Raw genomic sequence first — 443,689 nt, 5'->3', positions numbered from 1 at the left:
TCACCGGGAAGGTCGCGGCCGGGAAGACGACGAGCGAGGAGCCGGCGACGAGGTAGAGATCGGCCGACATCGTCAGCTCGTGGGCCCGCAGCATGGGTTGCTGCGGCATCTGCTGGCCGAAGGAGATCGTCGCGGTCTTCACGATACCGGCGCACATCATGCAGGAAGCCGGCTCGCCGCTCGCCTCGAACTCCGCCCTTATCGCCGCAAGCTCATGCCGCCAGCCACAGGTCAGGCAGGTCGCATAGGTGCCGTTGCCGTGCAGCTCGATCACCGCGCCCTCCGCGATGCCCGAGGCTTGGTGCAGGCCGTCGATGTTCTGGGTGATCACACCGGGCGAGCGCCCTTCCGCCACCAAAGTCGCCAGCGCCCGATGGCCGCGATTGGGCCTGGCGTCGCGATAATGGGCGTCCATCGCGAATTTGCGCCGCCAGGCCTCGATCCGCGCCTCGCGGCTGGCGAGGAAGGCCTCGAATGGGATCGGCTTGTTCTGCATCCAGGGCGAGCCCGGCGAACGGAAATCCGGCACGCCCGATTCGGTCGAAATCCCCGCACCGGTGAACGGCACGATCACCCGGGCGCGGTCGAGCATCGCATGCAATTCCTCGATCGCGTCCTGCGTCGCCTCGTCCATGCCGTCTCCTCACCTTGTTCCGGTTCGAATATGGGGCGTTCCGGCGTTGCGCTCCAGCCCTGCCGGCGAGGCCGTTGACGCCGAAAGAAACGCGCCGCAAAGCTCAGCCATGCCTGCGCCCTCTCCCGCCCCGCTCAACCCCGATCTCATCGACACTGCGACCCCGCCGATTCCCGAGGCCAAGGCCTGGGCGCGCGGCTATGCCGGTGGCAACGGTCCGCTGATCGACCTGTCGCAGGCCGTGCCCGGCTCGCCGCCACCGGCTGCCCTGCTCGAACACCTCGCCGAGGCTGCCGCGCTGCCCGAAAGCACGCGCTACGGGCCGATCGCCGGCGACGATGTCCTACGCGAAGCCTATGCCGCAGAGAGCAGCACCTTCTATGGCGGCGCGATCCGGCCGCAGGAGATCGCGATCACCGCTGGCTGCAACCAAGCCTATGTCACGGTGATGATGGCGTTGGCGCGCGCCGGCGACAATGTGCTGCTGCCGACGCCCTGGTACTTCAACCACGAGATGACGCTGAACATGCTCGGCGTCGAGCCGCGCCCGCTGCCTTGCGATCCGGCTCAAGGCTTCGTGCCGGATGCGACGACAGCCGAGGCGCTGATCGACGAACGCACCCGCGCCATCGTGCTGGTGACCCCGAACAACCCGACCGGCGCGGTCTACCCGCCTGCGACCATCGCCGCCTTCGCCGAGCTCTGCCGCAAGCGCAGGATCTGGCTGGTGCTCGACGAGACCTATCGCGACTTCCTGCCCGAAGGCGCGGACCGCCCGCATGAGCTCTTTGCCGCAAGCGACTGGCAGGATTCGCTGATCGGCCTCTACAGCTTCTCCAAGGCCTATGCCGTGCCCGGCTGGCGGCTGGGTGCGATCACCGCCGGCGAGGCGGCGCTGGCCCAGATCGGCAAGGTGCTGGACTGCGTCCAGATCAGCCCGGTGCGCGCCGGCCAGAGCGCCGTCGCCTGGGGCATCGACGGCATCCGCGCCTGGCGTGAGGCCAACCGCGCCGAGATGAACTCCCGGGCCGCGCTCTTCCGCCAGGCGATCGCGCCGCTGAACGGCTGGAGCGTGCTCGCGGCGGGTGCCTATTTCGCCTATGTCGCCCACCCCTTCGAGGGCGTGCCGGCGGCGGACGTCGTGCGCCGGCTGGTGCAGGAGCGCGGCGTGCTCGCTTTGCCCGGCCCCTATTTCGGGCCCGGCCAGGAGCAGCATTTGCGCATCGCCATCGCCAATGTCGCGGCCGAGCGCATCGCAGCGCTCGGCGAGCGGCTGAAGGGTTTCGCGCTCTAAAGCCTCACCCCTTCGCCGCCGGGCACTTGCTCTCGCTCAGCGGCCAGACCGTCTCCTCCGGCGCGATTTTGCGCACGATCTCGAAATAGTCCCACGGCCCCTTCGAATCCGCCGGCTTCTTGACCCTCGCGAGATACATCTCGCGCAGCACCCTTCCATCGGCGCGGATCGTCGCGTCCTTGGTGAAGGCATCGTTGATCGGCATCGCCCGCATCGCGGCAGCGACCTTGTCGGGATCGTCGGTGCCCGCCTGCTTGATCGCCTTGAGATAGTGCAGCACCGAGCCATAGACCCCGGCATGCAGCATGGAAGGCATCATCCCGGCCCGCTCCAGGAACTGCTTCGACCAGGAGCGCGAGGGCTCGTCGAGATCCCAATAGGAAGCGGTGGTCAGATAGGTGCCTTGCGTCGCCTTGAGGCCGAGGCTGTGCACGTCCTGCAGGAAGAAGATCAGCGCCGCGAGGTTCTGCCCCTGCTCGGCGAGGCCGAATTCTCCGGCCTGCTTGATCGCGTTGACCGTGTCGTTGCCGGCATTGGCGATGCCGATCACCTTGGCGCCGGAGGCCTGCGCCCGCAGCAGGAAGGAGGAGAAATCGGCATTGTTCAAGGGATGGCGCACCGCGCCGACGACCTTACCGCCATTGGCCTCGACGACATCAGTGGCGTCCTTCTGGAGCTGGTGGCCGAAGGCGTAGTCGGAGGCCAGCATGAACCAGGAGGTGCCGCCAGCCTTGACCACGGCCGAGGCGGTGCCGCGGGCGACACCATAGGTGTCGTAGGTCCAGTGGAAGCCATAGGGCGAGCACTGCTCATTGGTCAGCGCCGTGGTGCCGGCGCCGGAATACATCACGATCCGCTTCTTCTCGCGGGCGAGCGACTGCAGCGCCAGCGCCACCGCCGAATTGGGGATGTCGACGACGGCGTCGACCTTGTAGATGTCGAACCATTGCCGGGCGATCGAGGTGCCGAGATCGGCCTTGTGCTGATGGTCGGCCGCGACGATCTGGATCGGCTTGCCGAGCACGGTCGCACCGAACTCCTTTACCGCCAGCTCGGCCGCGATCACCGAGCCCTTGCCGCCGATATCGGCGGTGACGCCGCCCATATCGGTCAGCACGCCGATCTTGACGACATCGTCGCTGACCTGGGCCAGCGCCGGCATACTGGCGAGCGCCATCAGGGCGCCGCCCACTAGAAGCGATCGCATCATTATCCTCCCGAGCTGTCGTCCGGCCTTGCCGCCGGTTCAATCTCAAAGACCCTTTGCCTCCAGCCAGGCGACGATCAGGGCCGCGATCTCGTCGCTGTTGTCCTCGCACATCGGCATATGGCCGTTGCCGGTGATGCCACGCTCCGGCAGCCAGACAAACTGCGCGCCCAGATAGCGCGCCGTCGCCTTGTCGACCGCGCGCGGATGGCGCGGGTCGCTGTCGCCGGTGACGATCAGGATCGGCAGGTTTGCAAGGTTCGCCGCGTCGGCGATGCGCAGGCCCTTGCCACCGATGTTGAAGCGCTCGTTCATCAGGCGCGCGCTCTCGGGCACGATCGAGCGGCGATAGGCTCCGAAGGCCTGTTTCGGGAAGCGCTCGGAATTGGCCCAATAGGCCTGCATGAACTCGGGCGGGATGAAGAGCGGCTTGTCTTCCTCGACCCGGACCGGGCAGCCCAGGCTCTAATCGTCCTTGAGCTTGGCCACCGCCTCGGCATCGTCGGGCAGCACCGGCAGGAGATTGGCCGGCCCGCCCGGCGCGATACCGACGATCGCTGCGACAGCCTTTGGGCTCTGCTCGGCGATCCACCAAGCCATCGGCCCGCTGGCGGAGTGCACGAGCAGCACCGCCGGCCCGATCTCCTCGAGCAGACACTGCAGGGAGGTCGCGATCTCGACGCTCGACAAAGTCGCGAAATCCGGCCGCATCGGCGAGCGGCCATGCCCCGGCCAGTCCGGCACGAAGACCTCGCGGCCGGAGGCGGCAAAGAAAGGCGCCCAGCCGGGCCGACCATCGGGCGTGGTCAGATAGCAGGCACCGGTATGGCCGCCGCCATGGACGACGACGATCGGCAACCGCCCCGGCTGAGGCGCCCCGAGCCGGTCGACATAGATCGGATGGGCGTCCGTGCCCGAATAGAAGCATTGCCGCTCCGGCGCGCGCAAAAGCGCCTGCCGCCTTGTGGCACCAGCCTGGTCCATCGCCTCCTCCCGGCACGGCAAAACCGTGCCATTCCTTATCCGGGATGCTAGGACCGGCTCATGGCGCGCGCAACAAAAAAGTCCAATGTGAGACTAATTCCGCAGGACGAGACCGGCGAACTCGACGCCGGGCAGCGTCGCGCCATCCTCGATGGCACCGCGATCCCGACTGCCTACAAGATCGGCTACATCCTGAACTTCTATCGCGAGCCCTCCTTCCGGGCGATCGAGATGGAGTTCGGGCTGACCCGGCCGGAGATCGTCATCCTGATCTTCCTGACCGTGCGCGACGGCGCCAGCGCAAGCGAGTTCTGCGAGTTCTCCGGCCATCTCAAAGCGAGCGTCAGCCGCGCCGTCATCCTGCTCGAGAAGAAGACGCTGATCCGACGCGAGCCCGATAAGGCCGACAGTCGCCGCCAACTCCTCTTCCTGACGCCGGAAGGTCGCGCCCTCTACGAACGTTATATCCCGGCGCTGCAGGCCAGGGAGGCGGCGATGCTCGATTGCCTCTCGGGCGAGGAGCGGGCCCAGCTCGGGCAGCTACTCGACAAGCTCGCCGCCCATGTCCCGCAATGGGGTTTTGCCTCCGAGCTCTGAAGCCCCGAAGCGTCAACTCAGCAGCCTTGGCCTCAGCCGCCCCGCGCCTGTCAAGTCGTGCTTGACAAGTTGCGATGAGCGCGAGAACTTCCTGTCAAGCTCACCTTGACAAGAGATGGCCATGACGACGTCGGATCAGGCTCTAGGCGATGCTGGCTCCGGCAAGTGGCGAAAGCGTCTGAGCAAGGCTTTGAAGCCGCTGCTGCACTGCTCGTTCTGCGGCAAGAACCAGCACGACGTCGAGAAGCTCGTCGCCGGCCCGGCGGTCTTCATCTGCAATGAATGCGTCGCCAAATGTAACGCGTTCATGGCGCTGCCGGTCGACGCGCCGCGGCCGGATACGGAAATCCGGAGCATTCAAGAGCTCGAGACGCTCCCGACCGAGCGCCTTCTGCACTGGCTCAAGGTCGAGGCTGCGCTCTACGAGCACACCGCCGTCGGGCTGGGACGGACGGTCGACGTCCTGCGCAGGCGCAAGATCTCCTGGGCCGCGATCGGAGAAGCGCTCGGCATCTCCCGCCAGGCGGCCTGGGATCGTTTTTCCTAGCGCGCTGCCTGAGCAGGCCCTCGCGCGCTTGTGACAGGCCCCATTCAGCCGAAGAGAAACTGGTCCGAAAGCTGGCCAACGGTGAAGTTGCTGATGCGGATACCCCCGGCAAAGCCGAGTTCCGAGGTCGAGACCAGCACGTCCGCGCCGTCTTGTGCCGTGATGACGTTGCTGAAACCTTGCAGGAACAACGTATCGAAATCGCCCAGAACTTCATTGAAATCGGCTATGACCGCATAAGCGCCGGAAGACAAATCCTGCAACCGGAAGACGAATGTGTCGTTGCCCTGGCCTCCGACTAGTCCATCCGCACCGCCAAAGCCGGACAGGACGTCATCGCCGCCATTGCCGAAGAGCGTGTTGTTGAACGCATCGCCAATCAGGATATCGGCGAAATGCGAGCCGGCCAGACCCTCGATCGAGAAATAGCTATCGCCCGCGGCCTCGCCTGCATTGGCGGCGGCATTGGACAGCCGTGCTGTCACGCCACTGGCGGCATCGTCGTACCGAGCCACATCGAAATCGTTTCCGCCGTCGAGTCGATCCGCGCCAGCGCCGCCATAGAGGTCGTCATTGCCCGCGAACCCATAAATCTCATCATTCCCGGCCAGACCGACCAGAGCGTCATTGCCGGCAAGGCCGAGCAAAGCGTTCGCATTGGCGTCGCCAGTCAGCCTATCGTCAAATGCCGAACCTATGAGAGCCTCGATGGAGAAGTAACTGTCCCCCGCCGCATCGCCCGCATTGAGCGTGGTGTCGGCGAGGTTTGCACTCACGGCTGCCGCGGCATCATCGTAGCGCGCAAAATCGTAGCCTTCGCCGCCATCCAGCCGGTCGCCCGCTGCACCTCCGCTCAACATATCGCTGCCATCGAAGCCGTAAAGTTCGTCGCTGCCGGCAAAGCCATAGAGCGTGTCGTTTCCGCCAAGCCCGAGTAGTGCGTTGCTGCCCGCGTCGCCGATCAGAAGATCGGCGAAGGCCGAACCTATGAGCGCCTCGATCCCGACGAGTTGGTCGCCCTGCGCATCCCCGCCGACGCCGGTGCCGAGATCGAGCCGCACCGTGACGCCGATCGAGCTGTCATCATAGCGGGCGAAGTCGAAATCAGCACCGCCGACCAGTGCATCCGCGCCCGCGCCGCCGGTTAGCAGGTCGACGCCAGCGCCTCCGTTGATCGAATCATTGCCGCCAAAACCGTAGAGCACGTCGTTGCCGTTCAGCCCGAAGAGCTGATTGACGGCGCCGTCGCCCAAAAGCGTGTCGGCGAACCCCGAACCGTGAACGCCCTCGATAGACGTGAAAGTGTCGCCGGCGGCTTCCCCGCTGTTGCCGGCAGGCGTCAGCAGGCTGACGGTTACGCCGGCCGTAGCGTTGGTGTATTCGGCAAGATCGAACCCGCCGCCGCCGTCGAGCACGTCCGCGCCCTGGCCGCCACGCAGGAAATTGTCACCGGCGTCGCCCGTCAAAATGTCGTTGAAGTCGCCGCCGCGCAGGCCTTCGATCGAAACATAAGTGTCGCCCACGGCCTCGCCGATATTCGCACCCGGGTTGGCGAGACTGACGGTTACGCCCGCGGAGGCGTTGCGATAGTCGGCATAGTCGATGCCGTCGCCACCATTCAGCGCATCCGCGCCGAGACCGCCGCGCAGAGAGTTACTGCCGGCGTCGCCCGTCAACGTGTCGTTGAAGTCGCCGCCACGCAGGCCTTCGATCGAGACATAAGTGTCGCCGGCAGCATCGCCGGTATTGATGCCGGGATTGGCGAGGCTCGCTACGACAGCAGTCGTCGCGTTCACGTAGTCGGCATAGTCAAAGCCGCCAGCACCATCCAACACGTCAGCGCCAGCTCGGCCCCGAAGGAAATTGTCGTTGGCATCGCCGATCAGGGTGTCGTTGAAGTCGGTGCCGCGCAGGCCTTCGATCGAGATATAGATGTCGCCGGCAGCATCGCCGGTATTGATCGCAGAATTGGTCAGGCTGGCCAATATGCCTGTCGTCGCGTTGCGATAATCGGCGTAGTCGAAGCCGTCCGCACCGTTCAGTAGATCCGCGCCCAGACGACCGCGCAGATAATTGTCGCCCGCATCGCCGATCAGCGTGTCGTTGAAATCGGTGCCGCGCAGGCCTTCGATTGAGATATAGGTGTCGCCCGCAGCATCGCCGGTATTGAGCGCAGGATTGGTCAGGCTCGCTACGACACCGGCCGTCGCGCCCGAATAGTCGGCGTAGTCAAAGCCGCCGGCGCCATTCAGCACGTCGGCGCCATTTCGGCCACGCAGATAATTGTCGCCGGCATCGCCGATCAGAAGGTCGTTGAACTGGCTGCCGCGCACGCCTTCGATCGAAACATAGGTATCGCCGGCGGCCTCGCCGGTATTGATCGCAGGATTGGTCAGGCTGACAGTTACGCCCGCTGCGGCGTTGCGATAGTCGGCGAAGTCGAAGCCGTCGCCGCCGTTCAGCGCATCCGATCCGAGACCGCCCCTGAGAACGTTGTCACCAGCGTCGCCCGTCAGCGTGTCATTGAAATCGCTCCCGCGCAGATTTTCGATCGAACTGTAGGTGTCGCCTGCGGCCTCGCCGGTATTGGCATTGGGGTTGGCAAGGCTGGCGGTTAGGCCTGTCGCGGCATTGGAGTAGTCGGCAGAGTCATCGCCGTTGCCACCAGCCAGCGAATCCGCTCCGAGACCGCCGCGCAGGACGTTGTCGCCGGCATCGCCAATCAGCGTGTCATTGAAAACGCTGCCATCCAGGTTTTCGATCGAGACATAGGTATCGCCCGCGGCCTCGCCGGTATTGGCATTGGGGTTGGCAAGGCTGGCCGTTATGCCTGTCGTGGCATTGAAATAGTCGGCATAGTCGGAGCCGCCACCGCCATTCAGCGCGTCCGCCCCCAGACCGCCGCGCAGGAAGTTGTCGTTGCCGTCACCGGTCAGCGTGTCGCCGAAATCGCTGCCGCGCAAACCCTCGATCGAGATGAAGGTGTCGCCCGCAGCTTCGCCGGTATTGATCGCGGCATTGGCCAGGCTGACTGTTATGCCTGCGATGGCGTAGCGATAGTCGGCGTAGTCGAAGCCGCCGGCGCCGTTGAGCGTATCTGCCCCGAGGCCACCACGCAGAAAATTCAGGTTCGCATCGCCGATCAGCGTGTCGTTGAAATCGCTCCCGCGCACGCCTTCGATCGAGAAATAGCTGTCGCCCGCAGCTTCGCCGGTATTGATGGCAGGATCGGTCAGGCTGACGGTGACACCTGCCGTCGCGCTCGTGTAATCGGCAAAATCAAAGCCGCCGCCACCGTTCAAGGCATCGGCGCCAAGTCCGCCGCGGAGAAAGTTGTCGCCTGCGTCGCCAATCAGGAGGTCATTGAAGTCGCCACCGCGCAGACCTTCAATCGAGGCGTAAAGATCCCCGGCAGCTTCGCCGGTGTTGGAAGCCGGATTGGTCAGGCTGACCGTTATGCCCGTCGTGGAATTGCGATAATCGGCGAAATCGAAACCGCCGCCGCCATTCAGCAAGTCGGCCCCGAGGCCGCCGCGCAGCACGTTGTCGCCGGCATTGCCCGTCAACGTGTCGTTGAAGGCGCTGCCCCGTACGTTCTCAATCGAGATATAGGTGTCACCTGCGGCTTCGCCGGTGTTGTTGCCCGGGGTGGTCAGATCCACGACAATCCCGGCTATCGCATTCTGATAGCTCGCGGTATCGAAGCCAGATCCGCCGTCAAGGATATCCGCGCCGCCCCCGCCAATCAGAATGTCGTTGCCCGCCAGACCGTTTAGGGTGTCGTCGCTGCCGCTGCCGGTTAGCGTATCGTCTCCTGCAGTGCCATTGAAGACAGGCATCGAACGTCCCTTTCACGCATGAAAATGAATCGCGGCATCAGACAGTTGGACATGCAACGGAGAGATGACCGCAGTCATCGACCTCTGTTCATTCCTTTAGGGAAATTTAACCAATATCATAAGGAGAGCATCACGCTCTGGGCGTCAAGCGATATTGCTTATACAGAATCTGCAAGCGGAATTTTGAATTGGCTAAGCCGGATACTATGGAAAGCAAGCTACCTGGCCTTGCTTCGCTCCGTCACCACCGCCCATTCCTCCCGCTTTGAATTCAGCCAGCCGACGCGAACTAAAAACCGAAGTATTCGCGAGAAATGTGGGCAATGCCGCTTATGTTCTGGCCTTGCATGGCGGGAGACGTCCAGGTCGCCGGCGCATCTGTCCTGGACGGCGCCGCTGGGGAAATCGCCCGGATTCACCATCTCAAAATTTTTGCGAAGGTGACCCGGATGACACGCCAGACATGATCGCACCGTGCTCTGGCCGATATGCGCCGGCACATGCATCCAGGGTCTTTTGGTTGGACTACACTTGAGTTCGCTGTTGGCGGATGGTGCTATAGGCTAGAATATGGCTCCGAACCGAAGGTTCGCGCTAGCGGATAGTAGGAACCGGCTTTCAGGCAACATCATGCTCGGATGGAAACGCTCTGCGTTTCCATCCGAAATCTGAACCCGACTCTAGTGCTCAACAAACACCTTAAATCCGACGGGGTAACCCCGGCACGTGCGATCTATGACGAGCCGCCCTCTCACATCGTCGCACCGATCTGCCAGGGCACGAACTCGGCATCGCCATAGCCCATCTCTTCGGACTTCGATTTCTCGCCCGAGGCGATCTTCAGCAGATAGTCGAAGATCTCCTTGCCCTTCTCCTCCAGCGTCACGCCGTCGAGGACATCGCCGCAATTGAGGTCCATGTCGTCGGTCTGCTTCAGATACATCGGGGTGTTGGTCGCAAGCTTGACCGAGGGCGTCGGCTTGCAGCCATAGGCCGAGCCGCGGCCGGTGGTGAAGGCGAGGATGTTGGCGCCGCCGGCGACCTGCCCCGTGGCAGAAACCGGGTCGTAGCCGGGCGTGTCCATATAGACGAAGCCTTTGCTCCGGACCGGCTCGGCATAGTGGTAGACGGCGGCCAGCGTCTTGGTGCCGCCCTTGGCGGCCGCGCCGAGCGACTTTTCCAGGATGGTGGTCAGCCCGCCGGCCTTGTTGCCGGGCGACGGGTTATTGTTCATGTCCATCCGGGCTCGCGCCGTATAGTCCTCCCACCACTTGATGATGCCGACGAGTTTTTCGCCGACCTCGCGGGTGGCGGCGCGGCGGGTGAGCAGGTGTTCGGCACCGTAGATCTCCGGCGTCTCGGAGAGGATCGCGGTGCCGCCATGCTCGACCAGGAGGTCGACCGCCTTGCCCAGCGCCGGATTGGCGGTGATGCCGGAATAACCATCCGATCCACCGCATTGCAAAGCGAGCATCAATTCGGACGCCGGCACGGTCTCGCGCTTGGCCTGGTTGGCGATCGGCAGCATCACCTTCAGCGCCTCGATCCCGGCTGCGACCGCCTTCCGGGTGCCGCCGGTTTCCTGGATGGTCAGCGTCCGGAAGACGTCGCTCTCCTCGACGCCGTAGGCTTCCTTCATCCGCTTGATCTGGAAGCCCTCGCAGCCGAGTCCGACGACGAGCACCGCCGCCATGTTCGGGTTGCAGGCATAGCCCCAGGTCGTGCGCTTCAGGACTTCGAAGCTCTCGCCGTTGTAGTCGATGCCGCAGCCGGTGCCGTGGGTCAGGGCGATGACGCCGTCGACATTGGGGTAGTCGGCGAGCAGGCCCGAGCGCTTGACCTCCTCGGCCATGAAGCGTGCGGCCGAAGCCGAGCAGTTCACTGAAGTGAGGATGCCGACATAGTTGCGCGTGCCAGCATTGCCGGCCTTGCGGCGAAACCCCTCGAAGGTCGCCTGCTGCTCGACCGGCAGCACGAACTCCGTCTTCGCTTCGGCGGCATAGGCATAGTCGCGCTCGAAGGCGTGGAAGCCGGTATTGTGTTCGTGCACCCATTCGCCTGGCGGGATATCGAGCGTGGCGAAGCCGATGATCTGGCCGAACTTGCGGATCGGCTCGTCCTTGGCGATCCGGGTCAGCGCAACCTTGTGGCCGCGCGGGATGCGCTTCAGCGCAGTGACTCCGGCTGCGCTGACACCGACATCGATCGGATCGACGGCGACCGCGACATTGTCGGCGGCATTGAGCTTCAGCGTGCGCGGCGGGGCGGCTTTGTCGAGCATGATGATACCTTGGAACGGCGGCTCCCCCGCCTCCCCCAAGCAATGCGCCGATTGCGACCTTTTTTCAATCGGTTGAAACTGGGAGCGGGCTTGCAGCCGGCGCCGGACGGCTAGCCGAGCCGCAGCTCGCGCACGACCTGCTCGACGATCGCGTCCTTGCTCGCTTCGACCTGGACGACGAGCGGGTTCTCGTTCGGACCCGGCTCCTCCAGCGTGGCGAACTGACTGTCGAGCAGCGCGGGCGGCATGAAATGGTGCTGGCGCGCCGCCATGCGCTGGCCGATCAGCTCGCGCGAGCCCTGGAGATAGACCAGCGCGACATCAGGCCGTTTCCCGACGATCACATCGCGATACGCCTTCTTCAGCGCCGAGCAGGTGACGATGCCGTTGCCGCCGCTGCTGCGAAGCGCGTCGATCCAGGCCGCGATCGCAGCCAGCCAGGGCTTGCGATCCTCGTCGGTCAGCGGAATGCCGCTCGACATCTTCGCGACGTTCACAGGCGGGTGGAACGAGTCGGCATCCCGAAATGGCCAGCCGAGCCGCTCGGCCAGCCGTTCACCGAGCGAGGTCTTGCCCGAGCTCGCCACGCCCATCACGACGATCACCGCCGGTTTCCCGGCGTCCTTGGCAAAGGTCATGCTCGCTCAGCCCTGCTTCTTCGGCTCGACATGGCCACCGAAGCCGGCGCGCATGGCGGAGAGGATTTTTTCGGCGAAGGTGTGGTCCTTGCGCGAGCGGAAGCGGGTGTAGAGCGAGGAGGTCAGCACCTCGGCCGGAGTCGCGGTCTCGATCGCCGCCTGCACCGTCCAGCGGCCCTCGCCGGAATCCGAGACATGGCCGGAATAGGCGCCGAGCTCTTCGTCGGCCGCGAGCGCCTCGGCGGTCAGGTCGAGCAGCCAGGAGGTCACGACCGAGCCGCGTCGCCAGACCTCGGCGATCTCGGCGACATCGAAATTGAAGCCGTATTCCTCGGGCAAACCGTCCTTGGCCGAGGCGTTGCGCAGGAGGTCGAAGCCCTCGGCGAAGGCCTGCATCATCCCGTATTCAATGCCGTTATGGATCATCTTGACGAAATGGCCGGCGCCGGCCGGGCCGCAATGCAGATAGCCCTGCTCGGCCGTTGGATTGCGCCCCTCGCGATGCCTGGTCGGCTCGATCCCGCCCTTCCCCGGCGCCAGCGCCTGGAAGATCGGCTCGAGCCGATCGAACACGCCCTTGTCGCCGCCGATCATCAGGCAATAGCCGCGCTCCAGCCCGTGCACGCCGCCTGAGGTGCCGATGTCGAGATAGTGCAGGCCCTTGGCCTCGAGCTCGCGCCCGCGCCGGACATCGTCCTTCCAGAAGGCGTTGCCGCCATCGATCAGCGTGTCGCCGGGCGCCATCATCGCCGTGAGATCGACGAGCGTCTTCTCGGTGATCTCGCCGGCCGGCAGCATGATCCAGATCGCGCGCGGCGCCTCCAACTTGGCGACCATCTCCTTGAGATCGCCGACATTGACGGCGCCGTCCTTTGCCAGCGCCTCGCCCGGCTTAGGGTCGCGGTCATAGACCACGCAATTGTGCCCGGCGCGGTGCAGCCGCCGGACGATATTGGCTCCCATGCGGCCGAGGCCGACCACTCCAAGCTGCATAGCGAAGGCTCCTGCTGCCGGCAGAAAGCCGGCTTTGGCGATGCTAAATGCCCCGATGAAAGCCGGCCGGCAAGCGTTGGCCGGCCGGCACGCTAGCTGCATCGTGTTGTCCGGGCGCTCTGGCGGCCGAGCGAAAGCTTGCCTAAACCGCCCCGACGCCTTCTGTTTCGGAGGCACGGATATCCACAGCGAAGGCAGGCAAAGGGAGCGTTATGGCGGCGGAGGGTTTCTCTCAGGATCTGGTTCAGGCGGTCGGCCTTCTCGGGGCTGGCGTCATCGCGGTGCCGATCTTCCGGAAGCTCAAGCTCGGCTCGGTGCTCGGCTATTTCGCCGGCGGCCTCGTCATCGGCCCCTCCGGCATCGGCCTGTTCTCCAATCCCGAGAGCGTGCTCCACGTCGCCGAGTTCGGCGTCGTCATGTTCCTGTTCATCATCGGGCTGGAGATGCAGCCCTCGCGGCTCTGGAACCTGCGCGGCGAGATCTTCGGCCTCGGTGTCGCCCAGGTCGGGCTCTGCGGCGCGCTGCTGACCGGCGTCGGCATTCTCGCCGGCCTCAGCCCCGCCGCCGCCTTCATCGCCGGCATGGGTTTCGTTTTGTCCTCCACTGCCGTCGTGATGCAGATGCTGAACGAGCGCGGCGAGGCCTCGACGCCGCAGGGCCAGCAGGCGGTCTCGATCCTCCTGCTCGAAGACCTCGCCATCGTGCCGCTGCTCGCGGTCGTCGCCGTGCTGGCTCCGACGAAGGCTGCCGAGAGTGGCGGCCTCATGCCCCTGCTGATCGGCGCCGGCTCGCTCGTCGGCCTCGTCGTCGCCGGCAAATGGCTGCTCAACCCGATGTTCCGGCTGCTCGCCAACGCCCAGGCCCGCGAAGTCATGACCGGCGCCGCGCTGCTCGTCGTGCTCGGCTCGGCCCTGGCGATGCAGCTCGGTGGTCTCTCGATGGCGATGGGCGCCTTCCTTGCCGGCGTGCTGCTCTCGGAATCGACTTTCCGCCATCAGCTCGAGGCCGATATCGAGCCGTTCCGCGGCCTGCTGCTCGGCATGTTCTTCCTCGCCGTCGGCATGTCGCTCGATCTCAAGCTGATCGGACAGGAATGGCAGGCCGTCGCCCTCGGCGTCGCCGCCTTCATGCTGGTCAAGGCGGCCGGCATCTTCATCGTCGCCAAGCTGTTCCGCACCCGCACGCGCAATGCGATCACCCGCGTCGCGCTGTTCTCGCAGGGCGGTGAGTTCGCCTTCGTACTCTACAGCGCCGCGGCAGCGGCTGGCATTTTCGACGCGCGGATCAACGCGATCGCCAGCGCCATCGTCATCCTGTCGATGGCGATCACCCCGCTGGTCGTGCTCGCCATCGACCGCTTCATGCCGGCTGAGCGAGAATCTCTGGATGGCATCGAGCATGCCGAGGGCCTCAAGGGACGCATCCTCGTCGTCGGCTTCGGCCGTTTCGGTCAGGTCGCGAGCCAGGCCTTGCTCGCCCGCGGCTGCAGCATCTCGCTGATCGAGACCGATGTGGAGATGATCCAGGCCGCGGCGACCTTCGGCTTCAAGGTCTATTACGGCGACGGCACCCGCGCCGACATCCTGCACGCCTCGGGTGCCCATCAGGCCGAGGCGATCCTGGTCTGCGTCGAGAAGCGCGAGACGGCCAACGCGATCGTGCGGGTCGCGCAGGCCGAGTTCCCGCATGCGAAGCTGTTCGTGCGCGCCTTCGACCGCGGCCATTCGATGGACCTGATCCGTGCCGGCGTCGACTACCAGATCCGCGAGACCTTCGAATCCGCCATGGTCTTCGGCGGCGAGGTCCTGCGTGCGCTCGGCGTGCCGGAAGAGGAAGCCGCGGAGATCGTCGAGGATGTCCGCCGTCGCGATGCCGAGCGCCTCGACCTCCAGGTCGCGAGCGACATCTATGCCGGCCAGGACCTGGTCCACGGCAACCAGCCGACCCCCGCCCCGCTCACCAAGCCAAAGGCAGCGGGCACGGTCATTGGCGACCTGCCGGATGCGGTCGGCGCCAAGCCGTAAGGCTCGGCGCCGAGCCGTCTCAGGGGAACATCAGCGGCAGCGGCTCGGCCTGCCAGACGGCTTCGAGCGTAAGCAGCCTGAGAGCAGTCGGGCCGAGCCCGTCGCCAATCGCCTCGACGACAAAGCGCTCCGCCTCGGCCTGCCTCGGGAAAGCGACCGCCAGGATCACGCCATCGCCGAGGTCCCGATCACGGGCGACGAAATTCAGCTTCGCCCGCCCGTGAAGGCCGAGCCGACCGATGCGCGCGAGCAAGGCTTCGCGCAGATCCTCGCGACCCGCCGCGATCTCACAAAGGACGAGCGCTTCCATGGCGCTCAACCATTGCGGAAGGTGTAGCTGTAGCCGTTGATCGCCGGCACGCCGCCGAGATGGGCGTAGAGCACCTTCGAGCCGGCCGGGAAGAAGCCCTTCTTCACCAGGTCGATCATGCCCTGCATCGATTTCCCCTCATAGACGGGGTCGGTCATCATGCCCTCGAGCCGGGCCGACAGGCGGATCGCCTCGATCGTCTCCTGCGACGGCACGCCATAGACCGGATAGGCGTAATCCTCGTTGAGCACGATGTCGTCCGCCGTGATCGCCTTGCCGCCGACGAGATCGGAGGTCTTCTGGGCGATGTCGAGCACCTGCGCCCGGGTCTGCGCCGGCGTGAAGGAGGCGTCGATGCCAATGACGTTGCGTTGGCGGCCGTCCTTGGCAAAGCCGACCACCATGCCGGCATGGGTCGAGCCGGTGACGGTGCAGACGACGATGTAGTCGAACTTGAAGCCGAGCTCTTCCTCCTGCGCCCTCACCTCCTCGGCGAAGCCGACATAGCCGAGCCCGCCGAATTTGTGCACGGAAGCGCCGGCCGGGATCGCATAGGGCTTGCCGCCCTTCGCCTTCACATCTGCCAGCGCGTTTTCCCAGCTCGCCCGGATGCCGATGTCGAAGCCCTCGTCGACCAGCTCGACATGGGCGCCCATCACCCGCGACAGCAGGATATTGCCGACCCGGTCGTAGACCGCGTCCTCATGCGGCACCCAGCTTTCCTGCACCAGCCGGCACTTCATGCCGATCTTGGCCGCGGTCGCTGCGACCATGCGGGTATGGTTCGACTGCACGCCACCGATCGAGACCAGCGTGTCGGCGCCGGACGCGATCGCGTCCGGGACGATGTATTCGAGCTTGCGCAATTTATTGCCGCCGAAGGCGAGACCGGAATTGCAATCCTCGCGCTTGGCATAGAGCTCGACAGAGCCGCCGAGATGCGCGGAGAGGCGCGGCAGCTTCTCGATCGGCGACGGCCCGAAGGTCAGCGGATAGCGTTCGAACTTGGCGAGCATGGCGGATTTTCCTCACGAAATGACCCGCGAACGCTAGCAAAATGCCGTTGAAAGGTGCTCCCGAACTTCGACTTGGTTTTTTCTTCCGCTTCCACACAACTCGCAATCTGCTAGCTTTGAGCGACATCAGATGCACAAAAAACGGAAGAATCCTTCATGGAGGCCGAACTCGACAAAACCGACCTCAGAATCCTGCGTTTGCTGCAGGCCGATGGGCGCATGGGCAATGCCGAGATCGCCAAGCGCGTGAACACCAGCGCCGCCACCTGCCATCGCCGTATCCAGCGCCTGTTCGCCGAGGGCTATGTCACCGGCGTGCGCGCGCAGGTCGATCCGCACAAGGTCGAGAAGGGCACGCTCGCCATCGTCGGCGTGGTGCTCGACCGCTCGACACCGGAAAGCTTCGGCACCTTCGAGGAGGCGGTGAAACAGCTCCCCGTCGTGCTCGACTGCCACATCGTCGCCGGCGATTTCGACTATTTCCTCAAGATTCGCGTGCGCGACCTCGCCGACTTCAACAAGCTGCATGCGAAGACGCTGCTGGCCCTGCCGGGTGTGCGCCAGACTCGCACCTTCTTCGTGATGAAGGAGGTCATCGACAACGCGCCGCTGGAGTTTTGAGACGGAGTGCAGCCCTCTAAAAAACCTCGCGCGACGGCATTGACTTAGAGTGCACTCGAACCCGTAGCTTCCCCGGCGTCGTGATGAGAAGGCGGCCATGAAGATCGGTGAACTTGCCAGGCGATCGGGACTATCGGCCCATACGATCCGCTATTACGAGCGGATCGGGCTGCTGCCCTATGCCGACAGGGACCAGTCACGCCAACGCGACTACGACGCCTCGATCCTGACCTGGATCGAATTCCTCGGCCGGCTCAAGACCACGGGCATGCCGATCCGCGAGATGCTGCGCTATGCGGCCTCGCGGGAAAAGGGCTCCGGCACGGAAGCCGAGCGTCGTAGTTTGCTTGAACGGCACCGTGAGCAGGTTCGCGCTCGCGTCGCCGAACTCGAAGCCTGCCTTCTCGTCCTCGACACCAAGATCGCCGGCTATGCCGACATCGAGAAGAGGATCGAAGACCATGACGCACATCAACGCTCACGTCGAAACCAGCAGGCTGGAGCGCGGCAGGCGGGCTCTCGCTGAGATCGATGGCGAAGCCGGCCACAAGGTGATCGCAGCACTCGCCGACATCGCACCCGATTTCGCAAACTACGTATTCGAGTTCTCGTTCGGAGACATCTATTCGCGGCCGGGGCTCGACCTGCGCTCCCGCGAGATCGCGACGATCGCGGCGTTGGCCGCGATGGGCAACGCCCAGCCGCAGCTCAAGGTGCATATCGAGGCCGGGCTGAACGTCGGCTTGTCGCGTCAAGAGATCACCGAGATCCTGATCCAGATGGCGGTCTATGCCGGCTTCCCGGCGGCGCTCAACGGGCTGTTCGCGGCGAAGGAGGTGTTCACGGCGCGCGACCTCGCTGCTTGAACCGGGGCTGCATCTGACCCGCTGACGCTTGATCAGCGGGTCAGATCCTCACACCTGAATCAACCTCTGAACCTGCGCCCCGTCGAGCTCCTTCATCGGCCCGGCGAGCACCACTTCGCCACGATCCATCACGAACATCGTGTCGGCGAGGTCGCGGGCGAAGTCGAAATACTGCTCGACCAGGACGATCGCCATGTCGCCGCGCTGGCGCAGATAGTCGATGGCGCGGCCGATATCCTTGATGATCGAGGGCTGAATGCCCTCGGTCGGCTCGTCGAGAACCAGCAATTTGGGTCGGGTGACCAGCGCTCGCGCGATGGCGAGTTGCTGTTGCTGACCGCCCGAGAGGTCTCCGCCGCGCCGGCCCAGCATGGACTTCAGCACGGGGAATAGGTTGAAGAGCTCGTCCTGGATGTAGCGCTCCTTGCGCGGCAAGGGCGCGAAGCCGGTCTCCAGGTTCTCCTTGACGCTCAGCAGCGGGAAGACCTCGCGGCCCTGCGGCACGAAGCCGATGCCGGCGCGCGCCCGGTCCTCGGTGCGCAAGGTAGAGATGTCCTCACCGCCGAAACTAATCCTGCCGCCGCTGATCGGCTGCTGGCCGACGATGGCGCGCATCAGCGAGGTCTTGCCGACGCCGTTGCGGCCCATGACGCAGGTGACCTTGCCGATCTCGGCGCTGACCGAGACGCGCCGCAGTGCCTGCGCCGCGCCGTAATGCAGATCGATGGCATCCACAGTCAGCATGAGCAGTTGTCCCGCCGCATGATCTGAACGGAAGACCGGTTTTTACGTTTCCGCATCATGCTTAGCGCCCCAGATAGACTTCAACGACTCGCTCATTGGCACTAACCTGATCGAGGGGCCCCTCCGCCAATACCGAACCCTCATGGAGTACCGTGACCTTCACGCCGAGCTCGCGGATGAAACCCATGTCGTGCTCGACCACGATCACGGAGTGATCTTTCGCGATCTCTTTCAGCAGCACCGCGGTCTGCGCCGTCTCGCCATCGGTCATGCCGGCGGCTGGCTCGTCGACGAGGAGGAGCTTGGGGTCCTGCGCCAGCAGCATGCCGATCTCGAGCCACTGCTTCTGGCCATGCGAGAGCGAGCCGGCGAGGCGCTCGCGCTTATCCGCGAGCTTGATGATGCCGAGGATCTCGTCGATGCGCTTCTGCTGGGCGCTTTCGGTCTGCCAGAACAGCGTCTTCAGCACCGTGCGCTTCGATTTCAGCGCGAGGAGGATGTTGTCCTCGATCGTGTGGAAGTCGAACACGGTCGGCTTCTGGAACTTGCGGCCGATGCCGAGATTGGCGATCGCCGCCTCATCGAGCCGCGTCAGGTCGACCGAACCGCCGAACATCACAGTGCCTTCGTCAGGCCTGGTCTTGCCGGTGATGATGTCCATCATCGTCGTCTTGCCGGCCCCGTTCGGGCCGATGATGGCACGCATCTCGCCGGGCTCGATCGTCAGCGACAGGCCGCGGATCGCCTTGAAGCCGTCGAAGGAGACGCTGACGCCGTCGAGATAGAGCAAGGAAGAGGTCAGCGCGCCGGGTGTGGGGGCGTTCATATCAGTTACTCCGCCGGAGCCGCTTCGGCCGCTGGCACGGGTGCGGGCCGCTTGCGGCTCTCCCACCAGCCCTGCGCGGTGCCCAAAATGCCTTTCGGCATGAACAGAGTGACGAAGACGAAGAGCGCGCCGAGCGCGAACAGCCAGTACGGCGCCATGAATCCCGAGGTGAACACCGTCTTGGCCCAGTTGACCACGACGGCGCCGAGCGCAGCTCCGACCAGCGAGCCGCGGCCGCCGACCGCGACCCAGATCACCGTCTCGATCGAGTTGGCCGGGGCAAATTCGCTGGGATTGATGATGCCGACCTGCGGCACGTAGAGCGCCCCGGCCACGCCCGCCATGCAGGCCGAGACGGTGAAGACGAAGAGCTTGAAGCGGTCGACTCGGTAGCCGAGGAAGCGCGTGCGCGATTCAGCGTCGCGGATGGCGATCACCACCTTGCCGAGCTTCGACGAGACGATGCCGCGCGCGATCAGGAAGCTGGCGATCAGCATCACGCAGGTCATCGAAAACAGCGCCGCGCGCGTGCCTTGCGCCTGCACGTTGAAGCCGAGGATATCCTTGAAGTCGGTTAGGCCGTTATTGCCGCCAAAGCCCATATCGTTGCGGAAGAAGGCAAGCAGCAGCGCATAGGTCAGCGCCTGGGTGATGATCGAGAGATAGACGCCGGTGACGCGGCTGCGGAAGGCGAACCAGCCGAAGACGAAGGCGAGCAGGCCGGGAACCAGCAGCACCATCAGCATGGCGAAGGGGAACGAGGAGAAGCCGTACCAGTACCAGGGCAATTCCCCCCAGTTCAGGAAGACCATGAAGTCGGGCAGCACCGGATTGCCGTAGACGCCGCGCGAACCGATCTGGCGCATCAGATACATGCCCATCGCATAGCCGCCGAGCGCGAAGAAGGCGCCATGGCCGAGCGAGAGGATGCCGCAATAGCCCCAGACCAGGTCGAGCGAGATCGCGAGCAGGGCGTAGCAGAGATATTTGCCCCAGAGCGACATGGTCGCAGTCGAAACATGGAAGGGTGAGCCGGCCGGCATCAAAAGGTTCGCCAGCGGCACTAGCAGGCCGATCGCGGCAATGAGGGCGAGGAAGACGAGCCCCCGCCTGTCCATGTTCGAGAGCAGGAAGCGGGTGATCATGCTTCCACCGCCCTGCCCTTGAGCGCGAACAGGCCGCGCGGGCGCTTCTGGATGAACAGGATGATGAAGACCAGCAGCGCGATCTTGCCGAGCACGGCGCCGGCATAGGGTTCAAGCAGTTTGTTGGCGACGCCGAGGCTCATGGCGCTGATCAGCGTGCCCCAGAGATTGCCGACGCCGCCGAAGACCACGACCATGAAGCTGTCGATGATGTAGCTCTGACCGAGATTGGGGCTGACATTGTCGATCTGCGAGAGCGCGACGCCGGCCAATCCCGCGACGCCCGAGCCGAGCCCGAAGGTCAGCGCGTCGATCCGGCCGGTGCGGATGCCCATCGCCGAGGCCATGCGCCGGTTCTGGGTGACCGCCCGCATCTGCAGGCCCATCGGTGTCAGCTTCAGGATCGCCAGCAGCGCCGCGAAGACGAGGGCTGCGAAGACGATGATCCAGAGCCGGTTCCAGGTGATGGCGAGGCCGCCGAGCTCGAAGGCGCCGGACATGAAGGCTGGCGCGCCGACCTCGCGATTTGTCGGCCCAAACGCGGTGCGCACCGCCTGCTGCAGGATCAGGCTGATGCCCCAGGTCGCGAGCAGCGTCTCCAGCGGCCGGCCATAGAGGAAGCGGATGACGCCGCGCTCGATCGCGATGCCAACCGCGCCGGCGACGATGAAGGCGGCCGGGATCGCGATTGCCAGCGACCAGTCGAACAGCCCCGGGAAGCGCGCCCGGATCACCTCCTGCACGATGAAGGTGGTGTAGGCGCCAAGCATGACCATCTCGCCATGGGCCATGTTGATCACGCCCATCACGCCGAAGGTGATGGCGAGCCCGATCGCGGCAAGCAGCAGCACCGAGCCGAGCGAGAGCCCGTACCAAAGGTTCTGCCCGGCCCGCCACAGAGCGAGCTTGCCCTCGATCTCGGAGATGGCGCGCGCCTGGGCCTCCTTCAAACCCGGTGAGGCGTCGCCCGGAAGGGCCCGCAGCGTCGCCAGCGCATCCTGGTCACCGCGCTCGCGCAGCACGTCGACGGCGGCGATGCGGTCGAAGGGCGGCGCGTCGGTCTTTGCGATCAGGATCGCAGCCTGCGCCTCGCGCAGCGCCCGGCGCGCGCGGTCATTGGTTTCCTTGGCGATGGCCGCTTCGAGCACCGGCAGCACCGAGACGTCGCGTGCCCTGAAGACAGCCTCGGCGGCGGCGACACGCTTGCCGGGATCGGGATTGATCAGCCCGAGCCCGCCGAGCGCGCCCTGGATCACCCGCCTGACATTGTTGTTGAGCCTGACCGGGTTGAGCCCGGCTGGCGCGGCATTGAGCGCCTGGCCGGTCCGCGCGTCGAGGAAGCCGCCCTCCCTGGTCTTCACCGCGACCACGCCGCCGCCGGTGAGCAGGCGCCCGTCAGCCAGCGCCTCGATGATCACAGCCGCATTCGGATGCGCGCTCTGGACGAGGATGTCGATCGCGCGCGCCGTGTCCGAGAAGCTGTCGGCACCGAGCCGGGTGAACGCTTCGTTGGCGGCCTGCGCGAGGGCGACGGCCGGCACGGCAAGAAGAGCCACGACGACGGCCAGCAATCGCAGGAAGGAGAAAAGGAAGGGCATCGGCTCGTTTCTGGTCTTGATGCACAGGCCGCAGCGAGTGTGAGGCGCGGGATCCCCTCTCCCGTGTGGGAGAGGGGCAGGGGTGAGGGCCCGCCCGCAAACGAAAGGGCGCGATCCTGCTTGCCCCAGCACCGGCCAGCGCTCGCCTAAAGCGGCAACGGCGGTCCCTCACCCCTGCCCCTCTCCCATCCGGGAGAGGGGGTTCCCGCGCTTATCCGTCTGGTTGATCAGCTCTGACTGAAGTTTCGAAGGGCGGCCGGGCTTTCCGACCGTGCCGCCCTTCCCCCTCTTAACTCAGGCGCCGCCGCCGCATTTGCCGGTCTTGACGTTGAAGTTGCCGCACTTCTTCTCGACCCAGTCACCGACCAGGTCCTTGGAGCCATCGAGCTCCTTCGACCAGGCGTCGCCCGCGACGAGGCCGGTCTTCGAGACCACGTCGAACTGGCCGTCGGCCTTGATCTCGCCGATCAGCACCGGCTTGGTGATGTGGTGGTTCGGCAGCATCTTCGAGACACCGCCGGTCAGGTTCGGCGCCTCGATGCCGGGCAGCGCGTCGATGACCTTGTCGGGATCGAAGCTCTTGGCCTTCTCGACCGCCTTAACCCACATGGCGAAGCCGATGACATGAGCCTCCATCGGGTCGTTGGTGACGGCCTTGTCGTTCTTCTTGTAGGCCTTCCACTGCTTGATGAAGGCCTCGTTCTCAGGCGTCTTGACCGACTGGAAGTAGTTCCAGGCAGCGAGATGGCCGAGCAGCGGCTTGGTGTCGATGCCGGCGAGTTCTTCTTCACCGACCGAGAAGGCCACGACCGGAATGTCGGTCGCCTTGATGCCCTGGTTGCCGAGCTCCTTGTAGAAGGGAACGTTGGCGTCGCCGTTGATGGTCGAGACCACGGCGGTCTTCTTGCCGGCCGTGCCGAACTTCTTGATGTCGGAGACGATGGTCTGCCAGTCGGAATGGCCGAACGGAGTGTAGTTGATCAGGATGTCCTCCTTCTTCACGCCCTTGGCGAGAAGATAGGCCTCCAGGATCTTGTTCGTCGTGCGCGGATAGACGTAGTCGGTGCCGGCCAGAACCCAGCGCTCGACCTTCTCCTCCTTGGCGAGGTAGTCGACCGCGGGAATCGCCTGCTGATTCGGCGCCGCGCCGGTGTAGAACACGTTGCGCTCGCTCTCCTCGCCCTCGTACTGGACGGGGTAGAACAGAATCGAATTCAGCTCCTTGAACACCGGGAGCACTGACTTGCGCGAGACCGAGGTCCAGCAGCCGAACACGGCCGAGACCTTGTCCTTGACGATCAGCTCGCGCGCCTTCTCGGCGAAGAGCGGCCAGTTCGAAGCCGGATCGACCACGACCGCCTCGAGCTTCTTGCCGAGCACGCCGCCCTTCTTGTTCTGCTCTTCGATGAGCATGAGCATGACGTCTTTCAACGTCGTCTCGGAGATCGCCATCGTGCCGGAGAGCGAGTGCAGGATGCCGACCTTGATGGTCTCTTGTGCCGCCGCCGGCAGCAGCGAGGAGAGAACCGTGGCGCCTGCGAAGGCGGCGCCGATGACCGTGCGACGAGTGAGTTTCACTGCGATATCCCCTGAGGTCCCTGTTGACCGCGCCGTTGCCGGCGCCAGCTGCCGTTCCAGCTAGCGGTGAAGTTCGCAAACGACGTGCCAACCTGGGCCCAAAGCCATCGAGGCACCGCAACAAGGCGTGTTCAGGGCGGTTTCGCGAGCGATTTCCTGCCGGGAGGGGCCGATCTCACGCAAGGATCATGCGCCGCGGCAACAAGTGACCAGTCAATAAGCAGATCAGCAGCCTACAAATTAGGCAACCGCACTCGTTGCCGGCCTACCGCCTGATTTTGTTGCAGCGACGCGGCCTGTGAGCAGCTCAATCTTTGCCGTTTACGCAATGCTTGGAATCACCTTAGCCTCCTCCTTGTCGGTAACAACTGAAAGGAGGTGATCCAGTGTCTCATTGTCATCAACCGCTGTCGCGGGGGGCGCGTGGCCTGGACTCGTCCCATGAGGGGTTCGGTTGCGCGTGAGTTTCCGTGACGCCTAGCCCTGTTACCGGGGCTGCGGTTCGGCAATGGAAGGGCTGCCCGAAAGGGCGGCCCTTCTCCGTTTCAGGTGGCAGTTCTGCACAGGCCGTTCTGGCGCCCCCGGCCATGGCATGGCAGAAACCATCCATGTCCTTTGCGCCCAGCCGCTGCTGACGAGGCCCGAGCCTTTGTCCCGTCCCGACGCCGACCTCTCCCGCGACGCCATCCTCGCCTTCATCGAGGAGGAGCGCGCAGCCGGCCGCGAACCCGGCCGACGCGACATCGCCAAGGCCTTCCAGCTCGATGGCGGTGGCAAGATCTGGCTGAAGCGCCTGCTGCGCGATCTCGAGCTGGAGGAGAACGGCGGATCAGGCCCGGTCAAGCCGCATGCGGCCCTGCCCGCCGTGTTGCTCTGCGAGATCAAGACGCGCGACCGCGAGGGCGATCTCATCGCCGTTCCGCTCGAATGGAACGAGGCCGACCAGGGCGAGGCGCCGAAAATCCTGCTCGAACGCCAGCGCGACACCCGCCGCCAGCCGAAGACCGCGGCCGCGGCTGCCCCGGGCGTCGGCGATCATGTCCTGCTCAAGCTGACCAAGCTGCGCGGCGTCGAGGGCTATCAATGGTCCGGCCGCACCCTCAAGGTGATGGGCAAGGCCAAGGCGCAGGTGCTCGGCATCTTCCGCGCCCTTCCCGATGGCTCTGGCCGGCTCATCCCCGTCGACAAGAAGGCGCAGGGGCGCGAGGCGATTATTCCAAAGGGCCAGACCGGCAATGCCGAGGACGGCGATCTCGTCTCGGTCTCCTTCGCCCGCGAGAGCCGCTTCGGCCCGCCCCAGGCCAGGGTGCGCGAACGGCTTGGCTCGCTGAAATCCGAGCGCGCGGTCTCGCTGATCGCGATTCACGCCCACGGCATCCCGAACGAGTTCCAGCCGGCGACAATCGCCGAGGCGGAAGCCGCAAAGCCCGCCACACTCGCCGGCCGCGAGGATTGGCGCACCCTGCCGCTGATCACCATCGACCCGGCCGACGCCAAGGATCATGACGACGCGGTCCATGCCGCACCCGACGATGATCCCGACAACCCCGGCGGCCATATCGTCACCGTCGCCATCGCCGACGTCGCCTCTTATGTCCGCCCCGGCTCGGCACTCGACCGCGAGGCGCTGGAGCGCGGCAACTCGGTCTATTTCCCTGACCGTGTCGTGCCGATGCTGCCCGAGCGCATCTCGAACGATCTCTGCTCGCTGCGCGGCGGCGAAGACCGCCCCGCCCTCGCCGTCCGCCTGATCCTCAAGGCCGACGGAGCCAAGAAGAGCCATTCCTTCCACCGCATCATGATGCGCTCGGCGGCGAAGCTCTCCTACCAACAGGCCCAGGCTGCTATCGACGGCAAGCCGGACGATCTCACCAGCCCGATCCGCGACAGCATCCTGATGCCGCTCTGGGCCGCCTACGGCTCGGCAGCGCGCGCCCGCGACGCCCGCCAGCCGCTCGACCTCGATCTGCCCGAGCGCAAGCTCGTCCTCGACGCCAATGGCAAGGTCACCCGCGTGATCGTGCCCGAGCGGCTGGCCGCGCACCGGCTGATCGAGGAGTTCATGATCCTCGCCAACGTCGCCGCCGCCGAGACGCTGGAGAAGGCGAGCAGCCATCTGATCTATCGCTGCCATGACGAGCCCTCGCTCGAGAAGATGCGGGCGCTCGGCGAGGTCCTGGCCTCGATCGGCATCAAGCTGCCGAAGGACGCGGCGCTGCGGCCGGCGCTGTTCAACCGCATCCTCGCCATGATCAAGGGCTCGGAGAACGAGCTCCTGCTCAACGAGGTCGTGCTGCGCACTCAGGCACAGGCCGAATACGTCGCCGAGAATTACGGGCATTTCGGCCTGAACCTGCGCCGCTATGCCCATTTCACCTCGCCGATCCGTCGCTATGCCGACCTGATCTTGCATCGCGCTTTGGTCGCGGCGTTGAAGCTCGGCGATGACGGCCTGCCGAAAGCGACGACGCTTGCCGAGTTGCGCGAGGTCGCGACCCGGATCTCGGCGGCCGAGCGGCGCGCCATGGCGGCCGAGCGCGAGACCACCGACCGGTTGATCGCGCATTTCCTTGCCGACCAGATCGGCTCCAGCTTCGACGGCCGCATCGCCGGCCTCAATCGCGCCGGCCTCTTCGTCAAGCTCGACGGCACCGGCGCCGACGGCTTCATCCCGGCCTCGACACTGGGCGCCGATTATTATCGCCATGACGAGCGCGCCCATGCGCTGGTCGGCGATCGCACCGGCGAAAGCTGGCGCCTCGGCGACCGTGTCCATGTCAAACTGGTCGAGGCGGCGCCGGTCGCAGGAGCTCTGCGATTCGAGTTGCTCACAGAGGGCAGGCCCGCGACATCCGACCGCTCTGGCAAAAGGTCACGGCCTGCTTTACCTATGGGGCGAAAGCAGGGCCGCCCCCCGCCCAAACGATCGGGCCGCAAGCGCTGACGCCCCGCATTAACGAAGACATCCCATGTCCATACATTGTCACCAACCCAAGCCGGTCCAGGCTCGCGACTGGCGTCAGGCTATGCGTCGCGGCCTCTTCGGTCGCTGCCCGCATTGCGGCGAAGGCAAGCTGTTTCGCGCCTTCCTGAAGCCGGTCGATTCCTGCGAGGCCTGCGGCGAGACTCTGCACCATCAGCGTGCCGACGATCTGCCGCCCTATATCGTCATCACCATCGTCGGCCATGTCATCGTCGGCGGCATCCTGCTGGCTGAGAAGTACAGCGACTGGTCGATCGCGCTGCACCTCTGGGTCTGGCTGCCGCTGACCGTCTTCCTCAGCCTGGCGCTGATGCAGCCGGCCAAGGGCGCGGTCATCGGCCTGCAATGGGCGCTGCGCATGCACGGCTTCGGCGGCGCCATGCCGAGACCTGAGCGCCAGCCCGCCATGAAGGCAATCGGCGGGCGATGAGTGACCACACCATCACCCTGACCCAGGCTGAGCGGGCACGCACCAACGTCAACCTGCGCCCGCGCGACGCCGCGACCATGCTGATCCTCGATCATTCCGGGAAGAAGCCCAGGGTGTTGATGGGCAAGCGCCATGCCGGCCACAAGTTCATGCCGGGCAAATACGTCTTCCCGGGCGGACGCATCGAAGCCGGCGACCGCCGCATGGCTGCGACCGGCGCCCTCGCCGGTCCTTGCGAGCAGCGCCTGCTTGCCCGCTGCGTGCGCCCGAGCCTGCAGCGCGGCCGCGCACTGGCGCTGGCGGCGATTCGCGAGACCTTCGAGGAGACCGGCCTGATCTTCGGCAGCGCCGAATATGGCGCGCCCGAGAACCCGCCTGCGGGCGTCTGGGCCGAGTTCGCGGCCAAGGGCGTCTTCCCCGATCTCGGCGCCGTCACCTTCGTCGCCCGCGCCATCACGCCGCCGCGCCGGCCCAAGCGCTTCGACACCCGCTTCTTCGCCGTCGATGCCCGTGCCGTCGCCGGCAAGGTCGACGGCGTGATCGGTCCCGATTCGGAACTCGTCGACCTAGTCTCCGTCACCTTCGACGAAGCGCGCGAACTCGACCTGCCGACCATCACCAAGGTGATCATCGCCGAGGTCGAGGAACGCCTGAAGGCCGGATTCGCTCAGTATCTGCCGGTTCCGTTCTACTGGGAGAGGCGCGGCAGCTTCGTGCGCGAGCTGCTCTGACGCCGTCGGGCGGCGGAAAATCCGTGTACCCGCCCGATATTCCTTGACTTGCCGACGCCGATACGGCATTCCCCGCCCATCGGATTGCCGGGCTCGCCCGGCCATTTTGTTTTCTGCGCGGGCCGACGGCGGCCCCATCTATTCGAGGGCTCCGCCATGGCCAAGGCCGTGACCATCAAAATCAAGCTCATCTCGACCGCGGACACCGGGTTCTTCTACGTGACCAAGAAGAACTCGCGTACCATGACCGAGAAGATGTCGAAGAAGAAGTACGACCCGGTCGCGCGCAAGCACGTCGAGTTCAAGGAAACCAAGATCAAGTAAGGGCTTCGCCCTAACCACTTGTTCTGGTTCGAAGAGCCGCCGGTTTCCGGCGGCTTTTTCGTATCTGCTGCCAGCGGGCTCGCCCTTTCAGAACGCCGGCTTCGGCACGAACAGGCAGAACGGCCTCTGGGACGGCGCGATAACCGTCCCCGTCAGCATTCCGCCGCTGCGGCAGATGTGGAAGCGCCCGTCCTTCGAGACGCGCGTCGCCTGCTCCGGCACGAAATGTCCATCATGAGTGAGATACCCACCCGGAACGATGCGCGGATCAGGCTCTTTCGCATCGGCATCGAGGCCCATCGGCCAGCAATCCCGGTCGCTGCAACAATCATACGGGTACCAGCTATGCGCGTGAACAGGCCCTCCGCCCCACGGCAACAGCGCGAGGCAGAGCGCCGATGCGATGATACGCATGGGTCGCTCCTTGGCGAGGATGTCAGGCCAGCATCTTCGCAGCCAAATAGCAGGGCATGCGAATCGTCACCAGACTAGCATGAGATGACGACGGTTAATGAGACCTTACGTCACGCTACTGCCTAATCTTCGGCCAGTATTTGCCGAGATCGACGGCTGATGACTTCAACGCGATCAGGGGTTCACTGTTCCGCCGTGACGTCGCTGGCGTCGGATGCTTCGATCTCTTACCCTGTCATCCGGCCGCGGCACCGCTCGCCGCGTCGGCAGGAGCATCGTCTTGAACAGCCGCCCCGATCCAGGAGAACCGCATTCGCGCCCGGGCGGGTTGCTGCGCGGCTTCCTGCGCCTGATCGTCGAGGTCGACGAGTCGCGTCGCTGGACGCATCGCCTGCGCGCTGCCCTGCTGCTTCTGCTGCTGCTCGCCGGCTTCGGCCTGCTTGGCTATTGGGTGCCGGAATTAATCGAGCGCCACCTGCACTGACGCGAGCGTCGCTATGGGCGAAAACCACCGGATAACGAGGTGGCCGGTCGACGACGGGGCTGAGGAGGCCAGGATCCCGCCATCGACCGGCCGAGCCCAGCGGTAACCCAGGAGATGCGGCGGAACCTGGGCTTCCGAAGGGCATTCCGGACGGCTGCGCGTGCAGCCGTTCTCTTGGAAATCACCCTACGAGGAAGCCCCTCCGAATCAATCGAATCTGATTGATTCACCAATATTCATCGAAACTTAACCCTACTTGGAAACCTTACCGGCCGGGCGCCCCTGCCCTTCAGGCAGCGCTCGCGACGATGACGCGATTGCGGCCGGCCGCCTTGGCCCGGTACACCGCCTCGTCGGCCCGCTTCATCATCTCGACCGGCCCGGCATCGCCTGCGCGCCGGCTGGCGACACCGATCGACACCGTCACCGTGATCGAGCGTTGGCCGCGCTGGATCTGGAAGGGTTCGCCCTCGACCCGCTGCCGAATCCGCTCCGCCACCGCACGCGCCGCGTCGAGCGCGGTATCCGGCAGGACCACGACGACCTCTTCGCCGCCCATGCGCGCCACCAGGTCGATACCGCGCGTGCAGGCGCGGATCCGGTCGGCGAACTCGCGCAGCACCTCGTCGCCGGCGTCGTGGCCCCAGCTATCATTGACCACCTTGAAGCGATCCACGTCGAGCACCAGCAGTGAGAGCGCCCGGGCCCGGAGCGCCGATTCGTCGAACAGCACCGACAGCCTGCTGTCGAGATAGCGACGATTATGCAGGCCGGTGAGCTGGTCCATCACCGCCATTTCCATCGAGGACTGCACGCTGTCGCGCAACCGCTCGGCGAAGCGCTTGCGGCGAACCAATGTCCGGGCGCGCGCCAGCAATTCGTTCCGATCGATCGGCCGGACCAGGAAGTCATGCGCGCCGATCTCGAGGCCACGCAGAACACGGGCCCGGTCTTCAGCCTCGCCGAGCAGCAGCACGGAAAGATTGCGGGTCCGCTCGAGCGAGCGCAGCTGGCTGCACAGGCGCAGGCCGTCATAGTTCTGCAGGTCGAGGCTCACCAGCACGATCTCGAAATCGCCTTCGGCAGCGCGGGTAAGCGCCGCCTGCGCATCGGGCTCGGTCTCGATCGAATGGAAGGCCGAGAGCGCCTGGACCAGGCGCTGGGCGATCAAAGGCCTGTCCTCGATCAGGAGGACGCGGCCATTGAGCCCGGTTTCGGCAGCGGCGGCCGCGAGCGGATCGGCGATGCCGAGCTGGCGCGAGGCAAGCGCGCGCTGGCGCAATTCGTCCGTGACCGATTTGAGCCGCACCAGGCTGCGCACCCGGGCAAACAGCGCCGTGTCGTCGATCGGCTTGGTCAGGAAGTCGTCGGCGCCGGCATCGAGCCCCTTCAGCCGGTCGCTCGGCTGGTCGAGCGCCGTGACCATGACCACGGGGATGTGGGCCGTGGTCGCGCTGTTCTTGAGGCGGCGGCAGACCTCGAAGCCGTTCATGCCCGGCATCATGACGTCGAGCAGGACGAGATCGGCCTCGCCGCGCTCGCAGATCGCCAGCGCCTCGATCCCGTTCGTCGCGGTGGCGACATCGAAATACTCGGCGCTGAGCTTGGCTTCGAGCAGCTTCACATTCGCAGCGATGTCGTCGACGACCAGGATCCGGGCTGACATGGCTCAGCGCTTCCCTTCAGGCTGTGCCGACATAGGCGCGAACTGTCTCCAGGAACTTGCCGACCGAGATCGGTTTCGAGATATAGGCCTCGCAGCCGCCCTCCCGAATACGCTCCTCATCGCCCTTCATCGCGAAAGCAGTGACCGCGATGACCGGGATCGACTTCAGCGCATCGTCCTCCTTGATCCATTTCGTCACCTCCAGCCCCGAAACCTCCGGCAGCTGGATGTCCATCAGGATCAGGTCGGGCCGGTGCGTGCGCGCCAGCTCGATCGCCTCGATGCCGTCGGCGGTCTTGAGCGTCGCATAGCCATGAGCCTCCAACAGGTCGTTGAAGAGCTTCATGTTGAGCTCGTTGTCCTCGACGATCAGAACCGTCTTTGTCATCTGTCCCCCAAGGCCGCCCGGCCAGGCATCCAATCAGACGGATTTCCCGGGCCGGCGGCCGCGTTCAGTGCTAGCCTTAACACGCGAGCAGTTGACGAAACGCAAACCTGAAACCAGACTCGCCGGTCTTAGATAGCTATGCCTCATCCAATCACCAGCGACGAAGCCGAGACGCTGGCACTCAAGGCGCTCGCCTTCCTGGCTTCCGAGCCTGAGCGCCTGGAGCCATTTCTGGCTGTCACCGGCCTCGGCCCTGCCACCTTACGTGGCGCGGCACAGGAGCCGGGCTTCCTTCTGGGCGTACTCGACCATCTCTGCGCCAGCGATTCGCTGTTGCTTGAGTTTGCCGGAAACTTAAGCCTGAATCCGGAGATCGTCGCGCAGGCGCGCGAAATCCTCGCCGGCCCGCCCGAAGCCTTCGAGCCATGACCCTGCCGGCAGGCATCGCCAGCTCCGGCCGGGTGCTCTGCCGCGACTGCCTGCAGGACCATGACGAGGCGCGTTCACCGCCCGGTCTGCGCCGCTGCCCGGCTTGCGGCTCGCCGCGCCTGCTGCGCCATGCCGAGCGCGACAGTCTCCATCTCGCCCACATCGACTGCGACGCCTTCTATGCCGCGATCGAGAAGCGCGACGATCCGAGCCTGCTCGACAAGCCGGTGATCGTCGGCGGTGGCAAGCGTGGCGTGGTCTCGACCTGCTGCTACATCGCCCGCATGTCCGGCGTGCGCTCGGCCATGCCGATGTTCAAGGCGCTAAAGGCCTGCCCCGAAGCGATCGTGGTCAAGCCGAACATGGCAAAGTACGTCGACGTCGGCCGCCAGGTCCGCAAGCTGATGCAGGAATTGACGCCGCTGGTCGAGCCGATCTCGATCGACGAGGCCTTCCTCGACCTCGGCGGCACCGAGCGGCTCCACCACGCCAGCCCGGCCTTGACCCTCGCCCGCTTCCAGCGCCGGATCGAAGACGAGATCGGCATCACCATCTCGGTCGGGCTGTCCTACGCCAAGTTCCTGGCCAAGGTCGCCTCCGACCTCGACAAGCCGCGCGGCTTCTCGATCATCGGCCAGGCCGAGGCGGTCGCCTTCCTCGCCCAAAAGCCGGTCGGGATGATCCCGGGCATCGGCCAGGCCGGCGCGGCGAAACTGGCGCAATCGGGCTTCCGCACCATCGGCGACCTCGCCAAGGCCGAGATCGCCACGCTTTATCGCCTGGTCGGCAAGGATGGGCCGCGCCTGAAAAACCTCGCGCTCGGTATCGATCCCCGCAAGGTCACGGTCGAGCACGAGGCCAAGACCGTCTCATCCGAGACGACGCTCGACGTCGACCTTGCCCGCTTCGAGGAGCTGGAGCCGATCCTCTGGCGGCTCTGTGAGAAAACCTCGCGGCGGCTGAAGGCGCAGGAGCTCGCCGGGCGCACCGTCACCCTCAAGCTCAAGACCCATGATTTCCACCTCATCACCCGCGCCGTCCGCCTGCCCGAGCCGAGCCAGCTCGCCGCGCGGCTCTTTTCTGCCGGGCGTGACCTGCTCAAGCGCGAATGCACTGGGCCGCGCTACCGGCTGATCGGCATCGGCATGAGCGATTTCTCCGATCCCGCCGAGGCCGACCGCGGCGACCTCGCCGACCTGCAGACACCGAAGCTGAAGGCGATGGAGAACGCCCTCGACGCGGTTCGCGCCAAATTCGGCGATGCCGCGATCGAGAAGGGCCTGTCTCTGCGTGATAGGCGCCGCGCTACTTCGAGCACTCGCTCGCCGGAAGCAGATCCAGACGCGTGAGCGTGCCGCGCAGGGCGAATGAACCGTAATCGAGCCGGATAGCGCCGGTGACGCCGTTCTCGTAGAGCTCGAAGGAGACGGTATAGGCCGGCGTGCTCTCACCCGAACCGACCTTGAAATAGGAGATCGTCACCGGCCAGCGGGCGAGCTTCTCGAATTCGGGCTTCCGCAACGGTGCCTCGGCCGCCGGCGTCGCGATCTTGCGGCCGATCACCGAGAGCGTGTCGTAGACGTCCTTGCCGGAATTGGCGCCGTCATAGAGGCGGACATTGAAGGTGTTCTGCCCGGCCCGCGCCGCCTTGATCACCGCCTTCATCTGCTCGTTCGGGAACATCGCCGCGCTCGCCTCGCGATGCGTCTCGGCCTTGGGCGCGCGCAAGCTCACCTCATAGCCGGCCTCGCCCTTCTTGGCCGTGCCGTCGACGACATCGGCAGGCGCACCGGCGGCAGAGCTTTCGGTCTTGAAGCGATAGCTCTTGGCGTCACCTTCTTCGAAGCTCGTGGTCCGGGCGTCGATGACGCGTGGCCCGCCTTCACTGGTCAGTTCCGTGACCTGGCGGAAGGAAAGCGCATAGCCATCGCAGGCATCGCCCGAGAAATCGAAGGCGATGCGGCCGCGCGCCGTTGTGATGTCGCGCGACGGCTTGCCGTCATCGAGCACGAGATCATAGACCGCCCGGTGCGGCACGAGCACGACACGATCGGCAGGACTCTGCGCCCATGCTCCAGTGGCCGCCATCACCGCCAGGCCTGCGATCCCGCCGCGATACGTCTTCATGCCGATCCTCGATTCACGCTCTTGGCTGGGTCGAATTGCAGCCCCTGCGAATCTAGGTGCATTGCGGCAATGGCGCAAACAAGGCGGCCCGCATCGTCGCGTGTCCGATCAGGGCGCCTCTGCTCGCAGCGCGGCCCCCGCCGCAGCAAGCACCTCTTCCGAAAGCGCTTTATCCTCGACCATGCGGGACAGGACGAGCGCTCCGATGAGCGTGGCGTACCCCGCAAGGGCTGCGGCTCGCCGTTCCTCTTCGGTCGCCCCAGGCATGACGGATGACAGGCTCGTGATCGCCGCGCGCGCGCCCTCCGTCGCGGCAGCCCGCGATGCTTCGCCCAAGCGCGCGATATCGCAACCGAGCGCCGCCACCGGGCAACCATGGCCGGGATCGTCGCGGTGTAGAGGCGACAGGTAGCGGCTGGCGATCGCCTGCAGCGGCGCATCCGGTTCGGCCGCCTTGGCCTCCTCCAGCCAGTGGTTGGCGTTGCTGAAGGCGCGGCCGAGCGCCTGCGCGGCGAGATCATCCTTCGACGAGAAATGCCCATAGAAGCCGCCATGGGTCAGGCCGACCGCCTTCATCACATCGGCGACGCCGACCCCGTCGAAACCGCGCTCTCGAAACATGGTCGCCGCCGTTTCGAGAATGCGCTCGCGGTTCTCTGCCATCTGTTCGCGGCTGACACGCATCGGCCCGCTCCTTCGAAATCCAAAATCCAGCTCTTGACTCTTTATATGATAGACATCATCTAAATTCAATCATGATGATCATCATGAAAAATATTACCCAAACCCGAACGGAGATAGACATGGCTACGCAGCAGCTTGGCACCGCCCTCATCACCGGCGCCTCGACCGGGATCGGCGCCGTCTATGCCGACAGACTGGCCCGTCGCGGCTATGATCTCGTCCTCGTTGCCCGTGATGAAGCGCGCCTTACCGCCCTCGCCGAGCGCCTCGGCCGCGAGACCTGCCGCAAGGTCGAATGGCTGAAGGCCGATCTGACAGCCAAGGCGGATCTCGCTTTGGTCGAGCAGCGCCTGCGCGAGGACGAGAGCCTGACCGTGCTGGTCAATAATGCCGGCATGTCCGTCGCCGGAACGCTGGTCGAAGGCGACATCGATCGCTTCCAGACCATGATCGAGCTCAACGTCATCGCACCGACCCGTCTCGCCGCCGCGGCCGCCCGCAACTTCGCCGCCCGCAAGGTCGGCGCCATCATCAATATTGCCTCGGTGCTGGCGCTCGCGCCGGAGCTCTTCAACGGTAGCTACAGCGGCACCAAAGCCTATGTGCTGAACCTCAGCCTCTCATTGCAGAAGGAGCTCGAGGCGGCCGGCGTCCGCGTCCAGGCCGTGTTGCCGGGAGCCACCCGCACCGAGATCTGGGCCCGCGCCGGCGTCAATGTCGACGGCTTCCCGCCCGAAATGATCATGGAGGTCGACGACATGGTCGATGCGGCGCTGGCCGGCTTCGATCAGGGCGAGCTCGTCACCATCCCCTCGCTGCCGGATCCGGTCGACTTCGAGCGCTACAGCGCGGCGCGGCTGGCGCTCGGCCCCAATCTCTCGCGCAACCGGCCTGCCGAGCGCTATCGCACGGTGCGTGCCGACGCCGCCTGATCCGCCCTGCTCGGCAGGCACATCGGCCAAGCCGCGTCGCGCTTGCGACCCGGCTTGGCATCGGCGATGAAAGGCTCCTGTTCAGATCCGGTCAGGAGCCTCTCCGATGAACGCCGTCGACACCAAGCTCGCCGCCCTCGGCATCACCCTGCCTGCCCCGGCTGCCCCGGTCGCGAACTACGTGCCCTATGTCATCACCGGCAACCTGCTGATCATCTCCGGGCAGATCTGCTTCGGCCTCGATGGCAAGCTCTCCGATGCGCACAAGGGCAAGCTCGGCGCCGAGATCTTCAACGAGGCCGGGCTCGAGGCGGCCAAGCTCTGCGCCATCAACGTCCTGGCCCAGGCCAAGGCGGCGCTCGGCGGCGATCTCGGCCGGATCGTGCGCTGCGTCCGCCTCGGCGGCTTCATCAACGCCGCCCCGCATTTCGCCGCATTGCCGGCGATCATGAACGGCGCCTCCGACTTCATGGTCGAGGTGCTCGGCGATGCCGGCCGCCATGCCCGTTCGACCGTCGGCGTCGCCAACCTGCCGGCCGACGCTGCCGTCGAGGTCGAAGCCATGTTCGAGATCGCCTGATGCCGGCAGAAGCCTGGCTCACCGCCCGCCCGATCGCGCATCGTGGTCTGCACGATGCCGCCGGCGGCGTGATCGAGAACTCGCTCTCGGCGGCCGCAGGCGCGATCGCCGGCAATTTCGCTATCGAGTGCGACGTCCAGCTCAGCGCCGACGAGGATGCGGTCGTCTTCCACGACTTCGTCCTCGACCGCCTCACCGCCGAGAGCGGCCGTGTCGACGCCCGCAAGGCGGCCGAACTGGCCCAGATCGGGCTGAAGGGCGCCAGCGACCGCATCCCGACGCTGACCGGCTTCCTCGACGCCATCGGCGGCAAGACGCCGCTGGTGATCGAGGTCAAGAGCCGCTTCGACGGCGACCTGCGGCTGACGAAGCGCATCGCGCAGATCCTCGAAGGCCACAAGGGCCAGCCGATCGTGCTGAAATCCTTCGATCCGGTGATCGTCGCAGCCCTGCGCGAATTCGCGCCCGGCTTCGCCCGCGGCATCGTCGCGATGAACGAGTACGACTATGGCGACTATGTCCGCCTCTCGGCCGCACAGAAGCACGCGCTCGCCAATCTCCTGCACTTCGAGGAGAGCCGGCCTGATTTCATCTCCTGGAAGGTCGCCGATCTGCCGAGCGCCGCGCCTTTCCTTTGCCGCAAGGCGCTGGGCCTGCCGCTGATGAGCTGGACGGTGCGCACGCCGGAGGATCGCGCCCGCGCGGCCGAGCATGCCGACCAGATGGTCTTCGAGGGCTTTCTGCCTTGAGCGAAACCGGTCTGCGCGAGGGCCTCAGAGTCCGCGTCGCGACCTCGCTGAAAAGCGTCCCGGCCGCAGACTGGGACGCCTGCGCCAATCCGGACGCCGGTCGGCTACTTGAATCGGTCTCCGAGCAAGCGGATTCAATCTCTCAAGCAGACCCGGGCAACCCCTTCGTTTCGCACGCTTTTCTGCGCGCACTGGAAGAGAGCGGTTGCGTCGGCGGCCGCACCGGCTGGTCGCCGGCCTATCTCCTGGTCGAGGATGCTGAAGACCGCCTGATCGCCGCCGCGCCCTCCTTCGTAAAAGGCCATAGCCAGGGCGAATACGTCTTCGACCATAGCTGGGCCGAGGCCTATATGCGCGCCGGCGGGCGCTATTATCCGAAGATCCAGGTCGCCGCCCCGTTCACGCCTGCGACCGGCCCGCGGCTGCTCGTCGCCGAAGGGGCACATGCAGTTGAAGCGCGCGAAGCGCTGATCGCCGGGCTCGACGCCTTGCGCGAGCAGGTCCGCGGCTCCTCGATCCACGTCACATTCGCGCAGGAGCCCGACATGGCGGCCCTGCTGGAAGCCGGTTTCCTCGAACGCCACGACATCCAGTTCCATTGGCAGAACGAAGGTTTCGGCAGCTATGACGACTTCCTCGCCACGCTGGCCTCGCGCAAGCGCAAGGCGCTGAAGCGCGAGCGCCGCGAGGCCCTCTCCGCCGGGATCGAGGTCGCGGTGCTCTCGGGGTCTGACCTCACCGAAAGCGTCTGGGACGATTTCCACGCGTTTTACGAGGACACCGGCTCGCGCAAATGGGGGCGGCCCTATCTCAACCGCCGCTTCTTCTCCGAGATCGGCGCTGCGATGGGCGAGCGCGTCGTGCTGGTGCTCGCCCGCCGCGCCGGCCGCAATATCGCCGGCGCCATCAATTTCCGCGGCGGCAACACGCTTTACGGCCGCAATTGGGGCTGCATCGAGGACCACCCCTTCCTGCATTTCGAGCTCTGCTACCATCAGGCCATCGACTACGCGATCGCTCACAAGCTGATCCGGGTCGAGGCCGGCGCCCAGGGCGAGCACAAGCTCGCACGCGGCTACCGCCCGGTGATCACCCGCTCGGCCCATCTCCTTGCCGATCCCGGCCTCGCCCGCGCCGTCGCCGCCTATCTGCCCGGCGAACGGCGTGAGATCAGCTCTGCAGTAGCTGCGCTTGCGCAGGAGAGCCCCTTCCGCAAGGCTGGCGACAGCTGACTCCCCCCAGCCCACCAACGACCGGAACCTGCGCGATGACCGCCTATGATCCCAGCAACATCTTCGCCAAGATCCTGCGCGGCGAGCTGCCGGCCCACCGCGTCTATGAGGACGATCGGGCGCTCGCCTTCCTCGACATCATGCCGCGCGCGCCCGGCCACACGCTGGTGATCCCGAAGAACCCGGCCCGCAACCTTCTCGACATCGATCAGGGCGATCTCGGCTATGTCGCGGGAATCGCCCAGCGCATCGCCAGGGCGCAGATGGTCGCCTTCGCCGCCGATGGCATCACCGTGCAGCAATTCAACGAGAGCGCCGGCGGCCAGGTCGTCTTCCACCTGCACGTCCATGTCATCCCGCGCCATGAGGGCGTCGCGATGAAACCGCCGGCCAGCGAGATGGCCAAGCCTGAGGATCTCGCCGCCGCCGCAGAAAAAATTCGGGCCGCGCTAAAAAATCTTTGAGGGCCATGTCACGCGGGCGCTGGCTGCCTCGTCCTGTCTTCATCGAACCCCGACGGAGAGAACGATGACCCAGCGCCTCAACGGCTTCCAGACCGCCCCCGACGCCTACAAGGCCATGCTCGGCCTGCAGGATTACGTGAACCAGTCGAAGCTGGAGCACAGCCTGCTCGAGCTGCTGAAGATCCGGGCGTCGCAGATCAATCGCTGCGCCTACTGCCTGCACATGCATATCGCCGACGCGCGCAAGGCCGGCGAGAGCGAGATCCGCATCAACCTGCTCAGCGCCTGGGAGGAGTCCGAGCTCTTCACCCCGCGCGAGCGCGCCGTCCTGCGCTGGACGGAAGAGCTGACGCGGCTTGTCGACCGCAGCCCGAGCGACGAGGCCTTCGCCGAGTTGCGCGAGCACTTCGACGAGAAAGATTGCGTCGACCTCTCGGTCGCGATCGGCATGATCAATCTCTGGAACCGGATCAATTGCGGCTTCCGCACTCTGCATCCGAATGATCGTCGCCGCGAGAAGGCCGCAGCCTGAGTTCAATCTCGTCGCCAGCGGCCCGGCGCCAGCGCGCCGGGCCTGACCTGCCCAGCACGAAAGCCCCCACCATGAGCAAGCGCCTCAACCCCTACGTCACCGCCCCCGACACCATGAAGCCGATGATCGCGCTCGAAGCCTCGATCAAGGAGAGCGGTCTCGAGCACAGCCTGATCCATCTCGTGAAGATGCGTGCATCGCAGATCAATGGCTGCGCCTATTGCCTGCACATGCATTCGTCCGACGCGATCAAGGAGGGCGAGAGCCCGGCCCGCCTCTTCCTGCTCGACGCCTGGCACGAGTCGGCGCTCTATACCCCGCGCGAGCGCGCCGCCCTCGCCTGGACCGATGCGCTGACGCTGATCTCGCAGACCCATGCGCCCGACGAGGCCTATGAGGAGGTGCTGCGCCATTTCAGCCCGGAGGAAACCGTGAAGCTCACTCTGCTGATCGGCACGATCAACACCTGGAACCGGATCGCCATCGGCTTCCGCACGAGCCACCCCCATGACCGTCCGGCCAAGACCGACGCGACGGCTGCCTGAGACGCTTGCCATGACCGCCCCCGACGACATCTTCGAAACGCATCGCCGCTTCCTGACCCGCCTCGCCTATCGCATGCTTGGCTCGGTCAGCGATGCCGAGGATATCGTCCAGGAGGCCTGGCTGCGCTGGCGCGATGTGCCGCAGGACGCGGTCGAGACACCACGCGCCTATCTCGCACGCACCGTCACGCGCCTCTGCCTCGACCAGATGAAGTCGGCCCGCAGCAAGCGCGAATTCTATGTCGGCGCCTGGCTGCCGGAGCCTCTGGTCGAGGAGATCGGCGCCGGTGAATCCGACGTCGACACCCAGCTCGATGCCCCGATCGCGCTGATGCTGGCGCTCGAACGGCTCACGCCGCTCGAGCGCGCCGCCTTCCTGCTGCACGACGTCTTCGACCTGGATTTCGCCGAGATCGCCCGCACGATCGATCGCAGCGAGAGCGCTTGCCGCCAGCTCGCCAAGCGCGCCCGCGAGCATGTCCGCATCGACATGCCGCCACGCAACAAAGTCGACCCCGCCGATGCGAAGCGCTTCGTCGAGGCCTTCTTCAAGGCGGCCCACAAGGCCGACACCAGCGATCTGCAGACCTTGCTCGCCAACGATGTCGCCTTCCACAGCGACGGTGGCGGGAAGGTGCTGGCGATACTCAACCCACTCCATGGCATCGACCGCGTCTTGCGCTTCTTCGCCGGCATCGCCAACAAGGTGGCCCATCTGCACAAGACGACCACGCTGTACAAGCCGGTGATGATCAACGGCATGCCGGGCTATCTCAGCCTCGAACGCGGCGAGACCTTGCAGGCGACCGCTCTCGACATCCGCGACGGGCGCGTCCACGCGATCTATGTCGTGCGCAACCCGGACAAGCTCCGGCACATCTCGCTAGGAGCGGAGTAGGTACTCCCAACACCCTACCCCGTTCGCGCTCTGGACGCGATTATGGCTCAAATGTGGGCAAGGCAACCTGGCTAGCTGATTTGCATCCGCATAGGAGCCTTGCGCAATGAATTTTGATATTTCCCAAGTTAAGCACCCGAAGGAGAAGCTCTACGGCAGCATCATGCTCGTCGTCGGCGCCCTGATCTGGGCATTGGTGATCGGTTTCATCGCCCTGAGCCTGCTGCGCGGCCAGCTCCATGCCGCGATGCTCGCCCTGATTTACTTTTTCACCTTCTGGCTGGTTTCCTACTGGGCGCGCGCCCTCACCCGCGCCTACATGGTCGGCCATTTCGTCATGGTCGGGCCGGACCAGTTCCCGCACATCCATCGCATGGTCGAAGATGGCGCCCGCGCGCTCGGCCTGCGCGAGATCCCGCAGACCTTCGTCTACAACTCCAGCGGCGTCCTGAACGCGATGGCACTGCGCCTCGTCGGCCGCCAGCGCTATATCTGGCTAACCTCGGCCCTGATCGACGCTGACAATGACGAGCAGGTCCGCTTCGTCATCGGCCATGAGCTCGGCCACCATGTCGCCGGCCATCTCGATGAGCCCTGGAGCTATCTGCGCTTCCCCGGCCACATCATTCCGTTCCTCGGCGCCGCCTATTCCCGCGGTCGCGAACTGACCTGCGACCGCATCGGCGCCTTCGTCGCCCGCGACCTCCAGGCCGCGCGCACGGGCCTGCAGATGCTGGCCTGCGGCAGCGCCAAGCTGAACGCCCAGATGAGCCCCGACGCCTTCCAGAAGCAGGAGCAGATGGTGCCGGGCATCGCCGGCTTCTTCCTGAAGATCGTCTCGCACTATCCGCGCCATACCCGCCGCGTCGAGGCGGTGACGCAATGGTACCGCTCGCAGCAAGGCGCGGCCGCTGCGGCCCAGCCAGGACTGCGACCGCGCCTTGCCTGAGCGAACGCGGCGGCTGACAAAATTGAACCCGGCGCGAGCAACTCGTGCCGGGTTTTTCGTATGGCGGGATTGGTCCTGGACGTCGTCAGGAAACCGGTGCCAAGCCCTTTACTCTCACCAGCCGCGGCTGCCGAAGGATGGCATCGTCCACTGCATTGCTGGCTTGAACCCCTTGGCGATACCGGCCTTGATCACGCGCGCCTCACTATTGATCAGCAGCGCGAAGGTCAGCGTTTCGGCGGGTGTCCACACCGCCTTCTTCGCATAGTTCAGGCAATCGAAGCTGAGACAGGCGCCACCGGCCAGAAGCACGTTCGCCACCGCGGAAGCGCAGTTCTTGACCGTCATGTTGTAGGTCAGGTCCTTCTTCATCTCGTAGTATTTTGCCCGCATTCGGTCTTCGTCGAGGCAATCGATGACGACCGCCTTGTCCGGCGATCGCCCTTCCGCCGCGACATCATGGGCATAGTCCGGCGTCGCCGCACCGAACTGCTCGGCCGGCTTGAGCGGCTTGGCGCCGGGAGTGCCCTTGTCGCCCTGGCCCCGCGGCCACCAACTGACATATTCCGCCTTGCCGCCACCTGCCCCGAACGAAATGTCCATGGAGGCGTGGCCGACATTCGGCAGCTTCGGATACCAGCAATAGACCTTGTTCATCTGCACCCTCGAAACGGGCGAGGATCGCCAATCGCCCCGAAGACGACGGGAACGGCACCCTCGCAGATCGGCTTCGCTCAACGCAGCTGGAGCGGATCAGGTTGAACCCGCCGCTCGGCAGCCTCGTCTCTGTTGAAAACAGAGACCCCCAGCGCTTCGGCTTGCGACGCGCAGGAGCCCTTCAGGCAGCTTGCTGTATTCTGGCCGGTTTTCGCGCCCAGGTTGTCAGACCAGCCACCAGGCGCCGCCGATCAGCACGGCCTCGCCGATGACCACAGCCAGCATCACCTTGCGCCGGTCGACCAACACGACCGTCACGGCGACCGCGAGCGCCGCCAGCCTGACCGCAAGCGGCACGCCGGCGAGCGCGCCCGGAGCCGCCAGCACCAGCTTGGCCACCACCCCGGCGAGCAGAGCCGTCGCGACCAACCTGACCCATTCGAGCCATGGCGAGTTCTCGTCTAGCCTGCGCGCGAAGACGACGGCGAGCCAGCGCCAGATCTCTGTCGGCAGTACCGCGAACAGGAAAAGCGCGAGATAGGGCCACCACGGCCCGTCGAGAAAAGCGATCGGCTGCGTCATCCGCCCGCCTTCGGCGCCTTGCGCCAGCGCTGCACGAGGAAGGCGATGCTGCCGCCGACGACACCGCTGACGATCAGGTCGAAGCCGCCGCCGATCGCCCAGCTCGCCGCCGGCCCAAGCGCGAGGCCGAGCCCGATCGCGACCATGTCGCCCAGCCCCCGGATACCGGCGACCATCGAGGACAGGAAGAAGATCGGTGTCAGGCAGAGCAGCCCGGCTGCGACCGGCGTCGGCACCACTCCGGCGAGCTGGAAGCCAACGAAAGTGGTGAACGAGCTGACGACGATCAGCGCATTGGCGAAGCCGAGGAAATAGGGCACGCGCTGCTCAGGCGGCATCGCCGGCAGGCGCCTGAGACTTTCGACCCAGGACGTCACCGCGACATAATGGGCGAGCAGCAGCTGCGTTCCGATCCCCTGCCCTGGGCGGCGCAGCAGCGGCAGCAGTGCCACGGTCATCGGCAGGAAGCGCAGCGAGGCGAAGCCGATCGCCAAGGCGATCGCGCTCCAGGCGGCGCCAGCGGCGATCGAGGCGAAGAACAGGACCTGCGACGGGCCGGCCCAGACCAAGATGGTCGAGAGCACGGCGGCCTCGACCGGATAGCCGACATCCCGCGCCAGCGAGCCGACGCCCATCAGCGAAAGCCCGACCACCCAGGCCGGCAGCATCACGGCATCGCGAAAGCCGGTGAGGACCGGCCGAACCCAAGCGCTGCGGACGGACTTGCTCATACCGCAAGAGACGCCTGCGGGCGCCCGTCAGTTCTCGAAGACAGGGAAGCTCTGGAATGCCGGCTCATCGGACCCGCCGAAACGAAACACGGCCCGCAGCAATTGCGGGCCGTTTCGCTTAAAGCGCATCGCGTCGGCGGCATGACAGTCCCAGGACCGCGCGCCTGCCCTGCATCCAACGCAAGCCGGATCAGAAGCTCTTCATCGCCAGGCCCATCAACTCATTCCCGAAGTCGACGATCTCCTTCGGCACGCCGCCGACGGCGCGATAGCCGAGCCAGAGTAGATAGAGGAAGGCCGGAACCAGGATCCAGCCCAGGACCTCCTCGAAGACGATGCGCCGCCGGCGGCGGCGCGCCCGCTTCTCGAACCAGCCGAGCTTCTCTTTCGGCGCCGGTGCCGCCGCTTGCGCGGCGACCTCCTCTTGTTGTGCCCAGGCGCTGGCGGGCTTGCGTTTGAAGAACACCGGATCAGGCCTTGGTCAGCGGAACCTTCGGGACGGTACGGACGCTGCGTGCCTTGGGCGGCTCGACCGGCGCATCCGGCTTCGGACCGCGCTTCGCGCCGCCCGACCCGGCCACTTTGGCCTTGCCCGGTGTCTTGCTTGGCCCCTTGGCCCGCGGCTTGCGCGTACGCTTCTCGGCCGCGGCGGCGACGTCCTTCTCCGGCTTGGGCTTGACCGGCCCGTCGGGGAATTCGAGGCCGAGCACCTTGATGCCGGTCTCGGACTGGATCACCACGACCTTGACCGCGCCGCCGTTCTTCAGCCGGCCGAACAGCACCTCGTCGGCGAGCGGCGTCTTGATCGTCTGCTGGATCAGGCGGGCCATTGGCCGCGCACCCATCGCCTCGTCATAGCCGTTCTCGACCAGCCATTCGCGCGCCTCGTCCGAAAGCTCGATGGTGACGTTGCGGTCGGCGAGCTGCGCCTCGAGCTGCAGCACGAACTTGTCGACGACGCGCGCCACGACCGTCTTCGGCAAGTGGCCGAACGAGATCGTCGCATCGAGCCGGTTGCGGAACTCCGGCGCGAACAGCTTGTTGATCGCCTCGGTGTCGTCGCCCTCGCGCTTCTGGCGGGTGAAGCCATAGGCGTTCCTGGCCATGTCGGCCGCTCCGGCATTGGTCGTCATGATCAGGATGACGTTCCTGAAATCGACCTGCTTGCCGTTGTTGTCGGTCAGCTTGCCGTGGTCCATCACCTGCAGGAGGATGTTGAACAGGTCGGGATGCGCCTTCTCGATCTCGTCGAGCAGCAGCACGCAATGCGGATGCTGGTCGATCTGGTCGGTCAAGAGGCCGCCCTGATCGAAGCCGACATAGCCGGGAGGCGCGCCGATCAGCCGCGAGACGGTGTGGCGCTCCATATATTCCGACATGTCGAAGCGCACGAGCTCGACGCCGAGCGACGAAGCGAGCTGGCGTGCCACCTCGGTCTTGCCGACGCCGGTCGGACCCGCGAACAGGTAGCAGCCGATCGGCTTCTCTCCGTCGCGCAAACCGGCACGGGCGAGCTTGATCGAGGAGGACAGCGCCTCGATCGCCTTCTCCTGGCCATAGACCGTGCGCTTCAGCGTGGTCTCGAGGTTGCGCAGCACCTCGGCATCGTCCTTGGAGACGGTCTTGGCTGGGATGCGCGCCATCGTCGCGACCGCCGCCTCGATCTCCTTGACGCCGATCGTCTTCTTGCGCTTGGCCTCGGTCACCAGCATCTGCGAGGCGCCGGTCTCGTCGATCACGTCGATCGCCTTGTCCGGCAGCTTGCGGTCATGGATGTAGCGCGCCGACAGCTCCACCGCCGCCTTGATGGCGTCGTTGGTGTAGCGCAGCTTGTGGAACTCCTCGAAATAGGGCTTCAGCCCCTTGAGGATCTCGATCGTATCCGGCACCGACGGCTCGTTGACGTCGATCTTCTGGAAGCGGCGCACCAGCGCCCGGTCCTTCTCGAAATACTGGCGGTATTCCTTGTAGGTGGTCGAGCCGATGCAGCGCAGCCCGCCCGATGCGAGCGCCGGCTTCAGCAGGTTCGAGGCATCCATTGCACCGCCCGAGGTCGCACCGGCGCCGATCACCGTGTGGATCTCGTCGATGAACATGATCGCCTTGGGATGCGCCTCGATCTCCTTCATCACCTGCTTGAGGCGTTCCTCGAAATCGCCGCGATAGCGCGTGCCGGCGAGCAGCGTGCCCATGTCGAGCGAGAAGACGGTCGCGTCCTCCAGCACCTCGGGGACCTCGCCGCGCACGATCTTGAGGGCAAGGCCCTCGGCGATCGCGGTCTTGCCGACGCCGGGCTCGCCGACCAGCAACGGATTGTTCTTCTGCCGGCGGCACAGAATCTGGATGGTACGCTGCACCTCGGCCTCGCGGCCGATCAGCGGATCGATGCGCCCGTCCCTCGCCTTGCGGTTGAGGTTGACGCAGTAAGCGTCGAGCGCGCTTTCCTTTTTCTTCTTGTCCTTGTCGGCGTCATTACCGGAGTCGGAGCGCTGCTCGCGCTGCTGCTCGGGCTCTTCCTCGGCGCCGCGCACCGGCCGGCTCTCGCCGGCGCCGGGGCGCTTGGCGATGCCGTGGCTGATATAGTTGACCGCGTCGTAGCGGGTCATGTCCTGCTCCTGCAGGAAGTAGGCGGCGTGGCTCTCGCGCTCGGCGAACATCGCCACGAGCACGTTGGCCCCGGTCACCTCCTCACGGCCGGACGACTGGACATGGATCACCGCGCGCTGGATCACGCGCTGGAAGCCGGCGGTCGGCTTGGAATCGTCGCGTCCGTCGGTGACGAGATTGGTCAGCTCCGCGTCGATGTAGTCGACGAGGTTGCGACGCAGCGTGTCGAGATCGACGCTGCAGGCGCGCATCACCGCGGCGGCGTCCTGGTCGTCGACCAGCGCCAGCAGCAGATGCTCCAGTGTCGCATATTCATGGTGGCGTTCATTGGCGAGCGCGAGGGCCCGATGAAGCGCCTGTTCGAGGCTGCGCGAGAAGCTCGGCAAGGTCAGCGCTCCCAGTCCAGTTTCGAAAAAATGGTGGTGTTCAAAGCTACTTTTTCTCCATCACGCATTGCAGCGGATGCATATGCTTACGGGCGAGGTCCATCACCAGGGTGACCTTGGTCTCGGCGACCTCGTAGGTGAAGACGCCGCATTCGCCGACGCCGTTCTGGTGGACATGCATCATGATGCGCGTCGCCTCGGCCCGGTCCTTGTTGAAGAACCGTTCCAGGACATGCACCACGAACTCCATCGGGGTGTAATCGTCATTGAGGATCAGTACGCGATAGAGGTTCGGCTTGCGCGTTCGGGTGCGGGTGAGCACGGCGGTGCCGGCACGGTCGCCATCGGTGGGGGCCGACGGCGAACGCGGCTTCGAGGCCAGCCGCGGCACGTAGGCGGACGCTATCCCGCGCGGCGCGATGCCGGCTGGCAGGTCCTGATCGATCGACGTGGTGGCTGCGTGGCTCAAGGTGTCCGTCCCGAAGGCTGACCTCAAGATAGTGCTTCGCTCATGAATTTACAGACGTCGCCACGGCTTCGCCAGCCCGTTGCGACCGCAGGCCACAAAGAAGTGCCGCTGCGGGCTCGGTGAAGCCGGACAGCGGCGGGGAATCGGAAGGTAAAAGCTGCGGCGCAGCGTCAGGTGCGCCAGCGCAACCGCTCCGGTGCGAGCGTGTTGCTGAACGCCTTTCCCTCATGGCGGGCGGCGGCATAGTCCCGCTTCAGGCGGAAATACCATTGCCCCAGCCGGTCGGCCTGTCCGAGCAGCAGCATGGTCGGCTTGCGCTCGAGTCCCTGCTGGGCCAGTTCGAGAATCCGCTGATCCTGCCGCAGGAAGGCGCGCCCGGCCCATCCGATCAGCGGCGCGAGCGGCATGAGCTGCGGCAGGTCCGAGAGCAGCACATTGGTGAGCAGCGTCCGGCGCGCATCGATCGGCGTGGCGAAGGTCGCGTTGATGATCGACCGCTCGCCCATGCGGATGCGCTCGATCCGTTGGCCCGGCAGCAGGAAGTCGACCTCGGTCTGAGGGCGACCAAGCAGGCGATAGCCGCGCGAATTCGCCGCCGCCTTGTGCGCCTTCATTCGGAAGCCGAAAGGCAGCGGCTCGAAGTCCTTGACCTTTTCCCGTGCCGTCGCCGTCGGCCGCCACCACCAGGAATTATGGACATAGCCGACATGGCCCGGATCGATCAGGCTGAGCACGCACAAATCATAGGACGCCTCGACCAGGACCGAGACGGCGACCCGGCAGCGAGTCGGGCCCGCCAGGGTCAACGCCGGCACCGGCGGCGCCTCGCCCAGCCCCGCGCCCATATAGAGCCAGATGATGCCGTCGCTCTCGCAGACCGGGAATTCGCCGACCTTGACCTGGCCGGGATCGGTGACGTCGCCGTCGATCAGCGTCGGCATCGCCTGGCAGCGGCCATCGGCGCCGAAGCGCCAGCCATGGAAGGGGCAGGTGATCGCGCTGCCGTCGAACTGACCTCCCGAAAGCGGTGCGCCGCGGTGCGGACAGCGGTCGCGCAAGGCAAAGAGCCGGCCGGCCTTCGTGCGGCCGATGACGATCTGGTCGCCGAGGACCGTCACGCTCGCCATCGCGCCCGGCGCCAGGCTGCCGGCGCTCCGGGCGCAGTACCAGGCTTCCCGGGGCGGCTCGCGAAATTCGCTCGCCGGGGGCGCCTCTGCAGAGGTCCGTGCGTCTCCGGTCATCGTCGAACTGCTCATTGCGGCCTCTGGCTCCAGCCGCGGCCTCAAGCGGATCACGGCGACCGCAAGCAGCGGCTCGCCAGTTGCAAGAGCATTGCCGGGAGGGACACCCGGCCTGGAACATGAGTGCAAACGCAAAGAAGCCCGGCCGAGGCCGGGCTTCTCGAAATCATCTGGCAGTCAGCTGCGGCCGGACTAAGCCGGCCGCGCCGAAATCACTTGGCCGGGGTCGGGACGGCCTTGGCGACGATGCCCTCGAACGGCTTGTAGGCATCCTTGGCGATCGCGGCATAGAGCTCGCCGATCTTGGTGACCTGGGCAACATAGCCCTCGAAAGCGGTCTTGACGTAGTCCGACTGGATCTCGATCGCCTTGTCGAGCGTCTTGACGCCGGAAAGCTTCTCGATCGTGGCCGTGCCGGCCTCGAACGACTTCTTGGCGTAATCGGTGGCCTCGACGGCAAGCGCCTGCACGCCCTTCGAGGTGGCGCCGAAAGCCTTCAGGGCCGCATCGACGTTCTCTTTGGAAGCCTTCTGGATGGTCTCGAACTGCTGGATCATCGTTTCCTCCGACGCTCGTGGCGTCGCCTCTGCTGACGAGCCGAAATGGCCCGGGTTCCGTGCCCCCAAGGTCAGATGAAGAGATCCATCACCGGGGCGCTTTCTGATATTGTGCACCGCAACATAAAAGTCAAGCTCGCGCTGCGATGCACCAAACGCAGAGCCCCCCAGCGTGCATCGGCGACGGTTTGCAACCGGACAGATTCAATGCGAGCTTTTAGCGCTTAACTCCTCCGTAACCGCATCCACCTAACCTCCTCTCCTGTGTCCTTCGCGCCACGCTGCAAAGCCTGCGACGGACGGGTGGGTGAGTTGAGGCGAGTTGCATGGCTTTTGGTTGCGTTGGTTCCCGGCGCGGGCGCTGGCTCGCGTTCATCGGGCTGGTGAGCGTTGCTGCCGTTGCGCTGACTGCGACGGTCTCGCCCGCAGAGGCGGCCCGCAAGAAGCGGCGCCATGTCTCGGGCGGCTACGCCCCGCCCTATGCGGCGATGGTGGTCGACGCTAAGACCGGCCGCACCCTGCACGCCGTCAACGAGGATGCGCCGCGCATCCCGGCCTCGCTCACCAAGGTCATGACGCTCTACATGCTGTTCGAGCAGATGGAGCGCGGCCGCTTCACCATGAACTCCGAGCTCGAGGTCTCGTCCTACGCCGCCTCGCAGCCGCCGACCAAGCTCGGCCTGCGCGCCGGCTCGACTATCGAGGTCGAGGACGCGATCAAGAGCATGATCACCCTGTCGGCCAACGACTCCTCCGTCGTGGTCGCCGAGGCCATCGCGGGCTCGGAAGACGCCTTCGCCGAGCAGATGACGCGCAAGGCGCGCTCGCTCGGCATGGACTCGACCCGCTTCTACAACCCGCACGGCCTGCCGAACTCGCCGCCGAACATCACCACGGCGCGCGATCTCACCATCCTGGCGCGGGCGATCCAGGAGCGCTTTCCGCGCTACTTCCCGCTCTTCCAGATGCGCTCCTTCCAGTACGGATCCCGCACCATCCGCGGGCATAATCGCCTGCTCGGCCGTATCGAGGGCGTCGACGGCATCAAGACCGGCTATACCCGTGCCTCCGGCTTCAACCTGATGACCTCGGCCAAGGCCGAAGGACGCCAGATCGTCTCGATCGTGCTCGGTGGCCGTTCCGGCGCAGCGCGCGACAAGATCATGTCCGACCTTGTCCTCGCCAGCCTGCCGCGCGCCGCCACTGGCGGTCGCAGCGCCCCGATGATCGCCGAGGCTCCCGAGCCGCAGCAGGAGCGCTATCGCGCCGCCGCCCCGGCCCCAACGCCCGAGCCGCCGGCTCGCCCGGCTGTCATCGCCCAGGCGCCTGAGCCTACCCCGGCCCCCGCGCCGATCCCGGTGCCGCGCCCGCGCGCTGAGCCCGAGGTGCCGGCCGCCGCCCGCGCCTATGCCGCGACGACGACGACCGCACAGATCGCCCCGCCGCGCGCCCTCAGCGGCAGCGCCCAGGCGCTCGCCCTCTCCAACATGCGCCCGGTCGCCGCGACCACGACGCCGTCGGCCATGCGCTGGTCGATCGGCGCCCCGCCGGCCGAGGGCAAGGTCCTGCGTCCGCCGGCGAATGTCGACGTCACCTCCTCGATTGCCAAGCTCGCCGAGCCGGCGGACAAGGACGAGGTCCAGGCCATGCCGAAGAAGATCGAGGCCCGCCTGCCTGAGCCGGCGCCGCTGCCGGTCAAGGTCGCGCAGGTTGCCGCCAAGGTACCCGAAAGCAAGGCCCCCGAGAGCAAGCCGGCCGAGAAGGCCGTCATCGCCTCGAAATGGCTGATCCAGCTTGGCGCCACCGACGACGAGGCCAAGGCCAAGGACATCCTGGCCCGGGCTCGCGCCAAGGCGTCCGGCTCGCTCGCCGATGCCTCGGGCTTCACCGAGAAGGTCGAGAAGGGCGGCGCTACCCTGTTCCGCGCCCGCTTCGCCGGCTTCGAGGAGTCCAAGGACGCCGAGAAGGCCTGCGCCCAACTCAAGCGAGGCGGCTTCGCCTGCTTCGCGACCCGCAGCTGATCGATCAGGAAAGGAGATCAGCCATGCTTTTTCAGCAAGGTATCCTTGGCCTGGTTGACCCGAACGGCAAGCCCGCTGGTGCCGCCGGCATCCGGATGGATGCGCTTCATCAGGCTCCGATGGGCATCGCGGATCGCCTCCTGGCTCGCCCCCGGCTGAAGCCCCAGGATCTCGTAGGCCTCCTCGTCCGTCATCGTGCCCGTGCGCGCCGGGCCGCGCTGCCCCGCGTCGCGGTGACCATCAGCGTCTTCACGCCAGCCGGGCGCCCGGCGGTCGAGATATGCCTCTAGCAGGCGCGCCCCGTCCGGGTCGCCAGCGAGGCATTCGCGCAGCAGCGCGCTGAGCTCGGCGGGCGTCAGATCGTCGAGGTCGCGCCCGGCGAAGGCACCGGCGACAACCTTGCCCTTGATACCGCCGCTGTCATGGTCGAGCTCCATTTCGAGCATCGCGGATGCGACCTTTGAACGGCCGGCCGAACCGCCGGCCCCACCCCAATCCCTCGCCCATTCCGGCATCTTGAGCCCGCCCGGACCATAGGCGCTCCAGCCGAGCAGCCAGGCTCCGAGCCCGCCCAGGAAGATCGCCATATCGGCCCGGCCACGCAGCATCAGCAGCGCCGCGACGCCGAGCGAGAGCGTGCCGCCGACGACCTTGCCGAACCTGACCAGCTTCTTCGGATCGGCCCCGGCGAAGAACTTGGCCACCCACCAGATCAGGATCAGCGTGGCGACGCCATAAAGCAGCATCACGGCTTGCGGCCCTCCATTGCCGTGAGCAACCTCTGCGCCGCGACACTCTGCCCGGCGAGCCTCGTAAGCGCCTCGCGCCCGCCGCTGGCATAGGCGGCCGCACTGCGCAGGAGTTCGAGCAGCGAGTTCGGCGCATTGACGTCGAAGCGCGCATGGGCACCGCCGGTCAGGCGCGCGATCTCGGCAAAGGCGGCGCTGGCGTCAGGATCGGAGCCTTCCTGGAAGACGAAGCCCTTGATGCCGCGCAGCCCGAGTTCACCGGCGAGCGCGCAGAGCCGGTCGACATTCTCCTCCATCGCGTCGCCGACATAGACGAAGGCGCGGATCGGCACCTTGCGTTCCTCGTCGCGGATATGGCTGAGCACCCGTGAAATCTGCGTCTGCCCGCCGCGGCAATCGATCCGGTTCATCAGCCCGGTCAGGCGCTGCGGCTCGCCAAGCCAGCCCGAGGCGCGGCATTCGTCGAAGCCGCGGAAATAGACGAGCTGCACCGCGAGTCCACCCGTCTTGGCGGCGACCTCGAACATCTGCCCCTGCAGCGAGCAGGCAAGGTCCCAGCTCGGCTGCCGGCTCATCGTCGCATCGAGCGCGAAGACAAGCCGCCCGGCCTGCCCGGTCGCGAGCGGTGCGAGCTGCTTGGCCGCAGCGACGAAACGGTCGATCTCGCCGGGCTTCGAGCGCGCATCGCTCTCGGCGGGGCGCGTCTCGCCCGCCTTGCCCACCGCCTTGCCGTCTTCGCGCGTCATGCTGTCCGCCGGGATTCGCCCATGCCAGAGATATTGGCCGCGCCGCCAGCATTTGCTACCCGTCGAGCGGGTTGGAGGAGCGCTATGTCACAGGTCGCGGTTTTCGAGACGGTCAAGGCGATGCGCGAGGCCGTCGCCGCCTGGCGCGCCGCCGGCGAGAAGGTTGCGCTTGTGCCGACCATGGGGGCGCTGCACGAGGGCCATATCGCGCTCGTCACCGAGGCGCAGAAGCACGCACGCCGCGTCATCGTCTCGATCTTCGTCAACCCGACGCAGTTCGCCCCGCATGAGGACTTCAAGAAATATCCGCGCACCTTCGACAGTGATCGCGCCCAGCTCGAAGCGGTCAATGCCGATGCGATCTTCTTTCCCGCCGTCGAGGAGATGTATCCACCCGGCTTCGCCAGCCGCGTGCTGCTGCTCGGCCCGGCCGCCGTCGGGCTGGACGATCGCTTCCGCCCGACGCATTTCGAAGGCGTGGCAACGGTTTGCTGCAAGCTCTTCACGCAGTCTCAGGCTGATTTTGCCGTGTTCGGCGAGAAGGACTACCAGCAGCTCAAGGTGGTGACGCGGATGGCCCGCGACCTCGATCTCGGCATCAAGATCGTGCCGCTCGCGACCTTCCGCGAGCCCGACGGCCTCGCCATGTCCTCGCGCAACCGCTACCTCTCGGCCGACGAGCGTGCGCTCGCTCCGACCCTGCACAAAGTCATGCAGGCCCTCGCCGCCCGCATCCGCAACGACGACCCGCTGTTCCAGGCGGTCGGGGAGGCCCAGACCGAGATCATCACCGCCGGCTTCGAGCTCGACTATCTCGAAGCCCGCCACGCCGAGACACTGGCGCCGGTGACGTCACGGGCCGACGGGCCGATCCGCCTCCTGATCGCGGCGCGGATCGGCGGTACCAGGCTGATTGATAATATCGGGGTGTGAAGGCGCGATGCTCGCCGCGGCCATCATCGTCCTGAATGCTTTGCCCGCCCCGATAATGCTTTGGGCGATTATCACTCGGAGACGCTGGGCCGCTATTGTTGCGGTGTTCGTATTGGGCATCGCCCTTCTCGTACGCTACACCAGCGAAATGCCGTGATCGGCATATCAGATCGCAGCGAGCGGCACTTCGAGCTTTCCATGAACCGCCGGACGACCTTCACGCTCGACGAGCTCGATCTTCGCCGCGCGGTCCGCCTGCACGTTTTCAGCGCTTTCCGCGAGAAGAAGACCCTTGTCCGCATGGTGGTGCTCTGGGGCATCTCGATGGCGGTGGTCGTCGGCCTCTTCCTCGCCGCCGGGACGCCCTGGCTCACGTTGCACGGCCACCTCCTGCCGCTCGCGCTCGTCATCACAGCGACCATCCTCGGCACCAGTCTCGGTATCCCCCTCGCACTGAGCCCGCTCGTCATCCGCCGCCGCTTCAAGCAGGAAAAGCTCATTCGCCTGCCCGTCTCGGCCGGCTGGGATGAGGAGGCCTACGAGGCCGAGCAGCCGGGCGTTCGCAATCGCTTTGCCTGGCGCGACTACATGAAGATCCGCGAGGACCGGCACCTCTTCCTGTTCTTCCTGTCGGACTACAACTACCAGATCCTGCCGAAGCGCGCGCTGACACCCGGGCAGATCGAGGACCTCCAGCGGGTACTCGCGACGGTTTGAACCAGCTTTCGATACCCGTTACCGGCGACATCGACCGGGTTCGCCCCTGTCGCACACAGGTCGTATTCGAGGTATCTGTGAAGGTATGAGCGCTGCCTGCCTGAGCTGTGAGATTTCCTCCGGACGAAAGGCAGTCCTTGGCGGTGCGATCTGCGAAACCGGGCATTTCCACGCCCACCAGGACGTCGCCTATCCCGTCCCGGCGCTCGTGATCGTCGCATCGAAGCGTCATTTCCGGTCGCTGCTGGATATGACCGCGGCGGAGACGCTCGAATTCCTGCCGCTTGTCCAGAAGATCAGGCGCGCCCAGGCGCAGATCGGGATCGAGTTCGTCTATTATTTCTACAATGAGGATACCAAGCACCATTTCAATTTCTGGATGGTACCTCGCTATCCATGGATGGCCTCATTCGGCAAATCCATTGAAGCCGTGCGCCCCGCGCTGCTGCATGCACGTGACACAATGAACTCCGAGCAGGAGTTGGCAGCTGTAACGCAGGCAGCTGCAAAGCTGCGCGAATCCTTGAGGAGCCGCTAAAGGGTCGGGAGCGCCTCCAAGAAACGTGGAAGCGGCCCTTACAGCAGCCCCAGCTCCGCCAGTTCGCGCCGCATCTGCTCCGGCATCACGCCGAGATCGCCGCTGCGGCCGTCGATATCGCGCGGTGCGTCCTTGTCCTGCAGATAGCGCCAGCCCTGGAACGGGCGGAACGGGCGCGGCTCGACCGGCACCACCACCGGCTCCATCACCAGATGGCAGCGGCCGATGCCCTCGCCGTCGGTGAAGGGGCGGATGGCGATCAGGCGCTGGCGGGCCGAGACCTGGCCCTTGATCACCCAGTAAAGAGAGCCGCCGGTGACGATCTCCTCGATCCGCTTCGGCACCATGCGGGTGGTGTGCAATTGCTCCGCCGGCTCGCCGCGGGCGCGGCGCTGTGCCTGCCGTTCGGCGATCCACTGTTCGAGGTCGCTGATCGATTCGGCGCCGACGCAGAGCTTGAGGATATGGAGCGGCATGGCGGGCAACCTAATCCTCAGAGGCGCGCCTCGCCAGAGCCTGCGGCCTTTCTCCACAACCGCGCCGCGCGGGGGTGGCCAGCATAAGCGCGGTCATGACGGCGCCGCTCCTACAGGCTAGTAAGGCCACCGATCCGAACGGAGGCACGACATGCGCGGACTGCAAGGCAAGGCCATTCTCGTCACCGGCTCATCGACCGGCATCGGCTATGCGATGGCCGAGCGCCTGATCGCCGAGGGCGCCAAGGTGCTGATCCACGGCCGCGAGCAGAACGAGGTCGACACCGCCTGCCGCAAGCTCGGCCCATCCACCGCCGGCGCGACCGGCGATCTCGCCGAGCCGGCGACCGCGCAGACGTTGGTCGATGCGACGCGCAAGGCCTTCGGCCGCATCGATGGCCTCGTCAACAATGCCGGCATCTACCCGCGCGGCGTGCTCGGCGAGACCACGGCCGCCTTCTTCGACCATGTATTTGCGATCAACACCCGTGCGCCGCTGCTCTGCGCCGAGGCGGCAACCCGCGCCTTCCGCCTGCAGAAATCCGGCGGCTCGATCCTCACTGTCGGCTCGATCAACGCATTTTGCGGCAATTCCAACCTCACCGTCTATTCGATGTCGAAGGGCGCGCTGATGACGATGACGCGCAACCTCGCCAACACGCTCGGGCGCGAGCACATCCGGGTCAACCAGCTCAATGTCGGCTGGACCTTCACCGCCAACGAGGATGCAACGCAGCAGCGCGAGGGCAAGAAGCCGGGCTGGGAGAAGGAGGTACCGCTCGAATTCGCCCCCTTCGGCCAGATCATGCAGCCGGCCGAGATTGCCGCCCACACCGCTTTCTGGCTGTCGGAAGAAAGCGGCCACGTCTCCGGCCAGATCTACGAGGTCGAGCAGTTTCCGCTGATTGGCCGCGGCCGCGCCGCGGACTAACTCGCGACGTATTTGCGCACCACTTGAGCGACGACGCATCCGGGATGGCAGGGCGAACCCTTCCGGACTGCTTCGCCCACTTACCGAGATGACGATGCCGACCAACGCCTTTTCGCCCTGGCTGACCCGCTGGAATCTCGCGCCTGCCGGCGAGCCGATCCGCACCCATGCCAGCCAGCTCTTGCCTGTGCTGCACGATGGCCAACCCGCCATGCTGAAGCTGCCCGAGGTCGAGGACGAACAGCGCGGCTACCTGCCGCTCGACTACTGGGCTGGCGACGGCGCCACTCGGCTGCTCGAGCGCAATGACGATGGCAGCGCCATGCTGATCGAGCGCGCCACTGGCTCCCGCTCGCTCGCCGCCATGGCTCGCAGCGGGGCAGTGGGCGACGATGAGGCGACCGCCATCCTCTGCGATGCCATCGCCGCCCTGCAGAAGCCGCGCGGCCCGGTGCCATCCGGACTGATCCCGCTGGATATCTGGTTCAAGGACCTGTTTCCGGCTGCTGCCGAACATGGTGGCATTCTTGCCCGCTCGGCGGCGACGGCGAACGAACTCCTGCCGGCACAGCGCGAAATCCTGCCACTGCATGCCGACCTGCACCATGACAATGTCCTCGATTTCGAGGCCCGGGGCTGGCTCGCCATCGATCCGAAATCGGTGATCGGCGACCGCGCCTTCGAATACACCATCCTCTTCTGCGATCCCGACCTCGCCGATCCCGAGCCGCCGGTCGCGATCCTGCCCGGCCGTTTCGAGCGCCGGCTTGAGATCGTGCTGGCGAAGTCAGAACTGGAACGCGAGCGCCTGCTGAAATGGATCCTGGCCTGGTGCGGACTCTCGGCCGCCTGGTTCCTCGGTGACGACGATCCGCTGGCGGAGATCAATCTCGCTGTTGCCGAGCGGGCGATCGTCGCGCTGGACGCGCTCTGATCTCGCTCAGTGCTGCGCTTGCATCCACGCGCTGAAGGTTTCGGGCAAGACATTCGACCCGCAGATCACCGTGGCGACGCGCTTGCCGCGATAGCGCCCGGGGTCTTCCAGCATGGCCGCGATGCCGAGTGCGGCGGAAGGTTCGGTGACGAGGGCGGCGTGCCGGTAGAGCAGCCGCATGCCCTCGACGATGCTGGCTTCCTCGACCAGCGGAACATGATCGGCGACGGCGAGGAGATCGGCGAGGACCTCCGGGATCGGAAACCGCCCGGCGACGCCGTCGGCGATCGTATTGGTGCTCTCGGTGGTCACGACCGAACGAGCCCGCCACGACAGCGCCAGGGCCGGCGCGCCTTTCGGCTGGATGCAGACGATCTCGGTCGCTGGCGACAGGGTTTTCATGACATGGCCGACACCGGTGGCCAGCGCACCGCCGCCGAGCGCGAGCAGCACCGTATCGATGCGCCCTGCCCCCTCGACGAGTTCGAGGCCGATCGTTGCCGCGCCCTCGCAGGTGTCGAGGTTCTCGCTGTCCTCGATCAGGAAAGCCCCGCCACGTGCCGCGATCTCGCGAGCGCGCTCACGGGCGATCTCGATGTCGCCCTCGACCAGTTCGACCAGCCCGCCCAGACGGCGGATGCGCTCGATCTTGCCGGGATTGGCGCCCTTCCCCGCGATCACCATGACCTCGATGCCGCGCGCCCGGCCGCTATAGGCGAGCGCCTGGCCGAGATTGCCGGCGCTGGCGCAGACCGCGGCCTTGGGGCCGGAACTTCCGGCGAGCCGCGCCATCGCGACCTCGGTGCCGCGACCCTTGAAGCAGCCGATCGGGTTCGCGGTCTCGAGCTTGATGACCAGCTCGCAGCCGAGCAGTTCGCCGAGTGTCGGAGAGAGGAACTGCGGTGTGTCCCGGAACAGCGGCGCGATCTCGCCCCGCGCCTGCCGGATGCGGTCAAGATCGAGCCTGGTATTCGGCTGCATGGGACAAGCCTTCGGCAGGATGGTAGGAACGATGCGTGCGCTTTAACGCACAAGGCCGTTGTACGCAATAACGCACAGACTGGAGAGCGCCTGCATGAAGTCCGTCAGCCCCGTCGAGACACCGAAGCTGCTGAAGTCGATCCGAAGCGACCGCGGCTGGAGTCTCGACCAGACGGCAGCGCGCACCGGCGTCAGCAAGGCGATGCTCGGCCAGATCGAGCGGGGCGAATCCGCGCCGACGATCGCGACGCTCTGGAAGATCGCCACGGGCCTGGGCGTTCCCATGACCGCATTGCTGGAGGCCGATGGCGGGAGCGGCGATGTGCTGCTTTTGCGCGACGCCGCTGACTTACGCGTGCGCCCGTCGCAGGAAGGCATGCAGCGGGCTCTTGTCTTTCCGTACGAGGCGCGGTTCGGCTTCGAGCTCTACGAGCTCACCTTCGCGCCCGGTTTCGAAAGCATCTCGGAGCCGCACGACGTCGGGGTCGTGGAGCATGTCACCGTCCAGCACGGCGAGGTCGAACTGCTGGTCGAGGAGGAGTGGCGGCCACTCAAGCAGGGGCAGGCGCTGCGTTTTCCCGCCGATCGCCGGCACGGCTATCGCAACCGCACCCGCGAAGAGGCCGTGGTCATGGACCTGATCCACTACCGCTTTGCGCCAAACCCGAGGGCTTGAATCCGTCGAGGAGACGCTCCGGCCTTCAGCGCCGCGCCCGTTTCACTCCCCGAGCACGACCACCTTCGCACCCTCGGCCACCTGCGCGCCCGGCTCGGCGCCGAGCTCCGTGACGGTGCCGTCGCGCGGGGCTGTCAGCACATGCTCCATCTTCATCGCTTCGACGATGGCGAGCCGCTGGCCCTTCACCACCGCCTCGCCCGCCGTGACGAAAAGCGCGATCAGCTTGCCGTGCATCGGCGCTTTGATCACGCCGCCAGCGCCGGCGACTGCGTTGAGATCGACACTGAACGGATCGAACAGCGCGACGGAGGTCTGCCGGCCGCGATGCAGCGCGAGATAGGTCCCGCCCTCGGCCCGGGCCAAAGTCACCTCATGCTCGCCCTCCGGTAGCGGATGGCCCGGCAGCGAAACGCGTGCATCGTCGCCGTTCCACTCGATCTTCGCCTCGATCCGCTCGCCATCGACCAGCAGCGGCAGGCCGAGCGCCGGGCGCGGCATCAGCGAGAAAGCATCGGCATCGAGCCAGGGCGACTTACTCTCATCGCCGGTCCGCTCGACGGCGAGGTCGAGCAGCGCCACCTGGCGCTCCTCTTCCAGCTGCAGGGCTGCCGCCGCGACCGCCGCCGCGTCGAGCGGCTGTGGCTCGGCCCCGAGCGCTTCGATATTGCGCTCGATGAAGCCGGTGTCGAACGGCCCCTTCCGGAAGCCCTCCGCCTCGGCGAGCTTCGTCAGGAAGGCGAGATTGGTGCGCGGCCCGGCGACGATGGTCTCGCCGAGCGCGAAGGCGAGATGGTCGAGCGCCTCGTCGCGGGTGCGGCCATGCGCAATCACCTTGGCGATCATCGGGTCGTAATAGGGCGTCACCGTATCGCCGGCCTCGACGCCGGTATCGATGCGGATGTCCTCGCTCTGCGGGAATTGCAGTGCCCAGAGCTTGCCGGTCGATGGCAGGAAGCCCTTCTCCGGATCCTCGGCGTAGAGCCGCGCCTCGACGGCGTGCCCCTCGGCGCGGACGTCCGCCTGCGTGAAGCCGAGCGGCTCGCCGGCGGCGACCTTGAGCTGGAGCTCGACGAGGTCGAGCCCGGTAATCGCCTCGGTGACGGGGTGCTCGACCTGGAGACGGGTGTTCATCTCCATGAAGTAGAAGCGGTCGGCACGCAGGCCGTCGCGCCCGTCGGCGATGAACTCGACCGTGCCGGCCCCGACATAGCCGACCGCCCTGGCCGCCTCCGTCGCCGCCTTGCCCATGGCAGCGCGCACCTCGGCCGTCATCCCGGGCGCCGGCGCTTCCTCGATCACCTTCTGATGGCGGCGCTGCAGCGAGCAATCGCGCTCATAGAGATGCACGACATTGCCATGGCTGTCGCCGAAGACCTGGATTTCGACATGGCGCGGCGAGAGCACATATTTCTCGACCAGCACGCGCGCATCGCCGAAGGCGTTCTTGCCTTCTCGTTGAGCGCTAGAGAGCGCGTCGGCGAAATCCTCGGGCCGATCGACCTTCTTCATGCCTTTGCCGCCGCCGCCGGCGACCGCCTTGATCAGCACGGGATAGCCGATGCGTTCGGCCTCCTTGGCGAGGAAGCCGACATCCTGCTCGGCGCCGTGATAGCCCGGCACGACCGGGACATTAGCCTTCTCGACTAGTGCCTTGGCGGCGTCCTTCAGGCCCATCGCGCTGATGGCGGAGGCCGGCGGGCCGACGAAGACGATGCCGGCTGCGGCGCAGGCTTCGGCGAACGCGACATTCTCGGAGAGGAAGCCATAGCCCGGATGGATGCAGGCCGCACCGGCCTGCTTCGCCACGGCGAGGATCTTGTCGGCATCGAGATAGCTCTCGCGCGCCGGCGCCGGCCCGATGCGATAGGCCTCGTCCGCCATCTCGACGAACAGCGCCTCAGCGTCGGCATCGGAGTAGACGGCGATGGTGCGCAGGCCGAGCCGCTTGGCCGTGCGGATCACCCGGCAGGCGATCTCGCCGCGATTGGCGATCAGGATGGAGGGTAGTTTTGCGGCAATCGACATGGGGCATCCTCGAACCGATGCCCCCGTTATAGCTGAGCCGAGGCCCTTGTCTGCGCCTTGTTGCGCAGGCCGGGATGGGCGCGCCGCCTCAATCCAGCAGTCGCAGCCGCCGCCCGAACTTCAACGTCAGCGTCGTGCCGGCAATCAGCCCGAGCGCGAAGACCCAGCCCGAGACCGCCCCGGCCGAGATGCCGGAGAGCAGCGTGCCGACCGTGCAGCCGAGCCCGAACACCGTGCCCCAGCCGAGCAGTACGCCGCCGACCAGTCCGCGCAGCACGTGCCCACCGCTCGGCCGCCGTGGCCTGAACGCGCCCGCCGCCAGCGCCGCGGCGAACGCAGCCGCGACCAGCCCGGCGATGAAGAGCCCGTTCGGCGTCAGCAGCGCGTCGCGGATCAGGGTGGCGCAACCGCGGAAGCTGTCGAGCCCCTCCAGTCGCGCCGGCAACCAGTCGAACGAGGTCGCAAGCTGGCGCGAGCGCGAGCCGAGCTCGGCGGTGACACCGAGCGGCGACAGGCGCAGATAAGCGGCAACGCCGATCAGCCCGACGAAGAGCCCCCCTAACCAGGCCGGCCAGCGTCGCAGGAAGATCGCGGCGACCGGATCGGTTTGTGCCTCGCCTGCAGGCCCCTGCTCGCTCGACCGACCAACCCGCAGCAGCCACCAGGCGGCCGCGCCGAGCACGGCAAGCCCGGCCAGCAGCGCGCCGCCATAGCCGAGCTGGCGCGGCAGCCACAGCACGGGCGATTCCGAGATCGTCAGGAGATAGAGCTCATTCCAGCTCAGGAAGCCGAGGATGAAGCCGAGGCCGGCGCCGATCAGTGCGAAAAGCGAGGTCGGCGAGCCTTCGCCCAGCCGGTAGAGATGGGCGCTGATGCAGGAGCCCGAGATCGCCATGCCGGCGCCGAAGGCGAGACCCGCCAGCAGCAGCGCCGGACCGACCGGGCCGATATGCGCGGTCGGCGGCAGCCGCGTGCCCGTGGGATCGGGCAGCCAGGCGCCATAGATCAGGGTGTAGCCGGCGAGCCCGACGCCGAGCGCCGTGAGGATGCCGAGCAGGCCGCGCGGATCGCGCCGGTCGAGCCAGTCCTTCCAGATGCAGAGGAAGCAGAAGCGCGCCCGCTGCAGCACGAAGCCGAAGGCGGCGCCCAAAATCAGCGAGAGCTGCAGCTGCGGCGCCGGATCACCATGGCGCCCGACGAGGTAGATCGAGGCTGCGATCGCGGCAGTGACCACGGCCGCGCCGATGAAGCGCAAGGGCGGCAGCCTGATCGGCTCCGCCCCCGCCTGCCGGCGCGCCGTCTCATAGTCCAGCGCGCCGCTATCGTCGGAGATGCTCATTCAGGCTGACTTGCAGTCTTACTTGCCGCCCCAGACCGTGCCGGCCGGGTTCGAGATCGGCAGGCCGACGACATTGCCGTATTCGGTCCAGGAGCCGTCATAATTGGCGGCCTGGTAGCCGAGCACGCGCGAGAGGATGAACCAGGTGTGGCTCGAGCGCTCGCCGATGCGGCAGGAGGTGATCACCGGCTTGGAGCCATCGATCCCGACCTCGGAATAGAGCTTCTTCAGCTCCTCCGGCGACTTCAGCGTGCCGTCTGCCTGGTTGACCGCGCGCGCCCACGGCACGTTGACCGAGCCCGGGATATGGCCGGCGCGCAGCGCCAGCTCCTGGAAGCCGGCCGGGGCGATGATCTTGCCGGAGAACTCGTCCGGCGAGCGGATGTCGAGCACGCGCGCCTCGGACTTCTTCTCGACGGTGGCGACGACGTCGGTCAACCGCGCGCGCAGCGCCTTGTTGGGCTCGCCGACGCTGAAGCTCGACGCCTTGACCGGCACCGGATTGGTCGCGACCGGGCGCTTCTCCAGCTCCCATTTCTTGCGGCCGCCATCGAGCAGCTTCACGTTGTCGCGCAGGCCGTAGATGTCGAACACCCAGGCGCCCCAGGCGGCGAACCAGTTGTTGTTGTCGCCGTAGAGGACGACGGTCACGTCCTTGTCGACGCCGAGCTTGCGGGCGAGCGCCTGGAACTTCTCCGGGCCGGCGATGTCGCGCGAGACAGTCTCGACCAGGTCGGTGTGCCAGGCGATGTTCTGCGCGCCCGGGATATGGCCGCGCTCATAGATGCCGGGCTCGACGCTGACCTCGACGATCCTGACCTTGGGATCGCTGAGGTTCTTCTCCAGCCACTCGGTCGAGACCAGCGGGCCGGTCTGGGCCAGCGCGGCGCCGCCGAGCGCAAGACTTGCAGCCAGCATGGCCGCGCCGCGGCGGATGAGGGATAGGACGGACATTCTGGCGCTCCTTGGCGCCGAAAGGGTCCGGATACCGGCCCACTTCGGCATGAATTGCAGGGGTTGCCATGATTTCGCCACAGCCCCCGCAGGAGAAGCCGGACAGGATTTTTTTGTTCGCGCGCAGCGCAGAACAAGCCAGTCGTACGACCTTGGTCTACGAAGAATATTCTTCTTTTGCTTCGACTTTCGTCTGGTTCTGCGACTGTCTGGTCGCGCGCCAGATCGCCCAGGTCGCCTGGAAGCAGAGGAAGGCGACGAAGACGTCGAACAGGTATTCCGGCCAGCGTACCGGCAGGAGCCGTGCGCCGAGGCCGAGCAGCGCGAAGCCGGTCGTCGAGATCGCATCGTTGCGCGAGGACAGCCAGGTCGCCTTGATCACCGGATTGGACTCGCCCCGAAAACGCCAGAGCACGCCGATGATCAGATAGGCGATCAGGATCGCGCTCGCCGCCGAGAAGCCGAGTGCGAAGACCTCGATCGGCCGCGGCCGGGCGATTTTATCCCAGAGGTCGTAGAGCGTGTGCAGCCCGGCGACCGCCATCACCGCGCCGATGCCGAGCGCCGCGAGCTTCTCGGCGCGCTCGTCGCGGCCGAAGACCAGCGCCGCGATGCCGTAAAGCGCGACGTCGTAGACCCAGTCGACGCCGTCCTTGAACAACTGGTTGTTGCCGATCGCCAGCGCCCAGAGCACGACATTGCCCGCGAAGATCAGGATGCCGAGCGCAATGCCCCAGATCGTCAGCCGATAGGCCCGGCCGACTTTGGGATCGACCGGCGCGGCATGGCCGGGCTCACCTTCGCCGTCATGGTCGGGCTTGTCCCGACCATCCACGTCTTCAGGCCGCTGCGACGCATCGAAGGCTGACAAGCGAGGCACTCCCGAGCCGCCCCGGACAGTGTCGCGCAAAAATCGATCGTCGCAAGCCGTCGCTGGCCGGGACTGGCCCGACCAGGACGACAGCGGATCGCCGCTCATCGCACCGGCGCTTGTGAGGGTGCGCCCCTCACCCGCGCCCGACGAGCGGGGCCTTGGTCGCCATCACCGTGACGAACAGGATATTGGCCTCGAGCGGTAGGCCGGCCATGTGCAGCACGGTGGTGGCGACATGGTCGACATCCATCACCGGCTCGACCTTGATCGAGCCGTCCGGCTGCGGCACGCCGGTGGTCATCTTCTTGGCCATCTCGGTCAGCGCATTGCCGATATCGACCTGGCCGACGGCGATGTCGTATTTGCGCCCGTCGAGCGAGGCGGTCTTGGTCAGGCCGGAGATGGCGTGCTTGGTCGCGGTGTAGGCGGCCGAGTTCGGCCGCGGCACCTGCGCCGAGATCGAGCCGTTGTTGATGATGCGCCCGCCGCGCGGTTCCTGCGCCTTCATCGCCTTGAAGGCTTCCTGCGTGCACAGGAACGGGCCGGTCAGATTGGTGTCGACCACCCTCTGCCAGTCTTCCAGCGAGAGATCTTCGAGCAGCACGCCGCCCGGCGCGTTGACGCCGGCGTTGTTGAACAGCACGTCGACGCGGCCGAACTTCGCCTTGGTGGCCGCGAAAAGAGCTTCGACCGACCGCTTGTCGGTCACGTCGGTCGAGACCGCGAGCGCCTGCTCGGCCGGCGCGCCCGAGAGCTTGATCGTCTCTTCCAAAGCGTCGGCACGGCGTCCGGCCAGCACGGTGCGGTAGCCATCCTTCAGGAAGGCGATGGCGACGGATCGGCCGACACCCGAGCCGGCGCCGGTGATGATCGCGACCTTGTTATGCCCAGACATGCGCTTCCTCGCCCTACCGTGATTTCAACCGTTTCAGGTGCCGCACCATAGCAAGGTATGCAGTATGCGGAACCGCTTTTCGCGCAGGCCAGCCGCTTGCCAGCGTCTGCGCCTGCCCTACTGTTCTAGCGAGGGAGGATGCATCATGACCAGCCTGAGCCGCCGCAGCTTGATAGCCACCGGAGCCGCGACGCTCGCCGCACCCGTCCTCGCCCAGCAACCCGGCCATGAGCAGCATGGCGGCCATTACGAGCGGCTGAACCAGCCCGGCCGCATCGGCAAGCCCGAGCTCGCCGCCTCGCAGAACGTCTTCGATTCACCTGTGCCGAAAGCGGCCAGTCCCGGCCGCTGGGGAGCCAAGGCGCTGCTGCCGCTGCCGCGCTCGGAAATGGCCTGGGCGGCGGCGCATGACGACCGCATGCACATCGTCGGCGGCTATGGCGAGCAGCGCACCGACCGGCCCTATCATCATGTCTACGATCCCAAGGCCGACAAATGGAGCGACGGCGCGCCCCTGCCCCAGGGCGCCAACCATGTCGGCGTCGCCTTCCTCGATGGAAAACTCTACGCCATCGGCGGCTTCCTGGAGCAGAACCGCAAGCCGCATCCGCAATGCTTTGTCTACGACCCCAAGGCGGACAAGTGGGCGCAGATCGCGCCTTTGCCCCGCCCGGTCGGCTCGGCCGCGATCGTCGGCCTGAACGGCCTGCTGTATTCGATCGGCGGCGCGATCGGCGACACCACCGAGAGCAAGACCTCGGTCAACTGGCACCGCGTCTACGACCCCAAGGCCGATGCCTGGAGCGAGCGCACGCCGCTGCCGACGGCGCGCGACCACACGGGCACGCTGGCCATCGGCAACCTGATCCATGTCATCGGCGGCCGCGTCGACTCGTTTCACACCAATTCGAACCTGCACCACGCTTATGATCCGGGAACCGACAAATGGGCGCCGCGCAACCCGCTGCCGACCGCCCGCTCCGGCCATGGCGCCGTGCTCTATCGCGGCAAGGTCTTCATCATGGGCGGCGAAGGCACCAACCGCGTCTTCGGCCAGATGGAGGCCTATGACCCGGCCAGCGACGGCTGGGAGCAATACGCCCCGATGCTGACGCCGCGTCACGGCCTCGGCGCCGCTTTGGTAGGCGACGCCATCCACGTCGCCGGCGGCGGCCCGGTCATGGGCGGCGGCGTGCAGAGCGCCGTGCACGAGGCGTTTAGTTTGGGATAGGACCCAGACCAACCTTCTCACCAACGAGCGGCACGGGCGGATAGAAATCCCCACAAACGCTGCTTCGCTTGACTATCGCGCTACAATTTTCAACCAATGATAGAAAGTTCGATTCGCGCGGGAGGGGGCAACCCGTACTTTACACATGACAGAGGCTGACACGAACTTACCATTGAATAGACTGTCAATAACGAAAGCGGCCCTAATCGGTGAATACCGACGGCGGAAGAGCGCTTACGAAGTCAAACGCGTCTCTACCACTGATTTATCTAAATATCTTCAAGATGGCTGGACCTTAGTCCGAGAGATGAAGCGGGGCGTAAGGGTTGCAAAGGCGAAAACAGCCGACGAAATATTACAGAATCAAATTTGGATAATGCTGTATATGCTCGGCTAGGAGCAACTTAACGTTGGCGCAGAGATCGTAGCTGAGTTCGATTCCAACGGAAAACGTTCCAAAACAATAATTGATATTATTGCATTGGACGAAGAAACGGCTATTGTAGTTAAATGCATATCATCAAATACAAGCAGTCGGATAATTAAACAGGAAATAGCTGAACTGGATGCAGCGAGGAAGCAAATATCCGACTCAATTAGAGCATTCAAAGGAAGGGAATTTAAGCCAAAAATCATTTGGATGCTTGTGACATCCCGAACTCGATGGAGTGAAAAAGACCTCTCCCTTGCTAAAGAGAAGCAAATACAGATCATTCGAGAGCAAGAACTTCGCTATTTTATGGAAATTGCCAAGAATATCGGCAAGGCCGCTCGCTATCAATTTCATGCAGAATTTCTTAGTGGGCAGAAGATTCCCGCCTTATCTAATGCCTACGTGCCCGCATCTCGGTTTCGTCTTGGCGGAAGGACGGCATACTCATTTACAATATCTGCCAAGGATTTACTAAGAAGAGCGTTTGTAAATCACCGCGACCTCCGCGACCCGTCGGGCGCGCCCGCGTATCAGCGCCTAGTAAATCCCAACCGATTAAAAAATATTGCAGCTTTCCTTGAGAAAGGAGGGTACTTCGCCAATTCAGTCCTTATCAATTTCCACCAAGACATGCGATTTGATATAACTGACCGAGAGCCTGAAGGTGGGACGCGTTTCGGACGGCTATATCTACCGGACACTTATAAGAGCTGCTGGATAATTGACGGTCAGCACAGAATTTATGGTGCGGCCATCGTTGATGAGTCGAAAGCGCCCACTGTCCCAGTCGTTGCATTTGAACGCCTACCAACGGACGCTGAAGCGAGGCTATTTACCACCATTAACCGGGAGCAGAGACCGGTTCAAAAGAAGCTTCTCGAAGAGCTAGACGGAGAACTGAAATGGGGCTCATCCGACCCAAAAGAAGCGCTTAGCGCGATAGCCGCGCGCGCACTAGACATCCTACGAAGCGAGGTACTTGGACCGTTCGAGGACCGCATTGCCTTACCCGGCATGCGCGGCAGGCAACAGCCCCTAACCGTGCCTCAGTTGAAGCCAGAGATCGTCAAAAGCCAGCTAATTGGCAGGTTTTCAAACCGCGATGGCCGCCTCATGCCTGGTGCACTGACAGGCGCAACGGACCACGAGACACTAGCCAATCTATGTGCGTATCTGTCGAGTTATTTTGATGGAATTCGGGGCTCAAACCCCGATAAATGGGACAGCCATTCCGTTCCTCTTTGTCATAATATCGCGGTATCTGGCCTAGTTCGACTAGCTGCCGAGCTGGTCGACTATATGCAACAGAAAGACAACACCGCTGCGAGAGAAATCTCTCCGGATGATCTGGCAGAGCAAACATTAATTTTGGCCGAACCCCTACTAGAGTTTTTCCGAACTTCAACGGAAGCCGAATTCAAGGAAAAATTCCCTATCGTATTTGGATCGGGGGGCCCGCGGCGCTTCTTTCTCCAGGCAGCCACGATAGTCAACGAGGCGCTGGCGGACTTCAGACCGGACGGCCTTATCGATCACATTGCGGAGACATCTAAGGATCGAACCGAAAGGGCCGATCGGTCTGTCAAATGGATCGTGGATATCCTACATGCACACGTTGTAGATGCGCTGCGCGCATCATATGGAGCCGACTTCTTCGAAAAGGGCATCAGAAACAAAGAGATAAAGATCAAGGCTTATTCGAAGCGGGCCGATACAGACCCCGATGGCCAGACTCCATTGGAGAACTATCTGGATGTCATCGAGCTAAAGAAGATTGTCGACTCTCCGGAAAATTGGCCTATTTTTAAAGAAACATTAAATATCAAGCTCGCCGATCAGCAGAATGGCCTTGCGAAGTACACAAAATGGATCGAGGAATTCAACGAAATCAGAAAGATATTCGCACATCCATATAACCGAAAATACTCGGATGATAACCTTAAGGTCCTGGAAACTATTGAGTCGGCCCTTACAAAGAACCTGAGACGATGAATTCTGCATATCCCTCACTCACACCGCCACTAAAATGGGCGGGCGGCAAGCGTTGGCTTGCAAGGAAACATGCATCTGCGTTTCCCGTTAAATTTGATAGATATATTGAGCCTTTTGTTGGCGGAGGAGCGGTATTTTTTGCTTTAAGGCCGAGCCAAGCTCTCATATCGGACATTAATCCCCTTATAGCGACGCTCTACCGTGCACTAAAATCTAATTATGAAACCGTCCATGATAAGCTGAAACTGCACTCGCAAAATCATTCAAACGATTACTATTATTGCACGAGAGCGAGCCGCCCGACTGATGACGCCTCGATAGCCGCATGGCTACTATATTTGAATCGAACTTGCTACAATGGCTTGTATCGGGTGAATCTTCGTGGCGAATTTAATGTTCCAAGAGGAACAAAAGATAAAATACTATTTGATTACGATGATTTTTCAGGTGTATCCGAAGCGCTTAGAGGCACTGAGATCACCCATGGGGACTTTGAAATAGTTCTTTCTCAAGCAAAGGATGGTGATTTTGTATATATTGATCCACCATATACTGTAATGCATAATAATAATGGCTTTATCAAGTATAATGAAAATATTTTTAGCTGGAGAGATCAAGAAAGATTAGCATATGAGGCGCAAGCAGCAGCCGACCGTGGCGCCATGATCTTAATAAGCAATGCAGATCACAAGTCAATCTGGAGTCTCTACGAAGGAAGAGGAACGATTAGTGCCGTTGCTCGCCATAGCGTAATTGGAGGAGGAGCCGCCTACCGCTCACAGTCGTCTGAACTACTTATTCGCCTAGGGTATTGACAGATGCGCCGGTATTCACCGGCGCGCCCTCTTCACATCTCCCCCGCCGGCGATAACCCGCCCTACGCCGATGCCGCTAGGACTGGCTCGCCGAGTCGCTCGGCACAACGGGCGTATCCGCGAACCGCTCAAGCACGAAGGCGACAGCCGCCGTCGCAGCGATCGCGAAGAGCAGCCGCCCGAACAGGACGGTGGTCAGGTCGGCGCCCAGGGCGACCACGACCAGCGTGTCCTCGATCAGGCTGTGGGCGAAGCCCATGAAGACGCTGGCGAGGAAGACCTGGCGCGGTTCGATCGGTTGCCGGCGCACTTCCGCCAGCATCAGCCCGCTGCCATAGGAAATGCCGAGCAGCAGACCGACGGTGGTGAAGGGCAGCGCCTCCTGGCGCAGACCGACCAGCCGGAACAGCGGGGCGAGCCCCTTGTAGAGCACGTCGAGAATGCCGGCGGCCCTGAGCAGTTCCATCGCCCAGGACAGGGCAAGCAGGACCCCGAGCATCACGACCAGCGTCTTGGCGGTGCCATAGGCGAAGCCGATCCAGCCGCCCTCGCCCGCCATGGGCTTCCAGACCGGGGCGATCGGCTGCGACAGCCAGCCTGTCGCGGCAAAGAGTTGGTGCAGGAATGCGGCGAAGGCCATTGCGCCGGCGATGCGCAAGATCGATGTCGTCCAGAAACTCGGCCCGGCCCTGGCGACGATGCGCTGCTCGACCGGAATGGCATGCGCCATCAGGAGCAGGCTGGAGAACACGGTCATGTCGGCGGTGCTGAGCGCCGTCATCGGCACGAGCGTGAACAGCACGACCACGGCGCCCCACATCCCGACCAGCAATCCCGTCAGCCAGGCCAGCGCCAGCTCCGGCGGCAGGCCAAACAGCCCCATCGCCGGCGCGAGCCAGGGCGATACGGCCTTGATCACGCCGAGCTCGGTCAAAGCCTGCGTCGCCACGGCGATCGGAACCATGATCACCACCAACTCGCGATAGACGCCCAGCGTCTCCAGGGTCTTGCGGTAAAACTGGGTTTGCAGCGGCATCGTTGGCGGTCCTCGATTGATGCCGGGAAACTAGCGCCGGCGCATGCTCGGCGGTGGTCAAAATCGTCGACTTCGTGCAATTTTATTGCACAGCAAGCGAAGAACTGGCCGCCATGGATCGCATCGACAGAAAGCTGCTCAACCTGCTCCAGGCGGACGCCTCGCGCACCAACGCGCAGCTCGCCGAGGAAGTGGGCCTCGCACCGTCGAGCTGCCTGCGGCGGATCAGGCGCCTGGAGGCGGCTGGCATGGTCCTGCGCACCGTGGCGATCCTCGATCCGGCCAAAGTGGGCAAGGGCCTGAAGGTGATCATCGCCGTCGAACTCGCCCGGCATGACGAGCCGAATCGGCGGCAATTCCTCGAATTGGCGGCGCGCCAGCCAGCGGTCGTCCAGGCCTATGGCGTCACCGGCCAGACCGACGTGATCCTGATGTTGCGCGTCGCCGACATGGACGAAGTGACGGCGCTCTGTGAATTGCTGTTCGACGAGCACAGCAACGTGACGCGCTATTACACAATGGTCGTCAACAAGACCGCCAAGGAGACGACGGCGGTTCCGCTTTGAGCCGGCCCGCCCGAAGCGGGGCGCTGTTGCATGACGAGTGGACGGCCAGATCGGGAGTCATATGATGAAGGTCTGGATGATCGGCGTGGCGGTCGTTCTTCTCATCTGTTTTGCGGCCGTCGCACTGCGCCTGCTTGCGGATTTCGCGGATATCCCCTGCCAGGATGGCGTCTGGGACAACGTCAAGAAGACCTGCGTGCCCTCGTGAGGTCAAAGAGCTCAGCCCCACTTTGACTCGTCAGAGACGCCGCGCCGCATAGACTACGAACACCAGCCAGAGCGGCAGCGTGATCAGCGCGAACATCCTGAGATTGTTGGCATAGGGCAGATGCGGGCCGAGTACGCGCTTCATCGGATCGCGTCCCCGCCCCTCGGCGAACTTCTGCTTGTCCCGTTCGAAAGCCTTGCGCGAGCCCGGGGCATAGACCGCCCAGGCGAGGATGGCAGCGCTGACCAGCGTCAGGGCGATGACGGTCGCAATGGCGATGATGAGATCCACTGGCGGGCCCCTTCACAATGCGCCAGGCATGGCGCCCACGACGTCAGCCTTGCTCGCCCAGCGGCTTTCTCATCGAAGGCGCCGTGTGGAAGGCATAGCTCTCGCGCTCGTAGAAGGGGATCGCCTGGCGCCGCGCGTCGAGGAAGACGGCGGTGAGGCCGCGCGAACCCGCGTCCGCCTCGGCGAAGGCGAGCAGTGCCTTGCCGATGCCGCCGCTGCGAACCTTCTCATCGACCACGAGATCGTCGACATGCAAATGCCCACCGCGCGCCAGCGTATGGACCGGGCGCATGCCGAGCACCCCGACCAGCTGATCGTCGCGAAAGGCGCCAACAAGCTCGTAGCCGGAGAAGGATTGCCGCTGCACGCGCCGCAGGAATTCGGCCTCGTCGAGTGCCGGCCGCAACTGCGCGACGATCGGGAAGGCCTGCGGCCACTCTGCCGGAACCAGACGCCGAACTGAGACCATCGTTCTCTCCCGCACCATCGGCAGCGCAACCCGCCGCTCTTACTGGGGAAAGGCCGGCGAAGGCGGCTCCACCACTGCGGCATGACGATCGCCGCCATGCACGGAAACGCAGCAATATCCTGCATACAAAATTCCGCATACACCCTTGTCGCTTCGACGAGAGCGCTCTACTCCTTGCATGCAAGAACAAGTGACAAGCATGGGAGGATTATGATGAAGGGGTTCCGTAAACTCGCTTTGGCCTTGGGCGCGCTCGCCATCGGCGCAGCGCCGGCCTTCGCCTTCCCGGACCGTCCGGTGCAACTGATCGTGCCCTGGGCGGCCGGCGGCGGCATGGATTCGGTGATGCGCATCTTCGCCAACGGGCTCGAGGCCGAGCTGAAGCAGCCGGTCAACGTCGTCAACCGCACCGGCGGCGGCGGTATCACCGGCCACTCGGCAATCGCGAATGCGGCGCCGGACGGCTACACCCTTGGCGGCGCCAGCCCGGAGATCTCGTTCTTCAAGTCGCTCGGTCTCGGCGAGCTCACGCCTGACTCGATCGACATGTTCTCGCGGGTGTCGCTGATCCCGGCCGGCATCACCATCAAGGCCGACAGCCCGTGGAAGACCGCGGCCGATTATCTCAAGGCGGTGAAGGACAGCCCGAAGGGCTCGATCATGGCGTCCGGCACCGGCGTCGGCGGCTCCTGGCACATCGCCTCGGGCGGTATCCTGAAAGCGGCCGGCATCGCCCCCGACGCGGTGCGCTGGGTGCCGAGCAATGGCGGCGCCCCTGCCCTGCAGGATCTCGTCGCCGGCGGCCTCCAGGTCTTCACCGGCTCGCCGATCGAGGCCAAGGCGATGCTCGAGGCCGGGCGGGTGCGCACCATCCTGCTGATGACAGAGGAGCGCCACCCGAACTTCCCGGACGTGCCGAGCGCCAAGGAGGCTGGGCTCGACTGGACCTATCAGAACTGGTTCGCACTCGCCGCGCCCAAGGGCGTTCCGGCCGACCGCCGCAAGATCCTGTTCGACGCCGCTCAGCGCACCATGCAGCGCGAGGATGTCCGCAAGGGCATGGCCGATCGCGGCATCACCCCGGTCTGGGACAAGCCGGAAGAGTTCGCCACCTATGTGAAGGCCTTCACCGAGCGCGGCAATGGCGTATTGAAGGAACTCGGGCTGACGAAGAACTGACGGCCTAGCCGTCATTTTCGGGCGAAGCGCAGCGCAGACCCGAGAACCTCATGACAGTGAGGCGCAGATCAGCGCCTCATCCTGCCTGAGATGCCCAGGTCAAGCCCGAGCATGACGCATTTGATCACATCCTGAACACGCCGAACCGCGTTTCCGGCACCTCGGCGTTGAGGCAGGCGGAATAGGCGAGCGCCAGCACGCGGCGCGTCTCGGAAGGCAGGATGATGCCGTCGTCCCAGAGCCGGGCGGTGGCGAAATAGGGCGAGCCCTCGGCCTCGATCTTGTCGCGGATCGGCGCCTTGAAGGCTTCGGCGTCCTCAGCCGTCCAGGGCTTGCCCTCGGCTTCGAGATTGTCGCCGCGCACGGTCGCGAGCACGCTCGCCGCCTGCTCGGCGCCCATCACCGAGACCTTCGAATTCGGCCAGGCGAAGAGGAAGCGCGGCGAGTAGGCGCGCCCGCACATGCCGTAATTGCCGGCGCCGAACGAGCCGCCGACCAGCACCGTGATCTTCGGCACGCGGGCCGAGGCGACCGCCGTCACCAGCTTGGCGCCGTCTTTGGCGATGCCGCGCGTCTCGGCCTCGCGGCCGACCATGAAGCCGGTGATGTTCTGCAGGAACAGCAGCGGGATGCGGCGCTGGCAGCAGAGCTCGATGAAGTGCGCGCCCTTGAGCGCGCTCTCCGAGAACAGGATGCCGTTATTGGCGAGGATGCCGACCGGGATGCCGTGGATGCGGGCAAAGCCCGTCACCAGGGTCGAGCCGTAGAGCGGCTTGAACTCGTCGAGCTGCGAGCCGTCGACCAGCCGGGCGATGATTTCGCGGGCGTCGTATTGCTTCTTGAGATCGGTCGGCACCACGGCGTCGAGCTCGTCGGCGCCATAGAGCGGTTCGACCGGTTCGGCGATGTCGATATCCGGCCGCTTGACGCTGTTGAAGTTGCTGGCGATCCGCCGCGCGATCGCAAGCGCATGGGTGTCGTCGCCGGCATAATGGTCGGCGACGCCCGAGAGCCTGGCATGGACGTCGGCACCGCCAAGGTCCTCGGCCGAGACGACCTCGCCGGTTGCCGCCTTCACCAGCGGCGGGCCGCCGAGGAAGATCGTGCCCTGGTTCCGGACGATCACCGTCTCGTCCGACATCGCCGGCACATAGGCGCCGCCGGCGGTACAGGAGCCCATCACCACGGCGACCTGCGGGATGCCGAGGCCAGACAGGGTCGCCTGGTTGTAGAAGATCCGGCCGAAATGCTCGCGATCAGGAAAGACCTCGGTCTGGTGCGGCAGGTTCGCGCCGCCCGAATCGACCAGGTAGATGCAAGGCAGATTGTTCTCGCGCGCGATCTCCTGAGCGCGCAGATGCTTCTTCACCGTCATCGGGTAATAGGTGCCGCCCTTGATGGTGGCGTCGTTGCAGACGACCATCACCTCGCGCCCGGCGACCCGGCCGATTCCGGCGATCATGCCGGCGCCGTGCACGTCCTTGTCGTACATATCGAAAGCAGCGAGCGCGCCGATCTCGAGGAAGGCCGAGCCGGGATCGAGCAGGCGCAGCACGCGCTCGCGCGGGAGCAGCTTGCCGCGCGCCGTGTGGCGCTCGCGCGAGCGGGCATTGCCGCCGAGCGCGGCCGTAGCGCGCCGCTCGGTCAATTGCTCGCGCAGCGCGCTCCACGCCGCGACGTTGGCGCGCGCCTCGGCCGAATTGAGATCGACCTTGCTCTCGATGACCGCCACGGCGCACTCCCTTGCGATAGCCTTCGCTCGGTTATGGCGCGCCATGCGCAAAAGGCAAACAGGCGACGGCGCGCAGATGCGCCGTGCGTGATTCTGCCGAAACGCTATTCGCGCATGCGCTTGACCGAGCCGGTCACGGTCGGAGCGGCGAATGCGCCGACGGCCCCGCCCGCGACGGCGCCGATCGGCCCGCCGATGATCGCGCCTGTTCCCGCGCCAGCGGCAGCGCCCGCGATGCGCTCTTCTGTGGTCGAGCAGGCTGAAAGCAGGACTGCCAGACAGCCCGCAAAGATGAACCTCGTCATCATCGTCCCCGTAGTTGATGTCACGGGGCGAGCATCCCGCCGGATGATCAATGGAAGGTAAACGTCAGGAAGCGGCGACCGTCGGGCCGAAAATCTGCTCGAACTCAGTCCGCAGCACGCTGTCGACCTCGGGCATCGTCACCGGCAGGCCGAGGTCGACCAAAGAGGTCACGCCCTGGTCGGAGACGCCGCAGGGCACGATACCGTCGAAATGCGCCAGCTCCGGCTCGACATTGAGCGAAATTCCGTGGAACGAGACCCAGCGCCGGACGCGGATGCCGAGCGCGGCGATCTTGTCCTCGGCATCTGTCCCTTTCTCAGGCCGGCGCACCCAGACGCCGACGCGCTCCTCGCGCCGCTCGCCGCGGATGTTGAAGGCGCCGAGCGTGCCGATCAGCCAGGCTTCCAGTGCCGAGACAAAGCGGCGCAGGTCCGGCTCGCGTCGCTTCAAATCGAGCATGACATAGGCGACGCGCTGGCCGGGGCCGTGATAGGTGAACTGCCCGCCCCGCCCGGTCCGATGCACGGGGAAGCGCTCCGGCGTCAGCAGGTCCTCGTCCTTCGCCGAGGTGCCGGCGGTATAGAGTGCGGGATGTTCAACCAGCCAGACGCGCTCGCGCGCCATGCCGTCGGCGATCAGCGCGGCACGCGCTTCCATCTCGGCGACGGCGGCCTCGTAGCCGACTGGCTCGTCGGCGATCATCCATTCGACCGGCTCGGAACCTGCCTCCGGCAGGAACGAGACCGACAGTGCCTCGCGCGTCTTCACTATGGCTTAACCTAGTTTGTTCAACTCTTGGCAACCGGTGCGGCGTCCGATCACTTCGCCGCTGCTCATGCGCCGGTTTCCGCGTCTCTGGCAAGTTCGTGGAATCATTTTGAAGTAGGTCTGCGGAGGCGGGTTTTGAAGGCTGATCTCGATCACGTCGCGGTAGAGCTGACGGTGGTGCTCGGCTCGGCGCAGATGCCGATCTACAAATTGCTGCGCATGGGCCGCGGCGCGATCATCGAGCTCAACGCGACCGAGAACGACGAGGTCCAGATTCTCGCTAACAACCACCCCTTCGCCAAGGGCCATGTCGTCGTCGCCGGAACGCGAATCTCGGTCGAAATCACCGAGATGCTGAAGCGGCCGACCGTCTACTCGCTCGAAACCGTCGCCGACGCCGCCTGAGCCTTCTTCCCACAGCTGTTACGTTTTTCCTGATCGCAGCTCTTGTAGCCGGGAACTCGATTTGCTAGACCCGCGCCGCTCCGGAGTTCACCGCCACAGCGCGGCGCCCTCCAAGAGCCGCTGCGGTCATGGCGGAATTGGTAGACGCACTACCTTGAGGTGGTAGCGGGGAGACCCGTGGAGGTTCGAGTCCTCTTGACCGCACCAGTTTAGGGCTAAGGCCCAGGAAACGGCGATCCGCGAGGATCGCCGTTTTTCGTTTCGGATGCATCGAATCCGCTTTCGGTGCGTTGCCTTGTCGTGGCGGCGCTGACACAAGGGCGCTGGCGCGTTCCGGCGCGACTCTCCTGCCCCGAATCCCCTCCCTCGAATCGCGGAGCGACCCATGGTGGAAGCCGAGCACGCTCCAGACGAGACGCTGGAGCGCCAGGTCCGTGACGAGGACGGCGCAATCGATGCCGGATTCGTCGAGCAGGTCTCGCAGGCCGTCCTGCTCTCCGACGTCACCACCTTGCGCGAGCTCGTCGCCGAGCTGCACGAAGCCGATCTCGGCGACCTGATCGAGGCGCTCGACGCCGAGGAGCGGCCGAAGCTGATTTCGCTGCTCGGCGGCGATTTCGACTTCACCGCGCTGACCGAGGTCGACGACGCCGTCCGCGAGGAGATTCTCGAGGAGCTTTCTCCGGAAACGGTCGCCGAGGGCGTGCGCGATCTCGACACCGACGACGCGGTCTACATTCTCGAGGACCTCGACGAGGCCGACAAGCGCGAGATTCTCGACAAGCTGACGCCGGCCGAACGCACCGTGCTGCAGCAGGGCCTCGATTATCCCGAAGGCTCGGCCGGCCGGCGCATGCAGCCCGAGGTGATCGCGGTCCCGCCGTTCTGGACGGTCGGCCACACCATCGACTTCCTGCGCGAGACGCAAGACCTGCCCGAGCGCTTCTTCGAGATCTTCGTCGCCGACCCCAGCCACCATTTCGTCGGCACCGTCAGGCTCGACCAATTGCTGCGCACCCAGCGTCCGGTCAGCGTCGCCGACTTGGTCGAGGACGATCGCCGCGTCGTGCAGGCGACCGACGACGTCGAGGACGTGGCGCGCATGTTCCAGCGCTACAACCTCGTCGCCGCCCCCGTGATCGATGCAGCCGGCCGGCTGGTCGGCGTCATGACTATCGACGACATCGTCGACGTGATTGAGGAAGCCGGCGACGACGACGTCAAGCAGCTCGCCGGCGTCGATGCGGAAGAAGAGATTTCCGACTCGGTGCGCCAGGTCGCGCTTGGCCGTTTTCGCTGGCGCTTCATCAGCCTGATTGCGGCCTTCGTCAGCGCCTCCGTCATGGCAATGTTCGAGGAGCAGCTCGGCAAGCTCGTCGCCCTCGCCGTGCTGGCGCCGATCGTCGCCAGCCAGGGCGGCAATGCGGCGACCCAGACGATGACCGTGGCGGTCCGCGCACTCGGCACCGGCGAGCTCGGCGGCTGGAACATGGGCCGCTTCTTCCGCCGCGAGATGATCGTCGGCGTGCTCAACGGTGTCGCCTTCGCGCTCATCACCGCGCTGGTCGCCGGTTTCTGGTTCGGCAATCCCATGCTCGGCGTGGTCATCGGTCTCGCCATGGTCGCGACCCTGATCATCGCGGCGCTTGCCGGCGTCGCCGTGCCGCTGGCGCTCGACAAGGCCGGCATCGATCCGGCGATCGCGTCCGGCACCTTCGTCACCACCATCACCGATGTGGTCGGCTTCTTCTCCTTCCTCGGCATCGCGACATTGCTGCTGCGTCTGACCTGACATCCGCGGAAAAACCGGTAACGTAAACCGGGCGTCAAGCTTTCTCCTTAATTGTCCGAGAAATGACCGCCCGCCGCATGAAAATCCTTCCCCTCGCCCCTTTCGCGCTGCTCGCCGCCCTGACGGTTCTGGGCGGCTGCGTTGGGCTGGACAACTACCCGTCCAAGGGCGATGCCCGCCCGCATCCCGGCGTCGAGGCTGCCAGGCAATATCCCATCCAGGGCATCGACATCTCGCGCTGGCAGGGCGAGATCGACTGGGCCTCGGTCAAGGCCGCTGGCACCCGCTTCGTCTACATCAAGGCGACCGAGGGCGGTGACCATGTCGACCCGGCCTTCCAGAGGAACTGGGAAGGCGCCCGCCGCGCCGGCGTGCCGCGCGGCGCCTATCACTTCGTCTACTGGTGCCGCCCGGCCCATGAGCAGGCGGTCTGGTTCAAGCAACAGATCCCGAACGATCCCGACGCGCTGCCGCCGGTGCTCGATCTCGAATGGAACGGTCACTCCAAGACCTGCCCGAAGAAGGTCGAGCGTTCGCTGGCGCTGGAGAAGATCCGGCTGATGCTGACCGAACTCGAACAGCTCACCGGCAAGAAGCCGGTGATCTACACCGACATCACCTTCCACAAGGACATTCTGGAAGGCGAGTTCAACGACTACCCCTACTGGATCCGCTCGACCGCAGCGAAGCCCGAGGTCCGCTACAACAACCGGCCCTGGGCCTTCTGGCAGTTCACCACCACCGGCCGCGTCCCCGGCATCAAGGGCGATGTCGACCGCAACGCCTTCTACGGCAATGAGGGCGAGTTCACCGGCTGGCGCGAGGGGCGCTTCGACATCGGCACACGCACCTGGACGCGCGAGCGCCGCGTGCCGCCGCAGCCAAGCCCCGGCCCGGAGCATACGCCGGTGGCGACCATGCCGGGCGCCAGCAGGACGGTGGCCACAGCTGCCTTCCAGCCAGCACCTCTGGGTGAGGTCGTTGAGGACGAGCCGGCAGCGGACTAACTCCGTTTCGAGACCGCGTAGAAAGCCCGCTAGCCCGACCGCATCCCGGCGGCCTTACAGGCAGCTATACTAGCTAGGTCGCCCGGCCCGCTTGAGGATGTAACGAAGCGATCAGATCGCAGTGAATCTGGAGGCTTTCCGTCTCATTGCGATGGATATGAAAGCCACATTCCCTCAGCGTGTTTTTCACGATGGCTACGAAGGGCTGATATTGCCTGACGGCATTTTCTTGCCAGGCCCTCGGAGTGAAAACGCCCAGGCGGAGGAATCTCAGCCTTCGGCCGTTGATTCTGATCGAAACATCGACATGCGTTCCATCGACGTCGTGACCGTTCGCGCCAAAAATCTCGGGAATCTCGGCCCGGCGCTTGAAGTACATCGCGCGAAAAAGACCCACGCCCAGTCCACGGAATAGCTTTCTGAGATGGCCGAGCTTTGCGTGGGGCGCCTCATACCCTCGCGTGAGGATCAGCCGGATTTGCGCTGGAAGCCTGGCTTGAACGTCCAGCAACTGCCTGAAAGCGCGCTCATCAACATTCACCTGCGATGACGGCCAGCGAGGGCTGATCTCTATGCCTCGCTCCTCCCCTCGATACAGCGTAAGCATGGTGTGTTCGAAAGGGGCTTCGGCAATCTGTTTCATCAGAATCGTTTCACCAACGCCCGCGACAGCCCGAGCCCGGCAAAGTAGATCGCCGCCACCGTCAGCACCACCTTGGTCGCAACTCCCGGCGCCATCCCCTGCCAGAGCGCCGCCGCCGCAGCGATCGCCCATACCCCCAGCATCGCCATCGTCAGCCCGCGCCAGCGCCGCACGCGCACCGGGTGCACGAACACGACCGGCAGGAACATCAGCACGGTGGCGATCAGGATGACCACCAGCGCCAGCCAGGCCGGCGGCGTAAAGGCGACGATATAGAACACGACGATGTTCCAGACCGCCGGGAAGCCGCGGAACCACCAGTCGTCCGTCTTCATGCCGGTATCGGCGAAATAGAGTGCGCTCGCCAGCGTCACGATGAGGCCGGCGATGATCCCATAGGGCTGCGCCATCACCTCCGGCCGCAGCAGCATCGCGGCCGGCACGAAGACATAGGTGACGAAGTCGACGACGAGGTCGAGCTGCGCCCCGTCATAGCGCTTCGCCCGCTCTTTCACCGCAAAGCGTCGCGCCAGCGGCCCATCAACCGCATCGACGACCAGCGCCACGCCAAGCCAGGCGAAAGCCTGCGCCAGGTCGCCCATGAAAACCGCCTGCAGCGCCAGCAAACCGAGCGCGGCACCGAGCGCCGTCAGCACATGGACACCATAGGCCAGGGCCCGGCTACCCTTGTCTTTCCCCTCACCCTCCGGGTTCTCCATCGCCAGCCTCCCGCCGGTTAACCAAGCCTGAAGCCGGCCACTCGAATGCTAACCACCTCTTAACTCGGCCGCCGCCTATCCTTTTCTCGCGAACGGGAGAGAAGCATGGCGCGGCGCGCTGAGACCAGTCCAGAAGCGCGGCCGGCCACAGCTTTGCCGTTGCGGGTGCTTGCCGCGGCCGTTCTCGGCCTGCTTTGGGCGGAGCCTGCGCTGGCGCTCTATCCGAAGAAGGGCGATGCCTCCCCGCACGCCGGTGTGCGTGATGCGCGCCAGCGCTCGATCCAGGGCATCGACATCTCGCGCTGGCAGGGCGAGATCGACTGGGCCAAGGTCAAGGACGCCGGCACCCGCTTCGCCTTCATCAAGGCGACCGAGGGCGGCGACCATCTCGACCCGAGCTTCCGGCGCAACTGGGCTGAAGCGAAGGCGGCCGGCGTGCCGCGCGGCGCCTATCATTTCGTCTACTGGTGCCGGCCGGCCAAGGATCAGGTGCGCTGGTTCAAGCGCCATATCCCGCGCGACCCGGACGCCCTGCCCCCGGTTCTCGACGTCGAGTGGAACGGCGAGTCCGAAAAGTGCGGCAAGAAGATTCCGCGCGAGAAGGCGCTCGCCAAGATCCGCGAGATGCTCAGGGGCCTGCAGGAGCACACCGGCAAGAAGCCGATCATCTACACCGACATCACCTTCCACGAGGACGTGCTCGAAGGCGAGTTCAACGATCACCCCTACTGGCTGCGCTCGACTGCCGCCCCGCTCAAGCACCGCTATGAGCGCAAGCAGTGGGAGTTCTGGCAGTTCACCACTACCGGCCGCGTGCCCGGCATCACCGGCGACGTCGACCGCAACGCCTTCTTCGGCACGGAACGCGAATTCGCCGCCTGGCGCGAGGGCCGGTTCGACATTGGCGCCCGTAAATGGCGCGGTGACGAGCCCAAGGTCGCGACGACGCCAAAGCCACCGGCCACCCCCGCAGGGCTGAGGACGCCGAAGGCCGCTGGCAACACGCCGCTGAAATTCGCACCGCCCGGCAAGATTCCGAAATCGGCGCAGGCACGCGACGTCGCCACGACAGGCTCACTCGCCCGCGACTAAGGGCGAGCGTCGCAAAACCGTCATTTGACGGGTGCTGATGCAGGCGATTGCCACATCAAACGGATACGAAGCGTCGATGCTGCGGGATCTCCAGTCGCAGACAGGTATCGTCTGGGCCTATCGCTTCGATGCGAACGGCGCGCCCGCACTCATGCCGCGCGACGAGGTGCCGACGCTTGCGCCGGAAGCAGGTTTCGTCTGGCTACATCTCGACCTCGTCCACACCAGGGCCCAGGCCTGGATCGACGAGCGCAAGGAACTGCCATCGGCGGCGCGCGAGCTCCTGCTCTCGCGCGAGACGCATCAGCGGCTCGACCACACCGCCAGCCTGGTCTGGGGCATCGCCCATGATCTGACCCGCGACATCGTCGACCGTACCGACTCGATCGGGACGCTCGCCTGGGCGGTGGGAGAACGCTTCCTGCTGACCGGGCGACGCGAGGCGCTGCAATCGGTCCGCAAGGCGGTCGAGGCCCTCAATGCCGGCGAGCAGATCGCCTCCCCGGCCGAGCTCTTCGAGCACATCATCGAATACCTGATCGACGACGTGACCGATGCGGTCGTCAGGCTCTCCGACGAGATCGACAGCATCGAGGACCAGATCCTGCTCGACAGGCTGGAGGACGGCCCGCAGCGCGTCGGCGCCGTCCGCCGCTCCGCCGTGCAACTGCACCGCCAGTTGGCCGGCCTGCACCTGCTGTTCCGGCGCTTCGCCGAGACGCCCTCGGGGCGCTCGGCCCCGGAAACGGTACGGGCGAGCGCGCTCCGGCTGCTGCTGCGGGTCGACACGCTGCGCCAGGACATCCAGTCCGTGCAGGACCGGGCCCGCCTGCTCCAGGACGAGATCGCGGTGCGCTCCGCCAACCAGACCAACCGGCAGCTCTACACGCTCTCGATCCTGACCGCGCTGTTCCTGCCCGCGACCTTCATCACCGGCCTGTTCGGCATCAATGTGAAGGGCCTGCCCTGGGTGGAGTGGGACTTTGGCGCCGGGCTGGTCGCCGTGGCCTGCCTCGCCGCCTCGATGCTGACCCTGTTCCTGCTGCGCCGGCGCGGTGTGATCGGGCGGTAGGGCACGCTACGGGCTGGTCAAACTTGCGCCAGCAAAACCTCGGTCAGAGCCTCGGGATTCAGCCTGGCTACATTGTGCCCGCAATCGAAGGCGAAGGTCGACCATTCCGGATCGCCTCTCAAGCGTTCATGGAGGTCAAGGAACGGGCTTCCTTCCCATCCGAATGCGCCGATGAAGGTCTTGCGCGGCACCTCGCGCCAGCGTCCGCTGAGATTGATCGCTTGGAGAAAGGTCCCGATCGGCTGCGGGCGGCATCGCGGGTCGAGATGGGCAGGTGGCGCGCAATTCAGCCCGTCGGCCTTCGCGCCCTCGATGAAGACATCCCGGAAACGAGGCGTCGTCAGCGACCAGAGAGAGTCACCGGTCTCAGGCACATAGGCATCGACATAGACCAGCGCCCCGATTTGCGGCGGCACGGCGTCAGCCACGCCACTCGCAACCATCCCGCCATAGGATTGGCCGACAATGACCACGTCGTCGCGAAGCGGTCTCACGACCTCGACGACCTCCTTGATGTGAGTTTCGAGATTGGCCGTAGGGGCAGGATCGTCACCGAGTCCGGACAACGTGATCGATAAGGCTGTGTGTCCATGTGCGGCGAGCAGATCCGCCACCTTCTGGTAGACCCAACCGCCCTGCCAACCTCCGGGTATCAGGATAAAGGTAGCCATCTCGAGCATCCCTGGTTTGGACGCCTGCGAAGCTCCGGCACCTTTCCGCCAACATCAAGACCACGGCGCCAATCGGCCGGGCCGAATGTCCGCAATGGGCGGGAAGCCGACATTCCACTGCCCCGGCCTGTGTTCCGAACCAAAGTCCGCGCTTGGCACGACGCGAACCGTTCGGCCGACATCCTGGCACAGCCTACAGGATCGGCTGCGTGGCGCCTGCCCCGAGCGACCTTTGCACCATGACGCTGTCTGACCATTTGCCGTAGCGATAGGCGACGCCCGGCAGCAAGCCGACCCGGGCGAAGCCGAAGCGCTCGTGCAAGGCCAGCGAGGCGGTGTTCTCAGCGTCGATATAGCCGATCATCTGGCGAAAGCCGGCCGCCGCGCAGGCATCGATCAGCGCCTGCATCAGCAGCCGCCCGATGCCGTGCCCGAGATGCTCATGATGGACATAGATCGAGTGCTTGACCGTGAAGCGGTAGGCTGGTCGCTTGCGGAACAGCACGACATAGGCGTAACCGACGACCTCGCCGCCGCGGGTCGCGACCAGATGCGGCAGCTTGCGGCTGCGCAGGTTCTTGCGCCGGTCCTTGAGGTCGTCCGGCTGCGGCGTGCCGGTGTCCTCGACGCCGGCCTCGATGCCGCGGCGGATATGCCGGCGATAGATCGCCAGCATGGGCTCGACATCGTCGTCGCGCGAGGGGCGGATGATGATCGGTAGGTCGGTCTCCATGCGTCGTCGCGACCCTCAGCCCTGCGCCTGCTCGCTGACGACATAGGTGTGGAGCCGCACCCGTCCCTCGGTATCGAACTCGCGATAGACGCCCTGGATCTCGACCTCGAAGCCGGGGAAGGCGTTGAAGCTCGCCTCGAACATCTTGAGATAGTCGATCATCGGCTTGGCCCGCTCGGTCAATCGCTCGCCGGGAACGATGGTGGCGATGCCCGGCGGATAGACGACGAAGGGCGTCGTCGCGATCCGCCCGACGATGGCGTCGATTGGCAGGTAGTCGACATCGTTGCGCGTCAGGCAGCGCGCCGCATTATGCGGCGACATCGCCATCTCTGGCAGATGCTCGGGCGCGAACTGCCGGTTCTGTAGCCCGCTGACATCATGGTCGCGAAAGAAGCGATGCATCTCACCACACAGGTCGCGCAGCCGCGCCCCGCCATAGCGGCCCGGCCGGCGGCGGTAGAATTCGGGGATCGCCTCTTCCAGCAAGGCGTTGTCGTCGTGCAGCCTCTTGAATGCGACGAGCCCACTGATCAGCGTGCCAGCCTTGCTGGCCTCAACGCCCGGCGTCAGCAGGAAGAGCAACGAATTGAGGTCGTTTTTCTCGGCGACGATCCGGTTCTCGCGCAGGAACTGCGCCACGACCGGGGCGGGGATGCCGTGCTCGGCGTAAGCGCCGGTTTCGCGGTCGAAGCCGGGCGTGAGCAAGGTCAGCTTGTTGGGGTCCGTCATGGCGAAGCCCGGCTCCATCCGCGTGAAGCCGTGCCAGTTCGCGTCGGGCGCGAGCTGCCAATAGGCCGGGTTGCTGGCGAGCTGGTCCGTCGCGACCATCTCCCAGGCGATGTCATGGACAGCGCCCTCGCGCGCGGCGTCGGCGATGCTGACCCGATCCGGCACGAAGGGCTCGAAGAACCAGCGTCGCTCCGGTCGGATCTCCTTCTCCTCGAATTCGCGGCGCACGGCCCGGATCTTCTTGCGCAGCTCGATGCCGAGCCGGATCGTATCGTCCCAGAGCACCTCGCCGGAGCGGCCCTTCATCATCTGCGCGCCGACGTCGAGTGAGGCGAACAGCGGATAGAACGGCGAGGTCGAGGCGTACTGCATGAAGCTCTCGTTGAAGCGCCGGTGCTCGACCCGGCGCTTCTGGCCCTTGATGTGCCGATCCTTGATGTGGATCTGCGAGGCCTGGCTGAAGCTCGCGAGCTGCTTGTGGGTCGATTGCGTCGCGATGATGCCGGGTGAGTCCGGCCCTAGGCCCGTCAGCCCCATGGCGAAGCGCCCGGCATAGAGCGGGTGGAACTTCATGAAGCCGGCCCAGGCCTCGTCGAAGAGGATGTACTCGCAGAGATGGCCGATCTTATCGAGGATCATCTGGGCTGAGTGGATCGTGCCGTCATAGGTGCACTGCTCGACCACGGCGACGCGGAACGGGCGCGGCTTCTTCCAGGCCTCGGGATCCTTGACCAGCGGATTGGTGCGGATGCGCTCGCGCAATGCCTCCTCGTCGAAGCTCTCCCAGCGCATCGGGCCGATCAGGCCCCGGCATTGCGCGCGGTCGGGATGTAGACCGGGATGCCGCCGGCGATCAGCAGCGCGCCGTGATGGGCGGCCTTGTGGTTGTTGCGGTCGAACAGGACGAGGTCGCCATCGGTGACCAGGGCTGCCAGCGCGACCTTGTTCGAGGTCGAGGTGCCGTTCAGGACGAAATAGGTCTTCTCCGCCCCGAAGATCTGGGCTGCTTCCTTCTGCGCCTTCAGGGCCGGGCCCTCATGGGTCAGGAGGTCGCCGAGATCGAGCACGGAATTGTCGAGATCGTCGCGGAAGACCGCCTCGCCGAGATGCTCCATGAAGACACGGCCGATCGGGCTGCGGCTATAGAACACGCCGCCATTATGGCCGGGGCAGGTCCAGAGATGATTGCCTTCCTCGGCATAGTCGACGAGCGCGCCGAAGAACGGCGTCTTCAGCGTCTCGGCATATTGCTTCAGCCGGCTGATCAGGCTCTTGGCGATGAAGGGCGGCGTCTCCTCCGAGAGGAAGATGTAGCCGTCGATGAAGTCGAGCACCTCGACCGGCACGTCCTCGAAGCGCTTGCGGCGGATCAGCAGGATGATCGGGAAGTCGAGGCCGCGCCGACGCATCAGGTTGATCAACGCAGCCGTCTTGCCTTCCAGTCCCTTCTTGCCCCAGTCGACGACCATGCAGCCGATGGCGGCATCGGTCTGGACCGCGATTTCGGCATCCTCGAGCTTGCGCGCCTTGACGACCTCGAAGCCGGAACGCTCGATCTCTTCGATGATCTGGTTGAAGCGGATTCCTTCGAGATCCTCGGCATCGAAGTTCGGCGTCGCGAACAGGAAGGTGAAGCGCCTGAAATAGTCCATGCCGGCTCCGCTGGGCGTGAACCAGCAGCATTGGGCGATTTATGCGACAGTTCGGCGACCATGGAGCCGGCTAGGTTCGGGCAGCGCCATCGCTCCATCCGCTATGGGTCGCAACCGGACACTCCGCTGAGCGCCAACCCAGCGTAACACACCGAGCAGACACGGCCTCCCCTCCCTTCGCGAGAGCCTGCGCATCGGCGCAGAACCGTCTGCCGCCTCCCGCCCGCTGACTTAGGCTCCAACCGCGCTATAACCGGGCAAAGGCCTCATCCGAGCCGGGAGGACATCATGCTCGCCAATGCGCCCCGCCCCTTCAATTTCGACCTCGGCGAGACGGCCGACGCGATCCGCGATACCGTCCATGCCTTCGCGCAGGAGAAGATCGCCCCGCGCGCCGAGGAGATCGACAAGAGCAACCAGTTCCCGCGCGATCTCTGGCCGCAGATGGGCGCGCTCGGCCTGCACGGCATCACCGTCCCCGAGGAATATGGCGGCGCCGGCCTCGGCTATCTCGAGCATTGCGTCGCGATCGAGGAAGTCAGCCGCGCCTCGGCCTCGGTCGGCCTCAGCTACGGCGCCCACTCCAATCTCTGCGTCAACCAGATCGCCCGCAACGGCAACGAGGCGCAGAAGCAGAAGTACCTGCCCAAGCTGATCTCGGGCGAGCATGTCGGCGCGCTCGCCATGTCCGAGCCGGGCTCGGGCTCCGACGTCGTCTCGATGAAGACCAAGGCGGTCAAGAAGGGCGACCGCTATGTCCTGACCGGCAACAAGATGTGGATCACCAACGGCCCGATCGCCGAGACGCTGGTGGTCTACGCCAAGACCGATCCGGAGGCCGGCCCGAAGGGCATCAGCGCCTTCCTGATCGAGAAGGGCATGAAGGGTTTCTCGACCCATCAGAAGCTCGACAAGCTCGGCATGCGCGGCTCCGACACTTGCGAACTCGTCTTCGAGGAGTGCGAGGTTCCGGAGGAGAACGTGCTGGGCTCGGTCGGCCGCGGCGTCAACGTGCTGATGAGCGGGCTCGACTATGAGCGCGTCGTGCTCTCGGCCGGCCCGCTCGGCATCATGCAGGCGGCGATGGACATCGTCCTGCCCTATATCCACGAGCGCAAGCAGTTCGGGCAGTCGATCGGCGAGTTCCAGCTCGTCCAGGGCAAGGTCGCCGACATGTATGTCGCGATGAACTCCTGCAAGGCCTATGTCTACGCCGTCGCCAAGGCCTGCGACCGCGCCGAGACCACCCGCGAGGATGCCGCCGGCGCCATCCTGATCGCCGCCGAGAAGGCGACGCAGCTCGCCCTCGACGCGATCCAGCTGCTCGGCGGCAACGGCTACATCAACGATTATCCGACCGGCCGCCTGCTCCGCGACGCCAAGCTCTACGAGATCGGCGCCGGGACGAGCGAGATCCGGCGGATGCTGATCGGCCGGGAGCTGTTCAACAAGACGAAGTGACGGAGAACCGCGACCCTTTCTTCCTTCTCCCGGATGGGAGAAGGTGGCGCGGAGCGTCGGATGAGGGCCTGCCCTCTCAGTACAAGGCGCAACGGCCCCGCATCGCCCTAGCAATCAGCGGCGGTCCCTCACCCCTACCCCTCTCCCTGATGAGCGGACAGGATAATGCCTCTCTACTTCGCCTATGGCCTGAACATGGACGTCGCTGCGATGCGCGAGCGTTGCCCGCGCTCGAAGGCGCTCGGGCTCGCCCGTTTGCCGCGCCATCGCTTTATCGTCACCACCGACGGCTACGCCTCGGTGGTCCGCGATCCGCGCGAGAGCGTCCATGGCGTGCTCTGGGACTGCGCGCTCGGCGACATCCGCACGCTCGACAAGTTCGAGGAGCTCGCCAGCGGCCTCTACGTCAAGATCAGCCAGCCGGTCATCGTCGAGGGCGGCGCCAAGCGGGCGCTGATCTATGTCGGACGCAGCGGCGACGTCGGCCGGCCGCGCCCCGGCTATCTTGAAAGCATCATCACCAGCGCCAGAAGCTGGGGCCTGCCAGAGACTTACCTCGCTGCAATGAATCGCTTTCTGAGCAAGCCGATGCAGGAGGGCAAGCCGTCGACCCGGGAGCTGAACGAGCCGCTGCCCGCCGGTCCGGTCGCCGGCGTGCGTCCACGGGCAGCCGCGCCGACAACGCCCATCTCGCGCGACAGGAGCGAACGATGAAGCCGCATGGCCTCACTCTCCGAGCCTATGGCCTTGCCGCGATGATGCTCTGCGCCGCCATGCCGCCGGCACAGGCCCAGGCGCCGAAGCTGACCACGGAGGATGTCGTGCGCCTGCTGCGGATCGCGGTCATGGCGGAATGGGTCAGCGGCCAGTGCGGGGAGCGCTACGCCGCGGAGCTGAGCCCGATGCTGCTCTTGACCACCGGCAGCATGCTGCGGACCGCCGATGCGGGAGATGTCGAACGGTTTCGCGCCGCCATGCAGCAAAATGCCCAAACCTTCGCGACGAAGGACGCAGCCTGCCGCAGTGCCACCGACTATCTGAAATCGGTGCAGTAGCGCGCGGGCTCACGCCTCCCGGCCGCGGCCAGCGCGCAACGATCCGGCATGCGGCAGCTCCAGCCGCGACAACATCTCCAAGATCAACCCAGACCGCGTAGCGTTGAGCCAGATGCATGCCGCGCATGCATCTCCTCGCAAACGAAATCTGCTGCGGCGAAAAGCCTGCAACCGCTCACAGGGTCGTAGCGCCTCGCAAAATCCGAGGCCTCGATATCGCAAACCACTTCGTGGAGGCGCCTATGAGCGGAATCATCGGCTGGATCACCGGCAAGATCAAATGGCTGCTGCTGATCGCAGCGATCGGCGGGCCTGTCCTCGCCTTCTTCAGCTGGCAGGATGGCGAACGCGTCAGGAAGATCGCCGCCGAAGGCATCGAGGCGCAGGCCTCCGTCGAGGGCGCGACCCGCACCAAGCGGCGCCGCGGCGGCACCAGCTACTCGATCGACCTCGCCTGGAAGGACAGGAACGGCCAAGACCGCACGGCCGAGAAGATTTCGGTCTCGACCGAGTTCGCCAGCCGCATCATCACCAACGACAAGCTGACGGTCTCGACCCTGCCGATCAAGTACCTGCCGGATGAGCCGGGCAAGGACTCGGTGGTCATCCAGGGCGATGCCGCCAAGCAGGCCGATCTCGACCATGAGATGATCTATGTCGGCTCCGGCGCCGGGGTGGTCGGTGTGCTCGGCTCCGCCTTGTTCTTCTGGCTCGGCCGTCGCCGCCCGGAACAAGAAGAGCAGACCGCTTGAACACGAGGAGTATCTGGCTTTGTGCCGCGCCCCCTGGGGTGGCGGCGCATGCCATTATTCGCGATCAGCGACGACCCGTCTTTGCAGGAGCGAGGCCGCGATGAAGCCTATCCTGGCCGCGATCATCATGACGTTCCTGGCCGTATCGATGGCTGAAGCCGTTCCGGTCCAATCGCCGGAAACGCCAACCGCTCCCCTCACCTGCGGCGGTGACGAGCCTTATTGGAGCCTGAGGCTCGGGGCGGACGGCCAAGCCCGCTTCTCGGATGGCGATGGCGAGACATCGACCTCCCGCTTCACCATGCAGCAGAGCCGGAACACGACGTTGATCGCCGGCGCCATCTTCGGGTCGAAAGCCGACATCAGCGCCGTCATTGGCCACGAGACCTGCTCGGTAACGGCCAGCGACGAGGACAAGCCCATGTCGATCTCGGTCTGGTACAAGGGCGGCCTGCTGTCCGGCTGCTGCCAGCCCGGTTGACCGCCCTGCCCCTCAGCTAGTCGCCTTCATCATCGCCAGCACGGCCTGGGACAGCTCGGTCTTCGCGTCGTTGAGGTCCTCCGGAACCACGAAGTGATTGGCCCCTGGCAGCACGATCCGTCGCGCCAGGCGCCCCATCCCGGCGAGCGCCATCGCGAACTCGTTGGATTGCCGCTGGAATTCGGGGCTCTCCTTGTCGCCGAAGGCGACGATGACGTTGCAGGCGATCCGGTCGAGATGGCGCATCGGGCTGAGCGCTGCGAGTTCGTCTTTCGCGATGCTGACATAGGAGCTGCGGGCCGAGAGCATCACCGGATGGAGCTCGTACATGCCGCTCATCGCGACGCCGCCCTTGATCAGGTCTTTCGGACCGCCCAGCGCCGACCAATCGCTGGTCAGCATGACGCCGCAGAGGTGCCCGCCGGAGGAATGGCCCGAGACGAAGATGCGCTGCGGGTCGCCGCCGAAGCGCGCGATGTTCTTGTGAAGCCAGATCAGCGCCCGCTGGCACTGCGCCACCATGTCGGGCAGGCGCACCGCCGGAATGTTGGCGAAGTTCAGCGCGACATAGAGACAACCGTTCTCGACGAAGGTCGGCGCTGGCGCCGAGGCGTCCTCGCGGCCGAGCGCCCGCCAGGCACCGCCATGAATGAACACCATCACCGGCAGACCCTTGGCGCCGGCCGGCGCGAAGACATCGAGCGTCTCGGCCTCGCTCTGACCGTAGCGTTCCGTCTTCGGCGGATATTTCTGTCGAACCGCGGCGCTGTCGCTGGCGTAGCGGACGATCACCTCTTGCGCATTCGGCGCCCAGACACGCTGGTCATAGGCCCTGTCGAGCGCATCCTGCGTGTAGTCGAGGAAAATGGCCGATTGCGCCCGCGCCGCCAGCGGCGCAGCCATCGCGGCAGCCAATGCGATACCGAAACTACGACGATCCATGAAGCCCCCTCTGTCGGCTGCGATGCTAGGCTCCCATCGCTCGGCAGCGGAATGCAGGGTTTCGCGATAAATCCATAAGAATAAGCAGGGGTATCGCGTGCAGGCTATCAGGCAGCTGAACCGGGGCCGCGGGCCAATCCCCCGCGATCGCGGCTAGCAAAAGCGCCTTGCCGCCCTGGCTGGGGCGGCAAGGCTTTGTCGTCTCAGACAGCCAGCCCCTTGGCGAGCTCGCTGACCTGCTTCTCGAACAGCGCCCGGTAGATGCCGCCGTCATGGGTCAGCAGCGTCTCATGCCGGCCTTCTTCCACGACCTCGCCGCGGTCGAAGACCAGGATGCGGTCCATGGCGCGCACCGTCGAGAGCCGGTGCGCGATGACGATGGTGGTGCGGCCTTCCATCAGCCGCTCCATCGCCTCCTGGATCAGCGCCTCCGATTCCGAATCGAGGCTGGAGGTCGCCTCGTCCAGGATCAGGATCGGCGCGTCAGCCAGGAAGGCGCGTGCCAGCGCCACCCTCTGCCGCTCGCCACCCGAAAGCTTGACGCCGCGCTCGCCGACGAGCGTGCCGTAGGCCTTGGGCAGGCGCATGATGAAATCATGCGCGTTGGCGAGCTTCGCTGCCTGCTCGATCTGCGCCATGCTGGCGCCGGGCCGGCCATAGGCGATGTTCTCCGCCAGCGAGCGGTGGAACAGCACCGGCTCCTGCTGCACGATCGCGATCTGCGCACGCAGGGACGTCTGCGTCGCCGAGGCGATGTCGCGCCCGTCGATGGCGATGCGCCCGGCGGTGACGTCGTAGAGCCGCTGCACCAGCTTGACGAAGGTCGTCTTGCCGGAACCGGAGCGCCCGACCAGGCCGACCTTCTCGCCGGCTTTGATCGTCAGCGAGAAGTCGCGATAGAGCGGCTCGATATGGCCTCCATAGTGGAAGGTCACCCGCTCGAAGGCGATCTCGCCGGCGGTCACGTCCATCGCCGTCGAGCCGGGACGATCCGGCACGCCGAAGGGCAGCGCGTGCATCGCCACCATCTCCTCCATGTCGTTCACCGAACGCTGGAGATTGTGGACGTGCTGGCCGACATCGCGCAGATAGCCATGCACGACGGCATAGCTGGTCAGCACGAAGGCGACGTCGCCGGGCGAAGCCTGGCCATTGGCCCAGAGCCAGATCACCAGGCCGATCACTGAGGCGCGTAAGCCAAGCAGCACGATCTGCTGCGCGGTCCCCGACCAGGTTCCGCGCACCCAGGTGCGCCGCGTCCGCCCGGCCCACTTTGCCAGGACGCCGGTCAGGCGCTGGTCCTCGCGCGCCTCGGCGCCGAAGGCCTTGACCACCGGGTTGCACGAGATCGAGTCGGCCAGCGCGCCGCCCAGCCTGGTGTCCCAGCTGTTGGCGAGCGTCGCCGCCGGCGCGACGAAGCGCAGCGACAGCACCATCGTCACGGCGCAGTAGATCACTGCGCCGGCAAAGACGACCGCGCCCATCGCCGGCCAGTGCCAGGCCAGCAGCATGGTCGTGCCGAGCAGCACGATCAGCGACGGCAGCAGCGCGATCACGATCGTGTCGGTGAGCAGGTCGAGCGCCCACATGCCACGCGTGATCTTGCGCACTGTCGAGCCGGCAAAGTTGTTGGCGTGCCAGTCGGTCGAGAAGCGCTGCAGGCGCGCGAACGCCTCCTGCGCCACGTCGCCCATGGTGCGCAACGTCATCGCGGTGATGCCGATGAAGGACAGGTGCCGGAAGAACACCGTGCCCGCGCCGAGCGCGATCATCATGGCGAGCGCCACAAGCGCGGCCTCGAGTCCGCTCGCCTTGTCGCCGGCGACCGCATCGACCAGCCGCCCGGCATAGAGCGGCATGAACAGGTCGGCTGCGGTCGCCGCCATCACGGTGAGGACCACGCCGGCGACACGCCAGCGCTGGCGGCCCCAATGCGAAAAAGTGAAGCCGAGAACGGCCCGGAACGGCTCTTGCCGTTCCTTCTTGGGAGAAAGAGACATGAAAGCATCCGGCCCCGACGAGACCGGCTCCAAATTCAGGCGAAACGCGACAAGGGCCGTCGCTTCAGAAAACGCGATTGGAAATTTTGGCTCGGGCTGCCGAAGAGGCGGGCCTCGTGCGGAACCGACCTAGTGGTGGCGGGTCCGCATGGCGGGAGCGACGATGGTATTGAAACGCATTCAGCCCTCCCTTTCCTGAGTTGGAGCCAAGGTGAACAACATGCCGCATGCCCGCTTATTGTGCAAGCCGCGTTCAATGCATGGGGCGGTTGCAGCCAAAACTGATCGGGCTTCGCATTGCCGTCACGATGTTTGGCGACGCGCGCATGGGATTCGCGTGCCATTCTGTCCTTCTCCGCTCGAAGGAGAAGGTGGCAACGCGAAGGCTGACGGATGACGGCAGGATTGCTCCAAGCAGCCAGCCGGACGCTCACCTTGTGGCTTCGCCTAGACGGAAAGCAGCGGAAGCTGAGCCCAGCCAGGTGTGAACGTTCCTGTCCCAGCACCAACCCAGGCGCGGTCGCCCCTTGCTGAACCAGATCGATGGTATTCGCTGATCGCCTGCTTTCCGCGAGCCGGCCATTTGAATGCAGTTGTAGTGCTTTTTGTCCGTCAGCAATTCCGGATGTTGTGTCGTGAGAGCGACCCCCTCCTCCATCGTCAAAGGCGTTCTGCCGCGCCGCTCGATGATGGCCAGGGACTCCTCCGGGCTGACATTCAGGAGATCACGCCCGGTATCGATGTCGAGCAGGAGATAGAACTCACCGCGGGGAAGGTGAATTCGGTCGATGACGTGAAAGGCGTCAGGTGACAGGGGCGTCATCTCTACGACGCCAGTTGCCGATTTCGCCTCGATCCGCGCCATCGCAGCTTCGAGGTTCACCAAGCCGGGGCGAAAGGCGACGCACAGAGGAACGTTGCCCGAGATCGGAATCTCTCCGGCAGAATCGAGCAAGGAAGCGAGCCCTTCCATTCTCGAGATGAAATTCCCTTCCGTCGCGCCACATAGCTCGTGAAATCCCTTATCCAGGAGCTTCTTCGCCTGGTGCTCGAGAAGGGCGTTCAGTTGGCGGGGGTTCATATGGCCTACGATCCAGCGATGACAGTGTGCGGGCCCGGTCTCGGACTCCGCTTCCATCTAGGAGCTGGAGGAGAAGCTTTCACGTTGCCATTTTGTTCTAAGATTTGCAGATCACTGCCCGCAAGTCCGTAACGCACCCCGGCCTAAGTCGAACTGCCGTCATTCGGATGCTGTGCAGATACCTCTTCCCCACGCATGTCGGGCAGGCCCGAGATCGTTGGGGGGAAGACTCATTACCAGAACAACGCCAGCAGCCTCACCCCGATCACCAGCAGGAACGCCGCGATGACCGTGCCGAGCACGCGCTGGCGTTTCGCCCGGTCCGGGAATTGCCTGGCGATCAGGCGGCCGAGCGGCTTGCGAAACAGGAAGGCGATGACCGCCAGAACAATCAGGATATGGGACAAGCGCCGGTCTCAGCCCTGCTTCGGCTCGGGCGCATCGAAGGGCGCGCCGGCCTTTTTCCAGGCGCCGAAGCCGCCGGCGACATGCGCAACCGGCTTCAGCCCCATATCCTGCGCCGTCTTGGCGGCGAGCGCCGAGCGCCAGCCCCCGGCACAGAAGAAGACGAACTGCTTGTCCTCCTGGAAGATCGGCTTGGCATAGGGGCTTTCCGGATCGATCCAGAATTCCAGCATGCCACGCGGGCAATGGAAGGCGCCGGGCATGCGCCCTTCCCGCTCGAGCTCGCGCGGATCGCGCAGATCGACGAAGACGGTGTCGCCGCGCCCGACCAGGCCTTTCGCCTCCTCGACCGAGAGCGTCTTCACCGCCGCTTCCGCCTCCGCCAGCAGCGCCTTGTAGCCCTTGGTGATCGTCTGCGGCATGGCCGGCCCTTCCCTTAAGAGGCCGGCAAAGTGGCGGCTGCCGGGCCAAGCGTCAATCGATAGGCTTGCCGGCGCACGCTGGCCTCGCCAATCTGCCGCCAGGAGGGGCTCATGGCTGGATTCGGAACGCTCGACCTCATTGCGATTGCGTTCTTCGCCGCCGCCTGGATCGGCTATCTGCTGGCCGTCGAGACCGGCCCGCACGCCAGGCGCAGCCTGAACACGCTGATGAACCAGCGCCGCGAGCGCTGGATCATGGAGTCGGTCAAGCGCGAGAACCGCATCATCGACACGCAGGTGATGAACGGCCTGCAGAACGGCACCGCCTTCTTCGCCTCGACCTCGCTGATCGCCATCGGCGGCTCGCTGACGCTGCTGCAATCGGCCGATCGCGTCGTCCAGATCTTCGCCGACCTGCCCTTCGCCACGACGACGACCCGCGCCGCCTGGGAGATCAAGGTGATCGGGCTCGCGGTGATCTTCGCCTATGCCTTCTTCAAGTTCAGCTGGAGCTACCGGCTGTTCAACTACTGCGCCATCCTGATCGGCGCGATCCCGCCGCATACGGAAGCCGACAAGCCGGAGACGATCGCCGCGGCGCGCGAGGCGGTGGCGATGAACATCGTCGCCGGACTGCACTTCAACCGCGGCCAGCGCGCCTTCTTCTTCGCGCTGGCCTATCTCGGCTGGTTCATCTCGCCCTGGCTTTTCCTGGCCGCCACCGCAGCCGTGCTGACAGTGATGTGGCGCCGGCAGTTCGCCTCAGATTCGGCCGCCGCCGTCGGCGCGGGACGCCGTAGCGCTTGACGAACCCCGTCGCTGCGCTCAGCAAGCGGCATGACCACACCGACAGATGACGAGCTTGCCGAGACGATCCTGCGCCTCACCACCGAGCGCGGTGACCGGACGACCTCGCCGATGGACATCGCCCGCACCATCGGCGGCGACCACCCCGATGGCTGGGGGCCGCTGATGCAGCCGATCCGCCGGGTCGCGGTGCAACTCATGAAGGACGGCAGGCTGGTGATCACCCGCAAGGGCCGCCCGGTCGATCCCGACGATTTTCGCGGCGTGTATCGCCTGCGCCTGCCTGGACAGAACGAGACCAGCCAGGACTAGGCCGCCCGACAGCGAGAAGCTGGCTCGGGGCCGCGACGACGATCTGCGGACAGCGATGGCCTGCGCCCGTTTCATGCTGCCTGGAGTGATCGAGGAGATTGTCGGCGGCTGCGCTGCCAGCTCGCAAGGAGCGGCTTCAGCTACAAAAAAAGAGGCACGGGAACGCCCCGGCCTCTTGCCACTATCATCGTCTAACGCACCCCCGGGCTTGCGGCAAGCCCCCCTCCATGTCCTAGCAACACTGCCCTCGGCCTGAACCCTAGGCCAAAGGGAGTAGCAAAATGCGTGTCCTGTTATCGACTTACGGCTCGCGCGGCGATGTCGAGCCCATGGCGGCGCTGGCCGTGCAACTGCAGGCGCTCGGCGTCGAGGCGGTGGTATCCGCCCCGCCCGATGGGGAATTTGTCGAGCTGCTCGAACGGGCCTGCGTGCCGCTGGCGCCAGCCTTCACGCCGGTTCGCCAATGGATCGACTCGGCAAAGCGATCGCCTATCGATCTTCCCACATTCGCGGCCCGGATGGTCGCTGCGCAATATGAAGCGATCGGCGCGGCCGCCACGGGCTGCGATGCGATCGTCGCGACCGGCCTCATGCCGTCGGCGGGCGCGGCGCAATGCGTAGCGGAGATACAGGGGATTCCATATCTGCACGCGAGCTTCTGCCCGCTGTTCCTGCCGTCGGACCATCATCGGCCTTATCCCTATCCCGGCCATCCGCTCCCCCAGGAGGTGACCGACAATCGCGTCTTGTGGGATTTGAACATCGCGGTGATGAACGCCCTGTTCGGCGGGGCGATCAATGGCCAGCGCGCGGCAATCGGCTTGCCGGAGGTGGCGAATATCCGCGATCACCTCTTCACCGACCGGCCGTTGCTGGCGTCCGACCAGGTCCTGTGGCCCTGGCAACCGACGGAACTCTGCGACGCCGCCCAGACCGGCGCCTGGATCCTGCCGGACGCCCGCCCGCTTCCGGCAGAACTGGCGGCTTTCATCGCGGCCGGCATTCCACCGATCTATGTCGGCTTCGGCAGCATGGCCATGGATGCGGCGAGGGATGCCGCCCGGGTGGCGCTTGCGGTGGTTCGCGCGCAAGGACATCGCGCAGTGCTGTTGCGGGGCTGGGCCGAGCTGGCGCCGATCGACGATGGTGAGGATTGCTTCGTCGTCGGCGACGTCAACCAGCAGGCGCTGTTCCCGCGGATGGCAGCCGTCATGCACCATGGCGGCGCCGGCACGACGACAGCGGCGACACGAGCGGGCGCGCCGCAGGTGATCGTCCCGCAGATCGTCGACCAGCCCTTCTGGGCCGGCCGGGTGGCGAAGCTGGGCATTGGCGCAGCACATGACGGTCCGACGCCGACATTCGAATCGCTGTCCGCGGCGTTGGCTATAGCGCTGGCGCCCGAGACGAGAGCGGAAGCGGCCAGTGTGGCTCGCGCGACGCGTAGCGATGGAGCCGAGGTGGCCGCGAGACTGGTCCTCGACGCGATCGGCCGGGACAGGCCGCTGTCCTAGCGCCGCGTCGCCGCCTGCGCCGGCCCTGGAAACAGCGCGTCCGTATAGCCGGCAAGATAATAGGCGACGAGCCCGGCCCATTCCTTGAAGGCGTCGTCGGCGATGTCGAGCCCGCGCGCCGCCTTGCGATACGGCCGGACATAATCGGCCGGCGTGCCGGCCGAGAGGAAATCGACCGGAAAGGCCTCGACCTGGAAACCCGCTTTGCGGAACACGCCCATGGCGCGGGGCATGTGCCAGGCTGAGGTCACCAGCAGCCAGCGCTCGCCGGGCTTGGGATCGACCAGTCGGCGGGTGAATACTGCGTTCTCGACGGTGTTGCGCGACTTGTCCTCGAGGACGAGGCGGTTTTCCGGCAGGCCAAGCCCGAGGAACAGCAGGCGCGCCCCATCGGCCTCGGTCCGGACCACCGGCGAGAGCAGATTGGCGCCGCCGCCGGTAAAGACCAGCTTCGCCGCGGGATGGGCGCGGGCAAGCTCGACCGCCTTGGTCATTCGCGCCGCGGCGTTGTTGAGCACGATGTCCTCGCGCGCCACACCGATCGCGCCGCCGAGCACGATGATGCCGTCGACCTTGCCAGAGTTCACCGCCTGCTGCGGGAAGCGATCCTCCAGCGGCCTGACGACGATCCGCGGCAACGGACTGAAGGCGAGCAGGCCGAGCACGAACACGCAGATGAGCCCGAGCCAGCGCCCCGGCCCGGAGAAGCGCGTGAAGGCGAGCAGGCTCGCCAGCACCAGCCCGCCAATGGCGAGGTTCACCGGCGAAGCCAGGAACCAGAGGATCTTTGAGAGGGCGAAGAACATGATTTTCTTGAACAGACCCGCCTCCCCTTACGCGCAGAAAGCTGACAGGCCGTTAGGAAACGGCGCAGCGCGGGCTGGGTTCGATGCGGGATTGCGTTCACGTTGCGGTGAGTGTCGGACAGCCAACGCCGTCATTCTCGGGCGGAGCGCAGCGCAGACCCGAGAATCTTGTGACGAGAAGGCGCTGTCTGGAGTCCGGCCCGAGATGCTCGGGGCGAGCCCGAGCATGACGCGCGGAGCGACTACCTGATGATCTGCGGCGGCTGTGCTGGCGAGCGGCGCGTTTGGCGTGCCGCGAAGCGCTCGATCTCGAGCGCGCGCTCGGCAACCTCGCGCAATTCGCAGCCGGCCTGCAGCCCGGCCGAGCGCGCCGGCGGCTGGGCGGCGCCATAGAAGGCGCATTTCTGGACGGCGTAGCTTTGCCAGGCGAGCTGCAGCGCCGCGAACTGGCTGCGCGCGCCGGCCTCGAGCGAACGCTCCAGCGCCGTTCCCGCCAAAGTCAGCCGCTCGCGCCAGACCGCCTCCTCGCGCCTTGCGCAGCTGATCTCGGCCTGGGCGCGATCATTCGCCGAAGCGGCACTGACGCAGGGCACCGCGACAAGGCCGATGCAGGCCGGGCTCGCGGCCATGCCCTGCCGGACGCAATTCGCCACCTGCATCCGGTCGGCGGATTGCACCGGATTGGTCGGCACCTGCGCGAGCGCGGCCCCACAGCCGAGCTGCGCTAGAACGACGGGAATGGCGAGAAAACCGCGCATGGCGGGGATCATGACGGCCAAATCGGCCGGGTCAAGCGCAGCCCGCTTTCCTCACGAGATCGGCAACGGCATGGCGGGACCGGCCGCCGGCCGCGCCGCGACCTGCGCGTACCAGCGCCGGATATTGGGCCAGTCCTTCTGCTGCACCGGCATATGCAGCCAGCGATGGGCACCGAGCGCCACCGTGATGTCGGCCATGCCGAAGCGCTCATTGGCGAGATAGGCTCGCCCGGCCAGATGCGCCTCGAGGATGTCGAGTTTGGCCTCGGCATTGGCGATAGAAGCGTCGATCGCCGCTGGTTCAGTGTACCCCGGCGTCTTGCGGATCAGCCCCCAGAAGGCCGGCGTCATCGCCGGCTGCAACGAGGTGTTCATCCAGTCCATCCAGCGATCAGCCTCGGCGCGCTTGGCCGGCTCATCCTCCCAGATCCAGCCGGCGCCGTAGCGGGCGGCGAGATAACGCACGATGCTGTTCGACTCCCAGATGACGATCTCGCCATCCTCCAGCGTCGGAATCTGCCCGTTTGGGTTCTTGGCGAGATAGGCCGGCTCGCGATTGCCGCCAAATTTGCCGCCGATGTCGATGCGCTCGAAAGGCTGGCCGACCTCGCCGGCGGCCCAGACCGCCTTTTGGACATTGATGGAGCTGATCCGCCCCCAGATCGTCAGCATGTCAGGCACCTTCCCGTGAGAGGGCGCCGACAATCAGCCTGCGGGCGAGTGAAGGCAAGCGCCTGCGACGCAAGTGCCCCCGTCGATGCGAGGAGACGCCAGCCGACGAAGCGGTCAGGCGAATTCCATGATGACAGCGTCGACGGCAAGGGAGTCGCCTTCCTTCGCCAGGATCTTGGCGATGGTGACGTCCTTCTCGGCCCGCAGCACGTTCTCCATCTTCATCGCCTCGACCATGCACAAAGGCTCGCCCGCCTTGACCTCCTGGCCAACGACGACAGAGATCGCTTTGACCAGCCCGGGCATCGGGCAGAGCAGGAATTTTCCGGTATCGGCGGCAACCTTCTCCGGCATCAGCGCCGCTAGCTCCGCCTCGCGCGGCGTGTAGACATGGGCGTTGGCATAGGCGCCGGCATGGCCGAGCGCGACGCCGTTCAGGATCGGCCGGACCTGCGCCGCAATGGCAACGCCGTCGAGCGTGCCGCGCCAGACCGGCTCGCCCGGCCGCCAATCGCTCGCGACGGTCAGCTCACGGTCGGCGAATGCAATCGTCACCGCCCCACCTTGCTCCGTGACGTCACCCTCGAAGCGCTCGCCGCCGAGCGAGACGATGCGAGTGCGCTCGAACTCGACCTTGCGCCAGCCCTCCATCTGCGCCGAGACATGGCGCTTGCGGGCGTTGAGCCGGTGGTCGCAGGCGATCGCGATCGCTGCCATGCGCAAGGCGATCTCGCCTTCCGGCTGCGGCAGCGAGAAGCCTTCCGGGAATTCCTCGGCGATGAAGCCGGTCGAGAGATTGCCCGAGATCCAGCGCGGATGCTGCATCACCGCCGCGACGAAGGGGATGTTGTGGCGGATGCCGTCGATGGCGAAGGCATCGAGCGCCCGCGCCTGCGCCTTGATCGCCGCCTCGCGCGTCGGCGCATGCGTCACCAGCTTGGCGATCATCGGATCGTAGTAGATCGAGATCTCGCCGCCCTCGAACACGCCGGTGTCGTTGCGCACGGTGGCGTCGCCGTCCGGCCCCTCGCTCGGCGGGCGATAGGTGACGAGCCGGCCAGTCGAAGGCAGGAAGTTGCGGGTCGGATCCTCGGCATAGACGCGGGACTCCACCGCCCAGCCGTTGAGCTTCACGTCGGCCTGGCTGATGCCCAGCTTCTCGCCATAGGCGACGCGGATCATCTGCTCGACGAGGTCGATGCCGGTGATCATCTCGGTCACCGGATGCTCGACCTGAAGGCGGGTGTTCATCTCGAGGAAGTAGAATGACTTGTCCTGGCCGGCGACGAACTCGACGGTGCCGGCACTGTCGTAGTTCACGGCCTTGGCCAGCGCGACCGCCTGCTCGCCCATCTTGCGGCGGGTCGCCTCGTCGAGCAGCGGCGACGGCGCTTCCTCGAACACCTTCTGGTTGCGGCGCTGGATCGAGCATTCGCGCTCGCCGAGATAGATGACGTTGCCGTGCTTGTCGCCCAGCACCTGAATCTCGATATGGCGCGGGTCGACGATGAATTTCTCGACGAAGACGCGGTCGTCGCCGAAGGACGACGCCGCCTCCGATTTCGCCCGGGCGAAGCCCTCGGCAACCTCGCCGGCCGAATGGGCGATGCGCATGCCCTTGCCGCCGCCGCCGGCCGAAGCCTTGATCATCACGGGGTAGCCGATCTCGTCGGCGATGGTAACGGCGTGGGCCGGGTCCTCGATCACGCCGAGATGACCCGGAACGGTCGAGACTTTCGCGGCAGCCGCCGCCTTCTTCGATTCGATCTTGTCGCCCATCGCGGCGATCGCGCCGGGATTGGGGCCGATGAAGACGATGCCGTTCTCCTTCAGCGCCTTGGCGAAGGCCTCGCGCTCGGAGAGAAAACCATATCCGGGATGGACGGCCTCGGCGCCCGTCTGCTTGCAGGCGGCGATGATCTTGTCGATGACGAGATAGGATTCGGCGGCGGGCGCCGCGCCGATATGCACGGCCTCGTCGGCCATCTCGACATGCAGCGCGTCGCGATCGGCATCGGAATAGACCGCCACTGTCTTGATGCCCATGCGCTGGGCCGTCTTGATGACGCGGCAGGCGATCTCGCCACGGTTCGCGATCAGAATCTTCGAGAACATGCGTGGCTTCCCCCAGACCCGGTGCCTTCACTGTGCAGTGCGGGATTTACGGGAGGCAAGCGCATCCGTCCACTGATGCGAAAGTTTTGTAACGTGCGCAAACGCCCGGCGGCGGCCGGGCGCGGGCGCTCCGTTCTGTGTGGCGATCAGCTCGCCAGCAGCACGCGCTGGGCGGTCGGCGCGACCGCGATCCGGGCGTCGGCCTTGCGCAGGGCGAAGCTGACCAGCGCCTCGTCGCAGGTCTCGGCTTCGCGCACGACCTCGAAGGCGATCTTCTGCGCCAGCGGCGTCGGGCCCTGCCCCGCCGACAGCGTGGTCACCAGCCAGTGTGCCTTGTCGCGATCGATCTTGCCGGTCGGGCGGCTTTCCCAGACGGAGAAGTCGACGCAGAACGCCAGCAGCACATCGGCGAAGAGCGGCGATTTGTCGGCGACGGCACGGTCAAGCGCCACCAGCACATCGATGATGTCGCGAGTCAGCACGACCTCGTGCAAGATTTCGCGCTGAAGAACTCGGACGTCTTCATCGTCGATCGCGTGCTTGTCCATCACGCGATCGACGAATTCACGAAGTTCATGGCCGATCATTGTTCAACCCCTGTCCGACGTTGTTTTGTGTCGGTTTGTCCCTGTCGTATGAAGACGATGCGCCGGGCCAGTCAGCAGGTGGTTAACACGCAAATCTGAACGCGCGTTCAGGTTAAACGGCCCTGATCGGACGTGGTTGCGAGGATGTTACTGGCGCAGCCTTTCCTCCGCGCCCTAGGCGCGTCGCCGGGCTGCGTCTGGCGCATTGGATGAACCGCGCGCGGCGTCGTAACCAATCTGCCGTGATCTCGGATCCTCACCGCAGGCAGGTAGCGCGACCATGGCTTCTTCCGACACGCTCGCTGCGGTGTTCGAGCATATAGACGCCAACCGCAGCGCCTTTCTCGATCGCCTGATCGCCTATCTGCGCCATCCCAGCATCAGCGCCGAAAACATCGGCATCGCCGAAGTCGGCGCGCTGCTGGTCGAGATGCTGGCCGGGATAGGGCTGGAGACAACTCTGGTGCCGACCAATGGGCATCCCATGGTCGTCGCGCGTTGGGAAAAGGCGCCGGGCAAGCCGACGGTGCTGCTCTACGGCCATTACGACGTGCAGCCGCCGGACCCGCTCGACAAATGGCTCTCGCCGCCCTTCGAGCCGACGATCCGTGACGGCCGAATCTATGCGCGCGGCGTCGGCGACAACAAGGGCCAGCATTTCGCCCAGATCCTGGCAATCGAATCGCATCTCGCAGTGCACGGCACCTTGCCCTGCAACCTCATCCTGCTGCTGGAGGGTGAGGAGGAGATCGGCAGCCCGAATATCGCCGGCTTCGTCCAGGCCAACAAGGCACTGCTCAAGGCCGATCTCGCCGTCACCGCCGATGGGCCGCGTCATGTGAGCGGTGCGGCTGCGATCAAATTCGGTTCGCGCGGCGTGGTCTCCTTCGAATTGCGCTGCCGCCACGCTAGCCGCGATGTGCATTCCGGCAATTTCGGCGGCGTCGTGCCGAACCCGATCTGGACGCTGGTGCATCTGCTCGGCACCATGAAGAACGCCGCGGGCGAGATCACCATTGCCGGCCTCCATGACGATATCGAAGCGCCGACGGCCGAGGAGCTCGCCGCGATCGAGGCCCTGCCGCTCGATATCGAGGCGGTGAAGCGCAGCCTTGGCCTGACCAGGCTCGATGCACCGGCCGACCGGCCTTTCTACGAGCGCCTCTGCTTCCGCCCGACATTGACCATCAACGGCTTCCACGGCGGCTATGGCGGTCCCGGCACCAAGACCGTCCTGCCCAATGAAGCCTTAGTGAAATGCGATATCCGCCTGGTCGAGGCGCAGGATCCCGAGGACATTCTGCGCAAGGTCGCGGCGCATGTGGCGCAGCATGCGCCGGAGGTCGAGTTCATCGCGGCCGATGCCGGCATGCAGCCCTCGAAGACACCGATCGCCTCACCCTACACCGCCCCGCTGCGCCGGGCTTTCGTCGCGGCGCAGGGCGAGGAGCCGCTGCTGATCCCGGCGGGTTTTGGCAGCCTGCCCGGCTATGTCTTCACCAAGATCCTCGGCATTCCCGCCTTCGTCACGCCCTATGCCAACCCCGACGAGGCCAACCACGCGCCGAACGAGAACCTGACGCTCGACTGCTTCTACAGCGGGCTTCGCACAGGTGCAGCGCTGTTGCACGAGCTCGGCGAGCTCAAGGCATCCTGAGTGGTGTAGAGACGGAATCACCGATCAGCTTGTGATGCAAGCTGATCGGAACAGGCTCTCGGAGCGGCTGCCACGCCTCAGGCCGGCTCTGCCAACGCCAGCTTGTCGACGAGGTCGGTCAGCTCAGCGCAGCTCTCGATCACATGCTGCGCTCCGGCCGCACGCAATGCAGCGACCGGCTGGAAGCCCCAGGAGACCGCGACCGGGGTCACGCCGGCCGCGACCGCCATCTCCATGTCGAACGTGCTGTCGCCGACCATCAGCGTCCGCTCCGGCGCGACGCCTGTCTCAGCCATCGCCCGCAGGATCATCCCGGGATGCGGCTTCGAGATCGCATCGTCGGCCGTCTGGGTCGTCGCGAACAGGCCGGCCCAGCCATGGTGTTCGACCGCATAATCCGCCCCGCGCCGCGACTTGCCGGTAGCGATGCCGAGCAGCGTCTGCGGCCGCTGCGACAACCCCGCCAGCATCTCGGCGACGCCCGGGAAAAGCGGCTCGGCCAAAGACGGATCGGTCTCCGCCCGCCGCCGCATGTCGTTGAAGACATCCCTGTAGGTCTGCGTCAGCACATCGTCCGGCTCGGCAAGCCCCGCGACCCGCATCAGCGCGATGTCGAGGGTCAGCCCGATGACACCGAGGCCGGCCTCGCGACCGGGATGGACACGGCCGCAGCGCGCGAAGGTCTCGTATTGCGCGCCGAGGATAATCGCCTCGGAATCGATCAGCGTGCCGTCGAGGTCGAAGATGACGAGATCCATGCCGGCGCTCTACAGGAAATGGCGGCAGCCCGCCATCTCCGCCGGCGCAAGGCCCTCATGCCGCTACGGCCTCACCCTTGCGGGTTGCGACCACATTCGGCGATCGCCGCCTTCAAGGCGTCGCCATCGAGCCCCTTGCCGCGCGCCTCCTTGCGGCATTCGGCGCGCTGGGCGAGGTCCGGCCGCTTGCCGTTGAAGCAGGCGACCAGCGACGCCGTCCGCTCGGCTCCTTTGAGCCCGCTTGCATCGGCCTCCTGCTTGCAGGCCGCCCGTGCCGTCACGGCTGTCGGCTTGCCGTCGCGGGTCAGCCCGTCGCTGGCATAGAGCTTCACACCCGGGAAGCGCTCCTGCAGGCAGTCGCGCATGGCGCGGCGCAGGTCGTCGCCCGAGAGCGCGATATTCTCGGCATAGCAGTCGCGCCGCGCCTCGGCGCGAGCAGCGCGCGGCACCGGCTCATCGGCCGCCGCTGCGACCGGTTTCGGCGCAGCCGGAGCCGGCTGCGCCTGGGCAAATGCCATGGAGGAGAAGGAGAGAACGAGGCCGGCGGCAAGCAAGGCGGTGCGCAACATGGAAAGCCTCCCGTGATGGATATTCACAGGAACAAACTTAGAACAGAACACGCTTTGTTCCGCAACTGTTCTTACGCGAGGTCACGCAACTTTTTCGTGCGAGCCTTATTCGTCCGGCGCATCGACGATCGGATCGTAGGGCGCGTCCTCGAAGCCGAGCAGGTTCCAGCTCTGGCGCATATGCGGCGGCAGCGGCGCGCTAACGTCGATCGTGCCCTTGCCGCGCGGATGCGGCAGGACGATGCGCCGGGCGAGCAGATGCAGCTTGTTCTGGATGCCGCCGGGCAATTCCCAGTTCTGGATGTTGAAGTATTTCGGATCGCCGACGATCGGATGGCCGATATGGGCGGCGTGCGCGCGCAATTGGTGGGTGCGGCCGGTCACCGGCTTGAGCGAGAGCCAGCCGAGCTTCTGCGCCGCGGTCTCGACCACGGCGTAGTAGGTGACGGCATGCATGGCGCCCTCCCCGCCATGCTCGGCGATCGCCATGCGCTGGTCGCCGTCATAGGCCTCCTCGCGGGCGAGATAGGTCGAGATCCGGCCCTGGCGGACGCGCGGCACGCCGGCGACCAGCGCCCAGTAGACTTTTCGTGCCGAGCGCGAGCGGAAGGTCTTCGCCAGCGTCGCCGCGGCAAAGCGCGACTTGGCGATGACGAGGCAGCCGGCCGTGTCCTTGTCGAGCCTATGCACGAGGCGCGGCTTCTGCCCGTCCTTGCCGGTGAGGGCATCAAGCATGCCGTCGACATGACGGGTCGTGCCGGAGCCGCCCTGGACAGCCAGGCCGGCCGGCTTGTTGAGGACGATGACGTCGTCGTCCTCATAGAGTGTGATCGAGCGCAGGAAGCCGATCGTGTCGCTATCGGCCTTGGCCGAGCGCGGCCGCTCCGCCGCTTGCTCGAGCTTGAGCGGCGGGATGCGCACGGTCTGGCCGGCCTCAAGCCGGTCCTTGCTGTCGGCGCGCTTGCCGTTGACCCGCAATTCGCCCTTCCGGACGATGCGCTGGATATGGCTGAAGGAGAGCTGGGGGAAACGCGCCTCGAGAAAGCGGTCGATCCGCATCTCGTTTTCGTCTGGCGTCACCACGAGCTGCTGCACGCCGGTCGCGAGTACCTCGGCGGTCACGGCCTTGACCTCGGCGCGCGTCGGCGCATCCGTGATCGGCGGCTTGCGTGTCGCAGGCTTGCGCGGACCTGCGGTCCTCGGCGCGGGATGGTGAGGCTTCGGGTTGCGCGTCGCCTCGGTGCGCACGACCTCCTCCTCCGCCGGGCGCGGCCTGGCGCGGGCCGAGCGGCGCGCATCATGGCTCGGGCGCTTGCCCTTCGGCGCGCCGGAGGCGGGCGGCCTGCCGCCGCGCTTGGGTCCATTGCCTCGCGGCGGGCCGCCAGTTCCCTTGCCGCCGGTTCTCATGTCAGCCCCCGCACGATGGACAATCCCGCGACCAGCGCCGCCAGCGACAGCACGACCGAGCCAAGCACATAGAACGCCGCGAGCATCACCTCGCCGCGCTCCCAGAGCAGCATGGCGTCGAGCGAGAAAGCCGAGAAGGTGGTGAAGCCGCCCAGAATGCCGGTGGCGAGGAAGAGCCGCGCATTCTGCGTCCAGTCCTCGCCGGCCTTGAAGGCGAGGAAGCCGGCGACCAGCCCCATCACGCCGGAGCCGAGGATGTTGATCGCCATCGTCCCGTAGGGGAACGAAGGGCCGAGCCATTTCAGCGAGGCGACGTTGACGCCGTGCCGGAGCACGCCGCCGATGCCGGCGCCGAGGAAGACGAGAGCGGTGGAAAGCATCGCTGAGGCATAGAGCGCCATGCGACCGCAGACAAACGAAATCGGCTGCGGATATGTCCGTTTCGACCCTACCCGCCCCCTACTTCGCTGCTTCCATTCCGTAGCCCCGCAGGAACGCGTCGACCGCGGCCTCTGCATAGCGGGCGAGCTGGGCCGGATCGCTGTCGCAATTGCCGCTGAACATGGCGCGGTTCAGGGGTATCCAGAGCACCAGCCCGGCGAAATGGTCGGCCGCCAGCAGGGGGTCGTCCATCCGCAGCCGGCCGTTCGCGGCATAGCGCTGGAAGGCGCCCGACAGCGTCTGGAGCACCCTGCCGAAGCCACGGCTGAACCAGCCCTGCCCGACCTCGGGAAACCGCTCGGCATTGGCGATCACCAGCCGGCGCAGGCGCAGCAGGTCAGGCTGCATCAGCGCCGTCAGGAACTTGTTGGCGAGCCGCCCCAACCCCTCCCGCGGATCGTCGGAGGCGGCGAGTTCATCAGCCACCAGCCGCAGCAGCCCATCGATATTGTCCGTCGTCGCCGCAACGATCTCGGCATAGAGCCGCTCCTTGTCGGCGAAGTAGCGGTACAGCGTCGGCTTCGACACGCCTGCCAGCGCTGCCACCTCGTCCATGGTGGTGCCGTCATAACCCTTGCTCAGGAACAGGCTCGTCGCCGCTTCGAGGACAGTGCCGCGCTTGCGCTCGGATCGATCGAGAGTGGCTTGCGACATGGCGCGGCTCCTCCGGGGCTTGACAGCGTCAATGAAACTACACAGTTTAGTTGTACTAAACCGTTCAGTTTTACACTACCCCTTCCGTTCATGGAGAGCCAGATGCAAACCGCTCCGTCCCAGTCTCTCGATCGCACCCTTCTCGCCTGCGGCGTGGCGAGCACTCCCGTCTTCTACGCCCTCGCCGTCCTGCAGCTGGCGCTCAGGCCGGGCTATGACATCCGCACCCAGCCCATCAGCTTCCTGGCACTGGGTGAGCTCGGCTGGATCCAGGTCGCGAATTTCCTGGTGACGGGTGCCCTGGCGCTCGCTGGCGCAATTGGTTTGCGCAGGGTCCTGCGCGGCCAGCGCGGCGGCAGCGCGGGTCCTATCCTCGCCGGCCTCTACGGGCTCGGCATGATCAGTGCCGGTTTGTTCGGGCCCGATCCACTCCCCGCTCCCGGCCAGGCGCCGCAGATGAGTGTCACCGGCGCCTTGCACATGGTGGCCTTCCTCGTCTCGTTCCTGTCGCTGATCGCCGCCTGTTTCGTCCTGGCGCGCCGATTCAGCGCCGTCGGGAAGCGCGGCTGGGCGATCTACAGCATCGTCACGGTGCTGCTGGCGCCAGCGCTCGTCGCCGCGGGCATGGCCAACCCATCCTGGGCCGGGATGATCGTCGGCGGCGCCGGCCTCGTGCTCTTCGGCTGGTTCTCGCTCGTCGCCCATGAGATTCGCGGCGAAGCTGCGGCAGACTGAGGCCGGCAGCGCCTTAGCGGCCTGCAATTGCCAGCAAGGCCACCGCCGGCGCGATTGACTTGCCGCCTCCGCGACCGGCAGAAACGCCGGGACATAGGGGGATCATCGCGCTGATGGCATGCGGTTCTGAACCGGGAGGCGAGCGTACCTGCGCAGCGTTCTGGCGCGCAGCCCTGCCTGTCGGCCTCGGCCTCGTGCTCTTCTCGCAAACTGCCCTCGCCGCGCCGGCACGGTTACCGCCCCGCCCGGCACAGGCTCCGAGCTTTGCGCGCGCCTGCACCATCGCGCTGCCCGAGACCAAACCGCTCTTCGCCGGCGAGCCGACCGAGCCTGCGGTTTCGAGCGAGGAAGCGGACGACGATAGCGACGACGAAGAGGACGATGACGACGATCCGCCGCAGCGCGGCCTCGTCCTGCCGGGGTCTGCCACATGCCTGTCGATCACCGGCACGGTCAGCGCCGGCATGCAGCGCGATTCCTTTCGGGCATCGCGCCTCGGCCCGCCTCCGCCTTCCGACGCGACGTCCTTCTCGGTCAGCGCCGCCTTCCGGATCGCGACCTCGCATGAGCTTTCGTCGGGGCTGCGCATCGGCACTGCCTTCGGCTTCACCATGTACAGCCCGGTCGACGGCGTCAGCGAGAACTCGATCGACGAGGCGACGATCCTGATCGGCCCCTGGACCTTCGGGCTCGATGCCTCGCGCTTCTCGTTCTGGACCGGCGACGAGTTCATCTTCTCGACGCGCGTGCCCTCGCGCACCGTCGGAGTGATCGCGCTCGAATTGCCGCTGACCGAGAGCTGGACTGCGACGCTCGCTCTCGAGGATCCGGCGCTCGGCAACGCCGCCGCGACCGCGCCGGTCGGGACCGGCCGGCGGATACCGGATGCCGTCGGACGGCTGGTCTATGCACAGGACGGCTGGACCGTCCACGGCGCCCTCGCCTTGCGGGAGATAGCGGGCACGCCGTCGCGCTTCGGCCGGGCCGGCATCCTCGGCGCGACCTATGAAGGCGAGGCCTTCGGCCATGGCTGGAGCCTGACCGCCCAGCTCGCCGGTGCGATCGACGGCGCGCCCTATATCGGCTCCCAGCTCGACGCCCGCACAGTCAATCGCGTGCTCCTGGCGAGCGATGCCACGCGCGGCTTCTCCGGCGTCGTCTCCGGCCGCTTCGAATGGACCGAGGAGCTCGCCAGCAACGCCTATCTCAGCCGCTATTGGCTCGAAGTGCCGCTTGCCAACCAGATCCGCGGCGAGATCAGGATCGACCGCGTCGCCGCCAATCTGGTCTGGACCCCGGTCGAGGGCTTCAAGGCCGGCATCGAAAGCTCGGTCGCCTGGGCGAAGATCGCGCTCACCGGCCGCGAGATCGCTGCGGGGTTGGCAGGGCGCCAGATCTCGACGCAGGTATTCATCGAGCGAAGCTTTTAGACCCTTACTCCCCGCGCTCCTGCCGGAGCTTCTCCCAGTACTCCAGACGCTTCCTGATCTCGCGCTCGAAGCCGCGCTCGGGCGGATCGTAGAAAAGCTGGCGGCCGAGCGCGTCCGGCCAATAGTTCTGGCCAGAGAAGGCGTCGGGCGCGTCATGATCATAGGCGTAGTCGGCGCCGTAGCCCTCTTCCTTCATCAGCTTAGTCGGCGCGTTCAGGATCGTCTTGGGCGGCGTCAGCGACCCCGCCTGCTTGGCGGTGCGCATCGCTGCCTTGTAGGCGACATAGGCCGCGTTCGATTTCGGCGCGGTTGCGAGATAGATCACCGTGTTGGCGAGGGCGAGCTCGCCCTCGGGCGAACCCAGCTGCTCATAGGTCTCGGCCGCGGCGCGGGCGTGCACCAGCGCCTGCGGATCGGCGAGGCCGATATCCTCGACCGCCATGCGCACCAGCCGCCGCGCCAGGAAGCGCGGGTCCTCGCCGGCATCGAGCATGCGGGCGAAATAGTAGAGCGCCGCGTCAGGATCGGAGCCGCGGATCGTCTTGTGCAGCGCCGAGATCAGGTTGTAGTGGCCGTCCTGCGCCTTGTCGTAGATCGGCGCACGGCGCTGGATCACCTCGGAAAGGCCGGCCTCGTCGAAGATCTCGCCCGGCTTGGCGGCACGCCAGGTCTCCTCGGCGAGCGTCAGCACCGCCCGCCCGTCGCCATCGGCGAAGCGCGCCAAAGCGAGCCGCGCCTCCGGCGTCAGCGGCAGTTCGCGATTCTCCAGCGCCTCGGCCCGGCCGAGCATGAAGAGCAGCGCCCCCTCGTCGAGTGCCTTGAAGGTCAGGACGCGGGCGCGCGAGAGCAGCGCCGCATTGAGCGCGAAGGACGGATTCTCGGTGGTGGCGCCGACCAGTGTGATCGTGCCGTCTTCCATCACCGGCAGGAAGGCATCCTGCTGGGCCCGGTTGAAGCGGTGGATCTCGTCGACGAACAGCAAGGTGCCCTTGCCCCCGAGCCGGCGGCCGCGGGCGGCGTCGAAGGCCTTCTTCAGGTCAGCGACCCCCGAGAAGATCGCGCTGATCTGCTCGAAGCCGAGATCGGTCTGCCCGGCGAGCAGGCGCGCCACCGTCGTCTTGCCGGTACCGGGCGGTCCCCAGAAGATCAGGCTGCCGAGCGAGCCCGAGGCGATCAACCGGCTCAGTACGCCGTCGGGGCCGGTCAGGTGATCCTGGCCAGCGACCTCGCCGAGCGTCGTCGGCCGCACCCGGTCCGCGAGCGGGCGCGGGCCGGACTTGTCGAGACCTGAGGCAGAAAAGAGGTCGCTCACCTCACCCGCCGAACGTCGAGGTCACGCTCTGGCCGCCGCGCGAGATCGTCACCTCCCAGGAGCGCTTGCGCTCGCGCGTCGCCAGCTCGATGTCGCGCGAGGCGTTGATGCGCTCGCCATTGATCGCGACGATGAGATCGCCCTTGCGGAAGCCGACACGGGCAGCCGCGCTCCCCTCCTCGATCTCGCTGACGACGACGCCCTCTGTCGAGAGGTCGATCGAGAGCTCCTCCGCGACGGCCGGCGACAGGTTCAGCACGGTCAGACCGGTGAAGGGCGAGCGGCCGGCGACCTTGACCGGCTCGCGCGGGCGTGTCTCGGGCGCCGGCGTCAGCTTGATCGGAACAGTGATGCGCTTGCCACTCCGCAACACGGTGAGTTGCGTCGTGCCGCCGATCGGCCGGGTGGCGAAGCGGTAGCCGAAGCTCTCGGGATCGTCGACGCCGACGCCGTCGACGGCGAGGATCACATCCGAGCGCTTGAGGCCGCCTTCGGCCGCCGGCCCCGACTCGACCACGCTGGCGACGACCGAACCGGCTGGCCGGTCGAGCCCGAGCCCATCGGCGACGTCCTGGGTCAACGCTTGCAGCCGTGCCCCGAACCAAGCCCGGCGGACGCTGGTCGCCCCCGTCTTCGCACTGTCGACGACGACGCGAACCATGGCCGAGGGAATGGCGAAGCCGATGCCGACGCTGCCGCCCGATTTCGAGAAGATCGCGGTGTTGATGCCGGTGAGCCGGCCCTGCATGTCGACCAGCGCGCCGCCGGAATTGCCGGGATTGATCGCCGCATCGGTCTGGATGAAGGACTGGGCGTCGCCGACGCCGACCTGGGTGCGCGCCAGCGCCGAAATGATGCCTTGCGTCACCGTCTGGCCGACGCCGAAGGGGTTGCCGATCGCCAGCACGAGGTCGCCGATCTGCAGCGTATCGGAATCGCCGAGCTCGATGGCGGCCAGGTCCTTGGCGCCCTTGAGCTTGAGCACGGCAAGATCCGTGCGCGGATCGCGCAGCAGGATCGTCGCTTCGAACTCGCGCTTGTCGGCAAGCGCGACCTTGACCTCGGTCATGCCCTCGATGACGTGATTATTGGTGACCACCAGCCCGCCGGCATCGACGATCACACCCGACCCGAGCGAGCGCTGCACCTGCTCGCGCGGCAGGCCGAAGCCGCCATCACCGAAGAAGCGGCGGAAAAACGGATCGTCCATGAACGGGTTCTGCGGCCGCCGCTCGACGCGCGCGCCATAGACGTTGACGACGGAAGGGGCCGTCTTCTGCACGACCGGCGCGAAGGACAGCGTGATCTGCTGGCGCGCCTCGGGCACCTGCCGGACCTGGGCGTGCGCCGGCATGAATACCCCGACAGACAATCCCAGACCGAGGGTCAAAGCGATAAACTGATCTCGATTCGGCATGATGGAACGGCGCATGCCGACCTCCTTCTTGAAACAAAACAGCTGCGTGGGACGTTAAGTTCTTGAACCGCCCCTCCGCGGCAGCATCCCGGATAGTCTCGAAAACACGCGCCGCGCGTTTCCGTTCCGGGCCGCAAAATACCCCGCTTTGCCCTCGAAAGGAGCAACGACGTGAGCCTCGTGCGCCTTGTTTATGCCAGCCGCAGCCGACTCGTCGAGGCGGATCGACGCATCGGGCTCGCGCGCATTCTCGAGACGGCGCGGCGGCTCAATGCCGAAAGACATGTCACGGGCTTCCTGATGGCGACGCCGGGCGGATTTGCCCAGATCCTCGAAGGCGAGGCCGGTTCTATCGCGGAAACCTATGGCCGGATCATGGTCGATCCGCGCCATGCCGAGCTGCGCCTGCTGGCGCAGGATGCCGTCGATCAACGGCAATTCGCCGGCTGGGCGATGGCCTATGCCGAGCACGATCAGACGACCGAATTCATCTTCGGACTCTATGGCATCGCACCCGATGCCGAAATCTTCGAGCAGCCGCTCGACGTGCTGCTCGATCTTGCCGGCGAGCTCGCCAGCGCTCGCGCCTGAGCCTTACTTCGCGTCGCTGAGCAGCACCTTGTACTTCTCGATCTCGGCCGGAAGCATCTTGGCGACGAACTCCGGCGACATCTCGTCCTTCTCGGGGAGCACGGACGAAAGTTCCTTGAAACGCCCATGCAGTCTCTCGCTCGCGAGCGCCGTCCGCAGCGCCTCATTCAGCTTGTCAATCACCGGCTGCGGCGTGCCCTTCGGCGCAAAGATCGCGTTCCAGCCCTGCGCCTGGAAGGCCGGCAGCCCGGCCTCGGCCGAGGTCGGCACATCCGGCAGGCTCGGCAGGCGCTGCGGCGTCGCCACCACCAGTGCCTTGACCTTGTTGCCCTGGACGGCACCGGAGAGTGAGGTCGCGGCATCGCAGACGCCGTCGATCTGCCCGCCCATCAGATCGTTCAGCGCAGGACCGGCGCCGCGATAGCTCACCAGCGCCACGTCGAGCCCGGACGCCTTCAGGAAGTTGCGGCAGATCAGATAATTCGACGAGCCAACGCCGGCATGGCCGAGGCTGATCTTGCCGGGGTTCGCCTTGGCGTAGGCGAGAAACTCCTTGAGGTCCTTGGCCGGGAAGTCGAGCTTCAGCGCGATCATCGGCGAGGTCTTGGCGACGAGGCCGATCGGCACGAAATCGGCCGGCGTGTACTTCAGGTCGTTGTAGATGGTGTAGGAGGCGGCGTTGGTGCCGCTGTTGCCGATCACGATGGTATAGCCGTCGGGCTCAGCCCGGGCGGCGCGCGTGAGTGCGGTCGCGCCGCCCGCCCCGCCCATGTTCTCCATCACGATGCGCTGGCCGAGAATCCGGCTCATCTCGTCGCCGACAAGGCGCGCGATCACGTCGGACGAACCGCCGGCCGCGAACGGCACCAGCATGTTGATCGGCTTCGACGGATACTTGTCCTGGGCCTGAGCCGGCAGGACCGCGATGGCAGCGAGAATGGCCAGAGCAGCGCGCTTCATGCGGATATCTCCCTCTTTGCCGGACTTGTTTCACGAGGGCGTTGTACCGCCCTGCCCGGTTCGGGACGACGCTAGCATCGACCTGACGCAGCGAAAAGCGCGAGCGGGCGCAACAATTTCTCGTAGCAATCGTGGCTCGCTCCGCCGAAGCGGGCAACAAAAAAGGGCGGCCCGAAGACCGCCCTTTTAAAAATGCTTGATGCCGGGGAGGCTCAGGCTGCCTGCTCGTCATCCGCCGTGAAGACCGGGCCGGAATCCTTGCCCTTGGCGTCGACGTCGCGATCGACGAACTCGATCACGGCGAGCGGGGCATTGTCACCGAAGCGGAAGCCCGCCTTCATGATGCGCAGATAGCCGCCATTGCGCTCCTTATAGCGCGGGCCGAGAACCGCGAAGAGCTTGCCGACCAGAGCGACGTCCTTGATCTGCGCGATCGCCTGGCGGCGGGCATGCAGGTCGCCGCGCTTGCCGAGCGTGATCAGCTTCTCGACGACCGGACGCAGGTCCTTGGCCTTCGGCAGCGTGGTGGTGATCTGCTCGTGCTTGATCAGGGCCTGGGCCATGTTGGCGAACATCGCCTGGCGATGCTCGACCGAGCGGTTGAAACGGCGACCGCGAAATCCGTGACGCATGTTTGGCTCCTTCGTTGCTTACGGCCGCCGTGCCACGGAACGGCCGTCCTTTATGCTCCGGAGCTTATGCGCCGGGCGGGGATGGCGCGGAAAGCGGTCCCGCGCCGGGGTCTCAGTAGTGCTCTTCGAAGCGCTTCGCCAGCTCTTCGATGTTCTCCGGCGGCCAGCCCTGCACGTCCATGCCGAGATGGAGGCCCATGGTGGCGAGCACTTCCTTGATCTCGTTCAGCGACTTGCGGCCGAAGTTCGGGGTGCGCAGCATCTCGCCTTCCGACTTCTGGATGAGGTCGCCGATATAGACGATGTTGTCGTTCTTCAGGCAGTTCGCCGAGCGGACGGACAGCTCGAGCTCGTCGACCTTCTTGAGCAGGGCCGGGTTGAACGGCAGCTGCGGCGCGGTCGAGACGGCCTCTTCCTTGCGCGGCTCTTCGAAGGTGATGAAGACGGCAAGCTGGTCCTGCAGGATGCGGGCGGCAAGCGCCAGCGCGTCCTCGGGGGTGACCGAGCCGTTGGTCTCGATCTGCATGGTCAGCATGTCGCGGTCGAGGTTCTGGCCCTCGCGGGTGTTCTCGACGCGATAGGAGACCTTCTTGACCGGCGAGTAGAGGCTGTCGACCGGGATCAGGCCGATCGGCGCGTCCTCGGGGCGGTTCTGCTCGGAGGGAACGTAGCCCTTGCCGGTGTTGACCGTGAACTCCATGCGGATCTCGGAGCCCTCGTCGAGCGTGCAGAGCACGAGCTCGGGGTTGAGGATCGAGACGTCGCCGATGGTATTGATGTCGCCGGCAGTGACGGTGCCCGGGCCGGTCTTGCGCAGGGTCATGCGCTTGGGACCCTCGCCCTGCATCTTGATGGCGATCGCCTTGATGTTCAGGACGATGTCGGTGACGTCCTCGCGGACACCCGGGATCGAGGAGAACTCATGCAACACGCCGTCGATCTGGACGGCGGTCACGGCCGCGCCCTGGAGCGAGGAGAGCAGCACGCGGCGCAGCGCGTTGCCGAGCGTCATGCCGAAGCCACGCTCGAGCGGACGCGCAATCACGGTGGCCTGACGCTTCGGGTCGTCGCCGACCTTGACTTCGAGCTTGTTAGGCTTGGACAGATCCTGCCAATTCTTGCTGATCACGACCGCACTCCTGGTGATTCAATAATGGCGGCGGCGGGCCGCCCCGTACCGGCGTCCGCCCCTGCGGACGCCGCTTCGATCCGGCTTATGGCTCAGACGCGGCGACGCTTGCGCGGCCGGCAGCCATTGTGCGGGATCGGCGTCACGTCGCGGATCGAGGTGACGGTGAAGCCGGCGGCCTGCAGCGCGCGCAGCGCCGACTCACGGCCCGAACCCGGACCGGTGACCTCGACCTCGAGGGTGCGCATGCCGTGCTCGGCAGCCTTGCGGGCGGCGTCCTCGGCGGCGACCTGGGCGGCATAGGGGGTCGACTTACGCGAACCCTTGAAACCCATCGTGCCGGCGGACGACCACGAGATCGTGTTGCCCTGCGCGTCGGTGATGGTGATCATGGTGTTATTGAACGAGGCGTTCACATGCGCGACGCCGGAAACGATGTTCTTGCGCTCGCGACGACGGACGCGTTGGGCTTCCTTGGCCATAGTCTCTTTCTTCCATCCTTCAGGCGCGCCCGTGATGCCAGGCGCTGGGGATATCGCCTGCCCGCAAACGGGTCAGGCGACGTAAAATACGGCGGGCCGGTTGTCCGGCCCGCCGAAACTCACTTCTTCTTGCCGGCGATCGGCTTCGCCTTGCCCTTGCGGGTGCGGGCGTTGGTGTGGGTGCGCTGGCCACGCACCGGCAGCGAGCGGCGGTGGCGCAGGCCGCGATAGCAGCCGAGGTCCATCAGGCGCTTGATGTTCATCGAGACTTCGCGGCGCAGATCGCCCTCGACGAGATAGTCGCGGTCGATCGTCTCGCGGATCTGGAGAACCTCGGCGTCGGTCAGCTGGTTGACCCGGCGCTCGGCGGCAATGCCGACCTTGGTGCAAATCTCCTGCGCCTTTGCGGCGCCGATGCCGTGAATGTACTGCAGACCGATGACGACGCGCTTGCCGGTCGGAATGTTGACGCCCGCGATACGAGCCATGTTCTTCACCTCTCCATTGCGGCCGCGACGCCAGGCGCCACGACAATGACAAGAACTCCGCGTCCGGTGGAGGCCGGCCCTTGCGGAGCATTTGAACCCGGTCCACGCGAGAACGCGACGTCGACCCTTCTTGCGAAGGCATCGGCATCGCTCATCTGAAACCGGATGGCCGGCTGTTAGTCGGTTGGGCGCGTCCTGTCAACCCAGACGCGCCCAACCGAGCTTACGTCACTTCTTGACCAGCGGGCACTTGCTCTCCGACAGCGGCGCGATGATCTCCGCCGCCGGGATCTTGCGGACCACCTTGAAATAGTCCCACGGCGCCTTCGACTCCGACGGCGCCTTGGCCTCGACCAGCAGCATGTCGTTCAGCAGCCGGCCGTCCTCGCGGACCTTGGCGCCGGGCGCAAAGAAGTCATCGACCGGCAGCTCCCTCATCTTGGCCGCGACGGCAGGCCCGGCCGCCGTGCCCGCTGCCTTCACCGCCTTGAGATAGTGCAGAACCGAGGAATAGACGCTGGCCTGGATCATGCCCGGCATCTTCTTGGTCCGCGCCATGTAGCGATCGGCCCAGTCTCGGCTCGGCTTGTTCGCGTCATGATAATAGGCAGTGGTGGTGATCAGCCCCTTGGCCTTGTCGAGCCCGAGCCCATGCACGTCGCTCAGCACCACGACCATGGCCGCGAGCTTCTGGCCGCTGTCGACGAGGCCGAACTCGCCGGCCTGCTTGATCGAGTTGATCGTGTCGGTGCCCGCATTGGCGAAGGCGACGATCTTGGCCTTGGAGGCCTGCGCCTGCAGCAGGAAGGAGGAGAAGTCCGGCGTCGACAGCGGCGCGCGCACCGTGCCGAGCGTCTTGCCGCCATTGGCCGCGACGATCGATTCGATGTCGGCGGTGAGCTGGTGGCCGAAGGCGTAGTCGGCCGCGATGATGTACCAGCTGTCGCCGCCCTCGCGCAGGACCGACAGCGCCGTACCCTTGGCCGAGGTCGCAGTGTCGAAGGTCCACATGAAGCCGGTCGCCATGCAGTCTTCGTTGAAGAGCCGCGTCGTCGCCGGCCCGTTATAGAGCGCGACCTTCTGCTTTTCCTTCGCGATCCCCGCGACTGCGAGGGCGACGGCCGAATTGGTCAGGTCGGCGATCGCCGTGACGCCGTCGACATCGTACCAGCGCCGCGCAAAGCCGGCGGCGATATCGGGCTTGTTCTGATGGTCGGCGGCGACGATCTCGATCGGCTTGCCCAGTACCGAGCCGCCGAAATCCTCGATCGCCAGCTTCGCCGCCTCGACCGAGCCGAGGCCGCCGAACTCGGCGTAGTTGCCCGACTGGTCGTTGAGGATGCCGATCTTGACCGCATCCTGCGCCTGTGCGGCCGATGCGGCCGCGAGCAGCGCAGCCGCCATAAGGCAAGCAATCCGTTTCATGCTGTCCTCCCGAACTCTGGCCGGTCGGTCAGCCGGCGATGACGCATGCCACCGGCCTTCGGCTACCGCCGCCATGTCTTGGCCGTCATGGGCCTGGCGGAAGTTCAATTTCGCCGGGAGGATGTGTCAATTGCGGCAGCGGAGCGCGAAATCCCGCCTGCGCCGGCGCAAAAGCGCACCGCGCCGCGTGGCGGCGATCGCTCAATAGCGCGTGAAGGCCCGCCGCATCGCCTCCTCCATCTCCTCGCGCTGCTTTTGCAGCTTCTCGTCGAGCTCGCGTCGCTCGCGCTCGTAGCGGGCCTTCCATTCCTGCCATTCGCGCTTCTTCGCCAGCGCCTGAATCTGCGCATCGGTCGACCAGATCCCGGCGAGGTTGCTGCCCGCGACGACGATGCCGATCAGCGGCAGCGCGATCTTGATCGCATCCCAGGCTGAGAACGGCCGCGGCGCCCCGCCTGCAGCAACCACCTTTCCGCCGGGCGCAGCCCCCGCCTCGGCTTCGTCCGGTCGGCGCGCGGCATAGACGACCGGCACGCTCGGCCGCGGCCTGTCTGGCTCTCCGCCGAAAGCCCGCCAGCGCACCTCGACCGCCCCGCGCAATTGCTGCGGCGTGACGCCGACGAATTCCGCATGCAGCGCGCATTGGACCATGTCGCCTTTTTCGATGAAGGCGGTCTGATGCCAGTAGGGTCCGCGCTGGAACAGCGACTTGATATGCAGGTTCGCCTGGTAGAACTGCTTGGAGACCAGCACCACGGTGACGTCGTTATAGTGCAGGTTCCGCGGATTGCGCGCCAGCCAATGCCAGACCACGATGTCGATCGTGTCGATGCCCTTGATCTCGCGCCAGGGGATGAAGCCCTCCTTGCGCGATGACGACCAGCGGATGTGCACTCCGTCCGGCGACAGCACATAGACCGGCTTGCCCCGCCGGAAACGGCGCCGGAGCGCAAAGGCCGAGAGGCCGATGCCGACAGCGATCGCCGCGAACGCACCGAAGGTCTCGCCGGGACGCGGCCAGTCGGGCATTTCCATGGCGAAGATGAAGAGGCCGCAGAACAGGGTCAGCAAGCCGATCGGCAGCCAGCTCGCGAACTCCGCGTCCAACCGGTATTCGAGCGTCTGATGGACATCCGAAGGATCGACCTGCACGGCCAGCCCGCCCGCTCTTCCAGGCCGCAGCATGCCACAACTCGGCAGGTTTGAAACGCCGGGTTCGGATGCTCCGAGAGCGGGCTACGCTTCGGCAGGGATCAGCGCTTGCGCACGAACTCGGTGCGTAGCACGAGACCCTTGATGCTCTCGTGCCGGCAGTCGATCTCCTCGGGATTGTCCGTCAGCCGGATCGATCTGATCACCGTGCCCTGCTTCAGGGTCTGGTTGGCGCCTTTGACCTTGAGGTCCTTGATCAGCGTCACCGCGTCGCCATCAGCCAGGATGTTGCCGGATGCGTCGCGGACCTCGCGCTTGAGCGCCGCAGCCGCCATCTCCGTGGCCGGGCGCCATTCGCCGGTCGCCTCGTCATAGACGTAGTCGTCGTTGCCGTCGGCCATGTGCCTGCTCCGCCGCAAGAAAAAGCCGCGCGGCGAGAACCGCGCGGCATCCGAACTCAAATCGGCACTGGGGGCTTCAGCCCGCGAGCGCCTGCTCGATCGCCCCAGTGACCCGGTCGATCGGCTGCATGCCATCGATCGGCGTCAGCTGGCCGCGCTTGTCGTAATAGGGCGCGACGATCGCGGTGTCGCGGTTATAGGCCTCGAGCCTGGTCTTGAAGACCTCCGGATCATCGTCCTTGCGCACTGGCTGGCCGGCCGCCTTGGCCTCCTCGGCCCGGCGCACGATCCGGTCGACGAGCTTGTCCTGATCGACCTTGAGCTCGAGCACCTTGTCGAGCTTCAGCCCCTTCTCGGCGAGCATGGCGTCGAGCGCCTCGGCCTGCGCCAGGGTGCGCGGGAAGCCATCGAGGATGAAGCCCTTCTTCGCATCGGATTCTTCGATGCGGTCTGCGACGATGCCGATGACGATCTCGTCCGAGACCAGTCCGCCGGCATCCATCACCGCCTTCGCCTTGAGGCCGACCGGGGTGCCGGCGGCCACCGCCGCGCGCAGCATATCGCCGGTCGAGAGTTGCGGAATGCCGTGCTTTGCGACGATCCGCGTCGCCTGAGTGCCCTTCCCCGCCCCCGGCGGCCCCAGGAAAATCAGCCTCATCAGCGCCTTGCCCCCCTCAACTTCGCCTTCTTGACCAGGCCCTCATACTGATGGGCCAGGAGATGACCGTGGACTTGAGCCACTGTGTCCATCGTCGTCGTCACCACGATCAGCAGCGAGGTGCCGCCGAGCAGGATGATCGGAATCTGGGCATAGGTGATCATGAACTCGGGGATCAAGCAGACGATAGTCAAATAGGCGGCGCCGAGCACGGTGATGCGGGTCAGCACCCGGTCGATATGCTCCGCGGTGCGCTCGCCCGGGCGGATGCCCGGCATGAAGCCACCATGCTTCTTGAGGTTGTCCGCCGTCTCGACCGGATTGAACACGATCGCGGTGTAGAAGAAGCAGAAGAAGATGATCAGCGCCGCATAGAGGAACATGAACAGCGGCCGGCCATGCGCCAGATAGGTCGCGAGCGTCGCCAGGATGCCGGTGCCGCCCGAAGCCTGGCTGAAGCTCGCGATCGTCGTCGGCAGCAGCAGCAGCGACGAGGCGAAGATCGGCGGGATCACGCCGGCGGTGTTGAGCTTCAGCGGCAGGAACGAGGTCTGGCCCTCATACATCCGGTTGCCGACCTGGCGCTTGGGATAGTTGATCAAAAGGCGCCGCTGGGCGCGCTCGACGAAGACCACGAAGGCGATGACGCAGACCGCCATGACCAGCACCAGCAGCAGCAGGCCGGTCGAGATCGCGCCCTGGCGGCCGAGCTCGAGCGTCTGCGCCAGCTGCGCCGGGAACTCGGCGATGATGCCGGCGAAGATGATCATCGAGGTGCCGTTGCCGATGCCGCGGCTGGTGATCTGCTCGCCGAGCCAGAGCAGGAACATGGTGCCGCCGACCAGGGTGATCGTGGTCGAGATCAGGAAGAACGGCCCCGGCTCCAGCACGAGATTGCCCGAGCCCTGCAGGCCGACGCCGATGCCCCAGGCCTGGAACAACGCCAGAACCAGCGTGAGATAGCGCGTGTACTGGTTGAGGATCTTGCGGCCCGCCTCGCCTTCCTTCTTCAGCGCCTCGAAGGTCGGCACGACGCTGGAAAGCAGCTGGACGATGATCGAGGCCGAAATATACGGCATGATCGCCAGCGCGAAGATCGCGAGCCGGCCGACCGCGCCACCCGAGAACATGTTGAACAGGCCGAGCACGCCCGACTGGCTCTGCTTGAACAGGTCGGCGACCGCCTCCGGGTTCATGCCGGGCAGCGGGATATAGGTGCCGAGCCGGTAGACGATCAGCGCCCCCAGCGTGAACCAGATCCGCTTCTTCAGCTCGTCGGCCTTGGCCAGCGCGCCGAAGTTCAGGTTTGCCGCAAGCTGTTCAGCCGCCGATGCCATGCGTCCGGTCCTTGGGTGAATTCTGGTCTAGACAGTCGAACGGCGGCCAAGGCTTCGGGCCCGGCCGCCGCTCGCGTTAGTCATGTAAGCGTGGAAGTCACGCCTGTGAAGCGGCAGCCGCCAGGATCTTGACCGTGCCGCCAGCCTTCTCGATCGCCTCGACCGCCGACTTCGACGCACCGGCGACCTCGAAAGCCAGCTTCGCCTTGAGCTCGCCGACGCCGAGGATCTTGACGCCGTCCTTGGCCTGCCGGGTGATGACGCCGGCGGCGACGAGCGCCTCGATCGTCACCGCGCCCTTGGCGTCCAGCTTGCCGGCCTCGACCGCCTGCTGGATGCGCCCGAGGTTGACCTCGTTCAGATCCTTGGAGAACAGGTTGTGGAAGCCGCGCTTCGGCAGGCGCCGATAGAGCGGCATCTGGCCGCCTTCGAAGCCCTTGACCGCCACGCCGGCGCGAGCCTTCTGGCCCTTGACGCCGCGCCCGCCGGTCTTGCCCTTGCCGGAGCCAATGCCACGGCCGACACGGATGCGCGACTTGGTCGCGCCTTCGTTGTCACGGATCTCTGTGAGTTTCATCAGACGATCCCCTCACTTGCCGTCGACGACGCGCACGAGGTGCCTGACCTTGTCGATCATGCCCCGTACGGCCGGCGTATCGACCAGGGTCGACTGCCGGCGGAGTTTGTTGAGGCCGAGACCGATCAGGGTCTGGCGCTGCGAAGCCTCGCGGCGGATCGGGCTACCGATCTGCTCGACGACGACAGTGGTGGTCTTAGCCTTTGCCATGATCCCACCCTCACGCTTCGGCCGCGGCATCGGTGCCGGCATCGCGGCGACGCGTCTGCAGGGCCGAGACCTTGAGCGAGCGACGCGCGGCGACGCTGCGCGGCGAATCCTCGTTCTTCAACGCGTCGAAGGTGGCGCGCACGAGGTTGTAGGGGTTCGAGGAGCCGAGCGACTTCGACACCACGTCCTGCATGCCGACCGCCTCGAAGACGGCGCGCATCGGGCCGCCGGCGATGATGCCGGTACCAGCGGGGGCTGCGCGCAGGATGACCTTGCCAGCGCCGTGACGGCCCTGGACGTCATGATGCAGCGTGCGGCCATCGCGCAGCGGGACGCGAACGAGGCCACGCTTGGCGGCTTCCGTCGCCTTGCGGATCGCCTCAGGCACTTCGCGGGCCTTGCCGTGGCCGAAGCCGACGCGGCCCTTCTGGTCACCAACGACGACGAGGGCAGCAAAGCCGAAACGACGGCCGCCCTTCACCACCTTGGCGACGCGGTTGATGTGGACCAGGCGGTCCACAAATTCAGAATCGCGCTCTTCGCGAACCTGACGGTCACGAGATTCTCTCGCCATGTCTTCCTCTTACTTGCGCGGACGGTGCCGATCGTGGCCCGCCGCTCGCTCGAGCGCTCCGGAATGGAGCGACTTTCCAAATGCGATATGCGGGAAGCCGGTAAGGCCTCCCGCATCCCGCGGTTTTCAACCGATCAGAAGCTTAGCCCGCCTTCGCGAGCAGCTTCGGCCAGCGCCTTGACGCGGCCATGGTACATGTAGGCGCCACGGTCGAACACAACCTCCTTGACGCCGGCCTTGATGGCGCGCTCGGCTATGATCTTGCCGATCGCGGCCGCGGCCTCGACATTCGCGCCCGACTTGAAGTCGGCGCGAATGTCCTTGTCGAGCGACGAGGCCGAAGCGAGCGTCAGCCCCTTCGCATCGTCGATAACCTGCGCATAGATCTGCTTGCCGGTGCGGTGCACCGACAGGCGGGCGCGGCCATTGGCCACTGCCTTGATCGCGCGGCGGACGCGGGCCTTGCGGCGCGCAGTCGCAACTGTCTGCTTGCTCATGGCTGGCGTCCTTACTTCTTCTTGCCTTCCTTGCGGAAGATGAATTCGCCGGCGTACTTGACGCCCTTGCCCTTATAGGGCTCGGGACCGCGATAGTCGCGAATCTCGGCGGCGGTCTGGCCAACGACCTGCTTGTCGATGCCGGAGATCACGATCTCGGTCGGCTTCGGCGTGACGATCGCGACCCCGGCCGGGATCGGATAGTCGATGTCGTGGCTGTAACCGAGCGAGAGCTTCAGGATCTTGCCGTTGACGGCGGCCTTGTAGCCGACGCCGTTGATCTCGAGCTTCTTCTCGAAACCGGCCGTCGTACCGACGACCAGGTTGTTGATGCGGGCGCGCGACGTGCCCCAGAGCGCGCGGGCGCGCTTGGTTTGCGAGCGCGGCTGGACGGCGATGGCGCCGTTCTCCAGTGCGACCGAAACCTCATCGGGAACCTCGAAGGACAGTTCGCCCTTCGAGCCCTTGATCTTTACCAGCTGGCCCGAGACGTTGGCGGTTACACCAGCGGGGACCGAAACAGGCTTCTTACCGATACGAGACATTGGATCTCTCCTGAGCAGCGGCCTGAAGGTCAGAAGACCTTGCAGAGCACTTCGCCACCCACGTTCTGCTCGCGGGCAAGATGATCGGACATCACGCCCTTGGGCGTGGAGACGATGGTGACGCCGAGGCCGTCGGCCACGCGAGGCATGGTCTCGACCGAGGAGTAGACGCGACGGCCGGGCTTCGACACGCGCGAGATCGACCGGATGACCGGCTGTCCCTCGTGGTACTTCAGCTCGATGTCGAACTCGGTGCGGCCGTTGCCGAACTCGGTGGTCGAATAGCCACGGATGTAGCCTTCCGACGCCAGCACGTCCAGAACGCGGGCGCGCAGCTTCGAGCCCGGGGTGGAAACGCGCGACTTGCGCCGCATCTGCGCATTGCGGATGCGGGTCAGCATATCGCCAAGCGGATCGATGATCGCCATGATGCTACCTCCTCACCAGCTCGACTTGACGAGGCCGGGAACCAGCCCCTTGTTGCCGAGCTCGCGCAGAGCAACGCGCGACATCTTCAACTTGCGATAAAAAGCGCGCGGGCGGCCGGTGACTTCGCAACGGTTGCGCACGCGGATGCCGGCAGAATTGCGCGGCAGTTCGGCCAGCTTCAGGCGAGCGAGGAAACGCTCGTCCATGGACTGGCTTTCGTCATTAGCGATCGCGAGAAGACGCGCACGACGGCCCGCGAATTTCTTCACGAGCGCCTTGCGGCGGTTGTTGTTCTCGACGGAGCTTTTCTTAGCCATCGATATCTCCTGGTTTCCGCGTATGAGCCCGAAGGCTCACTGCCGGAACGGGAAGTTGAAGTGCTTGAGCAGGGCACGCGCCTCGTCATCCGACTTGGCAGTCGTGCAGACGATCACGTCCATACCCCAGACCTGGTCGACCTTGTCGTAGTTGATCTCGGGGAACACGATGTGCTCCTTGATCCCGAGCGCGAAATTGCCGCGCCCGTCGAACGACTTCGGGTTGAGACCGCGGAAGTCGCGCACACGCGGCAAGGCAATGGTGACGAGCCGATCGACGAACTCGAACATCTTGGTCTTGCGCAGCGTGACCTTGCAGCCGACCGCCATGTTCTCGCGCAGCTTGAAGCCGGCGATGGCGAGGCGGGACTTGGTGATGACCGGCTTCTGACCGGCGATCATGGCAAGGTCGCCGGCGGCGTTGTCGACCTTCTTGCGGTCGGCAGTCGCTTCGCCAACGCCCATGTTGATGACGACCTTCTCGAGGGTCGGCACTTCCATGACGTTCTTGTAGCCGAACTCGGCGATCATCGCGGGACGGACGACGTCCTCATAATGCTTCTTCATGCGCGGCGAGAGAGCCGCCTGCTGATTCTCAGCCATCGATCAGATCCCCCGAACGCTTGGCGAAACGGACCTTGCGGCCGTCATCGAGCACCTTGAAGCCGACGCGGGTCGGCTTGCCGTCCTTCGGATCGGCGACGGCCAGGTTCGACAGATCGATCGTGGCCTCCTTGCTGATGATGCCGCCCTCGGACTGGGCAGTAGCCTTGGTGTGCTTCTTGACCAGGTTCACGCCGCGCACGACGGCGCGGGCGTCCTTCGGCAGGACCTGAAGCACTTCGCCGTTCTTGCCCTTGTCGCGGCCGGCGAGCACGACGACCTTGTCGCCCTTTTTGATTTTCGCAGCCATCACAACACCTCGGGAGCGAGCGAAATGATCTTCATGTGGTTCTTGGCGCGCAGCTCGCGCGGAACCGGTCCGAAGATACGGGTGCCCACAGGCTCCTTCTGGTTGTTGATCAGCACGGCCGCATTGCGGTCGAAGCGGATCACCGAACCGTCGGGGCGCTTGATGTCCTTGGCGGTGCGCACGACGATCGCCTTCATGACGTCGCCCTTCTTCACGCGGCCGCGCGGGATGGCTTCCTTGATGGAAACCACAATGATGTCGCCGATGCGGGCATAGCGCCGCTTCGAGCCGCCGAGAACCTTGATGCACATCACGCGGCGGGCGCCGGAATTGTCGGCGACCTCGAGATTGGTCTGCACCTGGATCATGGCCTTGATCCTTCCATCTGTGTATCAGCGCGGTTTCCGGACAAAGGCGGAGTGCCTGAGCCCGGACTACGACTGACGGGGGTCGCTTTGCCCCCTGGCCTCAATGATTTGACTTACGCCTTGGGAGCGTTGTCGAGCACAACCCAGCTTTTCAGCTTGGAAATGGGCTTCGACTCCTCGATCCAAACCGAGTCACCGACCTTGAACGACCCCGCCTCGTCATGGGCGTGATAGTTCTTCGAACGGCGCACCGTCTTCTTGAGGAGCGGGTGCGTATAACGCCGCTCGACCTTAACCACAACAGTTTTGTTCTGCTTGTCGCTGACGACGACGCCCTGCAGCACGCGCTTCGGCATTGTCCTACTCCTCAGGCGCTCACTGCCGCGGTCTTGGACCGCTGCAGTGTCTTGATGCGGGCGATATCCTTACGCACTTCGGTGACCCGAGCGGTATTCTCGAGCTGGCCGGTCGCGCGCTGGAAACGCAGGTTAAACTGCTCCTTCTTGAGCTTGAGAAGCTCGTCCTGGAGCTGGTCCGCGCTCATCACCTTGATGTCGGACAGGCGTTGCGTAGCTTTCATGTCGCCCTCCTTACTCGGCGATGCGTTGGATGAAACGGGTCTTGATCGGCAGCTTGGCGGCACCGAGACGGAGCGCCTCGCGGGCGATATCCTCCGGCACGCCGTCGAGCTCGAACATGATCCGGCCCGGCTTGACCTTGGCCGCCCAGAATTCGGGCGCTCCCTTGCCCTTACCCATGCGGACTTCGGTCGGCTTCTTGGAAACCGGCACGTCCGGGAAGATGCGGATCCAGACCCGGCCCGCGCGCTTCATGGCGCGGGTGATGGCACGACGGGCCGCCTCGATCTGGCGGGCCGTGACGCGCTCCGGCTCCTGGGCCTTCAGGCCGAACTGGCCGAAATTGAGATCCGTGCCGCCCTTGGCGACGCCGGAAATGCGTCCCTTGAACTGCTTACGGAACTTAGTGCGCTTTGGTTGCAGCATGGCTCTTCTCGATCAGCCTTACGCAGCCTGCTCGCGACGTTCGCGACGCTCACCACCCGAGCGGCCGCCCTCGTCCGAGAGGCGCTTGTCCTGGGCCATCGGGTCGTGTTCGAGGATCTCGCCCTTGAAGATCCAGACCTTGATCCCGCACGTGCCATAGGTCGTGAAGGCAGTGGCGACGCCGTAGTCGACGTCGGCGCGCAGCGTATGCAGCGGCACGCGGCCCTCGCGATACCATTCGAGGCGGGCGATTTCAGCGCCACCCAGACGGCCCGAGCAGTTGATGCGGATGCCCTCGGCGCCCAGACGCATCGCCGACTGAACGGCGCGCTTCATGGCGCGACGGAAAGCGACGCGGCGCTCGAGCTGCTGAGCGATCGAATCGGCGACCAGGGTCGCGTCGATCTCCGGCTTGCGCACCTCGACGATGTTGATGGTGACGTCGGCAGACGTCAGCTTCGACACGGTCTTGCGCAGCTTCTCGATGTCGGCGCCCTTCTTGCCGATCACCACGCCCGGACGCGCCGAGTGGATGGTGACGCGGCACTTCTTGTGCGGACGCTCGATGATGATCTTCGAGACAGCAGCCTGCTTCAGCAGCTTCATCAGGGCGGCGCGGATCGCCATGTCCTCATGCAGCAGCTTGCCGTATTCACCCTTCTGGGCGAACCAGCGCGAATCCCAGGTCCGGTTGATGCCGAGACGAAGGCCGATCGGATTGATTTTCTGACCCATCGTTCTCTCCTCAGGCCTTCGCAGCCTGAACTTCGCGCACCACGATCGTGATGTTGGCGAAGGGCTTCATGATGCGGGCGCCACGGCCGCGAGCGCGGGCATGGAAGCGCTTCATGACGAGCGCCTTGCCGACGAAAGCCTGGGACACGACGAGGTCGTCGACGTCGAGATCATGATTGTTCTCGGCGTTGGCGATCGCGCTCTGCAGGCACTTGCGCACATCGGTCGAGATCCGCTTGCGCGAGAACTCGAGATCGGAGAGCGCGGTCGAGACCTTCTTGCCGCGGATGAGCTGGGCGAGAAGGTTCAGCTTCTGCGGGGAAACGCGCAGGTTGCGCGCGACCGCCTTGGCCTCGTTCTCGGGCAGCGCACGGGGGGCGGAGGGCTTACCCATGGCTTACTTCCTCTTCGCCTTCTTGTCGGCCGCGTGGCCGGGGAAGGTGCGCGTCGGCGAGAACTCGCCGAACTTGTGGCCCACCATTTCCTCGGAGACGTTCACCGGCACATGCTTGTGGCCGTTGTAGACGCCGAACGTCAGACCGACGAACTGCGGCAGGATCGTGGAGCGACGGCTCCAGATCTTGATGACTTCAGACCGGCTCGCCGAACGGGCGACCTCGGCCTTCTTCAGGAGGTATCCGTCGACAAACGGACCTTTCCAAAGCGAACGCGCCATGACGGACCTCAGTTCTTCTTCTTGCGGGCGTGACGGCTCGACACGATGAACGTATCGGTCCGCTTGTTCGAGCGGGTCTTCTTGCCCTTGGTCGGCAGACCCCAGGGCGTAACCGGATGACGGCCGCCCGAGGTGCGGCCTTCGCCGCCGCCGTGCGGATGGTCGACCGGGTTCATCGAGACACCACGGTTATGCGGACGACGACCCAGCCAGCGCGAGCGCCCGGCCTTGCCGTCATTCCGGTTCATGTGGTCGGGGTTCGAGACCGCGCCCACCGTGGCATAGCACAGGCCGCTGATCAGGCGCTGCTCGCCCGAATTCAAGCGGACGATAACGTAACCCTGGTCACGGCCGACGATCTGGGCGTAGTTGCCCGCCGAACGTGCCAGCGCCCCACCCTTGCCGATCTTGAGCTCGACATTGTGGACGATCGTGCCGATCGGCAGCGAACCCATCGGGGCCGCGTTGCCGGGCTTCACGTCGACGCTGTCACCGGCGACGACGCTGTCGCCAACGGCCAGGCGCTGCGGCGCCAGGATGTAGGCGAGCTCGCCGTCCTGATACTTGATCAGCGCGATGAAGGCCGAGCGGTTCGGATCATACTCGATCCGCTCCACGGCAGCCGGGATGCCGGCCTTGCCGCGACGCTTGAAATCGATCAGGCGCAGCGTGCGCTTGTGACCACCGCCGCGGAAGCGGACGGTGATGCGGCCGAGATTGTTGCGGCCGCCCGAGGACGACTTGCCCTCGGTCAGCGCCTTGACCGGCTTGCCCTTGTAGAGCTCGCTGCGGTCGACGATCACGAGCTGGCGAAGGCTCGGCGTGATCGGCTTGAAACTCTTCAAAGCCATGATGACGATCCTTCCCTCAGAGCCCAGTGGTCACGTCGATGGAGTGACCTTCTTCGAGGGTCACGACCGCCTTCTTGACGTCCGAACGCTGACCGAGCCGGCCCCGGAAGACCTTCATCTTGCCTTCGGTGACCATCGTATTGACGCTCTTGACCTTGACGTCGAAGAGCTTCTCGATCGCCGCCTTGATCTGCGGCTTGGTCGCGGTCTTCGCGACCTTGAAGACGACCTTGTTGTGCTCTGAGAGCATGGTCGCCTTTTCGGTGATCACCGGGCCACGAATGACGTCGTAGTGGCGCGGATCCAGATTCTTGGACTGACTCATTTGAAGCGCGCCTCCAGCGCATCGACAGCCGAGCGCGTCAGCACGAGCTTGTCGCGACGCAGGATGTCATAGACGTTGATGCCCTGGATCGGCAGCACGTCGACGTTCGGGATCGAACGCGCCGCCAGGCCGAAGTTCACATCGATCTCGGCGCCGCCGATCACCAGCGCGCTCGACAGGTCGAGTTTGCCGAAATGGCCCAGAAGCACCTTGGTCTTCGGCTCGGCGAGCTTGACGTCGTCGATGATGATCAGGCCCGCGTCCTTGGCCTTGGCCGAGAGCGCATGGCGCAGCGCCAGCGCCTTGACCTTCTTGGGCAGGTCATGGGCGTGGTCGCGCACGACCGGGCCGAAGGCCTTGCCACCGCCGCGGAACTGCGGAGCCGAAGCTGCACCGTGGCGAGCGCCGCCGGTACCCTTCTGCTTGTAGATCTTCTTGCGGGTGCGGTCGACTTCCGAACGGCCCTTGGTCTTGTGCGTGCCGGCGCGGCGCTTGGCGAGCTGGTAGCGCACCATGCGGGCGAGCAGGTCGGCGCGCGGCTCGAGGCCGAAGATCGCGTCCGAAAGCTCGACCGAGCCGGCCTTGCCGCCGTCAAGAGTGACGATATCGAGTTTCATCACACGTTCTCCTCAGCCTGCGCCGCAGGAGCCTCGACAATGTCGGCCTTGCCCTCGCCGGAGACCTTGAACTTGCCCGGCAGCGGGGCGTCCTTCGGCAGCGAGCGCTTGACTGCGTCGCGGACATGGATCCAGCCGCCGGCGACGCCGGGGACGGCGCCCTCGACCAGGATCAGGCCGCGCTCGGCGTCCGTCTGGACGACGCGCAGGTTCTGCGTGGTGACGCGCTCGACACCGAGATGACCCGGCATCTTCTTGTTCTTGAAGGTCTTGCCCGGGTCCTGACGGCCACCGGTCGAACCGATCGAACGATGCGAGACCGAGACGCCGTGCGTGGCGCGCAGACCGCCGAAGTTCCAGCGCTTCATACCGCCGGCGAAGCCCTTGCCGGTGGTCGTGCCGGAGACGTCGACGAACTGGCCGACGACGAAGTGGTCGGCGGTGAGCTCGGCGCCGACCGGGATCAGCGCGTCATCGCTGACGCGGAACTCGACGATCTTCTGCTTCGGCTCGACCTTGGCCACGGCGAAGTGGCCGCGCTGCGCCTTCGAGACGTTCTTGACCTTGGCCAAGCCCGACCCGAGCTGCACGGCGACATAGCCGTTCTTCTCGATCGTGCGATGCGCGACGACCTGGCAGTTGTCGAGCTTCAGCACGGTGACCGGGATGTGCTCGCCGGCATCGGTGAAGATGCGGGTCATCCCGACTTTCTGTGCAATCACACCGGAACGCATCGGTGCATACCTTCCCTTGGGGTCATGTCCATCCGGGAAACCCGGAAACAGAGGACCCGATGATGGATCAGAGCTTGATTTCGACGTCGACGCCGGCGGCGAGATCAAGCTTCATGAGGGCGTCGACCGTCTGGGGGGTCGGATCGACGATATCGAGAACCCGCTTGTGGGTCCGCATCTCGAACTGCTCGCGCGACTTCTTGTCGATGTGCGGCGAGCGGTTGACGGTGAACTTCTCGATCAGCGTCGGCAGCGGAATCGGGCCGCGGACCTGGGCGCCGGTGCGCTTCGCCGTCGAGACGATCTCGCGCGTCGACGCATCGAGGATGCGATGGTCGAACGCCTTGAGGCGGATCCGGATATTCTGACCGTTCATGGTCGTGTTATCTCCGTGACGTGAAAAGACGAAAGCCCCGAAGGGCTTCCGCCCTCAGATCAGCCGTTACGCGATGATCGTTGCGACGACGCCGGCACCGACGGTGCGGCCGCCCTCGCGGATGGCGAAGCGCAGCTTCTCTTCCATCGCGATCGGCACGATCAGGTGCACTTCCATGGCGATGTTGTCGCCAGGCATCACCATCTCGGTGCCCTCGGGCAGGTGCACCACGCCGGTCACGTCCGTCGTGCGGAAGTAGAACTGCGGGCGGTAGTTGGTGAAGAACGGGGTGTGGCGACCGCCCTCCTCCTTGGTCAGGATGTAGGCCTCGGCCTTGAACTTGGTGTGCGGCTTCACCGAGCCCGGCTTGCACAGCACCTGGCCGCGCTCGACGTCCTCGCGCTTGGTGCCGCGCAGCAGCGCGCCGATGTTGTCGCCGGCCTGGCCCTGGTCGAGCAGCTTGCGGAACATCTCGACGCCGGTCACGGTCGTCTTCACCGTGTCCTTCAGCCCGACGATCTCGATTTCCTCGCCGACCTTGACGATGCCGCGCTCGACGCGGCCGGTCACAACCGTGCCACGACCCGAGATCGAGAACACGTCCTCGACCGGCATCAGGAAGGGCTGGTCGATCGGGCGCTCGGGCTGCGGGATGTAGGCGTCGACCGTCTTCATCAGCGCGATCACCGCGTCATGCCCGATCTCCGGGGTGACGCCGTCCAGCGCAGCCTTGGCCGAGCCCTTGGTGATCGGGATGTCGTCGCCCGGGAAGTCGTACTTCGACAGGAGCTCGCGGATCTCCATCTCGACCAGCTCGAGCAACTCGGCGTCGTCGACGAGATCGACCTTGTTCATGAACACCACCAGCGCGGGAACGCCGACCTGGCGCGCCAAGAGGATGTGCTCGCGGGTCTGCGGCATCGGGCCGTCGGCAGCCGACACCACCAGGATCGCGCCGTCCATCTGCGCCGCGCCGGTGATCATGTTCTTCACATAGTCGGCGTGCCCGGGGCAGTCGACGTGGGCATAGTGCCGGGCCGAGGTCTCGTATTCGACGTGAGCCGTCGAGATCGTGATGCCGCGGGCCTTCTCCTCGGGCGCCTTGTCGATCTGGTCATACGCCGTGAACGACGCGCCGCCAGACTCCGCCAGAACCTTCGTGATCGCAGCCGTCAATGACGTCTTGCCATGGTCAACGTGACCAATCGTGCCAATGTTGCAGTGCGGCTTCGTCCGAGCAAACTTCTCTTTGGCCATGTCAGCCTCCGTCAGATCTTCTCAAGTGTTCCGTTTAATGCGTTGTTCAATCAGGCGTATTTGGCCTGGACCTCGGCAGCCACCGCGGACGGCACCTGCTCGTAGTGGTCGAACTGCATCGTGTAGTTGGCGCGGCCCTGGCTGAACGAGCGCAGCTGGTTCACGTAGCCGAACATGTTGGCGAGCGGGACCATCGCATTCACGACGACCGCGTTGCCGCGCATGTCCTGGCCCTGGATCTGGCCGCGCCGCGAGTTCAGGTCGCCGATGACCGAGCCGGTATAGTCTTCCGGGGTCACGACTTCGACCTTCATGATCGGCTCGAGCAGCACCGAGCCGCCCTTCTGCAGACCCTCGCGCAGAGCAGCGCGGGAGGCGATTTCGAAGGCGAGAGCCGACGAGTCGACCTCGTGGAAGGCGCCGTCGATCAGCGTGACCTTGACGTCGACGACCGGGAAGCCGGCGAGCACGCCCGAACCGATGACCGAGTTGAGGCCCTTCTCAACGCCCGGAATATACTCCTTCGGCACCGAGCCGCCGACGACCTTCGACTCGAACTCGAAGCCCTTGCCGGTCTCGTTCGGCTCGATGATCAGCTTGACGCGGGCGAACTGGCCCGTACCGCCGGTCTGCTTCTTGTGGGTGTAGTCGATCTCGGCCTTCTTGGTCAGCGTCTCGCGATAGGCAACCTGCGGCGCGCCGATATTGGCATCGACCTTGTAGGTCCGGCGCAGGATGTCGACCTTGATGTCGAGATGCAGCTCGCCCATCCCCTTCAGGATGGTCTGGCCGCTCTCCTGGTCGGTCGAGACGCGGAAGGACGGATCCTCGTTCGCGAGCTTCGACAGCGCGAGGCCAAGCTTCTCCTGGTCGGCCTTGGACTTCGGCTCGATCGCGATCGTGATGACCGGCTCGGGGAATTCCATGCGCTCGAGGATCACGGCCTGGGCCGGGTCGCACAGCGTGTCGCCGGTGCGGACGTCCTTGAGGCCGGCCAGAGCGACGATGTCGCCGGCGAAAGCCTCCTTGATGTCTTCACGGTTGTTCGCGTGCATCAGCAGCATGCGGCCGACGCGCTCTTTCTTGTCGCGCGTCGAGTTGATGACGCCCTGGCCGGTCTCGACCTTGCCCGAATAGACGCGGCAGAAGGTGATGGTACCGACGAAGGGGTCGTCCATGATCTTGAAGGCAAGCATCGCGAAGGGATCCTCGTCCGTCGGATGACGAACGGTCTCTTCCTCGGTCTTGAAGTCGATGCCCTTGATGTCGCCACGATCGACCGGCGACGGCAGGAAGTCGACGACGGCGTCAAGCAGGGGCTGCACGCCCTTGTTCTTGAAGGCCGAACCGCAGAGCACCGGGTGGAAGGCGCGGCGCTGCACGGCGGTACGAACCAGCCGACGCAGAGTCTCGGCATCCGGCTCGGTACCGTCGAGATAGGCTTCCATCGCCGCATCGTCCATCTCGACGGCGGCTTCGAGCAGCTTGTGGCGGTATTCGACAGCCTTGTCGGCGAGATCGGCCGGGATTTCCTTCTCATCGAAGGAGGCGCCGAGCGCCTCGCCGTTCCAGACGATCGCCTTCATCTTGATGAGGTCGATGACGCCGGCGAAATTCGACTCCGAACCGATCGGGATCTGCAGGCAGACGGGCTTGCCGGCGACGCGGTCGATGATGTCCTGGACGCAGCGATAGAAATCGGCGCCGATCTTGTCCATCTTGTTGACGAACACGACGCGCGGAACGTCGTACTTGTCGGCCTGGCGCCAGACAGTCTCGGTCTGGGGCTCGACGCCCTGGTTGCCGTCGAGCACGCAGACGGCGCCGTCGAGTACGCGCAGCGAACGCTCGACCTCAATGGTGAAGTCGACGTGGCCGGGGGTGTCGATGATGTTCAGGCGATGATCGCGCCACAGGCAGGTCGTCGCGGCAGAGGTGATCGTGATGCCACGCTCCTGCTCCTGCGCCATCCAGTCCATGGTGGCGGCGCCGTCATGGACTTCGCCGATCTTATGGCTCTTGCCGGTGTAGAACAGGATACGCTCGGTCGTCGTCGTCTTGCCCGCATCAATGTGGGCCATGATGCCGAAGTTACGATAGCGATCGATGGGATGAGAACGGGGCATAGGAATGCTCTGTCTTTCCGGGTCGGAACGGACGAATTACCAGCGGTAGTGCGAGAAGGCGCGGTTGGCTTCCGCCATCCGGTGCGTGTCTTCGCGCTTCTTGACGGCGTTGCCACGGTTGTTCGCGGCATCCATCAGCTCGGACGAGAGACGCTCGACCATGGTGCGATCGTTGCGGCCACGGGCAGCGGCGATCAGCCAGCGGATCGCGAGAGCCTGGCGGCGTTCGGTGCGAACCTCGACCGGGACCTGATAGGTCGCACCGCCGACGCGGCGGGAGCGGACCTCGATCGCCGGGGCGACGTTCTCGAGCGCGGTCTTGAAGACGGCGAGCGGGTCGCTCTTCAGCTTACCCTCGATGATGTCGAAGGCGCCGTAGACGATGCCTTCGGCAGTCGACTTCTTGCCTTCGTACATGACCGAATTCATGAACTTGGTCACGATCACGTCGCCGAACTTGGCGTCCGGGATGATCTCGCGCTTTTCGGCACTGTGGCGGCGGGACATCGTCTAGTCTCCGGTCAAATCTCAAAAGCTGCGAACCGGCTGGGGCATCTTGCCCCGCCGGTCGGGCAGGAAAATTACTTCGGACGCTTGGCGCCGTACTTCGAACGGCGCTGCTTGCGATTCTTGACGCCCTGCGTGTCGAGCACGCCGCGCAGGATGTGATAACGCACGCCGGGCAAGTCCTTGACGCGGCCGCCGCGGATCATGACGACCGAGTGCTCCTGAAGGTTGTGGCCTTCACCCGGAATGTAGCCGATCACTTCGAAGCCGTTGGTCAGGCGCACCTTGGCGACCTTGCGGAGCGCCGAGTTCGGCTTCTTCGGGGTCGTCGTGTAGACACGCGTGCAGACGCCGCGCTTCTGCGGGCAATTCTCGAGCGCCGGAGCGGTGTTACGCGCCTTGACCGGCGAACGGGGCTTGCGGATCAGCTGGCTGATTGTCGGCATTTAAGGCCTCTCGCTCCCTTGAGCGCTAGATGAATTCGATGTCCATTCCGGCACCTTACAAGGCCATGACCAAACGAAGCCGCGCCATCGGCGCCCATTTACGGGGCCTCAGGCGCGTTCGCCATGCAGAGGAACACGGAATCCGCGTTCATGCGTCCTGCCATGTCGTCGTTAGACGCTGGAATTCCGACGGAGTTTCGGTCGCGAACCTCGCTCGCAACAAAGGCAAGCGACAAACGTGTCCGACAGCCGTCGACAGTGGCGCGCTTATGACTCAGTCGGAGATTCGCGTCAACCCCGGATTTAGCGGGAGTTAACGCAATCTCGCGGCGAGCATTCAGATGCCGCTCAATCGGTCGCGCCCGCCGTGACCCCTGCCCCGCGCAACAGGCCGATCAGGTCGGCCTGGCGATGCAGTCCGGTCTTGGCCATCACCCGCTTCAAGGTCGAGCGCGCGGTCTCCTCCATGATGCCAAGCGCGGCGGCCGCCTCGCGTGGGCGGTGCCCCGCCGCGATCAGCGCGGCGAGCCTGGCCTCGGCCGGCGTCAGGTCGAACAGGCCCTGGACGACATCGGCGGTCGGCACGTCCTTCACCACCACCGGCGTCACCACCAGGATGCTCGCCGCCCGCGAGAAGATGTCGTGGGCGGCACCGCGAATCGGCGTCAGGTGCAGGATCAACGGCGGTTGATTCTCGCGGCGCGCCACCGGGATCGAGCGCACCGTCGCACTGGTTGCCCGGCCCATCGCTTGCAAGGCTGAGGCGAGCAGGCTGTCTGCCGCCATATCGACGAGTCCGAGCCGCGATGGACGATCGACAGCCACCGCCGGTACCAACGCCTCGAAGCTGGGATTGAGCGCGAGCGCGCGGCCATTGCGATCGAGCACCGCTGCGGGCAGGCCGATCGCCTCGAGCGCCTGGGCGGCCCCCCGCACCCGCTCGAATTCGAGCCGGGCCGAAAGCAGCATGGCGCGGGCGAGGTGGGGCCGCATCCTGTCGAAGCGAGCGATCAGGTCCCCCTCGACATGGCCCTCCTCGCGCTCGCGCTCGGCATGCAGGATGAAGGCTTCGCCGGTTGGCGAGGCGACCAGGGTCGCGACACCGACGCCGAACCCCTGCGGCAGCAGGAAATCACGATAGACCGGCTCGTCCGCCATCTCGGCCTCGGAGAGGATGTCGATATCGCGCAGGAAACCGGCATGGCGGCGCTCGATCAGGCGGCGCGTCCGCTCATTGCCGGGGAAACGGTTGAAGTGCGTCGCGACCAGCTGGTCGAACTCGGGCGAGGACGAGATCCAGCGGTTGGAGGTCGGCGTCACCGCGACCAGCACCGCGCCGGCACCGCGCGCAATCTCCTGGAACCGCCGCAGCACCTGCGGCCACAGCTCCGACACCACTGCCGCTTCGTAAAGACTGTCGAGAAATTGCTCGTCCATGATCCCGGCCGCCCCAGGCCTGGTCCGCAGGACGAGAAACTCCTCCGCCGACCACGCCCCCGCATGGTGTCAGCATGCCACCCGTCGTTCGGCCGCCTCCGGCCGACCAACGAGAGACGCGCTAGCGCATCGCTGCCCCCCGACAGATTTCGCAAGATAAGCTTAGGCCGCTTGCCTTGGAAAAGGTCAAGGGAGCCGAAACGAAAACGGCCGCCCGAAGGCGGCCGTTTCACAAAGCCAGTAGAACTTGCCGGCTCTCACTTTGCGTCTAGAGACCGTTATTCCGATCGGCTTGCGTTGCAAGCCGATCGGAACGGGCTCTATTCGGCTGCGGGCAGAGCCGCCGCGGCGGTAGCCGCGGCCCTGGCCGCCGCATCCGCCTTCTGGCCGACGATCAGATCGTCGCGACGCGTCGCCACCTGCTTGATGCGGGCGACCTGCGCGCCGGTGCCGGCCGGGATCAGCGAGCCAACGATGACGTTCTCCTTGAGGCCTTCCAGCATGTCCATCTTGCCGTTGACCGCAGCCTCGGTGAGGACGCGGGTCGTCTCCTGGAAGGAGGCGGCCGAGATGAACGAGCGGGTCTGCAGCGAGGCCTTGGTGATGCCGAGCAGGACCGGAACACCGGAAGCCGGCTTCTTGCCCTCCTCGCGCAGCTTGGAGTTGACCTCCTCGAGCTCGATCCGGTCGATCTGATCGCCAGTGAGAATGTCGCTATCGCCGGATTCGGTGATCTCGACCTTCTGCAGCATCTGCCGGACGATGACCTCGATGTGCTTGTCGTTGATGGTCACGCCCTGGAGGCGGTAAACCTCCTGGATCTCGTTGACCAGGTAAGCGGCAAGCTCCTCGACGCCCTTGATCGCCAGGATGTCGTGCGGGGCCGGGTTGCCGTCGAGGATGTAGTCCCCGATCTCGACGACGTCGCCATCCTGCAGGTGGATGTGCTTGCCCTTCGGGATCAGATACTCGACGGCGTCGGTGCCATCATGCGGAGTCAGCGTGACGCGACGCTTGTTCTTGTAGTCGCGCCCGAAGCCGATGACGCCGGCCTTCTCGGCGATGATCGCGGCATCCTTCGGACGACGCGCCTCGAACAGCTCGGCGACGCGCGGCAGACCGCCGGTGATGTCGCGGGTCTTGGCCGAGTCGGTCGAGACACGCGCCAGCACGTCGCCGGCCTTCACCGACGAGCCTGGCTCCACCGAGATGATGCCCTCGACCGGCAGGATGTAGCGCGCCTCGCCGCCGCGGGCGAGCTTGGCGATCTTGCCGTCCGCGCCGTGCAGGGTCATCGCCGGACGCAGGTCCGACGTACGGGCCGAACCGCGCCAGTCGATCACGAGGCGCTTGTTGATGCCGGTCGCCTCGTCGGTCGTCTCCGTCATCGACATGCCGTCGACCAGGTCCTCGTAGCCGACCTTGCCGTCGACCTCTGCCAGGATCGGGCGGGAATAGGGATCCCACTCGATCAGGCGCTGGCCGCGCTTGACCTTGTCGCCGTCGTCGACGCGCAGCTTCGAGCCGAACTGGACGCGGTGAACCGCGCGCTCGGCGCCGTCCGGGCCGGTGATGACGATGGCGAGGTTACGCGCCATCGCGATCAGGTCGCCGTCCGAGTTGCGTGCCGCATTGCGGTTGCGGATCTTGACCGTGCCTTCGAAGTTCGATTCGACGAAGGACTGGTCGGCGATCGTGGCCGCGCCACCGATGTGGAAGGTACGCATGGTGAGCTGCGTGCCCGGCTCGCCGATCGACTGCGCCGCGATGACGCCGACGGCCTCGCCCATGTTGACGGGCGTGCCGCGGGCAAGATCGCGCCCGTAGCAGGTCGCGCACACGCCGTTCTTGGTCTCGCAGGTCAAGACCGAGCGGATCTTCACCTCCTGGACGCCGGCGGCGTTGATCTTGGCGATGTGGCTCTCCTCGATCACCGCGCCCTTGGCGACCAGGATGTTGCCTTCGAGGTCAACCACCTCCACGGCCGCCGAACGGCCGAGGATGCGCATGCCGAGCGAAGCCACGACCTGGCCGGCATCGACGATGGCGCGCATCTTGATGCCGTTGTCCGAGCCGCAATCGACCTCGGAGATGATCGCGTCCTGCGCCACGTCGACGAGACGGCGGGTGAGATAACCCGAATTCGCCGTCTTGAGCGCCGTGTCGGCGAGGCCCTTGCGGGCGCCGTGGGTCGAGTTGAAGTACTCGAGAACGTCGAGGCCTTCCTTGAAGTTCGAGATGATCGGGCTCTCGATGATCTCGCCCGACGGCTTGGCCATCAGGCCGCGCATCGCCGCGAGCTGCTTCATCTGCGCCGGCGAACCGCGGGCACCCGAGTGGCTCATCATGTAGATCGAGTTGATCGGCTTGTCCCGGCCGTTCTCGTCCTTCTTCACGGTCGAGATGCGGGCCATCATCTCCTGGGCGAGCTTGTCGGAGCACTTCGCCCAGGCGTCGACGACCTTGTTGTACTTCTCGCCCTGGGTGATCAGGCCGTCCTGATACTGCTGCTCGTAATCCTTGGCGAGCACGCGGGTCGCATCGACGATCTCCCACTTGTTCTCGGGGATCACCATGTCGTCCTTGCCGAACGAAATGCCGGCCTTGAAGGCATGCTTGAAGCCGAGGCCCATGACGCGATCGCAGAAGATCACCGATTCCTTCTGACCGCAGCCGCGATAGACGGCGTCGATCATGTTGGAGATCTCCTTCTTGGTCATCAGCTTGTTGACGACGTCGAAGGTCATGGCGGGGTGCTCGGGCAACGCAGTCGAGAGAATGACGCGGCCCGGCGTGGTGTCGTAGATCTTGGTGTAGGACTTGCCGTCGGCGCCAACGCCGGTCCAGCGGTATTTGATCTTCGAATGCAGCGTCACGACCTTCTCGTGCAGCGCGTATTCGAGCTCGCCGAAGTCACCGAAGATCTTGCCCTGGCCCGGCTCGCCATCCGAGATGATCGAGAGGTAGTAGAGGCCGAGCACGATGTCCTGCGACGGCACGATGATCGGCATGCCGTTCGCCGGGTGCAGGATGTTGTTGGTCGACATCATCAGGACGCGCGCTTCCAGCTGCGCCTCGAGCGACAGCGGGACGTGCACGGCCATCTGGTCGCCGTCGAAGTCGGCGTTGAACGCAGCGCAGACCAGCGGGTGCAGCTGGATCGCCTTGCCCTCGATCAGCACCGGCTCGAAAGCCTGGATGCCGAGGCGGTGCAGCGTCGGCGCGCGGTTGAGCAGCACCGGATGCTCGCGGATGACCTCGTCGAGGATATCCCAGACCTCGGGCTTCTCCTTCTCGACCAGCTTCTTGGCCTGCTTGACCGTAGTCGAGTAGCCCTTGGCGTCCAGGCGGGCGTAGATGAACGGCTTGAACAGCTCGAGCGCCATCTTCTTCGGCAGCCCGCACTGGTGCAGCTTCATCTCCGGGCCGACCACGATGACCGAGCGGCCGGAATAGTCGACGCGCTTGCCGAGAAGGTTCTGCCGGAAGCGGCCCTGCTTGCCCTTCAGCATATCGGCGAGCGACTTCAGCGGACGCTTGTTGGCGCCGGTGATGACGCGGCCGCGACGGCCGTTGTCGAACAGGGCGTCGACCGATTCCTGCAGCATCCGCTTCTCGTTGCGGATGATGATGTCCGGCGCGCGCAGCTCGATCAGCCGCTTCAGGCGGTTGTTGCGGTTGATGACGCGGCGATAGAGGTCGTTCAGGTCGGAGGTCGCAAAGCGGCCGCCGTCGAGCGGCACGAGCGGACGCAAGTCAGGCGGGATCACCGGGATGATGGTCATCACCATCCATTCCGGCTTGTTGCCCGACTCCTGGAAGGCCTCGATGATCTTCAGGCGCTTCATCAGCTTCTTCGGCTTGAGCTCCGACGTCGTCGTCGCGATCTCATGCTTCAGGTCGGCGTTGATCTGGTCGAGATCAAGCGCGCGCAGCATCTCGCGGATCGCTTCCGCGCCGATCATCGCCGTGAAGGTGTCGGCGCCGTACTCTTCCTGGGCGCGGACATACTCTTCTTCGGTCAGCAGCTGGCGATCCTTGAGCGGGGTCAGGCCCGGCTCAAGGACGACGTAGGATTCGAAGTAGAGGATGCGCTCGAGGTCCTTGAGCGGCATGTCCATCAAGAGGCCGATGCGCGAGGGCAGCGACTTCAGGAACCAGATATGCGCGACGGGAGCGGCGAGCTCGATATGACCCATGCGCTCGCGCCGGACGCGGGCGAGCGTCACTTCGACGCCGCACTTCTCGCAGATCACGCCCTTGAACTTCATGCGCTTGTACTTGCCGCACAGGCACTCGTAGTCCTTGATCGGCCCGAAGATGCGGGCGCAGAACAGGCCGTCGCGCTCGGGCTTGAACGTGCGGTAGTTGATCGTCTCGGGCTTCTTGATCTCGCCGAACGACCAGGATGCAATCTTCTCCGGGCTGGCGATCGAGATCTTGATCGCGTCGAACGCCTGCTGCACCGGCTGCTGGCCGAAAAGGTTCATGACCTCTTGCTTCATAGCCTGTCTCCTGTGGCCGGTGGGGTTTTAGGGAAAACCGCCCTGCCCGGCCCTTGATCCATCGGCCGGCGGCGAAAGTGCCGCCGGCATGAGTAACGAACGCTCCGTGCCCTTTCGGGCGCGAAAGCCTTACTCGGCTGCCTCGGCCGGCACGTCGCCCGGCTTCGGCTTGTTGTTGATGAGCTCGACGTTGAGGCCGAGCGAGCGCATTTCCTTGACGAGCACGTTGAAGCTCTCCGGGATGCCCGCTTCGAAGTTGTCTTCGCCGCGCACGATCGACTCGTAGACCTTGGTGCGGCCCGCGACGTCGTCCGACTTCACCGTCAGCATCTCCTGCAGCGTGTAGGCGGCGCCGTACGCTTCGAGCGCCCAGACCTCCATCTCGCCGAAGCGCTGGCCGCCGAACTGCGCCTTGCCGCCGAGCGGCTGCTGGGTGACCAGCGAGTAGGGGCCGATCGAGCGGGCGTGGATCTTGTCGTCCACGAGGTGGTGCAGCTTCAGCATGTAGATGTAGCCCATCGTCACCTTGCGGTCGAAAGGCTCACCGGTACGGCCGTCATAGAGCGTGGACTGACCCGACGAGTGCAGCCCGGCCTGCTCCAGGAGCCGCTCGATGTCCGACTCCTTGGCGCCGTTGAAGACCGGGGTCGCGATCGGCACGCCGCGGCGCAGGTTCTGGCCCATCTCGACCAGCTCGGCGTCGTCCATCGAGGCGATGATCTCGTTGTCCTCGTAGACGGCGTCGAAGGAGGCCCGCAGCGCCTTGGAATCATGCGCCTTGCGATAGGCGTCGAGCGCCTTGCCGATCTGCTTGCCGAGACCGGCGGCAGCCCAGCCCAGATGGGTCTCCAGGATCTGCCCGACGTTCATGCGCGAGGGCACGCCCAGCGGGTTCAGCACGATGTCCGCATGGGTGCCGTCCTCGAGGAACGGCATGTCCTCCGCCGGCACGATGCGCGAGACGACGCCCTTGTTGCCGTGGCGGCCGGCCATCTTGTCGCCCGGCTGGATCTTGCGCTTCACCGCGACGAAGACCTTGACCATCTTCATCACGCCGGGCGGCAGCTCGTCGCCGCGCTGCAGCTTCTCGACCTTGTCGAGGAAGCGCTGCTCGAGGCGCTTCTTCGACTCGTCGTACTGCTTACGCATCGCCTCGATTTCGGTCATCAGGGCGTCGTCCGCCGTGGCGAACAGCCACCACTGCGAGCGCGGGAATTCGCTCATCACCTCGCGGGTGATGACCGTGTCCTTCTTGAAGCCCTTGGGACCGGCGAGGCCGGTCTTGCCGGTCAGGATCTCGGCCAAGCGCGCGAAGGTGTTGCGGTCCAGGATCGCCTGCTCGTCGTCACGGTCCTTGGCGAGACGCTCGATCTCCTCGCGCTCGATCGCCTGGGCGCGCTCGTCCTTGTCGACGCCATGGCGGTTGAACACCCGGACCTCGACGATCGTGCCCTGCACGCCCGGCGGGACGCGCAGCGAGGTGTCGCGGACGTCCGAAGCCTTCTCGCCGAAAATGGCGCGCAGCAGCTTCTCTTCCGGCGTCATCGGGCTCTCGCCCTTCGGCGTGATCTTGCCGACGAGAATGTCGCCCGCCGCAACCTCGGCGCCGATATAGACGATGCCGGCTTCGTCGAGGTTCTTCAGCGCCTCTTCCGAGACGTTCGGAATGTCGCGCGTGATTTCCTCAGGGCCCAGCTTGGTGTCGCGGGCCATGACCTCGAATTCCTCGATATGGATCGAGGTGAAGATGTCGTCCGAGACGATCTTCTCCGAGAGCAGGATCGAGTCCTCGAAGTTGTAGCCATTCCACGGCATGAACGCGACCAGCACGTTGCGGCCGAGCGCGAGCTCGCCGAACTCGGTCGACGGGCCGTCGGCGACGATGTCACCCTTCTTGATGACATCACCGACGCGCACCAGCGGACGCTGCGTGATGCAGGTCGACTGGTTCGAGCGCTGGAACTTCTGCAGACGGTAGATGTCGACGCCCGGCTTGGTCGGGTCCATCTCGTCCGAAGCGCGGATGACGATACGGGTCGCGTCGACCTGGTCGACGATGCCGGCGCGGCGGGCCGCGATGGCAGCGCCGGAGTCACGGGCAACCGCCGCCTCCATGCCGGTGCCGACGAAAGGCGCGTCGGCGCGAACCAGCGGCACCGCCTGGCGCTGCATGTTCGAGCCCATCAGCGCGCGGTTGGCGTCGTCGTTCTCGAGGAACGGGATCAGCGCCGCAGCGACCGAGACGACCTGCTTGGGCGAGACATCCATGAAGTCGACCTTGTCGACCGGCACGACGATGACTTCACCGGCGCGGCGGCAGACGATCAGGTCGTCGGTAAGACGACCTTCCTTGTCGACGGCGGCGTTGGCCTGGGCGACGTTGTACTTCGCCTCCTCCATCGCCGAGAGATAGATGATCTCGTCGGTCTGCTTGCCGTCGCGGATGCGCCGGTACGGGCTCTCGATGAAGCCGTACTTGTTGACGCGCGCGAAAGTCGCGAGCGAGTTGATCAGGCCGATATTCGGGCCTTCCGGCGTCTCGATCGGGCAGATGCGGCCATAATGCGTGGTGTGGACGTCGCGCACCTCGAAGCCGGCGCGCTCACGGGTCAGGCCGCCCGGGCCAAGCGCCGAGAGACGGCGCTTGTGGGTGACTTCCGAGAGCGGGTTGGTCTGGTCCATGAACTGCGAGAGCTGCGACGAGCCGAAGAACTCGCGCACGGCGGCAGCCGCGGGCTTCGCGTTGATCAGGTCCTGCGGCATCACCGTGTCGATGTCGACCGAGGACATGCGCTCCTTGATGGCGCGCTCCATGCGCAGGAGGCCCAGACGGTACTGGTTCTCCATCAGCTCGCCGACCGAGCGCACGCGCCGGTTACCGAGATGGTCGATGTCGTCGATCTCGCCCTTGCCGTCGCGCAGGTCGACCAGTGCCTTGACGACCGCGAAGATGTCTTCCTTGCGCAGGATGCGCACGGTGTCCTCGGCGTCGAGGTCGAGGCGCATGTTCATCTTGACGCGGCCGACGGCCGAGAGGTCGTAGCGCTCCGAGTCGAAGAACAGCGACTGGAACATGTTCTCGGCGGTCTCGAGCGTCGGCGGCTCGCCGGGACGCATGACGCGATAGATGTCGAACAGCGCCTCTTCGCGGCGCGAGTTCTTGTCGACGCCGAGCGTGTTGCGGATGTAGGGGCCGACCGTGATGTGGTCGATGTCCAGCACCGGGATCTCGGTGTAGCCCTTGTTGATCAGGTCGATCAGGTTGCCCTTGACCTCGCCGGTCTTCGGGTCCGCAGCCATATTCAATTCTTCGCCGGCCTCGGCATGAACTTCGCCGGTGCTGGGATCGACGAGATCCTCGGCAACGTATTGGCCGACGAGATCCTCGTTCGTGGCGCGCAGGAACTTCAGGCCTTTGTCGGCGAGCTGGCGGGCGGTGCGCGCGACCAGCTTCTTGCCGGCCTCGATCACGACTTCGCCGGTGTCGGCGTCGATCATGTCGACGCTCGCCTTGAAGCCCTTCATGCGCTCGGCGTCGTACGGGACGCGCCAGCCCTTGTCGTCGCGGACATACTCGACGCGGTTGTAGAAGCGCTTGAGAATCTCTTCGCCGTCCATGCCGAGGGCGAACAGCAGCGAGGTGACCGGAATCTTACGCTTGCGGTCGATACGGGCGTAGACGATGTCCTTGGCGTCGAACTCGATGTCGAGCCAGGAGCCGCGATAGGGGATGATGCGGGCGGCGAAGAGCAGCTTGCCCGAGGAATGGGTCTTGCCCTTGTCGTGATCGAAGAACACGCCCGGCGAGCGATGCATCTGCGAGACGATGACGCGCTCGGTGCCGTTGACGATGAAGGTGCCGTTGTCCGTCATGAGCGGCATTTCGCCCATGTAGACATCCTGCTCCTTGATGTCCTTGACCGACTTCGCCTGGGTGTCCGGGTCGATGTCGAACACGATCAGGCGCAGCGTCACCTTGAGCGGCGCCGAGAAAGTCATGCCGCGCTGGCGGCACTCATCGACATCGTACTTCGGCGGCTCGAAGGTGTACTTGACGAACTCCAGCAGCGACGCGCCCGAGAAGTCGCCAATCGGGAACACCGACTTGAAGACCGACTGCAGGCCCTCATCGCCGCGGCCGCCCTTGGGTTCCTCGACCATCAGGAACTGGTCGTAGGACGCCTTCTGAACCTCGATGAGGTTCGGCATCTCCGCCACTTCCTTGAGCTTGCCGAAGAACTTGCGGACGCGCCTGCGACCCTGGAGGGAAGTTACCATCATGTTCCTCGCAATCTCGGACGGCTCACCCGGTGGTCCGGGGAAAAGGCGGTCAGGCCGCCGGGTGAGCCGCTCGGCACTCTCGGGCGCCGACATTCAACTGGATCGACCTGCACCGCACTTGCGGGAAGTCTTGAGTACGCGTCGCCCCTTCCGGAAACGACGCAACAGCCCCGGAGGCGGCGAGCCGCCCCGGGACTGTCCTTGTCGACTAGAGACGGACCGGCATCAGCCGGCCCGGGCTCACTTGAGCTCGACCTTGGCGCCGACGGCCTCGAGCTGCTTCTTGAGCTTCTCGGCCTCGTCCTTGCCAACGGCTTCCTTGACCGGCTTCGGAGCGGCCTCGACCAGATCCTTGGCCTCCTTGAGGCCGAGGCCGGTGATGGCGCGGACTTCCTTGATCACCTCGATCTTCTTGTCGCCGGCGGCGGCAAGAACGACGGTGAACTCGGTCTGCTCTTCGACAGCGGCAGCGGCAGCGCCACCAGCAGCCGGACCGGCGGAAACGGCGACAGCGGCGGCAGCCGAGACGCCCCACTTCTCCTCGAGCAACTTGGCGAGGTCAGCAGCCTCGAGAACGGTGAGCGACGAGAGTTCGTCGACGAGCTTGGCGAGATCGGCCATGGTTTAAGTTCCTGATGTAAGAGGTTCGAACGATTAAGGGTTGTCGGCTGCTCAGGCAGCGTCCTTGTCGGCATATGCCTGGAACACGCGCGCGAGCTTTGCAGCAGGCGCGGTCGAGAGCTGGGCGATCTTGGTCGCAGGGGCCTGCAGGAGGCCGAGCAACTTGGCGCGCAGTTCGTCGAGCGAGGGCATCGTGGCCAAAGCCTTGACACCATCGGGGTTCAGGGCGGTCGTGCCCATCGCGCCGCCGAGGATGACGAGCTTGTCGTTCTCCTTGGCGAAGGCGGTGGCGACCTTCGGCGCCGCGACCGGATCGCTGGAATAGGCGATCAGGGTGGGACCCGTCAGCAGCTTGCTGATGGACGCGACGTCGGTGCCTTCAAGAGCGATCTTGGCCAGCCGGTTCTTTGCGACCTTCACGGTGGCGCCATTGGCCTTCATCTCGCGACGAAGCTTCTGGAACTGGGCCACCGTCAAACCCGCATAGTGGGCCACGACAACGACCGACGTCTTCGAGAAGACATCGTTCAGTGTCGCGACGGCATCAGATTTTGCCGTTCTATCCACTGGGCTCTCTCCGGTAGGCGACAGGTTTTAAGGCCCGCCGCCAGTTGCACGTGCCGCTCTCGGAAGTGACCGGTTGACACCGACCCCTCGCCGGAGCGACGCTCAGTGCCCTGTCCCCTGCCATGGCCGAAGCCGTGATCGGGCGAGATGGTTCGAACCTCGTTCGGCGCCCTTCGGCACCGGAAGAGTTCTTGCACCGTCTATGCAGGCCTCTTGGCGAAATTATGCCCTCTGGCCGGAGCCAAAGGCGCACCTGCAGTCTCAGACAGGACTGGATGCCCGGCCTTCGGAGATCACCCCCCTTCAGGCCAAACACCCATTTTTTCGGCGGCGAACCGCCAAAAAACGCGAAATGGACCTCCTCGTGCCAAGCACGCGGAAGCCCCGTCACTTATGGAAACACGGAGGAGGATATAGACCCTCCTCCGACTTCTGCCAAGTGCTAATCCCTGCGGTGAAGCGCAAGGCGGGGCTGCAACCGCCGAGACGGCGGTTGCAAAGCGCAATCAGCCGCCGAGGACGGTGTTCGGCTCGATCTTGACGCCCGGACCCATGGTCGAGGAGATCGCGACGCGCTGGATATAGGTGCCCTTGGCGCCGGCCGGCTTCGCCTTCGAGACCGAATCGACGAAGGCCTTGATGTTCTCGCCGAGCTTGTCGGCGTCGAACGAAGCCTTGCCGACGGCGGCGTGGACGATGCCCGCCTTCTCGACGCGGAACTCGACCGAGCCGCCCTTCGAGGCGGCGACGGCGGCGGTCAGGTCCATGGTGACCGTGCCGACGCGCGGGTTCGGCATCAGGCCGCGCGGGCCCAGCACCTTACCGAGGCGGCCGACCAGGCCCATCATGTCCGGGGTCGCGATGCAGCGGTCGAAATTGATTTCGCCCTTCTGCACGGTCTCGACCAGGTCCTCGGCGCCGACGATGTCGGCCCCGGCCTTCTTGGCCTCCTCGGCCTTGGCGCCGCGGGCGAAGACGGCGACGCGCAGCGTGCGGCCTGAGCCATTCGGCAGATTGCAGACGCCGCGGACCATCTGGTCGGCGTGACGCGGATCGACGCCGAGATTCATCGCGATCTCGACGGTCTCGTCGAACTTGGCGTTCGCGCGGGCCTTGACCATCGCGACGGCCTCGGCGAGCGGGTAGAGCTTGATGCGGTCAACGCCTTCACGGCCTTTGACGACGCGCTTTCCGACATGTGCCATTGTCAGTTCCCCCTCAGCCCACGACTTCCAGGCCCATGGAACGGGCCGAGCCACGGATCATCGCCACCGCCGAATCGACGCTGTCGCAGTTGAGATCGGCCATTTTCTTCTCGGCGATCTCCTTGAGCTGAGCCGACGTGACCTTGCCGACATTGCCGCCCTTGCCCGGGGTCTTCGAACCCGAGGTCAGGCCAGCAGCCTTCTTCAGCCAGTACGAGACCGGCGGCTGCTTCATCTCGAAGGTGAAGGAGCGGTCCTGATACGCGGTGATGATCACCGGGATCGGCATGCCCTTTTCCATCTGCGCGGTCTTCGCATTGAAGGCCTTGCAGAATTCCATGATGTTGAGGCCGCGCTGACCCAGCGCGGGACCGATCGGCGGCGACGGATTGGCCGCGCCCGCCGGAACCTGAAGCTTCACGTAACCCGTGATCTTCTTAGCCATGATGGCTGCTCCTGTCGCTCGTCCCGGTGCCGACCGGAACGACGACGCCCCGCCCGCGAGCTGCTATCGCTCCGGATCGGGGTGTTGCAGGGCGTGGTGCGGCGTGAACTTCCGGCTGGCTGACCGGCACGCCTCCCACGCATGTGAGGGCCGCCCTATGGCACAGGGCGCGCCGAAAGGGAAGCCCCGGAAGGACTTGGGCGCTGCGGACGACGTGTCGCAGGCGCAAGCCGCTGCGCCTCGCGCGCCAGGATGCTGTCAGCGTCGAGCTCGCGGATCGGCCGATCGAGCTCGCGCGGCACGTCCCCCGCGAGCTGCAGCATCAGGTAACGGCCGCAGCAGACGCGCAGGAAGGAGGCGAAGTTCTCGCCATCGCCATGCGTCTCGATCAGCTCGCCATGGAGCTTGGCCAGGAGCTGACCGAGGCTCATCCCGTCACGCGCCGCGATTTCCTCGAGCACGCGCCAATACAGGTTCTCGAGCCGCACGCTGGTCGAGAAGCCGTTGAGCCGCACCGATTTCAGGCGCGTGCGCCAGAGATCGGCATCGGCGCTGATGAAGAGCTTGCACATGGCGCCCTCCCCGCGCGCAGTTGCCGCGCATCATACAGTGACGGCGGAGCGAAGCGAGACCTCGCCCGCTTCAGGCGGCCTGCCGCAGCGCGCCATGGCTGATCTGCGTTCCGAGCACCGTAAGGAACTGGGCAATCCAGGCTGGGTGCGCCGGCCAGGCGGGCGCGGTCACCAGATTGCCGTCGGTCGTCGCCGCGTCGATCGCGATGTCGGCGTAGCGCCCGCCGGCGAGCTCCACCTCGGGACTGCAGGCCGGATAGGCCGAGCAGCTGCGCCCCTGCAGGACACCGGCGGCGGCGAGGATCTGCGCGCCATGGCAGATCGCCGCGACCGGCTTGTTCGCCTCGAAGAAGTGCCTGGTGACCGCGATCACCTGCTTGTTCAGGCGCAGATATTCAGGCGCCCGCCCGCCGGGCAGCACCAGCGCGTCATAGCTCGCCGCATCGACCTCGGCGAAGCTGGCGTTGAGCGCGAAGTTGTGGCCACGCTTTTCCGAATAGGTCTGCTGGCCCTCGAAATCATGGATCGAGGTCGCAACGCTGTCGCCCTTCGCCTTGTCGGGGCAGACGGCATCGACCTTGTGGCCAACCGCGAGCAGGGCCTGGAACGGCACCATGATCTCATAGTCCTCGCCGAAATCGCCGACGATCATCAAAATGCGCTTGCCGGTCATCTTGTCCTCCCTGGCACCCTGTTTCGGGTGGCCAGGAAGCATAGGCGCCGCCGGGGTGGCGTGGGTGTTAACCGGTTAACGCAAGCTCAGCCGGCCTTGGCGTCCCGCGTCAGATAATCGCCGAGCGCCACACCGATATGGATGACGACGAGCGCGATCAGCCCGAAGGCGAGCCAGGCATGGCTCGTCAGCAAAAGGTCGGCATGGCCCATCTCCTCCGGCCATATCGCCGGGAGCGAGAGGCCGAATAGCAGCTGCCGTGCGCCGAAGGCGGAAACGCCAGCCCAGCCCAGAAGCGGCACCACCAGCAGTGCAAGATACAGCAGCGCATGCACCGGCCGGCTCGCCGCGCCCTTGCGCCAGCGCGCCGTGAGCTGCGCGAACAGGCGATAGGCGATCCGGATCAACACGAGGCCGAGCAGCAAGGCGCCTGCGGTCTTGTGACAGAGATAGAGGGTGTCGGCCGCCCGCCCCTCGCCGATCTGTTTCATCATCACGCCACTGGCGAACAGCGTCAGCACCAATGCCGCAGTCAACCAGTGCAAGATCTGCGCGATGGCCGGCAGTGGTGGCCGCGCCGCTGCGCCCGCTTCCGCCTCGGAGATCGCCATGGTCATGCGGCCAGGTCCTTGCGCGCGATGAAGCCCTCGACAGCCTGCCGCAACTCCGCCGCCTGCCGGTCGAGATCGGCGGAGGCCGCCGTGACCGAGCCGGCGGTCTGACGCCAGCTCGCCAGCGTGCCGGCGAGTTGCTCGACCTGCTCGGCGACGAGCCTGACGTCACCGGCGGTTCGCGACGTCGTCTCGCTGATCGAGCGCGAGCCGACATCCTGGCGAGCGGTCACTTCAGCGATCGAGAGTGCCGCCTTGTCGACCTTCTCGACCGAGGTCACCAGGGCGCCGATCCGCAAGGTGATGCGCTGCGCCGCGACGGTGATCTGGTTCAGCCCTGTGCGAACATCGTCGGTCGCCTCGGCCGTGCGGTGCGCGAGCTGCTTGACCTCGCCGGCGACGACCGCAAAGCCCCTGCCCGCCTCGCCGGCCCGTGCCGCCTCGATGGTGGCGTTCAGCGCCAGCAGATTGGTCTGGCTGGCGACGGTGCCGATGATGTCGATGACCTGCACGATCTTGCCGACCGCATCGCTCAGCTCGACCGTATCGGCCGTCGCCTGATCGACCAGCGCCTTTGCGGCATCGGCGACTTCGGAGGTCCGCCAGGCCTCGCCTGCCGCCGTCGCCAGCAGCGTCGACACTTCCGCGATCGCGCCGGCGACATGATCGACATGCTCGGAGACACGCTGCGTCGACTGCGTGGCCGCGCCGGCCCGCTCGTCGACGAGACCTGAGAGCTCTGCAAATTCTCCGGCGGCCTGCGACAGCCGGGCTGCATGCTGCTCCAGCGCCTGGGCGATCGCGGCGATCCGTTCCTGGAAAACTGCATTGCGGGCCTGGGCAGCTTCCTGGCGCGCGACTTCGCCCGAAAGCGCGTCCAGTCGCGTCTGGGCGGCGTCCTGCTCAGCCTGTAGCCCACGCCGATGCGCCAGCAAGGCGCGGCCGAGCATGCCGATTTCGTCGCGCCGCATCGCGAGCTTGTCGAGCCCCCGTCCCTCTTGCCGATTCTCGGCCAGGGCTCGCGCCATGCCGGAGATCGGGCGAACCAGCCAGTTATGCTCGAGCACCACGATGAAGACGAGGCTGAACAGCCCGAGCAGCGAGAGCAGAGCCTTGTTCTGATGGGCGCTCTCGACATGGTGCGACAGGCTCGCGCTCAGCCGGCCGATCTCCTCGCCGAGCCCGCGCCGCAAGGCCGAGCGCTTGTCCGCGATCACCCTGAGCTCGGCCCGGGCAGTGGGGATGTCGGCGGCTTGACGCATCGCCGTGGCGCGAGCCGCAACCTCCTGCGTATCGGCCTGCAGTCTGCCCTCGAGCCGGGTGGCGATGTCTTCGGCTGCGATCGCGAGCACCTCGAGATCGGACGGTTCCGCGCGGTTGCCCGAGAAGATCGCGATGCTGATGCGCTCGAAGACCATGGTCGTCGCTTCGAGGCGACGGGCGAGATCGCTCTGCGCCTCCAGGGCTTGCGTGAAGCCGTGCAGCTTGCGCGAGCCGACCAGCTCGGTCGCGACATAAAGACAGGACAGCGCGCCGAGGAGCACGCCCCACAGCGCCAGGCGCTGCCCGACCGTCGCCTTGAATGTCCTGGGAAACATACCCGCCCACGCCAAAAGCCGGCGGGACATTGCCATACACGCCTGAAGGAGGCGTTAACTACGAAATCACGCAAAAAGGGTGCCGTCTCCGGCACCCTTCAGCAAACGATCGATATGTCCAGGCGTCAGAGCTTTTCGACCTGGCTGTATTCGAGCTCGACCGGCGTGGCGCGGCCAAAGATCGAGACCGCGACCTTGAGACGGGCACGGGCATGGTCGACATCCTCGACGACGCCGTTGAACGAGGCGAACGGCCCATCGGCAACCTTCACCTGCTCGCCGACTTCGAACACCACCGTCGGCTTCGGCCGCTCGATGCCCTCGGCGACCTGGCCCTTGATCCGCAACGCCTCGTTCTCGGGGATCGGCATCGGCTTGGCCTTGTCGGCGCCGAGGAAGCCGGTGACCTTGGGCGTGTTCTTGATGAGGTGATAGACCTCGTCGGTCATCTCGCACTTCACCAAGACATAGCCCGGGAAGAACTTGCGCTCTGTGTCGACCTTGCGGCCGCGGCGGACCTCGACGACCTTCTCGGTCGGAACCAGCACTTCCTCGAACTTGTCAGCGAGATTGCGCTGCGCCGCCTGATCCTTGATCGACTGCGCGACCTTGTTCTCGAAGTTGGAATAGGCGTGGACGATGTACCAGCGGGTGCTCACGTTCTTATTGCCTTCGTTCAGCGTGCGCCGAGGATGAGGCCGAGACCCCAGCGGATCACCGTGTCGGTGAAGAGGAAGAACAGGCTGGACATCAGCACCATCAGCAGCACGAGGCCGGTGGTGATCAGCGTCTCGCGGCGCGAGGGCCAGGTCACCTTGGCGGCTTCGCTGCGCACCTCCTGCAGGAACTGGAAGGGATTCGTCTTCGCCATCGGGCTCGTCACCTCGGTTCCGGATCATCGCGAAAAGGCGGCGATTCGGCGGTCCTGAAAGATTCGCGGCGCGGGGCCCAGGGAGCCGCGCGCCGTCGTTAAGGGCTTCTTACAACGCGATTGCCCGCTCGCCAAGCGGTTTTAAAACCGCCCGGCTCAGGGCCGCTCCGCCGCGATCAGCAGGAAGGCCGGCCGCTCGCGCTCCCTGGCCCAGTCCGGCTCGGCTGCGATCTGCTCAGGCGTCGGTCCCCATTCCTCGACATGCCGCAATCGCAGGCCGAGCCCGATCAGCAGGTTGAGATAGGTCGCGAGCGTGCGGTGCTGTTTCACCACGCCATCGGCCAGCCAGTCGGTGATGCGCCGGCCTTCGTCGAGATAGGCCCCGACCGGCCAGACCGGCAGGCCCGATTCATCCTGCGACCAGCCCTGATGACGCGGCGCCGTCATGATCGGATGCTCGACCGAGAAGACGAAGCGCCCGCCCGGCTTCAGCGCCCTCTGGATGCGGCCGAAGACGGCTGGTAGCTCGGCAAGGTAGTGGAACGCGAGCGAGGAATAGATCAGGTCGAAGCGCACCGCCGCCGGCGCATAGGTCTCCAGATCGGCCTGCTCGTAGCGAACGCTGGCCGAACTCGTCTCCGCCCTCGCCCGCGCCAGCATGCGCTCGGAGACATCGACGCCGACGACCTCCGCCGCGCCCTCGCCAGCCGCGAAGCGGCAGAACCAGCCGAATCCGCAGCCGAGATCGAGCACGATTGCTCCGGCGAGCGGCGGCAGCAATGCGCGCAACGCCGGCCATTCCGGCGCGCCATCGAGCCCGCGGAGCGAGCGTGGCAGCTGGCTGTAATTCTGGAAGAAGCCGACGTCGTCGTAGATGTTCTGGGTCATCGCAGATCGAACGGATGACTGGCAGGGGCGGTAGGGCTCGAACCTACGACACCCGGTTTTGGAGACCGGTACTCTACCAACTGAGCTACACCCCTGTAGCGTCGGTTGCTTAGCCCGAACCTTGCGGCCTTTTCAAGTCGAAATCGCAACCGACTCGTTCGAAGTTGACTCATATCCTCAGCTGGTCACGGCAAGGCCGTGCAGATTCAGCAGAATTCGCCGAACGTAGCTCGCGAATGAGTTGGCTCTGGAAGCGGCCACTCAACGATAAAGGGCGGCGCTAACGCCGCCCTCCCGAACCATGCCCCGGGCCAGTCGCTTATTTCGGCAGGCGCGCGATGATCTTCTGCCGGCCGTCGACGACCTCCGCGAGGAAGCTCTCGCGCTGGACGTCGCCCTTCGCGTCAAAGGTGGTCTCCATCAGGATGCCGGGCTCCTCTTCCGGCTTGATCGTGGCGCCGTGCAGCGTCGCGGCGATCTTGGTCGGCTCGAACTTGCCGAGCTTCTCGGTCGCCCATTTCACGGCATGGACGGCCATGTAGCCCTTGATGCCGTTATGATCGGGCACGAATTTGAAGCGCGCCTCGAAGCGCTTGCCGAACTCCTGCAAGGCCGGGATCGGCGCATCGACGGTCTGGCCGACATGGCCGCGCACGCCGTCGGCGGCCTTGCCGGCGAGCTCGATCACCTTCTGGCTCAGGATCGTGGTCTCGCCGATCACCGGCTTGCCGACGTTCTGGTCGCGCATCGCCACCAGCAGCCGGGCACTCTCCTCCTCGTTCAGGTAGACGAAGACGGCATCGGCATTGGCGTTCTTGATCTTGATCGCGTCGGCGGCGAAATCGGCCTGGCCCTGCTCGGTCGAGAGATCGACCGAGACCGCGATGTCACGGCTCTTCAGCTCCTTGAGGATGGCTTCGTGCCCGCCCTTGCCGAAGTCGTTGTTGACCCAGACGACCGCGACCGACTTCGCCTTGACCTCGTCCTTGAGATAGGCGGCGATCTTGGGCATCGCCGCCGACTGGCTGAGCGAGGTCCGGAAGATGAAGGGGTTGCCCTGGGCCGTGTAGGACGTGCCGTCGCCGGCCGCGAGCTGGGCGATCTCGGCCCGTTGCGCGATCTGCATCGAGGCCATGATCGAGCCGGTATAGACCGGGCCCAGCACGGCATGAGTGCCCTCGTCGATCGCGCGCTGCACGGCGGCGCGGGCATTGGCCGGATTGGTCTGCGTGTCATAGGCGACGAGATCGATCTTGCGGCCGAGAATGCCGCCCTTGGCATTGAGCTCCTCGATTGCCAGCTCGATGCCGCTCTTCCAGTTGGTGCCGGCGGTCGCTCCCGGCCCGGAAAGCTCGGCGATGGTGACGAGCTTCACCTTGTCCTGTGCCGCCACCGGCGTCGCAGCCAGCGCGAGCGCCAGGGCCGCAGCTTTAAGAGCATTATTCATGACGCCTCCTCCCGAGGTTCGATGGGCCGTTTGCGGCTCTCGTCCGGAGCATAGTCTCTAGGACACTGTATGCAAGATCATTTGGCGCTGGAAGCGCTCCGTCGCAGCGTCCCGTCAGGCCGGAACGCCGCCGCGGCGCAGCACATCGGCATAGGCGTCCCACGCCCGCATGATGTGTCGATGCAGGACGGCGTCGAGATCGGCCAGGCGGCCGGCAGCGAAGGTTTCGACCATCAGGCGATGCTCGGCCATGGAGCGCTCCTGCTCGCCCTCCAGCGGCACCGAGAGATGCGTGCGCAGCGCCGCGACCCGGCCGGAGACGCCGCGATAGGCGTTGCCGAGGTAGCGATTGCCACAATGCTGGAAGAAGATCTCGTGGAAGACGGTATCGGCCCGGGCATAGTCGTGGCGCGTGCCGCCCGCCTGCGTCGCCTCCATCGCGGTGAGCGCCTCGTTCATCGCGGCGAGCGCGGCCGCGCGCGCCTTGGCCATGCATTCGCGCAGGGCCTGCGTCTCCAGCATGAAGCGGAAGACGCAGAGCTCGGCGACGTCCTCCTCGGTCGGCGCGAAGACGAAGGTGCCCTTCTTCGGCACGATCGTCACCAGCCCCTGCAGCTGCAATCGCGCCAGCGCCTCGCGCACCGGCGTGCGGCTAACGCCCAGCGCCTCGCTCAGCGCTTCCTCGGACAGTGTCTCGCCGAGGCGCATCTCGGCGTTGACGATCGCGTTACGCAGCCGCTCCTCGACGATCGCGACCAGCGATTTCGGCTGTTCGACCCGAAGATCAGGCATAGTGCTCGCGTCCCAGAAAGGCCTCGTAGCTCGGCAGGTCGAGCATGGTGGACTCCAGCGCCCGCGTCGTGCCGGCGCGCTTCAGCTCACGCGCGAAGGCCGCCATCATGTGAGCGTAGGCCAGGGTCGACGACACCGGATAGCTCAGCACCTTGAAGCCAAGGCGCCCGAAATCCTCGGCCGTCAGCGGCGGCACCCTGCCCTCGACATAGTTGAACATCAGCGGCGCCTCGATCTCGCGCAGCGCCCGCTTCATCTCGTCCTCGGATTGCAGCATCTCCAGCAGCACGAGATCGGCGCCGGCCTGCGCATAAGCCTTGCCGCGCGAGATCGCCTCGTCGAGGCCGAGCGGCAAACGCGCATCCGAGCGGCCGATGATCAGGAAATCGGGATCGCGCCGCGTCGCCACCGCGATGCGGATCTTCTCGGCATGCTCCTCGGGCGTCACCAGCGCCAGCCCCTTCATCGCGCCGCAGCGCTTGGGCGTGACCTGGTCCTCGAGATGGATCGCGGCGACGCCCGCAGCCTCGTATTCGGCGACGGTGCGGGCGACGTTGTTGAGGTTGCCATAGCCGGTGTCGGCGTCGGCGATCAGCGGCACCTTGATCGCCGCGGCCAGGGCGCGGCCGCGCGCCACCATCTCGGTCATCGTCAGGAGGCCGATATCGGGCGCGCCGATCAGGCTGGCCGACAGACCGTTGCCGGTCATGTAGACCGCCTCGAACCCGGCCTGCTCGATCGCCCGTGCGCCGATGGCATCATGGCAGCCGGGCGCGACGACGAGGCCGGGCTGGCGCAGCCTGTCGGCAAGCGAATGACGGGGACTCATCGCGACCTCCAGTCCGTATGCAAGATACAGGGAAGCTGGCACGGCGCGCGCTGCGGCGCCAGTCCCCAACTCCACCGCCAACGGACTGGCACCAGAATCAGAAAGGGCGGCGTTGCCGCCGCCCTTTCCATATCTCCGGACTGAACCGGTGATCAGGCGATGATCGTTGCGACGACGCCGGCGCCGACGGTGCGTCCGCCTTCGCGGATGGCGAAGCGCAGCTTCTCTTCCATCGCGATCGGCACGATCAGGTGCACTTCCATGGCGATGTTGTCGCCAGGCATCACCATCTCGGTGCCCTCGGGCAGGTGCACCACGCCGGTCACGTCCGTCGTGCGGAAGTAGAACTGCGGGCGGTAGTTGGTGAAGAACGGGGTGTGGCGACCGCCCTCCTCCTTGGTCAGGATGTAGGCCTCGGCCTTGAACTTGGTATGCGGCTTCACCGAGCCCGGCTTGCACAGCACCTGGCCGCGCTCGACGTCCTCGCGCTTGGTGCCGCGCAGCAGCGCGCCGATGTTGTCGCCGGCCTGGCCCTGGTCGAGCAGCTTGCGGAACATCTCGACGCCGGTCACGGTCGTCTTCACCGTGTCCTTCAGCCCGACGATCTCGATTTCCTCGCCGACCTTGACGATGCCGCGCTCGACGCGGCCGGTCACAACCGTGCCACGACCCGAGATCGAGAACACGTCCTCGACCGGCATCAGGAAGGGCTGGTCGATCGGGCGCTCGGGCTGCGGGATGTAGGCGTCGACCGTCTTCATCAGCGCGATCACCGCGTCATGCCCGATCTCCGGGGTGACGCCGTCCAGCGCAGCCTTGGCCGAGCCCTTGGTGATCGGGATGTCGTCGCCCGGGAAGTCGTACTTCGACAGGAGCTCGCGGATCTCCATCTCGACCAGCTCGAGCAACTCGGCGTCGTCGACGAGATCGACCTTGTTCATGAACACCACCAGCGCGGGAACGCCGACCTGGCGCGCCAAGAGGATGTGCTCGCGGGTCTGCGGCATCGGGCCGTCGGCAGCCGACACCACCAGGATCGCGCCGTCCATCTGCGCCGCGCCGGTGATCATGTTCTTCACATAGTCGGCGTGCCCGGGGCAGTCGACGTGGGCATAGTGCCGGGCCGAGGTCTCGTATTCGACGTGAGCCGTCGAGATCGTGATGCCGCGGGCCTTCTCCTCGGGCGCCTTGTCGATCTGGTCATACGCCGTGAACGACGCGCCGCCAGACTCCGCCAGAACCTTCGTGATCGCAGCCGTCAATGACGTCTTGCCATGGTCAACGTGACCAATCGTGCCAATGTTGCAGTGCGGCTTCGTCCGAGCAAACTTCTCTTTGGCCATGACACCTTAGTTCCTGACGACGCCCGCGCAGGGCCGGAAAAACGCGGTCGCATTAGGGGGTTTTGGAGCGAAGCGCAAGCTGGCCGCTCAGCCAGCCGCACGTTTGAGCAGCCAGTCGCTGAATCGGGGTTGCAGCGAGATCAGCATCCGCACCATCGGGTCGGGGTCGGTCAGCTTCATCATCAGCGGCCCGAGATCGGCGACAGGCTCTCCACCGACGCCTCTCTCGCGAATATTGAGCAAGCGTAATAAACTCTGCCCCGATCTCGCATCGACGATGTCGAAGCTCACGATAATGGTGTTGTCATTGCCGGATTGGCCGCTCAGGACTGAGCGCATCATGCGGGCTCCCAACGCCGGAATGTCGACGAAATGGAGGGTAGCAACGATCCGGACAGGGCGGGTCCCCTTCAGTTCTTGCGCCATAGGCCCGGCGAACGCCTTTGAGAGGCGCTCGTTGAACTGACGAGCGAGGAAAGCGCGGAGTTCATCGTGTGAAAACTCCGGCACCTTCGGTTGACCGCCGGGATTCTCATAGTCGGGCTGCGGAATGGCGATGCCTTTCGACTTGAGGAAATCCTCCTTCATCGAAAGCCAGCTGCCGCTGATCGCCGGATCGATACGTCCTTCGAGACCGGCAAACCTGAAGCTCTGGACGAGGTCCAGGGACATCTGATGCTGTGGCTGCGTCGAGACACAGCCGGCGAGCAGCGCTGCCCCGGTCAGGGCGGCGAAGGAGCGTCGTGAAATCATAGGAAAGGCTCGGCTAGGTGTCTGAAATCGAAACGACTTGCCGCGAAAGCGGCTAACCCGCCATCGCACACGCCAGCCGGCCACACAACCATACCGCGCAGACACTCATCGCAAGACTGCTGGCTGCGCTCATCGCCGTGGATTAAGAGCAAGCCATCTTCGCCTTCAGGAACACCCCATGACCGAACCCAAGCCCGGCCCGCGCATCGCCATCACTTATTGCAGCATGTGCAACTGGCTGCTCCGCTCCGCCTGGATGGCGCAGGAGCTGCTTCAGACCTTCGGCCAGGACCTCGGCGAGGTCGTGCTGATCCCGCGCACCGGCGGCATCTTCCAGATCCACTACGATGGCGACTTGATCTGGGACCGCACCGTCGATGGCGGCTTCCCCGATGTGAAGCAGCTCAAGCAGCGCGTGCGCGACCGGCTCGATCCCGAGCGCGATCTCGGCCATCTCGACGACCACAAGAAGAAGCTCGTGCAGGGCTGATCAGCCCTGCATCTGGATAGACCTGAAGGGCGGCCCGGAGGCCGCCTCTCAGATTCCGCCGCCGCAATCGCCGGCGAGGATCTGGTCCATCGAGCGCGAGGGCTCGGCGCAGCCGGCCTCGCCGACCACCTTAGCCGGCACGCCGGCAACCGTGGTGTTGCGCGGCACCGCCGCGAGCACAACCGAGCCGGCAGCAACCCGAGCGCACTGTCCAACTTCAATGTTGCCGAGGATCTTGGCGCCGGCGCCGATCAGCACGCCCTTGCGGATCTTGGGATGGCGGTCGCCGCCCTGCTTGCCGGTGCCGCCCAAGGTCACGTCCTGCAGCATCGAGACATTGTCCTCGATCACCGTGGTCTCGCCGACGACGAGGCCGGTGGCGTGGTCGAGGAAGATGCCCTTGCCGATCTTCGCCGCCGGGTTGATGTCGGTCTGGAACACCTCGGAGGAGCGGCTCTGCAGGTAGAGCGCGAAGTCGCGCCGGTCCTGTCGCCACAGCCAATTGGCCAGGCGGTGCGTCTGCAGCGCGTGGAAGCCCTTGAAATAGAGCACTGGCTCGATCAGCCGGTAGCAGGCGGGATCGCGGTCGAGCACGGCGACGACATCGGCGCGGATGCCCTGCCCGATCTCGGGATCGGCCTCGATCGCCTCATCGAAAGCCTGCGCAATCAGCTCGGCCGGCACGGCGCCATGGCCGAGGCGCGCGGCGATACGATGGCCCACTGCAGCCTCGAAGCTCGGCTGGTTCGCGATCGTCGCCAGGATGAAGCTCGCCATCGCCGGCTCGCTCGCGATCGCCAGCTCCGCCTCGTTGCGCAGCCGCGACCAGACCGGGTCGACGCGGTCGAGGCCGGTCGCGGGATCGCGGATATCGATGTTCGGGCGCCCGGATGGCATGGCGTTCTCCGCTGCGGTTCGCTCGTAGATCAAACTGGCACGAGAAGGTCGCGCCAGAGCACATGGCTCCGCCTTCTAGCTGAATCAAGCGGCGAAGAACAAGAATCGATTTGCGAGGCAATAGTTACAAGCCGCTGTCGTAGAATAATATTCTACCTACGGAGAATTTTATTCTACGGCCGGCGCGCCAAAAACTCGACGACTGCCTGCTTGTGGGTGCGATCGCCGACCGCGAGATTGTGATCGCGGCCTTCGATGGCAAAGCTTTGCGCGCCCGGGATCAGCGCCGCCAGCTCCGGGCCGGAGCCGGAGACATCGTCTTTGGTCCCGACGCTGACCAGGGTCGGCACCGCGATGCGGCCGACCTCCGCCTTGCTCAGCGTCTGGCGCGTACCGCGAATGCACGCCGCGAGGGCCCTGAGGTCGCTGCCGGTGTTCTCGGCGAAGGCGCGGAACATGCGCTGCATCGGATCGGTCAGGTCGGCGAGCGAAGGCGCCTCCATCGCATCGGCGATACCGAGCGGCAGGCCGACGCCCTCGACCAGATGGATGCCGAGCCCGCCCAGCAGCAGCGAGCGAACACGCTCAGGGTGGGCGAGCGTCAGATGCGACGAGATCCGCGCGCCCATCGAATAGCCCATGATGTCGGCGCGCTCGATCGAGAGATGGTCCATCAGCCGCCGCGCATCCTCGGCCATGATGTTCGAGTGATAGGCCTCGGGGTCGTAGAGCTTCTGGCTGCGGCCATGGCCGCGATTGTCATACAGCACGACGCGCCGTCCGGCATGGGTCAGCGTCTTGGTCCACTGCGTGTTGACCCAGTTCACCGCATGGCTCGAGCCGAAGCCATGGATCAGCACGATCGGATCGCCACTGCCCTCACCGGTCGGGGCGAGGTCGAGATAGGCGATGCTCACGCCGTCGGAATCGAATGTCTGCATCTGCCCTGCCGCCAGCTGCTTTTGATCTATGGGCTGGTCTGCCATGGCGGCGTGGCTTTGGGTAGCATCCTTGGCGGTTGGCAGGCACGCCCCACCCCTTCCCCAGCCGCATCGCGCCGCTTATGACGAAGCCATGAGCGAGCAAGCGCAATCTTCGGCCGGCGGCCGTATCGAACTGGTCGACCTGGCCCGCGGCATCGCGCTCCTGGCGATGTTCGTCTACCACTTCGCCTACGACCTCTCCTATTTCCGGCTGATCGGCGTCGATGTCGTCAGCGACCCCGGCTGGCGGGCCTTCGCCCGGCTGATCGCCGGCTCCTTCCTGGCCGTCGTCGGTTTCAGCCTGGTGCTGTCGACGCGCAACGGTTTCGACCGGGGCAACTATCTGCGCCGCCTCGCTTTGATCGCCTGCGCCGCGATCCTGGTCACCTCCGCGACCTGGTTCGCCCTGCCGCAGATCTTCATCTTCTTCGGCATCCTGCATCATATCGCTCTGGCGAGCGTGCTGGCCCTGCCCTTCCTGTTCCTGCCCACGCTGGTGATCGCGCTCGCGGCCGTCGTCGTCTTCGCCCTGCCCTTCATCCTGGGCCACGACCTCTTCACGCAGGACTGGCTCTCCTTCCTCGGCTTCGGCCCCTGGCCGCTCACCGCCGATTTCGTGCCGGTCTTCCCCTGGTTCGGCTGCGTGCTCGCCGGCATGGCGCTGGCGCGGATCGCTCTTCCGAAAGCGCAGGGCAGCGGCTGGGCAAACTGGCGGGCGACGTCTACTCCCGCCAAGCTCGTCGTCCTCGGCGGCCGCAACAGCCTCTTCGTCTATCTCGTCCACCAGCCGCTCTTCATCGGCGCGCTGTTCCTGTTCATGCAGGCGACCGGCCCGAAGCTGCCCGACGCCGAGGCGGTGCCGTTCCTGACCTCCTGCCAACGCTCCTGCACCGCGACAGGCACGCCCAAGGAGATCTGCGAGCGCGTCTGCAGTTGCTCGATGGAGGGGCTCAAGCAAGCCAATCTCTGGGTCAAGGTGACGGCCGACGCGCTCAGCCCGGCAGAAACCGAGCAGGCTCGCGGGATCGGCCAGAGCTGCGCCCGCCAGCCCTGATCACCTCGCCGCATGCAGCGGCGACAGGATACGGCAGCATCGAGATCGATCTGCCTCGCACGCGCTGGCGCAGCCCGCGGCGAACGATTATGGTGCGGCCGAATTTGCAAGGACGAGAACCATGGCCGATCACGGCACCCCGCATTTCCACAACGATCCCGGCGTCGCCGTGATCCATGTCGGCGCGCGCGAGTTCATGTGCATCGGCGCCAAGCCGCCCTTCGACCACCCGCATGTCTTCCTCGACATGGGCTCGGACAACGAGATCGTCTGCCCCTATTGCTCGACGCTGTTCAAATACGAGCCGTCGGTCGGCCATGGCCATTGCAAGCCGGCCGAGTGCGAGTACCACGACACCGCCGCCAAAGCGGCGTGAGAGGCATCCCGCCGGGGGCGCGGCGGGGCTCATTCGATGGCTGATCTACCCATCCTCATCGCGGGCGCCGGTATCGGCGGCTTGACCGCTGCGATCGCGCTCGCCCGCCGCGGCATCCCCGTCGCCATCGCCGAGAAGCGCACGCGCTTCGACGAGGCCGGCGCCGGCATCCAGGTCTCGCCCAATGCCGGGCGGGTGCTCGAATCGCTCGATCTCGGCCTCGCTTTGCGCCGCGCCGCGATTCGGCCCGAGGCGCTGGCGATCGGCCATTGGGGCGGCGGCAAGCCACTGCTCGCCATGCCCTTCGCCCCGCCGGTCGAGGGCGCGACGCCCTCGCGTTCGCTGAAGCGCGCCGATCTGCACCAGCTCCTGCTCGATTCGGCCAGGACCCTGCCGAATATCCGCTGGATCATCGGCCGCGGCTTGGTCGATGCTCATGAGACCGAAACCGGCGTCACGGTCACGCTCGGCAGCGAGAGCGGTGGCATCGAGACGGTCGAGGCCATGGCTCTGATCGGCGCCGACGGCCTCTGGTCGCGCGCCCGCGCCCTCGTCGGCGATGCGGGCGAGCCCGGCTTCACCGGCTGGGAGGCCTGGCGCTCGCTGATTCCGGCGGATGGATTGCCGGAAGCGCTCCGCCGCCCGGCCGTGGCCCTGCATCTCGGCCGTGCCCGCCATGCGGTGCACTACCCTGTCTCAGGCGGCAAGGAGATCAACCTCATCCTGATCCGCGCCGCACGCGAGGCCAGACCCGGCTGGTCGCGCGAGGGCGAGGCATCGCAATTGACAGAAATCGCCGGCAATGCCGGCGTTGGCCTGCGCGAACTGATCGAGCGTGCGCCGAACTGGCGGATTTGGTCGCTCTACGACCGCGCGCCCGCCAGGATGGCGAAAGGCCGCATCGCCCTGCTTGGCGACGCCGCCCACCCGATCCTGCCCTTCCTGGCCCAGGGCGCGGCACTCGCCATCGAGGACGCCGCCGTGTTGGCGCATGAACTCGCCACGCGGCTGACGAGCGAAGGGACGGCGTCCGTGCCGGCGGCGCTGGCAGCCTATGCCAAGGCGCGTACCGAACGCGCCGCGCGTGTCCAGCAGGCCAGCCGCAAGAACGGCGAGGCCTATCATCTCGGCCGGCCCTGGAGCTACGCCCGCGACTTCGCGATGCGCCGCATGGGCCCCGCCGGCATGCGCCAGCGCCATGCCTGGATCTATGACTGGCGCGCGCCATCCTGACGAAATCGTCATCGGCTCGCTTCGGCTGATCTCGTCAACGCCGCATTCGCTTCCTAGATTGTCCGCGGGTGACACGAAACGAAACGAGCCAATGATCCGCATCGACCTTAACAATGCCGCCAGTGCCCGTCTGGGCCGCTTGCCCCGCTGGGCGAGCTGGCTGGTCATGGCCGGTGCCTTCGTCGTCGGCGTGCTGATTTTCCTGGTCGCGGCGAGCCTGGCGCTGATTCTCGTGCCACTGGTGATCGCCGGCGCCGCCTTCGCCACCTGGCAATTGCGCCGCCGTATGCGCGCCGCCGGCATCGACCCGCAGAACCCGTTCGAGCGCAGGCAGCCCGATACCGCTCGCGGCGAGATCGTCGACGCCGAGTACCGGGTGATCGAGCCAGCCGAGAAGCGCTAAGCGTCGGCGCGGGCCGCGAGTTCGGCTCGCAGCCGGGCATTCTCCATTTCAAGTTCTTCAAGACGCTGGCGCACCGGTGCCAGTGCCGGCGCCAGCTCGGCCTCGCTGAAGCGCGGCGTGATGTGCTGCGGGCAATTCCAGTCGAAGGCCTCGACCTTGATGGTCATGCCGCGCTCGGGCACGGCACGATAGCCCGGCACGATCAGACGCCGGGCCAGTTCCGGCTCGGCCGCAAGATCGTGAAAGCGGGCCCGGCCGAAGATCTTCAGTCGCGCCTGGTGGCCGTAATCCATCAGGAACAGGCAGAGCCGATCATCGGCCGAGAGGTTGCCGAGGCTGAGATATTGCCGGTTGCCGCGCAGGTCGGCGAAGCCGAGGGTCGTCTCGTCGAGCACGCGCAGGAAGCCCGGCGGGCCACCGCGATGCTGCAGATAGGGCCAGCCGGTTTCCGACACGCTCGCGAGGTAGAAGGAATCGCGCGCCGCGATGAAGCCGGCCTCGGCCTCGCCGAGCCGGTCATTATGCGGCTCGCCCTCCTCCTGCCGGGCATAGCTGCGCCGGCTGCCTTGCGCCTCTTGCGCCGCCTTCACGGCCGGTGTCGTTGCGATCTTCAGGAAACGGTGGGTCATCTCATGGGCCTCCGCCCACCGAGATGACCATTTCACCATCAGATCGCAATCATTGCAGTCAGCAGTTCAGAATTCCACCCAGCGCAACAATACCCGTCAGATCGGCAGCCTCACGAGCACGACGCCCGCCGCCGCACAGGCGGCTAGCACCGGGATCATGCCGAGCTTGAAACGCAGCAGAGCAATCATCGCCGCCACCGCGAGCAAGGCCGCCCGCCAGTCGAGCGACGCCAGCACCGGCAGGTCGGGCGCCAGCGGGCCGATCACGACCGGCCGCACCATGCGAAACAGCACATGCAGGCCGAACCAGAGTGCCAGATTGGCAATGACGCCGACGACCGCGGCCGTGATCGCGGTCAGCGCCGCCGAAAGCGCACGATTGCCGCGCAGCGCCTCGATGTAGGGCGCGCCGAGGAAGATCCAGAGGAAGCATGGCGCGAAGGTCACCCAGACCGTCAGCAGTCCGCCCAGGCTGCCGGCGACGAGCGGATCGAGCCCGCCAGGTGCCCGCCAGGCGGCGAGGAAGCCGACGAACTGCAGCACCAGGATCAGCGGGCCCGGCGTCGTCTCGGCGAGGCCGAGTCCGTCGACCATCTCGCCGGCGACGAGCCAGCCATAGGTCTCGACCGCCGCCTGCGCGACATAAGCCAGCACGGCATAGGCGCCGCCGAAAGTGACGACCGCCATGGCGCTGAAAAAGCCGCCGATCTGGGTGAAGACGTTGCCGCCGCCGAGCAGAGCCCAGAGCAGCACCACCGGGCCGAGCCAGAGCGGCAGCCAGACCGCCAGCACCTTGAGCGCCCTCCCCGCCGAGGGCTCGGCATGGCTAAGCTCGCCGCGCTCGAACATCAGGTCGACCACGCCCTTGAACTCCGGCGCGCCGTCCTTGCCGGCATGGCCCCCACTCCCGAACAGAGCCGGCGCCCAGTGATGGCCGAGCCAGCCGATCAACCCGGCGCAGAGGATGACGAGCGGGAACGGCGCCTTGAGCAGGAAGAGGGCGAGGAAGGCCGCGATCGCGATCACGACCATCGCCCGGTTCTTCAGAGCTCGCTTGCTGATCCTGAGGCCCGCCTCGATCACGACGGCGAGCACCGCCGCCTTGACGCCGAAGAAGATGGCATCGACCAGCGGAACCTGGCGATAAAGCACGTAGAGCAGGCTCAAGCCCCACATCACCAGCGCGCCGGGCAGGATGAAGAGCAGGCCGGCGATTAGCCCACCAACCGTCCGATGCATCAGCCAGCCGATATAGGTCGCGAGCTGCTGGGCTTCGGGGCCAGGCAGCAGCATGCAGTAGTTGAGCGCGTGCAGGAAACGGCGTTCGCCGATCCAGCGGCGCTCGTCGACCAGCTCCTTGTGCATCAGGGCGATCTGCCCGGCCGGCCCGCCGAAGGAAAGCAGGCCGATCTTGAGCCACACCCGCGTCGCCTCGGCGAGGGTCGGTGTGGCGGGGGCGGCCATCGCCGCCCCATCATTCGTCGCGATCGTCATCGCCCGTCCTCAGTTCTTCACCGGCACGGACGGCCAGTTATGGGTTTCCTCGGTCGCGTCGCGGCACCATCGATAGAAGGCGTCGTAGAGCGGCATGCCGGCTTCGAGCTGTGCCAGATCGTCGCGATACATCCGTGACAGGCCGAGCGAGGCGGCAAGGAATCCGGCCGCCTGCGGCACGAGGTCGAGCTGCGCCGTATCGGCTGCCCGGACGATGGTGGCGAGCTGGTCGAGCGCCGGCGACGACAGCCCGAACTCCTCGATCATCGTGTCGAAGCTGCAGCGCTCGCCGCGATGGCTCCAGAATACGCCGTCAATGTCGAACGGCGTCGCCGCGAAACGATCGGCGACCGCCGCCACCTCCGAGGCCGAGACGAAGAGGAAGACGGCATTTGGGTCGACAAAGCGGCGGATCAGCCAGGGGCAGGCGATGCGATCGACCTTCGGCCGCGCCCGCGTCACCCAGAGCGTGCGCCCGGCGGCATCACGCTTCGGCAGCTTGCCTGTCTCGACCAGGAGCCCGCCGCCCTCACGCCAGGCCTCGAAGCCGCCGGCGAGGTTCTCCGCCTCGACGCCTTCATGACGCAGCCAGGCGGCAACGCCCTCGCTGAGTTTCTGACCACGCTGGCAGATGACGGCGACCTTGCGGCCGGCATAGGCGCCGGCCCAGGCGGCGACGTCGCGATGGCTGCGGCGTTCGCTCGCCGGCAGCAGGCGCGGATCGGCGGCGACGTCCTCGTCGATACGGACGTCAATCAGAATCGGCGCGTCGGGCAGGCCGACGAGCCGGGACAATTGCGCAGGCGTGATCTGGATGTTGGAAGACATGAGCGTCCATCCTTGAGCTAAGGAAAGTGGACGCGATCCTTGGGCTGACGCCTCACGGGGCGGTCGCGATTGGCCCCTGCACACAGCTTACATCACCCGGCCGGTGCGGCGTCAATGGCTACCACCGCCATGCTCGCCCTTGTGGCGAGCATCCACGTCTTGAACACCGCGTGGGATCAGCGAAGCGGAGACGTGGATGGTCGGGACAAGCCCGACCACGACGGGGAGGATGCCCCGACAGCTATCAATCGATCCGGCTGACCAGCAACTTGTCGATCCGCCTGCCGTCGAGATCGACCACCTCGAAACGCCAATGGCCCTTCTCGAAGCTCTCGCCGACATTGGGCAGCCGGTTCATCTCGGCCAGCACGAAACCGGCGACGGTCTGGTAATCGGCATCGCGCGGCACATGGATGCCGAGCTCATGCGAGAACTCGTCGACCTGCATCCAACCGGCGACCAGGAAGGAGCCGTCGGCCCGCGTGACGATCGCGGGCTCCTCTTCGTCCTCGTCCTGGAAGGCGCCGGTGATCGCCTCGAGCACATCGCTCGAGGTGATGATGCCCTCGAAATGGCCGTACTCGTCGAAGACCAGCGCGAGATGGACGTTGGAAGCGCGGATGGCGCGCAGCACGTCGAGCGCCCCGCTGGTGTCGAGCACCACCGGGGCCTCCTGCACGAGGCTGCGCAGGTCGCGGCCGTCGCCGTCCGAGAGCGCGTCGAACATGTCCTTGACGGTGACCACGCCGATGATGGCATCGGCCTCGCCGTCCTGCACCGGCAGGCGCGAGCGCTTGGTGGCACGGACCTGAGCCTTGATCTCGTCAGTCGAGTCGGCGAGGTCGATGACCTCGACCTCGCGCCGCGGCGTCATCAGCGCCCTTGCCGAGCGGTCGGCGAAGCGCATCACGCCGGAGATCATCTCGCGCTCGTCGCGCTCCAGTACGCCGGCGTTCTCGGCTTCGGCGATGATGGTGCGGACCTCTTCCTCGGTGACCGTCTCCTCTGATTCGCCCTTCTGGCCGAGCAGTGCCAGCACCAGCTTGCCCGAGGTGTCGAGCAGCCAGACCAGCGGCGAGGCAACCTTGGCCAGCACCACCATGGCCGGCGCGACGCGCGCGGCAACGCGCTCGGCATCGCGTAGCGCGATCTGCTTGGGCACCAGTTCGCCGATGATCAGCGAAAGATAGGTGATGAGGACGACGACAGTGCCGACGCCGAGTGCATCGGCAGCAGTATTCGAAAATCCGTGCGTGCCGAGCCATTCCGACAGGCGCGCGCCAAGCGTTGCGCCCGAGAAGGCGCCGGACAGCACGCCGACCAGCGTGATGCCAATCTGTACGGTCGAGAGAAAGCGGCCCGGATTCTCGGCGAGCTTGATCGCCTTCGCGGCCCCTTTGCTGCCTTGATCGCTGAGGACTTTGAGCCGTGCCGGCCGGGACGAGACGACCGCGAGTTCCGACATGGCGAGGACACCGTTAATGACGGTGAGGACGACGACGACCAATATCTCCGTTAACAAAACCAGCTCGGGGACTGCAGGACCGCGCTCGCTATCGGCCTGCTTCTGTGCCGCTTATAACGCATTGACGGCCGAACGCGATGGGAGAAGACGATGCCCCAGGACGATCTCCATCACCGCGATCCCCGCCAGCTCGCCCCGGCGACGCAGCGCAACCGCGAACCGATCCTCACCGTGCTGCGTGAGGTCCTGCCGGCGCAGGGGCAGGTTCTCGAGATTGCCAGCGGCTCCGGCGAGCATGCCGTCCACTTCGCCGCCGCCTTTCCGGGTCTGACCTTCCAGCCGAGCGACCCTGATCCGGCCGCGCTCGCCAGCATCGACGCCTGGGCAAGCGAGAGCGCCCTGCCCAATCTGCTTCCCGCCATTCGTCTCGATGCGAGTGCGCCGCGCTGGTCCGTCACACAGGCCGACGCGATCCTGTGCATCAACATGATCCACATCTCGCCTTGGGCGGCGACTGAAGGGCTGATCCGGCACGCGGCGGAGCTGCTGCCGACGGGTGGGCCGCTCTATCTCTACGGGCCTTATCGCCAGAGCGACGTGCCGCTGGCGCCGAGCAATGCCGTGTTCGACGACAGCCTGCGCCGACGCAATCCGAAATGGGGCCTGCGCGAACTCGACGCCGTCGCCGAGCTGGCCAAGGCCGCCGGCTTCGGCGAGCCGCAGGTGACGGCGATGCCGGCGAACAATCTCAGCGTGGTGTTCCGGCGCGCCTGATCGTTCAGCCGCCGTCGCAGCTGGTTTCCTGCGTCGCGCAAATGCGATCGACCCAGGCGCGGACGCGACCGGCCTCGGCCCCCGCCTTGGCCGCAGGCTTGATCTCTACGCCGGTGAGAGCCTCGCTCTCTGCCGAGAACGGGCCGTATTCGACCAGCACCCATTTGCCGCTGCAGCCGATGAGGCGACCGTTCTGGACGAAAGCGTCGCCGTCGAAGCCCGCCCCGTCCTGACCGGTCAGCACCGCCGGCGCCTTCGCATCGGGTCGCTGACGGCCGGCATTGGCTTGCGACTTCACCGTCAGCTTGCGCCCGCTCACCCAGCCAGAGCCCTTGAACATCGGCCGCGGAGCAGCATCCGTCAGCGCCTCGTTGTCGCGGGCCTTGGCGATCCGGAACCAGCCATTGGCACCGGCACTGACCTCGACCTCGACCATGGCACGTACCGGTGGATCGTCGCTGCTGAGTTTCACCGGCGGCAACATCCCGACCACCTTGTTGCTGGTCCCTGGCCCGGCGCGGACGTTCAGCCCCTCCGGATCGGTCTCGCTGACGAAAGCGCCGAAGGAGCAGGTGACCTGCCCGGTCGGCGCCGGCGCAACCGCCTCGAACTGCGCCCATACGGGGGCTGCAAGCAGCAGAGCAGCCGTCAGGCCGGCTATGACGATCTCACGACGCGGCATTGACCAGCACATAGTAGAAGGCGTTGGGCTTGCCGACCGCCTTGAGGAAGACTGGATAGCGGTTCTTCGGAACGGTCTGGCAGCCCGCCGACCAGGTGTTGGGCTCGAGCACATTGTCCGCCCCGCCGCGGTGGATGTACATGCTAGTCCCCGCCCCTTTCGGGTCGATCCGGCTCTTGTCATCCTGCGTGAAGCGGCCGTCGCCATCGGTATCACGCTCGGCGACCTGCGTGGTCTTGACCTGGAAGGCCCGGTCGCCGAGGAAGCCGCCCTTCTTCTCGAAGTACTGGTAAGTACCTTCGGTCATACGGCCGGCATCCTTGATGCCGTCCTTGTTGATGTCGACGCCGTCGGCCTTCTTGAAGCCGACGCCCTTGTAGCGCTTGTCGCCGCTGCCGGCGCGCTGCGAGTACTGGGCCCCGGGCTCTGTGCAGATCGGGAAGCTCGAAAGCTCGCGGAAACGCCCGGTGCGGCGCATCACCACGACGAGGTCGTCATAGGAGCCCTTGCCGTGGTTGGCGATGGTGCTGCTTTCCTTGCGCAGCGCCAGAAGGACAAGACGACCGAAGCGCAGATCGAAGCGCGCATCGGTCGAACCGAAGCGCCAGAAGATCGCCGAATAGGAATCGAAGGCCTGCTTGGTCGTGCGGAACTGCGGACGGTCGGCCGACGGGCGGCGGAAGCGGGCGTCGAGGATCTCGCTATAGAAGGCCCTCCATTCCCGCAAACCTCGCAGCCGCGTTTCGGCGACCGGACTGAGGTTCACTTCGACGACACGCCAGAAGAAGTCCTGCAGGCCGGGCGGCACCGCCGCGACGATGTCACGCCACTGCGAGAAGGCGATGACGCGGTCCTGGCGCAGGCAGCGGTCGAACTGCCGGGCGAAATTGCCGAAGTCGAGCTCGGCAAGGTCCGGGCGACGCGCGCTCATGCGCCACCACGAGATCGTTGGAATGGGCGCATCGAACCCTCCGCCGCTGCATCGTTCGGGAGACCATAGAGCAACGCCGCCCGAAGGTCAGGCGGCGAGCAACCGGTCCATCAGCAGCTTGCGGGCGTTTGAAGGCTTTTCGCCTGCTCAGAGCACCATCGGCAGCACGAAGAAGCCGCCGATGACGACCACCGCCAGCGCCAATGCCGTCATCGGCAGATGCTTCTCGATGAAGATACGGATGTCGTCGCCGTAATAGCGCAGCGCGACCGCGATCATCGCGAAGAAGGTGACGCGCGAGATCACCATGCCGACCGTGAACTTCCAGATATCGAAATGCAGAAAGCCGGACATGATCGTTACGATCTTGAACGGGATCGGGGTCAGCCCCTTGGTCAGCAGCACCCAGAACCAGTAGTCCTGCGAGGTGTGGATCAGGTGCGCCGCCTTCTCCTGCAGGCCATAGATGCCGATCAGCCAGGCGCCGACCGATTCATAGAGCAGCGCGCCGATCGCATAGCCGAGATAGCCGCCGGTCACCGCGCCGAGCGAGCAGACGCCGGCATAGAACCAGGCGCGATCGGGCCTGGCGATGCACATCGGGATCAGCAGCGGAATCGGCGGCAGCGGGCTGACGGAGCTTTCGACGAAGGTGATGGCGAAGAGGAGCCAAGGGGCACCAGGATGCGACGCGTAGGAAACGCACCAGTCGTAAGCACGCTTGAGCATGAAGGGGAAACCGTTCCTGGGTTCTCGCGCCGGTTGCAGGGCTGCCCTGCGTCCTATGCATTAATTCAATTGGCGCGGTCAGGCCACTAATCTCTTGGGCTAGAGTCAATATGACGACAGCTTCGTGGCAGGCGGGAGGCATCCCGATCGCAGCTGCGCAATTCCGCCCTCATGCGCGCTTCAAGCCCGGCTGCCCGGCCTCGACGACGAAACTCGCCCGGGTCGAAACCGCCGCGCCCGGCACGCTGACCTTGTCGAGAACGCGGTACTCCGCCTGCCAGCGTTCTTTCGACAGGCTGTGACGCATATAGCCGCGCTGGTTGTTGAAGAAGCCGATATGCGGGTTCTTCTTCAGCCCCGCCTGCCCCGCCTTGGTCATGTCGGCGCCGTCGCCGCCCGAGGTGATCGAGGTCGAAACGAACTCGACGCCGAGCGTCTTCGATTTGGGATCATTGAAATCGGCCTTGAGCTCACCGGCCCAGTTCTGGTGGATATCGCCGGTCAGGACCACGGCATTGCCGATCCGGGCGCTCTCCAGCGTGTCGAACAGCCGCTTGCGGGCCGCGACCGCGCCGTCCCACTTGTCCATGCTGTAGCCGACCTTCTCGGGGTCCGGATCGCGGTCGTGGCGCATGAGCATCACCTGCTGCGCCAGCACGTTCCAGCTCGCCTTCGAGGCGCGCAGGCCTTCGCCGAGCCAGGCCTCCTGCTTCTCGCCGAGCATGGTGTTCTCCGGCTTCAGCGCGTCGGCGCAGGCCGCGTGCGAGCCATCGCCGCAAGGCTGGTCGCTGCGGAACTGGCGGGTGTCGAGCACGTCGATCTGGGCGAGATCGCCATAGTGGAAGCGGCGATAGGCCTGGATCGACGGCCCGTTCGGCAGTGAGGTCCGGCGCAGCGGCATATGCTCGTACCAAGCCTGGAAGCCGGCAGCGCGGCGCAGCGCGAAGATCTCCGGCGGAATGCTCTCCTCCGAGACCATGCCGGCGAAGTTGTTGTCGACCTCGTGGTCGTCGAAGGAGACGATCCAGGGCGCCGAAGCGTGAGCAAGCTGGAGATCGGGATCCATCTTGTAGATGGCGTAGCGCTGGCGGTAGTCGGCAAGCGCGTAGATCTCGTCCGGCTCGCCGGGCATGACGCGAGCGACCGGCAGCGGCCGCTCATTCGGCCTGACCATTCGGTACTCGTAGATGTAGTCGCCATAGTGGAAGATGAAGTCGAAGCGCTCGTCGGCGACATGGCGGAACGCGCTGAAGAACCCGTCCTCGTAGCGCTGGCAGCCGAGCACACCGAAATTCATCCGCTCGATGCTCGCTCCCGGAGCCGGCAGCGTGCGGGCTCGGCCGATCATGGTGCGCTCGCCACCGCAGCTGAAGCGATAGAAATAGTCGCGGTTCGGCTCGAGCCCGGCGATCTCGACATGGACCGCATGCCCGAGCTCCGGCCGCGCCAGCGCCGTGCCCCGCTGTACGCTCCCGCGCATATTGGCTTCGGTTGCGATCTCATAGGCGACCTCGACCGCCTTCATCGGCATGCCGCCATTGCGGGCGAGCGGCAGCGGCGCGAGCTTGGTCCAGATCACGAAGCCATCGGCGGACGGATCGCCCGAAGCGATGCCGAGGCCGAACGGATAGGCGGCGAAGACCGGATTGGCCCAGACGCGCTGGTCGATGACGCCGCCACCGGTCAGCAGCAGGCCGGAAGCCGCGAGCCCGGTCAGGAAGCGTCGCCGCGACGGCGTGCCGGCCTCGGTCAGGAAGTCATCGACGCTGAACTGACCGAAGGCGTTGCGGCGAAACATGGCAGGGCTCCAGGCTCATTGTCTGGAACCATACCAAGTCCTGCCTGACGCGCACGTGACAGAAGCGGCTCAGGCGAGCCGCTCCAGTGCTTCCGCGATCTTGAGCTTGCGGGCTTCGGCCGCCGCCTTGCGCTCGCGGTTCTCCTCGACGATCTCCTCCGGCGCGCGCGCCATGAAGTCGGGATTGCCGAGCTTGCGCTCGACCGCGACGATGTCCTGGTCGAGCTTGGCGAGTTCCTTGGTGAGGCGCGCCCGCTCGGCATCGAGATCGATGATCCCGGCGAGCGGCAGTGCCGCCACCTCGCCGCGCACGATGATCTGGGCCGACTGACCTGGCGCCTGCTCGGCGAACTCGATCGCGGAGAGCCGTGCCAGCCGCTCGATCATCGGCGCCCAGGCCTCGACCGCCGCCTTCGTCGCGGCGCTCGCCTTGACCAGCACCAGCGGCACCTGCGTCCCGCCCGGCACATTGGTCTCCGAGCGGATCGAGCGGATGTCGGAGATGAGATCGACGACGAAGCCGATCTCGGCCTCCGCCGCCTCGTCGACCAGCGCCGACAGCTCGGGCCAGCGGGTCAGGCAGACCAGCCCCGCCTCCCCGGCCGGCACGGCGCGGGGCGCGCCGGCATTGGCCTTCTGCGCCCAGAGCTCCTCGGTCAGGAACGGCATGAACGGGTGCAGCAGCTGGCAGATCAGGTCGATGACATGGGCGACCGTCGCCTGCGTCTCCGCCCGCGCCGCAGTGCCGGCAGCGTCCAGTTCTTCAGCCTGCAGCACCGGCTTCGACAGCTCGAGATACCAGTCGCAGAACTGGCCCCAGACGAAGCGATAGGCTGAATCCGCCGCCTCGTTGAACTTGAAGCTCTCGATGCCGGCCGCCACCGCCTCGGCGGTGCGCGCCGCCTCCGACAGGACCCAGCGGTTGAGCGGCAGCTTGACGGCAGCCGGATCGAAGCCTTCGGCTCGCAGACAGCCATTGATCTCGGCGAAGCGCGCCGCATTCCAGATCTTGGTCGCGAAATTGCGGTAGCCTTCGACGCGCGACGTCGCGAGCTTGATGTCGCGCCCCTGCGCCGCCATCGCCGCAAAGGTGAAGCGCAGCGCATCGGCGCCATAGGTGTCGATGAGCACGAGCGGGTCGATGACGTTGCCCTTCGACTTCGACATCTTCGCGCCCTTCTCGTCGCGAACCATCGCGTGGAGATAGACGTCGCGGAACGGCACCTCGTCCATGAAGTTGAGGCCCATCATCATCATCCGGGCGACCCAGAAGAAGATGATGTCGAAGCCGGTGACCAAGGTCGCGGTCGGGTAATAGCGCTTGAGCTCCGGCGTCTCCTCCGGCCAGCCCAGCGTCGAGAACGGCCACAGGGCGGACGAGAACCAGGTGTCGAGCACGTCGTCATCGCGCTTGAGTTCGACCGGCCCGCCATAATGGGCAAGCGCCAGCGCCTGCGCTGATGCTTCCGACTCGGCGACGAAGCACTCGCCGTCCGGCCCATACCAGGCCGGAATCTGGTGTCCCCACCAGAGCTGGCGCGAGACGCACCAGGGCTCGATGTTCTCGAGCCAGTCATTATAGGTCTTGGTCCAGCTTTCCGGCGTGATCCTGGTCTTGCCGTCCCTGACCGCCGCGAGCGCGCGCTGCGCCAGCGGCTGGACATCGACATACCACTGGTCGGTCAGCCAGGGCTCGATCACGACGTCCGAGCGGTCGCCATGCGGCACGGTATGCGTATTCGGCTCGACCTTGCGCAGCAGCCCGCGCGCCGCCATCAGCCCGACCACCGCCTTGCGGGCGGCGAAGCGATCCAGCCCGTCGAGTGCAAGTGTCTCGCGCTCGGGCGTTGCGCCCTCCAGGAAGTCGGCATTGTCCTGAATCAGGATGCGAGCTTCACCGTCCAGGACGTTGACGACTCTCAGCGAATTGCGCTTGCCGACATCGAAGTCGTTGAAGTCGTGCGCCGGGGTGATCTTGACCGCGCCGGTGCCTTTCTCCGGGTCGGCATAATCGTCGCCGAAGATCGGGATGACGCGCTTGACCAGCGGCAGAACCGCGTTCTTGCCGATCAGCCCCTTGAGCTTGTCGTTCTCGGGATGCACCGCGACGCCGGTATCGCCCGGCATCGTCTCCGGCCGGGTCGTCGCGACGGTGATGTAGGTGTCAGGATTCTCCGGATCGTAGGCGGCACCCTCGATCGGATAGTCGAAATAATAGAGGTGGCCGTTCGGGTCCTTGGCCAGCGCCTTCTCCAGCTTGGCGGCGTCGAACGCCTCCTCGCCGCCGCGCTGCCATTTGAACGAGCCGGTCTTCTCGAGCTGCAGCACCTCGATGTCGGAGATTGCGGTCTGGAACTTCGGATCCCAGTTCACCAGCCGCTTGGCGCGATAGATCAACCCCTGCTGGTGCAGGCCGACGAAGACCTTGAGCACTGCGGCCGAGAGGCCCTCGTCCATGGTGAAACGCTCGCGCGACCAGTCGCAGGAGGCACCGAGGCGCTTCAGCTGGTTGACGATCGTCCCGCCCGATTCCTCTTTCCACTTCCAGACCTCGGCCAGGAAGGCCTCGCGGCCCATCGTCCGGCGATCGGTCTTGTTCTCGGCCGCGAGCTTGCGCTCGACCACCATCTGCGTCGCGATGCCGGCATGGTCGGTGCCGGGCTGCCAGAGCACGTCCTTGCCGCGCAGGCGCTCGAAGCGGCAGAGCAGGTCCTGCAGCGTGTTGTTGAGCGCATGGCCCATATGCAGCGAGCCGGTGACGTTCGGCGGCGGGATCACGATGCAATAGGGCTCGGCGCCGGGCCCGGCGCCGCGACCCGCCTTGAAGGCATCCGCCTCCTCCCAGGCCTTGTTGATGCGCGCCTCGACGGAGGCCGGCTCGAATGTCTTGTCCATCATCGCTCTGCTCGAACGCCAAACGGCCGGGGAGCCTGCCCCGGCCGCGAAAAACGAAAGCCAAAAGGTCTGCGGCCTTAAGAGCGCATGGGACGCCCCCGCGTCAACGCTTTCGACGCAAGGACTGCCCTGCCGACCGAGAGGGCTTGAGAATTCGCTGGCGCTCGTCGGATGGCGCGGTCGTCGAGAACCGGAGCGGAGCGGACCCATGTCCGTGAGCACCGGGCGCGCAGACGGCCGTGTCAGCCGGCCGCGCCAGTAGAATTCGCAAGCGCTCTCAGGCGGCGCTGGATTCGAGGAACCAGAGCGCCTTGTCGAGCGCCCGCGAATAGCCGGTGAAGATGTCGGCCGTGTCGGCGTCGCCCGCCTCGTCCGCCGCGTCGATCGCCGCCCGGACCGACTTGGCCGCTTCGGCATAGCGCTCGATCAGCTCGGCGAGATGGTCCTTCACCGCGACGATATCGGTCGGATAGGTCTTGAGCTTGCTCGCGCCGGCAACGATCTGCACCGTGCCGAGCGCGATGCCGCCGAGCTGCGCCACCCGCTCCGCCACCGTGTCGACATGGGTGTCGAGCTCGTCGCGGAAGCCGTCGAGCATCTCGTGGATGGCGATGAAGCCAGGGCCCTTCAGGTTCCAGTGCGCCTGCTTGGTGATGAGCGCGAGATCGATACCGTCGGCAAGACGGGCGTTGAGCAGCTCGATCATTGCCGTCCTGGTGTTGGATTTCAGGTCGTTGCGGGACTTGAGCTTGGCCATGGGGAACCTCGCGCCTCGTGGAAGGCGACCATATCAATAAAGTGGGCAATTCGGCGACCGCCGGAAACGGAACCTCGGCCACGCTTCGACGGTTGGGTGGGGATCACAAAGGAGCCGAGCGATGACCCACAAGACCGACCAGGACAGGACCTGGGAGCTGATCGAGGAGATCGGCCTGTGCATGCTCGTCAGCCATGACGGCAATGACGACCAGCTTCGCGCCCGCCCGATGAGCGCCCATCCCCGCCGCGACGAGGATGCGATCTACTTCCTCACCGATCTGCGCAATCACAAGGACGACGAGATCGAGATCAACGAGAACGTCTGCCTCTGCTTCGGCGACAACGGCTCGTACAAATATGTCTCGGTCACCGGCACGGCCAACCTGCTCGACGACCGCAACCGGGTTGCCGAGCTGTGGTCGATCGCAGCGCGCGCCTTCTGGGACAGCAAGGACGATCCGAACATCCGGATTCTCAAAGTGCGCCCCGCTTTGGCGGAGTTCTGGGACAGCCCCGGCAAGATCGTGACCTCGGTCAAGATGGCGGCCGCAGCCATCACCGGCTCGCGGCCGGAGCTCGGCAATAATCGCAAGGTCCTGCTCTGAAATCGGGAGAGAGACGATGAGACTTCTTGTCCACCTCGTCGGCGCCTGGGTCGCCTCGGAAGCGGCCTCCGGCCGCTATCCCCGGCCCTTGTCGCTCGGCATGCAGCTTCTGGTCTCGCGCCTCGGGCCGCAGACCGCGCTGATGGCGCTCGCCGGTTATGCGATCCAGAGCCTGAATGAAGGCGGCGCGTTCAGGCAAACCCGGACGCAAGCTCGCCGGCGGCGCAGCTAGAACCCGTCCCGATCAGCTTGATCCAGTCTGATCGGATCTGGCTCCTGACCTCAGCGTCGCCCGCCGCGGGCGACGCGCTCGATCTCGGCCCTGACCAGCCGCTCGACCATGGTCGGCAGGTTGTCGTCGAGCCAGGTCTTGAGCATCGGCTTCAGCATGTCCTTGACCAGGTCTTCGAGCGTGCGCGCATTGTTGCTGAGCACGGTGTTGGCAAGCGCGCCGAAAGCGCTGTGCACAACGGCGCCGGCCTGGTCGGAAATCAGCGCCGCCATGTCCATCGGCGCAGGTTGCGGCTGAACCGGAGGCGGCACGAAGGCGACAGGCTGCGGCGGCTCGGGCTCAGGCTCCGGTTGCACCGAGGCTTGCGGCTCGACGAAGTCGACATCGTCAGCTGATGCCTCGACGGGCGCAGCCGGCGCCTCCTCGATGCGTTTGGCCTCGGCGCCGAGATCGAGCACGTCGTCTTCGATGGGTTCCGGTTCGGGTTCCGGTTCAGGCTGCGGAGCGAGTGCCACCGGTTCCGGTGCAGGCTCCGGCGGCGGCTCGGCAGGCTTCTCGTCATCGGCGATGATCCGCCGAATGGAAGCGAGAATCTCCTCCATCGAGGGTTCGCTGGCCTTGGGCTGCGCGCTCATGCTGATTCCGGTCACTCGACTCAAGGAGCGCCCATGGAATCAGCGCGCCCTGCGTCATGAGTATTTCACTGAGAAACCAGCAGGCAAGCTAGCCTCGGGGCCACCCACAGGAGAAATCCGGAGTGTTGCGCCGGCGCGTCTACGCGCCGGCCAGAGTGCCTGTTCAGCGCCCGTCCGGCGTCTGGGTGCCCCAGAGCAGGCCCTTGACCTGATCATAGTGCTTGCGGGCGTCGTAGCGCTCGGCCTTGAGCTTCAGCGTGTCGGACGAAAGCCGCCCCGTCGCCGACAGCACGGCATAGGACGCGACGACGCGGTCGCGCTGCGCCGTCACCAGCGTCGAACGGGCGATCACCAGTTCCTGCTGGGCATTGAGCACATCGAGGGTGGTGCGCTGGCCGACCTTGGCCTCCTCGCGGACGCCGGCGAGCGCCGTCTCGGCGGCCTGGACCTGAGCCTGCGCCGCGGTGATCTGAGCCTTGGCGGCCTCGTGACCGCCCCAGGCCGACACCACCGCAGCGCGCACGGTGTCGCGCGAGGTGTCGACCTCGATCCGGCGCTGACCTGCCGTCTCCTTGGCCTGCCGCGTGCGCGAGTAGACCTGTCCGCCCTCATAGAGCGGGATCGTCAGGGTCGCGACCGCGCTGGCCGAGGTACGGTTGTCGCCGAAGAACTGGTTGTCGTAGCGCTGCTGGACGGTGCCGCGCACGCCGAGCACCGGATAGAGATCCGCCTCGGTGACCTTGACCTGCAACTCCGCCGCATCGACGCCGTGCAGCGCCGCGATGATGGCCGGATGCGCAGTCAACGCGGCGTTGAGCGCCGCCGGCAGGGATTTCGGCAGCAGGTTCTCGACCGGCCGGCCAGGAGCGAGCTGCTTCGGCTCGGTGCCGATGTTCTGGCGGAAGCGGGCGATCGAGGTCTTGAGGTTCGATTCGGCCAGGATCGCCTGCGATTGGGCCTGCGAGAGGCGTGCCTCGGCCTGCGCGACGTCGGTACGGGTCACCTCGCCGACCTGAAATCGATCCTTCGTCTGGCGCAGCTGCTCCTCCAGCACCTCGACGTTGTTGCGGTTCAGGTTGAGGATCGCCGTGTCGCGCAAGACGTTCATATAGGAGGTGGCGGCGTCGAGCAGGACGTTCTGCTCGGTGTTTTGCAAGGTCGCGCGGGCGCCGAGCACCTGCGATTCGGCCTGGCTGACGGAGCTGCGGGTCTTGCCGCCATCGAAGATGTTCTGATCGACCTGGACGCCGCCGCCGCGCGGGTTGAGGCGCGTGGTGCTGCGGTTATGCGGACTGCCGCCGCCCTGCGCGTTGAACGGGGTATCGCTGTCGGTGATGCTGGCGCCGATATCGGCAGAGGCCGTGACGCGCGGGCGATAGCCCGACAGCGCCTGCGGTACGTTCTCATTGGTGGCGCGCACCGCGGCGCGCTGTGCATTCAGCGTCGGATTGGCGGAATAGGCGCGCGCCAGCGCCGCGTCCATCGTCTGCGCCAGCGCCGGCGAGCCGGCCAGGGCTCCCAGCATGCCGGCGATCGCCAGACGGCTCGCGGTCTTCTTCAAAGTCGGTCGCGTTATGATCACTGGACGCCTCTTGTGCGGACTCTAGTCACGCCCAGGCATCGCCCCAGCCTCGGCACTCGGTCTAAAAGCATAAGCTTTGCAGCTCGCCTCGCCAATGTCGCGAGAGGAACTGGCCGCTTTTCATTTCTGCAGTGCCGCAAAAATGCGACACTCCCGCCGGTGATTAGTACCGACGGACTACCCATTCTGGGGAAAACCGCCCTGAAGAGCGATCCGACTCACAGGGCAAACACCTCCACCTTGCGGAATTCGCGCAGTACGGGAGCCGCCGCGTCGAAGACCGGCCGCCCCGAAAACGATTCGCCTACCTTGCGATAGAGCACGACGCGCGCCGAACGGCCCAGCCCCTCGACCACGATCAGGCGTCCGCCCTGGCGGACATGGCGGAACAGCGGCTCGGGTTGAACCTCGCAGGCGCCGCTGACCAGCACGGCATCGAACTGCCGGTGCTCCGGCAGGCTCGCGACCAGTTCAGCGGCCGCAACACCCGGCTGGGCGAAGGCGGCACGCGCCAGCGCCAGCGCAGCCTCGTCCGGCTCGAGCAACGTCGTCTTGGCCCCCATCGCCGCCATCAGCGCGGCGCCATAGCCGGAACCGCCGCCATATTCGAGAGCCTCTTCGCCCGGCTGCAGATCCAGGATCTGGATCATGCGCGCGCTCACCATCGGCGCCGGCAGGGCCCGGCTCGTACCCGGCAGCGGCTCCTGGCGGTCGAGATAGGCCAGATGCGCAAGCTCGCCCGGCAGGAAAGCCTCGCGCGGCACCGCGTCGGCCGCGGCGAGCACGGCGCGATCGGTCACGTCATAGGTGCGCAACTGGCAATCGACCATCACGCGCCGCAGTTCGGCGAAGCTGCTCATGCTCAAATCTCCAAAGGAAGGCGCCCCGGCGGGCGCCTCGACCCCTGCCCGCGGGTTTTGGGCGAGGCGACGCCAAAAGGCAAGCCGTCGTGGTGGGCACGGGTGCTGGTGGCGCCATGATCCATCTTTCGGCGCATGCCGACCTTGGAGAAGGCCCGGTGCGGCACACATTAAGAACGAGCGCCGCCGCCCCAACGAGAACGATTGGGCAAGCCGCGCGTTTCGCTGGAACAGCAGCGACCGAGGCGAGATGCACTTTCCATCAGGAAGACATGAGCTGAGGGCCGCCTTCAAGCGGATCGAGGCCGAGTTGCCTCCCCGTTTCGCCCGGGCGATGCGCTGGCTCCGGCATCGCGATTCGCGCCTGGTCCGGATTCCCGCCGGGCTCGCTCTCATCTTCGGCGGCGTGTTCTCGTTCCTGCCGATTCTGGGCGTGTGGATGCTCCCGCTCGGATTGATGCTGCTCGCGGCCGATATTCCACCGCTGCGGCGGCCGATGGCGCGCTTCGCGACCTGGTGCCTCGGCCTGCTGGAACGCTTCAGGCGTAGGCGCTCGGATTGAACGGTCGGCCTGTGCCCGGCGCGAGGACGTCGTCCCCGAGGGACAACCCGCCGAAAATCACCGAAACATCAGTGCAGGAAGAAGGTGGAGGCCTCGCCCGGAATCGAACCGGGGTGCAAGGATTTGCAGTCCTCTGCGTAACCACTCCGCCACGAGGCCATCCCGGAGCGCCGCCCAAAGCGCGCTCCTCGGCGGGCGTATAACCACATGCCGCAGCGCGCCGCAACCGAAACTCTCTCGGCAATGTGAATTGACGCTGGGGCAGACCGGGCGCCCACGATTTTCTCCGCCTTGATGCCAGCAAAAGGCTTGCACCCGGCCGGCGGCGTCGCTATACGCCGCCCACCGATCCCGGATAGCTCAGCGGTAGAGCAATCGACTGTTAATCGATTGGTCGCAGGTTCGAATCCTGCTCCGGGAGCCAGCATTTTCGAGGGCTTGAGCGACAAACGCTTAGGCCCTTTTTGCTAGCCGCGGACGGATTGGTGCAGCGGAGGCGCGACAGACGGCGATGCGGCTCTTCGGGCTCGAACTTTCCCTGCGTCGCTGGGCCGCCCTGATCGGTTGGAGCGCGGTCGCCATCGTCATCGTCGCGACCCTGTCCCCGATCGGCGCTCGCCCGCATATCGCGCATCTGGGACCGCAGATCGAACGCTTCGCCGCCTATCTGGTCGCTGCGGCGGCTCTCGCCACAGCCTATCCGGCACGCAAGGGCGTGATTCTCCTGTGCATCGTCGCCGGCGCCGCCGGGCTCGAGCTCGCCCAGCATTTCGAGGCGAGCCGGCATGCCCGCGCGCTGGATGCGCTGGTCAAGATCATGGGCGGCCTGACCGGGATTGCCGTCGTGGCGCTGTGCGAGCGGCTTTGGCCGAAGCGCGTCGCCGCTCCGGTGATGGTGCGGCGCCAGGACTGAGCGGCCTGCCCGCCGCTTCTCCTCTGCCCCGTTATGCTGCCGGCTGCACGCTGGCGAAGGCCTCTGCGATGCGCTGCGGCGCCGTCGGGCGCGCATACATGCGTTCGAGATAGCGCTGGAGTCGCGGGAAGCCGTCGAGCAGCCCGTCTTCGTTCGCCCAATCCATCAGGTAGGCGGTGACGCAATCTGCCGCCCCCATCCGGTCGCCGACGATGAAGTCGCGCCCCGCCATATGGGCCTCCAGCACCGCCGCCATGCGCCTGAACTCCTCGCTGGCGAGCGTGATGTCCTGCGGCAGCCGCTTCTCCTCCGGATAGAGGAAGCTGTGCTTGGTGATGCGCCAGAGCGGCTGCTCCAATTCGGTCATCGCGAACAGGATCCAGCGATAGGCTTGCGCCCGCTCGTCGAGATCGTCCGGCAGCAGGCGTTTCTCCGGGAATTTCTCGGCCAGATAGAGGATGATCGCCGCCGATTCCGGCAGGACATTGTCGCCGTCGACCAGCACCGGCAGCTTGCCGGCGGGATTGAGCTTCAGGAATTCCGGCGTCTGCGCCTCGCCGCCAAGCAGGTCGACATGGACATAGTCGAACGGAACGCCGAGCTCCTTCAGGCCCCAAAGCGCCCGCAAAGTGCGGGTGGGCCCAAATCCGTAGAGCTTCATCATCGTCTCCTCCCATACATACCAATTGGTTTGTATTGATACCCCTCCGGCTGACAGCCTGTGTCAGCAATCTCTGCCGTGACCTGCCGCAGCGCCATGATCGCGCCACCATCGCACCTAGCTTGACCCGTCCCGAACGGCGCCGCGATCAATCGCAGCTGGCGCCCGCCCCTGGAGAACCGATGCGATGCTCGCCCGTTCCGCATTCGTGACGCCGCTGCTGTTGATTCTCGCCGCACCCGCCCTCGCCCAGACCGCAACGACGACGGCAGCTCCCGAGCCAGCTGCAGCAAGCAAGGCTCCCGACGCCTGCCGGTTGCTGCCGCAGGCCGATCTGGAAGCGCTCTTCCCCAGCCGTCCCATCACAGCGAAGGGCCCGACGCTGAGCCCGATCAGCCGTGGCCCGCAATATGCCGAGAGCTGCATGTATTCGGTGAAGCTGCCGAGCCCGACCTCGAAGATGGACCATGCCCGCTTCGCCTCGGTCACGGTGATCCGCTGGGACGGTGTCGCCAAGGGACGCGAGACCCCGGCCCAGGCCTTCGCCTCGATCAAGGCGACGCGCGAGAAGGTCGCCGGCGATCCGAAGATCACCCTCAAGCTCGAGCCGCTCGCCGGCATCGGCGACGAAGCCTTCCAGGAGACCAATTCGTCCAGCATCGTGATCCGCGCCCGCAAGGACGATCTGATCTACGCCGTCTCGCTCGATCTCTATTCCGAGCAGACCGCGCCGAACGCGCTCGCTCTGGCGAAGCAGGCGGCGGCACGCTGGCAGGGCGGAACCGGCATGGTCGACGCACCGACCAAAGTCGCTGCCAACAGCGCCGTGACAGTGCCGCAGGACACCCGCCCCTCCTCCGTCGCGCCTGCCGAGCAATGGCCCGACGCCTGCGCCCTGCTGACGCCGGCCGAGGTCAAGGCCGCCTTCCCAGACATGATAGTGAGCGACCCGCGCAAGCTGATGGGCAAGATCACCCATGAGAGCCGCGAAAACCGGCAGGAGGCCCTGCCGAATCCGATCGGCTGCCAGTTCGACGCCAAGCGCACGGTCGAAAAGGACGGCAAGCGCACGGTCGAACTCAACCAGATCCAGGTCAGCGTCCGTAACGTCGCCGCCAGCGAGGATCTGTCGAAGCGCTGGTTCCAGAGCGCGATCAAGGTCTCGGAGGCCAAGACACCGGTCGCGGGCCTCGGCGACGAGGCGGCGCTCGACATCATGAACCGCATCCATATCCGCAAAGGTCTGACCACGGTCGATGTCCGCGTCTCCGGCGGCGAGCGCGATCAGTCGCTGCACGATCAGGCCAAGGCGCGCGTCGGCGAGCTGGCGAAGATCGTCGCGGGGCGGCTGAAATAGCGTGCGGTCGCGGCGCCGCTGCTGATAGGGAGAGCCCGATCAGCAGAAGGCACCGATTCATGACTGCGCGTTTCACCGAGACCCTTCGCCAGGCCAGCCAGCCGGCCTGGTCGCAGTGCGTCGGCCACCGTTTCGTCCGCGAACTGCTCGATGGCTCGGTCTCCGACGCGGTCATGGTCCGCTATCTGGTCCAGGACCATCGCTTCATCGACAGCTTCCTGACCCTGCTCGGCGCCGCGCTCGCCGGCGCCGACAGCTTCGAGGCCCGCATCCGCTTCGGCCGCTTCATCGGCATGGTCAGCGGCGAGGAGAACACCTATTTCCTGCGTTCCTTCGCGGCGCTCGGCGTCAGCGAGCAGGAGCGCATCGAGCGCCCCGACAGCAAGCCCACCGCCGGCTTCAAGGCAATCATGCGCGAAGCCGCCGCAACGCGCTCCTATGCCGCCGCCCTCTCCGTGCTGGTCGTGGCCGAATGGCTCTATCTCGACTGGGCGCAGACTGCGTCCCAGCCTCTGCCGGCGAACTTCGTCCATGCCGAATGGGTCACGCTGCACGACAATCCCGATTTCCGGGATTTCGTCGGCTTCCTGCGGGCCGAGCTCGACCGCGTCGGACCAGGCGAGGCTGAGACCAGCCAGGACTTCTTCCTGCGCACCGTCGCGCTGGAGAAGGCCTTCTTCGACTCGGCTTATGACGGCGAAGCCTGATCGACCCCGTCTCGCCTGAGGCAGACGTGACAGGCGCGAGCCGCTCTGCCACAAGGGCTTACGAGAGACGGGGGCGTTCGCCGCAAGGTGAGCTGAGAAGCACCCTTCGAACCTGAACCAGATCATGCTGGCGGAGGGAGTCGCTCGGGGCAGCCTCGTCAGTGCTTATCCCCGTGCCCGCCTTCCACCGGAAAGGCGAGCCTTGACGACGCAGGACGCGACAGAGCGGAGCCTAGCTTCCGGCGCAAAGCCCATGATGGCCGCGCTCGCTCCGGCGCTGCGCACCATCCTCGTCCTGCTGCTGGCTTGGCAGGGCGCGATCTGGCTGTTCGGGCCGCCGCGCTACATCCTGCCTTCGCCGCTCGAGGTCGCCGCCGCCTTCCAACGCCAGCCCGCCTTTCTTGCCAGCCACAGCCTGACCACCATGGCCGAGATGGCGCTCGGCTTCGTGCTCGGCTCAGCGTTCGGCGCGCTGACGGCGCTCGCCATCGTGGCGCTGCCGCGGCTCGGGCGCCTGCTCTGGCCGGTGCTGCTGGTGCTGCAGTCCTTCCCGGTCTTCGTCATCGCGCCGCTTTTGGTCGTCTGGTTCGGCTTCGGCATGGGCTCGAAAGTGATCATGGCGACGATCATCATCTTCTTTCCCGTAGCCTCCGCCTTCACCGATGGCCTGCGCCGAACCGACCCCGAACTCATCGACGCCACCGCGCTGACGACAGCAACGCATTGGCAGACGCTGCGCTATGTCCGCCTGCCCTTGGCCATGCCCAGCCTGCTCTCAGGCCTGCGGGTCGCGGCACCGCTGGCGCCGCTCGGCGCCGTGATCGGCGAATGGGTCGGCTCCTCGGCCGGGCTCGGCTTCGTCATGGTCCAGGCCAATGCCCGCATGCAGACCGACACGGTCTTCGCCGCGATGACCGTGCTCGCCGTGCTCAGCCTCGTCCTGCGCCATCTCGTCGACACGCTCGGCCCGCACCTCATTCCCTGGGCGAGCGAGCAATGACGCTGCCCCGCTTCAAGCCGATCACGCAGAAGGATTTCGCCCGATGACCCTCCGCGCCCTCACCAGACGCGCCCTCCTCGCCACCGGCATCGCTTTGGCCGCCGGCCTCGCCAGCCCGGTCCGCGCCGCCGACAAGCTGACCGTGATGCTCGAATGGTTCGTCAACCCGGACCATGCGCCGCTCGTCGTCGCGCAGCAGCTCGGCCTGTTCAGGGAGGCCGGGCTCGAGGTCACGATGGTACCGCCCTCCGACCCATCCGCCGTGCCGCGCCTGGTCGCAGCCGGGCAGGCCGATATCGGCATCCACTACCAGCCCAATCTCTATCTCGATCACGCCGCCGGCATCCCGATCGTCCGCGTCGGCACCTTGGTCGAGACGCCGCTCAACAGCGTCATCGTCAAGGCCGACGGGCCGATCAAGTCCCTCGCCGACCTCAAGGGCAAGACGGTCGGCTATGCCGTCTCGGGCACCGAGACCACCCTGCTCGGCCAGATGCTGGCCAAGGCCGGCCTCAAGCTCGACGACGTCAAGCTGGTCAACGTCAACTTCGCGCTCTCGGCCGCGCTGATCGGCGGCAAGGTCGATGCCACCATCGGCGGCTACCGCAATTTCGAGCTGACGCAGCTGAAGCTCGAAGGCCATCCCGGCACGGCCTTCTATCCCGAAGAGCACGGCGTTCCCGCCTATGACGAACTGATCCTGATCACCCGCCGTGATGCCCTCGCCGACAACCGCCTGCCGCGCTTCCTCGATGCGATCGAGAAGGCGGCGCTCTATCTGACCAACCACCCGCAGGAGGCCTGGAAGCTCTTCATCGCCGCCCACCCCAATCTCGACGACGCCCTCAACCGCCAAGCCTGGACCGACACCCTGCCGCGCTTCGCCAAGCGCCCGCGCGCCCTCGACCAGCGCCGCTATGAGCGCTTCGGCGCCTTCCTCGTCGAGCGCGGCCTGATCACCAAGGCCCCGGCGCTCGCCGAGATCGCGGGCGAGGTGAAATAACGGGCGGGTCGCGGCGGCAGGCCCATCTGCCGTCGCGAGCCACCCCGCGCCCACATCAGAGCGGCCCTGTGCGTGCCGCTCTGGGTTCGGCGCCTATCGCGATGCTATGAGCCGGCTTCGCGGCCATAAGGCGGGCCCTCGCCCGCCATCGCAGCTGCGCCCGGCGAAATCACCCGCATGAACGTCAGCAAGCCGATCGCCTCCACCCGCCGCGCCGACCTGCCGGTGCTGTTCGCGCTCAGCGCGACGCATCTGCTCAACGACATGATCCAGTCGCTGATCCCGGCGATCTATCCGATCATCAAGACGGCCTACGCGCTGGATTTCGGCCAGATCGGCCTGATCACGCTGACCTTTCAAATCACCGCCTCGCTGCTGCAGCCGCTCGTCGGCCACTACACCGACAAGAACCCGATGCCCTATTCGATGGTCGTCGGCATGGGCTGCACGCTGACCGGGCTGATCGGCCTCGCCTATGCCGGCAGCTATCCGCTGCTGCTGTTGGCTGCGGCCTGCGTCGGGCTCGGTTCCTCGATCTTCCATCCCGAGGCGACCCGCATGGCCCGCAACGCCTCGGGTGGCCAGCAAGGGTTGGCGCAAGGCATCTTCCAGGTCGGTGGCCAGAGCGGCGGCGCGCTCGGCCCCTTGCTCGCCGCCTTCATCATCGTGCCGCGCGGCCAGACCAGCGTCGCCTGGTTCTCGGCCGCGGCCCTGCTCGCCATGATCCTGATGGTCTGGACGGCGCGCCGCTATGCCGAGCTGAGCAAGGCAGCTGCGGCCGCCCCGAAACCCGTGAAGGTCGCGGCTGCCGCGCCCGCGGCCCCCACCCATTCCAAGGGCCAGATCGCCTTCGCGATCACCATCCTGGTGATCCTGCTGTTCTCGAAGAACGCCTACTCGTCGAGCTTCAGCTCTTATTACACCTTCTATTTGATCGGGAAGTTCGGCGTCTCGGTGCAGGCATCGCAGCTGATGCTGTTCCTGTTCCTCGCCGCCGCTGCGGTCGGGGCGCTCGCCGGCGGCATCATCGGCGACAGGGTCGGCCGCAATCGCATCCTCTGGTTCTCGATCCTCGGCGCCCTGCCCTTCTCGCTGCTGCTGCCCTTCGCCGACCTGTTCTGGACCGGCGTGCTGACGGTGGTGATCAACCTGATCATGGCGAGCTCCTTCGCCGCGATCCTGATCTACGCGATGGAGCTGATGCCGGGCCGGATCGGCCTGATCGGCGGACTGTTCTATGGCCTGTCCTTCGGCCTCGGCGGGCTCGCGGCGGCGATCCTCGGCGAAGTCGCCGACTGGATCGGCATCGAGGCGGTCTACCGCATCTGCGCCTTCCTGCCGGCAATCGGCCTGCTCGCCTGGTTCCTACCGAAGGTCGAGCACCGGCGGGGATAGAATTCGCTACCGCCGCCAGCAGGACCGAGGTCGGGCCACTCAATCGGGGCAAGCCAGCGTTGCGGCACATTGCGTGCCACACGAACAACAACAGGACGTGAGTTTCAATGATCTACGAAATGCGCGTGTATCGCTGCCTGCCTGGCCGGCTTCCGGCTTTGCTCGACCGCTTTGACAAGGCCACGCTGAAGCTGTGGGACAAGCACGGCATCCGGCAAGCCGGCTTCTTCACCACGTTGATCGGGGAGTCCAATCAGGACCTGACCTATTTCCTGGCCTGGGAATCGCTCGCCGAGCGCGAGACGAAATGGACGGCGTTCGCGACCGATCCGGAGTGGACCGAGGTGCGCATCAAGAGTGAAGCGGACGGCCAGATCGTTGCCAACATCGTCAGCCAGATTCTGGCGCCGACGGCCTTCTCCGCGGTCAAGTAAGCCTGGACAGACGCTTGCCTATGCCAAAACAAAAGCAGCAAGGGCGACGTCGCCCTTGCTGTCAGTTGAGTTGAAGCCCTTGCGGTTACGCAGTCGCGGCAACGGTCCGGGGTTCGTCGCGGTACTGGTACCGTCTACGATGCAGGCTGCGCCTCCGGCATCTTCCATGTGCCGTTCAGGAACACGGCGCGAGGACGGTAGAGCCGGAATGTGTAATTCCACCCCTGCGTGATCGGCAGGCAGTTCGCGATCTTGCCGTCGCAGCCGCCGAACTGGATGTCGATCGCGCCATCGGCGCTTGTCTTGCCGGTGATGCTGTTGACCGAATAGGCGTCGTATTCGTTCTTCTGGAAGAAGCCTTTGTCGTTATAGACGCTGATCGACCAGAACGCGTCGACGGGGACATCCTTGACCCTGAGCTTGTAGACCGTCTTGCCGTCGTTCTTGGCCGGGGTGAATGAGGGGTAGGATGCATCCTTGCCGGGGTTGCCGCCCCAGCCGGCTGCCGTGCCGAGCAGGTGCATGACCGGATCGACCTTTCCCTTCGGGCCGAACGCGTTGATGAAGCTGCCCGATGATGCGGCGGAGAGCGCTTCGAGCGCGTCACGGATCTTCTTTTGTTGAGCAAGGTCCCAGTTCGGGGCCTCGAACTTGCCGACCGACTTCTGCTCCACCTTCAGCGCATCTTGCAGAGCGTGAACCTGCGCGAGGTCCTTGCTGTCGTTGGGATCGACAAGGATACGGACCGCAACGAACACATAGCGGGTGCCGACCTTGTCCCTGGTGAGCGTCGTGCGGCCCGGCTTGTAGACCACCATCGGGGTGTAATGGTCCTCGCTGATGACCTGCATCGAGACGAAGCGCTTGCCGGCATCAGGAAGGGTGATGGTCACCGGGCCGGCATCGAGGTCGAAGAGCGCCTGGGAATAGAGCGTATCCCGGTTCATCCGGACCACCGGCTGGTTGTCGATCGGCGTCGGCGTCCTGCTATGGGCGAACTTGCCGAAGGCGCCAGCGTCGGCCGTCTTGCGCATATAGAAATCGCTCTCGGCTCGCTTGAAGTTGTCGAGATTGACTGGAACCGGCTGGGCGAACGCCACGCATGGCGCGAGAACCAGGAAACCCAGGCTGTAGACCGACATCATTCGCATTGAACGGTACCTCATTGGTGTCTTTGGTCGATTTGCTCGTCGTTACCGCGCAGACAGCGCAGCGGTCTCCGCGGCGCATTCGGATGCCGGGAGCATCCGCTTCGCCTTCGCGGCCTTCACCTCCGCTTTCGCGGCCTTGAGGTCGGCGAGGAAAATCGGGTCGGTCTGCAGCCGCGCGACGGTCGCCGCGCCCATGATCCGCCCGGCATCGACATCACTCTGCCAATGCGCGTCGCAGATCACCCGGCTCTGCCCGAATTCGAGGCCGCGCTTGAGCAGCGCATCGGCGCGCTCGGGATTGATCTGCGCGAACACGAGGGCCCAGCCCCAGCCTGCCGCCGTGTGGCCGGACGGGTAGGAGCCGTCGCTCCGCAGAATGGCCTCCTGATCGGCCCGGCAGGTCGCTTCGTTGTGCACCACGAAGGGGCGAACCCGGTTATACTTGTTCTTCACGCCATAGGTGGAGAGGCCGAAATCCGACAGCATCTTCTGCGTCATCGCATAGAGGCGCGGCGTCCGCTTGCTGTCGATCTTCACACCCATCGCGCAGGAGAAATTGTCGGCAGCCTGCGGAAAGGCGAGATCGGCGTCGGCATGAGCGAGCTTCCAGCGCGCGGTGTTTCGCAGGGGAAGCGTCGCCTTGCGCGCTTCCTCGTCCCGGGCCAGCGCCGCCGAGCCCGCCTCGGGCGGCGGGCCGAGCAGGACCAGGCTGTTCGGCAGGTCGGATTGCTTGAGATAGCCCGGCGCGATCTTGAAATGCGGGTCGGTGACCTTGGGCGGCACTTCGGCCGATTGCGCAAAGGCCTGCCCGCAGATCGCGAGCAGCATCAACACAGAAGCGCCTGCGGCCCGCACCGTAGTCCCAGTCATCGACATTCCCATTCCTTTCGACCTGGCTGAACTCATGAAGGCCGCCCGGTCAGAACCGGTATGTCGCCGCAACGGCGGGGCCGTGCTGCGTCACGTCGTACGAGAAGCCGCCATCGCGATAATCGACATGGAGCGCCCGGTAGCCGGCTTTCAGCGTCAGGCTTTCGCTCCAGGCGTAGTTGACGCTGCCCAGGCCCTGCCAGGTCAGGCGCGAGCCGGCGCCGAAGCCGCCGATATCGCCCGCCACCGTCAGGCTCCACGGACCGCCGAGCTGGATCCCGAGCCGGGCGCCGACGATCTGATCGACCCACATCTCGGATTCGCGGTGGTCGATGCGAAGATTGGCGAGCCCGGGCAGGACCTCCAGCTTGGTGTTGAGGTTCCAGAATCGGACGCCGCCGCCCACGTCGAGCGCGAGGACGGTGTCCTCATAAACGCGATAGAAGGCGGAGCCCTGCACGGTGGTGCTCTGCGAGCGCAGCTTCAGCGCCGAAAAGAAGGGCCCGGGCAGATTGCCGCCGGTCGTCACCTGCGAGAACTGCCCGTCGACCAGGACACTCCAGCGGTCGATGCGCATTTCGGCAGCTGCCATCAGCGCGCCGTTGAGCTCCTTGAGCACATCACGGAAGCGCAGATTGATATCCGCCGCCGGCAGCGGCGGCAGCGTCGCGCTCCTGCCGTTGATCGCCGTCGCCCAGACATAACTAGTGACGAAAAAGCTCGGTCCGGGCGCGAGTACGGGTGCCGGACGCGTGGCGGGCTGCGGGAGATCGGACGCCCAGGCCGGCCCGCACAGGCAAACCGCCATCACCCCGATGGCGAGATCGCGCGCCGTTTCGCCTGACATTGCTGCTTGTCCCCTGCCTTGCCCGGCCTACCGGCACCTGCGCGAGCGCTCCGGCTCAGTGCAGCACGCGATCGCGGCCCGACCGGCCGGCGACGATCGTTGCAAGCATTTCGTGCATGGGCCGCCTGCCCGTCTTGCCATTTCGCGCCAATCGCGACCGGCTATTCTCTCCCTCCGCCAGCCGCGAATCCTCCGGGATTCGGCCTTGCGAAAAGCATCAACGCGATGATCGCGGCGAGGTCCGATGGCTGATATCCCCCTGACGCGCGGCCAGTTCCTGCTGCCCTTCGTCAGCATCCTCGACGATATCGGCGCCCCGACGGAGACGCTCCTTGAGCGGTCCCGGCTGCCATCGTCTCTCGCCGAAAAGAGCGATCTCTATTTGCCGCTCCTGCCGGCACTACGCTTCGTCGAGACCGCTCAGAGAATCCAGGGCATCGACGATTTCGGCTTTCTCGCTGCCCAGCGCCTGCATTTCTCGCATATGAGGGAAGAGACCCGGGCCCTGATCGCGCATTCACCGACGCTACTCGTTGCGCTCCGGCACGCCTGCTATTGGGCGTCGAGGGAAGACACCATTTTGAGCATGTGGATCGAACATGACGCGGATCATGTGCGGGTCTGCAGCAGGCTTGCCGGGACCGGGCTCCTGCATCTGAAACACGCGCAATGGATCCAGAATATCTTCTCGGTCTACATCATCAGGCAATTCGCAGGGCCGGGCTGGATGCCGACGGCGATCGCCTTTGAATCGTCTTATGCGCCAAGCCCGGCGACGCGATCCTCCTGGCCGAATGTCCGGTTCCTGTCAGGCCAGCATGCGGCCTGGATCAGCCTGCCGATCGCGCTCCTCAGCCTCCCCAACCGTTCGGCCGCCTCGTTTGCGCCGACGCGGAACCAGGAGGACGGCCCTTCCGCCTACGACATCGTCGAATTGCTCAAGCTGATGCTGCCGGCTTACCTCGACGAGGGAACCACGGCTCTTGCCGACGTCGCCGAGATCGCGGGCGTCAGCACGCGGACGCTTCAGCGCAAGCTCGCCCTGATCGGCCTGTCCTACTCGGACATCCTTGACACCGTCAGGTACGAGAATGCGAGCCGGCTGCTGCAGGACACCGATTGCAGGATCATCGACGTCGCCTTTTCCTCCGGCTACACCGATCCGGCGCATTTCAGCCGCGCCTTCCGCCGGATGACGGGCATCACGCCGCGTCAGTTTCGCGAGCAGTCGCGGCTCGGCTAAGCGGCACCTCGTTCAAAAAGGGCGCGCCAGCAGAGGCTGGCGCAAGGCATCTTCCAGGTCGGCAGCCAGAGCGACGTCACCTCGTTCTCGATCCTCGGTGCCCTACCCTTCTCGCCGATCCTGCCCTTCGCCGACCTGTTCTGGACTGGCGATCGGCCTGCTCGCCTGGTTTCTGCCGAAGGTCGAGCATCGGCGGGGGTAGCGCCTGCTTTCGACCGTTAGCTGACCTTGACGAGTGTCAGCATCCGGCCCGGGGCGACATCCAAGTCATATAGGGACGGCTGGTGCAAGCCCGGCCAATGAGCCTTGCGACAGGCTATTGGTCCAGCTGAGCCGCGATTTTAATTCCTGTACGACATCTTTCAGACGCGGCGCTTTAGCAGTTAAGAACCAGTTTCTTGGAGCTGCGCAATTGTTTTAAATCTCTCAAAGATGATTGACGCACGAATTACTGTTAGAGTTATTCTTCGAGTCTCGAAAGGCTTCTTATGCGGCGTCGCCTGATCCTGCCTGTCGCGATCGGACTGGGTATGACCGTGGGCCTGCTACCTTTGGCTGGCGCCTACTATCTGTCGCGTGAACGAGCCATCGCGGCTGAACGCTTACATCTCAGAGATTATGCCGGGTGGACGTTGCAGCGGGCCGATTTAGCAATCACGCGCGCCAAGAACGGCTTGCGCCGGCTGGTCATGGAGAACCATGAGCTTTGCTCGCCCCATCATCTGCAGCGCTTGCGGCAATTGACGATGGATGCCCTCACCGTCGAGGACATTGATATATTCAAGGACGGCAAGCTCCTATGCAATAGTTTGGGCCTTTCGAAGAGCCCCGAGCCGATGCGTAAGCCGGATGTCCTCCTGTCCGAGGACTTCGGGCTCGTCGTGGGGTCGGGGCCGACGGCGCATCGTCCGCACGGCGACATGCTGGCCGTCGCATTTGGTCCCTACCACGCGCTCATCCGCAAAGAGAGTTTGGTGGATGTCCTACGCGACACCCCTATGGTGCTCGGGATCGCCACACGCGACGGCAAGCTCCTAGCATTGTCAGGACAGGCAGATCCGAATCTGGTGCGGCAGCTGTCCCGCGAAGAGATCAGCGGGGCCACGGATCAGAAGGTGTTTTCATCCTCGCGAGGCCCTGATTTCATTGCTTTTGCGATCTCGGACCGCAGCGTCGTCGACTGGCGCGCAGAAGACGAGCTTTGGAAGCTTATCCCGATAGGCTTGGTCATTTCGGCCATTGTCATCGGCCTGATCGTCTGGGTATCGCGTCAGCGCATGTCGCTGGCCGGCGAGTTGAGAACGGGGATCGCCTATCGCGAATTCATTGCGCACTACCAGCCGATCATTGATCTCTCGACCGGCAAATGCGTTGGCGCTGAAGCACTCATACGCTGGCCAAAGCCTGACGGTTCATGGGTCCGGCCAGATCTGTTCATCCCCTATGCGGAGGATCATCAGCTGATCGGCCCCGTCACCGACATCATGATCGAGCGGGTTCTGGAGGACATGAGGGATGCGCTTCGCGCCGACCCATCTCTGCACATTGCGATCAATATCTCGGCCGAAGATATTCAAAGCGGTCGCTTTCTGGACGTGCTTTCTGCTGCGATCGAGAAAGTACAAATCAACCCGGCGCAGATCTGGCTCGAGGCTACCGAGCGCGGTTTCATGGAAGCCGATGCGGCTCGCGCCACGCTCGAGCGGGCAAGAGAACTCGGGCATGCCATCGCCATCGACGATTTCGGCACGGGGTATTCCAGCCTGTCCCTCCTGGAAAGCCTGCCGCTGAATGTTCTTAAGATCGACAAGTCGTTCATCGACGCCATCGGCCGCGAGGCCGCGACGAGTATCGTGACGCCAGCCATCATTGAAATGGCGCATACCCTGAAATTCGTCGTCGTGGCGGAGGGTGTGGAGAAGGAGGAGCAGGCAGCGTATCTGAAAGCCGCTGGCGTCGAATTCGCACAAGGCTGGCTCTATTCCAAAGCCCTGCCACCCAGAGATTTTCTTCAGTACTACAGCCAGCTCAATGGAGGCGCTTCCGTGCCGGAAGCGGCATGACGGCCTCGCTCGCTGGTTGCCAGGCTCCGCTTCCCACCCTCAGCGGCCACTCCACATTTATTGCCGTCGCGACATGCACCATGTCCGCGATGACGTTAATGCGCCCGCAAGCATAGCAGGCGCTGCGGCACCTCAACAGCATGGTGCGGACGGCGGGGGTCGAACCCGCATGCCGTTTCCGGCGAGGCATTTTAAGTGCCTTGCGTCTACCAGTTTCGCCACGTCCGCGCGGCGGAACTGGTTAGCGGTGCAAAGCCTTTCCGACAAGCGCCGGTTGCGCGCTTGTCCTCAGCGCCGGTGCGCCGGCTTGTACCATTCGACGCCGTCGGGATCGACATAGAGCCCGGGCGCGACGTCGGAGCCGATCTTCTTCTCCTGCATCGGCACGCGCACCGTGTCGTCGCGGTCGCCGCGGCGGATATAGGGGCCGCTCGCCTGCTGGCTGTGCTGGCCGCCGCCACTGCCGCCGCCCATCACCGCCCGGCGGCCCGCGACCTTGTCGTCGAGCGCCGCGACCCGGCGCGCCGAGAAGGCGATCTTCGCCGTGCCCTCGACGATCGGAAAGGCCTTGCCCGAAGCCCCCTCGCCGGTGACCCGGATACCGACGAAGCGCGGCACGTAGGACTGCCCGCCGCCGCCACGCGCCAGCGCGTCCCAGCCGCCGGTGGTCGAGACCTGGGCGCCGCAGCGCTTGTGGGCGCGCTCGCAGGCCGCACGCGAGCCGTAGCGCGGCGCCTTCTGCTCGAACTCGGCGCGGGCGTTGCGATAGGCGTGCTCGCACTGCTCGGCCGAGAGCTTGCCGGCCTCGATGCATTCGTCACGGCGGACATAGGTCTGGCCGGTCGCCTGGGCGGCGAGATCGGCGGGAGTCAGTGCGATCCCGGCCACGGCAAAGGCCGCCGCGCGGGCGAGGACGAGGGGAAGAAGCGTGATCATGCGGCTTCCCTGAACATGCGATTGTGGCGTCACAGCAGCGGCCTCATCGTGATGGCGAGCTCGCGCGTGCCACCATAATCGATTTTGCCGTTGCCAAGCACGGGAATCGAGCCGGTGACCAGGAGCGCCTTCGGCAGCCATAATTCCGGGAAACCCTGGCGCTTGGCCTCGTCCTGCAGGGCTTTCTTCTCGGCATCGGGCTTTTCGGTGACGAGGACGAGCTGCTCGCCCTTGCGCACATCGGGCAGCGCCACGACCACGTGATTGTGACCGGGCCAGAGCCCGGCGATCATCGATTCGACCGCTGCCAGCGAGACCATCTCGCCGCCGAGCTTGGCGAAGCGCCGCGCCCGGCCCTTGATGGTGATGAAGCCGTCATCGATCGCGACGATGTCGCCGGTATCGTGCCAGCCGCCCTCCGGCGGCACGATTGCGCCCGGTCGGTCGGCGTTGAGATAGCCGAGCATAACGTTCGGCCCTTTGACGCAGAGCTTGCCACCGTCGTTGATGCCCTCGACCGGCTCGAGCTTCGCCGTGATGCCGGGCAGGAGCCGGCCGACGCTGCCGTCCCTGGTCGCGACCGGCGTGTTGCAGGCCAGCACCGGCGAGCACTCGGTGCAGCCATAGCCTTCGAGGATGGTGGTGCCATAGGGCTCCCACATCCGGCGCGTCTCCGGCTTCACCCGCTCGGCACCGGCGACGACATAGCGCACGCTCTTGAGGTCGCCTTCATCCGCAGCGCGCGCGTAGCCCTGAAGGAAGGTGTCGGTCGCGAACAGGAAGGTCGCGCCCGTCTCGCCGATCAGCTTCGGCACCTGCTTGTAATGCAGCGGGCTCGGATAGAGCACGACCTTCATGCCGTGGGTCAGCGGCATCAGCAGCGCCGCGGTCAGCCCGAAGGAGTGGAAGGCCGGCAGCGGATTCATGACGATGTCGCGCTCGCTGAGGAAGCCGGCCGCCAACTGGAAGATCTGACGCGCATTCGAGACCAGATTGGCATGGCTCAGCACCACGCCCTTCGGCTTGCCCTCGGTGCCGGAGGTGAAGAGCACGACGGCCGGATCGTCGGGCTTGGCCGCGTGACGGGCGTGCACCATGCCCGGCGCCAGCGAGGCCAGCGCGCCGATCGCCTTGTCGAGGCTGGTCAACTCCTTGCGGACATCTTCAAGATAGATCACCCGCCGGCCCGGCGCGAGCGCCTCGATGATGTCGTCGAGCTTGGCCTGATCGATGAAGCGGCGCGAGGTGACGATGGTCGAGATCGGCCCGATCTCGCAGGCGGCGGTGAGGTTCTTCAGGCCCGCGGTGAAATTGAGCAGCGCCGGCACGCGGCCGAAAGCCGAGAGCCCGAACAGCGTCACAGCCATACCCTGCACATTCGGCAGCATCAGCCCGACCGTCTCGCCGGGCGTGGTCAATGCCGAAAGCTTGCGGCCGAGCACCAGCGCGCCCAGCACCAGCCGGCCATAGGTGATCGGCTGCCGCTCAGGGTCCTCAAGCGCGACGCGGCCCTTGCCATGCTTGCCGGCGGCAGCCAGCAACGCCTGGAAGAGCGTCATCCGGGCGCCTTCGGCATCGAAGGGCTGTGCCGGCAGTTCGATCGCGGCCATTCGGCTCGTGCTCCCCTTGTCGTTCCTCTTGCCCGCAACCTAAGGCGAATGGGCCGGGATACAATGCGCAGGCAAGACCTTCCCTTGCGTCATAACGCACGCTACGGTTGCTGCGTGAAGCTGGGGGATACGGCATGTTTCGGCTGCGTTTGCTCCTGTCGGTCCTGTCGCTCCTGGCTGCCGAGCTCACTGCGGGCAGCGCGTTCGCGCAGCCTCGCATCGAGTGGGAAATCGCCAACCGCTTTCGTCTGTTCAAGCAGGAAAAGCAGTTCCGCAAGCTCGCCGAGGTCTTCACCGCGCTGCCGGAGCAGGACCGCAAGGAGCGGCCGGCCTTCGCCTTCGAGGATGCCATGCAACGTGCCGCTGCGGCGCGCACGCTCGGTAAGGCCTTCGGTGACCGGGGCAGCATCGCGCGTTATGGCTGGACCTCCGCGGTGACCCATGAAACTTGCTTCCAGAATGGCAATCACGGCCATTGGCAATGCGAGCTCGACACCGGCGACCAATTCATGGAGCCTCGGGTCGCAGATGTGCTTGCTAGGCTCGTCGACCTGCCGCCCGCGCTCGCCGGGCAATCCTGCCGGTGGGTGGCAGCGGAGCTTTCGATTGCCGCTCCCTGCGCGCAGGAAGTAAGGCTGCGGCGGCGCGCCTTCGACAAGCCATTCGACATCACGGTAACGGCTGCGAATGCGACTGTGGCCGAGATCAAGAACGCACGGCTGCGCCATGTCGCGATCGTCGGCTTCGGCGATTCGTTCTCCTCGGGCGAGGGCAATCCCGACAAGCCGGTCGAGCTCGTCGACGATAGCCCATCTCCTTACCAAAATTCCTCGGTGACCAATGGACGTCCCCGGAATTATCCGCGGCGGCTTCATGGCGATCACAAGAGCCTAGGACACCCTTACGCAGCAGCCGTCTGGCTCAACAGCCAATGCCATCGTTCGCTCTATTCGCAGCACGTTCGCGCCGCACTCGTCATCGCACTGGCCCATCACGACACCGCCGTGACGTTGACCCCTTACAGCTGCACCGGCGCGGAGGTCAGGGCCGGGATCCTCGGCTACTATGGCGCGCGCGACGATGCCGGCGAGGCCGGCGACTCCTCGCCGCAACTCATGCGCTATTGGCGCGACTACTGCAGCAGCAGGGTCGGCTACAGCCGCTTCAACAATCGTGGCAAAGGCTTCAATTGGCAGAACGAGCTGCGGCATTGCAAGGAGCGGGCTCGGCTCAAGCCCGACGCAGTGCTGCTCAGCATCGGCGGAAACGACATCGGCTTTTCCAGCGTGATCGCCGAAGAGGTTGTCGCCAAAGGCGACTACGGACCATTCACCAATCTGCTCTACAAGCTCTGGCTCAGTCAGGTCGACACCAAGACCTTCGACGAGGCGCGGACGGCGGTCAGCGAAGTGATCCCGCCTCGCATCCAGGAGCTGTCCGCCGCCTTCCGCGAGCATCTCGACCTGCCCTCCTCCGCCATCATCCAGACCGGCTATCCGCAGATCACGCGCAGCAGCGGAGGAAGCAGCTTCTGTCAGCCGAGCGACGCGGGCATGGACGTCCACCGCATACTCGCCATCAGCAAGGACGACACGGGCGAGGAAGCGGCCACGTTCGTGCCGTTCCTGAACCAGCGTATCGCCGCTGCCGTCGCCGCCCTCCCCGAAGAACGACGTTGGCGCTTCATCGACAGCCATGTCGAGCGTTTCGCCGGCCACGCGCTCTGTTCGGCCGGCGCGCCCGCCGGTGCGCCGGACAGCGGGGTTTCAGGCGCAATGCGCTTTCCTGTCTATGTCGGCTTCAAAGCCAACCGCTTCCTGTGGGAGCCGTTCGCGCCGAGCGAATGGCGCGCCTATCGGCCGCGCAACCGCTGGTTCGTGACTCCGAACGACGCTTTCTTGACCGGGCACTATATGCGCGTCGCGGCCGTCCGTGGCTGGGGTACGCCCAACCCCCAGGACAAGACGCAGCCGCTCCTCGCCGCGACGCTCGGCGGCTCCTTCCATCCCAATGCCAGCGGCCATGCCGCGATCGCCGACGCAACCATTCCGGTGCTGCGCGAGGTGCTCAAGCTTCCACAGCCTTAATCACTTTGCCGGCGCATGGCCGCGATGCGCGGTGGGCTACTTGTGTGTTGCATTGCCGCGAAAATCGCCTTGGAATCGGCTCCGGCTCAACGATCTCGAAACGTCGGCGCTCCAATCGCTGAAATTTGACGAAGAAGCCGTTCATCACGTCGTGCTGTCGTCATTGAGATCGGGCATACTTATCACTATCTCCGGTTGCGGAGCTGGGGATTGCAGCCGTGCCGTCCATTTCGAAAAAACTGATCACCGCCGCTGCGCTGGCAGCGGCTTATTTCGTCATAGCCACACCGGCGCAGGCCGCCGGCTTCTGGGAGACGCTCTTCGGCGTCCCGCAGCGCCGGGCCGTGGCGCCGATGCCGGAGAGCAATCCGTTGCACATGACCGTGCGGCCGAAGCGCAAGAAGGCTGCAACAACGCTCGATGCCGGCAAGGACGGGCCGAAGCCGAAGCTCGTCAAGCCGATGGAGTATGCCAACGACCCGTTCTGGTATCTGAGCGACGAGACGCTGAAGAAGGGCGATATCATCGTCCTGAAGGACCGTGTCGTCGTCTTCGACGGCGGCACGCGCGCCTATGCCAACTTCGCCAGTTTCCAGACCAGCAAGCTGCTCTCGGCCAAGGCCAAGAGCCAGCTCAAATACCTGGTCTCGACCCCGAGGGACAACTACACGGTCTGGGAACCGGTCCAGGCGATCGGTGATCGCAACGCTGCGGCCTCGGCCGAACTCTCTGAGCGTACGCGCTGAGGCGCCGTCGGAACCGTCATTGCGAGCGTAAGCGAAGCAATCCAGGAGACGTAGAGCGCCGCGGCCCCTGGATTGCTTCGTCGCTACGCTCCTCGCAATGACGGTTTCTGCCACGCGATGGATTGGTCCGGCAGCCGGGGATTGACCTCCCACACCATCCCATTCCTGTCGCATTGATACCTTCGAATGGTCAGACCGGCGCCAGAGGCTGACCGGATTTCGCCTCTAGGGTCGCTCCGCATCGGGCGTTTGCCCCTCCCTCCAGCGATGGAAAGGAGCCAGCGATGCGCAACCTCGCCAGTGCCGTCTGCCTGTCTTTCGCGCTGTTTGCCGGCGCCGCTATGGCGCAAGACCCGCCGCCTGCTTCCCCTGCCCCTGACGCTCCCGGCCTGCAGAATCCCGCCGCGATCCGCAATGCGACCGTGATCGAGCGCGGCGCGCTGCCGCCGCAACTGCGCGTGCAAGTCGACAGCGCCGTCGCGCAGGCGAGCCCCGACGATCTCAGGCAACTCAGGCAGTCGATCGACGCCATTCCTGTTGCCGCCAAGGCGCTTCAGGCCAAGGGCATGAACTCCGCCGCGGTCATCGCAGTCGCCTTCGACGAGGACGGCGACCTGACTCTGATCGCTGAAGAAAGCATCTGAGAAGCCAGGCCACTTCAGGAGTGCCAGCCGCGAGACCGGAGCACTTCCATGGGCAGTTCGGCGCTCCTGCCCCGACTTAGCGTAGCGCCGCGAGAGCTGGATCCGATCGGATTGGCACAGTCTGATCGGTGAATCCGTCTCTCACTCGCAATGAAAGGACCGATCATGAAACTGACCGAAGCAGGCATCGACAGCACCCTCCACCAGATCGAGGCGCAGGCAATACCGGAAAACCATCCTGCCACGGTTCAACTCGGCGAGCTGTTCGGCGAACACACCTTCTTCCTTGACACCAGCGGGCTCGCCATCATCGAGCCGGTGAAGACCGATGGAGCCGCCGAGAGCATGGGGCGTGTGGTCAAGCTCGCGCGCTGGAGCGACGAGAGTCGAAAGAATCTCTCCCCGCACGAACCTGAGTACACCGACATCGTGGTCGCGCTCGATCGCGCGGCGTAGGGCGTAGGCTTCTCTGACAAGCGCGGGATTCCCTCTCCCGGATGGGAGAGGGGTAGGGGCGAGGGACCGCCGCTGGTTAGTGGAGCGCGAGAGTACCACTGCGCCTTTTGCGGATAGGGCAGGCCCTCATACCTGCCCTTCTCCACTGATCTCGGGTCTACCCTAGATCAGCACTCAGAGTGATCGAAGTCGGGTAAACCCGACTTCGATGCGGGAGAAGGGTTCCCCGAGCACAGCGACCAATGGCGAGCCTCAGCCGAACGCGCCGATCTCATGCTGGATCGCGCCGGAAATCTCGCGCAGCAGCGCAAAGCAATCCCGCATCGGCTCGATGACGTCGCGATGCAGGGCGGCATAGGCACCGCCTTCGCGCGGACCGGCAGGCTCGCCGAAATCGAGCCCCAGCGCCGGATCGGGATTGACCGGGAAGATCTCGCCGAGCAAAGCGAGCGCCCCGTTCATGTCGAGCCTGAGGATGCGTTCGAGCAGCAGCTCGCGCGTCACCCCGGCGTGCGGCCGGAAATCCGGGATATGCGTCGCCGAGAGCCAGATCCGGTGCAGCAGTGAAAGCCGCAGCGTATGCAGCGCCACCAGCCGGACCGGCATCGCCGGCGGTTCGCCCGCCGCTTCCTTCAGCTTCAGCCGGTCTGAGGCGAAGCGCCAGAACAGCCGTCGCAGCGAAGGCGCAAGGTCGAGTTGCGCCAGCGCCTCGGCGACCGCGAGCAATTCGTCGCGCCGCCCCTCCTTCTCGGTCCGCCGTGCCCGGTCGAACCAGCTGCCGGCGTCGAGCGTGTCGAGATAGGCGCGTAAGACGTCGAGATCACTGTTCGCCATCGCATGGGCCGCGAGGCGATAGGCTCGGCCAAAGCGCTCCGAGCTCTCGCGCATCGTGGCGAACAGCTCCGGCGCCCGCGCCGCCGCCTGGCCGATCCCGTGCACGCTGTTCGCCAGCCAGCCGAGCTGCTGCAGGATGGCGTTGTTCGGAATGGCGCGCAGCTCGCGCGGATGGCGGATCACCGTCGGTCCGCCGGCATCGCTCTGGCGTGCCGCCGGACGCGAGCCGGTCTTGTCGAGCAGCGAGGGACCGAAGGTGCCGATCAGCGCCGCATAGCCGGGATCGTCGACGAGATGCGTCATCTCCTCGCGCACGGTCTGGAAGAACTCGGTGGCGAAGTCCGGCTCGGCATAGATTGGATCGTCCGCGCCCACCGTGGCATCGGTAAAGACGGCCTCGGCGATGCGCGCCACCGTCGCCCCGGCGAGCCCCTTGGTGCCGAACAGCAGATAGCCGTCGCTGCCCTGGAAGCTGGTCTCGCGCGTCACCTTGACGCCGGCCTTGGCGAAGGCGCGCCGCGGCCATTCCGGATCGAGATAGGCCAGCCGGTCGGCGAGGCTGTCGGGATGGGCGCCGCGCCCGGCCGACTCGCCATGGGTGTCGAAGATCACGAGCTCGACCTCGGTCAGCCCATAACGCTGCAGCAGTTCGAGGATGCGGCTTCTCAGCCGCTCGACCCAGAAGGTCGCCGCGACCTGGCCGATATAGCGGCCGGAATCGGAATAGCCGAACTGGACGCAGAGCCGGCCATGGCGCTTGAGATAGTCGCGCCAATGCGGGCTGCGCAGCGCCTCGTCGATGATGCGCGGCCCCTGTTCGAGCGCGTCCGAGGTCTCGAACAGCGGCGATATCTCGACCAGATCGGCGATGCCGAAGCGCCTGGCGAGATAGAGTGCCGAGAGCAGGGTGTAGCCTGTCTCGGTCTCGGCGATCAGGAAGCGCACCGGCCGCGAGCCGTCGACATGCTTCACGATCTGCGCGACCATCATCATCATTCGCGCCGCCGAGGCGCGCTCGACCGCGAGCGCCCCAAAATCGACCGGCGTCGGCCTCACCCTGGCGAGCGCCTGGTTGACCGCGGCGAGGAAGGCGCGCCTCTGCGCCGGCTGGGCCGGTTCCTCGTCGAGCGAAATGACACCGCGCATGGCGTTGTGAAGCTGCGAGGCGTTGAGCCGGAAATGCGGCAGCGCGATCGAGACGCCATGGGCGATCACGCCGGCCCGCGCCAGCACCAGCGCTTCCGCCGTCGCCTCGTCCTCGGCCAGCACGATCGCCTTGTCGAGCGCCGCCACCAGCTTGGAAGACTCCGGCAGCGAAGCCTCGCGCTCGCCGACCAGCGAAAGCGAGAACGCCTGCAGCGCCGCGATCTCCGGCTTGCTGTTCAGCGGTGGGCAGAACGCAAGCTGCCTCTCCACCGCCGCATGTGCGCCCTCAACCAGCGCCCTCACCTCCCCCGTCGCCGGCACCTCCGGCAGCTTCTCCAGCAAGCGGAAGAACTGGCCGCGCTTCGATTCCAGCCGGTATCGCAGCGTGTCCCACCAGCCGATATCGGTGCGCCCGTCGGTGTCGCAGCCGACCCACGAGGCGAGCTGCAGAGCGCGGGGCTTGAGCTCGCGCCAGCGCTGCGGCCAGCGCGCCCGCGCCTCGGCGAGGAAGGCGGCGTTGAGCCGATCGATCGCATCGCGGGCATTGCGCACCGAGAAGCGCGCCTGCTCGAATTCGTCCTGCAGGGTGATCGCCGCATCCGGCCGGAAGGAAAGATCGGCCGCCCTCAGCGCCGCCGCCTCGCCCTCGTTCGAGGCGAGCTCGGCCAGCGCATGCGCCACCGCCCGGCTCATGCCGAAGGTCGGATGCGCGGTGAAGACGGCAGCGAAGCGCACGCGGGCCAGCGCCGCGCCATAGGCCTCGAAGGGCTGAGCCGAGCCGCTCGCCTCCTCGGCGACGCGCCGCGCCAGCGCCGCATAGGCCTCGGACTCGTCGCGTTCGAGCCCGACATAGCTCGCAACGCGTGCCGCCCGATCGGCGAGCGCAGCTCGGCCGAGTTGGCGGATCAGCGCGGCGGCATCATCGAGTGTGACCTCGCCGCGATCCATCTTGCGGGTGAGCCAGAGCGTGGCGCGCAGCACCGGATTGCCGAACGGGTCCTCGCGCGCATCCGAGCGCGCCTGCACGATCGCCGCCGACAATTCGCTCGCCAGCGCCGATGGCGACAATTCCTCCGCACCCGCCACGCCGCTCTCCGCTTTTCAATCGTTTGATGAGGCGGGTCGCAAGTGAGCAAGATTTCGACTTTGCTGCAACTGCGAAATGCGATGCGGCTCCGCAACAAGAAGCTGCCGCGTCGCATTCGGCAAATGGCCCGCCCCCGGCGAGCCATGTCTTAGCTGGCCTCACGCCGCCCGCAGCACCTTGACCACCGCGGAATGCTCCTCCTCGCCGAAGCCGGCCGCGATGCCGCGCTGGAAGATGGAGGCAGCGAAACGCGGCCAGTCCGCGCCGATCTTGAGGTCGGCGGAGAGCTCGACCAGCCGGGCGATATCGGTTCCTGCCGTGCGCAGCGTGCTCTCCGGCTTCCCGAACCGGCCCGCGGCGATCGCCTTGCCCATATGACTGAGATCCTGTCCGAGCGAGGGGCTGAGCGACGCCATCATCGCACCGAAGGCATCGGCCGGAACGCCTTCCGCCTCGCAGATCGCGGCGCCGTGGCTGAAGCCGATCCAGTGCCCGGCGAGATAGGCGAGCGCCGCATTGAACAACACCAGCGCCTGGCCGATCTCGGCGCCGGCATGGCTGACCCCGCCCAGCGCATCCAGCAACGGCTGCGCCACGGCAAACTCGGCCTCCGACCCAGCCACGACGATCGCTGCTTCCGGCCCGCCGATCTGGCGCGGCCAGGCGGCGATGGCGCCGTCGAGATAGCACGCCCCGGCTGCCTGCATCTGCGCCTCCAGTGCCCGCGCCTGCTTCGGGATGCCCGAGGTCAGCTGCACGACGAGCTTCCCCGCCAGCGCCTGCATCACGCCATCGGCACTGAGAACGGTCGCGGTCGCCGCATAGTCCGAGACGCAGATCACGATGACTGGGCTGGCGCCGACAGCCTGCGCCGGGCTCGCCGCTAGCACCGCGCCGCGCGCCTGCAGCGGCGCGGCCTTGGCGGCGCTGCGGTTCCAGACCGTCACGCTCTTGCCGGCCTTCAGGAAGGCGCCAGCCAGCGCCGCCCCCATTTCACCGAGGCCGATGACGCTTACATCACTCATGATCTTGTCCTCTCAGTCGTTGCGCAGGACTGCGCTCCATGGCTGGGAAAGATAAGAAATAGATCGATAATTCAAGTACTTACAAAAACGTAAGCGGAAGCGAGGTCAACATGGTGAAACCCGGATTGTTCGATTGCGGCCTCGGGCCGGCGCTGAAGGTGATCGCCGGCAAATGGCGGCCGACGATCATCTGGACGCTGCATGCCGGCCCCGTCCGCTTCGGGACCTTGCGCCGCCGTATCGGCGGCATCAGCGAGAAGATCCTGTTCGAGGAACTGCGCGCGCTGGAGGAGGCCGGTATCGTCCATCGCCGGAGCTTCGACGAGCGCACCGCGCGGGTCGAGTACTCGCTGACGCCGGCCGGCGCTGAACTCAATGGTGCGGTCCACGCTCTGGCCGAATGGGGCTCGCGCCACTTCGCCACCGCCGAGCAGGCCGCCTGCCTGGAGGGGCCGTGGGCGCAGAGGGAAAGCCCGGCGCCGGAACCGCTGCAGACGTGACGCCGGCACCTCGATCTGCCTCCCGCCCTTACAATCACCGGTTTCATGGCCATATCGGAGTGGACCCGGAGGAAGCCATGGATACGACCGTGCGGCGCAACCTCGCCGACAACTGGGGCGTCTCCGACCTGCTTGAGCGCCCGATCTGCTCGATCATTCGCGACCCGCACGGCACGTGCTGGATCACGCTCTCACAGGAGCAGGTCGCGCGTCTGAGCGACATCCGAAAGGGGCCGTTCCGATCGGTGGATGCAGCGATGACGGCGATCGAGAAAAACCTCAGAGGACCATGCCGTCATCGCACGGCAACTGTTCCGGCGAATGATTTCCCGTAATATCCCGGCAGTCACGACATAGCAGAGCCTGCCTGCACAACTTCATTTGGCCACATTGCCTAGGTAGAAACAGCAGGCAGGCGAAGACTGATCGGCTGGTTCCACTGTCAGGAACCGGCGGCGAGCCTCCACCCTACCCATCGAAAACCGATCGCTGCCAGTCGCAGCATCATCGCCGCACGCAGTGTGCCCGGCGATGTCACCACAAGACCGCGCGGTCTTAAGCCGTGCGGCAAACGGATATAAATGCAAGAATCAACACAACTGAAGTCATCCGAGACCGGGCGTGTCGCCGATGCGATCGCCAATACGCTTCCGCCGAAATCCGCGCCTGCAAGATCCGCACCTGACTGGAAGCCGCAACCCTGCGGCCTCAGCCGCCAGGAACTGCGTCGCATCGTCAAGAAGATGCTGGGATGAGGAGGCTGGACATGACCATACGCCAACCCAAATCCGCTGCCTTCGACAATCGCTTCACCCGCTCGGGCCCACGCGCCGACGCTGCGCCGACAAAGCCGGGCTCAAACCCGCGGGCGAGCTATGAGCGCTATCTCGCTTTGGCCAAGGCCAAGGCCCTCGCCGGCGACAGGGTCGAGGCCGAGCGCTATTATCAATATGCCGAGCATTATCAGCGCCTGATCAACGGCACGGCCGCCTGAGGCCCGTCATGGTCGGGCTTGTCCCGACCAGCCACGTCTTCCTTGATCGAAGACGGTGTTCAAGACGTCGATGCCCGCCCGGGCCGAGCCTGCGCGAACAGATCTCCCATCAATCCCCGCTCCGAAAATCCGGCCGCCTCACCGCATGGAGAGCCGATCCGCCGTCATGCCGCTTTGCCTCTTCCTTTCGAAATTAACTTTCTGGTAAGAGGCTTCGGATTCCTTTCCGGTGATGACGACCTGCCACCCGAGGCAGGCCAGACCCCGTAATCAGGAGATGACCGCATGAAGCGGACCATGATCGCTGCGAACGCCGTCCGTTTCACCGGCATGGGCCCCCGCAAGACGATCCCGCTTCTGGTTGCTCTTGCTGCGCCGGCTTTGGGCGCCTGCAGCGTCTCGCCGGTCCAGACCGCTGCGAACACGACCACCCCCGCCGCCAAGCAGCCGCACGAGGCCCGCAAGCGCGCCATCGAGCTCGCCAAGGCCGACCCGCGCGAGAAGGAATGCCTCGTCCGCGCGATGTATTTCGAATCGAACCGCTCGAGCGAATCCGGCCTGCTCGGCGTCGGCACGGTGGTGATGAACCGGGTCGGAGCGCCGCGCTACCCTGAGACGATCTGCGGCGTCGTCGGCGCGCCGCGCCAGTTCGCGCCGGGCGTGCTGACCCGCCAGATGGTCGCGCGCGACCTGCCCAAGGCCGAGGCCGCTGCCGAAGCCATTCTTGCCGGCAAGCGCAACGAAGCCGTCGGCAACGCCAAGCACTTCCACATGGCGGGCCTGCGCTTCTCCTACGCCAACATGCATTATGTGACGGTGGCCGGCGGCAACGCCTTCTACGTCAAGGGCGAGCGCCCCGAGCGCCGCCGCATCGAGGAGCCAAGCTACCAGCTCGCCGCTGTCACCGCGCCAGCGCCGCTCGCCACCACCGCCTCGACCGGATCGACCTCCTTCGCGACCGCGCCTCTGGCCTACGCGGCCGAGGCGCCGGCCGCCGCCACGCCGGCAAGCCCGGCCTTGCAGCTTGTCGCCAATGCCACGCTGCCGCCGAGCCGGCCCTATGATCTCGGCATGTCCAGGAAGACCGCCCAGGCCTTCATCGCGCCGCCAAAGAGCGATGCCCGCCTCGCGGCGCTGATACCGCCCTCCCGCCCCCTGCGCGGCAGCCTGGCGCAGGACTGAGCGGAGCCGCACCGGCAGAACCCCTCTCCTGGAAGGAGAGGGGCAGGGGTGAGGTGTTCGGACTGCAAACGTTGGCTTGAACCCGACCGCGCGGTGAGGCCTCGCGGGGCTGGTCACAGGGCCTACCCCTCACCCTGCCCTCTCCCTCCGGGAGAGGGTTCCCCGCGCCTTCAGCGGGGACAAATCCCCAATCAATCCCCGCCCCCAAAACCTCACGTATGCTTCTCCCCGTCCCGCCCGAACCGAGGGGGCTTCGCGAGGCGTCGAGAGGCCGGGCGGGAGAGCGGTGTCCGTGGCGAAAGAGCGTCGCAAGCCCGAACGAGCTCGGCCGCGCAGAGTGCGATCCACTTTGCGACCGGCTGGCTCGTTCCACCACGGAGGGGTTTCGTCGTTCGGGGCAGGCACCCCGGTCCAGCCGGACGCAACACACGGCGAGAGCTCGAAAGAAAACCGCGCGCGGGGTTCGGGCAGTGGCCAGTGGCGCTGCTTCGACAATTCGACATCGACATTCGGCACGCAGCCGTCGACTGCGACGCCGCCTTAGCCCCGCGCCTCCCTCGGATGGCGTTTCCCTCACACCCTCGCGGCGAAAGCCGGCGAGCGCATCGGCCTGTCAGGAGCCATCCCGCCAACGATGCGGCAGCCATTGCATCCCGCAGCGCATATCCTAGGTTGCACCTCCTGCCCGCCACGAGCCTGCCATGAGACGAAGCAGCCCGACCCGCCTGCCAGCGCCCTATCTCAGGCGCATCTGGCTCGACCGCGCGGCGGTGCCGGACGCAGAGGCCTATCCCTGGTGCCTGCCCTTCCTGCGCGACGAGTTCGAGCTCGCCTTCGACAAGTCGATCACGATCATCGTCGGCGAGAACGGCACGGGAAAATCGACGCTGCTCGAAGGCATCGCCGCGCTCGCCGGCTATGACGAGGCCGGCGGCGGCAAGGGCTACCGCCCTGTCGATCACGCCTGGGCGGTCGAGGCCATGGGCAGCCGGCTCGCGAGCGCACTCAAGGCGAGCTGGCTGCCGAAAGTCACCGATGGCTGGTTCTTCCGGGCCGAAAGCTTCTTCAGCGTCGCCCGCTATCTCGACAAGGCCGCCTTGGACCTCCCCATTCCCGCGCCGCCACCCGATTTCCTCTCCCATTCGCATGGCGAGGGCTTTTTGCGCTTCTTCGAGGAACGCTGCCAGCGCCGCGGCATCTTCATCTTCGACGAGCCGGAATCGGCGCTGTCGCCGGCCCGCCAGATCGAGTTCCTGAAGCTGCTGCGCCGCATGGACCGGCTCGGCCAGTGCCAGGTGATCATGGCGACCCACGCCCCGATCCTGATGGCCTATCCCGGCGCCCGCCTGCTGGGCTTGAGCAAATACGGGCTCGATCCGGTGACGATCGAGCAGACCCAGCATTTCAAACTCATCCGGGAGTTCTGCATGGATCCCGCGACGTTTGTAGAGACGATGATTGAGGAGTGAGGGCAGAAGGAAACCGCTCAAGAATGGTACGTCATGCCCACCTATGAGACCGGCTTAAGTTTCGCCTTGCCTTACTGTCAAAGAATCGGCTAGCCTTAACAGTGCTTACGGGCAGACTTCCTGCTGCGTATCGCGGCAAATGACAACAATGTTAAGCGGGCTGCTTCCCGTTATAGATCCTTTGCAGATATCTGCCATAGATCGCATAAGAGTGCCCGTAAGCAATTCTATTTTGAGCAAGAATCCTTGAAAACCATCACTAGACTCAAGGGCGCCGACAAGCTCGACGAGCTAGCAAAGTTGCTTAGCTTTACACCAAGAGGTCTAAGTTTTGTAGTATATAAAATCGATACTATGAATAAGTATAGAGTTTTTGAAATTGCCAAGAAAAGTGGTGGGACAAGGACTATTCATGCTCCAGAAAAGCAATTAGCGCTACTGCAAACACGCCTTGCAAATTTATTATATAGCTGCGTTGCAGAACTACAGCAGGAAAAACCAAAGCTATGGCATGCATCTCACGGTTTTCAGAAACAGAAAACCACGATCTCAAACGCAAATCCGCATCGTCGCCGAAGATTTGTTTTTAATCTAGATTTAGAGGATTTTTTTGGATCCATAAATTTTGGGCGAGTACGAGGATTTTTTATTAATGATAAAAACTTTAAACTTAACCCAAAAATCGCTACTATTATAGCACAGATTGCCTGCCACAGAAACGCTCTACCTCAGGGAAGCCCTTGCTCTCCCGTGATTTCAAACTTGATCGGAAACATACTGGACCTTCGACTTATTGCTCTAGCGCGCGAGACGAAGTGCACTTACACTCGCTATGCAGACGATCTGACATTCTCGACCAACGAGATGCTCTTTCCAACGGAGATCGCTACCAATCCTCAGGGAAGTACTTGGGAAGTAGGAATCAAACTTCACAAGGAGATCGAGCAAACGGGCTTTAAAATAAATCCTCGCAAGACTCGCATGTCGTTACGACGCTCTCGCCAAACCGTGACCGGCCTTGTCGTCAACTCTAAAGTCAATATCAAAAAAGACTACTATCGCTCTGCCCGTGCAATGTGCAATGCGGTTTTCAGTACGGGAGAGTATCATATAATTGACAAAGATAAAAATATATCCGATCTGAGATCACTCGAAGGAATACTTTCTCATATCTTTTTTGTAAAAGCACGACGCGACCGTGCGCCAAAAACTAATAAAATGGCAATTGAAGCAAACGAATTCAAACTACCATCCGCGCCTGTCGAACTGTACCGTAAATTCCTGTTCTATCGGCTGTTTGTGGCGCCCAAAGCGCCCTTAGTTGTAACAGAGGGGATTTCCGACATTACATATATTCAATGCGCAATCCGAGCCCTTGCAAAATCATTCCCAGCTCTCGCTTTAGAAAAGGACGGGAAACATACACGCCTATTAAGCTTTTTGAATCCTTCAGGCACGACGCGTGACGTTCTCAATCTTGGACATGGCGCATCGGGGCAAGCATCCCTTATTATGCAATATTTTGGAAATCTAAAAAAATATAAACACAAACCACTCGATCATCCGGTAATAATTCTTTGTGATAACGACGATGGCCCGAAGACAGTTTTTAAGAATGCCAAATCAAAAAGCGGGCTAACCATATCGACTTCCACCACCGATCAATTCTATCATCTCGGAGAGAACCTCTATATTGTGAAAGTTCCGGAGGGAAATCCCGCTACTATAAAAGAAATAGAAAATCTCTTTGATTCAAAACTATTGACTGAAAAATTGGATGGAAAATCCTTTGACCCTAAGAAAGAGCACGGCGATCCTACATCGTACGGTAAGGTAGTGTTTGCTGAGAAGATTGTGAGACCCAATGCCGGGGAAGGTTGATTTCACCGGTTTTTCTGATCTTCTGACACGAATTGATGCATGTTTAACACATTATAAGACGGTGAAGGCGCCTCCTGTGGGCAAGGTGTTAGCTGCTGCCGCTGCCGCTCCCTAGCGATGTTTGGAAGTCCGACCCCGAAGTGGGCCCAAAAGAAGCGCGAGCTCCGTTCGAGAACCCGCCTATTTTAAGGTCGTGTGCTAGCTACGCTAATTCGCCCTTTGTCAGCTCTCGCTTCCCGAGTCCCGCCTTGCCCCACTCCCTCTCCCCCGCCCGCCTCCAGGCCGCCGTCGATTTCGCGCAGGCGCATGATTCTCCCTGGCCGCGCAGCATGTTCTATCCGGACGGCGCCTATGTCGGGAATCGCGAATGGGACGAGAAAGGTCCGTGGACCGAGATCGTCGGGCCGGTCGAGCCGCGCGGCGGGCCGGCCGGGATCGTGCTGCAGGGCGGCAAGATCGTCGCCGAATGGGGCGATGTCGAGCGCGCCGACATGACCTTCTCGATCGCCAAGAGCTATCTCTCGGTGCTGGCGGGCCTCGCCGTCGCCGACGGGTTGATCGCCGATATCGACGAGCCGGTAGGCAAAAGCGTCGACGGCCCGCATTTCGCCAGCCCGCACAATGCCAAGATCACCTGGCGCCATCTGCTCAACATGAACAGCGAATGGCAGGGCGAGATTTTTGGCAAATCCGACCAGGTCGACCATTTCAGGCAGATCGGCATCGGCGCCGACAACAGCCGGAAAGGCCAGCGCCGCGAGCTCAGCGAGCCCGGCAGCCTCTACGAATACAACGACGTCCGGGTGAACGCGCTCGGCTACGCGCTGCTGCGGCGCTTCCGCAAGCCGCTGCCGCAGGTGCTGTGCGAGCGCATCATGGACCCGATCGGCGCCTCGCAAGGCTGGCGCTGGGAGGGCTACGAGACCTCCTGGATCGAGATCGACCGTAAGCGCATGCAGTCGGTCCCCGGCGGCGGCCATTGGGGCGGCGGCCTCTTCATCAGCGCCCGCGACCATGCCCGCTTCGGCCAATTGATCGCGCAGAGCGGCGTCTGGGAAGGGCGCGAATTGATCCCCTCGGCCTGGATCGCGCAGTCGCTGGTGCCCTCGCCGACCCTGCCGAATTACGGCTTCCTCTGGTGGCTGAACCGCGGCCCCGCCGCCAATCCCAAGCTGCCGGCGAGCGCCTTCAGCGCCCAGGGCGCCGGCAACAACCTGATCTGGATCGACCCGGAGCACGACCTCGTCGCAGTGCTGCGCTGGATCGACAAGGCTGCGATCGACGGGTTTTTGGAGCGGTTGGTCGCGGCGGTGGAGTGAAGGGCGCGGGAGCCTCGACGGAGAACCCCTCTCCCGGATGGGAGAGGGGCAGGGGTGAGGGACCGCCGCTGATTATTTAAGGCGAGGCGGCGCCGTCGCGCCTTCTGCGGTTAGGGCAGGCCCTCATCTCTGCCCTTCTCCCACACGGGAGAAGGGTTCCTCGCGTCCTTCATCCCGCTCTTCGGCCATGCGTCCCGCGTAGAACCATCCTCGCCCGCCACCCTTGCCGCCATCTCCCCTTGCACCCATAAGCCGCCCTGCTCCCGCAAGGCCTTAGCCAGTGTCCCCAGCCGCGCCAGCCTCCCCCCGTCTCGCCATCGGCTTTGCCTGCGGCATCCTTGCGGCCGTGATCTGGGGCGTGCAGTCGGTGATCTCGCGGCAATCGGTGGTGGACGGGCTCTCGGCCGGCGACGTCACCATCCTGCGCTTCCTCGCCGCCTCGCTGGTGCTGCTGCCCTTCGCCATCAAGCGCCTGAAGCCCTTTCCGGTCGGCAGGCTCGGCTGGAAGAAGGCGCTGATCCTCACCGCAATCGTCGGGCCGAGCTACAGCCTGATCCTGGTCGGCGGCGCGCATTTCGCCCCCGCCCTGCACTCCTCGGTGATCTCACCGGGCTTGATCCCGGTCGCGACCGCGCTGCTCGCCGTCCTCGTCCTCGGCGAGAGCATCAGCACGCTCAGGGTGATCGGCCTCGCCATCATCGTCGCCGGGGTCGTGGTCTTCTCCTTCGAGGCGATGGCCAACACGCCGACGCGCGAAGGCGCCTGGATCGGCGACCTGCTCTTCGTCCTGATCGCCGTGCTCTGGTCGGTGTTCGGCCTGCTGGCCCGGCGCTGGGGGGCGGACGCGGTCGAGGTCACCATGGCAACCTGCCTGCTCTCGGTGCCGCTCCTGCCGCTGCTCGCGCTGGTGCAGCCGGTCCACCTGCTGCAGGTGCCGCTGCCGGCGGTGGCGCTGCAGGCGCTCTATCAGGGCGTCATCGTCGGCGCGGTCGCGCTCTTCCTCTACACGCAGGCCGTCGCCATCCTGGGCGCCGGCCGCGCCGCGCTGTTCCTGCCGCTGGTGCCGGTGGTGACGGCGCTCTCGGGCGCCGCCTTCCTGGGCGAGCAGGCCTCGGCGCTGGAGATCGCCGGCATGGCGCTTGCCATCCTCGGCATGGTGGTAGCGCTCAAGGCGCCGAGCCATGCCTAAGGGATTCTAGTGGCGCGAATTCTTGTTGTTCGGCCGACGCGGCCGAACGGAAAGCGCGCCCTCAGCCCTTGTGGTCCTTGGCGATCGGCTCGACATAGGACAGCCCCATGTCCCAGGGGAAATAGATCCAGGTGTCCTGGCTGACCTCGGTGACGAAGGTGTCTACGACAGGCACACCGGCCGGCTTGGCGTAGACCGTGGCGAAATGGGCGTTCGGCAGCATCTCGCGCACGACGCGGGCGGTCTTGCCGGTATCGGTCAGGTCGTCGACGACGAGCACGCCCTTGCCCTTGCCGTCGCCGATGGCGCGGATCGAGGGAGCGATCTCCTTCATCACCTTGAGCTCGGTCTGGTTCTTGTAGTCGTGATAGCTCGCGACGCAGACCGTCTCGATCATGCGCAGGCCGAGCTCCCGGCAGATGATCGCCGCCGGCACCAGCCCGCCGCGGGTGATGCAGACCATCGCCTCGAACGGTCCGGCATCGGCGAGGCGCCAGGCGAGCGCGCGGGCGTCGCGGTGGAACTGGTCCCAGGAAACGGGGAAGGCCTTGTTGGCGCTCGGTTCGGCCATGGCTGGTCCTGCGGCAGACTTAAGAAAGAGCCTTTCCGCAAAGCGCATTCGGCGAAGGCTGGCAAGAGCCGCGCGGCCACAATCCCCGCCGCGCGGTGTCGATGTGGGCTCTAACTCAAAGTGTAGAGACGGATTCACCGATCAGGTTGGGTCAACCTGATCGGATCCGGCTCTAGAACTCGGCCCAGCCGTCGTCGCCCCGGCCGCCCGCCACTCTGGCGCGCGGGAGCGGCACCGGTTTCGCCGGCGCGGCCACCGCCTTCATCGCCGGCAGCACCGAGCGCAGATTTGCTGCGAGCGCTGCGGGCTGGTCGCTGCCGCCAAGCCGGAAGGCGCCGACCAACGCCGCCAGCGCCTGCGTCTCGGCCTGCAGGTCGCGCGACAGCTTCGAGCTCGAATCGGCCATCAGCGAATTCTGCTGCGTCATCTCGTCCATATGGGCAACGGTCTTGGCCATCTCCTCGACGCCATTGGCCTGCTCCGTCGCCGCGCTCGAGATCTCGGCGATGGTGCCGGCGACACGGTTCGCCGCATCGACGATCTCCTCGAGCGTCCGGCCGGTATCCTTGACCAGCTGGACGCCGGAGCGGACCTGCTGGCTCGAATTGGCGATCAGCGCCTTGATGCCGTTGGCGGATTCGCTGGAGCGCCCGGCGAGCGCCCGCACCTCCGAGGCGACGACAGCAAAGCCTCGGCCGGCATCGCCAGCCCGCGCCGCCTCGACCGCAGCATTGAGCGCGAGCAGATTGGTCTGGAACGAGATCTCGTCGATCATCGAGATGATGTCGGCGATCGAGGTCGAAGCCTGCTCGATCCGGCCCATCGCCGCAACGGCATCGGCGACGATTGCCCCGCCGCGCGAGGCCACGGCCTTGGCCTCGTCGCCGAGCGCCGCAGCCTGACGCGAATTGCCGGCGCTGGTCTTGATCGAGGCGGCGAGTTCCTCGGTCGTCGCGGCCGTCTCCTGCAGGCTCGAAGCCTGGGCCTCGGCCCGTTCGGCGAGTTCGAGGCTCTCACTCGCCATCCGGTCGGCCGCGACACCGACCTTGCCGGAGATCGTGCCGACGGCGCCGATCACCTCCGCCATCGTCTCGATCAATTCGTTGATGCCGCCGCAAAGGACCGCGACCTCGCCCTCCTTGCCGGCCATCTCGATCCGGCTCGTCAAATCCTTGCCCTTGGCCCGGCCGATCACCGCCTGCGCCTCGCCGACCGCCTTGGCGAGCTGTCGCGCCGCCTTCTGCTCGCTGATGTCGGTGGCGTATTTCACCACCTTCAGCGGCCGGCCCTTGGCATCCATGATCGGGTTGTAGCTCGCCTGGATCCAGACCTCGCGGCCGCCCTTGCCGAAGCGCTGGTACTGGCCGGAATCGTATTCGCCGCGGCCGAGCTTCGCCCAGAAGGCGCGATAATCCGCCGAGCTGCGATAATCGGCGTCGCAGAACATGGCGTGGTGCTTGCCCTTGATCTCGTCGAGCGCATAGCCGGTGACGGCGAGGAAGTTCTCGTTGGCGTCGAGGATATGGCCGTCGAGCGTGAACTCGATCACCGCCATGGCCTTGCGGATCGCGGCGACCTGCCCGGCCAGATCGGCCTCGCGGTTCTTCTGATCGGTAACGACCGTCGCGAACTTGATCACCTTGACCGGCTTGCCGCGGGAATCGAAGACCGGGTTGTAGCTCGCCTCGATCCAGAACTCGCTGCCATCGGCGGCAACACGCAAGAACTGGCGCGCATCGTATTCACCCTGCCGCAGCCGCTCCCAGAACGCCTTGTATTCGGCGCTCGCGGCCTCCTCCTTCAAGACGAACATGCTGTGATGGCGCCCCCGCACCTGGTCCAGCGTGTAGCCCACCGCCTTCAGGAAGTTCTCGTTGGCATCGAGAATCGTGCCGTCGAGCTTGAAACTGATCACCGCCATGGCGCGATTGAGCGCCGCCATCTCGCCTTCGATCTCGCGGCGCGAAACGCCGCTCCCAAATGGATTTAGCCGCATGCCCCATCCCCCGCATTCAGCTCCGCGAACTCCTGGCCCGCAAGATCAGAATGGCCGATAATGGTTTACGACTCACTAAGCGAAGGCGGATCTTAAGTTAAAAATCAAGATGACGCTAGGGAAACTCAAAACACTACTATAAATCAATCGTCACCCGCAAACTGAATACATTCAATGAAATCGAATACATCCACAATTGTTAGCAGACTAAGTTTATGAAAACTCCCCACATCAAATAGAAATCCCTCTAGTCATGCCTTAGAGATACTTGCGAATTATTCCAAACTGTTACCCGATTCAACTTTGAACGGCGTTAGAAATCTGAAAGACACAGCCTATAGATTGTATATATTTCATTATGCAACCTAACCGTTAAGGCGCTTCCGCTCGGTTTCGACCATCTCCTGCACGGCCGACGCCGCCATCATCAGCTTCTCCGGGTCGCGCGAGCGGATGACGATGTTGGTGTCCGGCCCGGTCTCGGACCAGAACGGATAGGAGCCGATCGAGCAGTCGGGATGGGCTTTCGCGATCTCGGCGAGCGGCGTGCCGATATCGCCTTCCTTCAGGCCGGCCCTCACCGTCTCCGACAGGATCTTGGCGCCGGTCTTCAATGTCGGCGCGACAACATCGAGCATGGCCTGCATGATCGCCGGGACGCCGGCCATGACATGGACGTTGCCGATCTTGAAGCCCGGCGCCTTCGACACCGAATTGGCGATGAGATCGGCGCCGGCCGGAATTCGCGCCATCCGCATCCGCGCTTCGTTGAGCTGATCCTGCGGGAAGCGCTCCAGCAGCATGGCGACGGCGCGCGGATCATGGTCGATCGGCACGCCGAAGGCGGCCGCGACCGCGTCCGCCGTGATGTCGTCATGGGTTGGGCCGATGCCGCCGGTCGTGAAGACATAGGTGTAGCGCGCACGCAGCGCGTTCAGCGCCGAGACGATCTCGTCGGTCAGGTCGGGCACGACCCGGACCTCGCGCAACTCGACGCCGATATTGGTCAGGTATTCGGCGATATAGCCGATGTTCTTGTCTTTGGTCCGGCCGGACAGGATCTCGTCGCCGATCACCAGGATCGCGGCGGTGATGACGGGCGGAAAGGCGGGCGATGGCGCTGCCGTCATGGGCATTGTCCTGCTGTTCGAAAAAACGCCGCATGCGTGCCCCGATACGCAAGCAAACTAAGCTGCTTGCGCGCGACCGCTCAAGCGGCGCGCCAGTCGGGGCCGCTATGCGCGCGCGGCGCGGCGTATCACGAGGTCGTGCGCTCGTAGACGAGGTTGAGCCGGGTCTGAGCGATGAGCTTGTAGCCCTTGCTCTCCAGCAGCGCCGGCAGATCACTCTGCCAACGCCCGCGCGAATCCTCGACGATGATGAAGCCCGGCCACAGCGCTTCCGGAGCATCGCGCAGGAAAGGTTCGAGGATCAGGTCCTCGGCGCCCTCGACATCGAGCTTGACCGCATCGAGCCGCTCATAGCCCTCGCCCTGCATCAGTGCGAGCAGCGTCGTCGCCGGAACGCGTACCGAGTTCGCATTGCTGGAACGCAGGATGCGCACGCTCGATTCGCCCTTGTTCGCAGGGTCGAGGAACAGCGTCAGCTCGCCCGGCTTGTCGGCGAGCGCGCAGGCGACAGCCTTGACCGTGCCGAACGGGTTCTGGGCGATGTTGTAGGTCAGCCGCGCGAAGATGTCGGGCTGCGGCTCGACCGCCAGGATGCGCGCGCCCCGGCCGGCGCGGGCCGCCACGAAGAGCGAATAGGCGCCGATATTCGCACCGATATCGATGAAGCAGAAGCCGTCGCGAATCCGCGAGGCCAGGAGCTCGCGTTCCCGCGCGTCGAAGTACTGCGGTGTGAACAGTACCCGTTTCTCGCAGACATTGCCCTCCGGATAGAGCCGCATCTGCGCGCCGAGCGCCTCGATGTCGACGGGCTGGCCCTTGAGCCGGTTGAGCCCGAGGCGACGCAGCGCGAAGGCGAACTTGCGGCCAAGGAAGGAGCCCGAGGCGCAGCGCGTCCAGCCGATGATGCGCGCGATGCTGCCATGCGGCGCGAAGGTGCCGAAGGGCTGGTCCTCGGTCGATCTGATCTCATTGAATGCCATTGGCGGGCTGATACACCCCAAGCGTTGGCAGCGCCAGCGGCTTGATCGATGCTTGCGTAGAGCCAAGGCGATGTCAGGCCGCATCGCTCGTCGCTAGAGTACAACCCGCATGCAACGGGCAAAGGCTGCCACAATCGGCGACCCCGGCCAGCAGATGGCGCAGGCAGCAGAGCTTGCGGCGTCTGATCGGCTCGCCCTGCTCGACGGGGTAACGCACCGCCTCGAACATGGGATTGCGGCGCCCGTCCGGCTCCAGCGGCCGCTCCAATCGCAGGCGCGCCGCCGCCAGCGCCTGCGCATCGGCGAGCTCGGCCGGCAATTGCTGCAGCGTCCATTCGAAGATCGCCGCCGCATTGGCCCAGAGCAGCCGCGGCGACACCCGGAACTGCCCCGCGAGATGGCTGATCAGCGGCGCGACATGGCCCTCGAACAGGCGCGCGAAGGGATCGCTGCCGTCAACGCGTCGCCCGCCTTCGTCGGGAATGGCGATGGCGCTCGTCAGCCCGACGTCCTGCGGCACAATCGCGATCTGGTCGAGTTCCAGCGGCAGGTCGCGATCGCACAGCAGGATCACCACCGTCGCTGGAATGATCAAAGCGCCGAAATGCCATTGCGTCCACATCGAGACCAGCGCACGCCGGTCGCTGTCCGGATAGAGCACGGCGAAGCGCGCCATCAGCCCGTCGGCCGCGCCCGCGAGCAGATTCTGCCCGGAAACGACCTCCGCGGCTCCGCCGGGCAGCACGAGCTTGTCCCGGTACCAGGCCAGCGCCTCCGGAAAGCGGGAGACGAAGGATGGCAGCGGCCGGGCCTCGCTCATCCGAGCGCCGCCTGCTCCTGGGCCGCCGGCTGCTGCGAAGTCGCAGACCATCCGCCAAGCAGCGCCGCCAGGGGTGCTGCAACCAGGGCGACAATGGCAGCAAGAACGAAGCAGACGCTGTAGCCGAAATGCTGGGAGACCCAGCCGGCGCCGATGCCGCCGGCCATGCTGACCAGCCCGTCCATGCATTGCAGCAGGGTGAAGTCGACGCCGGCCTGGCGCGGATCGGACAGCGCCATGAAGCGGGCATAGAGTGCGACGAAGCCGAGCGCCATGATGCCGGACGAGCTCGCCAGCGCCAGCGTCAACACGATCGGCTGCGGCAGTCCGCGCCAGGCAGCGAAGGCGAGGCCTGCAAGCGAAGCGGCCTGCAGCAGCAGCGCCAGGACCAGCACGCTGCGTGCACCGAGAAGCCGCACCAGCGCCCCGCCGAGCAGCGCGCAGGCGAAGCCGACGGCAAGGCCGCCAAGGCCGTTGACGAGGCCGAGCGAGGCCAGATCGAGCCCGCTGTCGACCAGATAGGGTCCGAGCATCGCGACGCCCCATTTCTGCGCGGGGACGTAAATGGCGGCGAGGAGGAGACCGGAGCGCATCTCGGGTCGACGCAGGGCCTGCTTCAGCGAAGGCTGATGCATGCGCCGTGCCGGAGCTGCAGGAGTCGGCGAGAGCAGGAAAGGCAACGCGAGCAGGACGAGCAGCCCCGCCATGGCGAAGGTGGCGAATTGCCAGTCGAGCCGCGCCACCAGCACGAGAAACAGGCCGGAGCCGAGCGCCGAGCCGAGATAGGCCCCGCCGACCTGGGCAGCGTTGCCCCAGCCATGATGCGCCTGCGCCAGTGTCTCGACCGCATGGCCGTCGCAGGCGATGTCACCGGTCGAAGCGGAGAAAGCGATCAGCACGAACACGGCGATCAGCGGCACGAACGCGACCGGGCCGATCAGGCCGACTGCGACGAGCCCGACGGCCGAAACCAGCGTCGTCGCCAGCACGATCCTGCGCGAGCGCGCAGGACCGGTGCCCGGCAAACGGTAGCGCTCGACCGCCGGCGCCCACAGGAACTTCAAGGCCCAGGGCAGCACGGCGAGATAGGTCAGGCCGATCTGGTCGAGCGGCAGGCCGCGCTCGCGCAGCACGCTCGGCAGGGCGATGAAGGTCATCCCCCCAATGATGCTCTGGCCGACATACAAGCCCCCGATCGCAAGAACGATCGCCGCCGGCGACAGCACGAGCGTCCTCACCAGCGGTAGCGCAGGCTGGCGATGACCTTGCGTCCCTCGTCGAAATAGCAGTAGCCGGCGGTGCAGGTCTGCTGGACCTCGTTCAGGAGGTTGGTGGCGTTGACCTGCAGCCGCATGCCTTTGAGCTGCGGGCTGAGGTTTTCGAGGTCGTAGCGGATCGAGCCGTCGACGAAGGTGCGCGCCTTGTTGTCGATCACCGGCCGGCCGAGATTGTCGCCGAGGCTGGAGCCGACATAGCGCACGCCGCCTCCGATCCCGAGCCCGCGCACCGGTCCATTTTGGACGGTGTAGTCGAGCCAGAGTGAAGCCATGTGATAGGGGATGCTGGAGAGGCGGTTGCCGACCGTCTCCACCGTCAGCTTCTTGATGCGGGCGTCATTGTAGGAATAGGAGGCCTGTAGGCTCAGCCCGTTCGCCAGCGAGGCGACGCCCTCGATCTCGAAGCCACTGGAGCGCAGGTCGAGCTGGACCTGGCGGTTGAGGCCGTCGACGACCTCGTAGACCACCCCGTTCTCCTGACGGATGTTGAACACCGCCGCGCGCAGCGAGGCATTGTAGCCCGGCAGGTCGTATTTCACGCCGAGCTCGGCCTGCTTGCCGCTCGTCGGCTGGGCGACGCCGCCGTTCAGCACCGTGCCCGGATTGGGCACGAAGGAGGTGCCGTAGCTGACATAGGGTGCAAGGCCGAAATCGGTGACGTAAGACAGCGCGGCCCGGCCGGTGAACTTGCCGTCGGTGCGCTTGCTCTCGGTCGGGACGGCGCCAGCAGCGCCCGCCTCGAACTTGCTGTCGACCCAATCATTGCGGACGCCGGCGGAGAGGCGCCAGCCGCCCCATTTGATCTGGTCCTGCAGATAGACGCCTGTCGTAGTCAGCGTCTGCTCGGTCCGCCAGAGAAAAGCTGGGTTGTAGCCGAGCGGCACGCCGCCGAAGGCTTCCTTGTTCTTGTAGTGCAGACGGCTGACATCGACGCCGGCGAGCAGTGTATGGTCGAGCGCGCCGGTCCGGACCTTCGCCTCCAGCGAGGTATCGACCGAGAAGCCGGCGGTGTTCTCGCGGGTCAGGCCGGGGTCGAAATAGACATATTGCTGGTTGTTGCCGAGCTGCTGGTACCTCGCCCGCTGGCGCAGTGTGAAGACCTCGTCGAACTTGTGCTCGAACTCGTAGCCGATGCGCGCCTGCTGCTGGCGAAAATCATTGTAGCGCTTGTCGCCGACATAGAGCTTGGTCGCGCCAAGCGTCTTGGACAGCACATTGCCCTGGCGGTCGACATAGGGGCCGTACTGATTGAGATAGGCCGCCGTGCCGCCCGTGGTCGAATCCATGTACTCGCCGAGCACGGTGAGCTTGGTCGCCTCGTTCGGCTTCCAGGTCAGCGCCGGCGCAATGAAGATGCGGTCGTCCTTGATCGCGCTGATGTCGCCTTTGGCGTCGCGGATGACGCCGGTCACCCGGTAGAGCAGCGTCCCCTCCGCGTTGGCCGGGCCGGAGAAGTCGAAATTGAATTGCTTCCGGCCGAAGGAGCCGCCCTGGACCTCGATCTCGCGGAACGGCGTTTCGGTCGGCCGCTTCGAGATCAGGTCGACGATACCGGCGCTGGTGCTGGCGCCGTAGATGGCGGAAGCCGGCCCGCGCAGCACGCTGATCGCTTCCAGCCCGTAGGGTTCGAGCCGCATCAACCCGTTCGGGCTGCCGATCTGGCGCAGCCCGTCGCGGAAGACGGCGTTGTGGGTGACGTCGATGCCGCGGATGGTGAAAGCGTCGTAGCGCGGATCGAAGCCATAGGTGCCAATGCGCGCGCCCGGCGTATAGGCCAGCGCTTCCAGGAGGTTCTGCGGCTTGCGCTGCTCGAGCTGCGTCTGCGTCACCGTCGAGATCGACATCGGCGTCTCGAGCAGTGGCGTGTCGGTCTTGCTGGCGCTGCGGCCCGAGGTCGCGACATAGCCGTTGGCGGTGAAGACGCCCTTCTCGCCGGAGCCCTGCCCTTCGACCACGATCGTGTCGAGCTGGATCTGCCGACCATCGGCTCCCTGTGCCAAAGCGGCGATGGGAGCAAACAGAAGCGCGGACGAGCCCAGCAGGGTAAAGCGAATATTCACGGCACGCGACTCTCGGCAGGAAACGACGAACGCGGCCTAACAATCGAAACTACACAGGTCAATATATTATAGTTTTGAATTATTACAGATCAACACATCGAATATATACTTAAAATATCAAACAGTACGTTGTTATGCGGCATCATCATTGCTGATCTGCTCCTGCTTCGGGCAAATTGCGACAATTTCCAGCACGACCGCCCAGATCCCGCGCAGTCGGACATGAGTTACGCCATCCCGCGTCAGCCTTGCACCGCTGCCCAAACCCAATAGATAAGAAGATCAAGGAGCGGCCTCCGGAATGACCCTGAACGAATCGATCTCGCGCGCGCGTCGCGACCCCGCCATCAAGCTGCACGGCCCCGAGGCCTTCGCGGCGATGCGCAAGGCCGGCCAGCTCACGGCGCGCGGCCTCGACATGCTCGCCGGCGAGGTCAAGCCCGGCGTCACCACGCAGCGCCTCGACGATCTCGCCTTCCAGTTCGCCATGGACAATTCAGCCTATCCGGCGACGCTGTTCTATCGCGGCTACACCAAGTCGATCTGCACCTCGATCAACCATGTCGTCTGTCACGGCATCCCCGACGACAAGCCGATGCGCGAGGGCGACGTCGTCAACATCGACTACACCCTGATCGTCGATGGCTGGCATGGCGATTCCAGCCGGATGTTCGCGGTCGGCGACATCCCGCGCAAGGCCGAGCGGCTGGTCGAGATCACCTATGAGAGCCTGCTGCGCGGCATCCGCGCCGTGCGCCCGGGGGCGACGACCGGCGATATCGGCTTTGCGATCCAGCGTTACGCCGAAGGCGAGCGCTGCTCGGTGGTGCGCGACTTCTGCGGCCATGGCCTCGGCCAGGTCTTCCACGACGCACCCAATATCCTGCACTATGGCAGCCCCGGCGAAGGCGTCGAGCTCAAGCCCGGCATGCTCTTCACCATCGAGCCGATGATCAATCTCGGCAAGGCGAGCGTGAAGGTGCTCTCCGACGGCTGGACGGCGGTGACGCGCGACCGCTCGCTCTCGGCCCAGTTCGAGCACACGGTCGGCGTGACCGATACGGGCTGCGAGATCTTCACGCTCTCGCCCGCCGGCCTCGACAACCCGCTCGCGCCGCGCACATGAAGAGCGGCGGCAACGGCAAGTCAGCCCCGATTGCCGCCGCCCCTGACGATGCTCCGCCGCACCATCTCGGCCATCGCGACCGCTTGCGCCAGCGCTTCCTCGACGCTGGTGATGCCGCCCTGCCCGATTACGAACTGCTCGAGCTCCTGCTCTTCCGCTCGATCCCGCAGCGCGACGTGAAGCCGCTCGCCAAGCAGCTGATCCAGCATTTCGGCTCCTTCGCCGAGGTAATCGGCGCGCCTATCTCACGCCTGACCGAGGTCAAGGGCATCGGCGACAGCGTCGCGCTCGATCTCAAGATCGTCGAGGCGGCGCTGAGGCGTACGATGAAGGGCCAGGTCGCGAAGAAGCCGGTGCTCTCGTCCTGGTCGTCGGTGATCGACTATTGCCGGCTCGCGATGGCCTTCGCCGAGCGCGAGCAGTTCCGCATCCTCTTCCTCGACAAGAAGAACGCGCTGATCGCCGACGAGGTGCAGCAGACCGGCACGGTCGACCACACCCCGGTCTATCCGCGCGAGGTGATGCGCCGGGCCCTGGAGCTCTCGGCGACCGCCCTGATCCTGGTCCACAACCACCCGTCCGGCGACCCGACCCCGTCCGGCGCCGACATGCGCATGACCCGCGAACTGGTCGATATCGCCAAGCCGCTCGGCATCGCCATCCACGACCACATCATCGTCGGCCGCGACGGCCATGCCAGCTTCAAGGGTCTGGGGCTGATCTGAACCCGGTGGCAAGCCTCTGATCAAAGCCAGCGTATCTGTTTCTTTCCATCCTGCCCAATTGCCGAGATGATCGCTTCCAACTGCGCTTTCGCCTCGGCTGCCTCGACAGACTTGCCCAGAGCCTCATGGACGAGCACGAGATTGGCCAAGATTGGCCCCAGTACCGGGTGCATTCGGCCTCCGATACGCTCGATAAGTTGCCGAGCCTTGGCCAACGATGGCTCAGCTTCGGCGAAGCGCTGCTGCTGTACTGCAATGTAGCCGAGGTTATTGAGCATGGAGGCCAGAAGAGGATGATCTTCGCCGAGCATGCCGACCTTGACCGCCAGCGCCTCACGGACCTTCGCTTCGGCCTGCGCGAGGCGCCCTTGTGCAACATCGACGAGCACGGACGTTTCGCGCAGCGTGTCGGCTTCGGGCATTCTGGGAACGGGGTCGCTCCTGATCAGCAGCTCAGCCCGTGCGAGCAAAGCAACAGCCTCATCATTGCGATCAAGGCGCAAGAAGGTTCTGGTTAGATCGAGCAACGGCGCGACCAAAGCCGAATCATCGGCGCCAGAAGCGTGTTCGTGAAGAGCGACAATGCGCTGCCTTATCGCCAAAGCCGAAACGTAATCGCCACGCAGCTCCGCAATTTGAGCCAATATATCGAGCCGTGGCGCAAGAGTCGGATCCTCAGCACCGACCGCCTTATCCAGCAGCGCAAGCGACCGCCTGGCCAACTGCTCTGCTTCGGCGATGCGCCCTTGAAGCAAGAGGTGTCTTGCCAAGTCAGCCAGCCGCCGCCCAGCCTCACGCTGCGGGCCACCTTTGGACAATGCTTCGATCACAACAGCGCTACGCCGCGCCGTTTCGGCCTCGGAAAATCTCCCCCGCTCTTCAAGTGTAGAGGCAAGCCCCGCCAAGCTTGCCGCATAGTCGGAGTGGGTGACGCCGAGCACGCGCCCACGGATCGCAAGAGCTTCGCGGAAAAAGGTTTCGGCCTCGGCGTATCTGAAACGTGCCAGCCAGACATGACCGCTCAAATGGTAAGATGTCGCCGTGGCCGGATGGTCCGAGCCGAACAGGCGCTTGTGGATGGCAAGACTGCGTTCAGCGAACTCCTCGGCCGATTGCGGTTGTCCAGCGGCAAGGAGAGAGAAGGCCAACTGAGAGGCATAGTGTGCAATCGTCACCGCATCGGCTTTGGGCGAGGCTGTTTCGCGCTCATAGGCTCGTTTCAAGAGAAGCGCCGCCTCGCGAGAGCGCCCAAGCTGGTAGAAGCTCGCGCCCGCGCTAGCTTCGGCCGTCGACAGCAGGCTACCGTTTCCGGCTGCCTCCGCCAGCCTTGCGATCCTGGTCCAGAGCCCGATCGCGCTTTCGTAGAGACCGCGATTATACAAACGGCTCGCGAGCGCAGCCGCTTCTTGCGCCCGCTGGTTCGTTGACGCAGCATTGGCGTCGGAAACATCCAGCGCACGCGAGACGACTGCCGCTCCCCGCTCGAATTGCCCGTCCTTCTCCAGCTGCCGAGCCAGACCATTCAAACTCTCTGCGTAGTCCGAGGGGTGCTCGTTCGCTTCTGCCATCAGCCGGTCGGTCGCGTATCCAAGATGGCTGCGCGCGCCAGCGACATCCCCGCGGGCGAACAGCTCGTCGGCTATCGTCCGATGCAACGCACCGACGGCCGTGGGCAATCGGTCCCAGTCGAGTGCCGCCGATCGAACCGCCTGGGCGAGCACTGCCTTGGCTTGCTCCGTCTGCCCGATTCTGTTCAACGCGAAGGCAACATCGGCTTCGACTTGCGCGATCGAGACGCCGGTGTCTCGGCTACGATCTGCCTGCAGGTTCGAGGCGAGGCCCTCCAGCGTAGAGCCTGCATCGTCTCCAGAACGTCGGATATCGGCGAGTGCCGCTCTCGCCTTGACCAGATCAGCATCGTTGGGCGCCGATGCGCTCTCGATGATCGCTAGAGCCTGACGAAGAACGGGCTCGGCATCCGCTTGCCGCCCCTGTCTCGAAAGAGCGAGGCCGAGATTGACGAGCAGCGGGGCCAATGTCCCGTCCTGAGAACCGGTTAGAGCCGTACGCACGCCAACAGCGCAACGAGAGAACGACTCGGCTTGAACAGGATTGCCCCGCTCCAGATAGATGTCCGCCAAAAGCGAGCATCCCAGCGCAAGGTCCTTGTTGCGGCCTCGGCTGATCCCTGTGGCCATCGTGACCGTCTTGAGGAGCTGAGCGACCGCTTGTTCATGGCGCCCCGTTATGGCCATGACCTGCCCGATCTGGAGCAATGCATGAGAATAAACGGATTCAGACCTTTTAGACCCGTCCGTCGGCAAGTTGACGGCGTGAAAATAAGAACGTTCGGCCTCTTCGTATCGCTTGAGGTAAAATAACGCGTCTGCGACAGAAACCGCGATCGAGACGGCTGTATTCGGCGAGATGCGCCGATCTGACCTGAAAACGGCCAGAGCCGATTGCCCAATCGAAGCAGCTCGCTCGAACGAATTCCCTTGAATGAGAACGGCAATGAACTCATCGAGGCAATCCGCGAATAATTGCGGGTTTGTGCCCTGGCTGAGCTCAACAATACCCACCGCTTGCTGCAGCGCATGCGCCGCGTCCGTGAAGCGAAGCTGCTGCCGGTATAAGGCTCCCAGTTGCCGGAGACGCTGGGCAATCCAGGGGTCGTTCGGTGCGAAATGGCGCCGTGCTGCCGCCAAGGACGCGTTCAGATAGACTTCAGCTTCCGCCAAGGCGCCCGCTTTGGCCTTGAACGATCCGAGTAGGCTGGACAGCGACGATATGCACGCCTCCACATAGGGCTGAGCATGCGGACACAACGCCAAGGCTTGGAGGGCCACGCGCTCGGCCTCCGATAGATGCCCTGCAAGGCTCAGTCGTTTGCTCTCCCGTTCCAGCGCCAGAGCCTCAGCATGCGTCGAACCCGGTACCTGAGCGGCCACCGTCATCGACGAACACACCAGAAGAATGATAGCCAGGATGCGGCCGAACACAGCATTCCTCACTGCGGCTTGTCACCGAGACAGCCTTAACTACACAGTTTGTCTTGTGCGCACGCCGCAGTGCAAGCGCTTGACCAAGTTTTCTCCTCGGGTTCTGCGCCGAGACATCCGCGCCCCGATGCATCATCGTCGGCCGCGACGGCCGTGCCAGCTTCAAGGGTCTGGGGCTGATCTGAGCTCCGCCCGAACCGCGCCGGGTGAAAGGCCCAGCGTCCGGCGCATCGCCCGCGCCAATGCCGAACCCGAGTCGAAGCCGGTGCGCCAGGCGATCTCGCCGACCGGGAGCGTCGACTCGGCCAGCAGGCGCCGTGCGGTCTCGATGCGCTGCCGGTTTCGGTAATCGCCGATCGACATGCCGGTAAACTGCCGGAACAGCCGCGTCGCCTGCCGCCGTGATAGGCCGAATGCGTCCGCGAGTTCGTCAAGCGAGACATCCTCGTCCAGCCGCTCGCCAATGGCCGAGCGGATTTCGGCGACGAGGGCGCTGCCGTGGTCATCGCTGCTCGCGCCGGAGAGCGGTTCGCCTTGCTCGATGCGGGTGAGGGTCGCGATCAGCAGAGCCGCCGCCACATGGTCCTGCGCCGCCTTGGGCGCGAGATCGTCGCTGCAGCACAGACGCAGCAGCGTCCGCATCAGGGGCGTCGCTGCAAACGTCGATGGCCGCTTGATACGGCGCTCGAGAGAGCATGACGGCACAAACTGCGCGAGCGCCGCTTCGGTCAGATAGACAGCGACATGATTGCTCGACTGGCGGAGCGCCTGCGACTCATGCGCCTGCATTTTCGGGACGACGACGAACCGGCCCTCGCTGAGCCAGGTGACCGACCGGCGCGTCTCGTCCCTGAAGGCGATCGTACCGCGGGTGGGCACCAGGATCATCGCGCAGTCGTGCCAATGCCACTGCGTTCGATAGTGTCGGCCGCCGCCGGTCACGACAGCACGTTGCTCGCTCGCATCGAGAAGATGCGATGGCGGCGCCGAATGCCGGATGTGCTCGAACGATCGAAGCATGCGGGGTCAGCTTAGCACATCCAGAGAAACGCACTGGGCTCGTTGAGCGCCTCTGGCCCGCTGGGTCGCACGATATGGCCCGTTGGGGCGCGCGGGATGTAGCTCGGGTCGGCAAGCTCCGGTCATGACATCCGCGCACATCCCCGTCCGGCACGCCGGACAAGTCTTCATGGTCAACGTGTTCAGCAATGGGCCGGGCGGTGGCAACCCGGCGCCGATCGTCGTCGACGCCCGGCAACTCGATGGCAAGGCGATGCGCGCGGTCGCCGCGCAACACGGCCACGAGAGCGCCTTCGTCCTTCCCGGGCCGGATGGCAGCGACTATCGCTTTCGCTTCTTCGTGCCGAACCACGAAATGGAGATGTGCGGCCACGCCACGCTCGGCGCGGTCTGGCTGCTCGACCATCTCGGCGAATTGCCGGGGCGCACCGTCTCGATCGCGACGCTGTCAGGGCCGGTTCAGGCCCGTGTCGATGGCGGGCAGGCGAGCGTAAGCCAGCCCAGAGGGAAAAGCGCTGCGCTCGACGACGCCGGCGCCGTACTCGACGTGCTCGGCCTGCGCCCATCCCACCTGTTGGACTACCCGGTGGTCAACGCCGCGACGAGCCGCATCAAGACACTAGTGCCGTTGCACTCGATCGAGATTCTGAATGGCCTTCGGCCCGACTTCGCCCAGATCGAAGCGCTCTGCGATGCGATCGGCTCGACCGGGCTTTATCCGTTCGCCCCCGTCGATGCGGACGCAGGCGTCTTCTCGGCCCGGCAATTCCCGCGCTCCTCCGGCTATCCGGAAGACGCGGCGACCGGCATCGCCGCCGCGGCGCTCGCCTGGAGCACATGGGATCTCGGCCTGACGTCGAAGCCTCGCGTCATCGTGCGGCAAGGCGAGGCCATGGGACGGCCGTCACAGATCACGGTGGAGCGCGAGGGCGATCGCTGCTGGCTGTCCGGCCGGGCTGAACTCATGGGGGAGACACCACTATGAACCGCCGCCTGTTCCTCGCTGGCATTGCCGCCCTGGCAGCTGGCAAGAGCTTCGCACAGCAGAACGCCGCGCCCTGGCCAACACGGCCGATCCGCTTCATCGTGCCCTATGCGGCCGGTGGCCCGACCGATGTCGCCGCGCGCATCCTCGCCGAGACGCTGTCGCAACGCCTGCCGCAACAGGTCGTGGTCGAGAACATCACCGGGGCCGGCACGGTTGTCGGCACGACCAGAGCCGCGGCGACGAAGGACGGTCACAGCTTCCTGATCGCGACCGTCGCGCATGCCGTGAACACCGTGCTCTACGCCAATCTGACCTTCGATCCGGTCAAGGACTTCCGCGGCGTCGCATTGATGGGAACCGTCCCGCAGATCGTGCTGGTCGGGAAGAACTTCCCCGGAAACTCGCTGGCCGATCTGCTGGCGGCGGCGCGGGCCAAACCGGGGGGTCTGACCTATGGCTCGGCCGGCATCGGCTCGGCTCAGCATCTTGCCGCCGAGCTGCTCGCGAAGCTGGCGAAGGTCAACCTCGTCCATGTTCCCTATCGCGGCAGTGGGCCGGCCGTCACCGATCTGATCGGTGGCCAGCTCAACCTCGTGATTGACAGTGCCGCGACGGCTCTCACGCAAGTCAAAGGCGGCGCCTTGCGCGCGCTCGCAGTGACCACGAAGGAACGGCTGCCGGCCCTGCCGGAGCTGCCGACCGTGGCGGAGACGCTGCCGGGCTACGAGGCCTACACCTGGAACGCAGTGCTCGCGCCCGCCGGCACCGCGCCCGAGATCGTCGGCGCGATGAACCGGATCACCAACGCCGCTCTGGCCGACCCGGCCCTGATCCGGCGCTTCGAGGAGATCGGCATCTCGGTCGCCAGGAACTCGACGCCTGAGGCGACGGACGCTTTCATCGCCGCCGAGATGGCGAAATGGCAGCCGCTCCTGCGCAGCGCGGGGATTGCGCCGAACCAGTAAGTTTCCGGTACGGGCCCTGCAGCGATCACCGTCATGCTCGCCCTTGTGGCGAGCATCCACGTCTTGAACACCGCTTGCCCGAAGGAAGACGTGGATGGTCGGGACGAGCCCGACCATGACGGAAGAGGCTCAGACTTCGCGCATCGCGATGCCGAACTCGCCCAGCCGCCGCATCAGATGGCCGGTGTCGACCAGCGTCTCGGGCAGATGCAGGCCGCTCACCGGCCGTTCTTTGCCCGCAAGCCCGAACAGGCCCTCGATCACCACGGCGATGCCCTTGGCGCTGAGCGCGGCATAGCCGTCGGGGTCGACCAGTTCCCAGCGGAACCGGCCTTCGCGACCGTCCTTGCGCTGGCCGGTGATCTCGATGATCACCTCATGCGAAGGTCCCTCGCCGCGCAGCGTGCTCGCCGTCTGCCCCTCCGCGAAGTCGACGCGCACGCTCTTCGCCTCGCTCGCTGACAGGCTGAAGACGTCGACCAGGCCGACCGTCGCGCCCTGGTGCGCGCGTCCATCGATGCCGGTATAGCTGCGCTCGGTTTGCGGCGCGCCGATCCAGCGCCATAAGCCTTCCGACTTGACCAGCGGTGCCGGACCGATCGCGCCGATGCGGTCCATGTCCTGCTGCGACGCCAGGCCGAGCGGATCAGCCGGATCGAAGACGAGGCCGACCTCGATCGCATCGACGCGCGCGAAATCGCCGGCGGCATGCAGCGCGGCGAGCGCCGGCACCGCGCCCATGCTGTGCCCAAGCAGCACGACCGGCGCAGCCTTGGGCCGGTTGATGAAGCCGGCGATCGCCGGGCCGACCTCGAACACGCTGTCAGAGAGCGCGACATAGGCCGCGCCCTGCGCTGCGGCCCAACTCTGCGTGCGCAGTGAAAGATCGCACACCGCCATCAGCACGACCGCGGGCTTGAGGTCGGCCGGCAGGCCGAGATCGTCGCGTTCGAGGTCGAGCGGCGCGGTGCTGGCATGGCCGAGTTCCGCAGCCAGCGTCTCAGCCTTGGCCGCATCACGGCCGGCGATCACCAGCGGCAGCTCGGGGTGAAGTTGGCGCAAGGCGCGGGCCGTGCGCGAGCCAACGCTGCCATAGCCGCCGAGGATCAGGACGGGACCCAAAGCGGGATCAGCCATTGGTCCTGGCCTCCGTGAAGGTCGCGCCGAACTCCTTCATCCGGGCGACGTAGTAAGTGGGGTCGATGATCCCGTCGGGGAAATAGAGGCCGGGCTTCAGCGCCTCGCCGCCGGCGAGCCCGAGCGCGCGTTCGGTTGCAAGCGCGACGCCGAGCGCCGTCAGCGGCGCCTGCCCCTGCGGATGGACGACCTCGTAGCTGCGCGTGGCGCGCTCGCCCGAGTGCAGCAATCCTTCGATCGTGATCACACTCTCGGTCGAGAATGGCTCGCCGCGTCGGCGGCTGGCCGAGACGTCGAAGGCAAGGTCGAAGCGGATATTCTTCGCGTCGGTCGCGGTCGCAAGGCTGAGCACATCGAGCGGCCCATATGCAGTGGCCGCAAGCTCGACGCCGTCGACGCTGCGATAGCGCGCCTTGGCCTCCTCGCCCGCGATCCAGGCGAAGCGGCCATCCTTCAGCGTCAAGGTCGCCGAGCCCGACTGCGTGATGCGCTCATAATCGGCCAGGGCCGCCTGCCCGCCCATGTCCTGTTCGTCGAGCAGCACGCCGACATGGATCGTCTCGATCGAACGGTATGCCCTGGCATAGTCCAGTGTCGGGAACAGCGCCGCCCCAGCGAGCCATTGGCTGGCGAGAACGACCGGCGCCGCCTGCGGAGCATGAATGAAGTGCGCGGCCTCGATGCCGATCTCGAAAGCGCCGCTGGAGACGCTGAGATGCGGGATGCCGTGACGTTGGGCGAAGCGCAGCGCATGGCTCCAATCGTCCTTCACGAAGACGATGACGGCGCTGAAGCGGGCCCCTTCCGACAGGCCGAGATCAGGCCGGGAGAGGTCGGCAGCCAACGCCTGAACGCCGAGCCTGTCAGCAACCGCCTGCGCCTTGGCAAGGTCGCGGCCGGCGATCGTCACCGGCAGGCCCGGATGCAGGCGGCGGATCGCTGTTGCTGCCTGTGCGCCGACGACGCCGGAGCCGCCGATGATGAGGACGGGATGTTGTATGCTGGGCATCTGATGGTCTCCTTAACGGAGCCAGCCATTGGAGGGCTGGAATTTCTACTAATAGTAAGTTACTTTAAGTAGGAATGCGTTTTCCCTTTTGTCAAGCGGCCTTCGCCGGGAAACTTGAATCGCCATGCCACCGACTTTCGCCGCCGCATCAGCCCGCAAGCTGCCGAAGCAGGAACGCCGCGAACAGTTGCTCGACTGCGCCCAGGTGATGGTGCGCGAGGAAGGCACCGAGGCCCTGACGCTGGCGCGCGTCGCCGAGCGCGCCGGCGTCACCAAGCCGGTCGCCTATGATCATTTCGGCACCCGCGAGGTGCTGATGGTCGAGCTCTTCCGGCGCATCGACGACAAGCAGACCGCCCTGCTCGTCGACACGCTGAAGACGACGGCCGGCCGGCTCGAGGCCATCGCCGCGACGATCGCTGCGGCCTATATGAGTTGCGCCCTGGAGGTCGGGACCGAGTGGTACGCGCTCTCGGCTGCGCTGAAGGGCAGCGAGGCCATGGAAGCCGTGCAACGCGAGCTCGTCGCCCGCTATGTCGGGATCTGGCACGATGCCTTCGCCCCACACGCGGCCCAGCTGCCAGCGGACGAGCTGAGCCTGCGCTGCACCGCCATTCTCGGCGCGGCCGAGGCGATCTCGCTCGAATTATTGCGCGGCCATATCGACGAAGGGCGGGCCTCGGCGACGCTGGCGACACTGGTCACGGCGACGATCCGCGCTCCGATCTCGACGGCGGCGAGCTGACCCTGCCCAAGAAACAGGCAAGCCTAGCCAAAGTGCTTGGCAACAGACCTCTTTCCGAAGGCGAGCGAATGCGCATAGGCTACCTGAAATAGGGGAAGACGCCTGCATGGTCGCATTCGATGAGATGACGGGTGGAGAAGGCGGCCTGCGGGCGGCCTATGGTGAACTGGATCGCTGGCTGAAGGAGGCGCCGCCCGAGATGCTGGCCCTGCGCCGGTCACAGGCCGAGCTGTTCTTCCGCCGCATCGGCATCACCTTCGCCGTCTATGGCGACGAGGAATCGACCGAGCGCCTGATCCCCTTCGACATCATCCCGCGGGTGCTGACCAAGCCGGAATGGACCAAGCTGGAGAAGGGGCTGCGCCAGCGCGTCACCGCGCTCAACATGTTCCTGGCCGATGTCTACGGCCCGAAGGAATGCCTCAAGGCCGGCATCATCCCGCCCGACCTGGTCTATCGCAACGCCTGCTATCAGATGCAGATGGTCGATTTCCAGGTGCCGCACGGCATCTACTGTCATATCGCCGGCATCGATATCGTCCGCGTCGACGCCGACACCTTCTATGTGCTCGAGGACAATGCCCGCACGCCCTCCGGCGTCTCCTACATGATGGAGAACCGCGAGGTGATGCTGCGGCTCTTCCCGGAGCTCTTCGCGACCCATCGCGTCGCCCCGGTCGACAATTATCCCGACCAACTGCTCGCGACGCTGCGCTCGGTCGCGCCGCGCACCGCCTCTTCCGATCCAACGATCTGCCTGTTGACGCCCGGCCAGTACAATTCGGCCTTCTACGAGCACTCGTTCCTGGCCGACAAGCTCGGCGTCGAGCTGGTCGAGGGCTCGGACCTGCTGGTCAAGGACGACGTCGTCTACATGCGCACGACGCAGGGGCCGAAGCGCGTCGACGTGATCTACCGGCGCATCGACGACGACTTCATCGATCCGCTGGTCTTTCGCAGCGATTCCGTCCTCGGCGTGCCCGGCATCATCGGCGCCTACAAGGCCGGCAATGTCACGTTGGCCAACGCGGTCGGCACCGGCGTCTCCGACGACAAGGCGGTCTACAGCTACATGCCGGAGATCGTGAAGTTCTTCACCGGCGAGGAGCCGATCCTGAAGAACGTGCCGACCTATCGCTGCCGCGAGCGCGAGGCCAACGCCTATGTGCTCGACAATCTCGAAAAGCTCGTTGTCAAGGAAGTCAACGGCTCCGGCGGCTACGGCATGCTGGTCGGCCCGCATGCCAGCAAGCAGCAGATCGAGACCTTCCGCAGGAAGCTGAAAGCGCAGCCCGAGGGCTTCATCGCCCAGCCGACGCTGGCACTCTCGACCTGCCCGACCTTCGTCGCCTCGGGCGTCGCGCCACGCCATGTCGATTTGCGCCCCTATGTGCTCTCCGGCGCCAACGGCATCTCCTGCGTGCCGGGCGGGCTGACCCGCGTCGCGCTCAAGGAAGGCTCGCTCGTGGTCAATTCCAGCCAGGGCGGCGGCACCAAGGACACCTGGGTTCTCGATGCATGAGCGAGCGGGAGCGCCTTCGATCCAGCCCCTTGCGCAACCCGAGCGCCCGCACGAACCGCCTCATGCCAGAAGACCGGACCTGATCATGCTTTCCCGTACCGCCGACAGCCTCTACTGGGTCTCGCGCTATGTCGAACGGGCCGAATACCTCGCCCGAATCCTCGACGCGACGACCCGCCTGACCAACCTGCCCTCCGCCTATGGCGGCGCCGGCACCGAATGGCAGAGCGCCGTCGCCACCGCCGGCTGCGAAGAGACCTTCGCCAAGGCCTATGGCGAGGCGAACGAGCGCAATGTCTGCGACTTCCTCAGCTTCAACCCGGACAACCCCACCTCGATCCGCAACTGCTTCGCGCTCGCCCGTTCCAACGCCCGTGCGGTCCGCACCGCGCTGACCTCGGAGATGTGGGACGCGCTCAACGGCGCCTGGCTCGAACTGCAGCGCTTCGAGCGCAAGCGCATGGATCGCGAGGAGTTCGCGCGTTTCCTCGACTGGGTGAAGGGCGTCTCGCTGGCCTTCGACGGCTCGGCCTACCGGACCATGCTGCGCGACGACGGCTACTGGTTCTCGCGGCTCGGCGTGAATGTCGAACGGGCCGACAACACCGCCCGCATCCTCGACGTAAAGTACCATGTGCTGCTGCCCGACAATGAGCAGGTCGGCGGCTCGCTCGACTACTTCCAGTGGACCACGATGCTGCGCGAGGTCTCGGCGCTGACCGCCTATCACTGGGTCTATCGCCAGGCCGTGAAGCCAGTGCTGATCGCAGACCTGCTGATTCTCAACCGGCGCATGCCGCGCTCGCTGGCGAGCTGCTACGAGAACATCTCACGCTTCCTCGACCAGATCGGCGACGCCTACAACCGGCATGGGCCGGCGCAGCGCCAGGCCCGCAAGACCCTGACCCATCTCGCCAACACGCCGATCGAGGCGGTGCTCCAGCGCGGGCTGCACGAGTTCATCGAGGACTTCATCACCGAGAACAACCGCCTCGGACACGTCATCGTTGAACAATACCTGCAATAAGGGCTTCCCTTCCGCTCCTGAATTTGGATTGCTTGCCGCATGCGGATCCGGATTTCCCACAGCATCGCCTATTCCTATGCCGAGCCGGTGCGCCAGCTCAGGCAGGTGCTGCGGCTGACGCCGCGCGACCATGACGGCCAGCACGTCATGTCGTGGCGCGTGGCGCCGAGCATCGACGGGCGGCTGCATGCCGGGCAGGATCCGTTCGGCAACATCGTCCATGACTTCACCGCCGATGGGCCGATCGAGAGCTACACGATCGAGATCAATGGACTGGTCGAGACCATTGATCTCGCCGGCGTCGTCCGCGGCGTGACCGAGAAGGCGCCGCCCGACGTCTTCATGCGCGACACCCGGCTGACGCAAACGAGCGAGCCGCTACGCGCGCTCGCCGACAAGGCCGCCGGCCAGGACGGCAGCGACCTGAGCAAGCTGCACGCGCTGCTGGAGACGATCCACACCGAGATCCGCTGCGTGCCGACAGCCGACCATCTCGGTATCGGCGCTGCGGCCTGTGCGGAGGCCGGCGAAGGCATCCCGCAGGATGTCGCCCACGTCTTCATGACCTGCGCCCGCCTTTTGGGGGTCCCCGCGCGCTACGTCTCCGGCTATGTTGCGGCGTCGGACACTCTGCCCCACGCCGACGGCGCCCATGCCTGGGCCGAAGCTTACTTGCCCGATTATGGCTGGATCGGCTTCGACAGCGCCAACGGCCTCTGCCCGATCGACACGCATGTGCGCGTCGCAACTGGTCTCGACTATGCCGATGCCGCCCCGGTCCGCGGCGCCCGCACCGGCGGCCAGGGCGAGAGCCTCCTGGTCGCGGTCAGTGCCCAGGCAGCGAAACCGCGCTTTCAGGGACAATAACGGCGGCATCGCATTGCCGCTGTCACGACCGGCTGATACCAGCCTCACGTGCCTTGTCGGCGCGCTGCGGAGATCGATCTTGACCTATTGCGCCGGCATTCTCGTCCAGGACGGGCTCGTGATGATCGCCGATACCCGTACCAATGCCGGGCTCGACGACATCTCGACCTTCCGCAAGCTGCACGTCTTCTCCTGGCCGGGCGAGCGGACGATGGCGCTCGCCACAGCCGGCAATCTCTCCGTCACCCAGTCGGTCGTCAGCCTGCTGCACGAGGGTGTCCCTCACCCGGAGACAGGCGAGCCGGAGACCTTGCAGAACGTCTCCTCGATGTTCCGCGCCGCGCAGCTCGTCGGCCGCGCGGTCCGTCTCGTGCGTGAGACCGATGGCGAGGCGTTGCGCGACGCCGGCGTCAAGTTCGACATGTCGTTTCTGTTCGGCGGGCAGATCCAGGGCCAGCCGATGCGGCTCTTCATGGTCTACTCGGCCGGCAACTTCATTGAATGCGGCATCGACGCGCCGTTCCTGCAGATCGGCGAGCACAAATACGGCAAGCCGATCCTCGATCGTGCCGTCACCTTCAAGAGCCATCTCTACGACGCGCTCAAGGTCGGGCTCATCTCGATGGATTCGACCATGCGCTCCAATCTCGGTGTCGGCCTGCCGATCGACCTGATCGTGCTCAGGCGCGACGCGGCTGCGCCCGAGCTCAATCGCAGGATCGAAGCCGGCGAGCCCTACTTCCACGATCTGCGCGAGCGCTGGTCGGCGGCTTTGCGCGCCGCCCATATGGCGATCCCGCGCCCGCCCTACGAGCCTGCCGACAAGTAACATCGACGAGTTGGTGCAGACGAAAAGAAATGCAACTTCACTGATTTCTCGGCGCCGCCGGAAACCGGATGGCAAGATTCCCCTGTCAAGGTCCGCTGCTAGCGTGCCGCCACAGGTCAGGGCCTTTGCCGACTTTCGTTAAGATGACGGACACCGAATCGTCGGCGCGCATGCTGACCCGCACGCTGGCGACGCTGGCCTGTGCCTTCGCGCTCGTGCTGGCGGCGGTTCTGGGCGTGATGTTCGCAATGGTGAGCAACGCCAACCAGCTCGAGATGGTCCGGCAGCGCGAGCGCGTCGAGGCGGCGCTCGCAACCCAGGTCCATCTGCGGCGCCTGCGCTTCGAGAATCTCCAGGCCGCCGGCGTATTGCAGCCGATCCTCAACAGCATGCTGCCGAACGCCACCCTGCAATGGGCTTTTGCCCAGTTGAGCAATCGTTTCCTCGACTTCGACGGCACTTATCTGGTCACCGCCTCGGGCCGCGTACTCGCGGGTGTTGAGCAGCGCGAAACCGGGACGCAGGCGGGCTACGACGCCTTGCTGAGGCTGAGGTCAGACCTGCCCGGCGGCACCGAACCGGCAGGATCGCGCGGCATCGGAACTGGCCCGGTGAAGGCCCTGATGGTGCATGAGGGAACCAACACATTCGGGATCATCGCCGCCGACCTGCGCACGCCTGAACAACTCGCCCGCCAGGAAGGCGGCCCTGAGACAGCCGCCTTCATCGTCGGTTATCGCAAGGTCGTCCGGGCTCAGCTCGATGAGCTCGGCACGCGCTATCGTGTCCCCCGGCTGGAAATCGTGACAGAGCGGCCGGCGCATCCGCTGTTGCGGCGCGACATCCCCTCCCCCGACGGGTCGGTGCGAGCCTGGCTGAGCTGGACGCCGGAACGCCCCGGCGACGCCATGATCAACCAGTTCGCTTGGGCGCTGGGCGCGGTCACGGCCCTCTTCATCGCCCTGTTTGCCTACGTCCTGCATCGCCTGCGCAGTGCAGCCCAGCAGATTGCCTCGCGCGAGAGCCAGATCCAGCGACTGGCCGGTCAGGACGAGCTCTCCGGCCTGCCCAACCGCCGGACCTTCGATCTCAGGCTCGACCAGGAGCTGGCTCAGCTCGGCCGAAACAAGAGCGCGCTCGCTGTGCTGATGCTCGATCTCGATCGCTTCAAGGCCGTTAACGACACTTATGGCCACAATGCCGGCGACGAGTTGATCCGCCAGGTCGCCAAGCGTTTGACCACGATCTTGCGTGTCGGCGACACCGTCGCGCGCCTGGGCGGCGACGAGTTCGGCATCATCCAGACACATATGGATGCGCCGAATGCCAGCGCCACGCTGGGTCAGCGCATTCTCGACGCGCTGACCAGCCCCTTCGAGATCGGCGGCGTCGCCGTCACCATCGGCTGCTCGATCGGCATCGCCCATGCACCGCAAGACGGTGCCGACCGCAGCGTGCTGCTGCGTCTCGCCGACACCGCGCTTTACCAGGCGAAGAACGAAGGCCGGAACCGCTATTCTTTCTTCGAGCCCCAGATGAACCGGGCGCTGCAGCTGAAGCGGACGGTCGAGGAGGATCTGCGCAACGCGATCGCTCGTGACCAGCTGCTGCTGCACTATCAGCCACAGGTCTCGATCGACGGCTCGAGCATCATCGGTGTCGAGGCGCTGGTGCGCTGGCCGCATCCCGAGCATGGACTGATACCGCCATCCGAATTCATCGGCATCGCCGAGGAACGCGGCCTGATCGTCCCGCTCAGCGAATGGGTGCTGCGCCGCGCCTGCGAGCAGGCTCGGCAATGGCCCGGCATCAAGCTTGCGGTCAACGTCTCGCCGATCCAGTTCCGCCACAAGGATTTCGTCGCCAGCGTGATCCGCATCCTCGAGGAGACTGGCTTCGATCCCGACCGGCTCGAGCTCGAACTGACAGAGGGCGTCGTGGTCGAGGATGCCGACGCCGCTGAAGCTGCGATGATGGATCTGCGCGCCCACGGCGTCAGCCTGGCACTGGATGATTTCGGCACCGGCTATTCGAGCCTGATCTATCTGCGCCGCTTTGCCTTCGACAAGATCAAGATCGACCGGTCCTTCCTCGAATACATGGAAGCGACGGGCGAATCCGCGATCCTCGTCCATTCGGTCGTCCATCTCGGCCGGGCGCTCGGCCTGCGCGTCTGCGCGGAAGGCGTCGAGACGGCCGAGCAGCACCGGTTCCTGCAGGCGATCGGCTGCCACGAGCTGCAGGGCTTCCTGTTCTCGAAGGGCGTGCTGCCCGAGGAGATCGACCGGCTGCTGGCGCTCGATCGCCCGTTCGAGCAGGCGCTTGCCGCCTGAGCGGCGAGGCTCAGAAGAAGCTCGGCAGCCAGCTCACCAGCGCATAGGCGAAGCCCGCCGACAAAGCGAGGCCGATCGCGCCGACCACGGCGCCGACGATGATCAGGACGCCGTCGCGCTCGACCAGACCGAGCCCGACCAGGCAGACCGCGAGGCCGAGCGGAATCTGGCCGATGAACGGCGCTGCGACGATCAATCCGAGCGCCAGGATCAGCAGCACCGCACCGAGCACCGGCAGTGCAAACGGGCCACCAAGCATGGTCAGCCGCGGCTTCGAAAAGCGCTCGAGCCGGACCAGGGGCGGCAGCGCACGCTGGACGGCGCGAGCGAGATCAGCCTGGGCGATGCTGCGATTGAGCAGCCGCTGCGGCAGCCAGGGCGTAGCCCGGGCCATCAGCATCTGTGCGGCGACGAAAGCGAGGACCAGGCCGCAGACCAGCGGGATCGGCGGCGGCATCGGCAGGCAATTCGGCAGGCCGAGCAGCACCACCAGCAAGGCATAGGCTCGGTCCCGCAATGCCGCGACGATGTCACGGACAGCGATACGCGGGCCCGGCAGGTGAGCCAGCGCGAGCAGCAGTCCGGAGGTGCGCAAGGGGGAGGACAAGAGGCTCGCCAGACGATGAGCAGGGCCTGCGGCCTAGCATGCCCGGCGCCGGCCCAACAACCCCGCCGCGGCGCATGGCAGTCAGTGCAACGTCAGCACGCCGTTCACATTCACGATCTCGGCCGGGCGGATCAGCCTCGCATGAGCCACCGTGATCGAATGCAGCGGACCATCGAGTTCGCGCCGCCAGAAATCGAGGAATTTGTGCAGCTCGGGAAAGCGCGGAGCCAGGTCGTACTCCTGCCAGACATAGGTCTGCAGGAAGTCGGGATGATCCGGCATCCGGTAGAGGATTCTGGCGGTCGTCAGCCCGTAGCCTGCCAGTTGGCGGAGGAAATCCTGCGAGACCATGACCGATGCGCTCCTTGACCAGAGAACGATGAGCCGGCTGCCTTCAGGCTGAACCGCGATGGTTAACAAATGCTTGCAGGAATCTGGCCAGCTGCCACACTCATGACGTGTAGCGACACCGCCCGATCACAAGGGCGGGAGGGGCGTTGGCGTGGCGTGGGGGGTCGCGGGGCGGTCAGGCGTGCTCGCGTGGGGGATCATCCTCGCGAGCACGCTGCTGTCGTCAGCAGTGAACGCCGATCCCGCCTTGCACGAGCGGCCGCCCTTGTCGGCTGTGATGTTCGGATCCCTGGATGCAGGCGCCGGCAAGATTTACGGCGCTTTCGGCATGAAGTTTGCCATCGGCGGCGACGGCCTCGATGCCAGCGGCTTCAGGCTCAGCCTCGTCTCGGGTGCAAGTACCGAACCCGCGCGCCGTCGGCCGGCGCAAGGGAGCCTGTACAAAAGCGATGTCGGCGCACTACTCGGCTATGAGTGGCGAATCCATGACAGCTTCGTCGCCGTTTCGGTCGGGCCCGACCTCGAGACGTCGTATCTGAGGTGGCGCGACTGGCACGGCATCGGCCAGCGTGTCGGTCCTCGAATCCAATTGGATGTCTGGGCGGCGCCCGACAAAAACTCGCTGATTCAGGTCAACGCTTATGCAGTGGCGGCTGGCAGCGGGCGCTCCGGCGCGCGGGTGGCAGCAGGTTGGAAGATCACGCAACGGCTCTATCTCGGCCCGGAAGTCGAACTCTATCGCGAGCGCGACTACTTCAAGGTCCGGCTCGGCATGCACCTCACCGGCATGGAGCTCTTCGGCATCATCTGGCGGCTATCGGCAGGCGCGCAGAAATCCAGAGACGACAAGAGTGAGATCTACGCAACCTTGGGCTTCCACTGGAAGCGTTGAAGCCTCAGCTGCGCGGGCTCTGCCCTGTCAGTGCCCTCAGCGCCTCGGGCGTGTCGATGTCGAGCGCGATGGCGGGATCGTCAAGCGCGATCTCCTCGACCGCGTCACCGGCGGCGTCGAGCAGCCGCCGCGCGCCCTGATCGCCGCCCAGCTTGGCGACCTCGGGGAAGATGGCACGCGACAGCAGCACCGGATTGCCGCGCTGGCCGAGCAGGGTTGGCGCCACCGCGAGTGCGTCGGGCCGATCGGCGAAGGCCTGCGCCAGCCGGTCGATGACACCGGCGGTGACGTTCGGCATGTCGCCGAGCGAGACGACGACGCCGGGCACCTCCGCCGGCAGCGCCGCGAGCCCGGCCTTGAGCGAGCCGGCCAGCCCGTCGGCGAAGGCCGGGTTGTGCACCACGGTGACGTCGAGCCCGGCGAGCGCGGCGCGGACCTCGCCCTGCTGGTGGCCGGTGACGACGATCACCGGCGCGGCGCGCGAAGCAATTTGCGCCTCGACGGCGTGGCGCACCAGCGGCTTGCCGCGGACCTCCTGCAGCAGCTTGTTGCCGACGCCCATGCGGGTCGAGCGCCCGGCCGCCAGCACGATGCCGGCGACAGGCGCGGCCTCACCCCGGCCGGGCGCGCGCGGCTGTGGCCGCGAGACGATTTCCATCAGAAGCCCGCCGACGCCCATCTTCTGAATGTCGGCGCGGCTGACCGGCACGCCGGCAAGGCTGCGCTGCAGCACCCAGTCGAAGCCGTTCTCCTTGGGCGAGCGGGCACAACCCGGCGCGCCGATCACCGGCTTGCCACCCAGCGTACCCAGCATCAGCAGATTGCCAGGATCGACCGGCATGCCGAGATGTTCAACCGTGCCGCCGGCCAGGGTCAGGGCCTGCGGCACCACATCGCGCCGGTCGGTGATGGCGGAAGCACCGAAGACCACGACGAGCTCGGCCGGACCGGCCACGGCCTCGCGGATCGCCTGCGCCAATGGCGGGCTCTCATGCGGCACGCGCCGGTCACGTTCGATCGCGGCACCGGCCGGATCGAGCCGCTCGGCCATGGTGCGCAAAGTCTTGTCGACCACGCTCGTCTTCAGGCCCGGCAGCAGGGTCGAGACGACCGCGACCGATTTCAGCCTGTACTCGGCGATCGCGATCGGCCTGTCGGCACCAAGCCGTTCCAGCGCCTCGGCGACCCGTTTTTCCGGCACGGCATAAGGGATGATCTTGACCGTCCCGACCATCTCGCCAGCGACGACCGGCTTCAGCGCCGGCAAGGTCGCGACCGTGATCGCCTCGTCGACCGCGTTCAGCGCATCGATCACGCCCGTATCGATCTGCAGGATGCCCGCCGCCGCGGCGAACAGGTTGACCCGGCCGGTGAACGGCGCCTCGGTGATAACCGCCTTGCCCGCCAGCGCCCGCGCCAACTGCTCGGCGGCAGCATTCTCGTCGATGTCGCCGGCCTCGAACTGCACGGCGACGATCTCGGTCAATCCGGCCGCGGCAAGCTTGCGCGCGTCCTCTTCGCTGATCGTCGCGCCCTTGCGCACGATCGCCTCGCCGGCGCGCACGGTGTGGGCCGCGACGCAGCCGGCGGCTTCGGCGATCGGGACAGGACCGAATTTCATGGAGCGTTATCTCTCAAGCGGGCTTGCGACGCGGGCCGCGCAGCGCCTGCACAATCTCGGCGAGGATGGCGAGCGCGATCTCGGCCGGCGAGACCGCGCCGATGTCGAGCCCGATCGGCGCATGGATGCGCTTCACATCGGCTTCGCCGAAGCCCGCGGCAGCGAGCCGTTCCAGGCGCTTGCCATGCGTCTTCCGGCTGCCGAGCGCGCCGATATAGAAGCAGTCCGAGCGCAGCGCCGCCTGCAATGCGGGATCATCGATCTTCGGATCATGCGTCAGCGCGACGAAGGCCGTATAGCCATCAAACGGCAGGCGCTGCAGCGCCTCCTCCGGCCATTCTGCAAGCAACGTGACGTCCGGAAAGCGCTCGGCCGTGGCGAAGGCGGTTCGCGGGTCGATGACCGCGATGTCGAGATCGAGGAGCTTGGCCATCGGCGCCAGCGCCTGCGAGATATGGACGGCGCCGGTGACGACGAGACGCAGCGGCGGCGCCTGCACGGTCAGGAAATAGGCCTTGCCGTCGACTTCGACATTGCCGCTCTTGCCGCTGCGCAGTTGCTTGTCGAGCGCCTCCGTCAGCGGATCGCCGGAAAGATCGGCCTCCTTGACCAGGCGCTGCTCGCCCGCGCCGAGCTCGGTCACCAGCACCGTCGCGCGCCGGGCGGCGCGCTCGGCATTGAGTACGGAGAGAAGCGAAAGATCCATCGGCTGACTCAGTTCCGATCGAGCGCGATGCGGGCGCCGAGCCCGATCAGAATGGTGCCGCCGATCGCCCGGATCACGCGTTGCGCAGCGCCGTTGGCGGCGACCTTCGCCTGCATATAGGAGGCGGTCAGCACCGTCAGGATCGAGGAGGAGGTGAAGAGCAGGTTCACCACGACGCCGAGGATCAGGAACTGCGCCCAGAGCGGCAGGCTTGCCGACGGATCGACGAATTGCGGCAGGAAAGACACGAAGAAGATCGTCGTCTTCGGATTGAGCAATTCGACCGCGAGACTGTCGGCAAGCGCCCGCATCGGCGTGCGCGGCGCGACATCGGCAGCGACCTCAACCGGCGCCACGCGGCGGAAGAAGCTGATGCCGAGCCAGATCAGATAGGCGGCGCCGAGCAGCTTCATCGCCAGATAGAGCTCCGGCACATGCCGGAAGATCGCCGACAGGCCGAAGGCGGCGGCGAGGACATGGACAAAATCGGCGAGGTGAACGCCGAGCACCGCCATGAAGCCGGCCTTGCGGCCACGCGACATGGTCTGGGCAGCGATGTAGAGCACCGCCGGTCCGGGGATATAGGCGAAGACGAGCGTCGCCAGGACGAGTGCGAAGAGGACTTCGATCGGCGCCATCGGGTCAGCCCTTGTCGGTGGCGAGCTTGAGGCCGAGCCCGATCATCAGCGAGCCGCCGAGCCAGCGCCCGAAGGCAAAGCCGGCGCGGCTCGCCTTCATCGTCTTCATCACCAGGCTGGCAGCCAGGACAGTGATCAGATCGGCCGAGGAAAAGGCGAAGTTGACGATGGTGCCGAGGATCAGGAACTGCGCCCAGACCGGCAGTGCGGCCGCAGGATCGACGAACTGCGGCAAGAGCGCGATGAAGAACAGCGCGACCTTCGGGTTCAGCACCTCGACGATGAAGGAATCGATCAGAGCGCGCCGGACCGTCTTGGCCGGCGCCACGGCCTCAACCTCGGCGCCGCCTAGCTTGGAACGGATCATGCCGATGCCGAGCCAGACCAGATAGAGCGCGCCGACGATCTTCACCGCGAAATAGAGCTCCGGCACGTGCTTGAACACCGCCGACAGGCCGAAGGCCGCGGCGATGACGTGGACATAGCAGCCGAGATGGATGCCGAGCATCGCCATCAGCCCGGCCTTGCGGCCATGGGCGATGGTCTGCGCCGCCGTATAGAGCAGCGCCGGGCCGGGGAAATAGGCGATGAGCAGCGTCACCGTCGCGAAGGCGAGGAGCGTTTCCCAGGAGGGCATCGACGGGCTCCCTTAAGCCTTGACCGGCTCGACATAGACCTTGATCCGGCCGCCGCAGGACAGGCCGACCTGCCAGGCGGTCTCGTCGGCGACGCCGAATTCGAGCGTGCGCGGCTTGCCGTCGGCGATGACATCGCCCGCTTCGGCGACGACTGCGCCCTCGACGCAGCCGCCCGAGACCGAGCCGAGGAAATTGCCCTCGCCGTCGATGACGAGATGCGAGCCGACCGGGCGCGGGGCCGAGCCCCAGGTCTCGACCACGGTGGCGAGCGCGACGCCGCGGCCGGCCTTGGCCCAGGCCTCGGCCGTCGCGAGGATGTCGGTGTCAGTGCTGATCATGGGAGCGGTTCCGCTACGGATACTGTTGAGATCATGACTCAACCCGCCTTCTTCAACCACTGCCGCGGATCGGTGATCTGCCGTGCGTCGGATGACAATGCCGTGCAAAGATCGGCCATTGCCGCGAGATTGTGGATCGGTCGGAACTGATCGACATGGGGCAGCATCGTCCGGATACCGCTGGCGCGCGCCTCGAAGGCGTCATAGCGCAGCAGCGGGTTGAGCCAGGTCAGCTGCCGGCAGGACCGGTGCAGGCGGTCCATCTCGAAGGAAAGATCGGGGCCGAGATGGCGCTCCAGTCCGTCGGTGAAGAGCAGCACCACCGCCCCGCCCGCCAGCACCCGGCGCGACCAGACGCGGTTGAAGGCATGCAGCGCCGAGGCGATGCGCGTTCCCCCTTCCCAGTCCGGCGCCGCCTTGCCGGCGAGCGCCAGGGCCTCGTCGGGGTCGCGGGCGCGCAAGCTGCGCGTGACATTGGTCAGGCGCGTGCCGAAGACGAAGGAGTGCACGCGGCGGCGCTGCTCGGTGATGGCGTGCAGGAAATGCAGGAAGATGCGCGAATACTCGGCCATCGAGCCGGAGATGTCGACGAGTGCGACCAGCGGCGGATGCACCTCTGCCCGCTCGCGAAAGGCAAGATCGATCGAGGCGCCGCCACTCCTGAGCGAGCGGCGGAAGGTGCGGCGCGGGTCGATCCGGGCCCCGGCATGCGCCGCCTGGAAGCGCCGCGTTGGCACGGCATCATTCGGCAACTTCAGCTCTCCGATGAGCTGGCGTGCCTTGGCGATCTCGGCTGCGCTCATCTGGGCGAAGTCGCGCGATTTCAGTGTCTCGCGCTCGGAGACGGTGAGCCGGGCGGTGAGTTCGGTCAGCTCGACCGGCGGTTCCTCCTCGCGCGGCGGCGGCGTGAAGGCCTCGGCGACGCGCAGCGCCCCCGCCTCCGGCTTCTGCGGCTCACTGTCGACCCGCGGCGTCACCGGCGACATCTGCGCCATCAATTTCTCGATCAGCCCGCGCCGGCGCCAGAACAGCCGGAAGGCCTGATCGTAGACGGCTGAATCCTCGTGCTTTTTCACAAAGATCGCGTGCAGCGCCCAATAGACGTCATCGCGGCCGCCAAGCGCCCCATCAGCCAGCGCCTCGACCGCCTCGACCACGGCGCCGGGCCCGACGCGCAGGCCAGCGCCCCGCAAAGCGCGGGCGAAATAGGCGACGTTCTCGGCGAGCCTGCCGCTCAAGCGGCCGTCTCGGTCATGAACACTTTCTGCGCCACGACCCATCTGCCGTCGACCATCAGGAACGACAGAAGGTCGGTGAAATAGCGCGGCGGCATCTGGCACTTGACCTTGACCAGCGCCATGGACGGCCCAATCAGATCGATCGCCAGGATGTGGTCACCGCGCTCCAGCCCGGTCTCCTTCGGCGATTTGCGGTTCCGCACCGCTTCGAACCACTGCTCGCGCGGCACCACCTTGAGCTCGCCGTCGAGCGACTGCGTCAGCGCGCTGGTCGCGTGGAAGACCGAGCCGAGCTTTTCGACATCGCCCTCATAGAGCCCGTCGAGATAGGTCCAGGTCGCGGCCTCGATCGCCTTGATGTCGTCGTTCATCGCTTGCTCCAGCTATTGCGCGTCATGCTCGGGCTTGACCCGAGCATCTCGGAAACCAGCTCGATCCTGCCTGAGATTCTCGGGTCTGCGCTTCGCTTCGCCCGAGAATGACGGCTAGGATCGCGCCGCCTGCTTGGCCTGGTCGAGCAGTTCGCTCACCTTCGAACCCTGCATCGCCTGGATATCGTCCTGGTACTTCAGCAGTGCCCCCAGCGTGTCGGAAACGATCGCCGGATCGAGCGCCACCGCGTCGAGCTCCACCAAGGCGCTCGCCCAGTCGAGCGTCTCGGCGACACCAGGCGCCTTGAACAGCTCCTCCTTGCGGATCGCCTGCACGAAGGAGACGACCTGCTTCGCCAGCTTGGCCGGCGCGCCCGGAGCCTTCGCCTTCAGGATAGCGAGCTCGCGGGCGGCGTCGGGATAGCCGACCCAGTGATAGAGGCAGCGGCGCTTCAGCGCGTCATGGATCTCGCGGGTGCGGTTCGAGGTCAGGATCACGATCGGCGGCTCGGCCGCCTTGATCGTCCCTAGCTCGGGGATCGTCACCTGCGCATCGGCGAGCACTTCGAGCAGGAAGGCCTCGAAGGCCTCGTCGGTGCGGTCGAGCTCGTCGATCAAAAGGATTGGCGCGCCGCCCTCCTGCGGCTCCAGCGCCTGCAGCAGCGGACGCTTGACCAGATAGCGCTCGGAGAACAGGTCGCTCTCCAGCCGCTCGCGATCGCCGGCGACGCCGCCGGCCTCGGCGAGGCGGATCGCCATCATCTGGCCGGCATAGTTCCACTCGTAGACGGCCGAGGCGAGGTCGAGCCCCTCATAGCATTGCAGGCGGATCAGCCGGCGCCCGAGCGCGGCCGACAGCACTTTGGCGATCTCGGTCTTGCCGGTGCCGGCCTCCCCCTCCAGCAGCAGCGGCCGCTTCATCCGCAGCGCCAGGAAGAGCACGGTCGCCAGTGCCCGGTCGGCGACATAGCCCTGCGCCTGCAGCATGGAGAGCGTGGCGTCGATCGAGGTCGGAAGGCGCGATGAGGTCAGCATGGACAAGGTCTAGCCTGCTGCCGGCAGTGACGGAAGCGGCGCTGATGCAGGGCGCTCTGCTGTCACGATCGGGACGGGATGGGAGTCTACCATCGTGCCCTCACTGAGGAGACGCGAAATGACCACGCAGGATCTCGCCAATGATTTCGTTGCCCTGCTGAAGGAGGGCAAGCACGACGAGGCAGCCGCGACCTATAATGCCGCTGACATCGCCAGTTTCGAGAACATGCCGGGGCCGATGGCGGAGTGCCACGGCAAGGAGGCGATGAAAGGCAAGGGCGAATGGTGGGTCGCCAATCACGAGGTGCACGAGTTCACAACCGCGGGCCCCTATCTCAACGGCGACCAGTTCGCCGTGCACTTCTACTTCGACGTCACCGTCAAGGAGAGCGGCGAGCGCCGCAAGATGCACGAGATCGGGCTCTATACGGTCAAGAACGGCAAGATCGCCGAGGAGCGGTTCTTCTATTGACGGACCATCGCCTCGACGCATCTGCCAGATGCTTCCTGAGGCGCTGATCCGTCGCGAAAGGCCAATCATGACCCGCCATGTCGTTTCCGCGCCGCTGGTCAGTCGCCATCATGTCCAGAGGATCGAAGGCTCTCCCGCGAGGGCCTTCGCACTACTTTGCCCGTCCGCCGAGGAAGACTGGCTCGATGGCTGGCGCTTCGAGATGGTGCATTCCGTCTCGGGCGTGGCGGAGAAGGGTTGCGTCTTCCAGACCCGGCAGCACGGTGCCGAGCCGACCTTGTGGTTCACCAGCGACTACGAGCCGAATGAGCGCATTCGCTTCATCCGCTTCACACCGGGCGAAGCGCTGACCGAGATCGATATCCGCCTCGCGCCGGCAGCGCATGGTTGCGATGTCGATATCCGCTACACCGTGACCGGCCTGGCGCCTGGCGCGGAGGCAGCGCTCGCTGCCTTTTCGCAGGAGCGCTGGACCGCGATGATGGACTTCTGGGAGCGGTCGATGAACCACTACCTCACGACCGGCGCACGCCTGCCCGCCAGCTAGACCGCCTTCCCCGTCGCCTGCGCCACCGCCTGCTTCGCCATCACGCCGATCAGATGGGCGCGATACTCAGCATCGGCATGGATGTCGCCATTGATGCCCTTGGCGGTGTGCTTGAGGCCATCCAGCGATTTCGAGGCGAAACGCGCCTTCAGCGCAGCTTCCGCCTCAGGCCAACGGAAGACGCCGCCCTCGCCCGCGCCGGTCACCGCCACCGCGATCTCGCTGCCGCGCTTGGCGACGAAGACTCCGACCAGCGCATAGCGCGAGGCCGGATTGCGGAACTTGGCATAGCCCGCCTTGGAAGTGGCCGGGAACGAGACCTTGACGATGATCTCGCCCTCGTCCAGCGCGGTCTCGTAGAGGCCGCTGAAAAACTCCTCCGCCGGCAGCTTGCGCTTGTTGGTCACCACCGTCGCACCGAGCGCCAATAGCGCCGCCGGATAGTCGGCTGCCGGGTCGTTGTTGGCGACCGAGCCGCCGATCGTGCCGCGATGGCGCACATGTGGGTCGCCGATATGGCTGGCGAGATAGGCCAGCGCCGGGATCGCCTCCTGCACCTCGGGCGAGGCGGCGACCTCGGCATGGGTCGTCATCGCGCCGATGACGAGGTTGCGGCCCTTGCGGGCGATGCCCTTGAGATCGGCGCAGGAGGAGAGGTCGACCAGCGCGCCGGGCGAGGCCAGGCGCTGCTTCATCGTCGGCAACAAGGTATGGCCGCCGGCGAGGAGCTTGGCGTCCTCCTTCTTGGCGAGGAGGCTGGCGGCCTGTCGCGCGGTCGCCGGGCGGTGATAGGTGAAGGCGTACATCGTCTCGTCCTTTCAGATCACTCGGCAGCCATGCGGCTGAGCGTTTTCTGCGCGGCGCGCCAGACGGCCTGCGGCGTCGCCGGCATGGCGATGTCCTCATGGCCGAGCGCGTCGGTGATGGCGTTGATAACCGCGGGCGGCGCGGCGATGGCGCCGGCCTCGCCGCAGCCCTTGATGCCCAGCGGGTTCGACGGGCACGGCGTCACGGTCATGCCGACCTCGAAGGACGGCAGATCGTCGGCGCGCGGCATGCAGTAGTCCATGAAGCTCGCGGTGACGAGCTGGCCGTCGGCATTGTAGCGGGCACCTTCGAGCAGCGCCTGGCCGACGCCCTGGGCGATGCCGCCATGGACCTGGCCCTCGACGATCATCGGGTTGATGACGTTGCCGAAATCGTCGACCGCGGCCCAGCGCTCGATCCTGGTGATGCCGGTGTCGGGATCGATCTCGAGCTCGCAGATATGGACACCGGCCGGGAAGGTGAAGTTGGTCGGGTCGTAGAACGCCCCCTCCTTCAGCCCCGGCTCGAGGTCCTGACCGTTGAACTTGTGCGCGACATAGGCCTGCAGCGCGCAGGAACCGAAATCGAGCGTTCGGTCGGTGCCCTTGACGGTGAAATTGCCGTCCTTGAAGTCGATATCGGCCTCGTCGGCCTCCAGCACATAGGCTGCGACCTTCTTGCCCTTGGCGATCACCTTGTCGATCGCCTTGAAGATCGCCGACATGCCGACGGCGCCCGAGCGCGAGCCATAGGTGCCCATGCCCATCTGCACCTTGTCGGTGTCGCCATGGATGATCGAGACGTTCTCCAAGGGCACGCCGAGCCGGTCGGAGACAAGCTGGGCGAAGGTCGTCTCATGGCCCTGGCCATGGCTGTGCGAGCCGGTCAGCACCTCGACCGTGCCGATCGGATTGACCCGGACCTCAGCCGATTCCCACAGGCCGACGCCGGCGCCGAGCGAACCCACCGCCGCGGACGGAGCGATGCCGCAGGCCTCGATATAGGCGGAGAAGCCGATGCCGCGCAGCTTGCCGTTGCGGGCGGAATCGCGCCGGCGCTTCGGAAAGCCTTTGTAATCAATGATCTCCAACGCCTTCTTCAGCGCCGCGCCATAATTGCCGGTGTCGTACATCATGATCACCGGCGTCTGGTGCGGGAACTTCCGGATGAAGTTCTGCGTGCGGAACTTGGCCGGGTCCTTGCCGAGCTGGCGCGCTGCGACCTCGACGAGGCGCTCGACCACGAAGGTGGCCTCGGGTCGGCCTGCGCCCCTATAGGCATCGACCGGCGCGGTATTGGTGTAGACCGCGTCGACCTCGCAATAGATCGCCGGGATATCGTATTGGCCCGACAGCAGCGGCGCATAGAGATAGGTCGGCACCGAGGAGGAGAAGGTCGAGAGATAGGCGCCGAGATTGGCCGTAGTCTTGACCCGCATCGCCAGCATCTTGCCGTCGCCGTCCATGGCGAGCTCGGCATGTGTGACATGGTCGCGACCATGCGCGTCGGAGAGGAAGGCCTCGGTCCGGTCCGAGGTCCATTTCACCGGCCGGCCGACCTTCTTCGCCGCCCAGACGCAGACCGTCTCCTCGGCATAGATGAAGATCTTCGAGCCGAAGCCGCCGCCGACATCCGGGGCGATCACTCTGAGCTTGTTCTCCGGCGCGATGCCGATGAAGGCCGAGAGCACCAGCCGCGCCACATGCGGGTTCTGGCTCGTCGTATAGAGCGTGAAGGCGCCCTCGCCCTGGTCGTAGTCGCCGACCGCAGCGCGTGGCTCCATCGGGTTCGGCACCAGCCGGTTGTTGACGATGTCGAGCTTGGTGACGTGCTTGGCCGCCTTGAAGGCCGCTTCGGTGGCGCCCTTGTCGCCGAGATGCCAGTTGAACACCGTGTTGCCCGGCGCCTCGTCATGGACCTGCGTCTTCGCCTTGGCTGCGGTCGCCGTGTCGACCACCGCTGGCAGCACGCCGTAATCGACGACGATCGCCTCGGCCGCGTCGCGCGCCTCAGCCAGCGTCTCGGCGACGACGACCGCAATGTGGTCGCCGACATAACGGACCTTGCCCTGGGCCAGCGCCGGATGCGGGCCGGCCCTCATCGGCGAGCCGTCCTTGTTGTGGATCATCCAGCCGCAGATCAGTCCACCGACCTTGTCGGCGGTAAGGTCGTCACCGGTGAAGATGCCGAGCACGCCCGGCATCGCCGCGGCAACCTTCGTATCGATCTTCTTCAGCGTGGCATGCGCGTGCGGCGAGCGCAGGAAATAAGCGCGGGCCTGGCCCGGCCGGTTGATATCGTCGGTATAGCGGCCCTGGCCGGTAATGAAGCGATGGTCTTCCTTGCGGCGGACGGGAGCGCCGATTCCGGTAGCGGACATGGATTCCTCCTGGCGTGGCGCCTCTTGGCGGGCGCTCTCAGCATGTTTCGGGGATCACATCGGAAGAAGGCCACGCCGGTCTCGACCGAGCGCAGCCGCGATAAACTGCTATTCGGCAGCCTGCCGAACCGGGGCAGCCCCCTTGCCCATCGCCTCGGCGCCGGCAGCGACCGCCTTGACGATGTTGTGGTAGCCGGTGCAGCGACAGATATTGCCGTCGAGGTCCTCACGGATCGTCTTCTCGTCGAGGCTGTTGCCGCGCCGGTTCACGATATCGACCGCCGACATGATCATGCCCGGCGTGCAGAAGCCGCATTGCAGGCCGTGATGCTCGCGGAAGGCTTCCTGCATCGGGTGCAGGGTCCCGCCATTGGCCAGCCCCTCGATCGTCGTCACCGAAGCGCCCTCGCAGGAGAGCGCCAGCGTGGTGCAGGCCTTCACCGCCTTGCCGTCGAGATGGACGACGCAGGCGCCGCACTGGCTGGTGTCGCAGCCGACATGCGTGCCGGTCAGTCTGAGATTCTCGCGCAGAAACTGCACCAGCAAGGTGCGCGGGTCGACATTCGCGGTGACGGGCTTGCCGTTCACCGTCATCGACAGATTGGCCATGGGGCACTCCTCCGAAAGCCTGTTTTCCGGCGCGGCCCACGACATCTCGAAGGACCGCGCGATTCGCTCGCCAGCTCATCACGAGCTAGCGAAGAATTTCCTTGGAACAACTTCAAAAAGCAGTGTGGACCCGGGATTTTCCGCGGTCAAGCGGGCTGCCATGCTGAATACGAGCCTGTTTGGCGGCGTTTTTGCATGGTTTTGACGATCCACATGCAAAAACCAGACTCGGTAGGGTCGCAGCCAACGAGCGCACCCTTTGCGGAATCTTAACCACGCATGCTCAACATCTCCCGTTGGAATGACGATCTCCGATCGTCGCGCTCACGGATGGCGCGGTTGGCCACGATCCTCGAACACGTCCAGCGTCGCCTGACCGCGATCGGCTTCGATGAGCGCCAGCGTCAGCGCCTGCGCCGCTATCGGGCCCTCGTCGATCGCGTCATCGTCGACCTCGTCGAGCAGGATTTCGCTCGCGCCTTCGCCATCCACCCGATGCTGAAGCTGGCGGTCGAACCGGTCTCAGTCGAGCTTTTCGCGGCGGAAGCCGCCCATTTCCGCCTGCTGTTCGAGGGTGATTTCGATCAAGGCTACTGCGACTCGCTCGAACGGCTCACCCTTTTGGAGCGGCACGGCCAGGTCGGCGCCCGCGCCCGCGCCTCGATCGCCTTCACGCTGTTCCGGATGATCCTGGAGGAGAGCCGGACGCGACTCGTCTTCTCGCGACGCGACATCCCGCGCGACCTCTTCACCATCGAACGGGTACTGACCTATGACGTCAACACCGCGATGTCGCTCGACCGCGAGTTCGAGGCGGCGGAAGCGCGGCGCCGCGGGGTCGCGCTCGACGAGGTCGCCGCGACGCTGACCTCGCGCATCGGCAAGCTCGACACCGCAATCAGCAACGCGGTCGAGTTGTTCGTCGACACGGCCGGCGAGACTTCGGCGGCAACCAGCTTCATCAAGGGCCAGGTCGGCTCCGTCGCTCAAACCTCGCTGCTGGTGCGGGAGAAGGCCATGCAGACCGCGGCGGCGACCGAAGAGATGTCGGCAAACATCGCCGAGATCGGCCAGCGCGCCCGCCAGAGCCTCGAGATCGCTAATCGCGCCGTCGCCGACGCGCAGGCGATGGACGGCGCAATCGCTCGATTGCGCGACGTCACCCGCAGCATCGAGACCGTGGTGGGCATGATCGCCGACATCGCCGCACAGACCAATCTGCTTGCCCTCAACGCCACCATCGAGGCGGCTCGCGCCGGCGAATCCGGCCGCGGCTTTGCCGTGGTCGCGGCCGAAGTGAAGTCGCTCGCAACACAGACAGCCTCGGCCACGCAGGAGATCGCAACGCAGATCGCCGAGCTCTCGGCGAGCGCCGAAGCCTGCAGCGTCCGCGCCACTTCGATCGGCACGACGATCGGCGAGATCAAGGCGGATTCCGAAGCGATCTCGGACGCTGTCGCCCAGCAGAGCAGCGTCACCGGCGGCATCGCCCGGCATGCTGCCGAGGTCGCGCACGGTTCGGACGAGGCGATCGACAGCGCGACCCGCGTCAATGACAGCCTCGGCAAAACCGAGAAGGCACTGGAACGCGCCAATGCCGCGGCCGCCGACATCGCGCTTCAGGTCGGTGCAGCAGAAGCGACCGTCAGCGAGGCGCTCGCCGCACTGCGCAAGGCCTCCTGAGCGTCAGCCTTCGCTGACCGCCTTGGCGAAATTGGCGAAGAATTCGTCGGCCAGCTTCTTCGAGACCGAGTCGATCAGACGCGAGCCGAGCTGCATCAGCTTACCCCCGACCTGCGCCTCGACCTCGTAGCGCAGCACAGTCTGCCCGCCCTCGGCATCGTCGAGCATGACCTTGGCGCCGCCCTTGGCGAAGCCGGCAATGCCGCCCTCGCCCTCGCCGACGATGCGGTAGCCGTTCGGCGGATCGAGATCCTGCAATTCGACCTTGCCCTTGAAGGTCGCCTTGACCGGGCCAAGCTTGACCTTCACCACCGCCGAGAAATGCGTGTCGTCGTCCTTGGCAAGCTGCTCGCAGCCGGGAATGCAGGCCTTCAGCACCTCGGCGTCGTTGAGCTTCTCCCAGACCACCTGCTTGGCCGCGGGCAGCGTCACCTCGCCGTTCATCGTCATCGCCATGGCGTCGCTCCTCACCGTTTTCCCGGGCCGCTGGCATGTTGCAGGCGGACCGGCCTCGGGTCTATCCAAGTTCGCCTGATCCATGGCCGGAAAGCACCGGCGCGCACAAGGGGATGAAGCTGGGATGTGGGTTGCAACAACCGCTTCGCAGGAAGGTGCGTCCGGACATGGCTGATGGCGGGCTCTATGGCGAGCTCTTCGCCGACCGGGAGATGGCGGCACTGCTCGATGATCGCGCCGCGCTACAGGGCATGCTCGATTTCGAAGCCGCGCTCGCCCGAGCCGAGGCAGAAGCCGGCATCGTTCCGGGCGCTGCGGTCGAGGCGATCGCCGCCCAATGCCGGGCCGAGCTCTACGACATCGCCGCGATCGGCAGGGCCGCGACCCTTGCCGGCAATCCGGCGATCCCCCTGGTCAAGGCGCTGACGGCCCGCGTCGCAGCTGTCGATGCCGAAGCGGCGAAATGGGTGCATTACGGCGCGACCAGCCAGGACGTGGTCGATTCAGGCCACGCGCAGCAATACTCCGCTGCCTGGGAATTGCTGCTGGCGCGCTCCGCACGCCTCGCCCATGCGCTCGCCGGGCTGGTCCGGGAACATCGCCGCACGCCGATGATCGGCCGCACCTTCCTCCAGCATGCGGTGCCGATCTCCTTCGGGCTCAAGGCCGCCAACTGGCTCGCTCCCATCATCTCCTTCCATGACGATTTCATGATCTGGGGCCAAGCCGCACATCAGCTCGGCGGCGCGGCCGGCAGCCTCGCCTCGCTCGGCGACAAGGCTGATACCGTGTCGGAAGCCTTCGCCCGCACCATGCCGTCGATCGGCGCCGTGCGTGTGCCATGGCACAGCGAGCGCAGGCGCCCGGCCCGGATCGCGGCCGAGCTCGGCCTGCTTCTCGGCCATCTCGGCAAGATGGCACAGGATATCGCGCTGATGGCGCAAACCGAGATCGGCGAGCTCGCCGAGCCGGAAGCCCCCGGCAAGGGCGGCTCCTCCGCCATGCCGCACAAGCGCAATCCGGTGCTGTGCACGCTGATCCTCACCGCATCGAAACGCGCGCCAGGGCTGGTCGCGACCATGCTCGCCGCCATGCCGCAGGAGCACGAGCGCGCCATGGGCGGCTGGCACGCCGAATGGCCGACGCTGCGCGAGCTTTTCCTGATCGCCGGCTCGGCCCTGAACCAGGCGGTCGCGCTGATCGAAGGGCTGCAGGTCTTCCCCGAGCAGATGCAGTACAATCTCGACCTGACCAATGGGCTCGTCATGGCCGAGCGCGTCTCGCTGGCGCTCGCGCAGACGATTAGCCGCGGCGAGGCGCATCACCTGCTTGAGGAGGCCAGCCGCGACTGCATCGCCAGCGGCCGCCATCTCAGGGATGTCCTCGCCGACCATCCAACGCTCGCCGGCAAGCTTTCACCTGAAGAACTCGACGATCTGTTCGACCCAACGACCTATCGCGGCGCGACCGACGCCATCATCGACCGTATCCTCGTGCTCTATGAGGAGGAGCGGGAATATATGAGCGGCAATGGCTGAGCTCCGCCCACGGGCGTGCGATCGCGGCCAAAGCAGCGAGATCACGGTCGAGGCGTAGCGAGATAGGCTTCAGACGCCGCCGAAGCGGCGATGGCGATAGACCAGCCCCGGCCCGGAGCCGCCGCCGCCGAGCGCCACGACCTGGCCGATCACGACGCGATGCGTCGCGACACGGTGTACCGCAGCCACCCGGCAGTCGAAACTGGCGAGTGCGCTCGCCAGCGCCGGCGCGCCAGTGATGAGTTCACCCCATTCGCCGGCGGCGAAACGCGCCTCTCCTGTCAGTCCTCCCTGGCCAGAGAAGACAGACGCAAGCTCGTGGTCGGCCGCCGCCAGCGTGTTCACGCAGAAGATGCCGCTTTCCTCGATCGCAGCGAGCGTGCGGCTGGCAGCCTCAATGCAGACGAGCACCGTCGGCGGCGCATCCGAGACAGAGGCGACGGCGGTCGCAGTCAGCCCGGCGCGGCCGGCTGGGCCGACCGTCGTCACGATATGAGCCGCGCTCGCGACCTCAGCCATTGCCTCGCGGAAGGCCTGCGCTTCGGGGCGCGACGCGCGTAAGGCGGCATCGACCATGTTGTTCATCGCCCAACTCTGCGCGAGGGTACTGCGTTTTATCTAAGCATGCAGGGGTAAAAGGCCAGTTTCAGCAATTGCCGACATAACGGCCCTTTCCGGCGCAAGGTTAAGATATATCACCGCCGCCAGTTGATAGCCCAGCTCATTCGCGCTGCAGCGCTGCCAGCAATCCCGTACGCAGATGGCGCATCAGCGCATCGCTCGCTTCCGCGGCGGCGCCCGGCTCACCCGCGACCAGCGCCTGGGCCAGGATGACATGATGGTTCGCGGCTGGCCCGAGGTCGATCTGCCGGTCGAAGAAATACCAGGCCCGGCGGATCAGCGCTTGCAGCGGCTCAACGGCCCGGCTGGCATAGGGACTGCGCGCCGCCGCGGCGACCAGTGCGTCGAGCTCCTTGTCGAGGCGCATATAGGCGTTGACGTCATTGGCCTGCGCCGCCTCGCGCATCGCCCGCGCCTTGGCGAGGATGGCGCTGCGCTCGGCCGGTCCGGCCCGCTTTGCCGCCTCCACCGCGATCAGGCGCTCCAGCACCTCGCGCGCGTCGAGCGCCGCCATCACGTCGATCGCGTCTATGGCCGTGACCACGACTCCCTTGCGCGGCAGGATCTCGACCAGCCCCTGCTGCGCCAGCCGGATCAGCGCCTCGCGCACCGGCGTCCGGCCGACCCCGACGAGATCGATCATCTGCGCCTCGGTCAGTACCGCGCCCGGCCGCAGGGACAGGGTCACAATCGCCTCTTCGAGGCGGCGATAGGCCAGATCCGACAAGCTGGCGGTGGCGCGAACGCCGATGGCATCCTCGGTCATGGGCAGCACCAGCGATGCTTGACGCACCGGATATCATTGATATATCAGAACTTTCAACAGGACCGCAAGGCAGGCAAGCCGGCCGATCAGCGGTTAAAAAATCCCGCGAATGGAGGCCGACATGGCGTTCGCCTGCACGATCCCCGCCGTCGCCACGCTCCAGCAGGACGACGACGCGGTCCGGATCACGCGCTGGGATTTCGAGCCGGGCGCGGTGACCGGCTGGCACAGCCATGGCTGGCCCTATTTCGTCATTATGCTGGTCTCCGGCACCTTGCGCATCCATGACGGAGCCAAGGAGACCGACGTGCCGCTCGCACAGGGGCAGGCCTATATGCGTCAGGCCGGCATCCAGCACGACGTGATGAACGGTTCGCCCCACCCGATCGCCTTCGTCGAGATCGAGGTGAAGCAGCCGGCCGCGCTCAAGCTCCTGCCCGAGGCCCTGCCCACCACATGAAGATCGCGATCATCGGCGCCGGCATCGTCGGCACGGCCACCGCCCATGCTTTGCTCGACGAGGACCACGAGGTCCTGATCGTCGATAAGGAGGGGCCGGCCTTCGGCCCTTCGCGCGGCAATGCCGGCATCATCGCGCATACCGACGTGCTGCCGATCGCCAGCCCGAACATGCTCCGCAAGGTGCCTGGCTTCCTGCTCGATCCGCTTGGGCCATTGGCGATCCGCCTCGGCTATCTCCCGCAATTGCTGCCTTGGCTCGCGCGCTTCCTGCTCGCGGCCCGCCCCGCCGCCTATGAGCGCTCGATCGCCGGCATCATCGCCATCCAGCAACTGGCGCTGCCAGCCTGGCTGGCGCGCGCCGAGAAGGCCGGGATCAGCAACCATATCCACCGCCGCGGCGCGCTCTATACCTATCGCGATTACCACGACACCGCCGGCCTCGAAGAACTCGCCCGGCGTCAGCGCGCCGCCGGCATCGCCGTCGACATGCTCGGGCCGCAGGAACTGCGCCAGATGGAGCCGGCGCTGAAGGACTGCTTCGCCGGCGCCGCCTTCCATTCCGACGCCGCCCATATCAGCGATCCGCTCGCCCTCACCATGGCGCTGTTCGAAGCTGCGCTGGCGCGCGGCGCCACATTCGAGAAGGCCGAGGTCAACAATATCTCGATGGGCGAGCGCCCTGCCCTGGTCGGCCCGGACGGCTGGCAGCGTGTGGTCGATCGTGTCATCGTCGCGACCGGCGCCTGGTCGAAGCCGCTGGCGGCGGCCATGGGTGACAACATCCCGCTCGACACCGAGCGCGGCTATAATGTCAGCTTCCCAGGCGTCACCGGCCTGACCAGCCGCCCGGTCGGCTTCAAGGACCACGGCTTCGTCATGACGCCCCTCGAAAGCGGCCTGCGCATCGGCGGCGCCGTCGAGTTCGGGGGCTTGCAAGCAGCGCCGAACCATGCCCGCACCAAGGCGCTCTACGACAAGGCGGCGACACTGGTCGACGGGCTGCCGGCCTTCGACAGTGGCCGCCTCTGGATGGGATTCCGGCCTTCGCTGCCGGATTCGCTCCCGGTGATCGGCAAGGCGAGCCGCAATCCGAATGTCGTCTATACCTTCGGCCACGGCCATTACGGCATGACCCAGTCGACCGCGACGGCCGATCTCGTAGCCGCGCTGATCGCCGGCCGCCAACCCGCGATCGACCTCGGCCATTTCAGCCCCCAGCGCTTCTGAAAGGGGTGTACTGGCGCTAGGCTTGAATCAGTTCTTCAAACGGCTGAATCGACCTCTCAGCCCGCAGGAACAACGTCATGATCCGACTCGGCTTTGCGCTTCTCCTGGCGGGCTCGCTCACTGGCTGCGCCAGCTTCGCGCCGCAGGCCTGCGCACCCGGCCAGCAAGCCATGCTCTCGGCCGAACTGCTCTTCGGCCGCAAGATCGGCGACCGCGTCGGCGTCAGCGAAGCCGCCTTCCGCCGCTTCGTCGATGCGGAGGTGACGCCGCGCTTCCCCGATGGGCTCACCATCCTCGACGCCAGCGGGCAATATCGTGACCGCGAACGCGGCATGCTGATCCGCGAGCCGAGCAAGCTCGTGCTGATCACAACCTCGGACGAGGCAGGGAATCGCGATAAGCTCGCCGCCATCGCCGAAGCCTATAAGCGCAGCTTCAGCCAGCAATCGGTCGGGCTGATCCTCAAGCCGGCCCGCGCCTCGTTCTAACGTTAGGTCCGGGATCGTCGAAAGAATCGGAAAACCCTTTCCGACAAGAGTCTATCGTCTCAGTGGCGTAGCCGCTCTTCCTCAACTAGCCTGACGATACGGCATAGAAAATGCCGACGAGGGGAAACGCGCATGCAGGCTTCGATCCTGACCGATCTGCTGCTGCCGCTCGCCATTGGCATCGTCATGCTCGGGCTGGGTCTGAGCCTGACGGTCGCGGACTTCCGCCGTGTCGCCCGTTATCCGCTCGCCGTCGGTTTCGGCCTCTTTCTCCAGGTCCTGCTGCTGCCGCTCGCCGCCTTCGCGATCGCGATCGGCCTGAAGCTCTCGCCCGATCATGCCGTCGGCCTGATGCTGCTCGCGGCCGCGCCAGGTGGGGCAACGGCCAATATCTACAGCCATCTCGCCCGTGGCGACGTCGCGCTCAACATCACGCTGACGGCGGTCAACAGCCTGCTCTGCCTGCTGACGCTGCCGATCGTGCTCGACCTCTCGCTCGACTACTTCCTCGGCGCCGGCCAGTACGTGCCGCCGCCGCACCGCAAGGTGATCGAGGTCGCCGCGATCATCCTGATCCCGGTCGCCATCGGCATGCTGCTCCGGGCGAAGGCTGAGCACTTCGCCCTCCGCGCCGAGAAGCCGATCAAGATCTTCTCGATCCTCGTGCTCGTCGCCCTGATCGCGATCGCGATCTACATGGAACGGAAAGCGCTGCTGCCGAGCCTGATCGCGGTCGGCGGCGCCTGCCTCACCTTCAATCTCGTCAGCATGCTCGCCGGCTATCTCGCTCCGCTGGCGCTGCGCCTACCGAAGGGGCAGGCAGTGGCGATCGCCATGGAGATCGGCATCCACAATGCGGCACTGGCGATTTTCATCGCGCTCAACGTGCTGCGCAATCCGGCCGCGGCCGTGGTGCCCGGCATCTACAGCCTGGTCATGTACGTAACCGCGTCGGCCTTCGCCGTCTGGCTGCTGCGCCGGAACGCAACGCCACAGGCCGCCTGAAGCTCAGGAGAAGCGCGCCGGCGCGAACGGCGTCGGATCGACGAAGACCTTCTGGCCGCTCACCATCTCGGCGACCATGCGGCCGGTCACCGCCGCCAGCGTCAGACCGTGATGGGCGTGGCCGAAGGAGAACCACAGGTTCCGGTGCTTCGGCGCCGGGCCGATGATCGGCATCATGTCCGGCGTGCACGGCCGGTTGCCGAGCCAGGGCTCGGCGTCGAGCCGCTCGCCGAGCGGGAACAGGGTCTTGGCGATCGGCTCGGCGCGGGCGAGTTGCACTGGAGTCTTCGGCGCGTCGCGATTGGCGAACTCGGCGCCAGTGGTGAGGCGCACGCCCTGGCGCATCGGCGCCAGGAAATAGCCACGCTCGGTATCGAGCACCGGATGGTTGAGCACGGCGTTGCCGAGCGGCTTGTAATGCATGTGATAGCCGCGCTTGACCGCGAGCGGCAGCCGATAGCCGAGCCGGTTCGTCAGCACATCGGCCCAGGGCCCGAGCGCGACGATAGCATCCATGCCCATCGCCTTGGTGCCGTCGGCAAGCGTCACGCTCCAGCGGTCGCCATCCTGGGCGAGCGTGCCGGCATCGCCCTGGGCGAAGCGCCCGCCGAGCTTCTCGAACAGCGCGAGATAGGCCTTGGACAAGCCGAGCGGGTCGATCACCGTGACCGGGTCCGTCCAGTGCAGGCCACCGATCAGGCTCTGGTCGAGATGCGGCTCCTCTGCGCGCAGCTCGGCCGCGTCGAGCGCGCGGTGGTTCAAGCCGTAATCGCGCTGCCAGCGCGCCGCTTCCGCCAGCCGGGTCTCCTGCTCGAAGGGCGTGCGGAACACCTTCATCCAGCCCTTGCGGCGGAGCAGGTCGGTCGCGCCCGCTTCCTGCGCCAAAGCATCATGCTCGGTCACGCAATGCTCGATCAGGGTCGCATATTTATGGGCAATCGCCTCGTGATGCGAGGCGCGCGAATGCATCCAGTACGACCACAGGAACGGCGCGAGCTTGGGGATCGCGTTCCAGTGGTAGTGCGCGTCGATCGTATTGTTCATCGCATAGCGGATGAGCGCGCCGAAATCGTGCGGGAAGCCGTAAGGGTAGACGCCCTCGCGCTGGATCAGGCCGGCATTGCCATAGCTGGTTTCGCCGCCGGGCTGGCCGCGATCGACCAGCAGCACCGAGCGGCCTGCCTTCTGCAGATGCAGCGCCACCGAAATCCCGACGATGCCCGCCCCAACAACGATCGCGTCCGTACGCATCCAACCTGACTCCGCCAGCCTTCCCCTCCTGCAAGAATAGCGCCGAGGGCGGCGCTGTCAGCTCTTGTGTGGAATATTGCGGCATATCCGGCAAAGTTTCGTAGCTTCTGCCGCACTTGCTGCAATGCATCAGAAACTATGGGCAGACACGTCATCCACGCGCAATTTTCTGCACCCACTAGCAGCCATGATTGCAAACAGTGCAGCCCTCCGGGAAGACTCGTTCGATCGAGATGCTTCATCGCCCCTCACCTGCAACGACGCTGGAGCGCCCTGCGCCCATCCCAGATGACGGCGGCCTCCGGATCGGCCAGTGTGGCCCCCCGTTTCGCTGTCCCGGTTTCGATGCTCGCCGCCCTTGCCTCCGCCCTCGCTCTGCTCGGCCGCTATGGCACGCAAGGCTTCGCGCTCTCGATCTTCCTCGGCCTCGCTCTGCCGCAATTCTCGGCGGCGGCGCGCCCGCTCCTGCCGATCACGATCTTCTGCTTCACCACAGTCGTGTTCATGCGCGCCGATCTCAGTGTGATCGCCGGGCTGGTGCGCCGGCCGATGAAGCTCATCCTGACGTGCCTGTGGCTGCTGTTCGTCCCGGCGCTGCTGATCGCCGCCACCCTCCTTCTGCTGGGCCGCGAGGCGCTCGACCCCGGCCTCCTGCTCGGCATCGCCATCATGGGCGCTGCGCCGCCGATCATGTCGTCGCCAGCGGTCGCCATTCTCTACGGTTTCGAACCCTCGCTGATCATCGCCGGCGTCATCGTCACCACGATCGCAAGCCCGCTGATCGCGCCGTTTCTGGTCGACTGGCTGGCGGGAGCCGCCGTCCCGCTCGACCGGATGGCGCTGGCCTTGCGGCTCGTCATGTTCATCGGCGGTGGCATGGTCGTCGCCTTCGCCATCCGACGCTGGCTCGGAGCAGAACGCATCCGAGCGCTGAAGCCCAACCTCGATGGCTTCGGCGTGCTGATGTATTTCATCTTCGCCATCGCGGCGATGGATGGCGTCACCCGCGCGGCGATGGAGCGGCCAGGCCAGGTCGCGCTCTTCCTTGCCGTCGCCTTCCTGGTCTCGGCGGTCGGCCTCGCCAGCGCCTGGTTGCTCCTGCGCCGCTTTCCCGCCTCCGAGCGTTTCATGATCGGCTACGGCACCGGCCAGCGGAACATGGGCCTGCTGGTCGCAGCGCTCGGTGCCGGCGTGCCGCCCACCACCTTCCTCTATTTCGCGCTGGCCCAGTTCCCGATCTATCTGCTGCCCTGGCTGCTGCGTGGCATCGCGGCGCGCATCAGGCGCAAGGAAGCCTCTGCTGACGCAGGCTGACCACACCGGCTCTCAGGCTGCCTGCAACCGGCCGCTCTGACGGCCTGAAACAGGGGAAGCGCGCCGATGAAGCTCTATTCCGGACCACTCAGCCTATTCGGCCGCAAGGTCGAGATCGCCCTTGCCGAGAAAGGGCTGGCCTTCGAACGCGTCGTCGTGCCGTTCAACCAGATGGTCGGCTATCATCCGAAGCACCCCGATGTGCTCGCCGCCAATCCCAAGGCGCAGGTACCGGTCCTGATCGATGGCGAGCTGACGCTCTACGATTCCACCCTGATCCTCGAATATCTCGACGAGGCCTATCCGCAGCCGCCGCTCTATCCGACGACGCCGGTCGAGCGGGCGCGCTGTCGCCAGCACGAGCTCTTCGCCGACGAAGTGGTGTTCGGCGCGCTGCGCCAGCTCTTCCACCGCAACGGCGAACGCCTGCCACAGGCGGAGCTGGAGCAGCTTGAGGGCGCGGCCAGGGCGGCTGAAGCCCTGCTGGCGCGCTACTTCACCGACATCGAAGCGGCGCTTGGCCAAAAACCCTATCTCTGCGGCGCCTTCTCCGCCGCCGATATCGGGATGTTTCTGATGGTGCACTATGTCCGCCGGCTGGACGGGCCGTCATTCACTGCCCTGCCGGCGCTCGCCGCCTGGTACGAGCGGGTCGCCGCGCGCCCGGTCTTCGCGACACAGCTGACCGAGATCGCCGATTGGGACCGCAAGCTTTCGCTGCCGCTCCAGCGCCTCTGACTCCGGGGGGCGGTGGCCGAAGCGCCTGTGCCGGCGTCGCCGCCTCGAAGAAATCCCTGCTGACGCGAGCTGACTGCAAGCTTTGCCAGAGTTCCGGCAAGCAAAACCGGAGTTCCTGTTATGATCACGCTCTATTCGGGGCCGCTCAGCCTGTTCTCGCGCAAGGTCGAGATCGCATTGCGCGAAAAAGGTCTCGCCTTCGAGCGGATCATGGTGCCGTTCAACCAGACGACCGGCTATGACCCGAAGCATCCCGAAGTCGTCGCCATCAACCCGAAGCGCCAGGTTCCGGTGCTGAACGATGACGGGATCGTGCTCTACGACTCGACAGTGATCCTCGAATATCTCGAGGACGCCTATCCTGAGCCGCCACTCTTGCCGCTTTGCCCCGGCGCCCGCGCCCGCTGCCGCCTCGACGAGCTCTATGCCGGCGAGATCATGCTGCAGGCGCTGAAACCACTGATGCATCGCACCAGCCCGCCGAGCACCGACCAGACCAAGCGCTTCGCCCAGGAGGCCGACGCACTGATCGCCGAGCATGCGCTGGAGAAGCACTATGCCGTGCTCGAGGATCGGCTCGCCGGCCGCGACTTCTTCGGCGATGCCGTCTCGGTCGCCGATATCGCCCTGTTCATGAGCGTGCTCTTCTCACTGCGCCTCGGCGGCCCCTCGCTCGCCCCGTTCGACGGCCTGTCGCGCTGGTTCGACCGGCTGAAGCTCCGGCCCGCCTTCACCCAGGCGGCCGTCGAGATCGCCGAGGCCGACCGGCGCCTCTCCTTCCCGTTGAAACGGGCGTGACGCCGGCCTTTCGCGATTGCGAGAGGAGCAGCGCGGCGCTAGACCACGCCGCATGAGCACGATCCGCATCGCCCCCTCCATCCTCTCCGCCGATTTCGCCAAGCTTGGCGAGGAGGTCCGCGCCATCGACGAAGCCGGCGCCGACTGGATCCATTGCGACGTGATGGACGGGCATTTCGTGCCCAACATCACCTTCGGCCCCGATGTGCTCAAGGCGATCCGCCCGCACACGAAGAAGTTCTTCGACGTCCATTTGATGATCGCGCCGGTCGATCCTTACATCGAGGCCTTCGCCAAGGCCGGCGCCGACCTGATCTCCTTCCATGTCGAGGCCGGGCCGCATCCGCACCGGACGATCCAGGCGATCAAGGCGCAGGGCAAGAAGGCCGGTATCGTGCTCAACCCCGGCACGCCGGCGAGCGCGGCCGAGCCGCTGATCGGCGATGTCGACCTGATCCTGCTGATGACGGTCAACCCCGGCTTCGGCGGCCAGAGCTTCATCCATTCGGTCGTCGACAAGATCGCGCAGGTGCGCGCCTTGATCGGCGAGCGGCCGATCGCGCTCGAGATCGACGGCGGCGCCACGCCCGAGACCGCGCCGCTCGCGGTCAAGGCCGGAGCCGACGTGCTGGTCGCCGGCTCGGCGGTGTTCAAGGGCGGGCCATCGGCCTATGCCGGCAACATCGCCGCCATCCGCAAGGCGGCCGAGACGGCGCGGGGCAGCTGGGTCTGAGGGCCTCCAAGCGTCATGCTCGGGCTTGACCCGAGCATCTCAGGCCGGAAAAAGCTCCGACCAGCGTCTTCTCGTCAGGAGATTCTCGGGTCTGCGCTGCGCTCCGCCCGAGAATGACGGCTCAATCCTACAAATCGATCGCGGCGAAACCGCCATAGATCAGCCGCGTGCCGTCGAAGGGCATCGGGTTGACGTCGGGGGCCATTCGCGGATCGGCCATCAGCTTCTGCCAGCCGGCATCGCGCTCTTCCTTGCTCGGCCACTCGACCCAGGAGAAGACCACGACCTCGTCATCCTTGGCTGCAACGGCACGATAGAAATCGGTCTGCTTGCCGCGCGGGACATCGTCGCCCCAGGACTCGAAGACGCGGGTCGCGCCGTACTCCTTGAACAGCGGCGCGGCCTTGCGGGCATGCTCGGCATAGGCCTCGCGATTGGCGGCCGGCACGGCCGCGACGAAACCATCGACATAGGACATCAGCTTTTCCTCCTTGGGTCTCTCGGCGCTCCCGGTGGAACGCCCGCCCAGCCGGCGCGGACGCTAGGCAAAGCGAGGGCCCGAAGCTGTCAGTAGCGCCCTCCGGCATTCCGTCGCGAGCCTCTCCGTGCTAGCGAGCCCGCGAGCCTTTTATCATCACGCCGCGAGCCCGCTATGATCCCCCGCTATTCCCGCCCCGAGATGGTCGCGATCTGGGAGCCGCAGACGCGCTTCCGCATCTGGTTCGAGATCGAGGCCCACGCCACCGACAAGCTCGCCGAGCTCGGTGTCGTGCCGAAGGAAGCGGCGGCGACGATCTGGGCCAAGGCGAAGGATGCGACCTTCGACGTTGCCCGCATCGACGAGATCGAGCGCGTCACCAAGCATGACGTCATCGCCTTCCTGACCCATCTCGCCGAGATCGTCGGCCCCGAGGCGCGTTTCGTCCATCAGGGCATGACCTCTTCCGACGTGCTCGACACCACACTCTCGGTGCAGCTGGCGCGTGCCACCGACATCCTGATCGCCGATGTCGACGCCCTGCTCGCCGCCATCAAGCGCCGCGCCTTCGAGCACAAGCTGACCCCGACCATCGGCCGCTCGCACGGCATCCACGCCGAGCCGGTGACCTTCGGCCTCAAGCTCGCCCAAGCCTATGCCGAGTTCGACCGCTGCCGCGCCCGACTCATTGCCGCCCGCGCCGAGATCGCGACCTGCGCCATTTCCGGCGCCGTCGGTACCTTCGCCAATATCGACCCGCAGGTGGAGGAATATGTCGCGCAGAAGATGGGCCTGACGCCGGAACCGGTCTCGACCCAGGTCATCCCGCGCGACCGCCACGCCATGTTCTTCGCCACGCTCGGCGTCGTCGCCTCCAGCGTCGAGCGCCTCGCCACCGAGATCCGCCATCTCCAGCGCACCGAGGTCTATGAGGCCGAGGAGTATTTCTCGCCGGGCCAGAAGGGCTCGTCGGCGATGCCGCACAAGCGCAATCCCGTCTTGACCGAGAACCTGACCGGTCTCGCCCGGCTGGTGCGCGGCATGGTCACCCCCGCGCTGGAGAACGTCGCCCTCTGGCACGAGCGCGACATCTCGCACTCCTCGGTCGAGCGCATGATCGGCCCTGATGCGACGGTGACGCTCGACTTCGCCCTCGCCCGCCTGACCGGCGTCATCGACAAGCTGCTGATCTATCCGCAGAACATGCGCAAGAACCTCGACAAGCTCGGTGGCCTGCACAACTCGCAGCGCGTCCTGCTCGCCTTGACCCAGGCTGGCGCCAGCCGCGAGGACAGCTATTCCATGGTCCAGCGCAATGCGATGCGCACCTGGGAGCATGGCGAGGACTTTCTCACCAACCTCAAGGCCGACAGGGACGTCACGGCGAAGCTGTCGGTGGCCGAGCTCGAGGCGATGTTCGACGAGGGCTACCACTTCAAGCATGTCGACACGATCTTCCGCCGGGTGTTCGGGGAGGCGTGAGCGGCGCCTGCTGGATTTCACAGAACTGAACGCCATCTAGCGGCCATGAAAACCTCCGACACCGATATCCTCATCGTCCCCGGCTGGTCGGGCTCCGGGCCCGACCATTGGCAGAGCCGGTGGGAAGCCAAGCTTCCCACCGCTCGCCGCGTCGAGCAGGAGGACTGGTACAAGCCGACCCGTGACGGTTGGGCGAACCGTATCGTCGCCGCCGTGCGGGCCGCGACCAGGCCGGTCGTGATCGTCGCCCATTCGGCCGGCTGCAGCGCCGTCGCGCATGCGGCCGAACACCTGAAGCCGCACGAGGTCGCCGGCGCCTTCCTCGTCGCGCCGGCCTCCGAGCGGGCCAAGCGTGCGATCCCCGGCATGGCCGACGATTTCGCCGCAATCCCACACAAGCCCCTGCCGTTCCGCTCGGTGCTGATCGCCAGCGCGACAGACCCCTATTGCACGCCGGAGGAAGCCAAGGCCCTGGCCGAAGCCTGGGGCTCTGAATTCGTCGACGCCGGCGATAGCGGCCATCTCAACACCGAATCCGGCCACGGCCCCTGGCCGGACGGACTGCTGCGCTTCGCCGGCTTCATGAAGAGCCTGACGGCGGTGTGAGAGCGGAGCGGCGGACGCAGACGATTGGCCTTGACACTCGCTGTCGCTAGATTGGCCCGCAGCCGGCACGAACCGGCGGATTGACGATAGCGAGGCATAGCCATGCATGAATTTGCTGTTCTGGTCTCGATCCTCGGCGTTTTCCTGCTTGGCGCGATCAGTCCCGGCCCGAGCTTCGTCGTGGTCTCGCGCATCGCCATCTCCGGCACCCGTGCCGATGGCGTGATGGCGGCGATCGGTATGGGAATTGGTGGTTTTATCTTCGCAACCGTCGCGGTCGCGGGCCTGACGGCGATCCTGTTGCAGGTCGAATGGCTCAACCTGGCGCTCCGGCTGGCCGGCGGCGCTTATCTCGTCTGGCTAGGCGTGAATATCTGGCGTGCCGCGCCCGAGCTGCTTGACATCACTGAGGCCACGGCGGAACGGCCGAGCACTCTCTGGAAGTCGTTGCTGAAGGCGCTCTTCGTTCAGCTGTCCAACCCGAAGACCGCGATCTTCTACGCCTCCATGTTCGCCGCCCTGCTGCCGTCGCCGACGCCGTCCTGGATGTATTTTGCCCTGCCGCCCATGCTCTTCCTCATTGAATTCGCCTGGTACACAGTCGTTGCCGTCGGGTTCTCGGCCCGCGCGCCAAAGGCTGCCTATCTGCGCTCGAAGATCTGGATCGATCGGGCCGCCGGAGCGGTGGTCGGGGCCCTGGGCGCCAAGTTGATGACGGACAGCGTGCGATTGTCCGTGTGACCCACAAAGGGTGACCGGGCATCATCAATTCTGCCGGCGCCCCGAGCAATCCGTCGTCAGCCCGCCGACGAGGCTGCGAACACCGCCAGCTGAGCGGCAAAGGCACGCTGGTAAGCGGGCCGCGCTTCGGCGCGGGCGACATAGGCGGCAAGGTTCGGCCGTTCCTCCAGCTCGCCGGAACCCTGCAGCCGGCGCAGCACCGTCACCATCAACAGGTCGCCGGCACTGAACGCACCGTCGAGCCAGTCGGCATCGCCGAGGTGGTTGGACAGACCCTCGAGCCGTTTGCGGATGATGCCCTCGAGTGCACGCAGGCGCTGCTCGTACCAGGGCTCGTCGCGCTCGAGGATCCTGACCAGGCTGCGATCAAAGATCGGCGGCTCCAGCGTGTTGAGCGCCGCGAACATCCACATGATCGCACGCGCCCGGGCATTCATATCGTCCGGCAGCAGGCCGGCATGGCGCTCCGCGATATGGAAGACGATCGCCCCCGACTCGAACAAGGAAAGATCGCCGTCCTCATAGGTCGGAATCTGCCCGAAAGGTTGAAGCGCGAGATGCGCGGGCTCCTTCATCGCCTTGAACGGCAGGAGACGGACCTCATAAGGCTGCCCGGCCTCTTCGAGCGCCCAACGGAGGCGCATGTCGCGCGCCAGGCCATTGCCACGGTCAGGCGAGCGTTCGAAGGCGGTAATGGTGACGGTCATTGGCAGGTTCCGTGACTGGTTCGCGCGCTTTGCTGCCGGAGGACGAACAATCACCGCAGCTCCCGACAACTCTCCTCGTTTTCTGACTGCGAGGTTTCGCGATCCGGCTCAGCTGCCTCAAAGAAAAACCCGCCCCGGATCGCTCCGGAGCGGGCCTTGGTGTCACGCCCTGAGGCGATCAGCCGATATCAATTCTCGACATAGCCGATCTTGCCGTCGGCACCCTTCTTCCAGGTGTAGACGGTGTAGTCGGGGCGGGTGATGTCGCCCTTCTTGTCAAAGCCGATCTTGCCGATGACGGTGTCGACCGGCTGGCCGCCATGCAGCGCCGCGGCGATCTTCTTGGGATCGACCGAGTTCGCGCGCTTGGCGCCTTCGGCCATGATCTGCACCGCAGCGTAGCTGTAGAGCGTGTAGGCTTCCGGCTTGAACTTGCGAGCCTCGAACTTCTTGAGGACCGCGGCCGCCTCCGGACGCTTCTGCGGATCCGGCGGGAAGGTCATCAGCGTGCCTTCGACACCCGGGCCGCCGATCGTGGCGAACTCGTCGGTGGTGATGCCGTCGCCGGAGATCAGCACGGTCTTCAGGCCCTGGTCGCGCATCTGGCGCACGATCAGGCCGCCTTCGGTGTGCAGGCCGCCCCAGTAGAGGTAGTCGGCACCCGTCGACTTCAGCTTCGAGATCAGCGCCGAGAAGTCCTTCTCGCCGGCGTTGACGCCTTCATAGAGCACGTCCTTGACGCCGGCCTTGGTCAGGCCCTTGCGGGTCTCGTCGGCGAGGCCCTGGCCATAGGTCGTCTTGTCGTGGACGATGGCGATCTTCTTGCCCTTGAGGTTCTTGGCGATGTACTCCGCCGCCACCGAACCCTGCTGGTCGTCGCGGCCGCAGGTGCGGAACACGTTCCAGAGGCCACGCTCGGTGATCTTCGGATTGGTCGCCGAGGGGCTGATCATCAGGATGCCGTTCTCGGCATAGACTTCCGACGCCGGCATGGTGACGCCGGAGTTGAAGTGGCCGAGCACCATCTTGACGCCGTCGCCGACGAACTTGTTGGCGACCGAGACGCCTTGCTTCGGATCCGAGACGTCGTCACCGACGACGACCTGGATCTTCTGGCCGAGGATGCCGCCGGCGGCGTTGATGTCTTCGGCAGCCTGTTCCGCTCCGTTCTTCAGCTGCGCGCCGAAGGCCGCATTCGGACCCGTGATCGGGCCGCCGACGCCGAGCTTGATCTGTGCGTTCGCTACGCCCGAAAAGGCGAGGACCGCGCCAAGGGCAATTCCGCCCAAGAGCAGCTTCTTCATGCGTTGTGACTCCCCTGTGAGTATATTACGGGCCGATTTTGATCGTCCCGTCTCGGCGCGTGGTGCCACCGTGAAACGCAGTCTTGCGCTTTTTCGCGGTGCTGTCACGCGGCAAGCCCCGTGAACTTTGGTGGTGTTTTCGGCGCCTTAAGTGCTCTCGCGAGCCCTCCAGGTGAAGGGCCCGGTGCGCTCGTAGAGCCAGCGATATTGCGTCGTCATCTGGCGCGCCCGGTTGTAGCGCCAGCCGGCGAAGCTGAAGGCGAACAGCACGATCGTGTCGACGATGTAATAGTGCGGCGACAGCAGCGTCGCCTCGAACAGGGCAAAGTGGATGAAGCGGATCACCAGCCCGAGGATCGCCGTATAGAAGACGAGCTGGATCGGCGGACGCCAGGTGATCGCCACCGCGCGGCCCGTCATCCAGGCGGCCCAGCCGCCCATCACCACCGTTACCAGCAGAAAGAGCCAGATGGTCGGCTCCTCGTAGAGAATGCCCTGCATCGTTCAGCTCCGTTCGACAGTGCCGGCACTCAATGCCGGCCGCCTTCGAGATAGGCCGCCCGCACCTGCGGATTGGCGAGCAGCTCCTTGCCGGTGCCGCTCATGGTGATGACGCCGTTGACCATGACATAGCCGCGGTGGGCGAGCTTGAGCGCATGGAAGGCGTTCTGCTCGACCAGGAAGACGGTCAGGCCCTGGCTGCGGTTGAGTTCGCGGATCGCCTCAAAGATCTGCTTGACGATCAGCGGCGCGAGGCCGAGCGAGGGCTCGTCGAGCATCAGCAGCTTCGGCCGCGCCATCAGCGCGCGCGCGATCGCGACCATCTGCTGCTCGCCGCCCGAGAGCGTGCCACCGCGCTGCTGCAAGCGCTCCTTCACACGCGGGAACAGCGCGCAGATCTTCTCGAGGTCCTCGTCGAAATGCTGCATGCCGGCGACGGCCGCACCCATCTGCAGGTTCTCGAACACGGTCATGCGTGGGAAGATGCGCCGGCCTTCCGGCGACTGCGCGATGCCGAGCCGCGCGATCTCGTGGCTCGGCATCCTGGTGATGTTGCGCCCCTCATAGGTGATGGTGCCTTCGCGCGCCTGCGGGGTGCCGAAGATCGTCATCATCAGCGTCGACTTGCCGGCGCCGTTCGCGCCGATCATCGTCACGATTTCGCCCTGGCGAACATCGACGTCGACGCCCTTCAGCGCGATGATCTTGCCGTAATAGGTCTTGACGCCGCGGACGGCCAAAAGCGGAGCGGTTTGAGCGCCCGGGAGCGGTGCTGCCTCGCTCATAGGCCGACCTCCGCTTCCACCTGCTCGACCTCTTCGTCGTCGACGCCGAGATAAGCGGCGATCACCTTCGGATCGGCTTGCACCTCGGCCGGCGTGCCGTCCGAGATCTTGGTGCCGTAGTCGAGCACCACGACATGGTCCGAGATTCCCATCACCACCGACATGTCGTGTTCGATCAGGAGCAGCGCCGTGCCGTGGTCCTTGCGGATCGACAGCAGGAGGTTGTTGAGGTCGAGGCTCTCGCGCGGGTTGAGACCGGCAGCCGGCTCGTCGAGGCAGAGCAGCACCGGATCGGTGCACATCGCCCGCGCGATCTCGAGCCGGCGCTGGTCGCCATAGGGCAGATCGGCGGCGGGATCGTCGGCGCGATGGATCAGGTTGATCTTCTCGAGCCAGGCCTTGGCCTTCTCGATCGCCTCCTTTTCGCGCGCCTTGTATCCGCCGATGCCGAGCACGCCGAGGAAGGTGAAGCCCGAGGCGATCATCAGCGGGTTGTGCTGCGCGACCAGAAGGTTCTCCAGCACCGTCATGCCGCCGAACAGGCGGATGTTCTGGAAGGTGCGGGCGACCTTGGCCTTCCAGGCGATGCGGAAGTCCGGCATCCGTTCGAGCAGGTAGCTGTCGCCCGAAGAACCGTCACGATTCTCCTGCGTCAGCGTGATCATGCCCTCGGTCGGCTTGTAGAAGCCGGTGATGCAGTTGAACACCGTGGTCTTGCCGGCACCGTTGGGGCCGATGAGGGCGGTGATGTCGCCCTTGCGGGCCTCGAAGGAAAGGTCGTTGACGGCGGTCAGGCCGCCGAAGCGCATCGTCAGATGCTCGACCTTGAGCAGTGGGGTCCCGGGCGGAGCGGCCGTGACGGCCGTCGTCGCCGAGTTGGTCTCGACCACGTTCGTCATCAGCCGTGCCCCTCCTGGACCATATCGGCCGAGATCGCTTTCTTCTCCTTGAGGAAGGCGGTCGGCTCGCGGGTCGAGATCAGCCCGCGCGGCTTCCAGATCATGATCACCACCATGGCGAAGCCGAAGATCAGCATGCGGTACTTGGTCGGGTCGAAGTCCTGGCCGAAGATCTGCTTCAGCCAGTCGAGCTCGCGCAGCAATTCGGTGCCACCGATCATCGCAATCGCCGCAATGGCGCAGCCCCAGAGTGAACCCATGCCGCCAAGCACGACGATGGCGAGGATCACCGCCGATTCCATGAAAACGAAGGACTCAGGCGAGATGAAACCCTGCCGCGCCGCGAAGAACGAGCCGGCGAAGCCGCCGAACATCGCGCCAAGTGAGAAGGCGGTTAGCTTGGTGTTGGTGGTGTTGATGCCGAGCGAGCGGCAGGCGATCTCGTCCTCACGCAGCGCCTCCCAGGCACGCCCGACCGGCAGGCGCCGCAGGCGCAGGCTGACATAAGCTGTCAACAGCGCCAGCATCAGGATGACGTAGTAGAGGAAGATCGTGCGGTAGAGCGGCGAGAATTCGAGCCCGAACACGGCCGCAAAGCCGTTGTCAGCCGCCGTGAACGGTATGCCGAAGAAGGTCGGCCGTGGGATGCCGGAAATGCCGGCATAGCCGTTCGAGAAATCCGTCCAGTTGACCAGCACGAGCCGGATGATCTCGCCGAAGGCGAGCGTCACGATGGCGAGATAATCGCCGCGCAACCGCAGCACCGGAAAGCCCAGGATGACGCCCCAGAAGGCGGCGAGGATGCCGGAGAGCGGCAGCAGGATCCAGAAGGACAGGCCGAAGTTCTTGGCGAGCAGCGCGTAGGAATAGGCGCCGACCGCGTAGAAGGCGACATAGCCGAGATCGAGCAGGCCGGCGAGGCCGACGACGATGTTCAGCCCCCAGCCGAGCATGACGTAGATCAGGATCTGGACGCCGAAATTGTCGATCCATTTCAGCGCCCCGCCCCAGCCGGCGAGGTTGATCGCGATGATCGGGAAGGTGAGCAGGAAACCGAGGCCGAACAGCGAGAAGATCCGCGAATGGCGCTGGAAAAAACCGATCGTGCCATGCGGCAGCAGCCGCACGGCCGACTTGCCCTCGCCGCGCGTCTGCTGGCGTAGCGCCATCAGGAAGCGGCCGACGAAGACGATCGCCACCGCCCAGGCCACCGCATCCCAGCGCGGGTCGAGCACGAGCTGGTTGTCGAGGTTCTGGCGCGTGCCCCAGGCGATGATCGGGATGCACAGGCCCAAGGTGATCAGCGCCGCGAACGCCGCCTCCTTCAGTGCCCTCGTCATGTCGGCCTGCCGCTTGGCCGGGGTCGATGTGTCCATGGCCATGGGCTTCAGACCTTCTCGACTTCGGGCCGGCCAAGAATGCCGGAGGGCATGAACACGAGCACCACCGCGAGGATGCAGAACGCGGCGACGTCCTTGTAGTCGATGGTGAAATAAGCCGACCACATCACCTCGATCAGGCCGATCAGCAGCCCGCCGAGCACGGCGCCCGGCAATGACCCGATGCCTCCGAGCACAGCCGCAGTGAAGGCCTTGACGCCCGGCGTGAAGCCGTCTGCGAAGTTCACCACGCCGTAGAGCACGAGGTACATGACGCCAGCGACCGCAGCGAGCGCAGCGCCCATCACGAAGGTGATCGAGATGGTGCGGTCGACGTCGACGCCGAGCAGCGAGGCCATCTTGCGGTCCTGCTCGCAGGCGCGCTGGGCCCGGCCGAGCGGCGTCTTCTGCACGAGGTACCAGAAGGCGGCTAGCAGCACGACCGTGGTGATGATGATGACGAGTTGCTTGTAGGAGATCGAGACCGGATAGGTCGCGCTGTCGATCAGCAGGATCGACTTGTTCAGCATCGGCGGAATCGGCTTGTTGCGCGGTCCTTGCACGACCTGGACGAAATTCATCAGGAAGATCGACATGCCGATCGCCGAGATCAGCGGCGCCAGGCGGAACGAACCGCGCAGCGGCCTGTAGGCGACGCGCTCGATCGTCCAGTTCCACAGCGAGGTGAAGAACATCGCAAGGATCAGGACGAAGATCAGCGCTAGCACGATCAGACCGGCGCCGAACCAGGCCGAGATCAGCATGAAGAAGATCAGCGCGATGAAGGCCGACAGCATGAAGACGTCGCCATGGGCGAAGTTCACCATACCGATGATGCCGAAGACCATCGTGTAGCCGATGGCGATGAGGCCGTAAATTGACCCCAGGGTCAGCCCGTTAATGAGCTGCTGGACGAATACTTCCATTGAACGACGCCTAACCCCTCGAATCAGTTACCCGTTCTTTTTTGCGCGGCATGACGCCGGCGCATGCGGGATGCGATTACGGCGCAGAGCTACCAACGGTCTGCGCGCTCGACAATCACCCCGCGCCACATTTCTGTCAAAAGCAATCTGCGGGACATTGCATATGCAATAGGCAGCCGATGCTGCTGCCCCGCGCGCATTCCGCGCAAGATGATTGCTCGGCATGCAGTGTACGATTCGCCTCACCAGCCCGGTTTGTCGCCGATGTCGCACCAACCTGCACGCGAGATACCGGAATGGTGGTTCCAATCCCGCTCGGATCATGCGCTTTAGGCCTCGCGCAGGGGCCCGCCCCCTGCCACGATCACGCTTCCACGATTCCCGTTTCCAGGTGCGCCATGGTCCTCGCCGCTCCTCACCTCGCCGATGCTGCCTATGACGAGGCACTGGCTTTGCTCGATCGCGTCCCGCTGATCGATGGCCATAACGACTTGCCTTTCGTCGTGCGTCTCGACCCGGCTGCGAAGGGCGATCTCGCAACCTACGACCTCGGCAAGGTCCATCCCGAGACCGATACCGACATCCCGCGCATGCGCGCCGGCAGGCTCGCGGCGCAGTTCTTCGCGGCGTATGTCCCGCCCAATCACCCCAAGCCTGCCGGTTTCGCACTGGCACAGATCGCGCTGATGCGCCGGATCTGGGAACACCACGCCGACGTCTTCCGGCCCGGCCTCTCGGCCGACGACGTCGAAGCCGCGAAGAAGGAGGGCCGAATCGCGCTGTTCATGACGATCGAGAACGGCTCGGCGCTCGACAACGAGCTCGAGACGCTCGACGCCTATTGGGACCTCGGCGTCAGGCTGATGACGCTCTGCCACAACGACACGCATGACTGGTGCGATTCGGCGACCGACGCTCCGCGCCACAACGGACTCAGCGCCTTCGGCAAGCAGGTGATCGGCCGGATGAACCGGCTCGGCATGATCGTCGACCTCGCCCATGTCGCGCCGAAAGTGATGCACGACGTGCTCGATATCAGCGAGGCGCCGGTGGTCTGGTCGCACTCCAACGCCTTCTCGCTTTGCAACCACCCGCGCAACGTCCCCGATGACGTGCTCGACCGCGTCGCCGGCAAAGACGGTGTCGTGATGGCGACCTTCGTGCCCGACTTCATCAACCAGGCCTCGCGCGACTGGAACCGCCCGGCCAGGGATCAATACGGCAAAGCGCGCGAAGGGTTCGACTTCAAGAAGGCGGAAGCCGAGATCACCCGCACCTCCGGTCCCCGGCCAAGGGCGACGCTGGCACAGTACTGCGACCATCTCGACTATCTGGCCAAGCGGATCGGCCATGACCATCTCGGCATCGGCTCGGATTTCTTCGGCGGCCTCACGCCGGATGGGCTCGAGGACGCCTCGACCTTCCCGGCCCTGATCGCCGAGCTGATCCGCCGTGGCTGGTCGGAAGAGAACCTCGCCAAGCTCGCCAGCGGCAACATGCTGCGGGTGATGCGCTCGGTGGCGAATGCCGCCGCGCGTTGAGCGCGACAGTCGCGACAAGGCAAAATTGAGGCAAAATTTTAAGGGTCTGATGCGAGACCTTTCGGGCCCGACATTGCGAGCGGGGGCGGAGCGCTAGCGACTCCCCTGTCCCGCGCCAGAACAGCCCGGACAGGTCCCGTGAATCTCTTCTCTACCTCAATCAGGAATTACCTCGTCGCCACCATGGCGTGCCTGTGCGTGCCTGGCCTCGGCGCGCTTGGCTTTCTCGCGGAACAGGCCGTCGAAGACGTCCTGACCAGCCGGCGGCTGGTCGAGCTGGTCGCCGCCGACGAGGCCCTGCTCGTCGCCGGCAACACCATCCGCTCCAACCGTGGCCAGGCCCAGACCGCGATCCAGGTCGCGGACGATCCTTCGCCGACGCTGAAGAAGATCGAGCAGGCCAACCGCGACGAACTCGGGCGCGCCATGGCCCGGCTGCGCAGCACCGATCTCGCCGAGCGCAACGCGCTGGCCGATGCGATCGACCAGAAGGAAAAGGCGACCGCGTCGAAGCTGCCGGAGATGTACGCCGAAGCGGGCAAGCCCAAGGCGCAGCGCAGCCTGGCGGCGACGATGCCCTGGTACAATGGCATCGGCGACATCGAGACCGTGATGACAGCCGCCGCCGATGCGACCTCGACGGCGGTTCGCCTGTCCGATCCGGCGCTCGCCGACCTGCAGAACTTCAAGGCGGCCGGCTGGCGCGTGCGCTCGAGCTACGGCACGCAGTGCTCGGTGCTGCGCCCGGTCTTCGGCAGCAACAAGCCGATGGATGCGGCGCAGCTGCGCCGGCTCGGCGAGATGCGTGGCGCCTCCGATGCCGGCGTCGCCCAGTTGACGCAGCTGGCGGCACGTCCCGGCGTCAGCCCGGAGCTGGTGCGCAAGGTCGGCGCGATGAACACCGAAGTCACGGCCGCCAACCGGCTGATGGACGAGCAGATCGGCCGCGTCGGCCAGGGCAGCAGCCCGGTCGTCGGCGCGGAAGAATGGACCAAGCAGTGCAATGGCCCGTTCAACACGATCCTCGCGGCCGTCGGCCAGTCCTTCGACGAGATGGAGAACGTGACGCAGGCGACGCTGACGCGGGCCTGGACCCGGCTCGCCATAACCGGTGGCCTGTTCCTTGCGCTGCTCGCCATCTGCGTCGTGAGCTGGCGCGGCGTGCAGCGCCGCATCGCCCGGCCGCTGGTTTCGCTGCAGACGGCGCTGGCCGGCATGCAAGCTGGTGACTTCGCCCAGAAGATCCCGGCTCCGCCCTGCCCCGACGAGATCGGCACGCTGAGCGGCGCGCTCGAGGTCTATCGCCAGAACGCGCTCGCGCTCGAAACCAACCGGCGTGACCGCGAGGTCGCCATGCTGGCCGACGCGGAGCAGGCCGCCAAGGTCCGTGCTCTCGTCGGCGAGGTTGCTGGAATCGTCGCCGCAGCCCGCGCCGGCGACTTCTCCGGCCAGGCCGAGGCCGGCGATGTTGACGGCCCGCTGCGCGAGTTGGTCGAGGGCGTCAACGAGATCAATGCCGTGGTCGATGCCGCGACCACCGAGTTCGCGGATGCGATGCAGTCGCTCGCCGCCGGCGACCTCACCCACCGCGTGACAACCGGCTATCGCGGCCGCTTCGCCGCGCTGCAGGAGGCGATCAACCAGACCGCCGAGCGGCTCTCGACGACGATGCGGACCATCCAGGCCAATGCCTCCGATGTTGGCCTCTCGGCTCGCGAGATCTCGACCGGCGCGGACGATCTCTCCAAGCGCACCGAGGAACAGGCCTCGTCGCTTGAGGAGAGCGCCGCGACGACCGAAGAGCTCGCCGCTTCCGTCAAGGCCTCGGCCCAGGCCTCGCAGCAGGCAGTGCGCCAGGCCGGTCAGGCCATGCAGGTCGCCCAGGATGGCGGCGCCATCGCCGGCGAGGCGGTCGCGGCCATGGCCCGGATCGAGGATGCCTCGAAGAAGATCTCCGAGATCGTCTCGGTGATCGACGGCATCGCCTTCCAGACCAACCTTCTCGCACTCAATGCGGCGGTGGAAGCCGCCCGCGCCGGTGACGCCGGCAAGGGCTTCGCGGTCGTCGCCTCCGAGGTGCGCACCTTGGCGCAGCGTTCGGGCGAGGCGGCCAAGGACATCTCGGGCCTGATTTCCTCCTCGAATGTCGAGGTCGAGGCGGGCGTGAAGCTGGTCAAACAGGCCGGCGATGCGCTGACGCGTATCGTCGAGGCCTCGCGCGGCGTCCAGACCACCATCTCCGAGGTCGCGACCGCCTCGGCCGAACAGGCCAACGGCATCGAGGAAATGAGCCAGACCGTCGCCCATATGGACGAGATGACTCAGGCCAATGCCGCGCTCGCCGAGCAGAGCGCCGCCAGCGCCAATGCCCTCGCAGGCAAGATCGCCGAGCTCAATGCCCTCGTCGCGGCCTTCAGGACGGGCGATGAGCTCGCGCCGATCGCGAGGTCCCCGGTCGCTGCTACAGCGTATACCCCGCCGCCCCTGCGCACCTCTGACCTGGCGGCGATCGCGAGCGGCCGGGGAGCCGAGCCGGAGCGCCTGCGCAGGCTCGCTGCGGCACTCGTCGAGCAGCAGAAGACGCCGCCGCGACAGGCTCCGGCCCGCAAGCGCGCCAATGATGCCGGTTGGGAAGAGTTCTGAGGCGCATCGACGTCGCTGACAAAAGCGGGCGCGGCTTCGGCTGCGCCCGCTCTGCGTTTAGCGGAACCTTAAGCATGACTTGCCATGCTTTCGCCCGATCCCGGCAGGTGAGAGGGCTATGGCGTTGTCTACCGCAAGTTCACGCTCGGCCGCATCGCGCCTGACGATCCAGCTCAGGATCGCGCTGGTCAGCGTCGTCTTTGTCCTCGGCCTCGTCCTGATCGGCGCCGCCTCCTGGACCGGCAGCGGTCAACTCACTGCCGCCTTCGAGGACTCCAAAGCTTACTCTGCGCTCGCCGCCCGCTCACGCGAGGTCCGGGCCGCGAGCTTCGCACTGAAAGCGTTGAGCCGCGATGTCCGTTTCCGCCAAGAGGCCACTGATCTCAAGGACTTCGGCACCGGCCTTGAATCTCTGAAGCAGGCGATCGCACGTCTCGGCAGCGCCGCCGGAGCCGACCGCGTTCGCGACAGCATCGCCGCGCTCGAAGCGCCCATGAAGGCAATCGAAGCCGACTTCACCGCGATCGGCGCGATGCAGCTCGGCCTGCGCGCCGCCGCTCCGGAAGGCCTCGCCGCCAGGCTGGAAGACGCTGCCGAAGCCCTGGAAACCAAGGTGCGCTCCCACAGCATGGGGGCAGATTCGCCCGACCTCGCCCGGCTCCCCGGCATTTTTGCGGCACTGCGCCGGATCGACGCCGCCTATCGCCTCTCCCTCGACGAAAGCCTGCTCGGGCAATGGGAGGTCGAGCAAGGCCGCTTCGAGCGCGCGCTCGGCCGCCAGGGCATCCCTGCCGAGGCCAAGGCCGAGATCGGCCCGGCTTTCACGGCCTATGCCGAGATCGTGCCCGCCTGGACCAAGGCCGAGAAGGATTTCATGCTCGCCGGTGAAAAACTCTCCGGCGAGTTCGACCTGATCGCCCCGCCGCTGCAGGAGCTCGAAACCCGGCTCGCCGCCGAGGAGGCCCAGGCCGGCGCCCGCCTCGCCGAAGCGCAGGCCCGCACCCAGGCGATCATCCTCGGAACGATCGTGGCCGCGCTCGTGCTCGGCCTGATCGCCGCCTTCATCGTCGGCCGCACCACCGCCCTGCCCTTGCGCCGCCTGCGTGACGCCATGCTCAGGCTCGCGAACGGCGATTACGAGGTCGCCGTCGCCGGCCTGTCGCGCCGCGACGAGATCGGCCAGATGGCGCAGGCCGTGCAGGTCTTCAAGGAGAACGGCCTCTCTGTGCAGCGGCTGGAGGCGGAGACGAGCGAAGGTCGTGCCGAGGCCGAACGCCAGAACCTCACCATTACGAGGCAGCGCGAGGAAGCCGCCGCTGCGCAGGGCTCCCTGCTCGCCGAGCAGCGCGAGGTCGTCGGCCTGCTGGCCGAGGCGCTCGCCCGTCTCTCGCAGGGCGATCTCACCGTGCGGATCGAGGATGCCGTCGCGCACGACTACGAGACGCTGAAGCAGGATTTCAACACGGCGATCGAGCGCCTCGCCGCCACTGTCGATGCGATCAAGGCGACCTCCGTCGAGGTCGCGACCGCCGGCCGCGAGATCACCAGCGGCGCCGACGATCTCTCGAAACGCACCGAGGAGCAGGCCTCCTCCCTAGAGGAGAGCGCCGCGACGACCGAAGAGCTCGCCGCCTCGGTCAAGGCTGCGGCCGACGCCTCGCGCCAGGCAGCCAAGCTCTCGCACGAGGCGAGCGGCATCGCCCGCAAGGGTGGCGCCATCGTCGACGATGCCGTCCAGGCGATGAGCCGCATCGAGGAAGCCTCGCACAAGATCTCCGATATCACCTCGGTCATCGACGAGATCGCCTTCCAGACCAATCTGCTAGCCTTAAATGCCGCCGTCGAAGCGGCACGCGCCGGCGATGCCGGCAGAGGCTTTGCCGTCGTCGCCTCGGAAGTGCGCACGCTCGCCCAGCGTTCCAGCGAAGCGGCCAAGAGCATCTCGGCGCTGATCAAGGCTTCGAACACGCAGGTTGGTGACGGCGTCGAGCTGGTGCGTTCAGCCGGCACCGTACTCGGCCAGATCGTCGAAGCCTCGCAGCGCGTCGCGACGACGGTCACCGAGGTCTCCTCGGCCTCGTCCGAGCAGGCCAGCGGCATCGACGAGATGAGCCAGACCATCGCCCATATGGACGAGATGACCCAGGCGAACGCCGCGCTCGCCGAGCAGAGCGCCGCGTCGGCCACGGCGCTGGGGCAGCAGATCGAGCGGCTGAACGCGCTGGTCGCGGCCTTCAGGACGCATGAGGGTGGCCAGGCTGGTCATGTCGTCGATCTCAGGCACGAGCGCCGCCGCGCCTGAGCTCGACGAGGCGGTTGACGGGAGCAGCGGAGCCGGCGCATGGCTGCGCCCTCTTTCAGGAAGCAGCCTTCTCATGACCGGTTCCGGCACCGACCGCACCCGCCCGTCCATCGCGGGACAAGCCCCGATCGTCATCCTCGTCGAACCGCAGCTCGCCGAGAATATCGGCATGTGCGCCCGCGCCATGGCGAATTTCGGCCTGTCCGAGCTGCGGCTCGTCGCACCGCGCGATGGCTGGCCGAGCGGCGGCGGGCTCAAGAAGGGCGCGACCGCTGCCGCTTCCGGCGCCACCCATATCCTCGACAATGCCCGGCTCTTTCCTGACGCTGCCGCGGCTATCGCCGACCTTAACCATGTGCTGGCGACGACGGCGCGCGAGCGCGGCCAGATGAAGCGCGTCTTCACCCCGGCCGAGGCCATGCCGAACCTCAGCGAACGCATCGCCTCGGACGAGCGCGTCGGCATTCTGTTCGGCCGCGAGCGCATCGGCCTGACCAATGAGGAGATCAGCTTCGCCGACGCGATCCTGACCTTCCCGGTCAACCCCGCCTTCGCCTCGCTCAACCTGGCGCAGGCGGTGCTGCTCTGCGGCTATGAATGGCTCAAGGCCAGCGGCGGCGAGCCGCCCTTCCGCGAGAACAACCCCTCCCCGCCGGCAAGCCGCGCCACGGTCCTCTCGATGTTCGACTATCTCGAACGCGAGCTCGAGCGCTGCGGCTTCTTTCCGCCCGGCAAGAAGCCGGTCATGACCGCCAATCTGCGCGACATCCTGCACCGGCTGGATATGACCGAGCAGGAAGCCCGCACCTTGCGCGGCGTGTTCAAGTCACTGGCCGAAGGGCCACCCGCTCCGCGCAAGAACCCGCGCGGCGACTGAAAGGTCCCATGAAAAAGGCCGGCCCCGAAGAGCCGGCCGAAGTGGGCCTCGAAATCGTAGCGCTCAGAAGCGTTGAGATGGATAACGATTGCCACTGAATTGCATAAGACTCTGAAAATATTCGCTTATTTGTCGTTCATGATTGATAATATGACAAGAACGGTGTTGCCCATCCGCAATGATCAGGAGTTGAACACAGTGATAGCCCGGCGCGCCTTCAATAGCGCCGTAGCCGGGCTATCATTGTGGTCAACTCCGGGACCAGATCATCTCAGGCGTAAAAAAGCGAATCCGAGCGCAATTGTGGAAATAACTAATCCCTTCCCAACCGGTCGATCTTAGAGGCCAAGGAGTAGAGCAGCTCGCTCTCTCTCGTAGCACCGAGTGCTAAATTATAGAGCAACGTCTGGTGTCGTTCTTCATAAGCGGCCAACTTGGCCTCGAGCTCATGAATCTTGTTCCGAAGTCCGTCTCGCTCGCGGCGGAGAGTTACGGCCTCTGGATCGCGATTGCGATGTGGGTTTCGCTTAACACGATCTCTTTCCAAACGGAGCTCGTCGCGACGCACACTAAAAGCCTGCATAATGAGATCGCGATTTGAGAGCGCTTGGCGGGACCATCCCACCGCATCGCTCCCTCGTTTGGTCGATAGCGCTCGCATACCCTGGATTTCTCGAGCCACCCTATTGCGAACAAGTTCCCAAGTAAGCAGCTCAGATGGCCAAGTTCGAATGAGTTCCACAATCTGTTCGATGTCCCTTGGCGTCATGGTTCGGCGCGCGTTCGATCGTGGCGGCGACTTCGTGCGATGAGATTTTGCGGTGACAGGCTGGAGCTCCATCGGGCTGACGCGGCTCTTTTTCATCTCGTCCCCTTTCGAAAGCGCCAATAAAGATCGAGGAAATTGTAAGGGAAACGAGGAAAAAGAACACGTTAGTCATGAGGGAGCACTTCCGGAGTTGGCCCTTTGCTGACGCTCGGAATGTCAGCTTTCGGGCTGTCTGGTTTAAGCGGTGCGTCTCGGCCGGCGCACGTCATAAGCCAGAGCGCCGGATTGAGCTGATATCTGGCGCAAAGTAAAAAACCACAACTCCTTCGATTTCCTGGATTCGGACTTTGGCGATGGAGAAATTGAATCCGATTAAAATATAGCCGCCCCTCTCATCTGGAATATGTTATCGTACTTTACGGAAGATTTCTTCCGGTTCGGAAAGTCCGACATCATGAAAATTCCAGCAGCACTGAAGCCGGCCGCCTGGGGCGCCGTCGGCGGAGCGGTTGCACTCGCCGTCATCGGGTTCACCTGGGGCGGCTGGGTGACGCAGGGCACAGCGGAACGAGAAGCCAAGGCACGCTCGAATACCGCCCTTGTCGCGGCTCTCTCGCCGATCTGCGTGGTGAGGTTCCAGCAGCAGAACAATGCGACCGAACAGCTCGTCGAACTCAAGAAGATCAGCTCCTGGCAACAGGGTGATTTCATCGCCAAGGGCGGATGGGCGACGATGCCGGGCAGCTCATCGCCCGATTCGGATGTAGCCAAGGCTTGCGCGGCAGCTCTCGGCATTCCGAAAACCTGAGACTGCTCGCCAGTCGCGCGGCACTGAGACCAGGCGGTTTCTTGTCGCGCGAAGTGCGTTCTCAGCGTCGCACGACAAAGATCGCAGCGTACCGACGATATGCCTGAATTCGATCAGCCCCCTTCGAGGATGATCTCATGAGCCTCCACTTCCCCAATCCGATCCGACGATATGACGTCGCGCGGAACTGCGTCTGTTTCTGGGGCTCGGATTCCGCTCTGGAGATCGCATTCGAGGTCGAGTTTGCAGCGCTGCACGGCATCGACGCTTCAGCCGGTCCGGACGAAGCGTCGACCCTGAGAGCGTATGATGGGCATCTTGCCACCATTCAGAAGGCCGCCGGGGCCGCTTATTCCCGCAAGCGCCAGGGCTACCACCGCTTGACGGCTTCCGACTTCTAGTCGTGCTCGGGCTTTTCCGTCGACGATGGACCGGCGGGTTTCTCCGGGTCCCATGGCCGTTGCCTTCCGATCTTCCCATCGTCGTCCGCTGGCGCCGGCTTGGCCGGCGCGGCTGCCGTTTGCGGGGCAATGGCTGGCTTATTGGTGTTTGCGGCCGGTTTCGGCTCGATTGTCCTGAAGCGGATCATCACTGTCCTGTCGGTTGGCCGAAGCTCGCAGCATGCGCCTGGTCCCAGGGAACCGCTGCCGAAAAGCACAAAACGCTATTTCCTCTTTGAAGCCGGAGCCTTCGCGATTGCAGCGACAAGACTGGTGGGAGCAAGCGCTGCAGCTTTGGGCTTTTCCTGCTTCGGCTTCTTGGACTCGCGGTTCCCGCGTCGTTCGCCTTTTGACATGCCGTTCTAGTCCTTGTTCGGAGATCGCGGAGCGCGATCTCTCGGGTCGTACCGGCCGGGGCTGGGCGCTTCGCGGGGCAGTCGCCCATCGCAATGCGCATGCGTGGTTGCAGGCGCAGATGTCACGCAGGGAGAGGCGAGCAGGTGCTCGGAGCAGCGCGGCCGGCTAGCAGCTGCCGCGGCTGCCTGGGAACGGATCCAGGCAAGTCATGTCGAAGCAGAAGCGCAGCCTAGGCCAGGGCGGAGGAGAGCGCACGCGGTTTCTTTTGCGGCTGCCCGTTGGGTCAGATTGGCAACAGCCGATAAGCCGACAACCAGAACCTCAACCGAGGACCGACCGATACAGCGCGAGATAACGATCGGCCATGCGGTCGACGGTGAAGCGCGCTGCGACTGCTGCCCGGCAGGCGGCACGGTCGATCTCGGAGAGGCGCGCGATCGCAGCCACGGCCTCCTCGGTGCTGTCGACCAGGAATCCGGTCACGCCGTGCTCGATCAGCTCCGGCATCGAGCCGCGCCGGGACGCGATGACGGGCGTTCCGCACGCAAGCGCCTCGACGACTGACAATCCGAACGGCTCCTCAAAGTTGATCAGATGAAGCAGCGCCTTCGCCGAGCCGAGCGCATGCGTGCGGGCGCTGCCGCCGACGGGGCCGAGATAGACGACACTCGCGCCGGCGAGCGCGGGGGCGACCTGAGCGTCGTGATAGCCGCGGTCCTGGACGATGCCGGCCATGATCAGCCGCCGCCCGGCTCCGCGCGCGGCGGCGATCGCCTCGGCCGCGCCCTTGTCGGGGTGGATGCGGCCGAAGAAGAGCAGGTCGTCGCTCCCGATCGGATCGAACGGGAAATCCTCGATCCGGATGCCGTGGTGGATCGTCGCCGCATAGCGCAGATCTGGGTGCCGGTCGGCGGCGCTGATTGCAACATAGTGGACCTTGTCCTCATAGGCCTTGAAGGCCGGCAGGATACGTGGCGAGGAAAAGCCATGGATCGTCGTCACCACGGGCGTGTCGACCAGGCGCGAGAAGGCGAGCGGCACGAAATCGGCCTGGTTGTGGATGAGATCGAACTCGCCGGCGCGCTCGAAGACATGGGCGACGTGCAGCAGCTCCCAGACCTTGGCGTCGATCGTCGGATCCTCGGAATAGGGCGCCGGGCAGACGCCAGCCAGGGTGCCCGCCGTATGGCTGTCCCGGGTGGCGAACAGGGTGATGTCGACGCCCCGCGCCACCAGCGCCTCGGTCAGCAGGCTCGTCACCAGCTCCCATGGGCCGTAATGGCGCGGCGGCGTGCGCCAGGAGATCGGCGCCAGCATGGCGATGCGCAAGCGTTCGTCCCTCCGTGTGGTCAGTCGGCGAGCGTCAGGATCACGCCCTCGTTGGGCTGCAGCAGCAATACGCCGCCCTGCACCGGCGTTACATCGGCGAGCGTAGACAGGAGGGGGCGGCAATCATGCGCCCATTCCGGCAGGGCGAGGTGCTGCGGCCGCGCCCCGAGATTGAGCGCCACGATCAGCCGGTCCGCACCATGCCGCCGCTCATAGGCAAGTACGTCGCCCTCGGCCTCCAGCAGCGCGAAATCGCCGATCGCCAGGGCGGGATGGGCGCGCCGGGCCGCGAGCAGTCGGCGATGCAGCGCCAGTACCGAGCCTGGTTCGGCCAGCTGTCGTGCTACGTTGCGCGCCGGCCAGTCGGCGTTGAGCGGCAGCCAGGGCCGAGCCGTGCTGAAGCCGGCATGCGCACTGTCACCCCACGGCATCGGCGTGCGGACCGGATCGCGCCCGAGGCCCTTTCCCGGCTGGCGCAGCTCGCGCGGATCCTGGACCTGATCGGGCAGGATCGGCACGTCGCTCAGGCCGAGTTCGTCGCCATAATAGAGGGTGGGCGTGCCCCGCAGCGTCAGCAGCAGCATCGCCGCGACCCGGGCCTGGCTTTCCCCTAGTCTGCTCGCGACGCGCGGGCGGTCATGATTGCCGAGCACCCAGTTCGGCCAGCCGCCGGGCGGCAGCGCCACCTCGTAAGCGGCGATGAGCGCGGCCAGCGAGCGCGCCTGCCAGGGCGCCTCGATCAGCTGGAAATTGAAGGGCAGGTGCACGCCTGCCCTGTCCCCACCGTAATAACGCATCAACCGCTCGACCGGCAGGTAGATCTCCCCGATCAGCAGGCGCTCGCCTTGCCCCACCGCGCCATACCCGTCCGCGAGCGTGCGCATGTCTGCCGCGATGCCATGGACCTCGGGCTGGTCGGTCGAATGCAGCTGGATCAACCGGTCCTTGTCGTCGAGCGCAGGCCGATAGGCCGGGTTCGGCGGGTTGTCGGGGAAGTCGGCGGCTTTGACCAGGTGCCAGAGCACGTCGATGCGGAAGCCGTCGACGCCGCGATCGAACCAGAAGCGCAACACATCGTGCATCGCCGCCCGCACCGCCGGATTGCGCCAATTGAGGTCCGGCTGCTGCTTCAGGAAGGCGTGGTAGTAGTACTGGCCACTGGCTTCGTCCCATTCCCAGGCGGGTCCCCCGAAATCGCTGATCCAGTTGTTCGGCGGCCCGCCCCCGGGGGCAGGATCGCGCCAGAGATACCAGTCCCGTTTCGGATTACTGCGCGAGGAGCGGCTCTCCACGAACCAGGGATGCTGGTCGGAGGTATGGTTCGGCACGAAATCGAGCAGGACCTTGAGCCCGCACGCATGGGCCTGCACCAGCAGATCGTCGAAATCGGCGAGCGTGCCGAAGCGTGGATCGACGTTGCAATAATCGGAGACGTCGTAGCCGAAATCGGCCATCGGCGAGGGATAGATCGGCGATATCCAGATCGCATCGACGCCGAGCTCGGCGAGGTAGCCCAGCCGCCGCGTGATGCCCTTGAGGTCGCCGATCCCGTCGCCGTCGGTGTCCTGGAACGAGCGCGGGTAGATCTGGTAGATCACGCCGCTCTGCCACCATGGCACGGTCATCGCCGCGTCAGCGCATGCAAGCGCGGCACGTGAGCTTGAAGCCTCTTTCGCTCTTCACCGAACTGGCCCCGCACTGCACTTGTCACCCTGGGTCGGAACAAAACGACTCTGGTGACGGTTAGTCCGTTATGCCCATTTCCAGGACCATCCCGCCGACACCGCCCATCGATCATTCCGCGCAGCCGGACAGTTCGCCCGTCGATCACGACATGGAGCTGTCGCTCCCCGCCGATGCGCCGCGCAATATCGTCAGGAAGCGGCAGCAGCGGAAGGCGCGCTCGGTGGCAGGGCGCCATATCGATGAAGCGCTGTCGGGGCTTCCGATCTCCGATCAGGCCAAGGCCTCGCGCAAGGCAAAGCTGATCGAGCTGCCGGATGACACACCGCTGAAGCGACGCATCGAGGACGCTGACGCCAAGCCGGTCTGATCGGTGCCGGCGCGGAGCCGGTTGGCTTTGCTCAGCCACCGGCAGCAGGCCCTTCATCTGCGGACAGCCGTCGGCAGGTGCCTCGTGTAAAGCGCTCGATCTCGGCGAGCGCATCATCGAGGGATTTGAAGGGCCCCCGCCGCATGGCCTCCATCGTGTGCAGTGCATGGCCTGCCGGATAGATCATAAACTCGCCGGTCGCCCTGTCCTCGATATATCCCATGTCGCGGCCGAGCAGATCGGTCAGCAACCAGGCCGTTCCATCCGGCTTCTGCGTGACATCGATATCCAAGCGAACTCCGTTGGTCGGAACCCGCGATCCGGCGGGCTCAAGGTGCGGGCTTCAACCAGTCAGAACAGTGGTTTTATCGTCGAGTCCCCGGAAGTGGACATTGAGCCAGTCAAACCGTCCGTTTGCGCTTGGGCGTCGGTGGCGCGGATGCCGCAGCGGCGCGGTCGGCGGCCTCCTTCTGCAGCCGGAGTTCTTTCAGGCGCGCCGTGTTGGCGTCGCGCGCCTGGTTGATGGTCTCCGTTTCGGAAAGGACGCGGTTGCGCGTCAAGGATTGGGTTTGCGTCCTCAGGAACGCGGCATCTGCCGTCACGCGGGATTTCGAGTTCTCAGCCAAGTGTCTTCTCCAGAGGGGTCGGCTTGCGGGATGAGACTGACCTCACATCGAGCGTCAGCCGGCGGGGCTGCGCACCGATTCGAGGCTGTCCAAAACAATCTGATCGTGCCCGATCGCCCGCTCATGGCCGTCGGCGCCGCGCACGCGGTATTCGCGCTCGCCGCTCGCACGCGTCGGCATGATCCGCACGATCTCATACTCGCCGCTACCGGATTGATCGGCGAAGCCGAAGGATAGCCGGACCACGTCCCCAAGCTTGATCGAGCGCTGGATTGCAGACTCGTGCTGGGTCATTTTCATGTTCCTTTTCAATGAGCGGCGCCCTGCCGCAGATCGTGGGCCTCGTCCGCAGCAACGGGATCCAGGGCCTGCAGCAGCGCCTCGATCCTGATCGTCGCGAAATTGCAGTAGGTGTCGGAGACCGCGTAAGGCAGGACGATCTGTCCGCCATGACGCATCGCGCCACAGGTGTAGACGACATTGGGAACGTAGCCCTCGCGCTCGGACGGCTCCGGTCGGACCAGAGGTTCGCGTGAGCGCGCCAGCACCCTCGACGGATCCTTCTTGTCGAGAAGGACGGCGCCGATCGCATAGCGCCTTACCGGCCCGACGCCATGGGTGAACAGCAGCCAGCCCTCATCGAGTTCGATCGGCGAGCCGCAAGTCCCGATCTGGATGAACTCCCAGGGATATTGCGGCTTCAGGATCGCGACGCCGCTATCCCAGTTCATGAGATCGTCCGAATAGACGAGATAGAGGTTCTCGTTGTCCTGCCGCGCGATCATGGCGTAACGGCCGCCGATCTTGCGCGGAAACAGGGCCATGCCCTTGTTCACGGCAGCACTGCCTCGCAGCGGCGACATCCGGAACGACAGGAAGTCGGTGGTCTCGATCAGCTCGGAGCGTATCCCCCTGCCGTTATAGGCCGTGTAGGTCGCGCGGAACACGGTTCGCCCACCCTCGTCGAACTCGACGAAGCGCGCATCCTCGATCCCGTTCGACTGCGAGGCCGTGATCGGAAAGATCACCCGCTCGCTGATATCGCCGTCCGGCGAGAACGCCACCTCGAGGTCGTCGCCATCGAGGCGCACCATCCGGTTGCGGAAGGTCGCGATCGTCGCGAGGCGCGAGGTCGGATCGACGCTCAGGCTGCCGTCGGCAGCGATCGTGCCGGAGCGGAAGGTCAGGGACGAGATATGCCCCTCGCCGACCGCGCGCACGCTGAGAATGAAGCGACGTCCGCCTGGCGGAGCGCCGGACTGATCGGGGTGCGAGACGATGCTCGGGTTGAAGAGCGCCGCCGCCTCGAACGAATACTCGTGCAGGAAATAGGACCCGACCAGCTGGCGTTGCGTTCTGGTGAACTCGCCATGAGCAGTGAACACTTCTTCCATCTCGTCGGCGCGCGCCTCGAAACGCTCCAGCAGATTCCGGTGCCGGCCGTTGAAATTCTCCAGCACCTCGGCGAGCTGGCTTGCTGCCGCCTCCTGGTCCAGCCCTATCACACGCGCGACGATGTGGTTCGCACGAAGCTTGTCGGTCGGGTTCATGTCGCGCGGATCGGGCGAGGGCCCGAAGCGGCGCACCACGACCCGGGCGGGATCCGGGTACAGGTGCAAGGCCTGCCGGTTCAGGAAGGTGGCTTGCGACACGTCGCCCCCACGTCGGTTTGTGCGGATCGCCGGAGGCTCAGGCGTGCAAGACCCGAAGCGGCGCCAGTTTCGGGCGGTCCCCACTCATGCGGGAGAGCTGGCGAATCTCGGCGAGGCTGAGAAGGTAGGATACCACGGATTCGCCGCCGCGGTTCTCATTCGGCCGGTCGCGGTGCAGGCCGTCGCGGCAGGCGCCGGTTTCCAGATCGACCAGCGGTGTCGACAGGTCGTTCTCGCCCATGAACCAGGCGAAAGCGCGTAGCGCTTCCGCCCGCCATTGTGCGTCGCCATCGGCGCGCCAGGCGGCGAGGCAAGCCGAGATGGTCGCGGTGGCTTCCAGAGGCTGCTGGTCGAATGCCTTCGGCGGGCTGAGCCTGTCGCTGAAGCTGTCCGAGCCAACCGGCCTGAACAGACCGGCAGGCGTGCTCTGCACCCGGACCAGCCAGCGCAGCGAGCTCAGGCCGGCCTCGACATAGGCGGGAACCTGCATCGAAAGCCCGGTGGCGATCAGTGCCTGGGGCAGCCGGGCATTGTCATAGGACAGGCCTTCCTCGAACCAGGCCCAGTCCGGCGTTTCAACAGTCGACAGCAGGGCGAGCAGGCGGTCCGCCAGCAGGGAGCGCAGCCGGATGGTAGAAGATGGCGCCGCGACCACGGCGCAGTAGGCGTCAAGACCAAGCAGCGCGAAACTCCAGGCACGGGGCGAGCTGAAGTTCTCGACGACGGGCAGCGCCTCGGCGAACAGCGCAGTCGCCCAGCGCCGCCGCGATGGGCTGGTGTCGCTGCGTGCGCACTCGCCAAGAGCCCAGAGCGTCCGGCCGTGGCTGTCCTCCGAGCCGACCTCCTCCAGCCAGCGTCGATCGAAGCTCATGAAATTGCGGAAGCGCTGCGCCTGCGGATTCCAGGCATGCTGGACGAAGGACGCGAACCGCGCGGTCAGCGGCTCGGGCAAGCCCTGCTCGCTGGTCCCGCCGAGTGCGCAGGCGAGCAGCAGTGCGCGGGCGTTGTCGTCGACGCAGTAGCCATGCGTGCGATCGGGTACGGAATGGACGGCATGCTGGAACAGGCCAGTGTCGTCGCACATGCAATGGAGATGGTCGGTGCGCAGCTCCGGCGGCGCGGAAGGCTGGAGGAACGGCCTTGCCTGCGCCGTCCCGGCAACCACGTTCAGCAAACGGCCGCGGCGTGCCGCCTCGAAGGTGGCGAGGTAGCGCTTTGCGGTCTGTTCCCACGTCATTGAACGGCTGCTGGCATAGGCGCGCCGCCGCATGGCCTGTCGCCGGGCAGTATCCGTCAGCAGCCCTGCGATCTCATTGCCGGTCGCGACGATGTCGCCGAACGGCACCATGACGCCGCGGCCGTCGGCCAGCAGTTCCTGGGCGTGCCAATAGGGCGTCGAGACGACCGCTTTTCCAAGCCCGAAGCTGTAAGCCAGCGTGCCCGAGGTCATCTGCGCCTCGTTGAGATAAGGCGTGACGTAGACGTCGCACATCGAGATGAAGCCGAGCAGCGTCTCGCGATCGACGAACTGGTCGAGGAAGACGACGTGGTCCTCGATGCCGAGCTCGTGGACACGCTTCTGCAGGCCGATGCGATAGGCTTCGCCCTGCTCGCGGACGAGATGGGGGTGCGTCGCACCCAGGATGACGTAGACGGCATCGGGCCGGCGCCGCAGGATCGAGGGCATCGCATCGATCATCACCTCGATGCCCTTGTTCGGCGACAGCAGGCCGAAGGTCAGGATGACCGAGCGGCCGGTGAAGCCGTGCCTGGCCTTGGCATCGTCCGGCTCGACGAAGGCAAAATCGGGGATGCCGTGCGCGATCACCTCGATCTTGTCGGCGGGAAGCCGATAGATCGTGCGCAGCAGGTCGCGCCCTTTCTCGGCCATGACGACGACCCGGGAGGAGGCATCGACGATCCGCTCCATGACGCTGCGCTGTGCCGGGTTCGGTTCCGACAGTACGGTATGAAGCGTGGTGACAACCGGCATCGTCAGGCGTGACAACAGTCCGGCGACATGCGCGCCAGCTTCGCCACCGAAGATGCCGAATTCGTGCTGCAGGGAGACGACGTCGAACCGGCCGCCATTCAGGAAGTCGGCGGCACGCGCATAATCCTGGACCCGGTCGTCCTGGATTTGGAAGCCGACGGAGCCCGGATAGTCGTAACCGTCGCCAACGTCATTCATCGCCACGATGGAGGTCGCCAGACCGGGGTCCGACGCGGCGACCGCCTGCTGCAGGTCCGTGGTGAAGGTCGCAATGCCGCAGCGGCGCGGCAGCGAGTTGCCGATGAAGGCGATCCGGTGAAGCGGGTTCAAGGTCGTGCCTCCATAAGGGAAATGGGCGAAACCACCGGTGCGGCGAGCGTGAGGCGTCGGCGAGATGCGGCGCTCATCGGTGAGAGGGCGTCATTCGCCGCGAGCGGACGAAGCAGGTCGCCGCTGGGCTCCGCGGCGGCATAAGCTATGAGGCAGGTGAGGCCTTCCTCGCCTGCCTCGACGGATAGGGTCTCGTCCTGGGCGAAGTAGCCTTCGCCGACACCGGCTTGCGCCGGGCCGAGCCGCCCATGGCCGGCGATCACCAGCAACCAGGTCTCAGAACGGGCACGCAGTTTCCACACCGACCCCGGTGCAAGCTCGAGTCGTTCGAGCACGAAGAAGGCGCTCGCCACGAGCAGGGTTCTGGCGTTACCGAGCCCTCGCGAGGGCGCCTGCTCCGCAGCCGGGCCGGCATTAGCAGCGGCAATGCCGGCTTCGACGTGGAGCTCGCGGCCGCGACTGTGATCGAACAGGCGGAAGGTTGTGTCGCTGCGCTGCTGAATCTCGGCGAGCACGAGACCGGGGCCGATCGCATGTATCGTCCCAGCTGGGATGAAGATGATGTCTCCTGCCGCGACCTTTCGCCAGGAAACCTGCGTTGCGATAGAGCCATCGGCGATCGCCGCCCGCAATTGCGCGCCCGTCAATTCCGACTTGAGCCCAACACCTACCGTGGCGTCCGGCTCGGCGGAGAGCACGTACCAGGCTTCGGTCTTGCCGCGCGGAAGCCCCATGGTTCGTGCCGCATCGTCGTCCGGGTGCACCTGGATCGACAGGGCTTCGCGCGTGAACAGCAGCTTGAGCAGCAAGTCAGGCTCGAGTGCATCGGGATCGCGGCGCTGGAACCAGATTTCGCCGATGGCGACACCGTGATGATCGGTTCCGCTCCAGGGCAGGAGGTCGTGTGAGCCCCAAGGTTTAGATACGGCCTGCAAGCGAGCCAATTCGAGAGCCATGGCGAACTCCAAAGTCGCCCGGGCTTCGACAAGCTCGACAGGATTGTCGAACGACGCGGCGGCGGGGCCGGCAAGGCGTGGACAACAGGCTTTTTGCAGGCCCTGCCCCTACGAGAGCGATTCAGTTCGAGACCGACATCTGCGTAACGCAGCTGGTCGCGGCGACCGCGTTCTCAAAGAGGCCGATCTTGAAGCCTTGGAGGGTTCCGACGAACGGCTCCCCCCGTCGGAGTAGAGGGAGGGGTTCGATCGTCGGGGAAGACGCTCCGGCAGAGACTGACGGCCAGCGATTTTATGACGAGTCGTTCCAGTTCTGATATAGGATTAACTTAGGTCGATATAAGATATTAATGCAGATTTATTTTCAGCGGCACGAAAATAATGGATTGAAATCGATTTTTATTAGAGGTATTTTCAGCCTAGCGATCGTAAAATGCTGATAAATTGAAGATATTGTTTATTTCACAGTGACCTCGGCTGATTATTATTTTTATCACCTCTGCTGACCCGGGAGGCAGCGGCCATATGAGCGCTATGAGAGCCTCGATGTCCACGTCGACCGCCGATCGGAAAAGCTGGAACTGGCCGCTCGTCACTCAGCGCGGTTTGATCGCAGCTATGGCACGTGCTTTCGCCGTTATAACGGTTTGACTGACCTTCATAGGCGAAGCGTCGACGCCAAAATAGCGGCTTCTGCCTATGCTCCCTGCGCCCGTCGGTTCAACGCTGACCTATGGCCTCATCAGCGTTTGCCTTTTCGGGGTCGCCGTGTGAGGCTTCGGAAAATTCTACGGTGTCGAGCTAATTCTACGGTGTCGAGCTGTTGCCCCGCGCGGCGCCGCTCGCCGCGAGTACCTTGCTACCTCTCATATTCGGCATGCGGCTGATACGCATGCGAAAGCGCCGTCACCTGCGTGCATACTCGGCGGAACTGAGAGACCACACGGCACGGATGTAGCCCAGCCATCGGCAGTGGCCTGATTATGTTACGTGATCGGTAACTCGCTTTCGCCGCCTCTAAGGTGACGCCCAAGTGTCTTCGTATACTTAAGTGCGAAGGCGAAAGTCTGCTCCCGGGCGGTGGTTCAATGTTCGCAACTGGCGCACGGCGTGAGTGGCGGGCGCGCTGGGGAGCGATCGGCCGCAAGCTTAGACGAGATCTTCGGCTCGAGGCATTCAAGCAATGATCTTGCCCGGATTGCAGAGATTGTCGGGATCGAACAGCTTCTTGAGCTGGGCCATCAGCGCTAGTCTCACCGGGTCGGCGTGGCGTTCCAGGGCCGCGATCCGTTTGCTGCCGATGCCATGTTCGGCGGAGAACGAGCCGCCGAGCCCGCGCAACTCACCATAGATCGCAGTGTCCACGGCCGTCCGGACATCCGGCCGGAGGGGGCCGGACAGGTTCAGGACGATATGGAGGTTGCCGTCGGCGAGATGGCCGAACAGATAAGGTTCTATGGCTGGATCGATCGCCTTCAGAGCCGGCCGCAGGCGCGCCACGTAACTGTCGAACTCGCGCGCCGGCAGTGAGATGTCATAGGAGGGCGCCTGCGGATGAAGCCGATAGAGCACGTCCGTATCCTCGCGCAGTCGCCAGAGCTGTGCCGCTTGAGCCATCGAGGCGCAGACAATGCCGTCGAGGTCCGGCTCCTTCTCGGCGAGGGCCGCGAGCGCTTCTTCCAGGGCGGTACGTGCAGCCTCGAAGCTCGTGCCACCGAGCTCGACCAGCAGCAGGCAGGGTGAGCGCAACGGCAATTGCGCCGGATCGAGGCCGATCGCGGCACAGGTCACGGCCGCAAAGCTGGACCACATGATCTCCGCTGCGAGCAGCGGCGCCGTTCCAGCCCGCAACCGACGGACGATGTCGAGCGCCTGCGCCGCGCCGGTGGTGCCCAGCAGCGCGGTCGCGCGGCCATTTGGCAAGGGATCGAGCCGGATCACCGCGCGCGTGACGATGCCGAGCGTTCCCTCCGCTCCGATCAGCAGCTGCTTCACATCATAGCCGGCGCTGGTCTTCAGGACGCGCGTCATGTCGTCGACAAGGCGTCCATCGGGAAGCACGGCTTCGAGGCCGAGCACGCGGTGGCGCATGACGCCGGTGCGGAAGGCCGTGATGCCGCCGGCATTGGTCGCGATCAGCCCGCCGACCGTGGCCGAGCCGCGCGCGGCGAGGTCGAGGCCGGGATGGAGGCCGACGGTCGCCGCCGCTTCTTGCAGGGCGCCGAGCGTGACCCCTGCCTGGACCACGGCGATGCCGCTGTCGGGATCGATCTCTTCGATCCGGTCGAGCGCGCCGAGGTCGCAGATGAGCTGGTCCGGCGTGGTGACGGCGCCGCCGACGAGGCCAGTCCGCCCGCCTTGCGGCACGAAGGAGCAGCGCTGTGCCCGGCACCAAGACACCAGCCGCACGACGTCCGCAACCGACCGGGGGCGGACGAGCGCGAAGGCGTTCAGGTTGCCGGCGTCCCAGCCGGGATCGCGCCCTGCGAGCGCGCTGCGATCGAGGACCTGGCTTTCCGGCAGCTGGCTGCGCAAAGAAGCGAGCTTGTCCAGCTCGGGCTCGACCAACTGTTCCTCACGACGCATCGTGCATCTCTCCGGGGGTGGCCCGCTGCTGCAGGAGCCGGGTGAGCCAGTCCGGATCGACATCGGGCACACAGGAGAGCAGCAATCGCGTATAGGCGTCGGACGGCACCTCCAGCACCGTGTCGCGTGGCCCGCTCTCGACAACCGCGCCCTGGCGCATGACGACGACCTCGTCCGCGATGGCGCGCACCGTCGCGATGTCATGGGTTATGAAGAGGCAGGACAGGCCGAGTTCCTTCTGCAGCCGCTGCAGCATCGCCAGGATGTCGGCCTGGACGACCTGATCGAGCGCCGAGGTCACCTCGTCGCAGATCAGCAGCTCGGGGCCGGCCGCGAGTGCGCGGGCGATGCAGACGCGCTGCTTCTGCCCGCCCGACAGCGCGCCGGGCAGCCGGTCGAGCAGGTCGGGCTTCAGCTCGACCAGCGCCATCAACTCGTGCAGGCGAGCCTCGCGCGCCGGGCCCTTAAGGCCGTTATAGAGCTGCAGCGGCCGACCGATCGTCTCGCGTATGCTGTGGTGGGGATTGAGTGCCGCATCCGGGCTCTGGTGGATAAGCTGGACGCGGCGAAGCTCGTCGCGCGAACGATCCCGCAGGCGCGCCGGTAAGCCGCCTCCTTGCAGCAAAACCCGACCAGCCGTGGGCGGCAGCAACCCGGCAACGACACGCGCCAAGGTCGACTTGCCGGAGCCGGATTCGCCGACGAGGGCGACTGTGCGGCCCTTTCCAACGGTCAACGAGACGTCCCTGAGCACCGGGACGGAGCCATAGGAGGCGCTGATCCCGGCCAGTTCCAGCAGCGGCGCGCCGTGGTCCGGCTCCGGCGTTTTCCGGATCTGGCGCACCGCCCAGAGCGAGCGGGTGTAGGTTTCGCGCGGGGCGGCGAGCATGGCGCGCGTCGGAGCTTCCTCGACGATGCGGCCATGGCGCAGCACGACGATGCGATGGGCGAGCTGTGTCACCACCGCGAGATCATGGGTAATGTAGATCGCAGCCGTCCCGAAGGTTTCGACGACATCGCGGACGCAGGCGAGGATCTCGACCTGCGTGGTAACGTCGAGGGCCGTGGTCGGCTCGTCGAAGACGATGAGGTCCGGCCGACAGATCATCGCCATCGCGATCATCACGCGCTGGAGCTGGCCGCCCGAAAGCTCGTGCGGGAAGCGCTCGCCGATGCGGTCGGGATCCGGCAGCGCAAGGCGCGCGAACAGCTCGCGTGCCTCCTGCTCCGCCTGCCGCCGTCCCATGCCGGCCTGCCTTGTGGCGGTCTCGACCGCCTGGTCGATCAGGCGATGCGCCGGGTTGAAGGATGCGGTGGCGCTCTGGGCGACGTAGGCGATGCGCGTGCCCCGCAGCGCCCGGCGGTGCTGCGGCGGCAAATCGAGCAGGTCCTGCCCATTGAAGTGGATGGTGCCTCCGGCGAAGCGGCAACCGGGCCGGACATAGCCGAGCGCAGCGAGGCCGATCGTCGACTTGCCGGCACCGGATTCGCCGATCAGGCCGAGCACCTCGCCGGCATGCAGCTCCAGATCGATGCCGTCGACGATCCGCTGCGGCCGGCCGGCTCCGCTCGCCTCGATCACGAGGCCCTGCATGACCAGGAGCGGCGCGCCGCCCGTCTCGGCTCGCAGGCGTGATGCCGCCTGGACGAGGCTCGCGGTTTCAGCGTTCATCGCTCACCCCGTGATTGCCGGCCGCGGCCCAGTCGATGACCAGGTTGATGCCGATGGTGAGCAGCGCGATCGCACCGGCCGGAAACAGCGGCATCAGGATGCCGAACGAGATCGCGGCGGCGTTCTCGCGCACCATCGAGCCCCAGTCGGCGGTGGGTGGCTGGATGCCGAGGCCGATGAAGCTCAGCGTGGCGATGAACAGGAAGACGAAGCAGAAGCGCAGGCCGAACTCGGCCGCGAGCGGCACGACAATGTTGGGGAGGATTTCGCGGCGCATGATCCAGCCGGTTCCCTCGCCGCGCAGGCGTGCGACCTCGACGAAATCCTGGGCCGCGACGTCCATCGCGACGGCGCGCGCGATCCGGAAGACCCGCGTCGCATCGAGCAGCGCGATGACGCCGATCAGCACGGGCAGCGTCGAGCCGGCGACGGCGAGCACCAGCAAGGCGAAGATCAGGGTCGGGAAGGCCATCACCAGATCGACGAGCCGGCTCAGGGTCTGGTCGATCAACCCGCCGCGCACGGCTGCGACCAGTCCCAATGTCGTGCCGGTGAGGAAGGAGAGAGCCGTGGTCAGCAGCGCCAGCATGATCGAATTGCGGGCGCCATAGATCAGGCGCGAGAGCACGTCCCGTCCGAGATGGTCTGTGCCCAGCAGGGTCGCCGGGCCGTCCGCCGCCGGGTCCCAGAAGCCCCCGGCCCAGGGACCGCCGACGATTTCGGTCTCGCCATAGGGCGCGACGAGCGGGGCGAAGAGCAGGCAGAACAGATAAAGGGCGACGATCGCCAGCCCGATCCGGGCCGAAAGCGGAGCCGTGCGGAACGCTGCGATGCCGCTCATGCCCGCGCCTCCCGATGGCGCGGCCGCCGCAGGCGCGGATTGGCCAGCAGCGCCAGGATGTCGGCGAGCAGGTTGAGACCGATATAGGTGGCGGCAAACAGGATGCAGCAGGCCTGGACGACGGGGATGTCCCGCTTCGCGACCGAGTCGACCAGCAATTGGCCGAGCCCCGGGTAGACGAACACGACCTCGATCACGACGACGCCGACGACGAGATAGGCGAGGTTGATGATGACGACGTTGATGATCGGCGACAGCGCATTGGGCAGCGCGTGGCGGACGACGACGTCCCAGGGTCCCACGCCCTTGAGGCGGGCCATCTCGACGTAAGGAGAGGCCATGACGCCCATGATGGCCGCCCGCGTCATCCGCAGGACATAGCCGATCACGGCGAGCGACAGCGTCAGGGCCGGCAGCGCCAGCATCGTGAGGGTTTCGAGGAAACCGCCCTGGCTCGACAGCGAGATCGCCGGCAGCCAGCCGAGGCCGACGGAGAAGCAGGCCACCAGCATGTAGGCCGTGAAGAATTCGGGAAACGAAATCACGAGCAGGGAGGCGGTGGAGGCGACCCGGTCGAGCGCTCGGTCGCGGTGCACGGTCGACAGGATGCCGAGCAACACGCCGAGCGGCAGCGCGATCGCGGCCGCCAGTGCCGCAAGCGACAAGGTTGCGCCCAGCCGGGGCGCAACGAGCTCCGAGATCGGCCGGTCATTGGCGAGGGAACGCCCGAAATCGCCACGCAGCATGCCCGCGGTCCAATCGGCATAGCGCACGATCAGCGGCTTGTTCAGGCCAAGCTCCTGCCGGAGCGCCGCCACTGAGGCAGGTGTCGCGCTCTGGCCGAGAATCGCCTCGGCCGGGTCTCCCGGCAGCATGTCGACGGCGAGGAAGACCAGCATCGAGATCACGAACAGGGTCGCGATCCCGAGCGCGATCCGCTGGGCGATCATGGCGAGGACGCCGTGCATCGAACGATCCTTGCTGGCCTGACCGGTTCCGGCGGGAACGGGTCAGGCGGCCAAATCGAGGAGGAAGACGTGCTTCAGGCGAACCACCAGCGCTCGGAGGCGCGGCAGCCATCGAGCATCCAGTCGCCGGCGAGTTCGCCGAAGGCCAGCTTGCGGCTGGTCGCATCGAGGAAATCGGCGAAGGCGAAGATGTTCGAGCCGCCATCGTCGTGGATGATGCGCTGCGCCTCGCTGTAGAGCGCGCGGCGCTTGCCGGTGTCGAACTCCTTGCGGGCTTCGGCCACGATGGCGTTGAGGCGCGGACTGTTGATGCGCGTCTCGTTCCAGCCCGCCTTGGTGCCGGTGTCGGAATAACCCAGCGTCAGCAGCACGTCGTCGTTGATGCGCCCGCTCCAGCGCGAGGTGCACAATGGCCGCTTGTTCCAGACGGAAGACCAGTAGCCGTCCTCCGGTTCCTTGACGACGTCGACGGTGATGCCGGCCTTGGCAGCGTGGGCCTTGAACAGCACCGCCGCATCGGTCGCTCCGGAGAACGGGGTCTCGGAGACATGGAGCTGGACGCGCAGACTGGCCTCGCCCGCCTTGGCGAGGTGGAATTTCGCCTTGTCGGGATCATAGGCGCGCTGCGGGATCGAGCCGTCGTAGAACTCGTAGGCCGCCGAGAGCGGATGGTCGTTGCCCGGGGAGCCGAAGCCGCCGAGCACCCGCTTCACGATCTCCTCGCGGTCGATCGCGTATTTCATGGCGAGGCGTACATCGTTGGAGGCGAACGGCGCCTGGTCGACCATCATCGGAAAGGCGAAATGCGCCTTGCTCTTCACCCGGTTGATGCGCACCGCGCTGTTGCGCTCGAGCAGCGCCACGGTGCGCGGGTCAACGGCGTTGTAGGCGTCGAGCTGGCCGGTCAGCAGGGCGTTGGCGCGGGCCGTCGCATCCTTGATGCAGATCATCTCGACGGTGTCGAAATTGCCCCTGCCGGCTTTCCAGTAATTCGGATTGCGTTTCACGCGTGAGCGCACGCCGGGCTCGAACTGCTCCAGAATGTAGCCGCCGGTGCCCATGCCGCGGCGGTAGTCGGTATCGCCATCTGGGATGATGACGAGGCCGACCGAGCTCGTCAGGGCCGGAAATCCGACATTGCCGTCGATGAGCTCGAACACGACCGCATCGGGACCGTCAGCCTTGACCGCTGCGATCTGGGCCAGGATCGGCTTGGTCATGGATTTTGAGCCGTCGCGGCGATGGGTGTTGAAGGAATGGACGACATCGGCTGGCGTCAGGCTCTTGCCGTCATGGAAAGTGACGCCCTTGCGCAGCTTGAAGGTCCAGGTCTTCGCGTCCTTCGAGCCTTCCCAGCTTTCCGCGAGCTCGGGGACGAGCTTTCCGCCCGGCCCGGCCTCGACGAGATTATTGCGCAACTGCCATTGCAGATGCTGCGAGAACTGCGTCTCGACCAGCGTCGGGTCGAGCGAGTCCGAGGTCGCGAAGTCGGAAATGCCGACCCTGAAGGCGCCGCCGCGCTTCGGAGTCTGCGCCATCGCATTGGACGGCAAGAGTTGCGCTGCGCCGAGCGCGCCGGCGCCGAGAAGAAGGCTTCGCCTATCCAGATGTCCGTGGTTGGTCATTGCAGTTTCCCTCTGTGTTGTCGGAGCGGTTTTCGCTCTCGTTGAATGCTGGTGGCCGATGTGCGCCGAGGCAGGCGGCGAGCCCGGCGATCAGCCGGTCATTGTCCGCGGCATGGCCGATGGTGACGCGCAGGTAGCTGCGGTACCCGGCCTCGCGCCAAGGCTTGACGATGATGCCCTCGCGCAAGAGCGCGGCGGCGATGCCGTCGCTGTCGGCGCCGGTATCGAAGAACAGGAAATTGGTCTGCGACGGGGCGGGTTTGAGGCCGAGCTGGTGCAATGCCGCCCGGACCCGCTCGCGCTCGGCCCACAGCCGCGCGGTGGAGGCCTTCATCCAGGCTTCGTCCCGCAATGCGGCCATGGCGGCGATCTGGGCGGCGCCGTTGACGTTGAACGGTGTCTTCGCCGCTGCGACGGTCCGAGCGAGCGCGGCATCGGAACAGATCGCATAGCCGACCCTGAGGCCGGCGAGGCCATAGGCCTTCGAGAAGGTCCGCAGCACGACATGCGGCAAGCCGGCGGCGCTCAGGATCACGCGCGCATCGGGCGCGCCTTCGTCGGCATATTCGAAATAGGCCTCGTCGAGCACGAAGAGTGTGCGCGGTGAAGCGGCTCGGGCGAGCCGTTCGAGCTGCGCCTGGTCGAGGGCGGGTCCGACCGGGTTGGACGGCGACGACAGGAACAGGATTCGCGGCTCGGCCGCGAGCGCAGCAGCGATGGCCTCGATATCGAAGCCGAGGTCGTCGGCCATCGGAATCTTCACCACGCAGGCGCCGGCGGCCATCGGCTCGATCTCGTGCAGGCCGAAGCTCGGCGTGACCGTCACGACCTTGCAGCCCGGCGTCAGCACCGCGCGCGCGATCGCCGCGATCATCTCCTCCGAGCCGTTGCCAATCACGATCCGGTCGGCCGCGGTCGCGAGCTTCTCGGCGAGCGCGGTCCTCAGCTCTGTGCAGGCCGGGTCGGCATAGCGCCAGGGCTCGAATTGCGGCGAGCGCAGCGCCTCCAGCACGGCGGGCGAGCAGCCGTCGGGGTTCTCGTTGCTGGCGAGCCGCGCGATATCGGACCGTCCGCTCACAGCTCGCGCGACCGCGATATTCAGCCCGGCATTGTAGGGCGGCAGCGCCGCGACATGCGGATTGAGAACCAGCGAGCCGCCGGTCCGTCCGGCTTCGTCGACAGTGCGGAGCGTCGCTTCGGTCATCGGCAAGGCTTTCCTCACAGATCCAGGACGAGCGGGCCGCGTGGCCTGGCGCAGCACAGCAGCACCTCGCCGGGGCCGGGCGGATCGAGCGGCTCCTCGACATAGTCGACCTCGCCCTGAATCAGGCCGGTGCGGCAGGTGCTGCAGATGCCGGCGCGGCAGGAGAAGGGCGGGTCGAGACCGAGCCGTTCGGCGAAGGCGAGCAAGGTCGTATCAACCGCCTCGTCCCATGCGGCCGAGCGCCGCGATTGCGCGAAACTGATCTGCAGGCCGGCTCCGGCCCCATTTGCTTCGGCAGCGGCAACGGGTTCGTCAGCGGGCGGCAGGACGGCGGCCGGAGGCGCCCCAAGCGCATCGTCATCAACCGCTTCGAGTACCGTAGCCGGACCGAAGAACTCGTAGCGGATCCGCTCCTTGCGCACGCCGAGCTCGCGGAAAGCGGCGTAGACATTGGCCATGAAGGGCGGCGGCCCGCAAAGATAGACGTCGTAGTCGCCGAGCGGCAGCCAGCTGCGCAGCAGCGCCCTGGTCATGATTCCATCGGCATGATGCCGTCCGGCCACGGCATCCGCGGCAGAGGGGGCACGGTAGCAATAGCGCGCCGTCAGGCCGGGACGGCTGCGGATCAGCGCATCGACCTCCTCGCGCAGGGCATGGACCTCGCCATCGTCGCAGGCATGCAGGAAATGCACCTCCCGCTCCGGCTCGTCCGTCAGCGCGTGGAGCATCGAGACGAGCGGCGTCAGGCCGACACCACCGCTCGCGAGGATGACGGGCCGTTTCGTATCCGTGGCCAGCACGAACTCTCCGCGCGGCGGTGCGATCTCGACGAGGTCACCGACTCCGATCCGGTCGTGCAGGAAGCAGGACCCGACGCCGTCCGGCAGGCCCGGCGCCGGCGCGGCCTCGCGCTTCACCGTGATTCGGTAGCGCGCCGTGTCCGATGGCCGCGACGAGATGCTGTAGGTCCTGAGCGCCGGCACCTGCCCGTCCGCGCCGGGGATTCGGATCGGCAGGTACTGGCCGGGCTCGAAGGCCTGCCAGTCCGCGGGATCGAGCGGCTCCAGTGCGAAGGATGTGATCGTCCGGCTCTCCGGCGTCCGCGAAACCACGCGGAACGGCCGGAACCGGGATGCAGCTTGCGCAGCGTCCGCCACGGCGGCGCCTATTCCGCCGCCTGCTGGGCGCTGGCGGCGTTCTCGGCCTCGATCATCTGTGCCAGGCGGCGGCGGAACCGCAGCGGCCCGACATCGATCTTGAGGTCGAGATTGGGGGTGCGCTTGTTGGCCATGCCCTGATGCACAGCGGTGAGGACCGCCCGGTCCTCCTCGAAGGCACCGCGCACCGAGTGGGCGAACTGCGCCGAAATCTCCGGATCGTTCGGCGCGAAGTTGCGCATCTGGAACCAGAAATAGCGGGTGCTGTTCTCGTCGACCGGCGTCATGAAGTTGTAGCTGTCCATCAGGAACACGTCCGGATGGAGCGGCTGGCCGACGCCGCCGCTGCCGGCCGGCGTGAAGATCGCCCGGATGATGGCGTGGCTGGGATAGCGCACCTCATAGTGCTGCTTGCGGTCGCAGCGGCCCTTGAACGTCAGGAACGGTGCGTAGAAGGGCGCGGGCTCGGTATCCATCATCCAGCGCCAGACCGTGACTCCGTCCTCGCCGACGGTCGTCTCCAGCGGCGTCTCCTCGGTGCCGGCCCCGGCGAAGGAACTCTGGTGCACCCAGGCGACATGCGAGGGGTCGAGCAGGTTGTCGGTCATGTAGAGGTAGTTGCAGGCGATCGTCATGCCGTCGCCCTGGTTGACGCCCCATGTGGGGTCGCCCCAATGGTCGACGGCGAAGATCAGCGCGGGGTCGGCCAGCGCCGGATCACCCATCCAGACCCAGATCAGGCCGTAGCGCTCAGCGACGGGATAGGACCGGACGCGGGCGACATGCGGAATCCGCTCGGCGCCGGGAACGCGGGTGCAGGTGCCCGAGCAGTCGAAGGTCAGGCCGTGATAGCCGCATTCGACGTCGTCGCCCTTGATGCGCCCCATCGAGAGCGGCAGCTTGCGGTGCGGGCAGGCATCCTCGAGCGCGGCCAACTTTCCGTCGCGCCGCCGGTAGAGCACGACGTTCTCGGACAGCATCGTCACCGGATGAAGCTGGTCCCGGACCTCATGGTCCCAAGCCGCGACATACCAGGCATTTTTCAGGAACATCGACGCTCTCCCATCAATCGCCATCGAGGGTGATGATAGGCAGCGATGCGGCGCCGGCTTGAGTCCGAAGAATTGCGTTACATTTTAGATTTGCTAAAATGTGAAGATCGGATGGGAGACAGGTTTGGGACTGCCGCCGCTCAAGGCTCTTCACGCGTTCGAGGCGGTCGCACGGCTGGGCAGCGTGTCCGATGCGGCGGCCGAGCTGTTCGTCACGCCCGGCGCGATCAGCCAGCAGATCAAGAAGCTGGAGAGCTGCCTCGGCATCCGGCTGGTCGAGCGCAACGGGCGCGGCGTCGAACTGACCTCCTGGGGGGCGGCCTACCACCTCGACATCGTCGGTCCCTTCGCGGCGCTCCGCCAGGCCCAGGCCACCCTCCATCGCAAGCGCGCCAGCTCTGGCCTTGTCGTCAGTTGCCTCGCCACCGTGGCCAGCCGCTGGCTCGGCCCACAGCTCTTCGACTGGCAGGTGCTGAATCCTGCCTCGAAGATCCGCCTGATCGGGGCGGAGTCCGAGCCGCGGCTTTTCGAGGACGGGGTCGATTTCAGGCTGTCATACGGGTCGAAGAGCCAAGCCTTCGACCACTACGCACCGCTCTTCACGGACTGTGTCGTGCCGGCCTGCGCGCCCGGCTTGATCGCCGGCAAGGCCATCGCGGCACCGGAAGACATCTTCACCTGCCCCCTGATCGGGATCGAGTGGGAGGGATCGCACAAGCCTCCGCCGAGCTGGGACGAGTGGGCACGCAGCGTCGGGGTCTCCGTGGGCAGCGTCTCGACGGAGCTCGCCTTCTCATTGTCGAGCACGGCCCTGGATGCCGCCGTCAACGGCCGTGGTTTCGTGCTCGCCCAGATCGCGATGATCCGCGAGGATCTAGCCTCCGGGCGGCTCGTCGTTCCGATCGACAGGCGGCTGCAGCTCGGCGAAAGCTATTTCCTGGCCTGGGATCGGGCCGCACTGGAGAAGCCATTCGGTGCGCAGTTCAGAGATTGGGTGCTGGCCATGTCGCGTGCGCAGCAGCGCCAATCCGCAGCTTAGTGAGGTTGCTCTGCAAACATCGATGCCGGCCTCGCCGAGAAACGATGTTGCGCAGATTATGGCCGTCACATAACAATCGTGCGGCCGAACAGCGATTTCGGCCAAGGCCTGCGGATCGCGGGTCCTATCAATGGGGAGGCTTACAAGCTCGGAGGAGACATCGATGACTCGACGTGTTCGCTTCGTGTTGCCCTATGCCTTACTGACCTCATTCATTCTGTCCGGGGCAGCGGTGGCCCAAACTCCCGGACTCACCAGCACCGCCGTGATGTCAGGTCGTGACCTCACCTGGGACATGGCCTTCCTGCCCGACGGCACGATGTTCTTCACCGAGAAGTGCAGCGGACTCTCGGTCCGGCTACCATCCGGCAAGATCAACTCCCTGCTCGGCATCAAGGATTCCAAGAATTACCCTGACACCGCATCTGACCTCTTCTGCGGTGGTCAGGCTGGCATGTACGGTGTCGCGATCGACCCCGACTTCGCTACCAACCGCCTCATCTATGTGTCCTCGGCGTCGAACATGACCGCGCCGGGAACCAATCGGGTGCTGCGGTTGACGGTAAATCCCGATCTGACCAAGGTCTCGAACCGGCAGGACATCGTAACCGACATCGCCTACAAGCCGGCGCCCAGCAATCATCCCTTCGGCGATCCGGGCGCGCATAATGGCGGGCGCCTCCGCTTCGGTCCGGCGGACGGATTCCTGTATGTGACGACAGGCGACACCCATAATGGCGAGGTGCCGCAAAGTCCGACCCGCATCGGCGGAAAAGTGCTCCGCATCGACCGGGACGGCAAGGCCGCGCCCGGCAACAACCCGCCACAGGGCTTCGATGCGCGCGTCTTCACCTACGGGCATCGCAACCCGCAGGGCATCTGCTTCCGCCCCGGCACCAACCAGCCCTACACCGCGGAGAACGGTCCCTGGCATAGCGACGAGGTGACGGCGCTCACGGCCGGCGGTAATGCCGGCTGGGATCCGCGCCCCAATATGGCGGGACGCGCCGACTGTCCCGACAATTATTGCGGCTACTCGCCAAACCAGATGGGCGCGGTGGATCCGAAGGATCGCTCGGCATTCATGCCGATGACCGACACCAAGACCTATCCCAACGCGATGAAGCCGGCCTGGAACAACGAAATGCTCTCGCAGGGCATGTCGTCATGCGTGTTCCTGAACGGTCCGCAATGGAAGGACTGGAACGGCCGGATGGTGGTGACCTTCATGGGTATCGGCATCCATGGAACGCCGGTCGGCAACCGCCTCGACGTGCTCGACATCACGCCCGACGGCTCGTCCGCCAAGCGCAGCACGGTGTCGTTGCCGATGCCGGCCGGGCGCTTCCGCTCCGTCGTGCAGGCGCCGGACGGCAGCATGTACGTCGCCACCGACCAGGGCGATGTCTACCAGCTCAAGCCCAACTGAGCGCATCCGGCAGCCGCACCCGCCAAAGCGGCGGCGCGGCTGCCCATTCATCTGCGGAGGTGTCGGCCCTGCGATACCGTCCGATCCGGATCGCGCATGAGGGAATCCTGCCCATGCCTGACTTTCGCCAACTCGCGACAGCCCTTTTCGCCGCGCTTCTGGCGTCGCCGAGCGCTATCGCAAGCCCCGAACTGGCCAGGAGCAAGAACTGTGTGGCCTGCCACCACGCCGAACGGAAGATGATCGGGCCAGCCTTCAAGGTCGTGGCCGAGCGCTATGGCAAGGATGAATCCGCGATCAAGACCCTGAGTGAAAGGGTCGTGAAGGGCGGCGGCGGCGTTTGGGGACAAACGCCGATGCCGCCGCAAGCGGGCGTTTCGCCGGAGGACGCCGAAATTCTCGTGAAGTGGATTCTCGCCCAGTAGCGAGACCTGAGTGTCAGTCCCGCGAGGAGGTAACGCGGGCCGATGTTGAAGGACGGCTCGTCCTTCGTCGACGCAGCGAGATGACGCCGCCCGGCGATCGGCCTCGTTTGCAACACACTGGAGCCGGGTGTAACCTTCTCCTGCTTTCCCGAGCGAGAGCTGGCGACGATCTGGAGATACCGATCATGCGCAAGTGGAAAAAGCCCACCATCATCGAAGTGACGGTCGGCTGCGAAGTGACGTCCTACGCTCCCGCCAAGCTCTGACGTTTCGGTTCCGAGGCCCAAAGCTATTGTCCTAGGCGGGACGTAGAGGCGCCTTCTCGGATTGGCGCCGAGCAATGAGTTTTGCGGTATGAGGATCGGCCTCCCGTCCGCGAGGCAGGCGGGAGACCGATCCTCGCGCTTTTGTGCGATGCGTTCCGCATCGTCGCTTGTTCTGGTGCTTGACGAGTTCGCACGAGCCGCCGCCCCATGAAAGCCGACGCCACGCATATCGATATCGCAGCCATTGTCCCGGCCCTGCCTCGCGGGGTTCGCCTGCGTTTCGACGAGAGCCGCCAGCAATGGTTCCTTCTCGGCCCAGAACGGGTATTCGAGCCCGACGAGATCGCACTCGAGATCTTGCAGCGCGTTGACGGCGCGCGCAGCGTCGAGGCCATAGCGCAGGAGCTGGCGGCGGCATTCGAAGCGGACCGTGACGAGATCGCTGCCGACGTCATGGCGTTTCTGCGCGGCCTCGCCGATCAGAGGATGGTCGATCTGTGAGCGATGTCGAGACGCTCCCGCAAGCCACGCCCGCCCGGCCGACATTGCCGCCGCCCATGGGTCTGCTGGCGGAGCTGACGCATCGCTGCTCCCTGCGCTGCCCCTATTGCTCCAACCCGCTCGAACTCGACCGACGCTCGCAGGAACTCTCGACTGCCGAATGGAAGCGGCTGATCGATGAAGCGGCCGCCCTCGGTGTCCTGCATATCTATTTTTCCGGCGGCGAGCCGATGCTGCGGCGCGATATCGCCGAGCTTGTCGCGCATGCGCGTCATGCCGGTCTCTATACCAACATGATCACCTCCGGCGTCGGCTTTCAGCCAGCCGTGCTGGACGCCGTGGCCGAGGCCGGGCTCGACCACATCCAGCTCTCGGTACAGGCGATCGACGCCAATACCTGCGATCGCGTCGCCGGCTATGAGGGCGCCGCGGAGCGCAAGCATGCGGTCGCAGCCGCCATCGTCCGGCTCGGCCTGCGCCTCACCGTCAACGCCGTCATACATCGCGGGAACGTGCGCGAGATACCCGCCTTTGTTGAGCTTGCCGAAGCGTGGGGCGCGGCGCGGATCGAGATCGCCCATGTGCAGTATTATGGCTGGGGCCTGGTCAACCGCGCGAGGCTGATGCCGACGCGCCAGCAGGTCGAAACCGCGATGATGGAAGTCGACGAGGCGCGGAGCCGCACGGCTGGGCGCCTCGTCATCGATAGCGTGCTGCCCGATTACTATGCCCGCTACCCGAAGGCCTGCATGGGCGGCTGGGGCGCGCGGCTGATGAACGTCACGCCGTCGGGCCTCGCCTTGCCCTGCCATGCCGCCGAAACGATCGCGGGGCTGAGCTTCGACAATATACGCGACGCCAGCCTGTCGGAGATCTGGTATCGCGGCGCGGCGTTCAACGCCTTCCGTGGCACGGACTGGATGAACGAGCCGTGCCGCAGTTGCGCCCGCAAGGAACAGGATTTCGGTGGCTGCCGCTGCCAGGCCTTGGCCCTCGCGGGGGATGCGACCGCGACCGATCCCGCCTGCTCCCTGTCACCGCTGCACGAAAAGGTGGTTGCGCTGGCGGAAGCCGAGGCGGCCTCCGAGCGCAGCGACTTCATCTACCGGGGCTATCAGGGCGTTTGACGAAAGCCGCCTTCTGGTCCGGAGTAACTTGCCTCCCTCTAAATCGCCGTTAAGGCGCCGGCACGAAAGCGCCGGGCGGAATATGGCCGGGTGCGACATAGGCGTGATGCAGCGCATCCAGCATCGCCCAGAGCACGTCGCATTTGAACTCCAGCGCCGCGATCACTGCCCGTTGCTCCGCTGGCGTGCGGGCATGGGCCGTCACATAGCCGAGGGCAGTCCCGACGTCGCGCCGCGCCTGCTCCGGGCGGGCGGTGAAATAGCTCAGGCTCTCCGGGCTGACGAAGTCGTAATGCGCCAGCATGCCTTCGACTCGGTTGCGGATGATTTTTGGCGAGAACAGCTCGGTCAACGAGGAGGCGATCGCTTCCAGCAGAGGCCGCTCGCGCACGAAATTGACATAGGCCTCGACCGCGAAGCGGGTCGCCGGCAGCACGCCGCGATGCGCCTGCACATCCGCCCGCGCCAGCCCCAGGCTTTCGCAGAGCCGGAGCCAGCGTTCGATCCCGCCCTCGCCATCATGGTCGCCGTCATGGTCGACGAGGCGCTGGCGCCAGGCCCGCCGGAGCGCGGGATCATTGGCACGGGCGATGAGATAGGCATCCTTCACCGGGATATGAGCCTGATAGGTGAAGCGATTGAGCGCCCAGGCCTGGACCTCGCCCTTGCTGCAATGGCCGGAGTGGAGCCGCGCATGGAAGGGATGCTTGTCGTGATAGCGGGCATCTCCGACCTCGCGCAGGCGCCGCTCCAACTCCTCCGGCGATAGCAAAGCGCTCACAGCGTCATCTCCATGCCGTCGTGGGCCACCGCGACACCGGCTGCTTCGATCATAAGGCGCTCTGGCGATCCCGCGATCAACGCCGGATTGGTGTTGTTGAGGTGGATGTAGACTTTTTGCTCGACGGGGAGCCCGGCGAGCCAGGCGAGCGAACCGCCGTCGCCGGCGATCGGCATGTGTCCCATGCGGCGGCCGGTCTTTTGGCCGACGCCGGCCCGGATCATCTCGTCGTCGGTGAACAACGTGCCGTCGAAGAACAACAGGTCGGCGCTCTCCACCCTGGCACGCAGATCGTCGGACAGGGCGGCGCAGCCCGGGATGAAGACGATGGAGCGACCGCTTCCGCTGATCCTGACGCCCGCCGTTTCCCCGGCCTCGGATTTGAGCTTCGGATCCTTGCCCTCGAGATAGAGCGGCGCCTTGCCGGGAACGGGAAAGAGCTCTGCCGTCAGCCCACCGGCCAGCGTGATTGGCGCGGAGGCGTTCGCGGCCACCCGACGTGCCGGCACTGCGGCGAAGATCGGATTGGCGGCGATCGCATCGAGGACCGGCGGCAGCGCGACCAGATCGAACGGATGCCGCTCGCGCAGGCTGAGCAGCCCGGTGACATGGTCGATCTCGGCGCTGCTCAGGATGACAGCGCCGATCGGCGAATGCCGCTCACCACGCGGCCACAGGGCCGGCGTCGCGCGGATCTGGCTGCCGAGATCGGGCGACGCGTTCAGCACGGTCCAGCTCTCGCCGTCGAGGCTCACCGCGAGGCTCGCCTGCGTCCGCCAGGGGGCGCGGGAATCCCTGCTCCAGGCGAGCGCACAGACCCGGCATCGGCAATTCCACTGCGGAAAACCTCCACCAGCCGCCGCGCCGAGAACGATGGCCTTCACCGCCGCGCCTCAGATCGCCGTTTTCTCGCAAGCGCACCGAACGAGCGCCTCGGTTTCCGGCACCCTCATCACGCATTCGACCCAAGGCATGTCCCGCTCCTTCGGTTGTGCTGAGAACTGATGAGCGCCGCAATCCGTCCGTCCGGCAAAATGCAACCTACGGTATGAATGTCCGCTTCTTGGCGTACGTCTAGGGGCTACTCTTGGCCCATAGCGGACTTCGGTGATGTCCGCTTACCGGCAGGCTAGTTGAGGACCCGCCTCAATGGCTCGCGATGGGCCCTTGCGGACTCTGGTGATGTCTGCTCCCGGATGTCCTGATGCTTTAGTCTTCCGACAAACCCCGAGAATTCGTCAAGCCAGCAGACGCGCCCGTCGCAGATGAAGCTTCCGGGCTGCGCGAATGATGCGCGCCAGAAACTGATATTTCTCCACGCGGTGCGCATGCGATCCGGCAGCGGTTTGGGAATTAATAGCCGCGCGAACGTGTTGTGACAGACCAAGCCATTCGGCATTGTCTTGCTCCGCTTGCGATCGGCCGCGCATGGTCGCAAACGGATACGGTGGCCTATCGCCTTGGCTTCCGCGCCGTTCAGCCTGTTGAAGCTGCAGCGGCCCGGTCCAAATTCTGAGGGCTTCCGATGAGTGATGTCTCTCACCGCATCGTCAGTATTCTGACCACGAACCCTTTCTTTTCGGACTTCGAACGGAACGCGCTCGAGAAGATTGCTGCCGTCTGCAAGCAAAGACATCTGGCCGCACGGGAGATCCTGTTCCTCAAGGGTGATCCGGGTGATGGGCTTTATGCCATTCGACGTGGGCTGATCCGCATCGGCACAATGGATGATGTCGGCCAGCAGATGACGATGAACGTTCTGGGCGGTGGCGACGTTTTCGGTGAAATCACATTGCTTGACGGCCAATCCCGCACCGCCGATGCCGTGGCGATGGAGGACACCGACATGTTCTTCCTGCCGCGCCGCGAATTCCTGAGCTTGCTGAATCGCGAGCCGCCGATCGCGCTGCAACTGATCGCCCTGCTCTGCGCCCGGCTGCGCGATGTCATAGGCCGCCTGGAAGAGACGACATTTCTGCCTCCCGCCATTCGACTTGCACGGCGCATTCTGGTCCTCGCTGCCGACTACGGCACGGATGTCCGCGCGTCTCAGGAGGAACTGGCATCGCTCACCGGCGTGACGCGTGAGACGGTCAACCGTCACCTCCAGTCCTGGAAGCGCACCGGCGTCATTTCCTTGGGGCGAGGACGACTGCTGATCCAGGATATCGACGATTTGCGGCGTCTGGCAAAAATCGATGTCGCCTAGCAGCGGAGGTAAACGGCGGCAGCTCGAGCGCTTATCCGGCTGCCCCTATGTCAGCGGCGAAAACCCGAACGGGTTGGTCGAACCCCTTCAGAACATGCGCCTTCAATTCAACCAGAGGGGATCGCCCATCGACGGCCGCCGCGGCGACCATATCGACCAGGACTTCGGCATTGCCTGCGCTTGCGCACAGGCGCGAGGCGAGATTCACGACGGTTCCGATCGCGGTGTATTCGAGCCGGCCTTCGGAGCCGATACGCCCCACCGTCGCAGGCCCCATGGCGAGCCCGACCCCGAAGCCGAGTCGGTGGTCCAGCGTCTGTCGATCGCGCAAAAGGGACTGGACGGTCTTCTGCATGTCCCGCGCCAGATTGACGGCGCACAAAGCCGGGTCCGGACGGGGCACCGGGGCATTGATCAGGACCATCATCCCGTCTCCGGAGAAATGCGTCAGCGTGGCCCCGTGGTCGATCACCACCCTATCCAGAGCGTCGTAGTAGTCGCTGAGGAAGCTCATGACGATTTCGGGCTCGGCACGCGCCGAGAAGGCGGTGAAACCGCGCAGATCGCCGAAAACGACGACCACCTCGATGCGCCGCCCGTCGAGCACGCTGTCGTCGCCGGAGCGGTCCACCAGTTCGGCCACCTGCGGCGCGAGAAATCGCTTCAGCCGGCCGATCCGCTCCGAGCGCTCCTGCGACACTGCCAGATCGCCCGCCATCTCGTTGAAGCGCGTCGCCAGCCGCTCGAATTCGTCGCCTGTGGCGATGTCGATCCGGTGATCAAATTGCCCAGCCCCGATCCGCGCCACACCGTCCTCTAGAAGGCGGATCGGTTCGATCATGCGCTGTGTGAGCCAATAGGCGAGCGCTGCCGCGAGGCCGGAACCACCAATGAGCAAGGCGCCCGTACGCCATAGAGCCGCGTAAATCGGCTCGAAAGCCTCGGCGACTGGTTGCTTGACGACGACGCTCCAGTCGACACCGGGTATCTGCGCCATTGCGGCGAGAACCATACGCCCGTCGATGTCACGTCCCTCGGTTGCCTGGCCGCTTCGCGTCGTAATCCTCGCCCTGAGAGCTTGGAGCGGCCGTATCGCTGTTTGGTCGGCTCGCAGGACCAGGCTGATGTCGGGATGAGCGACGAGGCGCCCTGGTTGATCGAGAACGAACGCCCCCCCGGTTCGTCCGACCCGGATCGCCGATATCACGTCCCATATCAGTTTGAGATTGACCTCGGCGACTGCCACGCCGACCGCCGCGCGGGTACCGGCTACTGCAATGGTCAAAAAGGGTTCGGAACCGGCATGGAAGGAAACGGGGCCGTACCAAGCGCCCCCCGGGCGGACGTTTCTGAACGCCGGACTGGCCGAGTGGTCCGTGCCGCCCTCGATTTTGTTGAGCCCCATGCGCGATACAAACAGGCGCTCACGGCCCGTGGCATCGACAAAGGTCAGGCTGACGACGGCAGGTACCTGGCGCAACAGCCGAAAGGCGTCGAGCCTGCGCCTTTCGGCGGCGCCGTCAGACCATGGCAGCTGGACGGTCCACGCCAGTTGATCGCGGATCCCGTCCAGGAAGTCCTGAATTTTCGCAGCGGCGGATCGGGCTTCTGCTTCGAGAAGGTCGTTCAGCCTGGCTCTTTGGTCGCGATGGCCAAACCAGGCTTCGCTGCCGCCGGCAACGAGAAGGGGCACGACGACCGCCGCGAACAGCGCGATGAAATACTTCGCGAAGAGCGAGCTCCGTGGAGCGGATGGCGATTGAGTCACCGTGACAGCTCATGCGCCGGCTTTCCGGCGAAGTTTATTCGATCACCACGTCCGCGCTGCTCAAAATTGAAGGCGGCATGGTCAGTCCGAGCTGCCCGGCTGCCTTCAGATTGACGAACAGCTCGACCTTCGTCACGCGCTGGACCGGCAGATCGGAGGGCTTCTCACCCTTGATGATCCGGCCGGCATAGATCCCGGTATGGCGATGCGACTGCCGGAAGTCGCCGCCATAGCTCATCAGGCCGCCAGCGTTAGGGAAATCCCGCGCCTGGGTGATGGCGGGTACTTTATGACGCACGGCCAGCTCGGCGAGGCGCCGACTTCGGTAGGCGAAATAGGGATCGGAGGTGAAGACCAGCGCAGGCAGCTGCATCCGGGATACGGCCGCGAACAGGGCCTCCAGCTCCGGCTCGCTGCTGGCATTGAGGAGGCGCAGCTCCAATCCGAGACTGCCCGCAGCGGCCTGGAGGTTTCTCGATTGCGAAGCCGAGGTCGGGCTCGTCGGATTGACGGCGACGGCAAAGGTCCCGGCGGCTGGAAACAGCTCGCTCATGAACTCCAGCCGTTTCAGCGAGACTTCCACACTCAGGCTGCTCACGCCGGTGAGATTGCCGCCGGGCCGCGACAGACTGGCGACCAAGCCGAGCGCGACAGGGTCGCCGCCTAACTCGAAGACAATCGGGATCGTCTTGGTGGCGGATCGTGCGGCGAGCGCAACCTCCGCACCGCCCGGCGCGACCATGACGGTGACCTGACGATCCGCCAGATCCATCGCGAGCGCCGGCAATCGGCTGTACTGGCCTTCAGCCCAGCGGAAATCGATCGCGACGTTGCGGCCGTCGACATAGCCTGCTTCGGCCAGGCCCTCGGCAAAGGCAGCGAGGCGACTGCCGTATGGTTCGGGCGATTCCGAGCCGAGATAACCGATGACCGGCGCGGTTTTCTGCTGCGCACGGGCCGAGATCGTCGATGCGGCCATCGCGCCGAGCAGCGCGATGGTCTCGCGGCGCGTCATCGGAACAGCCTGGCGCAAGGAGCAGGGCGTGAAACGCACAACCGTTCCCCCCTTTCGACCGCGATCGATGCAGGTCGGGAAACGCCCGACTTGCACCTGCTCCCCTCATATCATGCTGGGTCAGCTGTGTCGCGAAACCGGCTCGCGACCGGCCTACCTAAAGGGGGCTACGACGATCGTGGCTCGTCAGAGCTTCAGCGGCCTTGCCTGTTCAATACGCGAGACGTGCTGGCGTATGGCGGCAGGGGCGAACGGATAAACGCTGCAACAGGCTGGAGCCTGTTGCAGCGCAGGTATCAGCGTGGTCACAAGAGTTTAAGCGCGAGCGAACCGCGCCGGAGACCGATATCGAGCGCAGGCGCGGACAGACGTGATCGAATTCACCTCGACTTTCGCGTGACGACGACCTCGAGATAGCTGCTCGGCACCACCATGGTTGCATCGCCCGATCGGTTGAACTGTTCGACCAGCGCCATCAGATCCCGTGTCAACGCCGCCTTGGCAGGGGCGTCCAGCGCCCCAAAGACCTTGAGCACCGGTCCATAGTAGCTGCTGAAGACCTGGAGCCAGTGCTCGGGCGAGCGATAGCGGAAGACGAAGTCGCGCTGCGTCGCCTGGATCGAGGCGCCAGCCGAACCGAACAGCTCGGCCAGGCGCTCCTCGGTGCCCCAGAGCGCGGGCGAACGCAGCCCGGGAGCCGGCGGGACATATTTTCCGATCGTTTTGAAGAGATGGCCAATGAAGCCGTCCGGCGTCCAGTTGGCCAGGCCGATCTTGCCGCCATGCCTGCAGACCCTCAGCAGCTCCGCGGCGGCGCGCTCCTGATCGGGCGTGAACATCACCCCGAAGGTCGACATGACCGCGTCGAAACGGCCATCCGCGAACGGCAAGGCTTCGGCATCGGCTTCGCGGAAGGAGATATCAAGGCGCTCGGTCGCGGCGCGCTCGCGGCCGCGCTCGAGCAACGCCGCGACATAGTCCGTGCTGGTGACGTCGCACCAGCGGCGAGCTGCAGCGAGACTGGCATTGCCGTTTCCGGCGGCGACATCGAGCACGGTCTGGCCGCTGCGCACATCGAGCGCCTCGCACAGGCGCTCGCCGACGATCTGCAAGGTCGTTCCGACGATGGCGTAGTCACCGGACGACCAGGCGCCATGCTGGCGGAGTTTGATCGCCTCGTGGTCGATCTTCTGCGGGGCAGCGGCTTGAAGCATGGTGGACATTGGATGTTTCTCCCTGCGAGGTTCGCTCGGTAGGCTCGGATGAACGGGTGGGGCATGGCGCTTCGGGGGGGCCTCGCGCCGTACAGTGAGTGGTCACGGCCGCGGATCGATTTGCCGAACGCTGAACTCGATCTCCGAACGGCTGATGCCGATATCCTTCAGCATCCTGTCGTCGAGACCCGACAATGCGTTTGCCGCGTGGCGTAACTGCACCCCAAAGGCGATCCTGCGCAGCCGTCCCGACAGCGCCTCGATCAGCCTGGTCGTCAGAGAGCGCCGGGCAGGCTTGCGATGAGGTGGGACGAAGGGACCATGGACCTCATAGAGAAACTGCTCTCCGAGGATTTGCCCAACTGCCATGCGTCCAACCAGCCGGTCGAGCACCGACTTAGTGCGAGGCCGCAGCGTGTCGGTCAGGTCATCGATGTCGTAGAGAAGATCGCTTTTCAGCGCATACATGGTGCCGCTCCCATTGCTTTGTTCGCCGCCTCTTCGGGCGGTGCTACAGCGTTGTGGCGGCTCGGGGGGCATCTCGTCTGTGAGGTGCCGCACATAGGCGATTCAGCGTGATGGCGCGGCCGATCGCGCACGAAAGCTGTCGGGCATCGAAAACGCCTGGCGGCTGCGAGAATGTCGCCGTCCCTGGGCTAATTTAGCTTCGGCGATAGTCGTCAGGGCTGGAGCTTCTCGCGCCATCAAGGCTCGCTGTGCCTAGCTCCACGAGTCGTCGACAGCAGCCACAGCGGCAATCGATTACAGCTGGACCATCAGTAGAGGCGAGACCGTTCGTAACGTCCGGTTCCAGGCGGCATGCCTATGTCGGCTAGTGGCGCATTTCTCCCAGCCGGTGGAGGGCATTTGTGGCCCTTGCCGGGCGCCAGTTCGAGGTCATCTCACGTCGAGATGAAATGCGTGAGTTTGACGTTGAGATAATCGTGGATCGCCTGACGGCCGCCTTCGCGCCCCATGCCGGAATGGTTGATGCCGCCGAACGGGGCCTCGGCATGGGCGATCATGAAGGTGTTGACCCCGACCATGCCGGCGTGGAGGCCGGCGCTCAGCGCCTCGGCGTAGCGTTGGCTGGACGTGAAGCCATAGGCGGCGAGCCCATAGGGAGTCGAATTCGCCCGCTCGATCGCATCGTCGAAGTCGCGGAAGGTGGCGATTGGTGCCAGCGGGCCAAAGGGCTCGTCGCGCATGATGCGGGCCTCATCGGGCACATCGGCGAAAACCGTCGGCTCGAAAAAGTAACCCTTGTTCCGGCCGGCGAGGCGCCGTCCGCCAGTAAGGCGTCGCGCGCCAGAGGTTTCAGTGTCAGCTGACAGCGCTTCGACCCGGTCGCGCTGGCTGGCGAGTGTCAGCGGCCCCATGGTCGTCGCCCGGTCGTGGCTGTCGCCAAGCACCAGCGCCTCGGCGGCCTTGACCATGCCGCTGGCGAAGCGCTCGGCCAGGCTCTCATGCACGTAGAAGCGGTTCGGGGCGATACAGACCTGGCCGGCATTGCGGAACTTGAACTGCGCACATAGCGCCGCCGCATTGTCGACGTCGGCATCCTCGCAGATCACGACGGGCGCGTGGCCGCCGAGCTCCATCGAGCAGCGCTTGACGGTCTTGGCGGCTTCCGCGAGCAGCATCTGGCCGACGCGCGTCGAGCCGGTGAGCGAGATTTTGCGGACGTCCTCGGCCGCCATCAGGGCCGGGGTGATCGTCTCGGCCGGGCCGAACAGCATCTGGACGGTGCCGGCCGGCGCGCCGCCGGCGGCGCAGGCTTCGGCGATCAGCGTCGAGGTCAGCAGTGTCTGTTCGGACGGCCGGCAGATGATCGGGCAGCCGGCGGCGAGCGCGGGAGCGATCTTGCGCGCCAGCAGGTTGATCGGAAAATTCCAGGCGGTGAAGGCGGCGACGATGCCGACCGGTTCCAGCGCCGTGGCCAGCCGTCCGCCCTGGCGCGAGGGGATCGTCTCGCCGAAGAGGCGTTCAGCCTCGCCGGCGAACCAGTCGAACTGCTCGATCGCGATCAGGACCTCGCCTTCGGACTGGGAGATCGGCCGGCCGATCTCATAGGACAAGGCGCTCGCCAGCGCCCCCTTGCGCGCCTCCATCGCCCGGGCGATGCCGCGTAGCACCTTGGCCCGCCCCCAGCCATGCACCCTCGACCAGGTCTTGAGCGCGGCCCGCGCGTGATGGAGCGCCTCCTCCACTTCGGCAGCACCCGCGCGAGGCGCCGTCCAGAGCTGTTCTTCCGTGCAGGGATTGAGAACGGAAAGCGGCGGCAGCGCGGTGGCCGTCCGGAACTCGCCCCCGATCAGAAGCTTGGGCTCAAGGTTGGACATCGGTATCTCCAGCACGGTCACAGGATGTCCGGCTCGCCAACGGGCGCTCCGAACGAGGTCTCGAGGAAATCGAAGTCGCAGCCCTCATGGGCCTGGCCGATATGGCGCGAGAACATCCAGCCATAGCCGCGCTCGAAGCGCGGTTCCGGACGCGTCAGCGTGGCGCGCCGGAGTTCCAGCTCGGCTGCGTCGACACAGAGATCGATGCTGCGCGCCGCGACATCGACACGGATGAGATCGCCGCTGCGGACAAGGGCGAGCGGGCCGCCGATATGGGCCTCGGGCGCGACATGCAGGATGCATGCACCGTAGCTCGTGCCGGACATGCGGGCATCGGAGACGCGCAGCATGTCGCGCACGCCCTGCTTCAGGAGCTTCTTCGGGATCGGCAGCATGCCCCATTCCGGCATGCCGGGGCCGCCCTGTGGGCCGGCGCCGCGCATCACTAGGATCGTGTCGGCGGTTACGGCGAGATCGGGGTCGTCGATTTCAGCCTTCATCTGCGCGTAGTTGTCGAAGACGAGCGCAGGTCCGGTATGGTCGAGCAGATGCGGCTCGGCCGCCGACGGCTTCATCACACAGCCCAGCGGCGCGATATTGCCATAGAGCACGGCCAGCGCAGGCTCCGCCGAGACTGGCCTGTCCAGGGGCCGGATGACGTCGTCGTTCCAGACCGGCGCGGCCTCGATCGCAGCCCCGAGCGTTCGCCCCTCGATCGTCAGCGCATCGAGAGACAGATGCCGTGTCAGCCGGCTCATCAGTCCAGGCAGGCCGCCCGCATAGTAGAAATCCTCCATCAGATAGCGCTCGCCGGAGGGGCGGATGTTGGCCAGCACCGGAATGATCCGGCTCGCCGCCTCGAAATCGGCAAGACCGATATCCTGGCCCGCGCGGCGGGCCATCGCGATGAGGTGGATGATCGCGTTGGTCGAGCAGCCCATAGCCATGGCGACCGCGACGGCGTTCTCGAACGAGGCGCGCGTCAGTACGGCCGAGGGCCGCAGGTCCTCGCCGACCATCGCGACGATGCGCCGGCCGGTCTCCGTCGCCATGCGGATATGGCCGGAATCGGCGGCGGGGATCGAGGAGGCCCCGGACAGCGTCAGCCCCATCGCCTCGGCGATGGCGGTCATGGTGCTGGCCGTGCCCATCGTCATGCAGTGGCCGTAGGAGCGTGCGATGCCGGCCTCGACCGCCTGCCACTCCTGCGCATCGATCCTGCCGGCGCGGCGCTCGTCGCAATACTTCCAGGCATCGGAGCCCGAGCCCAGCACCTCGCCACGCAGGTTGCCGCGCAGCATCGGCCCGGCAGGCAGGAAGATGGCCGGGAGGTCGGCGCTGATCGCGCCGAGGATCAGGCCGGGTGTGGTCTTGTCGCAGCCGCCCATTAGCACGGCGCCGTCGACCGGATGCGAGCGCAGCAGCTCCTCGGTCTCCATCGCCAGGAGGTTGCGATAGAGCATCGTCGTCGGCTTGACGAAATTCTCCGAGAGCGAGATCGCGGGCAGCTCCAGCGGAAAGCCGCCGGCTTGCAGCACGCCGCGCTTCACATCCTCGACGCGCTGGCGGAAATGCGCGTGGCAGGGGTTGATGTCCGACCAGGTGTTGACGATCGCGATGACCGGCCGGCCGTTCCAGTCCTCGATGCCGTAGCCCATCTGCATCAGGCGCGAGCGATGGCCGAAGCCACGAAGGTCGTCGGTGTCGAACCAGCGGGCGCTGCGAAGCGGCGTTGCCGTCATTGGCTCGCCGTCACGCCGCCGTCGATATAGACGACCTGGCCCGTCATGTAGCTGCCGGCCGGCGCAGCGAAGGTGATGACCTGCCCGACAACCTCGACGGGATCGCCGATCCGGCCGAGCGGGTTGCGATCGAGGATGAAGTCGCGGAAACCCTCGCGCTCGAGATGAGGGCGGATCCGCTCGGACTGGATGAAGGTCGGTGCAACGCCGTTGACGGTGATGTTGTGTTCTGCGAGTTCCATCGCATGCTGCTTGACCAGCATGACGAGGCCGCCCTTGGTGGCGCAGTAGGCCGAATAGCCGCGATTGCGCAGCGCCAGTTGCGAGCGCACCGAGAGCAGGTGGATCTGGCGGCCTCCGGCTCCCTGCGCGATCTGGTGGCGCGCCACCGCCTGGCCCAGGAACATCGCCGATTTGAGGTTGGTCTCGTAGATGCTGTCGAAGGTCGCCTCGTCGACATCCATCAGCCTTTGCTCGCGCTGGATGCCGACGCAGTTGACGAGCACGTCGATGCCGCCCATCGCCTCGGCGGCGCGGTCGGTCGCCTCCGCGATCGCGGCCGGATGGCGCGCATCCAGCGCGAAGCCATGAGCCTCGACGCCCTGCCCGCGCAGCCTATCCGCTAGCGCTAGCGCCTTGGCCTCGCTCGGGCCAGCGATGGCGACATCGGCGCCGTGCCGCGTCATCGCCAAGGCGATCGCCTCGCCGAGCGCTCCGTAGCCGCCGGGCAGGAAGACGCGCAGCCCTTGGATGTTGAAAAGCCGGTCGATCGCGTCGAGGTCGATCTGCGGCGTCAGGTGCCCTTCGGAGCGGTTCATGCGGCGGGCTCCAGGGCGGCGGCGCGGTCCGTCAGCAGAGTGCCGAGATAGGCGCGGGCCGGCTCGTGGGCGAGCAGGCCGGCATAGTCCGGCAAGGGCGTGACGACGCCCTTGTTGACGAAGATGAAGCGCTCGCAGATCTCCTCGAGGATCTCGAGGTGGAAGCGCTCGTTCGGGTGGACGCAGAGGAAGACCAGCCGGCGCTCAGCTCGCAGCCGCCGGAAGAAATCCAGCATGAAGCCGATATAGCCGTCCTGCGTGTTGAACTGCGGCTCGTCGAAAAGATGGACCAGCGGATACTCGCTGCCGGCACGCTGCATCAGCGCATTGGGACGAAGCGAGCGGAAATGCCGGACCTGGTAGGACTGGTGGTAGTGGATGGCGAGGCGGTCGCGCTCGTCGGTGCGGACGCGGTGGATGTCGCGGCCGCAGACCTCGACCTTGCCGGATGTCGGGCTGTTCGAGCCGGTGATCAGCTCGAACAGCGTCGTCTTGCCCGAGCCGTTGGGGCCCATCATGCCGACGATCGCCGGTTCCTCGATGCGGAAATCCGCGTCGAGCCTAAAGGTCGGCGTTCGGTCGAAACGGCCGCGCGTGTAGATCTTCGACAAGTTACTGACGTCAAGCATGGCGCTCATGTCACATTCCGATCAGGCGCTGGCGCCGGGAGCTGTCGTCGAGCAGAGCGCGGGCCGGTCCCTCATGGACGATCCGGCCGCGGTCCATGACATAGGCGCGGTCCGAGACCTCGAGCGCGGCGAGCGCGTTCTGCTCGACGATCAGCACGGAGATGCCTTCGGCCTTGAGGCGCCGCACTGTCGACAGCACGTCCTGGACGATCTTGGGCGCAAGCCCCTGGCTCGGCTCGTCGAGCAGGACGAGTCCCGGCGAGCCGAGCAGCGCCCGCGAGATCGCGACCATCTGCATCTCGCCGCCGGAGAGGTTCTCGCATTCGCGCGGCATCAGATGTTCGAGCGCCGAGAATATCGAGAACATCTCGCTGACCTGCCAGGACCGGAAACGGGTCTTGCGCATGCCGATCTGCAGGTTGCGTGCGACGGTCAGCGTCGGGAAGACACGGCGATCGTCCGGCACCCAACCGATGCCCATGGCCGAGATGCGATGCGTCGGGTGGCGGGTGATGTCCTGCCCGTCGAAATGGATCTGCCCGCGCCGCGGCGGCGTCAGACCCAGGATCGAGCGGATGGTCGTGGTCTTGCCGGCGCCGTTGGCACCGAGCAGCGAGACCACCTCAGCCTCGCCGACCCGTAGCGAGGTGCCGAACAGGGCCTGGGTCTCGCCATAGAAGGTTTCGATGTCGCGGACCTCAAGCATGGGTTGCCTCCGCCAGGGCCGAGCGCCGCACCCATTTGTTGTCGCTGAGCTGGGCCGGCGTTCCCTCGGCGATGACCTGACCCCAGTGGATCACCGAAATCCGGTCGGCGAGCTCGAACAGGAAGCGCATGTCGTGCTCGATCATCACGATCGTGTAGCGCTCGCGCAGCCGCTTCACGAGCAAGGCGAGGCGGCGCGTCGCCTCCACGCCGAGGCCTGATGTCGGCTCGTCCAAGAAGAGGATGCGGGGCTGGGCCGCGAGCGCGACGGCGATCTCCAGCGCGCGGCGGTCGCCATAGCTGAGCGATGCGGCAGCGTCCCAGGCGCGTGCGGCAAGGCCGACCTGATCGAGCACGGCCAGCGCCTGATCGATGAGGGCGGTATCCGAGAACACCGCCGACATCGCGCGCAGCCGGCGTTTCCGGAAGGCCGGCAGCGCCAGCATGACGTTCTCGATGACGACCGTGTCGTCGAACAGGTTCATCAGCTGGAAGGAGCGCGAGACGCCCATCCGGGCGATGCGCTGCGGCGGCAGGCCCGAGATCCGCTGGCCGTCGAACACGACCTCGCCGCGATCGGGCTTGTGCTGGCCGGTGAGGACATGAAAGCAGGTCGACTTGCCGGCCCCGTTGGGACCCATGATGCCGCTGACCTGGCCGGCCTCGAAGGAGAGCGAAATGTTCTCCAGCACAACGCGCGAGCCGAAGCGCTTATGGATGTTGCGAGCCTCGAAGAGCGCCATCACGCGGCCTCCGTCGCGGGGGCCGGCGCTGTAGTCGGCTTCAGGGCAGGCCTGCGCCGCAACAGCCCGTGCAGCATGCCCGCCAGGCCTTCCGGCCGCAGCATCACCATCGCCATGAAGATCAGGCCGTACCAGAGCAGCCAGGTCTCGGTCAGGCCGCCGAGGACGTCGCGGGCGACGAAGTAGAACACCACGCCCAGCACCGGTCCCCAGAAGCTCACAAGGCCGCCGCCGACGAGGACCATCATCACGATGAGGCCGGATTGATGCAGGCTCATCACATCGGGATAAGCGCTCTGCTGGGCCATCGCGAGCAGGCTCCCGGCGAGGCCGGCGAGCATCGCAGACAGCGTGAAGACGGCCCATTTGAAGCGCCAGACCTCGTAGCCGACGAAGCGCGCGCGGGTCTCGTGCTGGCGGATGGCCTGCAGCACGCGGCCGAAGGGCGAGTTCGCCAGCCGCCAGCACAGCACCACGACGATCATCAGCAGCGCAGCCGCGAAATAGAACAGCGTGCGGTTGTCGGTGAGCGCGAGCTGCCAGGGCCCGAGCGTCAGCGGCGGGCGCGGAATGCCGAGCAACCCGTCCTCGCCGCCGGTGACGCGATGGAGCTTCATCGCGAGGAACCAGAAGATCTGGCCGAAGCCGATCGTCAGCAGCGCATAGTAGATGCCGCGGCGATGGGAGAGGAATGCCCCGACAAGGGCGCCTGCGACCCCGGCCGCCAGCACGGCGGCCAGCAGCCCACCCCACAGGCTGACTGCGACATGGTGCTGGAACAGCCCGAAGGCATAGGCGCCGATGCCGAGATAGGCGCCATGGCCGAAGGAGTGCAGGCCGGTATAGCCGAACAGCAGGTTGAACCCGAGTGCGAAGCCGATCCAGATCGCGATCTCGATGCCGAGATACTGATAGAGCCCGACGGCAGGCAGCAGGTCCGGCGCGGCCAGCAGCAGCAGGGCGAGCACGATCATCGGCGGCGTGATCCAGGCCGATGGGCGCGCGGGGATGTCCGAGAGCGAGATCATGGCGTCAATTTTCCAGGGCGCTCTTGCGGCCGAGCAGGCCGCGGCTGCGGAAGCCGAGGATCGCGATCAGAAGCAGGTACATCGACATCGTCGACCAGGCCGCCGCATAGGCGCCGGTGATTCCGATGGCGAGACCGACGAGCAGGGCCGCGATGACGGCGCCCCAGAAGCTGCCGACGCCGCCGATGACGATGATGAGGAAGGCCGGGATCACGATATCGACGCCGACATGCGGGCGAAGCCCCCAGATCGGCACCATCACCACGCCGGCGAGCCCGGCTAGCGCAGCGCCGAAGCCGAAGACGACGAGCCTGAGCCTGGCGAGATCGTAGCCGAGGGCCCGGACCATCTCGCTGTCATGCGCGCCAGCCTTGATCACCGCGCCGGCCGAGGTGCGCTCCAGGAACAGCCAGACGGCGATGATCGCGGCGATGCTGAAGCCGGCGGCGAAGAAGCGGTAGGTCGAGAAGATCATGCCGTTCAGCAGGAAGGCGCCGTTGATCGCCTGCGGCAGGGCCAGGTTCTGCTCGCCCGTGCCCCAGACGAGCCGGATCAGCTCCTCGATGACCAGAGCGGCGCCGAAGGTCAGCAGCAGCCCGTAGAGCGGCGGCTTGCCATAGGTCGGGCGCAGGCAGAGCTCGAGCAGCATGCCGGCGAGCCCGGCAAGCGCTGGCCCGAGGGCGAGCGCCAGCACATAGCGTAGGCCGAGCGGCAGGCTCAGCCACCAGGCGCCGAAAGGCGTTCCGGCAAACCAGCTGCCGGCAATCACCGTCAGCGCGAAATAGGCGCCGATCGCGAACAGCGAGCCGTGGGCGAGATTGATCACCTCCATCACGCCGACGATCAGGGTGAAGCCAAGGGCGATCAGGGCGAAGAGCAGGCCCAGCGTCAGGCCGTTGATGATATGCGGCAGAAGATCGATCATGCGGATCCGTCCGGATGCAGCGGTGCCATCATCCGCAGCCGCCGGCTGGCGGCCACGGATGGCGGGACGGGTCAGGCATCGAAGGTCGGCGTCTGTTCGTAAGGCTCCAGTTTGCAGAGCTTGGCGGAATCGGTGTCCCGCACATCCTCCGCCTTGGCCTGGCTCAGGACCTCGAAGATGTCGTCCTTCTCCTTGGGCGCCTTGTTGGCGGTCGCGAGATAGATCGTCTGCTGCACCTGATGCGTCTGGGCATCGATGCTCGCATCGAAATGCTGCATGCGGTCCCTGGCCGAAATCCTGTGGCCTTCAAGCGCCTTGATCACGGCGATGTTGTTGGTCGTGCCGGCCCGCTCCACGGCGCCGAGCAGCTCTCGTATCGCCATGTAGCCATTATAGAAGACGTTGCCAGGCGAGCGCATGGCGGTCTCGGGATACATCGCCTGGTAGCGCTTGACGAAGTCGGCGACGCCCGGAAGGTCGAGGCGGTAGTACCAGGTCGTACCGAACACGCCGAACAGGGTCTCGATCGGCAGGCCGTAGACGTCGTCCCAGTCCTGCTGGCTGTTGATCCAGGCCGGCTTGTCGCCCATCTTGAGCTGGACGACCTGCTGGCGCATCGCCTTCTGGTCGTCACCGCCGATCGCCGCCGAGATGACGCCGGGCTTGCGCTGCTGCACCTTGAGCAAGGCGGAGGTGAAGTCGCGGGTGCCTTGCGGGATCAGCACCTCTTCCATGACCTTGCCGCCATACTCCTTCAGCAGGGTCTTGGTCGCGGCGGCAGTATCATGGCCCCAGACATAGTCGTTGGTCAGCAGCATCCAGTCCGGCCCGAAGCGCTCGATCGCGCTCTTGACCGCAGCCTTGGCGAAATTGGTGCCGTTGCCGTCGAACACGAACTTGACGCGGTGGCAGTTCTGGCCAGCCTCGGTCGGCGAGGACGAGTTGGTGTTGATGTAGACCACGCCGTATTTCTGGGCGACCTGGCTGATCGCGTTGGCGACGCCGGAATGGACCGCGCCGACGAGGAAGCCGCATTGCTCGCGGCTGATCATCCGTTCCGCTACGCGGCTGCCGGTGGCGGCCGTCGTCTCGGTGTCGATATGGACGAACTCGACCTTGCGGCCGAGCACGCCGCCGCGCTCATTGGCTTCGGCGATCGCCATCGCCATGCCGCGCTTGTCGCTGGCGCCGGAGTTCGCATACATGCCGCTGGCATCGGCTGTGATGCCGATCCGGAGCGGCTTGGCCGCGCCCTGCGCCCAGACGCGATTGTGCTGCCACGGGCCTGCAAACAGCGAGACTGCGGACGCGGCGCCGGCGGCTCCCAACAAGCCGCGCCGTGAGATCTTGATCTTCGACATCATGTCCTCCCCGAAACGGGCGGGCTTGTGCCCGCCTCTTGTCTGATCGAAGTCAGAACTAATTTTCAAAGAGCATGAATATTTTTTCTCTCTTGTCAACTAGCGCAGAAAATTTGGCGCTTTATGTCACTGTTCGAGTGCGCTAGAAGAAATAATGAACGAAAATTCATTCAATAACCAGGTGCCTGCGTCTTCTCAGGGAGAGGCCACGCAGGAGACGTTCGAGGCGCTGCGCCAGCGTCTGCGCAATCGCTTCGATCAACTCAGTCCGCACCTGCAGCGCATCGCGCGGTCGGCACTGGAGAAGCCCAATGATTTTGCCTTGAACACCGTGGTCGTCATCGCCGGCGAACTCGAGGTCCAGCCATCGACGCTGATCCGTTTCGCCAAGGAATTCGGTTATCGCGGCTTCTCCGAGATGCAGCGGGTCTTCCGGCTGCGCTTGATCGAGGGCGCCCCCCGCGCACGCGAAGAGGTTTTCGCTCGGCAGACTTCCCCGCAAGAGGCGCGGGATTTCGGCGGCCTGCTGAACGGCTGCGTCGATGCGCTCATCGCCTCGCTGGAGGACCTGCGGCGGACCATTTCGCCAGAGTCGCTGGAGAAGGCGACGGCGATGCTACGCCAGGCCGAGCATGTCTACATCGCCGGCCTGCGCCGCTCGCGGCCGATCGCGACCTATCTGGCCTATGGCCTGACGCGCTGCGAACGGCAGTGCAGCCTGCTCGATTTCGGCAGCGGCATGGCAGCCGAACAAATCGCCACCATGCGCTCCGGCGACCTCCTGGTCGCGATCGCCTTCACGCCCTACACGCAGTCGGTGGTCGACATCACGCTCGACACCCACCTCAGCGGCAAACGTATCCTTGTCCTGACCGACGTACCCGAAAGCCCCCTGGCGCGCCACGCGGACCTGGCTTTCCTCGTCGACAACTCAGCCACCAGCCAGTTCAGGCCGATTTCAGGGGCGATCGCGCTCGTGCAGACCTTGATCACCGGGTTGGGCGGGGGATGAGCCGACGCGCCGCTCGTCGCACTCGCAGGGCGCCCATTTCTAGAACTGGTACTTGAGCGTCGCCTTCACGGTGCGGCCGGGCTCGCTGTAGTAATCGCGCGACTGCGGGCGCGCGAGCGGCACGTTGGCTGCATCGAAATACTTGCGGTCGAAGATGTTGTAGACGCCGACCTGCAGCTCGACATCTGCGATCTCCGGCGCCGGGCGCCACCAGGCCGAGGCGTTGAAGATCGCATAGCCCGGCGCCTTGAAGCCGGTGCCGGCCTGGACAGTCGAGACGTCGTCGCGCTTGCCGGCCATCTTGGCCGAGACCTCGGCGCCCCAGCGATCCGTGCCATAGGCGACGGCGACGATACCCTGCACCGGCGGGATCGAGTTCAGGAAGATGTCGTCGGTCTTGTTGCGGCCACGGGTATAGGCGAAGGAGCCGCGCACCAGCCAGTTCGGCGCGAAGGCGTATTGCCCGTTGAGCTCGACGCCCTGGATCTCGGCGCGCGGGATGTTGCGGAAGCTGACGATACCGCCCTGTGGGTACAGGCCACCAACATTCGGAGCCTGAAGCTGGATCTGCTCGATGTAATTGCGATAGTTGGTGTAGAAATAGGTGATCGAGCCGCCGAGCTGCTTGTCGCCGAAGCGGACGCCGACATCGACGCCATTGCCCTCTTCCGGCCGCAGCAAGGGGTTGCCGGCGCGCAGATAGGTGCTCGGCCCGCCGAAGCGGCCATAGAGCTCGTCCGCCGTCGGTGCCCGGAAGCTCTTGGCCCATTGCGCGAAGACAGTGACGTCCTTCACGAAAGGAGCGCTCTTCAGGAGGTCGTATTCGAGCCGGATGCGCGGCGACCAGCCGGAATCGCTTGAGGACGGCGGCAGGCCGATCGGATTTGAGCCACCGGCCGAATAGGCCGGCGTCGCCTGCGGCTTCTCCTCATACCAGTCGAAGCGCACGCCAGGCGTGATGCGAAGCCGGTTGTCGAGCAGGCCGATCTCGTCCTGCACATAGAGGCCGACGAGCCGCCCGTCGACATCGGGCTGGTCGGCCTGGTTGGTGAACAGGTTGTTGCAGGTGGCAAGCGCCCCCGTGAACGAACCGGAGGCCGGCCGCGGCGGGCAATTGTCGATGCCGGACGAATACTGCTTCAGCGAGGACATGCGCAGCTCGGTGCCGAACGTCACGCGATGCGAAGCCGGCCCCGTCTGGAAATTTTTCACGCCATAGGCATTGAAGCCGTAGGCGTTCTCTTCGCTCTCGTTGTCGCGACCATAAGGCCCGATGATGCTGGTGTAGCGCCAGGCACTGACCAGGTCGTTACGCTTCAGCTTCTGCCAGTAGAGATTGGCGTGCGCCTCGTCGAGAAAGCCGCCGGGCTGCTTGTAGTCATAGGTAAACGAAACGCGGTTGCGCTCGACATCCTCGCCCGTCTGATGGGCGCCGGGCCGGAAATTGCCGGTCAGCGAGACCGTGCTGGTCCGGGTCTGAATCCGGTCGGCGCGCTTGAAGAACTCGCCAGTGAGGCCGAAGCGGTGGGCCTCACCGACCTGCTGGTAGATCTTGCCGAGGAAGCTGTACTGGTTGAAGTCGGCCGGGTTCGGCTCCGTGCGGGTCGCACCGATCGACTTGTCCTTGCCCCTGTTGTCGACCTCGTGGCCGTTGCGGAAGCCACCCTGCAGCAGGACGGAGGTGTTGCCCATGCGGGCGGCCGCCGCCGCGCTGCCGAACCAGGCCCGATCGGTACTGTCATAGCCGGTTTTGGCCAGCGCCCCATAGGAGCGCCCGTTACGGATCAGGTCCTCCGGATCGAGCGTGCGGACCGCCAAAGCGCCGCCGAGCGCACCACCGCCGAGCGTGGCGCCGCCGCTGCCGCCGCGCAGCAGGTCGAGCGAGGACAGCGAATCGAAGTCGAAGGCGTTGGCGCCGGCGCGGCCGATCCGGGTGTCGACGATGAAGGGCTGCCGAATGCCATCGATCGTCGTCAGCACGCGCGCGCCATCCAGGCCGCGGATGTTGAGCGAGCCGTTCTGGCGGTTGAAGGTGATGCCCGCCTCGATCCGGTTGGACAGATCGGTCAGGCTCTGGATCTGCTGCCGGTCGAGCTCGGCGCGGGTGGTGGTCGTGGTCGTCGGCCCCTGCAGCAGCGGCGATGCCTGCCCCTCACCCTGCACGTTGATCTGGTCGAGCACGACCTGATCGGGCGTGGCGGGCGGGCGCGCAGGGGTTCGTTGCTGCTGCGCGAGCGCCGGCGCCGTCATGGCCAGCATCAAGGCCCCAAGCGCCACGCCTTGGCGCAGCCCGCTGCAATTCGTCCCCATCGCCCGTATCCTGTCGCTGAGAAGCAACTTTCCTTGCCAAGTTGTCTTGCCAAGTCGATTGCTTTTTATAATGCCTGAAAACTAGGACATATGCCTTACTTTCACCATCAGCGGTTATTTAACTGCAGTTTAACTGTCAATAGACTCGCGATTGCGTGATGCATTACTTATTTATTGCAATTTCAAACTAAAATTATCATTCGTCTAAACCGAAAGATTGCGCGCCGACGAGGCCGCCACCCGGCCGGCCTCGCAAAGCTGTGATGGCCCTGCTCCCGCCGCACTCGTGGTCGTGTATTGCGGTGCGAAAAGCCGCTGGCATCATCATCGCCTCGTCACAGACACGGACCATTCTTCATGCTCGACCGCCGGAGATGGCTGATGGGTTCAGGCGCGCTGGCAGCAAGTCTCGCCGGCGGGCCCTTCCCTGCCCGCGCCGCCGAACCCGATGTCGTCGTGATCGGTGCTGGAGCGGCCGGGATCGCCGCGGCAAAGCAGCTTCAGGCTGCAGGCCGGCAGGCCATCGTGCTCGAGGCGCGTAACCGCCTCGGCGGGCGCACCTTCACCGATTCGTCGCTGGGGCCGGCCTATGACGCCGGGGCGATGTTCATCCACTGGGCCGAGCGCAATCCCTGGACCGAGATTGCCCGCGACCTTGGCGTCGCGACCCCGAACGAAAGCTGGGGTGGTGGCTTCCAGCTCTTCCAGAGCGGTAAGCCAATGCCGGCGGGCGACCGCGCCCGCCGCCGCGGCGCCTTCGGCGAGATCGACCGGCGGCTGGAGACGGTCGATCTGCAAAGCCGCGATCTCTCCGTTGCCGAGTTGCTGAGCGATCTCGGCCCCGACCTCGCGCCCGTCGCCTCCTCCGGCCTGCTGCTCTCGATCGGCGAGGAATCGGCGCGCATCTCGGCGCGCGACTATCAGCGGCTCTGGTCGGGCGAGGATTACGTCGTGCCGAGCGGCTACGGCAATCTCGTCGCGCGCTATGGCGCCGGTCTCGATATCCGCCTGAACCAGCCCGTCACGGCGATCGACTGGAGCGGCTCGCGCGTTGCCGTCACCACCGCCGCGGGAACGCTCCGGGCCCGCGCCTGCATCGTCACCGTGCCGGTCGGCGTGCTGAAGGCCGGTGGAATCCGCTTCACGCCGGAGTTGCCCGCACGCACCCGCGACGCGCTCGCCGGCATTGGCATGGGCGCGCTCACCAAGATCGCGCTCAAGGTCGAGGGCGATCGCTTCGGCATCGCGCCGGGCACGACCTATTTCGAGGCCGGCGCGGCTGGGCGGTTGATCAGCTTCGAGCTCTTCCCGGACGACCGCGACCTCGTCATCGGCTATTGCGGCGGCGATTTCGCCCGCGACCTCTCGAGCGCCGGTCCGGGCGCCGCCCGCGAGCAGGTCGTCGATCTGCTGGCATCGATGATCGGCAGCGAATTCCGCAAGGCGGCCGGCCCGGTCTCCTTCCCGGCCTGGTGGACCGACCCGTTCTCGCACGGGTCCTACTCAGTCTGCCTGCCGGGCCATGCCAATGCACGCGACGTCCTCGCCGAACCGATCGGCGGCAAGCTCTGGCTCGCCGGCGAGGCGACAGCCGGCGGCGGCGCAATGACCGCGGGCGGCGCGACCCTCGCCGGCCGCACGGCGGCAGCGGCCGTGGCGCGCCTCAAGGCCTAGAACCCGAGACCAGCTCTGGCCCGCACAAGGCTTGCCCGACCCGCCCAGTCTTTGCCACCATGGCAGCGCTGGGGATCGAAGCGGAGCCTGATGATGCGTCTGTCGCTCATTCTGGCCGGCGCCCTGCTGGCCTCTCCGGCGCTTGCCGCCGGGCCGTATGCGAAATTCTCGGTCGGCAACTGGGCCGGCGGCGCCTTCACCAACAACCAGACCGGCGCGTTTTCGCACTGCGCGGTCTCGGCGAGCTACAAGAGCGGCGTCACCATGCACGCCTCGCTCAACGGCAATTACGGCTGGAACCTCGGCTTCTCCAATCGAGCCTGGGGCCTGCAGCCGAGCGTCGATGTGCCGATGGAACTCGTCTTCGACCGCAACGACACGGTCCGGATCAACGCCAAGGCGGTGCAGCCGCAGCTCGTCGTCGTCACCATGCCGGCGAACTCCAACATCGTCCGGGCCTTCCGCGGCGCCGAATTCCTCGAAGCCAACATGCTTGGGGCGCGCTACACCTTCCGCCTGACGGCGACTGCCGAGATCATGCCGGCGCTGCTCGACTGCGTGAAGACCAACGCCAACCTGAAGGTCGCACCCGGGAGCCCGGCGCCGGCGCAAGGCAGCGGTACGACCGCGGCGGCCGCCACCGATCCGGCGCTCCAGCTCGAAGCGGTGACGCTCGCGACCAATTTCCTGCTCAAGACCCAGCTGCCCGAGCCGAAGGTGTTGAGCGGCGCGGAGGCGCCTTCCGGCATCGGCAACAACGGCGCCGGCTGGCAGGCCAAGAATGCGACAGGTCTCGTGCGCGTCCTGACGACTCCGAACCTGAAGGATGTCGACGTCGCCGCCGCGGTCTCCGCGGCCGATGCGCGCGGTTGCCAGGGCAGGTTCGCCTCGGGCCGAACCACCGACACGGTCGAGGGCAGCACTGTGCTGCGCGGCTTCTCCTCCTGCGAGAATGGCGGCGATGCCCGTTATTACGAGTTCTACGTGCTGCCGCGCAAGCAGGGCGGCTTCGTAATGTTCTCGGTGGTGACGACAGGCGACGGCTCGCTGCACCAGCAACGCCGCGCCGATTTCCAGCGGGCCGCGCTGACCTCGGTGCAGTGACGGCGCAACGGATGTTCTCCGGCCTCTCTCGCCTCTGGCGGCTTGATGGCAGACTCGGGCGGATCGCCTTCGCGGGCTACCTGGTGCTGGCCTGCACTCTGCTGCTCGTCGTTGCCGTCGTTGCCGCGCAACTGCTCAATCTGACCTGGGCGGATGACGCCGACCCACGCCTCTTTGTCGAGCCGCTCCCCAACGCTGCCATCCAGGGCCTGCTCTATTGGACACTGCTGGCGATCGCGGCCCAGCGCATCCGCGACACCGGCTTCCCGGTCCTGCCGTCCATCGCCGTAATGGCCGCTATCGAGCTGCTGGAATACGCCGTGCTGCCTTCGTTGACGCAGGCCCGGCTGCCGGCGCCGCTCGAGACCATGACACCGCTCGGCGGCGCACTCTCGCTCGCCTCGCTGCTCTTCCTGTTGGTCTGGCCGAGCGCTAGAGATCGCGCTCCCAGTTCTGACCGACCAGATCCTTCCCGAAGGAATGATGCTTCTCTTCCGCCACCAGCCTGAAGCCCTCGGCGATGTAGATGGCACGGGCGGCGTGCAGGATGTCGTTGGTCCACAGCGCCATGCTGCGATAGCCGGCGGCGCGAGCGAAACTGAGCGCCTCGCGCACAAGGCGCTTGCCCAGGCCGAGCCCCTGCGCCCGCGTCTCGACCAATACGAGCCGGAGCTTCGCCACCTCGTCGCTCTCGCGCACGACGAAGGCCGACCCGACAGGGGCGCCGTCGAGCTCGGCGATGAAGCAGCGCTCATGTCCCGGCCGGAACTCGCGCAGAAACTTCACCGCGATCTCGGCGACCAGCGCCTCGAAGCTGATGTCCCAGCCATAGACCTCCGCATAGAGTCTGCCATGAGCCGAAATCACCCAGCCGATATCGCCGGGACGGTGCTCGCGGATCGTCACCGCAGGCTGCGGACTGGCGGCGCCTGACAGCAGCGCCTGCGCGCGATCGAGCGCGGTAACGAGGCTCGCTTGCTCGCTCGTTGCCAGGCGCGACAAGATCATGTCGGCCTGCCGACGCGAGGCGTCGTCCAGCGGTACGAAAGCCATCCGCCCGGCTGTCGTCAGCCTGAGTTCATAGGCCCGGCCATCGCCATCCGATTTCGTCCGCTCCAGCCAGCCCAGATCGATGAAGCGCTTCAGCAGGCGCGAGAGATAGGCTGGGTCGAGTCCAAGCTCGCGCGCCAGCTCGCCCGCCCGCCAGCCATCGCGCTGCGCCAGCTCGTAGAGCACCCGCCCCTCGGTCAGCCCGAAGCCGGAACCATGCAGATCGCCACCGAGCGCCCCGATGAAGCGGGTATGGAAACGGCCGAAACGGCGGATCGTCGCGATGGCCGATGTGTCGACGGCGGACATGGCTAGCCTCCTCTTCTGGTCGCGAGAAGCGCCAATTAATAGACAGAGTCAACTAAATTATCGCACTGCTGGAAAGCCCGCATTCACCGCGCCTTAACTTGGGAAGCGCCCAATCGAGGGCTTGCGGGCGTGATGAGTTTGAGTGCGATGCAGGTCGATCTTCTGGCCGGAGCCGGCTATGCCGCGCCGATGCTGCCCTTGCGTATCCCGACCATCCTCGTTTTCGATTCCGGCCTCGGCGGATTGACCGTGCTGCGCGAGGTCATGCGCCAGCGCCCCGACGCCGATATCGTCTACGCCGCCGACGACGCCGCCTTCCCCTATGGCCGCCTCGACGAGCCGGCATTGGTCGAGCGCGTGCTCGCCGTGATGGAGCGCCTCGTCGACCGCTTCCATCCCGATCTCGTCGTCATCGCCTGCAACACCGCCTCGACTTTGGTGCTGCCGGCCCTGCGCGCCCGCTTCGCCATTCCCTTCGTCGGCACCGTCCCGGCGGTGAAGCCGGCAGCCGAGCGCACCCGCAGCCGCCTGATCTCGGTCCTGGCGACGCCCGGCACGGTCGCGCGTGACTACACCCGCGACCTGATCGAGCACTATGCCACCGGCTGCGAGGTCACACTGGTCGGCGCGACCCAGCTCGCCGGCCTGGCAGAGGCGGCGCTGAAGGGCGAGCCTGTCGACGACGCCGAGATCGAGGCGGAGATCGCACCCTGCTTCGTCGACCGCGACGGAAGGCGAACCGACGTGGTGACGCTCGCCTGCACCCACTACCCGCTGCTGCTACCCCGCCTGCAGCGGCTCACCCCCTGGCCGGTCGAATGGATCGACCCCGCCCCGGCGATCGCGCGGCGAACCATGCAGCTGCTTGGCCCGGCACAGATCCGCCCGGAGCCCGCTATGACCGTCGCCGTTTTCACCGACGGCTCGCGCCTCTCCGGCCCGGCTCATATCGCGCTCGCCGGCTTCGGCCTGGCACGGATCGAGACCGAGCCGCTCCCGCTCGCAATCTGACCATATTTTGGAACTGTTCTGATCTGGAGGCGTTATCGACGCCACCGGTCATAATGGGAGAGTGCCATGAAGAAACTGATCCTGGCCGCGGTCCTCGGGCTCGGCGCCATGCTGTTCGGGTTCGGCGGCATCGACGATGCACAGGCCAAGCCAAAGGGCTGGCACAAGCACAAGGGCCACCATTACGGTCACAGCGACGGCCCACGCCGTCACCATGGCTGGAATCGTGGCCGGCATCTGGGCTGGTACAAGCACCCGCACCATCGCCGCGCCTATTGGCGGTACTAGACCTCGACCGGGCTATCGACAGTCTAAGCTCGCCTTGCCGGTGCCGATCGTGTCCACGGCGGGATAAAGCGCTCGCCGTCGATTATACGGTGATGACCGAAGCGATCACGCAGAGCAGCGCGGTGCTGACCGGGTTACATTCAGACGATCACCGAGAGCCGAAAGCTTAGCCGATGACGGCCTTCGTCTTCGGCGCCGCTGCCACGCGCTCGTATCGCTGGAGGTTTGCCTTGACCGGTTACGACATCGCCCCGCTCGACCCGCGGGAAGAACATTTTGTGATTCCCGGCCCGATCGAGGGCCTGTCACTGTTCCTGCGTCATCTGCCGACGGCGGTCACGAGTTTCTCGCCGCGCCGCGCGGTCCTCTACATCCATGGCGCGACCTTTCCATCGGCGCTTTCGATCGCCCATCGCTACGATGGCCGCTCCTGGCGCGATGCGCTGTGCGAGGCCGGCTTCGACGTTTGGGGTTTCGACTTCTATGGCTACGGCCATTCCGGTCGCTATCCGGCGATGGACGAACCGGCCTCAGTGAACCCGCCACTCGGCACGACCGAGGAAGCCGCGCTGCAGGTCGAGACAGCTACGCGCTTCATTCTCTCCCATTCTGGCGTCCGGCAGCTATCGCTGATCGCCCATTCCTGGGGCTCGATGCCGACCTGCCATTTTGCCGGCACGCATTCCGATCTGATCGATCGCCTCGTCCTGTTCGGACCGATCGCGCGGCGCGAGCCGCTGAACCAGGAAACCCCGCCCGGCCTGGCGGCTTGGCGGCTGATCACGCTGGATGATCAGTGGCGCCGTTTCGTCGAGGATGTTCCAGCCGGTGCCGAGCCAGTACTGTCGCGCCAGCACTTCGCGGAATGGGGCGAGCGCTATCTTGCCAGCGATTCACAGGCAGATTCGCACGATCCTGCCAGCGTCAAGGTTCCGGCTGGCCCGGCCGCGGATATCGGCAAGGCCTGGCAAGGCGTGCTGCCTTATGATCCCGCTCTGATCCACGCTCCCGTAGCGATCATCCGCGGCGAATGGGACAGCCTGATCACCGACGCCGACGCGCGCTGGCTCTTCGACGCCTTCACTGCCTCGGCAGCGAAGCGAGACATCAAGATCAGCCACGGCACGCATCTGATGCACCTGGAGACGATGCGCTTTGCCCTCTGGCAGGAGAGCATCGCCTTCCTCACCGCCGCCGACGCGCCCACCCTAGCCGCCTGAGCCGACGGAGAGACCCATGTTTTCCGTGATCTTCGAAGTCCACCCTCACGCCCATCGCAAGGACGAGTACCTCGCTCTGGGCAAGCAGCTGAAGCCGATCCTCGAAAGCATTGACGGCTTCATCGACAATGAGCGCTTCGAGAGCCGCCTGCGGCCGGGCTGGGTGCTGTCGCATTCGTCCTGGCGCGACGAGAAATCGCTGGTCCGCTGGCGCGCCCAAGGCGAGCACCATGTCGTGCAGCGCAAGGGGCGTGATGAAGTGTTCGAGGATTATCACCTGCGCATCGGCGAGGTGATCCACGACACCGCGCCCCAAGAACGCTCATCAGATGGACGGCGTCTCGACGAGACCGAGACCGGCATCGCCAAGGTCGCGAGCTTCACCGAGATCACGCCGGAGGGCGACGTCGACCTAACCGAACGGCTTGGTGAGTTAGCGCAACAGATCGGCCTAACCAGCGCATCCGACCTGGTCGAGCACGATCTCTTCGCCAGCCTCTACACCCCCGGCAAGCTCGCTTTGCTCGCCTCCTGGCGGGACGTCGAAGCCGCCGAGACCTTCGTGCCGAAGCCGATAGCAGGCGTGAAGGCGATGCGGCACCGGACGGTGCGGATCATCCGCGACTATGGCCGTTTCGACAGGCGCGAGGCGCCGCAATACCATCCGCCGGTGAGCCGCTGACTCCAAAAACATGCGCTCCGGGTTTGACAAATCGCGTCAGCGGTGCTTGTAAGCCGGCGTCGCGCGGCTCCTCACGGGGCCGCGTGGCTTTTTCCGCACCCGTGATCCGCTCGTCTTCTCGAGCCGGATCTGTCGCCCCGGAGACGGGGACAGGAGGGCGCGGTCCTCAACTCGCGAACCACAGAGGACACGCGATATGTCGAAGCGCCATGAGGCGAAGTACAAGATTGACCGCCGCCTCGGTCAGAACATCTGGGGCCGTCCGAAGTCCCCGGTCAACCGCCGCGAATACGGCCCCGGCCAGCACGGCCAGCGCCGCAAGGGCAAGCCGTCCGACTTCGGCACCCAGCTGCGCGCCAAGCAGAAGCTGAAGGGCTATTACGGCTCGATCTCCGAGAAGCAGTTCCGCCGCTACTACGCCGAGGCGATCCGCCTCAAGGGCGATTCGGGCGAGAACCTGGTCGGCCTGCTCGAGCGCCGTCTCGACGCGGTGATCTACCGCGCCAAGTTCGTCGCGACCGTCTTCGCCGCCCGCCAGTTCGTCAACCACGGCCATGTCACGGTCAACGGCAAGCGCGTCAACATCGCCTCCTACCAGGTCAAGCCGGGCGACGTGATCGCGGTCAAGGAGAGCTCGCGCCAGCTCGCCATCGTCATCGAGGCCGCCGCTCTCGCCGAGCGTGACGTGCCCGACTACATCGACGCCGACCACAACAAGTCGACCGCCACCTTCACCCGCACGCCGACCCTGACGGACGTGCCCTATGCGGTGCAGATGGAACCGAACCTGGTCATCGAGTTCTACTCGCGCTGATTGTTCGGACCGGCTTGCCGGTACGGCTGTTTCAACGATTTGGGGGAGGGCGAGATATCGCCCTCCCCCTTTTTGTTTCGCATGCCGCCTCAACGCTGCTGGTATTCGAAATCAGACCAGTCTCTCGGCGTCTTGATCCGGATGCCTCCCCCCTTCATCACCCCGATATAGACCGAGCCGGCGACCGGGTTCCCCGGCTCCCCGTCTCCGCCGAGCTGGAAGATCGCGCCGCCGCGGAAACCGAACTTCCTGTTGGGCTCCGTCATCTGCTTGCGAAGCTCCGCCTCCTTGGCGACGGCGGCTTTCGGGTCGTTGTTCTCTTTCCTGAACTTGGCCATCGCGGCGCGAAACTCATCGACGGGCAGATAATTGCCACCGCCGGGACGGAGCAGGACGCCGGCATTGCGGTGCGGACCGCGCGCGCCGGCCGACTGGCAGAGATCGACCTTCAGCGTCCCGTTCGATTGGATCTCGTAATCGGTGATGATCTGGATATGCTGGCCGTCGGCCTTCATGACGATGCTGTAGCGCTCGATCTCGTCGACATCCTTCACGGGCGGGAATCTTGCCGCGTAGTCGAGTGGCCTTCCGCCCTGATAGCTCGGATCGAGGCCGGATTCCGACAGATATGTCCCGACGAAACCGATGCAGTCCATGCCGAAGACGCCCTTGTCGCACAGCTCCTGCAGATACTTTTCCTTCTTCAGGGGCTCGGACAGGGCCTTGGTCTTGGCGAGCTCCTCACGCAGCTCCACGACGAGACTCATGACGTTGCTGAATCCGTCGGGATCGCCTTGGCCGGTGAAGACGCGAGCGTAACCATCCACCTTTGCGCGCGACGCAAGATCGGTGCGCTTCTTGACAGCGGCGGCGATCGCGTTCTGCAGGTCGGCCGGCTTGGCATTGCCGCCATAGGCCGGATTGGCCGACATGTAGCGGCACACCGCCACCGTATCGTCATAGCCGGGGACTGAGAGATTACGCAGGCGGTCGATGTAACTCTCTGGCGTGAACTGCGCGATGTTTCCCATGACGAGGCTCCCGATGAAGCATCTTCGATCTGCTGATCGGCATCCGCTCGAACAAGCGGCTTAGGCGCAATCGACCCGCCCCCGGGATCTTTGGGACGCTAACGCAGGCACACCCGACCTGCCAGCGGGCGCACCCGTCTTTTTGTTCTCGCTTCGCTATCGACCTCAGCCGCGGCGGGCGGCCCGTTGGATCGGCTGGAAGTCTATCGATTGGCCTGCGCCACAGGTTGGTCGGGCCGGGTTTCGACAATGCCTGCCCAGGCCGCATGGCCGGTGGGATCCTGTGTCCAGAAGGCGATGTCGTCGAACAGGATCGTCTGGCTGACATCGGGCAGCGCGTCGCGGTAGATGCCGAAACGCGGCTGCGTATCGATGAATGGCTTGCCGTCCTTCGTCGTGCCATAGCGCGGATAGCCGAGCACGCCGCGGAATTCCGGGCAGGCCCGCCCGTCGAGCCAGAGCCGCAGGCGGCTCTCACCAGCCTGCTGGCTCGGCCGGATCATGACATTAATGCGATGCCAGCGATCCGGCGCGACCGGCCAGTCACCGCAGAACTGGGCCTGGCCGACGCTGTCGCCACAGCCTTCGGTTCCCGCCGTCTTGGCCCGGAACACCGGCTTGCCGTTGTCGGAATCGACCTCGATCTTGAACAGCGGGTTGCCGGCGTCGCAGATCTCCTCGCCGCCCCTGCCCTTCTCGTAGCGCAGGTCGATGTTCTGCTTGATCTGCTGGATCACGGTGCGATTGCGCCGCGGCGCCCACGGGCTTTCGACACGAAACCGAAAGCTATACCAGCTCGTCGCGTCGAAGCGGATCAGCTCGGCCGTCATCTGGACCTCCGACCGTTCGGTCGGGGTCGAGCCGGGATTGGGGTCGTAGGCGTCGCCGGGCTTCACCGTGATGGCGAGGGCTGGCTTTTCCTGCCCGGCGCGCTCGGCATCGACACAGCGGATGCGATCGGCGCGGACCGCCTTGTCGAGCTGGCCCGAGACCTTCCAGTCCTTGGGGTTCAGGCAACCGGTAGCGAAGCTCGCCTGGAAAGTGGGCGCCGGCGCCTCGGCTTGGCCCGGGCTGCAGAGGAATGACGCGCCGCAGAAAAACGCCGCAGCTGCGCAGCTGCGGCCCGTCACGATCCTCGTCATCCGACCCTCACCTGCCATCGCCCGAAAGGAGTTTGCCGGCAGCTTGCCTTCGCTCGATCTCCCGACACACCGCATCCCATAGCCGAGCGCTCTTCCAGTCGCGCCGCGCGCGAGCAAGTTGGGCGACCTGCCGCGCCGTAGCCAAGGCCGAGTGCCCTTGCCGCTCGATCAACGCAATCGCCTCTTCTTTGACGATATGGCGCCAGTAAAAAACAGACGAGACGACCCACTCCACAATATCCGGCCAGAACCAAGCGGGTTTGAGCATCCGAACCTCGGCGAGCGCTACGGAAGACCGCAGCTTCATCCATAATCGCCATAAACTGCGGCGATCAGCAATGAGCCTCTCGGAGCAACGCCGAGACCTCAATCGCTCGTGCTGCTCTCCCAGGTCGCATGGGTGACGCCGGCCAGCCGCTCAATGCGCTCGACGACGGCGTCGAGTTCCTTGCGCTCGATCGCCGTGCTGATCAGGGTCGCGACGATCTCGATCGCCTCTTCTCCGCGCTCCACCGTCTTGACGTCGCCGACCGGATAATTCGCCTGCTCGAGTAGCTCGACCATCGCCTCGCGCACCGCAGGCAACGCGTCCGGATCGGTGGTAACCACGACCTCGTAGGTAGCTTCCGAGGCCTTCTCGTTGATCGGGCTGCGGTTGATCGCGTTGACCAGCGGGCGCAACAGGGTGTTGCCGGCGATGACGAAGACGGTGACCAGCGCACCCTCGGCCACCATGTCGGCGCCGGTGCAGGCGCCGACCGCAGCCGCGCACCAGAGCGTCGCGGCCGTATTGAGGCCGCGGACGTTCAGACCCTCCTTCATGATCACGCCGGCGCCCAAAAAACCGATGCCGGAAACGACATAGGAGACGACGCGCACCGCCTCGTGCGCACCGGCCATCCGCATGGCGAGGTCGACGAAGGCGGCGGCGCCGACCGCGACCAGCACTGTCGTACGCAGGCCTGCCGTGCGCTGCCGGTACTGCCGCTCTGCCCCGATCAGCGCGCCGAGCACGAAGGCCGCCAGCAGGCTGATGACCGAGTCGAGGAAGGGGTAGAGGTCGAAGGTTTGGATGAAGCGCATGCGCCTGCCCCCGTAACGGCGCGCTTCCAACCGCCGCGATCCTGCGGCCTATAGCCGGCACGATGTGACGGTTCAATGAAGGGGAGGCTGCGGAAGCACCGCCATGACGCTACGTCGCGACTCAGCTAGCGTTGAGGCCCCGCCACAGGGATCATCGCGCCATGAAGACGCTCATCCTCGCAGTTCTCGCCGTCGGACTCGCCAGCCCGGCCTTCGCCCAGAGCCCGAGCTGTACTGCCCAGGCCACAGAGAAGAAGCTCGCCGGCGCGGCCAAGACCAGCTTCGTCACCAAATGCGAGAAGGACGCCGGCGCGGCCTGCGACAAGCAGGCAGCCGACAAGAAGCTTGCTGGGGCTGCCAAGACGAGCTTCACGACGAAATGCGTCAAGGACGCTGTCGGCACCTGAGTTTACCAAGCAAAAAGGGCGGCCCTGTCGGACCGCCCTCGCCTCGTCTGATAAATTGCGACCTCAGCCACGATCGTCGTCGTCATGGCCGCGATCACGCCAGCGGCGCGGACCACGATCGTCGTCGCGATCACGGTCGCCGTCGCGGCCGTGCCAACTGCGCCCACGCATCTCGCGCATGTGCTCGCGCCCTTCCGACATCGTCTGGCGTACGGCGCGGCGCGCCACGGTCTTCTGCTCGTCCGAGAGCGTCGACCAGAGCGGGCGAACCGCATCGGCAAGTTCCTTGCTGCGGGCCGCACGCTCGCCCTGGCGGGTCGCCATCATGTCGAGCCGCTCCATTATGTCGGCGTCCCTGAAGTTCTCACGCTGCTCGCGCATCTTGGCGAAGTTCTCGCGGCGCTGCTCGGCATTGCGCTTGATGAGCGCCTCGACCTTCTCGAAGGCCGGCACCTGCTCAGGCTTCAACTTGAGGTCGGTACGCAGCTGCGCCAGCCGTTCGTTCAGGCGCGCGGTGGCGCGTTCCGCCCGGCGCTGACGCCATTCCTCGCGCCGGTCGGGCCGGTCGCCCCGCTCGGCGCGGTCGCCACGCGGCTCGCTCTGCTGTTGCGCTGGCGGCGCGCTGCCCGGTGCGGGCGGGATCGGCTGCGGTTGGGCGATCGCCAGCGTCGCAGCGACGGCCGCAGCGCTGGAGGCGACGATGAGGGCGATACGTTTCATGAAGCTCTCCGTCTTGTTCGGATCGAATACGGTTCGCTGGCGGGTCTCGAAGCCGGGTCGCGATATCGCCACGATGGCTGAGCCGGGCTGACCCGGCGATGGCGCGCGCATGACAAGATCGTAATGTCGGCTTGACGCACCGGCGAGCCGGAAGTTCCGATCAAGTCGTCGCGCAGGGCCGAATCGGCGCATCATCCAGCGAGCGACCAAGCTCCCTTCTGGTCGGCAGCGAGTTCCACCATGCGCAATCTCATCACCGATGTTCGTGGCGTTCTCGTGGGCAATGCCGAGGATGCCATTGCTGCGACCGGCGTCACCGTCGCCCTGTTCGAGCGGCCGAGCATAGCCTCGGTCGCCGTGCTCGGCGGGGCACCGGGCACGCGCGACACCGCGCTGCTCGAGCCGGGCATGACGGTCGAGCATGTCGACGGCATCGTCCTCTCCGGCGGCTCGATCTGGGGCCTGGCCGCCGCCGATGGCGCACTAAGCTGGCTCGCCCGCGAAGGAAGGGGCTTCCCGATCGGTGGCTACCGCGTGCCGATCGTCCCGCAGGCGATCCTGTTCGATCTCGCCAATGGCGGCGAAAAACCCTTCGCCCGCGGCGACGGCGAGGCGCCCTATCGCGCGCTCGCCGGGAAGGCCAGCGCGGCGGCAGCGGCCGAATTCGCGCTCGGCAGCGTCGGCGCCGGCCATGGCGCGACCACGGCCAATCTCAAGGGCGGGCTCGGCTCGGCCAGCGCGAGGGCCGCGACCGGCCAGATCGTCGGCGCGCTGGTGGCGGTCAACGCCGTCGGCACGGCGACGATCGGCGACGGCCAGCATTTCTGGGCCGCGCCTTACGAGCAGGGCAGCGAATTCGGTGGCCGCGGCTGGCCGGCGGCAATCCCACCCGAGGACCTCGCTCTGCGCTTCAAGGGCGGCCCCGGCGCCAATACCACCGTCGCTTTGGTCGCGACCGATGCGGTGCTGACCAAGGCGCAGGCCAAGCGCATGGCGCTCTGCGCCCATGACGGGCTTGCCCGGGCGCTGCGCCCGGTGCACGCCCCGCTCGACGGCGATGTCGTCTTCGCCGCCGCGACCGGGCATAGCGGTGCGCCCTCCGACGCCTATGCCCTGACCGAGCTCTGCGCCACCGCCGCCGACGTGCTGGCGCGGGCGGTCGCGCGAGCAGTATATTGCGCCAGCGCCCTGCCCTTTGCGGGCGCCAAGCCGGCCTGGCGTGACAGGTTCGGCGCATAGGCGGGGCGCAACGCCCCCCAACGCGAGGGAGCGAACCGATGGCCACCGTCCGCTATTTCGTGACCGATGTCGACGAGGCGGCAAGATTCTACGTCGACCGGCTCGGCTTCGCGCTGAAGCAGCAGTTCGGCCCGGCCATGGCGATCCTCGAGCGTGGTGACCTGACGCTCTGGCTCGCCGGCCCCGGCGCCTCGGCCTCGCGGGCGATGCCGGGCGGAGGCAAGCCAATCCCCGGCGGCTGGAACCGCTTCGTCATCGAAGTCGAGAATCTGGCGGAATTCGTCGAGACCCTGCGCCGTAGGAGTGTGCCCTTCCGCAACGAGATCGTGGTCGGGCCAGGCGGCAAGCAGATCCTGTGCGAGGACCCGTCGGGCAATGCGATCGAGCTGTTCGAGCCGACCTGAGAGCCCTCGCTTCCCCTGGCCCGAAACGAAAACGGGAGGGCTTGCGCCCTCCCGCCTGTGATCATCGGTTGTCGGCTTGCGAGCGGACGGCGAGCCGTCCTTGCTGCGAGATCCGATAGGGGCCGCCCTGGCGCGATTCGATCAGCCGTTTTCGCCGGAGCCCGGCAAAGATGGCGAGCGTGCAATCGCTCAGGATGTAGCCTTCATGGGTGAAGCAGTCGATGTGGTGGATGCGGCCGTTCTCGCCGCGAAGATGGCGGATTTGTCCGCCACGGGCCAGCACGTGCAGCACGCGCTGCTCGCCCCGCGAAATGTTCATGTTGGTAGAGCCTGTGCATGGAACCATGGCAAGCGCAGGAGTGAAGGCGGGCTTTAGGCTCCGCATCTTTCACCCGGCGCTGGATCAGGTCTCGCCTCAGCGAAACCTCACCGGGTTCCCACAGTCTCCAACACAAAACCCTCTTGCACTTCGCGCCGGCGCATCGCGTCCGGGGACGAGGCGTTTAAGCGCGCTTCCGCCTCGCGTCAATGGCGCGCAGCCGCTCGAAGCCTTTCGCGCCCGCCTCCGGATGCGCTATGGACACCGCCATGTCGACCGATGATTTCCTCGCCCGCTTCGGGCCTGCCGGCCAGCGCCAGCCCGATCCCGTCGCCGCCGCCCAGCAGGCGATGCGCAATCCCTTGCCCAAGCGCTTCTACGAGAAGGCCGACGTGTTGGAACGCGACGGCCTGTTTCATGTCGCGCTCGACGGGCGCACCGCCCGCACCCCGGCGCGCAAGCCGCTCGCCGTCGCCTCGAAGGCTGTCGCAGAGGCACTCGCGCAGGAATGGCAAGCGCAGCAGGAGCAGATCGACCCGGCCCGCATGCCGCTGACTCGCCTGGTCAACTCGGCGCTCGACGGCGTCGCCGATCAGGGGGAGGCCGTCCGCGCCGAGATCGTCCGCTATGCCGGCAGCGACGCGCTCTGCTACCGCGCCGGCGAACCCGAGGCGCTGGCCGAGCGGCAGGATGAGATCTGGAACCCGCTCATCGCCGCGCTCGAAGACCGCATCGGCGGTCGCTTCGTCATGGCGCAGGGCGTGGTCTTCACCGAGCAGCCACAGACCGTGCTCGAGGCGGTGGCGAAGCGTGTTGCCGCGATCCTCTCCCCGGTCGCGCTCGCCGGCGCCCACAATGTCATGACCCTGACCGGCTCGACCATCCTGATGCTGGCACTGGCCGAAGGCCTGATCGATGCCGAGCAGACCTGGGCAGCCGCCCATCTCGACGAGGATTACCAGATCGGCATCTGGGGCCAGGACGAGGAAGCGGCCGAGCGCCGCGCCATCCGTCGCAAGGAATACGACGCCGCTGTGCTGCTGCTGACGAAAGGCTAGGCGTGATCATCCCGGGCGCGCCCAAGGCCGACAACCCGGAGGACTATATCGCCCAGCTCGATGGCTGGCAGCTCGCGACGGTCGCGGCCCTGCGCGCCGCGGTGAAGGCGGCCGCCCCGCTCGAAGAGCGGATCAAGTGGACGCACCTGGTCTACTTCTCGAACGGGCCGGTGCTGCTGATCCGGGCTGAAGCGGCGCGCGTGCTCTTCGGCTTCTGGCGCGGCAAGCGGCTGCGCGGGATCGAGCCGCGCCTGAAGCCCGGCGGCAAGTTCGAGCTCGCGACCATGGTCCTGCGCGAGGGCGATGCGGTCGATCCGGCCGTTGCCGCCGAGTTGGTGCGCGCCGCGGTCGCGCTCAACCGCGAGCTCGGCGACCCGAGCAAGCCGAGCATGTGACTACGCTTCCGGCGGCGGCCCCGTCAGCACGCGGTCGATCAGCCCCCATTCCAGCCCCTCCTCGGCGCTCATGAAGCGGTCCCGATCGAGCGTGCGCTCGACCTCCTCCTCGCTGCGTCCGCAATGCTCGGCGTAGAGCCTGATCATCCGCCGCTTGGTCTTCTGGATCTCCTCGGCCTGGATCAGGATGTCCGAGGCCTGCCCTTGCGCGCCGCCGAGCGGCTGATGGACATGCAGGCTGGCATTGGGAAGCGCCGCGCGTTCGCCGGGCTCGCCTGCCATCAGCAGGAAGGAGCCCATCGAGCGGGCCGTGCCCATGCAGAGCGTGTGCACCGGCGAGCGGATGTATTGCATCGTGTCGTAGATCGCGAAGCCGCTGGTGACGACGCCGCCCGGCGAGTTGATGTAGAAATGGACCGGGCGCTTCGGGTTCTCAGCCTCCAGGAACAGCAGTTGGGCGCAGACCAGCGCGGCGCTGCCATCATTGACCTCGCCGTTCAGGAAGATGATCCGCTCACGCAGCAGGCGCGAATAGATGTCGAAGGACCGTTCCCCACGGGTCGACTGTTCGACCACCATAGGGACGAGCTGCATCGTGCCGTGCATCGACGACCTCCTCTGTTCTGGATGTTGATGGCTTGGCTTGCGAGCTTGGCCGGTCAGGCGGCGCGCAGCATCAGCGGCTGGTTGCTGTTGGCTGGTGCCGGCGGCTGGCTCAACCTTGCATCGGTCAAGCTGTGGATGATCCGCAGCTCGGTGCCGCCCTCGTTCGGCGCGAGCTGAAAGGTCACCACGCTTTCGAGGAAAGGCGGCTCCTCTTCCCTCAGCCGATAGCGCACCTCCTCGCCAGGTACGCTGGAAAGCGCCTCAACCTCAGCCGGCAGCCAGCGCTCGCGGAAGGCGGGAATGCTGAGCGCCCGCCAGACCTTCTCGGGCGGCGCCTCGAGCTGGTATTCGAAGACCAGCTGCTTGGTGCGTTCCTGAATGTCGCTCTCGCTCATTGGTCCATGTCCCGCAGCAGATCCTTGAGGGCATCGATGCGCGCCGGCCAGTAGGCCCGGTATTTCGCCAGCCATTGCGCGATCAGGGCAAGCCCGTCCGGGTCGACCTCGTAGTTGACGAAGCGCCCCTGCCGTTCCTCCCGCACCAGCTTCGCAGTGCGCAGAACCGCAAGGTGCTGCGACATCGCCGGCTGGCTGATCGCCATGCCCTCGCGCAAGGCGCTGGCGTTCATACTGCCGGCGGCGAGCTTCTCGAAGATCGCCCGGCGGGTCGGGTCGGCCAGCGCCTTGAAGATGTCCTGCTCAACCATGGCCAACACATAAGCATGCACTTATTTGATTCGCAAGCGGCCGAACGCCAATGCGCAACCCGCCTTGCACCAAAGCCGCAACCGCCCCCGATGGACAGCCCGGCCTTCCGCCCTTAAGCCGGATAGCGACTTGCCAAGCGCGCGGGGGCTCCATGAAGGACATTCTCGAACAGCTCGAAGACCGGCGCGCGGGTGCCCGCCTCGGCGGCGGCGAGCGGCGCATCGAGGCGCAGCACAAGCGCGGCAAGCTCACCGCCCGCGAGCGCATCGAGCTGCTGCTCGACAGGGACTCCTTCGAGGAGTTCGACATGTTCGTGCAGCACCGCGCCGTCGATTTCGGCATGGACAAGGCCGAGAAGATCCCCGGCGACGGCGTCGTCACCGGCTGGGGCACGGTCAATGGCCGCACCGTCTTCGTCTTCTCCAAGGACTTCACCGTCTTCGGCGGCTCGCTCTCCGAGACGCACGCCCAGAAGATCATCAAGATCCAGGACATGGCGCTGAAGATGCGCGCGCCGATCGTCGGCCTGTTCGACGCCGGCGGCGCCCGCATCCAGGAGGGCGTCGCGGCGCTCGGCGGCTATGGCGAGGTCTTCAAGCGCAACGTTCAGGCGTCGGGCGTCATCCCGCAGATCTCGGTGATCATGGGTCCCTGCGCCGGCGGCGACGTCTATTCGCCGGCGATGACCGACTTCATCTTCATGGTCCGTGACACCAGCTACATGTTCGTCACCGGCCCGGAGGTGGTGAAGACCGTCACCAACGAGACCGTGACCTCCGAGGAGCTCGGCGGCGCCAAGGTCCATACCTCGAAATCCTCGGTCGCCGACGGCTCCTTCGAGAACGATGTCGAGGCGCTGCTGCAAGTGCGCCGGCTGATCGACTTCCTGCCGGCCAACAACACTGTCGGCGTGCCGGAATGGCCGAGTTTCGACGTGCCGGATCGCGTCGACATGAGCCTGGACACGCTGGTCCCAGACAATCCGAACAAGCCCTACGATATCAAGGAGCTGATCCTGAAGGTCGTCGACGAGGGCGACTTCTTCGAGATCCAGCAGGCCTATGCCGGCAACATCGTCACCGGCTTCGCCCGGATCGAGGGCCGCACCGTCGGCATCGTCGCCAACCAGCCGATGGTGCTGGCCGGCGTGCTCGACTCCGACGCCAGCCGCAAGGGCGCCCGCTTCGTGCGCTATTGCGACGCCTTCGAGATCCCGATCGTCACTCTGGTCGACGTTCCCGGCTTCCTGCCCGGCACGGCGCAGGAATATGGCGGCCTGATCAAGCACGGCGCCAAGCTGCTCTTCGCCTATAGCGAGTGCACCGTGCCGCTGGTCACCGTGATCACGCGAAAGGCCTATGGCGGCGCCTATGACGTGATGGCCTCGAAGCATATCGGCGCCGACGTCAACTATGCCTGGCCGACGGCGCAGATCGCGGTGATGGGCGCCAAGGGCGCGGTCGAGATCATCTTCCGCGGCGGCGACGCCGAGACGATCGCGCGTCAGACCAAGGAATATGAGGACCGGTTCATGTCCCCCTTCGTCGCGGCCGAGCGCGGCTATATCGACGAGGTGATCATGCCGCATTCGACCCGCCGCCGGATCGCCCGCGCGCTAGCGATGCTGCGCACCAAGAGCGTCGAGCGCCCCTGGCGCAAGCACGACAACATTCCGCTCTGAGCGGAAATCCGGTGCCGGGGCCGCCTCACATCAACCCCGGCAGCTCCAACGCCAGCGCGTCGATGGCGACGCGCACCTTCGGCGGCAGATGCGGCGTCTGCAGCCAGAGCGCGTGGACGTCATAGGGCAGCCGCCCTTCTTCCGGCAGCAGCTCGACCAGCCCCCCGGCGTTGAGTTGCTCGCACACCAGCCAGGACGGCAGCCAGGCCAGGCCCATACCGAGCGTAGTCGCATCGGCGATCGCCCCGAGATCGCCGAGCCGCAAACGGTGGCGCGGTATCGCCTCAGCCGGCGGCCCACCGGCGCGCGGGAACAGCCAGGGGCGGACGCGGCCGGAGCGGCGATAAACCACTGCGTCGTGGCCCTCCAGCTCTTCGATCCGCTGCGGCGTTCCGCGGGCTTCGAGATAGGACGGCGCAGCGCAGACGATCATGTGCTGGCGCGCGACGCGGCGCGTCACGAGATTGGCCGCATCGTGCAATTCGCCGGTGCGGATGGCGAGGTCATACCCGCCCTCCGCCAGATCGACGAAGCCGTCGCCGAAAGCGAGGTCGAGCTCAAGCTGCGGATGGCGCCGCGCGACCTCCAGCAGAATCGGCATGACGCAGCGCCGGCCGAACAGCACCGGCAGCGCCATCCGAAGTTTGCCACGCGGCTCGCCGAATTGGTCGGCAGCGAGCGCATCGGCCGCCTCGGCCTCGGCGAGGACCGTCTTGCAGCGCTCGTAATAGGCCCGGCCCAACTCGGTCAGGCTCTGCCGGCGCGTCGTGCGGTTGAGCAAGCGCACGCCGAGGCGCTCCTCCAAGAAGCGGACATGTTTGCCGACCATCGGCGCCGAGAGGTCGAGCGTCGTTGCGGCCGCAGCGAAAGAGCCGAGATCGACCGCCCTGACGAAGACGCTCATGCTGGTGAGGCGATCCATCATCCGAAATCACCAGTTCTGATTATCGATCATACAGCGCAATTTATCGCAGGATAGCGCGCTGCCATAGCTCATTCATTCGCTCTGTTTTGGAGTCATGAGCATGGCCCGCACGATCCGCTTTCACCGCCATGGCGGCCCCGAAGTCCTCACCATCGAGGATATCGACGTCCCGCCGCCCGCCCCCGGCGAGGTCCGCATTCGAACCAAAGCGCTCGGCCTCAACCGCGCCGAAGCCCTGTTCCGCGCGGGGAGCTATATCGAGCAGGCGCGCTTTCCCTCTGGCATCGGCCTCGAAGCCGCCGGGCTGATCGAAAGCATCGGCGCCGGCGTCGAAGGCCTCTCGCTCGGCGACCCCGTCAGCCTGGTGCCGCCGCGTTCGATGGTGCGCTCGCCGGTGCATGGCGAACTCGTCACCGTCCCGGCCAGGCTCGCGATCAAGCATCCCCCGACGCTGAGCTGGGAAGCGGCCGCGGCGAGCTGGATGCAATATCTCACTGCCTATGGCGCACTGGTCGATATCGCCCGCCTCGGCCGCGGCGAGCATCTCGTCATCACCGCGGCGTCGAGCAGCGTCGGCCTCGCCGCGATCCAGATCGCCAACCGGATCGGCGCGATCCCGATCGCGGTGACGCGGACTTCGCGCAAGGCGCGGGCGCTGCGCGAAGCCGGGGCCGTTCATGTCCTCGCCTCAAGCGAGGACGACCTCGAAGCCCGCCTGAAGGAGATCGCCGGCGAAAACGGCATCAGGGTGGTGTTCGACGCCGTCGGCGGCCCGGCTTTCCTGCCGCTGACCGCCGCCATGACGCCTGGCGGCATCCTGATCAACTATGGCGGCCAGAGCCCGGAGGCGACGCCCTTTCCGCTTTTCAACGTCCTCAGCAAGAGCCTGACGCTACGCGGCTATCTCGTCCACGAGATCACGGGCGATCCCGCGCGCCTCGCCGCCGCCAAGGCCTTCATCCTCGATGGCCTTGGCGATGGCTCCCTGAAGCCGATCATCGCCCGCACGTTCCCGTTCGAGCAGATCGTCGAAGCGCATCGCTACCTCGAATCGAACGAGCAGTTCGGCAAGGTCGTGGTGACGCTCTAAAGGCCGCTCAGGCCCAGCGGCTGAACACCACGCTGGCATTGACACCGCCGAAGCCGAAGCCGTTCGAGATGGCGTGTTCCATTGCGAGCGGCCGGGCCGTCTTCGCCACCAGATCGAGCCCGGCCGCATCCTCGTCCGGGTTTTCCAGGTTGAGCGTCGGCGGCGCGATCTGGTCGCGCAGCGCGAGGATGGTGAAGACCGCCTCCAGCCCGCCGGCCGCGCCGAGCAGATGGCCGGTCGCCGATTTCGTCGCACTGATCGCGATGCCGCCGTCGTTGCCAAACACAGCCTTGATCGCGGCCAGCTCGCCGCGATCGCCCACCGGCGTCGAGGTCGAATGCGCGTTGAGGTGAGCGATATCGCCTGGCTCCAAGCCTGCCTGCTGCAGCGCCGTCTCCATCGCCCGGCGCGCGCCGGAACCATCCTCGGGTCCGGAGGTGATGTGATAGGCGTCGGCGCTGGTGCCGTAGCCGGTCAGTTCGGCGAGGATCGTCGCGCCACGCGCCTGCGCATGCTCAAGCGCCTCGATCACCAGGATCCCGGCGCCCTCGCCCATGACGAAGCCGTCGCGGTCACGGTCGAAGGGACGCGAGGCCTTCTCCGGCTCGTCGTTGAAACCGGTCGACAGCGCGCGCGCCGCGGCGAAGCCGCCGAGCGCGACAAGATCGACGCAGGCCTCGCTGCCACCGCACAGCGCGATGTCGACTTCGCCGGCCCGGATCATGCGCGCCGCATCGCCGATCGCCTGGACGCCGGCGGCGCAGGCGGTGACCGGCGCGCCGATCGGCCCCTTGAAGCCGTGGTCGATCGAGACATGGCCGGCGGCCAAGTTGACCAGGAAGGACGGCACGGTGAAGGGCGAGAGCCGGCGCACGCCGCGCTGGTCGGTGGTCCGCACGGCCTCGGCGATCGCCGGGAAGCCGCCAATGCCCGAGGCGATCACCGTTGCGGTGCGCTCGCGCTGCGCCTCATCCTGCGGCTGCCAGTCGGCCTGCGCCAGCGCCTCCTTGGCGGCGACCAGCGCGAACTGGATGAAGCGGTCCATCTTGCGCTGGTCCTTGGGCGCGATCGCGACGTCGGGATCGAAGCCGCCCTCATTGTCCTCCGCCTTGCTCGGGACGACGCCCGCGACCTTGGCCGGCAAGGTCTCGGCGATCGCGTCGGGCAGACGGCCCAGGCCCGAGCGGCCGGCGAGCAGGCGCTGCCAGGCGAGTTCGGCTCCGCAGCCTAGAGGCGAGACGACGCCCAGTCCGGTGACGACAATGCGACGCATGGCGGCTCCTAGTTCGATCTGGCTTGTGTGGCTGCCTGGCGCGCAGCGAGACGTTCGCGCAGGTCGTTGCTGGCGCGGGGCCCGGCGATGACGGTGGCGTTGTCCGCGGTGACCGGTTGCAGGGTCGCGGCGTCGACGACGATTGGCGTGATCGGCCGCCCGGTCCCGCGCTCGGCCAGCAGCAGCGAAGCGCCTTCCGGCGCAAGGTGGCGGTTGGCGAAGCCGATCAGCGCCACGACGACCGGGAAGACGTCGCGGCCCTTCTCAGTCAGGACGTATTCGTAGCGCTTCGGCCGCTCACTATAGAGCCGCCGCTCGAACAGCCCGCTCTCGGTGAGATGTTTCAGCCGGCGCGTCAGCATATTCGGGGCGATGCCGAGGCTGCGCTCGAACTCGTCGAAGCGGGTCAGCCCCTGCAGCGCATCGCGCAGGATCAGGATGCTCCACCATTCGCCGACGGTCTCGACCGCAAGGGCGCAGGGGCATTCGGTGAGCGGAACGAGCTTAGGCTGCATAGCCCGGGCTCGCTAACGTGGTCGCTATCTTTTTGCAAGCTACATTCGAGCTGCAGTGTGATCAACGCGAGTTGCCGCTATTCCTTGCAGGCGCCCCCGCGCCGGTCAGCGCCCCCGACAACAGGGCTGCGGCGCCAGCGAGCCCGTCGCCCCCGCCCGTGACGATCGTGTTCGGCACGAGACGACCAACGAGGTTCACCAGCTCCGGCTTCTTCTCCAGCGTCGCCAAGACCTTCTCCAGCGCCTGCAGATAGGCGACGCGGTCCTGGCCGAGCACGTTGGCCTGGGCGTTCTGGCCCTTGGCCAGCTCTTCAAGATAGCCGCGCTCGGCCTGGCCGAGGAGTTGGCGCTCCTTCTGGCGCTGCTCGGCAACCTGGACGCCGATTTGCGCGGCGACGAATTCGCGCTGCTGGTCGGCGCGGGCGCGGGCCGCCTCGGTGTCGAGACGGACTTTTTGCGCCTCGGTCTCGCGGGAGTAGGCACGCGAAAGCTGCTCGGCGAGCTGCTCGCGCAGACGCGAGACCAACAGCTCCGGCGGGATCGAGGGTTCACCCATGCGCACTTCCTTGATCTCGATCCCGGCCTTGCGCCCTTCGATCCGGATCTGCTGCTCGATCGTGCTTTCGAGCGCATCGCGATTGTCGATCAGGTCGAGTACGCGGGTCGGCCTGGTCTGGAACTGCCCCGGCGCGAGCTCGCCGGCGGCGTTGCGGACTGGCACCCGGATCGACGATCCCGCGACATTGCGGACGATCGAGCGGATCGTCGGCGTCAGGATGCGATCCTCGATCTGCTCGAGGCCGCCGACGCCGCCGACCACGACCGGGGCGTTCTCCGGCGGCACCTGCACGACGACGCGCAGCTCGACCGGGATGTCCCAGCCCTCGATCTTGACGAAGATCGCCTGATCGGCCGCCTCCTTCGGCGTCGGCTGCTCGACGAAGCGCTCGACCTGGCGAATGCGGCCCTGATCGTCCACTGCGAGGTCGATGATGCGCTTGCGGAAGCCGCCGCGATATTCCCAGGTCTGCACGCGCGTATCGACCTGCGTCATCTCATAGGCCTGGTGGTTGAGATAATAGGCGCCCGGCAGGAGTACGGTCCGCCAGATGCCGACGCAGCCCGAAGGCACGACCGGCACGACGATCGCGTCGGAGGTATCGGCCGTCTGCACCTTCTCCTCGCGGCAGGCGACGCCGGGCGCCGCGACGTTCGATTTGATCACCCCGCCGAAACCGGCCGGCACGATGCTGGCGACGGTGCGGTTGTTGATCTCGACGTCGAAGAGATAGCGGTTGAGCCGATAGACGCCGGGCTTCAGCACCGTCTCCTGCGCGCCGCGCAGACCGCCAGAGGTCAGGAAGGTGCGCGCGTCGAGCATGCCGGCGACCTTGTCGTCGGGAATTGCTGGCGCCATGAACACGCCGGACGGCAGGGCGACTCCGTCCTTGGCAACGAGCCGGCCATAGCTGCCATTCGGCACGGTCACGAGCTCGAGCTGCTCGACCTGGTTGAGCACGTTGACGAAGGGGATGAAGTGGAAGCCGGGGCCAAGCACCTCGGCCTGCGGCCCCTTCTGCCCGTCGATCGCGATGATCTTGCCGGTCGGCAGGTCGGAACCGCCATAGATGCGCCGCAGGTGCCCCGTCTCGTTCGGCCCGACCACGACATAGGAGGTCGAGGCGAACAGGAACACCGCGACCAGCACGGAGGCGATTGCGGCGAAGTTGAAGCCGGTCCCGCGCTTCAGCGCGGCGCCTTCCCGCTCGGCGATGACGGCGTTCGGATCGCCGCGGCGAGCGAGCAGAGCGAAGACGACGGCGAGCAATACGGCCAGAAGCGTGAGGATCAGGATCAGCATGGACGCGATCGACTTCCTAGCGACGGGACCGGCAGGGGATCGCCGCCCTGACGCACAGTCAAGCGGATTCGCGTGCTTAGCCGGCGCCTCCCAGGACGCCGGGTCCGATGCGGTTAATCGAGCGTGCTCCTGAAGCGCAGCAGTGCGATGCCGGCATAGAGCGGCACGAAGATCGAGAGGTAGAACACCTCCAGCCCGATATCGTCGAGACCGGCGCCCTTCAGCATGATGGCACGCACGACGCGCAAAAAGTGCGTCAGCGGGAAGATCTCGCCGAGCCACTGCGCCCAGAGCGGCATGCCGGCATAGGGGAACATGAAGCCGGAGAGCAGCAGTGAGGGCAGGAAGAAGAAAAAGGTCAGCTGCATCGCCTGCAATTGCGTGCGCGCCATGGTCGAGATCGTGTAGCCGAGCAGCACCAGCGCCAGCACGAAGATGGTGACGCAGGTCAGCAGCAGGCCGAGGCTACCGAGGAAGGGCACGCCGAAGAGCAGCTTCGCCGCACTAAGGACCACCGCGACCTGGACGCTGCCGACGGCGAGATAGGGCAGCACCTTACCGAGCATGATCTCGCCCGGCGTCGCCGGCATGGCGAGCAGGTTCTCCATGGTGCCGCGCTCGATCTCGCGGGTCAGCGCCATCGCCGTCATCATCACCATGGTCATCTGCAGGATGACGCCGAGCAGGCCGGGCACGATGTTGTACTGGGTGATGCCCTCCGGATTGTAGCGCCGGTGCACGACGAAGGAGAGCGCGCTCTCGCTCTGCTCGCGCTTCACTTCATCAGTGCCGAGCGCCCGCGTCAGGGCGCGGCTGGCGATGGTCTGGAGCGCACCGACCGCGTTGCTGGAGGCAGCCGGATCCGTCGCATCGGCCTCGACCAGGATGCGCGGCTCGTCGCCGCGTTCGACGCGCATGCCGAAATCGCTGGGAATGGTGACGAGGAAGGAGATCGCTCCGCGCGCCATCAGGCTCTCGGCCTCGGCCGCGCTCTCCGGGCGCTTGGCGAAGCGGTAATAGCCGGAGACCTCGAGCGCCGCGACGACCGAGCGGGTGTAGCGATCCTGCCCCAGCGCCAGAACCGCCGCCGGCAAGCCCTTGGGATCGTTGTTGATCGCATAGCCGAACAGCAGCAGCTGGACGATCGGCACCACCAGCATCATCGCGAAGGTGATGCGGTCGCGCCGCATCTGCACGAACTCCTTGGCCAGCACCGCGCCGAGCCGGCCTACCGATAAAAGGGCGACCGCGCTCATGCCGCTCTCCCCTCGGCCTGGGCCTTGGCCATGAACTGGATGAAGACGTCCTCCAGGCTGGTGGCATCGGGCTCGATGCTGATGCCCGGTCGATCCTTCAGATGCGCCAAAGCCTGTTCGAGCTTGACCTTGTCGGTGCCGACGACATGCAGAGTCGTCCCGAAAGGAGCGACCTGCTCGACGCCATCGGTCTTCGCGAGGTCGGCGATCTCGGCCGGCTTCAGCGCGCCATGCACGACATAGGTCGAGAGGCCCGAGCCCTTCACCACCTCATCGACCGTTCCGGTCGCGAGCATCCTGCCATAGGCGATGTAGCCGATGCGGTGGCAGCGCTCAGCCTCGTCCATGTAGTGGGTCGAGACCAGGACAGTGAGCCCGTCGCCGGCGAGCCGGTGGATCTCGTCCCAGAACTCGCGCCGCGCCTTGGGATCGACGCCGGCGGTCGGCTCGTCCAGCAGCAGCAGCTTCGGCTGGTGCATGATGCAGGCTGCGAGCGCCAGCCGCTGCTTCCAGCCGCCCGAGAGCGTGCCGGCGAGCTGGTCCTTGCGCGAGGCCAGGCCGAGATTGTCGAGCGTGCGTGCCACGGCCTCCTCGACCGGCTTCAGCGCATAGAGCCGGGCAACGAAGGTCAGGTTCTCCTCGATCGTCAGGTCCTCGTAGAACGAGAACTTCTGCGTCATGTAGCCGACCTGGAGCTTGATCTCGGCGCTTTGGGTGCGGACGTCCAAGCCCAGCACCGTGCCCTCACCGGCATCGGGGGTCAGCAGCCCGCAGATCAACCGGATCGTCGTGGTCTTGCCGGAGCCGTTCGGCCCGAGGAAGCCGACAATCTCGCCCTCCCTGACCGCGAGGTCGACATTGTCGACCACGGTGCGCTTGCCGAAGCGCTTGGTCAGGCCGCGCACGTCGATGACGTTGCGCTCGCTCACCGCCGCCCCCGCAGCATGACGTCGACGATCTGGCCGGGCTGGAGCCGCGTCGCTGGCCCGCCCTCGGGCCTGGCCTCGACGAGATAGACCAGCTTCTGGCGGGTCTCGGCAGAATAGATCACCGGCGGCGTGAATTCCGGCTCCTGCGAGACATAGGAGACGGTGGCGGCAAGCCCCTGAGGACAGCCCGAGCAGCGCACATCGAGCCGCGTGCCGACGGTGGTGCCGAAGAGCAGCGCCTCAGGCACATAGAGCATCAGCTTGACCGCGCCATCGGGCAGGATGGTCAGGGCCGGGGCCGACGGTCCTGCGAGTTCGCCGGGATGGCGGATCAGATCGGTGACGATGCCGGCTGCCGGCGCCGTCAGCTTGCGCTGGCCGTGCCGCCATTTGGCCTGATCAAGCGCGGCCTGCGCCTGCGCCACCTGATTGCGCGCCGCCTTGATCTCCTCCTCGCGCGCCGCCAGCCGAGCGACGTTCAGATTGGCGACGGTCTCGCGCACCCTCGACGTGGCGACATCGCGTGCCGTCTGGGCCTGGTCGAGATCGGCCTGGGTCGAGACTCCCCGGCGGAACAGGTCCTGCCGGCGCTCCAGCGCCCGTTCCGACTCGCGCTCCTGTGCTTTCGCCGAGGCGGCGACCGCCTCGATCACCGCGATCTCCTCGGGGCGCTTGCCGCTGAGCAGGTTGGCGAGCTGCGCCTGCGCCTGCACCAGCCGCGCCTCGCTCTCGGCGACGGCGTTGCGGGCATCGTCCGCCTGCAATTCGGCAAGCAGCGCACCGGGTGCGACACGCTCACCGCGACGGACCGCGACGCTCTCGATCCGCGCCGTGTCGATCGGCCCGATCCGGACATACTCGCCCTCGACATAGCCGACGACGCGGGTCGAGGGCGGCGCGCAGACGCCGAGCGAAGCGGCGACGGCGAAGGAGCAGATGAAGTCGAGGATCATGACGCCTCTCCCCTGCAGGCGAGGATGCTGGCGCGGACCGAGCGCCTGACGGTTTCGCTGATGGCGCGTGCTTCCTCCGGGCCGATGCCATCCCAGCCCATGCGGCGGGTGACCGCCGGTCGCGCGATGCGGAAATAGACGACCTGGCCGATCGCGGCGAAGACGGCGAGCTTCGTCGCCGGCGCCTCCGGCTCCATGCCGGTCGCGGCCGCCCAGACCTGACAGACCCGCCGATGCACCGGCTCGAACAGCCCGCCATAAATCGTCTCGAAGGCCGGGCCGGGCGTCAGCATCTCGCGCACGACGAAGCGCGCGATCAACTCGCTCTCCGGCGCCGTCGTCAGGAAGGCGACCATGCGCTCGACCAGCGACAGCAACTGCTCGGCTGCGGCGTCCCGATCGGCTGTGCCGGCCATGATCGCGGCCGCGGGCGCCGCGCCCGCCAGCACGGCCTGGATCCGGGCGATGATCGCCTCGGCGCAGGCCTGCCTCAGCCCGTCCTTGCCGCCGAAGTGATAGGCGATGCCGGCGCTGTTGACCTTCGCCGCCTGCGCGATCTCGCGTGTCGAAGTCGCGTCGAAGCCGTTGCGGCCGAACAAATCGAGTCCCGCCCGGATCAACGCCTGCCGCGTGCCCTCGGCGTCCTTGAGGATGGATGTACGTGCCATGGCAAGATCATTAGCACGGTATTAGTTTTCAATCAATCGATTGATTGAATAGAGCATCTCGTCAGGAATCCGGCACCTGTTGCTGCTCTTTCGGCCCAGCCTTCTCATGACATCTGGTGCGTAATCATCTAAGGCGGCCCTCTCCTGCCGCCCTCACCCGCCCGATGCTGTTCAACTCCTTCGCCTTCCTGCTCGGCTTCCTGCCGCTCGCGCTCGCCCTGCACTGGCTGGTCGAGCGCTTCGCGCCGGCGTGGCGGCTGCCGCTGCTGGCGGCGCTCTCCTTCGCCTTCTACGGCTGGTGGGACTGGCGCTTCGTGCCGCTGCTCGCCTTCTCGATCCTGCTCAACTGGCTGATCGCCGAAGCCTTCCTCAGGACCAAGCGCGGGATGCTGATCACGCTCGCCATCGCGATCAACCTCGCCATCCTGGCGCTGTTCAAATACTTCAACTTCTTCGCCGATCTCGCTGCGATGATTCCGGGATTGCCGACAGCGAAGCTCGAGCTCGCGCTGCCGCTTGGCATCTCCTTCTTCACCTTCCACCATGTGATGTACCTGACCGATCTGCGCCGGGGCGAAGCGCCGCGCTACGATCTCGTCCGCTACGCGCTCTACATCGCCTTCTTCCCGCAGGTGCTGGCCGGGCCGCTGGTGCGCTGGCGCGAGATCATGCACCAGCTCGAGGAGCGGCCCTATCTCAGGCCGGATGCCGCCGAGCGCATCGCCCGCGGCATCATGCTGGTGACGCTTGGCCTGGCAAAAAAGGTTCTGCTCGGCGACCCCCTGGCCGAATACGCCAATCCGGTCTTCGCTGCCGCCGCCGCTGGCGAGGCGCTGAGCATGGCGCAGGCCTGGCAGGGTACCCTCGCCTTCACCTTCCAGATCTATTTCGACTTTTCCGGCTACACCGACATGGCGCTCGGCCTCGCTTTGTTGTTCGGCATCGTGCTGCCGCAGAACTTCGACGTGCCCTATCGCGCTATCAGCCTGCAGGATTTCTGGCGGCGCTGGCACATGACCCTGTCGCGCTTCCTGCGCGACTATCTCTACATCCCGCTCGGCGGCTCGCGGCACGGCCTGCCGCTGCAGCTCTGGGCGCTGTTTGCCACCATGGCGCTCGGTGGCCTCTGGCATGGCGCCGGCCTCAACTTCGTTGCCTGGGGCGTGGCCCATGGCGTCGTGCTCGCCATCGGCGTGCTCTGGCGCCGCGCCGGGCTGCCGATGCCGAAGCTGCTCGGCTGGGCGCTGACCTTCCTCTTCGTCGCCTTCTGCTGGGTGCTGTTCCGCGCCACCTCCTTCGATGCGGCACTCGCGGTCTACAAGGCCATGCTCGGCTTCGGCCCCATCGGCACCGGCTTCAAATGGCGCGCCTTCCTGCCCGCGATCGCCGTCGCGATGATCGGCCCGACCGCCTGGGCGGCGGTGCACAAGGCGGCACCGGCACGCTGGCTCGCTGTCCTCACCGCCATCCTCTTCGTGCTGGTCCTGCTCAAGATCGGCGACGACGCCAATTATGAGTTCATCTACTTCCAGTTCTGACGCGCGCTGGGGTGGCTTCGGCCGTTAGCTCGCACGGCCCGCGCAGCGTCTGCTCGATCGAATGGCTCCAGATGTGCGCGTCCGTCATATTGGCGCGGCCGCCCAATTCGTCACTGCCCTGCCCGCCTTCGGCAGCGCCGGAGCCCAGGCCCACACGGCCTGCCACGATGCCCATGGCAGGCTCCGCGAGCTACCCAAAGACCGCGCTGATCAACTGGCGGATCGACCGGCCGGAGAATCGCGAGCCGGACAACTATTTCGACCATACCCACTACCGGCAGAGGAGCGCCGGGCCGCTCGGTGCCGACATCGCCGAGGCGATCATCGGATTGCGTTGATTTTCCAGCACTTTGCCAGCTTGTTCACGGCTGCGCGAAAGCGATTGTTCCTAATGTGACCAGTCGCTATAAGGGCGCCAAATCGGCGGCCTCGACACGGCAAAGCCGGCGGGGCCTTCGAGCGGACGTTCATGCAGAAGGCCTCTCATGTCGAAGCAGATCAGTCTCGAGCCTGACTACAAACCCTCCGACAAGGAGCCGTTCATGAATGAGCGGCAGCGCGAGTACTTTCGCGGCAAGCTGCTCGCCTGGAAGGAGGAGATTCTGAAGGAGGCCAAGGAGACCCTGGTCACCTTGCAGAGCGAGAGCGAGAATCACCCCGACATCGCCGACCGCGCCTCCTCGGAAACCGACCGCGCCATTGAGCTGCGCGCCCGCGATCGCCAGCGCAAGCTGATCTCCAAGATCGACAGCGCGCTCGCCCGCATCGAGGACGGCTCCTATGGCTATTGCGAGGAGACCGGCGAGCCGATCTCGCTCAAGCGCCTGGAAGCCCGCCCGATCGCGACGCTCTCACTCGAAGCCCAGGAGCGCCATGAGCGCAACGAGCGCGTCTTCCGCGACGATTGAGGCGCGGTAGACAACATCGTCCTTTCCAAGAAAAAGGCCCCGCAGTTTCGCTGCGGGGCTTTTTTTCATCGAAGGCCAAGACTATAGCCCGGCCACCACCAGGCGTGGCGGCCGGGCCGAGTCATCAGATCAGGCGACGTCGAAGCGGTCGAGGTTCATCACCTTGGTCCAGGCCGCGACGAAGTCCTTGACGAACTTCTCCTTGGCGTCGGCGCTGGCATAGACCTCGGCCAGAGCGCGCAGGATCGAGTTCGAGCCGAAGACGAGGTCGGTGCGGGTGCCGGTCCACTTGGCGGCGCCGGTCTTGCGATCCGTGCCCTCGAACACGTCCTTGGCCTCAGAGATCGCCTTCCACTGCGTTCCCATGTCGAGCAGGTTGACGAAGTAGTCGTTCGTCAGCGCACCCGGCCGGTCGGTCAGGATGCCGTGCTTGCTGCCATCGGCGTTGATGTCGATGGCGCGCAGACCACCGATCAGCACCGTCAGCTCGGGCGCGGTCAGCGTCAGCAATTGCGCCTTGTCGATCAGCGCGACCTCGCCCGCCACCTTGGCCCCGGCCTTCTGGTAGTTGCGGAAGCCGTCAGCAGCCGGCTCCATCACGTCGAAGGAGTGGGTGTCGGTCTGCTCCTGTCTGGCGTCGGTGCGGCCCGGGGTGAACGGCACGCTCACCTCATGGCCGGCGGCCTTGGCGGCCTGCTCGACACCGACATTGCCGGCCAGCACGATGAGATCGGCCAGCGAGATCTTCTGATCGCCATCGGCCTCCTTGTTGAACTGGCGGCGGATGCCGTCGAGGACCTCGATCACCCTGGCGAGCTGGGCCGGCTGGTTGACCTCCCAATCCTTCTGGGGGCTGAGGCGGATGCGCGCGCCATTGGCGCCACCGCGCTTGTCGCCGCCGCGGAAGGTCGAAGCCGAGGCCCAGGCGGTGCCGACCAGCTCGGAAACCGTGAGGCTGGAGGCCCTGATCTTCTCCTTGAGCGTCGCGATATCCGTCGCGTTGACCAGCGGATGGTCGGCCGCCGGCACGACATCCTGCCAGATCAGCTCTTCCTTCGGCACTTCCGGGCCGAGATAGCGCGAGCGCGGGCCGAGATCGCGATGGGTCAGCTTGAACCAGGCGCGGGCGAAGGCCTCGGCGAAGGCCTGCGGGTTCTCAAGGAAGCGGCGCGAGATCTTCTCATAGGCCGGGTCGAGGCGCAGCGACAGATCGGTCGTCAGCATCGTCGGCTTGATCTTCTTCGACGGATCATGCGCGTCGGGAATGACCGCCTCGGCGTCCTTGGCCTCCCACTGGATCGCGCCGCCGGGGCTGCGCGTCTGCACCCACTCATACTTGAACAGGTTCTCGAAGAAGAAATTGCTCCACTGCGCCGGCGTCTGCGTCCAGGTGACCTCGATGCCGCTGCCGACCGCGTCGGCGCCGTGGCCAGTACCGAAATTGCTGGCCCAGCCGAGGCCCTGCGCCTCGAGCTCGGCAGCCTCCGGATCCGGGCCCTTATGTGCCTCGGGCGCAGCGCCATGGGTCTTGCCGAAAGTATGGCCGCCACCGATCAGAGCGACGGTCTCTTCGTCGTTCATCGCCATGCGGGCGAAGGTCTCGCGGATGAAATGCGCCGCCGAGAGCGGATCGCCATTGGCGCCCGGCCCCTCCGGGTTGACGTAGATCAGGCCCATTTCGGTGGCGCTGAGCGGCGCATCGAACTTGTCCAGGGGGCGATGCGTCAGCCAGGCGGTCTCGGTGCCCCAGCTCACATCATGATCGGGCTCCCAGCTGTCTTCACGGCCGCCGGCAAAACCGAAGGTCCGGAATCCCATGGTTTCCAGCGCGACATTGCCGGTTAGGATCAGGAGGTCGGCCCAAGAGATCTGCTGGCCATACTTCTGCTTGATCGGCCAGAGCAGGCGGCGCGATTTGTCGATATTGACGTTGTCCGGCCAGCTGTTGAGCGGGGCGAAGCGCTGCTGGCCGCGGCCACCGCCGCCACGACCGTCGGCGAGGCGATAGGTGCCGGCAGCGTGCCAGGACATGCGGACGAATTGCGGGCCGTAATGGCCGAAATCGGCAGGCCACCAATCCTGCGAGTCGGTCATCAGCTTGCGCAGATCGTTCTTCAGCGCTTCGTAGTCGAGCTTCTTGAAGGCCTCGCGATAGCTGAAGGCCTGGCCGAGCGGATCGGACTTGGCCGAGTGCTGGTTCAGCAGGTCGACAGGCAGCTGGCTCGGCCACCAGTCGCGGTTCTGCCGGGTGCCGCCACCATGGGTGACGGGGCATTTGCCCGTGCTGTCCTCAGTCTTCGCGTTCATGTCATTCTCCAAGCTCAGCTGGCTTCCGGGTGGGTCTTAGCAAAAGGATTTCATTATTTTAATTCCGATTTTCTGATCGCGACGATAAGCTCAGATTATGACAAACCTGACCTTCAAGCAGCTTCGCTATCTGGAGGCGCTGGCACGGCATGGTCACTTCGGCCGCGCCGCGGAAGCCTGCGCCATCTCGCAGCCGGCGCTGTCCATGCAGATCAAGACGCTCGAGGAAGAGCTCGGCGCCGAATTGTTCGAGCGGGACAGGCGCCAGGTGCGCCTGACCAGCTTCGGCGAGGAGATCGCCCAGCGGGGCAAGGATATCCTGCGCGCGCTCGACGAGCTGGAGGGCTATGCGCGTGCCTCACGGAACGGGCTCGTTGCGAAACTACGCATCGGCGTGATCCCGACGGTCGCGCCCTATTTGCTGCCGAGCCTCATCGGCGATCTCACCCGCCTGCATGGCGGCCTCGACCTGCATGTACGCGAGACGCTGACGCCAAAGCTCGTCCAGGAACTGAACGAGGGAAGGCTCGACATGGCAATCGTCGCCTTGCCGGTGTCGGAACCATCGCTGACCGAAGTCGCCCTCTTCACCGAAAGCTTTGTCCTCGTTCGGCCGCGCGAGGACAAAGGAAAGCCCGCCCCCAATCGCGAGGCCCTGCGCGAGATGCGGCTGCTGCTGCTGGAAGAGGGCCACTGCTTTCGCGATCAGGCCCTCTCCTTCTGCAATACCAAGCCGCGCACTGTGCCGCCGCGCGACCTCCTGGACGCAAGTTCACTGTCGACACTGGTCCAGATGGTCGATGCGGGGCTAGGCGTCACCCTGATCCCGGAAATGGCGGTGGCGGTCGAAACGCGCTCGGCCTCGGTCTCGGTCGTGCGCTTCGGGCAGCCAGAGCCTTCGCGGACCATCGGCATGGTCTGGCGCAAGACCAGCCCGCTGGCGAGGCAACTGCTGGAAATCTCCGACATGGTCCGCCAATCGGCCGGCGTGCTGCGGCAGGCCCATGACGCTTCCTCGCCCGGTTCTCACCTCGAGACTTCAGGAGCTGTTGCAGCCTCGTGAAAGCAAAGCCCCGCGCGGGAGGGCGCGGGGCTTCTGGCCGCCAGCCTTGGATAGCCGGGGAGCGTGGCGGGCGGCCGGGAGAAAAGGCGGCTCGGGAGAGACCGCCGGCCCGGCGCGAAGGCATGGAACGTGGGGAGCGTTGCCGTCGCGCCGGAAACTCGGGAGGGGAATTATCTTTCAGGCATGTCCTGTCTCGGAAAACCGTTTTCCACTTTTCCGGGACATGCCTAGAACGGCAGCAGGATATCCATCACCTGCTGGCCGTAGCGCGGCTGCTGCACGTCGGTGATCTGGCCGCGGCCGCCATAGGCGATACGGGCCTGGGCGATCTTGGCCGACTCGATCGTGTTGTCGGATTCGATGTCCTCCGGCCGGATCACGCCGGCGACGATCAATTCCCGGACCTCAAAATTCACCCGGATCTCCTGCTTGCCCTCGATCACCAGATTGCCGTTCGGCAAGGTCTGGGTGACGGCGGCGGCGACATTGGTGGCGAGCTGCTCAGCCCGGCGCACCGAGCCCGTACCCTCGCTCGACGAATCCGAGTCGAGCTTCAGCAGCGAGCTGGGATCTGCCTTCTTGCTCCACTTGCTCTCGGAGCCGAAGAAGTTCTCGGCACCGAAATCCTCGCCATTCTTGCGGCTGCGCTTGGTGGTGTTGTCGAGCTGGGCCCGGTCGGTGACCTTGACCTTGACGGTGACGAGGTCGCCGACCTGGCGAGCGCGCTGATCCTTGAAGAAGGCGCGCGATCCCGTGCGCCAGAGCGAGTTCGGCGCGAAGGAGGCATGCTCGACCGGCGGCATCGGCATCTGCACGGGCTTGTAGCCCTTGGCGGCGGTCGGGTCCTCGATCGGCGAAAGGGCCGGCGCCTGGCCGACATTGGCGAGCCTGTCGGCGGCACCGCAAGCTCCTAGCATCAGGCTGAGGCCGAGGGTGGCGGGAATGGCGAGAGGGTTGGTCCGGGTCATGGCAATGGTCCGCAACTGGAGCAATGGGATCGTCATCAGCGGGCAGCGGCGATCTGGCCGCCGCTCTGCGGGCTGACGTTGACGCGCCCGGGACCGGTGACCGTTCCCTGCAGCACGCGCTTGGATTGTGGGTTGGTGATCGAGATCACGTCGCCGATCGCGCCGGCCTCGTTGGCGCGGCCGCGCATGCTGATCGCGACGCCGCGCGCCTCGTAGAAGATGGTGACGATATCGCCGCGCCCGACGATCTCCTCGCGCTGGACATCGCCGCTGCGCAGCACCGAGCCCGCCACCAGCATCCGCTTGGCGACCTTGCCGACTGCCGCTTTCGCCTCGCCGATCACGTCGTTGAACTGCGCATCGCGCGGCCGGCGCTCGATGGTGACATCGGTTGCCTTGAGCGTCTCGCCACGGGCGATCGTGCGTAGCGGCACCACGGCTTCCACCGTCTCGACCAGTTGGCCTGAGACGCGCACCGGCTTCAGCCGGGTCGCGGCGCTGCCGGGCATGGTCAGGCGGCCGGTGATGCGGCGGCTGCGCGCGTCGTAATTCAAATCGAGCGCGGCGAGGTCGCCGGTCAGCTCCGGTTCGACCACGACGGAGGGCGCACCGCCATCGAGCAGCAGCGCGAAGGCGCGCCCGTCGAAGCCGAAGCGTTCGAGCAGCGCCGACTTCACGGCGGCCTCGACATCGAGCCCGGTGATCCGGCGTGCTGCGCGGGTCACCACCACCTGGGCGACACCCTGGCTGTCGAGCTCCTGCGCGTCGCGCAGAAGACCGTGCTTCACCGCGGCCTCGACGATGCGGCTGACCTGAATCGTACCGGTCTCGCCGAGTGCCGGTGCCCGGAAAGCGGGTAGCGCCGCGTCCTGCGGCGACAGGCCGGCGATCAGGTCGCCAAAGCCGACGATGTCGCGCGAGAGCGTGAGATCGGTCTTCAGCTTGAGCTTGCTGGCTGCCGCCGCCACGGCCGCTGGCGCACGCTCGCCGGCCGGAGCCGCTGCCTGTGCAAATGCCGTGGCGGGAATCGCGGTCATGGTCGCGATCAGGAGAATGGAGCGGATCATCTGGCTCATCCTTCGTCAGCGCATGATCTGCGTGGTGGACTGCATCATCTGGTCGGCGGCCGAGATCACCTTGGAGTTCATCTCGTAGGCGCGCTGCGCCGCGATCAGCGAGGACAGCTCGGTCACCGCCTGGACGTTGCCTTCTTCCAGGTAGTTCTGCTGCAGCGTGCCGAAGCCCTCTTCGCCACCGAGGCCGTCGATCGCCGGGCCAGAGCCGGCCGTCTCGAGGAACAGGTTGTCGCCGATCGATTCGAGGCCGACCTTGTTGATGAAGCGGGTGAGCTGGACCTGGCCAAGCTGCTGCGGCGCAGTCTGTCCGGGCAAAGTGACCTCCACCGTGCCCTGCGCGTTGATGGAAACGCCGGTCGCGTTGTTCGGGACGGTGATGCCCGGCTGGACGACATAGCCGTCGCGCGTCACCAGCCGGCCCTGGCTATCGAGGTCGAAGGAGCCGTCGCGCGAATAGGCAGTGCGGCCATCCGGCATCTGGATGCGGAAGAAGCCCTCGCCGCGGATCGCGAGGTCGTACTGCTTCTCCGTCGGCGTCAGGTTGCCCTGGCTCATCACCCGCCCGGTCGAGGCGGTCTTGACGCCCGAGCCAACGAAGGTGCCGGCCGGAACCTGCGTGTTCTGGTCCGAGGTCTGCGTACCGGCGCGGCGGAAGTGCTCGTAGAGCAGGTCCTGGAAATGGACGCGCTGGCGCTTGTAGCCGGTGGTGCGGACGTTCGCGATGTTGTTCGAGATGACCTGGACGTTGAGTTCCTGGGCCATCATGCCGGTGGCGGCAGTGTAAAGCGCGCGCATGGATTGCTCCCTTTCCGCGTCAGGCTTGCTGATCGGCCAGGCGGGTGATCGCCTTGGCACGCAGTTCGTCGGTCTTGGCCATCATCGCCGACAGGGTCTGATAGGCGCGCTGGACCTCGACCAGCCGCGTCATCTCGACCACGGCCTTGACATTCGAGCGCTCGATCGCCCCGGTCTCGAGCCGCGCCTGCGGCCCTGCGGGCTGCGCTGCGGTGGTCGAGGAGAACAGGTTGCTGCCATCGCTGGCGAGCGCAGCGGGGTTGTCGAAGCGCACGATCCGGAGCTTGCCGCGCTGGCCCTGGTCGGACGTGACCGTGCCATCCGTGGCGATCCGCGGATTGCTCTCGGTCGAACCGAAGACGATCGGGCCGCCATCGCCCATGACCGGCTGACCGGCCTGGGTCACGAGCTGGCCGCGGCCGTTGATATCGAGTGAGCCGGCGCGAGTGTAGCGCTCGCCCTGGGGGGTCTGGACGACGAGATAGTTGTCGCCCTGAACCGCGACATCGAGCGGGTTGCCGGTGCGCTCGATCGCTCCCAGCGAGAGATCGATCGGCGTGCCCTTGTCGATGACATAGGAGAGCCGACGATCCTGCGTCTGGAAGGTGTCGGCGCGCGCCGTCGGCGAGACGTATTCGGCAAAGCGCGCCGAGCGCGCCTTGAAGCCGTTCGTGCCGACATTGGCGACATTGTTGGCGATGACGTCGAGCTCGCGCGCCAGAGCCATCTGGCGCGACAGGCTGACGAGAAGCGCGTTTTCCACGGCTCCTGCTCCCGATCTGTCCCATGGCCGCCCCGACGCTCCCCAGCGCGGTGGCCACGACAATCAGGTGGCAAGCGACGTGCCAACATGGTTAATTCTGATAAGTATTTGATATAAATGGAGATACCAATACTGAAAGCCTTTAACCGCGCTGGTACGAACCCGCCCTCGCGGCAGAAATGACCCGGCAAAAATTGCCCTCCTTAACGGGCCGTTAACCGTAATTGGTCAAGGTCGGAGCCAGAGAGACGGGCCAGCGGCGGCGCCCGTTCCGGGCAGGCAAGCCGAGATGGCGAAGAAGACAAGCAAGGACGACGAGACCGCCGAGGACGGCGCCGGAGCGGCGCCGAAGTCCGGCAAGAAGAAGCTCGTCATGATCGGCGGCGCCCTGGGGCTCGTCGCCGTGCTCGGTGGCGGCTGGTTCTTCTTCCTGAAGAAGAAGCCCGTCGAGGAGGTCAGTGCCGAGGCGGCTGCCGCAGCGGCCAAGAAGCAGATCACCTTCGTCGAGATGAAGGACATGATGATCGGCATCTCTGCCGGGCCGCAGCAGGACCGCCAGCCGATCGTCAAGATCAAGGTCGCGCTCGAGATCGCCGACCCCAAGACCGCGGACCAGGTCAAGCCGCTGCTGCCGCGGGTCGAGGACGCCTTCCAGGTCTTCATGCGCGAGCTGCGTCCTTCCGACCTCGACGGCTCGGCCGGGATGTACCGGCTGAAGGAAGAGCTGCTGCGCCGGGTGAACGTTACCGTCTACCCGGCCAAGGTCGACGCCGTCCTCTTCAAGGAACTGCTGCTGCAGTAGCGGCAGCCCCATTCGCCCGAGCAGACCCACATGGCCAGCAGCGACCTCGAAGCCCAGGACAAGGACAAGCTGCCGCTGACGCCGGAAGGCATGGCGGCGGAGTGGGCTGCCATGCCCGACATCGTCGACGAGGACGGTGGCGAAACGGAAGCCAATATCGATCGCCTGATGAATCAGGACGAGATCGATACGATGCTCGGCTTCTCCATCGGTGACGACGGCAAGGGCGGCCGCAACGGCATCCAGGCCATCGTCGACTCGGGCTCGGTCACCTATGAACGCCTGCCGATGCTCGAAATCATTTTCGAGCGTCTGGTCCGCCTCCTCTCCACCAGCCTGCGCAACCTGTTCAGCGACAATGTCGAGGTGACGCTGGAAGGCATCCGCTCGGTGCGCTTCGGCGACTACATGAACTCGATCTCGCTGCCGGCGATGCTCGCGGTGTTCAAGGCCGAGGAATGGGACAATTTCGGCCTCGTCACCATCGAGTCCGCCCTCACCTATTCGGTGCTCGACACCATGCTCGGCGGCAAGCGCGGCCAGTCGGCAGCGCGCGTCGACGGGCGCCCCTTCACTTCGATCGAGATGAGCCTGCTGCGCCGCGTCATCGGCGTCGTGCTCGGCGATGCCGAGGCCGCCTTCAAGCCGCTCTCCCCGGTGAATTTCAAGATCGACCGGATCGAATCCAATCCGCGCTTCGTCTCGATCTCTCGGCCGGCCAACGCCGCCATCCGCGTCGAGCTGCGCTTCGACATGGAGGGCCGCGGCGGCTCGCTCCATCTGCTCCTGCCCTACGCCACCATCGAGCCGATCCGTGAACTGCTCCTCGAAAGCTTCATGGGCGAGAAGCTCGGACGCGACCCGATCTGGGAGAACCACCTCGCGACCGAGGTCTGGCAGGCTGACGTCGCCGTGAAGTGCGTGCTGCACGAATGCACCATGCCGCTGAAGCGCGTGATGAAGCTCGAGATCGGCGACACGCTGATGTTCGATGCCCGCCCTGACTCCGTCGCCTCGCTGCGCTGCGGCGAGTTCATCGTCAGCGAGGGCCGGATCGGGCGCGTCGACGATAAGATCGCCGTCCAGGTCGTCACCCCGTTGCGGCGCTCGAAGACGACCATGGCCGCCTTCGACACCAGCCATCTCAATACGGCGTCCTGACCAGGGAGTTTCTGCCCCATGACCATCACCCTGATCGCCGATGCGCTGGTGGGCTGCCTGCTGGTCGCCACCATCATCACCTGCTTCGTGCTCTCCAAGCGCATCGAAAGGCTGAAGGCCGATGAGAGCGCCATGCGCCAGACCATCGGCGCCCTCATCTCGGCGACCGATACCGCCGAGCGCGCCATCGCCGGCCTCAAGCTGACGCTCGGCGACTGCGACCGCACGCTCGGTGAACGCCTGCGCACCGCCGAGCGTTACGCCGCCGACCTCGCCCAGCAGATCGAGGCCGGCCAGGGTGTGATGGAGCGCATCGGCCAGATCGTCAGCGCCGCCAGCATGGTCGCCCCCAAGCCCGAGCCCACGCCCGAGAAGCCGGCGCTCTCGCGCATGGCGAGCGCCGCCGACGCCGCCGCCGCGATCCGCGCCCGCGCCGCCCGCAGGCTGGAGGGCCAGGCTGCGTGATCCAGTCGCCCCGCCTCATCCCGGCCGTCATCCTCGGCGCCATGGGGCTCCTGGCGCTGAAGCTGCTTGCCTGGTCGGCGGAGCCCAGCCCGGGCAAGATACCTGCCAGCGCCCAGGCCTTCGCCACACCGGCAACGGAGAAGAAAGAGGTCTGGGGACTGGCCAAGATCATCGCCAAAGCCCATCAGCCCGACGTCTTCATGGATCCCGAGACCACCGGCACGATCGATCCGCCGGCGCCGAAGCTCCCCCCCGAGGAGCAGGCGAAGCGCGACGCCAACCCGAACAACAAGGCCGGCTTGATGAACGGCACAGCCCAGCCGGTTTCGCCGGCGGAGAAGGCGCTGCTCGAACGGCTCGGCCAGCGCCGCGAGGAGATCGAGGCGCGCATGCGCGAGCTCGACATGCGCGAGAAGCTGCTCGATTCGGCTGAAAAGAAGCTCGGCGGCCGCGTCGATGATCTCAAGGCACTGGAAGAAAAGGCCGAAGGCCCGCGCAAGCAGGAGACCGAGGCGAATCAGGCTGTCAAGAATCTGGTGATCATGTACGAGACGATGAAGCCGAAGGACGCCGCCCGCGTCTTCGACCGGCTGGCGCTCGACATCCTCGTCCCCGTCGTTCAGCAGATGAGCCCGCGCAAGATGTCGGACGTGCTCGCCGCCATGTCGCCGGAGGCGGCCGAACGGCTCACCGTCGCGCTCTCGGTGCGCGGACGTCCCGTGGTCGCCGTCGATCGCACACCGGCCGCCATGCCGGCGGGCACCGAGTTGCAGGCGATCGAGCCCGCTCCGCGACGCTGACCACCTGCCGGTTTGGCTTTGCCCGGACAGGCCGCGCTGCGATCAGGCCACGGCTTCGACCATCACTGCTGAACCGAGATCCCGCTCTCCTTGATGATCGTCGCATAGGTCGAAACGTAGCGGTCGATCACTGTCTCGAATTCCGCGCCCGGCCTGGCCAGCACCGTGAAGCTCAGGCCCTGGAGGCGCTCGCGCACATCCGGGCGCGTCAGGGCCGTGAGCCAGGCGCGCTCCAACGCTTCGCGAGCCGGCACCGGCGTGTCGCGGCGCACCATGATGCCGAACCAGCTATCCGAGAGAAGGTCCGGCTGGCCGAGTTCAGCGAAGGTCGGGACCTTGGGCAGCTCCCGCACGCGCTTGTCGGCGGTGACCGCAAGCGCGAGGAGCTTGCCCTCGTCGATCGCCTGGACGACGTCCGGGAGATTGCTCAGCGCAAAATCGATCCGGCCGGCGAACAGATCGACGAAGAGCTGCGCGGTGCCATTATACGGCGCATGGACGGCCTTGCCGCCGATCAGGCGCAGGAAGTGCTCGGAGCCGAGATGCGGCGAGGTCCCGATCCCCGGGCTCCCATAGGTCATCGCGCCGCCACTCTCGCGCAGGCGCTTCACAAAGCCCACCCAGTCGGTCTTCAGCGACGGCGCGACCACGAGGACATGCGGCACCACCGTCGCCTGCACCACCGGGGCGAAGGCGCGCTGCCAATCCGCGGTCCGCGCCCGCAGCGTGATGTTCGCCGCGAAGCTGTTGGCGATCATCAGCATGGTGTGCCCGTCGGCCGGGGACTTCAGCGTCTCGGCACCGGCGATCACGGTGGCCGCGCCGGCGATGTTCTCGACGACGACGGTCTGGCCGAGCGTGTCCTTGAGGCTCTCCTGGGCCAGCCGCGCGACCGGGTCCATCGACGTCCCAGCCGTGAACGGGAGGATCAGCCGCAGCGGCCTCGTCGGGCGCCACTCGGATTGCGCACTTGCCAGGTCCGCTCTCGCAAGGGCTGAGGCGGTCAATCCCGCCAGGAGCAACGCGCGTCGATCAAGCAACATCGGGGCTCTCCAAGCATGACATCGTCAAAGCTGTGGCCGGCTGTAATGCGTTCCCGTTCCGGCAACACATGCAGCCAGACCGCGCCTAGTCAGGGCTGATCGATCACGAGCTCTCGCGACAGGCCCCTCACATCCATCTCGTAGTCGAGGACAGCCACCGGAGGCCGCGAGAAGTGCCAGGTCAGGCCGCGGCCGAGGCTGGTGATCGGTAGGAGGACGTCCGCCAGGAGCGGATGGATGTCGCGAACCGTGTAGATGTTCGCGACCGTGGCATCCTGCCAGCCATAGCCGAGCCCCGCGAGGCGGTGCTCCATCTCGCCCATGACCCATTCGGCCTTGGCGCGGACGCCGCTTGGGGAGGCATCGCCTGGTCGGATCGTTCCCTGCGCGTAGCTCGCGCCGCCTTCCGGCGCCTCGCCGCTGCCGGCCACCACGAAGCTCGTCCGCGCCGAAGCGTCGGGAACGGTATAGCTGAAGGCATGGAGCGACACGGTGTCCGGCTTGCCGAGTTCGGGGCAGATATTCGTCCGGGCAACCGGGTTCACCTTGCCTTGGAGGACGCCCCATTGGTCGAGGCGGGAGGCGTAGAGCCGGTTGAAGGCATCGAATCCGCCTTCCGAGAAGGGCTCGGGCGAGCGCAATTCGCAGGCACAGAACGCGGTCAGCGGCCTGCCCAGCTCTTTCAGATGCGCCTCGACGATCGCAAGACCGCGATCCAGCGCGACCGGGCTCATCAATTGCGCACGCTCGATCCGGAAGCCCGGCTGCGCCGCGACGCCGCCGGAATACTGGTAGACGGCCGGGATGAACCTGTAGCTGCCGTCCTGGCTCGGTTGGGTCGAATACATCGGATCGGCTCCCCGCACTGTTCCGATCATTTCTAGAGGCAGCGGAGATCGACCAGCCAGACTGTAATCGCGGAGAGATCGTTGCCGATCCGGCAACAGTTTCTTACTGTTCGGCCAACAGGTTCGCTCCCGCCGCGAGGCTCCGGCATGTCGCTCACCCGCTACCGGTATTTCGCACTCGTCGCCGACCATGGCTCCGTCCGCGAGGCGGCGGATGCGTTGCGCGTCGCCCCGTCGGCGATCAGCCGTCAGATCGCCAGCCTCGAGGAGGAATACGGCACGGCGCTGTTCGAGCGCCGGGCGCGTGGCATGAGGCTGACCACGGCGGGATCGGCGGTTCTCGAAACGGCACGCACCATCCTCGACAGCGTCCAGACGGCGCGTTCCGCCATAGAAGAGCTTCAGGGGATGAAGCGCGGCCACGTCCGCGTCTGGGCGGTCGAAGGTGCGCTCGACGATTTTCTCTACCCTGCCCTTGCGGAGTTCTCGACCGCGCATCCGTCGGTGAGCTTCGAGGTCATGGTCGCGAGTTCCGACCAGCTCATGCAACGCCTGCTCGACGACGAAGCCGACATGGTGGCCGCGTTCAACCCGATCCTGCACCGCAGCGTCCTGTCGCTTGCCGAGATCGCCGACCCGCTGGTCGTCGCCGCGCATCCCGACCACGTCTTCGCGCAGCGCCAGCCGACGACCATCGCCGAAATCGGCGAGACGCGTCTGGCGCTCCCCGACCGGACTTTCGGCCTGCGGCGCCTGGTCGATGACGTCGCGGCGGCGACCGGCGTAGCGCTCAAGCCGGCCTTGGTCACGAACTCGATCGAATCGCTGCGCTCCTTCGCGCGGGCCGGCATGGGCATCAGCATCCTGACGCGGTGCGCGACCCGGCGGGATGTTTCCGAGGGTCGCCTGGTCGCGGTTCCGATACGCGGGCGCAATCTGCGCAAAGCCTGCGTCAAGATCTGCGTGAGGAACGGCCGGACCCTGTCCCCTGCGGCGCGGGCGCTGGCGCGGCACCTCGCCCGCAGCGCGAGGAAATACGCGGCCGGGCACACGTAATTCCCGCGGTTACCCAACTTCGAGCAATGGCCGGCATCGCATTGGCTACTTGATAGTCCTAGATGCGGACCCTGCTGGAGGCGACAAGAAGCCTTAGGTCGCTCATGCTACCGTCGTGAGGTTGTGGACACGTCCCGCGCGCAGCTTGCGGCCGAGGTAACGTAGCGGCAGAGTCACGCCGTGGAAGCCCAGCAAGAAATTGACTAGTACCCTCGTGCTCGTGCTTGCGATTGTGGCCGCCGGCTACCTTTGGAGTGCTGCAGCGCCCCACTAGAGTGCCGTCTGGGGATAGGCATGCAGACTGATAACGGCTTCGCCATCGCATTCTTCGTGGTGGTCATCGGCGGTACCATTGCGATCGGAATCGCGAACGACATCACGGCGCCGCTCTGCGAGGCAGCCAAGATCAAATCTATGGCGCCCGACAAAATCGAATTCGGCTGCTTCGAATTCTGGCTTAATCGATACCAATCTCTAATAGGGAGTGTCCTGGCCTCCGCTGTGGCCGGCACAACGCTGCTCTGGATCGTTCGCCAGTTCGCGGTGTCCCATAGGCAAACTGCTATCGCCGGCGCCACTGCTCTTCGTCTCCGGACGCAAGAGTTGGAGGAGAAGCGGACTCTGATCGTTCAGTTGCTTCGTATCCTGCCTCGCCTCATGGCGCGGCTGGAGGAAATTGAAGTTCCGATACCTATGGTGGCCCTTGAGCACATAAAGAACCGGCTGAGCGGGGCATGGGACGATCTCGCAGAATCCATTCGTAAGCTGGAGACCTTCGAACTGTCCGGCGCAGATTCTCTTGCGGCCGCGCCCCGAAGGCAGGCCTTGATGTTCCTGCTGAGCTTGCAGAACACTGTATCTTTGACCCTGATGAGAATAGACGCGATCCAACGTCACGGTGGCTTGGAAGCGTCGCCGCACCGAGACAATCTCCTCCGACATTGGGCCAACAACCGACGTCGCGCGATGGAGGCTGAGACCGCTCTTCGCCAGATGGATGGCGGGTTGAAAGCTGAAATATTTGCGACTCGGAAGCAGATCCAAAACTTTGAAAAGATTGCGATTGGAGCTTAAAAGCGAGCTAACACTCATCTCGACGCACGCCACCAGTTGGCAAACTGATCTGGCTGAGGGAACTGCGAGATCATGCGACCTCCAGCTCTTCGACCTTGAGCGCGACGGACCAGCCCTTTTGACCGACGGCGAGCTCGACATGGATGCGTTGCGAAGGGTCGATCCCTTAACCCACCGTTATCCTTGACGGGCTAGCCTCCGCGCAGGTTGGAGCGGCCTGTCGCCGCTCCGCCATCGCGTCGGGTTGAGTAGCGGTCGTGCGTATCCTGCGGTCCCTGAGCTTCGGCATTGGCCTGGCGGCGCTGAGCCTCGCTGCCGGCTTCGTCGCGCCGGTGGCGGCGGCCAACGCGACCCTGCGCGGCGAGGCCATGCGTGCCGGCTTTGGCCGCCTCGCCTTCAGCTTCGACGAGCCGGTGACCACGCGGGTCCGGGTCTCGAACGGCGTCGTCGTCATCGGCTTCAGCCAGCCGGTGCAGCTCGACCCGAGCCGGCTCGCCGCTGAGCTGCCCAACTACATCTCGATCGTTCGGATCGATCCTGATGGCCGCGGCCTGCGTCTTGCTCTTGCCCGCCCCTATCGCGCCAATCTGCTCGAAGCGGGCGACAGGGCCTTCATCGACCTGCTGCCGGAGAACTGGACCGGCCAGCTGCCGGGCCTGCCGCCCGAGATTCTCGCCGAACTCACCCAGCGCCTGCGCCTCGCCGAAGCACGCGCACGGGAGATCGCCCGCGCTCCGGCGATCCCGCCGAAGCCGCTCGGCTTCCGCAGCGCCCGCCTGCCGACGCTCGATCGCCTGATGTTCTCGACGCCGCCGGAGACCATGCTCACGCCCGTCTCGGGCGACGGCAAGCTGACGCTGAATTTCGACCAGGCGCTGTCGGTGACGCCATCGCAGATCCGCAGCCTCCTGCCGGCCGACTTCACGCTCGAGCAGGCGACGATCGGGGATGACCGGACGCAGCTCGTCTTCACCGTGCCGAAGGATCGCCAGCTTCGCAGCTTCCGCGACGAGGCCGGCTGGACCGTCGATCTGCCGCATCCTGGCGCTGCCATCCCGCTGTCGCTGGCCGATCTGCAGGCCGCCCCGTCAAGCGGAGCCAAGCCGGCGGAGAGCAAGGCGCCAGAGCAAAAGCCAGCCGCGGCACCGCCGTCCCCTGCCCCGACAGCCGAGACGCCGCAAGCCCAGCCCAAGCCAGTGGCTACGGTCGCTGCTGACGCACCGCCCCGGGATGTCGAGATCGGCTCCGCCGCCGATGGCGATGGCGGCCGCATCGATTTCCGCTTCTCGCGGCCGACAGGCGCTGCCGCCTTCGCCGAGCCGGGACGGGTTACTCTGGTCTTCGACACGCGCGACACGCTCGACCCGGACAGGCTCAAAGGCGTGCTCCCAGCGCTGGTTCAGGACGTCACCGTCACCCGCGAGACCAAGGTCACCATCATCAGGCTGAAGACGCGCCGCCAGCAGATCGTGCGGCTCTCCGATGACGGCCCGCAATGGTCCCTGACCTTCGGCGACAAGGCCGGCAAGCCGGCCGGTGCGCTTAGCCCGCGCCGCGGCGCCGACGAGCGCGGCCAGACCATCGTCAACGTGCCGGTGCCAGGCCTGACCGGCGTGCACTGGCTCGAGAACAGCGAAGGCGGCCCGGCGCTCGCGGTCGCGACCGCGATGGGCCCGACGCGGGCTGTGTCGAAGCCGTATCGTTTCGTCGAGTTCGGGCTGCCGCAAAGCGCCCATGGCGTCGTCGTCAGCGCCGTCGCCGACGATCTTGCGGTGCGCGCCGACACCAACGAGGTGCGGATCGGCCGCCGCAACGGCCTGATCGTCAGCCTCGATGCCGAAAAGCCAAGCGAGGCAGATAAGAAGAGCGCTGGGGCGGTCACGCAGCCATTGCTCGAGACCGAGGCCTGGTCAGCGCTGCACACAGCCGACATCCGCGACCGCGCGGCAGCCTTGCTGCGCGAAGTCACCGGCGCCTCACGTGGGCGCAAATCCGAAACCCGGCTGGCGCTGGCCCGTTTCCTCGCCGCCAACGGCATGATGTCGGAAGCCGCCGGGCCGCTGAATGCGCTCCTGGCCGACGATGCCGCGATGCGCGGTAATCGCGATGCGATCTTCCTGCGCGGCGTGATCGCCTCCCGCATGCACCGCAGCGCCGAGGCGCTGAAGGCTTTCGAGGCCGCTCCAATCCGCGACGAAGCCGAGACCGGGCTCTGGCGTGCCCTCTCGGAGCAGCGGCTCGGCCGCAACGGTCAGGCCCTCGCCGGCTTCCGTCGAGCCGAAGACATCCTCGACCGCTACCCCGCCGATCTCCAGGCCGAGTTCCGCCCGGCGATGGCACGGGCAGCCCTCGCCTCCGGCGAGGCGACAGTGGCGGAAAAGCAGATCGGACGCCTCGCCGACATACCCGAGGAGCTGATGAACCCAGAGGAGCTGGCGCTGCTGCGTGCCAAGCTCGACGATGTCAGCGGCCGGCCGGAGGCCGCGCTCAACGGCTATCGCCCGCTCTTCGAGGCGAAAACCCGGCCGGTCGCTGCCGAGGCGCAGTTGCGCGCCGTCAAGCTTGCCCGTGCCGAGAAGCGCGCCGACCTGCCGGTCGACGAGGCCATCGCCCGGCTGGAGACCGTCTCGGCGATCTGGCGTGGCGGCGAGGTCGAGATCGAGGCGCTGGCCGAGCTCGGCCGCCTCTACGCCGAGCAGCAGCGCTGGCGCGACGCCTTCCAGACGGCGCGGCGCGCCAACGAGGTCTTCCCGGAGCATCCGGCGACGCGGCTCCTGCATGACGAGACCGCCCAGCGCTTCGAAGCGCTGTTCAGCGACCCCGATCTCGAAAAGCTGCCGCGGCTCGATGCTCTCGCGCTGTTCTACGACTTCAAGGAGTTCCTGCCGATCGGCCGGCGCGGCGACGAGATCACCCGCCTGCTCGCCGACCGGTTGGTCGAGCTCGACCTGCTCGACCAGGCCAGCGACATCCTGCAATACCAGATGGATCGGCGCCTGACTGGCGCGGCGCGCTCCACTGTGGCGACGCGCCTCGCCATGATCCGATTGATGAACGGCAAGCCGGCGGAAGCCCTGCAGGCGATCGTCTCGACCCGGCTCGCCGAGCTGCCGGCCGACGTCAAGCGCGCCCGCCTGCTGCTCGAGGCCAAGGCGCTGTCAGACCTGTCGCGCACCGATCAGGCGCTCGACCTGATGGAGGGCGAAAGCGGCCCCGAAGTCGATCGGCTCAATGCCGACATCCTGTGGAGCGGGCGGCGCTGGCGCGAGGCCGGCGAGGCGCTCGAACGCATCCTCGGCGAGAGCTGGCGCGGCCAGGCGCCCCTCAGCGACGGCGAGCGCGGCGACGTGATGCGCGCCGCCATCGGCTATGTCATGTCGGACGAGGCGCTCTCGCTCGACCGCCTGCGCACCAAGTTCGCCGGCAAGATGGCGCAGGGTGCCGATGCGCGCCTGTTCGGCTTCGTCACCGGCGCGAGCCGGGCCAACGCCGCTGATATCCGCGAGGCCGCGCGTTCGGCCTCCGGCTCCGACACCATGACCGACTTCCTCAAGGAATACCGCAAGCGCTACCCGGCCTATTCCAGCTCCGTGCGCGAGAGACGGAAGGCGGGCGAAGCCGACGCGGCCAATGCCGGACCCAAGCCCGGCCAGGGCTAAGCTGTCGCCTTAGCTGCCGTAACTCTTGACCAGAGAGCCGGCGACCAGCCCCCAGCCGTCGACCAGCACGAAGAAGATCAGCTTGAACGGCAGCGCCACCGTCACTGGCGGCAGCATCATCATGCCGACCGACATCAGGATCGAGGCGACCACCAGGTCGATGATCAGAAACGGCACGAACAAGAGGAAGCCGATCTCGAAAGCGCGCCTGAGCTCCGAGATCATGAAGGCCGGCACCAGCACCTGAATCTGCACCTGATCGGGACGCTCGGGCGGGGGCTCGCGCGACATCTCCATGAACAGCGCCAGATCCTTCTCGCGCACATGCTTCAGCATGAACTCGCGGAACGGCACGATACCACGCTCGAACGCCTCCTGCGGCTGCATCTGCCCGGCAATCAAAGGCGCGCCGGCGACGCGGTAGGCCTCCTTCAGGGTCGGCGCCATCACGAAGCCGGTCAGGAACAGCGACAGCCCGATGATCACCGCGTTGGGCGGCGCGGTCTGGGTGCCGATCGCCGAGCGCAGCAGGGACAGCACCACCGCGATGCGGGTGAAGGAGGTCACCATGATCAGGATCGACGGCGCCAGCGACAGCACCGTGATCGCGGCGATCACCTGCAGCGCCCGTTCGGTGACGCCGCCCTGGCCGAGATCGAGCGAGAGCGTCTGGGCCTGGGCGACGCTTCCGAGCGCGCCCAGCACGACGGCAAGCACCGCCAGCCAGCGCAATCTCCGTGCCGTAGGTATCCGCCTGCCCATCATCCGTCCCTGCCCGAATCAAGGCGCGGGCTCGCAGGAACGCTAGAGCAAGGCTCGGGGGCGGGCGAAGGGGGTTTCACTCGCTATCCCCTGCCGCCTTGGCGGCAGGCAGTCTCGTGCCCCCTCACCCCAGGGAGGCTGCTCAGCCTTTCGGCTTGGGATCGCGTCCGAGCAGGCGGGCGAACTCCGCCTCGATCGCATCGACCGAGAACGGGTCGTCCTCAGGCGGCTTGGCGGCCGGCTTCGAATCCGACGGCTTGGCCGCGGCTTCCGGCTTGGTTTCAGCCGGCTTGACGTCAGCAGCGGGCTTGACGTCAGCGGGCTTCGCTTCCGCAGGCTTCGTCTCGGCCGACTTGGTCTCGTTCGGCTTGCCTTCGGCCTTGGCCGTTGCCTCAGGCGCGTCGGCCTTGGCGGAATCCAGCTCGTCATCGAGCATGTCGTCGAAGACGGGCGCGAACTTGGCAGGCTTGGGCTGATCGGCAACCGGAGCCGGCGGCGTCTGCTCCTTTGCCGGTGCGGGCTTTTTCTCTTCGGCCTTGGCTGGCTCGGCGGCCGGAGGCTTGGGCGGGGCGAAGACCGGCGGGGCGACCAGCGGTGTCTCTGCTGCAGCGGGGCGGGCCGATGCCGGCTTCAACCCCAGCGCCATTTCGAGTTCGGCTTCCATATCCAGCGCCGGTCGGGCGGGCGCTGGCGTCGGAGCCGGCGGCTTGGCAGCAGCGATCGGCGGAGCCGGTGGCACGGGAGGCGCCGACGGCGGAGCGGCAGGCGTCGGCACCGGCGCTTCCGGCTCCGTGCGCGGCCCGGCCGAGCCGGGACGCACGGCAGAGAACGGCCGCTTCAAGGCCTCTTCGAGCTGACGCGCCATGTCGCCGAGCTCGCTGGCGCTGGCAGCCGGAGCCGGATCGCGGGTCAGGGCGGCGCTGATGCCGGCAGCCCCCGCGGCGACCGCGGGCGGAACCGGAGCTGGCACAGGGCGCGGCGGCTGAGGCTGGGCGATCGGACGTGCGAGAGGCGCCGGAGCGACTGGCGGTTGCGGACGCGGCGGCGGAACGGGATCGACCGGAACGGCTGCGGCCGGCACCGGCGAAGGCGGCAGCGGGCGCGGTTCCTCGGCGATCTGCGGACGCGATTCGGCCTCGAAGGCCAGCGGCCGCTCGGCCAGGCCTTCGGTAGGCGCCGGCACCGCCACGCGTCCGCCACTGCGGACAATATTGGTCTCGACCACGACGTCGGAAGCGCCGCCGATCATCACGAGGTGCTCGACATTATCGCGCCGCACCAGGATCAGCTGGCGCTGCCGGTCGAGATCGTAGACATCGACCACGCCGAGGCGCGGCTGGCGGGCACGTCCACCACCCTGACCCTTGAACTTCAGCCGCCCACCGCTCATCCGCCGCAGGAAGAAGCCGAGCAGCGCGACCAGGAGCAGCACTACTGCGAAGGCGATGATCCAACGCAGGCCGGAGGAAAGTTCGAAGCCAAACAAAGTCTGCAAGGTCTGCCTCATGAAGCGACGCGACAGCCGCCGACCGCTCTTTGTAAAGGCGATCAGACGGATAGACGGAGTTGGCTATACCATAAGCGCCGCCAGTTCGAGAAACATGGTTAGCAGATGGTTAACATGAACCTGCAAATCGGGCTGGGTTAACCGCGCGTTAACCATGCACTCGGCAATAATTTCCCACTTCGGCAAGAGCCGACTGGGGATTGGCAGCATGGCGAACAATGGCCTTGGCCTGATGGGAGCTCTGAAGACGCGCATGCAGTGGCATCAGGCGCGCCAGAAGCTGCTCGCCGAGAACGTCTCCAATGCCGACACACCCCGCTTCAAGCCGCACGATTTGCGCGCCCCCTCCCAGGCCGGCGGTGGCACGACTCTGTTGCAGACCTCGCCGATGCATCTCGGCCTCTCCGGCCAGCAAGGCGGCTTCGACCCGCGCGATCCCAAGCGCTTCGAGACGACGCCCAGCGCCAACAGCGTCAATCTCGAGGACGAGATGATGAAGGTCGCGCAGAACCAGTCCGACTACCAGCTCGCGGCCTCGCTCTACAGCAAGAGCCTCGGGCTGATGAAGATCGCGATCGGCAAAGGTCGCTAAGGAGCTACGTCATGGATCTGCTCAAGAGCCTCGCCGTCGCCGCATCCGGCCTGAAGGGCCAGGCCGGCCGCATGCGCGTCATCGCCGAGAACCTCGCCAACGCCGATTCCTCGCCCGAGCGCGCCGGCGTCGACCCCTATCGCCGCAAGATCGTGAGCTTCCAGGGCAGGCTCGACCGCGAGCTCGACGCCCAGGTCGTCGACCTCGGCCGGGTCAACCGCGACCGCAGCGACTTCAAGACGAAATACGACCCCGGCCATCCCGCCGCCGACGCCAACGGCCAGGTCAAGATGCCCAACGTCAATTCGCTGATCGAGACGATGGATATGCGCGAGGCCCAGCGCAGCTACGAGGCCAATCTCAACGTCATCTCGTCCACGCGCCGGATGATCCAGCGCACCATCGACATCCTGCGCGCCTGACGCGACCGGCTGAAGCGGAGCTGCTTTCATGACCACATCGAGTTTCGCCGCCGGCGCCTACGCCTCGATGCAGGGCATGGGCACGAGCGCCCTGCTGAAGAAGCCGGCCTCGGTCGGCGGTCTCGACGGCGCCGGCCTGCCGGACTTCTCGTCCCTCGTCGGCAAGGCGCTGGAATCGACGGCGCAGAGCGCTCGTCAGGCCGATATTCAGACCGGCAATGTCGCCGCTGGCCGCTCCAATGTCGTCGACGTAGTCACCGCGGTCGCCGAAAGCGAAGCGGCAATCGAGACGCTGGTGGCGGTGCGCGACCGCGTCATCGCCGCCTACGAGGAAATCATGCGGATGCCGGTCTGACGACCGCCCTCCCATCCAACGCCGACCGGATCCGAGCCCATGACCTCCGCAGCCATCCTAGACGTCGCCCGCGACGGCATCGTCGTCTTCCTCAAGGCCGGCGCGCCGCTGATGCTGATCGCGCTCGTCGTCGGCCTCGTCGTCTCGCTGTTCCAGGCGCTGACGCAGATCCAGGAGCAGACCCTGGTCTATGTCCCGAAGATCATCGCGGTATTCGCCGCTATGCTGCTGTTTTTGCCGTTCATGGGCGACGCCCTGGCGGGTTATATGGGCAGGGTCGCCGTCCGAATCGCCACGGGCGAATGAGCCTCGCGCCTGCCAGCGCCTCCTTACCATGGAGTCCGGCCGGCGCGCCTCACTGGCGCGGGAGCCGGGTCCGCCCGATGCAGATCGCCATCCTGCCCGAGATCAGCGCGCTGTTCGTGCTGATCTTCGCGCGCGTCGGCACCCTGGTGATGCTGATGCCGGGCATCGGCGAACGCTTCATCCTGTCGCGCGGCCGGCTCTCCCTCGCCTTCTTCGTCACTCTCGTCATCCTGCCGATGGCTCGCAGCACGATCACCATGCCGCAGGACCCGGCCGGGCTCGGCGGCCTGCTGATCAGCGAGATCATGGTCGGGCTCGTCATCGGCGCGACGGTGCGCCTTTTGATGGGTGCACTGCAGACCGCCGGCTTCATCATCGCCCAGACGCTCGGCCTCGGCTTTGCCGTCACCGTCGACCCGACCGGCGGCCTGCAGAACCCCTCGCTCGCCAACTTCCTCTCGATGCTCGGCATCACGCTGATCCTGGCGGCCGACCTGCATCACCTTGCACTTGCCGCCATCCATGAGAGCTACCGGCTGCTGCCGCCCGGTGGCTTTCCCGAGATCGGTGACGTCATGACGCTTGCGGTCAAGGCGATGGCGCAGGGCTTTTCGCTCGCCGTGCAAATCTCGGCGCCCTTCATCGTCTTCGGGCTGCTGTTCAATCTCGGTCTTGGCGTGCTCGCGCGCCTGATGCCGCAGATGCAGGTCTTCTTCCTCGCCGTACCCGCTTCCATCCTCGGCGGCATGCTGGTGTTCCTCGCCACGGTCGGCGTGATGATGGGCGTCTTCCTCGACGATCTCGGTACCTTTCTGCGCCAGTTCATCGGTCTGTGAGGAGGCGCAGGCATGGCCGGTGACGTCGAAAACGAAGACCGCACAGAAGAACCGACCCAGCGAAAGCTCGACGAAGCCATCGAGAAGGGCGATGTCGCACGGTCGCAGGAGATCGGCACCTTCTTCGTGCTTTGCGGCTTCACCCTCGCACTCCTCGTCGCCGCGGGCTCGGCCGCCCGCGACGCCGCACTCTCGCTGCGCTCCTTCCTGATGAACGCCCATCAGGTCTCGGACGACCCGGCCGCCCTCTTCCATGTCACCAGCAAGGGCGTGATGACCGGCTTCGCTGCCCTCGCCCTGCCGCTCGGCTTCATCCTCATCGCCGCGCTCGCCGGCGCGCTGATCCAGCACAAGCCGCTCTGGACCACCGAGCCGATGATGCCGAAATTCGATCGCATCTCGCCCATGGCGGGCTTCAAGCGCGTCTTCGGCAAGGATGCCTGGGTCAATTTCGCCAAGGGCCTAGCCAAGATCCTGGTGGTCGGCGTCGGCGTCTGGATCGTGCTCTGGGGCGAACGCGACCGCCTGCAGGGCTTCGCGCAGATGGACGTGCACGCCTTGCTGCCGGCAGTGCTCGCGTTGACGATCAAGCTGATGGCCGGCGTGCTCGCGATCTTCGCGGTCATCGCCATCGGCGATTTCGGCTACCAGCGCTTCACCTGGTACCAGCGCCAGCGCATGACCAAGCAGGAACTCAAGGACGAGTACAAGAACACCGAGGGCAATCCCGAGGTAAAGGCCAAGCTGCGGCAATTGCGCGCCCAAAAGGCCCGCTCGCGCATGATGGCGCAGGTGCCGAAGGCGACGGTGATCATCACCAACCCGACCCACTATGCGATCGCCTTGCTATACGATCAGGATCAGGGCGCACCGGTCTGCCTCGCCAAGGGCGTCGATGCCATCGCGCTGAAGATCCGCGAGGTCGCCGGCGAGCACAGCATCCCGATCGTCGAGAACCCGCCTCTGGCCCGCGCGCTCTACGCCACCGTCGAGATCGATGACGAAATTCCTGTCGAACACTATCAGGCAGTGGCGGAAGTCATCGGATACGTCTTGCGCCTGAAGCGTCGGCGCGCCTAACTCGCTGGCCGGGCAGGCGACAATATCCTGGCGCCCTGCCCTGACCTATCAACGACGGGCGACTGAAGGAAAACGGACCCGCTGCAATGAGTGCAAGCACGGCATCGACCGCGATCGACCGGTCCGACCGGCCCGGCCATGTCGGGATCATCCTGCTGATTGCGGGCCTCCTGGTTGGGGCCGCGATCGCGCTCGGCTTCATCGCCAATGAATGGGCTCAGCCGCTGATCCTCGGCCTGCTCGCCTTGCTCTCGGTCGTCGGCGTGTTCTGCCTGTTCGCCTTCGCGATCGGGCTGATCCAGTTCGCCGGCCGCTCGGCCCGCAACGATCTGACCAAGGCGATCGTCGACAGTGCCGATGACGGCGTCGTCGTCACCGAGGGCGACAATCGCATCGTCTACGCCAACGAGGCTTATCTCGCCTTCGCCGGCGCTCGCAATGCCAGCGAGATCGCGCCGGTCGAGCGCCTGTTCAAGGGCCGCGCCGAGGTTTCCGAGGCGATCTACCGCCTCGCCACCGCTGCCCGCGCCGGCCGCCGGCTCTCCGAGGAGATCCGGCTAGAGCCAGCGCTGAACGAGCGCGGCGCCGTCGGCTGGTACCGGGTGCGCGTCTCGCCGATCACCCGTGCCGGCCGCCCGGCTTGTCTCTGGAGCGTCGCCGACGTCACCCCCGAGCGCGAGCGCCAGGAGAACGCGTTCCAGGAACTGCAGCACGCGATCGACTATCTCGATCATGCCCCGGCCGGCTTCCTCTCGATCGATGCCGACAGCGAGGTGCCCTATCTCAACGCCACATTGGCCGGCTGGCTCGACTACGATCTCGCCCGCTTCGGCTCCGGCGGCTTGCAGCTCGACGACATCGCCTCGCCCAACGCCGCGGCGTTGATCCAGGCCATTCGCGGCCAGCCCGGCGATGTCCGCATCGAAGTGCTCGACGTCGACCTGCGCCGTCGCAACGGCCAGTCCCTGCCGGTGCGTCTGCACCATCAGGTCGCCTTCGGCCAGGACGGGCGCGCCGGCGCCTCGCGCACGCTGGTTCTGAACCGCGCCGCCGGCGAAGCCGGGGCCGACCGCCATACCGACGCCGAAGCGCGCTTCGCCCGCTTCTTCCACGCGACGCCGATGGCGATCGCGACCGTCGACCGCACTGGCGCGATCCTGCGCTCGAACGCCTCCTTCGCCCGCCTGACGCAGGGCGGCGCCCAGCCGGCGACGATCCAGGAGCTGGTCAACGGCAATGGCGCCCTCGCCCAGGCCTTCGACGCTGCGCTCGCCGGCAAGGGCGAGATCGCCCCGCTCGACGTCGCGCTCACCGGCGAGGAGGGCCGCTCGGCCAGGCTCTATCTCTCGCCCGTTCCGGCGAGCGAGGATACCGACGGCGAGCGCGCCATCGTCTATGCGCTGGAGACCACTGCCGAGCGCAAGCTCAAGGACAATATGGACCAGGCCGGCAAGATGCAGGCGGTTGGCCAGCTCGCCGGCGGCATCGCGCACGATTTCAACAACGTGCTGCAGGTCATCATCAACGCCTCGGAATTCCTGCTCGCCAGCCACAAGCCGACCGATCCGTCCTTCCCGGACATCATGCAGATCAAGCAGAATGCCTACCGGGCAGCCTCGCTGGTCCGGCAGCTGCTCGCCTTCTCGCGCCGGCAGACCTTGCGCCCGCAGGTGCTGGCGCTCGGCGACGTGCTTTCCGACCTCTCGCTGATGCTGAAGCGCGTCGTCGCCGACAAGATCTCGCTCGACGTCCGCCAAGGCCGCGACCTCTGGCCGGTCAAGGCCGATCTCGGCCAGCTCGAGCAGGTCGTGGTCAACCTCGCCGTCAACGCACGCGACGCCATGCAGAGCGGCGGCAAGCTCCAGGTGCGCACCCGCAACGTGCCGGCGGCCGAAGTCGGCGAGCTCGGCTACGAAGCCCTGCCCGCCACCGACTATGTCCTGCTCGAGGTCGAGGACAGCGGCACCGGTATCGCCCAGGAGCATCTGGAAAAGATCTTCGAGCCCTTCTTCACCACCAAGGAGGTCGGCAAGGGCACGGGCCTCGGCCTCTCAATGGTCTACGGCATCGTCAAGCAGACCGGCGGCTTCGTCTTCTGCGACTCCGTCGTCGGGCGCGGCACCAATTTCCGCATCTTCCTGCCGCGCTATATCCCGACCGAGGAGGACATCGCCGCCGAGGCAGCCGCCAGGGAGGCGCCGAAGAAGGTCGCCGCCGACCATACCGGCGCCGGCATGATCTTGCTGGTCGAGGACGAGGACGCCGTGCGGGCTCTCAACGCCCGCATGCTGGTCTCGCGCGGCTACACCGTCCACGAGGCCGCGTCAGGCGTCGAGGCACTCGAGCTGTTCATACAGCACGAAGGCAAGATCGACCTCGTCATCTCCGACGTCGTCATGCCCGAGATGGACGGCCCGACACTGCTCGGCGAATTGCGCAAGCGCAGCCCCACCACCAAGGTCGTCTTCGTCTCGGGCTATGCCGAGGAAGCCTTCCGCAAGAATCTGCCGGAGGGCGAGGAGTTTCACTTCCTGCCCAAGCCCTTCACGATGAAGCAGCTCGTCGAGACGGTGAAGGCGGCGATGAGCTGAACTGCATCGCCGGTTGGTCCGACCGTAGCCAACCCGGCGAGTGTTCTACCTGCCCCTGCTCTAGGCCTTTTGCGCCCGGATCAGCATGTGCGGGCGAAAGCGCGGGAACAGATATTCGAAGGTCCGGAACGGTAGCTTCTTCAGGCTTTCCGACGGGCTCTGCCAGAGCATTTCGATCTCGACGAGCTTCAGGCCCGCATCCGCCAGACAGGTCTCCAGCTCGGGCCGGGTATATTCGCGCCGGTGGACATACTCGTGCTCGAAATCGACATCGGCGAACAGGTCAGGCGGCAAGGCGACGATCGAGCGGTTGAAGATCAGCTTCAAGATATTCCGCAGCCGCGCGAAATTATCGGTGGTTATGAATATCTGCCCGGTATCCGAGAGCGCCGTGCGCAGCTTTCGCAGGATCGTCGTCGGGTCCGTACGCAAATGCTCGATATTATCGAACCAGAACACGGCATCGACGGCATCGAGCGGAGAAACCCATTCCGGCGCGGAGATGTCGCCGGCGAACATGCCGGCAAAATTACCGTAGAGTTCGCCCTCGATTTTCAGGGTTTCAGCGAAATCGACGACGAAGACCGAAGCATCGAGATGTTTCTGAACGATTTCCTCGACGAAAGCTCCGCCAGCTCCCAATGACAGGACGCGAGGGCTCCGTCCCAGGCTGTTCAGAGCCATGCTCGCTGCGCGATACTGTCGATAGAAACTACTCTCGAAATAGGACTTCATATGGAATTTGCGCTTTTCGAGATCGATCGACGATCTGAATTCGTTCGGAGACAGCGCACTCATGCAGAGCGACCTTCTAAGCAATGACCGCCAAGCCAATAGCGCGGACACCTTAAATAATTGCATCCGGCTTCGTAGAATTGGTGTCCATCCGATCAATGGTTTTGCCTCCTTATCGGGCACCTGACCCAACACCCGCCTCGGCCCTTTCCTGCTTCGAAATGACGGTACGCGGCCTCCCGCCTTCAACCAGTATTACGAAGAGTTCATGCTGCGGACAGGCGCTCCCGGGCGGCTGGCTGTAAGGTGGCTCGTCGTCGACAGCGCTGCGCCGGGACCCTCGATGAAACGTTACGCGATCATAGCCCTCCTGGTGGCTGTCACCGCCTTCGCCGCCTATCGCGTGATCAGACCGCAGGACGGCCCGGAACAAGCCCATGCAGAACGCCGCGAGGGGCCACCATCGACGCCGGTCACGACCGTGCTCGCCGGCCGTGCCGACGTGCCCGTGACGCGCCGCTCGATCGGTTTCGCCGAGCCGGTCGCGATCGTCGCGGTCAAATCCCGCCTCGACGGCGTCATCGCCGACCAGCACGTCAAGGAGGGCCAGGAGGTCAAGCAGGGCGACCTGCTCTTCACCCTCGACGATCGCGAGCTCAAGGCGCAGGTCGCCCGCGACGAGGCCAATGTCGAGCGCGACAAGGCGACCGTGGCGCAAAAGCGCGCCGATCTTGCCCGCCAGAAAAGCCTGGTCGACAAGGGCGCCGGCACGCAGCAGGCGCTCGACCAGGCGACCGCCGACGAGGCCGTCGCCACGGCGGTCGTCAAGGCGGACGAGGCGACGCTGGCGCTCGACCGCGTCCGGCTCGGCTACACCACGATCACTGCCCCGATCTCGGGCCGGCTCGGCGCCATCACGGCGACGCCGGGCAATGCGGTGCGGGTCAACGATGCCAACAGCAATCTCGTGACGGTGACGCAGCTCGCCCCGATCCGCGTCACCTTCACCCTGCCCGAGCGCGACCTGACCCTGGTGCAGGCCGCGGCGAAGGCACAGACGCCGGCGAAAGTCACCGCCTTCGCCTCCGGCACGCGCGAGGAGCTCGCCACCGGCGATCTCTCCTTCATCGATTCCGCCGTCGACATCCCCTCGGGCACCGTGAGCGTGAAGGCGCTGTTCACGAACGAGCCGCACCGGCTCTGGCCGGGGCAATATGTCGATGTCGTCGTCCAGCTCGGCATGATGTCCGGCGCCGTCACCGTGCCCTCGGTCGCCCTGCAGGAGGGGCAGAAGGGCCCCTTCGTCTACGTCGCCAAATCCGACGACACGGTCGAGGCGAGGCCGGTGAAGGTCGCCTCCAACGAGAACGGCGTCGCGGCGCTCGCATCGGGGCTGTCGCAGGACGAGAAGGTCGTCACCGAGGGCCAGTCGCGGCTGGCGCCCGGCGCCCGGATCAGGCTGGCCGCCCCGCAAACCAGCAAGCCGTGAGGGCGCGCCATGTCGGTCTCCGCCTTCTGCATCCGCCATCCGGTCGCGACGATCCTGATGTCGTGCGCGCTCATCCTCGGCGGCCTGTTCGCCTGGCGCTCGCTGCCGGTCGCGGCGCTGCCGCGGGCTGAATTCCCGGTCGTCAACGTCTCCGCGCAATTGCCCGGCGCCTCGCCCGAGATCATGGCGACCTCGGTGGCGACGCCGCTGATCAAGCAGTTCGCTACCATCGCCGGCATCGACTCGATCGCCACCACCAACGCGCTCGGCACGACCTCTATCGCGATCCAGTTCGCGCTCGACCGTGACATCGACGCCGCTGCCGCCGACGTCCAGGCCGCGATCGCCCGCACCCAGCGCCAGCTCCCGGTCGACATGACGACGCCGCCGAGCTACCGGAAGTTCAACCCCGCCGACGCCCCGATCCTGCTGCTGGCACTGAAGAGCGAGGTCACTCCGCTCTCCAAGATCGACGCCTTCGTCCAGCAGGTGCTGTCGCCGACGCTCTCCACGGTCGAGGGCGTGGCCCAGGTCCAGATCTTCGGCAGCCAGAAATACGCGGTGCGCATCCAGGTCGACCCAACGGCGCTCGCCGCCCGCGGCATCGGCATCAACGATTTGCAGGCAGCGATCACCGCCGCCAACGTCAACACTCCGGTCGGGACCATGCAGTCCGGCCCACAGCAATTGACGATCGAAGCCGAGACCCAGCTCGCCGACGCCGCACACTTTGCCGACATCATCATCGCCACCCGCGACAGCCGCCCGGTGCGGCTCGGCGACGTCGCCAAGGTGATCGACTCGGTCGAGAACCTCCAGCTCGCCAGCTGGTATGACGGCACGCGCGCGCTCGTCGTCGCGGTTTTCCGCCAGCCCGATGCCAATACGGTCGAGGTCGTCGACCGCGTCAGGACGGCGATCAGCCAGATGCAATCGCTGCTGCCGCCAGCGACCACGCTCGGCCTGCTCAACGACCGTTCCGCCTCGATCCGCCAGGCGGTCGAAGACGTGCAGTTCACGCTCGGATTGACGATCGTGCTCGTTGTCGCGGTGATCTTCCTCTTCCTACGTCGCTTCACCGCAACGCTGATCCCGGCCGTCGCCGTGCCGATCTCGCTGATCGCGACGCTGGGCGCGATGTACCTGTTCGACTTCTCGATCGACAACATCTCGCTGCTCGGCCTGACGCTGGCAGTCGGCCTCGTCGTCGACGACGCCATCGTCATGCTCGAGAACATCGTCCGCCATATGGAGGAGGACGGGCTCTCGGCCTTCGACGCGGCGCTGAAGGGGTCGAGCGAGATCGGCTTCACCATCATCTCGATCTCGCTCTCGCTGGTCGCCGTCTTCATCCCGGTGCTGCTGATGGGCGGCGTGATCGGGCGCGTCTTCAACGAGTTCGCGGTCGTCGTCACCGTCGCCATCCTCGCTTCGGCCTTCGTCTCGCTGACGCTGACGCCAATGATGTGCGCCCGCCTCGGCGCCAGTGCGGCCGCCCACGGGGAAGGCAAAGACCGGCTCGCCTTCCTAGAACGCGGCTTCGACGCCGTGCTCGGCGCCTATCGCGCCGGCCTCGACCTCAACCTGAAATATCGCCGTACGGTTCTGATGATCTTCGTCGCCAGCGTTGCCGCCAGCGCCTGGCTGGTGATGACCATTCCCAAGGGCTTCTTCCCGCAGGAGGATATCGGCCAGATCCAGGTCGCGACCGAGGCGCGCCAGGACATCTCCTTCGACGCCATGTCGGCCTTGCAGCAGAAGGTCGAGGAGGTTTTCCGGCGCTCGCCCTATGTCGCCCATGTCGCCTCGACCATCGGCTCCGGCGGCCAGTCGAGCAGCCTCAATGCCGGGCGGCTCTTCGTCGAACTGAAGCCGAAGGCGCAGCGCCCGCCCCTGCAGCAGATGCTCGCCGATCTGCGTCGCCAGCTCGCCGCCATCCCCGGCATCGCGACCTACATGTCGCCGGTGCAGAACCTGAACATCGGCGCGCGTGCCTCGAAGAGCCAGTATCAGTTCGTGATGCAGGCGATCGACCAGGCGGCGCTGTCAGACTGGTCCGGCAAGATGCTGGAGGCGCTGCAGCACGACCCACTCTTCGTCGATGTCACCACCGACCTGCAGAACAAGGCCCTGCTCGCCAACCTCATCGTCGACCGATCCAAGGCGCAGTCGCTGGGCATCAGCGCCGACGTGCTGCGCTCCAGCCTCTATTCCGGCTTCGGCGTGCGCCAGATCTCGACGATCTATACCACCAGCGACAGCTACCAGGTCATCATCGAGTTCAATCCCGACATCGAATGGTCGAACGACCGGCTCGATCAGGTTCGCTTCCGCTCTTCCTCGGGCGCGCTCATCCCGCTCGGCACCTTCGCCAGGATCGAGCGCAAAGCCGGCCCGCTGACCGTCAACCAGCTCGGCCAGCTCCCAGCCGTCACCCTCTCCTTCAACCTGCCCGCCGGCCGCGCGCTCGGCGAGGCCGTGCAGCGCATCGACGCGATCAAGGCCGGGCTCAATATGCCGCCGCAGATCGGCACCAGCTTCGCCGGCGTCGCCAAGACCTTCGAGCAGTCGCTCGGCAACCAGGGCCTGCTGATTGCTGGCGCGGTGCTGACGATCTACATCGTGCTCGGCATCCTCTATGAGAGCTTCATCCACCCGCTCACCATCCTGACCGGGCTACCGGCAGCGGCCCTCGGCGCGCTCCTGACGCTGAAGCTCTTCGGTCTCGACCTCTCGGTCATCGCCGTGATCGGGCTGCTGATGCTGATCGGCATCGTCAAGAAGAACGCAATCATGATGATCGACGTCGCGCTCGAATTGCAGCGCGCCGGCGAGCCACCGGAGACTGCGATCCGCGAGGCGTGCCTGCGTCGCTTCCGGCCGATCATCATGACGACGCTGGCGGCGATCCTCGGCGCCCTGCCGATCGCGATCGGCGCCGGCGCCAGCGCCGAACTGCGCCAGCCACTCGGCCTCGCCGTCGTCGGTGGATTGATCGTCTCGCAGGTGCTGACCTTGTTCATCACCCCGGTGATCTTCCTTGCAATGGAAGGGCTCTCGCGCCGGCTCGGCGGTAGCGGAGCGGCCACGCCCGCCCCGGCGGAAACACCCCGCACGACAGGGTGATCAGACCGGCCCGGCATGGGCAGTTTGCCACCGGCGCTTTGCGAGATTCGCTGTCGCCTCCGGTGCATCTTCGTCCGAGCTTGATCGGGTGGGCTTTCGACGGCCCGCGCCAGAGGGGGAAGACGAGCATGACGCAGATGCCGCAGGGCCGAGACGCGCCGCAGGACGAGCCCTCACTCCTCTTCGAGGGCGTCACGCTCTCGCCGCAGAAGGAGATCGTCAGGGTCTTCTACAAGGAGATGTGGGACCATGCCGACAAGTCGCTGATCCCGCGGATCTTCCATGAGGACTTCACCTTTCGCGGCTCGCTCGGCCCGGTCCTGCACGGCCATCGCGAGTTTGCGGGCTATGTCGACTGGGTCACCGGCTCGCTCGGCGAGTACACCTCCGACATTCTCGCGCTGGTCGAGGAAGGCAACCGCGTCTTCGGCCGCCTGCGCTTCCACGGCTTTCACCGCCGCGAGATGTTCGGGGTGCCACCAACAGGCCGCCATGTCTGGTGGCATGGCGCGCCGGCCTTCACCTTCGAGGGCGGCCTTGTGCGCGACCTCTTCGTGCTCGGCGACATCCATGGCCTGATCGGACGCCTGAAGCAGGGCTGAGCGACCCCGTCCTATCCGGCGAAGGTCACGCCCGCCTCCCGCGTCTCCAATCGGATCAATCGGCAATCCTTCACGGCCGCCTGCCGATGCACCATCGCCTCGCGATAGATCGGATCGCGGAACATCGCGGCGAAAGCCTCGACACTCGGATATTCGGCGATGAAGCAGATGTCCCAGCGCTCGCCTCTCGGGCCGATCAGCATCTGCTCGAAGCTGCCGCGCCAGAGAATGCGTCCGCCGAGCCGCGACAACACCGGCGCGCTGATCCGGCCATAGACGGCAAAGGCCTCGCGGCCGCCGCCATGCGGCCCGTCCGGATACTGCGCCTCCACATTGAGCCGGATCAGGTTCAGCATCTGCACCGGGCCCGGCCGATCGTCGGCACGGAAGGCGGCGAAGGTCTCGCGGCTGAAGCTCGTATGATCGCTCATCCCCGCCTCCCTCAGCTGCCCTTCGCGACCAGCGACCAGTCGCCGGAATAGATCGGCTGGCGCCGCTTCATCCAGGCGTCGAGCCCTTCGCGCAGGTCGGCTGTCGGCGCGATGCGGGCGAACTGCTCGCTCTCGATCAAAAGCCCTTCGGCGATGCTGGTGTTGATGCCGCGCGTCACCGCGGTGAGGATGCTCGCCGCCGCCAACGAAGAATGCCGCAGGATGCGCGCCGCCAGCGCATGCGCTGCCGGCAACAGTTCCTCATGCGGCACCACCGCGTTGATCAGCCCCAGCTCGAGCGCCCGCTGCGGCGTGAACGGATCGCCTGTCAGAAGCAGTTCCAGCGCGCGCTTGCGGCCCGCCAGCCGTGGCAAACGCTGCGTCCCGCCGAAGGTCGGCGGCATGCCGAGATTGATCTCGGGCTTGGCGAACATCGCCCGCTCGCTGGCGATGGCGAGCGGCACCGCCTCGGTGACCTCGCAGCCGCCGCCAAAGGCGAGCCCGTTCACCGCCGCGATCACCGGCTTGCTGAAGGCTTCCAGCCGCGCCGTCAGCGCCTGGCCGCGGCGGACGAAATCGCGCACCGCCTGCTCCGGCCCGGCCGCGACGCTCTGTGAGAACTCGTGAATGTCGCCGCCGGCCGAGAAGGCGCGCTCGCCGGCGCCGGTCAGGATCACCGCGCGGATGGACGGGTCGACCTCGATCGCATCGAGGATGTCGAGCAGGCGGTCGATCAGACCGTAGCTCAGCGCATTGAGCTTGCCGGGGCGGTTCAGCGTCAACGTCGCGATCGCCTCGCGCTGTTGAATCAGGACGGGATCATTCTCGGGCATGGCCTTGGCCTTCTTCCGGTTTCGACCGGTCGAAGCTGCGCTCCAAGCTTGACGATGTATACTACCTGTACGGTATACATGAAGGCATGACCGAACCCGACAAGCCGACGCGCACCCGCATCATCGAGGCCGCCAGCAAGCTCTTCTATGGCGAGGGTATCCGCGCCGTCAGCGTCGACGCTGTTGCCGAGAAGGCAGGCGTCACCAAGCGCACGCTCTATTATCATTTCGAGAGCAAGGACGAGCTCGTCGCCGCTTATCTCGAGGCGCGCGACCAGCCCAATCTCAAGCTGATGGCCGGCTGGTTCGACAAGGCTGAGGGCGGGTTGCCGCAGAAGATCGAGGCGATATTCCAGAACCTCGCCCGCTCGGCCCGGCATCCGCGCTGGAAGGGCTGCGGTTTCCTGCGCACCGCCGCCGAGCTCGCCAACCTGCCCGGCCATCCCGCTATCAAGATCGGCGCGCGCCACAAGGCCGGCTTCGAGCGCTGGCTCGCCGGCGAGTGCGCCAGCCATGGCGTCGCCGCGCCCAAGGAGCTCGCCCGCCATGTCGTTCTGCTGATGGACGGTGCCTTCTCGGTCATGCTCGTCCACCGCGACCCGGCCTATGTCGAGGCCGCCGGCCGCGCCGCCGCTGCTCTGGCCGCAGGCTCGTTTCGAGGCTAGCGCGTTGATCAGCACCGGGCTGCGATTTATCGTGCGCCCATGACGCGACGGCCCGTCCTCGCCTACACGTTGCTGCTGATCGTGCAGACCCTCTGCGCGCTGGTGATCCTCTTCCATATCCACACCGCCTTCCGCATCCTGGTCGAGCGGATCGGCCAGCAGCAGACGCTGCCGAGCGAGATTTTGGCGCAGGTCTGTGTGGCCGCGCTACTCGGCCAATGCTGTTACTGGACGCGGCTATACCTCCTGCCAGTGCCACAAGGCTTCCGCAGCCTGCCCCTTGGACATGTCCTGGCTTTCGCCGCCCGTCTCGGCGCGATCGTCGGCGGTGCACTGGCCTCGATCTACTTCCTGCGTCACCTGCCGGAGCTGACGAAATTCGGCGACAGCTTCACCCTGGTATGGCGCTCCGGCCTGCTCCTCGCGATCGTGTTCGCACTGTATTGCTACACAATTGAGCTGGAGCGGCTCGCCGCCGCCTGGCAGGCCGAGCCGGAAGTTGAGGCTCTTCCGTCAGGCACGCCGGCGCGCGAACCAGAGCCTCAAGCCACGCAAACGCTCCCGCACCAATCGCACTAGCACGACTGCCCGCTGCCAGGCCGTGCTCGCCTTGATCCGCCCGATCACCACCTGCCTGATCGCGTCGATCCAGCCCATGATCCGCGCGAACCAGGGAATGGTGAGGAGCTGCGCACGCCCGGCATGATAGACGCGCTCGACCAGCAGGAAGCCGGCGAGATGGCCGATCGCGGTCGTGACGATGCCGGCCGTGAACGCTCCGCGCGCCAGGAACAGCAGGCCGAGCAGCTTCAGCGGCTCGACGATGGCGAAGGGAATCGCGAGAGCGATGAGCGCGCCATAGGGCGGCAGCCGCCCGATCGCCGTTTCGAGCCGCGCCACCAGCCGCAACGAGGCGAACCGGGCGATCAGCGGCCGGTAGAGCGGCCGCAGCAGCTCGTCGAGCAGGATGACGAGCCCGACGACGAGATCGAGCGGAATGAGAAGCAAGCGGATCAGGGATTTGTGCATCGCGCTTCACATTCTTCAGACCGATCGGATTCGCTCCTCCGATCCACATCCTATGCGTTCAAGTGAGAATCCTGGCGTGCCGCCGTTGATTTCGCAAACCGACTTACCGCCCTTGCCACATATCTCCTGAAAAAATTTCAAACGTTTTAAACCACTTGGACCGCCCGCCTGCATCATCGATTGACAGTCACCTAACGTCATCGCGCCTGATGGACGGAATGGCGAGGGCTGCCCGCCATCAGGATCGCAATCCCTGTGATTTTTCGACGGAAAACCAGGCGGTTGCATGGCTATCGGAGCACCCGGTGATTCCTAAATTGGTGGGTTCGACCACGCTGCGCTACTTCTCCGAGGTGGCCGACCGTGGTTCCTTTCGCGCTGCGGCGGAATCCCTGCGCATCGCAGCGTCGGCGATCAACCGACAGGTCAGCAATCTCGAGACCGATCTCGGCGTGAAGCTGTTCGAAAGGGCGCGCGGTCGAGCCGGGCTGCAGCTGACGGAAGCGGGGCGCATCCTGCAGTTCCGCCTGCGCTCGGCGATCAATGAACTGCGCATCGCAAACGATGAAATCATCGCGCTGCAGGGTCTGGGTCGCGGGTATGTGACGATCGGCTTCAACGATGTCATCGTGAATGCAATACTGCCCGAAGTGATCAAAAGGTTTCATCAAGCCCATCCGAATATAACCTTCGGCGTCAAGGTCGACAGCACGCGTGGACTTGTTTCGCGCCTGAAGGATGGCGACATCGATTTTGCAGTTGCCTATAATTTCTCTCCGGAAGCAGAGCTTTCATACATGGAGAGCATCTCTCTCAAGATGTATATGATCGCCTCACCCGATCATCCGCTTGCGGCGCGAGCGTCCGTCGCGCTGTCGGATCTCAGCGGACACAATCTCATCCTGCCGGACGGATCGGGATTTATACGGCAAGTATTCAATATCGCGTTCGGTGGGTCCAATGCGCTGATCAATCAGATCGTCCAGACGAACTCCTTCGAGCTGATCCATTCGCTTGTGGAAAGCGGAGTCGGGATCAGCATCGTGACCGGGCGAGAGCAGAGAGGAGCTCAGGCGCGACTGACCCATGTCGAGATCGACGATGCTCTTCTTTCACAGAATGTGCTCGCCTGCTGCAAATTGACCGACCGCAACCTTTCACCCGCCGCGACGGCGTTCGCCGGCGCCGTCTGTGACGCTTTGAGAGCATTCGGGCATCGTGAAGCTCACTCCGGCAAAGCCGGAGAGGGAAAGATCGGGCCCGATCCGTGAGGCGATTCCGCTGCACGTCAAGGGAAGCTGAACCGCAGGCCAGAATGCGCTGCACGCGCAAACACTTGTCCGGCCGCCCAACGACCCGTTGAATCATGAGCCGTAGACATACTCCCCCATCAAGTTGCGCATGACGCGGCACCTAGAGGTCATTGAGTGCTGAATTTTTCAGCAAAATTCCAATGCCTGCCGGATTTTTCAGCAAATTCATACCGCCACCTCAATGCTCTAATTTCGTGTCTTCAAAGAGGCAAAATTGGTGCTTTACGTAGGCACGCAACCATAGATACTCATCGGGTGGCTCTAATAAGCTTCTGACTCGGCGGACGACTTAACTTATGAGCAAAACAACTACGGAATTTGAATTAATTTACTCAAAAGCCGAAGCGGCATGGGCAGCTATACAGAGTCAATATGTTGACCGGCTAACAACGGCGGAGATCGATTTTCTGTTCGCCCGCCTTGTCCTTGGCCTGACCACTCCATTCTACGCCGAGCGGGAGCCGGCTCTCCATTTCACTGTCTGCAGTGCGCTCGTCGGGCGGAAGCTACCGCCCGAGCGCGTCCACGCAGCTTTGCATGCCGTTCCCGAACCCAGCCAGCCATGGGTCGAAAGAGCCTTCGGTCTGGCGGAGGAGCACGGAACCAAAATCGCAACGGCGCTGGCGGAACAGCGCGACCGAACCAATCACGCAGAAACCACCGATCACACAGACGCCAAAGCCGATGCGGCACATCGAGAGCTTTCGAGCGGGGCCAAGGAGCAAGTGAGCTGATGACTGACTGCACTGACGGGCGCGCGCAGGGTAGGTTCCGTGGCGGCTTCGCCGGCAATTGGGTTTCGGGCGGCGACAGCCGCTCGCTACGCCGGCGCCTGATGGCGGTGCTGCGCATGGCCCACCGCGTGCTCGGCGTCAGTCGCAAGGCCATGGGGCTCGGGACGCTGGGCGTCGGCGGCGGCTTGCGTTCGGCCGGCGCGATCGGCGGCCTGGCCGTGCTCGCTGCGCTCGGGCTCTTCTCGCCGGCCCAGGCGCAATATCAGGCCGGCGGCGGCACGGCGGTCGGCGGCAACTCCGTCGCCATCGGCAACGGTACCCAAGCGAATGGCGCGACCAGCGTGGCGTTGGGCACCTCTAACAGTGCAACGGGCGATGCTTCGATCGCCATCGGCAATTCGATGAGTGCCAATGGCCTCAACGCCATAGGCATAGGTGTCTTCGCGGGTGCAAACGGCGTCAACGCACTCGCCATAGGCGGGAACGCCCAAGCCACCGGCGACGCAGCAAGTTCCATTGGCGTCAACTCGGTTGCCGCCGCAGGCGCGGCCGCCTTTGGCCTGAACGCGCGTGCCGACGGAGTGAACTCGACGGCGATCGGCTTTGTTACCCGGGCGACCGGGCTGCGCGCCACCGCGCTCGGGTTTGGCGCAACAGCGTCTGGGCTGGATTCGATTGCCCAAGGTAACAGCGCCACGGCGACCAACCAGAATTCCATCGCCATCGGCTTCCAGGCGACCGCGACCGCGATCAACTCTGTCAATCTTGGCAATCGGACCGCTGCGGGAATGGGCGCCCTTCAAGAGAGCGCCGTCGCCATCGGCACGGACGTATTGGCGTCTCAGGTCGACGCCACTGCCATCGGCCGCCAAAGCCGAGCGACGGGCACGAGCGCTACGGCGATGGGGCGGAACGCCAGCGCCTGGGGCAATCAGTCCATTGCATTCGGCCTCGGCGCGGTCGCCGGCGTTCAGGCCAACACAGCCATACCCAACAGCATCGCCATCGGCACCAATGCGGTCTCTTCCGGCGCTTTCGGCGTCGCGATCGGCAGTGCCGCAAATGCAACCGCCGATGCCGGGACCGCAGTTGGCAACGCTGCCATTGCCAGCAGCCAGAACGCCTCCGCATTCGGATCTGGTGCGAATGCGACGGGAGCCAATTCTCTCGCTGCCGGCGTCAGCGCCAATGCCAGCGGAATCGCCAGCACCGCGGTCGGCATCGGCGCCGTAACCAGCGGCACGAATGCCGTCGCTGTCGGCGTTTCGGCGAGTGCGTCAGCATTAAACTCCATCTATCTCGGCTCGCGCACCTTTGGAGCAGGCGCCAGCGCACAGAGCGCCATCGGCATCGGCACGGACGTGTCGGCGTCCGCAGCCAACGCAATCGCGGTCGGTCTCCAGGCCACTGCGGGCTCCGTCGACGCCGTCGCCATCGGCACCAACGCAAACGCAAGCGGAGGCAAGGCTGTCGCCATCGGTGCGGGCAACGTCGCCTATGGCGACGGCGCGGTCGCGATCGGCGATCCGAGCTTCGCCAGCGGCACCGGCGCCTTCACCGGCGGCGCCAACAATATCGCCAATGCCGACGGCACGGCGAGCGCCACGGCGGCCAACCAGGCCAATGGCGCGGTCGCCATCGGCAACAACAACGTCGCGATCGGCCAGGGTTCCGTGGCGCTCGGCAACTTCAGCCGGGCGGGCGCCGCGGGCGCGGTCGCCTTCGGTGACGCTGCCGTCGCCAACAATGCCCGCGACGTTGCCTTGGGCTCGGGCTCGGCGACCACCGTCGCGGTGGGCACCCCGAGCGCCGTCATCAACGGCACGGCCTACGGCTTTGCCGGCACGGGGCCGACCTCGACGGTGAGCGTCGGCACGGCCGGGGCCGAGCGCACCATCACCAATGTCGCGGCGGGCCGGATCAACGGCGGTTCGACCGACGCGATCAACGGCTCGCAGCTCTTCGCGACCAACCAGGCGGTCGACGCCATCGGCGTCACCGTCAACAACATCACCACCGGCGCCGGCATCAAGTATTTCCACGCCAACTCTGTCCTGCCGGATTCGCAGGCCCTGGGGACAGATTCGGTCGCCATCGGCCCGAATGCAGTGGCCAACAATACCGGCGACGTCGCGATCGGCCTCAATTCGGTGTCGGGCCCGACGACGGCGGTGGCCGGCACGACGATCGGCGGCACGGCCTACAGCTTCGCGGGCGCGAACCCCGCTGGCGGCGCCTTCTCGGTCGGCTCGGTCGGCGCCGAGCGCCAGATCCAGAACGTCGCGGCCGGGCAGCTCACGGCCGGATCGACCGACGCGGTGAACGGCTCGCAGCTCTTTGCGACCAACCAGCAGGTCACGGTGAACACGACCAACCTCACCACGCTCGGCACGACGATCAACAACATCGCCGGCAATGTCTCGACCGTCTATACCGACGCCAATGGCGACGGCATCCGCTATGTGCGCACCAACGACCGGACGCTTGCAATCACCGATTCCTTCGCTCAGGGGATCGCCGCGACGGCCGTCGGCTACCAGGCGATCGCCGTCGCCGACAATTCGCTGGCGCTCGGCCGCGACAGCCAGGCCATCGTCCTTGGCGGCGTCGCGCTCGGCTCCGGCTCGATAGCCGATCGTGCACTGGCGCCGGCGTCCGGCACGATTACGGTGGGAACCAATCTCATCCCCTACAATACCACCGACAAGACGTTGCTTGGCGCCGTTTCGGTGGGCAATTCCACATCCTTCCGCCAGATCACCAACGTGGCTGACGGAACGCTGGACCAGGACGCCGTCACACTTCGGCAGTTGAAGGGTGCCATGAGCTCCTTCTCGGTGACTCCGATCCGGTACTTCCACGCCAACTCGACCGCTTCGGATTCGTTGGCGGTCGGTGTCGACTCGGTGGCGGTCGGCCCGCGCACAACGGTCAATGGCGACAACGGCATCGGCATGGGCAACGGCGCCATCGTGCAGATGACCGCGCCCGGCGGCATCGCCATCGGCCAGAACGCGACGGTCAATCTGGCGGACGGAGTCGCGCTCGGCACCAACTCGACCGCGAACGGCATCCAAGCGCTCGCCCTCGGCCCCGGCGCCACAGCTAGCCACGCCGGCAGCGTCGCGCTCGGCGCCGGCTCCGCAACGGACGCGGCCGTCGGGACCGCCAGCACCACGATCCGCGGCACGGTCTATAACTTCGCGGGCGCCGCCCCGGTCGGTACCGTGAGCATCGGCAATGTGGGCGCGGAGAGGACGCTGACGAACGTCGCCGCCGGACGAATCTCGGCAACCAGCACCGATGCGATCAACGGCTCGCAGCTCTATGCGACCAACGTGGCGCTGGAAAGCCTGGCAGGCGGGATCGGTGCGATCAGCAACAGCGCCGTCTTCTATGACCTCAATGTGGATGGCAGCAAGAAGAACAGCCTGACCCTGCAAGGCGGCGACCCCAATGCGCCGGTCGTCATCTCCAACGTCGCCGAAGGCGTGAAAGGCACCGACGCGGTCAACGTCAACCAGCTCAACAGGGGCATTGCCGAGGCCAAGTCCTATACGGACAGCCAAATCGCAAACATCGTCGATGCCGGCAAAGCCTATACCGACCAGAAGTTCGGACAGCTGAACCAGGAAATTCGCGCAGCCCGCCAGGAGGCGAGGCAAGCCGCTGCGGTCGGACTTGCCGCGGCGTCGCTCCGCTTCGACGATCGTCCGGGCAAGCTCAGCGTGGCGGCCGGTGGCGGCGTTTGGCGAAACGAGGGCGCGTTCGCCTTTGGTGCAGGCTACACCAGCGAAAACGGCCGAGTCCGCGCCAACCTGACCGGCGCGACCAGCGGTGGCGAATGGGGCGTCGGCGCCGGTGTCAGCTTCACGCTGAACTGAGGCCAGCATGACTGGCAAGCGAGCCGCATCAGCAGTGTCCATGATCGTGGCTTGCTTGCTCCTGTCCGGCCAGAATTCGGCCGGACAGGCGCCGCCAGGTTCCGATTACAGGATCAAGCCCTCCGACGTGGCATTGCCTCCCAACGCGAAACTGGGTGGCTATCGGCGGATCACTCATCCCTTCGAAAACTGGACGCTGATCTGCGACGAAAACCTGCAGGCGCGGCAGAAGGTCTGCAACGTGACCCAGACCATCGAAGATTCGGCTGGTCGCCTGGCCTTCAGCTGGTCGCTCGCGGCCTCGAAGGACGGCAAGCCCTATATGATCCTGCGCACCGCGCCGGATGCGAAATATCCCGGACCGATATCGCTGCGACTTCAGGGCCAGGCCAATCCGGTCAAGGTCCAGCTCGATGGCTGCAATGCCACGGTCTGCGTCGGAATGCTTCCCGTCGGTCCGGTCCTGCGCGAGCAGATCTCCAAGAGCGCGACCCCGGAGGTCTCCTACGAGACGACCGGTGGCAAGACCGTGACACTCGCGGCCACCCTCAAAGGGCTCTCGAAAGCGGTCGAGGCGATCAGATGAACAGGCGAGACCGATGACCCAGCAATCCATCCATGATCGGATCATGTCGCGGCAGCAGGGCCATTCGATCCGGCCAGGCCATGTCGCCGACGACATCGCGTCCAAACACAGCCGGACTAGGATCGCGATCTATTCAGTCATCGGCATCGTTGCCCTGGGCGGGCTCGCCTACGGCTCGATGAATTATGCCACGATCCGAAACCTCGTCTCGCAATCGGCAATCGCGGAAACGAACAAGGCCGACCGATCTCGCCCCGAAACGCCCTTCCTGCAGCACGCCAGGCAGGCGGGCCTGAAGAGCTGCTCCACTGTATTCCCCGTCCTCGGTGAATTGCTGACGAATGGCGCGAAATATGACGTTCAGTCGTCGTGGAACAGCGAAGCTGCCGATCGTCATGCCGTGCAGGCCCTGGTCGGCATGAGCTACACAGCCCAGAACTATAGCGGCCCTGCCGCCGGCGTCGTTTTCGCCGCCCCGACGCAATCGACTTGCGAAGGCACGATGGTTCGAGTGGCGCCCTTCTCCACCTCATGCGCCGAGATTCCGGCCGTTCTCCCGCAGGGAAGCAAACTCGCCAACAACCTCGGACAGATCGCCGTCTACGCCCTCGCCAATAATGGCGGAAATGCGCTGCTTCTCCCGACGGCGAGTGGCTGCGTCGTCGTTTCCGTAGCCTCGGCCGCCCGACAATAAGGAGCCAAGATGAAACTCCGCTCTGCCATTGCAGCGTTTGCCGTGCTTTTCGCTTGTTCGAGTCAGCTCGGCGCAGCCGATCTGCAGACCAGACCGGTCAAGGGGCCGCCGGCGACAAAGGAAAGCGGCATCTGGGCGGCGATCGCCTATTCGAGCCCGAACCAGAAGCACGGCTTCTTCTGGGGCGCCGACAAGCGGCAAGAGGCGGCGGATCTGGCTCTCGAGCATTGCCGACGGGCTGGGGGCGACGAATGCGTCATCGTGAGCGTCTTCCGCAATCATCGCCATTGGGACGATGATGACCGTACCGGCTTCCCGTACCATCACTGCGGCGCGCTTGCCGTGTCCGAGGAGAAGAGCGACCGCATCACGCCCTGGAGTGCGAAGGCTGCACCGACGCGCCAGCAGGCGGAGGATCAGGCCGTGCAGGCTTGCGAGCGGACAGGCACGCGGTGCGCGGTGCGCGAATGGGTGTGCACCTGACACGATGCTCGAGGGAACGCGTTGGAGCGCAGCCTTCGATCAGCCGCGCCACTATTCGTCGTCCTGAGCGATGATGAACCTAAGGCGATGCCGGAATGCGCCGGCAAGCCTATAGGCTGCAACGCTAATTCTGACGAGACGTAAAGCGAGCGGCATTGGTCGACACCCGTTGAGCGTCGACTGCGCCGACAACATCTTGTCCCAACCGGTAGGCCAATGTCCGCTGGGAGCGCTGACCTGCAGCCGTGACCGTAGGCAGAAGCGGTTCACAACCACAATTTTCGCGACATCCAGACGAGAACAAAAAAAGAACTTGCGGGAGAGAACAAACCATGATCATAGTCCTCTCCATGGCGCGGATTGAGATGTGGTCGCGCCCCTGCCATAAGGAGCGCACGTCGTGAATCAGGCGAATCTCAGGCTCGTGGAAGGCTCTTCGATGGACAAGGCCAAGGCGCTCGATGCGGCGCTCTCGCAGATCGAACGGGCTTTCGGCAAGGGCTCGATCATGCGCCTGGGCAAGAACCAGCAGGCGATCGAGATCGAGACGGTCTCGACCGGCTCGCTCGGCCTCGATATCGCGCTCGGCGTCGGTGGCCTGCCCCGGGGCCGCGTCGTCGAGATCTATGGCCCAGAATCCTCCGGCAAGACGACGCTCGCGCTCCACACCATCGCGGAAGCCCAGAAGAAGGGTGGCGTTTGCGCCTTCGTCGATGCCGAGCACGCGCTCGACCCGGTCTATGCCCGCAAGCTCGGCGTCAATCTCGACGATCTCCTGATCTCTCAGCCCGACACCGGTGAACAGGCGCTCGAAATCACCGACACGCTGGTCCGCTCTGGCGCGATCGATGTGCTGGTCATCGACTCGGTGGCAGCACTGACGCCGCGCGCCGAGATCGAAGGCGAAATGGGCGACAACCAGCCCGGTCTCCAGGCCCGCCTGATGAGCCAGGCGCTGCGCAAGCTCACCGCCTCGATCTCGCGCTCTAACTGCATGGTCATCTTCATCAACCAGATCCGCATGAAGATCGGTGTGATGTATGGCAGCCCCGAGACCACCACCGGCGGCAATGCGCTCAAGTTCTACGCCTCGGTGCGCCTCGACATTCGCCGCGTCTCGACGCTGAAGGAGCGCGACGAGGCCACCGGCAACCAGGTTCGCGTCAAGGTCGTCAAGAACAAGGTCGCGCCGCCCTTCAAGCAGGTCGAGTTCGATATCATGTTCGGCGAGGGCATCTCGAAGGCGGGCGAGCTGGTTGATCTCGGCGTCAAGGCCGGCATCGTCGAGAAGTCCGGCGCCTGGTTCTCCTTTGACAGCCAGCGCCTCGGCCAGGGCCGCGAGAACGCCAAGACCTTCCTCAAGACCAATCCGGACGTCGCCGCCAAGATCGAGACGACCATCCGCCAGAATTCCGGTCTGGTCGCCGAGCGCATCCTGGAGAACGCCGACCCGACCGCCGAGGATCTCGACGAGGGCGAGGCCTGAGCCTTCAAACCCGGACATAGAGTTATCAAGTCGGCGGGCGGCCCTTGGGCCGCCCGTTTCCGTTTTGTGGTCAGCGCTTTGCCGGTACTGCGTCGTTGCGGGCGCTTTCTGGACAGGCGCACATGCGCTGACTAGAACCACTGCGCCGGACCAGCCGGCCCCAGCATGAGCAGAGCCAAGATTGCGATGAGCGGCGTCAACGAGATCAGGTCGACCTTCCTCGATTACTTCAAGGCGAACGGCCATGAGGTGGTGCCGTCGAGCCCGCTCGTGCCGCGCAACGACCCGACCTTGATGTTCGCCAATTCCGGCATGGTGCAGTTCAAGAACGTCTTCACCGGCCAGGAAAAGCGCCCCTATGCCCGCGCCACCACGGCGCAGAAATGCGTGCGCGCCGGCGGCAAGCACAATGACCTCGACAATGTCGGCTACACCGCCCGCCACCACACTTTCTTCGAGATGCTGGGGAATTTCTCCTTCGGCGATTATTTCAAGGAACAGGCGATCACTCATGCCTGGACCCTGGTCACGCGCGAATTCGGCCTGCCCAAGGAGAAGCTGACGGTCACCGTCTATTCCGAGGACGACGAGGCGCATGCGCTCTGGAAGAAGATCGCCGGCCTGCCAGATTCACGCATCATCCGGATCGCGACCTCCGACAATTTCTGGCGCATGGGCGACGTCGGCCCCTGCGGCCCTTGCTCCGAGATCTTCTACGACCATGGCGACCACATCCCCGGCGGGCCTCCGGGTTCGCCCGACGAGGATGGCGACCGCTTCATCGAGATCTGGAACCTCGTCTTCATGCAGTATGAGGAAGCGGCTGGCGGCATCAGGACCAACCTGCCCCGTCCCTCGATCGACACTGGCATGGGCCTCGAGCGGGTCGCGGCCGTCCTCCAGGGCACGCATGACAACTATTCGATCGACCTGTTCGCGACGCTGATCCGCGCCATTGCCGATCTGACAAACGTACCCTCCGACGGGCCGATGAGTGCGAGCCACCGCGTCATCGCCGACCACCTGCGCTGCTCCGCCTTCCTGATCGCCGACGGCGTGCTGCCCTCGAATGAGGGCCGCGGCTATGTGCTGCGCCGGATCATGCGCCGCGGCATGCGCCATGCGCAGCTGCTCGGCGCCAAGGATCCGCTGATGCACCGCCTGGTGCCGGCGCTGGTGCGCGAGATGGGCCAGGCCTATCCCGAGCTGATCCGGGCCGAGGCGCTGATCAGCGAGACGCTGAAGCTGGAGGAGAGCCGGTTCCGCACCACGCTGGCACGCGGCCTTTCGATCCTCGACCAGGAAACACAGGCGCTGGGTTCTGGCGACAAGCTGAAGGGCGATATCGCCTTCACGCTCTACGATACCTATGGCTTCCCGCTCGACCTGACCCAGGATGCGCTGCGCGCCCGCGGCGTCGGCGTCGACATAGAGGGGTTCGATGCGGCGATGGCGCAGCAAAAGGCCAAGGCGCGCGCCGCCTGGGCCGGCACCGGCGAGGCCGCGACCGAGACGCTTTGGTTCCCGCTGCGCGAGCGCGTCGGCGCGACCGAGTTCCTCGGCTACGATACCGAAAGCGCCGAGGGCGTGGTCACCGCTCTGGTCAAGGACAATGCCGAGGTCGCGACGCTGAAGGAAGGCGAGAGCGGCATCGTCATCCTCAACCAGACGCCGTTCTATGGCGAATCCGGCGGCCAGGTCGGCGATACCGGCACGATCACCGGCAACGGCTTCAAGGCCGAGGTGACCGACGTCCAGAAGAAGCTCGGCGACGTCTTCGCCCATCAGGTCAAGGTCGTCTCCGGCGAGATCGGGATCGGCAAGCCGGCCGAGCTGACCGTCGAGCATGGCCGGCGCAGCGCGATCCGCGCCAACCATTCGGCCACCCATTTGCTGCACGAGGCGCTGCGGCGCGTTCTCGGCGACCATGTCGCGCAGAAGGGCTCGCAGGTGGCGCCTGAGCGCCTGCGTTTCGACTTCAGCCACCCCAAGCCGATCAGCCGCGAGGAACTGGCCAGGGTCGAGGAGATGGCGAACCGGCTGGTGCTGCAGAACGAGCCGATCACCACCAAGCTGATGTCGGTCGACGATGCCATCGCCTCCGGCGCGCGCGCGTTGTTCGGCGAGAAATACGGCGACGAGGTCCGCGTAGTGTCGATGGGCACCGACCGCGATGCCGACACGCCCAAAACCTTCTCGGTCGAGCTCTGCGGCGGCACCCATGCCGGCCGGACCGGTGACATCGGTCTCGTCACCGTCCTGTCCGAGGCCGGCGTCGCCGCCGGCGTACGCCGCCTCGAAGCACTCACCGGCGAGACGGCGCGCCGTCATCTGCGTCAGGAGAGTGTCGCGCTCGACGAGATGGCCGGGCTGCTGAAGGCACCGATCGCCGAGCTGCCGGCGCGCGTCGCGACGCTGGTCGAGGAGCGCCGCAAGCTTGAGCGCGAGCTCAGCGAGGCGCGCAAGAAGCTCGCCATGGGTGGCGGCGGCGAGGCGAGCGACCCGATCCGCGAGGTCGCCGGCGCCAGGCTGCTGGCGCGCGCCGTCACCGGCGTCGAGATGAAGGATCTTAAGAGCCTGGTCGATGAGGCCAAGACCCGTGTCGGCTCCGGCGTCGTCGCCATCGTCGGCGTCGCCGAGGACGGCAAGGCCGGCGTCGTCGTCGGCGTCACGCCCGACCTGACCGAGCGTTTCGATGCGGTCGCGCTGGTGCGCGCGGCGTCGGAGCGTCTCGGCGGCAAGGGCGGCGGCGGCCGCCGCGACATGGCCCAGGCCGGCGGCCCCGATGGCGCCCAGGCGCAGGCTGCGCTGGACGCCGTCGCGGACGCGATGGGCTGATACGACCATGGCGCCCGCCCCGCAGCCTGGCTTGAGCTGGCGGCGGCGGGCGCATCTGATCATCGACCGCGGCGCCGGCGACGATCTTTCGGCCAAGCTCGTCCATGGCGGGCTGGTCACTCTGATCGTTGTCAATATCGCGGCGCTGGTGCTGGAATCGGTGCCGAGCCTCGCCGCTGCCCATGGCCGGGCGTTCTACTGGATCGAGCTCGTCTCGGCCGTTCTGTTTACGCTCGAATACGCGGTCCGGCTCTGGACTGCGCCCGAACATGCGCGCTATCGCGACCTGAGCGACTGGGCGGCGCGGCGCGCCTATGCGCTGTCGCCACCGGCGCTGCTCGATTTCCTCGCCACAGTGCCGCTTTACACCGCCCTGCTCGGCTATGGCGATCTCAAGATCCTGCTGCTCTTCCGCCTGCTGCGCTTCTTCAAGCTCGGGCGCTATTCGCCCGGCATGGCCTCGCTAGGGGCGGCACTGCATGCCGAGCGCAAGGCGCTTCTCGCCTGCGTCGTCATCCTGATCGGCGCCATGCTGCTCTCGGCGACGGCGATGCACTTCGTCGAGCACGATATCCAGCCTGAGAAATTCGGCACCATCCCCGACGCGATGTGGTGGGCGATCGTGACGCTGACCACGGTCGGCTACGGCGATGCGTTTCCGATCAGCCCGCTCGGCAAGCTCGTCGCCTCACTGACCGCGGTGATGGGTCTCGTCATGCTGGCCCTGCCGGTCGGCATCATCGCCACTGCCTTCGCCCAGGAGATTCACCGGCGCGAATTCGTCGTCACCTGGAGCATGCTCGCACGTGTGCCCTTGTTCAGCGGCCTCAACGCCTCCGAGATCGCGGAGATCATGCATTCGTTGCGCGCCCGCACCGTGCGCGGCGGCAGCACGGTGTTGCGCCCACACGAACCGGCGCACTCGCTCTATTTCGTCGCCAGCGGCGAGGTCGAGATCATTGCGGCCGATGGTAGTCGTCAGCTCGACGAAGGCTGCTTCTTCGGCGAGCTGGTTCTTGGCGAGATCGCGCCGGCAGAGGGCGGCATCGCTGCGCGCGCAACCGTCGCGACCAAGCTCCTCATCCTAGACCCCGCCGACTTCCGCCTGCTCATGCTGCGCCAGCCGGAGCTGGCCGCCCGCCTCCACCAGCTCGCCGTGACATGATGATCGTCCGCCGCACAGTCCTCGCCTTGCTCCTCAGCGCAGGCAGCCCCGCGCTCGCCCAGCAGGCGCGCCCGCAGCGTCAGCCTCAGGGGCCGAGCCTGTCGGCGCCGCGCACGCTGATGGCCGGCGCGATGGCGACCGCCTTCGTCAGCCGCGCCCCGGCCAATACCCGGCTCGCCATCTGCAGGCCAACCGACTCGCCGGAGGCGGCGATCATCGCCGCGCCACTCGGCCAGGTCACAGTGCTGTCGCTGCCGGCGCCGGGCGAGGTCGGCACCTTCGAACTGCGTCTGCTCGGCGAGAGCGATGGCAAGCCGGTCATTCTGCTGCGCCAGCCACTCCTGACGACTGCGCCGAGCGCGACGCTCGCCGCCCCCGCCCGCTTGGCGCGCGGCAATCCCCTGCCGGTGCGCGGCATCGGCCCGAATGGCGATCGTGACCGCGTCGTGCTGGTCAAGCCCGATGCACCGCCCGAGGCGCAAGGGCCGAACTTCTTCCCGGCCGAGAATGTCGAGAGCACGCTGGAGGCACCGGCCGAGCCCGGCACCTACGAATTGCGCTATGTGATGGACGCGCCGCTCACTGGTCCGCGCGTATTGGCCCGGCGCGAGGTCGTGGTCGAGTAGCTTTCAGTCGTGGTCGGGATGCTGGCGCGAGCGATAGGCCAGCAATTCCTCGGATGGGATATCGTCCTCGGTGCGTGTGCCCTCCAGGCGGCAGAGTTCGTCGAACCAGGGCGCCCTGCCCTCGACGCCATAGGCATGGCTCGGCGGGAAAGCGGCCGGATCGTCGAGGCTGCCGACCGCGAGCGAGAGCGTGCCCATGCCGGGATAGCTGAAGCTCAGCGGCGTGCCGCACTCGCGGCAGAAGCCGCGCTCGGCGACCTCGGACGAGGCGAAGATCGCCGGCGTGCCACGCGTCCAGATCACGTCAGTGACACGCGAGGAGGCGAAGGCACCGAAATAGTTGCCGACCGCCTTCTGGCACATCCGGCAGAAGCACATCGAAACCTTGTGCGGCGGCTTTAGCAACCGATAGCGCACCGCGCCGCACTGGCAGCCGCCGGTGAGAGTGGCCGTCGTTCCGGTCATGTCGGCTTTCCGTTCCAGTTCGCGCACCCAAGCGCCGAAGCAATCAAGTGTTGCTTGATACCAGCACTGCCGAATGCGCGCCGCCCGGAGGCGGCAGTACCAGTACCGCTTCGGCATTATCCCTGGCCTGCAAGGCTTCGCCCCAGTCCCGCAGGCTGATGAGCACTGGCTCCAGCGTGCGGCCGAAATCGGTCAGTTCGTATTCGACGCGCGGCGGCACCTCCGGGTAAACGATGCGGCGCACGACGCCGTCGGCCTCGAGCTCGCGAAGCTGGATCGTCACCATCCGGGGCGTCGCATTCGGCGTCAGGCGGCACAGCGCATTGAAGCGCAATCGCCCTTCCAGAAGATGGAACATCAGCACCGGCTTCCAGACGCCGCCCAGGACGCTCAGCGTCGCCTCGACCGCGCAGCCTGTACGGGTCGCCTTGCGGCGCGCCTGCCTGACACTATCATTCATGATAGTACATGTTCCTTTTGATCGTACTTACGAAGATATCCTTACAGACCTAGGTCTAGCGCGCCAACCCCGACCAAGGAGACGACATTGCGCGCTTATCGACTGAACGGAACGAATGCCCCGCTGACACTGCACGACGAGCCGGCACCAAAGCCGGGTCCGGGAGACGTGCTCGTCGATCTCAAGGCCGTCACCCTCAATTACCGGGATCTGATCGTGCGGGAGGGGCGCTACGGCGGAGACCAGAAGCACGATCTCGTCCCGCTTTCCGACGGCGCGGGCATTCTCACCGAGATCGGAGACGGCGTGTCCCGCGACCGGCTCGGCGAGCGTGTCGTGCTCGGTTTCATGCCCGGCTGGCTGGATGGAGCGTTCTCGGCCCGCAAGCAGGCGAGCGCGCTCGGCGGTGGCTTCGTCGACGGCGTGCTCGCCGAACAGATCGTCGTTCCAGCTGCCGCCGTCGTCACCTTCCCGGAAGCGTGGAGCTTTGAAGAGGCAGCCGCCTATCCTTGCGCCGGAGTCACAGCCTGGAACTGCCTGTTCGGGGGCCGCGGTCTGCGCCCCGGCGACAGCGTCCTGGTCGAGGGCACCGGCGGCGTCTCGACCTTCGCACTGCAGATGGCCCGAGCCGCCGGGGCGCGCGTGATCGTCACCTCCAGCTCCGACGAGAAGCTCGCCTTGGCCCGCAGGCTCGGCGCGGAGGCGACGATCAATTACCGCACCACGCCGAACTGGGGCGAGGTCGCCGCGGGCATGGCCGGCGGCGAGGGCGTCGATCTCGTCGTGGAGGTGGGCGGTTCCGGGACGCTGAACCAGGCGCTTCGCGCCGCTCGGCCCGGCGGCGAAGTGGCGCTGGTCGGCGTTCTCACCGGCTTCTCCGGGGAGATCGACACCGGCGCAATCTTGATGAAGGCAATCGACGTTCGAGGAGTCTATGTCGGCTCCGTCGCTGACCTTGGCGCCGCGGTGGCCACGGGCGTCAAGCCTCTGATCGACGAGGCATTCGCCTTCGAGGCGGCCCAAGCTGCGTTCGACCGGCTGCGCAGTGGCCAGCATCGCGGCAAGGTTGCGATCAAGATTGCAGCGTGAACTCCGGACAGGGTGGCGCAATCCGCTCTCGCGCTGGGTGTGACTTGCCCCCCAAGGCGCGCGGCACCTGCACAACGAAAAAGCCCGGCCAGATCGGCCGGGCTTCTTATCGCGAACGAGGCTGTCCGCGCTTACGCGGCCATCGCCTTGCGCAGGTTCTCGCTGACCTTGTCGAGGAAGCCGGTGGTCGAGAGGAACTTCTGGTCGGGGCCGACCAGCAGCGCCAGGTCCTTGGTCATGTCGCCGGCTTCGACGGTGTCGACCGTGACCTTCTCGAGCAGGCTGGCGAACTTGGCGAGTTCGGCATTGTTGTCGAGCTTGGCGCGGTGGGCGAGGCCACGTGACCAGGCGAAGATCGAGGCGATCGAGTTGGTCGAGGTCTCCTTGCCCTTCTGGTGCTCGCGATAGTGGCGGGTCACCGTGCCATGGGCGGCCTCGGCCTCGACGGTCTTGCCGTCCGGCGTCATCAGCACCGAGGTCATCAGGCCGAGCGAGCCGAAGCCCTGTGCCACCGTGTCCGACTGCACGTCGCCATCGTAGTTCTTGCAGGCCCAGACATAGCCGCCCGACCACTTCATCGCCGAAGCGACCATGTCGTCGATCAGACGGTGCTCATAGGTGATGCCGAGCTTGTCGAACTCCGCCTTGAATTCAGCCTGGTAGATCTCCTCGAAGATGTCCTTGAAGCGCCCGTCATAGGTCTTGAGGATGGTGTTCTTGGTCGAGAGATAGACCGGGTACTTGCGCAGCAGGCCGTAGTTCAGCGACGCACGGGCGAAATCGCGGATCGAGTCATCGAGGTTGTACATCGCCATGGCGACGCCGGCCTCAGGAGCCTTGAAGACCTCCTTCTCGATGACATTGCCGTCCTCGCCGACGAACTTGATCGAGAGCGTGCCCTTGCCGGGGAACTTGAAGTCGGTGGCGCGGTACTGGTCGCCATAGGCATGGCGGCCGATAACGATCGGCTGGGTCCAGCCTGGCACCAGGCGCGGGACGTTCTTGCAGATGATCGGCTCGCGGAAGATCACGCCGCCGAGGATGTTGCGGATCGTGCCGTTCGGGCTCTTCCACATCGACTTGAGGTTGAACTCCTTCACGCGCCCCTCGTCGGGCGTGATCGTGGCGCACTTCACCGCGACGCCATGCTTCTTGGTGGCGTTGGCGGCGTCGATCGTGACCTGGTCGTCGGTCGCGTCGCGGTTCTCGACCGAGAGGTCGTAATAGTCGAGTTCGAGATCGAGATAGGGGAAGATCAGCGTGTCCTTGATCTTCTGCCAGATGATGCGGGTCATCTCGTCGCCGTCCATGTCGACGACCGGGTTGGCGACCTTGATCTTGCTCATGTGATACGACCCCTGCTCTGGCCAGTCTGGAACGATTGCAGGCAACAGCATAACCGCTGCTACCGGCCCGCGCGCTTCCTAGCGGGTTCGAGGCGCAGGGGGAAGCCGGCCTTTTGGGCAACACTCCGCGAGCAAGCAAAGCTGCCGGCCGCGTCGATGCAGGGCGCCCCGTCTTCCGGCGCAGTTGGCAAGTCTGCGAACCGATTTAGATTGGAGCCATGACAAACCCCTCATCCCCCCTCGCCCTCGTCACCGGCGGCACCCGCGGCATCGGCGCCGGCGCCGCGCTCGCCCTCGCTCAGGCCGGCTACCAGGTCCTCGCCACCGGCCTCACCGACGAGGAGGTCGCGGCCGCGCCCGGCCATGCCGCGATCCGCCATGCCAGGCTCGATGTCACCAGCGATGCCGAGGTCGCGGCGATCGTCGCCGACTGCGAGCGGATCGATGCTCTGGTCAACTGCGCCGGCATGATCCAGCGCGGCGGCAAGGAATTCGAGATCGAGGCCTTCCGGCTGACGATCGAGGTCAATCTCACCGGCACGATGCGCATGTGCCTGGCGGCGAAGGAGAAGCTCGCCATCGCCAAGGGCGCGATCGTCAACACTGCCTCGATGCTGACCTTCCATGGCTCGGCCTATGCGCCGGGTTATTCGGCCTCGAAGGGCGGCGTCGGGCAGTTGACCAAGTCGCTCGCTGCTGCCTGGGCGCAAGACGGCATCCGCGTCAACGCGGTGGCGCCGGGCTGGATCGCGACCGAGTTAACCAAGCCCCTCGTCGAGGATGCGGCACGCTCGGCGCCGATCCTGTCGCGCACCCCGATGAACCGCTGGGGCGATCCAAGCGACGTCGGCGGCGCGGTCCTGTTCCTGCTCTCGGACGCCGCCCGCTTCGTCACCGGCGCGGTCCTGCCGGTCGACGGCGGCTATCTCGCCGTCTGACGGCACGCAGAAAAGATTCGAAACACCAGCGGCATGGCCGCGTTTCCTGAATCAATGGCCCAGCCAGCTGAATCAGGAACTCAACCGGAGGAACGTCAATGAACAAGGTCAGCCCGGTTCCCGTCCAAATCAGCACCGAAGAGCGCTGGACCCCCTATCGGCACCCGCAGCCGAAGGATTCTCCGCCGGAACTGATCGTGCCGAACGTCATCCCCGAGGACGAGCGCGTCTGGGTGCCGGTCGACGACAATGTCTGGTTCCGTCCCTTGTGCCTCTCGGTGACGCGCGGCTACTGGATGAACCTGCTGCGCGTGCGCCGCGCCGGCGTGCTCTCGCGCCATCGCCATCCCCAGCCGGTGCATGGCTATGTGCTGAAGGGCAAGTGGCGCTATCTCGAACATGACTGGGTCGCGACGGAAGGCTCCTATGTCTATGAGGCGCCCGGCGAGACCCATACGCTGGTGGTTGATCCCGATGTCGAGGAGATGATCACCATGTTCCAGGTCAACGGCGCGATGATCTATGTCGACCCGGACGGCAAATGCCTCGGCTATGACGACGTCTTCACTCGGCTCGACAAATGCCGGGCGCATTACGCGACGAATGGTTTGGGTGCGGATTACGCCGATCAGTTCATCCGCTGACGCCTACAAGAGGGTCCAGCCGGGAAACGCCCGGCGGATCGGGAGAGTGGGTGACGATGCTACGATCGGACAGGTCGTCCGTGCCGAGCAGGCGCGACACAGGGGCGATGGCCTTGTTTGCCCTGCTGGCTGGTATCCCCTCCCTTGCCTTCGCTCAGCCGGTCGACCGGTTGGGCGTTCCCGGCCCGCTCAGCTTCGGCGGGATGGCCTATCGCCTCGCATGGAGTTCACAGCCGAGTCCCGGCTACTACAAGCAGGAATATCTGCCGACTGGGGAGGCGCCCGGCGGGTACACCCGTATGATCCTGGTCGAGTTCCTCGATACGGGCTCCGGCCCCCGCGCGGCGCTGGCTGCACAGGTTCGCTCGCTCAATCAGCGCAAGGGCAAGGACCCGCTGCTCAATATGTCGGTCATGGAGAACCAGCAAACCGGCGAGGTGATGCTCGATTTCCTGATCAGCGCCGATGAACGCGGTCAGCTGATCGCCGAGTGGAACGCCTATCGCTATACCCCGCTCAAGGGCACTGGCGGGCGTGACGCCGTCCTGCTCTTTGCGGTCAGCCGCCGCGCCTATGGCGACGACGCGATCCGCAGCTTTCTCGGAGAGCTCAAGAGCAGCCGCTCCGGCGAGATTGGACGGTTGGCACGCGCGCCCGTGCCCGAAATCAAGCTACCGCGCTGAATCAGCGCCCGAGCTTCGCCAGTTCGACCGCGGCGCGCAATTCGATATGGGCGAGCACCTCGTCGAGGCGCGGATCGTCGGTGGCCTCGCGCCGTGCCGACAGCATCGCCTTCAACCGCTCAAGCTCGGAAACCTGCACACGCCCGGCCAGCAAGGCGGCCTTGAGTTGATCGAGCCCGTCGAGCAGGTCGTGCCCCCGCCGAGCCTGACGTCGCTTGCGCTCCTGCCCATCTTCCTCGGCCTGAACGGCGAGCAGCCCGTCGAGCGAGCCGGCATGGCTGACCGCCGTGCCTTGTGCCGTCGCCGTGCTCTCGCGCGCCGGCAGACGAAAGGTCGACCCGCTGGTCGAGCCGCTGCGGCTGGTCGGGCTGGTCGAGGTGACAGGGCTGCGCTGGTCGATGCGGATCATCACGCTCTCGCAAGGTCGGCCCAAAGGCGCTGAATGGACGCTGCCCGACCCAGTTCCTTGTGCCGGCAACGTGGTTAACGATCGGTAAATCACCCGGCAGGATTTGCCGGGGCGGCAGCTTTGCGCCAGCGACCGCTCCCTGCCTCATCAGGCCACCTATCTCTAAAAGCCTGATTAAAAAGCGTTTTCATTTTCTCCTGAACTGGCACGCTCCTCGCAACGGGCTGGCGACATCAGATTGACCCCGGTGCCAAATGCCTCGCCCCTTTCGCCTCCGCCATTTGCTGACGCCGCTTGCAGTGCTGCTGCTGGCCGGCGCGGCCATGGCGGCCGACCTCGCCCCTCCCGGGCCTGTCGGCCCGGTTGGTCGCGGCGGCAACGGCACCAATAATGGCCCGGCGCGCAGCGGCGCGGCCGAGGCCGGTGTCTCCCGAACCGCTTTCGCGGGCAGCGGCGGCATGGGCACCGCGCTCTCACGCATCAAGGACCTTGCCTCGGTCGAGGGCGTGCGCAGCAACCAGATCCTCGGCTACGGCATCGTCGTCGGCCTCAACGGCACCGGCGACACGCTCAACAACGCCCCCTTCACCAAGCAGTCGCTGACCGCGATGCTGGAGCGCCTCGGCGTCAACACCCGCGGCGCCAGCATGCGCACGGCGAACGTCGCGGCGGTGATGATCACCGCCAACCTGCCGCCCTTCGCCGTCCAGGGCACCCGGCTCGACGTCACGGTCTCGGCACTGGGCGACGCCAAGTCGCTGCAGGGCGGCACCTTGCTCGCCACCCCGCTCCTCGGCGCCGATGGCGAGGTCTACGCCGTCTCGCAAGGGCCCGTGGCGATCTCCGGCTTTTCGGCTGAAGCCGAAGCCGCCAAGATCACGCGCGGCGTCCCGACCGTCGGGCGCATCGCCAATGGCGGCCTGGTCGAGCGCGAGATCGATTTTGCCCTCAACAAGCTGAAGACGTTGCGCCTGTCGCTGCGCAATCCCGACCTGACCACGGCGAGGCGCGTGGCCGCCGCGATCAACGACTTCATCGGCGGCGACTCGGCCGAGCCTACCGATCCGTCGACGGTGTTGCTGCAGATCCCGCCGCGCTTCCAGGGTAACATGATCCGGCTGCTCACCGATATCGAGCAGCTCCGGGTCGAGCCCGATCAGGGCGCCCGCGTCGTCATCGACGAGCGTTCCGGCATCATCGTGATGGGCAAGGACGTGCGCGTCTCGACCGTCGCGGTCGCCCAGGGCAACCTCACGGTGACGATCTCCGAGGAGCCGCAGGTCAGCCAGCCGAACGAGTTCGGCCAGGGCCGGACCGTCGTCGTCCCGCGCAGCAACGTCAAGGTCGATACCGAGGGCACCAACAAGCTCGCGCTGGTCAAGGAGAGCGTGACCCTGCGCGAACTCGTCGACGGGCTCAACGCGCTCGGCCTCGGCCCGCGCGACCTGCTTTCCATCCTGCAAGCCATCAAGGCAGCCGGCGCGCTGCAAGCCGACATCGAGGTGATGTAATGACTGCCATCCTCGCCGCTCCCGCCGCCAAGCTCGCCATCGGCGCCGCCGTCAATCTCGCCGGCGGCATCGCCGACGCGCTGAGCTCGCAGAATTCCAAGGCGAAGAAGACCGCCGCCGATTTTGAGACCGTCTTCCTCGAAAACTTTACCCAGACCATGATGAGCTCAAGCGGGACCGAAGGTCCCCTCGGCGAGAACGGCGTCGGCGGCGATGTCTGGCGCTCCATGCTGACGCAGGAATATGCCAAGCAGATGCAGCGGGCCGGCGGTGTCGGGCTCTCCGATCAGATCATGCGCGACCTGATTCAGGTCCAGGCCGGCGCGTCGGCCACCGGATCGGCGGGAGCCGGTAATGGTTGAGCGTCTGCGCGTCGTGGACGAGCGCCCGCGCGTCTCGAACGCGATCGAGGCCGAGACGCTGATCGAAGCCGTCATGGAGACGCTCGGCGCGCTGTCGCATGTCGTCGGCGAGGAGACCGGCCTGGTCAAGGCGGGCCGCCTCAAGGACGCGATGGAGCGCGAGACACGCAAGGCCGAGCTCGCCGGCGTCTACATGAAGGGCGTCGAGCAGATCAAGCTGAACGCCGTTGCGCTCGCCCGCTTTGCACCGGAGAAGGTCAAGCGCCTGAAGAGCGCGCACCTCGCCTTCCAGGACCTGATCGACCTCAACCAGACTGTGCTGGCAACCGCACGCGCGATCTCGGAATCGATCATGCGCGACCTCGCGACCGACGCCAACCGCCAGAACAGGGCACCGGGGTATGGACCGACTGCGACCGTCGGAGCCGGAGTCTTCGCCCGGCTCAACGCCGGCCCCTTGGTGATTTCGAAGAGTCTGTAAGAATCGTACAGCCAAGAAAAGCGTGGCAACAGCTGCGACATAGCCAACTCAAGGCGTGTCGAGAGCGAACATTTTCATGGTTAATCTGCACGACGACTCGACGAAGCGAGAATTAACCCTTTCCGCGCGCAGAAAATGCGCCAGATGCACTGCAATTTACCAATTTCCGTAACGGCAGATTCAACTCTCTGCCGCATCTTCTCATGCTTGGAAGAAGTCCGCCCTTGCGAGAGGAGTCCAGAATGGATTTCGGCGCGACACCCAAGACGTTCGCGACCGGTGCCGTCCAGGCGACCGTACGCACCGATATTTCCGTCCAGAACGGCGCAACGCCGGTCGAACTCCCTCCGGAGAAGACCGTCCGTTCGATTCCCGCCGGCGAACCGGTCCAGCTCGACATCCGTGCCCGCGCCGAGGAGCGTCGCTCCGATGCGCAGCGCCAGCAGAGCACGCAGGACGAGACGACGCAGCAGCGCCGCTTCGATGAACAGCGCCGCGAGCAGAATCTGCGTGACGTGATCGATCGCCGGATCGAGATCGACCCGAAGACGCGCAGCATCGTGCTGCGTAAGACGGATCGCGATACCGGCGAGGTCATCGAGCAACTGCCCGACGAGACGCTTCTGAAGCTGCGTGCCCTCTCGCGCGAGATCATCGAGCGCGGCCGGGACACTGCGAGCCAGCAGCACGAGGTCGAGCGCATCGCCTGAGCGCCTGCGCTTTCAGCCGCCTGCCCTTTTCCAGCCGCCGTCGACGAGACCCGTCGCCGACGGCTTTTCCTTGCCTGGGACATCACCGAGCGAAAACCCGCAGACAGGCTCGCGCCGGCACCGCGTGACATTTGGTTAACCACGCCGCGGCTTTGCCCAATTCACGAGCAATTCGCCGGGCTGAATTTACCAGCTGTTACGAGATCGGGCCCGATGGTCCACGGGTCGCGGCCAGGATGGCTTCGACGCCAGAAGGCATCTGACCAGAAGGGTTTTTTCAACATGGCCACCGTTTCTCTTTCTTCCGGCGTGCGTAGCGCCCTTACCTCGCTCGGCTCCACCAAGACCGACGCCCAGCAGGCTCAGTACCGTCTCGCCACCGGCAAGAAGGTCAACTCGGCCGTCGACAGCCCCGTCAACTTCTTCACGGCCTCGGCCCTGAACGATCGTGCCGGCCAGCTGACCGACCTGCTCGACGGCATCTCCAACGGCGTTCAGACCATCCAGGCCGCCTCGAAGGGCATCGACTCAATCACCAACCTGGTGAAGTCGCTGCAGTCGACGGTCAAGCAGGCTCAGAACGACGCTGCGTCGAACCGTCCGAAGATCACCGGCGGTGCAGCCATGGCGACGGCGGCGGAAGCGGCTGCGCGTAATTCGAGCATCCGCGACACCGCTCTGAACAAGACGGTGATCGGCACCGAAGCCGCTGCCAGCGTCAGCGTCGCGGGCAATCTCGGCGTTACTGCCGCTGCTGCCGCTTCGACCAAGGCAATCCAGCTGACCGCGGGCAGCACGACCTATACCATCGAGCTGTCGGCGACCGCGACCGTTCGTGATCTGGTCAATGAGGTGAACAAGTCGGGCATCGCAACGGCCAGCGTTGGCGATGACGGCAAACTCACCATCAGCGGCTCAGGTTCCGACGCGCTGACCCTGACGACCGGCTCGACGCTCGACGCCACCAACGTCTATACGGCTGCAGCGGGTGCGGGTGCCGACACCGACGCCGACGCCCTCTTCGGTGGCGGTACCTTAAATGCCACGGTCACCACGACCGCGGCCAGCCTTGCTGGCGTCACCGCCTCCGGCAACTCGACGGTCCGCTCGACCCTCGTCAAGCAGTTCAACGACCTGCGCGACCAGATCGACGGCCTTGCCAAGGATGCGGGCTTCAACGGCATCAACCTGCTTGGCGGCGACAAGCTCTCGATCACTCTGAACGAGAAGACTGGCGCCAATAAGAACAAGATCGACATCCAGGGCGATACGGTCAACTCGGCCAATCTGGGTATCGGCCAGGCTGTCGACGGCACGGCGACCGTCGGCCAGTTCAATGTGCAGAACGACAATGATCTGGCCACCGCCGCCGACACGCTGACAAACGTGCTGTCCTCTCTGCGCGCCACCACTTCTTCGCTCGGCGCACAGCTCTCGACCGTCCAGACCCGTCAGGACTTCACCAAGAACCTCGTCAACACCCTGACCCAGGGCGCCGACAATTTGGTGCTGGCCGACACCAACGAGGAAGGCGCCAAGCTGCTCGCCCTGCAGACCCGCCAGCAGCTGTCGCAGACAGCTCTGTCGCTGTCGAACCAGGCCGACCAGGCAGTCCTGCGCCTGTTCTGATCCTTCGTCCGCAGAAGCGGGCTGCCCACAGAATGTGGGCCGAAGTCAAGGAAGCGGCGGAGCGAAAGCTCCGCCGCTTTCGTTTTAACGGCTCAGGCCGCGCTTTAACCAAATATTAGCCTTAACAAATAATGATCGGTCCAGATCAAACCGAACGGCGCCGAATCGCGCTTTCAGGGGACCGAAGATGGCGAACACGATCCTTACCGCCGGCGTCAGGCAGAACCTCCTGACCCTGCAGCAGACCACCGCCGAGCAGGGCGCGATCCAAAACCGCCTCGCCACCGGCCGCAAGGTCAATTCGGCCATCGACAACCCGGTCAACTATTTCACATCGCTCGGCCTGAACGACCGCGCTGGTCAGCTGACCGACCTGCTCGATGGCATCTCGAACGGCATCCAGACGATCCAGGCGGCCTCTAAGGGCATCGACTCGATCACCAACCTGGTCAAGTCGCTGCAGTCGACGATCAAGCAGGCGCAGAACGACGCTGCCGCGAACCGGCCGCGCATCCAGTCGCTCGCCAAGGCGACTGCGGCCGAGGCAGCGGCGCGCGATTCCAGCATCCGCGAAACTGCTCTGAACAAGACGGTCATCGGCGCCGCCACCGACGCTTCGGCCGGCACCGCCGGCATCATTGGCGTCTCCGCCGCCAGCGGCGGTACGGCGACGAAGGCGATCCAAATCGGCGCAGGCGCCACGACCTATACGGTCAGCATCGGCGCCACGGACACGCTCCGCGATCTCGTCAACAACATCAACTCTTCCGGCATCGCGACCGCGAGCGTCGGACAGGACGGCAGGATATCCATCAACGGCACAGGTTCGGACCCGCTGTCGCTCACCTTCGGTGAAACGGCTAACGCAACGGGTGTGTTCACTGCCGACGCCGCAGCCGCCGCCAACACCAACGCAGACAATCTGTTCGGTGATACGGCTGCCGGCGCTGGAGCCGCTGTAACGGCTGCCAGCCTCACCGGAGTCGCGGCGAGCGGCAACTCGACGGTTCGCACGAACCTCGTCCAGCAATTCAATGATCTGCGCAGCCAGCTCGACGACCTGGCTGAGGACGCCGGTTTCAACGGCATCAACCTGCTCGGCGGCGACAAGCTCTCGATCACCTTCAACGAGAAGACCGGCGCCAACAAGAACAAGCTGGACGTGCAGGGTCAGGAGATCAGCGCAGCCAATCTTGGCATCGGCCAAGCTGTCGACGGCACGACCACCAACCCCGCAGACTACAATATCCAGAACGACAACGATCTCGGCAAAGCCTCGGACGCCCTGACGAATGTGTTGACGAATCTGCGCTCGATCGCCTCGCAGCTCGGCTCACAGCTCTCGGTCGTGCAGACCCGCCAGGACTTCACCAAGAACATTGTCAACACCCTGACGGTAGGCGCCGACAACCTCGTCCTCGCCGACTCGAACGAGGAAGGCGCCAAGCTACTCGCACTCAACACGCGCCAGCAGCTCTCGCAGACGGCGCTATCGCTGGCCTCGCAGGCCGACCAGGGCGTGCTGCGTCTCTTCGGCTGATCCTCCGGACGCGGCCCCTCCCCCTCCAGCCAGAAGGCAGGACCGATATGGCCCTCAAGGTCGAGCTCAAGCCGAACGAACGCATCATCATCGGCTCGGTCGTCATCCGCAACGACGAGCAGCGCACGCGCTTCTTCATCGAGGGCGAGGCGCCGATCCTGCGCGAGAAGGACATCCTCACCTCAGCCAGCGCCGACACGCCGGCCAAGAAGATCTACCTCGCGATCCAGCTCATGTACCTCGCCGGCGACGCCACGCACGGGCACGAGGTCTACTTCCAGCTCGTGCGCGACTTCGTCGAGGCGGCGCCGAGCAGCCTGTCGTATGTTCACGAGATCAATAACCGCATCTTAAGCGGTGATCTCTACAAGGCGTTGAAGGCTGCAAAGACGCTGATCGCTTACGAGGCGGACCTGATCGAGAATGCAAAACGCATTTAATGCCTATGCCGCTGCCGCCAAATCGGCCCAGACCACGGCCACCCCGCGCGAGCTCGAAGCCTCGCTCCTGATCAAGGCGGCCACCCGGCTGCAATCCGTCGCCGACGACTGGGACGCTCGCGCCACGGAGCTCGACGGCGCCTTGGGTTACAACCGCAAGCTCTGGACGCTGCTGGTTTCGGCGGTGATCAAGGAAGACAACCCCCTGCCGGTCGACATCAAGCGCAACATTCTCGGCCTCGCCAATTTCATCTTCAATCAGACCTTCCGGATCGCCGCCGATCCCGGTCCACAAGGCCTCGCCGCCTTGGTCAGCATCAATCGCGACGTCGCTGCCGGCCTGCGTGGGCGCTGAACGACCTCAAATCCATTGATGAAAGCAGAAACGCCGTCCGAACATCTCGGGCGGCGTTTTCTTGTCCGGAGGCTCGAAGCTTCTACGGCGGATTCCGATCAGATTGCCTCAACCTGGCCGGACCCGGTTTCAGGTTAGATAATTGGTCAGCGACAGCTTCGACAGGATCGATGTCGTCTGGTAGCTCGCCTGCAGCTGGGTCTGCAACGCCAGGATCTGAGCCGCGACCTCTTCGGTCGTGACGTTCTCGACACCCTCCAGCGTCGTCGTCAGATAGTTCTTGGTGCTGTTGTGGCGTTCCTTGGCCTGGGCCAGGGCCGTCTGCGCCGACCCCAGCTCCACGATGATCTCCGACGGCTTCTGCGTTCCATCCGGGAAGCCCAGCTGCTCGCGGGTCCGCTGCGTCAGCGCATCGTAGCGATCGGCCGAGGTCGCATCGGTGGCTGGGAAGGTCTCCACCGCGAGCACCGCGAACTGCGCCAGCCCGATCTTGAACGCCTCTTCGTTGGCGCGAGCGCCCGTGCCGACGACCTGGCCCTGATCAGCCTGCACGCTCGCTGTCGCGCGCGCCGAGCCGGCGGCATCGTCACCCTTGTACCAGATCACCGTGTTGGCCGCGGTGCCCGGCGCCGGAGCGGCGGTGGCCGTCTCGAAGGGCGGGCCCGGCACCCGCAGGGGCGGATTGCTCGGGCTGCCATTGAAGAAATCTTTTGCCGCCACCTGTGCGGACGAGGCCGACAGAGTCGTCTTGGCCTCGTTGGTCAGTGCCGCCGAGATCGCAGCCCGCAGATTGGCTGCCGTGGCTGCGCTGTTGGGGCCGATCTCGAAAGTTTCGTGCGCCTTGCCCGTCGTCGACGCGTCGCGCGCGGTCAGGACGATCTCCTCCTGCGTGCCGTCGGGCAGGTCGAGCTTGATCCGCAGGGTCTCGCCAACGAGCGGGGTGCCGACGACATTGACCGCGACATCGGCCGGCGGGCCAGCGGTGTAGGTGGTGTTCAAGGCGGCCGAATTCGTCGAGGCAGCGGCGATCTTGAAGCCGTAAGGCGGATCGCCCGCCTCTTCCGTGACGGTCGCGGAGGTGCCCGCCCCACCCGCCGTTAGGCGCCCCATGCCGGTGGTGCCGAGGTCGGCGAGCTTGCGCTCGGCGATGAGCTGCTTCAGCCCGGCACGAGTCGCATCGCCATCCATGATCAGCGAGAAACCTTCGACCGGCTCGACGTCGCTGGTGCGGCCCGAGAACAGGTAGCGGCCGTTTACATCGGTGTTCAGCATGTCGAGGACCTGCTTGAACTTCTCCTCCGCCAGCACCTGCGGTGCCGAGCGGCCGGTCGAGCTCGGCAGATAGCTGCCCGGGCGCGCATCGCTCTTCATCTCGTTGACGAGCTTGGTGAAGTTCTCGACCGATTTCGTCATCAACTTGAGATTGACGTCGGCGCGTTGGATGCCGGTCAGGTAGCCGTCGAGCGTCGAGAGCTTGTTGTTCAGATCGAGGCTCGTGCCGCGATCCATGCCGAGATCGGCAAAGGTCTCCGACCGCTTCTTGGTCACGAGCTGGCGCTGCAGGTCGTCGAGCTGCGAACGGCTCGCGACGAACTGGTTCGACTTGGCGAGACGGTAGGCGCCGGTGCCGGTTGCGGTGATGGTCATGACCTATCTCCTCACAGTCTCAGCAGCACGTCGAGCAACTCCTTGACGGTGGAGATGACGCGTGCGTTGGCGGCGTAGGCGCTCTGGAGTTCGATCAGCGTCGACATTTCCTGGTCGACATTGACCTTGGTGTCTTCGAGAAAGCGGCTCTGCACGGCCGAGAAGGCGACCTGCTGGCCTTCGTCGAGGCGCTTGGCCTGCTCGCTCGCCTGGCCCTGCCCGGCGACGACGCGCTGGACGAGGCTCGAGATCGTGCCGGTCGAGGTTGCGGTCGAGCCGTCGAAGCCGGTCGCGTTGGTGAAGCTGCGCTGGCTCGAGGTCAAGCGGTCCAGGAGGAATTTCGGACGGGTCGTGTCGCCCTGCGGCGTTGCCGGGCTGGTATTGAAGACGACCAGGCGGGAGCGATCGGCGATCAGGTCCGGATTGACGGTGATGCGCGAGGCAAAGCCAGCCGACTGAGCGCCGCCCTCATAGGAGCCGGTATAGACGCCATTGTTGCGGCCATCGACGAAGAAGGGCAATTCGCCCGTGCCGCCGGTCAGCGAGGTCTGGGTCGGGCGCGAAGTCAGGCCGACGACATCGCGCGTCGCGCCAGCGCCGTCATCGACGATGCGCAGCACCGAGCCGGTGTTCGATACCGTGAAACCAGGGCCTATGGCCGCCTGCATCTGCGCCGCGACCGAGGCCGGACCACCGGAGAAGTCGATGCCGATGACGCGGTTGTTGGCATCGCCCTGGGCCGAGGCCGGCAGCGGCAACGACGCCGCCGACTCGACCCGCACGAAGGTGAAGCGCTGTGTCTGCCCGCCCGGCGTGACCTTGTAGTCGAGGGTGACCGAATTGCCGGATTGCAGCCCGGCAAGGTCGACGTCAAAGCCAGTGGCGGCGCCGGCGGTCACCGCCGTGCCGGCGATCTCGCGGTCGGAGAGCGCGCTCGACAGCTGGGCCGCGATCTCGTCGAGCTGCTTCTGAGCCTGCACCAGCGTCTTGTCGCGCAGTTCGACCAGCGCCCCGATCTCGCCGGAGCGGAAGGTGTTGTTGGCGATGGCGTCGAAGCCGTTGCCGTTCAGGTCCCGGGCGACGATCGTGCCGACGCCACGCTGGGCGGGATCGCTGCTCCATTGCGATTGCGGGCCGATATTGGCGCGAGCATCGAACTCGAACTTGACGGTCGGCCGGCCGTCGAAGAGCTGCGTGCCCGAGGCTGTGGTGATGCTGAGTGAGCCGTTCGGGCGCTCGTCGGTGCGGATTTCGACATATTGCGACAGCTCGGAGACGATCCGGTCGCGCTGATCGCGCAGATCCGCCGTGCCGGAAGTCTGCTGGGCGTTGACGATGCGCGCGTTGACGTTGGTCAGCTGGTCGAGCAGCTCGTTGACGCGGGTCACTCCCGCGCCGATACCGGCCTCGGCCTGGCTGCGCTGCTGCTGTACGCCCTCGGACAAGCCGCGCAGGCGGCTGGCGAGCTGGCTCGCCGCATCGAGCACTGCTGTGCGGTTGGTATAGGAAGACGGGTCATTCTGCAGCGCCTGCAGCGAGCTGGTGAAGCTGCTGTACATCGAGTCCAGCGCCGTCTTGCTGCCCGGCGCGCCGTACAGCTGGTCGAGATTGGCGAAGACCTGGGCGCGGGTCGAGGTATAGGCCGCGCCCGAGCTCTCCTGCAGCAGCTGATGCTGGACGATGCGGTCGAGCAGGCGCTGGACGTTCGGATTGCTGACCCCGACGGTGCCGCCGGAGATCGAATCGACGCTCGAGACATTGCGCCGGACATAGCCGGGCGTGCCGGCATTGGCGACGTTCTGCGAGACGACGCCGATGCCGATCTGCGAGCTGTTCAGCCCGGAAATGGCGGTACCGAGCGCGGTATTGAGACCCATCGTCAACTCCTGTCGTCTCGGCCCAGCCCTTCTGGGCTGTCAGGACCAGGCTGCGTTCAGCCGTTCAGCGGATGATGTTGAAGACGTCGCGCAGCATCTCCTGCGCTGTGGAGATCACCTTGGTGTTGGCCGAATAGGCCTGCTGGGTGACGATCATCTTCGAGAACTCGTCGGCGATGTCGGTGTTGGATTGCTCGACATTGCCGCCGATCAGCGCCGCGGTACCGAGGCCGACGATCGGAGCGCCGGACTCGATCGTCTCCTCGAAGGCGCCGCCATCGAGGCGTTTCAGCGCATTGCCGGCGTTGAAGCGGGCGACCGCAATCTGCGCCAGCGCTACGACCTGGCCGTTGCTGAAGGTGCCGATCACCTGGCCCTCGTTCGAGATCGAGACCCGGTCGAGCGTGCCGGCGGTGTAGCCGTTCTGGCGGATGCTGCGGGCATCGATCTGGCCGCTGGTGTCGCCGTTCTGGGTCAGGCTGGTGCCGTTGGTGACAATGCTGATCGGCGCGGTGGCGGGAGAGATGGCGTTTCCGCCGATCGTCATGGGCGGGATGGTGATGTTGCCGTTGACCGGAAACGTCATCTTGCCTGTGTTGTCGAAGGTGACGTCGGTATTAACGTTGCGATAGGCGACGGTCGCGCCGGTCGCGCCGGTGTTCTCGGCGATGAACAGGTTCCAGGTGTCGGGGGTTCCAGGTGCCGGAGTGGTCGTGGCATTGGAGATCTTGGCCCAGCGCAGCTCGACGCTCGTCGCCTTGCCGAGCGTATCGTAGACCGTGACCGAGCCGCCGGGGATCGAGCGGTTGAGGAAGGTGGTCAGGTCGCTGCCGACGACGGTACCGGTGCCACCCGACGCCGTCGTGCCAGGATTGGTACCGAATCCCAATCCTGCGCCGCCTCTCAGCAACTCGGAGCCAGCAGTTGCCGTATTGGCCTGGTTCGTCTTCGGATAGGCCGGGATGTTAGCGCTGTATTCGATCTGGGTCGTCGCCTTGGCCGGAAACTGGTCTTTGGTGATACGCAGCACATCGGGCTGGCTGCCGATCACCTGGCCGGTGACGGGATCGATCTTCTGGCCCTTGAGGTAGTAGCCGGCGCCGTTGACGAGGTAGCCGTCGGCGTCGAAGTCGAAATCGCCGCGGCGGGTGTAGAGATTGCTGTTGGCGAACTGGGTCGAGGCACCGACGCCGCTCTGGCGCTGGTCGACCACGAAGAAGCCATCACCGTTGATCGCGGCATTGGTGTCGATGCGGGTGGCGTTGAGGTCGCCCTGGATCGTGTTGGTGGCGCGGCTATAAGAAGCGACTGAGCCGGCGATCTGCCGGTTCAGCGCCGAATCCGGCACCAGGTCCGAGAAGCTGGTATCGACCCGCTTGAAGCCGGCTGTGCGCGAGTTCGCGATGTTGCCGGAGATATTTTCGAGGGCATAGGACTGGGCCTGCATGCCCGTCACCGCCGTCGTCAGCGCACTGAATACACCCATCGCAACCTCACCCTGGTCATCCGACCGGACAGCGCCCCCCATGGGCGGCATGTCGAACCGAGGCTGAGTTTGCACGGCCTGTGCCAGTGCTAGGCGCCAACTATTTCAATGGCTTGGATGGTTTTCGAATGGTTTCCCGACGATTCCGACCGGGCAGATTCGTCCACCGCCGGCAAATTCTGCCGGGCTCAGTTATCTTTGCCGCCCCAGCCGGAAAGATCGCCGGCGACGTCCGACAGCCCCGGCGGCTTCTCCTCGACGAAGGGCAGCGGGCGGCAGACCGCGATGGCGGCGAGCCCGATCCGCGCGGTCAGCAAACCGTTCAGCACGCCTTCGCCGAGCTTGGCCGAAAGCCGTGCCGCCAGCCCCTGGCCCAGCACCTGCTGGATGACGGCATCGCCCGCCGCAATGCCGCCGGTGACGACGAGATGGCCGAGCACCTGCCGCGCCAGTCGGAGCAGGCCGAGAGTGCCCGGGCGGCCGGCATAGACGGTGGCGATCGCCCGCAGCAACCGGGCGCAGGCGATGAGCACAAAGACGACATCGACCAGCGCCCGCGGGCTGACCGCAGTCACAAGCGAAACCCGCCGCGCCGCCTGCGCCACCTGCGCCTGCGCGAGCGCATCGAGCGGCGCGAGCAGGCTGCGCTCGGCGACGGTGAGCAGGTCGCGGGCGGCGAGCAATTGCGGCGTGTGGGCCGAGAGCTCCGCCCTGCCCTTCGCAGTTTCCGGCCGACCGCTATAGAGCTTGTCGAGATCGGCCGCGACGGCGCGCGCCTTGGCGAGATCGCTCTCGGCGAGTGCCGCGACGGCGCGCTCGCGCAGCGCCTCGACCCGCCGCTCGCGCAGGATATCGCGCAGGACGCGCAGCAGCATGACCAGCAGCGCCAGCGCCGCCACACCGGCGCAGACCAGCGCCGCGATGCCGACGGCCGGATTGAGGGCGAGCAGCCACCTGATCGTCTGCTCGGCCCAGACAGTGACGGACAATGCCAGCAGCCCCGACAGCGCCGCGACGAACAGGCTGCCCCAGCTGAAGCGGCGGCGGCGTGCCGCCACCGGAGCCGATACGGCCTCGGGCTCGATTGGCTCGACCTCCGGCACAACAGCGACATCGCCGCGCTCGCCGCAGACGGCGTCCTCGGAGGATCCCTCCCGCGGATCGAGGCGTATGGCGCGCGGTGCCTTGCTCATGCTCGCCCCTCCCTCACGCCAGCCGATCGCCGATCAGGAATTCCAGCGCGCGGTCGAGGCGGATCTGCGGCGGCGGCGCGTGGCGCCCGCCGGCATCCGGCTTGACCAGCGGCGGCCGGAAGCGCGGCGCCCGTACAAGCCAGCGCGGCGCATCCGGATCGAAGATCGCCTCGGGGCGCTCCGGCAGATCGCCGGGAAAGATCGCAGCCTCCGTCTGGCCGTCGAAGACCTCGCCGTCGACGACCTCGCCCGCCTCGGGCACGCCGGCGATGGCCGGCAGCTCCTCGCGGCCTTCGCGGATGCGGACCTCGCGCGTGGCGCGGATCGCGGCGAAGGCCATCGCCTCGACCTTGGCGCCCGCCCCTTGCGCCCGTGCCGCGGCGCGCGAAACCAGATGCGACATCACCCCGGCGAGGCGGTCATGGCTGGTATGATGGAGATGGTCGGCCTTGGTCGCGGCGAACAGCACCTTCTCGATCCGCGGCGCGAACAGGCTCGACAACAGGCTGTTGCGGCCGACAGCGAAAGCGGAGAGCGCCTGGCCCAGCGCAGTTTCGAGGTCGGCGAGCGCCGCGGGGCCGGCATCGAGCGCCGCCAGCGCATCGACCAGCACGATCTGCCGGTCGAGCCTGGCGAAATGCTCGCGGAAGAACGGCCCGACCACGATGCGCTTATAGGCCTCGAAACGCTCGGCCATCAGCCCGGCGAGCGTGCCGGCCTGCGGCTGCGCGCCCGGGGCAAGGTCGAGCGGCGCGAAGGTCAGTGCCGGCGAGCCTTCGAGGTCACCCGGCATCAGGAAGCGGCCAGGCGGCGTCACTGCCACCGCTTCAGGATCGGCGCGCAAGGCGGCGAGATAGGCCTTGAAGGCGTCGCTCGCAGCCTCAGCCGCCAGCTCGTCCGCCGGCCCGGCCGGCTCGCGTTGCTTCAAATCGTCGAGCCAGGACGCCGCGATGGCGAGCCGGTGGGTCTTGCGCGCATCGGCGACAGCCTGCGCCGACCAGCCGGCATAGTCCTGGCCGATCAGCGCGAGGTCGAGCAGCCACTCGCCAGGATAGTCGACGATGTCGAGCGTCAGCGTCGCCGGACCCTTGAACCAGCCCTGCGCCCGCTCGTAGTCGATTTCGAGTCGGAGTTCCGAAATGCGGCGCGTTGAGTCCGGCCAGCGCCGATCCAGTCCTGACAGCGCGGCGCGATGCGCCTCATAGGGAAAGCGTGGAATCTCGGGATCGGGCTGTGGCACCAGCCTGACGCGGGCGATCCGGCCCTCGGCCGAAGCCTTCAGCACCGGTAGCTTCGCGCCTTCGACCAGATTCTGGATCAGCGCAGTGGTGAAGACCGTTTTCCCTGAGCGCGACAACCCGGTGACGCCGATGCGCAGACGCGGTCGGGCTAAGCCCAGCAGGCTGTCGCCGAAGGCGAGCGCGGCATTGCGCGCTTCGTCGAGATAGGAGCCGGACGCCATCAGGCGATCCGCATCATTCGTCGGGGCCTTCGCCGAGCGAGGCCGGCGTGACGAAACGGTCGAGCCGGCCGCCGCGCAGGGAAAGATCGCGCCAGTCCTCGATGGAAAAATCGATCACGGCGAGCCCGCAGGTCGGATACTTCTGCGCCATCCGCGCTGCGGCATAGCGATCGCCATGCCCGGCGAGCTTGGCGGCGAGCTCCTCGAAACCGGGATTATGGCCGATCATCAGCAGCGTGCGGACTTCGGGCTCGGTCTCCTGCACGACGTTGAGCAAGCGCTCGGGCTTGGCCTCATAGATGCGTGGCTCGTAATGCGTCGGCGGCTTCTCCGGCAGCATCGGCTTGACCAGCTCCCAGGTCTCGGCCGTGCGCTTGGCCGGTGAGATCAGGACGAGGTCGGGCAGCAAAAGCTCCTCGGCGAGATAGCGGCCCATGACCGGGGCGGCTTCGCGCCCGCGCGTGGCGAGCGGGCGGTCGCGGTCGGCGGTGTTGGCAGGCCAAGCCGATTTGGCGTGGCGGAGAAGCATCAGGCGGCGCATGGCCGCCATCTAACCACGGCTGGCGGGATTTGCGAGAGGCATGGGCGTGGAAGCCCGCACCGCGGCGAGCAACATGTCCATGAGCCGGCCCGAATACAGCGTCAGCAGGCGCTCTCGTCCGCCCGGCTGCATTTCAAGGGGCGCGAGCTGGCCATCGATCAGCATGGTCGAGAAACCATGGGTGATCGACCAGACGAACAGGATTTCGGCGAGGTCGGCATCGCCGCCATAGCTCGACGGCAGGCGCGTCAGCACCTCTTCCCCATCGACATCTCGCCCAAGCGCCAGCTTGGTTTCCCGGACCAGGATGCCGAAGGCCCGGACGGCGGCACGGCGCAGATCGTCGTCTCCGCTCTTCAGGCCTAACCGTCCGAAGACGACGCGGAAGCGGCCGGGCCGCGTCAGCGCGACCTCGAGATAGCCCTCGCAGATCGCGGCCAGCCGATCGCCGCCGGACGCCTCCGCTTTCGCGACAGCCGCCTCCATCGTCTGCGACAGATCGTCGAAGCCAAGCGTCGCGATCGCCGTCAGCAGGCCGACGAGATTGCCGAAATGATGTGCTGGCGCCGCCGGCGAGACGCCGGCCCGGCGGGCGCATTCGCGCAAGGTGAAGCCGCCGACGCCCTTCTCGGCCAGCACCGCCTCAGCCGCGTCGATCATCGCCTGGCGCAGATCGCCATGATGATACCCGCCCCGCTTGATCACCTCGCCTACAGCCATCGCAACGCCCCGCCCGCGCTTGTCAAAATCAAACTTGACGCCGTTAAGATAACGCAATAGGACAGCGCCGCAACTGAACAGTGTCAAGATAGGAGTGCACGATGCCTCTCAGCTTGGACGATGCCTTCACCCGCGCCGGCCAGCTTGCGATGCTCGGCTGGCTCGTGCTGATCCTGCTGCCGCGCTGGCGCGGTATTTCGGCGGCCCTCGCCGGCTGGATCATCCCGGCTCTGCTCTCGCTCGGCTATGCCGTGCTGATCGCCGTTTATTGGCACGACGCGAAGGGCGGCTTCTCCTCGCTCGATTCGGTTGCGGCCCTGTTCGCCTCGAAGCCGTTGCTGCTCGCCGGCTGGGTCCACTACCTCGCCTTCGACCTCTTCCTCGGCAACTGGATCCTGCGCCGTTCGCAAGCGGAGGCGATTCCGCACTGGCTGATGCTGCCGGTGCTGCTGATGACCTTCCTGTTCGGCCCGGTCGGCTTCGTCGCCTATCTTTTGCTGGAAGCCTGCTTCCGCCTGGCGCGAGAGGATCGCATCGCCCGGCTCCAGGCCCGCTTGCCGGCGTGGCTGCCCGATCTCGAACTCGAACCGCGCCTCACCGCTGCGGCCTTCGCCATGCTCGCTCTGGCGGTGCCGACCCTGTTCGCCTGGCTGATCGATATCAGGCAGTTCCAGGGCGTCGACACCTGGATCAAGCCGCTGAAATTCGAAATCTCGGTCGCCTTCTACCTGCTCACGCTGGCGCTGTTCCTGCCGCTCGCCAGCGAGCGCTTCCGCGCGTCCTGGGCCGGACGCTACATCGTCTGGCCGGTGATCGTGCCGATCATCCTCGAAGTGCTCTACATCGCCTGGCGCGCCTCGCGTGTCGAAGCGTCGCACTACAACAGCGACAGCGCGCTCGGCGCCTGGCTCTACACGCTGATGGGCATCGGTGCCGTGATGTTCACGGTCGCGCCCGGCTTCCTCGCCTATGGCCTTTCCCGCCGCGACGCCGCGCCGATGCCGGATGTCGTGCGCTGGTCGCTGGTCGTCGGCCTTGCCCTCACCTGCGTCTTCGGGCTCCTGAGCGGTGCTCTCCTCGGCTCGAGCCCGACCGGTCACTATGTTGGCACGCAACCGGCCCTGCATCCGACCATTCCGTTCTTCGGCTGGTCGCTGACGATCGGGGATCTGCGCATAGCGCATTTCCTTGGCCTCCACGCTTTGCAGATCATTCCGGCGATTGGCGTGCTGCTCTGGCTGGCGACGCGTCAGACCAGAGCTGGCCTCATCGCGCTCGGTACGGTCTCAGCCGCCTACGCCGCCATCACCACGGCGGCGCTCGTCGCGGCGCTGCAGGCGCGCCCGCTGCTCGGACTCAGCTGACGGTCACTACGCATCATCGCCATCGGGCCCAGGCGCAAGATCATCGGCGCCCGGCTCGTAGCGCAGCAAATCTCCCGGCTGGCAGTCGAGCACCGCGCAGATCCGCGTCAGCGTGTCGAAGCGCATGCCGCGGACCTTGCCGGATTTCAGCTGCGAGACCTGCTGCTCGGTCAGGCCGATGCGCTGGGCGAGTTCCTTCGAGCGCATCTTGCGGCGCGCCAGCATGACATCGAGTTCGACGATGATCGGCATCGCGCTGCCTTATACGAACTGGGCGTTTTCGTCGGCAATTTCTGTGGCCGCCGTGAAGACGTGCCCTAGCGCCAGAAAGCCGAGCAGAAAGAGCAGGATCAACAGATCCTGCGGATTGAGGGCGATGCTGACCAGGCGATGCCCGGCCGGAAGATGCGCGGAGACGACCGCCGACAACAACGGCCGCACGAGGATATCGGCCCCTTGCGCGCAAAGACCGAACAGGGCGATCCGGCGCAGCCAGAGCGCCGCCTCACGCGTAAAGATGCTGCCTGCGAGATAACCGGTGAACAGCCGCCAGACGCAGTAGCAGGTGAACGCCGTCAGCGACCAGATCGCGAGGCTGAGCCCCAACCCGGCGATGCGCTGCCAGCCCTGCATGCCGGAAAGGTCCGCTCTCAGCCACGCACCATAGACACGCACGGCACGGCCCTCCTCACCCCAGACCTGCAGGACGACGACCAGGATCCAGGAGGCGTAGGCCAGAGCAGCCCAGCGTGTGAGGTGGCAGAGCCAGCCGATTCGGCGGCGAAGGCGCGTCTGAGGGGTGTCGGCCGCAATGGCGCTCATGGCAATAAACTCCAAAGTCGACAAGATTGAACGGCGAACTCTCGGGCAAGCCGATCGCGATGAACGGCTAGCTCAGGACGTCGGAGACGCAAGGCGATGTCCTGCTGATGCGCGATTTCGACCGCAAGGAAGCCATCCGCAGCTTGCGACGCCGTGCCGGAAGCGAAGCTCAGAGGCATCGCCCAACGCCTAAACGAAGCTCCGATTCTCGTCCGCGAGCCGGACCGCCTCCTTGAGCACCAGCCCGAAGGCGACCAGCGCAGCCCCGGCCGCCAGCACGCCGAACGTCCCGGGATCGAGCGTGATCGCCAGCTGCTTCTGGCCTGACGGGTTGTCGAAGGTCAGCGCCACGCTCTGCACCGCACGTGTCAGCGGCGTCGCCACGCCCATCGCCGTCAGCAGCCAGCCGATCCGCACCAGCCGCTGCGCGTTCTCCTCCTCCAGCACCTGGCCGCGGCCGAACCGGCCAAACAGGTTTGAGAGCCGCAACATCGCGGCAATGAAGAGGCCCGCAGGTACGAGGCTGATCGTGAGGGCGGCCCAGTAGCCGCGCACCGAGAGCGGACCGACCGGGGCGCTGACCCCGATCGTGCTGCGGGCATAGGCGGCGAGTTGCTCGGGATCGCGCCAGAGCCAGATCGCGCCGACGGCCATCAGCGCCGCCGCTGCGATGCACAGGATGCGCGCGACCGTACTCACGCGGCGTAGCCTCGCCATGGCGGATCGGCTCTGGGCGGAATTCGGTACGGCTGCCATTTAATTTCACTCCGCGATTGACAAAATTAAACTAAGAGATGAATTTCTGAATGTCAAAACCATTTCATCGAGAGCCGTCATGCGCATCGCCCTGCCCGCAAATCTGCTGATTTGCTCTCTGCTCGCCGGCTGCGGCCACGTCCCGCTGACCTCGCTGCCGAAGCTGTCGAAGATCGACATGAAGACGACCGATCTCGCGCAGCTGCGTGCCGGCATCAGCCTGCCGGCCGATATCCGCACGCTTCCCGGCGGCGTCACCATGACGCTCGTCGCTCTCCCGAAGGATGGCGGCCGGCATGAGCGCAAGGTCGTGCTGGAGGAGGTGCGCGACGCGGTCGAGCTGGCGAAGCTGCCGGCCATGGCTTCACCGGGACGCCGCTTCACCGTGTTCAGGCTGAGCTCGGCCGACGCCGCGCGGCTCGGCGCCTTCCGCGAGGAGATGTTCGCCGGGCCACAAAACAGCGGCAATCGCGGCAGCCTGGCGCTCGGCGCCGACAAGGCCTGCCGGCTCGGCGAGCTCTCGGGCAAGCCGATCACGATGACGGGCTATCTCCGGACATCGGAGACGCAGGATTACGTCCTGCTGCTACGCGACTTCGACCTGAAGGAAGCCGTCCGCGAGATCGACCCGAAGGTCGATCTCGCCACTGCGATCCCGCCTTGCGACTCGATCCAGGCGAAGCTCAGCGGCTCTCCCGCCGCACCATGAAGGCGAGCTTCTCGAACAGCGAGACATCCTGCTCGTTCTTGAGCAGCGCGCCGTGCAGCGGCGGGATCAGCTTGCGCGGATCGCGCTCGCGCAGCACCTCGGGGCCGATATCGTCGGCGACAAGGAGCTTCAGCCAGTCGAGCAGCTCCGAGGTCGAGGGCTTCTTCTTGATGCCGGGCACCTCGCGCACCTCGAAGAACAGGCGCAGCGCCTCCTCCATCAATCGCTTCTTGATGCCGGGGAAATGGACCTCGACGATTCTCTGCATCGTCTCGGCATCAGGGAAGCGGATGTAGTGGAAGAAACAGCGACGCAGGAAGGCGTCCGGCAATTCCTTCTCGTTGTTCGAGGTGATGATCATCACCGGCCGCTGCGCCGCGCGGATCGTCTCGCCGGTCTCGTAGACATGGAATTCCATGCGGTCGAGCTCGAGCAGGAGGTCGTTCGGGAACTCGATATCGGCCTTGTCGATCTCGTCGATCAGCAGCACCGGGCGCACGGGCGAGACGAAGGCCTCCCAGAGCTTGCCGCGCTTGATGTAATTGCCGATGTCGGAGACGCGGGCATCGCCGAGCTGGCTGTCGCGCAGGCGGCTGACCGCATCGTATTCGTAGAGCCCCTGCTGCGCCTTGGTGGTCGACTTGACGTGCCAGGTCAGCAGCGGCGCGCCGAGCGCGGCGGCGATCTCCTCGGCGAGCACGGTCTTGCCGGTGCCGGGCTCGCCCTTGACCAGCAGCGGCCGCTCCAGCCGGATCGCGGCATTGACCGCGACGGTCAGGTCCTCGGTGGCGACGTAAGAAGCGGTGCCGGTAAAGCGCATGCGAGGCCCTTCATATGGCTGCTCCGCGGCCATGCTGCCGCCGCGAATATCATCGTGCTTAGAGGTCAGTCGGCGGAGGGGCAAGTTTTCGTCAGCCCGGCGCGTGATTTGGTTTGTGTTGCAAGGCTTTACCAAGCAAAGCTTCGAGATCAGCAGCTTCGCTTGATTCTTCGAGGGTGACGTGGCCGGGACGATCGATCCTTCCGCCTATCGCGATGCCGTGGTCGTGCTCGCCACGGCCGGCGTGATCGTGCCCTTCGCCAAGCGTTTCCGGGTCAATTCGGTCGTCGCCTTCATGGCTTGCGGCGCCTTGCTCGGCCCCTACGGTCTCGGCGGCCTCGCCGCCAAGATTCCCTTCCTCGGCGCGATCACCGTCTCGAATGCGGAGGCGCTCGCCGGCCCGGCCGAGCTCGGCGTCGCCTTCCTGCTCTTCGTCATCGGGCTCGAGCTCTCCTATGAGCGCCTGATGACCATGCGCCGGCTGGTCTTCGGGCTCGGCCTCGGCCAGGTCGCGTTCTCGGCCACCGCGATCAGCGCCATCGCCTATGCCTTCGGTCAGCCGGCGGCTGCGGCCCTGCTGATCGGCACGGCGCTCGCCTTGTCCTCGACCGCGATGGTGGTCGAGCTGCTCTCCGCCCATCGCCGCATGACTTCCTCGGCCGGACGAGCCAGCTTCGCCGTCCTGCTCTGCCAGGACCTTGCGGTGATCCCGTTGCTCTTCCTGGTCAGTGTGCTCGGTGCGCAGAATGGCGGCTCGCTGATCGCCGGCCTGACCCAGGCACTACTACAGGCGGTCGCCGCGGTCGCTGCCATCATCGTCATCGGCCGCCTCGCCATGCGCCCGCTCTTTCGCCTGGTCGCCTCGACCGATTCATCCGAGAGCTTCATGGCGGCGACCCTGCTCGTCGCGCTCGGCACAGGACTGATCGCGGCCGGAGCCGGCCTCTCCATGGGGCTCGGCGCCTTCATCGCCGGGCTGCTGCTGGCCGAGACCGAGTATCGCCGCGCCATCGAAGTGACGATCGAGCCGTTCAAGTCGCTGTTGATCGGCGTCTTCTTCCTGACTGTCGGCATGAGCGTGAACCCGGCTGCACTTGCGGCCCAGCCGGTCGCGATCCTGAGCATCGCCGCCGGGCTCTTCCTCGCCAAGGTGGCGATCACCTTCCTGCTTGCCCGCTACTTCAAGCTGTCACGGTCGACCGCGCTCGAAACCGCGATCATGATCGGTCCCGGCGGCGAGTTCGCCTTCGTGCTGCTGACCGCCTCCGTCGCCGCCAAGCTGGTCGACCAGAACGCTGCGGCGCTCGTGCTCGCCGGCGTCTCGCTGACCATGATCTTCCTGCCGCTCGCCGCCCGCATGGCACGGAAGCTCTCGGCGCGCTTGGCGCCTGCGGTGAACCTGCCGACGGAAGCGAGCATCCTGCCGCCGGACGATCACGCACCGCGCGCCATCGTCGTCGGCCTCGGCCGCGTCGGCCGGCTGGTCAGCGAGATGCTCGAACAGCACAAGGTGCCCTACATCACCATCGACGCCGATCCCTCGCTCATCGCGGCGCAGCGCCGGGCCGGCCGTCCGGCCTTCTACGGCAACGCCACCAAGCCGGATTTCCTGCGGCTCTGCGGCCTCGAGGAAGCGACCGCGCTGATCGTCACCATCGACAATCCCCGCGCCGTCGACGAGATCGTCGCAGCAGCACGCGGTGTGCGGCAGGACCTCATCATCGTCGCCCGCGCCCGTGACGCCAAGCACGCGCGGCATCTCTACGAGCTCGGGGTAAACGACGCCGTGCCGGAAACGATCGAGGCCAGCCTGCAATTGTCGGAAGCCGCGCTGGTCGGCCTCGGCGTGCCGATGGGCCTCGTCATCGCATCGGTGCATCAGCGGCGCGATGATTTCCGCAGCGAGCTCAAGCCGGCGAGCGCGCCGCAGCCCGCTCTGCCGCGTCATGCCCGCTCACGCAGGCTGTGACTCCGCCCACTTGAGTCGATCTATGCGAATTCTTTTCGCTCGTTCGGCTCGAGCCGCACGGAGAGCGTAGTCGGCGCCGCTCCCAACTCGGTGCGCGCCGTCTTTCCGGACACTGCAGCCTGCATCGCCCGGCGCATATGGCCGTAGAACTGCTCGGCGCTGCTATGCCAGCTATGATGCGCGGCGAGTTCGAGCCCGGCCTCGCGCGGCAGGCGCAGCGCCGCGAGTGCGGCACTTCGCAGATCCTCGTGCAGTACCGCCGCCTGGCTGCCGGCGAAGACGTCGCTCGGCCCCTGCACCGGGAAGGCCGCGACCGGCAGCCCGCTCGCCGCCGCCTCAAGCAGCACGATACCGAAGGTGTCGGTCAGGCTCGGGAAGACGAAAACGTCAGAGGACGCATAGATCGCCGCCAGCTCCTCGCCCTCGCGCGCGCCAAGGAAATGCGCGTCGGGGAAGGCACGCTTGAGGTCGGCGCGAGCCGGCCCGTCGCCGACCACGACCTTGCTGCCGGGCAAACGCAGCGACAGGAAGGCTTCGAGGTTCTTCTCGACCGCTACCCTGCCGACGCTGAGGAAGATCGGCCGCGGCAGGTCGAGCACGCTCTCGGGCCGCGGATGGAACAGGGAGAGGTCGACGCCCCGCCCCCAGCGCAGGATGCGCTCGAAGCCATGGGCGCGCAGTTCCGCCTCGACCGTGGCGGTCGAGACCATCACGCCCGCCGCCGACCCGTGGAAGCGGCGCAGGAAACGGTAGCTCCAGCTTTCAGGTATCGGCCAACGCGCGGCGACATATTGCGGGAAGCGCGTGTGATAGCTCGTCGTGAAGGTCCGCTTCTGGGCGAGGCAGACGGCGCGCGTCAGCCAGCCGATCGGCCCTTCGGTCGCGATATGGATATGGTCGGGGCCGAATTCGGCGATGCGCCGAGCTACATGCCGGCGCGTCGCCAGCGCGATGCGGATATCGGGATAGGACGGCAGCCCAACCTGCCAGAAGCCTTCCGGCGTCAGCATATGCGGGGTGACACCGAACTCCGGCGCCGCCTCGACCATCCGCTCCAGCGAGCGCACCACGCCGTTGATCTGCGGCCGCCAGGCGTCCGTCGCGATCAGGACGCGCATCACGCTGCCTCGACGAGGCTCGGAACTGGTGCGGGGCGTGTCGCAGTTGGCGCCGGCAATGCCGGCTTCTCGCCCTTCAGCCGGTGCTGCGGCCAACGCACGATCTCGAAGCGGCCATCGTCGTGCTCGACCACGGCCGTGCAGCTTTCGACCCAGTCGCCGGTGTTGATGTAGGTCAGCCCGCCGATCTCGCGCTGGGCGGCATGGTGGATATGGCCACAGATCACGCCATCGGCCTTGTGCCGGCGCGCCTCGTCGGCGAGGCACTGCTCGAACTCGCCGATATAGTTCACCGCGTTCTTGACCTTGTGCTTGGCCCAGGCCGAGAGCGACCAGTGCGGCAGGCGCAAGACGCGGCGCACGCGATTGATGCCGTGGTTGAGCACGAGCGCGACCGTGTAGGCCCAGTCGCCGAGCAGGGCGAGCCATTTGGCGTTGCGCACGACGAGGTCGAACAGGTCGCCATGGATCACGAGCATGCGCTTGCCGTCAGCGGTCTCGTGGACGATATCGTCGACCAGCGTGATGCCGCCGAACTGCAGGCCGGTGTAGTCGCGCAGGAAGTCGTCATGGTTGCCGGTGACGTAGACCAGCTTCGAGCCCTTGCGCACCTTGCGCAGCAGCTTCTGGACCACGTCGTTGTGCGACTGCGGGAAGTACCAGCCGCTCTTCAGCCGCCAGCCGTCGATGATGTCGCCGACCAGGTAGATCGTTGGCGCGTCATAGGCGCGCAGGAACTCCAGCACGAGATCCGCCTGCGCTCCGCGCGTGCCGAGATGCAGGTCGGAGATGAAGATGCTGCGAACCTGCTTGGCGTCGCTATCGTCGCTCATGCTCGCTGGCCTATCTATTGCGATGCCTCCGGCGTGTGTCTGATTTGCACTACGCTTTGATGACGCGGCGCCAAAACCATGCTTTGCCTCCCCTGACAGGAACGAGACCTTTCCGGGAGACGACAATGGATCTGGGTATCGCCGGCCGCACGGCCATCGTTTGCGCCTCGAGCAAGGGGCTGGGCCGTGGCTGCGCGCAGGCACTGGCCGAAGCCGGCTGCACCGTCGTCGTCAACGGCCGCGACGCCAAGACACTGGAGGAAACCGCAGCTGCGATTCGCGCCAGCACTGGCGCCACCGTGATCGCCGTCGTCGCCGATGTCTCGACCAAGGCGGGGCAGGACGCGCTGCTCGCCGCGGCACCGAATCCCGACATCCTCGTCAACAACAATGGTGGCCCGCCGCCAAAACCCTTCCGCGAAGTGACGCGCGAGGGACTGCTCGAAGGCGTGGCGCAGAACATGGCGACGCCGCTAGAACTGGTGCAGCGCGTGGTCGACGGCATGATCGAGCGGCGCTTCGGCCGCATCGTCAACATCACCTCGGCGAGCGTGCTGACCCCGCTGACCGGGCTCGATGTCTCCTCCGCCGCCCGCGCCGGTCTGACCGCCTTCCTCGCCGGGGTGGCGCGCGAGATCGCCCATGCCAACGTCACCATCAACAACATCCTGCCCGGCGTGTTCGACACGGACCGGATCAAGACCGCGACGAACAAGGTCGCCGAGATGCAGGGCATCAGCATCGAGGAAGCAACGAAGCGGCGGCTCGCTGCTGTCCCGGCCGGCCGCCTCGGCACGCCCGACGAGTTCGGCAAGCTCTGCGCCTTCATTTCCAGCGCCCATGCCGGCTACATCACCGGCCAGAACTTCCTGATCGACGGCGGCTCGTTCCGGACGAACTTCTGACATCAAGCCGGCCGGGTCGCGTCAAGGCGCGCCCCGGCCCCACCTCCAGGACCAGCCCACGACCGATGACCATCGCCTATCGACGCGCCATCCCCGAGGACACGCCCGCCTGCGTCGTCCTGCGCGGCAGGACACGGGAGAACGCCTTCTCGGTCGAGCGCCTCGCAGAAGCGGGTGTCACGCTCGAGAGCTGGCAGGCCGCCATCGCCGATGGCAGCCTGCCAGGCCATGTCGCGA

Annotated in this window: 448 protein-coding genes, 5 tRNA genes, 2 pseudogenes and 1 riboswitch (2 of these 456 running past the window's edge); of the genes and pseudogenes, 192 read left to right on the top strand and 263 right to left on the bottom strand. The window is 65.8% G+C overall.

Annotated elements, in window-relative coordinates:
• Positions 1-634: the 5' portion of an SIR2 family NAD-dependent protein deacylase gene (locus tag BLM15_RS04475; protein WP_236846560.1), read on the bottom strand. 122 nt of this gene lie to the left of the window's left edge; the window shows 634 of its 756 coding nt (coding positions 1-634); it begins with the start codon at positions 632-634; its stop codon lies off the left edge, out of view.
• A 109-nt stretch (positions 635-743) separates the two neighbouring features.
• Here BLM15_RS04475 and BLM15_RS04470 point away from each other — a divergent pair, with 109 nt between their 5' ends.
• On the top strand, positions 744-1,928 hold the full coding sequence (locus BLM15_RS04470) for an aminotransferase (protein ID WP_126110740.1): 1,185 nt from the start codon (positions 744-746) through the stop codon (positions 1,926-1,928).
• A gap of 4 nt (positions 1,929-1,932) precedes the next feature.
• Here the strand turns inward: BLM15_RS04470 and BLM15_RS04465 are convergent, their stop codons facing one another.
• Genes BLM15_RS04465 through BLM15_RS31770 form a run of 3 tightly spaced genes read right to left on the bottom strand, consistent with a single transcriptional unit; the run spans position 1,933 to position 4,119 of the window.
• Complete coding sequence (locus tag BLM15_RS04465; protein ID WP_206438605.1) at positions 1,933-3,135, bottom strand: ABC transporter substrate-binding protein; 1,203 nt, start codon at positions 3,133-3,135, stop codon at positions 1,933-1,935.
• A 45-nt stretch (positions 3,136-3,180) separates the two neighbouring features.
• Positions 3,181-3,540, bottom strand: a complete 360-nt coding sequence (locus BLM15_RS31775) for an alpha/beta hydrolase family protein (protein WP_236846558.1) — start codon at positions 3,538-3,540, stop codon at positions 3,181-3,183.
• Positions 3,541-3,600: 60 nt separating this feature from the next.
• Entirely contained in the window at positions 3,601-4,119 is a 519-nt protein-coding gene (locus BLM15_RS31770; protein WP_236846556.1) for an alpha/beta fold hydrolase, read from the bottom strand.
• Between the two features lie 87 nt (positions 4,120-4,206).
• Between BLM15_RS31770 and BLM15_RS04455 the strand changes: the two genes are divergently transcribed.
• A complete protein-coding gene (locus tag BLM15_RS04455; RefSeq protein ID WP_236846549.1) occupies positions 4,207-4,716 on the top strand; it encodes a MarR family winged helix-turn-helix transcriptional regulator in 510 nt (169 codons plus the stop codon).
• Positions 4,717-4,894: 178 nt separating this feature from the next.
• Positions 4,895-5,014 (top strand): annotated as a pseudogene (locus tag BLM15_RS31765) (ClpX C4-type zinc finger protein); the annotation flags it as partial.
• A gap of 293 nt (positions 5,015-5,307) precedes the next feature.
• On the opposite strand, the gene BLM15_RS04445 reads toward BLM15_RS31765, so the two are convergent.
• The 4 genes from BLM15_RS04445 to gnd form a co-directional block, all read right to left on the bottom strand.
• Positions 5,308-9,102, bottom strand: coding sequence for a beta strand repeat-containing protein (locus BLM15_RS04445; RefSeq protein ID WP_126110732.1), 3,795 nt, complete (start codon positions 9,100-9,102; stop codon positions 5,308-5,310).
• A 751-nt stretch (positions 9,103-9,853) separates the two neighbouring features.
• Positions 9,854-11,383, bottom strand: a complete 1,530-nt coding sequence (locus BLM15_RS04440; RefSeq protein WP_126110730.1) for a UxaA family hydrolase — start codon at positions 11,381-11,383, stop codon at positions 9,854-9,856.
• A 110-nt stretch (positions 11,384-11,493) separates the two neighbouring features.
• Complete coding sequence (locus BLM15_RS04435; RefSeq protein ID WP_236846547.1) at positions 11,494-12,021, bottom strand: gluconokinase; 528 nt, start codon at positions 12,019-12,021, stop codon at positions 11,494-11,496.
• Between the two features lie 6 nt (positions 12,022-12,027).
• The gene (gene gnd / locus BLM15_RS04430) at positions 12,028-13,014 is read right to left on the bottom strand and encodes a phosphogluconate dehydrogenase (NAD(+)-dependent, decarboxylating) (protein ID WP_126110728.1); all 987 of its coding nucleotides are present in this window, start codon (positions 13,012-13,014) and stop codon (positions 12,028-12,030) included.
• A 212-nt stretch (positions 13,015-13,226) separates the two neighbouring features.
• Between gnd and BLM15_RS04425 the strand changes: the two genes are divergently transcribed.
• Positions 13,227-15,038: a monovalent cation:proton antiporter-2 (CPA2) family protein gene (locus tag BLM15_RS04425; protein ID WP_126110726.1), complete on the top strand. Its 1,812-nt coding sequence runs from the start codon at positions 13,227-13,229 to the stop codon at positions 15,036-15,038.
• 19 nt (positions 15,039-15,057) lie between these two features.
• Here the strand turns inward: BLM15_RS04425 and BLM15_RS04420 are convergent, their stop codons facing one another.
• Both BLM15_RS04420 and BLM15_RS04415 read right to left on the bottom strand, forming a co-directional pair.
• A complete protein-coding gene (locus tag BLM15_RS04420; protein WP_126110724.1) occupies positions 15,058-15,348 on the bottom strand; it encodes a hypothetical protein in 291 nt (96 codons plus the stop codon).
• Between the two features lie 5 nt (positions 15,349-15,353).
• Positions 15,354-16,364 carry a 1-aminocyclopropane-1-carboxylate deaminase gene (locus BLM15_RS04415; protein ID WP_126110722.1) on the bottom strand — a complete coding sequence of 337 codons (1,011 nt, stop codon included), beginning with the start codon at positions 16,362-16,364 and terminating at the stop codon, positions 15,354-15,356.
• A 156-nt stretch (positions 16,365-16,520) separates the two neighbouring features.
• Here BLM15_RS04415 and BLM15_RS04410 point away from each other — a divergent pair, with 156 nt between their 5' ends.
• The 3 genes from BLM15_RS04410 (at position 16,521) to BLM15_RS04400 (ending at position 17,851) form a co-directional block, all read left to right on the top strand.
• Positions 16,521-16,985 (top strand): Lrp/AsnC family transcriptional regulator, encoded by a 465-nt coding sequence (locus BLM15_RS04410; RefSeq protein WP_126110720.1) that lies wholly within the window; start codon positions 16,521-16,523, stop codon positions 16,983-16,985.
• 97 nt (positions 16,986-17,082) lie between these two features.
• The gene (locus BLM15_RS04405) at positions 17,083-17,511 is read left to right on the top strand and encodes a MerR family transcriptional regulator (RefSeq protein ID WP_126110718.1); all 429 of its coding nucleotides are present in this window, start codon (positions 17,083-17,085) and stop codon (positions 17,509-17,511) included.
• A complete protein-coding gene (locus tag BLM15_RS04400; RefSeq protein WP_126110716.1) occupies positions 17,447-17,851 on the top strand; it encodes a carboxymuconolactone decarboxylase family protein in 405 nt (134 codons plus the stop codon). The genes BLM15_RS04405 and BLM15_RS04400 overlap by 65 nt, the downstream gene beginning before the upstream one ends.
• A gap of 48 nt (positions 17,852-17,899) precedes the next feature.
• Here BLM15_RS04400 and urtE read toward each other — a convergent pair whose 3' ends face one another.
• From urtE to urtA, 5 genes are all read right to left on the bottom strand, one after another.
• On the bottom strand, positions 17,900-18,595 hold the full coding sequence (gene urtE / locus BLM15_RS04395; RefSeq protein ID WP_126110714.1) for an urea ABC transporter ATP-binding subunit UrtE: 696 nt from the start codon (positions 18,593-18,595) through the stop codon (positions 17,900-17,902).
• A gap of 61 nt (positions 18,596-18,656) precedes the next feature.
• Complete coding sequence (urtD, locus tag BLM15_RS04390) at positions 18,657-19,421, bottom strand: urea ABC transporter ATP-binding protein UrtD (protein ID WP_126110712.1); 765 nt, start codon at positions 19,419-19,421, stop codon at positions 18,657-18,659.
• A 5-nt stretch (positions 19,422-19,426) separates the two neighbouring features.
• The gene (gene urtC / locus BLM15_RS04385) at positions 19,427-20,566 is read right to left on the bottom strand and encodes an urea ABC transporter permease subunit UrtC (protein WP_126110710.1); all 1,140 of its coding nucleotides are present in this window, start codon (positions 20,564-20,566) and stop codon (positions 19,427-19,429) included.
• Positions 20,563-22,164, bottom strand: a complete 1,602-nt coding sequence (urtB, locus tag BLM15_RS04380) for an urea ABC transporter permease subunit UrtB (RefSeq protein ID WP_126110708.1) — start codon at positions 22,162-22,164, stop codon at positions 20,563-20,565. The genes urtC and urtB overlap by 4 nt, the downstream gene beginning before the upstream one ends.
• Before the next feature lie 294 nt (positions 22,165-22,458).
• Positions 22,459-23,718 (bottom strand): urea ABC transporter substrate-binding protein, encoded by a 1,260-nt coding sequence (gene urtA, locus BLM15_RS04375; RefSeq protein ID WP_181430354.1) that lies wholly within the window; start codon positions 23,716-23,718, stop codon positions 22,459-22,461.
• 616 nt (positions 23,719-24,334) lie between these two features.
• Here urtA and rnr point away from each other — a divergent pair.
• The 4 genes from rnr (at position 24,335) to rpmG (ending at position 28,210) form a co-directional block, all read left to right on the top strand.
• The gene (gene rnr / locus BLM15_RS04370; RefSeq protein WP_126110704.1) at positions 24,335-26,686 is read left to right on the top strand and encodes a ribonuclease R; all 2,352 of its coding nucleotides are present in this window, start codon (positions 24,335-24,337) and stop codon (positions 26,684-26,686) included.
• A 25-nt stretch (positions 26,687-26,711) separates the two neighbouring features.
• Positions 26,712-27,155 carry a DUF983 domain-containing protein gene (locus tag BLM15_RS04365; RefSeq protein ID WP_126110702.1) on the top strand — a complete coding sequence of 148 codons (444 nt, stop codon included), beginning with the start codon at positions 26,712-26,714 and terminating at the stop codon, positions 27,153-27,155.
• A complete protein-coding gene (locus tag BLM15_RS04360; protein ID WP_126110700.1) occupies positions 27,152-27,886 on the top strand; it encodes an NUDIX hydrolase in 735 nt (244 codons plus the stop codon). Before BLM15_RS04365 ends, BLM15_RS04360 begins: the two co-directional genes overlap by 4 nt.
• Positions 27,887-28,042: 156 nt before the next feature.
• Positions 28,043-28,210 carry a 50S ribosomal protein L33 gene (gene rpmG / locus BLM15_RS04355; RefSeq protein WP_110489346.1) on the top strand — a complete coding sequence of 56 codons (168 nt, stop codon included), beginning with the start codon at positions 28,043-28,045 and terminating at the stop codon, positions 28,208-28,210.
• A gap of 87 nt (positions 28,211-28,297) precedes the next feature.
• On the opposite strand, the gene BLM15_RS04350 is transcribed toward rpmG, so the two are convergent.
• On the bottom strand, positions 28,298-28,624 hold the full coding sequence (locus BLM15_RS04350; RefSeq protein ID WP_236846538.1) for a hypothetical protein: 327 nt from the start codon (positions 28,622-28,624) through the stop codon (positions 28,298-28,300).
• A 280-nt stretch (positions 28,625-28,904) separates the two neighbouring features.
• Between BLM15_RS04350 and BLM15_RS04345 the strand changes: the two genes are divergently transcribed.
• A complete protein-coding gene (locus BLM15_RS04345) occupies positions 28,905-29,108 on the top strand; it encodes a hypothetical protein (protein ID WP_126110698.1) in 204 nt (67 codons plus the stop codon).
• 289 nt (positions 29,109-29,397) lie between these two features.
• On the opposite strand, the gene BLM15_RS04340 is transcribed toward BLM15_RS04345, so the two are convergent.
• Both BLM15_RS04340 and BLM15_RS04335 read right to left on the bottom strand, forming a co-directional pair.
• On the bottom strand, positions 29,398-30,774 hold the full coding sequence (locus BLM15_RS04340) for a PleD family two-component system response regulator (protein ID WP_126110696.1): 1,377 nt from the start codon (positions 30,772-30,774) through the stop codon (positions 29,398-29,400).
• A 16-nt stretch (positions 30,775-30,790) separates the two neighbouring features.
• Positions 30,791-31,162, bottom strand: coding sequence for a response regulator (locus BLM15_RS04335; protein ID WP_126110694.1), 372 nt, complete (start codon positions 31,160-31,162; stop codon positions 30,791-30,793).
• A 138-nt stretch (positions 31,163-31,300) separates the two neighbouring features.
• Between BLM15_RS04335 and BLM15_RS04330 the strand changes: the two genes are divergently transcribed.
• Together BLM15_RS04330 and BLM15_RS04325 are read left to right on the top strand one after the other, a co-directional pair.
• Positions 31,301-31,591 carry a DUF3572 domain-containing protein gene (locus BLM15_RS04330; protein ID WP_126110692.1) on the top strand — a complete coding sequence of 97 codons (291 nt, stop codon included), beginning with the start codon at positions 31,301-31,303 and terminating at the stop codon, positions 31,589-31,591.
• Positions 31,588-32,940 carry a DNA polymerase IV gene (locus BLM15_RS04325; RefSeq protein ID WP_126110690.1) on the top strand — a complete coding sequence of 451 codons (1,353 nt, stop codon included), beginning with the start codon at positions 31,588-31,590 and terminating at the stop codon, positions 32,938-32,940. Before BLM15_RS04330 ends, BLM15_RS04325 begins: the two co-directional genes overlap by 4 nt.
• Here the strand turns inward: BLM15_RS04325 and BLM15_RS04320 are convergent.
• Both BLM15_RS04320 and BLM15_RS04315 read right to left on the bottom strand, forming a co-directional pair.
• Positions 32,897-33,718: a cell envelope integrity EipB family protein gene (locus BLM15_RS04320; RefSeq protein WP_126110688.1), complete on the bottom strand. Its 822-nt coding sequence runs from the start codon at positions 33,716-33,718 to the stop codon at positions 32,897-32,899. The genes BLM15_RS04325 and BLM15_RS04320 overlap by 44 nt on opposite strands.
• A 108-nt stretch (positions 33,719-33,826) precedes the next feature.
• Positions 33,827-34,402, bottom strand: a complete 576-nt coding sequence (locus BLM15_RS04315; RefSeq protein ID WP_126110686.1) for a TetR/AcrR family transcriptional regulator — start codon at positions 34,400-34,402, stop codon at positions 33,827-33,829.
• A 119-nt stretch (positions 34,403-34,521) separates the two neighbouring features.
• On the opposite strand from BLM15_RS04315, the gene BLM15_RS04310 reads away from it, so the two are divergent.
• The 9 genes from BLM15_RS04310 (at position 34,522) to BLM15_RS04270 (ending at position 41,283) form a co-directional block, all read left to right on the top strand.
• A complete protein-coding gene (locus BLM15_RS04310; RefSeq protein WP_126110684.1) occupies positions 34,522-35,334 on the top strand; it encodes an SDR family NAD(P)-dependent oxidoreductase in 813 nt (270 codons plus the stop codon).
• Between the two features lie 106 nt (positions 35,335-35,440).
• On the top strand, positions 35,441-35,914 hold the full coding sequence (locus tag BLM15_RS04305) for a RidA family protein (protein ID WP_126110682.1): 474 nt from the start codon (positions 35,441-35,443) through the stop codon (positions 35,912-35,914).
• Positions 35,914-36,663, top strand: a complete 750-nt coding sequence (locus tag BLM15_RS04300; RefSeq protein ID WP_126110680.1) for a glycerophosphodiester phosphodiesterase family protein — start codon at positions 35,914-35,916, stop codon at positions 36,661-36,663. The genes BLM15_RS04305 and BLM15_RS04300 overlap by 1 nt, the downstream gene beginning before the upstream one ends.
• 11 nt (positions 36,664-36,674) lie before the next feature.
• Positions 36,675-37,895, top strand: a complete 1,221-nt coding sequence (locus BLM15_RS04295) for a GNAT family N-acetyltransferase (protein ID WP_126116053.1) — start codon at positions 36,675-36,677, stop codon at positions 37,893-37,895.
• Positions 37,896-37,930: 35 nt separating this feature from the next.
• Complete coding sequence (locus tag BLM15_RS04290) at positions 37,931-38,359, top strand: HIT family protein (protein ID WP_126110678.1); 429 nt, start codon at positions 37,931-37,933, stop codon at positions 38,357-38,359.
• A 64-nt stretch (positions 38,360-38,423) separates the two neighbouring features.
• On the top strand, positions 38,424-38,891 hold the full coding sequence (locus tag BLM15_RS04285; RefSeq protein ID WP_126110676.1) for a carboxymuconolactone decarboxylase family protein: 468 nt from the start codon (positions 38,424-38,426) through the stop codon (positions 38,889-38,891).
• Between the two features lie 71 nt (positions 38,892-38,962).
• A complete protein-coding gene (locus BLM15_RS04280; protein ID WP_126110674.1) occupies positions 38,963-39,436 on the top strand; it encodes a carboxymuconolactone decarboxylase family protein in 474 nt (157 codons plus the stop codon).
• A 10-nt stretch (positions 39,437-39,446) separates the two neighbouring features.
• A complete protein-coding gene (locus BLM15_RS04275) occupies positions 39,447-40,334 on the top strand; it encodes a sigma-70 family RNA polymerase sigma factor (protein WP_126110672.1) in 888 nt (295 codons plus the stop codon).
• 106 nt (positions 40,335-40,440) lie between these two features.
• Positions 40,441-41,283, top strand: coding sequence for a M48 family metallopeptidase (locus BLM15_RS04270; RefSeq protein WP_126110670.1), 843 nt, complete (start codon positions 40,441-40,443; stop codon positions 41,281-41,283).
• Positions 41,284-41,397: 114 nt separating this feature from the next.
• Here BLM15_RS04270 and BLM15_RS04265 read toward each other — a convergent pair whose 3' ends face one another.
• The 8 genes from BLM15_RS04265 to BLM15_RS04230 all read right to left on the bottom strand — a co-directional run bounded on the left by BLM15_RS04265 (position 41,398) and on the right by BLM15_RS04230 (position 48,513).
• On the bottom strand, positions 41,398-41,940 hold the full coding sequence (locus BLM15_RS04265) for a hypothetical protein (protein ID WP_126110668.1): 543 nt from the start codon (positions 41,938-41,940) through the stop codon (positions 41,398-41,400).
• A gap of 225 nt (positions 41,941-42,165) precedes the next feature.
• The gene (locus tag BLM15_RS04260; protein WP_126110666.1) at positions 42,166-42,522 is read right to left on the bottom strand and encodes an AzlD domain-containing protein; all 357 of its coding nucleotides are present in this window, start codon (positions 42,520-42,522) and stop codon (positions 42,166-42,168) included.
• Positions 42,519-43,253, bottom strand: coding sequence for an AzlC family ABC transporter permease (locus BLM15_RS04255; protein WP_126110664.1), 735 nt, complete (start codon positions 43,251-43,253; stop codon positions 42,519-42,521). Before BLM15_RS04255 ends, BLM15_RS04260 begins: the two co-directional genes overlap by 4 nt.
• Before the next feature lie 190 nt (positions 43,254-43,443).
• Entirely contained in the window at positions 43,444-43,719 is a 276-nt protein-coding gene (locus tag BLM15_RS04250; RefSeq protein ID WP_126110662.1) for a hypothetical protein, read from the bottom strand.
• Between the two features lie 4 nt (positions 43,720-43,723).
• Entirely contained in the window at positions 43,724-46,246 is a 2,523-nt protein-coding gene (clpA, locus tag BLM15_RS04245) for an ATP-dependent Clp protease ATP-binding subunit ClpA (RefSeq protein ID WP_126110660.1), read from the bottom strand.
• A gap of 46 nt (positions 46,247-46,292) precedes the next feature.
• Positions 46,293-46,637: an ATP-dependent Clp protease adapter ClpS gene (gene clpS, locus BLM15_RS04240; protein ID WP_236846685.1), complete on the bottom strand. Its 345-nt coding sequence runs from the start codon at positions 46,635-46,637 to the stop codon at positions 46,293-46,295.
• A gap of 248 nt (positions 46,638-46,885) precedes the next feature.
• Positions 46,886-47,971 carry an aromatic ring-hydroxylating oxygenase subunit alpha gene (locus tag BLM15_RS04235; protein ID WP_236846536.1) on the bottom strand — a complete coding sequence of 362 codons (1,086 nt, stop codon included), beginning with the start codon at positions 47,969-47,971 and terminating at the stop codon, positions 46,886-46,888.
• 197 nt (positions 47,972-48,168) lie between these two features.
• The gene (locus BLM15_RS04230; protein WP_110489326.1) at positions 48,169-48,513 is read right to left on the bottom strand and encodes a phasin family protein; all 345 of its coding nucleotides are present in this window, start codon (positions 48,511-48,513) and stop codon (positions 48,169-48,171) included.
• Positions 48,514-48,839: 326 nt separating this feature from the next.
• Between BLM15_RS04230 and BLM15_RS04225 the strand changes: the two genes are divergently transcribed.
• The gene (locus BLM15_RS04225; protein WP_126110658.1) at positions 48,840-50,534 is read left to right on the top strand and encodes a serine hydrolase; all 1,695 of its coding nucleotides are present in this window, start codon (positions 48,840-48,842) and stop codon (positions 50,532-50,534) included.
• 17 nt (positions 50,535-50,551) lie between these two features.
• On the opposite strand, the gene BLM15_RS04220 is transcribed toward BLM15_RS04225, so the two are convergent.
• Both BLM15_RS04220 and BLM15_RS04215 read right to left on the bottom strand, forming a co-directional pair.
• Positions 50,552-51,280, bottom strand: coding sequence for a DnaJ domain-containing protein (locus BLM15_RS04220; protein ID WP_126116050.1), 729 nt, complete (start codon positions 51,278-51,280; stop codon positions 50,552-50,554).
• Positions 51,280-52,029 (bottom strand): VWA domain-containing protein, encoded by a 750-nt coding sequence (locus BLM15_RS04215; RefSeq protein WP_236846534.1) that lies wholly within the window; start codon positions 52,027-52,029, stop codon positions 51,280-51,282. Before BLM15_RS04215 ends, BLM15_RS04220 begins: the two co-directional genes overlap by 1 nt.
• 84 nt (positions 52,030-52,113) lie before the next feature.
• On the opposite strand from BLM15_RS04215, the gene panC reads away from it, so the two are divergent.
• The 3 genes from panC (at position 52,114) to BLM15_RS04200 (ending at position 54,217) form a co-directional block, all read left to right on the top strand.
• On the top strand, positions 52,114-52,962 hold the full coding sequence (gene panC, locus BLM15_RS04210; protein WP_126110656.1) for a pantoate--beta-alanine ligase: 849 nt from the start codon (positions 52,114-52,116) through the stop codon (positions 52,960-52,962).
• Positions 52,963-53,160: 198 nt separating this feature from the next.
• Positions 53,161-53,679, top strand: a complete 519-nt coding sequence (locus BLM15_RS04205) for a YcxB family protein (RefSeq protein ID WP_126110654.1) — start codon at positions 53,161-53,163, stop codon at positions 53,677-53,679.
• Between the two features lie 85 nt (positions 53,680-53,764).
• Positions 53,765-54,217 (top strand): HIT family protein, encoded by a 453-nt coding sequence (locus tag BLM15_RS04200; protein WP_126110652.1) that lies wholly within the window; start codon positions 53,765-53,767, stop codon positions 54,215-54,217.
• A 38-nt stretch (positions 54,218-54,255) separates the two neighbouring features.
• Here the strand turns inward: BLM15_RS04200 and BLM15_RS04195 are convergent, their stop codons facing one another.
• A complete protein-coding gene (locus BLM15_RS04195; protein WP_126110650.1) occupies positions 54,256-54,693 on the bottom strand; it encodes a DUF1489 family protein in 438 nt (145 codons plus the stop codon).
• A gap of 151 nt (positions 54,694-54,844) precedes the next feature.
• On the opposite strand from BLM15_RS04195, the gene BLM15_RS04190 reads away from it, so the two are divergent.
• Together BLM15_RS04190 and BLM15_RS04185 are read left to right on the top strand one after the other, a co-directional pair.
• Positions 54,845-55,624 (top strand): SDR family NAD(P)-dependent oxidoreductase, encoded by a 780-nt coding sequence (locus BLM15_RS04190; RefSeq protein WP_126110648.1) that lies wholly within the window; start codon positions 54,845-54,847, stop codon positions 55,622-55,624.
• Positions 55,625-55,718: 94 nt separating this feature from the next.
• On the top strand, positions 55,719-56,558 hold the full coding sequence (locus BLM15_RS04185; protein WP_126110646.1) for an aminoglycoside phosphotransferase family protein: 840 nt from the start codon (positions 55,719-55,721) through the stop codon (positions 56,556-56,558).
• Between the two features lie 6 nt (positions 56,559-56,564).
• On the opposite strand, the gene BLM15_RS04180 is transcribed toward BLM15_RS04185, so the two are convergent.
• The gene (locus BLM15_RS04180) at positions 56,565-57,539 is read right to left on the bottom strand and encodes a threonine ammonia-lyase (protein WP_126110644.1); all 975 of its coding nucleotides are present in this window, start codon (positions 57,537-57,539) and stop codon (positions 56,565-56,567) included.
• Positions 57,540-57,633: 94 nt separating this feature from the next.
• Between BLM15_RS04180 and BLM15_RS04175 the strand changes: the two genes are divergently transcribed.
• Positions 57,634-58,215: a helix-turn-helix domain-containing protein gene (locus BLM15_RS04175; RefSeq protein WP_126110642.1), complete on the top strand. Its 582-nt coding sequence runs from the start codon at positions 57,634-57,636 to the stop codon at positions 58,213-58,215.
• 42 nt (positions 58,216-58,257) lie between these two features.
• On the opposite strand, the gene BLM15_RS04170 is transcribed toward BLM15_RS04175, so the two are convergent.
• The 5 genes from BLM15_RS04170 to BLM15_RS04150 form a co-directional block, all read right to left on the bottom strand.
• Complete coding sequence (locus tag BLM15_RS04170; RefSeq protein WP_126110640.1) at positions 58,258-60,243, bottom strand: acetyl/propionyl/methylcrotonyl-CoA carboxylase subunit alpha; 1,986 nt, start codon at positions 60,241-60,243, stop codon at positions 58,258-58,260.
• Positions 60,244-60,331: 88 nt separating this feature from the next.
• A complete protein-coding gene (locus BLM15_RS04165) occupies positions 60,332-61,582 on the bottom strand; it encodes a YeeE/YedE family protein (RefSeq protein ID WP_126110638.1) in 1,251 nt (416 codons plus the stop codon).
• A gap of 18 nt (positions 61,583-61,600) precedes the next feature.
• Positions 61,601-62,536, bottom strand: coding sequence for a sulfurtransferase (locus BLM15_RS04160; protein WP_126110636.1), 936 nt, complete (start codon positions 62,534-62,536; stop codon positions 61,601-61,603).
• Positions 62,537-62,693: 157 nt separating this feature from the next.
• Entirely contained in the window at positions 62,694-63,407 is a 714-nt protein-coding gene (locus BLM15_RS04155) for a cation efflux transmembrane domain-containing protein (protein WP_126110634.1), read from the bottom strand.
• A gap of 136 nt (positions 63,408-63,543) precedes the next feature.
• Positions 63,544-64,305: an SDR family oxidoreductase gene (locus BLM15_RS04150; protein WP_126110632.1), complete on the bottom strand. Its 762-nt coding sequence runs from the start codon at positions 64,303-64,305 to the stop codon at positions 63,544-63,546.
• A gap of 145 nt (positions 64,306-64,450) precedes the next feature.
• On the opposite strand from BLM15_RS04150, the gene BLM15_RS04145 reads away from it, so the two are divergent.
• The 3 genes from BLM15_RS04145 (at position 64,451) to BLM15_RS04135 (ending at position 68,776) form a co-directional block, all read left to right on the top strand.
• A complete protein-coding gene (locus tag BLM15_RS04145) occupies positions 64,451-65,536 on the top strand; it encodes a Kelch repeat-containing protein (protein WP_126110630.1) in 1,086 nt (361 codons plus the stop codon).
• A gap of 481 nt (positions 65,537-66,017) precedes the next feature.
• Positions 66,018-67,961, top strand: a complete 1,944-nt coding sequence (locus BLM15_RS04140; protein WP_126110628.1) for a DGQHR domain-containing protein — start codon at positions 66,018-66,020, stop codon at positions 67,959-67,961.
• Entirely contained in the window at positions 67,958-68,776 is an 819-nt protein-coding gene (locus BLM15_RS04135) for a DNA adenine methylase (RefSeq protein ID WP_126110626.1), read from the top strand. The genes BLM15_RS04140 and BLM15_RS04135 overlap by 4 nt, the downstream gene beginning before the upstream one ends.
• 76 nt (positions 68,777-68,852) lie before the next feature.
• Here BLM15_RS04135 and BLM15_RS04130 read toward each other — a convergent pair whose 3' ends face one another.
• On the bottom strand, positions 68,853-69,812 hold the full coding sequence (locus BLM15_RS04130) for a nucleoside recognition domain-containing protein (protein WP_126110624.1): 960 nt from the start codon (positions 69,810-69,812) through the stop codon (positions 68,853-68,855).
• A gap of 113 nt (positions 69,813-69,925) precedes the next feature.
• On the opposite strand from BLM15_RS04130, the gene BLM15_RS04125 reads away from it, so the two are divergent.
• Positions 69,926-70,378 carry an Lrp/AsnC family transcriptional regulator gene (locus BLM15_RS04125; protein ID WP_126110622.1) on the top strand — a complete coding sequence of 151 codons (453 nt, stop codon included), beginning with the start codon at positions 69,926-69,928 and terminating at the stop codon, positions 70,376-70,378.
• Positions 70,379-70,415: 37 nt separating this feature from the next.
• On the top strand, positions 70,416-70,586 hold the full coding sequence (locus BLM15_RS31260) for a hypothetical protein (RefSeq protein ID WP_206438604.1): 171 nt from the start codon (positions 70,416-70,418) through the stop codon (positions 70,584-70,586).
• Positions 70,587-70,616: 30 nt separating this feature from the next.
• On the opposite strand, the gene BLM15_RS04120 is transcribed toward BLM15_RS31260, so the two are convergent.
• Both BLM15_RS04120 and BLM15_RS04115 read right to left on the bottom strand, forming a co-directional pair.
• On the bottom strand, positions 70,617-70,877 hold the full coding sequence (locus BLM15_RS04120) for a hypothetical protein (protein ID WP_126110620.1): 261 nt from the start codon (positions 70,875-70,877) through the stop codon (positions 70,617-70,619).
• 43 nt (positions 70,878-70,920) lie between these two features.
• Positions 70,921-71,346 carry a GNAT family N-acetyltransferase gene (locus tag BLM15_RS04115; protein WP_126110618.1) on the bottom strand — a complete coding sequence of 142 codons (426 nt, stop codon included), beginning with the start codon at positions 71,344-71,346 and terminating at the stop codon, positions 70,921-70,923.
• A 213-nt stretch (positions 71,347-71,559) separates the two neighbouring features.
• Here BLM15_RS04115 and BLM15_RS04110 point away from each other — a divergent pair, with 213 nt between their 5' ends.
• A complete protein-coding gene (locus BLM15_RS04110; RefSeq protein ID WP_206438603.1) occupies positions 71,560-72,525 on the top strand; it encodes a Bug family tripartite tricarboxylate transporter substrate binding protein in 966 nt (321 codons plus the stop codon).
• Positions 72,526-72,649: 124 nt separating this feature from the next.
• On the opposite strand, the gene BLM15_RS04105 is transcribed toward BLM15_RS04110, so the two are convergent.
• The 3 genes from BLM15_RS04105 to lipB all read right to left on the bottom strand — a co-directional run bounded on the left by BLM15_RS04105 (position 72,650) and on the right by lipB (position 75,265).
• Entirely contained in the window at positions 72,650-74,257 is a 1,608-nt protein-coding gene (locus BLM15_RS04105) for a carboxyl transferase domain-containing protein (RefSeq protein ID WP_126110614.1), read from the bottom strand.
• A 104-nt stretch (positions 74,258-74,361) separates the two neighbouring features.
• Complete coding sequence (locus tag BLM15_RS04100) at positions 74,362-74,562, bottom strand: hypothetical protein (RefSeq protein WP_126110612.1); 201 nt, start codon at positions 74,560-74,562, stop codon at positions 74,362-74,364.
• Between the two features lie 64 nt (positions 74,563-74,626).
• Entirely contained in the window at positions 74,627-75,265 is a 639-nt protein-coding gene (lipB, locus tag BLM15_RS04095) for a lipoyl(octanoyl) transferase LipB (protein ID WP_236846680.1), read from the bottom strand.
• Positions 75,266-75,466: 201 nt separating this feature from the next.
• On the opposite strand from lipB, the gene BLM15_RS04090 reads away from it, so the two are divergent.
• From BLM15_RS04090 to BLM15_RS04075, 4 genes are all read left to right on the top strand, one after another.
• Positions 75,467-75,736, top strand: a complete 270-nt coding sequence (locus BLM15_RS04090; protein WP_126110608.1) for a FliM/FliN family flagellar motor switch protein — start codon at positions 75,467-75,469, stop codon at positions 75,734-75,736.
• 122 nt (positions 75,737-75,858) lie between these two features.
• Positions 75,859-75,943, top strand: a tRNA-Leu gene (locus BLM15_RS04085).
• A 178-nt stretch (positions 75,944-76,121) separates the two neighbouring features.
• The gene (mgtE, locus tag BLM15_RS04080) at positions 76,122-77,528 is read left to right on the top strand and encodes a magnesium transporter (RefSeq protein WP_126110606.1); all 1,407 of its coding nucleotides are present in this window, start codon (positions 76,122-76,124) and stop codon (positions 77,526-77,528) included.
• 77 nt (positions 77,529-77,605) lie between these two features.
• The gene (locus tag BLM15_RS04075; RefSeq protein ID WP_236846532.1) at positions 77,606-78,535 is read left to right on the top strand and encodes a glycoside hydrolase family 25 protein; all 930 of its coding nucleotides are present in this window, start codon (positions 77,606-77,608) and stop codon (positions 78,533-78,535) included.
• A 73-nt stretch (positions 78,536-78,608) separates the two neighbouring features.
• Here BLM15_RS04075 and BLM15_RS04070 read toward each other — a convergent pair whose 3' ends face one another.
• Positions 78,609-79,178 carry a hypothetical protein gene (locus tag BLM15_RS04070; RefSeq protein WP_206438602.1) on the bottom strand — a complete coding sequence of 190 codons (570 nt, stop codon included), beginning with the start codon at positions 79,176-79,178 and terminating at the stop codon, positions 78,609-78,611.
• Positions 79,178-79,897, bottom strand: coding sequence for a CDP-alcohol phosphatidyltransferase family protein (locus BLM15_RS04065; protein WP_126110602.1), 720 nt, complete (start codon positions 79,895-79,897; stop codon positions 79,178-79,180). The genes BLM15_RS04070 and BLM15_RS04065 overlap by 1 nt, the downstream gene beginning before the upstream one ends.
• A gap of 105 nt (positions 79,898-80,002) precedes the next feature.
• On the opposite strand from BLM15_RS04065, the gene BLM15_RS04060 reads away from it, so the two are divergent.
• The gene (locus tag BLM15_RS04060) at positions 80,003-80,989 is read left to right on the top strand and encodes a glycoside hydrolase family 25 protein (RefSeq protein WP_126110600.1); all 987 of its coding nucleotides are present in this window, start codon (positions 80,003-80,005) and stop codon (positions 80,987-80,989) included.
• 76 nt (positions 80,990-81,065) lie between these two features.
• Positions 81,066-82,061 carry a CorA family divalent cation transporter gene (locus tag BLM15_RS04055; RefSeq protein WP_164547396.1) on the top strand — a complete coding sequence of 332 codons (996 nt, stop codon included), beginning with the start codon at positions 81,066-81,068 and terminating at the stop codon, positions 82,059-82,061.
• Positions 82,062-82,078: 17 nt separating this feature from the next.
• Here the strand turns inward: BLM15_RS04055 and BLM15_RS04050 are convergent, their stop codons facing one another.
• The 3 genes and pseudogenes from BLM15_RS04050 to BLM15_RS04040 all read right to left on the bottom strand — a co-directional run.
• Entirely contained in the window at positions 82,079-82,732 is a 654-nt protein-coding gene (locus BLM15_RS04050; protein WP_126110596.1) for an alpha/beta hydrolase, read from the bottom strand.
• A gap of 193 nt (positions 82,733-82,925) precedes the next feature.
• A complete protein-coding gene (locus BLM15_RS04045) occupies positions 82,926-83,465 on the bottom strand; it encodes a GNAT family N-acetyltransferase (RefSeq protein ID WP_126110594.1) in 540 nt (179 codons plus the stop codon).
• 15 nt (positions 83,466-83,480) lie between these two features.
• A pseudogene (locus BLM15_RS04040) lies at positions 83,481-85,880 on the bottom strand (Orn/Lys/Arg family decarboxylase); the annotation flags it as partial.
• 257 nt (positions 85,881-86,137) lie between these two features.
• Between BLM15_RS04040 and BLM15_RS04035 the strand changes: the two are divergent.
• From BLM15_RS04035 to BLM15_RS04015, 5 genes are all read left to right on the top strand, one after another.
• The gene (locus BLM15_RS04035; protein WP_126110592.1) at positions 86,138-87,310 is read left to right on the top strand and encodes an isovaleryl-CoA dehydrogenase; all 1,173 of its coding nucleotides are present in this window, start codon (positions 86,138-86,140) and stop codon (positions 87,308-87,310) included.
• Between the two features lie 165 nt (positions 87,311-87,475).
• Positions 87,476-88,024: a gamma-glutamylcyclotransferase family protein gene (locus tag BLM15_RS04030; protein WP_126110590.1), complete on the top strand. Its 549-nt coding sequence runs from the start codon at positions 87,476-87,478 to the stop codon at positions 88,022-88,024.
• Complete coding sequence (locus tag BLM15_RS04025) at positions 88,021-88,365, top strand: hypothetical protein (RefSeq protein ID WP_126110588.1); 345 nt, start codon at positions 88,021-88,023, stop codon at positions 88,363-88,365. Before BLM15_RS04030 ends, BLM15_RS04025 begins: the two co-directional genes overlap by 4 nt.
• A 242-nt stretch (positions 88,366-88,607) precedes the next feature.
• Positions 88,608-89,117, top strand: a complete 510-nt coding sequence (locus BLM15_RS04020) for a DUF3592 domain-containing protein (RefSeq protein ID WP_126110586.1) — start codon at positions 88,608-88,610, stop codon at positions 89,115-89,117.
• A 100-nt stretch (positions 89,118-89,217) separates the two neighbouring features.
• Positions 89,218-89,598 (top strand): hypothetical protein, encoded by a 381-nt coding sequence (locus BLM15_RS04015; protein ID WP_126110584.1) that lies wholly within the window; start codon positions 89,218-89,220, stop codon positions 89,596-89,598.
• Between the two features lie 12 nt (positions 89,599-89,610).
• On the opposite strand, the gene BLM15_RS04010 is transcribed toward BLM15_RS04015, so the two are convergent.
• From BLM15_RS04010 to BLM15_RS03995, 5 genes are all read right to left on the bottom strand, one after another.
• Complete coding sequence (locus BLM15_RS04010; protein ID WP_126110582.1) at positions 89,611-90,540, bottom strand: alpha/beta hydrolase; 930 nt, start codon at positions 90,538-90,540, stop codon at positions 89,611-89,613.
• Positions 90,541-90,743: 203 nt separating this feature from the next.
• Positions 90,744-92,540, bottom strand: a complete 1,797-nt coding sequence (locus BLM15_RS04005) for an ABC transporter ATP-binding protein (RefSeq protein WP_126110580.1) — start codon at positions 92,538-92,540, stop codon at positions 90,744-90,746.
• 430 nt (positions 92,541-92,970) lie between these two features.
• On the bottom strand, positions 92,971-93,621 hold the full coding sequence (locus tag BLM15_RS04000; protein ID WP_126110578.1) for a DUF5701 family protein: 651 nt from the start codon (positions 93,619-93,621) through the stop codon (positions 92,971-92,973).
• Positions 93,622-93,854: 233 nt separating this feature from the next.
• The gene (locus BLM15_RS31255) at positions 93,855-94,028 is read right to left on the bottom strand and encodes a hypothetical protein (RefSeq protein ID WP_164547395.1); all 174 of its coding nucleotides are present in this window, start codon (positions 94,026-94,028) and stop codon (positions 93,855-93,857) included.
• Positions 94,029-94,037: 9 nt separating this feature from the next.
• Positions 94,038-94,448: a rhodanese-like domain-containing protein gene (locus tag BLM15_RS03995; RefSeq protein ID WP_126110576.1), complete on the bottom strand. Its 411-nt coding sequence runs from the start codon at positions 94,446-94,448 to the stop codon at positions 94,038-94,040.
• Between the two features lie 111 nt (positions 94,449-94,559).
• Here BLM15_RS03995 and BLM15_RS03990 point away from each other — a divergent pair, with 111 nt between their 5' ends.
• From BLM15_RS03990 to BLM15_RS03980, 3 genes are all read left to right on the top strand, one after another.
• Positions 94,560-95,255 carry a DUF599 domain-containing protein gene (locus BLM15_RS03990; RefSeq protein ID WP_126110574.1) on the top strand — a complete coding sequence of 232 codons (696 nt, stop codon included), beginning with the start codon at positions 94,560-94,562 and terminating at the stop codon, positions 95,253-95,255.
• A gap of 30 nt (positions 95,256-95,285) precedes the next feature.
• Positions 95,286-95,567 carry a DUF3253 domain-containing protein gene (locus tag BLM15_RS03985; RefSeq protein ID WP_126110572.1) on the top strand — a complete coding sequence of 94 codons (282 nt, stop codon included), beginning with the start codon at positions 95,286-95,288 and terminating at the stop codon, positions 95,565-95,567.
• A 329-nt stretch (positions 95,568-95,896) separates the two neighbouring features.
• The gene (locus BLM15_RS03980; protein WP_236846529.1) at positions 95,897-97,081 is read left to right on the top strand and encodes a nucleotide disphospho-sugar-binding domain-containing protein; all 1,185 of its coding nucleotides are present in this window, start codon (positions 95,897-95,899) and stop codon (positions 97,079-97,081) included.
• On the opposite strand, the gene BLM15_RS03975 is transcribed toward BLM15_RS03980, so the two are convergent.
• The 5 genes from BLM15_RS03975 to BLM15_RS03955 form a co-directional block, all read right to left on the bottom strand.
• A complete protein-coding gene (locus tag BLM15_RS03975) occupies positions 97,078-97,887 on the bottom strand; it encodes a YdcF family protein (protein WP_126110568.1) in 810 nt (269 codons plus the stop codon). The two genes, BLM15_RS03980 and BLM15_RS03975, sit on opposite strands and share 4 nt — an antisense overlap.
• Positions 97,888-98,129: 242 nt before the next feature.
• The gene (locus tag BLM15_RS03970; protein WP_164547394.1) at positions 98,130-98,645 is read right to left on the bottom strand and encodes a lysozyme inhibitor LprI family protein; all 516 of its coding nucleotides are present in this window, start codon (positions 98,643-98,645) and stop codon (positions 98,130-98,132) included.
• 51 nt (positions 98,646-98,696) lie between these two features.
• On the bottom strand, positions 98,697-99,317 hold the full coding sequence (locus tag BLM15_RS03965) for a glutathione S-transferase family protein (protein WP_126110564.1): 621 nt from the start codon (positions 99,315-99,317) through the stop codon (positions 98,697-98,699).
• A gap of 114 nt (positions 99,318-99,431) precedes the next feature.
• On the bottom strand, positions 99,432-101,432 hold the full coding sequence (locus BLM15_RS03960; RefSeq protein WP_126110562.1) for an acetyl-CoA carboxylase biotin carboxylase subunit: 2,001 nt from the start codon (positions 101,430-101,432) through the stop codon (positions 99,432-99,434).
• Between the two features lie 146 nt (positions 101,433-101,578).
• On the bottom strand, positions 101,579-102,019 hold the full coding sequence (locus BLM15_RS03955) for a hypothetical protein (protein ID WP_126110560.1): 441 nt from the start codon (positions 102,017-102,019) through the stop codon (positions 101,579-101,581).
• A gap of 280 nt (positions 102,020-102,299) precedes the next feature.
• Between BLM15_RS03955 and BLM15_RS03950 the strand changes: the two genes are divergently transcribed.
• Positions 102,300-103,676 (top strand): M20/M25/M40 family metallo-hydrolase, encoded by a 1,377-nt coding sequence (locus BLM15_RS03950; protein ID WP_126110558.1) that lies wholly within the window; start codon positions 102,300-102,302, stop codon positions 103,674-103,676.
• A 77-nt stretch (positions 103,677-103,753) separates the two neighbouring features.
• Here the strand turns inward: BLM15_RS03950 and BLM15_RS03945 are convergent, their stop codons facing one another.
• From BLM15_RS03945 to BLM15_RS03925, 5 genes are all read right to left on the bottom strand, one after another.
• Entirely contained in the window at positions 103,754-104,434 is a 681-nt protein-coding gene (locus tag BLM15_RS03945) for an HAD-IA family hydrolase (protein WP_126110556.1), read from the bottom strand.
• Between the two features lie 71 nt (positions 104,435-104,505).
• On the bottom strand, positions 104,506-105,003 hold the full coding sequence (locus tag BLM15_RS03940; protein ID WP_126110554.1) for a hypothetical protein: 498 nt from the start codon (positions 105,001-105,003) through the stop codon (positions 104,506-104,508).
• 105 nt (positions 105,004-105,108) lie between these two features.
• Positions 105,109-106,410, bottom strand: a complete 1,302-nt coding sequence (locus tag BLM15_RS03935; RefSeq protein WP_126110552.1) for an RluA family pseudouridine synthase — start codon at positions 106,408-106,410, stop codon at positions 105,109-105,111.
• On the bottom strand, positions 106,407-106,790 hold the full coding sequence (crcB, locus tag BLM15_RS03930; protein WP_126110550.1) for a fluoride efflux transporter CrcB: 384 nt from the start codon (positions 106,788-106,790) through the stop codon (positions 106,407-106,409). The genes BLM15_RS03935 and crcB overlap by 4 nt, the downstream gene beginning before the upstream one ends.
• A 79-nt stretch (positions 106,791-106,869) precedes the next feature.
• Positions 106,870-107,505 carry a TetR/AcrR family transcriptional regulator gene (locus tag BLM15_RS03925; RefSeq protein WP_126110548.1) on the bottom strand — a complete coding sequence of 212 codons (636 nt, stop codon included), beginning with the start codon at positions 107,503-107,505 and terminating at the stop codon, positions 106,870-106,872.
• A gap of 102 nt (positions 107,506-107,607) precedes the next feature.
• Between BLM15_RS03925 and BLM15_RS03920 the strand changes: the two genes are divergently transcribed.
• Complete coding sequence (locus BLM15_RS03920) at positions 107,608-108,240, top strand: DUF998 domain-containing protein (protein WP_164547393.1); 633 nt, start codon at positions 107,608-107,610, stop codon at positions 108,238-108,240.
• Between the two features lie 113 nt (positions 108,241-108,353).
• On the top strand, positions 108,354-109,670 hold the full coding sequence (locus BLM15_RS03915; RefSeq protein WP_126110544.1) for a hypothetical protein: 1,317 nt from the start codon (positions 108,354-108,356) through the stop codon (positions 109,668-109,670).
• A gap of 4 nt (positions 109,671-109,674) precedes the next feature.
• On the opposite strand, the gene BLM15_RS03910 is transcribed toward BLM15_RS03915, so the two are convergent.
• Both BLM15_RS03910 and BLM15_RS03905 read right to left on the bottom strand, forming a co-directional pair.
• Positions 109,675-110,982, bottom strand: coding sequence for a replication-associated recombination protein A (locus BLM15_RS03910; RefSeq protein WP_126110542.1), 1,308 nt, complete (start codon positions 110,980-110,982; stop codon positions 109,675-109,677).
• Between the two features lies 1 nt (position 110,983).
• Positions 110,984-112,336 carry a DegQ family serine endoprotease gene (locus tag BLM15_RS03905; RefSeq protein WP_236846527.1) on the bottom strand — a complete coding sequence of 451 codons (1,353 nt, stop codon included), beginning with the start codon at positions 112,334-112,336 and terminating at the stop codon, positions 110,984-110,986.
• Positions 112,337-112,570: 234 nt separating this feature from the next.
• Between BLM15_RS03905 and BLM15_RS03900 the strand changes: the two genes are divergently transcribed.
• Positions 112,571-112,990: a BLUF domain-containing protein gene (locus BLM15_RS03900; RefSeq protein ID WP_164547392.1), complete on the top strand. Its 420-nt coding sequence runs from the start codon at positions 112,571-112,573 to the stop codon at positions 112,988-112,990.
• Between the two features lie 3 nt (positions 112,991-112,993).
• On the opposite strand, the gene BLM15_RS03895 is transcribed toward BLM15_RS03900, so the two are convergent.
• From BLM15_RS03895 to BLM15_RS03625, 55 genes are all read right to left on the bottom strand, one after another.
• Positions 112,994-113,950, bottom strand: coding sequence for a tripartite tricarboxylate transporter substrate-binding protein (locus BLM15_RS03895; RefSeq protein ID WP_126110538.1), 957 nt, complete (start codon positions 113,948-113,950; stop codon positions 112,994-112,996).
• A gap of 212 nt (positions 113,951-114,162) precedes the next feature.
• Entirely contained in the window at positions 114,163-114,582 is a 420-nt protein-coding gene (rplQ, locus tag BLM15_RS03890; RefSeq protein WP_126110536.1) for a 50S ribosomal protein L17, read from the bottom strand.
• Between the two features lie 112 nt (positions 114,583-114,694).
• Positions 114,695-115,711 carry a DNA-directed RNA polymerase subunit alpha gene (locus BLM15_RS03885; protein ID WP_110489267.1) on the bottom strand — a complete coding sequence of 339 codons (1,017 nt, stop codon included), beginning with the start codon at positions 115,709-115,711 and terminating at the stop codon, positions 114,695-114,697.
• Positions 115,712-115,803: 92 nt separating this feature from the next.
• Entirely contained in the window at positions 115,804-116,193 is a 390-nt protein-coding gene (rpsK, locus tag BLM15_RS03880) for a 30S ribosomal protein S11 (protein ID WP_043237079.1), read from the bottom strand.
• A gap of 119 nt (positions 116,194-116,312) precedes the next feature.
• Complete coding sequence (gene rpsM, locus BLM15_RS03875; protein ID WP_126110534.1) at positions 116,313-116,681, bottom strand: 30S ribosomal protein S13; 369 nt, start codon at positions 116,679-116,681, stop codon at positions 116,313-116,315.
• 228 nt (positions 116,682-116,909) lie between these two features.
• Positions 116,910-118,106, bottom strand: a complete 1,197-nt coding sequence (locus BLM15_RS03870; protein WP_126110532.1) for an ABC transporter substrate-binding protein — start codon at positions 118,104-118,106, stop codon at positions 116,910-116,912.
• A 201-nt stretch (positions 118,107-118,307) separates the two neighbouring features.
• Positions 118,308-119,291 (bottom strand): hypothetical protein, encoded by a 984-nt coding sequence (locus BLM15_RS03865; RefSeq protein WP_126110530.1) that lies wholly within the window; start codon positions 119,289-119,291, stop codon positions 118,308-118,310.
• A 68-nt stretch (positions 119,292-119,359) separates the two neighbouring features.
• The gene (locus tag BLM15_RS03860; protein WP_126110528.1) at positions 119,360-119,659 is read right to left on the bottom strand and encodes an alkylphosphonate utilization protein; all 300 of its coding nucleotides are present in this window, start codon (positions 119,657-119,659) and stop codon (positions 119,360-119,362) included.
• Positions 119,660-119,735: 76 nt separating this feature from the next.
• Positions 119,736-120,317, bottom strand: coding sequence for an adenylate kinase (locus BLM15_RS03855; RefSeq protein WP_126110526.1), 582 nt, complete (start codon positions 120,315-120,317; stop codon positions 119,736-119,738).
• Positions 120,317-121,654, bottom strand: a complete 1,338-nt coding sequence (secY, locus tag BLM15_RS03850; protein ID WP_126110524.1) for a preprotein translocase subunit SecY — start codon at positions 121,652-121,654, stop codon at positions 120,317-120,319. Before secY ends, BLM15_RS03855 begins: the two co-directional genes overlap by 1 nt.
• A gap of 97 nt (positions 121,655-121,751) precedes the next feature.
• Entirely contained in the window at positions 121,752-122,231 is a 480-nt protein-coding gene (rplO, locus tag BLM15_RS03845; RefSeq protein WP_126110522.1) for a 50S ribosomal protein L15, read from the bottom strand.
• 12 nt (positions 122,232-122,243) lie between these two features.
• Positions 122,244-122,441: a 50S ribosomal protein L30 gene (gene rpmD / locus BLM15_RS03840; RefSeq protein WP_110489596.1), complete on the bottom strand. Its 198-nt coding sequence runs from the start codon at positions 122,439-122,441 to the stop codon at positions 122,244-122,246.
• A 10-nt stretch (positions 122,442-122,451) separates the two neighbouring features.
• Positions 122,452-123,015: a 30S ribosomal protein S5 gene (gene rpsE / locus BLM15_RS03835; RefSeq protein WP_110489261.1), complete on the bottom strand. Its 564-nt coding sequence runs from the start codon at positions 123,013-123,015 to the stop codon at positions 122,452-122,454.
• 134 nt (positions 123,016-123,149) lie between these two features.
• Complete coding sequence (gene rplR, locus BLM15_RS03830; protein ID WP_126110520.1) at positions 123,150-123,512, bottom strand: 50S ribosomal protein L18; 363 nt, start codon at positions 123,510-123,512, stop codon at positions 123,150-123,152.
• A gap of 11 nt (positions 123,513-123,523) precedes the next feature.
• On the bottom strand, positions 123,524-124,057 hold the full coding sequence (gene rplF / locus BLM15_RS03825; RefSeq protein ID WP_126110517.1) for a 50S ribosomal protein L6: 534 nt from the start codon (positions 124,055-124,057) through the stop codon (positions 123,524-123,526).
• A gap of 29 nt (positions 124,058-124,086) precedes the next feature.
• The gene (rpsH, locus tag BLM15_RS03820) at positions 124,087-124,485 is read right to left on the bottom strand and encodes a 30S ribosomal protein S8 (protein WP_110489258.1); all 399 of its coding nucleotides are present in this window, start codon (positions 124,483-124,485) and stop codon (positions 124,087-124,089) included.
• A gap of 12 nt (positions 124,486-124,497) precedes the next feature.
• Positions 124,498-124,803: a 30S ribosomal protein S14 gene (gene rpsN / locus BLM15_RS03815; RefSeq protein WP_110489257.1), complete on the bottom strand. Its 306-nt coding sequence runs from the start codon at positions 124,801-124,803 to the stop codon at positions 124,498-124,500.
• Between the two features lie 36 nt (positions 124,804-124,839).
• Positions 124,840-125,406, bottom strand: a complete 567-nt coding sequence (gene rplE / locus BLM15_RS03810; RefSeq protein ID WP_110489256.1) for a 50S ribosomal protein L5 — start codon at positions 125,404-125,406, stop codon at positions 124,840-124,842.
• Positions 125,399-125,716 (bottom strand): 50S ribosomal protein L24, encoded by a 318-nt coding sequence (rplX, locus tag BLM15_RS03805; protein ID WP_057193254.1) that lies wholly within the window; start codon positions 125,714-125,716, stop codon positions 125,399-125,401. Before rplX ends, rplE begins: the two co-directional genes overlap by 8 nt.
• The gene (rplN, locus tag BLM15_RS03800; protein ID WP_057193256.1) at positions 125,716-126,084 is read right to left on the bottom strand and encodes a 50S ribosomal protein L14; all 369 of its coding nucleotides are present in this window, start codon (positions 126,082-126,084) and stop codon (positions 125,716-125,718) included. Before rplN ends, rplX begins: the two co-directional genes overlap by 1 nt.
• A 113-nt stretch (positions 126,085-126,197) precedes the next feature.
• Positions 126,198-126,440 (bottom strand): 30S ribosomal protein S17, encoded by a 243-nt coding sequence (gene rpsQ / locus BLM15_RS03795; RefSeq protein ID WP_091842255.1) that lies wholly within the window; start codon positions 126,438-126,440, stop codon positions 126,198-126,200.
• 11 nt (positions 126,441-126,451) lie between these two features.
• Positions 126,452-126,664, bottom strand: coding sequence for a 50S ribosomal protein L29 (gene rpmC, locus BLM15_RS03790; RefSeq protein ID WP_110489255.1), 213 nt, complete (start codon positions 126,662-126,664; stop codon positions 126,452-126,454).
• A 10-nt stretch (positions 126,665-126,674) separates the two neighbouring features.
• On the bottom strand, positions 126,675-127,088 hold the full coding sequence (rplP, locus tag BLM15_RS03785; protein WP_056799002.1) for a 50S ribosomal protein L16: 414 nt from the start codon (positions 127,086-127,088) through the stop codon (positions 126,675-126,677).
• 18 nt (positions 127,089-127,106) lie between these two features.
• Entirely contained in the window at positions 127,107-127,823 is a 717-nt protein-coding gene (rpsC, locus tag BLM15_RS03780; RefSeq protein ID WP_126110515.1) for a 30S ribosomal protein S3, read from the bottom strand.
• Between the two features lie 10 nt (positions 127,824-127,833).
• Positions 127,834-128,217 carry a 50S ribosomal protein L22 gene (gene rplV, locus BLM15_RS03775; RefSeq protein ID WP_126110514.1) on the bottom strand — a complete coding sequence of 128 codons (384 nt, stop codon included), beginning with the start codon at positions 128,215-128,217 and terminating at the stop codon, positions 127,834-127,836.
• A 3-nt stretch (positions 128,218-128,220) separates the two neighbouring features.
• Complete coding sequence (gene rpsS, locus BLM15_RS03770; protein WP_091842265.1) at positions 128,221-128,499, bottom strand: 30S ribosomal protein S19; 279 nt, start codon at positions 128,497-128,499, stop codon at positions 128,221-128,223.
• A gap of 8 nt (positions 128,500-128,507) precedes the next feature.
• Entirely contained in the window at positions 128,508-129,350 is an 843-nt protein-coding gene (rplB, locus tag BLM15_RS03765) for a 50S ribosomal protein L2 (RefSeq protein ID WP_126110512.1), read from the bottom strand.
• A 16-nt stretch (positions 129,351-129,366) separates the two neighbouring features.
• Positions 129,367-129,675 (bottom strand): 50S ribosomal protein L23, encoded by a 309-nt coding sequence (locus tag BLM15_RS03760; RefSeq protein WP_110489252.1) that lies wholly within the window; start codon positions 129,673-129,675, stop codon positions 129,367-129,369.
• Positions 129,672-130,292 carry a 50S ribosomal protein L4 gene (gene rplD / locus BLM15_RS03755; RefSeq protein WP_110489251.1) on the bottom strand — a complete coding sequence of 207 codons (621 nt, stop codon included), beginning with the start codon at positions 130,290-130,292 and terminating at the stop codon, positions 129,672-129,674. Before rplD ends, BLM15_RS03760 begins: the two co-directional genes overlap by 4 nt.
• Positions 130,292-131,026 (bottom strand): 50S ribosomal protein L3, encoded by a 735-nt coding sequence (gene rplC / locus BLM15_RS03750; RefSeq protein ID WP_126110510.1) that lies wholly within the window; start codon positions 131,024-131,026, stop codon positions 130,292-130,294. The genes rplD and rplC overlap by 1 nt, the downstream gene beginning before the upstream one ends.
• A 67-nt stretch (positions 131,027-131,093) precedes the next feature.
• A complete protein-coding gene (gene rpsJ / locus BLM15_RS03745; protein ID WP_043237115.1) occupies positions 131,094-131,402 on the bottom strand; it encodes a 30S ribosomal protein S10 in 309 nt (102 codons plus the stop codon).
• A gap of 66 nt (positions 131,403-131,468) precedes the next feature.
• A complete protein-coding gene (gene tuf / locus BLM15_RS03740) occupies positions 131,469-132,659 on the bottom strand; it encodes an elongation factor Tu (RefSeq protein WP_126110465.1) in 1,191 nt (396 codons plus the stop codon).
• 50 nt (positions 132,660-132,709) lie between these two features.
• A complete protein-coding gene (fusA, locus tag BLM15_RS03735) occupies positions 132,710-134,785 on the bottom strand; it encodes an elongation factor G (RefSeq protein WP_126110508.1) in 2,076 nt (691 codons plus the stop codon).
• 36 nt (positions 134,786-134,821) lie between these two features.
• Positions 134,822-135,292: a 30S ribosomal protein S7 gene (gene rpsG / locus BLM15_RS03730; protein ID WP_110489247.1), complete on the bottom strand. Its 471-nt coding sequence runs from the start codon at positions 135,290-135,292 to the stop codon at positions 134,822-134,824.
• 74 nt (positions 135,293-135,366) lie between these two features.
• Positions 135,367-135,738 carry a 30S ribosomal protein S12 gene (rpsL, locus tag BLM15_RS03725; RefSeq protein ID WP_057189964.1) on the bottom strand — a complete coding sequence of 124 codons (372 nt, stop codon included), beginning with the start codon at positions 135,736-135,738 and terminating at the stop codon, positions 135,367-135,369.
• Between the two features lie 348 nt (positions 135,739-136,086).
• Positions 136,087-137,175 (bottom strand): helix-turn-helix transcriptional regulator, encoded by a 1,089-nt coding sequence (locus BLM15_RS03720; RefSeq protein WP_126110506.1) that lies wholly within the window; start codon positions 137,173-137,175, stop codon positions 136,087-136,089.
• Positions 137,176-137,495: 320 nt separating this feature from the next.
• Positions 137,496-141,680, bottom strand: coding sequence for a DNA-directed RNA polymerase subunit beta' (gene rpoC / locus BLM15_RS03715; RefSeq protein ID WP_126110504.1), 4,185 nt, complete (start codon positions 141,678-141,680; stop codon positions 137,496-137,498).
• 129 nt (positions 141,681-141,809) lie between these two features.
• On the bottom strand, positions 141,810-145,958 hold the full coding sequence (rpoB, locus tag BLM15_RS03710; RefSeq protein WP_126110503.1) for a DNA-directed RNA polymerase subunit beta: 4,149 nt from the start codon (positions 145,956-145,958) through the stop codon (positions 141,810-141,812).
• Between the two features lie 243 nt (positions 145,959-146,201).
• On the bottom strand, positions 146,202-146,582 hold the full coding sequence (rplL, locus tag BLM15_RS03705) for a 50S ribosomal protein L7/L12 (protein WP_126110501.1): 381 nt from the start codon (positions 146,580-146,582) through the stop codon (positions 146,202-146,204).
• Positions 146,583-146,633: 51 nt separating this feature from the next.
• Entirely contained in the window at positions 146,634-147,149 is a 516-nt protein-coding gene (gene rplJ / locus BLM15_RS03700; protein ID WP_126110499.1) for a 50S ribosomal protein L10, read from the bottom strand.
• A 506-nt stretch (positions 147,150-147,655) separates the two neighbouring features.
• Positions 147,656-148,354: a 50S ribosomal protein L1 gene (rplA, locus tag BLM15_RS03695; protein WP_057189971.1), complete on the bottom strand. Its 699-nt coding sequence runs from the start codon at positions 148,352-148,354 to the stop codon at positions 147,656-147,658.
• A 13-nt stretch (positions 148,355-148,367) separates the two neighbouring features.
• Positions 148,368-148,799 carry a 50S ribosomal protein L11 gene (gene rplK / locus BLM15_RS03690; protein ID WP_126110497.1) on the bottom strand — a complete coding sequence of 144 codons (432 nt, stop codon included), beginning with the start codon at positions 148,797-148,799 and terminating at the stop codon, positions 148,368-148,370.
• 155 nt (positions 148,800-148,954) lie between these two features.
• Positions 148,955-149,371 carry a ribbon-helix-helix domain-containing protein gene (locus BLM15_RS03685; RefSeq protein WP_126110495.1) on the bottom strand — a complete coding sequence of 139 codons (417 nt, stop codon included), beginning with the start codon at positions 149,369-149,371 and terminating at the stop codon, positions 148,955-148,957.
• A gap of 70 nt (positions 149,372-149,441) precedes the next feature.
• A complete protein-coding gene (locus BLM15_RS03680; protein WP_126110493.1) occupies positions 149,442-150,044 on the bottom strand; it encodes a DJ-1/PfpI family protein in 603 nt (200 codons plus the stop codon).
• A gap of 86 nt (positions 150,045-150,130) precedes the next feature.
• Complete coding sequence (locus BLM15_RS03675; RefSeq protein WP_126110491.1) at positions 150,131-150,661, bottom strand: cytochrome b; 531 nt, start codon at positions 150,659-150,661, stop codon at positions 150,131-150,133.
• Entirely contained in the window at positions 150,658-152,253 is a 1,596-nt protein-coding gene (locus BLM15_RS03670; RefSeq protein WP_164547391.1) for a methyl-accepting chemotaxis protein, read from the bottom strand. Before BLM15_RS03670 ends, BLM15_RS03675 begins: the two co-directional genes overlap by 4 nt.
• Before the next feature lie 125 nt (positions 152,254-152,378).
• A complete protein-coding gene (nusG, locus tag BLM15_RS03665) occupies positions 152,379-152,912 on the bottom strand; it encodes a transcription termination/antitermination protein NusG (RefSeq protein WP_126110475.1) in 534 nt (177 codons plus the stop codon).
• 17 nt (positions 152,913-152,929) lie between these two features.
• Positions 152,930-153,124 (bottom strand): preprotein translocase subunit SecE, encoded by a 195-nt coding sequence (gene secE, locus BLM15_RS03660; protein WP_057189978.1) that lies wholly within the window; start codon positions 153,122-153,124, stop codon positions 152,930-152,932.
• A 156-nt stretch (positions 153,125-153,280) separates the two neighbouring features.
• On the bottom strand, positions 153,281-154,012 hold the full coding sequence (locus tag BLM15_RS03655) for a class I SAM-dependent methyltransferase (protein WP_126110473.1): 732 nt from the start codon (positions 154,010-154,012) through the stop codon (positions 153,281-153,283).
• A gap of 19 nt (positions 154,013-154,031) precedes the next feature.
• Positions 154,032-154,107 (bottom strand) — tRNA-Trp (locus BLM15_RS03650).
• Positions 154,108-154,331: 224 nt separating this feature from the next.
• Positions 154,332-155,459, bottom strand: a complete 1,128-nt coding sequence (locus tag BLM15_RS03645; protein WP_126110471.1) for an ABC transporter substrate-binding protein — start codon at positions 155,457-155,459, stop codon at positions 154,332-154,334.
• Positions 155,460-155,573: 114 nt separating this feature from the next.
• Positions 155,574-156,251 (bottom strand): GntR family transcriptional regulator, encoded by a 678-nt coding sequence (locus BLM15_RS03640; protein ID WP_126110469.1) that lies wholly within the window; start codon positions 156,249-156,251, stop codon positions 155,574-155,576.
• Positions 156,244-157,080 carry an isocitrate lyase/PEP mutase family protein gene (locus tag BLM15_RS03635; RefSeq protein WP_126110467.1) on the bottom strand — a complete coding sequence of 279 codons (837 nt, stop codon included), beginning with the start codon at positions 157,078-157,080 and terminating at the stop codon, positions 156,244-156,246. Before BLM15_RS03635 ends, BLM15_RS03640 begins: the two co-directional genes overlap by 8 nt.
• Positions 157,081-157,232: 152 nt before the next feature.
• Positions 157,233-158,423 carry an elongation factor Tu gene (gene tuf, locus BLM15_RS03630; RefSeq protein ID WP_126110465.1) on the bottom strand — a complete coding sequence of 397 codons (1,191 nt, stop codon included), beginning with the start codon at positions 158,421-158,423 and terminating at the stop codon, positions 157,233-157,235.
• Positions 158,424-158,510: 87 nt separating this feature from the next.
• A complete protein-coding gene (locus tag BLM15_RS03625; RefSeq protein WP_126110463.1) occupies positions 158,511-159,176 on the bottom strand; it encodes a hypothetical protein in 666 nt (221 codons plus the stop codon).
• A gap of 178 nt (positions 159,177-159,354) precedes the next feature.
• Between BLM15_RS03625 and BLM15_RS03620 the strand changes: the two genes are divergently transcribed.
• Positions 159,355-159,666, top strand: coding sequence for an Rdx family protein (locus BLM15_RS03620; RefSeq protein WP_126110461.1), 312 nt, complete (start codon positions 159,355-159,357; stop codon positions 159,664-159,666).
• A 48-nt stretch (positions 159,667-159,714) separates the two neighbouring features.
• Here BLM15_RS03620 and cysE read toward each other — a convergent pair whose 3' ends face one another.
• Positions 159,715-160,563 (bottom strand): serine O-acetyltransferase, encoded by an 849-nt coding sequence (cysE, locus tag BLM15_RS03615; protein WP_126110459.1) that lies wholly within the window; start codon positions 160,561-160,563, stop codon positions 159,715-159,717.
• 173 nt (positions 160,564-160,736) lie between these two features.
• Positions 160,737-161,504 (bottom strand): alpha/beta fold hydrolase, encoded by a 768-nt coding sequence (locus BLM15_RS03610; RefSeq protein ID WP_126110457.1) that lies wholly within the window; start codon positions 161,502-161,504, stop codon positions 160,737-160,739.
• Between the two features lie 133 nt (positions 161,505-161,637).
• On the opposite strand from BLM15_RS03610, the gene BLM15_RS03605 reads away from it, so the two are divergent.
• The 4 genes from BLM15_RS03605 (at position 161,638) to BLM15_RS03590 (ending at position 164,612) form a co-directional block, all read left to right on the top strand.
• Positions 161,638-162,600, top strand: coding sequence for an acetyltransferase domain-containing protein (locus tag BLM15_RS03605; protein ID WP_164547390.1), 963 nt, complete (start codon positions 161,638-161,640; stop codon positions 162,598-162,600).
• 121 nt (positions 162,601-162,721) lie between these two features.
• Positions 162,722-162,976 (top strand): zinc-finger domain-containing protein, encoded by a 255-nt coding sequence (locus tag BLM15_RS03600; protein WP_126110453.1) that lies wholly within the window; start codon positions 162,722-162,724, stop codon positions 162,974-162,976.
• 36 nt (positions 162,977-163,012) lie between these two features.
• On the top strand, positions 163,013-164,209 hold the full coding sequence (locus BLM15_RS03595; protein WP_126110451.1) for an FAD-dependent monooxygenase: 1,197 nt from the start codon (positions 163,013-163,015) through the stop codon (positions 164,207-164,209).
• A 91-nt stretch (positions 164,210-164,300) separates the two neighbouring features.
• Positions 164,301-164,612, top strand: coding sequence for a hypothetical protein (locus BLM15_RS03590; protein ID WP_126110449.1), 312 nt, complete (start codon positions 164,301-164,303; stop codon positions 164,610-164,612).
• Here BLM15_RS03590 and BLM15_RS03585 read toward each other — a convergent pair.
• The 4 genes from BLM15_RS03585 to BLM15_RS03570 all read right to left on the bottom strand — a co-directional run bounded on the left by BLM15_RS03585 (position 164,609) and on the right by BLM15_RS03570 (position 169,085).
• Entirely contained in the window at positions 164,609-165,241 is a 633-nt protein-coding gene (locus BLM15_RS03585) for a pyridoxamine 5'-phosphate oxidase family protein (protein WP_126110447.1), read from the bottom strand. The two genes, BLM15_RS03590 and BLM15_RS03585, sit on opposite strands and share 4 nt — an antisense overlap.
• 96 nt (positions 165,242-165,337) lie before the next feature.
• Positions 165,338-166,735: a chromate efflux transporter gene (gene chrA / locus BLM15_RS03580; RefSeq protein WP_126110445.1), complete on the bottom strand. Its 1,398-nt coding sequence runs from the start codon at positions 166,733-166,735 to the stop codon at positions 165,338-165,340.
• Positions 166,736-166,744: 9 nt separating this feature from the next.
• On the bottom strand, positions 166,745-167,563 hold the full coding sequence (locus tag BLM15_RS03575; RefSeq protein ID WP_126110443.1) for a chromate resistance protein ChrB domain-containing protein: 819 nt from the start codon (positions 167,561-167,563) through the stop codon (positions 166,745-166,747).
• A 244-nt stretch (positions 167,564-167,807) separates the two neighbouring features.
• Positions 167,808-169,085, bottom strand: coding sequence for a hemolysin family protein (locus BLM15_RS03570; RefSeq protein ID WP_126110441.1), 1,278 nt, complete (start codon positions 169,083-169,085; stop codon positions 167,808-167,810).
• A gap of 93 nt (positions 169,086-169,178) precedes the next feature.
• On the opposite strand from BLM15_RS03570, the gene BLM15_RS03565 reads away from it, so the two are divergent.
• Positions 169,179-169,802, top strand: a complete 624-nt coding sequence (locus BLM15_RS03565; RefSeq protein ID WP_126110439.1) for a DUF938 domain-containing protein — start codon at positions 169,179-169,181, stop codon at positions 169,800-169,802.
• Between the two features lie 4 nt (positions 169,803-169,806).
• On the opposite strand, the gene BLM15_RS03560 is transcribed toward BLM15_RS03565, so the two are convergent.
• From BLM15_RS03560 to dps, 6 genes are all read right to left on the bottom strand, one after another.
• The gene (locus tag BLM15_RS03560) at positions 169,807-170,484 is read right to left on the bottom strand and encodes an SH3 domain-containing protein (RefSeq protein ID WP_126110437.1); all 678 of its coding nucleotides are present in this window, start codon (positions 170,482-170,484) and stop codon (positions 169,807-169,809) included.
• Positions 170,471-171,415, bottom strand: coding sequence for a hypothetical protein (locus BLM15_RS03555; protein ID WP_126110435.1), 945 nt, complete (start codon positions 171,413-171,415; stop codon positions 170,471-170,473). The genes BLM15_RS03560 and BLM15_RS03555 overlap by 14 nt, the downstream gene beginning before the upstream one ends.
• A gap of 147 nt (positions 171,416-171,562) precedes the next feature.
• Positions 171,563-172,144, bottom strand: a complete 582-nt coding sequence (locus BLM15_RS03550; RefSeq protein ID WP_126110433.1) for a YqaA family protein — start codon at positions 172,142-172,144, stop codon at positions 171,563-171,565.
• A 169-nt stretch (positions 172,145-172,313) separates the two neighbouring features.
• Entirely contained in the window at positions 172,314-173,942 is a 1,629-nt protein-coding gene (locus tag BLM15_RS03545; protein ID WP_126110431.1) for an alkaline phosphatase D family protein, read from the bottom strand.
• A 69-nt stretch (positions 173,943-174,011) separates the two neighbouring features.
• Positions 174,012-176,840 carry a valine--tRNA ligase gene (locus BLM15_RS03540; protein WP_126110429.1) on the bottom strand — a complete coding sequence of 943 codons (2,829 nt, stop codon included), beginning with the start codon at positions 176,838-176,840 and terminating at the stop codon, positions 174,012-174,014.
• A gap of 274 nt (positions 176,841-177,114) precedes the next feature.
• A complete protein-coding gene (gene dps / locus BLM15_RS03535; protein ID WP_126110427.1) occupies positions 177,115-177,594 on the bottom strand; it encodes a DNA starvation/stationary phase protection protein Dps in 480 nt (159 codons plus the stop codon).
• A gap of 121 nt (positions 177,595-177,715) precedes the next feature.
• Between dps and BLM15_RS03530 the strand changes: the two genes are divergently transcribed.
• Positions 177,716-178,201, top strand: a complete 486-nt coding sequence (locus BLM15_RS03530; protein WP_126110426.1) for a pyridoxamine 5'-phosphate oxidase family protein — start codon at positions 177,716-177,718, stop codon at positions 178,199-178,201.
• A gap of 16 nt (positions 178,202-178,217) precedes the next feature.
• Complete coding sequence (locus tag BLM15_RS03525; protein ID WP_126110424.1) at positions 178,218-178,433, top strand: hypothetical protein; 216 nt, start codon at positions 178,218-178,220, stop codon at positions 178,431-178,433.
• A gap of 50 nt (positions 178,434-178,483) precedes the next feature.
• Here the strand turns inward: BLM15_RS03525 and BLM15_RS03520 are convergent, their stop codons facing one another.
• The 3 genes from BLM15_RS03520 to BLM15_RS03510 all read right to left on the bottom strand — a co-directional run bounded on the left by BLM15_RS03520 (position 178,484) and on the right by BLM15_RS03510 (position 181,510).
• Positions 178,484-179,068 carry a PopZ family protein gene (locus BLM15_RS03520; protein ID WP_236846525.1) on the bottom strand — a complete coding sequence of 195 codons (585 nt, stop codon included), beginning with the start codon at positions 179,066-179,068 and terminating at the stop codon, positions 178,484-178,486.
• A gap of 163 nt (positions 179,069-179,231) precedes the next feature.
• On the bottom strand, positions 179,232-180,650 hold the full coding sequence (locus BLM15_RS03515; RefSeq protein ID WP_236846523.1) for a TolC family outer membrane protein: 1,419 nt from the start codon (positions 180,648-180,650) through the stop codon (positions 179,232-179,234).
• A gap of 218 nt (positions 180,651-180,868) precedes the next feature.
• Positions 180,869-181,510 carry a protein-L-isoaspartate O-methyltransferase family protein gene (locus BLM15_RS03510; protein ID WP_164547389.1) on the bottom strand — a complete coding sequence of 214 codons (642 nt, stop codon included), beginning with the start codon at positions 181,508-181,510 and terminating at the stop codon, positions 180,869-180,871.
• A 250-nt stretch (positions 181,511-181,760) separates the two neighbouring features.
• Between BLM15_RS03510 and BLM15_RS03505 the strand changes: the two genes are divergently transcribed.
• The gene (locus BLM15_RS03505) at positions 181,761-182,072 is read left to right on the top strand and encodes a hypothetical protein (RefSeq protein ID WP_126110420.1); all 312 of its coding nucleotides are present in this window, start codon (positions 181,761-181,763) and stop codon (positions 182,070-182,072) included.
• A gap of 85 nt (positions 182,073-182,157) precedes the next feature.
• On the opposite strand, the gene BLM15_RS03500 is transcribed toward BLM15_RS03505, so the two are convergent.
• Positions 182,158-182,231: transfer RNA gene (locus BLM15_RS03500), tRNA-Cys, on the bottom strand.
• Between the two features lie 190 nt (positions 182,232-182,421).
• On the opposite strand from BLM15_RS03500, the gene BLM15_RS03495 reads away from it, so the two are divergent.
• Both BLM15_RS03495 and BLM15_RS03490 read left to right on the top strand, forming a co-directional pair.
• Positions 182,422-182,496 (top strand) — tRNA-Asn (locus BLM15_RS03495).
• A gap of 87 nt (positions 182,497-182,583) precedes the next feature.
• Positions 182,584-182,985: a VanZ family protein gene (locus BLM15_RS03490; protein ID WP_126110418.1), complete on the top strand. Its 402-nt coding sequence runs from the start codon at positions 182,584-182,586 to the stop codon at positions 182,983-182,985.
• A gap of 31 nt (positions 182,986-183,016) precedes the next feature.
• Here BLM15_RS03490 and BLM15_RS03485 read toward each other — a convergent pair whose 3' ends face one another.
• Positions 183,017-183,649, bottom strand: coding sequence for a glutathione S-transferase family protein (locus BLM15_RS03485; RefSeq protein WP_126110416.1), 633 nt, complete (start codon positions 183,647-183,649; stop codon positions 183,017-183,019).
• Positions 183,650-183,833: 184 nt separating this feature from the next.
• On the opposite strand from BLM15_RS03485, the gene BLM15_RS03480 reads away from it, so the two are divergent.
• From BLM15_RS03480 to BLM15_RS03455, 6 genes are all read left to right on the top strand, one after another.
• Complete coding sequence (locus tag BLM15_RS03480; protein WP_126110414.1) at positions 183,834-185,003, top strand: hypothetical protein; 1,170 nt, start codon at positions 183,834-183,836, stop codon at positions 185,001-185,003.
• Between the two features lie 59 nt (positions 185,004-185,062).
• Positions 185,063-185,710: a TenA family protein gene (locus BLM15_RS03475; protein ID WP_126110412.1), complete on the top strand. Its 648-nt coding sequence runs from the start codon at positions 185,063-185,065 to the stop codon at positions 185,708-185,710.
• Between the two features lie 59 nt (positions 185,711-185,769).
• Positions 185,770-185,866, top strand: a riboswitch (TPP riboswitch).
• Positions 185,867-185,966: 100 nt separating this feature from the next.
• Complete coding sequence (locus tag BLM15_RS03470; RefSeq protein WP_126116044.1) at positions 185,967-186,710, top strand: ABC transporter permease; 744 nt, start codon at positions 185,967-185,969, stop codon at positions 186,708-186,710.
• A 43-nt stretch (positions 186,711-186,753) separates the two neighbouring features.
• Complete coding sequence (locus tag BLM15_RS03465; protein ID WP_126110410.1) at positions 186,754-187,713, top strand: ABC transporter substrate-binding protein; 960 nt, start codon at positions 186,754-186,756, stop codon at positions 187,711-187,713.
• A 177-nt stretch (positions 187,714-187,890) separates the two neighbouring features.
• Complete coding sequence (locus BLM15_RS03460; RefSeq protein WP_126110408.1) at positions 187,891-189,108, top strand: MFS transporter; 1,218 nt, start codon at positions 187,891-187,893, stop codon at positions 189,106-189,108.
• A 107-nt stretch (positions 189,109-189,215) separates the two neighbouring features.
• Complete coding sequence (locus tag BLM15_RS03455; RefSeq protein ID WP_126110406.1) at positions 189,216-189,542, top strand: NIPSNAP family protein; 327 nt, start codon at positions 189,216-189,218, stop codon at positions 189,540-189,542.
• Positions 189,543-189,676: 134 nt separating this feature from the next.
• Here the strand turns inward: BLM15_RS03455 and BLM15_RS03450 are convergent, their stop codons facing one another.
• From BLM15_RS03450 to BLM15_RS03440, 3 genes are read right to left on the bottom strand one after another with little or no spacing between them, the layout of a single operon-like run.
• Positions 189,677-190,684 carry a DUF1254 domain-containing protein gene (locus BLM15_RS03450; protein ID WP_236846677.1) on the bottom strand — a complete coding sequence of 336 codons (1,008 nt, stop codon included), beginning with the start codon at positions 190,682-190,684 and terminating at the stop codon, positions 189,677-189,679.
• A 51-nt stretch (positions 190,685-190,735) separates the two neighbouring features.
• Positions 190,736-191,563, bottom strand: coding sequence for an acid phosphatase (locus BLM15_RS03445; protein WP_236846522.1), 828 nt, complete (start codon positions 191,561-191,563; stop codon positions 190,736-190,738).
• Positions 191,564-191,612: 49 nt separating this feature from the next.
• Positions 191,613-192,410, bottom strand: coding sequence for a hypothetical protein (locus BLM15_RS03440; RefSeq protein WP_126110404.1), 798 nt, complete (start codon positions 192,408-192,410; stop codon positions 191,613-191,615).
• A gap of 244 nt (positions 192,411-192,654) precedes the next feature.
• Here BLM15_RS03440 and BLM15_RS03435 point away from each other — a divergent pair, with 244 nt between their 5' ends.
• Both BLM15_RS03435 and BLM15_RS03430 read left to right on the top strand, forming a co-directional pair.
• Positions 192,655-193,653: a helix-turn-helix transcriptional regulator gene (locus BLM15_RS03435; protein WP_126110402.1), complete on the top strand. Its 999-nt coding sequence runs from the start codon at positions 192,655-192,657 to the stop codon at positions 193,651-193,653.
• 488 nt (positions 193,654-194,141) lie between these two features.
• Positions 194,142-195,716, top strand: a complete 1,575-nt coding sequence (locus BLM15_RS03430; protein WP_126110400.1) for an EAL domain-containing protein — start codon at positions 194,142-194,144, stop codon at positions 195,714-195,716.
• A 141-nt stretch (positions 195,717-195,857) separates the two neighbouring features.
• On the opposite strand, the gene BLM15_RS03425 is transcribed toward BLM15_RS03430, so the two are convergent.
• The 3 genes from BLM15_RS03425 to BLM15_RS03415 all read right to left on the bottom strand — a co-directional run bounded on the left by BLM15_RS03425 (position 195,858) and on the right by BLM15_RS03415 (position 198,262).
• Positions 195,858-195,944 (bottom strand) — tRNA-Leu (locus tag BLM15_RS03425).
• Positions 195,945-196,004: 60 nt separating this feature from the next.
• On the bottom strand, positions 196,005-196,652 hold the full coding sequence (locus tag BLM15_RS03420) for a DUF1190 domain-containing protein (RefSeq protein ID WP_164547387.1): 648 nt from the start codon (positions 196,650-196,652) through the stop codon (positions 196,005-196,007).
• Positions 196,653-196,681: 29 nt separating this feature from the next.
• The gene (locus BLM15_RS03415; RefSeq protein ID WP_126110396.1) at positions 196,682-198,262 is read right to left on the bottom strand and encodes an AMP-binding protein; all 1,581 of its coding nucleotides are present in this window, start codon (positions 198,260-198,262) and stop codon (positions 196,682-196,684) included.
• Positions 198,263-198,396: 134 nt separating this feature from the next.
• Here BLM15_RS03415 and BLM15_RS03410 point away from each other — a divergent pair, with 134 nt between their 5' ends.
• From BLM15_RS03410 to BLM15_RS03395, 4 genes are all read left to right on the top strand, one after another.
• Positions 198,397-200,349, top strand: coding sequence for an SGNH/GDSL hydrolase family protein (locus tag BLM15_RS03410; protein WP_126110394.1), 1,953 nt, complete (start codon positions 198,397-198,399; stop codon positions 200,347-200,349).
• Positions 200,350-200,567: 218 nt separating this feature from the next.
• The gene (locus BLM15_RS03405; RefSeq protein ID WP_126110392.1) at positions 200,568-201,095 is read left to right on the top strand and encodes a hypothetical protein; all 528 of its coding nucleotides are present in this window, start codon (positions 200,568-200,570) and stop codon (positions 201,093-201,095) included.
• Positions 201,096-201,379: 284 nt separating this feature from the next.
• Positions 201,380-201,739, top strand: coding sequence for a hypothetical protein (locus BLM15_RS03400; RefSeq protein ID WP_126110391.1), 360 nt, complete (start codon positions 201,380-201,382; stop codon positions 201,737-201,739).
• Positions 201,740-201,904: 165 nt separating this feature from the next.
• Positions 201,905-202,195: a hypothetical protein gene (locus tag BLM15_RS03395; protein ID WP_126110389.1), complete on the top strand. Its 291-nt coding sequence runs from the start codon at positions 201,905-201,907 to the stop codon at positions 202,193-202,195.
• A gap of 252 nt (positions 202,196-202,447) precedes the next feature.
• On the opposite strand, the gene BLM15_RS03390 is transcribed toward BLM15_RS03395, so the two are convergent.
• A complete protein-coding gene (locus tag BLM15_RS03390; protein ID WP_126116041.1) occupies positions 202,448-205,123 on the bottom strand; it encodes a phosphoenolpyruvate carboxylase in 2,676 nt (891 codons plus the stop codon).
• Between the two features lie 297 nt (positions 205,124-205,420).
• The gene (locus BLM15_RS03385; RefSeq protein ID WP_126110387.1) at positions 205,421-206,287 is read right to left on the bottom strand and encodes an NAD(P)-dependent oxidoreductase; all 867 of its coding nucleotides are present in this window, start codon (positions 206,285-206,287) and stop codon (positions 205,421-205,423) included.
• 110 nt (positions 206,288-206,397) lie between these two features.
• On the opposite strand from BLM15_RS03385, the gene BLM15_RS03380 reads away from it, so the two are divergent.
• The 8 genes from BLM15_RS03380 to BLM15_RS03345 all read left to right on the top strand — a co-directional run bounded on the left by BLM15_RS03380 (position 206,398) and on the right by BLM15_RS03345 (position 214,821).
• Positions 206,398-206,787, top strand: a complete 390-nt coding sequence (locus tag BLM15_RS03380) for a winged helix-turn-helix transcriptional regulator (RefSeq protein ID WP_126110385.1) — start codon at positions 206,398-206,400, stop codon at positions 206,785-206,787.
• A gap of 77 nt (positions 206,788-206,864) precedes the next feature.
• Positions 206,865-207,122 carry a hypothetical protein gene (locus tag BLM15_RS03375; protein ID WP_126110383.1) on the top strand — a complete coding sequence of 86 codons (258 nt, stop codon included), beginning with the start codon at positions 206,865-206,867 and terminating at the stop codon, positions 207,120-207,122.
• A gap of 431 nt (positions 207,123-207,553) precedes the next feature.
• A complete protein-coding gene (locus BLM15_RS03370) occupies positions 207,554-207,781 on the top strand; it encodes a DUF4167 domain-containing protein (protein ID WP_206438600.1) in 228 nt (75 codons plus the stop codon).
• Positions 207,782-208,066: 285 nt separating this feature from the next.
• The gene (locus BLM15_RS03365) at positions 208,067-208,963 is read left to right on the top strand and encodes a cell wall hydrolase (protein ID WP_236846521.1); all 897 of its coding nucleotides are present in this window, start codon (positions 208,067-208,069) and stop codon (positions 208,961-208,963) included.
• Between the two features lie 701 nt (positions 208,964-209,664).
• Positions 209,665-210,432 carry an AAA family ATPase gene (locus tag BLM15_RS03360; protein ID WP_126110378.1) on the top strand — a complete coding sequence of 256 codons (768 nt, stop codon included), beginning with the start codon at positions 209,665-209,667 and terminating at the stop codon, positions 210,430-210,432.
• A gap of 246 nt (positions 210,433-210,678) precedes the next feature.
• The gene (locus tag BLM15_RS03355) at positions 210,679-212,313 is read left to right on the top strand and encodes a retron Ec67 family RNA-directed DNA polymerase/endonuclease (protein ID WP_126110376.1); all 1,635 of its coding nucleotides are present in this window, start codon (positions 210,679-210,681) and stop codon (positions 212,311-212,313) included.
• A 248-nt stretch (positions 212,314-212,561) separates the two neighbouring features.
• The gene (locus tag BLM15_RS03350) at positions 212,562-213,632 is read left to right on the top strand and encodes a serine hydrolase domain-containing protein (protein WP_236846516.1); all 1,071 of its coding nucleotides are present in this window, start codon (positions 212,562-212,564) and stop codon (positions 213,630-213,632) included.
• A 280-nt stretch (positions 213,633-213,912) separates the two neighbouring features.
• Positions 213,913-214,821 carry a DMT family transporter gene (locus BLM15_RS03345; RefSeq protein ID WP_126110374.1) on the top strand — a complete coding sequence of 303 codons (909 nt, stop codon included), beginning with the start codon at positions 213,913-213,915 and terminating at the stop codon, positions 214,819-214,821.
• Positions 214,822-214,882: 61 nt separating this feature from the next.
• Here BLM15_RS03345 and gpt read toward each other — a convergent pair whose 3' ends face one another.
• The 7 genes from gpt to BLM15_RS03310 form a co-directional block, all read right to left on the bottom strand.
• Entirely contained in the window at positions 214,883-215,392 is a 510-nt protein-coding gene (gene gpt / locus BLM15_RS03340) for a xanthine phosphoribosyltransferase (protein ID WP_126110372.1), read from the bottom strand.
• A gap of 172 nt (positions 215,393-215,564) precedes the next feature.
• Positions 215,565-217,388: a methyl-accepting chemotaxis protein gene (locus BLM15_RS03335; RefSeq protein WP_126110370.1), complete on the bottom strand. Its 1,824-nt coding sequence runs from the start codon at positions 217,386-217,388 to the stop codon at positions 215,565-215,567.
• Positions 217,389-217,753: 365 nt separating this feature from the next.
• Entirely contained in the window at positions 217,754-218,518 is a 765-nt protein-coding gene (locus BLM15_RS03330) for a competence/damage-inducible protein A (RefSeq protein ID WP_126110368.1), read from the bottom strand.
• A 128-nt stretch (positions 218,519-218,646) separates the two neighbouring features.
• Positions 218,647-219,498 carry an FkbM family methyltransferase gene (locus BLM15_RS03325; protein ID WP_126110366.1) on the bottom strand — a complete coding sequence of 284 codons (852 nt, stop codon included), beginning with the start codon at positions 219,496-219,498 and terminating at the stop codon, positions 218,647-218,649.
• 73 nt (positions 219,499-219,571) lie between these two features.
• The gene (gene fhuF, locus BLM15_RS03320; RefSeq protein ID WP_164547386.1) at positions 219,572-220,318 is read right to left on the bottom strand and encodes a siderophore-iron reductase FhuF; all 747 of its coding nucleotides are present in this window, start codon (positions 220,316-220,318) and stop codon (positions 219,572-219,574) included.
• Entirely contained in the window at positions 220,315-221,475 is a 1,161-nt protein-coding gene (locus BLM15_RS03315; protein ID WP_126110361.1) for an MFS transporter, read from the bottom strand. The genes fhuF and BLM15_RS03315 overlap by 4 nt, the downstream gene beginning before the upstream one ends.
• Before the next feature lie 77 nt (positions 221,476-221,552).
• On the bottom strand, positions 221,553-223,655 hold the full coding sequence (locus BLM15_RS03310) for a TonB-dependent siderophore receptor (protein ID WP_126110359.1): 2,103 nt from the start codon (positions 223,653-223,655) through the stop codon (positions 221,553-221,555).
• 301 nt (positions 223,656-223,956) lie between these two features.
• Between BLM15_RS03310 and map the strand changes: the two genes are divergently transcribed.
• Both map and radC read left to right on the top strand, forming a co-directional pair.
• Positions 223,957-224,781, top strand: coding sequence for a type I methionyl aminopeptidase (map, locus tag BLM15_RS03305; protein WP_126110357.1), 825 nt, complete (start codon positions 223,957-223,959; stop codon positions 224,779-224,781).
• Positions 224,778-225,506 carry a RadC family protein gene (radC, locus tag BLM15_RS03300; protein WP_126110355.1) on the top strand — a complete coding sequence of 243 codons (729 nt, stop codon included), beginning with the start codon at positions 224,778-224,780 and terminating at the stop codon, positions 225,504-225,506. The genes map and radC overlap by 4 nt, the downstream gene beginning before the upstream one ends.
• 20 nt (positions 225,507-225,526) lie before the next feature.
• On the opposite strand, the gene BLM15_RS03295 is transcribed toward radC, so the two are convergent.
• Together BLM15_RS03295 and BLM15_RS03290 are read right to left on the bottom strand one after the other, a co-directional pair.
• Entirely contained in the window at positions 225,527-228,508 is a 2,982-nt protein-coding gene (locus tag BLM15_RS03295) for a tetratricopeptide repeat protein (RefSeq protein ID WP_126110353.1), read from the bottom strand.
• 162 nt (positions 228,509-228,670) lie between these two features.
• On the bottom strand, positions 228,671-229,450 hold the full coding sequence (locus BLM15_RS03290) for an AraC family transcriptional regulator (RefSeq protein WP_164547385.1): 780 nt from the start codon (positions 229,448-229,450) through the stop codon (positions 228,671-228,673).
• 202 nt (positions 229,451-229,652) lie between these two features.
• On the opposite strand from BLM15_RS03290, the gene BLM15_RS03285 reads away from it, so the two are divergent.
• Both BLM15_RS03285 and BLM15_RS03280 read left to right on the top strand, forming a co-directional pair.
• Positions 229,653-230,513: a PhzF family phenazine biosynthesis protein gene (locus tag BLM15_RS03285; RefSeq protein ID WP_126110349.1), complete on the top strand. Its 861-nt coding sequence runs from the start codon at positions 229,653-229,655 to the stop codon at positions 230,511-230,513.
• On the top strand, positions 230,510-231,481 hold the full coding sequence (locus BLM15_RS03280; RefSeq protein ID WP_126110347.1) for a tripartite tricarboxylate transporter substrate-binding protein: 972 nt from the start codon (positions 230,510-230,512) through the stop codon (positions 231,479-231,481). The genes BLM15_RS03285 and BLM15_RS03280 overlap by 4 nt, the downstream gene beginning before the upstream one ends.
• A gap of 129 nt (positions 231,482-231,610) precedes the next feature.
• On the opposite strand, the gene BLM15_RS03275 is transcribed toward BLM15_RS03280, so the two are convergent.
• Together BLM15_RS03275 and BLM15_RS03270 are read right to left on the bottom strand one after the other, a co-directional pair.
• Positions 231,611-232,618 (bottom strand): NAD(P)-dependent oxidoreductase, encoded by a 1,008-nt coding sequence (locus BLM15_RS03275; RefSeq protein WP_126110345.1) that lies wholly within the window; start codon positions 232,616-232,618, stop codon positions 231,611-231,613.
• Positions 232,611-233,627: a saccharopine dehydrogenase family protein gene (locus BLM15_RS03270; RefSeq protein ID WP_164547384.1), complete on the bottom strand. Its 1,017-nt coding sequence runs from the start codon at positions 233,625-233,627 to the stop codon at positions 232,611-232,613. Before BLM15_RS03270 ends, BLM15_RS03275 begins: the two co-directional genes overlap by 8 nt.
• Positions 233,628-233,751: 124 nt before the next feature.
• Between BLM15_RS03270 and BLM15_RS03265 the strand changes: the two genes are divergently transcribed.
• The 6 genes from BLM15_RS03265 to BLM15_RS03240 all read left to right on the top strand — a co-directional run bounded on the left by BLM15_RS03265 (position 233,752) and on the right by BLM15_RS03240 (position 240,950).
• Positions 233,752-234,372, top strand: coding sequence for a TetR/AcrR family transcriptional regulator (locus BLM15_RS03265; protein WP_126110343.1), 621 nt, complete (start codon positions 233,752-233,754; stop codon positions 234,370-234,372).
• Between the two features lie 106 nt (positions 234,373-234,478).
• The gene (locus tag BLM15_RS03260) at positions 234,479-235,894 is read left to right on the top strand and encodes a circularly permuted type 2 ATP-grasp protein (protein ID WP_126110341.1); all 1,416 of its coding nucleotides are present in this window, start codon (positions 234,479-234,481) and stop codon (positions 235,892-235,894) included.
• An 85-nt stretch (positions 235,895-235,979) separates the two neighbouring features.
• Positions 235,980-236,921 (top strand): alpha-E domain-containing protein, encoded by a 942-nt coding sequence (locus tag BLM15_RS03255; RefSeq protein ID WP_126110339.1) that lies wholly within the window; start codon positions 235,980-235,982, stop codon positions 236,919-236,921.
• 39 nt (positions 236,922-236,960) lie between these two features.
• Complete coding sequence (locus BLM15_RS03250) at positions 236,961-237,788, top strand: transglutaminase family protein (protein WP_126110337.1); 828 nt, start codon at positions 236,961-236,963, stop codon at positions 237,786-237,788.
• Positions 237,789-237,867: 79 nt separating this feature from the next.
• Positions 237,868-238,617, top strand: coding sequence for a proteasome-type protease (locus tag BLM15_RS03245; RefSeq protein WP_126110335.1), 750 nt, complete (start codon positions 237,868-237,870; stop codon positions 238,615-238,617).
• 143 nt (positions 238,618-238,760) lie between these two features.
• The gene (locus BLM15_RS03240) at positions 238,761-240,950 is read left to right on the top strand and encodes a putative bifunctional diguanylate cyclase/phosphodiesterase (RefSeq protein WP_164547383.1); all 2,190 of its coding nucleotides are present in this window, start codon (positions 238,761-238,763) and stop codon (positions 240,948-240,950) included.
• Between the two features lie 10 nt (positions 240,951-240,960).
• Here the strand turns inward: BLM15_RS03240 and BLM15_RS03235 are convergent, their stop codons facing one another.
• Both BLM15_RS03235 and BLM15_RS03230 read right to left on the bottom strand, forming a co-directional pair.
• On the bottom strand, positions 240,961-241,557 hold the full coding sequence (locus tag BLM15_RS03235) for an exopolysaccharide biosynthesis protein (RefSeq protein ID WP_126110331.1): 597 nt from the start codon (positions 241,555-241,557) through the stop codon (positions 240,961-240,963).
• Between the two features lie 81 nt (positions 241,558-241,638).
• Positions 241,639-241,908: an usg protein gene (locus tag BLM15_RS03230; protein WP_126110329.1), complete on the bottom strand. Its 270-nt coding sequence runs from the start codon at positions 241,906-241,908 to the stop codon at positions 241,639-241,641.
• Between the two features lie 151 nt (positions 241,909-242,059).
• Between BLM15_RS03230 and bcsS the strand changes: the two genes are divergently transcribed.
• Positions 242,060-242,800 (top strand): cellulose biosynthesis protein BcsS, encoded by a 741-nt coding sequence (gene bcsS, locus BLM15_RS03225; protein WP_126110327.1) that lies wholly within the window; start codon positions 242,060-242,062, stop codon positions 242,798-242,800.
• 4 nt (positions 242,801-242,804) lie between these two features.
• Here bcsS and BLM15_RS03220 read toward each other — a convergent pair whose 3' ends face one another.
• The 8 genes from BLM15_RS03220 to BLM15_RS03185 form a co-directional block, all read right to left on the bottom strand.
• A complete protein-coding gene (locus tag BLM15_RS03220) occupies positions 242,805-244,421 on the bottom strand; it encodes an NTP transferase domain-containing protein (protein ID WP_126110325.1) in 1,617 nt (538 codons plus the stop codon).
• Between the two features lie 13 nt (positions 244,422-244,434).
• Positions 244,435-245,127: an XdhC family protein gene (locus BLM15_RS03215; protein WP_126110323.1), complete on the bottom strand. Its 693-nt coding sequence runs from the start codon at positions 245,125-245,127 to the stop codon at positions 244,435-244,437.
• Positions 245,128-245,135: 8 nt separating this feature from the next.
• Positions 245,136-245,765, bottom strand: a complete 630-nt coding sequence (locus tag BLM15_RS03210; protein WP_126110321.1) for a LysE family translocator — start codon at positions 245,763-245,765, stop codon at positions 245,136-245,138.
• 4 nt (positions 245,766-245,769) lie between these two features.
• On the bottom strand, positions 245,770-246,402 hold the full coding sequence (locus BLM15_RS03205) for a LysE family translocator (protein WP_126110318.1): 633 nt from the start codon (positions 246,400-246,402) through the stop codon (positions 245,770-245,772).
• A 12-nt stretch (positions 246,403-246,414) separates the two neighbouring features.
• Positions 246,415-246,741, bottom strand: coding sequence for an XdhC family protein (locus BLM15_RS03200; RefSeq protein ID WP_126110316.1), 327 nt, complete (start codon positions 246,739-246,741; stop codon positions 246,415-246,417).
• Between the two features lie 38 nt (positions 246,742-246,779).
• Positions 246,780-247,979, bottom strand: coding sequence for a vWA domain-containing protein (locus BLM15_RS03195; protein ID WP_164547382.1), 1,200 nt, complete (start codon positions 247,977-247,979; stop codon positions 246,780-246,782).
• Positions 247,976-248,350 carry a nuclear transport factor 2 family protein gene (locus tag BLM15_RS03190; RefSeq protein ID WP_126110312.1) on the bottom strand — a complete coding sequence of 125 codons (375 nt, stop codon included), beginning with the start codon at positions 248,348-248,350 and terminating at the stop codon, positions 247,976-247,978. Before BLM15_RS03190 ends, BLM15_RS03195 begins: the two co-directional genes overlap by 4 nt.
• A gap of 114 nt (positions 248,351-248,464) precedes the next feature.
• Complete coding sequence (locus BLM15_RS03185; RefSeq protein ID WP_126110310.1) at positions 248,465-249,385, bottom strand: AAA family ATPase; 921 nt, start codon at positions 249,383-249,385, stop codon at positions 248,465-248,467.
• 118 nt (positions 249,386-249,503) lie between these two features.
• Here BLM15_RS03185 and BLM15_RS03180 point away from each other — a divergent pair, with 118 nt between their 5' ends.
• Together BLM15_RS03180 and BLM15_RS03175 are read left to right on the top strand one after the other, a co-directional pair.
• Entirely contained in the window at positions 249,504-249,857 is a 354-nt protein-coding gene (locus tag BLM15_RS03180) for a nuclear transport factor 2 family protein (RefSeq protein WP_126110308.1), read from the top strand.
• Between the two features lie 67 nt (positions 249,858-249,924).
• The gene (locus BLM15_RS03175; protein WP_126110306.1) at positions 249,925-250,404 is read left to right on the top strand and encodes a hypothetical protein; all 480 of its coding nucleotides are present in this window, start codon (positions 249,925-249,927) and stop codon (positions 250,402-250,404) included.
• On the opposite strand, the gene BLM15_RS03170 is transcribed toward BLM15_RS03175, so the two are convergent.
• From BLM15_RS03170 to BLM15_RS03160, 3 genes are all read right to left on the bottom strand, one after another.
• Positions 250,401-251,210: an FAD binding domain-containing protein gene (locus BLM15_RS03170; protein ID WP_126110304.1), complete on the bottom strand. Its 810-nt coding sequence runs from the start codon at positions 251,208-251,210 to the stop codon at positions 250,401-250,403. The genes BLM15_RS03175 and BLM15_RS03170 overlap by 4 nt on opposite strands.
• 17 nt (positions 251,211-251,227) lie before the next feature.
• Positions 251,228-253,591 (bottom strand): xanthine dehydrogenase family protein molybdopterin-binding subunit, encoded by a 2,364-nt coding sequence (locus tag BLM15_RS03165; RefSeq protein WP_126110302.1) that lies wholly within the window; start codon positions 253,589-253,591, stop codon positions 251,228-251,230.
• A 108-nt stretch (positions 253,592-253,699) separates the two neighbouring features.
• On the bottom strand, positions 253,700-254,200 hold the full coding sequence (locus BLM15_RS03160; protein WP_126110300.1) for a (2Fe-2S)-binding protein: 501 nt from the start codon (positions 254,198-254,200) through the stop codon (positions 253,700-253,702).
• Between BLM15_RS03160 and BLM15_RS03155 the strand changes: the two genes are divergently transcribed.
• Together BLM15_RS03155 and BLM15_RS03150 are read left to right on the top strand one after the other, a co-directional pair.
• Positions 254,169-254,405, top strand: a complete 237-nt coding sequence (locus tag BLM15_RS03155; protein WP_126110298.1) for a hypothetical protein — start codon at positions 254,169-254,171, stop codon at positions 254,403-254,405. The two genes, BLM15_RS03160 and BLM15_RS03155, sit on opposite strands and share 32 nt — an antisense overlap.
• Before the next feature lie 134 nt (positions 254,406-254,539).
• A complete protein-coding gene (locus tag BLM15_RS03150; protein WP_164547381.1) occupies positions 254,540-255,883 on the top strand; it encodes a methyl-accepting chemotaxis protein in 1,344 nt (447 codons plus the stop codon).
• A 3-nt stretch (positions 255,884-255,886) separates the two neighbouring features.
• Here the strand turns inward: BLM15_RS03150 and BLM15_RS03145 are convergent, their stop codons facing one another.
• Positions 255,887-256,339 carry a CoxG family protein gene (locus BLM15_RS03145; RefSeq protein ID WP_126110294.1) on the bottom strand — a complete coding sequence of 151 codons (453 nt, stop codon included), beginning with the start codon at positions 256,337-256,339 and terminating at the stop codon, positions 255,887-255,889.
• A gap of 167 nt (positions 256,340-256,506) precedes the next feature.
• Here BLM15_RS03145 and pcaB point away from each other — a divergent pair, with 167 nt between their 5' ends.
• The gene (gene pcaB / locus BLM15_RS03140) at positions 256,507-257,877 is read left to right on the top strand and encodes a 3-carboxy-cis,cis-muconate cycloisomerase (RefSeq protein ID WP_126110292.1); all 1,371 of its coding nucleotides are present in this window, start codon (positions 256,507-256,509) and stop codon (positions 257,875-257,877) included.
• Between the two features lie 69 nt (positions 257,878-257,946).
• On the opposite strand, the gene BLM15_RS03135 is transcribed toward pcaB, so the two are convergent.
• Both BLM15_RS03135 and BLM15_RS03130 read right to left on the bottom strand, forming a co-directional pair.
• Positions 257,947-258,462, bottom strand: coding sequence for a flavin reductase (locus BLM15_RS03135; protein ID WP_236846509.1), 516 nt, complete (start codon positions 258,460-258,462; stop codon positions 257,947-257,949).
• A 136-nt stretch (positions 258,463-258,598) separates the two neighbouring features.
• Positions 258,599-259,264: a GntR family transcriptional regulator gene (locus tag BLM15_RS03130; protein WP_126110290.1), complete on the bottom strand. Its 666-nt coding sequence runs from the start codon at positions 259,262-259,264 to the stop codon at positions 258,599-258,601.
• Positions 259,265-259,385: 121 nt separating this feature from the next.
• Here BLM15_RS03130 and BLM15_RS03125 point away from each other — a divergent pair, with 121 nt between their 5' ends.
• From BLM15_RS03125 to BLM15_RS03110, 4 genes are all read left to right on the top strand, one after another.
• Positions 259,386-259,724, top strand: coding sequence for a cupin domain-containing protein (locus BLM15_RS03125; RefSeq protein ID WP_126110288.1), 339 nt, complete (start codon positions 259,386-259,388; stop codon positions 259,722-259,724).
• Positions 259,721-260,953 carry an FAD-binding oxidoreductase gene (locus BLM15_RS03120; RefSeq protein WP_126110285.1) on the top strand — a complete coding sequence of 411 codons (1,233 nt, stop codon included), beginning with the start codon at positions 259,721-259,723 and terminating at the stop codon, positions 260,951-260,953. The genes BLM15_RS03125 and BLM15_RS03120 overlap by 4 nt, the downstream gene beginning before the upstream one ends.
• Positions 260,954-261,030: 77 nt before the next feature.
• Positions 261,031-261,441, top strand: a complete 411-nt coding sequence (locus BLM15_RS03115) for a DUF3574 domain-containing protein (protein WP_126110283.1) — start codon at positions 261,031-261,033, stop codon at positions 261,439-261,441.
• Between the two features lie 132 nt (positions 261,442-261,573).
• Positions 261,574-262,446 carry a bile acid:sodium symporter family protein gene (locus BLM15_RS03110; RefSeq protein WP_126110281.1) on the top strand — a complete coding sequence of 291 codons (873 nt, stop codon included), beginning with the start codon at positions 261,574-261,576 and terminating at the stop codon, positions 262,444-262,446.
• Positions 262,447-262,449: 3 nt separating this feature from the next.
• On the opposite strand, the gene BLM15_RS03105 is transcribed toward BLM15_RS03110, so the two are convergent.
• Positions 262,450-263,697 carry an NAD(P)/FAD-dependent oxidoreductase gene (locus BLM15_RS03105; RefSeq protein WP_126110279.1) on the bottom strand — a complete coding sequence of 416 codons (1,248 nt, stop codon included), beginning with the start codon at positions 263,695-263,697 and terminating at the stop codon, positions 262,450-262,452.
• A 315-nt stretch (positions 263,698-264,012) separates the two neighbouring features.
• Here BLM15_RS03105 and BLM15_RS03100 point away from each other — a divergent pair, with 315 nt between their 5' ends.
• From BLM15_RS03100 to rpe, 4 genes are all read left to right on the top strand, one after another.
• Positions 264,013-265,011, top strand: coding sequence for a hypothetical protein (locus BLM15_RS03100; RefSeq protein WP_164547380.1), 999 nt, complete (start codon positions 264,013-264,015; stop codon positions 265,009-265,011).
• Positions 265,012-265,077: 66 nt separating this feature from the next.
• A complete protein-coding gene (locus BLM15_RS03095) occupies positions 265,078-265,749 on the top strand; it encodes a glutathione S-transferase family protein (RefSeq protein ID WP_126110275.1) in 672 nt (223 codons plus the stop codon).
• Positions 265,750-265,869: 120 nt separating this feature from the next.
• Positions 265,870-266,547, top strand: a complete 678-nt coding sequence (locus tag BLM15_RS03090) for a glutathione S-transferase family protein (protein ID WP_236846507.1) — start codon at positions 265,870-265,872, stop codon at positions 266,545-266,547.
• Between the two features lie 52 nt (positions 266,548-266,599).
• A complete protein-coding gene (rpe, locus tag BLM15_RS03085; RefSeq protein ID WP_126110273.1) occupies positions 266,600-267,280 on the top strand; it encodes a ribulose-phosphate 3-epimerase in 681 nt (226 codons plus the stop codon).
• Between the two features lie 127 nt (positions 267,281-267,407).
• Here the strand turns inward: rpe and BLM15_RS03080 are convergent, their stop codons facing one another.
• On the bottom strand, positions 267,408-267,758 hold the full coding sequence (locus BLM15_RS03080) for a DUF1428 domain-containing protein (protein ID WP_126110271.1): 351 nt from the start codon (positions 267,756-267,758) through the stop codon (positions 267,408-267,410).
• Between the two features lie 174 nt (positions 267,759-267,932).
• Between BLM15_RS03080 and purB the strand changes: the two genes are divergently transcribed.
• From purB to BLM15_RS03065, 3 genes are all read left to right on the top strand, one after another.
• The gene (purB, locus tag BLM15_RS03075; protein WP_126110269.1) at positions 267,933-269,240 is read left to right on the top strand and encodes an adenylosuccinate lyase; all 1,308 of its coding nucleotides are present in this window, start codon (positions 267,933-267,935) and stop codon (positions 269,238-269,240) included.
• Between the two features lie 45 nt (positions 269,241-269,285).
• On the top strand, positions 269,286-269,846 hold the full coding sequence (locus tag BLM15_RS03070; protein WP_126110267.1) for an RBBP9/YdeN family alpha/beta hydrolase: 561 nt from the start codon (positions 269,286-269,288) through the stop codon (positions 269,844-269,846).
• Positions 269,847-269,948: 102 nt separating this feature from the next.
• Positions 269,949-270,587 (top strand): LysE family translocator, encoded by a 639-nt coding sequence (locus BLM15_RS03065; protein WP_126110265.1) that lies wholly within the window; start codon positions 269,949-269,951, stop codon positions 270,585-270,587.
• 56 nt (positions 270,588-270,643) lie between these two features.
• Here BLM15_RS03065 and BLM15_RS03060 read toward each other — a convergent pair whose 3' ends face one another.
• From BLM15_RS03060 to BLM15_RS03030, 7 genes are all read right to left on the bottom strand, one after another.
• Positions 270,644-271,294 carry a glutathione S-transferase family protein gene (locus tag BLM15_RS03060; RefSeq protein WP_126110263.1) on the bottom strand — a complete coding sequence of 217 codons (651 nt, stop codon included), beginning with the start codon at positions 271,292-271,294 and terminating at the stop codon, positions 270,644-270,646.
• Between the two features lie 188 nt (positions 271,295-271,482).
• Entirely contained in the window at positions 271,483-272,598 is a 1,116-nt protein-coding gene (locus tag BLM15_RS03055; RefSeq protein WP_126110262.1) for a branched-chain amino acid ABC transporter substrate-binding protein, read from the bottom strand.
• A 147-nt stretch (positions 272,599-272,745) separates the two neighbouring features.
• Complete coding sequence (locus tag BLM15_RS03050) at positions 272,746-273,099, bottom strand: DUF6867 family protein (protein WP_126110260.1); 354 nt, start codon at positions 273,097-273,099, stop codon at positions 272,746-272,748.
• 29 nt (positions 273,100-273,128) lie between these two features.
• Complete coding sequence (locus BLM15_RS03045; protein WP_126110258.1) at positions 273,129-273,884, bottom strand: ABC transporter ATP-binding protein; 756 nt, start codon at positions 273,882-273,884, stop codon at positions 273,129-273,131.
• The gene (locus BLM15_RS03040; RefSeq protein ID WP_236846675.1) at positions 273,881-274,693 is read right to left on the bottom strand and encodes an ABC transporter ATP-binding protein; all 813 of its coding nucleotides are present in this window, start codon (positions 274,691-274,693) and stop codon (positions 273,881-273,883) included. The genes BLM15_RS03045 and BLM15_RS03040 overlap by 4 nt, the downstream gene beginning before the upstream one ends.
• Before the next feature lie 89 nt (positions 274,694-274,782).
• A complete protein-coding gene (gene livM, locus BLM15_RS03035; protein ID WP_442859417.1) occupies positions 274,783-276,159 on the bottom strand; it encodes a high-affinity branched-chain amino acid ABC transporter permease LivM in 1,377 nt (458 codons plus the stop codon).
• An 11-nt stretch (positions 276,160-276,170) separates the two neighbouring features.
• A complete protein-coding gene (locus BLM15_RS03030; RefSeq protein ID WP_126110252.1) occupies positions 276,171-277,088 on the bottom strand; it encodes a branched-chain amino acid ABC transporter permease in 918 nt (305 codons plus the stop codon).
• A 398-nt stretch (positions 277,089-277,486) separates the two neighbouring features.
• On the opposite strand from BLM15_RS03030, the gene BLM15_RS03025 reads away from it, so the two are divergent.
• The 4 genes from BLM15_RS03025 (at position 277,487) to BLM15_RS03010 (ending at position 284,451) form a co-directional block, all read left to right on the top strand.
• A complete protein-coding gene (locus BLM15_RS03025) occupies positions 277,487-278,629 on the top strand; it encodes a dipeptidase (protein WP_126110250.1) in 1,143 nt (380 codons plus the stop codon).
• Between the two features lie 138 nt (positions 278,630-278,767).
• Positions 278,768-281,272 (top strand): methyl-accepting chemotaxis protein, encoded by a 2,505-nt coding sequence (locus BLM15_RS03020; protein ID WP_126110248.1) that lies wholly within the window; start codon positions 278,768-278,770, stop codon positions 281,270-281,272.
• 118 nt (positions 281,273-281,390) lie between these two features.
• Positions 281,391-283,574: a methyl-accepting chemotaxis protein gene (locus BLM15_RS31580; RefSeq protein ID WP_126110245.1), complete on the top strand. Its 2,184-nt coding sequence runs from the start codon at positions 281,391-281,393 to the stop codon at positions 283,572-283,574.
• A 73-nt stretch (positions 283,575-283,647) separates the two neighbouring features.
• On the top strand, positions 283,648-284,451 hold the full coding sequence (locus BLM15_RS03010) for an RNA methyltransferase (RefSeq protein ID WP_126110243.1): 804 nt from the start codon (positions 283,648-283,650) through the stop codon (positions 284,449-284,451).
• Positions 284,452-285,164: 713 nt separating this feature from the next.
• On the opposite strand, the gene BLM15_RS03005 is transcribed toward BLM15_RS03010, so the two are convergent.
• Complete coding sequence (locus BLM15_RS03005; protein WP_126110241.1) at positions 285,165-285,392, bottom strand: hypothetical protein; 228 nt, start codon at positions 285,390-285,392, stop codon at positions 285,165-285,167.
• Between the two features lie 282 nt (positions 285,393-285,674).
• On the opposite strand from BLM15_RS03005, the gene BLM15_RS03000 reads away from it, so the two are divergent.
• Together BLM15_RS03000 and BLM15_RS02995 are read left to right on the top strand one after the other, a co-directional pair.
• Entirely contained in the window at positions 285,675-286,028 is a 354-nt protein-coding gene (locus tag BLM15_RS03000) for a hypothetical protein (protein WP_126110239.1), read from the top strand.
• Between the two features lie 137 nt (positions 286,029-286,165).
• Positions 286,166-286,429, top strand: a complete 264-nt coding sequence (locus BLM15_RS02995) for a DUF1488 family protein (RefSeq protein WP_126110237.1) — start codon at positions 286,166-286,168, stop codon at positions 286,427-286,429.
• 717 nt (positions 286,430-287,146) lie between these two features.
• On the opposite strand, the gene BLM15_RS02990 is transcribed toward BLM15_RS02995, so the two are convergent.
• Both BLM15_RS02990 and BLM15_RS02985 read right to left on the bottom strand, forming a co-directional pair.
• Positions 287,147-288,154 (bottom strand): glycosyltransferase family 4 protein, encoded by a 1,008-nt coding sequence (locus BLM15_RS02990; RefSeq protein WP_126110235.1) that lies wholly within the window; start codon positions 288,152-288,154, stop codon positions 287,147-287,149.
• 20 nt (positions 288,155-288,174) lie between these two features.
• Positions 288,175-289,779 (bottom strand): alpha-amylase family glycosyl hydrolase, encoded by a 1,605-nt coding sequence (locus BLM15_RS02985; RefSeq protein WP_206438599.1) that lies wholly within the window; start codon positions 289,777-289,779, stop codon positions 288,175-288,177.
• Positions 289,780-289,988: 209 nt separating this feature from the next.
• Between BLM15_RS02985 and BLM15_RS02980 the strand changes: the two genes are divergently transcribed.
• Positions 289,989-290,207 (top strand): hypothetical protein, encoded by a 219-nt coding sequence (locus tag BLM15_RS02980; RefSeq protein WP_126110233.1) that lies wholly within the window; start codon positions 289,989-289,991, stop codon positions 290,205-290,207.
• 31 nt (positions 290,208-290,238) lie between these two features.
• Here BLM15_RS02980 and BLM15_RS02975 read toward each other — a convergent pair whose 3' ends face one another.
• The 14 genes from BLM15_RS02975 to BLM15_RS02910 all read right to left on the bottom strand — a co-directional run bounded on the left by BLM15_RS02975 (position 290,239) and on the right by BLM15_RS02910 (position 306,869).
• Positions 290,239-290,499, bottom strand: a complete 261-nt coding sequence (locus BLM15_RS02975; RefSeq protein WP_126110231.1) for a hypothetical protein — start codon at positions 290,497-290,499, stop codon at positions 290,239-290,241.
• Positions 290,500-290,608: 109 nt separating this feature from the next.
• Positions 290,609-290,833 (bottom strand): hypothetical protein, encoded by a 225-nt coding sequence (locus tag BLM15_RS02970; protein WP_126110229.1) that lies wholly within the window; start codon positions 290,831-290,833, stop codon positions 290,609-290,611.
• Between the two features lie 54 nt (positions 290,834-290,887).
• Positions 290,888-291,127 carry a hypothetical protein gene (locus tag BLM15_RS02965; protein WP_126110227.1) on the bottom strand — a complete coding sequence of 80 codons (240 nt, stop codon included), beginning with the start codon at positions 291,125-291,127 and terminating at the stop codon, positions 290,888-290,890.
• 14 nt (positions 291,128-291,141) lie between these two features.
• The gene (locus tag BLM15_RS02960; RefSeq protein WP_126110225.1) at positions 291,142-292,485 is read right to left on the bottom strand and encodes a glycoside hydrolase family 130 protein; all 1,344 of its coding nucleotides are present in this window, start codon (positions 292,483-292,485) and stop codon (positions 291,142-291,144) included.
• 37 nt (positions 292,486-292,522) lie between these two features.
• Positions 292,523-294,808 carry a glycosyltransferase family 4 protein gene (locus BLM15_RS02955; RefSeq protein ID WP_126110223.1) on the bottom strand — a complete coding sequence of 762 codons (2,286 nt, stop codon included), beginning with the start codon at positions 294,806-294,808 and terminating at the stop codon, positions 292,523-292,525.
• On the bottom strand, positions 294,805-295,764 hold the full coding sequence (locus BLM15_RS02950; RefSeq protein ID WP_126110222.1) for a class I mannose-6-phosphate isomerase: 960 nt from the start codon (positions 295,762-295,764) through the stop codon (positions 294,805-294,807). The genes BLM15_RS02955 and BLM15_RS02950 overlap by 4 nt, the downstream gene beginning before the upstream one ends.
• Positions 295,765-296,940: 1,176 nt before the next feature.
• On the bottom strand, positions 296,941-298,350 hold the full coding sequence (locus BLM15_RS02945; protein WP_164547379.1) for an FAD-binding oxidoreductase: 1,410 nt from the start codon (positions 298,348-298,350) through the stop codon (positions 296,941-296,943).
• Complete coding sequence (locus tag BLM15_RS02940; RefSeq protein WP_206438598.1) at positions 298,340-300,022, bottom strand: ABC transporter ATP-binding protein; 1,683 nt, start codon at positions 300,020-300,022, stop codon at positions 298,340-298,342. The genes BLM15_RS02945 and BLM15_RS02940 overlap by 11 nt, the downstream gene beginning before the upstream one ends.
• Entirely contained in the window at positions 300,012-300,863 is an 852-nt protein-coding gene (locus BLM15_RS02935) for an ABC transporter permease (protein WP_126110218.1), read from the bottom strand. The genes BLM15_RS02940 and BLM15_RS02935 overlap by 11 nt, the downstream gene beginning before the upstream one ends.
• A complete protein-coding gene (locus BLM15_RS02930) occupies positions 300,860-301,831 on the bottom strand; it encodes an ABC transporter permease (protein ID WP_126110216.1) in 972 nt (323 codons plus the stop codon). The genes BLM15_RS02935 and BLM15_RS02930 overlap by 4 nt, the downstream gene beginning before the upstream one ends.
• A 74-nt stretch (positions 301,832-301,905) precedes the next feature.
• Positions 301,906-303,456 carry an ABC transporter substrate-binding protein gene (locus tag BLM15_RS02925; protein ID WP_126110214.1) on the bottom strand — a complete coding sequence of 517 codons (1,551 nt, stop codon included), beginning with the start codon at positions 303,454-303,456 and terminating at the stop codon, positions 301,906-301,908.
• Positions 303,431-304,660, bottom strand: coding sequence for a histidinol-phosphate transaminase (gene hisC, locus BLM15_RS02920; RefSeq protein ID WP_126110212.1), 1,230 nt, complete (start codon positions 304,658-304,660; stop codon positions 303,431-303,433). Before hisC ends, BLM15_RS02925 begins: the two co-directional genes overlap by 26 nt.
• A gap of 14 nt (positions 304,661-304,674) precedes the next feature.
• Entirely contained in the window at positions 304,675-305,772 is a 1,098-nt protein-coding gene (locus BLM15_RS02915; protein WP_236846504.1) for a 2Fe-2S iron-sulfur cluster-binding protein, read from the bottom strand.
• A 53-nt stretch (positions 305,773-305,825) separates the two neighbouring features.
• A complete protein-coding gene (locus BLM15_RS02910; RefSeq protein WP_126110208.1) occupies positions 305,826-306,869 on the bottom strand; it encodes an aromatic ring-hydroxylating dioxygenase subunit alpha in 1,044 nt (347 codons plus the stop codon).
• A gap of 124 nt (positions 306,870-306,993) precedes the next feature.
• On the opposite strand from BLM15_RS02910, the gene BLM15_RS02905 reads away from it, so the two are divergent.
• The 6 genes from BLM15_RS02905 (at position 306,994) to pqqE (ending at position 311,656) form a co-directional block, all read left to right on the top strand.
• Complete coding sequence (locus BLM15_RS02905) at positions 306,994-307,908, top strand: LysR family transcriptional regulator (RefSeq protein ID WP_126110206.1); 915 nt, start codon at positions 306,994-306,996, stop codon at positions 307,906-307,908.
• A gap of 163 nt (positions 307,909-308,071) precedes the next feature.
• Positions 308,072-309,337, top strand: coding sequence for a PQQ-dependent sugar dehydrogenase (locus BLM15_RS02900; RefSeq protein WP_206438597.1), 1,266 nt, complete (start codon positions 308,072-308,074; stop codon positions 309,335-309,337).
• Positions 309,338-309,450: 113 nt separating this feature from the next.
• Positions 309,451-309,762: a c-type cytochrome gene (locus BLM15_RS02895; RefSeq protein WP_126110204.1), complete on the top strand. Its 312-nt coding sequence runs from the start codon at positions 309,451-309,453 to the stop codon at positions 309,760-309,762.
• A gap of 80 nt (positions 309,763-309,842) precedes the next feature.
• The gene (gene pqqA / locus BLM15_RS32285) at positions 309,843-310,028 is read left to right on the top strand and encodes a pyrroloquinoline quinone precursor peptide PqqA (RefSeq protein WP_206438596.1); all 186 of its coding nucleotides are present in this window, start codon (positions 309,843-309,845) and stop codon (positions 310,026-310,028) included.
• 207 nt (positions 310,029-310,235) lie between these two features.
• Entirely contained in the window at positions 310,236-310,529 is a 294-nt protein-coding gene (pqqD, locus tag BLM15_RS02885; protein ID WP_126110202.1) for a pyrroloquinoline quinone biosynthesis peptide chaperone PqqD, read from the top strand.
• Between the two features lie 56 nt (positions 310,530-310,585).
• Positions 310,586-311,656, top strand: coding sequence for a pyrroloquinoline quinone biosynthesis protein PqqE (pqqE, locus tag BLM15_RS02880; protein ID WP_126116031.1), 1,071 nt, complete (start codon positions 310,586-310,588; stop codon positions 311,654-311,656).
• A 49-nt stretch (positions 311,657-311,705) separates the two neighbouring features.
• On the opposite strand, the gene pqqC is transcribed toward pqqE, so the two are convergent.
• Both pqqC and pqqB read right to left on the bottom strand, forming a co-directional pair.
• On the bottom strand, positions 311,706-312,437 hold the full coding sequence (gene pqqC, locus BLM15_RS02875; RefSeq protein ID WP_126110200.1) for a pyrroloquinoline-quinone synthase PqqC: 732 nt from the start codon (positions 312,435-312,437) through the stop codon (positions 311,706-311,708).
• Positions 312,434-313,321, bottom strand: a complete 888-nt coding sequence (gene pqqB / locus BLM15_RS02870) for a pyrroloquinoline quinone biosynthesis protein PqqB (RefSeq protein ID WP_126110198.1) — start codon at positions 313,319-313,321, stop codon at positions 312,434-312,436. The genes pqqC and pqqB overlap by 4 nt, the downstream gene beginning before the upstream one ends.
• A 641-nt stretch (positions 313,322-313,962) precedes the next feature.
• Here pqqB and BLM15_RS02865 point away from each other — a divergent pair.
• Positions 313,963-314,646 (top strand): Crp/Fnr family transcriptional regulator, encoded by a 684-nt coding sequence (locus BLM15_RS02865; protein WP_126110196.1) that lies wholly within the window; start codon positions 313,963-313,965, stop codon positions 314,644-314,646.
• 31 nt (positions 314,647-314,677) lie between these two features.
• Here the strand turns inward: BLM15_RS02865 and BLM15_RS02860 are convergent, their stop codons facing one another.
• The 13 genes from BLM15_RS02860 to BLM15_RS02800 form a co-directional block, all read right to left on the bottom strand.
• Positions 314,678-316,414: an adenylate/guanylate cyclase domain-containing protein gene (locus BLM15_RS02860; protein ID WP_126110194.1), complete on the bottom strand. Its 1,737-nt coding sequence runs from the start codon at positions 316,412-316,414 to the stop codon at positions 314,678-314,680.
• A 34-nt stretch (positions 316,415-316,448) separates the two neighbouring features.
• A complete protein-coding gene (locus BLM15_RS02855; protein ID WP_126110192.1) occupies positions 316,449-317,429 on the bottom strand; it encodes an ABC transporter substrate-binding protein in 981 nt (326 codons plus the stop codon).
• Between the two features lie 380 nt (positions 317,430-317,809).
• The gene (locus BLM15_RS02850) at positions 317,810-318,652 is read right to left on the bottom strand and encodes a class I SAM-dependent methyltransferase (protein WP_126110190.1); all 843 of its coding nucleotides are present in this window, start codon (positions 318,650-318,652) and stop codon (positions 317,810-317,812) included.
• Between the two features lie 93 nt (positions 318,653-318,745).
• Positions 318,746-319,111: a DUF1127 domain-containing protein gene (locus BLM15_RS02845; RefSeq protein ID WP_164547377.1), complete on the bottom strand. Its 366-nt coding sequence runs from the start codon at positions 319,109-319,111 to the stop codon at positions 318,746-318,748.
• 434 nt (positions 319,112-319,545) lie between these two features.
• Positions 319,546-320,985 carry an NAD-dependent succinate-semialdehyde dehydrogenase gene (locus tag BLM15_RS02840; RefSeq protein WP_126110186.1) on the bottom strand — a complete coding sequence of 480 codons (1,440 nt, stop codon included), beginning with the start codon at positions 320,983-320,985 and terminating at the stop codon, positions 319,546-319,548.
• 17 nt (positions 320,986-321,002) lie between these two features.
• Positions 321,003-322,727, bottom strand: coding sequence for an L-arabinonate dehydratase (gene araD / locus BLM15_RS02835; RefSeq protein ID WP_126110184.1), 1,725 nt, complete (start codon positions 322,725-322,727; stop codon positions 321,003-321,005).
• Positions 322,724-323,545, bottom strand: a complete 822-nt coding sequence (locus BLM15_RS02830; protein WP_126110182.1) for an SDR family NAD(P)-dependent oxidoreductase — start codon at positions 323,543-323,545, stop codon at positions 322,724-322,726. The genes araD and BLM15_RS02830 overlap by 4 nt, the downstream gene beginning before the upstream one ends.
• On the bottom strand, positions 323,542-324,183 hold the full coding sequence (locus BLM15_RS02825; RefSeq protein ID WP_126110180.1) for an ATP-binding cassette domain-containing protein: 642 nt from the start codon (positions 324,181-324,183) through the stop codon (positions 323,542-323,544). The genes BLM15_RS02830 and BLM15_RS02825 overlap by 4 nt, the downstream gene beginning before the upstream one ends.
• Position 324,184: 1 nt before the next feature.
• On the bottom strand, positions 324,185-324,880 hold the full coding sequence (locus BLM15_RS02820) for an ABC transporter ATP-binding protein (protein ID WP_126110178.1): 696 nt from the start codon (positions 324,878-324,880) through the stop codon (positions 324,185-324,187).
• Positions 324,873-325,622, bottom strand: coding sequence for an ABC transporter ATP-binding protein (locus tag BLM15_RS02815; protein ID WP_126110176.1), 750 nt, complete (start codon positions 325,620-325,622; stop codon positions 324,873-324,875). Before BLM15_RS02815 ends, BLM15_RS02820 begins: the two co-directional genes overlap by 8 nt.
• Complete coding sequence (locus BLM15_RS02810) at positions 325,622-326,650, bottom strand: branched-chain amino acid ABC transporter permease (RefSeq protein WP_206438595.1); 1,029 nt, start codon at positions 326,648-326,650, stop codon at positions 325,622-325,624. The genes BLM15_RS02815 and BLM15_RS02810 overlap by 1 nt, the downstream gene beginning before the upstream one ends.
• 4 nt (positions 326,651-326,654) lie before the next feature.
• Complete coding sequence (locus BLM15_RS02805; protein WP_126110174.1) at positions 326,655-327,575, bottom strand: branched-chain amino acid ABC transporter permease; 921 nt, start codon at positions 327,573-327,575, stop codon at positions 326,655-326,657.
• Between the two features lie 71 nt (positions 327,576-327,646).
• Positions 327,647-328,936 (bottom strand): ABC transporter substrate-binding protein, encoded by a 1,290-nt coding sequence (locus tag BLM15_RS02800; protein ID WP_126110172.1) that lies wholly within the window; start codon positions 328,934-328,936, stop codon positions 327,647-327,649.
• 181 nt (positions 328,937-329,117) lie between these two features.
• Between BLM15_RS02800 and BLM15_RS02795 the strand changes: the two genes are divergently transcribed.
• A complete protein-coding gene (locus BLM15_RS02795; protein ID WP_164985387.1) occupies positions 329,118-329,948 on the top strand; it encodes a MurR/RpiR family transcriptional regulator in 831 nt (276 codons plus the stop codon).
• Between the two features lie 39 nt (positions 329,949-329,987).
• Here BLM15_RS02795 and BLM15_RS02790 read toward each other — a convergent pair whose 3' ends face one another.
• A complete protein-coding gene (locus BLM15_RS02790) occupies positions 329,988-332,258 on the bottom strand; it encodes a TonB-dependent hemoglobin/transferrin/lactoferrin family receptor (RefSeq protein WP_126110168.1) in 2,271 nt (756 codons plus the stop codon).
• 381 nt (positions 332,259-332,639) lie between these two features.
• Between BLM15_RS02790 and BLM15_RS02785 the strand changes: the two genes are divergently transcribed.
• From BLM15_RS02785 to BLM15_RS02775, 3 genes are all read left to right on the top strand, one after another.
• Positions 332,640-333,932 (top strand): flavin monoamine oxidase family protein, encoded by a 1,293-nt coding sequence (locus BLM15_RS02785; protein ID WP_236846501.1) that lies wholly within the window; start codon positions 332,640-332,642, stop codon positions 333,930-333,932.
• A 93-nt stretch (positions 333,933-334,025) separates the two neighbouring features.
• The gene (locus BLM15_RS02780; RefSeq protein WP_126110164.1) at positions 334,026-335,036 is read left to right on the top strand and encodes a hypothetical protein; all 1,011 of its coding nucleotides are present in this window, start codon (positions 334,026-334,028) and stop codon (positions 335,034-335,036) included.
• An 11-nt stretch (positions 335,037-335,047) separates the two neighbouring features.
• Positions 335,048-335,545, top strand: coding sequence for a hypothetical protein (locus BLM15_RS02775; protein ID WP_126110162.1), 498 nt, complete (start codon positions 335,048-335,050; stop codon positions 335,543-335,545).
• Here the strand turns inward: BLM15_RS02775 and BLM15_RS02770 are convergent.
• Positions 335,469-336,395: a bifunctional helix-turn-helix transcriptional regulator/GNAT family N-acetyltransferase gene (locus tag BLM15_RS02770; RefSeq protein ID WP_126110160.1), complete on the bottom strand. Its 927-nt coding sequence runs from the start codon at positions 336,393-336,395 to the stop codon at positions 335,469-335,471. The genes BLM15_RS02775 and BLM15_RS02770 overlap by 77 nt on opposite strands.
• A gap of 147 nt (positions 336,396-336,542) precedes the next feature.
• Here BLM15_RS02770 and murI point away from each other — a divergent pair, with 147 nt between their 5' ends.
• From murI to rpsD, 5 genes are all read left to right on the top strand, one after another.
• A complete protein-coding gene (murI, locus tag BLM15_RS02765; protein ID WP_126116029.1) occupies positions 336,543-337,406 on the top strand; it encodes a glutamate racemase in 864 nt (287 codons plus the stop codon).
• Positions 337,407-337,472: 66 nt separating this feature from the next.
• A complete protein-coding gene (locus BLM15_RS02760; RefSeq protein WP_126110159.1) occupies positions 337,473-337,694 on the top strand; it encodes a hypothetical protein in 222 nt (73 codons plus the stop codon).
• 230 nt (positions 337,695-337,924) lie between these two features.
• A complete protein-coding gene (locus BLM15_RS02755; RefSeq protein WP_164547376.1) occupies positions 337,925-338,914 on the top strand; it encodes an alpha/beta hydrolase in 990 nt (329 codons plus the stop codon).
• Positions 338,915-338,930: 16 nt separating this feature from the next.
• Positions 338,931-339,596 carry an antibiotic biosynthesis monooxygenase family protein gene (locus tag BLM15_RS02750; RefSeq protein ID WP_126110155.1) on the top strand — a complete coding sequence of 222 codons (666 nt, stop codon included), beginning with the start codon at positions 338,931-338,933 and terminating at the stop codon, positions 339,594-339,596.
• Between the two features lie 196 nt (positions 339,597-339,792).
• On the top strand, positions 339,793-340,410 hold the full coding sequence (gene rpsD / locus BLM15_RS02745; protein ID WP_110492841.1) for a 30S ribosomal protein S4: 618 nt from the start codon (positions 339,793-339,795) through the stop codon (positions 340,408-340,410).
• A gap of 89 nt (positions 340,411-340,499) precedes the next feature.
• Here the strand turns inward: rpsD and BLM15_RS02740 are convergent, their stop codons facing one another.
• From BLM15_RS02740 to BLM15_RS02725, 4 genes are all read right to left on the bottom strand, one after another.
• Positions 340,500-341,441, bottom strand: coding sequence for a hypothetical protein (locus BLM15_RS02740; RefSeq protein ID WP_126110153.1), 942 nt, complete (start codon positions 341,439-341,441; stop codon positions 340,500-340,502).
• A 203-nt stretch (positions 341,442-341,644) separates the two neighbouring features.
• Positions 341,645-342,583, bottom strand: coding sequence for a heparin lyase I family protein (locus BLM15_RS02735; protein ID WP_164547375.1), 939 nt, complete (start codon positions 342,581-342,583; stop codon positions 341,645-341,647).
• A gap of 7 nt (positions 342,584-342,590) precedes the next feature.
• Positions 342,591-342,890, bottom strand: coding sequence for a hypothetical protein (locus BLM15_RS02730; protein WP_126110149.1), 300 nt, complete (start codon positions 342,888-342,890; stop codon positions 342,591-342,593).
• A gap of 59 nt (positions 342,891-342,949) precedes the next feature.
• Complete coding sequence (locus tag BLM15_RS02725; protein WP_126110147.1) at positions 342,950-343,666, bottom strand: MgtC/SapB family protein; 717 nt, start codon at positions 343,664-343,666, stop codon at positions 342,950-342,952.
• Between the two features lie 161 nt (positions 343,667-343,827).
• On the opposite strand from BLM15_RS02725, the gene BLM15_RS02720 reads away from it, so the two are divergent.
• The gene (locus tag BLM15_RS02720; protein WP_126110145.1) at positions 343,828-344,073 is read left to right on the top strand and encodes a hypothetical protein; all 246 of its coding nucleotides are present in this window, start codon (positions 343,828-343,830) and stop codon (positions 344,071-344,073) included.
• A 63-nt stretch (positions 344,074-344,136) separates the two neighbouring features.
• On the opposite strand, the gene BLM15_RS02715 is transcribed toward BLM15_RS02720, so the two are convergent.
• Positions 344,137-344,793, bottom strand: a complete 657-nt coding sequence (locus BLM15_RS02715; protein ID WP_164547374.1) for a Spy/CpxP family protein refolding chaperone — start codon at positions 344,791-344,793, stop codon at positions 344,137-344,139.
• Positions 344,794-345,033: 240 nt separating this feature from the next.
• Between BLM15_RS02715 and BLM15_RS02710 the strand changes: the two genes are divergently transcribed.
• Together BLM15_RS02710 and BLM15_RS02705 are read left to right on the top strand one after the other, a co-directional pair.
• Positions 345,034-346,032, top strand: coding sequence for a P1 family peptidase (locus tag BLM15_RS02710; RefSeq protein ID WP_126110141.1), 999 nt, complete (start codon positions 345,034-345,036; stop codon positions 346,030-346,032).
• A gap of 38 nt (positions 346,033-346,070) precedes the next feature.
• Complete coding sequence (locus BLM15_RS02705; RefSeq protein WP_126110139.1) at positions 346,071-346,436, top strand: VOC family protein; 366 nt, start codon at positions 346,071-346,073, stop codon at positions 346,434-346,436.
• Positions 346,437-346,497: 61 nt separating this feature from the next.
• Here the strand turns inward: BLM15_RS02705 and BLM15_RS02700 are convergent, their stop codons facing one another.
• Positions 346,498-346,755 (bottom strand): YjhX family toxin, encoded by a 258-nt coding sequence (locus tag BLM15_RS02700; protein ID WP_126110137.1) that lies wholly within the window; start codon positions 346,753-346,755, stop codon positions 346,498-346,500.
• A 269-nt stretch (positions 346,756-347,024) separates the two neighbouring features.
• On the opposite strand from BLM15_RS02700, the gene BLM15_RS02695 reads away from it, so the two are divergent.
• Together BLM15_RS02695 and BLM15_RS02690 are read left to right on the top strand one after the other, a co-directional pair.
• Positions 347,025-347,813 (top strand): ATP12 family chaperone protein, encoded by a 789-nt coding sequence (locus tag BLM15_RS02695; RefSeq protein WP_126110135.1) that lies wholly within the window; start codon positions 347,025-347,027, stop codon positions 347,811-347,813.
• A 2-nt stretch (positions 347,814-347,815) separates the two neighbouring features.
• On the top strand, positions 347,816-348,208 hold the full coding sequence (locus tag BLM15_RS02690) for a DUF1801 domain-containing protein (protein WP_236846500.1): 393 nt from the start codon (positions 347,816-347,818) through the stop codon (positions 348,206-348,208).
• Here the strand turns inward: BLM15_RS02690 and BLM15_RS02685 are convergent, their stop codons facing one another.
• The 3 genes from BLM15_RS02685 to BLM15_RS02675 are packed head-to-tail and all read right to left on the bottom strand — an operon-like array spanning position 348,209 to position 349,520.
• Entirely contained in the window at positions 348,209-348,814 is a 606-nt protein-coding gene (locus BLM15_RS02685) for an ATP-dependent Clp protease proteolytic subunit (RefSeq protein ID WP_126110133.1), read from the bottom strand.
• Between the two features lie 53 nt (positions 348,815-348,867).
• Positions 348,868-349,209 carry an SRPBCC family protein gene (locus tag BLM15_RS02680; protein ID WP_126110131.1) on the bottom strand — a complete coding sequence of 114 codons (342 nt, stop codon included), beginning with the start codon at positions 349,207-349,209 and terminating at the stop codon, positions 348,868-348,870.
• Entirely contained in the window at positions 349,206-349,520 is a 315-nt protein-coding gene (locus BLM15_RS02675; protein WP_126110129.1) for an ArsR/SmtB family transcription factor, read from the bottom strand. Before BLM15_RS02675 ends, BLM15_RS02680 begins: the two co-directional genes overlap by 4 nt.
• Positions 349,521-349,672: 152 nt before the next feature.
• Between BLM15_RS02675 and BLM15_RS02670 the strand changes: the two genes are divergently transcribed.
• On the top strand, positions 349,673-351,202 hold the full coding sequence (locus BLM15_RS02670) for an acyl-CoA carboxylase subunit beta (protein WP_126110127.1): 1,530 nt from the start codon (positions 349,673-349,675) through the stop codon (positions 351,200-351,202).
• Positions 351,203-351,227: 25 nt separating this feature from the next.
• Here BLM15_RS02670 and BLM15_RS02665 read toward each other — a convergent pair whose 3' ends face one another.
• Entirely contained in the window at positions 351,228-352,124 is an 897-nt protein-coding gene (locus BLM15_RS02665) for a LysR family transcriptional regulator (RefSeq protein WP_126116027.1), read from the bottom strand.
• Between the two features lie 103 nt (positions 352,125-352,227).
• Here BLM15_RS02665 and BLM15_RS02660 point away from each other — a divergent pair, with 103 nt between their 5' ends.
• Positions 352,228-353,217, top strand: a complete 990-nt coding sequence (locus BLM15_RS02660) for a zinc-dependent alcohol dehydrogenase family protein (RefSeq protein ID WP_126110125.1) — start codon at positions 352,228-352,230, stop codon at positions 353,215-353,217.
• A 7-nt stretch (positions 353,218-353,224) separates the two neighbouring features.
• Here BLM15_RS02660 and fabF read toward each other — a convergent pair whose 3' ends face one another.
• From fabF to BLM15_RS02625, 7 genes are all read right to left on the bottom strand, one after another.
• Positions 353,225-354,490, bottom strand: coding sequence for a beta-ketoacyl-ACP synthase II (gene fabF, locus BLM15_RS02655; protein ID WP_126110123.1), 1,266 nt, complete (start codon positions 354,488-354,490; stop codon positions 353,225-353,227).
• Positions 354,491-354,498: 8 nt separating this feature from the next.
• Positions 354,499-355,005: a winged helix-turn-helix transcriptional regulator gene (locus BLM15_RS02650; RefSeq protein ID WP_126110121.1), complete on the bottom strand. Its 507-nt coding sequence runs from the start codon at positions 355,003-355,005 to the stop codon at positions 354,499-354,501.
• A 61-nt stretch (positions 355,006-355,066) separates the two neighbouring features.
• A complete protein-coding gene (locus tag BLM15_RS02645) occupies positions 355,067-356,866 on the bottom strand; it encodes an SPFH domain-containing protein (protein WP_126110119.1) in 1,800 nt (599 codons plus the stop codon).
• A 113-nt stretch (positions 356,867-356,979) separates the two neighbouring features.
• Positions 356,980-358,122 carry an ABC transporter permease gene (locus BLM15_RS02640; RefSeq protein ID WP_126110117.1) on the bottom strand — a complete coding sequence of 381 codons (1,143 nt, stop codon included), beginning with the start codon at positions 358,120-358,122 and terminating at the stop codon, positions 356,980-356,982.
• Positions 358,119-359,051, bottom strand: a complete 933-nt coding sequence (locus BLM15_RS02635; protein ID WP_126110115.1) for an ABC transporter ATP-binding protein — start codon at positions 359,049-359,051, stop codon at positions 358,119-358,121. Before BLM15_RS02635 ends, BLM15_RS02640 begins: the two co-directional genes overlap by 4 nt.
• Positions 359,048-360,004: an HlyD family secretion protein gene (locus BLM15_RS02630; protein ID WP_126110112.1), complete on the bottom strand. Its 957-nt coding sequence runs from the start codon at positions 360,002-360,004 to the stop codon at positions 359,048-359,050. Before BLM15_RS02630 ends, BLM15_RS02635 begins: the two co-directional genes overlap by 4 nt.
• On the bottom strand, positions 360,001-360,672 hold the full coding sequence (locus BLM15_RS02625) for a CerR family C-terminal domain-containing protein (protein WP_126110110.1): 672 nt from the start codon (positions 360,670-360,672) through the stop codon (positions 360,001-360,003). The genes BLM15_RS02630 and BLM15_RS02625 overlap by 4 nt, the downstream gene beginning before the upstream one ends.
• A gap of 164 nt (positions 360,673-360,836) precedes the next feature.
• On the opposite strand from BLM15_RS02625, the gene BLM15_RS02620 reads away from it, so the two are divergent.
• Entirely contained in the window at positions 360,837-362,210 is a 1,374-nt protein-coding gene (locus BLM15_RS02620; protein ID WP_126116026.1) for an MBOAT family O-acyltransferase, read from the top strand.
• Here the strand turns inward: BLM15_RS02620 and BLM15_RS02615 are convergent.
• Positions 362,191-362,385 carry a hypothetical protein gene (locus BLM15_RS02615; protein WP_126110108.1) on the bottom strand — a complete coding sequence of 65 codons (195 nt, stop codon included), beginning with the start codon at positions 362,383-362,385 and terminating at the stop codon, positions 362,191-362,193. The genes BLM15_RS02620 and BLM15_RS02615 overlap by 20 nt on opposite strands.
• Here BLM15_RS02615 and BLM15_RS31245 point away from each other — a divergent pair.
• Both BLM15_RS31245 and dksA read left to right on the top strand, forming a co-directional pair.
• Positions 362,384-362,548 (top strand): hypothetical protein, encoded by a 165-nt coding sequence (locus tag BLM15_RS31245; protein ID WP_164547373.1) that lies wholly within the window; start codon positions 362,384-362,386, stop codon positions 362,546-362,548. The genes BLM15_RS02615 and BLM15_RS31245 overlap by 2 nt on opposite strands.
• 147 nt (positions 362,549-362,695) lie before the next feature.
• The gene (dksA, locus tag BLM15_RS02610; protein WP_126110106.1) at positions 362,696-363,118 is read left to right on the top strand and encodes an RNA polymerase-binding protein DksA; all 423 of its coding nucleotides are present in this window, start codon (positions 362,696-362,698) and stop codon (positions 363,116-363,118) included.
• Between the two features lie 129 nt (positions 363,119-363,247).
• Here the strand turns inward: dksA and katG are convergent, their stop codons facing one another.
• Positions 363,248-365,425, bottom strand: coding sequence for a catalase/peroxidase HPI (katG, locus tag BLM15_RS02605; protein WP_126110104.1), 2,178 nt, complete (start codon positions 365,423-365,425; stop codon positions 363,248-363,250).
• Between the two features lie 97 nt (positions 365,426-365,522).
• Between katG and BLM15_RS02600 the strand changes: the two genes are divergently transcribed.
• Entirely contained in the window at positions 365,523-366,488 is a 966-nt protein-coding gene (locus BLM15_RS02600) for a hydrogen peroxide-inducible genes activator (protein WP_126110102.1), read from the top strand.
• A 227-nt stretch (positions 366,489-366,715) separates the two neighbouring features.
• Here the strand turns inward: BLM15_RS02600 and flgH are convergent, their stop codons facing one another.
• Genes flgH through flgF form a run of 4 tightly spaced genes read right to left on the bottom strand, consistent with a single transcriptional unit; the run spans position 366,716 to position 370,090 of the window.
• The gene (gene flgH, locus BLM15_RS02595) at positions 366,716-367,480 is read right to left on the bottom strand and encodes a flagellar basal body L-ring protein FlgH (RefSeq protein WP_442859450.1); all 765 of its coding nucleotides are present in this window, start codon (positions 367,478-367,480) and stop codon (positions 366,716-366,718) included.
• A gap of 11 nt (positions 367,481-367,491) precedes the next feature.
• The gene (gene flgA / locus BLM15_RS02590; protein WP_164547372.1) at positions 367,492-368,523 is read right to left on the bottom strand and encodes a flagellar basal body P-ring formation chaperone FlgA; all 1,032 of its coding nucleotides are present in this window, start codon (positions 368,521-368,523) and stop codon (positions 367,492-367,494) included.
• Positions 368,524-368,538: 15 nt separating this feature from the next.
• Positions 368,539-369,327: a flagellar basal-body rod protein FlgG gene (gene flgG, locus BLM15_RS02585; protein WP_126110096.1), complete on the bottom strand. Its 789-nt coding sequence runs from the start codon at positions 369,325-369,327 to the stop codon at positions 368,539-368,541.
• Between the two features lie 19 nt (positions 369,328-369,346).
• Positions 369,347-370,090, bottom strand: coding sequence for a flagellar basal-body rod protein FlgF (gene flgF, locus BLM15_RS02580; RefSeq protein ID WP_126110094.1), 744 nt, complete (start codon positions 370,088-370,090; stop codon positions 369,347-369,349).
• A 289-nt stretch (positions 370,091-370,379) separates the two neighbouring features.
• Between flgF and fliL the strand changes: the two genes are divergently transcribed.
• The 4 genes from fliL to BLM15_RS02560 are packed head-to-tail and all read left to right on the top strand — an operon-like array spanning position 370,380 to position 373,318.
• Positions 370,380-370,892, top strand: a complete 513-nt coding sequence (gene fliL / locus BLM15_RS02575; protein WP_126110092.1) for a flagellar basal body-associated protein FliL — start codon at positions 370,380-370,382, stop codon at positions 370,890-370,892.
• A 30-nt stretch (positions 370,893-370,922) separates the two neighbouring features.
• The gene (gene fliM, locus BLM15_RS02570) at positions 370,923-372,053 is read left to right on the top strand and encodes a flagellar motor switch protein FliM (protein WP_126110089.1); all 1,131 of its coding nucleotides are present in this window, start codon (positions 370,923-370,925) and stop codon (positions 372,051-372,053) included.
• 18 nt (positions 372,054-372,071) lie between these two features.
• Entirely contained in the window at positions 372,072-372,518 is a 447-nt protein-coding gene (locus BLM15_RS02565) for a DUF6468 domain-containing protein (RefSeq protein ID WP_126110087.1), read from the top strand.
• On the top strand, positions 372,515-373,318 hold the full coding sequence (locus tag BLM15_RS02560; protein ID WP_236846499.1) for a MotE family protein: 804 nt from the start codon (positions 372,515-372,517) through the stop codon (positions 373,316-373,318). The genes BLM15_RS02565 and BLM15_RS02560 overlap by 4 nt, the downstream gene beginning before the upstream one ends.
• 62 nt (positions 373,319-373,380) lie before the next feature.
• Here BLM15_RS02560 and BLM15_RS02555 read toward each other — a convergent pair whose 3' ends face one another.
• Together BLM15_RS02555 and cnbZ are read right to left on the bottom strand one after the other, a co-directional pair.
• On the bottom strand, positions 373,381-374,220 hold the full coding sequence (locus tag BLM15_RS02555) for a Bug family tripartite tricarboxylate transporter substrate binding protein (protein ID WP_164547371.1): 840 nt from the start codon (positions 374,218-374,220) through the stop codon (positions 373,381-373,383).
• A 230-nt stretch (positions 374,221-374,450) separates the two neighbouring features.
• A complete protein-coding gene (gene cnbZ, locus BLM15_RS02550; RefSeq protein ID WP_126110083.1) occupies positions 374,451-375,209 on the bottom strand; it encodes a 2-amino-5-chloromuconate deaminase CnbZ in 759 nt (252 codons plus the stop codon).
• Between the two features lie 147 nt (positions 375,210-375,356).
• Between cnbZ and BLM15_RS02545 the strand changes: the two genes are divergently transcribed.
• From BLM15_RS02545 to BLM15_RS02535, 3 genes are all read left to right on the top strand, one after another.
• Positions 375,357-376,265, top strand: a complete 909-nt coding sequence (locus BLM15_RS02545; protein WP_126110081.1) for a LysR family transcriptional regulator — start codon at positions 375,357-375,359, stop codon at positions 376,263-376,265.
• Positions 376,266-376,559: 294 nt separating this feature from the next.
• A complete protein-coding gene (locus BLM15_RS02540; RefSeq protein ID WP_126110079.1) occupies positions 376,560-377,339 on the top strand; it encodes a hypothetical protein in 780 nt (259 codons plus the stop codon).
• 257 nt (positions 377,340-377,596) lie between these two features.
• The gene (locus tag BLM15_RS02535) at positions 377,597-380,998 is read left to right on the top strand and encodes a tetratricopeptide repeat protein (RefSeq protein WP_126110077.1); all 3,402 of its coding nucleotides are present in this window, start codon (positions 377,597-377,599) and stop codon (positions 380,996-380,998) included.
• 9 nt (positions 380,999-381,007) lie between these two features.
• Here the strand turns inward: BLM15_RS02535 and fliP are convergent, their stop codons facing one another.
• Positions 381,008-381,763 (bottom strand): flagellar type III secretion system pore protein FliP, encoded by a 756-nt coding sequence (fliP, locus tag BLM15_RS02530; protein WP_206438594.1) that lies wholly within the window; start codon positions 381,761-381,763, stop codon positions 381,008-381,010.
• A gap of 139 nt (positions 381,764-381,902) precedes the next feature.
• Positions 381,903-383,255 carry a flagellar biosynthetic protein FliO gene (locus BLM15_RS32175; protein ID WP_164547370.1) on the bottom strand — a complete coding sequence of 451 codons (1,353 nt, stop codon included), beginning with the start codon at positions 383,253-383,255 and terminating at the stop codon, positions 381,903-381,905.
• A 220-nt stretch (positions 383,256-383,475) separates the two neighbouring features.
• Between BLM15_RS32175 and flgB the strand changes: the two genes are divergently transcribed.
• The 7 genes from flgB (at position 383,476) to cckA (ending at position 389,449) form a co-directional block, all read left to right on the top strand.
• Positions 383,476-383,859, top strand: coding sequence for a flagellar basal body rod protein FlgB (flgB, locus tag BLM15_RS02520; protein WP_126110073.1), 384 nt, complete (start codon positions 383,476-383,478; stop codon positions 383,857-383,859).
• Between the two features lie 11 nt (positions 383,860-383,870).
• A complete protein-coding gene (gene flgC / locus BLM15_RS02515) occupies positions 383,871-384,281 on the top strand; it encodes a flagellar basal body rod protein FlgC (RefSeq protein WP_126110071.1) in 411 nt (136 codons plus the stop codon).
• Positions 384,282-384,309: 28 nt separating this feature from the next.
• Complete coding sequence (gene fliE / locus BLM15_RS02510) at positions 384,310-384,636, top strand: flagellar hook-basal body complex protein FliE (protein WP_126110069.1); 327 nt, start codon at positions 384,310-384,312, stop codon at positions 384,634-384,636.
• Between the two features lie 39 nt (positions 384,637-384,675).
• On the top strand, positions 384,676-384,942 hold the full coding sequence (gene fliQ / locus BLM15_RS02505) for a flagellar biosynthesis protein FliQ (protein ID WP_126110067.1): 267 nt from the start codon (positions 384,676-384,678) through the stop codon (positions 384,940-384,942).
• 77 nt (positions 384,943-385,019) lie between these two features.
• On the top strand, positions 385,020-385,778 hold the full coding sequence (gene fliR / locus BLM15_RS02500; RefSeq protein WP_126110065.1) for a flagellar biosynthetic protein FliR: 759 nt from the start codon (positions 385,020-385,022) through the stop codon (positions 385,776-385,778).
• Between the two features lie 12 nt (positions 385,779-385,790).
• Positions 385,791-386,858, top strand: a complete 1,068-nt coding sequence (gene flhB / locus BLM15_RS02495) for a flagellar biosynthesis protein FlhB (protein ID WP_126110064.1) — start codon at positions 385,791-385,793, stop codon at positions 386,856-386,858.
• A gap of 86 nt (positions 386,859-386,944) precedes the next feature.
• Positions 386,945-389,449, top strand: a complete 2,505-nt coding sequence (gene cckA, locus BLM15_RS02490) for a cell cycle histidine kinase CckA (RefSeq protein WP_126110062.1) — start codon at positions 386,945-386,947, stop codon at positions 389,447-389,449.
• Positions 389,450-389,509: 60 nt separating this feature from the next.
• Here cckA and BLM15_RS02485 read toward each other — a convergent pair whose 3' ends face one another.
• Complete coding sequence (locus BLM15_RS02485) at positions 389,510-390,367, bottom strand: methyltransferase domain-containing protein (protein WP_236846673.1); 858 nt, start codon at positions 390,365-390,367, stop codon at positions 389,510-389,512.
• Positions 390,368-390,527: 160 nt separating this feature from the next.
• On the opposite strand from BLM15_RS02485, the gene BLM15_RS02480 reads away from it, so the two are divergent.
• From BLM15_RS02480 to BLM15_RS02470, 3 genes are all read left to right on the top strand, one after another.
• Entirely contained in the window at positions 390,528-391,673 is a 1,146-nt protein-coding gene (locus tag BLM15_RS02480; protein ID WP_164547369.1) for an efflux RND transporter periplasmic adaptor subunit, read from the top strand.
• A gap of 9 nt (positions 391,674-391,682) precedes the next feature.
• Positions 391,683-394,799 (top strand): efflux RND transporter permease subunit, encoded by a 3,117-nt coding sequence (locus tag BLM15_RS02475; protein WP_126110056.1) that lies wholly within the window; start codon positions 391,683-391,685, stop codon positions 394,797-394,799.
• A 128-nt stretch (positions 394,800-394,927) separates the two neighbouring features.
• The gene (locus BLM15_RS02470; RefSeq protein WP_236846498.1) at positions 394,928-395,401 is read left to right on the top strand and encodes an ester cyclase; all 474 of its coding nucleotides are present in this window, start codon (positions 394,928-394,930) and stop codon (positions 395,399-395,401) included.
• Positions 395,402-395,412: 11 nt separating this feature from the next.
• Here BLM15_RS02470 and BLM15_RS02465 read toward each other — a convergent pair whose 3' ends face one another.
• Both BLM15_RS02465 and BLM15_RS02460 read right to left on the bottom strand, forming a co-directional pair.
• Complete coding sequence (locus BLM15_RS02465) at positions 395,413-395,832, bottom strand: DUF1330 domain-containing protein (protein ID WP_126110054.1); 420 nt, start codon at positions 395,830-395,832, stop codon at positions 395,413-395,415.
• 11 nt (positions 395,833-395,843) lie between these two features.
• A complete protein-coding gene (locus BLM15_RS02460) occupies positions 395,844-396,665 on the bottom strand; it encodes a crotonase/enoyl-CoA hydratase family protein (RefSeq protein WP_126110052.1) in 822 nt (273 codons plus the stop codon).
• Positions 396,666-396,751: 86 nt separating this feature from the next.
• Between BLM15_RS02460 and BLM15_RS02455 the strand changes: the two genes are divergently transcribed.
• Both BLM15_RS02455 and BLM15_RS02450 read left to right on the top strand, forming a co-directional pair.
• Entirely contained in the window at positions 396,752-397,330 is a 579-nt protein-coding gene (locus BLM15_RS02455) for a TetR/AcrR family transcriptional regulator (protein WP_126110050.1), read from the top strand.
• A gap of 69 nt (positions 397,331-397,399) precedes the next feature.
• Positions 397,400-397,909, top strand: coding sequence for a hypothetical protein (locus BLM15_RS02450; RefSeq protein WP_126110048.1), 510 nt, complete (start codon positions 397,400-397,402; stop codon positions 397,907-397,909).
• Here the strand turns inward: BLM15_RS02450 and BLM15_RS02445 are convergent.
• A complete protein-coding gene (locus BLM15_RS02445; protein WP_126110046.1) occupies positions 397,844-398,359 on the bottom strand; it encodes a hypothetical protein in 516 nt (171 codons plus the stop codon). The genes BLM15_RS02450 and BLM15_RS02445 overlap by 66 nt on opposite strands.
• 218 nt (positions 398,360-398,577) lie before the next feature.
• On the opposite strand from BLM15_RS02445, the gene BLM15_RS02440 reads away from it, so the two are divergent.
• The 10 genes from BLM15_RS02440 (at position 398,578) to BLM15_RS02395 (ending at position 412,168) form a co-directional block, all read left to right on the top strand.
• Positions 398,578-399,630: a LysR family transcriptional regulator gene (locus tag BLM15_RS02440; RefSeq protein WP_164547368.1), complete on the top strand. Its 1,053-nt coding sequence runs from the start codon at positions 398,578-398,580 to the stop codon at positions 399,628-399,630.
• Positions 399,631-399,968: 338 nt separating this feature from the next.
• Complete coding sequence (locus tag BLM15_RS02435) at positions 399,969-400,406, top strand: hypothetical protein (RefSeq protein ID WP_126110042.1); 438 nt, start codon at positions 399,969-399,971, stop codon at positions 400,404-400,406.
• A complete protein-coding gene (locus tag BLM15_RS02430; RefSeq protein ID WP_126110040.1) occupies positions 400,406-404,290 on the top strand; it encodes a YadA-like family protein in 3,885 nt (1,294 codons plus the stop codon). The genes BLM15_RS02435 and BLM15_RS02430 overlap by 1 nt, the downstream gene beginning before the upstream one ends.
• Positions 404,291-404,297: 7 nt before the next feature.
• Entirely contained in the window at positions 404,298-404,876 is a 579-nt protein-coding gene (locus tag BLM15_RS02425) for an invasion associated locus B family protein (protein WP_126110038.1), read from the top strand.
• Positions 404,877-404,889: 13 nt separating this feature from the next.
• Positions 404,890-405,570 carry a hypothetical protein gene (locus BLM15_RS02420; protein WP_126110036.1) on the top strand — a complete coding sequence of 227 codons (681 nt, stop codon included), beginning with the start codon at positions 404,890-404,892 and terminating at the stop codon, positions 405,568-405,570.
• Between the two features lie 9 nt (positions 405,571-405,579).
• Complete coding sequence (locus BLM15_RS02415; protein WP_126110034.1) at positions 405,580-406,053, top strand: DUF4189 domain-containing protein; 474 nt, start codon at positions 405,580-405,582, stop codon at positions 406,051-406,053.
• Positions 406,054-406,453: 400 nt separating this feature from the next.
• Positions 406,454-407,539 (top strand): recombinase RecA, encoded by a 1,086-nt coding sequence (recA, locus tag BLM15_RS02410; protein ID WP_269467523.1) that lies wholly within the window; start codon positions 406,454-406,456, stop codon positions 407,537-407,539.
• Between the two features lie 186 nt (positions 407,540-407,725).
• Positions 407,726-410,377 (top strand): alanine--tRNA ligase, encoded by a 2,652-nt coding sequence (alaS, locus tag BLM15_RS02405; protein ID WP_126116021.1) that lies wholly within the window; start codon positions 407,726-407,728, stop codon positions 410,375-410,377.
• A gap of 7 nt (positions 410,378-410,384) precedes the next feature.
• Positions 410,385-411,542, top strand: coding sequence for a cyclic nucleotide-gated ion channel (locus BLM15_RS02400; protein ID WP_126110032.1), 1,158 nt, complete (start codon positions 410,385-410,387; stop codon positions 411,540-411,542).
• Entirely contained in the window at positions 411,539-412,168 is a 630-nt protein-coding gene (locus tag BLM15_RS02395) for a hypothetical protein (RefSeq protein WP_126110030.1), read from the top strand. The genes BLM15_RS02400 and BLM15_RS02395 overlap by 4 nt, the downstream gene beginning before the upstream one ends.
• Positions 412,169-412,171: 3 nt before the next feature.
• Here the strand turns inward: BLM15_RS02395 and BLM15_RS02390 are convergent, their stop codons facing one another.
• Together BLM15_RS02390 and BLM15_RS02385 are read right to left on the bottom strand one after the other, a co-directional pair.
• Positions 412,172-412,633, bottom strand: a complete 462-nt coding sequence (locus tag BLM15_RS02390; RefSeq protein WP_126110028.1) for a GFA family protein — start codon at positions 412,631-412,633, stop codon at positions 412,172-412,174.
• Between the two features lie 43 nt (positions 412,634-412,676).
• Positions 412,677-413,093, bottom strand: coding sequence for a winged helix-turn-helix transcriptional regulator (locus tag BLM15_RS02385; RefSeq protein ID WP_126110026.1), 417 nt, complete (start codon positions 413,091-413,093; stop codon positions 412,677-412,679).
• 87 nt (positions 413,094-413,180) lie between these two features.
• On the opposite strand from BLM15_RS02385, the gene BLM15_RS02380 reads away from it, so the two are divergent.
• Positions 413,181-414,182: a zinc-dependent alcohol dehydrogenase family protein gene (locus tag BLM15_RS02380; RefSeq protein ID WP_126110024.1), complete on the top strand. Its 1,002-nt coding sequence runs from the start codon at positions 413,181-413,183 to the stop codon at positions 414,180-414,182.
• A 131-nt stretch (positions 414,183-414,313) separates the two neighbouring features.
• Here BLM15_RS02380 and BLM15_RS02375 read toward each other — a convergent pair whose 3' ends face one another.
• A complete protein-coding gene (locus tag BLM15_RS02375; protein ID WP_126110022.1) occupies positions 414,314-415,528 on the bottom strand; it encodes an NADP-dependent isocitrate dehydrogenase in 1,215 nt (404 codons plus the stop codon).
• Between the two features lie 218 nt (positions 415,529-415,746).
• Between BLM15_RS02375 and BLM15_RS02370 the strand changes: the two genes are divergently transcribed.
• From BLM15_RS02370 to BLM15_RS02360, 3 genes are all read left to right on the top strand, one after another.
• Positions 415,747-416,466: an SDR family NAD(P)-dependent oxidoreductase gene (locus BLM15_RS02370; RefSeq protein WP_126110020.1), complete on the top strand. Its 720-nt coding sequence runs from the start codon at positions 415,747-415,749 to the stop codon at positions 416,464-416,466.
• 98 nt (positions 416,467-416,564) lie between these two features.
• Complete coding sequence (locus BLM15_RS02365; protein ID WP_126110018.1) at positions 416,565-417,110, top strand: 2,4'-dihydroxyacetophenone dioxygenase family protein; 546 nt, start codon at positions 416,565-416,567, stop codon at positions 417,108-417,110.
• 107 nt (positions 417,111-417,217) lie between these two features.
• Complete coding sequence (locus tag BLM15_RS02360; protein ID WP_126110016.1) at positions 417,218-417,793, top strand: hypothetical protein; 576 nt, start codon at positions 417,218-417,220, stop codon at positions 417,791-417,793.
• Between the two features lies 1 nt (position 417,794).
• Here BLM15_RS02360 and BLM15_RS02355 read toward each other — a convergent pair whose 3' ends face one another.
• The gene (locus tag BLM15_RS02355) at positions 417,795-418,202 is read right to left on the bottom strand and encodes a flagellar assembly protein FliX (RefSeq protein ID WP_126110014.1); all 408 of its coding nucleotides are present in this window, start codon (positions 418,200-418,202) and stop codon (positions 417,795-417,797) included.
• Between the two features lie 458 nt (positions 418,203-418,660).
• On the opposite strand from BLM15_RS02355, the gene BLM15_RS02350 reads away from it, so the two are divergent.
• The 8 genes from BLM15_RS02350 (at position 418,661) to flaF (ending at position 425,230) form a co-directional block, all read left to right on the top strand.
• Positions 418,661-419,713: a flagellar basal body P-ring protein FlgI gene (locus BLM15_RS02350; RefSeq protein WP_126116020.1), complete on the top strand. Its 1,053-nt coding sequence runs from the start codon at positions 418,661-418,663 to the stop codon at positions 419,711-419,713.
• Positions 419,713-420,075 carry a rod-binding protein gene (locus BLM15_RS02345; RefSeq protein WP_126110012.1) on the top strand — a complete coding sequence of 121 codons (363 nt, stop codon included), beginning with the start codon at positions 419,713-419,715 and terminating at the stop codon, positions 420,073-420,075. The genes BLM15_RS02350 and BLM15_RS02345 overlap by 1 nt, the downstream gene beginning before the upstream one ends.
• A complete protein-coding gene (locus BLM15_RS02340; protein ID WP_126110011.1) occupies positions 420,068-420,556 on the top strand; it encodes a hypothetical protein in 489 nt (162 codons plus the stop codon). The genes BLM15_RS02345 and BLM15_RS02340 overlap by 8 nt, the downstream gene beginning before the upstream one ends.
• 242 nt (positions 420,557-420,798) lie before the next feature.
• Entirely contained in the window at positions 420,799-421,266 is a 468-nt protein-coding gene (locus tag BLM15_RS02335) for a FlaG family protein (RefSeq protein ID WP_164547367.1), read from the top strand.
• Between the two features lie 282 nt (positions 421,267-421,548).
• A complete protein-coding gene (locus tag BLM15_RS02330) occupies positions 421,549-422,895 on the top strand; it encodes a flagellin N-terminal helical domain-containing protein (protein WP_126110006.1) in 1,347 nt (448 codons plus the stop codon).
• Positions 422,896-423,082: 187 nt separating this feature from the next.
• Entirely contained in the window at positions 423,083-424,435 is a 1,353-nt protein-coding gene (locus tag BLM15_RS02325) for a flagellin N-terminal helical domain-containing protein (protein ID WP_126110004.1), read from the top strand.
• 47 nt (positions 424,436-424,482) lie between these two features.
• The gene (gene flbT, locus BLM15_RS02320) at positions 424,483-424,875 is read left to right on the top strand and encodes a flagellar biosynthesis repressor FlbT (RefSeq protein WP_126110002.1); all 393 of its coding nucleotides are present in this window, start codon (positions 424,483-424,485) and stop codon (positions 424,873-424,875) included.
• Positions 424,859-425,230: a flagellar biosynthesis regulator FlaF gene (gene flaF, locus BLM15_RS02315; protein ID WP_126110000.1), complete on the top strand. Its 372-nt coding sequence runs from the start codon at positions 424,859-424,861 to the stop codon at positions 425,228-425,230. The genes flbT and flaF overlap by 17 nt, the downstream gene beginning before the upstream one ends.
• Before the next feature lie 129 nt (positions 425,231-425,359).
• Here the strand turns inward: flaF and BLM15_RS02310 are convergent, their stop codons facing one another.
• The 7 genes from BLM15_RS02310 to BLM15_RS31240 form a co-directional block, all read right to left on the bottom strand.
• On the bottom strand, positions 425,360-426,877 hold the full coding sequence (locus BLM15_RS02310) for a flagellin (protein ID WP_126109998.1): 1,518 nt from the start codon (positions 426,875-426,877) through the stop codon (positions 425,360-425,362).
• A gap of 11 nt (positions 426,878-426,888) precedes the next feature.
• Positions 426,889-428,754, bottom strand: coding sequence for a flagellar hook-associated protein FlgK (gene flgK / locus BLM15_RS02305; protein ID WP_126109996.1), 1,866 nt, complete (start codon positions 428,752-428,754; stop codon positions 426,889-426,891).
• A gap of 64 nt (positions 428,755-428,818) precedes the next feature.
• Positions 428,819-430,240, bottom strand: coding sequence for a flagellar hook protein FlgE (locus BLM15_RS02300; RefSeq protein ID WP_164547366.1), 1,422 nt, complete (start codon positions 430,238-430,240; stop codon positions 428,819-428,821).
• 188 nt (positions 430,241-430,428) lie between these two features.
• Positions 430,429-431,433, bottom strand: coding sequence for a YcjF family protein (locus BLM15_RS02295; RefSeq protein WP_126109992.1), 1,005 nt, complete (start codon positions 431,431-431,433; stop codon positions 430,429-430,431).
• Positions 431,434-431,446: 13 nt separating this feature from the next.
• Complete coding sequence (locus BLM15_RS02290; RefSeq protein ID WP_126109990.1) at positions 431,447-432,895, bottom strand: YcjX family GTP-binding protein; 1,449 nt, start codon at positions 432,893-432,895, stop codon at positions 431,447-431,449.
• Positions 432,896-432,908: 13 nt separating this feature from the next.
• Positions 432,909-433,424, bottom strand: a complete 516-nt coding sequence (locus BLM15_RS02285) for a SixA phosphatase family protein (protein ID WP_236846495.1) — start codon at positions 433,422-433,424, stop codon at positions 432,909-432,911.
• 21 nt (positions 433,425-433,445) lie between these two features.
• A complete protein-coding gene (locus BLM15_RS31240; protein ID WP_164547364.1) occupies positions 433,446-434,156 on the bottom strand; it encodes a TetR/AcrR family transcriptional regulator in 711 nt (236 codons plus the stop codon).
• A 101-nt stretch (positions 434,157-434,257) separates the two neighbouring features.
• Between BLM15_RS31240 and BLM15_RS02275 the strand changes: the two genes are divergently transcribed.
• The gene (locus BLM15_RS02275) at positions 434,258-435,520 is read left to right on the top strand and encodes an ABA4-like family protein (RefSeq protein WP_126109988.1); all 1,263 of its coding nucleotides are present in this window, start codon (positions 434,258-434,260) and stop codon (positions 435,518-435,520) included.
• Positions 435,521-435,526: 6 nt separating this feature from the next.
• On the opposite strand, the gene BLM15_RS02270 is transcribed toward BLM15_RS02275, so the two are convergent.
• From BLM15_RS02270 to BLM15_RS02260, 3 genes are all read right to left on the bottom strand, one after another.
• Positions 435,527-435,772 (bottom strand): helix-turn-helix domain-containing protein, encoded by a 246-nt coding sequence (locus tag BLM15_RS02270; RefSeq protein ID WP_126109986.1) that lies wholly within the window; start codon positions 435,770-435,772, stop codon positions 435,527-435,529.
• Between the two features lie 9 nt (positions 435,773-435,781).
• The gene (locus tag BLM15_RS02265; RefSeq protein WP_126109984.1) at positions 435,782-436,342 is read right to left on the bottom strand and encodes a DUF2975 domain-containing protein; all 561 of its coding nucleotides are present in this window, start codon (positions 436,340-436,342) and stop codon (positions 435,782-435,784) included.
• Between the two features lie 189 nt (positions 436,343-436,531).
• Positions 436,532-437,041 (bottom strand): DUF2975 domain-containing protein, encoded by a 510-nt coding sequence (locus BLM15_RS02260; RefSeq protein WP_164547363.1) that lies wholly within the window; start codon positions 437,039-437,041, stop codon positions 436,532-436,534.
• Between the two features lie 136 nt (positions 437,042-437,177).
• Here BLM15_RS02260 and BLM15_RS02255 point away from each other — a divergent pair, with 136 nt between their 5' ends.
• On the top strand, positions 437,178-437,807 hold the full coding sequence (locus tag BLM15_RS02255) for a hypothetical protein (protein ID WP_126109980.1): 630 nt from the start codon (positions 437,178-437,180) through the stop codon (positions 437,805-437,807).
• Here BLM15_RS02255 and BLM15_RS02250 read toward each other — a convergent pair.
• Positions 437,782-438,627: an AAA family ATPase gene (locus BLM15_RS02250; RefSeq protein WP_126109978.1), complete on the bottom strand. Its 846-nt coding sequence runs from the start codon at positions 438,625-438,627 to the stop codon at positions 437,782-437,784. The two genes, BLM15_RS02255 and BLM15_RS02250, sit on opposite strands and share 26 nt — an antisense overlap.
• A 181-nt stretch (positions 438,628-438,808) precedes the next feature.
• Between BLM15_RS02250 and BLM15_RS02245 the strand changes: the two genes are divergently transcribed.
• Entirely contained in the window at positions 438,809-440,596 is a 1,788-nt protein-coding gene (locus BLM15_RS02245; protein WP_126109976.1) for a cation:proton antiporter domain-containing protein, read from the top strand.
• A 20-nt stretch (positions 440,597-440,616) separates the two neighbouring features.
• Here BLM15_RS02245 and BLM15_RS02240 read toward each other — a convergent pair whose 3' ends face one another.
• Both BLM15_RS02240 and BLM15_RS02235 read right to left on the bottom strand, forming a co-directional pair.
• Positions 440,617-441,714, bottom strand: coding sequence for a glycosyltransferase family 4 protein (locus BLM15_RS02240; RefSeq protein ID WP_126109974.1), 1,098 nt, complete (start codon positions 441,712-441,714; stop codon positions 440,617-440,619).
• Positions 441,714-442,547, bottom strand: a complete 834-nt coding sequence (locus tag BLM15_RS02235) for a UDP-2,3-diacylglucosamine diphosphatase (protein WP_126109972.1) — start codon at positions 442,545-442,547, stop codon at positions 441,714-441,716. Before BLM15_RS02235 ends, BLM15_RS02240 begins: the two co-directional genes overlap by 1 nt.
• Positions 442,548-442,672: 125 nt before the next feature.
• On the opposite strand from BLM15_RS02235, the gene BLM15_RS02230 reads away from it, so the two are divergent.
• Positions 442,673-443,452: an SDR family oxidoreductase gene (locus BLM15_RS02230; protein WP_126109970.1), complete on the top strand. Its 780-nt coding sequence runs from the start codon at positions 442,673-442,675 to the stop codon at positions 443,450-443,452.
• A 65-nt stretch (positions 443,453-443,517) separates the two neighbouring features.
• Positions 443,518-443,689, top strand: partial view of a GNAT family N-acetyltransferase gene (locus BLM15_RS02225; protein ID WP_126109968.1) — the start only. It continues 281 nt past the right edge of the window; the window shows 172 of its 453 coding nt (coding positions 1-172); it begins with the start codon at positions 443,518-443,520; its stop codon lies off the right edge, out of view.

The sequence above is a fragment of the Bosea sp. Tri-49 genome (assembly GCF_003952665.1).
Taxonomy (GTDB): Bacteria; Pseudomonadota; Alphaproteobacteria; order Rhizobiales; family Beijerinckiaceae; genus Allobosea.
The sequence above is the reverse complement of the archived record's forward strand: the minus strand, read 5'-3'. Positions and strand labels throughout refer to the sequence as shown.

What these genes read in the sequence shown, in the direction of transcription:
- BLM15_RS03165 (WP_126110302.1), bottom strand. Translation starts at nt 253,591, where the DNA reads ATGTCCGCTACCGGAATCGGCGCTCCCGTCCGCCGCAAGGAAGACCAT.
- flbT (WP_126110002.1), top strand. Translation starts at nt 424,483, where the DNA reads ATGGCCCTCAAGGTCGAGCTCAAGCCGAACGAACGCATCATCATCGGC.
- panC (WP_126110656.1), top strand. Translation starts at nt 52,114, where the DNA reads ATGTCACAGGTCGCGGTTTTCGAGACGGTCAAGGCGATGCGCGAGGCC.
- rnr (WP_126110704.1), top strand. Translation starts at nt 24,335, where the DNA reads ATGGCAGAAACCATCCATGTCCTTTGCGCCCAGCCGCTGCTGACGAGG.
- BLM15_RS02675 (WP_126110129.1), bottom strand. Translation starts at nt 349,520, where the DNA reads ATGGTTGAGCAGGACATCTTCAAGGCGCTGGCCGACCCGACCCGCCGG.
- BLM15_RS02730 (WP_126110149.1), bottom strand. Translation starts at nt 342,890, where the DNA reads ATGAAGCTGCGGTCTTCCGTAGCGCTCGCCGAGGTTCGGATGCTCAAA.
- BLM15_RS02420 (WP_126110036.1), top strand. Translation starts at nt 404,890, where the DNA reads ATGACCCAGCAATCCATCCATGATCGGATCATGTCGCGGCAGCAGGGC.
- rplL (WP_126110501.1), bottom strand. Translation starts at nt 146,582, where the DNA reads ATGGCCGATCTCGCCAAGCTCGTCGACGAACTCTCGTCGCTCACCGTT.
- livM (WP_442859417.1), bottom strand. Translation starts at nt 276,159, where the DNA reads ATGGACACATCGACCCCGGCCAAGCGGCAGGCCGACATGACGAGGGCA.
- BLM15_RS02445 (WP_126110046.1), bottom strand. Translation starts at nt 398,359, where the DNA reads ATGCACAAATCCCTGATCCGCTTGCTTCTCATTCCGCTCGATCTCGTC.
- BLM15_RS02910 (WP_126110208.1), bottom strand. Translation starts at nt 306,869, where the DNA reads ATGTTCCTGAAAAATGCCTGGTATGTCGCGGCTTGGGACCATGAGGTC.
- BLM15_RS04100 (WP_126110612.1), bottom strand. Translation starts at nt 74,562, where the DNA reads ATGACGAGGTTCATCTTTGCGGGCTGTCTGGCAGTCCTGCTTTCAGCC.
- BLM15_RS03990 (WP_126110574.1), top strand. Translation starts at nt 94,560, where the DNA reads ATGGCTGGATTCGGAACGCTCGACCTCATTGCGATTGCGTTCTTCGCC.
- BLM15_RS03365 (WP_236846521.1), top strand. Translation starts at nt 208,067, where the DNA reads ATGAAGCGGACCATGATCGCTGCGAACGCCGTCCGTTTCACCGGCATG.
- BLM15_RS02980 (WP_126110233.1), top strand. Translation starts at nt 289,989, where the DNA reads ATGGAGCTGTCGCTCCCCGCCGATGCGCCGCGCAATATCGTCAGGAAG.
- BLM15_RS04280 (WP_126110674.1), top strand. Translation starts at nt 38,963, where the DNA reads ATGAGCAAGCGCCTCAACCCCTACGTCACCGCCCCCGACACCATGAAG.
- BLM15_RS03055 (WP_126110262.1), bottom strand. Translation starts at nt 272,598, where the DNA reads ATGAAGAAGCTGCTCTTGGGCGGAATTGCCCTTGGCGCGGTCCTCGCC.
- BLM15_RS03520 (WP_236846525.1), bottom strand. Translation starts at nt 179,068, where the DNA reads ATGAGCGCGCAGCCCAAGGCCAGCGAACCCTCGATGGAGGAGATTCTC.
- BLM15_RS03090 (WP_236846507.1), top strand. Translation starts at nt 265,870, where the DNA reads ATGATCACGCTCTATTCGGGGCCGCTCAGCCTGTTCTCGCGCAAGGTC.
- BLM15_RS04420 (WP_126110724.1), bottom strand. Translation starts at nt 15,348, where the DNA reads ATGGAAGCGCTCGTCCTTTGTGAGATCGCGGCGGGTCGCGAGGATCTG.
- BLM15_RS03995 (WP_126110576.1), bottom strand. Translation starts at nt 94,448, where the DNA reads ATGCCGCAGACGATCACCAAGGGCTACAAGGCGCTGCTGGCGGAGGCG.
- BLM15_RS02800 (WP_126110172.1), bottom strand. Translation starts at nt 328,936, where the DNA reads ATGTCGAAGATCAAGATCTCACGGCGCGGCTTGTTGGGAGCCGCCGGC.
- flgB (WP_126110073.1), top strand. Translation starts at nt 383,476, where the DNA reads ATGGCGAACAATGGCCTTGGCCTGATGGGAGCTCTGAAGACGCGCATG.
- BLM15_RS03470 (WP_126116044.1), top strand. Translation starts at nt 185,967, where the DNA reads ATGGCCGCGCTCGCTCCGGCGCTGCGCACCATCCTCGTCCTGCTGCTG.
- pcaB (WP_126110292.1), top strand. Translation starts at nt 256,507, where the DNA reads ATGGCTGATGGCGGGCTCTATGGCGAGCTCTTCGCCGACCGGGAGATG.
- BLM15_RS02470 (WP_236846498.1), top strand. Translation starts at nt 394,928, where the DNA reads ATGACGCAGATGCCGCAGGGCCGAGACGCGCCGCAGGACGAGCCCTCA.
- BLM15_RS04440 (WP_126110730.1), bottom strand. Translation starts at nt 11,383, where the DNA reads ATGCTCGACAAAGCCGCCCCGCCGCGCACGCTGAAGCTCAATGCCGCC.
- BLM15_RS02350 (WP_126116020.1), top strand. Translation starts at nt 418,661, where the DNA reads ATGGGCACCGCGCTCTCACGCATCAAGGACCTTGCCTCGGTCGAGGGC.
- BLM15_RS04150 (WP_126110632.1), bottom strand. Translation starts at nt 64,305, where the DNA reads ATGTCTGGGCATAACAAGGTCGCGATCATCACCGGCGCCGGCTCGGGT.
- BLM15_RS03385 (WP_126110387.1), bottom strand. Translation starts at nt 206,287, where the DNA reads ATGAGTGATGTAAGCGTCATCGGCCTCGGTGAAATGGGGGCGGCGCTG.
- BLM15_RS04020 (WP_126110586.1), top strand. Translation starts at nt 88,608, where the DNA reads ATGAGCGGAATCATCGGCTGGATCACCGGCAAGATCAAATGGCTGCTG.
- BLM15_RS03375 (WP_126110383.1), top strand. Translation starts at nt 206,865, where the DNA reads ATGGATACGACCGTGCGGCGCAACCTCGCCGACAACTGGGGCGTCTCC.
- BLM15_RS03280 (WP_126110347.1), top strand. Translation starts at nt 230,510, where the DNA reads ATGAACCGCCGCCTGTTCCTCGCTGGCATTGCCGCCCTGGCAGCTGGC.
- BLM15_RS04075 (WP_236846532.1), top strand. Translation starts at nt 77,606, where the DNA reads ATGAAAATCCTTCCCCTCGCCCCTTTCGCGCTGCTCGCCGCCCTGACG.
- BLM15_RS04025 (WP_126110588.1), top strand. Translation starts at nt 88,021, where the DNA reads ATGAAGCCGCATGGCCTCACTCTCCGAGCCTATGGCCTTGCCGCGATG.
- BLM15_RS03025 (WP_126110250.1), top strand. Translation starts at nt 277,487, where the DNA reads ATGGTCCTCGCCGCTCCTCACCTCGCCGATGCTGCCTATGACGAGGCA.
- BLM15_RS04330 (WP_126110692.1), top strand. Translation starts at nt 31,301, where the DNA reads ATGCCTCATCCAATCACCAGCGACGAAGCCGAGACGCTGGCACTCAAG.
- BLM15_RS04220 (WP_126116050.1), bottom strand. Translation starts at nt 51,280, where the DNA reads ATGCTGCTTTATGGCGTCGCCACGCTGATCCTGATCTGGTGGGTGGCC.
- fliE (WP_126110069.1), top strand. Translation starts at nt 384,310, where the DNA reads ATGACCACATCGAGTTTCGCCGCCGGCGCCTACGCCTCGATGCAGGGC.
- BLM15_RS02805 (WP_126110174.1), bottom strand. Translation starts at nt 327,575, where the DNA reads ATGATCGATCTTCTGCCGCATATCATCAACGGCCTGACGCTGGGCCTG.
- rpoB (WP_126110503.1), bottom strand. Translation starts at nt 145,958, where the DNA reads ATGGTAACTTCCCTCCAGGGTCGCAGGCGCGTCCGCAAGTTCTTCGGC.
- BLM15_RS03410 (WP_126110394.1), top strand. Translation starts at nt 198,397, where the DNA reads ATGTTTCGGCTGCGTTTGCTCCTGTCGGTCCTGTCGCTCCTGGCTGCC.
- BLM15_RS03215 (WP_126110323.1), bottom strand. Translation starts at nt 245,127, where the DNA reads ATGGATCTTTCGCTTCTCTCCGTACTCAATGCCGAGCGCGCCGCCCGG.
- BLM15_RS02340 (WP_126110011.1), top strand. Translation starts at nt 420,068, where the DNA reads ATGGTTGAGCGTCTGCGCGTCGTGGACGAGCGCCCGCGCGTCTCGAAC.
- rpsE (WP_110489261.1), bottom strand. Translation starts at nt 123,015, where the DNA reads ATGGCGAGAGAATCTCGTGACCGTCAGGTTCGCGAAGAGCGCGATTCT.
- BLM15_RS02740 (WP_126110153.1), bottom strand. Translation starts at nt 341,441, where the DNA reads ATGGGAAACATCGCGCAGTTCACGCCAGAGAGTTACATCGACCGCCTG.
- BLM15_RS02365 (WP_126110018.1), top strand. Translation starts at nt 416,565, where the DNA reads ATGAACAAGGTCAGCCCGGTTCCCGTCCAAATCAGCACCGAAGAGCGC.
- BLM15_RS03945 (WP_126110556.1), bottom strand. Translation starts at nt 104,434, where the DNA reads ATGGATCTCGTCATCTTCGACCTCGACGGCACGCTGATCGATTCCGAG.
- purB (WP_126110269.1), top strand. Translation starts at nt 267,933, where the DNA reads ATGATCCCCCGCTATTCCCGCCCCGAGATGGTCGCGATCTGGGAGCCG.
- BLM15_RS02275 (WP_126109988.1), top strand. Translation starts at nt 434,258, where the DNA reads ATGCCTCTCAGCTTGGACGATGCCTTCACCCGCGCCGGCCAGCTTGCG.
- BLM15_RS02790 (WP_126110168.1), bottom strand. Translation starts at nt 332,258, where the DNA reads ATGGGGACGAATTGCAGCGGGCTGCGCCAAGGCGTGGCGCTTGGGGCC.
- BLM15_RS03555 (WP_126110435.1), bottom strand. Translation starts at nt 171,415, where the DNA reads ATGAGCGCGCGTCGCCCGGACCTTGCCGAGCTCGACTTCGGCAATTTC.
- BLM15_RS02640 (WP_126110117.1), bottom strand. Translation starts at nt 358,122, where the DNA reads ATGAGCGCGGTCGCCCTTTTATCGGTAGGCCGGCTCGGCGCGGTGCTG.
- BLM15_RS04145 (WP_126110630.1), top strand. Translation starts at nt 64,451, where the DNA reads ATGACCAGCCTGAGCCGCCGCAGCTTGATAGCCACCGGAGCCGCGACG.
- BLM15_RS03200 (WP_126110316.1), bottom strand. Translation starts at nt 246,741, where the DNA reads ATGATCAGCACTGACACCGACATCCTCGCGACGGCCGAGGCCTGGGCC.
- lipB (WP_236846680.1), bottom strand. Translation starts at nt 75,265, where the DNA reads ATGATCGCCGACGAGCCAGTCGGCTACGAGGCCGCCGTCGCCGAGATG.
- BLM15_RS04400 (WP_126110716.1), top strand. Translation starts at nt 17,447, where the DNA reads ATGACGCACATCAACGCTCACGTCGAAACCAGCAGGCTGGAGCGCGGC.
- rplR (WP_126110520.1), bottom strand. Translation starts at nt 123,512, where the DNA reads ATGAGCAAGCAGACAGTTGCGACTGCGCGCCGCAAGGCCCGCGTCCGC.
- BLM15_RS04320 (WP_126110688.1), bottom strand. Translation starts at nt 33,718, where the DNA reads ATGAAGACGTATCGCGGCGGGATCGCAGGCCTGGCGGTGATGGCGGCC.
- cysE (WP_126110459.1), bottom strand. Translation starts at nt 160,563, where the DNA reads ATGCCATCCGGGCGCCCGAACATCGATATCCGCGATCCCGCGACCGGC.
- BLM15_RS02370 (WP_126110020.1), top strand. Translation starts at nt 415,747, where the DNA reads ATGACAAACCCCTCATCCCCCCTCGCCCTCGTCACCGGCGGCACCCGC.
- BLM15_RS02235 (WP_126109972.1), bottom strand. Translation starts at nt 442,547, where the DNA reads ATGAGCGACGATAGCGACGCCAAGCAGGTTCGCAGCATCTTCATCTCC.
- BLM15_RS02705 (WP_126110139.1), top strand. Translation starts at nt 346,071, where the DNA reads ATGGCCACCGTCCGCTATTTCGTGACCGATGTCGACGAGGCGGCAAGA.
- rplV (WP_126110514.1), bottom strand. Translation starts at nt 128,217, where the DNA reads ATGGGTAAGCCCTCCGCCCCCCGTGCGCTGCCCGAGAACGAGGCCAAG.
- BLM15_RS04445 (WP_126110732.1), bottom strand. Translation starts at nt 9,102, where the DNA reads ATGCCTGTCTTCAATGGCACTGCAGGAGACGATACGCTAACCGGCAGC.
- BLM15_RS03210 (WP_126110321.1), bottom strand. Translation starts at nt 245,765, where the DNA reads ATGGCGCCGATCGAAGTCCTCTTCGCACTCGTCCTGGCGACGCTCGTC.
- BLM15_RS03275 (WP_126110345.1), bottom strand. Translation starts at nt 232,618, where the DNA reads ATGGCTGATCCCGCTTTGGGTCCCGTCCTGATCCTCGGCGGCTATGGC.
- BLM15_RS04130 (WP_126110624.1), bottom strand. Translation starts at nt 69,812, where the DNA reads ATGCCGCTGCAAACCCAGTTTTACCGCAAGACCCTGGAGACGCTGGGC.
- BLM15_RS03595 (WP_126110451.1), top strand. Translation starts at nt 163,013, where the DNA reads ATGGCTGATCTACCCATCCTCATCGCGGGCGCCGGTATCGGCGGCTTG.
- BLM15_RS04170 (WP_126110640.1), bottom strand. Translation starts at nt 60,243, where the DNA reads ATGTCGATTGCCGCAAAACTACCCTCCATCCTGATCGCCAATCGCGGC.
- BLM15_RS02390 (WP_126110028.1), bottom strand. Translation starts at nt 412,633, where the DNA reads ATGACCGGAACGACGGCCACTCTCACCGGCGGCTGCCAGTGCGGCGCG.
- rplO (WP_126110522.1), bottom strand. Translation starts at nt 122,231, where the DNA reads ATGAAACTCACAGAGATCCGTGACAACGAAGGCGCGACCAAGTCGCGC.
- BLM15_RS03110 (WP_126110281.1), top strand. Translation starts at nt 261,574, where the DNA reads ATGCAGGCTTCGATCCTGACCGATCTGCTGCTGCCGCTCGCCATTGGC.
- BLM15_RS02440 (WP_164547368.1), top strand. Translation starts at nt 398,578, where the DNA reads ATGGCGAGGGCTGCCCGCCATCAGGATCGCAATCCCTGTGATTTTTCG.
- BLM15_RS04160 (WP_126110636.1), bottom strand. Translation starts at nt 62,536, where the DNA reads ATGTCCGTCCTATCCCTCATCCGCCGCGGCGCGGCCATGCTGGCTGCA.
- urtB (WP_126110708.1), bottom strand. Translation starts at nt 22,164, where the DNA reads ATGCCCTTCCTTTTCTCCTTCCTGCGATTGCTGGCCGTCGTCGTGGCT.
- BLM15_RS02985 (WP_206438599.1), bottom strand. Translation starts at nt 289,779, where the DNA reads ATGACCGTGCCATGGTGGCAGAGCGGCGTGATCTACCAGATCTACCCG.
- mgtE (WP_126110606.1), top strand. Translation starts at nt 76,122, where the DNA reads ATGGTGGAAGCCGAGCACGCTCCAGACGAGACGCTGGAGCGCCAGGTC.
- rplA (WP_057189971.1), bottom strand. Translation starts at nt 148,354, where the DNA reads ATGGCACATGTCGGAAAGCGCGTCGTCAAAGGCCGTGAAGGCGTTGAC.
- rplX (WP_057193254.1), bottom strand. Translation starts at nt 125,716, where the DNA reads ATGGCTGCGAAAATCAAAAAGGGCGACAAGGTCGTCGTGCTCGCCGGC.
- BLM15_RS03325 (WP_126110366.1), bottom strand. Translation starts at nt 219,498, where the DNA reads ATGGCATTCAATGAGATCAGATCGACCGAGGACCAGCCCTTCGGCACC.
- flgA (WP_164547372.1), bottom strand. Translation starts at nt 368,523, where the DNA reads ATGATCCGCTCCATTCTCCTGATCGCGACCATGACCGCGATTCCCGCC.
- flhB (WP_126110064.1), top strand. Translation starts at nt 385,791, where the DNA reads ATGGCCGGTGACGTCGAAAACGAAGACCGCACAGAAGAACCGACCCAG.
- gnd (WP_126110728.1), bottom strand. Translation starts at nt 13,014, where the DNA reads ATGCAGCTTGGAGTGGTCGGCCTCGGCCGCATGGGAGCCAATATCGTC.
- BLM15_RS03370 (WP_206438600.1), top strand. Translation starts at nt 207,554, where the DNA reads ATGACCATACGCCAACCCAAATCCGCTGCCTTCGACAATCGCTTCACC.
- rpe (WP_126110273.1), top strand. Translation starts at nt 266,600, where the DNA reads ATGAGCACGATCCGCATCGCCCCCTCCATCCTCTCCGCCGATTTCGCC.
- rplE (WP_110489256.1), bottom strand. Translation starts at nt 125,406, where the DNA reads ATGGCTGAGAATCAGCAGGCGGCTCTCTCGCCGCGCATGAAGAAGCAT.
- urtE (WP_126110714.1), bottom strand. Translation starts at nt 18,595, where the DNA reads ATGCTGACTGTGGATGCCATCGATCTGCATTACGGCGCGGCGCAGGCA.
- BLM15_RS04410 (WP_126110720.1), top strand. Translation starts at nt 16,521, where the DNA reads ATGGAGGCCGAACTCGACAAAACCGACCTCAGAATCCTGCGTTTGCTG.
- BLM15_RS02825 (WP_126110180.1), bottom strand. Translation starts at nt 324,183, where the DNA reads ATGAGCGCCATGCTTGACGTCAGTAACTTGTCGAAGATCTACACGCGC.
- BLM15_RS03490 (WP_126110418.1), top strand. Translation starts at nt 182,584, where the DNA reads ATGCGGCTCTTCGGGCTCGAACTTTCCCTGCGTCGCTGGGCCGCCCTG.
- BLM15_RS04425 (WP_126110726.1), top strand. Translation starts at nt 13,227, where the DNA reads ATGGCGGCGGAGGGTTTCTCTCAGGATCTGGTTCAGGCGGTCGGCCTT.
- tuf (WP_126110465.1), bottom strand. Translation starts at nt 132,659, where the DNA reads ATGGCCAAAGAGAAGTTTGCTCGGACGAAGCCGCACTGCAACATTGGC.
- BLM15_RS03270 (WP_164547384.1), bottom strand. Translation starts at nt 233,627, where the DNA reads ATGCCCAGCATACAACATCCCGTCCTCATCATCGGCGGCTCCGGCGTC.
- radC (WP_126110355.1), top strand. Translation starts at nt 224,778, where the DNA reads ATGAAGAGCGGCGGCAACGGCAAGTCAGCCCCGATTGCCGCCGCCCCT.
- BLM15_RS03415 (WP_126110396.1), bottom strand. Translation starts at nt 198,262, where the DNA reads ATGGCCGCGATCGAACTGCCGGCACAGCCCTTCGATGCCGAAGGCGCC.
- BLM15_RS02930 (WP_126110216.1), bottom strand. Translation starts at nt 301,831, where the DNA reads ATGCACGGCGTCCTCGCCATGATCGCCCAGCGGATCGCGCTCGGGATC.
- rpsS (WP_091842265.1), bottom strand. Translation starts at nt 128,499, where the DNA reads ATGGCGCGTTCGCTTTGGAAAGGTCCGTTTGTCGACGGATACCTCCTG.
- BLM15_RS03955 (WP_126110560.1), bottom strand. Translation starts at nt 102,019, where the DNA reads ATGATCGGCCATGAACTTCGTGAATTCGTCGATCGCGTGATGGACAAG.
- BLM15_RS31775 (WP_236846558.1), bottom strand. Translation starts at nt 3,540, where the DNA reads ATGCAGGCCTATTGGGCCAATTCCGAGCGCTTCCCGAAACAGGCCTTC.
- BLM15_RS03145 (WP_126110294.1), bottom strand. Translation starts at nt 256,339, where the DNA reads ATGGCGATGACGATGAACGGCGAGGTGACGCTGCCCGCGGCCAAGCAG.
- BLM15_RS03000 (WP_126110239.1), top strand. Translation starts at nt 285,675, where the DNA reads ATGAAAATTCCAGCAGCACTGAAGCCGGCCGCCTGGGGCGCCGTCGGC.
- BLM15_RS02995 (WP_126110237.1), top strand. Translation starts at nt 286,166, where the DNA reads ATGAGCCTCCACTTCCCCAATCCGATCCGACGATATGACGTCGCGCGG.
- BLM15_RS02345 (WP_126110012.1), top strand. Translation starts at nt 419,713, where the DNA reads ATGACTGCCATCCTCGCCGCTCCCGCCGCCAAGCTCGCCATCGGCGCC.
- rpmC (WP_110489255.1), bottom strand. Translation starts at nt 126,664, where the DNA reads ATGAAAGCTACGCAACGCCTGTCCGACATCAAGGTGATGAGCGCGGAC.
- BLM15_RS03010 (WP_126110243.1), top strand. Translation starts at nt 283,648, where the DNA reads ATGACCGGTTCCGGCACCGACCGCACCCGCCCGTCCATCGCGGGACAA.
- BLM15_RS03230 (WP_126110329.1), bottom strand. Translation starts at nt 241,908, where the DNA reads ATGGTCTCGCAGGATTTCCTCCGCCAACTGGCAGGCTACGGGCTGACG.
- BLM15_RS02940 (WP_206438598.1), bottom strand. Translation starts at nt 300,022, where the DNA reads ATGAACGCTGAAACCGCGAGCCTCGTCCAGGCGGCATCACGCCTGCGA.
- BLM15_RS02840 (WP_126110186.1), bottom strand. Translation starts at nt 320,985, where the DNA reads ATGTCCAACCTTGAGCCCAAGCTTCTGATCGGGGGCGAGTTCCGGACG.
- BLM15_RS03205 (WP_126110318.1), bottom strand. Translation starts at nt 246,402, where the DNA reads ATGCCCTCCTGGGAAACGCTCCTCGCCTTCGCGACGGTGACGCTGCTC.
- BLM15_RS03605 (WP_164547390.1), top strand. Translation starts at nt 161,638, where the DNA reads ATGAGCGAGCAAGCGCAATCTTCGGCCGGCGGCCGTATCGAACTGGTC.
- BLM15_RS03180 (WP_126110308.1), top strand. Translation starts at nt 249,504, where the DNA reads ATGACCACGCAGGATCTCGCCAATGATTTCGTTGCCCTGCTGAAGGAG.
- BLM15_RS03450 (WP_236846677.1), bottom strand. Translation starts at nt 190,684, where the DNA reads ATGTCGGTCTACAGCCTGGGTTTCCTGGTTCTCGCGCCATGCGTGGCG.
- flgK (WP_126109996.1), bottom strand. Translation starts at nt 428,754, where the DNA reads ATGGGTCTCAATACCGCGCTCGGTACCGCCATTTCCGGGCTGAACAGC.
- BLM15_RS02325 (WP_126110004.1), top strand. Translation starts at nt 423,083, where the DNA reads ATGGCGAACACGATCCTTACCGCCGGCGTCAGGCAGAACCTCCTGACC.
- BLM15_RS02685 (WP_126110133.1), bottom strand. Translation starts at nt 348,814, where the DNA reads ATGCACGGCACGATGCAGCTCGTCCCTATGGTGGTCGAACAGTCGACC.
- BLM15_RS02360 (WP_126110016.1), top strand. Translation starts at nt 417,218, where the DNA reads ATGGCCTTGTTTGCCCTGCTGGCTGGTATCCCCTCCCTTGCCTTCGCT.
- BLM15_RS04110 (WP_206438603.1), top strand. Translation starts at nt 71,560, where the DNA reads ATGAAGGGGTTCCGTAAACTCGCTTTGGCCTTGGGCGCGCTCGCCATC.
- BLM15_RS03855 (WP_126110526.1), bottom strand. Translation starts at nt 120,317, where the DNA reads ATGAGGCTGATTTTCCTGGGGCCGCCGGGGGCGGGGAAGGGCACTCAG.
- BLM15_RS03095 (WP_126110275.1), top strand. Translation starts at nt 265,078, where the DNA reads ATGAAGCTCTATTCCGGACCACTCAGCCTATTCGGCCGCAAGGTCGAG.
- BLM15_RS03070 (WP_126110267.1), top strand. Translation starts at nt 269,286, where the DNA reads ATGAAAACCTCCGACACCGATATCCTCATCGTCCCCGGCTGGTCGGGC.
- BLM15_RS03975 (WP_126110568.1), bottom strand. Translation starts at nt 97,887, where the DNA reads ATGTTCTTCGCCCTCTCAAAGATCCTCTGGTTCCTGGCTTCGCCGGTG.
- BLM15_RS02335 (WP_164547367.1), top strand. Translation starts at nt 420,799, where the DNA reads ATGGATTTCGGCGCGACACCCAAGACGTTCGCGACCGGTGCCGTCCAG.
- BLM15_RS02775 (WP_126110162.1), top strand. Translation starts at nt 335,048, where the DNA reads ATGTTCTCCGGCCTCTCTCGCCTCTGGCGGCTTGATGGCAGACTCGGG.
- BLM15_RS02845 (WP_164547377.1), bottom strand. Translation starts at nt 319,111, where the DNA reads ATGTATGCGCTGAAAAGCGATCTTCTCTACGACATCGATGACCTGACC.
- BLM15_RS03940 (WP_126110554.1), bottom strand. Translation starts at nt 105,003, where the DNA reads ATGTTGCGCACCGCCTTGCTTGCCGCCGGCCTCGTTCTCTCCTTCTCC.
- BLM15_RS04230 (WP_110489326.1), bottom strand. Translation starts at nt 48,513, where the DNA reads ATGATCCAGCAGTTCGAGACCATCCAGAAGGCTTCCAAAGAGAACGTC.
- BLM15_RS02250 (WP_126109978.1), bottom strand. Translation starts at nt 438,627, where the DNA reads ATGCGCTTTACCGGCACCGCTTCTTACGTCGCCACCGAGGACCTGACC.
- BLM15_RS02670 (WP_126110127.1), top strand. Translation starts at nt 349,673, where the DNA reads ATGAAGGACATTCTCGAACAGCTCGAAGACCGGCGCGCGGGTGCCCGC.
- BLM15_RS03315 (WP_126110361.1), bottom strand. Translation starts at nt 221,475, where the DNA reads ATGACCTTCATCGCCCTGCCGAGCGTGCTGCGCGAGCGCGGCCTGCCG.
- BLM15_RS02480 (WP_164547369.1), top strand. Translation starts at nt 390,528, where the DNA reads ATGAAACGTTACGCGATCATAGCCCTCCTGGTGGCTGTCACCGCCTTC.
- BLM15_RS04465 (WP_206438605.1), bottom strand. Translation starts at nt 3,135, where the DNA reads ATGCGATCGCTTCTAGTGGGCGGCGCCCTGATGGCGCTCGCCAGTATG.
- BLM15_RS02900 (WP_206438597.1), top strand. Translation starts at nt 308,072, where the DNA reads ATGACTCGACGTGTTCGCTTCGTGTTGCCCTATGCCTTACTGACCTCA.
- BLM15_RS03395 (WP_126110389.1), top strand. Translation starts at nt 201,905, where the DNA reads ATGAAACTGACCGAAGCAGGCATCGACAGCACCCTCCACCAGATCGAG.
- fliQ (WP_126110067.1), top strand. Translation starts at nt 384,676, where the DNA reads ATGACCTCCGCAGCCATCCTAGACGTCGCCCGCGACGGCATCGTCGTC.
- BLM15_RS02710 (WP_126110141.1), top strand. Translation starts at nt 345,034, where the DNA reads ATGCGCAATCTCATCACCGATGTTCGTGGCGTTCTCGTGGGCAATGCC.
- BLM15_RS02300 (WP_164547366.1), bottom strand. Translation starts at nt 430,240, where the DNA reads ATGGGTGTATTCAGTGCGCTGACGACGGCGGTGACGGGCATGCAGGCC.
- BLM15_RS02865 (WP_126110196.1), top strand. Translation starts at nt 313,963, where the DNA reads ATGAGTGATGTCTCTCACCGCATCGTCAGTATTCTGACCACGAACCCT.
- BLM15_RS03565 (WP_126110439.1), top strand. Translation starts at nt 169,179, where the DNA reads ATGCCCCAGGACGATCTCCATCACCGCGATCCCCGCCAGCTCGCCCCG.
- BLM15_RS03475 (WP_126110412.1), top strand. Translation starts at nt 185,063, where the DNA reads ATGACTGCGCGTTTCACCGAGACCCTTCGCCAGGCCAGCCAGCCGGCC.
- BLM15_RS03330 (WP_126110368.1), bottom strand. Translation starts at nt 218,518, where the DNA reads ATGACGGCAGCGCCATCGCCCGCCTTTCCGCCCGTCATCACCGCCGCG.
- flgC (WP_126110071.1), top strand. Translation starts at nt 383,871, where the DNA reads ATGGATCTGCTCAAGAGCCTCGCCGTCGCCGCATCCGGCCTGAAGGGC.
- BLM15_RS03265 (WP_126110343.1), top strand. Translation starts at nt 233,752, where the DNA reads ATGCCACCGACTTTCGCCGCCGCATCAGCCCGCAAGCTGCCGAAGCAG.
- BLM15_RS02240 (WP_126109974.1), bottom strand. Translation starts at nt 441,714, where the DNA reads ATGCGCGTCCTGATCGCGACGGACGCCTGGCGGCCGCAGATCAACGGC.
- BLM15_RS03645 (WP_126110471.1), bottom strand. Translation starts at nt 155,459, where the DNA reads ATGAATAATGCTCTTAAAGCTGCGGCCCTGGCGCTCGCGCTGGCTGCG.
- BLM15_RS04190 (WP_126110648.1), top strand. Translation starts at nt 54,845, where the DNA reads ATGCGCGGACTGCAAGGCAAGGCCATTCTCGTCACCGGCTCATCGACC.
- BLM15_RS02645 (WP_126110119.1), bottom strand. Translation starts at nt 356,866, where the DNA reads ATGCTGATCCTGATCCTCACGCTTCTGGCCGTATTGCTCGCCGTCGTC.
- BLM15_RS04045 (WP_126110594.1), bottom strand. Translation starts at nt 83,465, where the DNA reads ATGGAGACCGACCTACCGATCATCATCCGCCCCTCGCGCGACGACGAT.
- BLM15_RS03255 (WP_126110339.1), top strand. Translation starts at nt 235,980, where the DNA reads ATGCTTTCCCGTACCGCCGACAGCCTCTACTGGGTCTCGCGCTATGTC.
- BLM15_RS04195 (WP_126110650.1), bottom strand. Translation starts at nt 54,693, where the DNA reads ATGCCGCTCCATATCCTCAAGCTCTGCGTCGGCGCCGAATCGATCAGC.
- pqqA (WP_206438596.1), top strand. Translation starts at nt 309,843, where the DNA reads ATGACGCCGCCCGGCGATCGGCCTCGTTTGCAACACACTGGAGCCGGG.
- BLM15_RS02625 (WP_126110110.1), bottom strand. Translation starts at nt 360,672, where the DNA reads ATGGCACGTACATCCATCCTCAAGGACGCCGAGGGCACGCGGCAGGCG.
- BLM15_RS03870 (WP_126110532.1), bottom strand. Translation starts at nt 118,106, where the DNA reads ATGAAACGGATTGCTTGCCTTATGGCGGCTGCGCTGCTCGCGGCCGCA.
- BLM15_RS02435 (WP_126110042.1), top strand. Translation starts at nt 399,969, where the DNA reads ATGAGCAAAACAACTACGGAATTTGAATTAATTTACTCAAAAGCCGAA.
- BLM15_RS02600 (WP_126110102.1), top strand. Translation starts at nt 365,523, where the DNA reads ATGACAAACCTGACCTTCAAGCAGCTTCGCTATCTGGAGGCGCTGGCA.
- BLM15_RS03190 (WP_126110312.1), bottom strand. Translation starts at nt 248,350, where the DNA reads ATGAACGACGACATCAAGGCGATCGAGGCCGCGACCTGGACCTATCTC.
- BLM15_RS02355 (WP_126110014.1), bottom strand. Translation starts at nt 418,202, where the DNA reads ATGATCCGCATCGACCAGCGCAGCCCTGTCACCTCGACCAGCCCGACC.
- BLM15_RS02965 (WP_126110227.1), bottom strand. Translation starts at nt 291,127, where the DNA reads ATGACCCAGCACGAGTCTGCAATCCAGCGCTCGATCAAGCTTGGGGAC.
- BLM15_RS03970 (WP_164547394.1), bottom strand. Translation starts at nt 98,645, where the DNA reads ATGCGCGGTTTTCTCGCCATTCCCGTCGTTCTAGCGCAGCTCGGCTGT.
- araD (WP_126110184.1), bottom strand. Translation starts at nt 322,727, where the DNA reads ATGACGGCAACGCCGCTTCGCAGCGCCCGCTGGTTCGACACCGACGAC.
- BLM15_RS04285 (WP_126110676.1), top strand. Translation starts at nt 38,424, where the DNA reads ATGACCCAGCGCCTCAACGGCTTCCAGACCGCCCCCGACGCCTACAAG.
- BLM15_RS02620 (WP_126116026.1), top strand. Translation starts at nt 360,837, where the DNA reads ATGCTGTTCAACTCCTTCGCCTTCCTGCTCGGCTTCCTGCCGCTCGCG.
- BLM15_RS03050 (WP_126110260.1), bottom strand. Translation starts at nt 273,099, where the DNA reads ATGCAGGGCATTCTCTACGAGGAGCCGACCATCTGGCTCTTTCTGCTG.
- BLM15_RS03175 (WP_126110306.1), top strand. Translation starts at nt 249,925, where the DNA reads ATGACCCGCCATGTCGTTTCCGCGCCGCTGGTCAGTCGCCATCATGTC.
- rpmG (WP_110489346.1), top strand. Translation starts at nt 28,043, where the DNA reads ATGGCCAAGGCCGTGACCATCAAAATCAAGCTCATCTCGACCGCGGAC.
- BLM15_RS02285 (WP_236846495.1), bottom strand. Translation starts at nt 433,424, where the DNA reads ATGCTTCTCCGCCACGCCAAATCGGCTTGGCCTGCCAACACCGCCGAC.
- BLM15_RS04115 (WP_126110618.1), bottom strand. Translation starts at nt 71,346, where the DNA reads ATGGTCTCAGTTCGGCGTCTGGTTCCGGCAGAGTGGCCGCAGGCCTTC.
- BLM15_RS04070 (WP_206438602.1), bottom strand. Translation starts at nt 79,178, where the DNA reads ATGAAACAGATTGCCGAAGCCCCTTTCGAACACACCATGCTTACGCTG.
- BLM15_RS04265 (WP_126110668.1), bottom strand. Translation starts at nt 41,940, where the DNA reads ATGAACAAGGTCTATTGCTGGTATCCGAAGCTGCCGAATGTCGGCCAC.
- BLM15_RS03510 (WP_164547389.1), bottom strand. Translation starts at nt 181,510, where the DNA reads ATGAGCAGCTTCGCCGAACTGCGGCGCGTGATGGTCGATTGCCAGTTG.
- tuf (WP_126110465.1), bottom strand. Translation starts at nt 158,423, where the DNA reads ATGGCCAAAGAGAAGTTTGCTCGGACGAAGCCGCACTGCAACATTGGC.
- BLM15_RS02395 (WP_126110030.1), top strand. Translation starts at nt 411,539, where the DNA reads ATGATGATCGTCCGCCGCACAGTCCTCGCCTTGCTCCTCAGCGCAGGC.
- BLM15_RS03400 (WP_126110391.1), top strand. Translation starts at nt 201,380, where the DNA reads ATGCGCAACCTCGCCAGTGCCGTCTGCCTGTCTTTCGCGCTGTTTGCC.
- flgG (WP_126110096.1), bottom strand. Translation starts at nt 369,327, where the DNA reads ATGCGCGCGCTTTACACTGCCGCCACCGGCATGATGGCCCAGGAACTC.
- rpsD (WP_110492841.1), top strand. Translation starts at nt 339,793, where the DNA reads ATGTCGAAGCGCCATGAGGCGAAGTACAAGATTGACCGCCGCCTCGGT.
- BLM15_RS03125 (WP_126110288.1), top strand. Translation starts at nt 259,386, where the DNA reads ATGGCGTTCGCCTGCACGATCCCCGCCGTCGCCACGCTCCAGCAGGAC.
- BLM15_RS02855 (WP_126110192.1), bottom strand. Translation starts at nt 317,429, where the DNA reads ATGACGCGCCGCGAGACCATCGCGCTGCTCGGCGCGATGGCCGCATCG.
- fliL (WP_126110092.1), top strand. Translation starts at nt 370,380, where the DNA reads ATGGCGAAGAAGACAAGCAAGGACGACGAGACCGCCGAGGACGGCGCC.
- BLM15_RS04215 (WP_236846534.1), bottom strand. Translation starts at nt 52,029, where the DNA reads ATGACGCGCGAAGACGGCAAGGCGGTGGGCAAGGCGGGCGAGACGCGC.
- BLM15_RS04260 (WP_126110666.1), bottom strand. Translation starts at nt 42,522, where the DNA reads ATGACGCAGCCGATCGCTTTTCTCGACGGGCCGTGGTGGCCCTATCTC.
- BLM15_RS04205 (WP_126110654.1), top strand. Translation starts at nt 53,161, where the DNA reads ATGAACCGCCGGACGACCTTCACGCTCGACGAGCTCGATCTTCGCCGC.
- BLM15_RS03005 (WP_126110241.1), bottom strand. Translation starts at nt 285,392, where the DNA reads ATGACTAACGTGTTCTTTTTCCTCGTTTCCCTTACAATTTCCTCGATC.
- BLM15_RS02615 (WP_126110108.1), bottom strand. Translation starts at nt 362,385, where the DNA reads ATGGGCATCGTGGCAGGCCGTGTGGGCCTGGGCTCCGGCGCTGCCGAA.
- BLM15_RS03960 (WP_126110562.1), bottom strand. Translation starts at nt 101,432, where the DNA reads ATGTTCTCGAAGATTCTGATCGCGAACCGTGGCGAGATCGCCTGCCGC.
- cnbZ (WP_126110083.1), bottom strand. Translation starts at nt 375,209, where the DNA reads ATGTATTCGACCCAACCGAGCCAGGACGGCAGCTACAGGTTCATCCCG.
- BLM15_RS03240 (WP_164547383.1), top strand. Translation starts at nt 238,761, where the DNA reads ATGACGGACACCGAATCGTCGGCGCGCATGCTGACCCGCACGCTGGCG.
- BLM15_RS02475 (WP_126110056.1), top strand. Translation starts at nt 391,683, where the DNA reads ATGTCGGTCTCCGCCTTCTGCATCCGCCATCCGGTCGCGACGATCCTG.
- BLM15_RS04360 (WP_126110700.1), top strand. Translation starts at nt 27,152, where the DNA reads ATGAGTGACCACACCATCACCCTGACCCAGGCTGAGCGGGCACGCACC.
- BLM15_RS03860 (WP_126110528.1), bottom strand. Translation starts at nt 119,659, where the DNA reads ATGGCCGACGGCAACGACGACTACGTCTATGACGAGGCGACCGGCGAA.
- BLM15_RS03445 (WP_236846522.1), bottom strand. Translation starts at nt 191,563, where the DNA reads ATGACTGGGACTACGGTGCGGGCCGCAGGCGCTTCTGTGTTGATGCTG.
- BLM15_RS02810 (WP_206438595.1), bottom strand. Translation starts at nt 326,650, where the DNA reads ATGATCTCGCTCTCGGACATCCCCGCGCGCCCATCGGCCTGGATCACG.
- BLM15_RS31245 (WP_164547373.1), top strand. Translation starts at nt 362,384, where the DNA reads ATGGCAGGCTCCGCGAGCTACCCAAAGACCGCGCTGATCAACTGGCGG.
- BLM15_RS03530 (WP_126110426.1), top strand. Translation starts at nt 177,716, where the DNA reads ATGACCCACAAGACCGACCAGGACAGGACCTGGGAGCTGATCGAGGAG.
- BLM15_RS02925 (WP_126110214.1), bottom strand. Translation starts at nt 303,456, where the DNA reads ATGACCAACCACGGACATCTGGATAGGCGAAGCCTTCTTCTCGGCGCC.
- BLM15_RS03260 (WP_126110341.1), top strand. Translation starts at nt 234,479, where the DNA reads ATGGTCGCATTCGATGAGATGACGGGTGGAGAAGGCGGCCTGCGGGCG.
- BLM15_RS02735 (WP_164547375.1), bottom strand. Translation starts at nt 342,583, where the DNA reads ATGACGAGGATCGTGACGGGCCGCAGCTGCGCAGCTGCGGCGTTTTTC.
- urtD (WP_126110712.1), bottom strand. Translation starts at nt 19,421, where the DNA reads ATGAACGCCCCCACACCCGGCGCGCTGACCTCTTCCTTGCTCTATCTC.
- fliP (WP_206438594.1), bottom strand. Translation starts at nt 381,763, where the DNA reads ATGATGGGCAGGCGGATACCTACGGCACGGAGATTGCGCTGGCTGGCG.
- katG (WP_126110104.1), bottom strand. Translation starts at nt 365,425, where the DNA reads ATGAACGCGAAGACTGAGGACAGCACGGGCAAATGCCCCGTCACCCAT.
- cckA (WP_126110062.1), top strand. Translation starts at nt 386,945, where the DNA reads ATGAGTGCAAGCACGGCATCGACCGCGATCGACCGGTCCGACCGGCCC.
- BLM15_RS04350 (WP_236846538.1), bottom strand. Translation starts at nt 28,624, where the DNA reads ATGCGTATCATCGCATCGGCGCTCTGCCTCGCGCTGTTGCCGTGGGGC.
- BLM15_RS02430 (WP_126110040.1), top strand. Translation starts at nt 400,406, where the DNA reads ATGACTGACTGCACTGACGGGCGCGCGCAGGGTAGGTTCCGTGGCGGC.
- BLM15_RS02465 (WP_126110054.1), bottom strand. Translation starts at nt 395,832, where the DNA reads ATGAGCGATCATACGAGCTTCAGCCGCGAGACCTTCGCCGCCTTCCGT.
- fabF (WP_126110123.1), bottom strand. Translation starts at nt 354,490, where the DNA reads ATGCGTCGCATTGTCGTCACCGGACTGGGCGTCGTCTCGCCTCTAGGC.
- BLM15_RS03435 (WP_126110402.1), top strand. Translation starts at nt 192,655, where the DNA reads ATGGCTGATATCCCCCTGACGCGCGGCCAGTTCCTGCTGCCCTTCGTC.
- BLM15_RS03120 (WP_126110285.1), top strand. Translation starts at nt 259,721, where the DNA reads ATGAAGATCGCGATCATCGGCGCCGGCATCGTCGGCACGGCCACCGCC.
- BLM15_RS04050 (WP_126110596.1), bottom strand. Translation starts at nt 82,732, where the DNA reads ATGGCTACCTTTATCCTGATACCCGGAGGTTGGCAGGGCGGTTGGGTC.
- BLM15_RS03335 (WP_126110370.1), bottom strand. Translation starts at nt 217,388, where the DNA reads ATGCGGCTAAATCCATTTGGGAGCGGCGTTTCGCGCCGCGAGATCGAA.
- BLM15_RS04275 (WP_126110672.1), top strand. Translation starts at nt 39,447, where the DNA reads ATGACCGCCCCCGACGACATCTTCGAAACGCATCGCCGCTTCCTGACC.
- BLM15_RS03985 (WP_126110572.1), top strand. Translation starts at nt 95,286, where the DNA reads ATGACCACACCGACAGATGACGAGCTTGCCGAGACGATCCTGCGCCTC.
- BLM15_RS03380 (WP_126110385.1), top strand. Translation starts at nt 206,398, where the DNA reads ATGGTGAAACCCGGATTGTTCGATTGCGGCCTCGGGCCGGCGCTGAAG.
- BLM15_RS04315 (WP_126110686.1), bottom strand. Translation starts at nt 34,402, where the DNA reads ATGCGTGTCAGCCGCGAACAGATGGCAGAGAACCGCGAGCGCATTCTC.
- BLM15_RS04235 (WP_236846536.1), bottom strand. Translation starts at nt 47,971, where the DNA reads ATGAGCAGTTCGACGATGACCGGAGACGCACGGACCTCTGCAGAGGCG.
- rplF (WP_126110517.1), bottom strand. Translation starts at nt 124,057, where the DNA reads ATGTCTCGTATCGGTAAGAAGCCTGTTTCGGTCCCCGCTGGTGTAACC.
- BLM15_RS03610 (WP_126110457.1), bottom strand. Translation starts at nt 161,504, where the DNA reads ATGCAGACATTCGATTCCGACGGCGTGAGCATCGCCTATCTCGACCTC.
- BLM15_RS02935 (WP_126110218.1), bottom strand. Translation starts at nt 300,863, where the DNA reads ATGAGCGGCATCGCAGCGTTCCGCACGGCTCCGCTTTCGGCCCGGATC.
- BLM15_RS02720 (WP_126110145.1), top strand. Translation starts at nt 343,828, where the DNA reads ATGAAGACGCTCATCCTCGCAGTTCTCGCCGTCGGACTCGCCAGCCCG.
- BLM15_RS03065 (WP_126110265.1), top strand. Translation starts at nt 269,949, where the DNA reads ATGCATGAATTTGCTGTTCTGGTCTCGATCCTCGGCGTTTTCCTGCTT.
- BLM15_RS04335 (WP_126110694.1), bottom strand. Translation starts at nt 31,162, where the DNA reads ATGACAAAGACGGTTCTGATCGTCGAGGACAACGAGCTCAACATGAAG.
- BLM15_RS02750 (WP_126110155.1), top strand. Translation starts at nt 338,931, where the DNA reads ATGTTTTCCGTGATCTTCGAAGTCCACCCTCACGCCCATCGCAAGGAC.
- rplQ (WP_126110536.1), bottom strand. Translation starts at nt 114,582, where the DNA reads ATGCGTCACGGATTTCGCGGTCGCCGTTTCAACCGCTCGGTCGAGCAT.
- BLM15_RS03430 (WP_126110400.1), top strand. Translation starts at nt 194,142, where the DNA reads ATGCGGCGTCGCCTGATCCTGCCTGTCGCGATCGGACTGGGTATGACC.
- BLM15_RS04060 (WP_126110600.1), top strand. Translation starts at nt 80,003, where the DNA reads ATGGCGCGGCGCGCTGAGACCAGTCCAGAAGCGCGGCCGGCCACAGCT.
- BLM15_RS03455 (WP_126110406.1), top strand. Translation starts at nt 189,216, where the DNA reads ATGATCTACGAAATGCGCGTGTATCGCTGCCTGCCTGGCCGGCTTCCG.
- BLM15_RS04185 (WP_126110646.1), top strand. Translation starts at nt 55,719, where the DNA reads ATGCCGACCAACGCCTTTTCGCCCTGGCTGACCCGCTGGAATCTCGCG.
- dksA (WP_126110106.1), top strand. Translation starts at nt 362,696, where the DNA reads ATGTCGAAGCAGATCAGTCTCGAGCCTGACTACAAACCCTCCGACAAG.
- rpsM (WP_126110534.1), bottom strand. Translation starts at nt 116,681, where the DNA reads ATGGCTCGTATCGCGGGCGTCAACATTCCGACCGGCAAGCGCGTCGTC.
- BLM15_RS04165 (WP_126110638.1), bottom strand. Translation starts at nt 61,582, where the DNA reads ATGAGCATCTCCGACGATAGCGGCGCGCTGGACTATGAGACGGCGCGC.
- BLM15_RS04125 (WP_126110622.1), top strand. Translation starts at nt 69,926, where the DNA reads ATGGATCGCATCGACAGAAAGCTGCTCAACCTGCTCCAGGCGGACGCC.
- BLM15_RS03250 (WP_126110337.1), top strand. Translation starts at nt 236,961, where the DNA reads ATGCGGATCCGGATTTCCCACAGCATCGCCTATTCCTATGCCGAGCCG.
- flaF (WP_126110000.1), top strand. Translation starts at nt 424,859, where the DNA reads ATGCAAAACGCATTTAATGCCTATGCCGCTGCCGCCAAATCGGCCCAG.
- BLM15_RS02265 (WP_126109984.1), bottom strand. Translation starts at nt 436,342, where the DNA reads ATGAGCGCCATTGCGGCCGACACCCCTCAGACGCGCCTTCGCCGCCGA.
- BLM15_RS03030 (WP_126110252.1), bottom strand. Translation starts at nt 277,088, where the DNA reads ATGGAAGTATTCGTCCAGCAGCTCATTAACGGGCTGACCCTGGGGTCA.
- BLM15_RS04255 (WP_126110664.1), bottom strand. Translation starts at nt 43,253, where the DNA reads ATGAGCAAGTCCGTCCGCAGCGCTTGGGTTCGGCCGGTCCTCACCGGC.
- BLM15_RS04180 (WP_126110644.1), bottom strand. Translation starts at nt 57,539, where the DNA reads ATGCAGCCGAATACCAGGCTCGATCTTGACCGCATCCGGCAGGCGCGG.
- BLM15_RS04135 (WP_126110626.1), top strand. Translation starts at nt 67,958, where the DNA reads ATGAATTCTGCATATCCCTCACTCACACCGCCACTAAAATGGGCGGGC.
- BLM15_RS04325 (WP_126110690.1), top strand. Translation starts at nt 31,588, where the DNA reads ATGACCCTGCCGGCAGGCATCGCCAGCTCCGGCCGGGTGCTCTGCCGC.
- BLM15_RS03130 (WP_126110290.1), bottom strand. Translation starts at nt 259,264, where the DNA reads ATGACCGAGGATGCCATCGGCGTTCGCGCCACCGCCAGCTTGTCGGAT.
- BLM15_RS03505 (WP_126110420.1), top strand. Translation starts at nt 181,761, where the DNA reads ATGCACTTTCCATCAGGAAGACATGAGCTGAGGGCCGCCTTCAAGCGG.
- rplC (WP_126110510.1), bottom strand. Translation starts at nt 131,026, where the DNA reads ATGCGTTCCGGTGTGATTGCACAGAAAGTCGGGATGACCCGCATCTTC.
- BLM15_RS03045 (WP_126110258.1), bottom strand. Translation starts at nt 273,884, where the DNA reads ATGAGCGAGGCAGCACCGCTCCCGGGCGCTCAAACCGCTCCGCTTTTG.
- BLM15_RS02400 (WP_126110032.1), top strand. Translation starts at nt 410,385, where the DNA reads ATGGCGCCCGCCCCGCAGCCTGGCTTGAGCTGGCGGCGGCGGGCGCAT.
- BLM15_RS03655 (WP_126110473.1), bottom strand. Translation starts at nt 154,012, where the DNA reads ATGACCCAGAACATCTACGACGACGTCGGCTTCTTCCAGAATTACAGC.
- dps (WP_126110427.1), bottom strand. Translation starts at nt 177,594, where the DNA reads ATGGCCAAGCTCAAGTCCCGCAACGACCTGAAATCCAACACCAGGACG.
- BLM15_RS03135 (WP_236846509.1), bottom strand. Translation starts at nt 258,462, where the DNA reads ATGAACAACATGGTCGATGCCGCCTTACGCGCGTCGCGCCCCGAAGCG.
- BLM15_RS02295 (WP_126109992.1), bottom strand. Translation starts at nt 431,433, where the DNA reads ATGAGCAAGGCACCGCGCGCCATACGCCTCGATCCGCGGGAGGGATCC.
- BLM15_RS02815 (WP_126110176.1), bottom strand. Translation starts at nt 325,622, where the DNA reads ATGGCGCTCTTCGAGGCTCGCAACATCCATAAGCGCTTCGGCTCGCGC.
- BLM15_RS02460 (WP_126110052.1), bottom strand. Translation starts at nt 396,665, where the DNA reads ATGCCCGAGAATGATCCCGTCCTGATTCAACAGCGCGAGGCGATCGCG.
- rplB (WP_126110512.1), bottom strand. Translation starts at nt 129,350, where the DNA reads ATGGCTTTGAAGAGTTTCAAGCCGATCACGCCGAGCCTTCGCCAGCTC.
- BLM15_RS02660 (WP_126110125.1), top strand. Translation starts at nt 352,228, where the DNA reads ATGGCCCGCACGATCCGCTTTCACCGCCATGGCGGCCCCGAAGTCCTC.
- BLM15_RS03600 (WP_126110453.1), top strand. Translation starts at nt 162,722, where the DNA reads ATGGCCGATCACGGCACCCCGCATTTCCACAACGATCCCGGCGTCGCC.
- rpsH (WP_110489258.1), bottom strand. Translation starts at nt 124,485, where the DNA reads ATGGCGATCATCGATCCGCTTGGCGATATGCTGACCCGCATCCGCAAT.
- BLM15_RS04200 (WP_126110652.1), top strand. Translation starts at nt 53,765, where the DNA reads ATGAGCGCTGCCTGCCTGAGCTGTGAGATTTCCTCCGGACGAAAGGCA.
- BLM15_RS03170 (WP_126110304.1), bottom strand. Translation starts at nt 251,210, where the DNA reads ATGTACGCCTTCACCTATCACCGCCCGGCGACCGCGCGACAGGCCGCC.
- BLM15_RS02780 (WP_126110164.1), top strand. Translation starts at nt 334,026, where the DNA reads ATGCGTCTGTCGCTCATTCTGGCCGGCGCCCTGCTGGCCTCTCCGGCG.
- BLM15_RS02255 (WP_126109980.1), top strand. Translation starts at nt 437,178, where the DNA reads ATGCGCATCGCCCTGCCCGCAAATCTGCTGATTTGCTCTCTGCTCGCC.
- BLM15_RS03625 (WP_126110463.1), bottom strand. Translation starts at nt 159,176, where the DNA reads ATGATTTCACGACGCTCCTTCGCCGCCCTGACCGGGGCAGCGCTGCTC.
- BLM15_RS02415 (WP_126110034.1), top strand. Translation starts at nt 405,580, where the DNA reads ATGAAACTCCGCTCTGCCATTGCAGCGTTTGCCGTGCTTTTCGCTTGT.
- BLM15_RS03920 (WP_164547393.1), top strand. Translation starts at nt 107,608, where the DNA reads ATGCAAACCGCTCCGTCCCAGTCTCTCGATCGCACCCTTCTCGCCTGC.
- BLM15_RS03390 (WP_126116041.1), bottom strand. Translation starts at nt 205,123, where the DNA reads ATGGATCGCGGCGAGGTCACACTCGATGATGCCGCCGCGCTGATCCGC.
- BLM15_RS03540 (WP_126110429.1), bottom strand. Translation starts at nt 176,840, where the DNA reads ATGATGGACAAGACATTCGAGCCGGCCTCCGTCGAGGCGCGCATCAAC.
- BLM15_RS03680 (WP_126110493.1), bottom strand. Translation starts at nt 150,044, where the DNA reads ATGACCGGCAAGCGCATTTTGATGATCGTCGGCGATTTCGGCGAGGAC.
- BLM15_RS03980 (WP_236846529.1), top strand. Translation starts at nt 95,897, where the DNA reads ATGGCGGCGCTGGCCGTGCAACTGCAGGCGCTCGGCGTCGAGGCGGTG.
- rpsQ (WP_091842255.1), bottom strand. Translation starts at nt 126,440, where the DNA reads ATGCCGAAGCGCGTGCTGCAGGGCGTCGTCGTCAGCGACAAGCAGAAC.
- BLM15_RS03575 (WP_126110443.1), bottom strand. Translation starts at nt 167,563, where the DNA reads ATGTCTTCCAACATCCAGATCACGCCTGCGCAATTGTCCCGGCTCGTC.
- rpmD (WP_110489596.1), bottom strand. Translation starts at nt 122,441, where the DNA reads ATGGCAAAGGCTAAGACCACCACTGTCGTCGTCGAGCAGATCGGTAGC.
- gpt (WP_126110372.1), bottom strand. Translation starts at nt 215,392, where the DNA reads ATGGCCGAACCGAGCGCCAACAAGGCCTTCCCCGTTTCCTGGGACCAG.
- BLM15_RS03965 (WP_126110564.1), bottom strand. Translation starts at nt 99,317, where the DNA reads ATGCTGACGATCTGGGGGCGGATCAGCTCCATCAATGTCCAAAAGGCG.
- BLM15_RS02540 (WP_126110079.1), top strand. Translation starts at nt 376,560, where the DNA reads ATGCAGACTGATAACGGCTTCGCCATCGCATTCTTCGTGGTGGTCATC.
- BLM15_RS03525 (WP_126110424.1), top strand. Translation starts at nt 178,218, where the DNA reads ATGAGACTTCTTGTCCACCTCGTCGGCGCCTGGGTCGCCTCGGAAGCG.
- BLM15_RS04365 (WP_126110702.1), top strand. Translation starts at nt 26,712, where the DNA reads ATGTCCATACATTGTCACCAACCCAAGCCGGTCCAGGCTCGCGACTGG.
- BLM15_RS31770 (WP_236846556.1), bottom strand. Translation starts at nt 4,119, where the DNA reads ATGGACCAGGCTGGTGCCACAAGGCGGCAGGCGCTTTTGCGCGCGCCG.
- BLM15_RS02290 (WP_126109990.1), bottom strand. Translation starts at nt 432,895, where the DNA reads ATGGCGTCCGGCTCCTATCTCGACGAAGCGCGCAATGCCGCGCTCGCC.
- rpsJ (WP_043237115.1), bottom strand. Translation starts at nt 131,402, where the DNA reads ATGAACGGTCAGAATATCCGGATCCGCCTCAAGGCGTTCGACCATCGC.
- BLM15_RS03670 (WP_164547391.1), bottom strand. Translation starts at nt 152,253, where the DNA reads ATGTTTCCCAGGACATTCAAGGCGACGGTCGGGCAGCGCCTGGCGCTG.
- BLM15_RS02310 (WP_126109998.1), bottom strand. Translation starts at nt 426,877, where the DNA reads ATGACCATCACCGCAACCGGCACCGGCGCCTACCGTCTCGCCAAGTCG.
- BLM15_RS04065 (WP_126110602.1), bottom strand. Translation starts at nt 79,897, where the DNA reads ATGGAGAACCCGGAGGGTGAGGGGAAAGACAAGGGTAGCCGGGCCCTG.
- rpsK (WP_043237079.1), bottom strand. Translation starts at nt 116,193, where the DNA reads ATGGCCAAGGAAGCCCAACGCGTCCGTCGTCGCGAGCGCAAGAACATC.
- BLM15_RS02455 (WP_126110050.1), top strand. Translation starts at nt 396,752, where the DNA reads ATGACCGAACCCGACAAGCCGACGCGCACCCGCATCATCGAGGCCGCC.
- BLM15_RS03285 (WP_126110349.1), top strand. Translation starts at nt 229,653, where the DNA reads ATGACATCCGCGCACATCCCCGTCCGGCACGCCGGACAAGTCTTCATG.
- fusA (WP_126110508.1), bottom strand. Translation starts at nt 134,785, where the DNA reads ATGCCCCGTTCTCATCCCATCGATCGCTATCGTAACTTCGGCATCATG.
- BLM15_RS03640 (WP_126110469.1), bottom strand. Translation starts at nt 156,251, where the DNA reads ATGCCTGATCTTCGGGTCGAACAGCCGAAATCGCTGGTCGCGATCGTC.
- BLM15_RS31580 (WP_126110245.1), top strand. Translation starts at nt 281,391, where the DNA reads ATGGCGTTGTCTACCGCAAGTTCACGCTCGGCCGCATCGCGCCTGACG.
- BLM15_RS03040 (WP_236846675.1), bottom strand. Translation starts at nt 274,693, where the DNA reads ATGCGCTTCGGCGGCCTGACCGCCGTCAACGACCTTTCCTTCGAGGCC.
- rpsC (WP_126110515.1), bottom strand. Translation starts at nt 127,823, where the DNA reads ATGGGTCAGAAAATCAATCCGATCGGCCTTCGTCTCGGCATCAACCGG.
- BLM15_RS04405 (WP_126110718.1), top strand. Translation starts at nt 17,083, where the DNA reads ATGAAGATCGGTGAACTTGCCAGGCGATCGGGACTATCGGCCCATACG.
- BLM15_RS02565 (WP_126110087.1), top strand. Translation starts at nt 372,072, where the DNA reads ATGACCATCACCCTGATCGCCGATGCGCTGGTGGGCTGCCTGCTGGTC.
- pqqD (WP_126110202.1), top strand. Translation starts at nt 310,236, where the DNA reads ATGAAAGCCGACGCCACGCATATCGATATCGCAGCCATTGTCCCGGCC.
- alaS (WP_126116021.1), top strand. Translation starts at nt 407,726, where the DNA reads ATGAGCGGCGTCAACGAGATCAGGTCGACCTTCCTCGATTACTTCAAG.
- BLM15_RS04015 (WP_126110584.1), top strand. Translation starts at nt 89,218, where the DNA reads ATGAAGCCTATCCTGGCCGCGATCATCATGACGTTCCTGGCCGTATCG.
- chrA (WP_126110445.1), bottom strand. Translation starts at nt 166,735, where the DNA reads ATGACGATCGCGACGAATGATGGGGCGGCGATGGCCGCCCCCGCCACA.
- BLM15_RS02230 (WP_126109970.1), top strand. Translation starts at nt 442,673, where the DNA reads ATGGATCTGGGTATCGCCGGCCGCACGGCCATCGTTTGCGCCTCGAGC.
- BLM15_RS02770 (WP_126110160.1), bottom strand. Translation starts at nt 336,395, where the DNA reads ATGTCCGCCGTCGACACATCGGCCATCGCGACGATCCGCCGTTTCGGC.
- BLM15_RS02785 (WP_236846501.1), top strand. Translation starts at nt 332,640, where the DNA reads ATGGGTTCAGGCGCGCTGGCAGCAAGTCTCGCCGGCGGGCCCTTCCCT.
- BLM15_RS04415 (WP_126110722.1), bottom strand. Translation starts at nt 16,364, where the DNA reads ATGCTCGCCAAGTTCGAACGCTATCCGCTGACCTTCGGGCCGTCGCCG.
- BLM15_RS03760 (WP_110489252.1), bottom strand. Translation starts at nt 129,675, where the DNA reads ATGAGTCAGTCCAAGAATCTGGATCCGCGCCACTACGACGTCATTCGT.
- BLM15_RS03865 (WP_126110530.1), bottom strand. Translation starts at nt 119,291, where the DNA reads ATGCTGCGGCCTGGAAGAGCGGGCGGGCTGGCCGTGCAGGTCGATCCT.
- BLM15_RS04225 (WP_126110658.1), top strand. Translation starts at nt 48,840, where the DNA reads ATGGCTTTTGGTTGCGTTGGTTCCCGGCGCGGGCGCTGGCTCGCGTTC.
- secY (WP_126110524.1), bottom strand. Translation starts at nt 121,654, where the DNA reads ATGGCATCGGCGGCTGAACAGCTTGCGGCAAACCTGAACTTCGGCGCG.
- BLM15_RS04310 (WP_126110684.1), top strand. Translation starts at nt 34,522, where the DNA reads ATGGCTACGCAGCAGCTTGGCACCGCCCTCATCACCGGCGCCTCGACC.
- BLM15_RS04005 (WP_126110580.1), bottom strand. Translation starts at nt 92,540, where the DNA reads ATGTCTCTTTCTCCCAAGAAGGAACGGCAAGAGCCGTTCCGGGCCGTT.
- rpsL (WP_057189964.1), bottom strand. Translation starts at nt 135,738, where the DNA reads ATGCCGACAATCAGCCAGCTGATCCGCAAGCCCCGTTCGCCGGTCAAG.
- secE (WP_057189978.1), bottom strand. Translation starts at nt 153,124, where the DNA reads ATGGCGAAGACGAATCCCTTCCAGTTCCTGCAGGAGGTGCGCAGCGAA.
- BLM15_RS02375 (WP_126110022.1), bottom strand. Translation starts at nt 415,528, where the DNA reads ATGAGCAAGATCAAGGTCGCCAACCCGGTCGTCGACATGGACGGCGAC.
- BLM15_RS03675 (WP_126110491.1), bottom strand. Translation starts at nt 150,661, where the DNA reads ATGACCATGGCGATCTCCGAGGCGGAAGCGGGCGCAGCGGCGCGGCCA.
- BLM15_RS02665 (WP_126116027.1), bottom strand. Translation starts at nt 352,124, where the DNA reads ATGGATCGCCTCACCAGCATGAGCGTCTTCGTCAGGGCGGTCGATCTC.
- map (WP_126110357.1), top strand. Translation starts at nt 223,957, where the DNA reads ATGACCCTGAACGAATCGATCTCGCGCGCGCGTCGCGACCCCGCCATC.
- BLM15_RS03590 (WP_126110449.1), top strand. Translation starts at nt 164,301, where the DNA reads ATGATCCGCATCGACCTTAACAATGCCGCCAGTGCCCGTCTGGGCCGC.
- BLM15_RS04290 (WP_126110678.1), top strand. Translation starts at nt 37,931, where the DNA reads ATGACCGCCTATGATCCCAGCAACATCTTCGCCAAGATCCTGCGCGGC.
- BLM15_RS02725 (WP_126110147.1), bottom strand. Translation starts at nt 343,666, where the DNA reads ATGCGCTTCATCCAAACCTTCGACCTCTACCCCTTCCTCGACTCGGTC.
- BLM15_RS03935 (WP_126110552.1), bottom strand. Translation starts at nt 106,410, where the DNA reads ATGAGAACCGGCGGCAAGGGAACTGGCGGCCCGCCGCGAGGCAATGGA.
- rpsN (WP_110489257.1), bottom strand. Translation starts at nt 124,803, where the DNA reads ATGGCTAAGAAAAGCTCCGTCGAGAACAACAACCGCCGCAAGGCGCTC.
- BLM15_RS03465 (WP_126110410.1), top strand. Translation starts at nt 186,754, where the DNA reads ATGACCCTCCGCGCCCTCACCAGACGCGCCCTCCTCGCCACCGGCATC.
- BLM15_RS03360 (WP_126110378.1), top strand. Translation starts at nt 209,665, where the DNA reads ATGAGACGAAGCAGCCCGACCCGCCTGCCAGCGCCCTATCTCAGGCGC.
- BLM15_RS03440 (WP_126110404.1), bottom strand. Translation starts at nt 192,410, where the DNA reads ATGTCAGGCGAAACGGCGCGCGATCTCGCCATCGGGGTGATGGCGGTT.
- BLM15_RS04435 (WP_236846547.1), bottom strand. Translation starts at nt 12,021, where the DNA reads ATGACCTTTGCCAAGGACGCCGGGAAACCGGCGGTGATCGTCGTGATG.
- fliR (WP_126110065.1), top strand. Translation starts at nt 385,020, where the DNA reads ATGCAGATCGCCATCCTGCCCGAGATCAGCGCGCTGTTCGTGCTGATC.
- BLM15_RS03635 (WP_126110467.1), bottom strand. Translation starts at nt 157,080, where the DNA reads ATGAGTCCCCGTCATTCGCTTGCCGACAGGCTGCGCCAGCCCGGCCTC.
- BLM15_RS03585 (WP_126110447.1), bottom strand. Translation starts at nt 165,241, where the DNA reads ATGACCCACCGTTTCCTGAAGATCGCAACGACACCGGCCGTGAAGGCG.
- BLM15_RS04300 (WP_126110680.1), top strand. Translation starts at nt 35,914, where the DNA reads ATGCCGGCAGAAGCCTGGCTCACCGCCCGCCCGATCGCGCATCGTGGT.
- BLM15_RS02695 (WP_126110135.1), top strand. Translation starts at nt 347,025, where the DNA reads ATGTCGACCGATGATTTCCTCGCCCGCTTCGGGCCTGCCGGCCAGCGC.
- murI (WP_126116029.1), top strand. Translation starts at nt 336,543, where the DNA reads ATGCAGGTCGATCTTCTGGCCGGAGCCGGCTATGCCGCGCCGATGCTG.
- BLM15_RS03115 (WP_126110283.1), top strand. Translation starts at nt 261,031, where the DNA reads ATGATCCGACTCGGCTTTGCGCTTCTCCTGGCGGGCTCGCTCACTGGC.
- pqqE (WP_126116031.1), top strand. Translation starts at nt 310,586, where the DNA reads ATGGGTCTGCTGGCGGAGCTGACGCATCGCTGCTCCCTGCGCTGCCCC.
- BLM15_RS02895 (WP_126110204.1), top strand. Translation starts at nt 309,451, where the DNA reads ATGCCTGACTTTCGCCAACTCGCGACAGCCCTTTTCGCCGCGCTTCTG.
- BLM15_RS02270 (WP_126109986.1), bottom strand. Translation starts at nt 435,772, where the DNA reads ATGCCGATCATCGTCGAACTCGATGTCATGCTGGCGCGCCGCAAGATG.
- BLM15_RS03620 (WP_126110461.1), top strand. Translation starts at nt 159,355, where the DNA reads ATGACCGAACCCAAGCCCGGCCCGCGCATCGCCATCACTTATTGCAGC.
- BLM15_RS02715 (WP_164547374.1), bottom strand. Translation starts at nt 344,793, where the DNA reads ATGAAACGTATCGCCCTCATCGTCGCCTCCAGCGCTGCGGCCGTCGCT.
- BLM15_RS03105 (WP_126110279.1), bottom strand. Translation starts at nt 263,697, where the DNA reads ATGCGTACGGACGCGATCGTTGTTGGGGCGGGCATCGTCGGGATTTCG.
- BLM15_RS02830 (WP_126110182.1), bottom strand. Translation starts at nt 323,545, where the DNA reads ATGAACCGCTCCGAAGGGCACCTGACGCCGCAGATCGACCTCGACGCG.
- hisC (WP_126110212.1), bottom strand. Translation starts at nt 304,660, where the DNA reads ATGACCGAAGCGACGCTCCGCACTGTCGACGAAGCCGGACGGACCGGC.
- BLM15_RS03460 (WP_126110408.1), top strand. Translation starts at nt 187,891, where the DNA reads ATGAACGTCAGCAAGCCGATCGCCTCCACCCGCCGCGCCGACCTGCCG.
- rpsG (WP_110489247.1), bottom strand. Translation starts at nt 135,292, where the DNA reads ATGTCCCGCCGCCACAGTGCCGAAAAGCGCGAGATCATCCCGGACGCC.
- BLM15_RS02850 (WP_126110190.1), bottom strand. Translation starts at nt 318,652, where the DNA reads ATGTCCACCATGCTTCAAGCCGCTGCCCCGCAGAAGATCGACCACGAG.
- BLM15_RS03420 (WP_164547387.1), bottom strand. Translation starts at nt 196,652, where the DNA reads ATGATCACGCTTCTTCCCCTCGTCCTCGCCCGCGCGGCGGCCTTTGCC.
- BLM15_RS03550 (WP_126110433.1), bottom strand. Translation starts at nt 172,144, where the DNA reads ATGCTCAAGCGTGCTTACGACTGGTGCGTTTCCTACGCGTCGCATCCT.
- BLM15_RS04340 (WP_126110696.1), bottom strand. Translation starts at nt 30,774, where the DNA reads ATGTCAGCCCGGATCCTGGTCGTCGACGACATCGCTGCGAATGTGAAG.
- BLM15_RS02945 (WP_164547379.1), bottom strand. Translation starts at nt 298,350, where the DNA reads ATGCGTCGTGAGGAACAGTTGGTCGAGCCCGAGCTGGACAAGCTCGCT.
- BLM15_RS03560 (WP_126110437.1), bottom strand. Translation starts at nt 170,484, where the DNA reads ATGCCGCGTCGTGAGATCGTCATAGCCGGCCTGACGGCTGCTCTGCTG.
- BLM15_RS02820 (WP_126110178.1), bottom strand. Translation starts at nt 324,880, where the DNA reads ATGCTTGAGGTCCGCGACATCGAAACCTTCTATGGCGAGACCCAGGCC.
- BLM15_RS03485 (WP_126110416.1), bottom strand. Translation starts at nt 183,649, where the DNA reads ATGATGAAGCTCTACGGATTTGGGCCCACCCGCACTTTGCGGGCGCTT.
- BLM15_RS02330 (WP_126110006.1), top strand. Translation starts at nt 421,549, where the DNA reads ATGGCCACCGTTTCTCTTTCTTCCGGCGTGCGTAGCGCCCTTACCTCG.
- BLM15_RS03895 (WP_126110538.1), bottom strand. Translation starts at nt 113,950, where the DNA reads ATGAAGCGCGCTGCTCTGGCCATTCTCGCTGCCATCGCGGTCCTGCCG.
- fhuF (WP_164547386.1), bottom strand. Translation starts at nt 220,318, where the DNA reads ATGAGCGAGGCCCGGCCGCTGCCATCCTTCGTCTCCCGCTTTCCGGAG.
- BLM15_RS02760 (WP_126110159.1), top strand. Translation starts at nt 337,473, where the DNA reads ATGAAGAAACTGATCCTGGCCGCGGTCCTCGGGCTCGGCGCCATGCTG.
- BLM15_RS02425 (WP_126110038.1), top strand. Translation starts at nt 404,298, where the DNA reads ATGACTGGCAAGCGAGCCGCATCAGCAGTGTCCATGATCGTGGCTTGC.
- BLM15_RS03545 (WP_126110431.1), bottom strand. Translation starts at nt 173,942, where the DNA reads ATGTTTCGCCGCAACGCCTTCGGTCAGTTCAGCGTCGATGACTTCCTG.
- BLM15_RS04055 (WP_164547396.1), top strand. Translation starts at nt 81,066, where the DNA reads ATGCTGCGGGATCTCCAGTCGCAGACAGGTATCGTCTGGGCCTATCGC.
- BLM15_RS04175 (WP_126110642.1), top strand. Translation starts at nt 57,634, where the DNA reads ATGAAGTCCGTCAGCCCCGTCGAGACACCGAAGCTGCTGAAGTCGATC.
- BLM15_RS02950 (WP_126110222.1), bottom strand. Translation starts at nt 295,764, where the DNA reads ATGGCTCTCGAATTGGCTCGCTTGCAGGCCGTATCTAAACCTTGGGGC.
- urtC (WP_126110710.1), bottom strand. Translation starts at nt 20,566, where the DNA reads ATGATCACCCGCTTCCTGCTCTCGAACATGGACAGGCGGGGGCTCGTC.
- BLM15_RS02630 (WP_126110112.1), bottom strand. Translation starts at nt 360,004, where the DNA reads ATGATCCTCGACTTCATCTGCTCCTTCGCCGTCGCCGCTTCGCTCGGC.
- BLM15_RS04000 (WP_126110578.1), bottom strand. Translation starts at nt 93,621, where the DNA reads ATGAACCCCCGCCAACTGAACGCCCTTCTCGAGCACCAGGCGAAGAAG.
- BLM15_RS03950 (WP_126110558.1), top strand. Translation starts at nt 102,300, where the DNA reads ATGGCTTCTTCCGACACGCTCGCTGCGGTGTTCGAGCATATAGACGCC.
- rplP (WP_056799002.1), bottom strand. Translation starts at nt 127,088, where the DNA reads ATGCTGCAACCAAAGCGCACTAAGTTCCGTAAGCAGTTCAAGGGACGC.
- rplN (WP_057193256.1), bottom strand. Translation starts at nt 126,084, where the DNA reads ATGATCCAGGTGCAGACCAATCTCGAGGTCGCCGACAATTCCGGCGCC.
- rplD (WP_110489251.1), bottom strand. Translation starts at nt 130,292, where the DNA reads ATGAAACTCGATATCGTCACTCTTGACGGCGGCAAGGCCGGCTCGGTC.
- rpoC (WP_126110504.1), bottom strand. Translation starts at nt 141,680, where the DNA reads ATGAAGCAAGAGGTCATGAACCTTTTCGGCCAGCAGCCGGTGCAGCAG.
- BLM15_RS04010 (WP_126110582.1), bottom strand. Translation starts at nt 90,540, where the DNA reads ATGGATCGTCGTAGTTTCGGTATCGCATTGGCTGCCGCGATGGCTGCG.
- crcB (WP_126110550.1), bottom strand. Translation starts at nt 106,790, where the DNA reads ATGCTTTCCACCGCTCTCGTCTTCCTCGGCGCCGGCATCGGCGGCGTG.
- BLM15_RS03185 (WP_126110310.1), bottom strand. Translation starts at nt 249,385, where the DNA reads ATGCTGACCTCATCGCGCCTTCCGACCTCGATCGACGCCACGCTCTCC.
- BLM15_RS03160 (WP_126110300.1), bottom strand. Translation starts at nt 254,200, where the DNA reads ATGGCCAATCTGTCGATGACGGTGAACGGCAAGCCCGTCACCGCGAAT.
- BLM15_RS03080 (WP_126110271.1), bottom strand. Translation starts at nt 267,758, where the DNA reads ATGTCCTATGTCGATGGTTTCGTCGCGGCCGTGCCGGCCGCCAATCGC.
- BLM15_RS02555 (WP_164547371.1), bottom strand. Translation starts at nt 374,220, where the DNA reads ATGGACCCGGTCGCGCGGCTGGCCCAGGAGAGCCTCAAGGACACGCTC.
- rplK (WP_126110497.1), bottom strand. Translation starts at nt 148,799, where the DNA reads ATGGCTAAGAAGATCACGGGTTACGTGAAGCTTCAGGTTCCGGCGGGC.
- BLM15_RS03220 (WP_126110325.1), bottom strand. Translation starts at nt 244,421, where the DNA reads ATGAAATTCGGTCCTGTCCCGATCGCCGAAGCCGCCGGCTGCGTCGCG.
- BLM15_RS04470 (WP_126110740.1), top strand. Translation starts at nt 744, where the DNA reads ATGCCTGCGCCCTCTCCCGCCCCGCTCAACCCCGATCTCATCGACACT.
- BLM15_RS03915 (WP_126110544.1), top strand. Translation starts at nt 108,354, where the DNA reads ATGGCATGCGGTTCTGAACCGGGAGGCGAGCGTACCTGCGCAGCGTTC.
- BLM15_RS04035 (WP_126110592.1), top strand. Translation starts at nt 86,138, where the DNA reads ATGCTCGCCAATGCGCCCCGCCCCTTCAATTTCGACCTCGGCGAGACG.
- BLM15_RS02680 (WP_126110131.1), bottom strand. Translation starts at nt 349,209, where the DNA reads ATGAGCGAGAGCGACATTCAGGAACGCACCAAGCAGCTGGTCTTCGAA.
- fliM (WP_126110089.1), top strand. Translation starts at nt 370,923, where the DNA reads ATGGCCAGCAGCGACCTCGAAGCCCAGGACAAGGACAAGCTGCCGCTG.
- BLM15_RS02545 (WP_126110081.1), top strand. Translation starts at nt 375,357, where the DNA reads ATGTCGCTCACCCGCTACCGGTATTTCGCACTCGTCGCCGACCATGGC.
- BLM15_RS03905 (WP_236846527.1), bottom strand. Translation starts at nt 112,336, where the DNA reads ATGCCGGCGCACGCCCAGGTCCGGCAGGTGCCCGAGGCGCGCCAGCAG.
- BLM15_RS02700 (WP_126110137.1), bottom strand. Translation starts at nt 346,755, where the DNA reads ATGAACATTTCGCGGGGCGAGCAGCGCGTGCTGCACGTGCTGGCCCGT.
- BLM15_RS02650 (WP_126110121.1), bottom strand. Translation starts at nt 355,005, where the DNA reads ATGCAGCCTAAGCTCGTTCCGCTCACCGAATGCCCCTGCGCCCTTGCG.
- BLM15_RS02385 (WP_126110026.1), bottom strand. Translation starts at nt 413,093, where the DNA reads ATGAATGATAGTGTCAGGCAGGCGCGCCGCAAGGCGACCCGTACAGGC.
- BLM15_RS03925 (WP_126110548.1), bottom strand. Translation starts at nt 107,505, where the DNA reads ATGTCGCAAGCCACTCTCGATCGATCCGAGCGCAAGCGCGGCACTGTC.
- BLM15_RS04305 (WP_126110682.1), top strand. Translation starts at nt 35,441, where the DNA reads ATGAACGCCGTCGACACCAAGCTCGCCGCCCTCGGCATCACCCTGCCT.
- BLM15_RS04270 (WP_126110670.1), top strand. Translation starts at nt 40,441, where the DNA reads ATGAATTTTGATATTTCCCAAGTTAAGCACCCGAAGGAGAAGCTCTAC.
- BLM15_RS31240 (WP_164547364.1), bottom strand. Translation starts at nt 434,156, where the DNA reads ATGGCTGTAGGCGAGGTGATCAAGCGGGGCGGGTATCATCATGGCGAT.
- BLM15_RS03720 (WP_126110506.1), bottom strand. Translation starts at nt 137,175, where the DNA reads ATGGACGAGCAATTTCTCGACAGTCTTTACGAAGCGGCAGTGGTGTCG.
- BLM15_RS03060 (WP_126110263.1), bottom strand. Translation starts at nt 271,294, where the DNA reads ATGACCGTCACCATTACCGCCTTCGAACGCTCGCCTGACCGTGGCAAT.
- BLM15_RS03480 (WP_126110414.1), top strand. Translation starts at nt 183,834, where the DNA reads ATGCTCGCCCGTTCCGCATTCGTGACGCCGCTGCTGTTGATTCTCGCC.
- BLM15_RS04030 (WP_126110590.1), top strand. Translation starts at nt 87,476, where the DNA reads ATGCCTCTCTACTTCGCCTATGGCCTGAACATGGACGTCGCTGCGATG.
- BLM15_RS03685 (WP_126110495.1), bottom strand. Translation starts at nt 149,371, where the DNA reads ATGTGCAAGCTCTTCATCAGCGCCGATGCCGATCTCTGGCGCACGCGC.